Consider the following 454,604-nt stretch of genomic DNA (forward strand, 5'->3'; position numbering starts at 1 on the left):
TCCTCGCTGGGCGTGTGACAGCACTGGGAACGAGGGCCAGTATTCAGCCGGCCACCCGACCGGCACACCTATTTCGTGAATAAATTTCAGATGAACACGGGGAGCGACGGCCGTCACAGCCCGTTGACCTCCAGTTAGGTCGAGGTAGCAGGCTGGGTTTACGGCGATGCCCCCTCGGGAACACCGCTGGAGAACCTGAGCGTTCCAGCCTGAAAGACAGCGCGGCCCCAGGTCGCCACGGATGGGCGAGTGCTACTAGGTTCGTTACCGAAAGACTTGTGTCGAAACGATGAAGGAGGGCCAATGGCCCGGTACGAGCTCCCCGATCTCGACTACGACTACAGCGCCCTCGCGCCGCATATCTCCGCCGAGATCAACGAGCTGCACCACAGCAAGCACCACGCGACCTACGTCAAGGGCGCGAACGACACCCTCGACAAGATCGCCGAGGCGCGCGACGCGGGCAACTTCGGCGACATCGTCGGCCTGCAGACCACGCTGGCGTTCCACCTGGCCGGGCACGCCAACCACGTGGTGTGGTGGAAGATCCTGTCCCCGGAAGGCGGCGACAAGCCGACCGGCGAGCTCGCGGCCGCGATCGACGAGGCGTTCGGCTCGTTCGACAAGTTCAAGGCGCAGTTCACCGCGGTGGCCACCACCATCCAGGGCAACGGCTGGGGCGCGCTGTCCTGGGACCCGATCGGCAAGACGCTGATCACCCAGCAGCTGCGCGACCACCACAACAACCTGGTGCTGCCGACCACGCCGATCCTGCTGGTCGACGTCTGGGAGCACGCCTTCTACCTCGACTACAAGAACGTCAAGCCGAAGTACGTCGAGGCGCTCTGGAACATCTTCAACTGGGCCGAGATCAGCAAGCGGTTCGACAACGCCGTCGCCGGCGGCAACGGCCTCCTGCTCGGCTGAGGCTCTCGTCGGCAAAGGGGCCCTTCCGCCTGGGAGGGCCCCTTTTCGCATCTAAACCCGGGGGAACGACATGGACGTGAACGCGTATCTGGCGAGACTCGGCGTCGAACGCCCGGCGAAGCTCGACGCCGCGGCGCTGCGCACACTGCAGGAAGCCCATCTGCTGCGCGTGCCTTTCGAGAACCTGAGCGTGCACCTGCCGGAGCCGATCGATCTCGACCCCGCCGCGCTGGTCGACAAGATCGTCCAGCGTGGCCGCGGCGGCTTCTGCTTCGAGCTCAACGGCGCTTTCGCGTGGCTGCTGCGCGAACTCGGCTTCGAGGTGACGCTGCACGCCGTGCGCGTGTTCGGCGCCGAGGGCAGGCTCGGGCCGCCCTACGACCACCTCGCGCTGCGCGTCGAACTCGACGAGCCGTGGCTGGCCGATGTCGGGTTCGGCCGGTTCTGCCGGTATCCGCTGCGGCTCGATTTCCGGGGACCGCAGGCCGATCCGGAAGGCGAGTTCGAGGTGCGTGAGGCGCCGTTCGGCGACCTCGACGTGCTGCACGACGGCAAGCCGACGAACCGGATCGAGCCGAGGCCGCGCGAGCTGACCGAGTTCGTGCCGATGGCGTGGTGGCACTCGACCTCGCCGAAGTCGCACTTCACGAAGAGCCTGACGTGTTCGCGGCCGACCCCTGCCGGGCGGGTCACTCTTTCGGGCGACAAGTTGATCGAAACCGTCGACGGCGTGCGCGAGGAGCGCACACTGACCGGCGACGCGGAGATCCTCGGTGCCTACCGGGCGCACTTCGGGATCGAGCTGGACCAGGTGCCGCGGGTGCGCACGTTCTAAATGAACGGAGCCCCGAGGCTTGGCCCCGGGGCTCCGTCCGTTCCCGAACTGACTGCCGCTCCCACCACGAAGCGGACGTGTATGAGGTTAGCCTAACCTCACCAACTCAGGCAAGACCGGGCTCGTGGAGATCCACATCTCACCCATTCGCCCGAGTCCGATAGGTCGCGATGATGACGCCGGTGGTCGTCGGCACGCTCTTGACCAGCTCGAATGCACCGAACGGGCCTTCATGGGCGAAGAGCCGCACACCCGAGCCGAGCACGATCGGGTGAATGAGCAGTACGAACTGGTCGATCAGGCCATGCGGCAATAGCGAGCGCACCAGCGCGCCGCTGCCGAGGATGATCATGTCGCTCTCGGCCTTGAGCCGGGCGACGGCTTCGGGCACGTAGCCCTCGATCAGGGTGGAGTTCATCCACGGCAGTGGCTCGGCCAGCGTGGTGGACGCGACGTACTTCGGCGCCTTGTTCAGCACCTGGGTGAACGGGTTGGGCTCCGGCTGGTTCGGCCAGACCGCGTAGAAGCTCTCGTAAGTCCGCCGCCCGAACAGCAGCGCACGCGGCTCGCCCCGGCCGACGCCCATCTCGCGGGCCATCACCTCGTCGCCGTAGGCCGTGGCCCAGCCGCCGTGCGCGAATCCGCCGCGAGTGTCCTCGTCGGCGCCGCCGGGCGCCTGTATCACGCCGTCGAGGGAGATACTGACTACTGCGGTGATCATGGGTTCCTCCAGTTCGTAAGGGCTGTTTCGCCCTCTACACGAACTGGATCGGCCCAGATCGACAGAACTCAGCGACGAGTCAGCACGCGTTGCCGCCCGAATCGGCGCGCGGTCAGCTTCACCCCGCCGCGGCGCAGCAGGATGATCGCCGCCACCACCGCGACGATGGCCGAGATCCCGCCACCGACGTAGAAGGCGGACCGGCCGCCGAACTCGGCGGCCAGCCACCCGGTCATCGGCGCGCCCAGCGGGCTGCCGCCGATCAGCACCAGCACGTAGATGCCCATCACGCGGCCGCGCATCTCCGGGCTGACCGCGGTCTGGACGAGCGCGTTGGCGGTGTTGAGGAAGGTGATCGTGGCGTATCCGAGCGGGATCAGCGCGATACCGAAGGCCAGGTAGGTCGGCATGAACGCGGTGGCGAACTCCAGCGCTCCCAGGCTGAACGCGGCGAGCAGCAGCAACCGCACACTCGGCCCGCCGCGCGTCCCGCGCCGTGCCGCCATCAGCGCGCCGGTGAGCGTGCCGACCGCGAGCAGCGTCGACAGCAGGCCGTAACCGTCGGCCTGGGTGTGGAACACGTTCGCCGCGACGACCGCGAGCGAGGTGAAGTAGGTGATGCCGAAGGTGCTGACGAAGAACACCAGCCCCATCACGGTCATCAGGTCCGAGCGCCGCCGCACGTAGCGCAGGCCCGCACGCAGCTGCCCCTTCTCGCGGGGCACCGCCGGGCCGCGGAAGAGCTTGTCGGGGTTCATCATGACCAGGCCCGCGATCACCGCGACCGTGCTCGCCGCGTTGGCGATGAACAGCCAGCCGGTGCCGACCCAGGTGATGACGAACCCGGCGATGGCCGGGCCGACGATGCGCGCCATGTTGAAGATCGTGGAGTTCAGCGCCACCGCGTTGGTGATCTGGTCGCGGCCCACCATCTCGCCGACGAACGACTGCCTGGTCGGCACCTCGAGCGCGCCCGTACAGCCGAACGTGAAGCACAGCAGGTAGACGTGCCACAGCTGGGCGAACCCGGTCACGTCGAGCACCCCGAGCACCGTGGCCTGCAGCACGACGGCCGCCTGGATCCCGATGAGCAGCCGCCGCTTGTCGACGCGGTCCGCGAGCACACCGGCCCAGAGCGAGAGGAACAGCGTCGGGGTGAACTGGAGCGCGACGGCCATGCCGAGCGCGACCGGGCTGTGGTCGCTGAGGCTGAAGACCAGCCAGTCCTGCGCGATCCGCTGCATCCAGGTGCCGATGTTGGACACCACCTGGCCGCTGAAGAACAGCCGGTAGTTGCGGATCCGCAGCGACGAGAACATGGCGCCGCGCGACTTCGGCGGGGGTGGGGGTGGGGCCGGGTTCCGAATAGGTGCTGTCTGCCGACTGTCCGTTTCGCTACCCGTTATGCCCCGCACCTTGGTTAGTTCCCCGCCATCCTGTCGATGATCTCGGCGGCTCGGGAGAGGGTCACTCTCTCTTCCGCGCTCAGTTCCGCTAGCTTTTCGTCCAACCACGCCTCACGCGCGGAGATCGTCTCCTGGACATACGCGTGCCCAGCGGCCGAAACCTCCACGATGGCCTGGCGGCCGTCCGTCGGATGCGGGCGCCGCTCGACATAGCCACGCTCCTCCAGCGCGGCGATGACCCTCGTCATCGACGGCGGCTGCACACCCTCCTTGGCGGCCAGCTGACCCGGGGTCAGCGCCCCGCACTTGCGCAAAGTGGACAAAGCGGAGATCTGCGTCAGAGACACGCCCTCGCCGGCCCGCTGCGCACGGAGTTTGCGGTTGAGCCGGACGACGGCCAGCCGCAAGCGACTCGCCAGTGAGCGCTCGTGGGCGTCGTCGGACATATAGTTAGCATACCTCACGAACTATCGGCCGGACCGGTGATCTCCGTCAACGACCGGGTGGTCGTGGCCTTGGCGGGTTCAGCACGAACGCGGCCTTCGTGTCGCTCACGGTGACAAAAGTGGCTTTTGCGTGGGTACGGTCTCGTTCGCTCGGCCACGGCCGGGGTGGGTGTGGTGGAAATGCGTCGTTGAACGCCGCAAAACCCGCACAGTCAACCCGCTTGACCAGGTACAGGGGGTCGTTCGGGGGCGGCGTGAGTGCTGTTTGCGGCGTTGAACGACGCAAACAGCACTCACCCAGGGACGGAGCCCAGGTATGAGGGGAGCCTTCATCCACGGTCGGCGTGAGTGAGGGCCTCCCTCACCCGAGCAAAGGGGTCGTGAGTGTTTTCGCCGGTTAGAACCGGCCGGAACACTCACGACCCCAGCGGGGTAAGGCGGGCTTTATCCCGGCGTCGCGGTCCCCGGGCAACCGCGAGTGGTAGCTCCGCCCGCGGTCAGCGCAAGGCGTCTTGGATCGGGCCGACCGCGAAGTAGGCCACGAACGCCACCGCGATCAGCCACATGAGCGGGTGCACGCCGCGGGCCTTGCCGGTGACCGCGCGGATCGCGACGTAGCTGATGAAGCCCGCGCCGATGCCGTTGGCGATCGAGTACGTGAACGGCATGACCACGATCGTCAGGAACGCGGGCAGCGCGATCGAGAAGTCCGTGAAGTCGATGTCCTTGACCTGGCTCATCATCAGCGCGCCGACGACCACCAGCGCCGGTGCGGCCGCTTCGACAGGGACGACCTGGTAGAGCGGGGTGAAGAACATCGCGGCCAGGAACAGCACGCCGGTGACCACGTTCGCGAGCCCGGTGCGCGCGCCCTCGGCGATACCGGACGCCGACTCGACGAACACGGTGTTGGAGCTCGCCGAGCCGAGACCACCGGCCGCGCCCGCGAGGCCTTCGACGAAGAGCGCCTTGCCGATGTTGGGGAGCTGGCCGTCCTTGCCGACCAGGCCGGCCTCCTTGCCGAGGCCGGTCATGGTGCCCATGGCGTCGAAGAAGTCGGCCAGCACCAGGGTGAACACGAACAGCACGACGGTGATGATCGGCAGCCGGGTCCACGCGCCGAACGAGACGTCGCCGACCAGCGAAAGGTCCGGCAGGCCGACCACCTGGTCCGGCAGCGCGGGATAGCCGAGGTTCCAGCCCTTGGGGTTCGTGCCCTTCGACGGCCCCGCCTTGACGATCGTCTCGACCACGATGGCCAGCACGGTCGTGACGAGCACGCCGATCAGGATGCCGCCCTTGACCCGCTTCGCCACCAGGATGCCGGTGACCAGCAGCCCGACCACGAACACCGCAGTCGGCCACGAGGCGATCGAGCCGCCGATGCCGAGGCCGACCGGGACCGTGGTGTGCGCGTCGTCCGGCAGCCGCCGGACGAACCCGGCGTCGACCAGCCCGATCAGGCAGATGAACACGCCGATGCCGACCGCGATCGCCGACTTCAGTGGTGCGGGCACCGCGCGGAACACGGCCGTGCGGAAGCCGGTGAACACCAGCAGCACGATGATCAGGCCCTCGATGACCACCAGGCCCATCGCCTCCGGCCAGGTCATCTTCGGCGCCATGGTGACCGCGACCAGGCTGTTGATGCCGAGGCCGGTGGCGATGGCGAACGGGTAGTTCGCGACGAGTCCCATCAGGATGGTCAGCACGCCCGCGACCAGCGCGGTCACGGCCGCGACCTGCGGCACCGGCAGGATCCCGCCGAGCACGTCCTTGTGCGCCGCCGCGTCGTCGGGCGCGAAACTGCCGATGATCAGCGGATTCAGCACGACGATGTAGGCCATCGTGACGAAGGTGATCACCCCGCCGCGGATCTCCCGCCCGGCGGTCGAGCCACGCTCCGTGATCTTGAAGAAACGGTCCAGTGTGGACACCATCGCAAACCCTGCCCTTCGCCCGACGGCAGGTACCCTGCCCCACGTGGCCGAATCGAACAACTCCTCGCTGCGCCCGACCCCGGAACTGCCCAAAAGGCTGACCGACCTGACGCCGGTGGTGATCGTAGGCACCGCGATCTGGACGGTCGCGCTGGTGGTGTTGTTCGCCGTGTCCGACGGCGTCTGGGTGTGGACGTCGTTCGCCGGGATCGTGCTCGGCTTCATCGGCCTGGGCATCATCTGGTGGCAGCGCTCAGCCGCCCGCCGCGGCTCCAAGTCGGCCCAGCGCCTCTAGCCACAACGGGATAAAGCGGGCTTTATCCCGGGCGCTTTCCCCGGGATAAAGCCCGCTTTATCCCGTTCTCAGGCGAGGAGGGTGGTGGCGTCGGGTTCGTTGATGAGGGCGAGGACGACGTGGCGGTCGGCCCAGCGGCCGGTGGCCCACGCGAACGCCTTGGCCAGGCCTTCCGGGGTGTCGGCGGCGTGGAGGCGGGAGTCGTTCCACCATGGGGCGTCGTGTGAAGCGCCGTCGAACGAGACCGTCAGGGACTCGTGCAGCAGCAAGCCGCCGTCGGGGACCGGGACGCCGAGGAGTTCGGCCGCGAGGGTGACCGCTTCGAGGTCGGCCCACAGGACGAAGTCGCCTTCGGAGGTGACCTCGGCCGCGAGGTCGCTGGCGACCGCGAGGTCCAGGCGCGCCGCGAAGCCGGCCGGGTCGTCCACCACGCCGATGAGCCGGGACCGGGGCACGACCGCGACCGGCCAGGGGACGTCGAGGACGACCGCGTCGAAGGCGTCGACGACCGAGCCGTCCATCGCGCGCATGCGGGCGGGCTCGTGCTCGCCGGTCAGCGCGCCGTGCGCGTGGACGACCAGGCCTGCCGGGATCGTCCGCGACGGGTCGCCGAGCCGGTCGAGCAGGTCTTCCTCGTCGCCGCCGAGTGCGGCGCGGACGCCGGCGGCCGCGAGCAGCTCGGCGGGCAGGCCGACGTCGGGTACCGGGTCGTACAGCCCGGCCAGCGACGAAGCACTCGCCAGCCGCCAGTGGCGGGGCGGCTCGTCGCCGAGCAGGGCGTAGCGGGCGAGCCACCAGGCGGTGTGGCCGTCGGGCTCCATCAGCGCGCGCCAGGTTTCCGGGCGCGAGGCGATCAGGCGCAGCGCCGCGGGCCAGGCGTCGTCACCGACCAGGTCGAGGTCGCGCAGCGCGAGCACGCGGGCAGGCGGCTTGGCGAGTGAGTCCCACCAGGCCTCCTCGTCGGGGAGATCGTGGTCGGGCTCGACCGGGTCCGCATCGGAAATGACCGCGAACGTGTCGAGCACGCCGGCGGCCGACAGCGTCTCGGCGGGCCAGTCCGAGGCGAAGTCGTCGTCGAGCACCGAGACCGGGCCGTCTTCGGCGAACACCTCGGGGTCGAAGATCTCCAGCAGCGGCGACGTCGGGAGCACCAGCTCGTCGGCGCGGCGCCAGCCGTCGTCGCAGGGCAACGCCAGCGCGCCCAGCCAGTCGATGTCGGCCGAGGTCTCCGCGACCAGCCGCAGCACCGCGCCTGCCAGCGCCATGCCATCCAAACCGGCGTTCGCGTCCTCGACACTGCGCTCGACGGCCTCCAGCAGCTCCGGCGCGTCGAGCAGTTCGCGGGCTTCGGCGTGCTTGGCGTCCAAGCGTTCCAGCAACGGGTGCGCGGCTTCGGGGTGCACCAGGCGCAGGCCCGCGATGTCCACATCGGACAGTAGTTCGAGCAGCTCGGCCGAGCCACCGACCAGCAGCGCGCCGCGAGGACCGGGCAGCGTCCGGCCGTCCGACAGCGGCACCGGCAGCGCGCCGAGGTCGTCGACGGTGACCTCGTGCGACTCCAGCAGCGGCAGCAGCGCGTCGTACACCGACCGCCACCACGACGGTTCCCGGGTGACCCCGGTCAGCAGGTCGACGATTTCGGCCACCGGCAACGGATCCGAGCCGACCACGGCCAGCGCGCGCACGACCGGAAGCCCCGACAACGCGCAAAGGCCGGGCACGACCTCGACGAGCAGCGACACCAACTCGGGCGCCTCTGCGTCCAAAACCCGGGCACGGGAACCGGAAAGCTCCGGCCCCGCCGCCGACGGCAGCCACTCCGACGACCTCAGCGCGGCGATCACCAGTTCGCGCAGCTGACCGTCCACTTCAGACAGCGGGAAGCCGCCCGCGGGCACAAGCGCCAGCCGGTGCTCGGCGGGAAGTTTCCTTACCAGAGCCGGATAAACACCAGCAGCGGCTTCGAAAACGGCACGCGCGCCCGGCAGCACTCGCCGCCGCGAAGGCTCGATCGGCACCGATGCCAGCAGCCGCGCGGGCAGCGAAAGCCGCTCGTCGGTCGGGGTCGGCGCGTACAAGACGTCTTCGGTCAGCGGCTGCGGGACACCATCGGCGTCGACCGGGACGGCCCAGCCGCCCTCGGTCAGCCAGCGCCGCACCGAACCGTCCGGCGAGCCGATCTCGACGATGTCGTCCTCGGCGGACGACCGCGTCCACGCCTCGTCGCCCACCTCGATGCGCGCCAGCCACGGCAGCGCGAGCAGGAGATCCGGCGCTTCCGAAGCGATGCCCTCGAGCAGCGACGCGCCATCGACGCCGTCACGCAGCGGCAGCTGCACCTCGGTGTCGAAGCCTTGCGGGACAACGGATTCGAACGCCCACGGCAGCCGCAGCACCGGCACGTCACCGGTGCGCCCCGACTCCTCGCGGGTCAGCGCCTCCGAAAACCGGACACCGCCACCGGCGGAGACCACGCGCGGTTCGGACGTCACGGTCAGCACGGCGGCGAAGCCGACGCCGAACCGGCCGACCGTGCCCTCACCCTTCGCGGACGCGCGCAGCGAGGCCAGCGAAGCGACACCCGAAGCGTCGAGCGGGGCGCCCGTGTTGGCGACGCGCAGCTCATTGTCCACAAGGGACACTCGAAGCACGCCGGGTTCCTTGGCGAGCAGCGCGGCGTCGGCCGCGTTCTGCGCGAGCTCGACGAAGAGCCGGTCGCGGTACCCGCCGACCCGCAGGTCGTGCTCGGAGTTCGTGTCCTCGGTGAACCGGGTCGGCGAATCGGCCCACGCCCGCAGGACCGACGAGCGCAGCGCTTCCGTGCCGAAGGGATCAAGCGTCGCCACGAGTGCGCTCCTCCTGAATTGAATTCACGTTAGGCGGATATTCGACGGCGCGACAATAGAGCCTCCGCCGGTCGGGCGGGGCTCTGTCGCGGAAAAATCAGGCGTCGACGCTGTCGTCTTCGAGGACGTCGATCAGCGAGTCGTCGTAGACCAGCTCGGCCACCGGGACCGACGAGGTCACCTCGATCTCGATCTCCGAGTGCGCGCCGCAGCCGTACTCGACGTTGACGACGTGCCCATCGGCAGGCGAGATGTCGTTGGTGCAGACCCCGAACGCGCCACGCAGCGAACCCGCGAGCGACACGTAGAAACCGCAGGTCCCGCACTGACCTGGCGCGCTGCGTGCCATGTCCGAGCGCGGGCCGTACTCGCCACCGCGCCAGCGGGCGGCGGCGTCCTCGCGGCCGAAGCGCGAGAGCACGTGCACCCTGCCGAGCCCGGCCTCCAGCGCGACCTCCTCGACCTCGGGGTCGTCGGAGGCCAGGTACGCGGGCGCCAGCCGCGGGTCGTCCTTGTCGGTCGGGAAGATGTCGCCGACACCGAGGTCGCCCGCGCGGACGCGACGCTCCCACGGCACCCAGGCCGGGGCGACGAGCGCGTCGGGACCCGGGATCAGCACGACCTCGCTGATCGTCACCGGCGCGTCCTCGACGTCGACCGTGGCGACCGTGACCGACCACTGCCAGCCGCGGTAGCCGGGCACCTTGCCCTCGAAGAGGTGGCTGACCGCGACAGCGTCCTCGCGGGAGACCCCGACGTAATCGCCGACCTGACCGGCCTCGGCCTCTTCGAGCGCGGCGGCACGCGCCGTCTCGACGGCTTCGGCCAGTTTCCTGTGCAACGATCCGTCGTCCAAGGTCAGCAGCAGGGTCATACGCCCAATTGTGCCGCACGCCGCTCGCCGCCCCATGTCAGGCTGTGCATGTGCGGAAGCTCATCTTCACGCCGTTGCTGGCGATTGCCCTCTGTGGTTGCTCGAACACCCCCGCGTCGAGTGTGGACACCGGGCCGCAGCGCCTGCGTCCCGAGATCGTGAGAGTGCTGCCCCACGACGTCACGGCGTTCACCGAAGGCCTCGAATTCGCCGGGAACACCCTGTTCGAGGGCACCGGGCTGGAGAGGAAGTCCGTCGTGCAGGCGGGCCCGGCAGGCGAGGCGCCGACCGTCAAGGCCGCGCTCTCGCCGGAGATCTTCGGCGAGGGCATCACCGTGCTCGGCCCCAAGCTGTGGCAGCTGACCTGGCGGAACGGGTACGCCATCGAGCGCGACGCCGCCACGCTGGCCGAGCTGCGCCGGGTGCCCTACCAGGGCGAGGGCTGGGGCCTGTGCCACCAGCGGGACCGGCTGGTGATGAGCAACGGCTCCGACACGCTGACCTTCCGCGACCCGGTGACCTTCGCGGTCACCGGCACCGTCCGCGTCGGCCACACCCAGCTCAACGAGCTCGAGTGCGTCGGCGACGACGTCTACATCAACGTCTGGCAGACCGACCGGATCCTCCGGTTCAACCTGCCGAGTGCCAGGGTCACCGGTGAGATCGACGCGTCGGGCCTGCTGACAGCGGGTGAGCGGACCGCCGCGGACGTGCTCAACGGCATCGCCGCGGTACCCGGTTCCGACCGGTTTGTACTGACCGGGAAGCTGTGGCCGAAGATGTTCGAGGTGAGGTTCGTCCCGAACCCCTGAATAAACCCCGGTATGCCCTTGTAAACGCGCGAGACCGGGCCGGACTAAGGCAGGATTGACAGCGTGACTCGTTTCGGTTCCCAGCACCCGCCCGCCGATGGCGCGGGCGGCGGGCGCGCGGGCCGCAAACGCAAGCGGAAGTGGACCCCGGAACCGGGTGCCCCGCAGGCCAAGCCCTGGCAGCAGGCGGCGGCCCAGCCGCAGCCACCGCAGGCCCCGCCGCCACCGCGCAGCCGGTTCTATGACGACGCGCCGCGTCCGTACCAGCCGACGGCCGACGACGCGCCGACCGGCGCCGTGCCGATGCAGACCCCGCCACGCGGGGCCAGGCCGTACCCGCCGGACCCGGCGCGGCGCACCGAGCCGATGTACGACCACTACGACACCAACGGCTACGCGGGCGAGCCTCGTGAGGAGCCGGAACCGCAGGTCAACAGTGCTCATCGGACTGAGGCGGTCGCCGGCGCGCTGCCCCGGATGCCGAAGAAGCTCACCGTCACCCGGGTCGCGGCGCTGCGCAGCCGCCAGCTGACCGGGCAAGCGGTCGACGCCTTCCACCGCGCGACCAAGGCCGATGGCGCCGACAAGTCCGGCCTGTCCGCGCTGACGTACGCGGTCATGCTCAATTACGCCAGCGACGCCGCCATGGCGATCGCGCTGGCCAACACCCTGTTCTTCGCCGCGACCAGCGGCGAGAGCAAGGGCAAGGTCGCGCTCTACCTGCTGATCACCATCGCGCCGTTCGCGCTGGTCGCGCCCGTGATCGGGCCCGCGCTCGACAAGATCCAGCGCGGGCGGCGGCTCGCGATGTGCGTCTCGTCGGCCGGTCAGGCGCTGATGGCCGTCATCATGGCGCTGCACTTCGACGACTGGGGCCTGTACCCGGCCGCGCTCGGGATGATGGTGCTCTCGAAGTCGTTCACGGTGCTCAAGGCGGCGGTCACGCCCCGCGTGCTGCCACCGGAGATCACCCTGTCCAAGACGAACGCGCGGCTGACCGTGTTCGGGTTGATCGCCGCCGGTGGCGCGGGCGCGGTCGCCAGCGGCGTGAACAGCCTGTTCGGCTCGTCCGGCGCGCTGTGGTTCACCGCGCTGATCTGCGTCGCGGCCGCGGTGCAGTCGATGCGGATCCCGGCGTGGGTCGAGGTGACCGAGGGCGAGGTCCCGGCGGTGCTCGGCGCGCACCCGGAGCGCAAGCGCAAGAAGCGCAGGCAGCCGATGGGCCGCCAGATCGTGCTTTCGCTGTGGGGCAACGGTTCGGTGCGCGTGCTGACCGGGTTCCTGATGATGTTCTCCGCCTTCGCCATCAAGGCGCAGGCCGAAGAGACGCACCAGACCCCGTTCATGCAGTTGCTGCTGCTCGGCGTGATCGGACTGGCCGCGGGTGTCGGCGGGTTCCTGGGCAACGCGCTGGGCTCGCGGATGACCTTCGGCAAACCCGATCAGGTGATATTGGGCTGCGTCGGCGGCGCGTTCGCCGCCGCGCTGCTCGCCACGATCCTGCCGGGACTCGCGACCGCGGCCGTCGTCGGCCTGGTCGGCGCGACCGCGAGCGCGCTCGCCAAGATCAGCCTCGACGCGGTGATCCAGGAGGACCTGCCGGAGGAGTCGCGGGCGTCGGCGTTCGGCCGCTCGGAGACCGTGCTGCAGCTCGCGTGGTGCTTCGGCGGGGCGGTCGGGCTGCTGCTGCCGCCGACGTTCTGGATCGGCTTCCTGGTGCTGACGCTGCTGCTGGCGATCGGCCTGGTGCAGACGTTCCTGGTGCACCGCGGGACTTCGCTGATCCCGGGGCTCGGCGGTGACCGGCCGCTGCGCGCGGCGCCGGTCGAGCACGTCACTCCGGGGGGACCCGCGCCGCGCCGGTGGCAGGGCTCGTAGGGTTCAGCTCATGCGGCGTTCTGCGATGGTGGCTTCTCTTGCGGTGGGTGCGGCCCTGCTCACGGGCTGCTCGGCCCCCGGCGAGCCCGAGGTGACGTTCTTCGCCGACGGCAAGACGATCCGGATCGAGCCGACCGTGCACTGCGACGTCATCAACGGCAGTTGCAAGCAGAACCAGGCCAGCCCGGCCAGCTTGAAAGCCCGGCCGGGCAAGCCTGTCCAGATCTCCGTGCCCGCCGAGATCGCGGAAACGCCGTGGAAGATCATCGTCGTCTACGCGAACTCGAAGGGCGAGCTCCAGCCCGCGATCGAGAAGCTTTTCACCGACAAAGAGCACTACGCGTACACCGCGAGCACGCCGAACCCCGGCGACCAGATCCTCGGTATCGAGGTCCAGCAGCCCGCGCCCGCCGTCGATCAGGGCAGGCTGGTGGTCGACGAGGACGGCACGCCCGTGCTGGTGATGCGGGCCTTCTGGTCACTGCAGATCGAAGCAGCGGTTTAGGGATCGATGTCCCGCGCGACCGCGCGCATGATCTCGGCGATCTGCTTGGTGTACTTGCGGTCCGGGTACCGGTTGCGGCGCAGGTCCGGCTGCACCTTGAGCTCGAGCAGCTTGATCATGTCCTCGATCAGGCCGTGCAGCTCCTCGGCGGGGCGGCGCCTGGCTTCGGCCACCGAGGGCGGCGGGTCGAGCAGCCGCACCGACAGCGCCTGCGGGCCGCGCCTGCCGTCGGCGACCCCGAACTCGAGCCGCTGACCGGCCTTGAGCCCCTCGACGCCCTGCGGTAGCGCGGCCTTGCGGATGTACACGTCGTCGCCACCATCCTGCGTGACGAAGCCGAATCCCTTCTCCGCGTCGTACCACTTGACCTTGCCGGTCGGCACTGCCCTCACCCATTCCTTCTGTGTTCACGACGAACGCGCCCCGGGGCGTACCCAGGGCGCGCGTCTTATAAGCCTATCTCGCCACACACCGTGGGGTGAAGCTGATACCTGCGGTTACCCTCAGCGGCATGGGAAAGTCGTTCCTGATGCGCCTGGGCATCGGCCTCTTCGCGATCGGCATGCTGGCCGTGTTCGCCGTCTTCATCATGTTCGCGGCCGGCCTGCAGAACCTGCCGATCTGGCTGAGCGCGGCGGCGGGCGTGATCACCCCTCTGGGACTGGGACTCGGCTTGATCGCGTTAGTGCGTGAGGCTCGCCGCAAAGCCTGAGAACCAGGCAGGGAACTCGTCGAGGGTGTCGAACACCACGTCGGCGCCCGCCTCTTCGAGCTCCGTCCGTGAGCACGGACCACTGACCACCGCGATGCCGGGGATGCCCGCGGTGAGCGCGCCCCGCATGTCCCCGACGTGGTCACCCACATAGGCGACGGCCCCGTGTTCGGTGAGCGCGGCGGCCTTCTCGGTCGACCAGAGCTCGCCGACCAGCTCGTCCACCTCGAACCCGAGCGCCTTGACGTGCAGCCAGGCGTTGCGGCCGAACTTCCCGGTGACGACCAGCGTGCGCCCGCCCGCGGCGCGGACGGCCTTGAGCGCCTCGGCGGCGCCGGGCAGCGCGACCGTCTGCGGCACGACGATCTCCGGATACATCTCGCGGAAGCGGTCGACCAGCTCGTCGATCCGCTCCTCCGGCGCGCCCGAGTCGCGCAGCACGTGCTGCAGTGGCGGGCCGAGGTTGGCGGCGAAGTGATCGCCGTCGATCTCGACGCCGCGTTCGGCGCCGAGCGCGTTCATCACCGCGCTCATGCCCGGTCTCGGGTCGATCAGCGTCATGTCCAGGTCGAAGCCCACGGTTATCCCCATGGCCCTCACGTTAGCCGTTGTACAGGTTCATTGAGAAAGTCAACGGCCTTGACATATTTCGAGTTAGTGTCAAGCTGGAGATGTGGCGGAGATCACCAGCTTCACCGAACGGACCAAAGCCTCCCTGCGTGAGGCCCTGCTGGACGCGGCGACCGAGCTGCTCCCGGAGAAGGGTTACACCGCGCTGCGCATGGCGGACGTGGCCGCGCGGGCCGGGGTCAGCCGCCAGACCGTCTACAACGAATTCGGCAACAAGGCCTCGCTGACGCGCGCGGTCGCGTTGCGCACCACGTCCGAGTTCCTCGAAGGGATCAAGCAGCGCCTGGAAAACGCGGACGACCTGATCACGGCCATCGGCATGGCCGTGCGGTTCACCATCGAACACGCGCGGGAGAACAAGCTCGTCGCGGCGGCGCTCGGCACCGGTGAGGACCTGCTGCCGCTGCTGACCACCAAGGGCGAGCCGGTGCTGTCGGCGGCCGTGGCGCTGGCCGAGCAGCAGTACGTCGAGTTCGAGCCGTCGCTCGGGCCCGAGGCCGCGGCGTTGCTGGCGGAGACCGTCGTCCGCCTGTCGCTGAGCCATCTCGTGCTCCAGACGCATTCCGCGGCCGAAGCGGCCGAGTCGGTGTGCGCCGTCATCGCACCAGCTGTCATCGCGTTCACACGAAAGGCCTGCCATGACTGAAATCCTGTCCGAGCGGCGCACCGGCTTCAGCTCGCTGCAGCGCGGCGGGCTCAACTGGGAGTCGTTCCCGCTGCGGCTGTTCGCCAAGGGCAACAAGAAGTTCTGGAACCCGGCGGACATCGACTTCTCCGGTGACCCCGAGGGCTGGGACTCGCTCAACCCGGAGCAGCAGCGCTCGGTGCGGTACCTGGTGGCGCAGTTCATCGCGGGCGAGGAGGCGGTGACCGAGGACATCCAGCCGTTCATGAAGGCGATGTCCGCCACCGGCCGTTTCGGTGACGAGATGTACCTGACCCAGTTCGCCTTCGAGGAGGCGAAGCACGTCCAGGTGTTCCGGCTGTGGATGGACGCCGTCGGGCTGACCGAGGATCTGCACCCGTACGTCGCGGAGAATCCGCACTACCGCAAGCTTTTCTACGAGGAGCTGCCGGAATCGCTCGGCCTGCTGGAGTCGGATCCCAGTCCCCTCAACCAGATTCGCGCCTCGGTGACGTACAACCACGTCGTCGAGGGCAGCCTGGCGCTGACCGGGTACTACGCGTGGCAGAAGATCTGCACCGAGCAGAACATCCTGCCGGGCATGCAGGAACTGGTCCGCCGCATCGGCGACGACGAGCGCCGTCACATGGCCTGGGGCACCTTCACCTGCCGCCGCCACGTCGCCGCCGACGACGCGATGTGGGACGCGGTGCACCAGCGCATGGGCGAGCTGCTGCCGATCGCGCTGGCGATGATCCAGTGGACCGACGACCAGTTCGACGAGCAGCCCTTCGACAACGACGCGCAGGAGCTGATCCAGTACGCGGCCGACCGCGCGCAACGCCGCCTCGGCGCCATCGAGTCCGCGCGCGGCATGCCGGTCGAGAAGATCGACCTCGACTACTCGCCCGAGCACCTCGAAGAGACCTTCGGCGAGGAGGACGCCCGAGCCTTCGCCGAAGCCGCCAAGGGGTCTTAGCCCGAAAGTGGCTTTCGTCAGGTCGCATCTGACGAAAGCCACTTTCGGGCTATCACGACTTACCCGAGCAGCCTGTTCAGCGCGCCGTAGGGGAAGCCTTCCCTGGTCGAGGCGTAGGTGCCGGACTTGAGCAGCTCGGCGGCCGCGCGGGCGGCGAGGCCGTAGGCGGCTTGGGCGATCGCCGCGCCGAGGCTGATCCGGACGACGCCCGCCGCCGTCAGCTCGGCGACCGTGGGCGCGCCGTCGTGGACCATCACCGCGAGCGGCAACGGGCCGTTCGCGAGCTCGGTGATGACCGCGAGGTCGGTCAGCCCTGGCACGAACAGGCTGTCCGCGCCCGCCGCCGCGTACCGCTCGGCCCTGGCCAGCGCCTGGTCGAGCGAGCCGGGGCCGGCCAGGAACAGGTCGGTGCGAGCGTTGATCCAGATCGTGTCGCCGAGCTTGTCCGCAGCCGCACGCGCGGCGGACAGGCGCTCGGCCTGCTCGGCCGGGTCGCGGGTGCCGTCCTCGAGGTTGATCCCGGCGGCGCCCGCTTCGATCACCGCGGTCGTGGTCGCGGCGACGTCGGCGTACCCGCCCTCGATGTCGGCCGAGACGGGCACATCGACGGCCGACACGATGCGCCCGACCACCTCCGCCACGCGGTCGGCGCCCAGGTCGGCGCCGTCCGGCACCCCCAGTGACCAGGCGACACCGGCGCTGGTGGTGGCGATGGCCGCGGCACCGGCGTCGGCGATCACGACCGCCGACGCGACATCCCAGGCGTTGGGCAGCAGGAGTGGCGCGCCCGGCCGGTGCAGGTGCCGCATCAGAGCTCGACGAGCAGTTCGTGGTCGAGCTCGACGAACTCGACGATCGTGTCCGCGAACAGCCGCCGGTACACCTCGGCCTGCTTGCCGTCATTGAGGTGGCTGGGGAAAACCTTGGTGAGCAAGGGAAACTCCTCGTTTCGTCGGGAACGCCGACAAGCTTCGCCGACCACGGGCGCCGGGTCCGGCCATATCCGGACACCCGCCGATGTCCGGATATGGCCGGTGCCGGAGTCAGGTATCGCGTATACCTGAGCTGTGACCACGTATTCCGCTGTCATCACCACCGGCATCTACTGCCGTCCGGGGTGCGGCGCGAAACCGTTGCCACGCAACAACATCACCTTCGAACACGCGGCAGCCGCCGAGGCGGCGGGCTTCCGCGCGTGCCTGCGCTGCCGTCCGTACCGGGTGGCTGGCCCGGTCGGCTCCGACGCGCCGGAGCTGGTGTGCCGGGCGGTCCAGCTGATCATCGGCGGAGCGCTCGACCACGGCGGCACCGAAACCGCGCTCGCCGAGCGGGTCGGGTTGTCCTCGCGGCATCTGCGACGGCTGTTCCTGCGGCACCTCGGCGCCAGCCCGGATCAGCTGGCCAGGTCACGGCGCGCGCACTTCGCCAGGCGGCTGCTGGACGACAGCGACCTGACCGTGCTGGACGTGGCGTTCGCCTCGGGGTTCGGGAGCCTGCGGCAGTTCAACCGGACCATGCGCGAGGTCTTCCGCGCGTCGCCGACGGATCTGCGTGACCGCAGGCGCCGCGCCGACCGGCTGGTCGCCGACGGCGGCCTGGCGCTGCGCCTGCCGTTCCTGCCAGGCTACGACTGGCCCGCGATGCTGGATCTGCTGGCCGGGTGGGCGATCCCGGGCGTGGAGTCCATTGAGGACAGCACCTACCGGCGGACGATCACGATCCACGACGCGCCCGGGCTGCTGGAGATCTCTCCCGGCGGCACGGACCATCTGCTGCTGCGCGCGCACCTGCCGTACTGGGAAGACCTGATCCATGTGGTGGACGGGGCCGCGCGGATCGTGGGGCTCGACGCCGACCACTCGGCCGGTGCGGCGGCGCTGCTCGGCGACCCGGTGGTGGGACCGCTGGTACGCGCCCGCCCCGGGCTCTCCGTGCCGGGTGCGTGGAGTGGCTACGAAGTCGCGATGCGGGTCATGCTGGGCGATGACGTGGCTGAGTTCGTCAAGGTGCACGGCTCGCCCGCACCTGGGTTGCCCGGCGGTCTCACGCACACCTTTCCTCCGCCCGAAGGAGAACTGGGCGCGGTCGATCATGGGTCCACTGTGGACGAACTCGCCGCGCTGCCCGGCGTGAGCCTGGCGCAGGCGAACCAGATCGCCTACCGGCTGGGCTGCCGCACCGCGTTCCCACTGGACGGAGCCTCGGCGCGCTGGCACCCGTGGCAGGCATTAGCGGCCACGCATCTCATTTCGGCTGGTCCGAGGTCGTGAGTGGTATGGCCGGTTCTAACCGGCCATACCACTCACGACCCTAGGCGTGCTTGGCCTTGAGGAGGTCTTGCAGGCCAAGGAGTTCCACGGCCCGTTCGCGCATCTCGACCTTGCGGACCTTGCCGGTGACGGTCATGGGGAACTCGTCGACCACGTGCACGTAGCGCGGGATCTTGTAGTGGGCCAGCTTTCCCGTGCAGAACTCGCGCACGGTCTCGGCGGTGAGCGGGGTCGCGCCGTCCTTCATCCGCACCCACGCCATGAGCTCCTCGCCGTACTTGGCGTCGGGCACGCCGATCACCTGAGCATCCAGCACGTCCGGGTGGGTGTACAGGAACTCCTCGATTTCGCGCGGATAAAGGTTTTCCCCGCCGCGGATGACCATGTCCTTGATCCGGCCGGTGATGTTGACGTAGCCCTCGTCGTCCATGATCGCCAGGTCGCCGGTGTGCATCCACCGAGCCGCGTCGATCGCCTCGGCCGTCTTGTCCGGCTGCTCCCAGTACCCGAGCATCACCGAATACCCGCGCGTGCACAGCTCACCCGGCTCGCCGCGCGGTGTGGTCAGCCCGGTTTCGGGGTCGACGACCTTGACCTCCAGATGCGGCCCGACCCGGCCCACGGTCGACACACGGCGGTCCACCGAATCGTCCGCGCGGGTCTGCGTCGAGACCGGCGACGTCTCGGTCATGCCGTAGCAGATCGACACCTCCGCCATGCCCATCCGCTCGATGACCTGCTTCATCACCTCGACCGGGCAGGGCGAGCCCGCCATGATCCCGGTGCGCAGCGACGACAGGTCGAACGAGTCGAAGTCCGGGTCGGCCAGCTCGGCGATGAACATCGTCGGCACCCCGTAGAGCGAGGTGCACTTCTCCGCCGCGACCGCTTCCAGCGTCGCCTTCGGCTCGAACGACGGCGCCGGGATCACCATGCACGCGCCGTGCGTGGTCGCGGCGAGGTTGCCCATCACCATGCCGAAGCAGTGATAGAAGGGCACCGGGATGCAGATCCGGTCGTTTTCGGTGTAGTTGCAGAGTTCGCCGACGAAGAACCCGTTGTTCAGGATGTTGTGGTGGCTGAGCGTCGCGCCCTTCGGGAAGCCGGTGGTGCCCGAGGTGTACTGGATGTTGATCGGGTCGTCCGCGCTCAGCTCGACGTCGATCGACCCGGTCCGTTCCTTGTCCAGCAAGGAGTTCCAGGCGTCCGAGCCCAGCAGCACGACGTGTTCGAGCGCGGCGCACTTCGGCCGCGCCTGCTCGATCATGCCCGCGTAGTCCGAGGTCTTGAAGCTCTCGGCGGCGACGATCAGCCGGATCCCGGCCTGGTTCAGCACGTACTCCAGCTCGTGCGACCGGTACGCCGGGTTGATGTTGACCAGGATCGCCCCGAGCTTGGCGGTCGCGTACTGGGTGAACGTCCACTCGGCACAGTTCGGCGCCCAGATCCCGACCCGGTCGCCCTTGCGGATGCCCAGGTCGTGCAGGCCCAGCGCGAGCGCGTCGACCTCGGCCGCCAGCTCGGCGTACGTCCATCGCCTGCCGGTGGTGCGGTCCACCAGCGCGTCCCGGCCGGGGAAGGCCGCCGCCGTACGGGCGAAGTTGTCGCCGATGGTGTCACCGAGCAGCGGGACCTCGGAAATCCCTGACGCGTAGCTCGGCACGGCGGGTGCTTCGGGCATGACGAACGCCTCCTCACGGGTCGACCCACCGAGTCTAGGAACGACCCGGCGCGTCGGCCACCCGCACGTGGAGACCCGTCACGCCCGCAAGACATTTCAGCCCAGTCTGAAATGACAGCGCGGCGACAGCGCCGTCTCGCAATCTCAGGCCATGGACAACAGGATCAAAGCCGCCACCGCGGCCGTATTCGCCATGGCCGGAGTGCTCGCCGGGCCGGTCACCGCGGCTTCGGCGAACGCACCCATCCCCGGCCAGGACTGCCAGTACCTGGCTATCAAACGCACTCCTCCGGCGCAAGCCATCGCCAACTGCAACCGGCTCGACGACGGGTTCACCATCTACAGCGTGGTGATCGTCTGCGAGGACGGCGAGCAGCACCAGGGCAACTGGGCGCCGCCGCACCGGGTTTCCACCGCCAGGTGCCCGGAGGGCATCCGGATGACCGGCGCCAACCCCTTCATCGCCCAGATGTGACCCGGAAGGCGCCCCTGCCGGGCTCGCCGGCAGGGGCGCTCGACCTCAGCTCTCACGTGGACTGAGACCGAGTCGTCGCACGTGGAGTCCTCCAGCCGCAACACCACCGGTGCGACCCGCCGAATTCGGTGCAAGCCTGCGGGCGGCCGTTGACTGCTCCTTTACTCCGTGTTTACCTCAGAGTTAGGAAAGTTCCCTAACTAATGCTTCGACACAACGGAGTCGAGGAGCGCACATGAAACGGAGAACCCCGCTGGCCGGCGTCGCCGTCGCGACACTGGCCCTACTCGGTCAAACACTGATCGCCTCCGGCAGCCCGGCACAGGCGGAATCCCTGCTCTCCGCCGGTAAACCGGTCACCGCCTCGTCCGTCGAGACCACCGGCTTCGGTCCAGGGCAGGCCGTCGACGGCGACGCCACGACCCGCTGGGCGAGCGAGGAAGGCGTTGACCCGCAATGGATCGCCGTCGATCTCGGCGGCACGGCCACCATCACCAAGGTCAAGCTGAACTGGGAAGCCGCGTACGCCAAGACCTACAAGATCCAGGGGTCGGCCGACGGCAGGACCTGGCAGGACCTCAAGTCGATCACCGGCGGCGACGGTGCGATCGACGAACACCTCGGGCTGAACGCGACCGCACGCCACGTCCGCGTGTACGGCACCGCACGGGGCACCTCGTACGGCTATTCGTTGTGGGAACTGGAAGTTTACGGTTCCCGCCCGGGCGGGGACGACACCCAGCCGCCGTCGGCGCCCACCGGGCTGGCGGCGACAGCCACCACGACGGACAGCATCACGCTCGGCTGGACCGCGTCCAGCGACAACGTCGGCGTCACCGACTACGAGGTGCTGCGCGACGGCGCCGTCGTCGGCACCTCCGCGACCACCGCGTACACCGACACCGGATTGGCGTCGGGCGTCGAATTCGGGTACACGGTGCGGGCGAGGGACGCGGCAGGCAACGTCTCCGCCGCGAGCGCCGCGCTCAGTGCGTCGACCAAACCGGGTGGCACCGGGCCGATCACCATCGCGATCGCCGGCGACATCGCCAACCCCGAGATGTTCTCCACGCACGAACAGACCGCGGCCCAGATCGCCAGGATCAACCCGCGGTACGTGCTGACGGTCGGCGACAACCAGTACCACAAGGGCACCATCTCGGAGTACCGCGCGCACTACGACAAGACCTGGGGCAAGTTCAAGGCCATCACCAAACCGACCACGGGCAACCACGAGTGGGACGACCAGCTCAGGGGGTACAAGGAGTACTTCGGCGCGATCGCGTACCCGAAGGGCCTGCCGTACTACAGCTACGACATCGGTGACTTCCACTTCGTCGCGATGGACTCGAACCCGGTCTACACCGGCGGCGGCTCCGACCAGGTGGCGTGGCTGCGCGACGATCTCGCGAGGAACACCAAGTCCTGCGTCATCGGCTACTGGCATCACCCGCGGTTCAACTCGGGGAACGCGGGCGACAAGAAGCAGATGGCTCCGATGTGGAACGAGCTCGACAGGGCCAAGGCGGACGTGGTGTTCACCGGGCACGACCACCACTACGAGCGGACGAAGCCGCTGGACGCGAACGGCCATGTCAACGAGGCCAACGGTGTTCGCTCGGTCATCGTCGGCATCGGCGGCGACTACCTCTACAAGGACTACAGGGCCCGTGAAGGCGTCGAGAAGATCTTCGCCAAGCACGGCGTCATGAAGCTCGTGCTCAACGGCAAGTCCTACTCGTGGGAGGTCGTCGACACCACCGGGGCGGTGCTGGACAGGGCAGGCCCGTACACCTGTCGATGACCACTGTGGTCCGGTGCCCGCGGGGGCACCGGACCACGGCCGGTCAGTCGTCCATCGGGTGTTCCATCCAGACGTTGGCCTCGATGTAGCTGCCGTAGTCGAGTTCCTTCGACGCGTTCACCGGCGCGATCCCGCCGGGGATGTGGTTCTCGCCGTCGACGAGTTCGACACCGGTCCACGCGTGCCAGTCGGCGAACGACCCGGTCAGCGTCACGGCGAACGGGCAGACCTTGATCACGCGGGCGCCGAGTCGTTCGTGGGTGCGCAGCCAGCGGTCGGCGAGCAGGCCGTCGGGACGGCGGCGCGCGGCGTAGTCCGGCATGGGTGTGTCTGGCTCGTTCTCCTTGCCGATGGGGCGGACGGAGACGATGAGCTTGCGCAGGCCGTCTTCGGCGGCGCGGGCCTTGAGTGCCTTGAGCATCGGCGCGGACAGGCCGGTTCCGCGCAGCCGCGGTGAGATGACGACCTCGAGCGCGCACAGCGCGGTGGGCGCGCGGCCGTCCATGACGTCCTGCGCGGCCCATTGGATGGCTTCGTCCCAGCCGTGGTCGGGCAGTTCGGCGCGGCCTTCGGCGGGGAACGCGAGCGGGACCGAGAGCGCGCGGGCGATCGGGACGCCGTCGTCGTCGAGCGCGATGAGGAAGTAGCGGCCCCACAAGCGAAGGAAGCGTTCGGCGGTGATCATCTTCCCGCTGGCGCCTTGGTAGATGAACTGGCCGCCGACATCGCCGAGATCGAGAGCGGCGTCACACAGATCGGGGCGGGAAGCTAGATCGACTACTCGCATGGGTTCAGTAAACCGCTACCTTCGAGGTATGCGCTTCTTTCTCGTCGACGCGTTCACCGGTGAGGCCTTCCGGGGCAACACCGCCGCGGTCGTGCTGCTGGACGGTCCGGCCGATCCGGCGTGGATGCAGTCGGTGGCCGCCGAGTTCAAGCACCCTGAGACCGCGTTCCTCGAACTCGGCGCGCGCCAGGTGCCGCTGCGGTGGTTCACGCCGAAGACCGAGGTCGAACTCTGCGGGCACGCCACCCTCGCCGCGGGCCATGTGCTGCAGGGCGAGCAGGAGTTCACCACGCTCAGCGGCACGCTGACCACGAAGGCCGACAACGGCTGGGTGTACATGGACTTCCCCGCCGACCCGCCGGAGGAGACCGGCGAGGACATCCCGCTGGACATCACCGCCGAGTACGTCGGCCGCGGGGTCTCGGACATCCTCGTGCAGGTCTCCGACGCCGCGCGGCTGCGCGCGCTGGAACCCGACTTCGCGGCGCTGGCGGAGCTGGAAACGCGCGCGATCATCGTGACCGCGCCCAGTGACAAGCCCGAGATCGACTTCGTGAGCCGTGTGTTCGCGCCGGCGGTCGGCATCGACGAAGATCCGGTGACGGGCTCGGCGCACTGCACGCTGACCTCTTACTGGGCGCCCAAGCTCGGCAAGAAGCAGCTGGTCGCCGAGCAGGCTTCGGAACGAGGCGGCATCGTGCGCGTCTCTCTTACTGACAACGAAGACCGCCTGCGCCTCGCGGGGCAGGCGGTCACGGTCGCGAGCGGGGAGTTACACGTCTGATGCGCTTCATCCTCAACATCATCTGGCTGATCTTCTGCGGATTCTGGATGGCCGTCGGATACCTGGTCGCGGGCATCATCTGCTGCGTCCTCATCATCACGATCCCGTTCGGGCTGGCCTCGTTCCGCATCGCGAACTACGCGCTGTGGCCGTTCGGGCGGACGGTCGTCGACCGGCGTGACGCGGGCGCCGCGTCGCTGCTCGGGAACCTGATCTGGCTGATCTTCGCCGGGATCTGGCTGGCCATCGGGCATCTGGTCACCGGCGCGCTCCTGTGCGTCACGATCATCGGCATCCCGATGGGCATCGCCAACTTCAAGATGATCCCGGTCTCGCTGATGCCCCTCGGCAAGGAGATCGTGCCCCTCCCCTAGCCCGACCAGGGAAAAAATCCCAATGTGGCATTCGTCAGTTTTCAGGCCCGCCAATGTGGCATTCGTCAGGCCAAAGCCGACCAAAGCCACATTGGGATTTTTTTCTAGTCCTCGGGCTCGAAGGGGAGCTCGATCACCAGGCAGGGGCCGCCGACGAAGAGGCCGCCGTCGATGCCGAGTGCTTTGCCGCCCGCGTAGAGGTAGGGGCCGTCGAGCTGCGCGGGGTGGATGCCCAGCTGGTCGGCGATGACGCTGTGGCCGTGCACGATCCGCGAGCCGCCGAGCAGATCGAGCAGGCGCTGGGCGACCTCGGGACCGTCGGGGCCGCGGAAGGCGTAGCGGGTGGTCATCCGCCGCCAGACGTCCCACCAGTCCGAGATGTCGTCGCCTTCGAGCACCGCGCGGCCGGACGCGTTGATCTCCTCGATGTCGTCGCCCCAGTCGAGGTACTCGAGCGTGTCCGAATGCATCAGCAGGTGGTCGGCGGCGGTCGCGAGCAGCGGCCGCGAGGTGAGCCATTCGACGTGCTTGTCGGTGAGCCGTTCCTGATCGGTCAGCAGCCCGCCGTTGATCTCCCAGCTGCGCGCGAAACTGCGCGGGCCGAAGTCGGACGGGACCTCCGTGTCGCCGAAGTGGTACATCCCGAGCAGCAGGATCTCGTGGTTGCCGAGCAGCGTCTGCACCTGGCCGCCGTCGTCTTCGGCCTGCTCCTGTAGCCGCATCACCAGATCGATCACACCGACGCCGTCCGGACCGCGGTCGACGAAGTCACCGAGGAACCACAGGTGGTCGTCCTCGCCCGACCAGTTGTCGGCGTCGTCGACGAGCCCCTCGACACGCAAGGCGTCAGCCAGCGCGTCGCGGTGCCCGTGGACGTCGCCCACGACGTAGGTGCTCATCTTGAGAAGATAGGCCTTCTCACGGTGTCACCGCTTGTCACTCGGTCCCAAACGGATCACGAGTACGCCCGATCAGGTCAGCGATCGAGTCGATGACCAGCGTCGGACGGTACGGGTAGCGCTCGGCGGTCTCGCGCGTCGAGATGCCGGTGAGGGTGAGGATCGTCTGCAGCCCCGCCTCGATGCCGGAGTGGACATCGGTGTCCATCCGGTCGCCGATCATCAGCGTGTTCTCCGAATGCGCGCCGAGCCTGCGCAGCGCGGATCGCATCATCAACGGGTTCGGCTTGCCGACGAAGTACGGCGACCGGCCGGTCGCCTTCTCGATCAGCGCGGCGACGGATCCGGTCGCGGGCATCGAGCCCTCGAGGCTCGGGCCGGTCGCGTCCGGGTTGGTCGCGATGAACTTGGCGCCGTTGTCGATCAGCCGGATCGCGCGGGTTATCGCGGAGAAGCTGTACGTCCTGGTCTCACCGAGCACGACGTAGTCGGGGTCGACCTCGGTCAGCACGTAGCCGACCTCGTGCAGCGCGGTCGTCAGGCCCGCCTCGCCGATCACGAACGCGGAGCCGTTCGGCCGCTGCGACGCGAGGAACTTCGCGGTCGCCAGCGCGGAGGTCCAGATGGCCTCCTCCGGGATGTCGATCCCGGTGCGCTCCAGGCGAGCGCGCAGGTCACGCGGGGTGTAGATGGAGTTGTTGGTGAGCACGAGGAACTTGATCTCGTTCGCCCGCAGCTCGGCGAGGAACTCATCCGCGCCGGGGATGAGGTGCTCCTCCTTCACCAGCACGCCGTCCATGTCGGTCAAGTAGGTCCACGTCATGCGCCCACCCTATGTCCCGGCGGCCGGATGTATCGAGACCGTGGTGGCCTTGATCGACAGTGTCACGGCCGAGCCCGGTTCAAGATCGAGGTCGGCGACCGCGGCCGGGGTCAGGTCGGCGGTCAGGCCCCGCGCCCAGCCCTCGCCGGTGACGCGCAGCCTGATCACCGGGCCGTGTGGTTCGAGCGCCGCGACCACCGCGTGCACGGTGTTGCGCGGGCTGCCGGGGTGGTCGTCGTCGTGCGGATACACCGCCACCGCGCTGGGCGCGAACACCGCGACCGCGGGTTCGCCCGCCGAAACCTCGGCCGGCATTCCCGCGATCAGGTGACCCGACTCGGTGCGCAGACCGTCCGCTGTGGCCGTTCCGCTGACCAGGTTCAACCCGGCGATCCGCGCGGTGAAACCGGTACGCGGCGCCGCGAGCACCTCACGCGTCACGCCGCGCTCGACGATCCGGCCGCCGTCCAGCACGGCCACGTGGTCGGCGAGCGCCAGCGCGTCGAGCGGGTCGTGCGTGACCAGCACGGTCGTCGGGCCGTCGCGGAGCACGCGGCGCAGCAGCCCGCGGATCGCGGGCGCGGCGTCGACGTCCAGCGCGGCGAACGGCTCGTCGAGCAGCAGCAGATCGGGTTCGCTCGCGAGCACGCGCGCGACGGCGACGCGTTGCTGCTGACCGCCGGAAAGCTGCGAGGGCTTGCGGTCGGCGAGCGCGAGCGCGTCCACTTCGGCCAGCCAGTGGCGGGCGACCGTGCGGGCCTTGTCCCGGCTTTCGCCCCGCGAACGCGGCGAGAACGCCACGTTGTCCATAACGGACAGATGCGGGAAGAGCAGCGGGTCCTGGGCGAGCAGGCCGATCCGGCGCGCGTGCGGCGGCAGCCCGGCGAGCGCGCGCCCGTTGAGCCGGATGTCGGCGGACCCCGGGTCGAGCAGCCCGGTCAGGCAGCTGAGCACAGTGGATTTGCCGGAGCCGTTGGGCCCGAGCAGCGCGAGCACGTGCCCGTCGGCGACCTCGAAGTCCACCGACACCTCGAAGGTGCCTCTGACCAGCTCGATCTCAGCCCGCAGCATCGAGTGCCTTCGGCCTGGCGACCGCGATCACCACGACGGCGACCACGATCAGCAGCAACGCGAGCGCGACCGCGCTGTCGACGTCGACCTCCGCCTGTTGATAGACCTCCAGCGGCAGTGTTCTTGTCACATCCTCCAAACTGCCCGCGAAGGTGATGGTCGCGCCGAACTCGCCCAGCGCCCGCGCGAAGCTCAGCACGACGCCCGAACCGAGCGCGGGCAGCAGCAGCGGGATGGTCACGCGGCGGAACACCGTCCACGGTTTCGCGCCGAGTGTCGACGCGACGCGCTCGTACCGGTCGCCGCCGTTGCGCAGCGCGCCTTCGAGGCTGACCACCAGGAACGGCATGGCCACGAAGGTCTGCGCGATCACCACGGCCGCGGTCGTGAACGGCACCTGGATCCCGGCCAGGTCGAGCACGTATCCGAGAAAACCTTTACGCCCCAGCAAATACAGCAACGCCAGCCCGCCGACGACCGGCGGCAGCACCAGCGGCAGCAGCACGATGGCCCGCAGCACCCGGATCCCCTTGATCCCCGACCGCGCGAGCACCACCGCCAGCGGCACCCCCAGCACGACGCACACCACGGTCGACAATCCCGCCGTCACCAGCGACAACCGCAACGCGTGCAGCGAAGACGGCGTCACCAGCAACGACGGCAACCGGCTCAAATCCGACCGGACCAGCAACCCGGCCACGGGCAACACGACGAGCGCCAGCGCCACCCCGGCGGGCACCCACAAGACTTTCGGGAGTCGTGAGTGTTCCGGCCGGTTAGAACCGGCCGGAACACTCACGACCTCTTTTTTAAGGAGCGCCAAATCCGGCCTTGGTCAGCTCGGGACGGCCGCCGCTGAGGATGTAGTCGTTGAACGCCTTGGCCAGGTCGGCCTGCCCGCCCTTGACCGCGGCGATCGGGTAGTTGTTGATCGCGCCCGACGACTCGGGGAAGTCCACTTTGTCCACCTTGCCGGCGGCCGCGGTCGCGTCGGTGACGTAGACCAGGCCAGCGTCGGCGTCACCGGACTGGACCTTGGCGAGCACCGCCTTGACGTCCTGCTCCTCACTGACCGGCTTCACATCGACCTTGGTGGCCGTCTCGACCTTCTGCTCCGCCGCGCCGCACGGCACCTGCGGCGCGCAGACGACGACCTTCAGCCCGGACTTCGTGAGGTCGGCGAAACCCGCGATCTTCAGAGGATTCCCCTTGCCGACGGCGATCGTCAGCTTGTTGGTGGCGAAGACGACCGGCTGCCCGTCGATCACGCCACCCTTGACACCTTTGTCCATATTGGCCTGATCGGCCGACGCGAACACGTCCGCCTTCGCGCCCTGCGTCAGCTGCTGCACCAGCGCCGACGAGCCCGCGAAGTTGAACTTGACGGTGACGCCGGCGTGCGCCGCCTCGAACTGCTTGCCCAGCGCGGTGAACGACTCCGTCAGTGAGGCCGCCGCGAACACGGTCAGCGTCTTGGCCTCGGGCGCCGGACTCCCGGCGGGCGCCGGGTCCGACCCGCAGGCCGTGGCCAGCAATGCGACAGCGGAAAGAACAGCGGCGGTTCTCATCGGTACCCCTCCGGGGTTTCCACGACGACCGTGGTCGCCTTGATGACGGCGACCGCGAGCACGCCGGGAGCCAGCCCCAGCTCGCGGACGGCCTCTGAGCTCATCAGTGACACCAGCCTGTGCCCGCCCGCCTGCAGCTCGACCTGCGCCATCACCTTGTCGGTGATGACCTCGGTGACCAGCCCGACGAACCGGTTGCGCGCCGAGCGGCCGACGGCGGACGGGTCGTCCGGCTGCTCGGCCTGCGCCCGCGCGAACGCGGCCAGCTCCGCGCCGTCGACCACCTTGCGGCCGGAGCCGTCCTCGGTGGCGGTCAGCTGCCCGCCACGGACCCAGCGGCGGACGGTGTCATCGCTGACCCCGAGCAGGCGGGCAGCCTCGGATAACCGGAATTGCGGCATGCGGCAAACATTATCTCCGCAGATGCGGAAAAGCTAACGGTTCGTACGTTCACCCAGAACTTCGGCGCGGAGGTAGTCGAGCATCGCGTTTTGATAGCGCTCGACGACTTCGCGCTCTTCCGGCGAGAAGCGCTCCAGAATGTCCTTGGTGGCCGCGACGGCCGACTCGAACAGCGGCGCGAACCGCTCCATGTCCATCGTGACGACCTCGACCAGCACCTTGCGGCGGTCCTCCAGATCGCGCACCCGGCGGACGAGTCCCGCGCGCTCCAGGCGGTCGATGACACCGGTCACGGCCCCGGTGGAAAGCCCGGTGAGCTCGGCGATCCGGCCCGCGGTCAGCGGACCTTCCGCCTGCCCGACCAGGTCGAGTGCCTTGTGGTCGGTGCCGGACAGGCCCATCTGCTCGGCGATGCGCTGATGCCGCACGACGGTCAGCGTGCTGCTCTCGCGGCCCAGGTGAGCGAAGCGCATGAGCTCCTCTTCGGTCACCGGGTAACGCCTGGCCGCCGCGTCCGCCATCCGGCCACCCTTTCACCGACTGAGCCACTTTGTTACAAAACATTCTAACCAGTCGGTCATTTTGTCGATCTGCGCGTTAGTCTGGTGGCAATGACGGCTGTAGATCTCGGGTTTCCTCGCGTCCCCGGTACACGAGGTGCGCCGAGCATGCCCAGACCGGAAAACCCCGCGCTCATCGACACATTCGGCCGCGTCGCCACCGATCTGCGGGTGTCGCTCACGGACAAGTGCAATCTGCGCTGCACCTACTGCATGCCCGCCGAGGGCCTGGACTGGATGCCCAGTGACCAGGTGCTGAGCGACGCCGAGCTGATCCGGCTGCTGCGCATCGCGGTCGAACGGCTCGGCGTGACCGACATCAGGCTGACCGGCGGCGAGCCGCTGCTGCGCCCCGGGCTCGAAGGCCTGATCGCGGAGATCTCCGCACTCGAGCCGAAGCCCCGGCTTTCCATGACCACCAACGGAATCGGGCTCGCCAAGCGCGCCACGAGCCTGGCCGAAGCCGGCCTGCGCCGGATCAATGTGTCCCTCGACACACTCGATCCCGAGATCTTCGTCCGGATCACCCGCCGCGACCGCCTGTCCCACGTCCTCGCCGGTATGGCCGCGGCCCGTGACGCCGGGCTCGCCCCGGTCAAGGTCAACGCGGTCCTCATGCGCGGCGTCAACGAGCACGAGGCGGCGCCGCTGTTGCGCTACTGCCTCGACAACGGCTACCACCTGCGGTTCATCGAGCAGATGCCACTCGACGCCCAGCACGGCTGGAACCGCAAGGAGATGATCACGGCGGCCGAGATTCTCGGTCTGCTGCAAGAGGAATTCACGCTTTCCCCGTTCCCGGCCGCCCGCGGTGGCGCGCCGGCGGAACGCTGGCTGGTCGACGGCGGCCCCGGCGACGTCGGCGTGATCGCGTCGGTGACCAGGCCGTTCTGCTCGGCCTGCGAGCGGACCCGGCTGACCGCGGACGGCGCGATCCGCTCCTGCCTGTTCAGCAACGAGGAGACGGACCTGCGTTCCCTCGCGCGCGCGGGCGCGCGCGATGAAGAGATAGCGGACGCCTGGCGGCGGACCATGTGGGGCAAGCTCGCCGGGCACGAGATCAACGAGGCCGGGTTCGCGCAGCCGATCCGGCCCATGAGCGCGATCGGCGGCTGAACGGTATGGAGACGATCTCGGTCCGGGTGCGCTACTTCGCTTCGGCACGGGCCGCGGCCGGTGTCGAAGAGGAGAAACTTCAGCTTGCCGCGAACACGACGGTGGCCGGGCTGAAGGCCGAACTCGCCAGGCTGCACCCCGAAGGCCTCCCGAAGATCCTGCTCGCCGCGGGCTTCCTGCTCGACGGCGTCGCGGTGCGGGACGTCACGCGGGTCCTCGAGGACAGCGCCGAGATCGACGTGCTGCCGCCGTTCGCGGGCGGTTAAGAGCTCGTGAGTGGTACGGCCGGTTCTAACCGGCCAAAACACTCACGACCAGCATCTGGCGAGGGTTCGCTTGGGGGCTGTCTGTTGTTCACTGACCGGCCTTCAAGATCGCTCAGGATGCGCGATATGACTCGCAAGTTGATCGCCGCGATGCTCGCCGCCCTCGTGATGGCCACGCTGGCCAGCGCTCCCGCGTCCGCCTCCCGCCAGGTGCGGCCGCTCGCGCAGGCTCACGCGCACAACGACTACGAGCACACCCGCCCGCTGTTCGACGCCCTCGACCAGGGCTTCAGCAGCGTCGAAGCGGACATCTTCCTCGTCGACGGCCAGCTGCTCGTCGGCCACACCGCCGGGGAGCTCAAGCCGGACCGCACCCTGGAGTCGCTCTACCTGGAGCCGCTGCGCAAGCGGGTGCTCGACAACTTCGGGCACGTCTACCGGCGTCCGTCCGCCTTCCAGCTGCTGGTGGACGTCAAGAGCGAGGCGAACAGCACCTACGAGGCGCTTCAGAAGCGGCTGAACGACCCGCGCTACTCCTTCCTCTTCACGACCTACGCGTTCGGACTGGTGCTTCAGGGGCCTGTCACGGCCGTGCTGTCCGGTTCGCGCCCGAAGGACGTTCTGGTCGCCCAGCGGTACCGCAAGGCGTTCTATGACGGCCGCATCCTCGACCAGGCCGACCTGCACATCGGGGACGACCGGCGGGTGACGCCGCTGGTGTCCGATGACTGGACCGAGGTTTTCACCTGGACCGGGGCCGGTCCGATGCCCGCCGCCGAGCGCGCGAAGCTGCGCCAGATCACCCAGGACGCACATCGCGCAGGTCAGAAGGTGCGCTTCTGGGCGACGCCGGACGGCGCCGGCGCCGATCGGACCGCGCTCTGGCAGGAGCAGCTCGACGCAGGAGTTGACTTTTTGAATACCGACGACCTGAGTGGACTGGCCGACTTCCTCAAGAAGCAATAGAGTGCCCGCTTCCTCGCGAGCCAAATGGTCCCTTGACGTCGAAACGACGTGACTCAAGCCTCACATTCCGTGAATTATCTCGGGTAGGAAACGGCCAGATAACGGCGGTCTGACCTGCGACGATGCACGAATCGTTATAGGTTGCGTGCTGTTACTGTGATGTAGGTCACAGCCAGAATAATTTCCGATCACGGCGCCGATTACGTACCGTCGTTTCTCGTTGGCCCCGACCAACACGCAAGACCGGGAATCCGAAGCGCCTAACCCTGTCCATCGGATCCCCGGACCCATACCCCGAGCGAAAGCACTTCTGGACAGGGGCGAGGGGACCGAGAAGACGCGCCGTGCGTCGACGAGGTTTGCCGGACCGTCACCCAACGGCCCCGGCCAGGCTCCGGCCTGACCCACAGCGAAGACTCGCAGGCAGTGGAAGACGAGCAGAGTTCACATGTCTTACCGAGGCAAGCACCGCAAGATGTCCGCCGCCACCAAGAACATCGCCCGCATCGCCATCGCGGGTATCGCGGTCGGCACGCCGCTGGCAATCGCTGCGACCCCCGCGCAGGCTGCCGGCTCCGTCGACTGGGACGCTGTCGCCAAGTGCGAGTCCAGTGGCAAGTGGAACACCAACACCGGTAACGGCTACTACGGTGGCCTGCAGTTCTCGGCCAGCACCTGGAAGGCCTACGGCGGCACCGGCTCCGCGGCGAACGCTTCCCGCGAGGAGCAGATCGCTGTCGCCGAGCGCGTCCTCCAGGGCCAGGGCATCGGCGCTTGGCCGAAGTGCGGCAAGCTCGGCGGTGGCGGCACGACCGCGAAGTCGGTCAAGGCCCCGGCCGCCAAGAAGGCCACCGCTGCCGCGCCGAAGAAGGCCGCTGCTGCCGCTCCGAAGGCCCCGGCCGCTCCGGCCGCCGCCAACGTCGCGGGTTCGAACCCGGCCGGTGACTACACCGTCGTCGCGGGTGACACCCTGTCGAAGATCGCGAAGCAGTTCAACGTGCAGGGTGGCTACAAGAAGCTCCAGGAGCTCAACGCCCAGTACATCCCGAACGCCGACTTCATCGTCGTTGGCCAGAAGATCGCCACCAAGTGACCCTTGCTCACCGAGCATGAGTCCGGCATCACGCTGAGCTAGAAAAGCAGGACCCCATCGCGTAAATCCCCTGGCGATGGGGTCCTGCTTTTGTGCGTGTCCGCTTCCCGAGGGCCGTCGCGGCTCGCGTGCGCCCCGACGCGTCTGCGAGCCCGGCCCCGTCTCTACCCTTACCCGTACTTAGTGACTTGCCCACGGCTCGCGGATTCGAAACACGGGCGGGTGAAAAAACTCAAGGCGAGTTGACCCACTCGTCCGTGCCGTCGATGAAGCGCTGGTGCTTCCAGACCGGCAATCGGGCTTTGACCTCGTCGACCAGCTCCGCGCAAGCCTGGAAAGCCTGGGCCCGGTGTTCGGCCGCCACGGCGCACGCGAGGGCCACATCGCCGATCTCCAGCGCGCCCAGGCGGTGGCTCACGGCCACGGCTCGCACTCCGGTCCAGCGCCCGGCCAGATCGTTGACCACCTCGGCCAGTACCTCGCCCGCGGACGGGTGACCCTCGTAGAACAAGGTGAGGACCGAGCGGCCGCCGTCGTGGTTGCGGACCACGCCGCCGAACGTGACCACGGCACCGGCCGCCGCGTCGTCGACGAGGCTCGCGTGCTCTTCGACCGACAGGAGCCGGTCGGTCACCTCCACGCGCGCGATCCGGACGGGCGCCGAGGGCTCCGGCCGGGGGTGGTCGCCACCGGCCAGCTGGTCGACCGCGTGGTCCAAGATGTCCTCCAGCACGCCGAGGCCGTCCTTCACGCCGCCGCGTGAGCCCGGCAGGTTCACCACCAAGGTCCGGCCTGCCACACCGGCCACGCCGCGCGACAGGACCGCGGTCGGCACCTGCGGCAGCCCGGCCGCCCTGATCGCGTCGGCGATGCCGGGGAGTTCGTAGTCCAGCACGGCCCGTGTGACGTCCGGGGTCTTGTCGGTCGGCGAGATGCCGGTGCCGCCGGTCGTGATGATGACGTCGGCGCCGACGCTTTCCCGCAGCGCCGCGCCGACGGGCTCGCCGTCTTCGACCACCAGCGGCGCGGGGACCTCGTAGCCGCGCGCGGTCAGCCAGTCGACGATCACCGGACCGGTCTTGTCCTCGTAGACGCCGCGCGCCGCGCGGTTCGAGGCGACGATGACCTTGGCCGTCTTCATGGCCGCTCCCAAATCCCGGACTTACCGCCCGTTTTGCGGATCAAGCGCACATTGTCGAGTGTCGCGGCCGGGTCGACGGCCTTGATCATGTCGTGCAGGGTCAGGCCCGCGACCGCGACGGCGGTCAGCGCCTCCATCTCGACGCCGGTCACGTCGGTCGTCTTGGCGGTCGCCGTGATGTGGACGGCGGCGGCCGCCAGCTCGAACTCGACCTTCACCCCGGACAGCGCGATCTGGTGGCAGAGCGGGATCAGCTCCGGCACGCGTTTGGCGCCCATGATCCCGGCGATCCGCGCGGTCGCCAGCGCGTCGCCCTTGGGCAGGCCCTCGGCCGTGATCAGCGCCAGTACCTCGGCGGTGGTGTGCACGGTCCCGCCCGCGATCGCGACGCGTTTGGACTCCGTCTTGCCGGAAACGTCGACCATCCGGGCTGCCCCGGACTGGTCGACGTGGCTCAGTTCGCTCACAACACGAGAGGCTAGCTCTCCTTGCGCGCGACCCGCTTCACAGCTTCCGCGACGGCGGGGGCGACCGTGCTGTCGAAGACCGACGGCACGATGAACGAGGCGTTCAGGGTGGACTCGTCGACGACGTCGGCGATCGCGTCGGCCGCGGCGAGCAGCATGGCGTCGTCGATGTGCTTGGCGTGCGCGTCGAGCAGGCCGCGGAAGACGCCGGGGAACGCCAGCACGTTGTTGATCTGGTTCGGGAAGTCGCTGCGGCCGGTCGCGACGACGGCGGCGTGCTTGCCCGCTTCCATCGGGTCGACCTCGGGGTCCGGGTTGGCCAGCGCGAACACGACCGCGTCCTTGTTCATGGTCGCGACCTGCTCGGCACCGAACAGGTTGGGCGCCGAAACGCCGATGAACACGTCCGCGCCGACGAGCGCCTCGTGCAGCGTGCCGGCGACGTTGGCTTTGTTGGTGTGCTCGGCGACCCAGGTGAGGTTGTCGTCGAGGTTGCCGCGTGCCGAGTGGACGATGCCGTCGATGTCGGCGGCGACGATGTCACCGGGGTTCTTGCGCAGCAGCAGCCGGATGATCGCGGACCCGGCCGCGCCGACGCCGCTGACCACGATCTTGCAGTCCTCGATGTTCTTCCCGACCACGCGCAGCGCGTTGCGCAGCGCGGCGACGACCACGATCGCGGTGCCGTGCTGGTCGTCGTGGAACACCGGGATGTCGAGCAGCTCACGCAGCCGCGCCTCGATCTCGAAGCAGCGCGGCGCGGCGATGTCCTCGAGGTTGATGCCCGCGTAGACCGGCGCGAGCGCCTTGACGATGGTGATGATCTCCTCGGTGTCCTGGGTGTCCAGGCACACCGGCCAGGCGTCGACGTCGGCGAACTTCTTGAACAGCGCCGCCTTGCCCTCCATCACCGGCAGCGACGCGGCCGGGCCGATGTTGCCCAGCCCCAGCACGGCCGAGCCGTCGGTGACCACGGCGACGGTGTTGCGCTTGATGGTCAGCCGTCGCGCGTCCTCGGGGTTCGCGGCGATGGCCTGGCACACCCGCGCGACGCCGGGCGTGTAAGCACGGGAGAGGTCGTCACGGTTGCGGAGCGCGACCTTGGGCCGGACCTCGATCTTGCCGCCGAGGTGGATCAGGAACGTCCGGTCGGAGACCTTGCGCACCCGCACCCCTGGCAGCGAGTCCAGCGTCTGCGTGATGTCCTGCGCGTGATTCTCGGACAGCGCGTTGGCGCTGATGTCGACCACGATCGAGTCGGCGTGCGACTCGACGACGTCGAAAGCGGTCAACACCCCGCCGACCCGCCCGACGGCGGTGGTGAGGTCACCCGCCGCGGTCGACGAGGACGGAGCCTCGACCCGGACGGTGATCGAATAACCCGGACCGGGAACCGGCATGCTAACCCCGCTCAGAACGCTCTACATGGACCACCGGAAACCTACTCCGGTGACGGCCGCCACTGACCCTCGCAGGGGCGACTGACCAGTAACTTTCTAGCGGTTGATCTCGGTCTCGGGGTGGGTGTAGGGCACATTCCCGAGCGGGAATGTCACCTCGCCGAACGGGGACAGCGCGCCCTGGCGGTCGGAGGTCAGTTCGGTCACCGGGTGCTCGCCCTCGGCGCCGTGCGGCCAGGTCGGATCGATGCCGTTCTTCTTCTTGCCGTTCTCGGCCTTCGCCACGACGCCCTCCTATTGGTGCTCAGCCCACGTTTGGGGACAGTCTGCCGGACGGGCGGCGGCCCGCGCGCACCCGGTATCCTGGACCAACGATGCCCGCGACCTCTCTTGCGGACTGGCTGCGTGCGGCGCCCGACGACGCGCTCGCCGTGCTGCTGCGGCGCAGACGCGATCTGGCCACGCCGCCGCCGTCCGACACGACCGTCCTCGCCACCAGGGCCGGGACACCCGGCTCGGTCGCGCGTGCGTGCGAAGACCTCGACACCCTGACCCTCGCCGTGCTGGACGCCCTGCTGCTCGCGGGCGCGGACACCGACGCGGCCACGCTGGCCGACGTCCAGGCGATGGTCGAGGTCGACATCACCGAGCCGCTGGAGCGGCTCCGGTCCCGGCTGCTCGTCTGGGGCGACGACGACGCGTTGCGCGTGCCCCCGTCGGCCCGCGACGCGCTCGGCCCGTTCCCCGCCGGGCTCGGCGCCTCCGTCCCCGCGCTCGCGGGGGTGGACCTGAGCGGGCTCGGCGAGGACGAGCGCGCCCTCATCGGCACGCTCGCCGCCGGCCAGCCGATCGGCCGTACCCGCGACGCGGGCATCGACGTCCCGCTCGAGCGCGCGACAACGCCCGTGCAGCGCCTGCTCGCGCGCGGGCTGCTGCTGCGCCGCGACGACCAGACGGTCGAACTGCCCCGCGAACTCGGGATCCAGCTACGCGGCGGCCACGTCTTCACGCCGGGTGCGCTGCAGGAGCCGGAGCTGCCGACCAACCCGCACCAGCAGTCCACAGTGGACGAGGTGGCGGCAGGCGAGGCGATGGAACTGTTGCGGCAGATGGAAAATCTGCTGTTGTCCTGGTCCGCGGCCCCGCCCCCGGTGCTGAAGTCCGGCGGCCTCGGCGTGCGCGAGCTGAAGAAGCTGGCCAAGGACAACGAGATCGACGAGCCGCGCGCGACGCTCTTGGCCGAACTCGCGGTCGGCTCGGGTCTCGTCGCGGACAGCGAAGCCGCGTCGCCCGAGTGGGTGCCGACCACGCTCACCGACTCCTGGCTCGCAGCGGCCGCGCCACAACGCTGGCTCACGATCGTCCAAGCCTGGCTGGAATTGCCCCGCCTGCCCGGCTTGGCGGGCGGCCGCGACGCCAAGGACAAGCCGATCGCGCCCCTGTCCGACGAAATACGCCGCCCGCTGGCCCCACTCGCCCGCCGCCGGGTGCTGATGGCGTTGGCCGACCTCCCCGAGGGCGCGGGCGTCAAGAGCGTCGACGAACTCGTGGCGGTACTGGCCTGGCGAGCCCCCCGCCGCGGCGGCCGCCTGCGCGACGAAACCGTCCGCTGGACGATGGCCGAAGCGTCGGCACTCGGCGTGCTCGCGCTCGGCGCGCTCACCACGGCCACCCGCGCGACACTGGAGGAAGACCGCGCCAACGCCGTCGCGGCCCTGCTCGAGTCCATGCCGAAACCGGTCGACAAAGTGTTGGTACAGGCCGACTTGACGGTCATCGCCCCCGGCCCGCTCGAACCGGAACTCGCCGCCGACATGGCCGCGGTGGCGAACATCGAGTCCTCCGGCCACGCCACGGTCTACCGCGTCACCGAAGCCTCGGTCCGCCGCGCCCTCGACGCCGGCCGCACGGCGGGCGAGTTGCAGCAGCTCTTCACCACCAAGTCCGCGACCCCGGTCCCCCAGACCCTCACGTACCTGATCGACGACGTCGCCCGCCGCCACGGCAGGCTCCGCGGCGGCGTGGCGGAGTGTTTCCTCCGCTGCGACGACGAGGCGCTCTTGGCCGAGGTCATGGCGCATCCGGTCGCTTCGGACTGCGCGCTCCGCATGATCGCACCCACGGTCTTGATCAGCACCCTGCCGCTCGCCGAAGTCCTGGAAGCCTTACGTGGCGCGGGTTTCGCACCTGCCGCCGAGGGCCCGGACGGCCGGGTGGTCGACATCCGCCCATCGGGCCGACGGGTGCCCGCCCGTCCACGGCCCGCCAGGCGGGTGGCGCCGGAGTCGGCCGGGCTGACCGGGGTGCAGATCGATCAGATCGTCGCGCACCTTCGGGCCGGGGATCTGGCGGTCGGGCGGCGGCGCGGGACTTCGATGCGGTCGCATGGCGGGAGCGGGGCCGCGGCTTCGACTTCGGCGACGCTGGAGTTTCTCGCTCAGGCGGTGCAGGACCGGCGTGAGGTTTTGATCGGGTTCGTGGATTCGCGGGGGACGGCGAGTCAACGGGTCGTGCGGCCTTCTCGGGTTGGTGGGGGGATTTTGGAAGGCAGCGACAATCAGCGGTACCCGTTGCACAGGATCACTTCGGCGGCGCTGGTCGAGGATTAGCTTTCCGGGTGACCGTGGAAGAAACGGCTCGGCTGGGCAGGCCTCACCTTTCGGGTGACTGTGGAAGAAATGGGTCGTTCAACGCCGCAAATCCTCCACAGTGACCGCAGGCCGCGGCCGCGCCAGCGCGGTGGCATAAGCCGCGCGCAAGTCCGCGATCACCCGATCCGGATCCGACCGAAGCCATGCGGGCAAGGTCTGCAAGACCACTACCCCGGCGGCGACGTACCGCGCGTTTCTCGCCAAAGTCCGCCCGAAATCATCGTCGGCAGAATGATGCTCGCGTGAGTCGATCTCCCAGGCGAGTGCCACCTCGTCGCACCAGCCGTCCGGCGTGGCGATGTGGCGGCCCTCCGCGTCGAGGATCTTCACATTCCATTGGCACGGTGGCAAACCCGAGCGCTGCCACAGCCGCCAAGCGTCAGCCTCGGCGACCGATCGAGCACCGCCCAACAGCGGAACCAACGCTTCACGCGGAAGGGCCGCGCCCGCATGCGCCGCCGCGACAAGTTCTCGCTCGATGGCTTCCGGGGTGCACCGCCGCCTTTGCAGCGCCTCAGCCATGATCGCCTGGATCCCGTCGCGCCCATTCAATCGGCGGGCCGCATCCACGATCGCTCGCGGAACCGGCGCCACCGGCACCCCCTGGCGAAGAGACGACCGAGGTAATCGCCGAGTTCGTTCCACCAGAACAAAATCCCGACTGAGCACCCGTCGAGCATCCGGCACCAGCACGTGGATCTCACCCGGCTCGGGTATCCGCCGCAACCCATGACACCGCAACGCCCAAAGCCCGGTCACCACAGCATCGTCACGCCCATGCAGCACCGCCGCGCGCAGCAAATGCCGAGCGCTCGGCTCAGCCCGGCTGAGCAGAACGATCCCCCGCAGCAACCGTCGCCAAGGCCCACCCGGCTCACACCGCCGATCGATGGCCCGCCGAGACACCCCAAGCGCCATCAATTCGGAAACCCGGACCACCTCAGGCGAGCCCGTGAGCAATGGGTGCTCAGCCCAATCCCCTCTGTACACCCACCCAGCATGCCGACGACCACCGACAGTTTCCGGCCAGTCGCAATCCGCAAGATGCGACGGAACCTAAAGCGCCCGCAGCCCTTGCAGCACGCGTTCCATGAACTCACGCGACGAACGATCGCCCAAAGTGATCCCCGTCTGGTGAATATGCACCAGCCCGGCATCGGACATATCGCCCACCAAGATCTTCACCACACCAAGCGGCAGCCGCAAATGTGCAGCGATCTCGGCAACCGAACGCGTCTCGATGCACAGATCGCAGATCGCGCGGTGCTCCACCGAGCCGACGCCCGCGTACTTCTGCCCCTTCTCAGAGGTCGAAATCAACGCCTCGATCGCCAGATCGTGGTCGGACCGCGTGCGGCCGCCTGTCCGCGCGTAGGGCCGCACGCGCGACCGGAGCTGGATGCGGCGGGACACCGGGGCGCGCTGGGCCGGGGGCACCGAAACCTCTGGGGTCTCGGGAGCGACCGGGACCGCGATGGCCGGTGAAAAACCGGTGACCCGGCTCAGCTCGAAGCGGCCGGGTGAGTCGAACTCCTCGCGGTCGGTGCCGCGGTGCAGTGTCTCCCAGGCGTCCTGGTCGTCACGGGATCTCATGGCCGCCTACCCACGGACGCCGCCTTGCAGCTGGGCGCGCAGCTCGGGGGTGATCTGCTGGCCCACCCGGTCGACGAGGAGGGTCATCTCGTAGGCCACCGTGCCGATGTCGCACGTGGGCGCCGCGAGGACCGCCAGCGACGAACCGTCGCTGACCGACATGAGGAACAGGTAGCCGCGCTCCATCTCGACGACGGTCTGGTTGACCGCGCCCGCCTCGAAACAGCGGGCGGCGCCCTGGCAAAGGCTGATGAGACCTGAAGAGACCGCCGACAGCTGCTCGGCGCGGTCCTGCGGGAGACCTTCCGACGGCGCTAGCAGCAACCCGTCCGCGGACACGATCACGGCATGCGCGGCCCCCGGGACCCTGCGCACGAAATCCGTGATGAGCCAGCCGAAACCACCGGACTGCTGGCCGGAAGCCGTCACTGTCCCTCCTCGCTGCCGTATCGAGCTTTGCCCGACGCAAGCGTATTCGCCACGTCCGCGCTGTCGAGCCCGCTCCCCTCAGCGTTTCCGACACCGAACGTAGGCGACCGGGCGCGTACCGCATCAACCCATAGTGGGTGACGCATCGGTACGTGACCGGCCCGACCTCCGGCGATGACCTGCTCGTCCTTGCATTTTGGCAGGTCACCTGGCGTGAACAAGGCGGATCACGCCTTGTTCATCACCTCCGGAGTCCCAGGCGCCGCCCGGCGGTTTTCCTGCCGGGTGACGCCACTCCCCGAAGTGGGTGAAGCACGCGGAGTTCACTCCAACGGCCGCATCCACTCCGACATTTCGCGATCTTTATCCGGCCTGCAACGCCGAATCGTGTTCGATGGCATGCTGGACGACCGAGATCAAGACCTGCTTGGCGGAATCACGCTCGCGCGCGTCGCAGGCCATGATCGGCACCGAGGACGAGATCGTCAGCGCGTGCCGGACGTCCTCGATCTGGTGATGCAGCAGCCGGTCGAAGCAGTTGATCGCGACGACGTACGGCAGCTTCCGGTTCTCGAAGAAGTCGATCGAGGGGAACGCGTCGGACAGCCGCCGCGTGTCGACCAGCACGACCGCGCCGATGGCGCCGATCGCGAGGTCGTCCCACATGAACCAGAAGCGGTGCTGGCCCGGCGTGCCGAAGACGTACAGCACGAGGTCCGAGTCCAGCGAGATCCGGCCGAAGTCCATGGCGACCGTGGTGGTCGTCTTGTTCGGCGTCGCCGAGTTGTCGTCCACCGAAGCGCTGGCCTCGGTCATCAGCGCCTCGGTGGTCAGCGGGTCGATTTCCGAGACGGCGCCGACCAGCGTGGTCTTGCCGGAGCCGAAGCCGCCGGCGACCACGATCTTGGCCGAGGAGGTCGGACCCGAGACGAAGGACGCACCTCCGTCGGAGTCAAATTCTCCGAAGCCCACTGAGCACCCTTTCCATGAACTCGATACTCGGCCGGTCGCCAACCGTGGCGCTGCCCGTGTGCACCAGCACCAGGCCCAGTCCGGCCACATCACCAATCAAAACGCGCACCACGCCGAGCGGCAGCCGCAGCAGGGCCGCGACCTCCGCCACCGAGCGAGTGTCCAGGCACAGATCGCAGATGGAGCGATGCTCCGGCACCCGCACGCGGTCCAGGATCCGGCCGTGCTCGCTGGTGGACACCAGCGCCTCGATCGCGAGGTCGTAGGTCGGCTTGGTGCGGCCGCGGGTGCGGAAGTACGGCCGAACCAGGCCGGAACCCGGTTCGGGGTCTTCGAAGCGCTCGTCAACGTACTCTTGCTTCGCCTGCTGCGGCAACGCGGCGGCGAGCGGGTCGATCGACGCGGCTTCCGCGTGCGCGGCCTCGATGTCCGCGCTGAACGCGGCGAACTCGCGAGAGTCGTACAGGTCGCGCGAGTCGTACAGCGGGCCGCTGCCGCCCGCCCCGCCGAACAGCTCGGAGCTGGGACCGCCGAGCAGGCGCTGGCGGAACTCGTTCACGCTGAAGTCCGCCGGGCCACCACCCGAGGTCGTCTCGGTGGGGTGCAGCCAGGTGGACGGGTCCTGCGCGGGCGGGACTTCGGGCTCCCCGACCGCGGCGCGGCGCGAACGCCACTCCTGGTCGACCCGGTCGCGGAAGGTGTTCCAGTCTTCCCGTGCGTCGTCACCGTCGGACTGCGAGGGGAAGCCGGGCCCGGAGAAATCATCACCGAGCCTGCCGTCCCGCCGTAAACGCCTCTCGTCCATGACCGTCTCTCCTCGGCTCAGCGCCGGATGGTGGACGTGCCCTGGAGCTGCGCGCGCAGTTCCGGAGTCAGCTGCTGACCGACCCGCTCCACCAGAAGCGTCATTTCGTAGACCACGAGCCCGATGTCACTGTCCGGCGCGCCGAGCACGGCGAGGCAGGACCCATCGGACACGGACATGAGGAAGAGGAAGCCGTTCGCCATCTCGACGACGGTCTGCGCGACCGTGCCGCCTTCGAAGACCTTGGCCGCGCCGCGCGCCAGGCTGGTCAGGCCGGACGCGACCGCCGCCAGCTGGTCGGCGCGGTCCTTGGGCAGGCCCCTCGAAGCCGCCAGCAGGAGACCGTCCGCGGAGACCACCACGGCGTGCGCCGCACCGGGGACCCGGTGCACGAAATCCGTGATGAGCCACGCGAAACTGCCCGACTGGCCGGCCTTGCCTTGCGCGGCGTTGTTCGGCTGCGCCTGGCCCCCCGGCTGAACTGCACCCGCCCGTGTCACTTTCACTCCTCACTGCTTTCTGCCGACTCGGAACCGATGGCGCCGCCGCCTACCGGCGCCTGCTCCTTCATAGCGTGGCGACCGGAGGTGTAGCCACGCTGGAAACTCGCCATCCTGTTCCGCGCCGCCGACGCCGACCGGGCGATGGCGCCCGTACCCGGCTGCGCCGAGGTCGTGTCGGTGAACGCGTTGGAATCGCTCGGGCTGCCGATCGATCCCGGCACCAAGTATGCGTTGGGCACCCGCTTGGGGAGACCGGCCGGGGTGATTTCCTCGTTCTTGGTCTCCAGCAGCGACTGCGCGGCCTGCCAGCCCTCGTCCGCCGAGCTGCGCCAGCTGGGCTCCGGCGCGGGCAGCACCGCGGGCGCCCTCGGCGCCTCGTCGGCGTCGTCGATGGTGTCGACGACCTCGGTGTGGCTGTCCTGGTGCTGGTCGGCGGCCTCGCGCTCGGCGATGTCCGCGCTGGCCTCGTCGGCGAGCGTGGGCTCGACCTTCTTGGCCTCCGGCGGCAGCGGCGGCTGCTCCTCGCCGTCCTCGCTGAACCAGCGGGAGAGCACCGACTGGTAGATCGGCAGCCTGCGCGTCGGGACGTCGTCCTCGAGCGCGGCGGCGTCCTCCGCGGGCTTCTCCGGCTTCGGCGGCTCGGGCGCCACGTACTTCGGCTCACGCTTCGGCAGCACGAGCGGGGTGTACGCGGTCGCCTCGCTGGCGTCGGCGCTGGCGCCCTCACCGTGGACGGTGTCGATGTCCTCGGTCGTCGGCCACGCGGGTGGCGGCGGCGGGTTCGGGCTGCGGTAGGCCTTGTTGGACCCGCTGACCAGGTCGTCGAGGCTGATCGGCTGGTCGAGCGGCTTGAGCCCGCCGTTGTTGTCGGCACTGCCGTTCGCGGTCGCGGGCGCGGGTGCGGCTGGCGGCGAGCTGGGTGACGGTTCCGCCGGGACCGGCGGGTAGGACGGCAGCGAGGACTGCATCGGCGACGGGGCCTTGTTGACCGGCGGGATGCTCGGCATCGACGGCCACGACGGGTTCGAGGTCTCCGCGCGGGTGACCGGCGGCGCCTGCCTGGCGTCCGCGCCAGAGCGCAGCGGCGTGAGCAGCTCGGCTGGCACGACGACGCGGGCGATCATGCCGCCCTCGATGTCCTCGTTCTCGCGCAGGCGGACCTCGATGCCGTGGCGCTTCGCCAGGCGCGCGACCACGTACAGGCCCATCCGGCGGGTCACGGCGACGTCCAGGTCCGGCGGCTCGGCCAGACGCTGGTTGACCTCGGCGACCGCGTCTTCGGACATGCCGACACCGTGGTCGGTGACCTGGATGGCGAGCGCCTTCTTGCGGGTGATGACCGCGCGGACGGTCACCTTCGTCTCCGGCTCGGAGAAGTAGGTGGCGTTGTCCAGCAGCTCGGCGAGCACGTGCACGAGGTCGTGGATCGTCAGGCCCTGCACGGCGACGTCGGGCACGATGCCGACCTCGATGCGCGCGTACTGCTCGATCTCGGAGACCGCCGCGCCGATGACGTCGGCCGCGGGCACCGGCTTGGGCACCGACTTGGCGAGACCGGCGCCCGAAAGCACCAGCAGGCTCTCACCGTTACGGCGCAGCCGGGTGGCCAGGTGGTCCAGCTCGAACAGGCTCGCGAGGTGGTCGGGGTCCTGCTCGTCGGCCTCGAGCCGGTCGATGACGCCGAGCTGGCGCTCCACCAGCCGCTGCGAGCGGCGGGAGAGGTTCACGAAGATGCCGTTGACGTTCTCGCGCAGGAGTGCCTGCTCGGCGGCCATCTTGACGGCTTGCTCGTGTACCACGTCGAAGGACCGGGCGACCTCGCCGATCTCGTCGGTCGAGTCGACCGGCACCGGCTCGACGGCGCTCTTCGAGGCCTTGACCGGGTCCGGGTTGTCGAGGATGGCCTGCACGGTGTCCGGCAGCCCGCGCGCCACGTTCAGCGCGGAGGTCTGCAGGACCTTGAGCGGGCGCAGCATGAGCCTGGCGATGAGCAGCATCAGCGCGAGCGCGGCGACGAGCGCCAGCGCCACGATGGCCGACTCGATCCAGGCGGCGCGGGTCGCCTGCGACGCCAGGTCGTCGGCCCGGTTGCGCAGTGTGGTCAGCAGGTTCGACTCGACCGCGCGCAGCTTGCCCAGCGCCACGGCGCTGTCGGTGCTCAGGCGCAGCTTGTCGATGTTGGGCGGCAGGCCCTGGTCGTTGCGCGCGAAGGTCTCGACGCGCAGCCGCTGGCGGTCGTCGACCTCCGGCCCGCTGAAGGTGTCGGAATACAGCTGGCGCTGCGTGGGGTCGGCGTCGGCGAGGAAGGCCGCGACCTCGGCGGAACCACTGGCCTGCGCGTCCCGGATCTGCTCGAGGATGTCACCGGTGAACGCCTGGCGGATACCGGCGATCTCCAGTGCCGCGTCGCCGCGGGCGACGAACTCCTTGGCCTGGCTGATCGCCTGCGCGGTGGCGGCCTGGCGCAGCAGCTCGCGGTCGGCGACAGAGGTGTTGATCTCACGGCCGAGCTGGACCAGCGCGTCCAGGATGGACGAGTAGGTGTTGAGCGCGGCGAGTTCCGAGTAGTTCGGGGTGTTCGAGGCGCTCCGCAGCGGGCGCAGCGCGTCGAGGCGCTGGAGACCACGCGTGTAGCGGTCCTTGGTGGCCTGGTCCTGGGTCTTCAGCTCGTTGGCTGAGGTGCGCAGCTCGTCGACCACCCGGTCGACCTTGTTGATCTGCTGATCCAGCGCGGCCTGACGAGTCGGGTCGTCGGAGGCGATGCGGCCGACCGCGAGGTAGCGCTCCCCCTCCAGCTCGTGGATCACGGCGGTGACCTTGGTGGCGAAATCCACCTGGTCGGCCGTGAGCTGGAACTGGGCGGCCCGGTCGAGTCCGTCATACGCGCGCAGTCCGCCGAGCGCGAGCGCGACGAGCGTCGGGACGATCAGGATCGCGGCCAGTTTCGAGCGCAACCGCCAGTTGCGCATGCCTAGGAACGAGCGGCCCTGCTTGGCAGGCTGCCGCTCGGCGTCCACTTCGTCGCGCTGTGCAGGGGTGCCTCCTACCCCCGCGGTGTCTATCGTCGGCACCGCTGTACCACCATCGTTCGGCGAGCTGAATACATCATTCGTGTGCGGATCGGCCACTACCGGCTCAGTCCTGGACACGGCTGTGCGGGCATGATCGGTTCAGCACCGCTCGGTCCGCTCACCCATCCCAGCGCTCCATCTCATCAGATTCGGTGGTCCATGCCTGATCGCAGGTGCAGAGGGTAGCGAACGAACAGGTCAGATGTAACCCTTCCGGCGGCTGGCGGCTCTAAGCCCGGTTCTGTCTCGTTGTCAATCATGGGACGTTTGACACATTCCCGCAGAGTGACACGGTCAGTGAGGCCTCCGACCTGCTGATCTTCCCGATCAGGTGACATCGGCCACGCAGAGGGAAGTTTCAAACACCCATTGTAGGGCAGTGGGTTAGGTCTCTACAGTGGCCGCGTGACTCACGCCGACCATGCACCCATGGGCGCGCGCACGCATGAGGGGGACCACACCCAATCCATCCGGGTCCGCGGCGCCGACGCATCCTTTGGGGGCGAATCGCGACCTGATTCTGCTAGGAGCTGGCTTTGCTTCGACATGCCATGAGCACTTCCCGGGGGTACAGACGACGCGCGGCGCTCGGTCTGGCACTCACCGCTCTGGTGACCGTCACCGGCTGCAGCGCACTAGGTGGTTCCGACAGCTCGTCGTCGTCGGGCGGCGGTGGCCTGGAAAAGCCGAAGATCAAGGTCACGGCGATGCCGACCATCGACATGGCTCCGTTCCACCTCGCCGTGAAGAACGGCTACTTCAAGGAGCAGGGCCTCGAGGTCGAGGTCGTCGACGTGCCCAGCGGCCAGGCTTCGCTGACGAAGCTGATCGCGGGCGAGGTCGACATCGCCTACGGCAGCTACACGCCGTTCTTCCTGGCGAAGAGCAAGGGCGCGGCCGACATCAAGTTCGTCGCCGACGCCTCCTCCGCGGCGCCGAAGAGCACGCTGGTCGTCGCGATGCCGAACAGCCAGGTCAAGAGCGTCAAGGACCTCGCTGGCAAGAGGATCGCCATCACCGGTGAGAACACCATCTGCGACACGCTGACCAAGTCCGTCATGAAGGACAACATGGTCGATTCCAGCGGGGTCAAGTGGGTCCCGATGCCGTTCCCGCAGATCGCCGCCTCGCTCCAGCGCGGTGACGTCGACGCCGGCTTCCTGACCGAGCCGTACATCACCGCCGCCGCCAAGCAGGTCGGTGCGGTGCCGGTGGTCGACACCGCGACCGGCGCGACGGCCGACTTCCCGACCGCGGGTTACGGCTCGCTGGCGAAGTTCACCGACGGCAACCCGAAGACGGTGGCCGCGTTCCAGAAGGCCATGCAGAAGGCCACGAAGGAAGCGGCCGACCGGTCGAAGATCGAGCCGCTGATGGTCGAGTTCGCCAAGATCGACCAGGACACGGCCGCGCTGACCACGCTGCTGACCTTCCAGTCCGCTTTGGACGCCCGGCGCCTGCAGCGGGTCCCCGACCTGCTGAAGGACCAGGGCACGATCACCGCGCGCATCGACGTGAACACGATGATCGCCCCGCAGGCGAGCATTTCCTGACCGGGGAAGGCCGCCTCGCCCGCTGGGTGGGGCGGCCTTTTCCGTTGTGGTGAAGGGATCCGCTGTGTTCAGACGTGCCGTACTCGCACTGGCGCTGTCGGCGGCGCTCACCGGATGCGGCGCGCTGGGCGGTTCCGGCACCGGCCCGGCGCCTTCGGGCGGCACGGTCGAGAAGCCGAAGATCAAGGTCGCGCTCATTTCCACGATCGATCTCGCCCCGCTGCACCTGGCGAACAAGAAGGGTTACTTCAAGGAAGAAGGCCTCGAACTCGAGATCACCACGGCGCCGAGCAGCCAGGCCACCCTCGCCTCGCTGATCAGCGGTCAGGCCGACTTCGCGTTCGCCAGCTATGTGCCGTTCTTCGTGGCACAGGACAAGAAGGCGGCCGACATCAAGATCGTCGCCGACTCGGTGTCCGCGAGCCCGCGCAGCAACATGATCGTCACCAAGCCGGGTTCGGCCGTGAAGTCGGTGCGCGACCTCGCGGGCAAGAAGATCGGCGTCTCGGCGCTCAACACCGCCTCGCACATCATGTCGATGGCGGCGATGAAGGCCGAGGGCGTCGACCAGAGTGCGGTGAAGTGGACGCCGATCCCCTTCCCCGACATGGCCGCGGCGCTGAGCCGCGGTGACGTCGACGCCGCCTACCTGCCCGAACCGTTCATCACCCAGGCGGCCAAGACGATCGGCGCCGTGCCGGTCGCCGACGTGGCCACCGGTCCGACCGAGGACTTCCCGATCGCGGGCTACGGCGCGCTGGCGAAGTTCACGGCGGACAACCCGAAGACCGTGACCGCTTTCCAGCGCGCCATGAAGAAGGCGACCGACGAATCGGCCGACCGCGCGGCCATCCAGCCGTACGTGGTCGAATTCGGCAAGGTCGACCAGGACACGGCCGCGCTGGTCACCCTGCCCCACTTCCATTCCACCTTGGACGCTCGGCGGCTGCAGCGGGTACCCGACCAGCTGCTCGAGTTCCACGTCATCGGCCAGCGGATCGACGCCGGTCCGATGCTCGCTCCACAGGGATAACGTGACAAGACTTCTGCGCAACCTGACCGGCCTGCTCGTGTTCTTCCTGCTGTGGGAGGGCTTCGTACGGGCCGGGTTCGTGAACGCGCTCTTCCTGCCCCCGCCGACCATCGTGTTCGCCAGGCTCTTCGAGCTGCTCGGCGACCCCGTGTTCCTCGGCCACGTCATCGCCAGCGCGCTGGCCTGGCTGATCGCGATGGCCATCACGATCGCGATCGCCGTGCCTGCCGGGCTGCTGCTCGGCAGCGTCAAGTGGCTGCGCGACTCGACCAAGGTGCTCGTCGAACTGCTACGCCCGATCCCGTCGGTCGCGCTGATCCCGTTGGTGCTGCTGGTGATCGGCGGCGGCCCGGAAGCGAAGATCACGCTCGCCGTGTACGCCTCGGTGTGGCCGATCCTGTTCAACACCATCTACGCGATGTCCGAAATAGACCCGGTGCTCACCGAGACGGCCCGCTCGTACGGGACGTCCAAGACCCGGATGCTGAGCTCGGTCGCGCTGCCGCACGCGGCGCCGTTCATCTTCACCGGCATCCGCATGTCGTCGGCGATCGCGCTGATCCTCGTGGTGAGCACCGAGTTCCTGGCAGGCGCCAGCAAGGGCATCGGCCAGTTCCTGGTCGGCGCCAGCGAAGGCTCCGGCCGGATGGACCTGGTGCTCGCCGGGACCGTCGTCGCCGGGCTGCTGGGTTACCTGAGCAACGAAGGGCTCGAACGACTCGGGCGCAGGCTGTTCCGCTGGAGCACGGTCGACCGGGAGGCGGTCAAGTGAGCGTCGCCACGAGTGTCCGAAAAGGACTGAGCGGGTTCACCCGCTATTGGCTGCTGTTCCTCTGCCTGATCGCGCTCTGGGAGGTCGTGACCAGGATCGCGGGCGACCTGTTCTTCCCGCCGCCCAGCGAGATCGCGGCGAGCGCGGCGAAACTGTGGTTCACCGGGCCCGCGTCGCACCTGTTCCTCACGGACGCGGTGTTCGACCAGATCGTGCCCAGCTTGGTCCGCATGCTCAGCGGCTGGCTGATCGCGGTCGTGCTCGGCATCGCGCTCGGCACGGCGCTCGGCCGGTCACGCACCGGCATGGACTACGTCGGCCCGCTGTTCGCGTTCTTCCGCGCGATCCCGCCGCCCGCGCTGATCCCGGTGTTCTGGGTGCTGTTCCACATCGGGCCCGGCATGCAGATCGCCGCGATCATCTTCGGCTCGATCTGGCCGGTGCTGCTCAACACGGTCGACGGCGTCCGCTCGGTCGATCCGGTCAAGCAGGAGACCGCGCGCTCGTTCCGCACCCCGAAGGCCTACTGGATCACGATGGTCGTGCTGCCCGCGGCGCTGCCGAAGATCTTCGCCGGGCTCCGGCTGAGCCTGTCGGTTTCCCTGATCCTGATGGTGGTTTCGGAACTTTTCGGTTCCTATGACGGGATCGGCTATTCATTGCTGTCCGCGCAGCGCTCGTACGAGCTCACGACCATGTGGGCATGGATCGTGCTGCTCGGCGTGCTCGGTTACGGACTGAACTCACTGCTCCTGATGGTCGAACACCGCGTGCTGGCCTGGCAGCCCGCGCGAGCCTCGAAGGGTTGATCAGATGACGAACATGCTCGAGGTGACCGGCCTCAACCACAGCTACGGCACGCACGTGGCCGTCTCCGACCTGTCGTTCACGGTGGAGGCCGGGCAGCTGGCCTGCATCGTCGGCCCCTCCGGCTGCGGCAAGTCGACGCTGCTCCGGTGTATCGCGGGCCTGATCCCGCCGACGTCGGGCACGGTCAAGCTCCACGACGACAAGGTCAACGGCGTCCCCGACGACCTCGCGGTCGTCTTCCAGGATTACAGCCGCTCGCTGTTCCCCTGGCTGACCGTCGCCAAGAACGTCGAGTTCCCCTTGCGCTGGGGCGGTTTGAGCAAGTCCGACCGCCGCAAGCGCGCTTTGGAGGCACTGGACTCGGTCGGCCTGTCCGGCGTCGGCTCGAAGTTCCCGTGGCAGCTGTCCGGCGGCATGCAGCAGCGCGTGTCGATCGCCCGCGCCTTGGCTTCACGCCCGGCGTTGCTGCTGATGGACGAGCCGTTCGCGTCCGTCGACGCGCAGACCCGCTTCGAGCTGGAGGACCTCACCCGGCGCGTCCAGCGCGAGCAGGGCAGCACGATCCTGGTGGTCACGCACGACATCGACGAAAGCGTCTACCTGGGCGACCGGGTCTTGGTGCTGTCGAAGTCCCCGGCGTCGATCGTCGCGGACCTCCCGGTCCCGCTGCCGGCCGACCGCGACCAGATCACGACCCGCGAATCGGCCGAGTTCGTGTCCCTGCGCGGCGAAGTCGCCCGGCTCCTGCACGGCTCGACCCCGGAAGCGGAGACCGCGGCCGCCGACGCGGCCGAGTGGGACCTGGCCGAGAGCGGTGCCGAAGCCTCCCCCAAAGCCCGCCAAGACTCCTAAGGACTCGCCCAGGGTCGTGAGTGTTCCGACCGGTTCTAACCGGCCGGAACACTCACGAGGGTTATGAGGTGGGGAGCGTCGGGACGCCGAGGACCGAGGCGCCGATCAGCTTGCGGGCGGCCAGGTTGCCCATCGGCATGAACGTCGACGCCTGCACGTCGCGCCACATCCGCTCGAACGGCAAGGCCTTCGTGTAGGACGCGCCGCCGATGACGTCGACCAAGCGCTGCAACACCTTCACGGCGTTGTTGCTGGCCACGTACTTGACGAGACCGCAGCGCGCGACGCCTTCCTGCACGTCGCCGCCGAACAGGCGTCCGCTGGAGACCTCGTCGACGTGGCGGTGGATGAGCGCGCGGGAGCTCTCGACCAGGATCTGGCACTCGCCGATCACGTCCTGCAGCACCGGGTCCTCGGTCTTGCCGCGCTTGACGAGGCTGCGGACCGTCCAGTCGAGCGCGCCGGCCGCGATTCCCGTGTAGACGGCCGCGAAGGCAGGCATCGCCCAAGCCCACACGGTTTCCAGTACGCGGGCGTCGAAGTGGCCGACCGGGAGCGAGTGGACCACGCGGTCGTCGGAGACGAAGACGCCGTCCAGCTCGAGGTCGTTGCTCTGGGTTCCGCGCATGCCCATCGTGTTCCACGTCTTGTGGATCGTCACGCCCGGCTGGTCCAGCGCGATCTGGCACAGCAGGAGCCGCGGACCGCCCTCGGCGTCCTCGAAACGGGCCGTTGTGGAGCAATGGGTGGCGACGGATGTGTTGGTGGCGAAGCTCTTCCGCCCGGTCAGCACGAAGCCGCCGTCGACCTTCTCGGCGCGGGTGAGCGCGTCGGTCATGTCGTTGCGCAGGCCCATCTCACTGGTCACCGACGCCCACACGAGACCGCCCTCGGCGGCCTGGCGCAGCAGGGCCTCCAAGCGCGGGTTCTGGGTGCGGCGCCACACGTTCGCCCACTGGCCCAGCGGCGAAATGTGCATGGTGACGGCCAGCGCGGTCGCGCCGTCGCCCATCGCGAGGCGTTCCAGCACGGGGAGGATCTCGGCGAGGCCCGCGCCGAAGCCGCCGAGTTCCTTGGGCACCGAAAGGCGCAGGAAGCCGGCCTCCGCGAGGTCGTCGTAGTTGGCGAAGGGAAACGTGTTCTCGCGGTCGTGCTCGGCGGCACGCTCGGCGAACACGTCCGCGAGCTTGCCCGCGCGGTCGACCAGTTCTCGCTGTTCAGCACTCAGGAGGGGTTGCACACAACCTCAATACAGGGCAACCGGATTCGGGTCAACGCGCACGTGCAGCAAGTTCGGCCGATCATCGGCGAGCGCCGAGGACAGGGCCGTTTTCAGCTCTTCGGGCCGTTCGACATGACGGGCCGCCAGTCCGAGGCTGCCCGCCAGCGCCGTGAAGTCGATCCCGCCGAGATCGACGCCGGGCACCTTCTCCCCGCCGCTCGCCTCGCCAAGGATGCGCACCGCCGCGTACTGGTAGTTGTCCAGGATGACGAACGTGACCGGCGTGTTCTCCCGCGCCGCCGTCCACAGTGCCTGGACGCAGTACATGCTCGACCCGTCGCCGATGACCGCGACGACCTTGCGCTCCGGCCGCGCCATCGCCGCGCCCACCGCCGCGGGCAGGCCATATCCCAGTGTGCCACTGGCCACCGTCAAAAACCCGGTGTCGGTGGACCTGATCGGCAGCTGGGCCTGCAACGCCGGCCGGTGACTCGGCGTCTCTTCGACGACGATCGCGTTGTCCGGCAACAGTTCCGACAGCGTCGCGTACAGGAAATCGGCCGAGATCAGGCTCCCCTGCACCGGCCGTGGACGCTCCAGCGAAGCGGGCAACGGCCGCGAGGACTGCTTGACAAGCCCAGTCAAAGCCCGGATCGCCAGCTGCGAAGTCGCCCGGATGCCGACGCCTTCGGCCGCGCGGGCGAGGATCTGCTCGTCGTCGCTGATCACGTAGAGCGGCGGCAGCGGCGTCGCCGATTCGCCCCGGTACACGTGATAGGTGAACGCCGGCGCGCCCAGCACCACGACGAGGTCGTAGGCGGACAGCGCCGAAGCGACCTTCCCCCGCTCCGGCTGCAGGAAGCCGCGGAACAACCGGTGGTCTTCCGGGAACGAACAGCGCGCGGACATCGGGCTCGCCCAGACGTCGGCGCGCAGCCGCTCGGCGAGCGCGACGAAGTCGGGGACCGCGCCGTCGTGGTCGATCGCGGGCCCGGCGACGAGCGCGGGCCGCTCGGCCGCGTCGAGCGCGACGGCGAGTTCGGCGAGCACCTCGGGATCCGGCGCGAAACCGGCGATCCGCGGCCGCGTCGCCACGGCCTTGTCCGCCTCGGCGTCCCAGTCGTCGAGTGGCACCGAAAGGAAGACCGGGCCTTGCGGCGCTTGCGTCGCCACGTGATAGGCCCTGGCTATCGCCGCCGGGACATCCTCGGCGCGCGCGGGCTCGCAGCTCCATTTGACGTACGGCTTGGGGAACGACGCCGCGTCGGTCGCGCCGAGGAACGGCTCGTCCGGCAACAGCGACCTGGTCTGCTGACCGGCCAGGATGATCAGCGGCGTGCGGTTGCGGAACGCGGTGAAGATGTGCCCGGCCGCGTGCCCGACGCCACCGGCCGAATGCAGGTTGACCAGCACCGGCTTGCGGCTCGCCTGCGCGTACCCGTCGGCGATCGCGACCACCGACGATTCCTGTAGCGCCAGCACGTAGTGGAAGTCGCTGGGCCAGTCGGTGAGGAAGGCGACCTCGGTGGTGCCGGGGTTGCCGAACACCGTGGTGAGGCCGAGTTCTCGGAGCAGGTCGCGGGTGACGTCACGCACAGTCGTCATGCCACCCATTCTAGTGGCAAAACGGCTGCCCGATCAGTCCTTGACGAGCGCCGCCCACGCACGGACCGCGTCAACGTCCAAAGAGGACGACCAGCCCGCCGGCCGTACCGCGCTGCCGACATGGAACGCGGACACGCCGTCCGCGCGCAGCCCGGCCACCTGCTCGCTCCGCAGTCCGCCGCCGACGAGCAGGTCTGGACCACTGCGCTTGGCGAACTCGCGCAGCACCGGCAGCCCGGCGGCGACGCCGTCCGGGTGCCCGGCCGCGAGCACCGTGTCGCAGCCGAGCGCCGAAAGCTGGTCGTAGGCGCGCAGCTGGTTGCGCGCGCGATCGATGGCGCGGTGGAACGTCCATCGCAGACCCTGGAGGTCTTCGGCGAGCAGACGGCACGCCACGGCGTCGATCTCGTTGTCGGGCGTCAGGAAGCCGAACACGAACTCGCGCGCGCCGAGATCGACCAGCCGCGCGGCGTCCGCGCGCAGCTTGTGCAGATCGCCGGTCGCGAAGGAACCGTTGTCCCGCAACATGACCCGCACCGGAAGGTCGGTCGCGCCGAGCACGTCACGCACGACATCCGGCGGCGGCGTGAGCCCGTCGAGCGCCATGTCCGCGACCAGTTCGAGCCGGTCCGCACCACCCGCCTGCGCGATTTCGGCGTCGGCCGCGTCGAGTGCGATGACTTCTAGCAGGCCCGTCATTGCCGTCCCTTGTCGTTAGGTCGCGGAGTCCTCTTCGCCCCTCGCGTGGCGTCCTCTTCGGACACCGCCCTGCAGACTACTCATCCGCTCCCGCACCGCGTCTGGGGAAAGTGAGAGTATCGGCATCGGCTCCGGCGGCCACTGCACGCCCTCCTCACCGGAGGTGCGCGCGATCGGCAGCGCGGGCGAGGTCGCCTCGTTGTCGCCCGCGAAGTCCACGTCGGACTCCGACGGCCACACTTCTTCCGACGGCCACACGGGATCGTCTTGGGGGGCCGGGCGATCCACCGGGGCCAGTACCGGACGCGACGGCGGTCCGGCCTGGAACCAGCGCGAAAGCACGTCCTGGTAGGCGGGCATCCGCTCGGTCGGCGCGTCCGCGTCCAGGTGATGCGCCTCCGGCTCCTCCTCGACCGGCCAGGACGGCGTGTACTCCTCGACCACCGGCGCGCGGCGCGGCGCTTCGACCACCGTCGGCAGCACCAGGGGCTCCGGCTCGCTGAGCAACGGCGCCAGCGGGGTGAACGCGGGCGGCTCCTCTTCGGCGACAGGCTGCTCGATGGGGGGCGGCGGCGGAAGTTCCAGTGGCGGCGGCGGTTCCGTGACGAGCTCGGCGGGCACGAGCACCGTGGCGATCAGGCCGCCGCCTTCGGCAGCGGCGAGCCGGACGTCGATGCTGTGCCGCTTCGCGAGCGTCGCGACGACGTAGAGGCCCATCCGGCGCGACACCTCGACGTCGACCTCCGGCGGGCTCTCCAGCCGCTTGTTGGCCCGGTCGATCTCCGCCTGCGGCATACCGGCGCCGCGGTCGGCGATCTCGATACGCCACGCGCCCGCCGGGGTCAGCGAGCTCGCCACGGTCACGATCGTCTGCTCCGGCGAATACCGCGTCGCGTTCTCCAGCAGCTCCGAAACCACGTGCACGAGGTCGTTGACCGTCTCGCCGCGCACCGCGATCTCGGGCGCCGGGTTGAGCTCGATGCGTTGGTAATGCTCGACTTCCGACACCGCGGCGCCGATGATCTCGTCGGCGACCACGGCGCCGGACGCGACCCGCCCGAGGTCGGTGCCGGACAGCACGAGCAGGTTCTCGCTGTTGCGGCGCATGCGCGTGGCGAGGTGGTCGAGCTCGAACAGCCCGCCGAGCGTGTCGGGATCCTGCTCGTCGGCCTCCATCCGGTCCAAAACGGACAGTTGCCGCTCGACGAGATCCTGGCTGCGCCGCGACAGGTTGACGAACATCGAGTTGACGTTCTCGCGCAGCAGCGCTTGCTCACCGGCGAGCCGGACCGCCTCGCCGTGCACCGCGTCGAACGCGCGCGCCACCTGGCCGAGCTCCTCGCGGCTGAACACCGGGACCGGCGCGACCTCCAGGCGCCGCAACACGTTCTCCGGCTGCGGCTCCTGCGCGTTGAGGATGCCTTCGACCACCGCGGGCAGCCGGTGCTCGGCGACCTCCAGCGCGCTGCGCCGCAGCACGCGCAGCGGCCGCAGCAGCGACCTGGCGATGATCACCGACAGCACGCCGGCGACCAGCAGCACGGCGAGCACGATCCCGCTGTCGGTGATCGCCGACGTCCGCGCGCCCGCGGCGAGCGAGTCCGTGCGGTTCTGCATCTGGACGAGCAGCGCCTGCTGGACCTGATGGACCAGGTTGATCGTGTACGTGGACGAGGTGTCCCAGACGTTCGGGTCGAGCCCGCTGAGATCGCCGTCGCCCTCGGCGCGGGTGAGCGCGGACTGGGCGAGGTTGTTGCCGAGGTCGACCACCAGGCCGATCACCGTGTCGTTGTACATCCGCTGCTGCTCGGGGTTCGCGAACGTGCGGAAGTCGCGCTGCGCGGAGTCGATCTCGGCCTGCGCGCCGAGCAGCGCGCGGGTGCGCTCGTTGGTCAGCTTGCCCTGGGCGAGCGCGTCGGCGAGGATCGCGCGCTTGACCGACATCTGATCCTTGGTGCGGGCGAGCGCGTTGCTGGCCAGGCGCAGGCGGGCGAGCTCGGGGTCGGTGATGTCGGCGGCCGACGCGCCGCTGATGTCGAGGATGCCCGCGATCAGCTCGCTGTAGGCACGCAGCACCGCGTCCGGCGGGTACTGCGAATGCTCGGACGAGTAGCGCAGCCCGGTCAGCACGTTGAGCCGGTCTTCGGTGAGCCGGAGGCTCTCGGCCGCGTTGGCGGCGAGCCGCGAGCGGCTGTCGACGAGCGTCCGGTCGAAGGTGCCGATCGCCGTGTCGACGCGCTGGCGCTGATTCTGCAACTCGGCGATGTCACCCTTACGGCTCGCGGCCACATAGCGGACAGTGAGGTCCCGTTCACGCTGCAGTTGGTGTATTACTTCCGTAACAGTGTTGTCGATTCGGCCCCGCGCGGCCAATTCCGCGAGCGCCTTCGCGTCGTCGAGATCGGATTTGACGCGCAGGCCCACCAGCGCGACGACCGCGAGCGCGGGAATCAGCAGCACGACGAACAATTTCGTACGGAGGTGCCAATTTCGAAGGCGCCAGCGGCCACCAGCAGCGCCGCCCGCTTGGGCGCGCTTTTCGCGACGGCTCACCTGGCTTCCTTCTTCCGCCGTCGTGTGACGCACTCGGCCGGCTATAGAGGGCTTGACCTCGAACCTACTCCAGAGTAGTTAAACTCTGAGTGATCCGAAAGCCGCTCATTAGTGGTACGGCCTGCCCGCGATGCTATTGCCAGTGGCGCTTAAGCTCCAGCATAAGGAGCATATTCGCTCGGCTGTTGAGGGGTCCGGATGGCGCGAAGGATCGGGATTCCGCTGGTCATCGGCGTACTGGCGATGACTGGCTGCTCGATGTTCGGCAATGATCGAGGCCCTGCGGCGGTTTCACTCGAAAGAACAACCCTCCGAGTGGGCGTCGGCAACGTTATTGACACTGCGCCACTGCGGCTCGCGGTTCAGGAAGGCCGTTTCGCCGGCGCCGGGCTTCAAGTCGACCTCGTCGAGCAAGGTCAGGAGAACACCGCGCTCAGCAGGCTCGCGGCGGGCGAGCTCGATGTCGCTTTCGCCAGCGATGTCGCATTGTTCCGCGCGGCGGCGAGCGGCACCGCGCTCCAGTTGCAAGGTGAGGCTTACACGGCGGGCCCCAACACCATGGCGCTGGTGACGTTGCCCTCATCCAAGTATCCCGAACCGGCCGCCAAGAAATCACCGACCATCGCCGTCAACATGCTCGACGATCTCGGTTCACTGGCCGCCAAATCGACGCTGGGCACCGCGGGAGTGGATCCGAAAAAGATTCACTTCGAACAACGCCCCTTCGATCAAATGGCCGACGCTTTACGCGACGGCGACGTCGACGCCGCCTGGATGGTCGAGCCGTACATCACCAAGGCGGAGAAGGAACTCGGCGCGCGCATCCTCGCCGACGGCGCCGCGGGCGCCACGCTCGACTTCCCGGTGTCCGGGTACGCGTCGAGCGGCATGTTCGCCCAAGCCAACCCGAAGACGCTCGCGTTGTTCCGGCTCGTGCTCGGCGAGGCACAGCAGCGTGCCGACGATCCGGCGGTCGTGCGCGCGGCGCTGCCGAAGTTCTCCGACATCGACGCCACGACGGCCTCGCTCATCGCGCTGGGGACGTACCCGGCCACCCTCAACGGCATCCGGCTCCAGCGGGTCGCCGACCTGATGCACAACGAGAAGCTGATCAGCGACCGGCTCGACGTGATCGCGCTGCTGCCGGGAGGCGACCGGCCAAAGTAGCCCCAGGCACTTCTTGCACTTGGTATACTTTTGCTCCAAGTGTGAGGAGTGTGCCGTGCGCGAAACAGACGTGGTGGTGGCGGGCGCCGGGCCCGCCGGATTGATGACAGCGGCCGAGCTGGCTCTGGCGGGGGTCCGCGTGACCGTGCTGGAGAAGCTGCCGTCGACCAGCGAGATGGCCAAGGGCAACGGGGTGCAGCCCCGCACCTTCGAGGTGTTCGACCTGCGCGGGATCACCATCGGCGGTGACCCGCTGCCCGACGCCGTCGGCCATTTCGGCGGGCTTCCGGTGCCACTGGACTACGGCCCATGGCAGACGAAGCACCCGAAGGTCGGGAACGTGCCGCAGAACCGGATCGAGGCCGCGCTCGAAGCCCGCGCGGTCCGCGACGGCGCGGTCGTGCTGCGCGGGCACGAGGTGACCAGGGTCAGCCAGGACGACGACGGGGTCACGATCGAAGCCGGGGCGACCTTCCGCGCCCGCTACCTGGTCGCCGCCGACGGCGCGCACAGCACGGTGCGCAAGCTGCTGGGCGTGCCGTTCCCCGGCCGCGCGGGCACGTACGTGGCGACGCTGACCGACATCCGCCTCGCGGCCATGTCGGACCTGGTGCCGAGGCGGATCGCGCATTTCCGCGAGATCACCAGGCAGGCGAACGGCTACTGGAGCATGCTCACGCCGTTCGCCGAAGGCCGGTACCGGTTCGTCTTCGGCAAGATCGGCGAACAGTCACAGCGCGACACCCCGGTCACCTTCGACGAGGTGCAGACGGCACTGAAAGCCTTGTACGGCAACGAAACCTCACTCGCCGAGGTCTGTGTCGCCTCGCGCTTCAGCGACGCGACCCGGCAGCTCGAGCAGTACCGGCACGGCCGGGTGCTGTTCGCGGGCGACGCGGCGCACATCCACCCGCCGCTCGGCGCGCAGGGCCTGAACCTCGGCATCCAGGACGCCTTCAACCTCGGCTGGAAACTCGCCGAAGCGGTGCACGGCGACCCGTCGCGGCTCGACAGCTATCACGACGAACGCCATCCCGTCGCCGCCCAAGTGCTGCGGCACACCGCGGCGCAACGCGTGTTCACCGCGCCGTCGCTGAGCGAGGACGTGCTGGCGTTGCGGGAGATCTTCAGCGAGATGTTCCGGCAGCCCGACGCGAACCGGTACCTCACCGGGCTGCTGTCCGGCCTCGACCTGCGCTACCCGAACGCGCGCCGGATGCCGGACCTCGACCTGGTCACGGCCGAGGGCCCGGTCTCGCTCTCGGCACTGCTGCGCCCCGGCCGCTGGCTGCGCCTCGACCTCGGCACGCATGACGTGCCGGACGGACCGATCAGGACGGTCCGAGCTAAGACCAGCGGCGAGTACGACGGCGAGCTGCTGCTGATTCGCCCCGACGGATACGTGGAGCTCGTGAGTGTTTAGACCGGTTAGAACCGGCCGGAACACTCACGACCACTCACGCCGCGCTAGGCGTTGGTGACGGGCGTGAGGCAGATCGTGCGCTCGTAGGGGCCTTCGTAAACCCGGATGTGGTCGCCTGACGAGCAGAGGTCCGGCTCGACGGAGTAGCGGTGGACGATCACCCTCACCTCGGCGCCCCTGGCCGCGCAGCTGATCCGCTCGACCGCCGTCTCGCTGTCGGCGTTGCGCACGCAGTCGCCGGTGTCGACGTTGAGCGCCAGGCACAGCGTCGAGAGCGGTTCGCTGTGGTCGGTGGCCGTCTTCACCTTGAGGAAGTCCCCGGCGGGGCAGCTCGCGCCGGGGAACACCCTCGCCTCCACGCGGTAGATGGCCTCGTCGCGTGAGCACGAGGTCTTCCGGTAGTCGTAGTCGTGGCCGTCGGTGCCGGACTTGAGCGTCAGGCAGTCGCCGGTCCCGACGGCCGAGGCGACCGACACGACGCGGAAGAACAGCATCGAGACACCGAAGCTGAGCAGGAACGCGAACACCACGCCGAGCGTGATGCCGATCTTGGCGCCGGTGGCCAGCCGCTTGATCTCGACCTCCGGCACCGGCGGCGCCGGCGCCATGAATGGTTCGTTCGTGCTCAAGGTGTCCCCTCCCGATCCCCGGTGTGCTCATCTTCGCACGGGGCTTTTCCCAGGTGATCGTCGTAGCCACGTATAAAGGACTGGTGACCGACGGCCCCTTGATCGTGCAATCAGACAAGACAGTGCTGCTCGAGGTCGACCACCCGATGGCGGCGGACGCGCGGACCGCCATCGCGCCGTTCGCCGAGCTGGAGCGGGCGCCCGAGCATGTCCACACCTATCGCGTCACCCCGCTGGCTTTGTGGAACGCGCGCGCCGCCGGGCACGACGCCGAGCAGGTCGTCGACGCGCTGACCACGTACTCCCGCTTTCCCGTTCCGCAGCCGCTGCTGATCGACGTCGTCGACACGATGGGCCGGTTCGGCAGGCTGCAGATCGCCAACCACCCGGCGCACGGGCTGGTCATGTCGACCACCGACCGCGCGGTGCTGGAGGAGATCCTCCGGCACAAGAAGATCAGCCCGATGCTGGGCGCGCGCATCGACCCGGACACGGTCGTGGTGCACCCGTCCGAGCGCGGGCGGCTGAAGCAGGCGCTGCTCAAGGTCGGCTGGCCCGCCGAGGACTTCGCCGGGTACGTCGACGGCGAGGCGCACCCGATCGCGCTCGACGAGGGCGACTGGAAGCTGCGCGACTACCAGCGCATGGCCGCGGAGGCGTTCTGGGCCGGTGGCTCCGGTGTCGTCGTGCTGCCTTGTGGCGCGGGCAAGACGCTGGTCGGCGCGGCCGCGATGGCCAAGGCGCAGGCGACGACGCTGATCCTGGTGACCAACACCGTCGCCGGGCGGCAGTGGAAGCGTGAGCTGATCGCGCGGACGTCGCTCACCGAGGAGGAGATCGGTGAGTATTCGGGCGAGAAGAAGGAAATCCGCCCGGTCACCATCGCGACGTACCAGGTGATCACCCGCAAGACCAAGGGCGAGTACCGGCACCTCGAGCTGTTCGACTCGCGAGACTGGGGCCTGGTCGTGTACGACGAGGTGCACCTGCTGCCCGCCCCGGTGTTCCGGATGACCGCGGACCTGCAGTCGCGGCGCCGTCTCGGGCTGACCGCGACGCTCGTGCGCGAGGACGGGCGCGAAGGCGACGTGTTCTCCCTGATCGGGCCGAAGCGCTACGACGTGCCGTGGCGCGACATCGAGGCGCAGGGCTGGATCGCGCCTGCCGAGTGCGTCGAGGTCCGCGTGACGCTGACCGACAACGAGCGGCTGCAGTACGCCACGGCCGAGGCCGAGGAGCGGTACAAGCTCGCGTCCACGGCGGACACCAAGACCGCGGTCATCAAGTCCATTGTGGAGAAACACAAGGGCGAGCCGACCTTGGTCATCGGCGCCTATCTCGACCAGCTGGAGATGCTCGGCGCCGAACTGGACGCGCCGGTGATCCAAGGCGCGACGAAGAACAAGGAGCGCGAGGAGCTGTTCGACGCGTTCCGGCGCGGCGAGATCAGCACACTCGTGGTGTCCAAGGTGGCCAACTTCTCGATCGACCTGCCGGAGGCCTCGGTCGCGATCCAGATCTCGGGCACGTTCGGCTCACGCCAGGAGGAGGCGCAGCGGCTCGGCAGGCTGCTGCGGCCCAAGGGCGACGGGCGGCAGGCGCATTTCTACTCGGTCGTCTCGCGGGACACCGTCGACACCGAATACGCCGCGCACCGGCAGCGCTTCCTGGCCGAGCAGGGGTACGCGTACCTGATCGTCGACGCCGACGACCTGCTGCGTCCGTTGTAAGGACGGAACCGCCGCCGGTTCGCTCCCGTCCCAGTCGGGGAAATGACCTGGATGGGGGCGTACATGAGCGACGAACGGGCTGATTTCGCAGCAGACCTGACCGAGCTGGAAAACGGCATCAAGAACGACATCGAGCCGGCGCTGGAGCATTTCCAGCAGCTGTACAAAGACGTCGAAACGATCTCCGGCCACGACGCGACGAGCCTGCTCGGCACCGGCGGTCCCGTGCTGATCGGGATGTTCGCGGCGTCGGCGGCCGCCGTGCTGGACGGCCAGCGCGCGGCGGTCGCGTCACTGGAGGGCTTCCGCGACGCGCTGAAGGACGTCGTGCGGTCCTATCGCGCGGTCGAGGACGCCACCGGCGAGAACATCAAGGCCGCCGGGGTGATCCGATGACCGTCGACTTCGACAGCCTCGACAAATCGTTCCTCGAGGCAGGCGGGCTGGTGCCGTTCCTGGTCCCGTTGGCCGGGTGGGTGGACTTCCTGACGAACAAGCACGACTCGTTCAGCATGGAAGGCCAGTCGCAGATGATGCAGGGCCTGCCGATGACCGACGTGCATTTCGACGACTTCTTCCACACCGCGCAGCTGTTGTCAGGGCAGCCGCTCGACGAGCTCGGCCAGGTCTACGAGACGCTGGTCAAGAACGCGCGCGGGCTCGACGACGGCATGGAGGACTTCCAGAGCGCCTGCGTCAACATCTTCCGCAACTGGCGCGGTGACGCGCAGGCCGCGTGCGCCGCGTACGGCGGCAAGATCATGGACTTCGTCAACGACGAGCGGGAGGCGGCGGCGACGCTCGCGTCCTGCCTGCTGTCCTACGCGAGCATCATCAAGGCGGCGCGGGCGGACTGGCTCAAGCTCGCGCAGAACTTCGTCGCCGCGCTGGGCCAGAAGCAGGAGAACGACGAGGCGTCCGGCTGGAAGGTGGTGCTGACCGTGGTCGGCAGCCTGGTCGGCGCGGCGTTCGGCGTGGTGACCGCCGGGGTGGGCCTGGCGGCCAGCGAGGCCGCGGTCGCGACGGCGATCTCGTACGGCAGCGCGGTGACCGCGGCGGTGGCCGACGGCGTGACCGAAGCCGCCAAGGAGTCACTGGACGGCGAGAAGTACCAGGACATCGCGTACAAGTACCTGCGCGCCTGCCGCGAGCTGGAAGAGCGGCTCGTCAACGGCATCAACGACGAGGTGCTCCCCAAGCTCCAGCAGCTCGGGGAGTCGCGGCCGACGCCGCCGTCCAGCCCGGTCGACGTCGGCAGGTTCGACGAGGACCCCGGCAAGGTGCTGGTGCCGGAGCACACCACGGACGACGTCGACAAATGGCTGGCCAAGAAGAAGAAAGAGGCGGGCTCACGGCCGCCGTCGAACATCTCGTCGGCGCTCGGCTGATGGACCCCGTCGCCCAGGGGCGGGCGGAGTTCCGCGCCAGGCAGGAGGAGGCGCTCCGGCGTAACCCGGAGCGCCTGCTGGAAGCAGTGCTCTCGCAGGCGCGCCAGGTCACCGGGTCCGCGTCGTCGGCGGACGGCTCGGTCCAGGTGACCGTGGACTACCTCGGGATGCCGACACGGCTGGAGTCCGCACGCGACGCGGACGCCGGGGTGATCCTCCGCGCGGTCCAGCTGGCGGCGTCGCGGGCGCGCGACGAGGTGCGCGGGCTGTACACGCCGCTGGTCGAGGCGAAGATCATCGACGACTACCCGGGCCTGCTCCCCCAAGCTGCCAAGCCAGCCGAACCGGCCGCGGAGCCGGTCGTCGAAGAGGATGAACCCGCGGAGCCCGTGTTCAGGGAAGACGCCTGGTAGCACCGCGCTGACCTGCGGTTTTCGACGTTCACCCGAACAGGTGAGCGAAGATCGGACTGGAAATTGTCGGTGGTTCGAACTACTGTTCGAGGCATCTAGCCGAACACCAGTTCGAGGGGACCTCCCATGACCATCGCTCCGTTCCGCCCGGTCACGCCGATCGTCCAGACCCTCCCGCCCGGCCACTGGCACGGCAGGCTGTGGGTCTCGGACGAGCCGCTGACGCAGTCTTCGCGGTATCTGACGTGTGTCGCGGAGTACGACCGCACCGGTCTCTGGCCGGTGCTCATCCCGCGCGATCAGCGGTTCGCGGTCAACGGCGAGGACTGGATCGACGACCGCGGCAGGCTCGCGCCCGCCCAGCACAAGATCGGCCTGGTCGACCCGGCCGTCACGCTGGACCGCTGGTGGGACGCCTCCTGCTGCGACGGCGCCTGCCTGCGCCCCTTCGGCGCCAAGTTCCCCGGCCTCGCCCGCCGTCCCCAGCGCCGCGCCGACCCGCTCGCCGAGGCGGGCAACACCGGCTCGGTGCTCGCGGCCCACGCCGAGTACCGGCTGGGCCTGGTCCAGACCGAGCGCCCGGCCGACATCCCGGCGATACTCGGCTGGACCGGCATGATCAAGTTCACCGACCAGGTCGCCGAGCTCTCCGGCGTGCTGCGCAGCTGGGAGGAGCGCTTCGGCGCGACCCTCATCTCGCTCGGCTTCGACTCGCTGGAGCTCTCGGTGTCCGCGCCCCCGCGCAGTCAGGGCCGCGCGCTGACGGTCGCCGCCGAGCACCGCGCGTTCAGCCTGCCGACGTTCGCCGGGCAACCGGGCAACCTGCGTGAGTACGCGGCGGGTCTGGTGCACTCGCGGCACTGGAAGTTCTCCTGGGCCTGAGTTTCGGGCGTGGCCGGGGTGGCTACTCCGGCGGGGAGGAGGTGTCTCGTGATCCGTGTCGGGGTTTCGGGCTGGCTGTATCCGCCCTGGCGAGGCACCTTCTACCCCCAGGGTTTGCCGCACAAGGAAGAGCTGGCCTACTTGGCTCGGCAAGTGAGCACGGTCGAGATCAACGGGACGTTCTATTCACTGCAGCGGCCGACGTCCTTCCAGACATGGTTCGCCCAGACGCCGGACGACTTCGTGTTCGCGGTGAAAGGCCCGCGCTTCATCACCCACATGAAGCAACTCCGCGACGTCGAAACCCCCTTGGCGAACTTCTTCGCGTCCGGTGTGCTGGCGCTCAAGCACAAGCTGGGCCCGGTGCTCTGGCAGCTCCCGCCCCGCCTGCGCTTCGACCCCGAACGGCTCACGGAGTTCTTCGAGCTGCTGCCCCGCACCACGCGCGCCGCGGCCGCGTTGGCCAAGCACCACAACGAAAAGCTCAAGACCGACCCCTGGCTGAAACCCGGCCCGAACCGCCGCATCCGGCACGCACTGGAGGTCCGCCACCCGAGCTTCGAGTCGGCCGAGTGCGTGGCCCTGCTGCGCGAGCACGACGTCGCGCTGGTCTTCGCGGACACGGCGGGCAAGTTCCCCAACCCGCGCGAAGACACGGCGGACTTCTTCTACTTCCGCCTGCACGGCGACCAGGAGCTCTACGCGAGCGGCTACAGCGACAAGGCACTCGACGACTGGGCGGCCACGATCCAAGCCCGCCGCGGCAAGGACATCTACGTCTACTTCGACAACGACATGAAGGTCAAAGCGCCCGGCGACGCCCGCGCACTCGCCACCAAACTCGGGTCGAGCGCACAAACGCCACGTCCGTAACGCTGAACGTGACATAAGCCCCGTTCATTCCGCCCAGCCCGCTCACTTGAGACTGACAGCGCTGGGCCGAGTTGATCTTCGCGAAACCCGAGTTTGGGCCATTGAATGGCCTGAACTCGGGTTTCGCGCTTCCGTGAAGCGGGCCCCCGCCAAGGGGTCGTGAGTGTTCCGGCCGGAACACTCACGAGGCCTTAGGCCGTCTGGCCCGCGTGCTTGCCTTCGGAGATCTCTTCGACGACCTTCGCGCAGAAGGCGGGGAGGTCGTCGGGCTTGCGGCTGGTGACGAAGCCGTTGTCGACGACCACTTCCTCGTCGACCCAGGTCGCGCCCGCGTTGGTCAGGTCCGTCTTCAGGCTCGGCCACGACGTCATGCGGCGGCCGCGGACCACGTCGGCCTCGATGAGCGTCCACGGCGCGTGGCAGATCGCGCCGACGGGCTTGCCCTGCGCGAAGAACTGGCTGACGAACGAGACCGCTTCCGGCACCGTGCGCAGGTAGTCGGGGTTGGCGACGCCGCCCGGCAGGACGAGCGCGTCGTAGTCGTCGGCGGAAGCCTCGCGGACCACGCGGTCCACGGGGAAGGTGTCCGCCTTGTCCAAGTGGTTGAACGCCTGGATGGAACCGGCCTCCGTGGACACGAGTTCCGGGTGCCCGCCCGCGTCCTGTACCGCCTTCCAGGGTTCGGTGAGCTCGACCTGTTCGGTGCCCTCGGGGGCGACGACGAACGCCACCCTGCGACCGGTCAGTGTGTCAGGCACGACTATCCGCTCCTTCCTTCGGGATCGAAGGCAACGGATACCCGGGCTCGCGCGTGGTCCAAACATCAGTCAGCGGGCAGTGAGCGCCATCCTGTTGAGTGACACCGTCGGGGTGGCCTGCCCGCGCACTGTTCACTGGGGGTCAGTGCGCGGGCAGGCCGAACGAACCGGCCAGCGCGGCGAGCTTGGCGCGCACGTCTTCGGCGTCTGGGTGGGAAAGCTCGGTCAGCACCCGTACCGCGCGCAGCCAGCAGTCCCGGGCGGACGCGCTGTCGCCGAGTCTCAGGTGGATGTCACCCAATTGGGCCAGCACGTCCGCGGCCTCGTACGACTCGCCGCGGCTGAAGAACATGTCGACCGCCTGCCGCATGCACCCGATGCCCTCGTCGGTGCGGCCCAGCCCGACCAGTGCCTTGCCGCGGCTGTGCAACGCGAACCGCTCGTCCTCGACGATGCCCGCACGGCGCCAGATGGCCAGCGCGCTGTCGGCGAGTTCCAGTGCTTTTTCGTGCTCGCCTCGTTCGGCGTTGATGTCGCCGAGTGCTTGCAGGACATCGGCTTCCAGGTTGACGAGGTTCAGCTCGCGGACGAGCCGCAGTGCCTCCAAGGCGTGGTCATACGCTCGTTCCTGATCACCGTTGTTACCGGCCGAGAGCGCCAAGTTGTACTGTGCACGCGCCTCGCCTTCGCGCGTGCCCAGCTCACGCTGGATCTCCAGGACCTGCTGCAGGTACCGCAGCGAGTCCGCGTGCTGCCGGGCGACACCGTGCGCGACGCCGAGTCCACTGAGGATCCCGGCCTCACCTGCCCGGTTCTTCGCCAGCCGCGCGGCACGCAGCGCGAGGTCGAAGACGGACCGCCACTCGTCGAGGCGCGCGCGGATGATGAACGCCGACTGCAGGACCCAGGCCAGCTGCCAGCAGCGCTCGTACCGTTCTTCCCTGAACGCGAAACTCACCGCCGCGACGAGGTTGGCCTCCTCCTCGTCGAACCAGTCGAGTGCCTGCTCGTGGCAGCCGAACTGCGAGCCGCCGTCCACGTCGCCGACCAGCCGGTAATGCCGTTCCGGCCGCAGGATCTTGGACGCGTTCAGCGCCGACGACAGATACCAGTCCAGCAGCCGGTCGATCGCGGCCGCGCGCGTCGCCTCACAGTCGAAGCGCGAGGACAGCTCGGCCGCGTAGACGCGGATCAGGTCGTGGAACTGGTACCGCCCAGGCCTCGGCTGACCGAGCAGGTAGGCCGAGGCGAGCTTGCTGAGGCTGGTGCGCGCCGACGCGAGGCCCACGCCGGCGATCGCCGCGGCGGCCGGCGCGCTGAAGTCGGCGCCCGTCGGCAGGCTGAGCAGCCGGAGCAGGCGCGCGGCCTCCGCGTCGAGTGCCTGGTACGAGTGCGAGAACACGGCGCGGATGTTGGTCTCGTCGCCGTCCGCGAGGTCGAACGAGCCGAGCCGGTCGTGCTCGGTGTCGAGTTCGTCGAGGAACTCGGCCAGCGGCACTTCGGGGAACTGGTCCGCGCGCACCGCGAGGATGCGGATGGCCAGCGGGAGCCTGCCGCAGTAGTCGACGAAGCGTTCGGCCGCCGCGCAGTCCGCCTTGGTGCGCTCGACGCCGATGGTCGCGGCGAGCAGCGTGATCGCGTCCTGTTCGGCCAGCTCGTCGAGCGCGACGCGATGCGCGCTGTGCCGCGCGACCAGCGCGCGAAGCTGCCAGCGGCTGGTGACCAGCACCAGGCAGCCGGGGCCGGGCAGCAGCAGCCGGACCTGTTCGGTGCCAGCGGCGTTGTCGAGCAGGATCAGCAGCCGCCGCCCCGCGCTGTGCGTGCGCCAGAGCGACGCGCGGCCGTCGAGGTCGCTCGGGATCCGGTCGGCGGGCACGCCGAGCGAGGCGAGCATCGTCTCCAGCGCGGCGGCGGGCTCGACCGGGTCACCCGGTCCGTATCCACGCAGGTTGGCGTAGATCTGCCCGCCGGGAAAACGGTCCGCGACGTCGTGCGCGAAATGCACGGCGAGCGTGGTCTTCCCGATGCCGCCCATGCCCTCGATCGACGCGATCGGCGAGGACGCCGAGCCTTCCGAGGGCTGCTCCGGCACCAGCGCCCACAACGCCTTGAGGTCGGCCTCGCGCCCGGCGAACGCGCCGAGGTCCGCGGGCAGCTGGCGCGGGATCAGCGGCTCGGAGCCGAGCCGGTACGCGGCGCGGCCCGCGCTCGTCGCGACCCTCGCGCCCTCGTCGCCGGTGAGGATCGCCTGATGCGCGCGCTGCAGCGAGGCGCCGGGGTCTAGCCCGAGCTCCTCGGCGAGCACGGCGCTGATCCCGCGATAGACGGCGAGCGCCTCGGCTTGGCGCCCAGCCCGGTACAGCGCGATCATCAGCTGCTCGTGCAACCGTTCGCGGAGCGGGTTTTCCCTGGTCAGCTCGGTCAGTTCCGGGATGACCGTGACGTAGTCGCCGAGCGCGAGCATGGCCTCGGCCCATTGCTCACGCACGCGCAGCCGTTCCTCGGCGAGCTGCGCGATCTCATCCCGGTGCAGCGCGTCGGACTCCACATTGCTCATCGCCGGGCCACGCCACTGCGCGAGCGCGTCGGTGAACAGGCTCGCCGCCTGCCGCAGCTCGCCGTTGGCCGCCGCGCGCTTGCCGCGGGCCGCGAAGTCGCGGAACCGGGTGAGATCGAGCGCGCTTTCGTCCACTTCGATCAGATAGCCGCCGCGTTCGGTGCGGATCGGCGCGAGCTCGCCGAGCGCGCGGCGCACGCGAAGGACGTACGTCTGCAACGCGCCCTTGGACCGGCGCCGGTCGTCGTCGTCCCACAGCCACCGGCTCAGCTCTTCGACCGAAACGACCTGGTTGGGGCGCAACAGAAGTCCGGCCAGCACGATCAGCGGCCTGCTGCCGCCGAGCGGAACGGGCCGACCGTCCGCCGTCACCTCGGCGGTGCCGAGCACACGGAACTGGAGCACCACCACCTCATTCTGGCTCTTACCGGGCGAAACGGCACGTGCTCGGCGTGGCAGTATCTCCCGTGATGGATGTCTATTCGCTCCGCATGCGCACACGGTTCCGCGGCATCACCGTGCGTGAAGGCGTGCTGCTGCACGGACCCGCGGGGTGGGGCGAGTTCTGCCCGTTCACCGAGTACGACGACGCCGAGTCCGCGCCGTGGCTGGCTTCGGCGGTCGAGGCCAGTGAGGTCGGCTGGCCGTCGCCGGTCCGCGACCGGATCGAGGTCAACACGACCGTCCCGGTCGTCTCGCCGGACGAGGCGTACCGCATGGTCGCGGCGTCGGGGTGCCGGACGGCGAAGGTGAAGGTCGCGGATCCGCGCTCGTCCCTTGTGGACGACTGCGAGCGGGTGGCCGCGGTGCGCGACGCGCTCGGCCCGTCCGGCGCGATCAGGGTCGACGCGAACATGGCCTGGGAGGTCGACCCGGCGGTCGACGCGATCCGCGTGCTCGACAAGGCCGCGGACGGGCTCGAATACGTCGAGCAGCCCTGTGTTTCCATCGAAGAGCTCGCGGCCGTGCGGCGCCGGGTCGACGTGCGGATCGCCGCGGACGAGTCGATCCGCCGTGCCGAGGATCCGCTCAAGGTCGCCGTCGCCGGGGCGGCCGATATCGCGGTGCTGAAGGTGGCTCCGCTGGGCGGGGTGCGCCGGGCGCTGGAAGTCGCCGAAGCATGTGGACTGCCGTGCGTGGTTTCGTCCGCCGTCGAGACGAGTGTCGGGCTCGCGGCGGGGCTGGCGCTCGCCGGAGCGCTGCCGTCACTGGAGTTCGCTTGTGGACTCGGCACGATGTCGTTGCTGGAGAACGATGTCTGCTCGGCCTCATTGTCTCCTGTGGACGGTCAGCTGCCGGTGCCACGCAGCGCGCCGGAACCGGATCTTCGCGATCGGTTCCGGCCGGATGAAGACACCCTGACCAGGTGGGCAGCCCGCCTGGCCAGGGTGCGGTCTCGTTAGCCGCAGTGCTCGAAGCCGCTCTCGTAGGTCGAGGAACCCGCTGAGCCACCCCACTTCACGCACTTGTTGCCCGCCGGGGCGCTGACCGGACCGGCGTAGTACTCGAAGCTGCCGGTGTCGGCCTTACGTGCCGATCCTTGGACTTCGAGGAAGGCCGAAACCGCGCTGGCCGTGCCGACCGAGGCGCTCTTGATGGTGGTCACGCAGTTGTTGCCGTTGGCGGAGTTGTAGAGCAGGTACGCGGTGCCCGCCGAGCCCAGCGCGGCCGAGTCGATGACCTTGTAGCCGTCACCGCAGACCTCGACGGCGTCGTACGGGTTGTTGTTGCCGCCGCCGCTGCACGTGTTCTTCGAGGTGACGTTGGCGTGCGGGTACGGGAAGGTGACGCCGTTGAAGACGGCCTTCTGCGTGTTGTTCGGGTACGCCTGGTCCGAGGTGCGGACCTCGAAGTGCAGGTGCGGCGAGATGTTGTTGCCGGGCTTGGAGGTGTTGCCGAGCTCGCCGATCTTCTGGCCCTGCGCGACCTGCTGGCCCACGCTCACCGAACGCGCGCGCAGGTGCGCGTAGTAGGTGGTCCAGCCACCACCGTGGTCGATCTTCACCAGGTTGCCGTAGCCGTTGGTCGAACCCTGGTGCGCGGAGATGACGACCTTGCCGGCGGCCGCGGCGACGACCGTGTCACCGAGGTCGGCGTCGGCGGTGCTGCCGCGGTTGAAGTCGAGTTCCCAGCCGACGTGCGCGCTGGAGTTGTCGTTGTTGCCGTTCCAGGTCTGGTTGCAGGGGAACGGCACCTGGAAGTTCGGGCGGGGACCGGCGGCGCCCGCCGGCGACGCGATCACGGCCGCACTGGTCAACCCCATCGCCAGCGTGGCCACCGCGGTGATCCAGCGTCTGATTGCCATCGGTATGTCCTCTCTCGACTGGTTGATCCGTACCGTGCCGGATGTCCGTACAAGCGAGATACAAATGACTTTCAGCCGAGCCAGGGCTTGCTGATGCGGGCGTAGGTGCCGTCGTTGAGCGCGAGATGCAGCCACTGGTCGACCCATTGCTGGAACACGACGTCGCCGCGTGGCAGCAGGTAGGCCTTCTCGGCGAAGGTGAACGGCTGGTCGGGATGGACCGCGCACAGCTCGGGATGCTGCTTGGCCTGCCACCGGGTTTCGGTGGCGTCGGTGATCATCAAGTCGGCGTTGCCCTTGAGGATCTCCTCGAAGATGGTGTTGTTGTCGGGATGGCGGACGATGGTCGCGCGCTTGAGGTTGGCGTCGGCGAACTGCTCGTTGGTGCCGCCGGGGTTGACGATCGCGCGGACCCCTGGCTGGTCGATCTGCTCGAGCGTCTGGAACCTGGCGGCGTTTTCGCAGCGGGTGATCGGGGTCTTGCCGTCGCGGAGGTAGGGCTCGGAGAAGAAGGCGCGCTTGGCCCGGTCGAGCGTGATCGAGATGCCGCCCATGCCGAGGTCGCAGCGGCGGCCGAGATCGTCGAGCAGCGTCTTCCAGGTGGTCGGCACGAGGGTGAGCCGGACTTTGAGGCTGTTCGCGAGTTCCTTCGCCAGGTCGACGTCGATGCCGCTGTAGGCGCCGTTCGCGTCGCGGTAGGTGAATGGCCGGTAATCGCCCGTGGTGCAGACCTTCACCTCGCCGCGGCGCAGGACCGTGTCGAGCCTGCTGCCGTCATGGCCGGTTTCAGTGGCGGCACTGGCGGTGCCGAAGCCCAGTACCGCCACTGAAATCAGCGCCGCCAGCTTGCCTGTCGTCGACTTGAGGGTGATCGCCATCAAGCCATCTTCCAAGCCTCCCGGTGGACCCGCACCAGCCATTCGTCGGCCGCGGCGTGATCGGGGTGCTCCGGTAGCGGCGAAGTCCGGATCAGCTTTTCGAGCTGGGCGTCCAGCTCGGCCGCGGCGTCCAATGCCTCGTCCTTCGCGTGCTCGCCCTTGCGCAGTTCACGCAACCAGGTCCGCCAAGGCTCCGGAATCGGCAGCGTGATCTTGCCGGTCTCGAGCAGCTCGACGCCTTGCAGGCCAAGCCGGACCATGTGCATCGCGAACTTGGTGTCGAAGCCGTGCTTCTCGATCAGCTCGGGCCGGTTGGTGCGCTGGCTGCCATTGCCGAGCATCCTGTCCCGCTGAGCGGCAAGATAGCCGCGAAACCGGTGTCCGGCCTGCCTCGACACGATGATCGGCGCGTTCGCCCGCAGCTCCCGGCCGAAGTCGTTGATCTCGGCGACCTCGTTTTCCGGCACGAACAGCAGCAGGAGCACGGTCGGGTTGCCATTGAGCGCGAGCCGCGTCCACTTGCGCAGCGAGTACACGACCAGCTCCAGGTCCCCGGGCTCGGACCGGACACCTTCCGGCCGCGCGCGGTGGATGTACTGCTCGAACTGCCGCAGCCCGGCGACGTACTCCGGCGGCTCGACACAGATGCCCATCTCGTCGCGGTCCTGCTGGCCTTCCAGCGCGGTCCCGAGCAGGCCGGAGCCGACCTCGCAGCGCAGGATCATGCCCTGCTCGGCGAGCGCCTTGAACTCGGGGCTGTCGTGTTTCACCAGGTAGTAGTACCGCGACCCCGGAACCCTGGTCATCCGGTTTTCAGGGACGGGCTCAGGGGTTTCCCGGATGTCCATACGTACGTCTACGGGGCATGCTTATCCCATGACGAACAACGTGAACTTCTCCGAGACCTTCCCGACCACCACCACCGCCGCCAAGCCGCTCTTCCGCAGCAGCACCGACCGCAAGCTCGGCGGCGTCTGCGCCGGCTGGGCCCAGTACTTCGGCATCGACCCGACCGCGGTCCGCGTGCTGATGGCCATCGCCACCTTCGTGCTGATGGGCATGACCATCCCGATCTACGCCGCCGCGTGGATCCTGACCCCGGCCGAAGAGGCCGCCTCCGACGCCCACCTCGACGCCGAGATCCCCGTCCCCGCCTGACCGTCTAGGGGACAGTTCACGAACCCTCCACCCCGGCCTCGGGCGCACCCCTCGCGCGTCCGGGGCCCCTTTACGTCCGGGGGTCGTGAGTGTTCCGGCCGGTTAGAACCGGCCGGAACACTCACGACCCCAGGCAAAGAAAAAGCCCGGCCCGCCGAAGCGGACCGGGCTTTCCCGGATGAAGCGGCCGGACTCAGAAGTCCATGCCACCCATGCCACCGTCGCCACCCGGAGCGGCCGGGGCGGCCTTCTCCGGCTTGTCGGCGACAACGGCCTCGGTGGTGAGGAACAGCGCCGCGATGGAGGCGGCGTTCTGCAGCGCGGAGCGGGTGACCTTCGTGGGGTCCGGCACGCCGGCGGCGAGCAGGTCCTCGTAGACACCGGTGGCGGCGTTCAGGCCGTGACCCTGCGGCAGGCCCTTGACCTTCTCCACCACGACGCCGCCTTCGAGGCCGGCGTTGATCGCGATCTGCTTGAGCGGCGCCTCGACGGCGACCTTGACGATGTTGGCACCAGTGGCCTCGTCGCCCTCGAGCTTCAGACCGGCGAAGGCGGCCTCGGCGGCCTGGATGAGAGCGACGCCACCACCGGCGACGATGCCCTCTTCGACGGCGGCCTTGGCGTTGCGGACCGCGTCTTCGATGCGGTGCTTACGCTCCTTCAGCTCGACCTCGGTGGCGGCACCGGCCTTGATGACGGCCACGCCGCCGGCCAGCTTCGCCAGACGCTCCTGGAGCTTCTCGCGGTCGTAGTCCGAGTCCGAGTTCTCGATCTCGGCGCGGATCTGGTTGACGCGACCCTGGATCTGGTCGGCGTCGCCAGCACCCTCGACGATGGTGGTCTCGTCCTTGGTGATGACGGCCTTGCGAGCCTTGCCCAGCAGGGAAAGGTCCGCGTTCTCGAGCTTGAGGCCGACGTCCTCGGAGATGACCTGGCCACCGGTCAGGATCGCGATGTCCTGCAGGATGGCCTTGCGGCGGTCACCGAAGCCGGGCGCCTTGACGGCGACGGACTTGAAGGTGCCGCGCATCTTGTTGACGATCAGGGTGGCAAGGGCTTCGCCCTCGACGTCCTCGGCGATGATCAGCAGCGGCTTGCCGGACTGGATGACCTTCTCCAGCAGCGGCAGCACGTCCTTGACCGTGGAGATCTTGGAGCCGAAGAGGAGGATGTAGGGGTCCTCGAGCTCGGCTTCCTGACGCTCCGGGTCGGTCACGAAGTAGCCGGAGATGTAGCCCTTGTCGAAGCGCATGCCCTCGGTGAGCTCGAGCTCGAGACCGAAGGTGTTGCTCTCCTCGACAGTGACGACGCCTTCCTTGCCGACCTTGTCCAGCGCCTCGGCGATGAGCTCGCCGATCGTGCGGTCGGCGGCCGAGATCGAGGCGGTAGCAGCGATCTGCTCCTTGGTCTCGATCTGCACGGCGGCCTTGTGCAGCTGCTCCGTGATGGCCTCGACAGCCTGCTCGATGCCGCGCTTCAGGCTGATCGGGTCAGCGCCGGCGGCAACGTTGCGCAGGCCCTCTTTGACGAGAGCCTGGGCGAGCACGGTGGCGGTGGTGGTGCCGTCACCCGCGACGTCGTCGGTCTTCTTGGCAACTTCCTTGACGAGCTCGGCCCCGATCTTCTCCCAGGGGTCATCAAGCTCGATTTCCTTCGCGATGGAGACGCCGTCGTTCGTGATCGTCGGCGCACCCCACTTCTTCTCGAGCACGACGTTGCGGCCACGGGGGCCAAGCGTCACCTTGACGGCTTCGGCGAGGGTGTTCAAGCCGCGCTCAAGACCGCGGCGGGCTTCCTCGTCGAACGCGATCAGTTTGGCCATTACGGTGTGGTCCTCCGGTATTGGATGCCGCCGTCCGCCCAACATGGCTACAGCGGCAGGACACTTTCCTCGGCCAGGCTCGGTGCCCGCGACGGACGACCTGCCAGGGTTTCCCCACGGCACGGCCTCACCGTCCCGACCTTCAGGTGAGGTGATCGGCGACCACCCACCTGGCACTCGACGGTGCCGAGTGCCAATGCGTGTTTAGCACTCTATGGGGGAGAGTGCAAGAAACGCTGGTCAGGGGCGTGTCATTCGAACGACGAACGCAGCGCCAGCGCGAGCCGGTGCTGCCAGTGCGCGACGTCGCCGGTGACCGACGGGTACTCGTCGACGAAGTTCGGCCAGTCCACATCCCAGGCCAGCACCGACTCCGCGGTGAACGACTCGGCCTCGCGGCCCAGCTCCGGCCTGAGCACCTCGACCACCAGGTCACGCGAGATCGGGGTGGCCTCCGCGAGCAGCACCGCGTCGTAGAGGTCCTTGCCCTGCGGATACATGTCCGTCTCCAGCCAGAGCAGCTTCCACGCCAGCGACAGCTCACGCGTCGCGGCGAGCATCACGGTGCCCGGCCGCAGCTCCAGCTCGGCGGGCGGGACCTGGAGCCGCTCGCCGAACACGAAGTCCAGCTGCACGATGCCCGGCGGCAGGCCGGGCACCTCGAACGGGAAGACCAGCCGTTGGCCTGGCACCCGCTCGTAGGTCCAGATCCCCTCCCTGACCACGCGCTCGGCCAGCACACCGGCGCCTGGCGAGGCCTTCACCGCGTCGACGACCACGTCGAGCACACCCTGCGGATGCCGGTGGAACGGCTTGAGCGGCAGGACGATGAAGTCCACGTCACCCGGCTCGCGGGCCGCGTCGCCGAACCACGCGCTCATGGTGATGCTGCCCCGCACGACCAGGTTCTTCGCCGCGGACGAGGCCGCGACGACCGCGAGGACGTGGTCCATCGCCGCCCGCCGCGCGGCACGCCACCGCTCGCCCTGTTCGGCGTCGGCGAACTCGGGCTCACCGGCGCGGAAGGCACGAACGAAGTGCTTCATCGACGGATCGAACACCTGCAGCTGCTTAACGCCGTCCCCAGCGGGCAACGGCCGATACGTCCGCGGGTATTCGCTGTCCGGCTCCTCCGCGGGCTGCGGAACGTGCCCGTCGCGCGCGGTCAGCCAGCCTTGGTCGAGGCCAAGGCTGGTGTCGTGCACGACGTACTCTTCCTCGACTTCGAGCACCTCGTACTCGCTCAAGGCCGCGATCAGCTCGTCGAGCCGCGCACGTGCCGTCGGCCGCCCGACCCGATGGCAGCGCTGCGTCACGAAGCGCTCCTCACCATCGGAGGTCCGCCGCCGGGCGTTCCGTGACAGCCGCGCGCCGTAGGGCATGACCAGCTCCGTCAACGTGATCAACCGTGCGACGTCCGCATCGGGCAGCCGCAGCTTCACGTGGTGCTCGAAGTAGCGCTGGGGCGGATCGTCGGCCGCGGCGGCGTCCGTCTGCGGGACACCCTCGTTCCACGGCGCCGCCTCGATCTTGACCCGGTAGTCCACCATCCCGGCCCGGCGCACCGCCTCGACCCAGCGATACGCGAGTGCGCGCTGCTCATCGAGGGTGCCGTGGCCGGTGTAGGTGAGCATCGGTTGCGACACCGAGTCGCCGCGGTCGAGCACGATGTGCGTGAACTTCAAGCCGTGCTCGGCGGCGAACTCGGCGGCGCCCTTTTCCGAAACGGTCAGGTGAGTCTCGAACTCGCCCGAGAACGTCACGTCCAAGCCTTGGTCAACGCTGCTTCGAGACGGCGCTTCCACTCGTCCACGCCGCCGGTGACCGAGGGGTACCCACTGACGAAGTTGGTCCAGTCGACGTCCCACTTCAGCACCTCTCCCGGGGAGAACAGGTCCCCACGTTCACCCAGCGCCTTGCGCTCGCTCTCGATCAGCTCGATCACGAGCGCCAGCGAAACGGTCGAGTGCTCGGCGAGCAGCACCGCGTCGTAGAGGTCCTTGCCCTGCGGATACATGTCCGTCGCCAGCCAGAGCAGCTTCCATGCCAGCGAGAGGCCCGGCGTCGCGGCGAGCATCGTCACGCCGGGACGCACCTCCAGCGGCTCGGGCGGGACCGGCAGCCGCTCGCCGAACACGAAGTCGAGCTGGACGCTGCCGCCCGGCTCGAACGGGAACACCAAGCGCTGGCCGGGCACCCGCTCGTAGGTCCAGATCTCCTCGCGGGTGACGCCTTCGGCCAGCAGCGGGCCGGGGTTCCCGGCGACCGCGGCGACGACCGCGTCCAGCACGTCGTAGTCCGGCATGCCCGGCGGGATGACGACGAAGTCCACGTCACCGGGCTCACGAGCCGCGTCGCCGAACCAGGCCCGCATGGTGACGCTGCCGCGCACGACCAAGTTCTTCGCCGCCGGTGAAGCGGCGACGACGGCCAGCACGTGCTCCATCGCCGCCCGCCGCGCGGCACGCCACCGCGCGCCCTGCTCGGCGTCGGCGAACTCCGGCTCACCGGCGAGGTAGGCGCTGTCGAAGTGCTTCATCGACGGATCGAAGACCCTGGCCTGTTCGGCCCCGCTGCCCGCGGGCAAGGGGTGATAGCTGCTTGGGAAGTCCCCACGCGCCGTCTCCCAGTGGTACACCGGCCAAGTCCGGTCGACGCCCACGCCCGAGTTGTGCGCGACGTAGCGCTCTTCGACGTCGAGCACCTCGTACTCGTGCAGAGACGTGAGCAGCTTCTTAAGCCGAGCCTGCGCGGTGGTCCTACCTGCCCGGTAGCAGCGCTGCGCGACGAAGCGCACTTCGCTGTCGGCTTCCCGAACATCGCGGTACAGGCTGCACCAGCCCGCACGCGCCACCTCCGCCAGCCGCCGAATCGACTCGGCTCGGGGAAGACGCACCTTCACCCGGTGCTCGAAGTAGGGCTCGTGCGAGCCCGCCCAGGCCTGCTCGTCCGTGCGCGGGGCATGGCGGTAGTCCGCCGACGTCTCGATCTTGACGCGGTGGTCCGCCAGCCCTGCCGCACGCGCCGTTTCGACCCAGCGACCGGCCAGCGCCTGCTGCTTCTTGAGCGTTCCCTTGCTCGTGATGCTCAGCACGTGATGCGAGGGCACGTGCCCGCGAGCGAGCACGACATGGCTGTACGCCAGGCCATGCCGCTCGGCGAACTCGGCGGCGCCCTGCTCGGAAACGGTCAGATGAATGGTGAATTCATCGCCGAACATCAGTTGCTCGGCTGCACCGAGATCGACGGTGGCGGCTTGAGCGACGACTTCGGGCCACTCGTCGGGCCCCCGCTGCCGACCGGGATCTGCGGCGCGGTGGTCTTCGGCTCGTTACCCGGGTTCGTTCCGCCGCCCTTGTCGTCCTTGCTGGTCAGCAGGATCACGCCGACCACCACGGCCGCGACGACCACGAGCCCGGCGACGATCCAGATCCACTTCTTGCCGCCGCCGCTCTTGCCGCCCTGCTGGAACGAGGCGGCGCTGCTGGCGGGCGCGGGCGGGCGCAGGCGCACGGGGTCACCCGGCGGCGGACCGTACTGACCTTGCGGCGGCCCGTACTGGCCCGGAGGCGGGCCGTACCCGGGAGGCGGCCCCTGTGGCGGCCCGTAGCCGGGCGGCGGGCCCTGTTGCTGATGTCCGTAACCGGGCGGCGGGCCCTGCTGGGGCCCTTGCGGTCCCTGATAGCCGGGCGGCTGCTGTTGTCCATAGGGATTCATTGGTGCCCCCTCTCCCTGTGGTGGTGTCGACGACGGCGCGCCGGGCGGGCCCGGCGGCTTCTCGGAGGTCGCGAGCGGCCCCAAGGCACGGCGCGCGGCGGCGATGAGCTCGACGCAGCTGGCGTAGCGGTCCTTCGGGTTCTTCGACATGCCCTTGCGGACGACCTCGTCGATCGCGGGCGGCAGCGCGACCACGCGCGAGACCAGCGGCGGGTCGCCGTTCAGGTGTCCCTTGATGACCGTCGGCACGTCACCCTTGAAGGGCGGGCTGCCGGTCAGGCAGGCGAAGAGCACGCAGGTCAGGGCGTACTGGTCGGTGCGGCCGTCGAGCGGCTCGCCGCGCAGGTGCTCCGGCGCGGCGTAGGTGGGCGAGCCCAGGAAGTCGCCGCCGCGGGTCCGGTGCCCGGTCGCGCCACGCCTGGTCAGGCCGAAGTCGGCGACGTAGACGTGCTCGCGCGAGGACTCCCGGCTGGTCACCAGCACATTGGCCGGTTTGACGTCGAGGTGCACGAGGCCGCGGTTGTGCAGGCTGTCGAGCGCGTCCGCCACCTGGTCGAGCAGGCTCAAGGCCCGGACCGGGGCGATCGGGCCGCCGCCGATGGCGCTCGCGAGGTCGGCGCCGTCGACCATCCGCATGGCGATGTACAACATGCCGTCGAGCTCGCCGAAGTCGTAGAGCGGGACGATGTTCGCGTGGTCGATCGCGGAGGTGTTGCGCGCCTCGTCGACGAACCGCTCACGGAACTCGGCGTCGGCGCCCAGATGCTCGCCGATCACCTTCAGCGCCACCTTGCGCCCCAAGCGCACGTCGGTGGCCTTGTACATCACACTCATGCCGCCCTTGCCGAGCACGCCGTCGATGCGGTAGTTGCCCAGCCGGCGACCGGTGAGGTCCCCCGACACGTCGCCTGTCACGATCGGCACTCTAACGCGCGCCGATCTCTACCCGCTGTCAGACCTTCCGGACGTCAGCGGCTTGGTTGCGCCCGTCACGGCCGGACTGGATCTCGAACTCGACCCGATCGCCCTCGTCGAGGGTGCGGAACCCGTCGGACTGGATCGCCGAATAGTGGACGAACACGTCGGGCCCATCGGAGGATTCGATGAATCCGTAGCCCTTTTCGGAGTTGAACCATTTCACGGTGCCTGCGGTCAAGGCAGCCTCCTGTAGTGAAAGGAAGTACCGATCACGCTACCGGCCGTCCGCGTGCTGGCAATCGGCGATTTGCCGCAACGTCAGGCCTTGGAAAGCCGCCGATTACGGGCTTGCACGAGCACCGTTCCCGGCCCAGCGAAGTCCAGCGCCAGGCCTTCCCCGGTGGCCACCGACTGCGGGCCGGACGGGTCGACCGCCCGCAGCCTGCATTGCACCGAATCGGGGTACGCGAGCAGGTAGTCGGGCCGGACGGTGACCAGTTCGCCCGGTTCGAGGGTGAACTGGTCGACCGGGCCGGCCGCCGACAGCACGAGCGGGCCGACCCCGGTGTAGTGGTCGAGGAAGCCGTTGTCGGCGCCGAACAGCTTCCCGTGCGCCGCCCAGTTCTGGTCGTGGCGCAGCGTCGACGGCCGCGCGAGCACCGCGCCCTTGCGCACCGACCAGCCGAGCTTGCCGTCGAACTCGAGCGGGTAGACGTCACCGGCCACGGCGGGCGCCAGGTCCAGCCAGCCACCCTCGGCGGGCGCGTTGAACACCGACGGCAGGCCCTTGCCGTGCGAGCGGACCCCGCCGCGGGCAGGCGGGGTCTCGGTGACGCCGAAGCTGCTGGCGACCATCGCGTCGGCGTTGGCCTGCACGGCCTCGCCCGGGGAAAGCAGGATGCGCGCGACCCCGCAGTGCGGGGTGTGCCTGGTGTGGACCCGCATGGTCTACCGCGAGGGCACCTGAGCGATGACCCACGCCGAGAGCGCCGACGGGTTGCGGGTCTGGGTGAGCACGGTGCCCGGCCCGGCGAAGTCGAACACGAGGCCTTCGCCGCTCTTCATCGACTGGATGATGCCCTGCGCGACCTTGCGGATCTGGTACTGCACGGTGTCGGCGAACGCGACGATGTGCCCGGTGTCGATCGTGACGACCTCACCCGGCTGCAGCGTCACGGCCTCGAGCGCGCCGTAGCAGGCCACGACCAGCGGGCCCTGGCCGGTCGCGTGGGTCAGGAAGCCGCCCTCGCCGCCGACCAGGTTCTTCAGGCCGCCCCACTTGGTCTCGGTGTGCACGCCGTGCGAGGAGGCGATCCACGAGCCCTTGGTCACGCACCAGCCGGTGCGGCCGTCGAGGTTGAGCACCTGCATGTCACCGGGCAGGTTCGCGGCGACGTCGACCCAGCCGCCGTTCTGCGGTGCGGTGAAGGTGGAGATGAAGAAGGACTCGCCGGAGAGGAAGGCACGGCCGAGGCCCTTCATGATCCCGCCCTGCGCCTGCGACTGGACCGCCACGCCGTAGCTCGTCGCCATCATCGCGCCCGACTCGACCTGGGCGGGTTCGCCCGGCGCGAGCACCAGTCTGGCGACGGCGAACGAGGGCTGGTGGCGGATCTGAACCTGCATGACTTCTCCCCATAGACGAGCCGTGTGGCGGGGAGAGTCTTGCACGCGGCCTCACGAGGGGCAGGATGGTCCGCGTGATCTCCGTCGACGAGCACCGTGAGAACGTGACCAAGCTGCTCGGCACCGCGCCGGTGCGGGAACTGCCGCTGGTGGACTGCGCCGGGCTGATCCTCGCCGAGGACGTGCTGGCCGGGGTTTCGCTGCCGCCGTTCGACAACTCCGCGATGGACGGGTACGCCGTGCGTGCCGCCGACCTCGCGGGCGCGCCGGTCGAGCTCCCGGTCACCGGGGACATCCCGGCCGGGCTGGTCGACGTTCCGCCGCTCGAGCCGGGCACCACGCAGCGGATCATGACCGGCGCGCCGATGCCGCCCGGCGCGGACGCGGTGGTGATGGTCGAGAAGACCGACGGCGGCGTCGCCAGGGTGCGGATCCTCGAAGCCGTGCCGGTGGACAACCACGTCCGCCATGTCGGCGAGGACGTGCGCGAAGGCACGGTCGCGCTGCCGGCCGGCACCAGGCTCGGGCCCGCTCAGCTGGGGCTCGCCTCGGCCGTCGGCAAGGACCGGCTTCGCGTGCACGCGCCGTTGCGGGTGATCGTGGCGTCGACCGGCACCGAGCTGGTCGTCCCGCCGGAACCGTTGCGGTACGGGCAGATCTACGAGTCGAACGCCGTCATGCTGGCCGCCGCCATCCGCGCGCTCGGCTGCGAGGTGGAGATCGTGCGCAGTGTCGCCGACGACGTGACCGCGTTCCGCGCCGCGATCGAGCCGAAGCTGCGCGACGCCGATCTGCTGGTGACCTCCGGCGGGGTGAGCGCGGGCGCGTACGAGGTCGTGAAGGACGCGCTGGCCGACTCCGGCGTCGAGTTCACCAAGGTCGCGATGCAGCCGGGCGGGCCGCAGGGCTGCGGCCGCTGGCACGGGGTTCCCGTGGTGACACTGCCGGGGAACCCCGTGAGCGTGCTGGTGTCGTTCGAAGCCTTCCTGCGCCCGGCTTTGCTGACCGCGCTGGGCCACACCGGGGTGCACCGGCTGCGGGTGCGCGCGAAGCTGACCGAGGCGATGACCTCGCCGAGCGGGCGCCGTCAGTTCCGCCGCGGTTTCTACACCCACAAGGAAGGCCAGGTCACCGGCCTGGTCGGGCCGCGCGGCGGCGCGGGCTCGCACCTGCTGGCCGCGTTCACCCAGTCGAACTGCCTGATCGTGCTGCCCGAGGACGTCACGGCTGTGGCTGAAGGTGATGAGGTGGATGTCCTGCTGATTTGTTAGGGAAATCTCGCTCTTTCCACAGTGGACTGACGACGAGCACGGCGACGAACTGCAGTGGCGCCATGATCCACATGGTCGGCCGCACGCCGAGCCACTCCCCCAGCACACCGCCGAGCAGCGCGCCCAGCGCGATGCCGCCATAGCTGAGCGTCGCGATGCTCGTGGTGATCCGGCCGAACAGCTCCGGCGGGCAGTACCGCTGCCGGAAGGTCACCGTGAGGATGTTGGACACCAGCAGTCCCATGTTGATCGCGATACCGGCGATCACGAAGGTCACGAGCCCGAACGGCCCGATGAGCAACAGCAGCGCGGCGACGGCCTCGGCAAGCAGGAACGCACGCGCGGTGCCGATCCGGGCGCTGATCCTGCCCGCGATCCCCGCGCCCGCCACCCCGCCGAGCGCCGACACGGCCAGCGCCAGACCGACCAGTCCGGGACTCAGGCCGAGGTCACGGCTCAAGAACACGATCTGGATCGCCTGATACCCCTCGAGCGCGACGTTCGAGATGGCCGCGAATACCGCCAGCCGCCGCAAATACGGGTCGCGTGCCAGGAACCGCACGCCGTCCGCGATCTCGGCCCGCAGCCGCCGTTCGCTCCTTTTCGGACGGTCTTCCTCCGTCTTGACGAACCGCAGCAACAACGCGGAGACGCCGAAGCTCACCGCGTCGGCGAGCAGCCCGGCGGCCGCGCCGAAGGCCTGCGCCAGCGCGCCACCGAGGCCGGGGCCCGCGACCTGCACGGCCGATTCACTGCCCTGCAGCCGGGCATTGGCGCCGAGCAACTGTCCATCGTGGACGATCAGCGGCACGTAGGCCCGGTACGCGGTCGTGAAGAAGACCTTCGTCACCCCGCCGAGCAGCGCGACCACCAGCAGCTGGGCCACGGTGAGCACACCGAACCAGGCCGCGACCGGGATACTGACGAACAAGACCATCGAGATCACGTTGCAGGCCAACATGATCGGCCGCTTCCGCGACCGGTCCACCAACGCTCCGGCGGGCAGTCCGATGAGGAACCACGGCAGCCAGGCGACCGCCGACAGCAGGCCGACCGTGAAGGTGTCCGCATGCAAGGTGACCACAGCGACCAGCGGCAGCGCGACGGCCGCGACATTGCTTCCGAGCAGGCTGATCGTCTCGCCGGCCCACAGCAGCCGGAAGTCCCTCATGGCTTGCCGGGCATGCCGCGCGCGAACAGGAAGACGGGTTCTCGCTCCTGGCCGTCATCGGGGAGTTCGCGGTTGGCCCAGCCGCTGATCAGCGCGGTGATCTGGTCCTTGATCTCGCCGAGTTCCGCCGGGGTGAGCCAGGCCCAGGCATTCGAGTCGAACGAGGCCTCTTCCCACTCGGGCGCGTAGCTCTGCCAGTTGGCGAGCCAGGCGCGCGCGATCGCGACCTGGTGCTCGAGGGCCAGCGACTCCGCCGCCTCACCGACCGGGTCGTCGCGGAAGTCGCTGACGGACCATTTGAACCCGTCGGACGTGCGACGCCACCAGCGTTCGCGCCGATCACGGGCGAGCTCGGGCGCCTCCTCGACCAGCTCGCTCGCGGCGAGCATCTTGAGGTGATGGCTGATGTTGCCGACCGCCTGACCGGTCTTCTCGGCGAGTGCGCTGACGGTCGACGGGCCGTTGACCTTGAGCACGTCGAGCAGCCGCCTGCGCAGCGGATGCGACATCGCGGCCAGCACCTTGGAGTCGTGGATCTCACGGATCCCGCGTTCGGTCATGGCCGCCAACGTACAAGAGTTCTTGTGCAATGTCTCTTGTATTTTCACGGAGTATCCTGCGCGCATGGGTTTCTTCTCGTGGGTGATCTTCGGAGCGCTGGCAGGCTGGGTCGCGAACCTCGCGGTCGGCGGTCCCGACCGGCACCGTTCCGGCTGCCTGGTCAACATCGCGGTCGGCATCGTCGGCGCCGCGCTCGGCGGCCTGATCTACCGCGGGATCACCGGTGAGCGCGAGACGCTGGGCTTCGACCTGCCGAGCTTCGGCGTCGCCGTGCTCGGGTCGGTCGTGCTGCTGCTGATCCTGCGGGCGATCTCCAGCGCCGGGCGGCGCAGCCGCCGCTCGCGTGACCGTTTGTAACTTTTCTCCGACGATCAGTGATCATCAGTCGCCGAGGCGACTAAAGTAGGTCCACTGGGTTCCAAGGCACCGGCCGGACGCGTGCGTCGTCGGGGGACGCATGCGTCCGGTCGGCTCGTCCGGCACGTTTGACCACTTCAACGGCGAAATCCAGGTCGAAAAAAACCGGCAGCGCGGCCAGCGGCGTGTCCACGATGTCCTGTCGCCACGCCTCCAGGCACGCGGCGAGAGGCGCGCCGTACCGCTGGGCGATGGCTGACATGGGATGACCCCTCCACTGACTTCGACTACCCTCTGTTATCGCGGAACTCGACGGTCCGTTACTCGGGCCTCCCGGTAACCACCCACGCCGGGGATGTGACCCGCGCCGCCCGGTAGCGTGGTGCCGCCCCATCCCACTCCACACGTCTGCGGGGAACCGACCAGATGAGCTCCGGCAATCCGCTCACCCATGCCGTCCAGTTGGCGCGCGAGACCATCCCGCCGATGCACCCGGCAGGCCGCCCGTTCGTGCTCGGCGGCATCGCGGGCACGCTGGTGCTGCGCAGGTTCTCCAAGCGCCTCGGCGTCGTCGGCGCGCTGGCCACGGCCGCGACCGCCGCGTTCTTCCGCGAGCCCAAGCGCGTGCCGCCCGCCAGGACCGACCTCGCGATCGCGTCCGCCGACGGCCTGGTGTCCCTCATCGAAGAAGCCACCCCGCCGCCCGAGCTGGGCCTGCCGGCCGAGCCGCGGCTGCGCGTGAGCGTCTTCCTGTCCGTCTTCGACGTCCACGTGCAGCGGATCCCCGCCACCGGCGTCATCGAGAAGGTGGCATACCGGCCCGGCAAGTTCCTGTCCGCCGACCTCGACAAGGCCAGCGACGACAACGAACGCAACTCCGTGCTCATGCGCACGTCCGACGGCCACGAGCTCGTCGTCGTGCAGATCGCCGGACTGGTCGCGCGGCGCATCGTCTGCGAGATCGCCGACGGCGACAAGGTCGACGCGGGCGCCACCTACGGCCTGATCCGGTTCGGCTCGCGGGTCGACCTGTACCTGCCGCCGGGCAGCAAGCTGCTGGTCCGCAAGGGCCAGCGCACCATCGGCGGCGAGACCCCCATCGCTGAACTGCCCACCTTGGAGGGCTGATGGTCCGCGTGCCCAGCACGCCGGGTATCCGGCTGCTGCCGAACGCCATCACCGTGCTCGCGCTGTGCGCCGGGCTTTCGGCCGTGCAGTTCGCGTTGCTCGGGAACTACTCGATGGCGCTCGCGTCGATCGGCATCGCCGCGGTGCTCGACAGCCTCGACGGCCGGATCGCGCGGCTGCTCGACGCGACGTCCAAGATGGGCGCCGAGCTGGACTCGCTGGCCGACGCGATCTCTTTCGGTGTCGCGCCCGCGCTGGTGCTCTACGTGTGGCACGCCGAAGGTGTCCGCATCGGCTGGGTCGCCTCGCTGGTGTTCGCCGTGTGCATGATCCTGCGGCTGGCGCGGTTCAACACGCTGCTCGACGTCGAGCAGCCGCCGTACGCGTCGGAGTTCTTCGTCGGCGTCCCGGCGCCCGCCGGTGGCCTGCTGGCGCTGATGCCGGTGATCCTGTGGCTGGAGTTCGGTGAGGGCTTCTGGTCGGTGCAGTGGGTGGTCTGGATCTGGGCGGTGGCCGTCGCGGCGCTGCTGATCAGCCGGATCCCGACACTGTCGCTCAAGACCATCAAGGCGCCGCCGAAGGCCATCGCGCCGCTGCTGGTGGGTGTCTGCTTCCTCGGCACGATGATCTTCCTGTTCCCGCTGATCGCGCTGGCGGTCGCGATGACGCTGTACCTCGCGCACATCCCGTACGCGGTCTACCGGCACCGCTGGCTGGCCGCGCACCCCGAGGCGTGGGCCGTGCCCGCGAGCGAGCGCCGGGCGATCCGGCGCCGCAGCGGTCAGCGTCGTCTCGGCCTGCGCCCGCCGCTGCGGCGCCGGGTGGCCGGCGCGGCGATGCGCTCGCTGCGGATCCCGCCGCGCAACGGCGAGCACGTCGCCCGCGCGCCGCGGAACCTCAACGGCGGCCAGCGCCGCCGCAGCTGGCGGCGCATCGGCCTGCGCCAGCGCGACAAGTAATCCGGGATAAAGCGGGCTTTATCCCGGACGCTTTTCCCGGGATAAAGCCCGCTTTATCCCGTCCCGACTAGGGTGGCGCTGTGAGCGCACCCCAGATCACGCTGACCGCCCGCCACAACCCGTCCGTGCTCGACTCCCGTCGCGGTGTCGTCCGGCTGCATCCCGAGGTGCTCGACGCGCTGGGCCTGCGCGAGTGGGACGCGGTGCGCCTCACCGGCGCCCGCGTCAGCGCCGCGCTGGCCGCGCCGTCCGACGACACCGGGGTGCCGGGGATCGTGCTGCTGGACGACATCACGATGTCCAACCTCGGTGTGGCCGAAGGCGCCGAGCTGGTGATCACCCCCGCCGAAGTGCAGGCGGCGCGCACGGTCACCGTCTCCGGCTCGCGGCTGGCGAGCGCCTCGCTCTCGCCGAGCACGCTGCGGCTGGCGCTGATCGGCAAGGTGCTGACCGTCGGCGACGCGGTTTCCCTGCTGCCGCAAGACCTCACTCCGGTGCCCGGCTCGGACGTGTCCGCGGTGCGCGGGCAGCTGTCGCGGATGATCGGGATGACCTGGACCAACGAGCTGCTGACGGTCACCGCGACCGACCCTGGCGGCCCGGTCGCGGTCGGACCGTCCACAGTGGTCAGCTGGCGTGACGGCGCGCGCACCGGCGACACCCCGGCGCCCGCCCGCACCGGGACGACCGTGGTCCGCACGACCCAGCGCGTGTCGACCGACGACTTCATCGACGCCGAGATCGTCGAAGAGGAAAGCATCGAGGAACTCGCCGAGTCCGTGCCGCCGCTGGCCGACCTCGCGGGTGCGGAGTCCGCGGCCCGCAAGCTGAGCGAATGGTTCGACCTGGCGTTCCACCGCCCGGAACTGCTCGCGAAACTCGGCACGAGCGGCCGCCTGGGTGTGCTCCTGTCCGGCCCGGAAGGTGTCGGCAAGTCGACATTGGTCCGCGCGGTCGCGAAGTCCGAGAACGTCCGCGTGGTCTCGCTGGCCGCCCCGAGCATCGCCGTGCTGGAGCCGAACGCCGCGGCCGGTCGTATCGGCGACGCGATCGGCCGCGCCACCAACGGCGAGGGGCCCGCGGTACTACTGATCACCGACATCGACGCGCTGCTGCCGTCCAACCAGCCACCGCCGCTGGCGACCGTCGTACTCGACGAGCTGCAGAAGGCGTTGGGGCGCAAGGACTTCGCGCTGGTCGCGACCACGGCCAAGGCCGAGTCGGTCGACCCGCGCCTGCGCGGCGCCGACCTGCTCGACCGCGAGCTGGGGCTGCCGCTCCCCGACGCCAAGGTCCGTACGGAGCTGCTGCGCATCCTCCTGCGCGACGTCCCGCTGGAGCCGGGCACCGACGTCGGCGTGCTCGCCGAGAAGACGCCCGGCTTCGTCGTCGCGGACCTCGTGGCCTTGCGCCGCGACGCCGCACTCCGGGCGGCCCTGCGTCAGCGTGACGTCGAAGAGCCGCGCATCGCCCAGCAGGACTTGCTCGACGCGCTGGCCACCGTCCGCCCGATTTCGATGTCCACTTCGGACACTCTGGCCACCGGCGGCCTGACCCTCGACGACGTCGGCGACATGACCGAGGTCAAGCAGTCGCTGACCGAAGCCGTCCTCTGGCCACTGCGCTACCCGGACTCGTTCGCCCGCCTGGGCGTCGACCCGCCCCGCGGCGTCCTTCTTTACGGCCCGCCCGGTGGCGGCAAGACCTACCTCGTCCGTGCGCTGGCGGGCACGGGCGCGCTGAACGTCTTCGCGGTCAAAGGCGCCGAGCTGATGGACAAGTGGGTCGGTGAGTCGGAGCGCGCGGTCCGAGAGCTCTTCCGCCGCGCCGCCGAGGCCGCCCCATCCCTGATCTTCCTCGACGAGATCGACGCGCTCGCGCCCCGCCGTGGCCAGTCCTCGGACTCGGGCGTCTCCGACCGTGTCGTCGCGGCCCTGCTCACCGAGCTCGACGGCGTCGAGCCGATGCGTGAGGTCGTGGTGCTCGGCGCGACCAACCGCCCCGAGCTGGTCGATCCGGCGCTGCTGCGCCCAGGCCGCTTGGAGCGCCTCGTCTACGTCCCGCCGCCAGACGCCGAAGCCCGCGCGGCCATCCTGCGCGCGAGTTCGAAGAACACCCCGCTGGCGTCCGATGTGGACCTCGACGAGGTCGCGTCCACTTTGGACCGCTACTCGGCCGCGGACTGCGCCGCCCTGATCCGCGAGGCCGCCTTGACCGCCATGCGCGAGTCGCTGGAGGCCGCCGAGGTCACCGCCGCCCACCTGGCCAAGGCCCGCGACGCGGTCCGCCCCTCGCTCGACCCGGCACAGCTGGCATCACTCGAGGCCTACGCCAAGAACCGCGCCGAGTAGCGGACGGGATAAAGCGGGCTTTACTCCGCGTCGCGCTTCGCGCTCACGGAGTAAAGCCCGCTTTATCCGGCCTACTTGCCTTTGGCGGTCTGGTAGTTGTTCGTGACGATCACGATGACGCCGGGCGAGGACTGCTGGATGCCCTCGAACCGTGCCTCGGCACGCATGCCGAACTCGGCGGCGAGCGCCTTCGCGGCCTGCTCCTCGTCGGTGCCAGGGCGGTAGTACGCCGTGGTCGCCGGGATGATGCCGGACGAGTAGTTGCTGACCTCGGCGACGTTCCAGCCGGAGGCCTTGAAGTCCTCGGCGGCGCGGGCGGCGAGGCCGTGGATCGTGCTGTTGTTGTAGACGCGCACGGTCACCCACTTCGCGACCTGCTGCGGACCGCCGGGCTGGCCGCCAGGGGTCGGCTGGACACCGCCGGGCGCCGTGCTCGCCGGCGCGCTGGGCGAAGTCGACGGCGAAGGCGACGCGGAGGACGACGGCGGCGCGGACGAGGCCGGTGCCGACGAAGAAGGCGCGGGCGAACTGGACGCGGGCGGCGGCGGGTTCGACGACTGCGACGGCTGGGCCGTGTCGTTCGATTCACCACCCGTCAGCGCGGTCACGCCGCCGATCACGCCCGCGATCACCGCGAGGCCGATCAGCGCCAGCCCGGCCGCCTTCAACGGCCGGGAGAGCCCGGAGAACACACTCATGGCAGTTCAATCCCCAGTCGCCGTGCCGACCTGGTGCGCTGACGCGCGGCACGCATCTTGCGCAGGCGTTTGACCAGCATCGGGTCCGCCTGCAGTGCTTCCTGCTTTTCGAGCAGCTGGTTCAAGACCTGGTAGTACCGCGTCGGCGAGAGCCCGAATTTCTCCCGGATCGCCTGTTCCTTCGCGCCCGCGTACCTGAACCACTGGCGTTCGAAGGCGAGTACCTCGACCTCGCGCGGTGAGAGACCCTCGATGGGCTCGGCCTGGCCCTCGCCGGACGAATCGGCGAGCGACTCCGCGGCGTCCATCTGACTCCTCGCAATCAGGTCCGGCGAATCCCACGATTGTCATTCCGCGGGCGCCATTGAACCACGGATCCAGGGTCCGACGTGGGGATCAACCCCGGCGCGTCATGGTCTATCACGACGGTCTGACAAAATTGCCGCCGTGACCGTCCATGCCATCCGAATCGCCGGCGACCCCGTGCTGCACAACCCGACTCGGGAGATCACCGAGTTCGACGACGCGCTGCGCACGCTCACCGAAGACATGTTCGAGACGATGTACGCCGCCGAGGGCGTCGGGCTCGCGGCCAATCAGATCGGCCTCGACCTGCGCGTGTTCGTCTACGACTGCCCTGACGACGAGGGCACCCGCCACAAGGGCGTCGTGGTGAACCCGAAGCTGGAGACCTCGGAGATCCCCGAGACCATGCCCGACCCGGACAACGACTGGGAGGGCTGCCTCTCCGCGCCCGGCGAGTCGTTCCCGACGGGCCGCGCGACCTGGGCGAAGGTGACCGGCCAGGACGTCGAGGGCAACCAGATCGAGGTCGAGGGCACCGGCTTCTTCGCGCGCTGCCTGCAGCACGAGACCGATCACCTGGACGGGTACATCTACCTGGACCGCCTGGTCGGCCGCCACGCCCGCGAGGCCAAGCGCATGATCAAGTCCAACAAGTGGGGCGTCCCCGGCAACTCCTGGCTCCCCCCGCGCGAGCCCTCCGCCGACGACGAAGACTGACCCACCCTCGTGAGTGGCACGGCCGGTTAGAACCGGCCGTACCACTCACGACCCCGGCATGTGGTCGTGCCGATTGGCGTGTCGTCCATCCGCGTACGCGTGTCGTCCATCTGTGCACGGGTGCCGTCCATCTGCGTACGCCAGCCGAAGCCGCCGTCGCTCGGCCAGGCACCGCTTGGTCACCAACGCGCGTGCATGAACGGACGACACGCGTACCTGGATGGACGACACGGCACCCCGGGTCGAGGTGGTCGTGCGCGTTGCGGGCGGTTCTAACCGCCCGCAACGCGCACGAGCCCTTAACAGCCCAGGAAGTGGCAGCGCACGACGCGCGGCTGCTCGATCACGGACCCGGCCTGCACCGCCCACGCGAGGCGGAGGTACTGCGCGTGCGTCCAGGCCAGCGGGGTCGCCGACGCGGTCGGCGTGCCCGGCGGGAAGCCGGTCTGGCCTGACGGCGCGTTCTGGTCCCAGACCTGCTCGGGCATGGTGTCGCCCGAGCTGCTCACGCGGCCGAGGTCGCGCAAACGTTTGGCCGCCGTCGCCCGATCGCCGTTGACCAGGTCGTACTCGCCACGCTCACCCGCGAGCAGCGGCCACAGCCTGCCGAACGTCGTCCGGCTTTCCGCCGGGTACGTGTAGTCCCACGGCTTGCCGTCGGCCTGCTCGCCGTAGCCGTCGAGCGAGTAGCGGTGCCAGAACTGCCCGGTCGGCGTGGTGAAGGCGATGTCCTTGTCGGTCACCTTGATGCTGTTGACGATGACCGGGTCGTCGGCTCGGTAGATGCCGAGGCGCACCAGGTCGAGGAACCCGGCGTCCGTGACCTCACGCTGGTCCTTCGTGAGGCTCGAGTTGCCCAGGTTGTACTTGGTGCCGTTGTTGGCGTTGCCGTCCTTGGTCAGCCGGACGAAGTACGGGTCCTTCGACAGCGGCCCGTTGGTGGTGATCGTCTGCTTGGCGAGGTCGGCCTTGAACTTGTCCGCCGCCGCCAGGTAGCGCGCCGCGTCGGCGGCGGCGCCGTTGGCCTTCGCGATGTCGGCCGCGCAGACCAGACCGGCGATCACCGAAGCGATGGTCGAGGGCGACCAGCCGTCCTGTTCCTCCCAGCGCTCCTGCTGCGAGTACGGCGAAGGCTGTCCCTTCTCACCCTTGTAGCCGAGGATGAAGTCGGCCGCCTTGCGCACACCCGCCCAGGTCTTCGCGTCCTTCTTGCCGAGCTGCTGCGCGAGCACGATCGGGAACGCGGTCTCGTCGAGCTGGATGGACGTCCAGTACGGGGTTCCGTTGACGTGCGAGTTCTGCGGCAGGTGCCCGTCGGGCCGCTGCTGCGTGCCGAACATGTAGTCCACCGCGCGCTCGGCGGCGCGCCGGTCGCCCGCGGCGAGCATGCCGGTGGCGATTTGGTACAGGTCGCGCGGCCACACCAGGTGATACGTGCCCGACGGCGACCATTCGGGGTCGTTGTTGCCGAAACGCCAAGGCATGCTCGGCGACGCGATGAACGCGCCGGGGTGCAGCTTGTCCTCGCTCGCGGCGAGCATCAGCACCGAAGCCTCGTAAAGATCGCGCTCCTGCTTGGTCTTCAGCGAGTCGGGCGCGCCCTTCACGCTGCGCAGGTATCCGCGCCAGCCCCATTCGTTCGACCGGGCCACCGCCTCGAACGTCGCGCGCTGCGACAGGCGCGCGGTGTCCAGCGCGGCGGCGGTGTTCGCGCCGAGGCCGATGGCGAGGTCGACGTGCTTCGAGCGCAGACCGTCCACTGTGGTCTGACCGGTGACCACGACATTGCCCTTGGCCGCGCTCGGGTAGTCGACGAGCTTGCCCGTCTTGGTCAGCTGCGTCCTGCCGTCGGACACGCCCGCGTAGCCGGCGCTCTTGTGCGTGAAGGCGGGCTTGGCGGTCAGCGCGGCGCCGGTCTTCGCGTCACCGGCGACGACCGCGTCGCCGATGACGTTCGCCGAGTCGTCCGAGCCGTCGTTGGTCAGGTCCGGGTCCATGACCGCGTAGAGCTGGAACGGCTTGCCGGTCAGCGACTGGAAGTCGGTGCTGACGAGCACGGTCGCGCGTGCCGGGTCGGTCACGTAGGTCTTCTTGAGCTTCCAGCGGTGCTGGTCGTCGGTGATCGTCTGCTCGTAGGTGAGCCCGTCGGTCCGGCGGACCTGCTGGGACTTGGCGTCGGAGTCGACCGTGGCGGTGCTGCCGTCGCTGACGACGAAATTGAGCGAACGGATCGCCGGCGTCGACAGGTCCGGGTAGTAGACCTCGGACAGCTGGCCGGCATGCAGCGTGAACCAGACATTGCCAGCCTGGGAGCGGGCCGTCCCGAAGCCGGTCTTGTTGGCCGGGAGCCAGCTCGGATGCGTGCCGGGTGCGCCCGGCGCGTCCGCGCTCGGCGCCGCGGCAGCCGACGCCGGGATCAGCCCGGTGACCAGCAGGCCGGCCAGCGCCGGGTACAGGAATTTGCGCATATCAACCCCAAAGAGGATCACTTCTGCACCGTTACAGAAGCGGCGAATGAGTCTGCCTCAGATCACCTGCCCGAGACAGGGCCGAATGGCGGGTTCACCTAGAGCGAACACATCCCGTTGATCTTTCACGGGGGTGCACACTCGTATCAGCTGCAACGGTGTAATCGAGGTGAGTGATGGACTCCGAAGCGATGGACGCCTACTCGGTCGCCGTGAGCACGGTCGCCAGGATCGTCACCCCGCACGTCGCCAGCGTCGAACTCGCGCGCGGCAGCGGCTCGGCCGTGGTGTTCACCGGCGAGGGCCACCTGCTGACCAACGCGCACGTCGTCGGCTCGCATCGGCGCGGCTTCGCGACGTACGCGGACGGCACCGAAGCCGCCTTCGACGTCGTCGGCGCGGACCCGCTCTCGGACCTGGCCGTGCTGCGCGCCGCGGAAGCGCCACCCGCGGCCGTGCTCGGCGACGCGGACAAGCTCGTCGTCGGCCAGCTCGTCGTCGCCGTCGGCAGCCCGCTGGGCTTCACCGGCTCGGTGACCGCGGGCGTCGTGAGCGCGCTCGGCCGTGCGTTGCCGGTCCGAGTGCGGGGGCCGCAGCGCAGTACTGGGCGCGTGATCGAGGACGTCATCCAGACCGACGCCGCGCTCAACCCCGGCAACTCCGGCGGCGCGCTCGCGGATTCGGCGGGCCGGGTCGTCGGCGTCAACACCGCGGTCGCCGGGATCGGGCTCGGCCTGGCCGTCCCGATCAACGCGACCACCCGCCGGATCATCGACACCCTGCTCGTCGAAGGCCGGGTGCGCCGCGCCTACCTCGGCGTGGTCGGCGTCCCGGCGCCGCTGCCCGACGACGTCGCCGAGCGCACCGGCCAGCGCGCCGGGCTCCGCGTGCGCGAGGTGGTCGCGGACGGGCCCGCCGCACGCGCGGGCCTGCGCGCGGGCGATCTCGTGCTCACCGTCGGCCGCGAACGCGTCTCGGACGCGCAGGGAATCCAGCGGCAGCTGTTCGCCGAAGTGATCGGCACGGCGCTGCCCATCACGGTGCTGCGCAACGGCGCGATGGTCGACGTCTACGCCAAACCGGTGGAACTCGTCGGCTAGCGGAAGTCGTTCGTGTCGAGTTTCAGGTTGATGGGCTCGGGAAGCTCGATCCGGCTGCCGAAGAGCGCGGCCATGATCTCCCGGTAGTGCCCGTCCGCCGGGTCGGAGAACACGGTGACCAGCGGCCCGTGCTCGTCGAAGCGATCGATCATCAAGTACACCGGGATCGACGCCTCGGCGTACGCCCGGAGTTTCTCCACGCGATCCACGCGGGCATTGCTCGGCGAGACGATCTCCACGACCAGCTTGGCACTGCTCGCGGGCACCGGGTCCAGGTCGGCACGCGTCAGCGCCTCGACGGGCATGACCACGAGATCCGGCACGTAGAGCCTGCGCAGGCCGACCACCGAGATGCCCAGCGTCTGATAGACACCCCACTCCCGCGGGACGGCGCCCAGCAACGCCCGATGCACCACACCCGCGATCAGGTTGTGGTCGACACCGGGCGGCGGCACCATCGTGATCCCTCCCTCACAGACCTCGGCGTGCCAGCCCTCCGGTATGTCGGCCTCCTGCCACGAGCGCAGCAGCGCGTTCCACCCTTCGTTCCTGGCAACGGTGCTCATTGAGTTCACCTCCTTCACTCGCCACTTCGAGGCTACCTCGCGGCACCGACAAAACCTGGATTCGCGGTGTCCATGGACCCACTCAAGTGACACTGACCAGGCGGGGTTGAGTACTCGGGGCGGGCATGGCATGGTCGGGGTACAACCAAACACCGCGGGAGCTCGCGCCATGGCGGGCTGAGAGGGCGGCTGGTGTCTTTCCAGGGACCCGGCGCCGCCGACCGCATGAACCTGACCGGGTAATGCCGGCGTAGGGAGTGAACGTCTTGACGACGCTAGATGATGCCGCCGTTCAGCCGACCGTGACCACCGGGCCGATCTCGGGCTCGCACAAGGTTTATCACCCGACCGAATCGGGCCTGCGGGTCCCGGCGCGGCGGATCGAGCTGACCAATGGTGACCACTTCGACGTCTACGACACCTCCGGCCCGTACACCGACGACGACGCGACCATCGACGTCCACAATGGACTTCACCGGCTGCGAGCAGGCTGGGCGGACGGGCGGGAGCACAAAACCCAGCTGGGCTGGGCGAAAGCGGGGGTGATCACCCGCGAGATGGAGTACATCGCCGCGCGTGAGCGGTGCTCTCCGGAGTTCGTGCGCGACGAGGTCGCGCGCGGGCGGGCGGTGATCCCGGCGAACCGGTGCCACCCGGAGAGCGAGCCGATGATCATCGGCAAGAACTTCCTGGTGAAGATCAACGCCAACATGGGCAACTCGGCCGTCTGGTCCTCTGTGGAGGAAGAGGTCGACAAGATGGTGTGGGCCACCCGCTGGGGCGCCGACACGATCATGGACCTGTCCACCGGCAAGCGGATCCACGAAACCCGTGAGTGGATCATCCGCAACTCGCCGGTCCCGGTCGGCACCGTGCCGATCTACCAGGCGCTGGAAAAGGTCGACGGTGAGCCGGAAAAGCTGACCTGGGAGATCTACCGCGACACCATCATCGAGCAGTGCGAGCAGGGCGTCGACTACGTCACCGTGCACGCCGGCGTGCTGCTGCGTTACATCCCGCTGACCGCCAAGCGGGTCACCGGGATCGTCAGCCGCGGTGGCTCGATCATGGCGGCGTGGTGCCTCGCGCACCACAAGGAGTCCTTCCTGTACACCAATTTCGTCGAACTGTGCGAGATTCTGCGCGAGTACGACGTGACGTTCTCACTCGGCGACGGGCTGCGCCCCGGCTCGATCGCGGACGCCAACGACCGCGCGCAGTTCGCGGAGCTGGAGACGCTCGGCGAGCTGACGCACATCGCGCGTGAGCACGACGTGCAGGTGATGATCGAGGGCCCCGGCCACGTGCCGATGCACAAGATCAAGGAGAACGTCGAGCTCGAGGAGAAGCTCACCGGCGAGGCGCCGTTCTACACGCTCGGCCCGCTCGCGACGGACATCGCGCCCGGCTACGACCACATCACCTCGGCCATCGGCGCCGCGCAGATCGGCTGGTACGGCACGGCGATGCTGTGCTACGTCACGCCGAAGGAGCACCTCGGCCTGCCGAACCGCGATGACGTCAAGACCGGCGTGATCACCTACAAGATCGCGGCGCACGCGGCCGACCTCGCCAAGGGGCACCCGCACGCGCAGGAATGGGACGACGAGCTTTCCAAGGCCCGCTTCGAATTCCGCTGGCACGACCAGTTCAACCTCTCGCTCGACCCGGACACCGCGCGCTCGTTCCACGACGAGACACTGCCGGTCGAAGCGGCGAAGACCGCGCACTTCTGCTCGATGTGCGGGCCGAAGTTCTGCTCGATGCGCATCACCCAGGACGTCCGCAAGTACGCCGAGGAACACGGACTGTCCACAGTGGAAGCGATCGAAGCCGGCATGGCCGAGAAGTCGGAGGAGTTCAGCGAACACGGCAACAAGGTCTACCTGCCCGTAGTGGGCCAGTGACACCGAGGACCGCCCTCACCATCGCCGGATCGGACTCCGGCGGTGGTGCGGGCATCCAGGCCGACCTGCGCACGTTCTTCGCGTGCGGGGTGCACGGACTCGTGTCGCTCACGGCGGTCACCGTGCAGAACTCGTTGGGCGTGCAGGGTTTCACGGAGATCCCGGCCGACGTCGTGACCGCGCAGATCAAGGCGGTGGCGACCGACATGGGCGTCGACGCGGCCAAGACCGGCATGCTGGCGACGGCCGAGATCATCCGCGCGGTGGCGAAAACGCTCGACGAGGTCCACATCGGACAGCGCACGGGCGTGCCGTTCGTGGTCGACCCGGTCGCCGCGTCGATGACCGGCCACGCCCTCCTGCGCGAGGAGGCGTTGGATGCCATCCGGACCGAGCTGTTCCCACGCGCGACCTTGGTGACGCCGAATCTCGACGAGGTGCGGCTGCTCACCGGGATCTCCGTGACGGACCCGGTTTCGCAGCGCGCGGCGGCCGAAGCGTTGCTGGGCTTCGGATCGGCGTGGGTGCTCGTCAAGGGCGGGCATATGGAGAACGCCGCCGATTGCGTCGATCTGCTTTCCGATGGGCGCGAGTTCATCGAGTTGAGCGGACCGCGTTACGACACCGAGAACACGCACGGCGGCGGTGACACGCTCGCGTCGGCGATCACCGCCTCGCTGGCGAAGGGCGCGGACGTGCCGGCGGCGGTGAGCGAGGGCAAGCGGTTCATCGAGCGGTGCGTGGCCGAGTCTTACGCGCTGGGCAAGGGAGTTGGGCCGGTCTCGCCGTTCTGGCGGCTCAAAGACTGACCGCGAGGGCCGGGATTTAGCGGGCTTTATCCCGGGAAAAGCGCCCGGGATAAAGCCCGCTAAATCTCACGACACAGGTTCGACGACGCGGGAGTCGAAGGTTTCGCGTGCCTCTCGGATGCGGCTGAAGTTGGCCTGTGACCAGGTGCTCAGCGCGACGAGGTGCCGGGAGACGTCCGTGCCGAGGTCGGTCAGCGCGTACTCGACGGTCGGCGGGGTCGTCGGGTAGACCGTGCGCGTGATCAGGCCGTCGCGCTCCAGCGCGCGCAGGTTCTGGGTGAGCATCTTCTGGCTGATGCCCTCGACCGCGCGGCGCAGCTCGCCGAAGCGGTGCGGGCGCCGCCGGAGCGCTCCGAGCATCAGCGCCGTCCACTTGTTCGCCAGCAGGTCGAGCACGTCCCGGCACGGGCAGTTCTTCAGATAAACGTCCCAGTGCTGGTCAGAGGTAGTTTCCATTAGGTACCTACTTTACGAGGAAGTGCCTTCTAGCGAAAAGTGCCTACCTGCCCGAGCATAGGTCATGCCAGCGAGAACGAACAGGAGCAGACCGATGCGAGTGGTGACCCAGCAGGAGTTCGGCGGACCCGAAGTGCTGCGTGTGATCGAGACCGACCGGCCGGCGCCCGGCCCGACCGAGGTGCTCGTGCGGGTGCACGCCGCCGGGATCAACCCGGTCGACTGGAAGACGCGGGCACACGAGGTCTTCATGGGTGAGCCGCCCTACACGGTGGGCTGGGACGTCTCCGGCGTCGTCGAGGAACTCGGGTTCGGCGCCACCGGCGTCGACGTCGGCGACGAGGTGCTCGGCATGCCGCTGTTCCCCCGGCAGGCCGCGGCGTACGCGGACTACGTGGTCGCGCCGTCACGCCACTTCGTCCGCAAGCCGAAGGGCCTGTCACACGCCGAGGCCGCCGGGCTCCCGCTCGCCGGGCTGACCGCGTGGCAGGCGCTGGTCGACGTCGCGAACGTCCAGCCGGGACAGCGGGTGCTCGTCGACGGCGCGGCGGGCGGCGTCGGCCATCTCGCCGTGCAGATCGCGAAGGCCCGCGGCGCGTACGTGCTCGGCACCGCCAGCGCGCCGAAGCACGAGTTCCTGCGCTCGCTCGGCGTCGACGAGCCGGTCGACTACCGGGACCCGAACGCCACCGTGACCGGCCTCGACGTGCTGGCCGCGACGGTCGGCGAGGAGAGCACGTCCCGCTGGCTGCCCGCCGTGCGCCACGGCGGGATCGTGGTGACCGTGGCGGCGAGCCAGATCGACGCGCCGGGCGTGCGGCACCGCCAGGTGCTGGTCGAGCCCGACCAGATCGGTCTCACCGGCCTGGTCGAGCTCATCGGCAAGGGACAGCTCAAGGTGCACGTGGAGCAGACGTTCCCGCTCGAAGAAGCGGGCAAGGCACACGAACTCGGCGAAGCTGGCCGGGTGACCGGCAAGCTCGTGCTCACCGTCGCCTGAGGGTCGTGAGTGTTCCGGCCGGTTAGAACCGGCCGGAACACTCACGACCCCTGCGGCTATCCGCGAGGCACGACCAGCGGGAGCACCGTGGTCAGGCCCACCCAGTCCGAAGTGATCATCGAGGCGTGCGCCTTGGCGAGATCGGTGAGGCGCTGGGTGGCCTGTTCCGGGGTCGGATTGCGCGAGTCGATGGCGGGCGCGACGTTGTGCGCGTCGGTCATCACCACGAAGTAGTGGTTGGCGTCGTACCACCACGGGCCGGTGTTGGTGAGCCACGCGTTCGCGTCGCCGTCGAAGAACACGAACCAAGGCTTGAGAGCCGCCTCGTACTTGTCACGCGGATCGCCGCCGACAGCGCCGTGCACGGTCGGGAAGACCTGCGCGTCGCCGAGCCTGCCCGCGTTCTTCAGGCCGACCAGGTACCGCGCGTACTCGACGTCGGTCTTGAGCGTGTCCGTCGGGTTACCCTCCTCGACCGTGCCGGGGATGATCTCGATGAACACCTTGCCCTGCAACGAACTCCGCGTCGGCCAGTTGTCCGCCTTGGCCGCCTCGTCGAGCGTGGCGTAGCCGCCGAGCAGGTCGGCCGGGCGGAAGACGTGCCCGCCGAGGTGCCCACGGATGGACGCGTCGAGCTCGTCGGGGCCGCGGCCGCCGTTGTCCGAGAAGCCGGTCTTCATCTCCAGCTTGAGCAGGATCGGGCCCTTGCCGGGATGCGCGTCGAGCCAGATCCGGATGTCGTCGAGGCAGTACTCGAGGTTCTTGTTCTTGCCGCCGGTGTAGAGCTGCGACGCCGAGGTGGCCGCGACGCAGTTGTTGCCGTTGCCCAGCGGGTTGGAGTGGCTGACCTTCCATTCCTTGGTGATGATGTTCGGCCAGACGTCCAGCTCGATCAGCGACGTGCCGTTGTCGAGCGAGCGGGCGAGGTAGTCGTAGGCGGCCGTGTCGTAGGTGTTGTGCACCCCGACCGTGGTGCTGCCGGAGACCTTCGCGGGGTCGGCCTGTGCCGTGCCCGTCATCACGGCGAACAGCATTCCCGCCGCCAGCGCTGCCGAGGAGAATCGCATCCTGATCCCTTCACGGAGCCTTGAAAGAATTTCGCGTTCTCACACTGTGCCAACATGGTGGCGGCCACGTGAAGGGGAAATGGCCGGATGGACTAGACCAGAAGTCGGGAGACCCATGAAGACCGCGCTCACCATCGCAGGCTCGGACTCGGGCGGGGCGGCAGGCCTGCAGGCGGACCTGCGCACCTTCCTGACCTGCGGGGTGCACGGTCTCGTCGCCGTCACCGCGGTGACCGTGCAGAACACGCTCGGCGTGCACGACCGCGCCGACCTGCCGCCGCACATCGTCGCCGGGCAGATCGAGGCGGTGGCCGCCGATATGGGTGTCAACGCGGCCAAGACCGGCATGCTCGCGTCGGCGGAGATCATCCGGGCGGTCGCCGAGGCCTGCGACAAGGCGGGCATCGGCCGCGACTTCAAGACCCCGTTCGTCGTCGACCCGGTCGCCGCGTCGATGCACGGCACCCCGCTGTTCGACGACGACGGCCTCGCCGCGCTGCGCGACGAGCTGCTGCCGCGCGCGACCGTGCTCACGCCGAACCTCGACGAGGTGCGGCTGCTGACCGGCATGGAGGTCACCACGCGCGACCAGATGCACCAGGCCGCGTTCGTGCTCCAGCGGCTGGGCCCGCGCTACGTGCTGGTCAAGGGCGGCCATCTGAAGGGCGATCCGGAGTGCATGGACCTGCTCTTCGACGGCTCCACGTTCGTCGAGCTCGAAGGGCCGCGCTTCGACACCCCGCACACGCACGGCGCGGGCGACACCATGGCGTCCGCGCTGACGGCCGGGCTGTCCAGGGGGATGCCGGTGGTCGAGGCGGCGCGCTTCGCCAAGGCGTTCGTCAGCAAGGCGGTCGAAAACGCCTATCCCATGGGCGAAAAGGTCGGTCCCGTCTCCGCGTTCTGGCGGCTCGCGCCCGAATAGTTACGATGCTCGGCGTGTTCAAGCCAGTACAGGTAGCGAAGTTCGTCGAAGACCGCCGGTTCCAGAACTTCATCATCTCCGTGATCATCTTCAACGCCATCACGCTGGCGATGGAGACCTCGACCAATCTGCTGGCCGCGTACGGCCCGGTGCTCCACGCGCTCGACCACATCGCGCTCGGCATCTTCGTCGCCGAGCTGCTCGCGAAGTTCTACGCCTACCGCGCGAAGTTCTTCAGCGACTCGTGGAACGTGTTCGACCTGATCATCATCGGGATCGCGGTGATACCGGCGACCGGGCCGTTCGCGGTGCTGCGGGCGCTGCGCGTGCTCCGGGTGCTGCGGCTGATCTCGGTCGTGCCGTCGATGCGCAAGGTCGTTTCGGGCCTGCTGACCGCGATCCCGGGGATGGCGTCGATCGCGGCGCTGCTGGGGCTGATCATCTTCGTCGCGGGCGTGATGGCGACCAAGCTGTTCGGCGTGATCTCGCCGGAGAACTTCGGCGACCTGGGCACCTCGCTGTTCACGCTGTTCCAGGTGATGACCGGCGAGGCGTGGCCGGACATCGCGAAGAGCATCATGGTGCAGGCGCCGATGGCGTGGCTGTTCTTCGTGATCTACATCCTGGTGTCGAGCTTCGCGGTGCTGAACCTGTTCATCGCCGTGGTGGTGAGCGGGATGGAGGACGAGCTGCGGCAGGACATCCGCGAGGAGGAGGCCAAGCAGTCGGAGATGCTGGCCGCCGCCAACGCGGAGATCCTCGCCGAGCTGCGCGCACTGCGCGCCGAAATCGCCGCCATGAAGCAAAACGCCTGACGGGATAAAGCCCGCTTTATCCCAGCCTCGGGGGCTCGCCGGACGTCCAGATAACGCGCATGGCCGTCTTGCTGACCCGCCAGCCTTCCGGCGTGCGCACGAGGTCGTTGTCGAAGGTGCCGCCGACGGTGAACGCCTCGGGCCGGTCCTTGTGGACGTGGGTCATGATCGTGTTGCCGCGCACGCGCGCCTTGTCGTCGCCGTCGAAGTCGATGACGTAATTCGACCCGACATGCTGCGTCCGCTCGAACCGCCCGATCGCCTCCCGCGTGTTCGCGAGCACCTCGTCGTGGCCGACGGCGGTGTAGACGGGAGCCTCGCTGCGCACGTCTTCGGTGTACTGCGAGCGCACCCAGTCCTCACCGACCGTGCCGTCGTCCAGCGCGAGGAAGAAACGGTCGATCAGCTCGGTGATCTCAATGCGGTCTTCGATTCTCATGCCCCCAGCATCGAACCTCGACCATGCTTGAGGTCAAATGTCGTCGGTGAGCAGCGCTTCCAACGCGGGCAACGCCGTCTGCAGCGCCTCGCGATGCTCAGGGCTGAGCCGCTCGATGCGCCGGTTCAGCTCCTGCACGCGCGTCGACTGGACGCCGCTGACGAGGTTCGCGCCCTCCTCGGTCGCCGTCGCGAGCCAGGCGCGGCGGTCGATCGGGTCGGGCTCGCGGCTGACGTAGCCTGCCTCCACCAGCGCGGCCACTATCCGCGACATGGTCGCCGCCGCGACACCCTCCTTGGCCGCGAGGTCACCGAGGCGCAGCTGCCCCGAGTTGACCAGCGTGGCGAGCGCCGAGATGGCGCCGTGCCCTGGGCCGGGTGCCCCGGCCTGCCGTAGCGACCGGGACAACCTGCCCACCGCGAGGAACAATCTGCCCGAAACATCCTGGGCCGATGACGTGGTCACCGCTGGCTCCTTCTACCCGAACAGGCCGGTCGCGGTCGCGTACCGGAAATGCCGTCCACGATACGGGCAGAGGCTGCTTACTCCGCGTTAAGGGCGTCTTGGCCTAGCGTGGCGGGCTCGAAGCGTGCGCCCAGAAGCGCTGCGGGATGCGTCCGGCGCCCCGCGCGAGGCGTCCCGCTACGACAGCCGACCGCATCGCGTAGGCCATACGCTCGGGATCTGTCGCCCGGGTGACCGCAGTTGACAACAAAACCGCGTCACAACCGAGTTCCATGGCAAGTGTGGCGTCCGACGCCGTGCCGATGCCCGCGTCGAGAATCACCGGAACGGACGCACGGGAGACGATCAGCTCGATGTTGTGCGGGTTGCGGATGCCGAGCCCGGTGCCGATCGGCGCGCCCAGCGGCATGACGGCGGCGCAGCCCGCCTGCTCGAGCCGCAGCGCGAGCACCGGGTCGTCGTTGGTGTACACGAACACGGTGAACCCGTCGGCGGCCAATTGTTCGGCCGCCTCAAGGGTTTCCAGCGGATCGGGGAGCAACGTCCGGTCGTCGGCGTGCACTTCCAGCTTGATCAGATCGGTCTCGCACGCCTCGCGCGCGAGCTGCGCGGTGAGCACGGCCTCGGCGGCGGTCCGGCAGCCCGCGGTGTTGGGCAGCAGCTGGATTCCCAAGCGCCGCAACAGATCCAGCACGCCTGAGCCGCCCTCGGCGTCCGCGCGCCGCATGGCGACCGTGGTCAGCTCGGTGCCGGACGCGACGAGCGCGCGCTCGAGCACGGCGAGGTTGCCAGCGCCGCCGGTGCCGATGATGAGCCGTGAGTCGAACTTGTGCTCGCCGACGACGAGGAGATCTTCAGCCACCTTGCACCGCCGTGAGGATGTCGAGGGTGGCGCCCTTGGGCACCTCGGCCGTTTCCCAGTCGCCACGCCGGACGACCTCGCCGTCGAGCGCGACGGCGATGCCGCGCTCGGGGGTGCCGAGCGCCGCCAGCAGCTGCGCGACCGTGGAGCCGTCGGGGACGTCCCGCCAGCTGCCGTTGACCTGTACCTGCATCAAACTCGCTCCCTGGGATTCGCGGCGATGACTTCGTCCGGCACCGGCTCGCCCGCGAGCAGCGCGACGATCGCGTCGGCGGTGATCGGGGCGAGCAGCAGGCCGTTGCGGTGATGACCGGTCGCGGCGTAGACGCCGCCTGCCAGCTCGCCGATGTACGGCATCGTGTCCACGCTGGCCGCGCGCAGCCCGGCTGCGGTCTCGACCAGCTCGTACTCGGCGATGCCCGGGAAAACGCGTTCGGCGCCTTCGAGCAGCTCGCGGACGCCTTTCGCGGTGACCGCCGTGTCGAAACCGGCTTCGTACTGCGTCGCGCCGAGCACGAGTTCGCCTTCTTCGCGCGGGACAAGGTAGATCGGCTTGCCCTCGACGACCGCGCGGACCGTGCGTTTCGGCGGCGGGAGGCAGCCGCGGCGTGGTTTCAGGCGGAGTATCTCGCCTTTGAGCGGCCGGACGCCGTCGAGCAGCGGGTGCAGCCGCGAACTCCACGCGCCCGCGGCGATGACGACCTCACCCTCCGGCAGCTCGGCGAGTTCCTTGTGCACGAACTTGACCCCGCGTTTGCGCGCCGCCTTCTCCAGCGCTTGCAGCAGCTTTCGGTTGTCCACCGCCAAATCGCCGGGCACGAGCAGTCCACTTCGGACCGCTCCGGACAACCCCGGCTCCGCCTTGCGCGCCTCGCGCCCGGTGACCGGCTCGACCTCACGCCCGAGCGACTTCAGGTACTCGGCGAGGATTTCGAGGTGCCCGGCGTCCGCGCTGTCGAGCGCGACGACCATGGTGCCCGCGTCGGACAGCCCCGGATCGAAGCCCTCTTCGGCGAGTTCGCGCGCGAAGCCCGGCCAGCGTCGCAGCGACTCTTCGCCGATCCGCAGCACCGCTTCCTCACCCGGCCATGCCTCGGTGACGGGCGCGAGCATGCCACCCGCGAGCCAGGACGCGCCCCGGCCGGGACTCGGATCGAAAACGGTGACCTTCCGTCCTCGCACGGCGGCACGCCACGCGACGGACAAGCCGATGACCCCGCCACCGACCACACTCAACCTGCTCATGCACGCTCCCTGCGCCGGCATTATCCGGATCAGGTTCCACGGTCGGAGCCTCTTCGACTCCCTCTCAGCCTCGACAGAGGCTCCCGTGCGGACCACTCCACCGTAGCGCGCGGGTACCGTCGCCGCCATGCCTGGGCTCAACGGTGAACAGATCCGGAAACGACTCGACGACGCGCGCCTGTACCTCTGCACGGCCTCGCGCCCCGACCTCGCCTCCTTCGTCGACGCGGCGCTCGCGGGCGGCGTCGACATCGTGCAGCTGCGCGACAAGTCGCTGGAGGCCCGCGAGGAGCTGGCCGCGCTGGAGATCATCGCCGAGGCCTGCGCCCGGCATGGCGCGCTGCTCTCGGTGAACGACCGCGCCGACATCGCGCTGGCCGCGGGCGCGGACGTGCTGCACCTCGGCCAGGACGACCTCCCGGTCCCCGCGGCCCGCCGCATCCTCGGCGACGACGTGGTCATCGGCCGCTCGACGCACTCGGTCGCGCAGGCGTCGGCCGCGGCCTCGGAAGACGGCTCGGACTACTTCTGCACCGGCCCGTGCTGGCCGACCCCGACCAAGCCGGGCCGTCCCGCACCCGGCCTCGACCTGGTGCGCGCCACGGCCGCCTCAGCCCCGGCCCGCCCCTGGTTCGCGATCGGCGGCATCGACCTCGACCGCCTGCCCGAGGTGCTGGCCGCCGGAGCCACCCGCGTGGTGGTCGTCCGCGCGATCACCGAGGCCTCGGACCCCGAGTTCGCCGCCCGAGCCCTCAAAACGCACCTGGTGTGACACCGAGGGTCGTGAGTGTTCCGGCCGGTTCTAACCGGCTAAAACACTCACGACCTCTCAGGGCGTGGGCGTCGAGGACGGCGCGCTGGGCGTGGTCGCCGGCGAGCTGGACGAGGGCGAACTCGACGTCGTCGGCGGCGGGCTCGAGGACGTGGTCGGCGGGGGCGGGGTCGTCGTGCTCGGCGGAGCCGTCACCGTGGTCGTGACCGGGGTCGACGGCGGCGTGCTGGGCGTCTCGGTGTGCTTGTCCTCGCCGGGCTTGGCACGGTCACCGCCGACGATCTTGCCGATCGTCGTGCCATTGCCCCCACCGAAGGTCTTACCGGTCGCACCCTCGACCCCGGTGATCGCCACCAGCGCCACCACGAACGCGATCGCGCTCACGCCCAGGATCAGCGGCAACCGCCGCCGCCACGCGGGTTTCTCCGAAACTGCCGAATCCGGCGGCGAGAATTGGACCGTCTCCTGGTCGGAAACGTTGGAAACGTCCGAGGGTGCCCTGAATCTCGTCGCCGCCAATTGCCGGGTGCGGTCCAATGAGCGCAGGTAGATCTCGCCACCCACGGTCGTTACGACACTCGCGAGCGCCGCCCCCACGACCGTCCCCGCGACTCCCAGCGTCGACCCCAAAAACGCCGCGGTCACCGCCGCCAGCGCCGCTGCCAGTACCTGCACGAGCTTCGTGCCCTGCTTCTCCGTCTTCTCCTCTGCCATGATCCCGATCCGTCGATTCAAAAAGACTTCACCCGTTCCAACGCTTAAGGCGCGCGAGGCACTCCCGGCGTTGGCCTGCCGTGAGCAGAACCACTAGCGACTGTCCACAATGGACCCGGAACGAACGATTCCTTGACATACTCGGCGCATGAACCTGGTGACGATCGACGAAATCCACGCCGCGGCCAAGCGGGTCGCCGGGGTTGCCCTGCGCACCCCGCTGCTCCCGCAGCTGTGGGCCAGCCCGGCGAAGCTGTGGCTCAAGCCCGAGAACCTGCAGCAAATCGGCGCGTTCAAGGTCAGGGGCGCGTACAACGCGATCGCCGCGCTCGACGAGAAGACCCGCGAAAAAGGTGTCGTCGCGTATTCGAGTGGTAACCACGCGCAAGCGGTCGCGTTCGCGGCCAAGCAGTTCGGGGTGCCCGCGGTGATCGTCGTCCCCGACGTGACGCCGCGGATCAAGGTCGAGGCGACCGCGTCGCACGGCGCCGAGGTCGTCGAGGTGCCGATCGGCCAGCGCGAGTCGGCCGCGCACGCCATCGCCGAGGAGCGCGGGCTGACGCTGATCCCGCCGTTCGACCACCGCAACGTGATCGCCGGCCAGGGCACCGCGGGCCTGGAGATCGCCGAGGACCTGCCCGACGTCGAGGTCGTGCTCATCCCGATCAGCGGCGGCGGGCTCGCGTCCGGCATCGGCACCGCGATCAGGGCGCTCGCCCCGAACGCGAAGATCTTCGGCGTCGAGCCCGAGCTCGCCGCGGACACCGCCGAGGGCCTCAAGGCCGGGCACCGCGTCGACTGGCCGGTCGAGAAGCGGGCACGCACCATCGCCGACGGCCTGCGCTCGCAGCCGTCGGAGCTCACCTTCGCGCACCTTCAGGTGGTGCTCGACGGCATGCTGACCGTCACCGAGGAGGAGATCCGCGAAGCCGTGCGCGTGCTGGCCAGGCGTGCGGGCCTGATCGCGGAGCCGAGCGGCGCCGTGTCGACGGCCGCGTTCCTGTTCCACGCCGACCAGCTCCCCGACGGCAAGACGGTCGCCGTGGTCTCCGGCGGCAACCTCGACCCGTCGGCGCTGGGGGAACTGCTCGGCTAAGCGTGTGAGGCCCGGACGTGGGTCGGCGGACCGTCGACCCCGCAATGCAGGCACTCGCCGGGATGGGGGGTCTCGGCGGGTTCCGGCGGCGCGGACAGCACGCCGTTGTGGATGCCCAGCGCGGTCAGCCCGCCGGCGATGGCCAGCACCGCGCAGACGAGCAGCGCCCGCTGCCAGCCCGCGGTGAGCGCGGCGGGATCCGAATAGGACTGCCCGCTCAGCCCGGCGACGGCGGGCAGCACGGCGACCGCGAGCAGGCCGCCGGTGCGCGCGATCGCGTTGTTGACGCCGGACGCCACGCCCGCGAAGCGATCCGGCGCGGCGGCGAGCACGGTCGCGGTCACCGGCGCCACCACGGCGGCGAGGCCGAGTCCGAACACCACGACCGCGGGCAGCACCGCGCCCACATAGGACGCTCCGGGCGTGATCCGCATCATCAAGAGCATGCCGACGCCGACCAGGATAGGGCCGGCCACCAGTTGCAGGCGCGGGCCGATCCGCGCGGCCAGCGCGCCCGAGCGGCCGGACAGCGCGAGCATGATCAGCGTGATCGGCAGCCCGGCGATCCCCGCCGCGGTCGGCGAGAAGCCGAGCGAGACCTGCAGCTGCATGACCATCAGCATGAACACGCCGCCGAGCGCGGCGTAGACGACGAACGTCAGCACGTTGGCGAGGGTGAACGTCCGGTCGCGGAACAGCTGCGGCGGCACCAGCGGGTCGGCCGAGCGGTGCTGCAGCCAGACGAACGCGGCCAGCCCGGCCACGCCCGCTGCCGCCGAGACGAGCACGACCCCGTCACCGATGCCGCGCACCGGGGCTTCGACCAGCGCGCCGGTCAGCCCGGCGAGGCCGACCGCGCCGAGCGCGGCCGCGGTGAAGTCCGGATGCCCGGTGCTCTGCTCGTCATGCGACTCGGGGACGTACTTGCGCGCGAGCACCACGCAGACGATCGCGAGCGGCAGGTTGATCAGGAACGCCAGCCGCCACGACCACAGCTGCACGAGCGCGCCGCCGAGCAGCGGCCCGGCCGCGGCCGCGATCCCGCCGAGCCCCGACCACGCGCCGATCGCGCGCGCCCGGTCTTCCCGTGCGAACGACGATTGCAGGATCGCGAGCGAGCCGGGCGTCAGCAGCGCGCCGCCGATGCCCTGCAGCACCCGCGTCGCGACGAGCATCTCGGTGGAAACAGCAGCACCGCACAACACCGAAGCGACACCGAACCAAACAACACCGACAACGAACATGCGCCGTCGGCCATATCTGTCGCCGAGTGATCCGGCGACGAGGATCAGCGCCGCCAGCGCGAGCAGATAACCGTCGAGAATCCATTGCAGACCGGCGACGGACGCGTGTAATTCTTCACCCATTCGAGGGAGGGCGACGTTGACGATCGTCCCGTCCAGCATGGCCATCCCCGAGCCGAGGATGGTCGTCGCGAGCACGCCGCGCGCGACCGGAGTACCCCATTTGATTCCCGCGGGGACGGGTCCGGTCACGGCTTACGCAGCGTCGTAACGAATTTATACCGATCTCCGCGGTAGATCGACCGGACGTACTCCACCGGCTTGCCGTCGACACCGAAACTGTGCCGCGAAAGCAGCAGCATCGGCATGCCGACATCGGCGCCGAGCAGCTCCGCTTCCTGCGGTCCGGCGAGTGCCGTCTCGATCGTTTCCTCGGCGCGTTCCATCTCGACGCCGTAGTGCTCGCGCAGCACCGCATACAGCGATCCACCTGCGGAAACGTGTTTGCGCAAACCACGGAAACGGGCCATCGGAAGGTGCGTGGTCTCCAACGCCATCGGCTCCGCGTCGGCGAGCCGGAGCCGCCGAAGGCGAAGGATTTTCGCGCCGACGCGGATGCCCAGCAGCTTCGCCAGGTCGGCTTCGACCGGCATTTCGTCAATGTCCAACAACTTCGACGACGGTTCGCGGCCCTGCGCGCGCATGTCCTCTGTGTACGAAGACAGCTGCAGCCGCTGCGCGAGCTTCGGCTCGGCGGCGAAGGTCCCCTTGCCCTGCACGCGATGCAGCCTGCCCTCGGCCGTCAGATCGGCCAGCGCCTGGCGCACGGTGGTGCGCGAAACCGTGAATTCCCCTGCCAGCGCCCGCTCCGTGGGGATCGGAGCCCCAGGTGGCAGTGCGTCAAGGAGATCAAGAAGGTGCTGCTTGAGTGCCCAGTATTTGGGCTCCCGCTGCCCCCTCATGCCCGACGGCGAAGCGGCCGCCTCTCCACTCGATGTCTCCAACATGTCCGACTCCTCAAGCTTTCCCACAGACCGCGCGACTACCCCGCTAGGAAACGTACTCTTCACCAGTGAAGGCCCGCCCGTGCTAGCGCGTTCCCGGGTACGATTACAGCTAGCATTGGTCTAGACCTTAGCGAAAGGTGACAGAACCAAGATGACCGTTTCCCAACCAGTGGCAGGCGAGCACATGGCCGCCGAGATCGACGAGCAGCCGAGTGTGCTCGCCGGTCTCGTCGAACGCCAGTCGGAGTTCGCCGAGGTGGCCGACGCCATCTCGAAGCGTCCGCCACGCTTCGCGCTGCTCGCCGCGCGTGGTTCCAGCGACCACGCGGCGATCTACGCGAAGTACCTGATCGAGGTACTCCTCGGCCTGCCGGTCGGCTTGGTCTCGCCGTCCACGGCGACCATCTACGGCGCCCGCCCCGACCTGCGCGACGTGCTGTTCGTGACGGTCAGCCAGAGTGGCGGCTCGCCCGACCTGATCGAGGCGACCGAGGTCGCCAGGCAGCAGGGCGCGCTGACCGTCTCGGTGAGCAACACCCCGTCGTCGCCGCTCGCGGCGGCCGCGGAGCTGTCCGTCGACATCGGCGCGGGCGTCGAGCACGCCGTCGCGGCGACGAAGACCTACTCGGCGACGCTGATGTCGCTGTACCTGCTGATCGACGCGATCCGCGGCGGCAAGGCCGAGGACGCCAAGTCCATCGGCGAGCTCGCCAGGCAAGCGCTCGACGGCTCCGGTGAGGGCGTGGGACGCGCGGTGGACCGCTACCGGTTCGTCGACCGCATCCTGACGACCGCGCGGGGCTACTCCTACCCGACCGCGCTCGAGGCGTCGCTGAAGCTGGCCGAGACCAGCTACCTCGCCGCACGCGCGTACAGCGGCGCCGACCTGCTGCACGGCCCGGTGGCCGCGGTCAACGGCGACACCGCGGTGCTCGCGGTGACCAGCAAGGGGCATGGCAGCGAGGCCATGCGTGAGGTGCTCGAAGCCGTCAGCTCGCGGGGCGCCGACGTGCTCGCGGTCGGTTCCGCGGCCAAGGACGTCAAGTCCGCGCTCGGCATCGGCGTGCCGGAGACCGTCGAGGAACTCGCGCCGGTGCTCGAGATCCTGCCGATCCAGCGGATCGCGCTCGGCCTCTCGCTCGCCCGTGGCGGTGACCCCGACCGGCCGACCGGCCTGTTGAAGGTGACCAAGACGCGCTGATGTCCACGGGTCATGTCGTCGGCGTTGACGCAGGCGGTACCTCGACCCGAGCAGTGGCAGCCGACGCCGCCGGCTGTGTGCTCGGGACCGGGCGGAGCGGGGGCGCGAACCCCAACTCCCATCCGCCGGAGGAAGCCGCCGCCCATATCGCCGAAGCGATCACCGCCGCGCTCGCCGGGCTGGACCCGGCGCGTACCCGCGCGTGCGTGGTCGGCATGGCCGGAGTGAGCAAGCTGACCGATCCCGCCATCGCGGCCGTGTTCACGCGGACGTGGGAGCGGCTCGGCATCGGCGTGCGGGTGGTCAGCGACGCGGAGGCCGCGTTCGCCTCGGCCACCGCCGAGCCGGACGGGACCGTGCTGATCGCGGGCACCGGCTCGATCGCCGGCCGGGTCCGCGGGCGGAAGATGGTCTCGACCGCGGGCGGCTGGGGCTGGCTGCTCGGCGACGAAGGCTCCGCCTACTGGATCGGCCGCGAGGCCGTTCGCTCCACTTTGGATGTTCTCGCGCGCGGGCACCGGGTGACCGGACTGGCCGCCGCGGTGCTCACCGAGGCTCTCGGAGTGTCCGAACTGGACGCCACCACGGACCGTCTCGCCCTTTCGCGCCGCCTCATCACCGGGGTCAACGCCGAGCCGCCGATCCGGCTGGCCAGGTTCGCCCCGTTGGTCAGCGCCGCGCACGACGACGGCGAACTGGCCGCGCTGGAGATCGTCGCGCGCGCCGCCGAGCTGCTCGTGGCGAACGCGCTGGCGGCGCGGGAACCGGACGAGCGCACCCCGGTCGTGCTGGTGGGCAGTGTGCTCGGCGCCGGAAGCCCGGTCGGGGTGCTGGTGCGCACCTCACTGCGAGAGCTCGACGTCCTGACGAGCACCGATGGCGTGCTCGGCGCCACGTGGCTGGCCGCCGTCGACGCGTTCGGCGAGGACGCGCCCCGCCCGGTACATCGTTAGAAAGCCCAGTTCGCGGGGCGAAATCGCAAATCCGCTGAAGTTGAGAAGCAAAACGTCGCACGAACCGACCAAGAACGGGTACCGTAGGACTCGGCCCCCGGACCCTCCCCCCTCGCCGGGGGCCGCCTTAACTCTCCGGTTCGTTCTGAACCACCCGAAGCCCCGGATGATCTTCCGGCAGCGCTCGGTACAGCACCCAGCCGCTCGCCGCGACCGTGAGCGCCACCAGCGGCCAGGAGAGCACCGTCTGCGCGACCCCGAGCGCGACCACCTGCCCGCTCCACCACAGCGCCCCGTACACCGCCACGCGCAGGGTGTACTGCAGGAACACCCACACCCAGCTCGCCCGCGAGTAGGCACGCAGCAGCACAGGATCTTTACGCCACTTGGTCTTCTGGCCGAGCACGAGCCCGACGACCACGCCCAGCAGCGGCCAGCGGATGACGATGCTCGCCGCCCACAGCAGCCCGCTGGCCACATTGGACAGCAGCCGGATGAGGAAGAAGTCCTCCGCCCGCCCGGTGTGCACCACGATCAGCGCGGCCGCGACGACCATCGCCAGGCTCACCACCACCGCGCGCGCCTTGCCGCCGCGGGCGAGCCGGAACGCGCCGAGCAGCACCGCGACCCCGATCGCGGCGCCGGCGCCCCAGGGAATCGATTGCCCCGCGGCGAGCCAGCCGACGACGAACGCCGCGGGCGGGACGCTGGCGTCGATGGCGCCCTGGCGGCCGCCGAGTATCTCCGCGAGCGACTCCCGAGTTTTGTCGGTCACGCTGGCTAGCCTGCCCTAAGTCGGGAAGAAAGTCCGCATGCGGGGAGACGTTGCCCACACGAGGTGCCTGGCGGGTGAGTTCCACGTAATGCGGATGCGGAGAACGCCGACAAGATAAGAGACTGTGACCTGGAGTTGAACCGGCGGTGGCGCATGCTGGGACTAATCGCGCATGATCTGCTGTTGGTCGAATGGGGTGCACAGGTTGTTTCACCGGGAAGTAAGGGGATTCCGGCGTGTATGGATATGACAGCTACATGGCGATCGGCGACAGCTTCACCGAGGGGCTGAACGACGAGCTGCCCGACGGCAGCATGCGCGGCTGGGCCGACCGGCTGGCGGAGGTGCTCGCGGCGGGGAGGCCCGAGTTCCGGTACGCCAACCTGGCACTGCGCGGGAAGATGCTGGCCGAGATCATGGACGAGCAGGTCCCGGTCGCGTTGGAGATGAAGCCGGACCTGGTCACCTTGTGCGCGGGCGGCAACGACATCATCGTGCCCGGCGCGGACGTGGACGCGGTCGCGGCGCGGTTCGAAGCGGGCGTGGCCGAACTGCGCGCGGCGGGGATCCCGGTCGTGATCTTCAACGGCCCGGACACCAAGCAATTGTCCGTTATGCATGTTCTGCGGGGAAAAGTCGGGATCTACAACGCGCATTTGTGGGCGATCGCGGATCGGCACGGCGCGAAGATGGTCGACCTGTGGGCGATGGCGCCGCTGCACGACCGCCGCGCCTGGAGCGACGACCGGCTGCACTTCACGCCGGAGGCGCACCGCCGGATAGCGCTGCGCGCGGCCGAGGTGCTCGGCATCCCGGTCGAGTCGGACTGGCGCGAGCCGTGGCCGGCGAGCGACGAGCCGAGCACCTGGATCACCTCCCGGCGGTCCGACCTCGAATGGACGAAGCTGCACCTGCTGCCGTGGATCCGCCGCCAGCTGCGTGGCGAGTCGATGGGCGACGGCCTCTCGCCGAAGCACAGCGAGCTCACCCCGCTGCTCCCGGTGGAACTCCGGCAGGACGCCAACGCGAGCTGAGAGTTCATCACCAGTCGACGGATGGTGAGCTTTCAGACTCGCGTAGCGGGGTACGGAGTCCTAAGGTCGCTCTATGCCAGGCGCACGGAGGTGGGTGCTAGTACCGCTGGCGCTCGTCGTCACGGGCGTGCTCGCGGGCGGCCTCACCTTGGCCAAGGGCGGTGACATCGAGAACGACCTGGCCGGCCGTTCGCGCACCGCGCTGCAGGCGGCGGGCATCAACGGCGGTCAGGTCACGTTCGACGGCCGTGCGGCCACGCTGAGCGGCTTCCCTGCCGAGCGGGTGGTCGAGGCGAAGAACATCGTGCGCAACGTCGACGGCGTGAGCGACGTGACGCTCAAGGCCGACCCCGAACCGACGACGCCACCACCGGCGCCGCCGAGCAGCAGCGAGCCCGCTCCGCCGTCACCGCCCGCGCCGACGTCGAGCACCCCGGTCGACGAGAAGGCCGCGCTGCAGGACGAGATCAACCAGGCGCTCCAGGCCGAGCCGATCACCTTCGTGCCGGACGAGGCCACCGTCACCGCGGCGGGCCAGCGCGCGGCGAAGAAGATCGCGGAGCTGCTCAAGAAGGCGCCGCCCGACGCCGAGTTCGAAGTCGGCGGGCACGTCGGCCAGGGACCCGGCGGCGAAAAGGCCGCGCTCAAGCTGTCCCAGGACCGCGCGCGCAACGTCGCGCGGCTGCTGATCCGGTACGGGATCCCGACGGACCGGATCACCTCCAAGGGTTTCGGCGACACCCAACCCAGTGGCGACGAGCGCCGCGTGGAAATCACGGTGAGGTGACCCATGCTGTGGCTTTTCGGGCAGATCTGGCTGTGGATGCTGCTTTCGTTCGCGCTGGGCGCCGCCGCGACGGCGCTCGTCCTGCGCCAGAAGCCCGCGCACCCCGAGCCCGTCTACGAGGAGCCGGCCGAGCCCGAGTACGTGCCCGGCCCGCCGCCGAACCCGTACCTGCTCGACGACGGTGTCGAGGAGTACCCGCCGCGCGCGCCCGCCGCATGGCCGCCGGAGGACGACCGGCCGGAGCCCGCTCACCTGGAGGGTCAGCTGCCCGCGGTGGAGTGGCCACCTGAACGTGAGGCCGATACTCCGGTCGAGGAACCGGCGTGGCCGAGCGCTGAGGACTGGCCCCCGGCCGACCACCGACCGGGGCGAGGGCGCTGACACCCGCCTGGTACTTTCGGCTACGGATCGTGAACGTCGCTGTTTCTTCGCGAACTGTTCTTCTACGCCACACAGTGCCAGGGGGATTCGCATGCCGCTTCCGCACTGGACCGCGGCGAAAACCTTACCGCCGGGCAGGCACGCGGCCGACCTCGCCGACATCTACGAACGCCTGGTCTTCGACGCGCCGCACCAGAACGAGCGCGAGATCCTGTTCAGCGCGCTCAACAGCTATCTCGGTGTCGCCAGGCGGATCATCAACACCGGCCGCGCCTGGGTCGGCGGCGCCTTCGTCACGCGAACGGACCATGTGCCGGACGGCTTGGACGTGGTGCTCATCCCGGACGAGTGGGGCGCGCTGAAGCGGCTCGACGGCGCCGGGCGGTCCGCGCTGTACGGGCTGCTGACCCTGCGCGGGGTCATCGTCGGGCAGCCCGCGATGTATCTCGACCAGGTGCAGCCGGTCGGCGGCATCCTCGACGGGTTCCTCTGCCGCCCCGGCGACGAGGACACCTGGGAAGAGGTATGGGCCGAAGGCGACCGCGGATTTCCGGAGCTGATCTGGTGAGGAACGAATTCCGGCGCATCGCCGAGGAGATCCCCGGCGGCACCTGGCTCGACGACCTGGCGCGCGCGTCCGCGATGGCCGCCAACGCGAAGTTCGAGCGCACCTGCCGCACCCCGATGCTGCGCGTCGCGGTCATCGGCGAGACGCATATGGACGCCTACACGTTCTCCGACATCAGCCGCGCGCTGCAGGACGCGACGGCCAAGATCGGCCACATCATCCGCAACCCGTCGGGCGAGGTCACGATCGTCCAGCCCGCGGACCGCGACAAGGCCCCGCTGATCCAGCGCGGCCAGGCTGGCAACGCGATCTTCTTCGGCTTCCCCGAGCCCGCGCTCGACGACGCGCTCATCCACGACGGCCTCGAGACACTGTCCGAGCGCGCGGTGAAGGAACTCTGCGACTTCCTGCCAGCCAACGGTTCCGACGACGGCGCGCTCGACGCGGTCCTGCTGCAGCGCGACACCGTGCGCAACGCGGTCAGCGACATCGTCAACGCGGTCACCAAGAACGCGGGCATCGGCCTGCAGCTGTCCCCGACCTCCGGCGAGGAGGTCACCCGCAGCATGACCACCGAGCAGGCGCGGCTGCTGCACAACAGCCTGCGCGAGTCACGCGAGGCGGTCGGCTACGAGACGGTCAGCGGACGGCTCGACGGCGTCCGCACGCGCCGCCGGATCTTCTATCTGGAGCGCGAATCCGGCGGCACCATCCAGGGCGCGGTCTCGCCGGACCTGCTCGACCAGATCAAGGAGAACCTGGACCGCCCGGTCACCGCGCGGCTGCGCGTGGTCCGCACGACGACCATCGACGGCCGTCGTGGCAGGCCGGTTTTCGAGCTGCTGGAGATCACTCCCGAAGTCAGTTTGTTCGATTAGGTTTCCGGCCACTGGAAGGCCGGTTAATCGTCAACAAAATGGCCCCCTAGCAGCTTGTTAACCAACTTTGGGCTGCTTCTTGTCATTTCACCCAGATGGATTAGCCTCGCCGACGAGACACAATCTCGCGAGGGGACCAAAGCCATGACCACCGAATCGCCCAACTACTTCGCGCCCGCTTCGCGCCGTGAGGCCGAGCCGCCGCCCCCGCCGCCCGCCGCCGAGCCAGAGGCCCCGAAGAACGCCTACGGCATCGCCGGACTGGCCGCGGGCGGGCTCGGCTTGCTGGTCTCGTGGATCCCGATGGTCGGCCTGCTCTGCACGCCCCTCGGGCTGACCGGGCTCGCCCTGTCGTCGCTCGGCCTGGTGCGCTTCAAGCGCGGCGAGGCGACGAACCGCACGGTCTCACTGGCCGGCGTCGCGGTCTCCGGGCTCGGCATCGTGGTCGCGCTCGTCATGCTGGCGGTGCTGGGCATCAGCTCGGTCGTCGGCGGCAAGCTCTCCTACCCGGCCGACGCGGACGAGAAGCACCACGTCGAGTTCGTGGTGACGGTGACGACGCCCGCCCACGTCAACTACGGCGCCCAGGACGAGCTCCAGGAAGACACCATCCCGCCGGGCACCTGGCGCCAGACCGCGTCCTATGACAACGGCGGCTTCCCGCTCAAGCTCACCCTCGACGCCCCCACCAACGCCGCCGACCGCCTCCTCTGCACGATCCTCGTGGACGGCAAGGTCGTGGCCAGCCTCACCACGGCCGCGAGCAGCATCAAGGACAACGTTTCCTGCACCGCCCAGGCCAACTGACCCCGGTCGAAAGCCCGAAAGCCACTTTCGTCAGATAACACCTGACGAAAGTGGCTTTCGGGCTTTAGCGGCAGGTTCTTGAGCGCGCAGGAAAGACCAGCCAGCGGCCGGTCGGCGTCCCCCCATCAACGCCGACCGGACCGCACGAGCCGCTCCTGGCGGCTCCACGCGTCACAGCGGAACTCCCGCCCCGGGTTCCGTGGACGCGACACCGGTCCTTGGTTCAGCCCCTCCCCTGAGGCTCGACCGGTGCGCTGAGGACAGTACGCGTGACACGTCAGTCCGCACTAAGAATCCACTAAGCGTGAGCGGACGACAAGGTCACGTAATTCGGTCCTGACCTCGTCCGCGAGCTGGGGATTGGCCTGTTCGTAGCGGCCGAGCGCGAGTTCGAGCTGCTCACGGGCCTGGACGTGGTCGCCCTTGGCGCGCAGGGTCCGGCCGAGCGTCAGCCGGGAGACGCCTTCCTGCAGGGTGAATTGCCTGCTCCGGGTGAGTTCGACCGATTCCCAGGCGTAACGCTCCGCATCGGTCAACTCACCCAATGCCAGATGAAGCTCGGCGAGGTTGTTCAACGAGACGCCGACGTAGCTGTCGTCGCCGAGCCTGCGGTCGATTTCGAGCGAGGCGAGCTGGTGATCGATCGCCTCGGCGTACAACCCGGCCCGTTTCTCGGCTTCGGCGCAGTTGTTGAGCGCCTGGCCGCGCAAGGCGAGGTCGTTGGTGCGCTCGGCCTCCGCCGCGGCGCTGCGCAACCGTCCAAGCGCTTCGCGGTACCGGCCCTGCAGCGTCAACGCCGAGCCGAGGTGGATGTTCGCCGAGGTCACGAGCCTGCCGTCGCCCAGCGCGGTCGCGATCTCCAGCGCGGCCTCGGCGTCGGCGAGGCAGCCTTCCGGCAGCTCGAAGGTCAGCGACATCGCGCAGCGCGAGATCAGCATCCAGCACAGGCCGAGTTCGTTCCCCGACGCCCGCGCGGCCTGGATCCCGATACCGACGAGCCGCGTCCACTCGTCCCAGAGCGGGCAGACGACCTGATAGGTGTGCGCGACCCTGGCGAGTTGCCAGACGTCCTCGTGCCGCCCGGCCGCCTCCGCCGCTTCGAGGATCGCGATCAGGTTCGGCCATTCCTTCGCGAACCAGTACTGGGCGTCGTCGAAACCGTCGAGGTCGGGAACGCAGTCCGCGGCGATCGACTTGGTGAAGTCCAGCGGGTCGACGATCCGCAGCAGCCTGCGGCGGGCCCGGTCGGCGACGGCCTTGTAGTAGCGCACCGAGCGGGTGAGCACCTGGTGCCGTTCGGACTCGCTGAGTTCGGTTTCGGCCAGTTCCCGCAGGTACAGCCGCACCAGATCGTGGGGCGCGAAGACGTCTCGGGCGGTTTCGGTCAGCAGGCTGTGCGCGGCGAGCGTCCGCAGCGTGCGCCTGGCCTCGCGGGTCGTGATGCCACAGAGTGTCGCCAGCAGGTGCGGGCCCGCCGTCTGGCAGCTGAGCGCCCCGATGAGCCGGAAGCGTTCCGCGAGCTCGGGCGGCAGGCCGCGATAGGACACGTCGAGCGCGGCCCGCATGCCGAAGTCCTCGACGTCGAGCGCGGCCAGCCTGGTGCGCTCGTTCGCGAGCTCGCCGACCAGCTCGTCGGCGGTCCATTGTGGACTCGCGGCCAGCCGGGCGCCGACGATCCGCAGCGCCAGCGGGAGATGGCCGCAGAGCTCGGCGAGCCGGTCGTTGACGGGATCGGGCCCGGCGAGCTCTTCGATGAGCCGCACGGCGTCGTGGGGCGCGAGCGTGCCGAGCGCGCGCAGCCGCGCGGTGTTCGACACGGCGAGCCCGTCGAGCCTGGCCCGGCTCGTCACCAGCGTCATCGACCGGGACCCCGGCGGGATCAGCGGCACGACCTGGTCGGCGGTGCGCGCGTCGTCGAGCAGCACCAGCATCCGGCGGCCCGCGATGAGCGAGCGGTACAGCGCGATGCGCTCGTGGACCTGCTCGGGCACCTCGGGCGCGGGCACGCCCAGTCCGAGCAGGAACTGCGTCAGCAGATCGGCGGGTTCCAGTGGCGGATGCCGGGGATCGAAGCCGCGCAGCGACGCGAACAGGATCCCGTCGGGGAACCGCCGCGAGACCCGATGCGCCCACCAGACGACCAGCGCGCTCTTGCCGACGCCCGCGGTGCCGGTGACGACACCGACCGCGCTTTCCCCGGCCTCGGCGCGGCGGAGCAGGTCGTCGAGCCACGCGAGATCCCCGTCGCGCCCGGCGAGCTTCGGCACGGCGGCTGGCAGCTGCGCCGCGACCGGCGCGGGCATCACCTCGGCGGGCACCGGCGCGGCCAGGTCGTCGTTGAGCACGCGCTCGTGCAGCTCGCGCAGCTCCGAACCGGGCTCGATGCCGAGCGTGTCGACCACGCGATGCGAAACCCGCTGGTAGAGCTCGAGCGCGTCGCCGCGGCGGCCCGAGTGATAGAGCGCGCGCATCAGCTGGGCGACCGTGCGTTCGGCGAACGGGTTGGCCCGCACGATCGGGCTGAGTTCGACGATCAGCGACGAATACCGGCCGAGTTCGAGGTCGGCGTCGACGCGCGCCCCATGCACGGCGAGCCGGAGTTCCTCCAGTTCGGACGCGCGCACCGAGTCGGGCACGCCGGCGAGCACCGGGCCCTGCCACAGCGCGTGGGCCTCGGCGAGCAACGCGGCCCGCTGCTCCCCTTCGGCGCGCGTGGCGAGATCGAGCAGGTTGCGCGCGCGATGCGCGTCGACGCTGTCGGGATCGGCGGCGAGCAGGTAGCCCGGCGAGGCGGTGAGGATCTTGGCGCCGCGGTCGCTGTCGCCCTGGATCGACCGGAGCACCCTGCGGAGATGGGAGACGTTGCCCTGCACGATCGTCTTGGCGGTCGCGGGCGGATCGTGGCCCCACAGCGCGTCGATGATGTCGTCGAGCGACACGACCCGGTTCACCTCGAGCGCGAGCAACGCCAGCAGCCCGCGGACACTCGGCCCGCCGATCGGGACGGCGCGATCGCCGTCCAGTAGCCGGACAGGGCCCAGCAGCTGGAAATACGCCGCGTCCGTGCCCGCCATGCCACCTCCCGATCGCTCTTCAACCGGAGAGGCCAACCTACCGTGAACACAGTTCAAGAAGCACCCGGCGATTGATCTCAACCGGGCTACAACGCAACACGACCCCTTACCGTCAGTCCCGATCTGTCGGTAAGGGGTCGTGCGTGGAGATCTGTCAACAACCGTTCGGGTGGGCTCACCCCGAGCTTGGAACCCTTGCGGTCACCGACAACTTCTTCGCAGACACGGCGTCTGCTCGATGGCGACAAGGTAACAGGGCGCGTTGACGTGGCTACAGCCGACCCTGCACTAGATTCTCATCGCCTCAACGGGGTGAAGTCGCGCCCGGCGATGAAGTCCGGCCGCGGCTTGCCCGCCGCAAAGGGTTGCAGCAGCGCGTTTTCCACGCTGTTGAACACGAGGAAGATGTTCGAGCGCGGGTACGGGGTGATGTTGTTGCCCGACCCGTGCAGGATGTTGGAGTCGAAGAACAGCGCCGAGCCCGCTTGCCCGGTGAACTGGTCGATCCCGTGTTCGGCGGCCATCGCCGTGACGTGATCCTCGGACGGCACGCCCGTTTTCTGTTCTTTGAGGGAATTCTTGTAATTGTCCTCGGGTGTCTCACCCGCGCACTGGATGAACGTGCGCTGCGAGCCGGGCATGACCATCAGCCCGCCGTTGAACGGGTAGTTGTCGGTCAGCGCGATCGAGCAGCTCACCGCGCGCGGCGACGGCATCCCGTCCTCGGCGTGCCAGGTCTCGAAGTCGGAGTGCCAGTAGAACCCCGCACCCTTGAACCCCGGCATGTAGTTGACCCGGGTCTGGTGCAGGTAGACGTCCGAGCCCAGGATCTGCCTGGCCCGGTCGAGCACCCGAGGGTCACGCACGAGTTCGTCGATGATCTCGCTGAGCCGGTGCACGTCGAAGATCGAGCGCACGCCCCGCGACTGCTTTTCCCTGATCACGCGCTCGTCGGCGTTGAGCGCCGGATCGGCCGAGAGTCTGACGAGTTCCTGCCAGTAGGCCTGCACCTCGGCCGGGGAGAGCAGGCCCTCCACGATCGAGTAGCCCTTGGCGTCGTGTGAGGCCAGTGTCGCCGCGTCGATCGGGCCGTCTGACGCAGCGCCCCACACCGTCGGATCGGTGCGGTCCAGCAGTTCCGGGTTTCCGGGGATTCGGGTGGGGTAGGCATCGGCCACCCCGGTGTCCATGAGGGTCAAACCGGCTCTCCTCCTGGGGGTAAGGTCGTGTTTCTCGGATCGGGCACGCGATAGCCGCGCCCAGGTCGTCCCTGGCGGCACCGCGGCATCACCCGAGTACAACCCCGGTACGAGGGCGACGCCGCGGCACCGCCAGGAACAACCTGGATCACGACTCTCACGCACCAGATCCGAGAAACACGACCTACTCAGTGATCAGCGGGTACACACCGTGTTCGTCGTGCACCTCGCGGCCCGTGACGGGCGGGTTGAACACGCACACGCACTTTATGTCGGTCTTGGCCCTGACCTGGTGCTTGTCGTGATCGTTGAGCAGATAGAGCGTTCCGGGCGCCAGCGGGTAGACCTTGCCGGTGCCCTTGTCCTCGATCTCGCCTTCACCCTCGGTGATGAAGACCGCCTCGATGTGGTTGGCGTACCAGAAGTCGCTGGTGGTACCCGCGTACAGCGTGGTTTCGTGCACCGAGAAGCCGACGCCCTCCTTGGCGAGGATGATCCGCTTGCTACGCCAGTTCTCGGTCTTGATGTCGGCGTCGGTGTCGGTGATCTCGTCGAGTGTGCGGACGATCAAGCTTCGCTCCTTACTTCAGGACGGTCGCGATGGACTCGTCGATGATCTTGAGCCCCTCGGTGATCTCGTCGTCGGTGACGGTCAGCGGCGGCAGCAGCTTCATCACCTCGCCGTCGGGACCCGCGGTCTCCATCAGCAGCCCGCGCTCGAAGGCGGCGGCGCAGACCTTGCCGGCCAGCTCACCGCTCTCGAACTCGATGCCGCGCGCCAGGCCACGGCCCTTCGCGACGAGGTTCGCCTCGGGGTAGGCCTTGACGATGTCCGTGAACGCGGCGGCGATGCGCTCGCCCTTCGCCTTCGTGGACTTCTCGAGCTCGTCGTCGCTCCAGTAGGTGCGCAACGCCTCGGTCGCCGTCACGAACGCGGGGCTGATCCCGCGGAAGGTGCCGTTGTGCTCGCCTGGCTCCCAGACGTCCAGCTCGGGCTTGATCAGCGTCAACGCCATCGGCAAGCCGTAACCGCCGATCGACTTCGACAGGCACACGATGTCGGGCTTGATGCCCGCGTCCTCGAAGCTGAAGAACGGCCCGGTACGGCCGCAGCCCATCTGCACGTCGTCGAAGATCAGCAGGATGCCGTGCTTCGCGCACAGGTCGGCGAGTCCCTTGAGCCAGGCGAGGCTCGCGGCGTTGATGCCGCCCTCGCCCTGCACGCCTTCGACGATCACGGCGGCGGGCTCGTTCAGGCCGCTGCCGGAGTCTTCGAGCAGGCGCTCGAAGTAGAGGAAGTCGGGGTACTGGCCGTCGAAGTAGGCGTCGTACGGCATCGGCGTCGCGTGCACCAGCGGCACACCGGCGCCGCCGCGCTTCATCGAGTTGCCGGTCACCGACAGCGCGCCGAGCGTCATCCCGTGGAACGCGTTCGTGAAGTTGATGACCGACTCCTTGCCGGTCACCTTCCGCGCGAGCTTCAGCGCGGCTTCGACGGCGTTGGCACCACCGGGGCCGGGGAAGACGATCTTGTAGTCGAGGTCCCGTGGCTCGAGGATCTTCTCCTTGAACGTCTCCAGGAAGTTCTTCTTCGCCACGGTGAACATGTCCAGCGCGTGGGTGATGCCGTCACGCTGGATGTAGTCGAGCAAAGCCTGCTTGAGCACGGGGTTGTTGTGCCCGTAGTTCAGCGCGCCGGCGCCTGCGAAGAAGTCGAGGTACGCCTTGCCGTCCTCGTCGAAAACGCGGCTGCCCTGCGCGCGATCGAAAACGACCGGCCAGCCTCGGCTGTAGCTGCGGACTTCGGATTCGAGCTCTTCGAAAATGTTCATGACTTGTGGTCGTTCCATTCAGTGTTTGAGCGGCCCGATCCGGTAAAGGTCTTCCGGTTCGTGCCGGCCGTCGCTCGGGAAGTCTTGCGAGGTGAACAGTTCTTCGCGTTCCAACTGTGTGTTCCAGCGCTTCGCGAACGAACCGAACAGCGCTATGGACGCGTCGTTGTCAGGCGTGATGGTGGTCTCGAGGAACTCGACCCCGCTGCCGACGAGCTTGCCGAACAGGACGTCGAGCATCTTGCCTGCCAGGCCTTTTCCACGCTGCGACGCGTCAACGGCCACTTGCCACACCAGCGCGGTGCTCGGATTCGACGGCCTGCGGTAGCCGATGACGAAGCCGACGGCTTCCCCGTCGACCTTGGCGACGACCGAGGTGTCGGCGAAATCCTTGCACCACAACAAATACGCGTAAGGCGAGTTGAGATCCAGCTTCCGCGAATCACGCGCAATTCGCCACAACGCGGCACCGTCGGCCTTGGTCGGGGATTCGATCAAGTGCTTTCCGGACATATCAGTTAACGTAACAGACACATTTAGCGATCGCAGGCGCCCGACTACGCCATATGCGCCAGACCTGGGGGAACACGAACTCACCGGTGAGGAGTCCCACAAGCATGTTTGGATCCGGCGCGCGCTGTGTACTTAGTAGAATTCGGGGTTGTTGCAGCCTGCGCAAATTTCGCGCCGGCGGCCTTCGAAATAGCCTTCCACCAGGACCATATCGCTCACCGTGATCAGGTGATCACCACGGCGCGGCCTAGGCCTTACGACGCAGGCGGCGCCACAGCGCACCCGCGGGTGTGACGACCACGGGCAGGATCAGCAGCGCCACCACGACCAGCCACCATACGGCGGCTTCGCCACGCCCGAACGCCGCCATCACCGAGCCCAGCCAGCCGAACAAGGGCTCGCGGATCGGCGGGATGAAGCCCGCGAACAGCAGGCAGCCCGCCACGAGCACCAGCAGCACGGTCAGGAACCGCCGCCAGGTGGTCCGCAGCGCGAACACGCTGACCAGCAGGAACACCCCCGCGCCCGCCACCACCGGCAGGCCGATCCACTGCAGGACCGCGCTGGTCTGATTGCCGAGGATGAACCCGGCCAGCACCGTGACCGCCGCCGCGAGGAAGTTCCACGGCGCGCGCAGGTTGGCCGCGCCCTGCGCGATCCACCAGGCCGACCGGCCGGTCGCCCGCGCGAACTGCGCGGCGGGCCGGACGGAGGCAGGCATGCTCGGCGTGGCGCTGGTGACGGCGTTCAGGCCCGCCGCACCGGCCTTGATCAGGGTTTTGGTGAGCAGCATCGAGCCACGTTCGCCCTCGAGCCGTTCCGCGGAGACCTGGCATTCGCGGAACGCACGGCGCGTCGAGTCGTCGTCCATGGCGTCGAGATTCAGTTTACGGAACCGCTCCGACAGTTTTCCGTTCCCGCGTGCCTTGACCGCGTCCTCGGTCGCCTGCTTGGCGACGACCGGGAGTTCGGCGCGCGCGATCTGGAGCTGGCGTGACCTGGCCAAGACCATCGCGGTGATCGGCATGCTGACCGGCGCTTTGCCGAACTCGGCCAAGCGGTGGAGTTCGCCGTCCAGGCCAAGGAAAGCCAGCTCGGCGTCGAGCTGCTTGCCCAGCTTCGCGGCCTCGTCGGCGGTGATGTTGTCGTCTTCGCTCGGTGAGCGCCAGCCGATGCTGTCGAAGAGTTCCTTGACCTTGTCCCGGAAGGCTTCCTTGCCCTCGAGTTCGGCCAGCAGGCGCAGGCGTTTCGGGTCGAGCAGGCATTGCAGCAGCCAGCCGACGGCGTCGATCCGGCCCCACATCCAGTCGTTCGCCCGCCACGACGATTTGTAGAACGCGCCGAAGTAGTCGGCCTGCATGCCGGTGAGCTTGTCCGTGGCACGCGACCGTTTCATGTCGAGCAAGGTGCGTGAATCGGCGCTGACCTGCACCAGGTCGACCCGCTGGTCCACCGACGGGAGCTGTGCGAGCAGGCCGCGGGTGGCGATGTGCAGTGTCAGCAGCCTGGTGTTGACGAGCGCGTCCGACGCGGTGCGCTGGTCGTCGGTGAGGCCGAGCCAGTCGAGCAACGTCTTCACGGTGTTCGCGGCGTCGGGGTCTTTGTCGGCAGGCAGCAGGCGCAGCGCGGGCGTCACCGCACGGAGCGCGTCGACGACCTGCTTCCACGCACCGGCGAGTTGTTCTTTCCTGCCAAGGAAAGCCCACTCGTCGGCCAGCCAGTTGACCCAGGTGACGAGCTCTTCGTCCTTTTTCGGCAACCGCTGACGGCCGATCCAGTCCGTCAGCCGGATCTCGCGGGCCGCGGCCTTGCGTGCCTGGTGCAGCAGCGTCCGGCTGTCGTTGAACAGCGCCGCCTGCTCGGGCGACGGTCCGAGCCGGAACCCGCTGTTGATCAGCTGCAGCCCGGTCGCGACGGCATCGTCGAGCGCGGACGTCCGGAACGCGACGAGCTCCGCACCTTCACAACCGCCTTCCGGCAGGGTCTCGGGCAGCTCCGTGCACAGCCCCTTGATCGCGGCGGCGCGCAGCTCCGCGGAAACACCGGACGCCCACTCGCCATTGCCACCCGCTTTATTAAGCCTTCGCGTCGCTTCGCGGACCAGTTGCGTCGCGTCTTCCTGGACGCGACGCTGCCGATAGTCCTTCATAAGCCGCTCGTCGACCAGCGCCTCGGCGCCGACCCGGCAGCCGAGCGCCGCCAGCGAGACCCTCGTGCCCCGCGTCTTGACCACGGCGTCGTTGTGCCGGGTCAGCTCATCGAACTCGGCGCTGATCGACTGGTTCAGCACGGCCGCGACGACCTGGCTCATCGCCCCGCCGAGCAGCGGCGGGTTCTTCGGGTCGACCTTCTTCTGCTCGGCCTCCCCCTCGCCGGTCGGCACGACATAGAGCAGCAGCCGCCTGACGTCCTGCTCAGCGGGCCGCTCGAAGATCTCGCGCAGCGCGGGCCCTAACGGCTTCTTAAGCAGCACGCCGCCATCGGTGAGCCAGTGCGACCGGGTGACGTCGACGTAAGCGTTCATATCCGGATGTGCCTTGTCCCCGCCGGGCACGCCGACCGGAACACACGAAAGCTCGAAGGCACCAGGGAAAGACGCGGACGAGCGTGCCGCCAGCGCGAGCGGCTCGACCACCCCGTTGTTCCACAGTGGACGGTCGAAGCGGAACACCAGCCGATGTTCGCTGTCGCGCACCAGGTTGCCGAGCGCGTCGTCGAACCGCGCGGTCTCGGCGTCGATCATGGTGCCGGTGAGCAGCACGGTCACGTCGGGCGACTCGACGGGCTTCCGGTCCCCGATTATGTCTCGCAGCGCGGTCTGCAAGCCGCCGAGCAGCACCTTGTCCCCGTCGAACAGCGACCGCGGCTGCTTCTCGCCCGGATCGCGGAGCAGCTTCTCCAGCGCGCCCATCTCGATCCACGAGTCGCGCAGCACCGCAGGCGTCGAGCCGTACGCCTCGGCCAGGCCAAGGCACGCGACGTTGATGCTGCCCGCGCTCGTTCCGGTCAGCACGTCGAGCGAGACCGTGGCGTTGAGCAGGTCGAGCAGCCGCCGGTAGACGCTGTCCCCGGTGGCGTGCAACAGTTCCGAGGTTTCGGCGGCGACCCCGCCCATCCAGACGGCCAGGCTCGAACCACCCACCATGGTCATGGCGATGCGGATGTCCTGCTGCCACGAGGTCTGCACGGCGTCACCTTAGACCGATCGACGGAAATGCATAGCCGCTTTTCGGGTGGCATCGGGTTCCCCAAAGGGCACTCAGCCCGAGAAATGCTCCAGCAGCAGCACTTGCGCCTCACCCATACAGAATCCGAGTATCGCGCCGGTCGCGATCAGGATCCATTCGTCCTGCTGGAAGGCGGGCCGCAACAGTTCTTCGAACTCCTCCGGCTCCAATTCTTTCATTTTGGTGACCAGCAGGTTGCGAATGTCCATCGCGTCTTCGGCGTAGTCCTCGATATACCGCATCGACTCCGGCAGCCGGTCCATGATCTTGCGCGAAATGCTGAGTTTCATCTCCTGGTAGCGCTTGCTGCCGACGGCGAACACCACCAGCGGGCGGCGCGAGAGGCCGAGTTCGGTGTCGATCTGGCGCTGGATCAACGCGAGCACCCGATCCGAGAGCGGCCCGCGCAGCACTGCTTCGAGCACGTTGTGCGGGGTGATGATTTCCTTCGCGATGAGCGCGCCGTACGCCTCGGCGACCTCTTCGCGGCGCTTGAGGAACAAGCCCTGCCACTCGACGATCCCGAAGTACTTCTTCGGCCGCCTCGGCACGAAGATCATCTTCAGTGCCAGCCAGTCCGTGAACCAGCCGGTGAACAAGCCGAACAACGGCATGATCAGCGGGAAGCGGAAGAGCAGCCAGACGATCAACTGGACGACCCCGATGAGCCCGCCGAAGACCAGGCCCGACCGCGCGATGAACTGGAACTCCTTGCTGCCCGACTCGCGGAAGATCCGGTTCAGCAGCGCCTTGTCCTTGACCAGCGCGGTGACGACCATGTCCTTGAGGTCGAAGACCTGGTCGATGTCCTCCTTGATCGCGTCGAGCACCCCGGCGATCATCTTCGGCGCCTCGGCCTGCACGCGGCGGATGACCATTTCCTGCATGCGGACGGGCATCGACTCCCACAGGTCCGCCTGATACTGGCTCGCGACATCGCGCACGATCTCTTCGACCGCGGACATCAGTGGTTTCTCAAGCTCTTTGGCGACCCGTGCCGGATCGAGCCGATCCAAGACCTCAGCAGGCTTAATAAGCTGCTGGGTCATCGTGTCGCACGCGATGCTCGCCATCCGCGCGGCACGCTTCGGCACGATGCCTTGCCAGCCGAGGAACGGTTTGACGCCGACGAATTCGAGCGGCTGGAACATCATCCGGATGGCGACCAGCTTGGTCACGTACCCGATGAGCGCCGCGACGAGCGGGATCGAGGCATAAAGGGGCCAGTGCTGAGCGAAATCGCTCACGAAGCCCCCCTACCTCGTCGGGTCACACGCCGTCCAGAACTGCGCGCCGAGCCGCGAGATGTGCACGGTGCGCCGGATGAACTTGGCCCGCTTGACCGATTTCTCGGCGTCGCGGACCGTTTCGTCGGTCATCAGGATCTCGTACTGGGTCTCCAGCGACGGCGCTTCCTCGTCGATCTCGGCCAGCCCGAGCCCGACGAGCCGGGTGACGTAACTCGGCACCTGGTCGAGCAGCGACACACCGGCGTTCTTGCCGACGGTCGACGCGTTGCGCAGCACGATCCGGCCGGCGCCGCCGAGGTTGGTGCGTTCGGCGACGTCGATCAGCGGGAACGGCGTGCCGTCGGACAGCGCGGAGAGGATGCGTGCCTCGTCCGGGGTGAGCTGACGCAGGATGACCGCGTACAGGTATTCCTTGGCCCGGTCCCGGCCGAAGCCGATGGATCGGTTGAGCAGCTCGGCCATCGCGGCGCGCAGCGGCTCGCTGAGGTCGCCGCGCGCGGGGACGACGGTGACCGTCTCCCTCGCCTGCAGGCCGTTGCCCTGATAACCGTTCATGCTGGACGCGGCGGTGAGCGCGGCGTGATACGGGTCGTCGACCTCGTCGAGGCGCCGCCGCAGCTCGCCGAGCAGCTGGCGTTCGATCTGCAGCAGCCCGCGTTCGGCCGCTTCGACACCCGGCAGCCGCCTGCCGATGGAAAAGCCGGTCCTCGCGGCCCAGCTCGCCAGCGCACCGGCCCGCTGGACCAGGTTGGGGCCGTCGTTCTCCTCGGGACGGTCGCCCTGGCCGGGGCCGAGCATTCGCTCGTGCACGTTCACATTCCGAGCCTACCCGTGGGTACGCCGAACGGCCGAGAACGAGCTGGGACAATCACACTCATGCCGTTCTCCCGCTGGGGTCCGCCGATCGACGTGCTCGCGCTGCTGGCCAAGGAGGAGCAAGCACTGATCGACCTGCTCGGCGGGCTCGACGCGGACCAGTGGGCGGCGCCGACGGCCTGCGCGGGCTGGTCGGTGCACGACGTCGCGGCGCACATCCTCGGCGACAAGCTCGGCAAGCTCTCGCGTGATCGCGACGAGTACCGCGTCGGCGGCCCGCTGCCCGGCGAGACGTTCGGGGCGTTCATCGACCGGATCAACGCCGAGTGGGTGCTCGCGCTGCGGCGGCTTTCGCCCGAAGTCCTGTTCGGGCTGCTGGTGGACAGCACGGCGCAGATCACCGACCTGTGGGGCAGGCTGGATCTCGACGATCTCGGCGAGCCGGTGACGTGGGCCGGGCCGGAACCGGCGCCGGTGTGGCTGGACGCGGCACGCGAGTACACGGAGTACTGGGTGCATCAGCAGCAGATCCGCGAGGCCGTCGGCGCGCGGCCGCTCGACCAGCGGGAATTCCGCGATCCGGTGATCGACACGTTCATGCGCGCGCTGCCGTTCACGCTGCGCGACCACGTGGCGCGCCCCGGGAAGCAGGTCGCCTACACCGTCGGCGGCCAGGTCTGGACGGCTCGGCGCGAGGCCGAAGGCTGGCTGCTGGACCGCTGCTCGCCCGGCAAGCCGACGCTGTCGTCCGTGAGCACCGATGCCGACACGTTCTGGCGGCTCTGCACCCGCAATGTGCGGCCGGCCGACGTGCAGGACCGCGTGACCGCGAAAGGCGAGCTCGCGGAGACCATGCTCGGCATGGTGTCGATCATTCTGAGCTGAGGAAGATGCGGTCCAGGTGATAGTCGATCATGGCGATCACCTGGTCACCGGTCTTAAGCCCGACCAGGATGTCCGGCCCGACACCGGTCGAGACCGCGAGGAGCGTGTCGGCCTCACGGGCGAGGTCGAGCCCGTCCGCGATCTGCCCTTGAGCCCGGGCCGCGGTCATGATCTCGATGAACAGGTTCTCCAGCGACTGGTCTTCGGGGTCGATGAAAGCCGCGGCCAACGCCTCGTCGTTGAGCGCGCGGATGAAGTAGGCGAGCTGGACCAGCAACGTCATGCGCTGGTGCTCGTCCAGCGGCAGCAGCCCGATGAGGATCTCGCGCAGGAGCAAGCGCGGCGAAGCGTCTTTCGGGATTCGCTCCTCGACCCGCTGTTTCTGGTCGAGCGAGAGCAGTTCGAGCGCGCCGAGCAGCAGCGCGTCACGGCTACCGAAGTAGTACTGGACGAGCCGCGTCGACACGCCCGCTTCCGCCGCGACCTGCCGCAACGTCACGTCTTCGAGCCCGCGCCCGCTCGCGATCCGCCACACGGCCTCGGCGATCTGCCTGCGCCGTTGCTCGTGATCCACTTTTTTCGGCATGCTTCCCCGCTTATTTGATACGATCGAACCATAAAGATTCCGATCGGGGGAAACACTATGGCAAGCAAGGAAGCGTTGACGGCGCTGGAGGGCATCGGCGCGCTGGGCGTCATCCAGGGCGCCGGTTCGATGATCGCCAGGTTCGGCTGGGACAAGGACTGGGGCCTGCTCGGCCTGCTGGACAAGCACGTCTTCCCGACCCCGTGGTGGGTCGGGCTGATCCTCGCCGTGGCAGGGCTGGCGCTGATCCTGCGCGTCGACCAGCTGAAGAAGGCGGCTTAGCGGCGCACCTGCCTGCGCAGCTGCAGGATCCGGGCGCCGCCGATCAGCGCCACCAGCGCGCCGCCCGCGATCACCGAGAACAGCATCGCCACGGCCAGCGGCATGCTGCCGTCCATGCCGAAGAAGTGCACGCTGACCGTGTCGAGGTTCTGCAGGATGAAGATCAGCAGCAGGACCAGCACGACGAGCGCCACGATCACAGCGACCCAGACCCCGCTGATCCGCCCGCTTTTCACCTTTTTGGCGTGCCGGGGCTCGGCTTCGGGGTGCCCGGGTGCCGGTTCGGGGATTTCGGCGCTGTCCTGCGCGTGAGTCATGCCCCGATTGTGCGGCCATCGGGCCGTCGACGCCGGGTCACGACCCCCGTTTGGGTGAGCCGGACCAGGACAAGGTGACCACTTCGCGGCCGGAGGAACCGAGATCCGGCGGGTTGCCCGCGTCGATTCCCTGACCGCGCAAGGCTTCCGCGACGTCGTCGGCTGCCTCGGGCGGGAGGCAGAGCCGTCGCCGGGTCACGTCGACGAGTTCGCCGAAACGGCGGTATTCGGCCATCGCCGGTCTGCGCCAGCGGGCGACCTCGGGCTCGATGCCGAGTTCACGCAGCGCGGCGGCGGCGTCCTCGGCGGTCGGGCCGAGTGGGCGGTCGATGCCGTGGAAGTGTTTCCACAGGGCGTTGATCGAGGTCAGCGGGTGGGCATCGGCGAGCTCGACGATCACCCGCCGGCGCGCCCAGCCGGTCAGCGCTTCGGCGAACGGGCGCAGGTCCGGCACGTTGTAGAGCACGTTCGCGCAGATCACGACGTCGGCGGGGTCGACATCGCCCGCCACCTCGGGCCAGCAGCCGTGGACGAGTTCGTGCTCGACACCCAGTGCCGTGGCACGCTGCGCGAACTCGGCGAGCAGGTCCTCGTTGGCGTCGACCGCCGTGAGGTGCGTGATGAACTCTGCGGCTGGCAGGCTGGCCGCCCCGGCGCCCGCACCGATGTCGAGCACCGTTCCCTTGTCCTGCAAGGCCTTGTGCAGTTCCTCGTAGGAAGCGCCGACGGGCGAACCGACGTAGCGGTCCGCCCGGCGGGTGAACACCGCCTTCGGCAGCACCCAGGGTGACTCGGGTGCCGCCGCGACGATGTGCTCGGGAATGGCCCAGGCGGCGAGCTGCTCCGTCCAAGCGTCGAGTGCGGTCATGACCCGTGAGTGTCGCGGACCGCTCTAGCGGTCGGCAATACTCTTGATCCACTCCTTTGCCGATTCGACGCCTTCGATCGTCACCTGGTGCCCGCCGGGATGGCGGTGCTCGGTGACCTCGGCGCCGCGCTCACGCAGGGCGCGGACGAGTTCGCCGGTCGAGGTGAGCGGGGCCATCGGGTCGCGTTCGCCGTTGGACAGGAACACCCGGGTGCCGTGGAGGTCCAGCGCGGGCGGCTCGGGCACCGGTGACATCGCCGCGAAGGCGATGGCTTCCGTGAGCGCGTCCGGCCTGAGCAGGGTGACCGCCGCGGCGATGTTGGCGCCGTTGGAGAAGCCGACAGCGATCATCCTGCGCTCACCGAGCCCGTACGTTTCCCTCGCCTTGATAAGAAAATCCGCGAGCTGGTTCGCACGGAAGACGACGTCCTCGTAGTCGAAGACACCCTCGGCGAGCCGCCGGAACCAGCGCGCCGCGCCGTGCTCCGAAACCGGGCCGGCCAGCGCGAGCACGGCCGAGGCCGGGCTCAACGCCTTGGCGAGGCCGAGCAGGTCGTCCGGGCCGCCGCCGGTGCCGTGCAGTAGCACCAGCACCGGCGCGTTCTCGTCGCCCTCGAAGAACTTGTGATCGAGTGTCATGCCCGCTCCGGGTTGTTCTCGCTGGGGAGATTGAGCTTCGGCAGCATGGCCTCGATCTCGGCGCGGTTCGGCTCCAGCCACGGCGGGAGCTTCAGCGCGCGGCCGAGCTCGAGCAGCGGCTCGTCGATCGCGAAACCGGGTTCGTCGGTGGCCACCTCGAGCAGCGTGCCGCCCGGCTCACGGAAGTAGATCGAGCGGAAGTACTGACGGTCCAAAATGGACGTCACATGCACGCCCTTGTCGGCGAGTTCCTCGCGCCACTCGACCTGGGTCTGCTCGTCCGGCGCGCGCCACGCGACGTGGTGCACGGTGCCGGCGGCGACCAGCCCGCGCGGGGCCTCGGGCGTCACGAGCACGTCGACCAGCGCGCCAGGGCCGCCTTCACCGGCGGCGAACCGCAGCCGGTTGCTGTCCTGGTTGGCGAAGCTGAGGCCGAGCCCGTCGGTGAGCATGCCCGCCGTCGCGTCCTCTTTGGACACCGACAGGGTGACCGAGTGCAGGCCGCGGATGGCGTGCTCGGCGGGCACCAGCTTGGTGTCCCACGGGTCACGCGGGTCGCCCTGCGGGTGCGCGACGAGCGCGAGTTCGAGGCCGTCCGGGTCGCGGAAGGTGAGCACGTCCTCCTCGTCGGCGTTGCGGATCTGGCCCGCCTCGACGCCGCTCGCCGCCAAATGCTGCTTCCACCAGCCGATGGAGGCCTCGGGCACGGAGAACGAGGTCGTGGTCGCCTGACCGGTGCCGTGGCGGCCGCGCGGCGCGTCCTTCCACGGGAAGAAGGTCATCAGCGAGCCGGGCTTGCCGGACTGGTCACCGTAGTAGAGGTGGTACGTGCCGGGGTCGTCGAAGTTGACGGTGGTCTTCACCAGCCGCAGGCCGAGCGTGCGCAGATAGAAGTCCGCGTTGCGCTGCGGGTCGCCACCGATCGCGGTGACGTGGTGGAGGCCGGAAGTTTTGATCGACATCGCTGTCTCCTCGTGGTCGCTTCATCAAGCTAACCCCATAACCTCTTGCGCGCAAGATATATTCCGGTGAGATATGCTGGCGCGGTGCCGAGCAAACCCGAAGACGACGAGATCGTCAGCTGGTGGGGCCTGGTCATCGAGGGTTACCTCGCCACCCAGGACAAACTGATGAGCGAGATCGCCGAGCGCTTCGGCCTCGCGCCCGCGACGTTCGACATCCTGCTCCGGCTGATCCGCACGTCGGAGCATCGGATGCCGATGACGCAGCTCGCGCGGGAGGCGGCGCTGTCGAGCGGCGGGTTCACGAAGGTCGCCGACCGGATGGTCGCCGCGGATCTCATCTGCCGCGTCCCGAGCCCCGACGACCGGCGTGTCACGTTCGCCGAGCTCACCACCCACGGCACCGAGGTCGCGGAAAAGGCCCGCGAGGCGTGCGCCGAGATCCTGCGCCGGATCGTGCTCGCCCCGCTCGGCCCGTCCGCGTCGACCGCGCTGGCCGACGCGATGCGCGCGCTGCGCGCCGCCAACTCGGAGTGAAAAACCAGGGTCCATAGACCCCTTGGTCGCGTGCACCGGTAAGCGGAACATGGCCGCATGCTCACCGAATCGACCATCACGACCATGCTCCCCGTCGCCGACGCCGAGCGCGCCGCCCGCTTCTACGCCGACGCACTTGGCCTGCGCCGGATGGGTGCGGGCGACGACGGCACCGTGTACTTCGAAGCCGGGGCGGGCTCGATCGGTCTCCGTCCGATGCCGGCCGGAGCGCAGAGCGAGAACACCGCACTCAGCTTCGAGGTCGGCGACCTCGAAGGCGAGATCTCCGCGCTGGAACAACGCGGCGTGCACTTCCAGGACTTCGAAATGGAGGGCTTGAAGACCGTCAACCACATCGCCGAACTCGGCAAGGAACGCGCGGCCTGGTTCGCCGACTCAGAGGGCAACGTCCTCTGCCTGCACCAGCTCATCACCTGAACCAGGGGCTCAGCGGGCTCTTTCGTCGGGGAGGGAGCCCGCTGAACCCCGCCTACTTTCTACCCTCTCTGACCAGGCGTTTTCCGGGTTACCCACAGTCTTGGGTCCCTGTGGACAACCCCGGGTTTCGCCGGGTTGTGTCGGTGGGGGCCGGTAGACTGGTGCAGGGCGGAGCCCCCAGGGACGGGCGGGGGGTTGGTTAGGTACCGGGGGCGGTTTCAGACGGCCAGGCCGGGGAAGAGTTTGGCCGCGTTGCCCGCGAGGATCGCGCGGAGCACGCCGTTGGGCAGGCCCAGTTTGGCGAGGGCGCGGACGTTGCGGTTGGCTCCGGGGACGCCTGGCCAGTCGGTGCCGAAGACGAACTTTTCCGCCAGGCGCTGGAAATCGAAGCGGGCGTAGTAGTCCGGGAGCTTCTTCGGGGGCAGACCGGCCAGATCGAGCCAGACGTTCTCCTTGGACAGGGCCAGAAATCCCGCCGTGTCGTACCACCAGCCTCGGCCGCCGTGCGCGAGCACGAACTGGACCTCGGGAAAGTCCTCGATGACGTCGGTCAGCAGCGCCGGGTCGCCGAAGCTGGACCGCGAGCCGGGGAACGTGCTCGTTCCGGAATGCAGGATGACCGGCACCCCGCGCGCCGCGCAGACCTCGTACGCGCGGTAGAGCTCCTTGTCCGCAGGCGAGAACGCACCGTGCACCGGATGGATCTTCAGCGCGACCGCGCCGAGGTCGAGTTGCCACTCGACGGCGCTGGCGACGGGGTGGTGCAGGTGCGGGTTGACATTCGCCACCAGGCGGAAGCGTGCGGGGTTGAACTCGACCAGCGGCAGGTTGTCCTCGAACGGCTGGATCCCGGTCGCGCGTGGGCTGTACTCGCAGAACAGCAGCGCCCGGTCGACACCTTCGGCCTCGAAGAGCGCGTCGAGCTTGGCGGGCACCGGCACGCCGTCGTCGTCATAGACCGACCGCCACGGATGCGGTCCCGAGTACCGCTCGGCCCACTCGAGCCACGCGGGCTTCAAGGTCGAGAGCCTGGGCACATGGACGTGTGCGTCGACGACGACGTGCCCTTCGATCATGAGCGGGGAGCCACCACGCGCAGCGAGTCGCGGACCATCTCCCGGATGATGTTGCGCCGGATCTTGCCGGTCGCCGTCTTCGGCAGCTCGGCCAGTTCGATCACCCCGCGCGGGCGTTTGAACGAGGCGAGCCCGGACCGGCAGAACTCGATCAGCTCCTCGGCGTCGATCGCCCGGGCCGAGACCCCGACCACGCAGGCCACGGGTTTGTCGATGCCGTCGGCGTCCGGCACCGCGACCACCGCGGCCTCGGCGACCGACGGGTGCTCGAGCAGCCGCTCCTCGACCTCGGCTGGCGAGACCCAGATGCCACCCGACTTCAGCATGTCGTTGAACCGGCCCAGACAGCTGTAGGTGCCGTCTTCGTTGCGCAGGTAGCTGTCACCGGTGCGCAGCCACTCGCCGGAGAACACCTGCTTGGTCGTCTCGTACCGCGCCCAGTAGCCGGTCGCGATCGACGGCCCGGAGACGTACAGCTCACCCGGCTGCCCCGGCGCCTCGACGACGGCGCCCGCCTCGTCCCGGATCTGCACGCGATAACCCGGCACCGGAACACCCGTGCTCCCAGCCCGCACCTGGCCCGGCTGGTTGCTCAAAAAGATGTGCAGCGCCTCGGTCGACCCGATGCCGTCCAGGATCTCGACCCCGAACCGATCCTTGAACCGTTTGAGCAGCACCGGCGGCAACGGCTCGCCCGCCGAGACGGCCAGTCTCACGGACGCGAAGGTGTCGGCCGGGATATCGCTGTTGAGCAGGAGCGCGTAGAACGTCGGAACCCCGAAGAACAGCGACGGCCGGTCCGTGCGCACGCGCGCCGCGATCAGCGCGGGCGTCGGGCGCTGCGGCTCCAGCAACGTCGTCGCGCCGACCGAGAGAGGGAAGAACGCCGAATTCCCCAGCCCGTAGGCGAAGAAGAGCTTCGGAACGGACAGGAAGCGGTCGTCCTCCGACGCGGCCAGCACGTGCCGCGCGTAGGTCTCGCAGACCGCGCGGATGCTGCCGTGCCGGTGCATCGCGCCCTTCGGCTGCCCGGTGGTGCCCGAGGTGTACAGCCACAACGCCGGCGAGTCTTCCCAGGTCTGATACGGCGTGAACCCAGGAGCTTCCACAGTGGACAGACCGGTCCAGCAGTGCGTGGTGACCCGTGCGGGCAACTCGGTCGCCTTGCCGCGGTCGAGCACCACATCGGTGACCTCGGGAGCCAGCTCGACCGCGCGTGCCGCCTGTCCGGCGAACTCCCCCGAAACGCAGAGCACGCGGGCCCGCGAGTCGGTCAGCACCTTGCCGAGCTCGAGCCCGGTGACCATGGTCGACACCGGGACCGGCACCGCGCCCAGGTACATCGCGCCGAGTATCCCGGTCAGCAGCTCGACGTCGTCGACCATGCAGAGCATGACGCGCTGTTCCGGGACGACCCCGATCCGTGCGAAGCCTGCCGCGACCCTGGCGGCCTCAGCCGCGAGCTCGGCGTAGGTGAGCGTCCGCCGCTCGGAGACGACCGCGACCCGATCGCCCCTGCCCTCGCGGACGTGACGGTCGAGCAGGTACTCGGCCGCGTTGAACGCGCTCGGCGGAACGGTCATCCAACGCCCCTTACGTCAGGTACACGTACTCGTAGTCGAACGGTTTGCCGTTGATGCCCTGCCGGGGCGGCGCCACCCAGCTCGCGATCTTGCCGCGCTCGTATACCGGGTGCATCAACGAGCGTACGAACGTCAGGTCCTCTGTCGTGGGCAGCCACTTCCGTTTGCCGGCCTGCCAGGTCGGCTCGTCGACTATGGTGCCGTCCGGTGTCACATGGTGGCCGGAGTTTATGCCCACATCGCGATTGAAACCAGGGTGCGGCAAGGCGAACCGGAAATCTATCCCGTGATCGGAGAGAATCTTGTTCCACCGGTTGACACCGGTCTGGCAATCGGCGATGTATTCGCCGCGAAGGTCAAGATTCAGCAACAGAATGGCCTGCAGCTCTTCCGTTTCCCAGGTTCCGTCCGCTCGCGGACGCTCCAGCACCGCCGCCGAGTCGGTGAGCTGGTGGTCGTCCTTGCGCCGTGTCTCCATCCAGCGCCCCTTGAGGCCGGACGTGTAGTAGTTCGCCGCGTTCGTCGAGGTCTCGCTGCCGAAGAGGTCCAAGGAGACCGTGTAGTGGAAGTTCATGTACTTCTGGATGATCTCCAGCGGGATGCCGCCGTGCGGGGCGATGTCGTCGGTGTCGTGCTCGACGATCAGGTCGGCGCTGCGCTGCACCACCCGGTCGACACCGGTGGTGCCGACGAACATGTGATGCGCCTCTTCCTTGAGCATGAATTCACATGTGCGCGAAAGCGGATCGAACGAACTTTCCTTGAGCGTGCCGAGTTGATATTTCCCATCTCGGTCGGTGAAGTACGTGAACATGTAGAACGCGAGCCAATCGGCGGTCTCCTCATTGAACGCGCCGAGAATGCGCGGCGCGTCGGGACTGCCGGAATTGCGCAGCAACAGGCTTTCCGCCTCGTCCCTGCCTTCCCTGCCGAAGTAGGCGTGCAGCAGATACACCATCGCCCACAGATGGCGGCCTTCCTCGACATTGACCTGGAACAGGTTGCGCAGGTCGTAGAGACTCGGCGCGGTCAGTCCCAGCAGCTTCTGCTGTTCGACGGACGCGGGCTCGGTGTCACCCTGGATGACGATCAGCCGCTGCAGCTCGGCGCGGTACTCGCCGGGCACCTGCTGCCACACGGGCTCGCCCTTGTGCTCGCCGAACGCGATGCGGCGGTCGGGGTCGCGCTCGGCGAGGAAGATGCCCCAGCGGTAGTCGGGCACGTTGACGTGGTCGAAGTGCGCCCAGCCTTCTCTGCCGACACTGACCGCCGTGCGCAGGTAGACGCCCTGAGTCTGCAGCGTCGGGCCCATCTCTCCCCACCAGTTCATGAACTTCGGCTGCCAGCCCTCCAGCGCCCGCTGCAGGCGCCGGTCGGAGGCGAGGTCCACGTTGTTGGGGATCTTGGCGTCGTAGTCGATCTTTTCCGGCATGGGTTCAGACACGCTTCCTGTCGAAGACCGCCTTCTGCCCTGTGCCGTAGCGGCGCAGGGCTCCTTCCTCACCTGAGGCGTTCGGCCTGGTGAAGATCCAGTTCTGCCAGGCGGCGAGCCTGCCGAAGATCTTGGTTTCGATCGTCTCCGGCCCGACGAACCGGTGGTTCGCCTCCATCCCGGACAGCGCGTCCGGGCTCAGTGACGCCCGCCCTTCGAGCGCGATGCGGATCTCGTCCTCCCAGTCGAGGTCGTCAGGGGCGTCGGTTACCAGCCCGTGCTCGACCGCCTCCGCGGGGCTCAGCCGCGTCCTCGGCAGCGCGGCGAGATGCTCCGCGTCGCCGTAGAAGCGGGATTCGAGGCGCGTCAGCCCGTTGCCCATCGGGAACATGCCGAAGTTCGCCTCGGTGAGCGTGATCGAGGCACGGTCCGCGCTGTCTTCGTCGTCGATCGGCGGACCGTCCAATATGTACTGCCGGTCGCAGGCCAGCGCCAGCTCGAAAAGCAGTCCGGCGGCACAGCTCGACGGTTCGATCAGCGCGATGAGACTGCGGCTGGTGACATCGAGGCGTTTCAAGGTGCGCTTGTAGAAGTGGACGATTTCGTTCGACAGCCAGTCATCCGACAAAGCCTGCTCTTGGGCGAGCACGTCGGCCGGGTCGCCCTCGGTGCGCAACAGCCACGTTCCGAGCTCGGGCTCGTTGGTGCGCAGCCGGAGGATGAGGTCGTCGAGCTCACGGGTCATGCGCAGGAGCCAGCCATCTTCGGCCGACGCCCGCACGGTGATCGACACGAGTCCCAGCGCACGGTCCAGCTCCGCTCGAACGAACCGATACCTCAGTTCGCCGTCAGTGCTCTCGCATTCGAGCGGCGCGAGTTCGACGCCTGTCACGCCACTCGGCCGGGAGCTGGTCTCAGCCAGCTCTTGTGCGCGCCTTTTGACCGTTTCGCGGAATTCTTGCCGCGGCACGAGCTCATCGACGAGCCGCCACTCGACCGCCGTCTTGCCTTTCACACCGTCGGGACGCGTCGCGAAGACGTCGGCGAGATCCTTGCGGACCCGGCGCTTGTCGACCACGCGGGTGAGCCCGCCGGTCCCGGGCAGCACCCCGAGCAACGGCACCTCCGGCAGCGCGACGGTCGACGAATTGTCGTCGACCAGCAGGATCTTCTCGCAGGCCAGCGCGATCTCGTAGCCGCCGCCGGCACAGGTGCCGTTGACCGCCGCGAGGTAGATCTGGCCGGAGTGCGCGGTCGCGTCCTCGATGGCGTTGCGGGTCTCGTTGGTGAACTTGCAGAAGTTCACCTTCCACTGGTGTTCGGACGCGGCGAGCATGCGGATGTTCGCGCCGGCGCAGAACACCTTCTCCTTCGCGCTGGTGATGACGACCGCGCGGACCTCGGGATGCTCGAAACGCAGCCGCTGCGTCGCGTCGTACAGCTCGATGTCGACGCCGAGGTCGTACGAATTGAGCTTCAGCTCGTAGCCTGGGACAAGGCCACCCTGTTCATCGACGTCGAGCTCCAGCCAGGCGACCGCGCCCTCGACCGTGAGGCGCCAGTGCCGGTACGAGGCGGGATGCCGATCGAAAGTGACCGCGTCCGTGGAGGCCATACCCTCGATTGTCTACAAAAGAATTGACGTCGTCAATGTTGTGTAGATACTTCACCTCGAACGGCCGCATTCCTGGTCGCCGCCCAGATGACGAACACCCAGATCGCGAGCCCGGCGAGCGTGTCGGTGAAGATCGTCGCGAACCAGAACGCCGGCAGGTTCACCGGGCCGACAAGGAAGTGTCCCATGGTCGCCAAGCCCGCGAGCGAGTAAACAGCCAGGAAAGCCAGCGACGTCCAGTCCGCCTTCCGCGCGTAGCGGCGATACCCGAGCACGCCGAACGCGGTGAACAGCAGCCAGGCGAAAACGATCAGGACCTGGCCGAGGACCCCGCCCAGCCCATCCACCGACGGATACTGGTCCAGCGCGATGGAGTTGTGGGCGTAGTGCAGCGTGGTGGACAAGAGGCTGAACCCGAGAATTACTCGAAGAGCTGGCAGACCATCCATGACCCCTCCACTAGATAGATCGCTCTAGCGAGAGCGTAGACCCAGCCCAGCGCCCCTGTCGACAGCTGAAGGCGTCCCCGTTCAAATGCGTGAACGGGGACGCCCGCTAGATCTCGAACGTGGCGCTCAGCCGCGGATCGTCGAGCGAATGCGAGATCTCGGCGGTGTAGCCACCTGGGACGAGCTGCCAGCCGTCCGCCCAGATCTCGGCCGCCCGCCGCGGAATCTCGATCTCGACCTCGACGGCTTCACCAGGCCCAGCCTCGACACCGGCGAACCCGGCCAGCCATCGGGACGGCCGCTCGCCTCCCGGTTCGTCCGGCGCGAGATACACCTGCACGACCTCGCGTCCGAAACGCCGCCCCGTGTTCCGCGCCCGTACACGCGCGGTCGGCAACGCGCCTTCACGCGGTTCGAGCGACACCGACTCGTACGTCCACTCGGTGTATCCGAGCCCGTGCCCGAACCAGTACGCGGGCGTCCCGCCGGCACGTTCCCAGGCCCGATAGCCAATGAACACGCCCTCTTCGTAAGGCAAGACACCGCTCTCGGGCTTTACCTGAAGCACTGGAGCATCGCTCATCCTCGACGGCCAGGTCGTCGGCAAACGGCCGCCCGGCTCTTCCGCGCCGAACACGACATCCGCGAGCGCGGCACCGGCGGCCTGGCCCGGGAACCAGGTCAACAGCACCGCGCCGACCTCCCCGGTCCACGGCATCTCGACCGGCGAGCCCGCGTTCACCACCACGATCGTCCGCGGATTCACCGCGGCGACCCTGGCCACCAGCTCGTCTTGCCTTCCTGGCAGGACGAGGGTCTGCCGATCGAAGCCCTCGCTCTCGACTTCCTCCGTCGTCGCGACCACGACGATCGCCACCTCGGACTCGGCGGCCAGCTCGACCGCGCGCTCGATCAGCTCAGCCTCCGAGACGCTGGGCGCCGCGTGCCCCAACGTGAACGAGATCCACGCCAGGCCCTCGTAGTCCTCAGGCACCTCCGGAGCGTCGAAGGTCAGCCGGACATCGACCGCCTCCCCCTCGGTAAGTTCGACCTCGAAGCGCTGTTCCTTGATGGTCAGGATCGTCGTCACGAGATCGGCGGAGTCCGGCACGTTCAGGCCGTCGAACACCGTCCGCCCGCCGACCGTCAGCGCGAGCTTCCCGGTGCCGGTGAAGCCGAAGGTGTGCGCTCCACCCGCGGCCGGGGTGAAACGGCCCGCGATCTCGACCGTCTCCAGCTCGCTGACCGGGATCCCCGATGGCAACTGCCCGAGCCACTGGACCGTTCCGCGTTCGGCCGGGAAGGACGCGAGTTCACTGCCGTCCTTGCGGCGCGCGACGATCCGCAGCTCGAAACCATCAGCGGCCGGGCGCAGCGTGGTTCGCGGATCCGCGCCGACGGCATACCGGATTTCGACGCCCTCCGGCGCCGCGGCACGCAATCCGTCCAGCGGCGAGATCACCTCCGCCGGAAAAACGGTCGCGCTGCCGCCACCGAGGATCCTCGCCTCCTCGCCCGCCATCCCGATCACCGCGACACTGCTCGGCGCGGCCAGCGGGAGCAGCTGGTTTTCGTTGCGCAGAAGCACGAACGATCGCCGCGCCACCTCGCGGGCGATCACGTTCCCGTCCACGTCGGCAGGCGCCGGATTCGGCTCACCGAGCGCACCGACACGTTCGGCCAGCGTCAGCACTCGCCACACCATGGCGTCGAGTACCTCTTCGGCGACCTCACCCGCGCGCACCGCATCGGCCAGCTTCCGCCCGAAAACCGTTACCGGCCCCGGCATCGCGATGTCGAGCCCGCCGTTCGCGGCAGGGGCCGTGGTCCGGGCGGCTGTCCAGTCGGACACGATGACCCCGTCGAATCCCCATTCACCACGCAGTACGCCGTTCTGCAGGCCGTCGTGCTCGGTCATCGTGAACCCGTTGACACCGTTGTAGGCGGCCATGATCCCCCACGGCTTCGCCTCCGCGACGATGCGTTCGAACGGCGCCAGATACAGCTCACGCAGGGTCCGTTCGTCCGCGCGGACGTCGAGCGTGAACCGCTCGGTCTCGGAGTCGTTCGCGACGAAGTGCTTCACCGTCGTCCCGACCCCGCCCGCCTGCACTCCCCTGACGTACCCGGCGCCGATCGCGCCGGTCAGCAGCGGATCTTCGGAGTAGCACTCGAAATGCCTGCCGCCCAACGGGCTTCGATGCAGGTTGACCGTCGGCGCCAGCAGCACGTGCACACCCTTGCGCCGTGCCTCCTGCGCGAGCAGGCCACCGGCCCGTCCCGCGAGATCCGGATCCCAGGTCGCGGCCAGCGCGGTCGGGCTGGGCAGGGTCACCGACGGGTCGTCCGCCGACCACTGCCTGCCCCGCACCCCGACCGGGCCATCCGACATGACGAGCGAGCGAAGCCCGATCTCCGGGATGGCGGGCAGGGTCCAGAGGTCCTGGCCCGCCACGAGCCGCGCCTTGGTGTCCAGGTCGAGCTTGGCGATCAAGTGCTTCATCGCACCGATTTAATCCGGGTTACCAGTATCGCGCCAAGCAGAGCGGAGATGGCGGCCGCCGTGTACACCGCGGCGTAGTTCTTCCCGTCGCCGATGGCCAGCAGCAACGGGACGAACATGGGCCCGATCGACTGCGGCAGCGCGTTGGCGATGTTGAAGACACCGAGCTCCTTGCCGCTGGATTCCCCCTGCGGCATCACGAGCGTGGCGAGCGCGAAGTCGACGGCGTAGAACATGCCCGTGCCCAGCCCCGAGATCAAGTGCGCGATCAGCACGTCCGCGTACGAATCCGCGGTGATGAAGAACGCCACGCTGACCGTCATGATCAGGGCGGCGGCGATCACGAACGGCTTGCGCCGGTCGAGCACATCCGACAGCCAGCCGCCGAGCAACGCCGTGCCCGCGCTGATGACGGAGGTGATCATCAGCAGGATGCCGATCTTGGACTCGGCTTCCGCCTTCGGCAGCCCGATCTTCTCGGCGAGGAAGTAGATCTCGTACCCGGCGGGCCCGAAAACCCCGAGCACCACCAGGAACCGGGTCAGCCACGCCCAGGCGAAGTCCGGGTTCGCCCGCGGGCTCGTCCAGAAGCTGGAGAGGAACTCCTTGACAGAGAACGGCGACCGCTCGGCGGCCGGACGGTCGGTGAAGTAGTGCGAGAAGGTGACGAGCAGGACCACGCCCACCGCACCCGGGATCATGATCTTCAGTGCCAGCGACGGGACGAACCCGACGATGAGCCCACCGGTCACGACCGCACCCAGCTGCGCGAACCCGATCCAGCCGGAGACCTTGCCCCGTCGCTCCTCCGGTACGACATCCGGGACCGTCGCGGTGAGTGCCGCCAGAGCCGCGTTGAACGAGACCTGGGTGAGGCACCAGCCGAGCAGGATCAGCGGAATCGTCGGCGCGAACGTGACGATCAGGAGACCGGCACCTCCGCCGATCGCGCCGACGGTGATCCACGGCCTGCGCCTGCCGAAGCGAGACATGGTGCGGTCCGACAATCGACCGAACAGCGGATTGGCGATCATCGCGATGAGCGCGCCCACCCCGGCCACCAAGCCGTAGGAAGCCTCTTTGTTCGCCGGGTCGACCACCGAGATACGTGCCGACAAGGTGACAATCGCGGGTGTGAGCAGCGCGGTCCATAGCCCCAGGTTGGCCATACCCACGCGGACTCCGAACAAGGACGGCTCCGTAACCGCCACGGGCTTTTCGAGCATGGCGAATCCTTCCCACGTCGATTCAGCCCATAGAGTGGCGCAGAACACCTGACCGCCGGAAGGTCACGTTACGTGTTTGTCAGGTCGGTGCGGTTAGGCTCGGAGTATGACCCGGCCCAGGGGCACCGACCGCCGCGAGACGATCGTCCAAGCGGCGTTCGAAGTGATCGCCGAACGGGGATACCGCGGTTCGTCGCTCGGCGCGGTGGCCGAGCGCGTCGGCCTCACCCAGCAAGGCGTCATGCACTACTTTCCGTCAAAGGAACAGTTGCTCATGGCAGTGCTGGAGCGCAGGGACCAGTGGGACCTCATGGGCTTCAGCCGCTCCGAAGACTCGTCTTCGCTCGGGGCGGCGCATTTGCAGCAACTGGTCGAGTACAACGCGACCCGGCCGGGCAGCGTGCAGGCTTACACCGTGCTGGCCGCCGATAGCGTGACGGAAGGTCACCCAGCGCGACCGTTCTTCCAGGAGCGGTACACCAGGGTCCGCGCTTGGGTCGCCGATCTGATGGAACGCCAGGAGGGAGAGCTCCCCTCCGGGCTCACCGCGGAACAGCTCGCGCCGATCGTCATCGCGGTGATCGACGGCCTCCAGCTGCAATGGCTGCTCGACCCCGACGAGGTCGACATGCCCGAAAGCTTCCGCGACTTCCTCGCGGTGCTGGGCATCAAGGTATAAGAGCCTCGCGAAGCTGCTTCAGCACTCGCAGTGTCGTGTCGAGGTCCGCTCGCGGAATCTGCGGCGCGAGCTCGGACGCCCACGCGACCCGGGCAGGCCCCAGCTCCCGCAACGCCTTTCGCGCACGGGGCGTCAGCCGCAGCAGTGGAGCACGCCGGTCCGCTGGATTGTCCAGCTTCACGACCATGCCGCTCCCGATCAGCCGATTGACCGTTTCCTGCACGCTTTGCCTGCGCAGTCCACGCTTGCGCGCGAGCTCCGCGGCCGTCGAGGGGCCGTCCTCGAGGAAGCCGACCACCTGCCACTGCGCGGCGGTCAGGCCGACCGGAGCGGTCAGCGCGTCACCTGCGGCGAGCAGGCCGCCGTTCACCGCGAAGATCTCGTTGACGAGTTCCGTGATCACGTCCGCTCGCTGGGGCATGCCTGCTATCGTCCCTTTTTGACAGGCGCCTGTCAAAAAGGAGGACGACATGGACATGCCCCAGCTGAGCGACGGCCATCGGGCGCTCACGGCGCTGATCGGCACCTGGACCGGCGAAGAGGAACTGGCGGCGTCGGCTTGGGCGCCGGCGTCGACCGCCGTGGCGACCGTCCGCTATCGCTTGGCGCTCAAGGGTTTCGCGGTAGTCCAGGAGTACGAACAGCGCCGGGCGGACGGCGGTGGGCTGCTGGGGCACAACGTTTTCACGGTTGACCCCGCGACCGGCGACACGCTCTGGTACGGCTTCGACAGCTACGGCTTCCCGCCGATGTCCCCGGGAACAGGGGGTTGGGACAACGGAACCCTCGTGCTGGAAAAGCGCACCGAGCGCGGTGTCGCACGACACCGGCTGACGCCCGATGGCGACGTTCTGCACCATGTCATAGACCTCCAGATGGGTGTTGGAACGGAGTTCTGCCAGTTCCTGAGTGCGCGGTACATCCGTGAACCCGCGACATGATCCAGTAAGCGTGAAAATCTCCGCCGGCGCAAGCACGAATTTCGCGAATGGCGGATTCATGGTGGAAAACAAGGGAAAATTGACCGTTCGCGACCCCGGGGATCGGAAAATGTCGTACCCCCGGAGTAGACCGGAAGAGTGCGAGAAAGCAACGACCCTCCGCTGATCGGGGTCGAGAACATCAAGATGCCCGACTGGGCCGCGGTGGATCAGCGCGTCATCGCCGCGGGCTTCGGGCAGGCGGTGCGGACGATGCCGGCCGCGGTGGGCACGGTCGTGCGGCTGGCTTGGTCGACCTCGCCCCGGCTCACCGTGCTGGCCGCGGTGGTACACGTGGTGTCCGGCTGCGTCACGGCGTTCGGCCTGCTCGCGACGGCGAACGTGTTCACCGCCCTGCTGCAGGAAGCCCCTACGCCGCAACGGGTGCTCGACTCACTGCCCGCCATCGCGGTGGTCGTGACCTCGTACGCCGTGCGCGCGCTGCTCGACACGGCGGTCGCCGCCGTCGAAGGCGCGCTCAAACCGAAACTGACCAGGGCCGCGGACGAAGCGGTCACCGCCGCGGTCATCCGGGTCGAGCTGCTCGCCTTCGAGGACGCGGATTTCCGGGAACTGGCCAGGCAAGGAGCCCGGTACGGAGTCCGCGCGATCGAAACGAGCCTGCGCGGGGTCGCGGACCTGGTGTCGTCGGTCATCGCGCTGCTCGCCGCCTTGGTCACCGCGGCGTTGCTCAACCCCTGGCTCGCGCCGGTGCTGCTGCTCGCCGCCGCGGCGGACGCCTGGGCATCGGCGAAGGTCGCGAAACTCAGGTACCGGCATTTTCTCGACACCGTCTCGCGCAACATGCGCAAGTACGTGGTCGAAGAGGTGGCGACGTATCGCACGCTCGCGCTGGAGCGGCACGCGCTGACCTTGCAGGAGCCGTTGCTCGCCGAGTACAGCCGTATCTCGGAAAGCCTTATGCGCGAGGAAAGCAAGCTCGAGCAGCAGAGCAACATCGTCCGGTTGATCGGCAGGGCGGCGCGGGGAGCGGGCACCGCGGTGGCGTACCTCGTGCTCGGTTTGCTGCTGTACAACGGATCACTGGCGCTGGCGCTGGCGGGCACCGCCGTGCTGGCGATGGGCCGGGCGTCGACCGCGCTGTCCAACACCATCAAGGCGGTCAACTCGCTGTACGAGGATTCCTTCTATATCGGGTATTACCGCACGCTGCTCGCGGAATCGGAGCGGCGGCGCGCCCCCGTGTCCGGACTGACCGCGCCTTCCCATCCGGGTGAAATCCGGCTCGACTCGATCTCGTTCACGTATCCTGGACAAGACGAGCCGGCACTGCGAGAGGTCTCACTGACCTTGCGGCGAGGCGAGATCGTGGCACTGGTCGGGGAGAACGGCTCCGGCAAGACCACACTCGGGAAGCTGCTCACCGGTCTGTACCCGCCATCCGAGGGTGCCGTCTACTGGGACGACGTGAACCTGGCAGAGGCCGATCATCGGACGGTGCACGAGAACATCGCGGTCATCGCGCAGAATCCGGCCGAGTGGCCGATGACCGCGGGCACCAACATCACCGTCGGCAGGCTGGGCCGCGAGGATCCCGAGCGGACCGCCTGGACGGAGGCGATCACCTCGTCCGGCGCCGACGAGGTGCTGGAGTCCTTGCCCCTCAAGGAGAACACGGTCCTGTCGAAGAAGTTCAGCGACGGCCAGGACCTCTCCGGCGGGCAATGGCAGCGGATGGGCATCGCGCGCGGGATCTACCGGGACGCGGCCGTGCTGGTCGCGGACGAGCCGACCGCCGCGCTCGACGCCAGGGCCGAGGCGCGGGTGTTCGCCGGGCTGCAACACGCGAGCACCACCGGGCACGGGAGCCGGATCACCGTGCTCGTCACCCATCGGCTCGCCAATATCAGGAACGCCGATCGGATACTCGTACTCGAGAAAGGAGTGCTTCTCGAAGAAGGCACCCATGACGAACTCGTCGAAGCGGGCGGGCTCTATGCGGAACTGTTCGAAATCCAGGCCAGCGCCTACCGGAAGGAGCCGTGATGACCGGTCTTGCGGGCAGTTCGTGACCCCCTAACGCGCGGGCGCACCCCCCTACAAGTTATGGACTGGGCCGATCGCCTCGACCAGACTACGAAGAGCGCCACAACGAGGAGGCCCGCCTTGCGTCAACTGACCGCATTGGACGTGCAGTTCCTGAACGCCGAGTCGAGGACGACCACCGGGCACGTCGGGGGGTTGTCGATACTCGACCCCTCCACCGCGCCGGGCGGGACGCTGACGGTCGACGACATACGGGAGCTCATCGGCCAGCGGCTGCATCTGGCGAAGCCGCTGCGGTGGCGCCTGCTGCAGGTCCCGCTGGGTCTCGACCATCCGTACTGGATCGACGACAACGAGTTCGACCTCGAATTCCACGTCCGCGAGATCGCGCTGCCGGCGCCTGGTGACGAGAAGCAGCTGGCCGAGCAGATCGCCAGGCTCACGGCCAGGCCGCTCGACCGGGGGCGGCCGTTGTGGGAGGCCTACGTCATCCACGGGCTGCAGGGCGGGAACGTCGCGGTGTACACGAAGGTGCACCACGCGGCGATCGACGGTGTGTCGGGTGCGGAGCTGCTCGGCGCCTTGATGGACCTCAGCGCCGAGCCGCGGACCATCGAGCCGCCCGAGCGCTGGCTGGCCACCAAGCCGCCCAGCCAGCTGGAGCTGCTGGCAGGCGGACTGAAGCGGATCGCGCTGCATCCGATCAAGACGGCGATGCAGCTGCCGAAGCTGCTGCCGCATGTCGACGAGGTGCCCGGCGCCGCCCGGCTGCCCGGGGTCGACCTGCTGGCACGGGCGGGCAGCGCGCTGAGCAAGGTCACGAAGCAAGGGCCCGGCAGGCATGAAGCGGACCGGCCGAAGCTGCCGGTGCCGGAGACGCCGATCAACGGGCCGATCAGCCCGCATCGCCGATTCGCCTACGGCTCGATGCCGCTCGCGGATGTGAAAGCGCTTAAGAAGGCTTTCGGGGTGACGGTCAACGACGTGGTGATGACGCTGTGCGCGACGGCGATGCGCCGCTGGCTGCTCGACCATGACGCGTTGCCGCTCGACCCGTTGGTCACGCTGGTCCCGTTGTCGGTGCGGACGCCGGAGCAGGCCAAATCGGCAGGCAACCAGATCTCGATGATGCTGGCCCCGTTGCCGACGAACATCGACGACCCGGCCGAACGGCTGGCCGAGGTCACGAAGGCCATGGCGGCGGCCAAGCAGCGTTACCAGCCGTTGCCCGCGTCGTGGCTGGTCGACTTCAGTGCGGTGCTGCCGTCGGCGCTCGGCGGGCTGTCCGCGCGGGCGGCGATGCGGTACCTCGCCGCGACCTCGCCGGTAGTGAACCTGGTCGTGTCGAACGTGCCGGGTGCGCAGTTCCCCCTGTACCAGGCTGGTGCGCGACTACTCGGGCACTACCCGGTCTCGGCGATCACCGACGCCAGTGGCGGGCTGAACATCACCGTGATGTCCTACAACGGGAACCTCGACTTCGGACTGGTCGCCTGCCGTGAGCTGATGCCAGACTTGTGGAACCTGATCGACTACCTGCACGAGGCCATGGAGGAGCTGACGAAGCTCGCCGCCGCCCAGAACCAGGAGGCGTGACCGTGACCGAGACCATCGCGCGGGTCAATGGCATCGAAATCTGCTACGAGACGTTCGGGGAGCCGTCGGCGCGGCCGTTGTTGCTCATCATGGGGCTCGGCGGGCCGATGATCTGGTGGGACGACGAGTTCTGCCGATCGCTCGTCGACCGCGGGTTCTATGTGATCCGGTTCGACAATCGCGATGCCGGGCGCTCCACCAAGATGCATGGGCGGATCTCGCCGCTGGCCACGTATTGGCTGCGGACGGCTCCGTACACATTGGACGACATGGCTGACGACGCGGCCGGGCTGCTCGACGAGCTCGGGATCCGGGCCGCGCATGTGGCGGGCGCGTCGATGGGCGGGATGATCTCGCAGACGCTGGCGATCCGGCATCCGGAGCGGGTCATCTCGCTGACCTCGATCATGTCGACCACCGGGAACCGGCTGGTCGGCAGGCCGACGGCCAAGGCGGGTGCGATGCTGCTCGGGCGGCCGCCGAAGAACCGTGAGCAGTACCTGGACTACCTGGTCCGGACATTCCGGATCATCGGCTCCCCCGGCTATCCGTTCGACGTGCAGCGCATGCGTGATCGGGCGGCGCGGACGTTCGACCGGGGAGTGAACCGGGGCGGGACCATCCGGCAGCTGGCGGCGATCGTGTCGTCGAAGGATCGCGCGCCGGGGTTGAAGAAGCTGCGGATCCCGGCGATGGTCATCCACGGCGCGCGTGATCCGCTCGTTCACGTCTCGGGCGGGCGTGCCACGGCCAAGGCCATCCCGGGCGCCGAGCTGGACATCGTGCCCGGCATGGGGCACGACATGCCGCGGGCGTTGTGGCCGCGGCTGATCGACGCCATCACGCGCACGGCCAACCGGGCGGGGATCCCGGCCTACTAGTCGCTCGAAAGCCCGAAAGTGGCTTTCGTCAGATGCGATCTGACGAAAGCCACTTTCGGGCTTTTTGTGCAGGACCGGACCGGTGTCCGCGGGGTTGGGACAGATGTCCCGTCAAGCGGACAGGGTGACCGAGCCCAGGTTGGAGAAGTGGGCGGCGACGCGGGAGCCGGGAGCGAGCGGGACGGCGTCGGTCATGCCGCCGGTGAGGATGATCCAGCCCGGCTCGATGGCGAGGCCACGGGTGGCGAGGGCGTTCGCGGCCAGTGCGAGGGCCTCGCCCGGGTGGCCTTGGACGGCGGCGCCGGTCGCGGTGTCGACTACTTGGCCGTCCACCTCGAGCAGGCAGGCTTCGAGTGAGAGGTCGAGCCTTTCGGGCCGGACGCCTACCGGGCCGAGGCCGAAGAGGGCCGAAGAACCGTTGTCGGCGACCGCGTCGGGCAAGGTGAACTTGTAGTCCTCGAAACGGCTGTCGATGATCTCGACTCCGGCGTGGACACGCTCGACGGCGGCGAGAGCCGTCGCCGCGGTGACGCCGGGGCCGGACAAGCGCCGGCCCATGACGAACACGATCTCGGGCTCGGCTCGGGGGTGGATCAGGCCGCCGAGCGGGACCGGCACGCCCGCGGGGAGGACCATCGCGTCGGTGAGCCAGGCGAGCAGTGGCGAGTCGATGCCCATGCGGAGTTGCTTCGCGCGGGAGGTGAGGCCGAGTTTGAGGCCGATCAGGGTTTCGCCGCGAACTCGGCGTTTGCGGAGGGACTCGTCCTGGATCGCGTAGGCGGTCGCGAGGTCGAGGTCGGGCCATGACTTCGTGAGGGGCTCGCGGGCGGCGACCGCGTCCACGGAGGCCAGCAGCGTCGCGGCTGCCTCGGACACACCCAGGCTCATCGTGTACCTCCGGAGAACACGGCGGTGACGCTGCCGAGTCCCGCGATCGTGGCGACCACCGTGTCGCCTGCCGACACGGGAATCGACTTGGTCATCGAACCGGGCAGGACCACGTGGCCGGGCTGCAGGGAGACGCCGAGCGGGCCGACCGTGTTGGCGAGCCAGACCAGTGCGTTGATCGGGGAACCGAGGACCGCGCCGCCCGCGCCGGTCTCGGCGACCGCGCCGCCGGAATGAAGCACGCAACCGGCGAGGCGGAGGTCCACGTCGCCGAGTTTGGTCGGGGTGCTGCCGAGCACGACGCCGCCCGAGGAGGCGTTGTCGGCGATCGTGTCGACGATCGAGATCTGCCAGTCCTTGATACGGGAGTCGACGATTTCGAGCGCGGGCAGGACGAAGTCGACCGCGCGGGCCGCGTCGGCAACCGTCACACCGGGGCCGCGTAACTCGGCACCGAGCACGAAGGCGATCTCGGGCTCGATGCGGGGCTGGAGGAAGCGGCCTGCCGGGATGGGCTGGTGCTCCAGGTAGAACATGCTCGCCGTGAGATGGCCGTAGTCGGGCTGGTCGACGCCGAACTGACGCTGCATGGCGACCGAGGCAAGGCCCACCTTGTGACCGCGCACCGTGTCTCCGCGCTCGACCCAGCCGCGCACGACCCGTTGCTGGATGCGGTAGGCGTCTTCGAGCGTGATGTCGGGGTACGTGTCGATCAGCGGCGACGCCAGCTCGCCGGTCTCATAGGCACGTTCGAGGCAGGCGGCAGCCGCCTGCAGGACTGTGGCTTCCACGCTGCGCACTCTGCTGGCAGGAAGCGATCAGCACAAGACGGGCGTACCACTGACCGGCACGGAACATTCGGCCGCGAATAAGAAGCTCAAGACCACGTCGGCCTGATCTGCTCGACGCCGAGTTTGCGATAAATGGCCTTCATATGGCCGTCGACCGCGCCGCTGGTGGTGCCCATGCGTTCCGCGATGGCGTCCAGGCTCAATCCGGCGGCGGCGTGTTCGGCGATTTCACATTCCAGCGGGCTCAGCCCGGCACTTCTCCCGGCCACGAGCAGCTCCCCGATCAGCGTCAGGTTTCCCTGCGCGGTGCGATACAACTGGCGGAGGGTGGCGACGCCCACGTTGTAGTCGAAGACGGCGGTGACCAGCCTGCGTACCTCGGCGAGCGTGAGCGGCCGCACCTCGGCCCGCTCGACGAGGTCGTCCGCCCACAGCGCGGGAACCGGTACCAGACCGCCCGGTTCAGTACGCACCGTCGCGAGGACGAAAGCCTTGTGGTCACTGTGGATGAGTTGGAGCAAGGCCTCGACGGAGGCTGCGTCCAGCAGATGCGCGTCGTCCGCGATCACCACGAGTTTGTCACCTCTGGTGCGGGCGGTGAGCTCGCCGGCGTCGGCGACCGAGGTGAATTTGCGGCATTCGAACCCGCGCACCGCCTCGGTGACCAACCTGGTCTTGCCGACTCCGCGCGGTCCGGAAAGGACCAGACCACCGGAATTTCCCTCGCTGATAAGCGTCTTGATGCGGCGAACCTCATCAAGACGTCCAGTAAAGGGCCAGGCCGACGACACACCGTGATTATACGACCGCACTAGGGCCCGGCACGAGGGTCGAAAGAAGGCGTTCATAGTGCGTAGTGGTGAACGTCTTGTTGAGCTGAGTAGTCGCGATGGACCATCCAGTGGACCCGATCCGCTCGCGCGGAAACATCTTGCGCGCGAGATACTTTGCGAGTACCGTTCTTTTCATGACCCTGAACGAAGCCACAGTCACCCAGCTCAGCGAGGCGCGCGAGGGCATCCGGCAGCGGCATCTCAAGCCGTCGGGTGAGCGTCCACCCACTCCCGGGCGCGGGATCCACCACACGGCGCTGATCTCCAGCGATGTCGAGCGGACGATCGAGTTCTATCAAGGACTGCTCGGATTCCCGCTCACGGAGCTTTTCGAGAATCGCGACTACCCGGGCTCGAGTCATTTCTTCTTCGATGTGGGAAATGGGAACGCGGTCGCATTTTTCGATCTGCCAGGTCTTGATCTCGGCCCTTATGCCGAGGTTCTAGGCGGATTGCACCATTTGGCTCTCTCCGTCTATCCCGAGCGCTGGGCCGAGCTGAAGGACAAGCTCACCGAGGCGGGCGTCGACTACCAGCTGGAGAGCGACTCGTCGATCTACTTCGCCGATCCGGACGGCGTCCGCGTCGAGCTCATCTCCGACCCGCTGGGTGAGATGTACGGAGAGAAGATCGGCTGAACACTCCCGCTGCGCGGCCTCCTCGCCTAGCCTGTCGGCCAACAGTGAGGAGACCCATGTCGGATTGGTCGCGATCCCGGACGAAGGCCAGGCTCGATCACCGTGAGCGCTTGGACGAACTCACCGCGCGAGCCCGCTACGAAGTGCGGCTCCACCTCAACGAACCGGCCGCCAACACCGCGTACGACGACCTGGCGGCGATCTTCTCCGGCGGCCACGCCGAATGCGTGTCGCTGCTCGCGCACCGGCGTCTGCTACCGCTCTGGGAACGCTTGCTGCTGAACCGGTACGCGAAGCGCCTGTACGGCAAGGTCACCGTCGGCAGCGTTCGCGACGTCCCGGCTGGCGAGGAGCCGTGGCGGGTCTTCGCCAGCGAGATCACTTCGCTACGGCCGGATTCCGGCGACACCGGCGCGAAGTACGACATGCAGGGTCGCGGGCTGTTGACGGTGTTCCGGATCGCCGTCGGCGAGCCTGGCGCGGTGTGGCCGGACCGCCAGGAGGTCGCGACGACCTCGGCGCGCAACATCCTCACCTGCTCGGCGGCTTTCCTGCGTCGTAAGCCTTGGCATGTGATCTGGCCCGTGTACCGGGTACGCGGGCTGCGCCTGTGGAAGCTTTGAGAGGCTCCTAGCGTTTAACAAGACATGGACCTCGCTGAGCAGGCATTGACCGACGCGAAGACGATCGCCGTCGTGGGACTGAGCCGCAATCCCGGCAAGGCGTCACACGGGGTGGCCATGCAGTTGCAGAAAGCCGGTTTCCGCATCATCCCGGTCAACCCGGACGCCGACGAACTGCTGGGCGAGAAGGTCTATCGCTCGCTCACGGACATCCCGGAGCCGGTCGACCTGGTCGATGTCTTCCGCCCGGCCGAGTTCACGCCAGAGATCGCCAGGCAGGCCGTCGCGATCGGCGCGAAAACCCTGTGGCTGCAACAAGACATCGTCTCGGCCGAGGCACGCGAGATCGCCGAGTCCGCCGGTTTGACGTACATCGAGGACCGCTGCACAGCGGTCGTGCGCACGCTGGCCCGCATCACCAAGCCGTGACCGAGCGGGCTTTGTCCCGGTTCTCTCTTCCCAGGACAAAGCCCGCTTGATCACGGACTGGTCAAAGCCGCTGCGGGCCGGTTGGGACGGTCGGAGCGGGGTTGTCTCGCACCTGCGCCTGGGCGGCACGGTGCTTGGCGACCGTCGACGCGTAGCCGAGATCGTCGCGGCGCGGGAACGGCGATGGCGGCCGGTTGAACCGGAACGCCGCCGTCAGGTCACCGACGGCGGACCGGCGCCACGCGCTGATGTGCGGCTCGGGGACGCCGAAACGCTGCTCGAGCAAGCGGATCAGTGACGAGTGGTCGAACGTGTTCGAGCAGACGTAACCGCCCGCCGTCCACGGCGAGACCACGATCGCCGGCACCCGGAACCCGAGGCCGATCGGCACCCCGCCGACGAACTCGTCCGGTGTCCCGGCCGGCGGTGTCGGCGGCAGGACGTGGTCGAAGTACCCGTCGTTCTCGTCGTACGTCAGGATGAACGCCGTCTTCGCCCAGACATCCGGGTTCGACGCGATCGCGTCGATCTTCGACGCGATGTACTGCGCACCCGCCGCAGGCATCCAGTTCGGATGCTCGGTCTGCGCGGACGGCGCCACCAGCCATGAGACCGCGGGCAGGTTGTCGGTGCGCGCGTCGTGCTCGAACCAGCCCGCCGACTTCTTCACCATCGCGTTCCGGTAGAGCGGCGACGACTTGGGCGCGTCGGCGAACTGCCGGAACCACGCCAGCGAGTTGTCGTCGTAGTTGTCCTCTTCCTGGTAGATCCGCCAGCTGATCCCGGCGTCGGTGAGCCGCTCGGGGTAGGTCTTCCACGTCAGCACCGGATTGTCCGAAGACATGTAGTTCGTGTTGGCAGGGCCGCCCGCGGTGCCGTGCGGGTCGATCCAGCCGGTCCACATGTACAGCCGGTTCGGGTTCGTCGGCCCGAGCACCGAGCAGTGGTAGTTGTCGCAGACGGTGAACGCCTCGGCCAGCGCGAAGTGGAACGGGATGTCCTCGCGGTCGTAGTACGCCATGGTCTTGGCGCCCTTGGCCGGGATCCAGTTGTCCATCTTCCCGTTGTTCCACGCGGCGTGCTGATCCGACCAGTTGTGCGGCAGGCCGGGCGTGGCCTGCGCGCTGGTCTTGCCGGTGTTGTACCGGAACGGCAGCAGGTAGCCGTCCGGATGGCCCGAATACGGCTGCTGGAACACCGAGTAGCCGTTCGGCAGCTTCATCGCGGCCGGGTCGGCGAAGCCGCGCACGCCGGCGAGCTTGCCGAAGTAGTGGTCGAAGCTGCGGTTCTCCTGCATCAGGATGACGAAGTGCTTGATGTCCTGCAGCCGCCCTGGCCGCACCGAGGACGTGTCGGCCAACGCCTTGCGAACGTTGGGCGGCAGCACCACGGAGCCCAGCGCGGCAGCGGCGGCGGCGCCGAGTACCCGGCGGCGGGTGAGTTCCGGTTCGGTCACTTGACGACTCCAAAGTGGACGATCCGGCTGTTCCCGGTATCGGCGACGAAGATCCGGCCCTGCGCGTCGACCGCGATGCCCTGCGGGAAGCGCAGCGCGCCCTGACCGTCCACACCGAACTCGGCGCGGAACGGCCCGGCGGTGCGGAACTGGGAAACCCAGCCGAAATCGGGCTGCGTGACGAACGCGTTGCCACCGGCGTCGATCGCGACACCGGCCGGATTGGACAGTCCGCCGAACTCGCTGCTCTGGCCGTAGCCGAGCGAGCCGGTCACCTTGCCGTCCCGCGAGTAGCGCACGACCGCGACGTCGCCGTTGGCGAGCCTGCCGTTCTGGGTGACCCAGATGTCGCCCGCCGCGTCGACCGTGATGCCCTGCGGCGAGCTCATCTTCTCCGTGATCGGCGCGAGCTGCGCCCCGGTCTGCCCGTTGAACCGCGCGACCCGCTGGTGCCCGGTGTCGGACACGTACACCGTGCCCTGCGCGTCGACCGCCACCCCGCGCGGGTTCTCCAGCACCCCTGCGCCGAATTCGCGGACGAAACCGCCCCACCACGAGTACTCGGCGACCCGGTTGTTCCCGGTGTCCGCCACGAAGACGTTGCCGGCACTGTCGACCGCGACCGCTTCGGGCGCCTTGAGCCGCCCGGCGAGCACGCGGACGAGCTTGCCGTCGCGGTTGAAACCCTGCACGCGGTCGTTCCCGGTGTCGGCCACCCACACCTGGCCGATCCGGTCGACCGCGAGCCCGGCAGGCCGCGAGAACTGGCCGGGGCCGCCACCGGCACGGCCGAACGCCGACCGGAACACCGGCGGATCGGTCCGCGGCGTCGGGCGCACGGTGAACTTCACCGGATCCGCGAGCCAGGTGTAGCCGTCGTTCAAAAGATAAAATGCCGAATAGTCACCAGCCGCGAGCGAACCACTGCTGAAAGTGACCGTCCCGGACGCCAAGGTGACATACTGCCAAAGGATCGAAGGTCCTACGTATTTCTGTTCAACCGGACCATTTCCGGGATCGCCATAGATGCCGACCCAGTTCTTCGGAGTCACGGTTTCGCTCGGCGTCGAGTAGGTGAAAGTGATCGACTCTCCCTGCTCGACGGACGCGGCACTGCCGCGCAAGGTGCCACTTGTCGCCACGCCGCCCAGGATCACCATGCTGATTCGATCAAGTCCAGCGACGGAAGTCGGTCGATGACCGAGTTCAGGAACTGTTCCACGGCCGGTAACTGACGGCCCGCCAAAAGGCCTCCCCCACACGGCCCAGCGGTTGTAACGCTGAGAACACGGCACCACAAGATCACGTCGAGAATTGGTCAGAGGTTCAACCATTCAGACCAGGACCACTCGCACCCGGCGGTCCATTCGGCCCGACATCTTCCCCCCAAAGGTCGGAGGTGTTACTTTTCAACCCCGCCTAGCGGAAATGGTTACCGCTGAACGGGATTACAAAAAGAAAGGTGAGGTGTTAGATCGATGGAGGGCACGGTCCTGAACACCGAGCAACGCGGCCTGGAAACCAGCGGCACCCTCGAACGCGGCCTCGCCGTGCTCGAGCACGTCGGTCAATGCCAGGAGATTTCCACGAACGCGATAGCCAGGCAACTGGGCCTTTCGCGCAGCGCCGCGTACCGCATCGTCGGCACGTTGAAGAATCTCGACTATCTCGAAGCCGATCACGTGACCGGCCGGATCCGGCTGGGCACGAAACTGGTCGAGCTCGGGGTCCGCGCCATGTCGGCCACCGATCTGCACCGGTGCGCCCCGCGTTATCTGGCCGCGCTCGCCGAGCGCTCCGGCGAGACGACCTATCTCGCGGTGCCGGACAACGACGCGATGGTCTACGTCGCGACCGAGCGCAGCGCCAACGCCGTCACGCTCGCCTGCCGCCTCGGCACGCGACGGCCCCAGCACGCGACCTCGCTCGGCAAGGCCTGGCTGGCCGCGCTGCCCGAGATGGACCGGGTCGACCGGGTCCGCCGGATGACGCTGGAAAGCCTGACCAGCAACACGATCGTCAACCACGCCCACCTGCTCGCCGAGCTGGCCACGACCAACCGGCGCGGCTGGGCGGTCGACGAGGTGGAGAACGAACCGGACGTCGGCTGCGTGGCAGCCGCGGTGCGCGACCACTCGGGGCAGCCGGTGGCCGCGATCAGTATCGCCGGGCCCGCGTCACGCGTGCTCCGGCGGATCGAAGAGCTCGGCGCGACTGTCGCCGCCGGCGCCGCCGAGCTCTCACGGCGATTGGGGCATGTCCCGGTCTCCGTGTAGCCGAACCAGCACAAAAAACGACGGTAAAGGCCGTCGTCCTGCGAGACAAAGGGGTTGATCGTGGGCTGGGTCCAGGATTATCAACCGGCGGGCGGACTGTGGATCTCCGCACTGCTGGCGGCGCTGCCGATCATCGTGCTGCTGGTGTCGCTCGGCGTGCTACGCCGGTCGGCGCACCTGTCGGCGGCATTGGCGTTGATCACCGCACTGGGCATGGCGTTGCTGCTGTACAAGATGCCGATCGGGCTCGCGTTCGATTCGGCGGCGATGGGCCTGGTGTTCGGCGTGTGGTCGGTCGCCTGGATCGCCTTCCACGCGGTCTATTTCCACAATGTGACCGTCGCGACCGGACGGTTCGACAGCATCAAGGCGGTGCTCGCCGGGTTCAGTGAGGACCGGCGGTTGCAGGCACTGCTGATCGCGTTCAGCTTCGGCGCGCTGCTCGAGGGCATCGCGGGCGGCGGCTCGCCGATCGCGATCACCGCCGCGATGATGGCCGCACTCGGGTTCCCGCCGGTGAAGGCGGTCGTGCTGGCCTTGCTGGCGAACACCGCGCCGGTGGCGTTCGGCGGGCTCGGCAATCCGCTGATCGTGCTGGGCAGGCTGACCGCGCCGATCATCGGCAAGTCACCGGAGCGGGCGACCGAGCTGTACTCCGCGATGGTCGGCCGTCAGCTGCCGCTGCTGGCGTTGATCGTCCCGGCGTTCCTGGTCGTGGTGCTCGCCGGGTGGAAGCGGATGGTCGAGGTCTGGCCTGCCGTGCTCACCGCCGGGCTGGCGTTCGCCGCCATGCAGTTCGTGGCGTCGAACTTCATCAGCGCGAGCCTGGTCGACGTGCTCGCGGCGCTGGCCGCGATGGCGGCGCTGTGGATCCTCACCCGGTTCTGGCAGCCCAAGACGGTCTGGCGGTTCGATGGCGAGGAGCCCGTGAAAGCGCATTCAGGACACAGCGTCGGAGCCGCCAAGGCCGAACGCGGCGCCCTGTATGCCTGGATGCCGTACATCATCCTGATCCTGGCGATCTTCCTTTCCCGGATCGGCACCATCTTCAAGAACCTGCCCACGTGGCTGGATCTGTCGAAGCTGCTGCACAAGGCCGACTGGGTGTTCGCTTGGCCGGGATTGCACAACCAGGTGATCCAGCACGCGCCGATCACCCCGAAGAACACCCCGTACGCGGCGAAACTGACAGTGGACTTCCTGTTCTCGCCGGGCACGGTCGCGCTGACCGCGGCCATCATCGCGGGATTCGCGATGGGCGCCGGGCCGGGTCTTCTGGTGCGGACCTATCGCAAGACGCTGTTCCAGATGCGCTGGGCGCTGGCCACGATCTTCATGATCCTGGCGATCGCCTTCGTGATGAACTACTCGGGCGCGACGCAGACACTCGGCCTCGCGCTCGCCACGACCGGCGTGCTGTTCCCGCTGTTCTCGGCCTACATCGGCTGGCTCGGCGTGTTCCTCACCGGTTCGGACGCGTCGACGAACAGCCTGTTCGGGCCGATGCAGGTCATCTCGGCGCAGCAGCTGCACATCGACCCGGTGCTCGCCGGCGCCACCAACACCTCCGGTGGCGTGATGGGCAAGATGATCTCGCCGCAGAACCTCTCCATCGGCGCGACGGCCATCGGCCAGAGCGGCAAGGAAGGCTCATTGCTGCGGCAGACCTTCTTCTGGTCGATCGCGCTGACCGCGGTGGTCGGCGTGATCTCCCTGCTCCAGGCGACGATCCTGTCGTTCATGATCCCGAGTTAGTGACCCGGCTCACAGCGTTGATCCGATGAGGATCTTCCTCCGTGTGTGTGGTGTCCGCCGCGAAACCACACACACGGAGGAGTTCCACCATGAAGAAGTCTCTCGTCGCCATCGCCGCGGGCGTCGCGGCCACCGCGATCGTCCTCGGCGCGCAGGCGCAGGCTTTCGCGGCACCGAAAGGCAAGTCGTCCGGCAGCGTGATCCTGTTCGACGACAAGAACTTCAGCGAAAACGGCGCCGCGCAGGGACTCGCCGGAACGGGCTGCCAGAACGTCTTCCGCGACGACGTCGCCTCGTCCCTGTCGGCGAGCGGCACCATCAAGATCTGGTCTGGCGCGAACTGCACCGGCCGCTCGGCCGTCGTTTCCGGTGACGTGCTCGATCTCGCGACCATCGGTTTCGACAACGAGATCTCTTCGGTCGCGTTCGGCTGACGATCTCGCGGCGATTGATCATCGATCTGGCCCAGTCACCAATTTGTGACTGGGCCAGACGGATGAATATCGCCTTGGCTTCCGCGATGGCCGACTTACCGTGGATTCATGCCACTCACATTGCTCAAAGGAACGTTCCAGATCGTCGGTGCCTCTCCCGATGGGGACTCGGTACGTTTTTATCCGGATGATCCGTCGGCGATACCGAAGGACATGAAAGTCCGGCTGAACGCGCGCGGCGGAATGCAGTTGCGGCTCGACGCGATCGACGCGCTGGAAACCCACTACCAAGCGCAGAATCACGGCGGAATGTGGCACCAGCCTCCGGAATGGGGTGGTGCGGCCGCGGAAAGACTCTTGTCCTACTTGGGTTTCACCAGGGTCGTGCGCAACGAACGGGGCATCGTCACCTCGTCGACGCCGGACCAGGTGTCCGGTCATATCCTCACCAAGTTCGCCGACAAATACGGCCGCGCGGTCGCCTTCGCGTTCCCCGGTCAGCGGCCGGGCCGCTCTGTCGACGGCAGCACGGTGTACCTCGACGCGAAGGGACTGAAGTCGTCGGCGAACTACGTGCTGACGAATGAAGGACTGGTCTACCCCACTTTCTATTCGCTTCTTTTCGTCGACCTGCGCCAGGCCTTGTCGGACGCGGCCATCGCCGCGCGAGAAGCGGGATCGGGGCTTTGGGCGGATGACTCGACGAATGCGGGTTTCCGGCTCCGCAGCCGCAAACAGCTGAGCGACACCCAGGTGATCATGCCGAAACTGTTCCGCCGCCTGGTCGACTATCTCGGACTCGACGAGACGGGCGGCGTCTCGCTCGCCGGGTTCCACGAGTACGTCGACACCCGCGACGACCGGCTGTTCACCGTCCCCGAAGGTCACTCGACGGAGTTCGCGACGCTGGTCGAGGTGCGGCGCCAGACGCTCAAGCTCAACACCGAACCGGAACGGATCGTCTTCCTCGAGGGTTGACCTCGAGTCCGCTGGAGGTTGCAGGATCACGGCCGTGGACGAAGCCGTGCTGAAGCGATTGGACCGCGAAGACAACGCCTGGCTGTGCACCTCACGGCCGGACGGGTCACCGCATCTGACCCCCGTGTGGTTCGTGTACGACACCGCCTGGTGGGTCTGCGTACTGGAGCACAGCGTCAAATACCGCAACATCAGGCGGGATCCGCGGGTCTCGCTGGCACTGGAGGACGGCTTGGCGCCCGTCGTCGCGGAGGGAGCCGCGACGATTCACACCACCGGTTTCCCGGCGCGGATCGTCGCCGCGTTCGCCGCGAAGTACGACGGCTGGGACATCGGGAAACCGTACGAAGGCATCGGCAGGGTGCTGTTCGAAATCCCGGTCACCCGCTGGCTGCTGGCCGGCGTCGCGCAGTGAAAAGCGGGATGCCCCTGGTCCAGGGGCATCCCGCTTTCGGCAGGTGTCAGAAGTCGCTCGGCGGCACCCACGGCGTGCCGGGGAAGAAGATCCGCCCCTCCGGCCGGTATTGCCTGCCCATGACGTTCTGCCACGACCACGGCTGCAGCTCCGGGTCCTTCGGCCAGTACTGGTCCCAGATGGCGCTCTTCTCGTCGCGCCAGTAGCCCCAGACGTTCTCTTCGTATTCGGCGATGATGTAGTTCTGGTACTCATCCCGCCGGACCAGCGTCTTCTTGTCGGTGGTGACCGCGGCGTTGGCCGTGAGGATGGCGCCCGAGATGTGATCGATGTGGTCGGGGTTGCCGTTCGAGTCGATCTCCCGGTGCCCGATCGTGCTCTGCGTGCGGATGAAGTCCGGGTTCACCGTGGTGATGATCGACTTGAGCATCGCCTGGAACTGGGACTTCGTGTAACCCGGCCTGCCGTCGATCGGCTTGGCGACGAATGACGAGTTGTGCAGCATCCGGTAGAGATCGCCGTTGTCGGCGCCCTCGGCCGCGTGGATGAAGGTGAACACGAGGTGCACGTTCGTCCCGTTGAGACGGTTGGTCGCGAGCTGGCGCCCGGCGAACGTGCGCGGCTCGTACTCCCAGGAGTTGGCCACTTTGGCCGCGCGGGCGTACGCGGCACGCGCGCCCTGGATACGCAGGTCCGCGTAATCCATTCCCCAATGCGTGCGGCCCGGCTTGTACCCGACCTCACCCGCGGTCAAATAGACGATCCACACTTCCCAGCCCGCTTGGACATCAGAGGCGATGTCCGGGTTCATAAAAAGGAGGTCGTCGTCCTGGTGTGCGATGAAACTGATCGTCTTCGACACGGCCAAGCTCCTAGTAAGCGGCTGAATCCGACGGGTTACCAGGGCCCGCAGGAGTTGTTTCGACAAGTGAAAGCAGAATCCCCTCGATACTCAAGAAGCTGAGCCGAATCGTGAGGGGACCCTGCGCGATTCGTCACGCCCAGTAGCTCACATAGTCGGGCGGCGGCGTCCAAGGTGTGCCGGGCTCGAAGATGCGGTCCGTGGGCCGGTACTGCTTCCCCATCACCTCGAACCACGAGCTCGGGCCGAGCTCCGGGTCGTGCGGCAGGTACTTGGACCAGATGGCGGTCTTCTCGTCCCGCCAGTAGCCCCAGACGTTGTCTTCCCAGTCCTGGATGCAGTAGCAGTGGTACTCGTCGCGGCGGACCAGCGTGTTGTTGTTGGCGTCGACGCACGCGTTCGCGGTGAGGATCGCGGCCGCGGTGTGGTCGATGTGGTCGACGGTGTTGTCCGGCCTGCGCATGCGGTGGCCGATGGTGCTCTGGGTGCGGATGAAGTCGGGGTCGGCCCTGACGATCAGCGCGTGCAGCATCGACTGGAACTGGGCCTTGGTGTAGCCGGGCCTGCCGTCGATCGGGTTGGCCACGAACGACGGGTTGGCCAGCATCCGGTAGAGATCGCCCTTGTCGGCGCCCTCGGCCGCGTGGATGTAGAGGAACACCAGTCGCAGGTTGACGCCGTTCAGCGTGTTGGTCGCGATCTGCCTGCCGTCGACCCAGATCGGCGCGTACTCCCAGGAGTTCGCGACCTTCGCCGCGCGGGCATAAGCGTCGCGCACGCCCTGGATACGCAGGTCCGCGTAGTCGGCGCCCCAGACCTTGCGGTTGGGATGTGCGGCGTCGGGCGGCCCCACGTCACCCGCGGTCAGGTAGACGACCCAGACCTCGGAGCCCGCCTGGATGTCCGAGGCGATATCCGGGTTCATGAAGAGCAGGTCGTCGTCCTGGTGCGCGATGAAACTGAGCGTCGTCGTCACAGCCAAGCTCCTAGTAAGGATTCGAATCGATTGAGCAAAAACGTATTCACCCAGCACCGAAGAAGAGCTAACGAATTGTGAGGAACACCTGGCTCTTTGTCACCCCAGGAACCGGTGTCACCCTCTAACCCAACACACCCCTTCTAGGTGACACTCTACCCAGGATCCGTGGCCACCTGTAGCCATCTCACCTGGATGCGCACCTGGTCAGGTGATCGCCAGAGGGGGACCCCTCGTTACATCCGTGCGAGATCACTCACAAGGGGCAACGACGACGGCCCCGGCAACCATGAAACACGCGGGCAGGTCAATTATTTACCTGGCCGGGCGGATTCATTTTTCGAATTGCTTTCCCGTTGTTATGCGAACGCGATTCTTAATTGCGCCGGAATCGCTATGGCACGTCCGTGGCGGCGGTACGACCCAGGGTGGGTATCCGGTCGAAACGGGCACTCGCGTCACTCGATCGGGTGAACGGATAGTGAGCATCTTGCCCGGCCACTCGGGCGGGTTAAGATATTTCGGCCCCTCGATCGAATACCCGTGATCGGCCCGGCACAACACCACTCCGACGCCCGTCCGCACCCATCCTGAGCTGCGACGAGTCCGGCCGATCGGGTACCGCCGAGCAGGCGACCGGCTGCCCGGAAGTGCGAAGCAGCGCCGTTGAACGTGGTTCAGCCACCGAGACCCCGGTGTGACAATCCGTTACCAACGAACCTCACCCGGCCGTTTAACGACCGAGGCGTACCGCTCGCCGCTGAACCCATCACTTATTCGCTTGGCATAGGACGATCTTCGCCATCATGGGCTGATCGGGGTAGCGCCTTTACCCCGGGGAACGCAGTACGCGGCCCCCTGCTGACACAGAGGGCCGCGTGATTGTCCACTGCCTCTTTGCGGTTAACCAGAAAGGTAGAGAACGTCCGTGACTGTACAGGCAGGTCTCGGCGAAAAGCCAGACGAAGAGTCACCCACACGAGCGCAAAACGATCAGCAGGCCAGGGGCCGCAAGGCCCCGGTGACCCTGGACGACCTGCTGGGCGGCGCCGGCGAGTGGCCGAGCTTCACGCCTCACGAGGACACCAAGCCGGCCAAGCGCAAGCGCTGGTAGCAAAGAGCTCCCGCATCGTGGCGATGCGGGAGCGCTTCGTATGTGGACTCTCCGGGTGCTTCGTATGTGGACGAAGCCCCGGTGTTGCTCAAGCGTCTCGCCGAGCAAGCTTCATCCAGCAGGGCGACCCACCGGCTGCGGGGTCCGGGGGCGCAGCCCCCGGCGGGGGTGTGGGGGTTCGACCCCCACAAGACACGCGGAGCGCACAATGGCCTGCGCCTTCCGCAGGCACAGGCCACCCGTAAGCGGAGCCGGCAAGGGGCCTCGAACCCCTGACCTCCTGTTTACAAGACAGGTGCTCTACCAACTGAGCTATACCGGCGTGATCGCATCCAGTATATCGAGGGGTGTTGTCGCCTGGACGTGGGCGTCTCCGAGCAAGGTCTTGTAGGACGCGCCGTGGCGCAGCGCCGAGTCCGGGTTCTTCTTGTCGAGCAGGTAGTACCAGTCCACTTGGGTCGCGGCGGGTGTCACCTCGAGCACGCAGGGTCCGTGTGAGTCGAGCTCCACGTACTGGACGTGCGGGTTGAGCTTGCGGAGCTCGGCTTCGATGGCGAGTGAGACCGTGCGCGGCGGGACCTTGAACAGCTCGTCGAAGTTGTCCGAGGTGACCGAGGTGCAGACGAACTCGGTGGCCACCGAGCGGCCGGAGTCGAGCGGGACGTTGCTGGCCCATGAGGTGTGGATGTCGCCGGTCAGGAAGACCGTGTCGGTGATGCCGTGCGCGTCGAGCGTGTTCAGTACCCGGGTGCGGTCGGCGAGGTAGCCGTCCCAGATGTCCGTGTCGGCGGTCGGCAGCCGCGGCTGGTCGGCGAGCAAGGTGTGCAGTGCGGTGGCGGCGCGTGGATCGGGCAGTGCGGGCAGCTTGAGCGGGCTGATCATCACCGAGTTGCCGACCAGGCGCCAGGTCGCGTGGCTGTGCACGAGACCGTCGATGAACCATTCGCGCTGCTCGGCGCCGAGGATGGTGCCCTCGGGGTTGTCGCCGGGCGCCTTCGGCTGCTCGGTGCGGTAGCTGCGCAGGTCGAGCATCGTCAGGTCGGCGAGCTTGCCGAAGCGCAGGCGGCGGTAGAGGCGCTCGCCCGCGTTGCGGACCGGCATCCACTCGAAGTAGGCGCGGTGCGCGGCGGCCTTGCGGACGGCCCAGTCGCCCTCGGTCGCGGGGTCGTGGGAGGTCGACCCGCCTGACCAGGCGTTGTCGGCGGCTTCGTGGTCGTCCCAGGTGGCGATCATCGGGTGCCGGGCGTGCATGCGCTGGACGTGCGGGTCCGTCTTGTACAGCGCGTGGCGCTGGCGATAGTCGGCGAGCGTCTCGAGCTCGTGGGGCGGCAGGCTCTGGCGCAACGCCGTCGCGTCGCCCGCCATCTCGTAGATGTAGTCGCCGAGGTGGATGACTGCGTCGAGGTCCTCGCGCTCGGCGAGGTAGCGGTAGGCGCCGAAGTAGCCGACGTGCCAGTTCGCGCAGGACACGAAGCCGAAGCGCAGGCGGTCGACGGCGGCGTTGTGCCGGGGCGCGGTGCGGGTGCGGCCGACCGGCGAGGACTGGCCGCGGAAGGTGAAGCGGTAGAAGTAGCCGGTGCTCGGGCGCAGGCCGTCGGCGCTGACCTTGACCGTGTGGTCGCGGTCGGGTCCGGTGCAGACCCGGCCGCAGGCGACGACCCGGCGGAAGCCCGCGTCGGCGGCGACCTCCCAGCCGACCTCGGCGGACGGGCCGAGGCCGGAGCCCGGCGTCGCGTCGGCGCTCGGCGTGAGCCGGGTCCACAGCAGCACGGAATCCGGGAGCGGATCACCCGAAGCTACACCGTGTGCGAAAGCGGGCGTTTCGGCGTTGGCCTTACCTGGCAGTGCGACGGCGACCGTGGCTCCGGCGGCGAGCAGGACGGTGCGTCGGCTCAAAGATGAATTCCCCATAGCGCTCGATCATGGGGCCAGCGGCGGGATCACGGCAACCGCCGGAGCGGTGCCCAAAATGTCAAATTTCGCGAACTCACGCTGATCGCCGAGCCGCGCTTCGATACGCTTCAACCGGCCGTCCGCGTCCACCCAATACCGGACGCGGGCTCCGTCCGCCGACGGGGTTTTGCCTGCCTGCTGCGGGCCTTCGAGCACGTCGACGCCGACGCCGCCGACGTTGTCCTTACGCAGCCAGCGCGCCGAACTCTGCTGCAGCAGCTGGGCGTTGTCCGGGCGGTCGGCCGCCAGGTTGACCAGCAGCCGCAGCGCACCGTCGATCTCGGAACCGGCCTCCTGGAACGGCCTGATCTGCCAATCACCGTCCGGCGGCGGGTCGACGGGCTCGGTGGCCGGGTTCGTCAGGTACGCCAGCCTGCTGAGGTTCCACTGCAGCAGGCCCGCGCTGGCCGGGTCGTCGCGGCCCTCGGTGCGCATCGCCGCGTAGCCGAGGTGGTCGACGAAATCGACTCGCCCGGTCAGCAGCAGCTTGCCGCCTGGGCTGGGGATGTCCGCGAGGAACTTGGCACTTTTGGCCGTGTAGTTGGTGAACCGGACCAGCGCGAGCCGTTCGGCCTCCCCTGTGGACAGTGAGCGGGGCTGCGGCGCGTCGGCGCAGCCGGCCAGCAGGAGCGCGACCAGCGCGATGGCGCGCTTCATGAGCGGACCGCCGATCGGTCGGCGAACAGGTCTTCGGGCGGCAGCAGCACCGCGGCGAGGTCGAACCTGCCCGGGAGGCCGCGCGCGGGGTTCGGTGGCGCGGTCGCGGCGTTCGGCAGATCGGGCTGGGCCGGTGGCGGGGCGACCTCGGTGAACGGCACGCCACGCGGGGCGGCGACCTTCGGCAGTGGAACGCCCGGGCCGGTGGCGCAGGACTTGAGGTCTTCGGGCCTCAGCGAGCCGATTTCATTGTCCTGTAGGCAGTTGTCGGCGCCAGGAGAACGTGTGGACGCGGTGTAGGCGAAGTCGACACCGTTGCCGGTGATCACGTTTCCCTGGACCTTGTTGCCCTGCGGCGGGAGGTCTTCGCTGGACCCGAGTGCGAGACCGGTCGAGGGGTTGGCGCTGATTCGGTTACGCAGCACCGTGTTCCCGCGTCCGCCCGCGAGGCCGACGCCCAGTCCGAACGCGCCATCGGCCTGTGCGGGCGACGCGGGTTCGGCGTTGTGGGTGACGAGGTTTCCGGCGATGGTCGCGTTTTCCTGCGGCACGAACGCTTCCTGATAGTCCGAATTGGACGTCAGGCCGACACGGTTGCCCGAGAACCTGTTGCCCAGCACGAACATGTCACCCGAGGCGTTGGTGCCCTCGTACCCGACGGCGTTACGCTCGGCGACGTTGCGGCGGACGACGATGTCGCACGGCTTGCACTGGCCGACGTAGAACCCGGAGTCGGCGCTGCCGGATGCGTAGCTGTCCTCGATGACGCCATGCTGGGCGTCGAAGGCGTAAATGCCGTAGAGCGCGTTGTTGGACGCGGTCACGTAGGAGACACGGAAACCTTGCAGTGGCGGGAAAGCGTTCGGGTCGAGCTTGTGGTAGCCGTCGCTGCCCCTGGCGAGCCCGCCGTTGCCGTCGCTGAGCCCGGTGAACAGGACGCCGTTGAGCGTGTGGTTGCGCACGGTCAGGTTCTCGACGCTGACGCCCGCCGCGGTGACCACGATGCCGTTCGCGCGGCGGACCTCGCCGTCGATGACCACGCCGCCGCGTTTCGTGCCGCGCAGGGTCACGTTGGGGGCCTTGATGCGGACGGATTCCTTGTACACGCCCGGATCGACCAGGATGAGGTCACCGTCGCGGGCGGCGTCGACGGCCTCGGTGATGGTCTTCGCGTTCTGCGGCACCCGGATCGTGCCGGAGTCGGGGCGCACCTGGGTGCCTGCACAGGAGACGGTGCTCAGCACGAGGGCCAGCACCAGGCAAAGTTTGCGACGCACGAGCAAGGACAGTAGGTCTTCGCTACGCCAAAGCCGCCATCTCGGCCAGCAGTGTCACCCGAAATAGGGATTTCCCGTCGCCCGGTTGGGTAGCGCCGAAGCGGTGTGCAGAATACGAATGTGAATGCGATCTCGCGGCGTCACCTGCTGCTCGGAGCGGGAACCGCGGCGCTCGCCGCCGGGTGCGCCGCCGCGCCGTCGGCCTCCACCGTCGTGGACCCGTACGGTGCGCACCAGGCGGGTGTCGTCACGCCCGCGCAACGGCATTGCGACGTCTCGGTGTGGGACGTCGCGGACCTGGACCTCGCCGCGCTCGGCAAGGAAATCGGCTCGCTGCGGCGGAATCCGGCGCTGGCCGGGATGCCACTGGACGACCTCACGGTGACGATCGGGCTCGGTCCGCGGCTGGCTTCCGCGGTCGGCGAGCTGCCGGAGTTCCCCGGTGACCAGGTGCCGCCGTCCGCGCGTGGCGGGGATCTGCTGGTGCAGGTGTGCGGGGACGACCCGCTCGCGGTATCGCTGACTTCGGGAGTGCTCGGCCGGGGAACGTTGAGGTGGCGCCAGAACGCGTTTCGCGGACCGTCCACTTCGGCCGGACCGGCGCGGAACATGCTCGGGTTCGTCGACGGCATCGTCGGGCCGACCGAGCCGGCGCGGGAGGTCTGGCTCGACGGCGGCGGGACGATCGCCGTGGTGCGGCGGATGCGGTTGCGGGTCGCGGACTTCCTCGCGCGGCCGGTCGCCGAGCAGGAGCGGGTTTTCGGGCGGCGCAAGGAAGACGGCCGTCCGCTCTCGGGTGGTGACGAGGTCGACCTGGGCGCGAAGAGCCCGGACGGGCAGTACCTGATCCCGGCCGACGCGCATGTGCGCTGGGCGCATCCGATGTCGGCGGGGGTGCCGACCATGCTGCGGCGGTCGTACAACTACGACAACGGCGGCGACGACCGCGGGCTGCTGTTCATCTCGTTCCAGCGTGAACTGCGGACCTTCGTCAACACGGCGTACCGGATGGCGGACGGGGACGCGCTGCTGCGCTTCGCGACGACCACGGCCTCGGCGGCTTTCTACGTGCTGCCGGGGTTCACGGCCGAGCGGGCGCTGGGGGCCTGAGAACGCTGAGGGCGGGCCGCGGCCCCCGGTATCCAGCTTACCTTGCGGCACTGACACAAATGGGGTCGTGAGTGGTATGGCCGGTTCTAACCGGCCTAAACACTCACGACCCCTTTGGTTTGGGCTAGCTGGGGTTGTGCGCGTTGCGGGCGGTTAGAACCGCCCGCAACGCGCACGAGCCCTTTAGCTGTCCTCCTTGCGGCGGCGGGCCGCCACCACCAGGAAGGCGATACCCGCGAGCAGGATCAGGGAGCCGATGCCCAGCGGAAGGACGGCGTTGAAGCCGGTCTTCGCCAGCGGCCCCTTCGGGTTACCCGGGGTGCCGGGTGCTTGCGGTTCCTCGTGACCGCCGAGCAGTCCTGCGTCCAGCGTGAGGTCTTCACGCTTGTCCGGGCCGAGCGTCACGGTCTTGGTGCAGCCGGTGGACTGGTCGGCTGCGGAGTTCTTCCCGGCCTCGCCACGGTTCGGCGCGGTCAGTCCGTACTCCTTGTACTCCCCTGGCAGGTTCTTGATGTCGAAGCACACCATGTACGTGCCGTCGGGCAGCTTGGGGAACAAGTACTTGCCGTCAGGACCGGTGGTGGTCTTCGAGATCTCCTTGCCGTCCTTGTCCTTAAGAACCACGGTGACGTCCTTGACGCCGGGCTCGCCCGGGTCCTGGATGCCGTTGTCGTTCTTGTCCAGCCACACGAAGTCACCGATCTTGTTGGTCGGCTTGACCACACCGAGGTCGATGGTGAGGTCTTCGCGCTTGTTCGGGCCCACCGTGACCGGCTTGGAGCACCCGGTCGACGGATCGGCGTCGGAGTCCTTGCCCGCGTCGCCCTTACCCGGGTCGGTCGGGATGTACCCCTTCACGGCCTCGGGCATGTTCTTGATGTCGAAGCACACCGTGTACGTGCCGTCCGGAACCTGCGGGAACAGGTACTTGCCGTCAGGGCCGGTGGTGGTCTTGGTGACCTCCTTGCCGCCGGGGTCCTTCAGCACCACACCGACACCCGGAACACCCGGCTCGTCGGGATCCTGGATCCCGTTGCCGTTCTTGTCGTTCCAGACGAAGTCACCGATCTTGTTCGGCTCCGGCTTGACCGGCGGGACCAGACCGGCGTCCACGGTCAGGTTGTCCGGACCCAGCTTCACCGGCTTCGTGCATCCGGTCGACGGATCGGCGTCCGAGTCCTTCGCGTCGTCACCGGCGTCGGGCTTGGCCGGGGTGTACCCCTTGACCGCTTCCGGCATGTTCTTGAAGTCGAAGCACACCGTGTACTCACCCGCGGGCAGGTTCGCGAACACGTACTTGCCGTCGGTGTCGGTGGTCGTCTTCTTGTCGCCGTCCGGGGTCTTCAAGGTGACGGTGAAGCCGTTGACACCCGGCTCGCCCGGATCCTGCAGGCCGTTGCCGTTGGTGTCGACCCACACCGTGTCACCGATCTTGAAGACCGGCTTCTCCGGCTCGACCAGACCGGCGTCGAGCGTCAGGTTGTCCGGGCCGAGCTTGACCGGCTTGGTGCACCCGGTCGTCGGGTCGGCGTCGGAGTCCTTGGCGTCGTCACCCGCGTCGACCTTGGTCAGGGTGTAGCCCTTGACCGCCTCCGGCATGTTCGCGATGTCGAAGCACACCTGGTAGGTGCCGTCCGGCAGCTTGTCGAACAGGTACTTGCCGTCCGGCCCGGTCTTCGTCGAGCCGATCTCCTTGCCGTCGCCGTCCTTCAGCACCGCGGTGACACCCGGGACACCGGGCTCTCCGTCGTCCTGCAGGCCATTGGCGTTCTTGTCGATCCAGACGAAGTCGCCCAGCTTGAACGCACCGACCGGCGGCGCGACCAGACCGGCGTCCAGCGTGAGGTCTTCACGCTTGTCCGGGCCCAGCGTCGTCGTCTTGGTGCAGCCCGTGGTCAGGTCGGCGTCGGAGTCCTTGGCGTCGTCACCGGCGTCGACCTTGGTCAGGGTGTACCCCGCGACCGCGGCAGGCAGGTTCTTGACGTCGAAGCACACCTGGTACGTACCGTCCGGCAGGTCGCCGAAGCCGTACTTACCCGAGGCGTCGGTCTTGGTGGTGCCCAAGTCCTTGCCCGCGCCGTCCTTCAGCGTCGCGGTGACGCCTTCGACACCCGGCTCGCCGTCGTCCTGCAGACCGTTGTCGTTCTTGTCGATCCACACGTAGTCGCCGAGCTTGTTCAGCACCTTGACCGGCTCGATCAGACCGGCGTCGAGCGTGAGGTCCTCACGCTTGTCCGGACCCAGCACGGTCGTCTTGGTGCAGCCCGTGTCGAGCGCCGCGTCGGAGTCCTTCGCGTCGTCGCCGGCGTCGACCTTGGTCAGGGTGTACCCCGCGACCGCGGCGGGCAGGTTCTTCACGTCGAAGCACACCGAGTACGTGCCGTCGGGCAGCTTGTCGAAGAGGTACTTGCCGTTGTCGTCGGTCAGGGTGGTGGAGACCTCCCCGCCGGCGGCGTTCTTCAGCGCGACCTCGACGCCCTTGACGCCGGGCTCGCCGTCGTCCTGCAGACCGTTCTTGTTCTTGTCGATCCACACGTAGTCGCCGAGCTTGTTCAGCGCGGGCGGCGGCGGAGCGATCAGGCCCGCGTCCAGCGTGAGGTCCTCACGCTTGTCCGCGTCCAGCACGGTCGTCTTGGTGCAGCCGGTCGACGGGTCCGCGTCGGAGTCCTTCGCGGGGTCGCCCTGGTTCGGCGTGGTCGGGCTGTAGCCCTTGACCGCCTCCGGCATGTTCGCGAAGTCGAAGCACACCTGGTAAGTGCCGTCCGGCAGGTCACCGAAGCCGTACTTACCCGCGGCGTCGGTCTTGGTGGTGCCCAAGTCCTTGCCGGTGCCGTCCTTCAACGTCGCGGTCACACCCTCGACGCCGGGCTCGCCGTCGTCCTGGATGCCGTTGGCGTTCTTGTCGATCCAGACGAAGTCGCCGAGCTTGTTCAGCGGCTTGACCGGCTCGACCAGGCCCGCGTCCAGCGTGAGGTCTTCACGCTTGTCCGGACCCAGAACAGTCGTCTTGGTGCATCCGGTCGCCGGGTCGGCGTCCGAGTCCTTGGCGTCGTCACCCGCGTCGACCTTGGTCAACGTGTAGCCCGCGACCGCGGCAGGCAGGGCGGCCATGTCGAAGCACACCTGGTAGGTGCCATCCGGCAGGTCACCGAAGCCGTACTTCCCGGACGCGTCGGTCGTGGTCTTGCCGAGCTGCTTGCCCGCGCCGTCCTTCAAAACGGCGCTGACGCCCTCGACACCCGGCTCGCCGTCGTCCTGCAAACCGTTGGCGTTCTTGTCGATCCAGACGAAGTCACCGAGCTTGTTCAACGGCGACACCAGACCGGCGTCCAGCGTGAGGTCCTCACGCTTGTCCGGGCCCAGGACCGTGGTCTTGGTGCAGCCCGTGGTCAGGTCCGCGTCGGAGTCCTTCGCGTCGTCACCCGCGTCGACCTTGGTCAGCGAGTAACCCGCGACCGCGGCAGGCAGGTTCTTCACGTCGAAGCACACCTGGTACGTGCCGTCGGGCAGATCGCCGAAGCCGTACTTCCCGGACGCGTCGGTCTTGGTGGTGCCCTTGACCGCGCCCGTGCCGTCCTTCAACGTCGCGGTGACGCCCTCGACACCCGGCTCGCCGTCGTCCTGCAGACCGTTGCGGTTCTTGTCGATCCACACGTAGTCGCCGAGCTTGTTCAGCGGCGACACGAGGCCGGCGTCCAGCGTGATGTCCTCACGCTTGTCCGCGCCCAGCGTCGTGGTCTTGGAGCAGCCGGTCGCCGGGTCGGCGTCGGAGTCCTTGGCCACGTCGCCCTTGTTCGGCGCGGTGAACTTGTAGCCCGGCATGTTCGCGATGTCGAAGCACACCTGGTACGTGCCGTCCGGCAGGTCACCGAAGCCGTACTTGCCGTCGGCGCCGGTGGTCGTGGTGCCGAGGTCCTTGCCCGTGCCGTCCTTCAGCGTCACCTTGACGCCGTTGACCGGCGGCTCGCCGTCGTCCTGCAGGCCGTTGCGGTTGGTGTCGATCCAGACGTAGTCACCGAGCTTGTTCTTCGGCACCACCGGAGCGACGAGACCGGCGTCGAGCGTGAGGTCTTCACGCTTGTCCGGGCCCAGCACCGTGGTCGGCGTGCAGCCGGTGGTCGGGCTGGCGTCGGAGTCCTTGCCGTCGTCCGAGCCCGCGCCTTCCTTGGTCAGCTGGTAGCCCTTGACCGCTTCCGGCAGGTTCACCGTGTCGAAGCAGACCTGGTACGTGCCGTCGGGCAGCTTGTCGAACAGGTACTTGCCGTCCGGGCCCGTCTTGGTGGTGCCCAGCTCCTTGCCCGTGCCGTCCTTCAGCTTCACGACGACGTCGGGGACACCCTTCTCATCGGCGTCCTGGACGCCGTCGGAGTTGGTGTCGAGCCACACGTAGTCGCCGAGCTTGTTCTGCGCGGAGACCAGACCGGCGTCGAGCGTGAGGTCTTCACGCTTGTCCGGGCCCAGCGTGGTCGTCTTCGTGCAGCCCGTGTCGAGCGCCGCGTCGGAGTCCTTCGTGTCGTCGCCGGCGTCGACCTTGGTGAGGACATAGCCCTTCACCGCGTCGGGCAGGTTCGCCACGTCGAAGCACACCTGATACGTGCCGTCTGGCAGGTTGTCGAAGAGGTACTTGCCGTCAGGACCGGTGGTCGTGGTGCCCTTCACCGCACCGGCGCCGTCCTTCAGCGTCGCCTTGACACCCGGGACACCCGGCTCGCCGTCGTCCTGCAAACCGTTGGCGTTCTTGTCGTTCCAGACGAAGTCGCCCAGCTTGTTGGTCGGCGCGACCAGACCCAGGTCCAGCGTCGGATCGTCGCGTTTGTCCGGACCGAGCACCGTCGTCTTGGTGCACCCGGTCGCGTCGGCGTCGGAGTCCTTCGTGTCGTCCCCGGCGTCCGGTTTGGTCGGCTTGTAGCCCTTGACCGCGTCCGGAAGGTTCGCCACGTCGAAGCACACCTGGTAGGTGCCGTCCGGCAGCTTGTCGAACACGTACTTGCCGTCAGGGCCGGTGTTGGTGCTGCCCAGGTCCTTGCCCGCGCCGTCCTTCAGCGTGACCTTGACCCCGGGCACGCCCGGCTCGTCCGGGTCCTGCAAACCGTTGGCGTTCTTGTCATTCCAGACGAAGTCACCGAGCTTGTTGGTCTGCTTGACCGTCAAGCCGCCGTCGACACAGTGGTCGACCGAACCGGCCTTGCCGACGGTCACCTGCGCCTGACTGGTCGCCGGGTCCACATTGGAATCGATGCACCGGTCGGCGCCCGCTTCCTTCGCGGTCCAGTTCAACGTCGCCGCCGCGGGAGCACCGGGAAGCTTGCTCGTGTCGGCGGCCGCGTAGTCGAACTTCACGTTGTAGCAAGTGTCGGCCTTGAGACCGTCGGCCGTGCCGAAGTAGTACTCGCCCTTGGCGTCGGTGGTCTTCACCGGCAGCGCCGCGCCGCCCGCACACGGGGTCGCGGTCACCTTGACGCCCGGCACCGGCGGCTCGTCGCCGTCCTGGACACCATCGGCGTCGGTGTCGAACCAGACGCGGTTACCGATCTGCACCGGCGCGAGGTCACACAGCGCCTCGAGGTCGGCGAGACCGTTCGCCTTGCCCCACTGCTCACCGTTGTCCTCGGAATCGAGGTCTTCGATGCGGTAGGAGTTCGTGTGGTCCTTGTTCTGCATGAGACCGGTCGTCCGGTCGAACCAGCCGACACCACCCGAGCGCACGTTGGTCGGGTCCATCACGATGGCGGGGATGCGGGTCTCGCCGTACACCATGGCGAGCGCGCCCTGCGAAGTCTCGAGGTGCTGGCCGAGCCCGGCGCTGTTCGCGAAGTACTCACCGGGGTAGAACTCGACGACGTTCGCGGGCTGACCGCCGCCGTTGTCGTTCTTGTGGTTGTTGGCGCAGGAACCCGTGCCTTCCCAGACGTACGTGCCTCCGGAGAGACAGGCGCGGTTGATGTCACCGCCGGACATGGTCTCGAACGTGTCGCCGCTGCCGTCCGGCGCCGGGATCTTGTACCCGCCCTGGTCGCCGTACCGGTCGCGGAAGTCGAGCACCAGGTCGCCGTTGGACTCGATGCCGATGTCGGTCAGGAACGGCGACGGGTAGGTCTGGTGCCGCAGGTCCAGCTGACCCGAGTCGGCCCAGACGTCGCTCCACGGGTACCAGACGTTCGAGTTGTCCCTGGTCTCCTTGGCCTGGCCGCGGATGAAGTCCAGCGTCTTGGTCAGCACCGGGGCGCTGAACGCGGCGCCGTCGAACGTCATGACGACGGCCTTGAGGTCCGAGCGCTTCTTCGACGACTGCGCCGAGCAGACACCACCGACGTAGACCTTGCCGTCACGCACGCCGAGCGCGCCAGGACGCCAGTCGGCCGCGTTGCCACAGGCCGTCGCCGGGATCGCGAACGAACCCTTGGGCGCGGCCGCCGTGGCACCGGTCGCGTCGAAGGTGTACAGCTTCTTGTCGTTCAGGTTGATGGCGTAGAGAGTGCTGCCGTCTTCGCTGATGTCGAGGTCACCGAGCGCCTGCTTGCCAGGCACGCCGAAGAACGGACCGTCGAAGTCCTTGCTCATCGAGTGCGCGGTGGTGCCCGCGTTGGGTACCGTGGCGAACAGGCTGGTGGCACCGGCGGGCGTGGTCACGTAGATCGCGCCCTGGCCCTTCGGCCCGTACTCCGCGAGCCGCTTGGCGAACGCGCCGGAGAAGACGCGCTTGTCGTCCTTGCGGTAGGCGATGCCGTAGACGGTCCCGGTATCGCCCTGCTTGGCGAGCTGCTTCGGGGAGTCCGTGCCGCGCTGGTTGAACGGGAACGTCACCAGCGAGCGGGCGCCCGGTGAGAGGTTGCTGCTGCCGTCCTGCTTGCGCGCGCCGCGCTGGCAGCCGGTGATCAGCGTCGGGTTGGCCTGGCAGTAGTCCGACGGGTTCCAGACACCGACCGTCAGCTCGACCGCCTTGCCACCCGACACGTCCGCGAAGGAGGTCAGCGTGGACAGGCCCTTACCGGCCGGCGCCGGCTTCAGGTAGGACATCGAGTCCGGGATCTTGGTGTCCACGCGGTACTTGCCGGTGGGCAGCGCCTTGGTGTCGACGGTGACCGTGCCGTCGGCTCCGGTGGTCCCGGTGGCGGTCGCCCCGGTCGGCGCGGTCACGGTCACCCCGATGCCCGCGACGCCGACTTCGAGCGCGGCCTCGTAGGAACCGTTACCGTTGACGTCACGAATGACGCGCACCTTGAGAGTTCCATCCGCCGGATCAGCGGCCGCCTGAGGCGTGGACGAGACGAAGACCGTCCCGCCGCCTACCAGGGCGACCGCGAGCGCGAACCCGAGTGCCTTCCTCAACACTGGCCTCCTGCAGCCAATTACCACCGTGAGTCCGGTTCGCGCGCGCATGACGACAAGGCACTCGAACCGGTACCAATCGGGCCGATAATGGCCATTGTGGACAGTCGGCGCCCGCGCTGACCGCCGGACGGGCGACTGTTTACACCCGTCAGTGGGATCTTGCTCAAGTGGCGGAAGACACGTCCGCGGTGTTGCAACGCTCACGGTCGACCGGTCGATGGTCAAGCGGGAAACCTGATGAAAGGGGTGGAGATGGCCAAGCTCAATCAACGCACGAAGCGGTCGGTACGCAGGCGTGCCTGGCAGATTCTGGAAGCGCCGACCGGGCAGCGGCCCTCCGGCGACGCCGAAGCCGCGCTCGGCCCCCAGGTTCCCGATGACACGACCGTGAACTTCGTGCTCGACCTTTCCTTGCGCATCGGTGAAGTCCAGATGTCCAGCGGCGCGGGCGCTTCGGACGTCACCGCGACCATCCTCGCGCTGACCTCCGCGCTCGGGCTGCCGTACTGCGAAGTGGACGTCATCTTCACGTCGATCACCGTGACCTGCCACCGTGGCACCGATCTCGCGCCGGTGACCGCGCTGCGCGTGGTCCGCTCGCGCGGGCTCGACTACACGCGGCTGTCCGAAACGGAACGGCTGGTCCAGCAGATCACCCGGGGCAACGTCAGCGCCGAGGAGGCGCAGATCGAGCTGCAGAACATCACCGGCGCGCCGCACCCGTACCCGCGCTGGGTGGCCACCGTGGCCTGGGGTGGCGTGGCGTTCTTCGTGACCCTGCTGCTCGGCGGCGGGCTGGACATCGCGGTCGTCGGCATGGTGATCAGCGCGGTGATCGACCGGGTCGGCAGGATGCTCAACCGGTACGCGCTGCCGTTCTTCTTCCAGCAGGTGGTCGGCGGCCTGCTCGCGACACTGGCCGCGATCGCCGCGGTCAGCTCCGGGCTGCTCACCACCGACCGGCCGACGCTGGTGATCGCGGCGGCGATCACCGTGCTCCTGTCCGGGCTGTCGACCGTCTCGGCGGTGCAGGACGCGATCACCGGGTTCAACGTGACCGCGGCCGGGCGCACCACGGAGACGGTGCTGATGAGTGCCGGGCTGATCGCGGGCGTCGTGCTCGGGCTGAAGATCGCCGTGTTGCTCGGGCTGCAACGCACCGCGCTGCCGGCGGACCTCGTGACGACCCCGCAGCAGCTGCCGATCGTCGTGCTCGGCGGCGCGGGCGCGTCCGCCTGCTTCGCACTGGCGTCCTACGCGACCGTGCGTGCGCTGCTCGTCGGCGCGGCGGCCGGCACGATCGGCGCCGCCGTCTACGGCGCGCTCACCCTGGCGATGATCGACAACATCAGCGCGTCCGCGATCGCGGCGACGCTGGTCGGCTTCTGCGGTGGCGTGCTCGCGCGGCGGCTCAAGGTCACCCCGCTGGTCGTGGCCGTGTCCGGGATCACTCCGCTGCTGCCCGGTCTGTCCACCTACCGCGGGCTGTACCAGATCGGCGTCGAGCGCAGCGGCAACATCTCCACGCTGATGACGGCCGTCGCGATCGGACTTGCCCTGGCAGCGGGTGTGGTGCTCGGTGAATACCTGGCGCAGCCGGTGCGTACCGGGCTCGGCAGGCTGGAGCGCAAGCTGTCCGGGCCCCGGATGGCGGGGCCGCTGCGGCCGTCGAAGCGGCGCCTGGAGTAGCCCCTGACTTCGGGGGTAGGGGCCGCGGGCGCGCTAGGGTTTTCTTTCAGCCGCGATCTCGAAGAGGGAGCAGCCGGAGTGACTCAGATCAGTTCCGCGCCGGGCAACCCGGCCGGCGCCGAGTTCGTCGTGGTGGCCAACCGGCTGCCGGTCGACCTCGAACGTTCTTCCGACGGAACCCAGCGCTGGACGGCGAGCCCCGGCGGGCTCGTCTCGGCGCTCGAACCCTTCCTGCGATCTCGCAAAGGCGCGTGGGTGGGCTGGCCGGGCGTGCCCGATGTGGAGGTCAACGAGTTCGAGGACGACGGCCTCGTGCTCCACCCCGTGACCCTGTCCTCGGACGAGGTCCGTGACTACTACGAGGGTTTCTCCAATGCCTCGCTGTGGCCGCTGTACCACGACGTGGTCGAGCGGCCGGTGTTCGATCGCAGCTGGTGGGACAGCTACGTCAAGGTGAACCGGCGGTTCGCCGAGGCCAGCGCCAAGGTCGCCGGGCACGGCGCGATCGTGTGGATCCAGGACTACCAGCTGCAGCTGGTGCCGACCATGCTCCGCGAACTGCGGCCCGACCTGCGGATCGGCTTCTTCCTGCACATCCCGTTCCCGCCGGTCGAGCTGTTCATGCAGCTGCCGTGGCGCGCGGAGATCGTGCGCGGGCTGATCGGCGCCGACCTGGTCGGCTTCCACCGGCCCGGCGGCGCGCAGAACTTCCTGTGGCTGGCCAGGCAGCTGATCGGGCTGGAGCCGAGCCGCGGCGCGGTCGGCGTCAGGTCCAGGCCCGGCATGGTCCAGGTCGGTGACCGGACGGTGCGCGTCGGCGCGTTCCCGATCTCCATCGACGCGGCCGGACTTGACACACTCGCCAGGACAAAAGGGGTGGCCGACCGGGCCGCGCAGGTGCGCCGTGACCTGGGAAATCCCAAGACCGTGCTGCTCGGCGTCGACCGGCTCGACTACACGAAGGGCATCGACCTGCGGCTTCAGGCGCTGCACGAGCTGCTGCACGAGGGCAGGGTCAAGCCGGAGGACGTGACATTCGTCCAGCTGGCGACCCCGAGCCGCGAGCGGGTTGAGCATTATCAGCGGATGCGCGCGGACATCGAGCAGATGGTCGGCCGGATCAACGGCGAGTTCGCCAGGGTCGGTCATCCCGTTGTGCACTATTTGCACCAATCGGTGGACCGGACGGAGCTCGCGGCGTTCTTCTCGGCGGCCGACGTGATGGTGGTGACGCCCTTGCGTGACGGGATGAACCTGGTCTGTAAGGAGTACGTGGCGTGCAGGCATGACCTCGGCGGCGCGCTGGTGCTGTCCGAGTTCGCCGGCGCCGCCGCCGAGCTGACCAGCGCGTTCCTGGTCAACCCGCATGATCTGGACGGGGTGAAGAACGCACTGCTGGCTGCCATTACGCTCGACCCCGCCGAGGGCAGGCGCCGGATGCGCGCGCTGCGTCGCCAAGTCCTCACCCATGACGTCGACCGCTGGGCGCGTTCGTTCCTCGAAGCGCTCGGAAGTGAACCGGTCGAATGAACGCCCAGTCCCCATAGCTTTTTCAAGTCCCCGAGGAGGAGTGTTGACCGCCGAGGCTCTGCCCGCCGAGTTGCGGAGGGCGATCGTCCAGATCGCCAGGACTCCGCGTCTGCTGGTCGCCTGCGACTACGACGGCACGCTGGCTCCGATCACGGCGAACCCGGACGAAGCCCGGCCGCTGCCCGAATCGGTAGGCGCGCTGCGGTCCCTCGCGGGGCTGCACGAGACGACGACCGCGGTGATCTCCGGGCGCGCGCTGCGTGACCTGGCGACACTTTCCCGCCTGCCGTCCGAGGTGCACCTCGTGGGCAGTCACGGGTCCGAGTTCGACATCGGCTTCATCAAGGCGCTCGACGCCAAGGCCCGTGAGCTGCACCGGCGCCTCGAGGCCGAGCTGGAAGACCTGGTGCTCGACGTGCCGGGCGTCTCGCTGGAGGTCAAGCCGGCTTCGATCGCGGTGCACGTCCGCCGCGCGGAGCACGAGGCGGGCCGCCGCGTGCTGTCGAAGGTCCACAATGGACCGTCCAAATGGGAAGGGGTGACCACCACCGACGGCAAGGAGGTGGTCGAGCTTTCCGTGGTCACCACGGACAAGGGCAACGCGCTCGACACGCTGCGCCACCAGGTCGGCGCGACCGCCGCGATCTTCCTCGGCGACGACGTCACCGACGAGAAGGCGTTCGCCAGGCTGTCGGGCCCGGACCTCGGCATCAAGGTCGGCGACGGCGAATCCCTTGCCACGTACCGGGTCCCGGACACCATGGACGTGGCGATGGTGCTCGCGTTCATGCTCGAGGAGCGCCGCAACTGGCTCTACGGCGAGCAGGCGACGCCGATCGAGCGGCTGTCGATGCTCGCCAACGAGCGCTCGGTCGCGCTGGTCACCCCGGACGCGCGGCTGACCTGGCTGTGCCACCCCGGCGCCGACGCGCCCGCGATCTTCGCCGACCTGCTCGGCGGCACCGGCGCGGGCCACTTCTCGATCACCCCGCACCGCAACGGCCTCCCGCTGGGCCAGCGCTATCTGCCGAACACCATGACCGTGGAGACCCGCTGGTCACGGCTGCTCGTCACGGACTACCTCGAGCCGGAGAGCCCGTCGCACCGCACCGACATCGTGCGCGTGATCAGTGGCGAGACGACCGCGTCCATCGTGTTCGCGCCGCGGCCGGAGTTCGGCGGCGTCCCGGTCAAGCTGGTGGCCGAGCCCGACGGCCTGCGGGTGCTCGGCACTTCGGAGCCGTTCGTGCTGCGTGCGCCGGGCGTCGAGTGGGAGATCACCACCGACGGCCTGCACGACACCGCGTCCGCGCTCGTCACCCCGGCTCCCGACAAGCCGGTCGTGCTCGAACTGCGGTGCGGGACAACGGATCTGAGCCCGCACGAACTGTCCGAAGTGGAGCGTCGCGAGCGCGCCGGTTCGTACTGGAGCACCTGGGCGCAGACGTTGAAGCTGCCGACCGTGCAGACCGATCTGGTGGCCCGCTCCGCGCTGACGCTGCGCGGCTTGGTCAACACCGACACCGGCGGCGTGCTGGCGGCGGCGACGTCGTCGCTGCCGGAGGAGATCGGCGGCGTCCGCAACTGGGACTACCGCTACTGCTGGATCCGCGACGCGGCCATGACCGTGCGCGAGCTGGTGCACCTCGGCTCCGTCGAGGAGGCCGACGGGTATCTCCGCTGGCTGCACGGCGTCCTCGCGACGCTGGCAGGCCCGGAGCGCCTGCACCCGCTGTACACGCTGGCGGGCAGTGTCATCGGCGCCGAAGCGGTCATCGAGTCGCTGCCCGGCTACGCGGGCTCGCGGCCCGTGCGCGTCGGCAACCTCGCGAACCACCAGGTCCAGCTGGACGTTTTCGGCCCGGTGGTCGAGCTCGTCAGGACGCTGGCCGAGGCGCGCGGCGAACTGCGCGACCAGGACTGGCAGATGGTCCGCGCGATGGCCGAAGCCGTCTCGCGGCGCTGGAACGAGGCCGACCACGGCATCTGGGAAGAGCGCCACGTCCCTCGGCACCGGGTCTACTCGCGCGTGATGTGCTGGGTGACGCTCGACCGCGCGGTCAAGCTCGGCGAGGTCTACAACCGCCCGGTGCCATCGGCCTGGGTCGAGCTGCGTGACGTCATCAAGGCCGACGTGCTGGAAAACGGCTGGAACGAAGAGGTTCAGGCGTTCACCACGGCGTACGACGGCACGGATTTGGACGCGGCTTCGCTGTTCGTCGGCCTGACCGGCCTGATCGACCCGGGCGACCCCCGGTTCCAGGCCACGGTCACCGCGATCGAGGCCGAGCTGCGCAGCGGCTCGACGGTGTACCGCTACCACCGCGACGACGGCCTGCCCGGTGGCGAGGGCGGCTTCCACATCTGCGCGGCCTGGCTCATCGAGGCCTACCTGCTCACCGGCCGCCGCAACGAGGCCGAGGAGCTGTTCACCCAGATCGTGGACGCGGCTGGCCCGACCGGCCTGCTGCCCGAGCAGTACGACCCGATCGCGGAGCGCTCGCTGGGCAACCACCCGCAGGCGTACTCCCACATCGGGCTCATCCGCTGCGCGAATCTGCTTGCCCAGTAAGGACTCGTGAGTGGTACGGCCGGTTAGAACCGGCCATACCACTCACGACCCCTGGGTGAGCGCGAAGCTGTCCTCGCCTGGCGTGAGTACGGTTTGCGGCGTTCAACGCCGCAAGTCGCACTCACCCCGAGTATGTACGCGCGAAACCCGAGTTCTGGCCACTGGATGGCCCAAACTCGGGTTTCGCGAGCGGCGACGCGTTCTTGTTGTGCCGCTTCACCCGCGGTTGCCACTAAGGGAAAACGTGTGCGCTAGCCGCCGGCGACCGAGGGAATGATCCGCACCTCCGCACTGGGCGTGAGCGGGGTTTCCTGCCCCGCGAGCCGGCGGCATTCTTCGCCGTCCACATAGAAGTTCACGTAGCGGCGCAGTCCCCCGCTCTCGTCACGGAGACGGCGTTCGAGCGCGGGATGCCCGGCACGGACGGAATCCAGCACCGCGCCGAGCGTGGGGGCGTCGACCTCCAGCTCGGCGACGCCGCCCGCGAGCGGACGCAGCATGGACGGCAAGCAGACCTTCGCCACCTAGATCACCGCGGCCCGCACGCAGAACACGTCCGGCAGGTGCTCGGCGACCAGCTGCCAGCTCTCACCCTCGTCGGGGCTCATCCAAACTTCTCCGGAGCGCGAGCCGAAGTAGATACCGGCCGGGTCGGCGTCGTCCGCGCACATGGCATCGCGCATGACGGCCGAGTAGAAGCCTTCCGAGGGCAGGCCTTTGCCGAGTCCGGTCCAGGACTCGCCCGCGTCCTCGCTGCGATAGACCCGGCAGCGGCCATCCGGCGGGAACCGCAGCACGTCCGCGACCAGCGGGAAGTTGTAGATCACGTCCGGCTTCCTCGGATGCGCGACCATCGCGAACCCGAAGTCACCCGGCAGCCCTTCGGCGATCGACGTCCAGGTGGCCGTGTCGTCGTCACTGCGGTAGACGCCGCCGTGGTTCTGCAGGAAGTAGCGATCGGGGTTGGCCGGGTTCATCGCCACCTTGTGCACGCACTGCCCGTACTCGGGGAACTCGCCTGGCAGGAAGTCGGCCTTGATGCCATGGTTGGACGGCCGCCAGCTCTCACCGCCGTCCTCGGTGCGGTAGACCCCGCCGGTCGACATGGCGACGGTGACCCGCTCCGGATTCGTCGGGTGCGGCAGGATCGTGTGGATCATCATCCCGCCGCCGCCCGGCGTCCAGTTGGCGCGGTGCTCGTGCTCCCACAGCCCCCTGACCAGCTCGAAGGTCTCCCCGCCATCGGTCGACTTGAACAACGCGGACGGCTCGACGCCCGCGTAGACCACGCCTTCGCCGAGCGTGATCTGCCAGACGCCCTTGACCGCCTCGCCGGTGTCCTCCGGGAACGCGACCGGCGCGTGGTCCGGCTCCTGCCAGCTCTCGCCGAAGTCCGTGCTCGACGCGATGGTCGGTCCGAAGTGCTCGTTGGCCACCGCCACGAGCACGCGCGGCGACGGGCCGGAGGTGTCGATGGCCAGCGTGTGGACGTCGGTCATCGGGAAGTGCGGCTTGGACAGTTCCCAGCCGCTCCTGCCCCCGGAACTCCTGGCCAGGAACAGGCCTTTGCGCGTACCGATGCCGAGCAGGACGTCCATCACGAGCCTCCATCGAGGGGTGTGTCTCAGGTCACAAGGCACGCTACCCCCGGGCACCGACAATTTCAGCCCGCCGCAGGTCAGACAGGGTCGTGCGCGTTGCGGGCGGTTCTAACCGCCCGCAACGCGCACGAGCTTTTTTGTGGTCAGGCCTTCGAGCACGCGGAGCGCGAGTCGACGACCTTGCCCGTGGTCGAGTTCCAGCTGATCGAGCCGTGCTGGAAGTTGGAACAGGTGCCACCCGGGACGTTGATCGGGTCGGCCGCCGGGTAGCCCAGGTACGAACGCTCCCAGTCCAGCGCGCGCCAGCGGTCCTTGATCGCGCCGTAGACGAGGTGCGCCCCGGTGTTCGCGGTCCAGTAGATCGAGCCACCGCCCGCGAAGTGGTTGTAGCGGCCGATCCCGTCCGGCGTGCCGGTCTCGTCGGTGCTCGGCGCGCCGTAGATCGGGCTGGTGACGACGCCGGTCTGCTTGTACTCCGTGAGGATGTTGCCGCGCATCTCCTTGACACCGGTCGCCTGCGACCAGGTCAGCCTGCCGCGCTGGTAGTCGCGGTACCGCAGCGAGCCCTCGATCTTCTCGACGTCGACCGGGTCGCCGACGATCACGCGGACCGCGTCGTCGTTGAGCCAGCGGCGCTCGATCGCGGTGGTCGCAGGCGTCGCCGGGAACACCCGCCAGAAGGACTCGATCTCGAAGTTCGCGGCCGCGTCGAACGGGTTCGCGCCGCTCTTGTTCGCGGCGTACACCTTGCCGCCGGAGTGACGCAGGAAGCGGCCGGGCTGGCCCTTCGACTCGAGCGTCACACCGCCCGCCCACTGACCGGGCTTGCTGCACCAGGTCGCGTCGGCGCGGAAGCGGTCAGAGCCGTCCGAAGCCGCGATGAGCACCTTGAGGTCGAGCTGGCGCAGGTAGACGCCAGGCTTGGTGGCGGACTCGAACGAGTGGCAGTCGAAGTCGGCGAGCCCCGGCACGACCTTCCACGTCGCGTCGAGACCGTCGCCGGGCTCCGGGTTGACGCGGCCGAAGCTGATCACGGCCTGCGCGCCGGCGTCGCCACGGATCTGGAAGCCGCGCGTGCCCTTCGAGTCCGCCCAGAGCGACTGGCGCAGCACGGCGTCGGCGTACTGGCCGACGCGCAGGAACGTGTCGATGTCGTCAGGAGTGCCACCGAGCGCGCGGTCGGCGGCGGCGACCAGTTCGGAGTGGACCCCGCTGTTGGCGGCCTTGGTCCTGATCTCCTGCAGGCGGCGCTTGTCCGCGTCCTGCTTCTTCTGCAGCGCGATCGCGATGTCGCGCTTGTTGGCGTCGTAGATGCCCGTGTCGATGAACGCCTTCCAGTCCGCCGGGACGGCGCTGCGCAGCGCGCGCTCGGCGGCCACGGCGATCTCACTGCCGGGCACCGCGCGGTTCCACATCTCTCGCACGAAGTTCTCGTCGGAGAGCACCAGCAGGTTCTCAGTGGCGACGATGCCGAGCACGGCGGCGGCGCGGGACTTCGCGTCACGCGCGGCCAGCCGGGCCTTTTCGGCCTCGGTGGCTTCCTTGTCGGCGTCGATCTTGTCCTGCTGGTCCTGCGCGTGCGCCGCGACGATCCCGTTGAGCAGGAACTCCTTCTGGTCGGCCTCGGACGCGCCGAACGCGACCAGCGCGGCCGCCTTCACCTTCGGCCCGGTGGCACGCTGCCACAGCGCGTAGACGAAGTCCTTGTAGCTCTGGATGAGGAGCTCCGGCTCGGCGGCGATTCCGATGGTCGCGGCCGCGTGCTGCTTGAGCTCACGAGCGGCGCGCGCGACCTCGGCGTCACGCTGCTCCTGGATGTCGTCGCGGCGCTTCGCCTCGTGGATGCCGGTCTTGATCCACTGGGTGCACTCGCCGTCGGAGCCGGCGAACGCGAGCTCGGCCGACGCGCGCACCTCGGCACCGGTCGCCTGCCGCCACAACGCGATCACGAAATTGCGATCACTCAGGATGAGCAGGTCGTCGCCCGCGACGATGCCCAGCGCCGCGGCCGCACGGACCTTGTCCTCCATTGTGGACTCAGGCGCGGCCTGCACGGCGGCCGAAGCAGCCGGGCTCGCCGAAGCGGCGGGCGCGGCCTGCGCGGGCACCCCCAAGAGCCCGGCCATCACCGCGACGGCGGTCGCCGTCACCACTACACGCGTTCTTCGCATTGTTCCTCGCAGTCATCACAGTACGCCCACGAAAAATGGGCGCGCGTCAGCATGAGAAGTCAAATCCCCAGATGCCGGACGAGCCGGCAGATTTTTCCACGACGACCATAACCGAGCATGACCGGTTTCAACAATAGCCAAAACGCCAGGCACGAAAAACGCACAAGGGGATGCCGATTTCGCGGCGTCCCCTTGTGCGCTCAGTCTGTGAAATATGCCGCCGTTACGCTTTCGAGCAGGCGACCTTGACGTCGAGAACCTTGCCCGTGGTCGAGTTCCAGCTGATCGAGCCGTGCTGGAAGTTGACACACCGGCCGCCGGGAACATCGATGAGGTCGGTGGTCGGATAACCCAGGTACGAGGTTTCCGACTTCAGGGCCACCCACCGGGTTTTGATCGCGCCATAGATCATGTGCGCACCAGTGGCCGAGGTCCAGTAAATGGAACCACCGCCCGCGAAGTGGTTGTAGCGCCCGATCTTGTCGGGTGTGCCCAGTTCATCGGTGGTCGGCGCGCCGTAGAAATCGTGCGCGAGCCCGTTCGCCGCCTTGTACTTGGCGAGAATGTTGCCTTCCATTTCCTTGACACCGGCCGCCGCTGACCAAGTCAGCCTGCCTTTTTGGTAGTCACGGTAACGCAGGGCTCCGTCGATCTGCTCCTCGGCGACCGGGGCACCGACCCGGTTACGGATCGGCAGATCGTTCAGGTAGCGGCGGTAGATCGCGGTGCTGACCGGGTTTTCGCCGTTGACCCACCAGAACCGGTCGGTGTCGAAGTTGGCCGCCGCGTCGAACGGGTGCGCGCCACTGTTGTTCGCGGCCCAGAGCTGGCCGCTGTATTGCCGCAGGAACCGGCCCTTCTGCGACTTCGACTCGAGTGAGACACCACCGGCGAACGGTGCCGGCTTGGTGCACCAGGTGGCGTCATTCTGGAACTGGGTGGAGCCGTCACTGGGCGCGATGTTCACCTTGAAGTTGAGCTGCCGCAGGTAAGAACCCGGCTTGATGACGGATTCGAGCGAGAAGCAGTTGATGTCCGCGAGGCCTGGCACGACCTTCCAGGTCGCGTCCGCGCCATCACCGGGCTCGGGATTCACGTGCCCGAAGCCGATGACCGCCTGCGCGCCCGCGGTGCCCCGGATGTACGAAAGGCGCGTGCCGACGGTCTCCGCCTGGAACGACTGGCGCAGAGCCGCGTCCTCGAACTGACCGCGCCGCAGGAAAAGGTCGATGTCGTCAGGGGTGCCCGCCAGCGCGCGGTCGGCCAGCACGACGAGCGCGGGGTGCATGCCGCCTGCCGCGGACTTGGTCCGGAGTTCCTGCAGCCGCCGCTTGTCCACGTCCTGCTTCTTCTGCAGCGCGATCGCGGTGTCACGCTTGTTGGCCTCGTAGATCCCGGTGTCGATGAACGTCTTCCAGTCCGCCGGGGCCGGGCTGCGCAGCGCACGTTCGGCTTCCGCAGCGACCTCGGTGCCCGGCGTGGCCCGGTTCCAGATCTCGCGGATGAAGTTGTCGTCGGAGAGCACCAGCAGGCTCTCGGTGGCGACGATGCCCAGCACGGCCGCCGCGCGGGACTTCGCGTCCCTGGCAGCCAGTCGCGCCTTCTCGGCCTCGGTGGCTTCCTTGTCCGCGTCGATCTTGTCCTGCTGATCCTGCGCGTGCGCCGCGACGATCCCGTTGAGCAAGAACTCCTTCTGCTCGGCTTCAGAAGCACCGAACGCGACAAGAGCCGCCGCCTTCACCTTCGGCCCGGTGGCACGGTCCCACAGCGCGTAGACGAAATCCTTGTAACTCTGGATAAGCAACTCGGGCTCGACGGCGATCCCGATCGTCGCGGCCGCATGCTGCTTGAGCTCACGCGCGGCACGCGCCACCTCGGCGTCACGCTGCTCCTGGACGTCGTCACGCAACTTCGCCTCGTGGATCTCCGTCTTGATCCACTGCGTGCACTCGAAGTCGGAGCCCGCGAACGCGAGCTCGGCCGACGCGCGCACCTCGGCACCGGTCGCCTGCCGCCACAACGCGATCACGAAGTTACGGTCGCTCAAAATCAGCAGGTCATCACCCGCCACGATGCCCAGTGCCGCAGCCGCACGGACCTTGTCCTCCATTGTGGACTCAGGCGCGGCTTGCACGGCGGCCGAAGCAGCCGGGGTCGTTGGAGCGGCGGACGCGGCCTGCGCCGGCGCGCCGAGCAATCCCGCCGCCAAAGCGACAGCGGTCGCCGTCACTACGATACCGTTCTTTCTCATTACGCCTCACAAGCCTTCACAATGAAGTTGACCGAAATTAGAGATTCACAAATCAGGAAAGCCATCCTGATCAGCTGTCCTGGTTTTTGCGCCAGGAAAGATGAATCGACCAGACATCGCCGACCGAGGTGCCGCCGACACCTGGATCGTCCACTTGGGCGACCACATGGACTCTGGCATTGGTCGAAGCCGACAAGAACTGATCATGGTAGGTACTCCCGCCGTCGTTGGCGCTTTCGAGCCGGCCTCCCATGCGCGCGACCGCGGCATCGACCCCGGCGAATCCGACCGGGCTGCCGAATTCGCCGAATTCGGCGCGGACCGGGGCGGGCACGACAGCTTCCACGCCCCGGTCCAGCCGATGCACCTGGATGCCGACGCCGAAGCACCGCCAGATTCCCCGCACGCGCTGGAACGAGACCTCGACCAGCCCGAAATCACGACGCATGAGTCCTTTTCGGACATCATCGACGTAATTCACGCCAAGCCGATCCTCCCAGTCCTCGGGCAGGGAATCCTGCCCGAGGCCCATCACCGTGCCGTCGACGACGGCGCGTGCGTAGAAATCCAGGTCGGTCACCTACATCTTCTCCAATGCCTTGATCAGGAAGTTCATTTCCGCCGCACGGTTCTTGTCCATTCCCCATTCGCCGGAGTTCATCTTCTCCATGGCGGACCTGGTCTTGGCGATCAAGTCGGCACGCAACTTGGGGTTGTTCTTGATCGCGGCCACGACGGCGGCGATCTCCTTGTCCGTGGCCAGCCCTGCCTGCACCGAAATGCTGGCACCACCGATGCTGCCGGTGTTGTCGGGGAAGATCCGAACCTCCCTGCCGTTCTCCAGGTTGATGTGCGCGCCCTTGGTGCCCCAATCCTGGTCGACAGGTGAGACGTGTTTGATCCGGCAAGCGGCCGCGGCCTGTGCCGCCATCCCTCTCGCCGCCGCGGTCGGCACACAGGCGTTCTTGAAGATCCCGGCGAGATCACGCGCCTTCTCGAGGAACTTGCTGCCGGCGGTCGACGCTTCGAGGAACTTCGTCAGCCCGCCGACGACTTTCGCGACCGCCGCACTGACCTTGGGCAGCTTGGCGACCAGCAGGAACAGCGATCCGACGTTGATCACGGTCCACAGACAGGCCGCGACATCGCCCTCACCGAAACACTTCTTGGCGTCGGTGACCCCGAGCACGTCGAGCAGCACCTCGCCGCCGACCTCGATGATGTAGTCGATGACGCTCTTTTTGGCGTCCGCATAGGACTTCCGATACTCGTCGAGAAGCTCCTGCCCACCCCATTCCAAGATCGCCTGTTCTTCTTCGGCGCTGAGACCTGGGCCGGCATCACCCGAGCCTGCCTGCTGGCGTCGCCTCTCCTCGTCAGCCTTGCGTGCCGCTTCTTCCGCACGATCAGCGGCCTTGCCTGCGTCGATCGCGCTGTTCATCGCGTTCTTCGCCGCCTCCGCGGCCGCGTCGGCGTGCTTCTGTGCGCTCGTCGCGGCTGCCTCGGCCGCGACAGCGTCGGCTTCCGCACGATCGGCCGCTCCTCGGGCCGCTGCCGCATCCGCCTCGGCCTGTGTGGCCGCGGATCGAGCGGCGGCCGCGTCGTGCTCGGCCGCCGAAGCCGCACGCCCGGCGATGGCCGCGTCGTTGTTCGCGGCGTTGGCCGCCTTGCGGGCGAGTATCGCGTCCTGGCGAGCCTGGGCATCCGCCTGATTCGCCCTGGCAGCCGCTGACCGGGCCGCCGCGCCGTCGGCAGCCGCTTCAGCCGCCGCCTTCTGCGCCTCGGCAGCGGACTTGGCCGCATCCGCCGACGAACGGGCAGCCGCTGCGGCCGCGTCGTAAGCGGGCTTGACCTCGGCTGCCGCACGCGCGGCCGCTTCACCTGCCAGGCGGGCTGCTTCGACAGCCTCATTGGCCCGCTGCTGCGCCGCCGCGGCCTGCTCGGCACCGACCGATCGAGCCTGGTTCGCCACCAGTATCACGAAGTCGGCGTCGATGTCCGAGCCGCTGAACGGCGCGACCACGGCGACGGCGGTGTTGGCCGGATCCGTGATCGCTTGCGACGACATCCGCGCGGCCGAGGCGGCTTGAACAGCCAGGCTCGCTTGGGTCGCGGCGGAAACAGCCTCCGCCGATGCCGCTTCCGACTCGGCCTTCGTACGTTCGGCCGACTGCAAAGCCAGCACAGCCTCGGACGCCGCACGTTCGGCGAGCGAAACCGCGTTGCGAGCCGCTTCCGCCGCTTGGGCCTCGCTGAAAGTCGCGTCCGCGGCGGCCGCGTTCGACCGTTCCGCCGCAGCGTGCGTCGCCGCGGCTTCGGCTTCGGCCTTGTTCGCGGCCGCGTTGGCCCTGGCGGCTGCCGCCTGCGCTTGGTCGGCCGCGGCACGAGCACGTGCTGCCGCCCTGGTCGCCTCGGTCGCCGCGGCACGCGCGCCGGCCGCCGCGCCGGTCGCGTTGTTCGCCGCACCCCGCGCCGCGCCGGCCGCGCCCCTGGCGGTGTTGGCATCAGTGCGAGCTTGTACCGCGGCGTCGCGGGCAGCGCCTTCGTACTCGGTGCCCCGGCCTGCAGCGGCTGCGGCTTCCAGCGCGGCTGCGCGGGCTTCGGCCGCTCGCTGGTCACGCTCGGCTTGATAAGCACGGTCACGCGCCTGGGCGGCGTTGCGTTCTTCGTTGCGCGCGCCGGTCTCGGCGCCTGCCGCGATGCCGTCCTGTGCCTCAGCGCTCTGGCGGGCGCGGGCCGCGATGCCTGCCTGGAACTCCGCTTCGCCGCGGGCCGCTCGCGCGACGGCCGCCTGCTGTTCCGCTCGCCCGCGGGCCGCTGCCGCGTTCGCGCGCTCCCGCTCCGCGACCGCTCGCGCCGCCGCCGCGTTCGCGGCTTCGCGCTCCGCGGTGATGCGGGCGTTCCGCGTCCGCTCCGCTGCCGCCCACGCCTGCGCTTCGGCGGCTTCCGCCGCCTGACGCGCGGCCTTCGTCCGCGCCGCCGCGTCCTTCGCGGCGTCGGCCTGTACCTTCGCGGCCTCCGCGAGCTGAGCCGCCGCGCGGGCATGCTCCTCCGCGTGGAGGCGCCACTTGTGCGCTTCGGCGGCGTGCCGTTCGGCTTCTTCCTGGGCGTTGCGGGCCTGGTCGGTGAAGGCGGTCGCGTCGATCGCGTTGGACGCGGTCTCCGACGCGGACACCGCCGCCTGGGCGGCGTTGGCCATGCCGTACGCCATCTGCGCCCACTGCGTGCCGTACGGCAACCCGGTCTCGACCAGCACGTTCGCCTGGACCTGCGCCTGCGCCGACGCCTGCTGGGCGTCCGTCGCGGCCTGACGTGAGTAACCGAGCTGGCGCGCGACCTCGGCCTTCACGCCGTTGAACGCGTCAAGCGGGTGCTGGCCACCGGCCTTGTTCGCCGCCAAGATCTGCGCGGCCTTCCGCGCCTCGTTGCCGGCCAGCACCAAAGCGTTCGACGAACGCTGCAACGCGCGGACACCGTTTCCGTGCGCTATCAGCAAAAGCCGGCGAGCCTCATTGGCACGAGCCGACCGCTTCGCGAGATCCGAGACGGCCTCGGCGGCCTTCTGGCGCTCCTCTTCGTCCTTGAGGAACTGCTCGCGCGCGTCGGCGTCCTTCTTGGCCGCGACGAGGTAGCCGGTCGCCAGGAACTGCTCGATCGCCTGGTCACCCGCGTTCAGCGCGAGCTGGGCCGCCTTCTTGACCTCCGGGCCCGCGACACCGGCCAGCAGCTGGACCCTGGCGCGGTTCTGGTCGGCGCGATCACGCGCGGACTGGGTGGTCGCCGCGTCACGTTGTTCCGAGATTCCCTTGCCGTAGGCCAGGAACTGCGCGCGGTCGCTGTCGGTGCCCGCGAGCACCCGGTCGACTTCGGCCTTCAGGTACGGACCGCCGGTGCCGCGCAACGGCTCGATCGCCGCGCGGTCTTGGCGTGCCTGCTCGGCCTTGCGGGCGGCGGCCTTGGCCTTCGCCTCGTTCAGGCCGGTGTCGAGGAAAGCCATGATGGCGGCCTGGCCGCCGGCCAGCGCGGCCTTCGCGGCATCGCGGACCTCGGCGTCCTCGGCCAGTTCGGCGTTGTCCGCGACGAGCTGGCGGAGTCTCGGGTCGCCGACGTTCGGGACGCCCGCCTTGCCGTCCCACTCCTTGTACGGGTCCGGCGGCATCGGCCGGGGCGCCGCCGGGTCGGCGTCCGCCACCACCGCGGCGCGGACCGGCGACGGCACGGCCGCGGCAGGCTGGATCAGCCCCGCGAAGACCGTGAAGGTCAGCGAAGCGAGTAGGGCTCTTCGGACGATGCTCATCGCGCGACCCTCTGCTCTCCCTCGAGTGCCTGCTGCAACATGGCGTTCCAGTACCTCGCCTGGTCGGCGGCGAAGGCGCGCTCGCCGTCCCATTCGGACTGGTTGGCGGTGGCCGGATCGACCATGGCCGCCCAGTTCGGGCCGGTCGCCGCACGGGCGGCTTCGGCGATCGCGGCCCAGGTGGACGCCTGGCGCGCGGTGAAGTCCTGCGCGTCGCTCCAGGAGGTCCGGCCCGGCTCTGTCTGCTTGCCGACGGCCTGCCACGCGCGCACGGCGGCTGCCTTGGCCTGCTCCTTCGCCTCTTCGGAAGCGTCTTGCGCCGCCTTCTCCGCGGCCTGCGCCTCGACGATCAGCCTGGTGAGCGTGGCGCGCCAGCGCATGTCGTTGTCGGCGGCGGTCTGGCGGAAGGTCTCCAGGTCGAGCCGGGCGCCGAACGCCCAGCCCGAGGCGTAGAAGTCGACGATGTCGGCGTCGGTCGCGCCCGCGCGCACCGCGTAGGACGCGCTCACCCGCACCTGCGCGCCCGGGTCGTTCACCGCGAGCTGGCGGACGAACGCGCGGTCGGCCTCGGCCAGCGCCTGCGCCTGCTGTCCCTGTGCGACCCGGAAAGCGCTGTCACGCTGTTTCGCCGCGGCGAAACCGCCATTGGCGAACCGCTCGCGGTCCGCGTCGTCACGGCTGTTGACCGCGTACTGCGCGGCCGCGTGCACCTCGGGCGAGAACTCGGCGGTGAAGGTGGCCAGCACGCGCTTCGCGAAGTCCGCGTTGCGGGCCTTGCGCTGGGCGGCCAGGTTGACGGCGTAGTCGTAACCGGTGTCCAGGAACTGCGCGATCGCGGCGTCCGGCGCGCTGGACAGCAACGCCTGCCACGCTCCGATCCGGACGGTCGAGCGCGGATCCCGCCTGGCGAGATACTGGACGAAAATCTTGTCGGACGAGTCTTCCTGAACACTCACGCCGGTCGCGGCGAGCACCGAAGGCGGAGCGGCGACGACGCCGATCCCGGTGCACACCAGCGAAAGGCAGACAGCACTGAGCACAATGCGCGTGCGCATCACAGATCTCCTGCTTCCCCAGCGAGGTCCCACGCGGGAACCTCGGAACGACTTGAAAAGTCAGTGGCGTCCGGCACGCGCGCGGCCGAGCACGCCGATGACCACACCGGTCACGACGGCCAGCAGCGTGCCCACGGCGAGCGCGGGCCAGCGGCCGTACTGCCAGGCGATCCCCAGATACGCCACGGCGAAGACCCCCAGGCCGGCGAACGGGACGACGTGACGCAGCGGCGAGGTGCCGAACCGTTCGGCCGCGTACACGACGAGCGCGTACGCGACGATCCAGCTCAGCAAGCCGAGCACGTCGACCCAAAGCACAGCGAGGATCCCCCTTGTCCGGAAAATCCGGTGTGGTCGCAGTCTAGCGCGACCACACCGGATTTTGAATCAGCGATGTGTGTGAATGTTCTCGCCGAGCGCGATGCTGAAATCGTGCCACTTGGAATCGGCGGCGTACTCGTTCAGCCAGTCAGGGGCTGCCGGGTCATTCACCTTACCGGTCACCTGCACCACGAGCATTCCTTGACTGTTCTGGAAGAACCGGAATTCCACCACCGAGCCGGCGCCGTCGAAATGACCGTCCTGCGCGATGAAGTAGAAGCCCTGCCATTTCCCGTTGACCAGCGGCAGGTCATAGGCCCTGACCGGCGCGTCCTGGCAGATGAAGCCGAGGTACGGCAGGCAGGCCGACAGCTGGATCTGCTCGCCGGGTGCCGGATAGTGGGCCGGTGCCCCGTCGATCGGGAAACTGCAGTTGAAGCAGCGCATGAGTTCCCGCCGGACATCCTCCGCCGTCGTGTAGTACAGCGGCAGGTTGTCCTTCGTCTCGACCAGGTGTCCCACGGTGTAGAGCTCGCGGATATTGCTTCCGGGTTGCCCCGCCTTGCGCCGTTCTTCCTCCGCCCGTTCGATTTCCGCGCGGGCTCGGGCCTCAGCGTCATCCGCCTGCTTCTGCGCGTCCCTCGCCGAAGCGAGCGCGTTCTTCGCCGCTTCGGCCGCGCCTTCGGCGTGCCGCTGCGCGCTGTCCGCCGCGGCGGTCGCCGCCGCCGCTTCGGATTCGGCACGGCTGGCCGCGCCCTGTGCCGCTGCCGCGTCGGCCGCGGCGGCGTTGGCCGCGGAACGGGCGATGGACGCGTCCCGCGTCGCGGCGGCGGCGTTGCGGCCCGCGATGGCCGCGTCGTTGTTCGCCGCGTTGGCCGCGCGGCGAGCCAGGATGGCGTCCTGGCGTGCCTGCGCGTCGGCCTGGCCCGCACGGGACGAAGCCGCCCTGGCCGCGGCGCCGTCCACCGCGGCCTCGGCAGCAGACTGCTGGGCGTCCGCCGCAGCCCTGGCCGCGTCGGCCGAGGACTTGGCCGCCGCGGCCGCCGCCTCGAAAGCGGGCTTGACCTCGGCGGCGGCGCGTGCGGCCGCGTCGGCAGCCGCCTTCGCCGCGGCCAATGCCTCGTCGGCACGCTGCCTGGCGGCCGCCGCCTGCTCGGCGCCGACGGCGGTGGCCTGGTTGGCCACCCGCGTCACGAAGTCGGCGCCGATGTCCTCATTCGTGTAAGGCGCGACGATGACGATCGCGGTGTTGGCCGGATCGGTGATCGCCTGCGAGGACGCCTTCGCCGCCGAAGCCGCCTGAACGGCCAGACTCGCCTGCGTGGCGGCGGAAACGGCTTCAGTCGACGCCGCGTCGGCCTCGGCCTTGGTCCGTTCGGCCGCCTGAAGTGATTGCAGCGCCTCGGAAGCCGCCTGTTCGGCCAGCGCGGTCGCGGAGCGCGCCGCTTCGGCAGCCTGGGTCTCGTTCGCGGTCGCGTCAGCCGCCGCGGCCTCCGCTTCCATGGCCGCGCGATGCGTCGCCGCGGCTTCCGCCTCGGCCACCCGCGCGGCCTGGTTCGCCCTCGCGGCCGCCGCCGCGGCCGCCGCTGCCGCCGCACGGGCCCGAGCCGCGGCCCGGCCCGCCTCGGTGGCAGCCGAGCGAGCGCCCGCCGCCGCACCACTGGCGACGTTGGCCGCGTTGCGTGCCGCGCCGGCCGCGTTGTTCGCCGCACCCGCGTCGGACCTGGCACGGTTCGCCGCGTCCTGCGCCGCACGCTCGTTCGCGGTGCCACGCGCCGACGCCGCGAGTGATTCCAGCGACCTGGCCCTGGCTTCCTTCGCGTCGTTCTGGTGGTTCGCCACCGCGGCCGCGTTACGCGCGTTGGCCGCGTTCTGCTCTTCGCGCCTGGCGTTGGTCTCGGCCTGCGCCGAGATCGCGTCCTGCTGGTCGGCGCTCTGCCTGGCCGCCGTCGCGATCGAGGCCTGGTAGTCCGCCTGGCCACGCGCGGCATGCGCGACGGCCGCCTGCTGCTGCGCCCGTGCCCGGGCCGCCGCCGCCACCGCGCGCTGCTGCTCCGCCACACGGCGAGCCGCCGCGGCCTTCGCCGCTTCGTTCTCGGCCACGATCCGCGCGTTGCGGGTGCGTTCGGCGGCAGCCCAAGCACGCGCTTCGGCGGCTTCGGCGGCCTGGCGCGCTGCCTTGGTACGAGCGGCCGCGTCCCTCGCCGCGTCGGCCTGAACCCTGGCGGCTTCGGCGATCTTGGCCGCGGCGCGGGCGTGCTCCTCGGCGTGCTCGCGCCACTTCACCGCCTCGGCCGCGTGCCGCTCGGCCTCCTCCTGCGCGTTGCGCGCCGCGTCGGTGAACGCGGTCGCGTCGATGGCGTGCGACGCCGTCTCGGCGGCGAGCTGCGCGGCGCGACCGGCCTCGGCCATGCCCTGCGCCATGGTCGCCCACTGCACGCCGTAGGTCAGCCCGGTGTCGACGAGGATGTCGGCCTGCACCTTCGCCTGCGCGGAAGCCTGCTGCGCGTCGGCCGCGGCCTGCTGCGCGTACCCGAGCTGCCGGGCGACCTCGGCCTTCACGCCATTGAACGCGTCGGCCGGGTGCTGCCCGCCCGCCTTGTTCGCCGCCAGGATCTGCGCGGCCTTGCGCGCCTCGTTCCCCGCCAGCACCAAGGCGTTCGACGAACGCTGCAGCGCGCGAATCCCGTTGCCGTGCGCGATCATCAGCTGACGCCGTGCCTCGGCGGCCCGCGCGGCCTTCTTGGCCAGCTCGGACAGTTGCTCCGCGGCTTTCTGCCGTTCTTCTTCGTCCTTGAGGAACTGCTCGCGCGCGTCAGCGTCCTTCTTGGCCGCGACGAGATACCCGTTCGCGAGGAAGTCCGCGATCGCGCCGTCGCCGGCGGCGAGCGCGGCCTGCGCCGCCTTCTTCACCTCGGGGCCCGCGACGCCGACGAGCATCTCGACCCGCGAGCGGTTCTGCGCGGCGAGATCGGCGATCCCCTGCGTCACCTGCGCGTCACGCTGCTCGGCGATCTGCTTGCCGTACAACAGGAACTGCGCGCGGTCGGTGTCCGTTCCGGCGAGCACCCTGTCCACTTCGGACCGCAGGTACGGCCCGCCGGTGCCACGCAGCGGCTCGATCTTGGCCCGGTCCTGGCGTGCCTGCTCGGCCTTGCGGGCGGCCGCCTTCTGCTTGGCGATGTCCAAGCCGGTGTCGAGGAAGTCCATGATGGCCTGACGGCCACCTGCCAGCGCCGCGGCAGCCGCTTCCCTGACTTCGATGTCGTCGGCCAGCTCCGCGTTGTCCGCGACGATCTGGCGGAACCTCGGGTCGCCGAGATCCGGCAAACCCGTTGAGCCGTCCCAGATCGGGGTCGGCTGCGGTCCGGGATCGTCGGCTGGCGCGGCGGCGAGCGCGGGCACCGCCGCTGCCGCCGCGGGCTGCACGATCCCGCCTAGTAGTGCGAAGGCCAGCGAGGCCATCACGATTCTTCGTAACGGTCTGAAGCTCATTACGCCCCCAGGCGTGGAAAAGGGGACCCGGTGCCCGGTTCGCCGAGCACCGGGTCCCCTCGTTCAATGGGTGAGGTTAGACGCGGTAGTCCCACGTACGGCCACCGTTGGCCGGATCGTGGTCGATATTGCCGAACTGGAAGGTGCTGCGGCGCAGGGTGCCGGCAGGCGACTCGTCCGTGGTCGGGAACCCGAGGTACGAGTTCTCCCAGCCGAGCTTCTGCCAGTGGTCACGGATGGCGCCGTAGACCATGTGCGCGCCGGTGGACTGGCTCCAGTAGATCGAGAGGCCGTTCTCGAAGTGCTGGAACGCACCCGGCTTGTTCGGCGTGCCCCACGAGTCGTCGATCGGCAGCCTGGCCTTGTAGCCGAGCGAAGCCTTGTACTTCTCGAGGATCGGGCCCCAGACGTACTTGGCGCCCGTCGCCTGGCTCCAGTAGGTGGTCGCGTTGGCGAACTCACGGAACCGGACCGGGCCGTCGACCACCTCGCCCGCCTTCGGGTTGCCCACGAAGCTGCGGAACGCGTCGTCGTTGTACCAGCGCAGCATGATCGGCGTGGTGATGTTCGGGTCGGGGTCGACCACGTTCCACGTGGCGTCGGCCTTGTAGACGTCGAGGTTGCCGTCCCACCAGTTCGCGCCGCTGTCGTTCGCGGCCCAGAGCGAGCCGTTGATGTGGCGCAGGAAACGGCCGGGCAGCGCCTTCGACTCCAGCGTCACGCCGGAACCGGTCAGGCCCGCCTTCGGGCACCAGGTGGCGTCGTTCTTGAACTGGTCGCTGCCATCGCTGGCGTGCAGCTTGACGCGCATGTCCTGCTGGCGCAGGTAGCTGCCGACGTGCCCGGACGACTCGAACGAGAAGCAGGCCGGGTCGGCGAGGCCGGAGACGACCTTCCAGGTGGCGGCGCCGAGCTTGCCCTCACCGGCGGTCGCGCTGGGCGTGCCGGGGGTGATCCAGGCGTCGCCGCCGTCGGAACGGACGAACCAGCCCTTGACGGTCGGGGTGGTGGTCATCAGCGCCTGCTCGAGGGTGTTGTACTGGCCCTCGCCGAGGAACTTGGTGACGTCGGCCGGGGTGCCGGCCAGCGCGGCGTTGGCGGCGGCGACCAGACGCGGGCGCAGCCTGCTCTGCTCTGCCTTCGCCTTGATCTCGCGCACCTTCTGGCGATCGGCTTCCTCGCGGGCTGCCTTCTCACGGGCGGCGTCGCGCTTGTCGGCGTCGTAGATGCCGGTGTCGATGAACGCCTTCCACACGGCAGGGTCGGTGCTGCGCAGCGCTGCGTTGGCGGCGTTGAGGATCTCGACGTGCCGCGGCTGGGCCAGTTCCTGAGTGGTCAGAAGCTGGCGGATGAAGTTGTCGTCCGACAGGTCGGTCCACGCGTCCGGCGCGGTCACCGCGAGCACCGCGGCGGCGTTCTTCTTCGCCAGCTTCGCGGCGAGGATGCGGGCCTTCTCGGCGTCCTCCTGCTTCGCCTTCTCGATGGCGTCGCGCTGGTCTTCGAGGTGGAGGCTGTAGATGGTGGTGGTGATGAACGTCTTCCACGCGGTGGCGTCGCCGCCCCACGCGTCACCGGCGCCCGCCTTGACCTTGGGGCCGGTCGAGCGGCGCCACACCTGGTAGACGAAGTTCTGGTCGGTGCCGTCGATCATCGCGGCGTCGGCCGTAATCCCGACCCACGCGGCGGCCTTCTGGCGCGCCTCCCTCGCCAGCCGCGCCTCTTCCTGGCGGTCGGCGTAGGCGATGCGGTCACGGCCCGCGAAGTCGAAGACGCCCGTGCGGATGAACGCGGTCGCGTCCGGCGCGTCCGAGTGGTCGACCACGATGCGGTAGACGCGGTACGCCTCGGCCTTGGTGAGCGGGAACTTGTCGGCGTTGATCTTGTCGTAGACCTTGAACACGAAGTTCTTGTCGGTCAGCATCAGCCACTCATCGGTGGCCTCACCGACCTCGATCTCCCGTACGGCCTTGACCTTCTCGACGTCCGAGGACTCGGCGAGCGCGGTGGCCTTGGCGTCCGGCGCCTCCTGCGGCACCGCGGGAGCCAGCGACTTCGGCTTGGCGCCCAGCGACCCGGCAGCCGGCGGCGCGGGCGTCGGCGCTTGTGCTTGCGCTTCTGGAGCGGGTGCCGCTGGTGCCGCGTACGCGGTCACCGGCCCGAGCACCCCGGCCAGCGCGACGGCCGCGGTGGTCACCGCGATACCGCGGGCGAACCCCTTGCGGTGGATCAGTGTTCTTCGCATATCCCCAGTTACCTCTTCTTAGGTGGAGAGCAGGGGAACCCAAGAACCCCCTGCCCAGCAACAAAAACCCAGAGCCCTGGCCCGCTTGGCCCCAAAGCCACTTCCGGGGCATCCCAGACCCCGAAAGTGGCTTTCGGCAGGTCCCATGCCCCGAAAGCCACTTTCGTCAGATGCGACCTGCCGAAAGCGACTTTCGGGCCATCACATCTGACCAACGCCCCTTTCGGGGTTCGCTGCGAGCGTTAGCTCTGCTTGACGCGCTGCTCGCCGTCGCGCGCCTGCTGGAGCAGGGCGTTCCAGTAGGCGGCCTGCTGCGCGGCCGTCGACTGCTCCGCCTGCCAGGCCGTCTCCGAGGCGGTGGCCGGGTCGATGATCGCCGTCCAGTTCGGCCCCTGCGCCGCCTGGGCCGCGAGGAGCACGGCGTGCCAGTTCTCGGCCTGCTTGCGCGCGAAGTCCTCGGCCTCGCCCCAGCCGGAACGCGCGGGCGCCGTCTGCTCGCCCACTTGCTGCCACGCACGCGCGGCCTGCGCCTTGGCCTGCTCCTTCGCCTCGGCGGACGCGTCGCGCGCGGCCTTCTCGGCGGCCTCGGCGTCGGCGATCAGCCGGGTGATGGTGTCACGCCAGCGCATGTTGTTGTCCGCGCCGCGCAGCCGGAAGACGTCCAGGTCGAGCCGGGCGCCGTTGGCCCAGCCGTACGCGAAGAACTCGACCAGGTCGTCGTCGGTCGCGCCCTGCCGGGTGGCGACCTGCGCGGAGAGCCGGACCTGCTCACCAGGGTCGTTGGCGGCCAGCAGGCCGACGAACTGGCGGTCACGGTCGACCAGCGCCTGCTTCTGCGCGCCGACGGTGTCGCGATAGGCGCGGTCCCGCGACTTGGCCGCCTCATATCCGCTGCGCACGAATGTCTCACGCGCCGAATCCGACGCGGTGAGCAGGCGTTGAGCCTCGTTATGCACCTCTGGCGAATATTCGGCCGTGGTGGTTTCGTAAACCCTTCGGACGAAATCGAGATTACGGGCATTGCGTTGTTGTGCCCGGCTCACCGCGAAGTCGTATCCGGTGGCCAGGAATTCGACGATGGCCGCGTCCGGGTCCGAGCTCACCAAGGCGTTCCAGGCCGAGGTCCTTACCGAACTATAGGGGTGGGCCTTGGCCAGATAGCGCACCCAGTACCAGTCATCGGAATGTTGTTCAGCCGCCGTACCAGCGGTAACGGCGGTCTCGGTCGAATATGCGAGCGCCGGCGTGACAGCCACACCGGACACGATCGCGGTTACGCACGCAGCGCACAGCAAGGCGCGTCTTAACACAGGAAGCCCCCAGTAGCCACCAGCGCCGGAACCTGCCCCAATGAGATTCCGGTCAAGTGCAAGGTAGCCAGTTAACACACTGGTTGGCAACCATGTGAAATGTATCTGACAAAAGATCACGCTTGGTCACTGCGCCAACCGGGTGGCGGCGGGCGAACCCGCCGCCACCGGGCTTACGCCGAATAGCCCTTCGGCGGAATAAGCGTCGCCAATTGATTGAACGTCAGCCAGTAAATCTTGTTCCCGCCGAAATTGGCGGGGTCGGCGATTTTGACGGTCATGTCGGAGCTGTCATAGCCGATGACCGTGAAGTAATGGTAGATCGTGTAGTTCGGGTAGCCCGGCGGGTGGTTGTTCGCGGGCGCGACGATGTTCGCGACGAGTGCCCAGCCGTTGTTGATGTCGAGCGTGATATCACGCCAGAGCAGGTCCCGCTGCGCCTGCGTCGGCGGGTCGTTCGGCATCTCTTTCGTTTCGTAGTAAGAGGTTCCGAGGTCGCGGTTCAGCACACCGGTGACCTGGCCGATCCAGTCGGTACCATTGGTTGTGGTGCCGAGTTGCGAGGCGAGCGTGCCCTGCGAAGGCGGATTCGAGGTTTTCGCGGACAGCGCGATCCTGGTCGCGGCCGGCCCGCACCAGTAACCGGTCTCCTGTACTTGATATTGAATGTTGAGCACGGCCGACGCGTGGATCCCGTCCACCTTCGCGGGCGGCGCCATGGCCTTCACGAAATCGGGAGCTTCGACGACGATCTTCGTATCCCGGTTGCCGGCGCTGGACAGGCCCGGCAGCCCTAGCAGGCCGGAGAGGGCGATGACGAGCACCGCCGCGATTCTGACGCGACCCATTGGTTGTCCTTCCCCAGAAGTGACAGTTGTTGGTTACCGTCGAACAAGGGAATGATCAGGGCAAGATCTCACCCTACGGTTCCGAATCACCTGACCGGCCCACGACGAAGGTATGGCCCGGAACGCTCGCGACCCGAGCGGTTAACAGACAGGCATGACCATGACGGGCGTCGGCATACTCACCGAGGACGTGCTGACGGCACTCTACGAGGCGCACGCCAGACCGCTGCACCGGTACCTGGCCCGCAGGCTCGACCCCGCCACGGCCGACGACCTGGTCGCCGAGACGTTTCTGCAGGCCTGGCGCCAGCGCGCGAGGTACAACGCCACGCGCGGCACCGCACGCGCGTGGCTCTACGGGATCGCGACCAACCTCCTGCGCAACCACACGCGCGGCGAAGTCCGCGGCCTGCGCGCGCTGGCCCGCGAGCACGCCCGAAGCGTGCAAGGCGATCCGCCGGACGCACTGGCCGCCGCCAGAGTCGACGCGGCCAACGCCGCCAACCGGCTCGCGGGCGCACTCGCGGGTTTGCGCACCGAGGAGCGCGACGTGCTGATGCTCATCGCACTCGCCGACTTCACGCCCGCTGAGGCCGCCGAAGCGCTCGGCATCAACGTCACGACGGCACGGACTCGCCTGCACCGGGCCCGCCACACCCTTCGCGAGGCGTTGTCGGACTCGCTTTCGCTGTTTTCCGAGGAGCCCCCTGATGCCTGATCCCGTCGAGATCGCGGTCGACGCCTTATTACCCGAGCCGCCGGAGATGTCGGAGCGCGCTTACGCGGACGGGCTCGCCCGGCTCCGCGCCGCCACGTCCGGCCGGCTCGTCACGACATCTCCGGCAGCCGTCCGGCCGATCCCCCGGCGCCGGTTGCTGCCACTGGCGGCGGCCGCCGCCGCGGTGGCCGCGGTCGGGACAGCGGTCGTCCTTTCGAGGGGGAATGACGGCCGCGTCCCGATCGCCCACTTCACCGACCTGAAGCTGCGGCCAGGGCAGTACCTGCATGTCCACGTCGAAGCCTTTACCGCGACCACCCACCAGATCACCGAACTGTGGGTACCCGCCGACCGGCACGACGAATGGCAGCGAATCGTGCGAACGGAGCCCGCCGACCACGGGGACGGCACCGCGGTCGGCGCCGACGGCTTCTTCGGCCAGTTCGATCCGCTGCTGCTCGACGGGATATCCAGGCAACGGGCCCTCGACTCGCTGCCCCGCGATCCCCGGGAGATCCTGGTCTACCTGCAGGGATTCAAGCACGGATCGGCGAGCCCCGTCGGAAAGATCGCCACTCTGTTGACGGCACCCGCACCCGCCGACGCCCGGCACGCGCTCTGCGAGCTGATGGCGATGATCCCAGGGACCATCATCGACGAGAACGGCTGGAGCGCGGGGCACCGAGCAGTCGCCTTCACGAACGTCATGACCCCGAACAACCAGATCACGGTGTATCTGTCGCCCGAGAACGGGCAAGTGGTCGGCTTGGCGGGCGATGTCGGCCCCGGCGGGCGCTACAGCTCTCAGACCTACACCTACGCGGTGGTCGACGGCATGGGAATCCGTCCGTGAACGCTTGAGGCCGCATCGGCCAATACGCTGCATGCAGGTGATCACCGCAGCGCACGACCCGGCCGAGCCGGTGCCCGGCCCCGACCGCCCCGACCTGGGCGGACCGGACCCGGCACCGGCTTTCAGCCTGCTCTTCGACAGTCACGCCGGGAAACTGCACCGCTACCTCACGCGCCGAGTCGGGCCCGAGACCGCGCATGATCTCGTCGCCGAGACGTTCCTCGTCGCGCTGCGGCGGCGGGACTCTTATCAGCCGGAGCTCGGTACCGCGCGCTCGTGGCTGTACGGGATCGCGACGAATCTGCTGCGGCAGCATCTGCGGACCGAGGTGCGCGGGCTCACCGCGACCGCGCGGCTCGCGAATGCCAGCGAGACCGTGATCGCCGGGCATGACGGCCGGGTCAGTGAGCAGGTCGACGCTCAGGTCAAAGCCTCGCAGCTGGCCGGTGCGCTCGCGGACCTGAACCCGGCCGACCGGGATGTGCTGCTGCTCGTCTCGTGGGCGGGGCTCGAACCGTCCGAAGTGGCCGAAGCGCTCGGTTTACCGCCTGGCACGGTGAGATCACGACTACATCGGATCAGGCGGAGACTGCGGGTTCAGGCTCCACGGGTACACAAAGGACAGTCCACTGAGGAAGGATCGAGTCATGTCTGACGCCAGCCTGCACCAGGTCTGGTCCGAGACCGAACTCGACGACGCGCTCGACGCGTTGCACGCCGATGCCCCTTCGGCCGACCTCAGCGCGGCGCGCGCGACGCTGCTGCGGGCCGCAGGCGCCGCACCCGCCGAGCGGGTGCCCGACGCGAAGCCTCGGCGGACGTGGGCCTGGGTCGCGGCGGCCGCGGCCGTCGTGGTGCTCGCCGGCGGGATCGTGACGGTGTCGAACCTCCCCGGCGAACCAGCGCGCGAACCGTCGCTGCTGGAGCTGGGCTCGACCGGCGTGGTCAAACCCGACGCCCCGCTCAAGCCGGGCGAGTTCCGCTTCCTTTACGAGCAGCGGTGGGGTTCGCCGGTGTACGGCCAGCGCTACGAGACCACCATCGAACTGTGGCTCCCCGACGTGCCGGGCCAGGAGTGGCTGCGCCGCGAAACCTCCACCGGGCGGACGCTGCCCTACCCCGGGCCGGACAGCGCCACCGCGAACGCCAAGCCCGCCGACGGGCCGCCGGAGGTCACCGAGAAATACGCCCCGCTCGATGGTGGCCCCGGCAGCTTCACCAACCCGACCCCCGCGTTCCTGGCGTCCTTGCGGCAGGACCCGACCTGGCTCTACGAGCAGATCCAGGCGTGGTTCGGCAAGGTGAAGCCGCGGCCGGAAACCGACATCGACGTCTTCACCTTCCGGACCATCGTCGACCTGCTGACCTCGGGCAGGCTGCGAGCGGACCACCGGATGCTCTTCGCGCGGACGCTGAGCCTGGTGCCCGGCTTCGTGACCAGGACCGAAAACGACCGGACCACGTACATCTTCGAGCGCGGGAACGAGCGGACCAAGGTGGTGCTCCAGACCAGCACCGGGCTGCCACTCTCACAGAGCATCACCACCGTCTACGACGCGGACGGCTACAAGGCGGGCACCCCGCTGCGGGAGTCCTACTACAAGACCATGATCCTCGAGCGGCCGCCGATTCCCACGACGACCACCACCAAACCGGGATAAAGCCCGCTTTATCCCGGTTTCAGCGCGCGTGGTTGGCGGCGTTCAGCGCGCTCGCGACGTCGCCGACCTCCAGCACGCGGATGCCGTCGGGGAGCTTGCCCGAATCCGGCGGCACCAGCGCGTGCGTGAAGCCGAGCCTGGCGGCCTCGGCGAGACGCCTGCCGACGTTCGGCACGCGCCGGACCTCGCCTGCCAGCCCGACCTCGCCGACCACGACCAGGCGCGGCGAGATCGGCACGTCCTGGACCGAGGACGTCAGCGCGAGCACCACCGCGAGGTCGATCGCGGGCTCGGTGATCTTCATGCCGCCGACGGTGGCCGTGTAGACGTCCTTGTCGCCCATCTTGACGCCGCCGCGCTTCTCCAGCACCGCGAGCACCATCGACACCCGTGACGCGTCCAGCCCGCTCACCGCGCGGCGCGGCTGCGGCATCGACGTGGACGAGACGAGCGCCTGCACCTCGCCGAGCAGCGGGCGCTTTCCCTCGACCGTCACGGTGATCGCCGTGCCGGACACCGGCTCCGAGGTCCGGTTCATGAACAGCCCCGACGGGTCGGCCACGCCGACGATGCCGTCCTCGCGCAGCTCGAAGCAGCCGATCTCGTCGGCGGCGCCGAAGCGGTTCTTCACCCCGCGCACGAGGCGCAGCGTCGAATGCTTGTCACCCTCGAACTGGAGCACCACGTCGACGAGGTGCTCCAGTATTCGCGGACCGGCGACGGAGCCGTCCTTCGTCACGTGGCCGACCAGGATCACCGGCAGCCCGCGCTCCTTGGCGACCGCGACCAGCCCGGCGGTGACCGCGCGGACCTGGGTGACGCCACCCGGCGCGCCGTCGACCTGCGGCGAGGCCATGGTCTGCACCGAGTCGACGATCAGCACGCCCGGCTTGACCGCGTCGACATGCCCGAGCACGGCCGAGAGATCGCTTTCCGCCGCCAGGTACATCCCCGCGTTGATGTTGCCGGTGCGCTCGGCTCGCAGCCGCACCTGACCGGCCGACTCCTCGCCGGTGACGTACAGCGAAGGCCCGAAGTCACCGCCGCGCACCGCCCACTGGTAGGCGACCTCGAGCAGCAAAGTCGACTTGCCGACACCGGGCTCGCCCGCCAGCAGCACGACCGCGCCGGGCACCAGCCCGCCACCGAGCACCCGGTCGAGCTCGGACACCCCGGTCTCCCGCGCCCGCGCCGCCTCGATGTCGACCTCGGCGATCGGGCGGGCAGGGGTGTTGGGCAGGCTGAGTCCCAGCCTGGCTACCGCGGGCTTGGTGTCGCTCCGCTCCTCGAGGGTGCCCCACGCCTGGCATTCCGGGCAGCGTCCCAGCCACTTGGCCGCTTCGTACCCGCACTCGCCGCAGCGATAGGAGACCGTGCTCTTTTTGACCACCAGCGCAGGCTAACGACCCGCACCGACAAAAACGGTCAGTGACCCTCGGCCGGCTTCGACTCCGGCCCCTTGGGGGCTTCGGTGCGATCGTGGGGCGCGGGCGCCAGCGGCACGTCCAGCGTGACGGTGCCCGACAGCTTGAACGTGAAGGTGACCTTCAGCGTCATGCCCGGCCACAGCGGCGACTTCAGCTTCGGCAGCGTCACGGTCGCCTCACCCGGCTTCGCGGGCGCGGACGGCGGCGCGGTGGTGGTGGCCGGCGTGCTCTCCGCGGAGGACGAGGAGGTGGCGGGCGACGACTTGCCGGTCGAGGTCGGCGTCGTGGTGGGCGCGGACGACGAGGTGGCCGTCGGGGTCGCGGACACGGCGGGCGGCTCGATCGAGACGTCCGGCGCGGCGACGACGAGCGCGTGGCCCGCGACGATGACCTTCGAGCCGCCGATCACGCCGGGGCCGGTCGCGTCAGAGGCGACCGCGACGAGCTCGTCGTCGGCGGAGCCGTTGTTGACGATGGTGGCGTTCAGCGGCACGGACGCGTCCTTGGCGTAGGCGCCCGCCTTCGGGAACTGGAACGCGACGTTGCGCAGCGAGAGCTTGCCAGCCTCGCCGTGCGTCCCGTTGACCGCCGGCTGCTGGCTGTCGGTCTGGGTGAGCTGGCCCGCTCCGCACCCGCCCAGCACCAGCGCCGCGCCAAGAGCAAGCGCGGACACGCCGAACACGCGGCGATTCTGCAGCCTCACGTCAGAGTCCTTCCGATCTCAACGCCTGAATCACCGCGAAGACTAGCCGGGCGCCCCGCGCCGCGCGGAACCCGGTGCTCGTTCGAGCGAAGATCCACTGGCGGACAACGATGTCCACAATGGATTCGCCAGGTCGCGCCGAACCGTTCGCCGCCACCTGCATGAGCATGGTGATTACGGGCTTGTCAACCCCGGGCGGACTGCCAACAGGCCGCTGACCTGCGACGACGGATGCGGGTCGCTAGGTGCCCCCTGGCACCCCGTGATAGGATAGGGGTAGCGAAAGGGGCAGAGGACACATGGTTTTCAAGGTCGGAGAGACCGTCGTCTACCCGCACCACGGTGCCGCACTCATCGAAGCCATCGAAACCCGCGTGATCAAGGGCGAGGAAAAGAAGTACCTCGTCCTCAAAGTCGCGCAAGGGGATCTTACGGTTCGTGTGCCCGCTGACAACGCCGAGATCGTCGGCGTACGTGACGTGGTCGGGCAAGAAGGACTAGACAAGGTTTTCGACGTACTGCGCGCTCCCCACACCGAAGAGCCCACCAACTGGTCTCGTCGGTACAAGGCCAACCTCGAGAAGCTCGCCTCCGGCGATGTGAACAAGGTGGCCGAAGTGGTGCGAGACCTCTGGCGGCGAGAGAAGGACCGCGGTTTGTCAGCAGGCGAGAAGCGCATGCTGGCGAAGGCGCGGCAGATCCTGGTCAGTGAACTCGCTCTCGCTGAGGGCACCGACGAGGACAAGGCTGAAGTCCTCCTCGACGAAGTTCTGGAAACCGCGACAGTCTAAGGCCGCATGAGCATCCAGTAGCTCATGGCTACGATCGCGCACAATGAACACCACTGTCGCGATTGTCGACGCTGTCGCTCATGTCACCGGTGAAACGGATGTGCTTTCACCGGTCCATGGTGAACCTATTTTGACGCACGCCGTGCGCGGGCTGCTCGACTCCGGATACGTGGATTCGGTCGTCGTGGCAGCCCCAGCACGGCGTGTAGTCATGTTCGGGGACGCTTTGTCAGGTCTCGGCTGCCGGGTGGTGCCCGGCTCCGTGCCCGAAGCGATCGAACCGGGCCATGACGTTTATCTCGTGCACGATCCGCTGCGCGCGTTCACGCCGCCGTCGGTGATCCAGGCGGTCGCCGCCGCCGTCGGCCCCGAGAGCCCGGTCGCGGTCCCCGTGTTGCCGATGTCCGACACCGTCAAGGCGGTCGGCGCGTCGAATGTGATTATCAGCACCTTGGACCGCACGCTGCTCCGAACAGCCCAGACACCGGCCGGATTCACCGAGGCGGCACTGCGCGCGGCCTACGCGACAGGCATGCTCGTGCTCCCCGCCGGCGCGAGGACCGTGCCAGGCCACCCCGACGCGATGCGCGTCGCCACCCCCTTCGAACTCCGCCTGGCCGAAGCGCTGCTGGCTGCGGAAAGTCAGGAGAAAACGCTATGAGGATCGGCCAAGGCGTCGACGTCCACCCGATCGAAGCCGGACGGGACTGCTGGATCGCGGGACTGCTCTGGGAGGGCGTCGACGGCTGCGCCGGGCACTCCGACGGCGACGTCGCCTCACACGCGCTGTGCGACGCGCTGCTGTCCGCCGCGGGCCTCGGTGACCTGGGCGCGGTGTTCGGCACCGCCGACCCGCGCTGGGCGGGCGCGCACGGCGCGGTGCTGCTCGCCGAGGTCCGCCGCCGCGTCGAAGCGGACGGTTGGCGGCTGGGCAACGCGACCGTTCAGGTGATCGGCAATGCTCCGCGCATCGGAAAACGCCGGGACGAGGCCCAGCGGGTCCTCAGCGAGGCGGCGGGCGGGCCGGTCAGCGTCGCGGGCACCACGACCGACGGACTCGGGCTCACCGGGCGCGGTGAGGGAATCGCGGCCATCGCCTCCGCGCTGCTGCTGCGTTCTTGATCAACGATTGGCCGATTTTTGTCCGAAATAGGGGGCAGTGTTCGGGGGTGTTGGTTGGCTACGCTCGCGGACTATGGCGGTCATTTTCGACGAGATGACAAGTGCCCTATTCGACGCACCGAACTTTCCGGTCGTGGCGACGGTGAGCGAGGACGGCAGCGCGCACTCTTCCGTTGTCTGGGCCAAACGCGAAGGTGACACAGTGTTGTTCTGTACGCAACGGAACAACATCAAGGGGCGTAACATCGCGGCCCGGCCGATGGTCAGCGTTTCCGTGTTCGATGTGGAAAATCCTTACCGGTCCGCCGAGGTGCGCGGCCGTGCGGAATTCACGGAGAACGATGTTCAAGAGTTCCTGAATGAGCTTTCGATCAAGTACACCGGCATACCCAAGGAGCCGGACGAGTTCGACGACCTCTGCGTTGTGATACGCGTCATCGTGGACAAGATAGTTCCGTTCGCCCTCTGAGTGGTCCGAACCATTACGCTGGATGATGTGACGATTCGGGCTGTGTTGTTCGACTTCTCCGGCACCCTCTTCCGGCTTGAGCAGGACGAGACCTGGCTGGCCGACCTGACCGACACCGAAGGCGCGCGCCTCGACCTGGAGGCGCAGACCGAGCTGATGCGGCGGATGACCGCCCCGGTCGGCAAGGTGGTCGAGCTGAACGACGAGTACACCCACGCCTGGGAGAACCGCGACCTCGACCCCGGGCTGCACCGCAAGGTCTACCTCGAGGTGCTCAAGCAGTCCGGCGTGCCGCGCCCGGACCAGGCCGAGGCCCTCTACAACCGGCTGATCGATCCCACCCAGTGGACCCCGTACCCCGACACCGAGGCCGTGCTCAAGGCCGCGGCCGGGCGCGGGCTGAAGGTCGGCGTGCTCAGCAACATCGCCTTCGACATCCGGCCAGCGTTCAGCAGCCGCGGCTGGGACGCCTACATCGACGAGTTCGTCCTGTCGTTCGAGGTCAATGCCATCAAACCGCAGCCGGAGGTGTTCCGGATCGCGGTCGGCAAGCTCGGCGTGCCTGCCGAGGAGACCCTGATGGTCGGCGACCACGTCGACGCGGACGGCGGCGCACGGGCCATCGGCTGCGAGTTCGCGCTGGTCGATCCGCTGCCGACGGCGGAGCGTCCGGACGCTCTGCTGGGCGCCCTGCGTGCCCACCTGGGCTCCTAACCTCGGCGGGTGCGACACGGCTCACGCCGAACCCGTACCATTTCGGAGTGGCTCTTCACCTCTATGACACGGCGACCCGAAGCGTGCGGGAGTTCCATCCCGCCGTGAGCGGAACGGCGTCCATCTACGTGTGTGGGGCCACCGTCCAGGGCATCCCCCACATCGGGCACGTGCGCGGCGCGCTGAACTACGACGTGCTGCGACGCTGGCTCGTCCACAGTGGACTTGACGTACTGCTGGTGCGCAACGTCACCGACATCGACGACAAGATCCTGGCCAAGGCCGCCGACGCCGGCAGGCCGTGGTGGGAGTGGGGCGCGACGCACGAGCGCGCCTTCGAGGACGCCTACGACCAGCTCGGCTGCCTGCCGCCGTCGATCGCGCCGCGCGCGACCGGCCACGTCACCCAGATGATCGAGCTGATGCAGCGCCTCATCGACTCCGGCCACGCCTACGCGTCCGGTGGCGACGTCTACTTCTCGGTCAAGTCGTTCGACGACTACGGCGCGCTGTCCGGCCAGCGGCCCGACGACATGCAGCAGGGCGAGAGCCTCGGCGAGGGCAAGACCGACCCGCGTGACTTCACGCTGTGGAAGGCGGCCAAGCCGGGCGAGCCGTCCTGGCCGACGCCATGGGGCGACGGCAGGCCCGGCTGGCACCTCGAGTGCTCGGCCATGGCCACCACGTACCTCGGCCCGCAGTTCGACATCCACGGCGGCGGGATCGACCTGATCTTCCCGCACCACGAGAACGAGCGGGCCCAGTCGAACGCGGCAGGCGATCCGTTCGCGAGGTTCTGGCTGCACAACGCCTGGGTGACGCTGTCCGGCGAGAAGATGTCGAAGTCGCTCGGGAACACCGTGGCGATGCCCGCGATGCTGGCGAAGTACCGGGCGCCCGAGCTGCGCTACTACCTGATCCAGCCGCACTACCGGTCGAACATCGAGTACTCGGACGGCGCGCTGTCCGAGGCGGCGACCGGCTACCGGCGCGTCGAGCAGTTCCTGCGGCGGGCGGGCGCGGTCACGATCGGGCAGGTGCCCGCCGAGTTCGCGAAGGCGCTCGACGACGACCTGGCGACCCCGCACGCGTTCGCCGTGCTGCACAACACAGTGCGTGAAGGTAACGCCGCGCTGGACAGCGCTGATACTTCCAAAGCGCTCGACATCGCCGCCTCCGTGCGCGCCATGGTCGACGTGCTCGGTCTGGACCCGCTTTCGGCGCGGTGGTCCGAGGCAAGCGGTGCTGACGCGCCGTACAAGCAGGCGTTGTCCGACATCGTCGAAGGCCTGCTGAATGAGCGGCAGGAAGCGCGCGCCGCGCGCGACTTCGCCCGCGCCGACGCCGCGCGTGACCGCCTGCTGCAGGCGGGCATCGCGGTGGAAGACACCCCCGACGGTCCTAAATGGACAGTGAAAGAAGCGTAGAAGAGACATGGCAGGCAATTCCCGGCGCCAGGGCGCTATGCGTAAGCCCGGTACCAAGAAGGGCCAGGTCGTCGGCTCGGGTGGGCAGCGGCGTAAAGGTCTCGAAGGCAAGGGCCCCACGCCCAAGGCCGAGGACCGCCCGAACCACAAGGCCTACAAGATGGCCAACGCGGCCAACCGCAGGCAGGAGGCGGCCCGCGCCAAGAAGGCCGACCGGCCCGAGCTGATCGCCGGGCGCAACCCGGTGGTCGAGGCGCTGCGCGCCGACGTGCCGGGGGTGGCGCTGTACGTCGCGCTGAACATCGACGTCGACGACCGCGTCAACGAGGCCGTGCGCCTGGCGGGCGACAAGGGCATCTCGATACTGGAGATCCCGCGCGAGGAGCTCGACCGCAAGACCGGCCGCGCCATGCACCAGGGCCTCGGCCTGCAGGTGCCGCCGTTCGAGTACGCGCACCCCGACGACCTGATGACCGTGGCGCGCGACTCCGGCGACACGCCGCTGTTCGTCGCGCTCGACGGCGTCACCGACCCGCGCAACCTCGGCGCGGTCATCCGCTCGGCCGCCGCGTTCGGCGCGCAGGGCGTGCTGCTGCCCGAGCGGCGCAGCGCGGGCATGACGGCCGTGGCGTGGCGCACGAGCGCCGGCACCGCGGCGAAGCTGCCCATCGCGGTGGCGACCAACCTGACCCGTCAGCTCAAGGCGTGGGCGGAGCAGGGCCTGATGATCGTCGGGCTGGACGCCGACGGCTCGGTCGACATCGACGAGCTGGACCTGGCGGCCGATCCGCTGGTCGTCGTGCTGGGCTCCGAGGGCCGCGGCCTGTCGCGCCTGGTTCGCGAGACCTGCGACGCGACCGTGTCCATCCCGATGGCCGCGGGCGTCGAGTCGCTCAACGCCTCGGTCGCGGCTGGCGTCCTGCTCGCCGAGGTGGCGCGCCGCCGCCGCATCGCCGGCCGTATCTAGCGGGCTTTATCCCGGGCGCTCTTTGCCCGGGATAAAGCCCGCTAAATCCCGATCTTGACTCAAGCGGTGTGGTAGTGCCGCAGGCCTGCCATCCTGGCGCTGACCTCGGTATCGGTGGGCAGCGACGTGCCCGAGACGTAGCGCATGATGCCGTCACGCGCGGGATCATCGGACGCTTCCACGAAGACGATGGTCTCTTCGACCCCAGGCGCGAACAACAGCTCCGAGTCGAGTCCGAACATGGTGTCGAAATTGGCGTTCTTGGCGTTCCAGAGCGCGAAGACGTCGGCAAGCCGCTTGCGCTCGGCCACCAGCAGCGCGGCCATGCCCATGCTGTCGCTGAACGACCAGCCGCTCTGGTGCATCAGCGTCTCCTGCGCGAGCAGGTAGACGAGGAAGTCGGCGTCCTCATCGGTGCTGTCTTCGAACAGCTCCCGCAAGACCGCGGCGCGCGCGGCGGCATGCAGGTCGGCGGCGGATTCGTCGGGTGACGCTGTGAAGCACAGCTCCACCCATCTGGCACGGTCGCCACGCCACCAGTCCAGTCCACGGGTCGACGGCTCACTCATGGGGCCTCCCCTGCTTTCGACGGCTTCAGCGTCAAGACTCCAACCTTCGCCACGGGCTAGCAAGTGCTGGCGTTATCGTCACCGGGAAAGGTCAAGGGGGATCCGCGCCGATGTCGTTCGTCTCGCCACTGTTCCTGTGGTACTTCATGCCGGCGGTACTGCTCGCCGTGCTGGTGTTCCCGCGTGGCTGGCGCAACGGCATCGTGGCCGTCGGCAGCCTCATCTTCTACGCCACCGGGGCGGGCCCGTTCCTGCTGTTGCTGCTGGCCTGCATGCTCGTGAACTTCTTCGCGGGCCGCTCGCTCGAGCCCAACGAGTGGGACACCAGGCACGCGTTCCGCCGCAAGCTCCTGATCGCGGTCATCACCTTCGACGTCGCGGTGCTGGTCATCTGGAAATACGCGGGCTTCGCGACCCAGCAGATCGCGGCCTTCGCGCAGCTGTTCGGCGGCAACTTCCCGGTGGCCAACCTGGTCATCCCGATCGGCATCTCGTTCTACACCTTCCACCACATCTCCTACGTGGTGGACATCTACCGCGGCGAGCGCAGGGCGCTGCGCGACATCGTGTCGTTCGCGGCCTACATCGCGATGTTCCCCCAGCTGGTGGCCGGCCCGATCGTCCGCTACCGCGAGATCGCCGACCAGCTCCCCCAGCAGCGGTCCCACCGCCTCGACGACATCGCGGCAGGTTTCCCCCGCTTCGCGCTCGGCCTGTGCAAGAAGACGATCATCGCGGACTCGCTGAGCCCGATGGTCGAGGCCTGTTTCGCCACCCCGCCCAGCCAGATGACCTTCGCGACCGCCTGGCTGGGCGCGGCCGGGTACACACTCCAGCTGTTCTTCGACTTCTCCGGCTACTCGGACATGGCGATCGGCCTGGGCCGCATGCTCGGCTTCCGGCTACCGGAGAACTTCGCCAGGCCGTACTCGGCGGTGACCATCACCGAGTTCTGGCGCCGCTGGCACATGTCCCTGTCGCGCTGGTTCCGCGACTACGTCTACATCCCGCTCGGCGGCAACCGCCACGGCGCCGCCAAGACGTACCGCAACCTCTGCATCGTCTTCGTGCTCACGGGCTTCTGGCACGGCGCGCAGTGGACGTTCCTGGTCTGGGGCATGTACCACGGCGCGTTACTGATCATCGAGCGCGCGTTCGGCTACGACACGACCCCCGCTTCGGCCGCGGCCCGGATCGGCCGTCGTGCGCTGACGCTGGTGCTGGTGGTGATCGGCTGGGTCTTCTTCAAGTCGGTGGACCTGGCGCACGCGCTCGGGATGCTCGGCCACATGCTGCTGCCGGACTTCACGGGCCTGGGCGACGTCGTCGAGGCGACGGTGACCAACCAGCGCGTGGTGATCCTGCTGGCGGCGATGGTGATCGTGTTCCTGCCGTCTCATCCGGTGACGGGGCCGCTGCTGGAGTCTTCGCGCAGCCGTCCGGCCAACGCGCTGCGGATCGGCGTGATGACGGTCGGGCTGGTGTACGCGGCGATCCTGGTCGCGACCGGGACCTTCAGCCCGTTCCTGTACTACCAGTTCTGAGCTGCTCAAACGCACCAGCGATACACTGGGTCGTATGAGCGTGAGAGACGACGCACGACGGCTGCTGGAGGCGGTGCCCGAAGATCGGGTACAGCTGGCCAGAGAGCTGCTGCAGAGTCTCGTCGACGAGAGTGAAGACACGCGACCCCGTCGCGTCTTCTCCTCCATGGGGATGGGTCACGCCACGCCTGATCTCGGCACCCGAGCCAAGGAGATCGCCCGCCACGAACTCGGCGACGGGGAGGCCCGCACAGCGTGATCGTTGTCGACACCGGCCCGATCATCGCGATGATCAACGCCAACGACGATCGACATGCCGAATGTGCGGAGCTACTGGCCACTGTCAGAGGACCACTGTTCTTGCCCGAACCCTTGCTCGGGGAGATCGGCTACCTGCTCGGCACGCGCTGCGGACCTCAAGCGGAAGCCGCCTTCATCCGTGACACGGTGAGCGGCGCCATCGAAGTCGTGTCGCTGACCCGTCCCGACCGGGCCCGTGTCGCGGACCTGATCGAAAAGTACGGCGATCTGCCACTTGGCACCGCCGACGCGTCGGTCATCGCTGTCGCCGAACGGTTCGGCGTGAAGACCGTGGCCACCTTGGATCGGCGGCACTTCACGGTCGTCCGTCCACGACACGCTGACGCTTTCACACTGCTGCCCTGACCGGGACCACCGCCCGGTTCGACTCGCGGGAAATGATCCAGATCAAGTCGTCTAAGGTTGAACTCAAGGTCAAGGTGACCGACGTCCTGCCGAACTGAAGATCGGCGAAAACGGGGTCACACAAGGGCTTTGACCACGCGCTGTGGCTAGGCCGTCCGGATGATTTTCCTGGTCACACTGGGTGCTGACGATCTTGTAGCCAGTGCACCCGTGTCAATGACACGGGCCGCCGCCTGGTAGATCGCCTCTGCAGTAAGGATTACCTTGCACGCAGAGTGCAAGTTGCAACCGGTAACTTGGCGGACCGGCAACAGTCGCCCGAATTTCTTATTTCGCGGTTAACACGCAAAGCGTAGAGTAACTCCCCGCGCTCGAACAGACACTCTCAGCACTCGTCCGTTCGGGTGGCCATGGAGGAGGTGACCGAAGTGTCCGCGGAAGCCAAAAGGCTCCGCAGTAGCCCACTGCAAGAGATCTTCTGGACCAGAACGAACCTGCTTCTACTGGTGCTGGTCGTGATCTCCGGCTCGAGCCTGTGGATTTCCAGCTCGATGACGGCCGGAGCCGCGAAAACGCTGTTGAACGCGCTCGGCACCGGGACGCTGATCTCCGCCGTGGTCGGCTTCGGACAGACCCTGATCACCGCCAGTGCGTCACAACGGGCGTTGGTGGCGCCGGTGATCGAGGAGAGCCGTCGCGCGCTGCAGGAGCTCAGTGCGGAATACCGCTCGCTGAACAACGAGTTCTTCCCCACCGACGTTTTCGAGGCGACCACCCATCCGGACCCCAAGTTCAACCGGGTGATGATGGCCGACCTGAACGCCACCCGGCAGTACTTCTTCCGCGGGTTCTCGGGACGGCACGCGGCGGCGCGGCTGCTGCTTTCCCGTACCGAGCGGGAACTTCGCGTGGTGATCGCGGATCCGCGTGACGCCAGTTCGATCAACGGGCGTGCGCGTTATCTGCTGCGGCGCGAAGAAGCGGGCGTGGACTACGAGTCCATCAAAACCCGCCTGCACGAAGAGATCTCCATCGGGCTGGTCGGGCTTTACCTGGCACGCAGCCGGTGCGCGCAGGTCGACATCACCGTGGTCGCCGACCCGCCGCTGGACCGGCTGGAGATGTTCGACGAGAGCGTCTGGCTGACGCTGTACAGCGACATCGGGGGCGCGAGCACGCTCTACCCGAGGACTTTGCGGTTCACCGAGGGTTCGTTCATGTACAACATGGAACGCACCGAGTTCCTGCGGGTGTGCAACTCACGCACCGGCCGCCAATTCCTGATCACCCCGGACACCAGCCGCCGCGATTTCCTCGCCCTGTTCGAAAAGATCACCGGCAACACCCTGACCGAGGAGCAGTTCCTGGAACTGGAGGCCAAGTTCCACACCTTCCGCCGGGAGTTCTCCACCATCGCCGAGCTGGGGAGCTGATCGTCTTGCTCACCCGTGTGTCCGTACTCGACCAACTCGCGATGCAGCTACGCGACGCCGAATTCCCGTTGACCGACAACTGGCAAGCCGTCGATGACTGGTTTCGGCCTTGGGCGGCACAACCGGGACTTCGGCAGGCATTGCGCAGGCATGTGCGCACCCTGCAGCCGGAACCGGCGCTGACCGTCGCGAGCAAATCGCGTGAGACGACCACGCATTTCGCCTGGTGCCTGCTGGACCGCCCGGAGGATCCGTTCTCCTTCTGGCTGCACGAATACAAACCCCAGCAGGACTGGCGGCATGGTTACGCCGATTCGGTGCACAATCACAGGTATCACTTCTGCACCACGATCCTCCGCGGTAACTACGTCCATGAGAGATATGACGCGGAACTTGATCCCGGGACCGGGCTCATCTCCTCGGCGACGCTGCGCCAGCGCACGGTGTGCCTGGTCGGCGCGTCGGGATCGTTGCAGGCCGACGAATTCCACCGGATACCGACGGCCGCCGAGGACGCGATGACCTTCCTGGTCAAGTCGCGGGCGGTGCGCGAATCGAGCCTTTCTTATGACCCTGCGACAAGGATCAGTCACCGGCATGTTCCGGTTGAGGTCCGATTGGGGGACCTAGCCAGGCGAATTTAGCTACCCGCGGCTACACAGCGGCGTCGAATACGCCTACCATTACTCCACCCGTCTGCCAGAAACCGGCCGGGATCGGAGAGGTGTATGCGCGCCCACAAGAGCACGGTGTCGAATTCGATCATCGATATCGTCGAACAACGTGTCCATCAACTGTGCTGGAAGTACGCCGAGAGCCTGCCATTCCACGGCTGGCACCACGTGAATTTCGTCCGCACGAAAGCGGTCGGCTTCGCGCAATGCAACGGTGCGGACGTTTCGGTCGTGGAAACCGCCGCGCTCGTCCACGACGTGAACTACATCGTGCTGAAGAACTCGCCAGCCGCGGCAGGCCGCGAGCTCCGCCTCGGCATCCTCCTGGAGGCCGGCGTCGAGCCCGCGGTCGCCCGCTGGATCGACGAACTCGTCGACGAGGCCGAGATGGCCAACCGCGGCCCGCACATCTCGCTGGAGGCGCAGGCACTCTCGGACGCCGACACGCTGTTCAAGGCGCTGCCGGTGACCCCGGTCGTGCTCGCGCACCGCTACCTGAGCGAGAACAACCTGAGCCTGCGCGAGCTGGCCCACAAGATCGTCGGCGAGCAGGCCGACGTCCACGACGACGGCTACTACTTCTACAACCCCGAGGCCGCCGCCTCCTACTCACGCTGGGCAGGCGCCAACCTCGAGCTCTGGCGCTGCATCAAGGACGCCGTCGACGACCCCACGGTCGCCGAGCTCCTGGACGCCGTCCACCGAGTCGAGGCCCCCGCCGCCTCCTGACCAGCCCCCGAGCAGGAAAAAAATCCCAATGTGGCATTCGTCAGGTTTCAGCTGACGAACGCCACATTGGCGTGCCCGGAGCTGACGAAAGCCACATTGGGATTTTTTTGGCTGGCGCGAGGCCTCGGACCTGGGGCGTTGGGGCCCAGCGAACCCCGAAAGGGGCGTTCGTCAGGTGTGATAGCCCGAAAGCCACTTTCGTCAGATCGCATCTGACGGAAGTGGCTTTCGGGGCATGGGACCTGACGAACGCCCCTTTCGGGGTTTCAGGACCGGGGTTTGGCGGCTTCGGGGGCTGGGGCGGGTTTGGCGGGGGTCTTGGGGGCGGGCTTGGGTGGGATGTCTTCGCCGGGGGCGAGTGCGCGGATGGCCTCCTGGACCGCGAGGTCCGTGGCGGCCAGGCGGTCGGCGACGTTGGCCTTCAGTGCGAGGGTGACGCGCTGGCGTTCCTCGGCCTCGGCGAGCTGGCGGTTGGCGTCGGCGAGCTTGGCGGCGGCCTCGGATTCGAGCGCCTTGATGCGCTCGGTGGCCGCGCGCTCGGTCTCGGCGATGCGGGCCGCGAGTTCGTCGGTGGCCTTCTTGTCGGCGGCGTGGCGGCGTTCGAGTGCCTCGTCGTCGAGTTTCTCGCGGTAGGCCTTGGCCTCGTCGGCGAGGCGCTGGTTCTCGGCGCGGGCGTCGGCCATGAGCTGCTCGTGCTCGGCGGCGCGCTCCCTGGTGAGCTTGTCGATCGCGCGGCGGCTCTCGTGGGAGTACTTGTCGGCCTCTTCGCGGGTGGACGCGGCGTCGGCGTCGGCGCTCGCCTTGAGTTCGGCGATCTCCTCCTCGGCGAGCTGCATCATCATGCGGACGCGCTCGGCCATGGCGCCCGCGCCGGACGGGCTCTCGGTCATGCGGACCAGCGCGGCCTTGGCGTCGGCGAGCTCCTTCTGCGCGTAGCTCAGCGCCTTCGACAGCTCACCGGAGGTGGCGACGGCCTCGTCACGGTTGCGCGAGGTCGTCTTGAGTTCGGCCGACAGGCTCGCTAGACGCTCATCGACCTGCTTCTGGTTGTACCCGCGCACCGCGACGGCGAAGTGGGCAGGTTCGGCGGACTTCTCAGAGGTGTCAGCAGCGACCATTGCGCAACTCTAGTGATGCACCTCCCATTTTCTCGTACCGCCAAACGGATGCATTACGACGTTTGGTCCACTCCGGACGCCCATGGCATGCTCCACGGTATTGACGGGCCGTAAGGGAGGTCGTCGTGAACGTCCAGGCGATCCTCGACGACATCGGCGCGCACTGGCACGTCTATCTGACGATGCCGTTCATCGCGGCGCTGATCGGCTACCTGACCAAGCGCGTGGCCATCGAGATGATGTTCAAGCCGCTCGAATTCGTTGGCATCAAGCCGTTTCTCGGCTGGCAGGGCGTCATCCCGGCCAACGCCAGGCGGATGTCGACCACCGCCGTCGACCTGCTGACCAAGAACCTGGTCGACCCGAGAGAGATCTTCTCCAGGCTCGACCCGCAGCGCATGGTCGAGGAGCTCGAGGAACCGCTACTCAAGGCCGTCGAGGACGTCACCCGCGAGGTCATGGAGCAGCATCAGCCCAGGCTCTGGGAGCTCCTGCCCGCCCGCGCGCAGCAGATGCTGGTCAACCAGGTCCGCGCGCAGGCGCCCAAGGTCGTCGAGCGGCTGATGCGGGAGATCTCGACGAACATCGACGAGGTGCTCGACGTCAACTCGATGCTGATCGAGGCCATGGTTCGCGACAAGGCGCTGACCTGCCGCCTGATCAGGGACGTCGCCGCGCCCGAGTTCAAGTTCATCGCCAGGTCCGGCATCTATTTCGGGTTCGTCATCGGCCTCGTGCAGTTCGTCGCCTGGGCGCTGACCAAGCAGCCGATCATCATGCCGATCTTCGGTTTCGTGACCGGGTTCGTCACCGACTGGCTCGCGCTCAAGATGATCTTCTACCCGCGCGAGCCTCGCGGCTTCGGCTTCTTCCGCTGGCAGGGCATGTTCCAGAAACGCCGCCGCCAGGTCGCCGCCGACTACGGCGCGCTCATCGCCGAAGAGGTGCTGACCGTCCGCAACGTGATGGAGGCCGTGCTCACCGGGCCGAAGTCGGACCGGCTGTTCGCGATGATCCAGCGCGAGGTCCAGCGCACGATCGACCAGCAGGCCAGCATCGCGAAACCGATCGTCGCGCTGACCGTCGGCGGCAAGGAATACCAGCAGATGAAACGCGCCGCGGCCGCCAAGGCCATCGAATATCTGCCCGAAACGGTCAAACACGTCGAGGGTTACGCGACCGGCGCGCTCGACGTCCGCAACACGATCGTCACGAAGATGCAGCAGCTGACGCCGATCGAATTCGAGGGCATCCTCCGGCCGGCGTTCAAGCAGGACGAATGGAAGCTGATCGCGGTCGGCGCGATCATCGGCGGCCTGGTCGGTGAACTCCAGGTGCTCCTGCTGCTGCACTGACGTGACGTTCACCGCGTGCCTCGCGAAAACACGCGCGGTGACCGCTACGGTTTGCGGGTGAACGGACTCGCGAGCCTCGGCGAACACTGGCAGGTGTACGTCACCATGCCGTTCATCGCCGCGCTGATCGGCTACGTGACCAAGCGCGTCGCCATCGAGATGATGTTCAAGCCGCTCGAATTCGTTGGTATCAAGCCATTCCTGGGATGGCAGGGCGTATTGCCCGCCAACGCGCGCCGGATGGCGAGCACGGCGACCGAGATGCTCACGCACAATCTCGTCGATCCCAAGGAGATCTTCGCCAGGCTCGACCCGGAGCAGGTCGCGCGCGAGATCGAACAGCCACTGCTGCGCGTGGTCGAGGACGTCACGCGCGAGGTGATGGAGCAGTACCAGCCCAGGTTGTGGGAAGTGCTGCCGAACACCGCGCAGGCGCTGCTGCTCAAGCGAGTGCAGGCCGAGGCGCCGCGCGCGATCGCCAAGATCATGCGCGAGATCGCCGACAACATCGAGGACGTGCTCGACCTGCAGCACATGGTCGTCGAGAACCTGGTGCGCGACAAGGCCTTGCTGAACCGGCTGATCCGAGACATCTCCCGGCCGGAGATGCGGTTCATCGCGAAATCCGGAATCTTCTTCGGTTTCGTGCTCGGCTGTGTGCAGCTGATCATCTGGGCGGTCACGAAGTCACCGATCGTGCTGCCGCTGTTCGGCTTCCTGATCGGCTGGCTCACCGACTGGCTCGCGCTCAAGATGATCTTCCTGCCGCGTGAGCCGCGCACGTTCTTCGGCTTCTACACCTGGCAAGGCGTCTTCCAGAAGCGCCGGGACCAGGTCGCCGCCGACTACGGCGACATGATCGCGCGCGAGATCATCACCATCCCGAACCTGATCGAGGCCGTGCTCAAGGGCCCGAAGTCGGACCGGCTCTTCCAGCTGATCACCCGCGAGGTCCAGAAGACGATCGACCAGCAGGCGAGCATCGTGAAGCCGTTCGTCGCGGTCGCCGTCGGCACCCGCAAGTTCCAGGAGATGAAGCAGACCGCGGCCACCAAGGCCGCCGAACGGGTGCCCGAGACCATCCGCCACGCCGAGGACTACGCGATCAACGCGCTCGACGTCCGCAACACGATCGTGGACCGCATGCGCAGGCTGACCGCGCTCGAGTTCGAGCAGCTGCTGCGGCCGGCGTTCCGGCAGGACGAATGGAAGCTGATCGCGGTCGGCGCGATCATCGGCGGGCTCGTGGGCGAGCTCCAAGTCCTGCTCCTGCTGCACTGAGGATAAAGCGGGCTTTATCCCGGCGCTTTTCCGGGATAAAGCCCGCTTTATCCCACCGGCGACTCACCACTAGGGTTCCCCGAGTGAACGCCGTGCTGAACGACCTCGAGCAGCACTGGGCGCTGTACGCGGCCATCCCGTTCGTCGCCGCGCTGATCGGCTACGTGACCAAGCGCGTCGCCATCGAGATGATGTTCCGGCCGATCGAATTCGTTGGTATCAAGCCATTACTGGGCTGGCAGGGCGTGGTGCCCAAGCACGGCGGGCGGATGGCGGCGGTCGCCACCGATCTGCTGACCACCAACCTGCTCGACCTCAAAGAGATCTTCGACAGGATCGATCCCGACCTCATCACGCGCCAGATCGAGCAGCCGCTGCTCAAGGCGGTCGACGACATCGCGCGTGGCGTGCTCGAGGAGTATCACCCCCGGATGTGGGAGGTCATGCCGTCGATGGCGCAGGAGCTGCTGATCAAGCAGGTCCAGGCGTCGACGCCACGGCTGGTGCGCGAGCTGATGGACGAGCTGCGCGAGAACCTCGACGAGGTGCTCGACGTCAAGCACATGACCGTCCAGACGCTCACGCGCGACAAGAAACTGCTCGTGAAGCTCATCCGCGAGACCTCGCGGCCGGAGATGGGCTTCATCGCGCGCGCGGGCATCGTCTTCGGCTTCACGCTCGGCATCGTCCAGGCGATCACCTGGGCAGTTACCAAGGAACCGCTGGTGCTGCCGATCTTCGGCGCGCTGGTCGGGCTGTTCACCGACTGGCTGGCGATCAAGCTGATCTTCGTGCCGCGCGACCCGATCCGGCTCGGCCCGCTGACCTTCCAGGGCAAGTTCCAGAAGCGCAAGGCCGAGGTCGCCAGGCAGTACGGCGAGATCATCGCGCACGAGGTGCTGACCGTGCCGAACCTGATGGAGGCCGTGCTGACCGGACCGCGCTCGGACCGGCTGCTCGCCATGGTCCAGCGCACGGTCGCCAAGGCCGTCGACGAGCAGGCCAGCGTCGCCAAGCCGCTCGTCGCGCTCGCGATCGGCGGGCAGCGGCTGCGGGAGATGAAGGCCGCGGCCGCGCGCCGGGCCGTCGAGTCGTTCCCGGCCACAGTCCGGCAGGCCGAGGGCTATCTCACGCAGGCGATGGACGTCGCGCAGATGGTCGAGTACCGGATGCTGCGGCTGACCCCGCTGCAGTACGAGGGCCTGCTGCGGCCCGCGTTCCGCCAGGACGAGTGGAAGCTCATCGCGGTCGGCGGGTTCATCGGGTTCCTGGTCGGCGAACTGCAGGTTCTGCTCATGCTGCACTGATCGCCCCGTTACCGTGGAGGCGTGGCATCCGAACCTCAGCAGCTGCCTGCCGTCCACGAGGCGTGGCTCCCCCGTGAGCACGCCCTGCACCGGCCGCGGCACGGCGGACGGCAGATGACCGCGCTGGTCTGCGCGCTGATGTTCTTCGTGACCCCGACCCTGCTGTGGATCGTCGGCGTCCGCCCGACCGAGATCGAGAACCACAAGCTCGCGAGCTTCCCCAGCCTCGGTGACGGCTGGAAGTTCTTCACTGGCCTGCCCGGCTGGGCCACCGACCAGCTGTCCTTCCGCAGCGGTGCGATCTCCGCGGCCGACGGCATCAGCCGCGGCCTGTTCGGCGAAGGCGCCCCGCTCGATCAGGCGCCGCCGCCCGTCGCGGGCCCGATCCCCGGCGCGACGCCCTCGACGCCGAAGAACGCGCCGTCACCGCAGGGCAGCCCGAACAGCCAGGCCGGGTATCGCCGGGTCGTGCAGGGTGTCGACGGCTGGCTGTACTACGGCTACGACGCCGAGGCCAAGTGCGCGCCGAGCCGCCCGCTGGCCGACACGCTGAGCCGCATCAACACGCTTCGCCAGGCCGTCGAGAGCTCCGGGCGCAAGTTCGTGTTCGTCATCGCGCCGGACAAGACGACGATGGTCCCGCAGAAGCTGCCCGCCAGCTATCCGGACAAGGACTGCTCGCAGCCCAAGCAGGAGGCGGACTGGGCGCAGTTCCTCGCGGCGGGCGCGCTCGACCTGCGGCCGGAGCTCAAGAAGTCCGAGGGCCGCGTCGGCCGCCCGATCTATCCGCCGAACGACACGCACTGGACCGACGAGGGCGCGCTCGTGATGGCGCGCGACGTCGCCAACGCGGTCCAGCCCGGCGTGACCCAGACCTGGGTCAGCACGCCGACCCGGATGTACGACGTCAACGCCGACCTGCCGCCGCTGCTCGGCCGCAACGAGGTCAAGACGCTGCAGGAGTACACGCTCAAACCGGACGGCGCGGTCGACCGCGGCGGCCTGTCCAACGGCGACATCGACAAGCCGGTCTACCGCAAGACCAGCCCGCTGGTCGGCACGATCGACAAGCGGACGCTGATCTACGGCGACTCGTTCACCAAGGCGTCTTCGCGGTACCTGCCCGGCGGCTTCACCAACCTGACCATGCTCGCGCACTACACCTCGAAGACCACGCAGGAGCAGGCGATCGACGAGTTCGTCAACGCCGAGGTGGTGGTCGTCGAGGCGGTGGAGCGCAGTGTCTCGGCCGGTCAGCTGACCTTCATCGAGGACGGGTTCCTCAACGCAGTGCGGGCAAAGCTGGAAGAGCATCCGATCGGCTAGTGACCCGGTCCCGCCGCGCCGCGACGACCCGGCAGACCAGGTAGATCACGAACGAGATGGTCGTGACGAACGCGCTCACCGGCTTGCCGGGCGCGAGCGAAAGCACGATGCCGCCCAGCGCGGCGACCTCGGCGAAGATCACCGCGAGCACCGTGGCCTTCCACGGGCTGGCGGTCACCCGCGCGGCGGCCGCGGCCGGCGTCACCATCAGCGCGACGACCAGCAGTGAGCCGACCACCTGCACGCTCAGCGCGGTCGAGATGCCGACCAGCACGGCGAAGATCATGGTCAGCGCCCGCACCGGGACGCCGCGCGCGATGGCGACGTTGCGGTCGACGCTGGCGAACAGCAGCGGCCGGTAGACCAGCGCGAGCACGAGCAGCACCAGCACCGAGCCGCCGACCAGCGCGACCAGGTTGGTCGAGTCGATGGTGATGATCTGGCCGGTCAAGATCCCGAACTTGTTCGCGGACCGTCCTTTGTAGAACGACAGCAGCAGCACGCCGAGGCCGAGCCCGAACGACAGGATCACGCCGATCACCGAGTCGCGCTCCGACTCGCGGCCGCCGAGAATCCCCAGCAGCAGCGCGGCGACGATGGCTCCGGCCAGCGCGCCGTACTCGACGCCGACGCCCAGCAGCAGCGCGCCAGCCGCGCCGGTGAAGGCGAGTTCGGCGGTGCCGTGCACGGCGAAGGACATCCGGCGCATCACGATCAGCGGCCCGAGCAGGCCCGCGACCAGGCCGAGCACGGCGGCGGCGAGCAGTGCCGTCTGCACGCTGTCGAGCCCGAGAAGCTGAGCCGTCTTGCTGAAATCGAAAAGCTCGTTCACTCGCTCATCGCTTCTTCGTGATGGTGTGGCTCGTCCTCACACAGCGAGCTGTGCGCGCCCGCGATGTGGATCTGGCCGCCGACCTTGAGCACCTGGATCTTCGTGCCGTACAGCTCCGACAACGTCTCGGAGCTCATCACCTCGTCCGGCTTGCCGATCCGGAACTGGCCGTTGACCAGGTAGAGCACCCTGTCCACATAGGACAAGATGGGGTTGATCTCGTGGGTCACGAACAACACGGCGGTGTTCGCGCTGCGACGCCGGGCGTCGATCAAGTCGCTGACGGCGCGCTGGTGCGCGAGGTCGAGCGACAGCAACGGCTCGTCGCAGAGCAGCACTTCGGGGTCGCCGACCAGGGCCTGCGCGACCCGAAGCCGTTGCTGCTCGCCGCCGGACAGCTTGCCGACCGGCTCGTTCGCATACCGGGTGGCGCCGACCGACTCGATGGCGGCGCCGACCTTGCGGCGGCGCTCGGCGCGCGTGCGCAGGCCGGTCCCCCAGCGGTGCCCGTCGAGGCCGAGGCCGACCAGATCGGTGCCGCGCAGCGTCAGGCCCTCGTCCATGGCGCGCTGCTGCGGGATGTAGCCGACCTTGGAGTTCACCCCGCCCGGCTTGTGCCCGGCGAGCGTGACCTGGCCGCCCGAGAGCTGCTGCAGGCCCAGCAGGACCTTGAGGAAACTCGTCTTGCCGGACCCGTTCGGCCCGAGGACCGCGAGGAACTCACCGGGCTCGACCGTCAGGTCCAGGCCCGACCAGAGCGTCCGCCTGCCGAACGCGAGGCTGGCCCCGCGGACGTCGACCGCGGGCCTGGCCTCTTGCAGTACCGCTGACATCAGCCGTTCAGTGCTCCCACCAGCGCGTCGACCTGCTTGCTCATCCAGGCAATGTAGTCCGTCACACCGCCGGGCAGCGTTTCGGACACGTCGACGACCGGCACACCGGCGGTCTTGGCGGCCCCGACGACCTGCTCGGTGGTCGGGGTGACCGTCTGGACGTTGTTGATGAGCGCCTTGACCTTCTTGTCGCTGACCAGCGCCTTGACCTCCGCGACGGCGGCCGCGGGCACGTCCTGCTCCGCCTCGACGGCCTTCGAGAACTCCTCGGGCGTCGCATCGGTGACCTTGGCGCTTTCGAGCAGGTAGTGCGCGACGGGCTCGGTCGCGGCGACCTTGCTGTCCGGGTGGGCGGCGCCCGCGCCGGTGACCTTCTTCTCCAGGTCGTCGACCTTGGCCTTGAACGCGGCGGCGTTGTCGGCGAAGACCTGCTTCGAGGCCGGCTGGACCTCGCCGAGCGCGGCCGCGACCTGGTCGGCGACCTTCTTGACGGTCGGCAGGCTGTACCAGACGTGCTCGTTCTCGTCGCCGGTCGCGGCGATCTCGTACGCGGTCAGCTTCTTGGCGTCGCCGGCGGCCTGCTTGGAGAGGTTGCCGAAGAAGTCGTCGTAGCCGCCGCCGTTGCCGATGGTCAGCTTCGACTGCTGCGCGGCGAGGCTGTCCGCCGGTGTCGTCTCGTAGGAGTGCGGGTCGGCGGAGGGGTCGTGGATGATCGAGGTGACGGCCACCTTGTCGCCGCCGACCGCGCTCACCACGGCGCCCCAGACGTCGATCGAGGCGAGCGCCTTGATCTTGTCGCCGCCCGCCTGGCCGGACGCGCCACTGTCGCCGGAACACGCCGCCGTGGCCAGGGCCAGCACGGACACGGCAGCGGCGGCGAACACCCTCGCGCGTCGGGAAGTCATCGAAGTACTCCTCGTGGGACACACTCGCGGCACGTTCGGACACGCACCGTATCGTTAATGGAAATCGTTGTCAGATTCACTTTACCCCGATCGTGGGGTTCGAACGCAAACCGAGGTGACCAGCGGCACTGACGGTCACGACCTAATCGAGACATCGCACACGTGTCGTGTCTCTTCACCGAATACCTTCTGAACCGTTACGGTTTCCGGATGGGCCGTCCTATTCGCACAAGGAGGCAGGCGACACTGGCGTCGCTGGCCGCCGAACTCGGCGTGTCCAGAACCACCGTGTCCAACGCCTACAACCGGCCTGACCAGCTCTCACCGGAGCTGCGCAGGCGCGTGCTGGAGACAGCGCGCCGCCTCGGCTATCCAGGCCCGGACCCGGTCGCCAGGTCACTGCGCACCCGCAAGGCCGGAGCGGTCGGGCTGCTGCTCACCGAGAACCTGTCGTACGCGTTCCGCGACCCGGCCGCCGTCGGCGTGCTCGAGGGACTGGCGCTGGCCTGCGAGGACGCGGGCGTCGGCCTGCATCTCGTGCCGGCCAGCCCCGGCCACGAGGACGTCGCCGCGGTGCATCGCGCTGGCGTCGACGGGTTCGTCGTCTACTCGGTGCCGGACGACGATCCGCATCTCGCGGCCGTGCTGCAGCGGCCGGTGCCGACGGTGATCATCGACCAGCCGCGCATCGACGGCGTCGACCGGGTCGGCCCCGACGACGCGGCGGCGGTCGCCAACATCGCGAATCACCTCGTCGAGCTGGGCCATCGCCAGATCGGCGTGCTCTGCATGCGGCTCGCGCGCGAGCGCAACGACGGCTTCGTGACGCTGGAGCGGCAGAGCAACGCGCACTTCCACGTCCAGCGGCTGCGCCTGGAGGCGCTGGCGGCGGCGTTCTCACTGGCCGGCGTCGACTGGGCGAACGTGCCCGTGGTCGAGCGCTTCGACCACACCGTCGACGAGGGCGCTTCGGCCGCGCGGCAGCTGCTCGACGCCAATCCCCAGGTCACGGCGCTGATCTGCACCTCGGACATCCTCGCGCTCGGCGCGCTCGCCGAGGCGGAGCGGCGCGGGCTGCACGTTCCCGGCGATCTGACGGTCACCGGCTTCGACGGCATCGCCGAGGCGGAGCGGATCGGCCTCACCACCGTCCACCAGCCGGTGCTCGAGAAGGGCAAGGCTGCCGGGAAACTGCTGCTCGGCGCGTCCGAACGGGTGACACCCAAGATCATCACCCTGCCGACCGAACTCCGCGTCGGCCGGACGTCCGGACCCCCTAGGACCGCCGAGGAACGCTGGTTCGGCCCGTGATGTTGGTCAACTGAACCCCTAACGGCGTTGCCCGGAGGGCTGTTCACCAGTTCCAATAGGTGAACAGCCGCGAACGCCGAAGGGTGGGACCAGATTGACCTCCATCGACGTACTGCTCAAGCGACACGACGACCTGGGCGACGACCGCAAGGGTGACCGTTCGTCACCGCAGCCCTCGCTCCACGTCGCGATCCTGACGTGCATGGACGCGCGCATCAGGGTGTTCGAGATGTTCGGCCTGCTCCAAGGTGAGTCGCACGTCCTCCGCAACGCCGGCGGCGTGGTCACCGACGACATGATCCGTTCGCTCGCTCTTTCGCAGCGCAAACTGGGCACGCGCGAGGTGCTGATCGTGCAGCACACGAACTGCGGCCTTTCGCTCGTCACCGAGGACTCGTTCAAGGACGAGCTCGAGGAGGCGGGCGGGGTCCGGCCGACCTGGTCGATCGAAGCCTTCCGCGAGGTCGACGACAGCGTCCGCCGCTCCGTGCAGCGCGTCCGCCGCAGCGACTTCCTCCCGCACACCGACAACGTGCGCGGCTTCGTGTACGACGTCTTCACGGGCAAGCTGACCGAGGTCGAGTAACCACCTCGTTTTAGCCCGAAAGCCACTTTCGTCAGGTCTCATCTGACGAAAGTGGCTTTCGGGCTATGGCATCTGACGAACGTCACTTTCGGGCATCGGTAGAGTGCCGCTGGTGCGGGCAGAGGTTTTGATCGACTGGTTCGACGAGCATGGGCGGGACCTGCCCTGGCGTGAGCCGGAGTGCACCGGCTGGGGCGTGCTGGTCAGCGAGATCATGTTGCAGCAGACGCCGGTCGCGCGGGTGCTGCCGATCTGGCAAGAGTGGCTCAAGCGGTGGCCGGTCCCCTCGGCGCTCGCGGCCGAGAGCCAAGGCGAGGTCGTCAGGGCCTGGGGCAAGCTCGGCTACCCGAGGCGCGCGCTCAGGCTGCACGCCGCCGCTGCCGAGATCGCCGAGAAGCACGGCGACGTCGTTCCGTCCGATGTGGACACTCTGCTCGCGCTGCCGGGTATCGGCGCCTACACCGCGCGCGCGATCGTGGCTTTCGCCTACGGCAAGCGGGCGCCGGTCGTCGACACCAACGTGCGGCGGGTCGTCGCGCGCGCCGTGCACGGTGCCGGTGACGCCGGGCCGCCGTCCAACACCCGCGACATGGCGGACGTCGAAAAGTTCCTGCCCGCCCAGGACGCGCCTGCCGCGAAGTTCTCCGCCGCGCTCATGGAGCTCGGTGCGTTGATCTGCACGGCGAAGTCGCAGCGGTGCGCCGATTGTCCGTTATACGCGGACTGCGCGTGGCAGAAGGCCGGGCGACCCGCCTACGCGGGCCCGGCGAAGGCCGTGCAGAAGTTCGCAGGCACCGACCGCCAGGTGCGCGGGCTGCTGCTCGACGTGCTCCGCGGCACCGAGGGCCCCGTTGAACAGGCGAAACTCGACCTGGTTTGGCACGATGCCGGGCAACGGTCCCGCTGCCTCGACTCGCTTTTGGTCGACGGGCTGCTCGAGCAGACCCGCGACGGGCTGTTCGCACTGCCCGGCGAACACTAACGCGTTAGGCCAAAAGTCTGTTGGTAGTTGTCGAAGAGGTGTGACCGGGGTTACCTTCCTCGCACCTGCATCCCGGCGAGGGAGTTCGAAATGGTTGATCGCCGCACCCTGCTCAAAAGCGGACTGGCCGCCACGGCCGTCGGCGCGTCCGGCATCCTCGGCACCGGAGTCGCGCACGCGATCCCGTCGCCCCGTATCTACACCTGCACCGAGTGGAGCGCGCGACCGCCCGCCGCGCCGATCACCGTCGAGAATCATCGGCCCACCTACATCGTCGTGCACCACACCGTCGACCCCGGCAACGTCGACGACTACTCGAAGGCGCACGCGTTTTGGGCAGCGCGGGCGATCCAGAACTTCCACATGGACACCCGCGGCTGGATCGACACCGGCCAGCAGTTCACCAACAGCCGCGGCGGCTACGTGATGGAAGGCCGCCACCGCAGCCTCGAAGTCCTGCGCGGCGGCACGAAACACGTGCAGGGCGCCAACGTCGGGAACCACAACAGCGAGTGCATCGGCATCGAGAACGAGGGCCTCTACAGCACTGAAGACGTTCCGGGCGCGCTGTGGAACTCGCTGGTGCAGCTGGTCGCCTACATGGCGCAGCAGTACGCGATCGACCCCGAGTTCATCAAGGGCCACCGCGACTTCAACTCGACCGAGTGCCCCGGCCAGGTGCTCTACGACCGGCTGCCGGAGCTGCGCGACGAGGTGTCCCGGCTGCTCGGCTACGCGGCCAGGCGAAGCGCGACCACCGAGTGGCCGTTGCTCAAGCCGGGCGCCACGGGTCAGCGAGTCCTTGTCGCGCAACGGCTTCTGCGCGACAAGGGTTACAACGTGCCGACGGATGGCGTATTCGGCCCGTCCACAAAGGACGCCGTGCGGTCGTTCGCCGCCGCGCGCGGCGTGCCGTCCGCGACCTGCTACGCGAGTGCGAACACCGACGAGTCAGGGTTCCTCGGCGCCGACCTCTGGCCGTTGCTCACCACCGATCCGCACGCCCTCAAAGCCCAGCTCGCCACCAGCCGATGAAACCCCGAAAGTGACTTTCGTCAGATCGCATCTGACGAAAGTCACTTTCGGGGTTTCGGCGCCGGTCTCAACGAGCTAGGACCTCGCTGAGGAAGGCCTCGACGGCGCCCCGGTACTCCCACGGGGCGTCTTCGTGGACGACGTGGCCGGCGCCCGCGACCACCAGGTGCCGCCCGTCAGCCGCCCGCGCGGCGGCCTCGGCCTGCTGGCCGGGCGGCATCAACGTGTGCTCACCCTCGATGACCAGCAGCGGGCACTTGATCGAGTCCACAATGGACCAGTAGTCGCGGCGGCCCCATTCGGCCGCGATCTCGTACAGCGTGGGCAGTTCCGCGATCAGGTGATAGCCGTCGGCTCGCTCCTCGAAGCAGTCGGCGAAGTAGTCGCCCAGCGAGCCGAAGTACGCGCGCACCTCGTCGAGCGAGCCGAACGGCACCGGCCAGGACTCGAAATGCGCCTTCCACGGGTCGACCGTCCGCCCGCGCTGATCCGGCGCGAAGTCCTCGCTCACCACCGCGAGCGCCAGCGACGGGTACCTCGCCGCGAACGCCCACGCGTGCAGTCCGCCCATCGAGTGTCCGATCACCACGGCGGGCCCGGCGTCGAGCGAGCGCACGAGCGCCGCGACGTCGTCCGCGAACCGCTCGGTCTCCCACGGGCCACTGCGTGAGCCGCGCCCGTGACCGGCCGCGTCGAGACCGAAAACCTGGCCGTACGGTTCGAGCCAGCGCGCCACCCGTGACCAGGTGCGGGCGCGGCCCATCAGCCCGTGCAGCAGGACGATCGGCCGCCCTTGACCGCCGAACGTAACCAAACCGTCGCGCTGGATCACCTAGACTCGCTTTCATGCGCCGCCGCCGAACCCCGACGATCATGCTCGCGCTGATCGCCGTCACGATTATCGGCTGCAGTGCCGACACCCAGGCCCCGCCCATGCTCGCGAAGCCGCCACCGGCGCCGATGGATCCCAAGCCGGGCGCGCCGGGAGCGGGCGACGAGGCCTACCCGAACGACGGCAACGGCGGCTACGACGCGCTCGACTACCAGGTCGGCATCGGTTTCGACCCGGCGACGAGCCACCTCGACGGCGACACCACGGTCACCGCGCGCGCCACCCAGGACCTCAGCCGGTTCAACCTCGACCTGCGCGGCCTGGAGGTCGCCTCCGTCCAGATCGACGACAAGCCCGCCCAGTTCGCCCGCGAGGGCGAGTTCGAGCTCGTCATCACGCCCGCCGAGCCGATCCGCTCGGGCACCGTCTACCGGACCAGGGTCATCTACTCGGGCAAGCCGACGCAGGCCGCGACGGCCGCGCTCGGCGACGGCGGCTGGCTCAAGTCGACCTCCGGCGGCGCCTACGTCGTCGGTGAGCCGCATTCGGCCGCGTTCTGGTACCCGGTCAACGAAACCCCGCTCGACAAGGCGACGTTCCGCCTCACCGCCCGGGTGCCGGACGGCTGGACCGTGATCTCGAACGGCCGCGACACACCGCCGAAGTCGGTGGGCGGCTGGTCGACCACCACCTGGACGGAGCCGAACCCGATCGCGAGCTACCTGACCACGATCGCCGTCGACAAGTTCACGGTCGACCGCGCCACACTGCCGGACGGCACCCCGGTCATCAACGCGTACGCGCCCGGCACCGAGTCGAAACGCGACATCGAGAACAAGCTCCCCGAGGTGCTGGACTTCCTCAAGACCAAGTTCGGCGCGTACCCGCAGAGCGCGGCGGGCGGCATCTTCGTCAACGAGGACATCCACTTCTCGCTGGAGACGCAGACCCGGCCGACCTACGCGAAGTGGGCCGATCTCGGCACGATCGTGCACGAGAACGCCCATCAGTGGTTCGGCGACACGGTCTCGGTGCGCTCCTGGTCCGACGTCTGCCTCAACGAATGCTTCGCCTCGTACGCGCAGTGGCTGTGGCAGGAGCGCAGCGGCGACGACCTCGACGCCCGCTACCGCGCGGCGCTGGAGATCACCGGGAAGAGCGCGGAGTTCTGGTCGCATCGGCTGACCGGCGCGGGCACGGGCCACGAGTTCGAAGGCGTCTACGACAAGGGCATCCTCGCCATGCACGCGTTGCGGCGGAAGCTCGGCGAAGACGTCTTCAACCGGCTGCTGACCGGCTGGCCGCAGCAGTTCAAGAACGGCAACGCGTCGTGGAACGACTTCGAGCTGTTCACCAGCAACCTCGCGGGCACGAAGCTCAACACGTTCTTCGACACCTGGTTCCACTCCGACAAGGTGCCCGCCGACGCCGACCTCTACCCGGGGAAGCTGCGCGGCTGAGATTCACCCGATTCACCCGAGCCCAGCAAGGCCCTGGTCAGGGTGTTGTGCTCACCCTGCATCTCGGCCAGCGCGGCCGTCAGCGTCTCGCTGCCGACGGTCACCGCGCCGCCGTCCGGGTCGTCCGCGATCGCCTTCAGCACGGCGCGGCGCAGCAGTTCCTTGATGTACGACGCCGTCACGCCCTCGGTCGACTCGACGATCGGCGCCAGATCGGCGGTCAGCTCGATGCCGCGGCCGTAGAGCTCGAGCAGTCGCAGCCTGCCGTCGGCGTCCGGTTTGGGGATCTCGACGGCGAGATCGACCCGGCCAGGCCGGTCCGTCAGCGCGCGCTCCAGTTCGTCGGCGCGGTTGGTGGTGAGCACGAAGGTGACGTTCGCGTCGCGCCCGATGCCGTCCATCGCGTCGAGGAGCATGAACAGCAGCGGGTTGGCGCCTGCCGGTCCATAGACGCGTTCCTGTGCGATGAGGTCGACGTCCTCCAGCACCACGATGCTCGGCTGGAGCCGCCTGGCGAGTTCCGCCGCCTTCGAAATCCAGCGCATGGCCATCCCGGTCAGCACGATGACCGTGCTCTCGGGCAGCCTGCCCATCAGGTAGCGGACCGTGTGGGTCTTGCCGGTGCCAGCGGGACCGTGCAGCAGCAGGCCGCGTTTGAGGTGCTGCCCGGCGGCGAGCAGCCGCTCGCCGCTCGCGTCGATGCCGACCGTATGCCGCTCGATCGCTTCGAGAACGCCCTCGGCAAGAATGACCTCGTCATCGGAAAGTTCGGGTCGCGGCATGAAGCTCAGCAGCTCGTTGCCGCGGTGTTCGTTGGTGCCGAACGCGAGCACCTGCCCGCGCAGCACGTTGTGCGCGTCCATCAGCCGCTCGATCTCCTCGCGCACGCCCGCGGCGACCTCGCGGGAACCCGCCAGCACCTCGAATCGGCAGACCTCCTGGCCGAACATGGCGTTCGCACCGCGGATCCCGATGATCACCGGCGTGCCGTCCGCCGCGGTCGCGGGCACCAGGCCGAGCTGGATCACCTCGGTGGCGTCCTCCGGCCCGGTGGCGACGGTGGCGTAGTCGACCGCGCCCAGCTCGAACGTGCCGCTGCGGCGCGCCTGCACCAGCATGCTGATCAGCTCTTCGTGCGCTCGCTGCCCGCCGACGATGCCGAACCACTCGCCCGCGCCGTGCCGCTCGAGATACGCGTCGACACCGGCCTGCACCGAGGCGTGCTCCCACTGCGGCCCGTTGCGGCCGACGAGCACGACCTGGGAAAGCGGGATGCCGAGATGCGTCGTGACCTTCTCCACCAGCTCGTTCGACGCGCCGCCGCCCGCCACCGCGTCGGCCGTTGCCTTGATGATGCGATGCAGATCCATCGCGAATTCGTGGTCGTCCCCCATGCTTCGAGAGTGGCACGGGTCACATGGATTGGCCAGTAGGGTGGAGGCCATGGCAGTAGTGAAGATCAACGCGATCGAAGTTCCCGAAGGCGCCGGCCCCGAGCTGGAGAAGCGGTTCGCGGCGCGCAAGCACGCCGTCGACACGCAGCCCGGTTTCCTCGGTTTCGAGTTGCTGCGCCCGGTCGCGGGCGAGAACCGGTACTTCGTCTACACGAAGTGGGAGACCGAGGAGCACTTCCAGGCGTGGCGCAACGGCCCCGCGGTCGAGGCGCACGCCGGCGAGCGCGCCAAGCCGGTGGCCAGCGGCGCGAACCTGCTGGAGTTCGAGGTCGTCCCGCTCTCTGGTGACTGAGCTCGAACGCGCGGCCAAGCTGATCTCTTCGGCGGGCGCGCTCCTGGTGTGCGCGGGCGCGGGCATGGGCGTCGACTCCGGCCTGCCGGATTTCCGCGGCGACAAAGGCTTTTGGCAGGCGTACCCGCCGTACGCCGAGCTCGGCCTCGAGTTCGTGACGTTGGCGAACCCGCGGCATTTCGCGGTGGACCCTTCGCTGGCTTGGGGTTTCTACGGGCACCGTCTCGAGCTGTACCGCGAGACGGTGCCACACGAGGGCTTCCGGCTGCTGCTTGAGTGGGGTGCCGCGACACCGGGCGGCGTCTGGGCCTTCACGTCCAATGTAGACGGACAGTTTCAACGCGCGGGCTACTCCCAGGTGGTCGAGGCGCATGGCTCGATCCATCACCTGCAGTGCGTCGACCAGTGCGGCTCGGGCATCTGGCCAGCTTCGGTCTCGGTGTCCGTCGATCCCGAGACGATGCGCGCGGTCTCGGAGCTGCCGTCGTGCCACTCGTGTGGCGGGCTCGCCCGGCCGAACATCCTGATGTTCGACGACTACAGCTGGGAATCCGCCCGCACCGACGCCCAGATGTCCGGCCTGACTTCGTGGCGACGCGCCCAGCGCGACCTCGTGGTCATCGAACTCGGCGCGGGCCAAGCGGTCCCCACGGTCCGCCGCTACGCCGAACTCGCCAGCGCGGCCACCGGCGCCCTCATCCGCGTCAACCCCCGCGAACCCAGCATCCGCCACGACCGCGGCATCTCCCTCGCCTCAGGCGCCCTAGAAACCCTGACAGCGATCAACGCCCTGCTCACCTCACCCTGACGCCCCAAAAACCCTCGCAGGGCCCGAAAGTCGCCTTTGGGCCAAGCGAACCCCGAAAGGGGCGTTCGTCAGGTCCGATAGCCCGAAAGCCACTTTCGTCAGATCGCATCTGACGAAAGTCACTTTCGGGCTTTCGTCGGCCGAGGGTCAGGGCAGGGCCAGCTCGGCGTAGACGGCGCGGTGGTCGCTCCCCGGCATGTCGAAGACCTGGTACGCACGGACGGCGACGCGCTGGTCGGCCAGTACGTGGTCGATGGTCACCAGCGGCGGGAAGCTCGCGGACGGCCACGTGGGGTCGAAGCCGGAACCGACCTCGTTGGCCGCGTCGTGGTAGCCCGTGGCCAGCAGGTTGCGGAGCTTGAAGTGGTCCAGGGTCGCGTTCAGGTCACCCGCGATGATCCGCAGGCCAGGTCCGGCGGGCGGCAGGTCGGCGAACTCCGTGGCCCAGACGTCCGCCTCCCACATCGGCGCCGCCGGGTGCGCCGCGACGATCTCGACCACCCGGTCGTCGACGGTCAGCGAGGCCATCGGCTGCTTGCGCGTCAGCGGGATCTCGGTGAGCGGATAGCGCGAGAAGATCCCGCTACCGGCCGCGCCACGGCTCGGGTGGACCACGCGGAACGGCAGGATCTCCGCCAGCCCGGCCTGGTCGAGGCGGGCGACCGCCGAAGTCGGCAGCTCGACGAGGTTCAGCACGTCGACGTGCTGGGCGCGGACCAGGCGGACGACCTCGGCCGGGTCGGCTTCACCGACGAGCAGGTTCGACGCCATCACCCGCAGGGTCGGACCGGACACCGCGGGCTGCTCGTTGGCGAAGGCACGCGGCAGCACCATCGAGGTCAACGCCAGCGCCACCACCACCGCGGCCGCGCCGACCCGCCATTGCCGCAACACCAGGCAGAGTGCCGCGAGCAAGGCCGCGCAGACGGTCGCGTAGGGCGTCAGCGCGATCGCCGCGATGGTCGGCTTCGGGCCGTCGATCCCGAGCAGGCGCAGCCCGGTGAGCGCGGCGAACGGGAAGAGCGCGAGCCACAGCACGACCACCGACGCGCGGACACGGGGTTTCTCAACTACCTGCACGATCCCAGTTTGCCGAGTTCGCGCCGGTCAGGTCCGGTCTACACAGGACCTACACGAGATCTGCCCAACTCAGACGTGCCGGTAATGCCCGGTCGCGCGGGCCAGTAGCTGCTGGACACCCTCGTCGTCGGCGACGGTCAGCTTGCCGAGCAACGCGGCCGCGGCCTTGCCGCGCAGCACGGTCACCGTCCGGCCGCCTCTGGCCACCATGACCTGGCCGTTCTTCGTCGCCCGCCACTCGAACGGGTCATCTTCGAGTCCCATCCGCGCATCGTGCCTGACAGGACCTGTCAGCGCCGCCGGTTTTCTGCCAGCGCGCTGTGCGGCCGGTGCCAGGTCCGCCGCCCAAGCTGGCATCCGGTGAAAGGGAGGACACACGATGTCTCATGCGATCCGGGCGGAAGGCCTGGTGAAGGAATTCGGCGCCACGAAGGCGCTGGCGGGGGTCGACCTGGAGGTCCCGGAGGGCAAGGTGGTGGGGGTGCTCGGGCCGAACGGCGCCGGCAAGACCACGGCCGTCCGTATCCTCGCGACGTTGCTCAAGCCCGAGGCCGGGCATGCCACGGTCGGCGGCTTCGATGTCGTCAAGGACCCCGTGCGGGTCCGGCGGATGATCGGGCTGACCGGGCAGTACGCCTCGGTCGACGAGGACCTGTCCGGCACCGAGAACCTGGTGCTCATCGGCCGTTTGCTGCAGCTGTCGCGGGGGGACGCGAAGGCGCGCGCGGTCGAGTTGCTCGAGCAGTTCGAGCTGACCGACGCGGCGTCGCGCGCGGTCAAGACCTACTCCGGGGGCATGCGGCGGCGGATCGACCTGGCCGCGAGCCTGGTCGGGCGGCCAGCCGTGCTGTTCCTCGACGAGCCGACCACCGGTCTCGACCCGCACGCGCGCAACGAGGTGTGGGCGGTCGTGCGGCGTCTGGTCGCCGACGGCTCGACGGTGCTGCTGACCACGCAGTACCTCGAAGAGGCCGACCAGCTGGCCGACAGCATCACCGTGTTCGACCACGGCCGCGTGGTCGCGGACGGCCGTGCCGACGAGCTCAAGCGCCGCGTCGGCGGCCAGACGCTGCAGGTGCGGCCGAGCTCGCTCGCCGACATCGACGCCGTCGGCCGGATCCTCGCCGAGCTGACCGGCGTGCTGCCGGTCCGCAACGAGGACACCGGGCTGCTGACCGCGCCCGTGTCCGACCCCGTTCTGCTGTCCACTTTGGTCAGGCGGCTCGACGACGCCGGCATCACCGCCGACGAGCTCGCGCTGCGCCTGCCCAGTCTCGACGAAGTCTTCCTGGCACTGACCGGGAAGCCCGCCGAGGCCGAACCCGAAAAGAGCCTGGTATGACCACGATGACCGCACCGGCGCCGTTGCGCCTCAGCCCCGGCCGGGCGCTCCAGGACGGGATTTCCCTTGCCTGGCGCGGAGTTCTCAAGATCCGCAAGAACCCGGAGCAGCTGATCGACGTCACGCTGATGCCGATCACCTTCCTCGTCATGTTCGTCTACATCTTCGGCGGCGCGATCGCGAACGGCGACATCGGCGCCTACCTGCAGCGTGCCGTGCCCGGCGTGATGGCGATGAACATCCTGCAGGCCAGCATGACCATCGGCGTCTCACTGAACACCGACGTCAGCAAGGGCCTGTTCGACCGCTTCCGCAGCATGCCGATCGCCAGGTCGGCGCCGCTGATCGGCGCGGTGTTGGCCGACCTGGTCCGCTACGTGGTGTGCATGGCCGTGCTGCTGGTCGTCGCGACGATCATGGGTTACCGCTTGCAGACCGACTTCGCGTCGCTGTTGTTCACGATCGCGCTGCTGCTCGTGTTCGGCCTCTGCACCTGCTGGATCTCGGTGTTCGTCGGCATGCTGATGAAGACGCCCGGCGCGGTGCAGGGCGTGATGTTCGTGTTCCTCATGCCGCTGACGTTCGGCAGCGACGTGTTCGCCCCTGCCGACACGATGCCAGGCTGGCTGCGAGCCTGGGCGGAGATCAGCCCGGTGAGCCTGATGGCGAACGCCGGGCGCGGGCTGATGAACGGCGGCGAGTTCGCCGGGCCGCTGCTCGGCGCGTTCGGCTGGATGGCAGGCCTGATCGCGGTCTTCTTCCCCCTGGCGATGTGGGCCTACCGCCGCCGCGTCTAGCCAAACCCCGAAAGCCACTTTCGTCAGGTGCTATACCCCGAAAGCCACTTTCGTCAGATCGCATCTGACGAAAGTGGCTTTCGGGCTAAAACCGGGGGGTTAGGCGCCGGTTTCGCGGAGGGCCCAGGCCATTGCGTCCGGTTTGGACAGTGCGGCGCCGAGGCGGTAGCGCTCGGCGTACTCGGGTGCGCCGAGCGCTTCTTCGAGGCGCGGCACCAGGGCGCGCAGCTCCGGGTTGCCGTGGTCGAACCGGCCGCGGACCACTTCGCTCACCCCGAGCGCGGTCGCGGCGGTCGCGGCGTCGGACTGGCCGAAGCGGAGCTGTGCGAGCACTTCGACGGCCCTCGCGAGATCCGGCATGTCATGGCGGGCGACCGTCGACCGCGTGACCGTGCGAAGCCGGTCCGCGACAACGGGCCAATCCTCTTCGAGCACCGCCACGCGAGCTTCCAGCGCGGCCAGCCACTCCTCGCCGATCTCACCGGGAAACGGCAGCAGCGACTCGACTTCCCGGAAACGCTGGATCTCCGCGCGTACCGCGTCCAGGTCGCGCGTCATCAGCAGCAGCTCGGCCTTGCCGAACGACGCCATCAGGTTCAGCTGCGTGTTCCCGCTGCGCTGGGCGATCACCTCCGCGGCGCGGACCTCGCGCCAGGCACCATCGTGGTCACCGGCGCGAGCACGTTCCAGCCCGAGCCGCCAGCGCTGCTGGATGATGTCGTCGTCGGAGTTGAGCTCGAGCGCCAGTTCCAGGCCCTGCTCGTAGACCTCGATCGCGGCGGCGCCATCGCCCGCCTGTGACAGCGCCTCGGCACGCATGCCGAGCGTCATCGCGGAGCCCCACCGGTCACCGACCGACTGGAAGATCTCCAGCGCCTTGGCCTGCGCGCGATTGCCGCCCTCGACATCGCCCCGGTCGTTGAGGATGAAGCTCTCCATCCAATGCCCCGCCCCGCGCGCCCACAGATCGTCGCTGGCGAGCGAGCGCCTGACCTCGCGCATCGCCAGATCGAGATCGTGGGTGAAGAACGCGAGCATCGGCAGCGCGATGCTCAGCCCCGGGAACCGTTGGTACGCATTGCTTTCGACGCACTCGTCGATGACCGCGCGCACGTCGAGGCCGTCGGGCACGATCGGAATGCTCAGGTTCATCGCGTGGAAGGCGCTGATGGCGGCGGCCGCGTCACGCGGCATGCCGTCGCGCAACGGCAGCAGCTCCACCATGGTCGCCAGCGCCCGCTCGTTGTGGCCGCGCAGTATCCAGAACCAGAACACCGAGACGGACAAGTCGCACGCGCGCAGCGCGTCTTCGGCATCGATGGCGTAGCGCAGCGCCGCCATGATGTTGTCCTGCTCGACGTCGTAGACGGCGATGGCGGACAGCTGGTCTGCCGTCCTGACTTTCGGCTCGATCTCGCAGGCCAGCGCGGCGTAATAGCCGGTGAACCGCGACCAGGTCTCCTCGACCTCATCCGCCTCCGCGAGCCGCTCGCCCGCGTAAGCCCTGATGGTCTCCAGCATCCGGTACCGCGGATCGCCGTTGTCGGCAACGTAAGCGTCCACAATGGACTTCTCGACCAGTGACCCGACGACGTACACGCAGTCGTCGGCGAGCAGGTTCCCGCCCGCGCAGACCGCCTCGATCGCCGCGAGCCCCGCACCGGCGCCGAACAGGCTGAGCCTGCGCGCGAGCGCTCGCTCAGCGTCGTCGAGCAGATCCCAGCTCCACTCGACGACGGCGCGCAGCGTGCGCTGCCGGGGCAGCGCCGCCCTGCTGCCGGAAGTGAGCAGGCGGAACCGATCGTCGAGGCGCTGCGCGATCTGGTCGACGGTCATCGACCGCAGCCGCGCGGCGGCCAGTTCCAGTGCCAGCGGCATCCCGTCCAGTCTGCGGCAGATTTCGGCCACAGCGTCCACAGTGGACTCGGTGAGTTCGAAGCCGGGCCGCACAGATCGTGCGCGGTCGACGAACAGCCGGACCGCGCTCAGCTCGGTCGCCTCCGCGACCGTGAGCCGTTCACCCGGCACCGCCAGCGGACCGAGCGAGCACAGCGTCTCACCCTCGATCGCCAGCGGTTCCCTGCTGGTGGCCAGGATCCGCAGCCCGGGAACCCGGCCGAGCAGGTGATCGACGAACCGCGCGGCGGCGTCGATCAGGTGCTCGCAGTTGTCCAGCACCAGCACGCACTCCCCGCCGCTGAGCGCCTCGACGATGCGCTTGGCCGGGTCCATCGGCGGCTTCCGCGTCTCCGTGGCGATGCGGATGTCCCAGAGCCCGAGCGCGGCGAGCACGGCGTCGGGAACGTCAGCGGGATCGCGGACACCGGCCAGCGGCGCGAACCAGACACGGCCGCGCGCGTTCGCCGGGTGCTTGGCGACGGTTTCGGTCGCCAGCCTGGTCTTGCCCGCGCCACCCGGCCCGACGAGCGTCACCAGCCTGCTGCCCGAGAGCAGCTCGGTGAGCAGCTTGAGCTCGTCCTCGCGGCCGACGAAGCTGGTCAGCCGGGTCGGCAGGTGATCGGCGGCTTTCACCGGCGCGGTGACCTCACCGCGCAGCACCGCGAGATGGGTCCGCTGCAGCTCCGCCGACGGGTCGACGCCGAGTTCGTCCGCCAGCGTGGCGCGCAGCGTCTCGTAGACGGCCAGCGCTTCGGACTGCCTGCCCGCCGAAGACAGCGCACGCATCCGCAGCCCGGCCAGCCGCTCGCGCAGCGGGTGCGCCGCGCTGGCCGTTTCGAGGTCGGCGAGTATCTCGGCGTGCGCGCCGAGCTGGAGCCGCGCGTCGAAGAGGTCCTCGGTCGCGGTGTCGCGCAGCTCGGTCAGCCTGGTGATCGGCGCACGCGCGAACGGCGCGTCGGCGACGTCCGCGAGCGCATCGCCACGCCACAGCCCGAGCGCCTCGGTGAGGATCGCGGCGGCCTCGGAGGCGCGCCCGGCGCCGAGTTCGCGCTTGCCGCGCGCCGCGAGCGTCTCGAAGCGGTGCGCGTCGACCTTCTCGGCGGGCAAGTCGAGCCGGTAACCACCCGTAGTCGACTCGATACCGGTCCCGACCACCTTGCGGAGCCGGGAAACCAGTGACTGCAACGCGTTCGCGGTGTCCGACGGCAGCTCGGAACCCCATAGGCCGTCCGTGAGCGCCTCACTGGTCACCGGCTTGCCCGCGGCCAGCGCGAGCCTGGCCAGCAGCATGCGCAGCCGCACCCCGCCGATGTCGAGCGGGGTGCCGTCCGCCGCCTCCAGCCGCACCGGGCCGAGCAGTATCACCTGCACGAACCCAGCTTTCCAGACGGCCGGTCCGCGCGTGCCCGTAAGGGCCGACCTAAGTGGGGACTTTTGCGATGAACGGGGTAATTCCGGCGCTTTCGGCGGCCCGAGGGGATAGGTTCCGCTCACATTGAGTCACACGAGGAGAGTTCATGACTAGTCCGAATCGCTGGCGTCGCCGGACGACGGTGTTCGCCGCCGTACTGGCGTGCGTGAGCCTCGGCACCGGCGTGGCCAACGCCGGCTGGGGTGGGGGAAAGCCGGGTAGTGACGGGGCTGGCGACAGCTACTACCCGAAGGACGGCAACGGCGGTTACGACGTCGCCGACTACGACCTCGACGTCGACTACGTGCCCGCGACCAAGCAGCTGACCGGCACCGCGAAGATCGCCGCGCGCGCGACCGAGTCGCTGAGCTCGTTCAACCTCGACCTCCACGGCCTGACCGTGGACTCGGTCAAGGTCAACGGCCTCACCGCGAAGTTCAGCCGCGCGGGTGACGAGCTGACCATCACGCCGCGGCTCACCCTGTGGCGTGGCCTGCCGTTCTTCGCCGAGGTCAAGTACCACGGCGTGCCGGAGGCCATCAACGACCCGCTGCTCGGCCTCAACGGCTGGCAGTTCGCGAAGAACGGCGGCGCGTTCGCGGCAGGCGAGCCGAAGTCGGCCAGCACCTGGTACCCGGTCAACGACACCCCGCGCGACAAGGCGACCTTCCACCTGGCGATGACCGTGCCGAGTGAGTGGGAAGTCATCTCGGTCGGCAAGGAGCGCGGCAAGCGCACCTCGCCGAAGGGCACCACGACCACGTACTGGGCCGAGGACACCCCGACGGTGCCGTACATGACCACGGTCGCCATCGACAAGTGGGAGTTCGAGCGCGGCAAGCTGCCGGACGGCACGCCGATCCTCAACTCGTACGCGCCGGGCACGCCCGCCACGACGAAGGCCGCCGAGGCGCGCCTGCCGGAGATCATCGAGTTCCTGTCGTCGAAGTTCGGCGAGTACCCGATCGACGCGGCGGGCGGCATCTTCCTGGCCGAGCCCATCGGCTTCTCGCTGGAGACGATGAGCCGCCCGATCTACTCGGGCCGTGCGGGCAACGTGAGCACGATCGTGCACGAGAACGCGCACCAGTGGTACGGCGACTCGGTCGCGGTCGACCTGTGGAAGGACGTCTGCCTCAACGAGTGCTTCGCGTCCTACGCGACGTGGCTGTGGTCCGAGGCGAAGGACAACGTCAACCTCGACGCGCGCTATCAGACGAACGTCAAGAACGCCACCGACGCGTTCTGGAACTCGCCGGGCAACAAGCTGTACGACATGGGCCCTGGACGCGAGTTCACGGCCGTCTACAGCAAGGGCCCGCTGGCGCTGCACGCGCTGCGCCGCACGATCGGCGAAGAGGCGTTCGCCAAGGTGCTGAAGACCTGGCCGTCGCTGCACCGTGACGGGAACGCGAGCTTCCCCGAGTTCCAGAAGTACGTGGAGAAGGTCGCGCACCAGAACCTCAAGGGCTTCTTCGACGCCTGGTTCTACACCCCGGCCAAGCCGGCGCCCGAGTACCTCTACCCGGGTCCGTTGAAGCCGACCCCGTAAAAGGGGCTCGTGCGCGTTGCGGGCGGTTAGAACCGCCCGCAACGCGCACGAGTCTTGCTAGCCTTAGCCGACTCCGCCGTCGCCCCTGTTGTCTCGACGAAGGCGGATGTTCATGAAAAGAACCTGGGCAATGGTCTGTGCCATACCGCTCGCGCTGGGTGTGCTCACCCCGGCCGAGGCGTTCGCGGCCGACACCACCCCACCGAGCACGCCGACAGGCGTGCAGGTCACCAAGGTCTCGGCGAACAGCGTCGCGCTGAGCTGGACCGCGTCCACCGACGATGTGGCCGTGCAGCGGTACAACGTCTATACGGGCACCACGCTCGTCGGCTGGTTCACCGGCACGAGCGGCTCGATCGACGGACTGGCCCCGAAAACCGCGCAGACGTTCACCGTCCGCGCCATGGACGCCGCGAAGAACCTCTCCCCGGACAGCGCGCCCGTCACCGCCACCACCCGCCGCGGCCACGACTCCGTCGGCCAGGTCACCACGATCGCGCCCGAGACCGACGTGCCGTGGGGCCTCGCGTTCCTGCCGGACGGCTCGGCGCTCTATGGCGACCGCGACGCTCAGACCGTCAACCGCCTTTCGCGTGACGGCAAGGCCAAGACCCTCGCGGGCAAGGTGCCCGGCGTCGTCGGCACCAACGGCGAGGGCGGGTTGCTCGGGCTCGAGCTTTCGCCGCATTTCCGTTGGGACCACTGGGTTTACCTGTATCACACCTCCGAGACCGACAACCGGATCGTGCGGATCAAGTACGAGCACGGCGCGCTGGATCTCGCCTCCGAGCAGGTACTGCTCTCCGGGATCGTGAAGAACAAGTTCCACAACGGCGGCAGGCTGCGCTTCGGCCCCGACGACAAGCTCTACGCCTCGGTCGGCGACGGCCAGACCTCCGCGAACGCGCAGGATGTCAACTCGCTCAACGGAAAGATCCTCCGGCTGAACCCGGACGGCTCACCGGCGGCCGACAATCCCTTCTACGCCAACGGGGGCAACGCCCGCTACGTCTGGAGCATGGGCCACCGCAACCTCGAAGGTCTCGCGTTCGACTCACACGGCAGGCTGTGGGAGTCTGAGTTCGGCAACAGCATCCTCGACGAGCTGAACCTGATCGAAAAGGGCGGCAACTACGGGTGGCCCGCTTGCGAAGGCACCGTCGGCGACTGCGCGAACCCGGCGTTCAAGGCGCCTGTGCGGACCTGGAAGGTCGCCGACGCGTCGCCGAGCGGCATCGCGATCGTGCACGACACCATCTATATGTCCGCGCTGCGTGGTGAGGCGTTGTGGGTCATGAAGATCGACGGCGACACCACCAGCACCCCGGTGGCCTACTTCCACGGGAAGTTCGGCCGCGTCCGCACCGTCGAGCCCAGCCCCGACTGCGGACTGTGGATCACCACCTCCAACGGTGGCGACAAGAACAACATCCCCGACGACACCAACGCGCAGTTCCTGCACGTCTCGCTGGGCCATTGACCTGACCGGGGTCACCGGCGCGAGCCGGTGACCCCCTTTGATGGGGGTAATCATGTTTCTCCGCCGCTGTCTCGCGGTGCTGACCGCGTTACTCGTCCTCACCTCCGGCTTGCCCGCCTGGGCCGCGACGACCACGTCGTGGACCGACTGCGGCGACGGCTTCGAATGCGCGACGCTGCAAGTGCCGCGTGACTACCGGAACCCCGCGCTGGGCACCATCCCGCTCGCGGTGAACCGGCACCGGGCGACCGATCACGCGCACCGCGTCGGCGCGCTGCTGGTCAACCCCGGCGGACCGGGCGGCTCCGGGCTCCGCTTCGCCAAGCGCCTGCTGCCCCGGTTCCCCGAACTCGCCGCACGCTTCGACGTGGTCGGCTTCGACCCGCGCGGGGTCGGCGCGAGCGGGCAGGTGCGGTGCCTGACCGACGAAGAGACCCGGCGGGGCTTCGAGGACGCGCGGCCGTTGACCTTCGACCGCGGCCAGGCATTCGCGGCCCAGTTCAACGCGGCCTGCCAGGCACGCAGCGGGGACATGCTGCCGTACATCGGCACCGAGTCCGTCGCCCGCGACATGGACCAGATCCGGGTGGCGCTCGGCGAGGAGAAGTTCAACTACTTCGGCGTCTCGTTCGGCACGTTCATCGGCACGGTGTACGCCAACCTGTTCCCCAAGCGCATCCGCGTGATGGCGTTGGACGGCGCCTACGACCCCGAGGCTTACGCGAACCGGCCGTACAGCTACGACTTCTGGCAGTACGTCGAGATCGAAGGCGCGCTCAACCGGATGCTGGACTGGTGCGCTCGCGACGCTTCTTGCCCGTTCGGCGACGGCGACCCGCACGGCGCGTTCGACCGCCTTGTCCGTTCTTTGGATCGCGATCCGGTCCGCGACCCCGACGGCAAGGTCCTCGCGAACGGCTCGGTTTTGGCGTACAGCATGATCTTCGAACTCAACGGCGGCACCTCGGCGTGGCGCACACTGGCCGCGCAGCTGCAGGAAGCGGCGAGGTCGCGCACTGGGGACCTGCTACTGCCCCTGAGCGACTCGTCGAGCTTCTTCGCGGCCAACGTCGCGGTGGAATGCGCCGACCGCGTCTACCCGGCTGGACGCTTCGAGCTGCGCGCCCGCCTGGCGCTGGCGGCCGCGGTGGGCCCGCGCCTCGGCCCAATCGCCGCCTACGGCCCGCCCGGCTACGACCACTCACACGCCAACGCCTGCCAGCGCTGGACCGCTCAGCGCGCCAGCCGCTACCCCGGTCCGTGGAACGCACCCGGCTCGGCCCCGATCCTGGTGGTCGGCACCACGGGCGACCCCGACACCCCATACCGCGACGCCGTCACCCTCGCCCGCACGCTGGACAACGCCCGCCTCCTCACCTTCGTCGGCGAAGGCCACTCGGGCCAGGGCCACAGCGCCTGCGCCCGCGCGGCCATCACCGCCTACCTGGTGAACCGCACCCTCCCAGCCCCCGGCACCCGCTGCACCGACAACCCCACCCCCTGACCACCCCCAGACCCGACGAAATAACGCCCGAAAGTGACTTTAGGGCCCAGCTCGCGTTGCCGAAGCCCGAAAGGGGCGTTCGTCAGGTGTGATAGCCCGAAAGCCACTTTCGTCAGATAGGACCTGACGAAAGTGGCTTTCGGGCTTCGACGGCTACCAGGGGCGGGGGGCGGGTGGGTGGGGTGGGGGTGGGACCGGGGCGAAGGCCGGGACCGTGAGGTCGCCGAAGCCGCCGGTCGCCGGGACGTGGTGCAGGCCGAGGGCGACCGCCGTTTCGGGTTGGTCGCGGGTGGCTGGCGGGATGCCGAGCTGGTGGTGCAGCAGCGAAGCGAGCAGGGGCATGCGGCTCGGCCCGCCGACCAGGTAGACGCCGCCCAGTTGGCGGGGAGTCAGCCCGGCGGCCCGGATCGTCGCGGCGAAAAGCTCCGCGCTGCGCAGGAAACTGGGGCGTACCAAGGCTTCCAGCTCCGCGCGGGTGACCATGACGTCCTGGAACGGCTCAGGCATCGGAACGGCCGTCGAGGTGTGCCGGGACAGGCTTTCCTTGGCGCCCTTGACATCCTGCAGAAGCGCGCGCCGGTCGCGCCGGTCGGAGGTGCTGACCGGGCGCAGGATTCGTTGCCACTGCTGGGGATCACGGTGCGAGACCTCCCGGCCGATGTGCATCAGCAAGGCGTCGTCGATGTCGATGCTGCCCAGGTCGGCGAAACCGTCGTCGGCCAGCACCGAGAAGCCGTGCACCACCGCGCAGTCGAAAGTGCCCGCACCGAGGTCGTAGACCGCCAGCGGGCCGAGCGGGCGGCCCGCGGTCGCCGAGTAGTGCGCCGCGGCCGCCACCGGCTCGGGGACCAGGAGCATCGTCCCGCCGAAGCCGGCCAGCGCGGCGGCTTCGCGGAGCACGGCCTGGTGTGCGGCGCCCCAGCGCGCCGGATGCGAGATGCGGACCTGGCCTGGGGAAAGCCCGCCGAGCGCGCGCTCGGCCTCCTCACGCACCCGCCTCAGCACCGCGGCGAAGGCATCCGTGACGCGGACGTCGTGCGCGCCTAGGCGCAGGGTGCCCTCGTCGATGCGGCGTTTCGGGTTGGGTTCGAACCGGCTCGGGTCGAGCCTGGCCTTGCGCTCGGCCTCGCGGCCGACGACCAGCGTGCCGTCGTCGTTGACGAAGATCGCCGACGACATGGTCATCGAAGCGTCGAATTCGATCGGGCGCGGCAACTGCCCGCCGACCGCTATCGACGCGACCGTGCTCGAAGTCCCGAAATCGATCCCCAGCACGTCCATGGAATCGATCATACGAAAAGAGCGGCCCCCCTCCGGAAAGGGGAGCCGCTCTCTTCAGAGCACTCAGCCGGCTTCGGCTTCGCCCGCGTCGTCACCGCTCGCGGCGATGCTGACCGGCGGGCTGTCCGGGACGGCGGTCGGACGGGCTTCACCGCGGAAGGTGAACTTCGCCTCGTCGTCCCTGTCCTCGACCTCGCCGCTCCAGCCTTCGACGTCGACCACGATGATCTGGCCCGGCTGGATCTCGCCGAACAGGATCTTCTCGGACAGCTGGTCTTCGATCTCCCGCTGGATGGTGCGACGCAGCGGCCGCGCGCCGAGCACCGGGTCGAAGCCGCGCTTCGCGAGCAGCGCCTTCGCCTTCTCGGTGAGCTCGAGCTCCATGTCCTTGGCCTTGAGCTGCTTCTCCACCCGCGTGGCCATCAGGTCGACCATCTGGATGATCTGATCCTTGGTCAGCTGGTGGAACACGATGATGTCATCGATACGGTTCAGGAACTCGGGCCGGAAATGCTTCTTCATTTCCTCGTTGACCTTTTGCTTCATCTTCTCGTAGCGGTTGCTGGTGTCAGCACCCGACGAGAAGCCGAGCGAAACGGACTTCGAGATGTCCGAAGTGCCGAGGTTCGAGGTGAAGATGAGCACCGTGTTCTTGAAGTCGACCGTGCGGCCCTGGCCGTCGGTGAGGCGGCCGTCTTCGAGCACCTGCAGGAGCGTGTTGTAGATCTCCTGGTGCGCCTTCTCGATCTCGTCGAAAAGGACCACCGAGAACGGCTTGCGCCGCACCTTCTCGGTCAGCTGCCCGCCCTCTTCGTAGCCGACGTAGCCCGGAGGGGCACCGAAGAGCCGCGAAGCGGTGTAGCGGTCGTGGAACTCACCCATGTCGATCTGGATGAGCGCGTCGTCCTCGCCGAACAGGAAGGCGGCCAGCGCCTTCGACAGCTCGGTCTTACCGACACCCGACGGGCCCGCGAAGATGAACGAGCCGGAAGGCCGCTTGGGGTCCTTCAGCCCGGCACGGGTACGCCGGATCGCCTGGGAGACGGCCTTGACGGCGTCCTCCTGGCCGATGATGCGCTTGTGGAGCTCGTCCTCCATGCGCAGCAGGCGGGTGGTCTCCTCCTCGGTGAGCTTGAACACGGGGATCCCGGTCCAGTTCGCGAGGACCTCGGCGATCTGCTCGTCGTCGACCTCCGCGACGACGTCCAGGTCACCGTCCTTCCACTGCTTCTCCCGCTCGCCCTTCTGGCCGAGGAGGGTCTTCTCCTCGTCGCGCAGGCGCGCGGCACGCTCGAAGTCCTGAGCGTCTATGGCCGACTCCTTGTCCCTGCGGACGTCGGCGATCTTCTCGTCGAACTCGCGCAGGTCCGGCGGAGCGGTCATCCGGCGGATGCGCATCCGGGCGCCCGCCTCGTCGATCAGGTCGATCGCCTTGTCCGGGAGGAACCGGTCGTTGATGTAACGGTCGGCCAGCGTGGCCGCCGCGACCAGCGCGGAGTCGGTGATCGAGACGCGGTGGTGCGCCTCGTACCGGTCGCGCAGGCCCTTGAGGATCTCGATGGTGTGCTCGAGCGACGGCTCGCCGACCTGGATCGGCTGGAAGCGGCGCTCCAGCGCGGCGTCCTTCTCGATGTACTTGCGGTACTCCTCGAGCGTGGTCGCGCCGATCGTCTGCAGCTCACCGCGGGCGAGCATCGGCTTCAGGATCGAAGCCGCGTCGATCGCGCCCTCGGCGGCACCCGCGCCGACGAGCGTGTGCAGCTCGTCGATGAACAGGATGATGTCGCCGCGGGTCTTGATCTCCTTGAGGACCTTCTTGAGCCGCTCTTCGAAGTCACCGCGGTACCGCGAACCGGCGACCAGTGAGCCGAGGTCCAGCGTGTACAGCTGCTTGTCCTTGAGCGTCTCGGGCACCTCGCCCTTGACGATGTTCTGCGCGAGCCCCTCGACGACGGCCGTCTTGCCGACGCCCGGCTCGCCGATGAGCACCGGGTTGTTCTTGGTGCGGCGCGAGAGCACCTGCATCACGCGCTCGATCTCCTTGCCGCGCCCGATGACCGGGTCGAGCTTGCCCTCGCGGGCCGACGCGGTCAGGTTGCGGCCGAACTGGTCGAGCACCAGCGACGACGACGGCGTGCCCTCGCCACGGCCGGAGCCGGATTCCTGCGGCTCCTTGCCCTGGTAGCCGGACAGGAGCTGCAGCACCTGCTGGCGGACCCTGTTGAGGTCGGCGCCGAGCTTGACGAGCACCTGGGCGGCGACGCCCTCGCCCTCGCGGATCAGCCCGAGCAGGATGTGCTCGGTGCCGATGTAGTTGTGGCCGAGCTGCAGCGCTTCGCGCAGTGACAGCTCCAGCACCTTCTTGGCACGCGGCGTGAAGGGGATGTGACCGCTCGGGGCCTGCTGCCCCTGGCCGATGATCTCCTCGACCTGCTGGCGGACACCCTCCAGCGCGATACCCAGTGATTCCAGCGCCTTGGCGGCGACACCCTCACCCTCGTGGATCAGACCCAAGAGGATGTGCTCGGTGCCGATGTAGTTGTGGTTGAGCATCCTGGCTTCTTCTTGAGCCAGCACAACCACCCGCCTCGCGCGGTCGGTGAACCTCTCAAACATGTGCACTCCCTCGACTGCTGCGCCGGCGGCCCTAGTCCATCGTCGTGCTTTCACCGCGATGGATTCAGCACCGTAAGACCACTCTAGTAGCCATGTGGTCGCGCTGGCGTACCACTACGGCCCTTTGCGGTCCGTTCACGCCACTCGGATTTCAACCGGGGCGCGCGTCCATCATCCGGTTGACCTGTACCTCTACGTCAACCCTTAACGTGCCGGGTTCACCCGCGATTCCGCGCGAGGCCCCTTGTCCGCTCAGCGCGAACAGCCGTCCGAGCTGTGAGAATCCCACCCGCTTGGCGGAAACCGGCCCCTTATGTAAGGTTAGGCACGCCTAACACTTTACCCTGGTTGGTCACGGAGAGTCGCCATCCGGGGAGAACCGAGGGGGTCTGTCGTGTATTCCCAGCGGGCCGCGTGCGGCCCCGGCGAAGACCTCGGTTCCGGCGGCCTGGCCGCCTCGGTCCACCGGATCGAGCGAATCCAGCAGCTCAGCGGCCTCCGTTTCGGCGTGACGGACGCACCGGGCTGGCTGTACTGCGACGACCTGCTCGACGACCCGCAAGGGCTCCGCGCCTGGCAGGGCGGGCTCGCCGCCTGGATGGGCACGCAGTACGACGAGGTGCCCGCACGGACAGTCGCGGCCTGGATCGCCGCCTGGTACCTGCACGTTCCCGCACGGGCGGCCGCGGTGCTGTTCCATCACGAGCGCCGGGTGCCCGTGCCGAAGCTCGCCTTCCGGCTGTCGGACGACCGTCCGCACCCGGAGGAGATCGCGCTGCTCGCCGACGGCTTCTACTGCTTGCCCGCCGACACGGGCGCCGCGCGCCCCGAGGCCGTGGTCGTCGCCGACGAGGCGGAACTCGCGGCCGTGCTGCGCGAGGGCTACCTGGCGCACGCCACCCGGTTCGTCGACGCGTACGGCCCGCTCAGCCGTCTCGGCAGGCGGACGCTGTGGGCCGCCGCCACGGACGCGCTCGACACCGCGCTCTGGTGCGCGGGCGAGCCCGACGCGGGCGTGGCGGACGCCGCGCTGGTGCTCGGCTCCCGCCACGCGCCGCTCACGTCGGCCTCGACGCTGCGGCTGACCCCCGAGCGCGAGTGGACGCGGCGCCTGGAGAGCTGCTGCTTCTCCTATCTCTTGGCGTCGACCCCCGAGTGCGTCGGCTGCCCTCGCTCGACCCCCAAGTCCTGAGCGAGGGGCGTGAGTGTTCCGGCCGGTTCTAACCGGCCGGAACACTCACGAGGGTTAGGGACGCCAGGCCGGGTCGCGGCCCACGAGGCCCAGTGCGCGGTCCAGCGTCGACGAGGAGGCGGGCACGGGCACTTCCGGCCCGAAGACACCCATCGCCCGCGCCTGCTCGGCCATGCCGTCCACAGCCGCATACAACGCGGACGCCGTGTCCTCGTCGAGGGTCAGCTTCTGGCCGGTGGCGACCGCGAGGTCCCAGCCGTGCAGCGCGAACTCCGCGAGGACCATTCCGGCGATCACCGAGGCCGGCATCTCGGCCGAGCCCATCTTCGACATTCCGTCGAGTGCGCCGGGGGTGCCGAATACGTCGATCAGTTCGTCGGTTTGCTTCTCGAGCGCGGTGGCCCAATCGGACTGTGTCAGGTCGGCGTCGGACTCACCGCCTTCGACGGCGGGCGCCGGCTCCTTGCGCCCGCCTGCCACGAGCCAAGGTCCCCAATAAAGAAGGTGGTTCACCAGAGCGCGCACGGTGTAGTCATCGCAGGGTGTGCGCTTGGCGAGATCGTCTTCACGCAGTGCCGCCACGACGGTTTTGAACGCGCCGGCGGCGGAGATCATCGAGAGGTACAGGTCGGCCATGCCCCATTACCGCACGGCGGTCGAAGACCTGTCTTGGACAAACGCGTCAGTTATTCGGGTGAGCGATCGATCCCGATGGCCGAGACCGCCATGATTCCGATGTACCCGGTCAATGACCGAGCGCGAGCGGATCATGTTGGCCGGGACATCGATTACACGATTGCCGTGTCATAAAGGCATTCATAACCACGTGACAAAAGACAGCGGGCCGCCGGGATTGCTCCCGGCGGCCCGCTGGGCTGCCCGATCGTGCGGCGCAAGCGTGCCGCAGCCGACTCAGTTCTTCTTGTGGTAAGCCTCGACGACCTCGGACGGGATACGCCCACGGTCGGAAACCTGGAAGCCGTTCTTGCGAGCCCATGACCGAATGGCCTGGTTCTGCTCACGGTCGACCGTCGCGGGACGGGCGGCGACCTTGGCGGTCGGGCGAATGGCGGCGCGCTTACGGCCACCGGCGCGGCGGGCGTGCTCGACATACTGGGCGAGCGCGTCGCGCAATTCCTCGGCGTTCTCGCCGGAGAGATCGATCTGGTAGCTCACGCCGTCCAAACCGAACTCAACGGTCTCTTCCGCTTCCGTGCCATCAAGATCGTCGACGAGAGAGACGAGCACCTTCTGTGCCATCGGTGTTTCCTCCTGCTTGGGGCTTGCTCGAATGATCGGGACGGGGCATGCCCCGGGACAGAAGCCATTGTCTACGACATTAATACCCTCTGCCCCAGGATAACGCAAATCTCGATTGGGGATAGTTGCCGGAACTCCATCTGTCACTCCGCCGGGTTATTCGGGCCGAACCTGGGGGAAGAGGATCGTCTCCCGGATACCCAGCCCGGTCAGCGCCATCAGCAACCGGTCGATACCCATTCCGACACCGCCGCTCGGCGGCATTCCGTACTCCAGGGCGCGCAGGAAATCCTCATCCAGGCTCATGGCTTCACTATCACCGGCCGCGGCCAGCATGGACTGCTGCACAAGGCGCTGCCGTTCCACCACCGGATCCACCAACTCGGAGTAGCCGGTGCCCAGTTCGAATCCGCGTATGTAGAGGTCCCACTTCTCCGCAACACCTGGCTGTGACCTGTGCTGCCTGGTCAGCGGCGAGGTTTCGACCGGGAAATCCCGGACAAATGTCGGCTCGTGCAGATGATCGCCGACGAGGTGTTCCCACAGTTCCTCGACCAGTTTGCCGTGGCCCAACTTCGGGTCGACCTCGATGCCGCGCGCTTGCGCGAATGCGTGCAACTTGCCGGCAGGCGTCTCGGGAGTGACCTCTTCACCGAGTGCGCCCGACAACGAGTCATACATTCGCAACGTCGTCCATTCGCCCGAAAGGTCGTACTCACTGCCGTCGGCCAGAGTAACGATCTGCGTGCCCAGAACCGACTCGGCGGCTTCCTGGATCAACTCACGGGTCATCACCGCATTGGAGTCATAGGTCGCATACGCTTCGTAGTACTCCAGCATCGCGAACTCGGGCGAGTGGGATGAGTCGCTTCCCTCGTTCCGGAAGTTTCGATTTATCTCGAAGACCTTCTCGATCCCGCCGACCACACAGCGCTTGAGGAACAACTCCGGCGCGATCCGCAGGTACAACTCCTGGTCGAACGCGTTGGAATGGGTGACGAAAGGCCTGGCAGCGGCCCCGCCGTGCATGTTCTGCAACATCGGGGTCTCGACCTCGAGGAAGCCGCGGCGGTGGAACGATTCGCGCAGCGAACGGACCACCCCGGCCCGCGTGCGGACCACATCGCGCGCCTGCGGCCGCATGATGAGGTCGACATAACGCTGGCGGATGCGGGTTTCCTCGGAAAGCTCCTTGTGCGCGACCGGCAGCGGCCGCAGCGACTTCGAGGTGAGCTGCCAGGCGTCGGCCATCACGGAGAGTTCGCCGCGCTTGGAAGTGATGACCTCACCATGCACGAATACATGGTCACCGAGGTCGACATCGGATTTCCACGCGTTCAACGCGTCTTCGCCGACCTTGGCCAGGCTCAGCATCGCCTGGAGCTGGGTGCCGTCGCCTTCCTGGAGGGTGGCGAAACACAGTTTGCCCGTATTGCGCATAAACATCACCCGGCCGGTCACCCCGACGATCTCACCGGTGGCGACGTCGACGGGAAGATCGGAATGCGCGGCGCGCACCTGCGCCAGTGAGTGCGTTCGGGGGACCTCGACCGGGTAAGGATCGATACCCTCCGCGATTATCCGGTCGCGCTTGTCCCGGCGCACCCGCATCTGTTCGGGCAGGTCGTCTTCGGGCGCGTGTTCGGACACGGGGATTTCGGTCATGGGTATAGCGTACGAACACGCCACTCGGCTACGCCAACCGGATTACCTCTTTGCGGCCACAGGCTGCCAGTAATTCGTGTAATACCGGGTGTATGGGCAACGAGTCGACCCCTATATCCCACGAACTACGCGCCAAGCGGGCCACCTCCTTTGGTGGAGCGGCGGCCGCCTACGCCGCGCACCGGCCCGATTACCCGATTGCCGCGGTGCGCTGGGGACTGTCCGGCGCCGCGAAAGCGCCGGTAAACGTACTGGACCTCGCCGCGGGCACCGGAAAACTGACCACGACGCTGGTTGAACAGGGGTTGACGGTCACCGCCGTCGAACCCGATGAACAGATGCTGGCGCAGCTCCGGCACGCTCTTCCCGGAATAACCGCGCTCGACGGGCACGCCGAGCGGATTCCACTCGAAACAGCGTCAGTGGACGCGGTTTTCGTCGGCCAGGCCTTTCACTGGTTCGACGCCGAGCCCGCGCTGACCGAGATCTCCCGGGTTCTGCGACCCGGCGGTGTTCTGGTCACGCTTTGGAACTACGACGACCTATCGGTGCCCTGGGTGGCCGAATTCGGTGAGCTGTTCGGTGCCCCGACGGGCCGTACCTGGGCGGCGAGTGCCGCGAGATTACCCGATCATCCGAACTTCGCCCCCTCCGAACAGGAAACCTTTCGCCATAAGCAGCGCCGGACCGCGGAAAGTCTCGTGGCCACGCTCGCCACTCATTCACATGTGCTGGCCGCGGCGAGTGAGGAAAGAGCGGCGATACTCCGAACGGCTCAGGAGTTCCTGGCAGGCAGGCCCGAAACGGCGTCCGGCGAATTCGACCGGCCGATAGTCGTCACCGGCTTCCGCGCCAGGAGGCGATGACCATGGTGGACAAGAATTGGACAAAGATCTTCACGGACGGATTCCGCGGACCGGCCTCGCCAGGTCACCATCGGATCTGGTCGGCGGTCTATGGCGACGAATATCCGGCGGCACTCGACACCCACAGCTACATCACGGTGAGCGAACTGGACCGAATGGCCGAAGATTGCCTGCTTTCGGCGGGTGACCGGCTGGCCGATATCGGCTGTGGCCGGGGCGGACCGGGCATTTGGCTCGCCGCTCGGCGTGACGCCGAACTCATCGGAATCGACATCGCCGCGACGGCACTCGAGGCGGCCTGTGAGAAGGCCTCGGCGTTCGGGCTGGCCGATCGGGCCACATTCCAGCTCGGCTCGTTCACGGATACGAATATTGCAACTGGCAGCCTGCAAGCCGTTATGAGTATCGACGCGCTGCTGTTCGCCGCGGACAAAGCCGAAGCGCTGGCCGAACTGGCCAGGATCACCGCTCCCGGCGGACGGCTGCTGATGACCACCTGGGATTACCACACCCAGCCGGACGGCCGCCCGCCCCAATTGTCGGATCATCGGCCGGTTCTCGAAGCGGCGGGCTTCTCAGTACTTACCTATGCCGAAACCGACCAGTGGCGCGAACGCCAGTACCGCACCAACGTGCTGATGATCGAGTCTGTCGAGGAGCTCGCCGCCGAGGACGGCCGCGATCCCGCCGAGCTGCTCATCGGCCTCAAGGAGATGCTGGCGACCAACGACTGCATGAGCCGCCGCGTCTACGTCGTCGCCGAGCACCGCCGCTGAACCCGGGATAAAGCGGGCTTTATCCCGGGCCGGAGTTAAGCCCGCTTTATCCCGTTTCGGGGATCAGCGGGAGTTGCGCTCGAAGACCAGGCGCAGGCCCAGCAGCGTCAGGTCGGGCACGTGCTCGGTGATCGTCTCCGACTCGGCGACCACCAGCGGCGCCAGGCCACCGGTCGCGATCACGGCGACCGGGTCGGACGGCGACAGCTCACGCACGATCCGTTTCACCAGCCCGTCGACCTGGCCGGCGAACCCGTAGAGGATGCCCGACTGCAGGCATTCCACGGTGTTCTTGCCGATCACCGACCGCGGCGGCGCCAGTTCGACCTTGCGCAGCGCGGCGGCACGCGCGGCGAGCGCGTCGACCGAGATCTCGATGCCCGGCGCGAACGCGCCACCGAGGAACTCGCCCTTGGCGGAGATCGCGTCGACGTTGGTGGAGGTGCCGAAGTCGACCACCACGCAGGCCGTGTCGTGCAGGTGATGCGCCGCCAGCGTGTTCACCAGCCGGTCGGCGCCCACCTCCTTGGGGTTGTCGACCAGCAGCGCGACTCCGGTGCGCACGCCGGGCTCGACCACGATCTTCGGCAGCCGCGGGTAGTAGCGCGCGAGCATCACCCTCAGCTCGCGCAGCACCGCGGGCACCGTGGACAGCGCGCTGATCCCGGTGACCGAGTCGGCCAGCGAGCCGAGCAGCCCGCGCATGGTCAGCGCGAGCTCGTCGGCCGTCATCCGCGCGTCGGTGCGCATCCGCCAGTCGCCGACCAGTTTCGCGTCGTCGCCGCGCCCCGAATACAGGCCCAGCACGATGTTCGTGTTGCCGACGTCGACGGTGAGTAGCAACTCAGCCCTCGGCGAGCAGCGCGTCGAGCCTGGCCGCGTCGACGGTCTCCGCCACCGGGAACGCCTCGGGCAGCGTGACGGTCCCGCTCATCAGCCCGGAGCCCTCCGGCGCGTGGCCGGGGTCGGTGCCCTGGTCCTGCAGCCGGTTGGCGGCGTCGACGAACACGATCTTCGGCTCGTACGCGGCCGCCTCGATCGAGTCCATCTGGCCATAGGAGATCAGGATGACCAGATCACCGGGGTGCACCAGATGCGCGGCGGCGCCGTTGATCCCGAGCACGCCGCTGCCCCGCTCACCGGTGATGACATAGGTCTCCAGCCGCGCGCCGTTCGTGACATCCACAATGGACACCTGCTCGCCCGGTAGCAGGTCGGCGGCGTCCATCAGGTCGGCGTCGACGGTCACCGAGCCGACGTAGTGCAGATCCGCCTGGGTCACCGTGGCGCGGTGGATCTTCGACTTCAGCATCGTGCGCAACATGTTCGACTCCCTATTCCCCTGCCTCCGGGTGCTCGGCGGCGGCGCCGAGCAACACCGGGACGTTGTCGATCAGCCGCGTCTTGCCCACGCGTGCGGCGATCAGCAATCGTGCTTCCCCATCAGACGGCGCGGGGCCGAGATCGGTACCGCGCAGCTCAAGATAATCGACGACTACGTCAGGTCGAGTCGCCAATGTGCGCCGCGCCGCATCGAAAACGGCGTCAGCGCCATCACGCCCGAAGAAGGCTCCCGCGGTCAGCGCCGCCGAAAGCACGACGGCGTCCTCCCGCTCTTTCTCGGACAGGTAAACGTTTCGCGAGGACAACGCGAGCCCGTCACGTTCGCGAACCGTCGGCACACCGATCACCTTGGTGCCGAAGTTCAGGTCACGGACCATTTTCTTGATCAGCACCAGCTGCTGGTAGTCCTTCTCCCCGAAGAAGGCGTAATCCGGCCGCACGATGTTGAACAACTTGGCGACGACGGTGAGCATTCCGCCGAAATGTCCCGGCCGCACCGCGCCTTCGAGCTCGTCGCCGAGCGGGCCGGGGTTCATGGTGATCGCGGCGTCCTCGCCGTACATGTCCGAAGCCTTGGGCGTGAAGGCGATCTGCACGCCGTCCTCGGCCAGCACGGCCAAATCGGCTTCGAGCGGACGCGGGTAGGCCTCGAAATCCTCGCCTTCCCCGAACTGCAAGGGATTCACGAAGATCGACGCGGCGACGACGGTGTTCGGCAGCCGCTTCGCGCGGCGGATCAGCTCGCGGTGGCCCGCGTGCAGCGCGCCCATGGTCGGCACGAGCGCGACCTTCCGGCTGACCCCGTGCAGCGCGCTCGTCACCTGGGTGACGTGCTCGGGCGGCTGGTAGGTGTTCAGGGTGCCGCGAGTGAATTTGGGGCTGGTCATGGCGAATCAGGGCCTTCGTCGAGTAGTTCGGTGAGCTCTTTCGCCGTTGCCTCGCCCAGCAGCCCGGCCTGCGACGCGCGCGCGACCGTGCGCTTGGCCAGCGCGGCATAACAAGGCGCGACGTCGGGCGCTCGCTGGGCGAGCACTTCGAGATGCGCACGGACGGTGCCCGCGTCGCCACGGGCGACCGGGCCGGTCAGCGCACGGTCACCGTGCCGGAGCACATTATCCAACGCCGCCGAGAGCAAGGGCGCGACCAGCCGTTCGGCGTCGGCGATCCCGCCCTCACGCAGCAGATCCGCGCAATCGGCTACCAAGGTCATCAAGTGGTTCGCACCATGTGCGAGCGCCGCGTGGTACAGCGCGCGGCTGGATTCGGGCACCCGCACGGGTTCGGTGCCCATTTCCATCGCCAGCGCTTCGCCGACGTTCCAGGCGGCTTCGTCACCTTCGGCCGCGGTGATGCCGATGCTGCACGCCGCCAGCCGCTCCAGATCCTCGGAACGGCCGGTGAACGTCATCACCGGGTGCAGCGCGAGCGGCAGCGCGCCGAGCGCGGCCGCCGGGTCCAGCACGCCGACACCATGCGCACCAGAGGTATGGACCACTATCTGGCCGGGTTTGAGCGAATCGGTGGCGATCAGGCCGCGGACCATGCCGGGCAAGGCGTCGTCGGGCAATGCGAGCAGCACGAGATCCGCCTGGCTCGCCACCTGATCGGGTGGCAGCAGCGGGACACCGGGCAGCAGCTGATCGGCTCGCCGGACGGAAGCGGCGGAAAGGCCTGAGGCGGCAACGACGTTATGGCCGGCCCGCGAGAGAGCCGCACCGAGAACACTGCCGACGCGTCCGGCGGACACCACGCCGACGGCCAAGCGGGCAGGCCGCATCATCATGCGAAAAAGTCTCCCTCACTCGTTCCAGTCCCGCTCCGTCGCGGGTACCGGACGACGGCGAGAGAGTAGCTCTCTCAAGCCGGATCAACCGGAGATTGGTGACGAGCTTCACCCGTTGCGGGGGTCACCCGCCCGTCGATTGTTCCGCCAGCCTGACGGCTTCGGCGCGTGACGAGCGAAGAACGGTCAACAGTTCGTCTTGTCGGGCCATGGCTTCTTCGGTGTCCACCGGAGTACGGCGGAGAAACGCCAGTTCCGTGACGCTCGTCTGATAACGGCCGACCTCCTTGGCCGCGAGACGGCCGGACTGCCGCTTGGCCTGCCTGCGCCACTCGCGCCGCCCGGACAGGCTCGAGAGCAGGTCGACCTCGGACCGCGCGATCCAGCGCGCGGCGACCATGTCCGGCAGCGCGGCCGCGACGATCCGCTGCTCACGCCGACGCTGCAGCACCACCAGCCACGCGACGCCGAGGAACATCGGCACCATGATCAGGAAGTACACGTTGAGGAACGCCTTCGACCCGCCGAGCACGGCGGCCCCGTTCCACAGCGCGTGCAGCAGCACCGCGCAGAGGTAGCCGCCGAGCGGCGCCAGAATCCGCACCTGCTTGCTCGTCGAGCTCGCGGCCAGCCCGATCCCGATACCGGTCAGCGTGGCGAACAGCGGATGCGTGAACGGCGAGAGCACCCCGCGCAACACGAACGCGGCCAGCACCCCGGCACTCGTCCCATCGCCGAAGCCCGACTCTGCGAACGCGCGCCCGAAGTAGTAGATGTTCTCGACGAACGCGAACCCCGCCGCGCTGAACCCGGCGTAGACGACGCCGTCGACCACCCCGTCGAACTCGGAGCGCCGCCACAAGAGCACCAGCAGCACGAACACGCCCTTGGCTGCTTCCTCGACCAGCGGCGCGGACACGACGGCGCTGAACTTGCTGCCGTTGCCATCACCGAGCCAGAGATCGCCGACCGCCTCGGCGGTGCTGTTGATCAGCAGCGCGGTGATCGTCGCGATACAGGCGCCCCAGAAGAACGCGAGCAGCAGCAGCTTCGCGGGCTCGGGCTCCCAGCGGTCGACCCACAGGAACGCGGCGGTCACCAGCCCGACGGGCACCAGCGCCGCGAGCACGCCGATGACGACCGCGAGCACCCCCACCCGCGCGGTCACGAGCCCGAACACCAGCAGCCCGCACAGCGCGAGCACGAGCACCCCGACAACGGGCAGCATGACCGTCACCCGGCGCGGCAGCGCGCGCTTGCGTGACGTGGCAGGTCCTGACACGACGCGTACCCTACGCAGGCATTCCGGCCCGTTTGCCGGTGCCGTCCGTTAGGGCGTGTCTCAAAGTCATGGCCGCGGTCTCCGCGCCCAGGTGGCCCCTCGCGGCACCGCGGAATCACCCGAGTACAACCCGGTACGAGGATGATTCCACGGCACCGCCAGGAGCCACCTGGATCACGAAGCCCATCGGCCATGACTTTGAGACACGCCCTGGCGCTCAGTCCTCGGCGCGACGGCGGCGGCGCGGCGCCGACTCGTTGGCGCCATGCGCGGCCAGCAGCTCGCTCACCGAACGGCCCGCGGCGTGCGAACCCGTGTCGGGGATCTCCTTGCCGTGCGCGGCGGCGGCGCGGTGACCGTTGCCGTTGGAGCCGTTCGACCCGTTGCTGCCATTGCTGCCGTTGCTGTGTGAGCCGTTGCGGCCCTCGGGGCGCGAGTGGCTGCCGTTGGTCGCACCGTGCCGGGAGGCGGGCTCGGCGGGCTTCTGCCAGGACGGCGGCTCGCCGTCGGGACGGTGACGGCGGCCGGTCGACACGGGCTCCGCGGCGGCGGCTTCCTCTTCCTCGGCGCGGCGGCGACGGCCGCCGGGGCGGCTCTGCTGCAGCTCACGGACGGCTTCGGGCAGCGTCGGGTTGACCTCGACCTTCGCGGGCTCCGGCTGACGCGGCGGCTCCGCGACCGGCGGCTTCTCACGCTTGACGAAAGCCGCGCTCAGGTTGGTGGCCGTGCGCTCACGGCGTCCGGTGTCCCACGAGGGCTTCCACTCGCCGGTGGCTTCCTGGTTGCTCGCCGCCGCCGGACGCTCGGGTGCCTTCGGCGCGACGGGCTCAGGCTTGGGCTTGGGCGGCGGCACGCTCGCGGCGGGCCTGCCGCGCTCGACGCGGTCCAGCGCCGGACGGGTCGGCTCCGGCATGGGAGCGACGGGCTTCATCGCCGGCCGGCTCGGCTCGGCCGGCTTGTATTCGGGGGCCTTGTACGGGGCGACCGGCTTGAAGCCGGGGCTCGACTCGCTCGGCCTCGGCGCGGGCTTGAGCACCGGCTTCGGCGGCTTGACCGGCGGCATCTGGCGCTCGGTCTTCGGCTGCTCGGCGGGCGCCTTGCGCGGCGTGGCCTGTGCGACCTTGATGGCCTGGGTGGCCTTCGCCGACGGAGAACTCTGCGGGTGCGCGGGATCGCGGCGGACCGGTTCGGTCGGCTTCGCGGCCGTGCGGGAGGTGGTCGGGGTCTCCGGCTTGGGTCTGGCGGCCGGGGCCGGGGCCGGGCGGCGCTGCTCGACGGCCTTGTCCAGCACGCGCTCGATCAGCTCGGTGGGACGCTCGGCGACCTCGACGATCTTCTTCGGCGCCATGAGCTGGGCGGGCTGCTTCTTGGACTCGCCGTTCACGAGTCGCTTGTCATCGTTCAGCGACCGCATGCGGGTGGCCTGCGCGGTCAGCGCGACGCGCTCGTAAAGCACCTCGCCGCCGAAAAGCGACTGCAGGCTGTCGCGCAACGCGAGCACCTCGTTGCGCAGCGCGTCGAGCTCCTCGCGGGAGTCCTCCTCGGCACGCTGCCTGGTCTCCGCTTCGACTTCCAGCTCGAACTCGCGGCGGGCGGCGACCTCACGCTCGAGCTCCAGCTCGTAGACGGCCTGCGCCTCGGCGACCGCGTCTTCGCTGTGCGCGGCGTGCTTGCGGTACTTGACCGCGAGGAACGCGCCGATGAGCGCCGCCCACAGCGCCGCGACGATGCCGAGCCGGAGCCAGCGGAGGTCGTCACTGAGCACCAGTGCCAGTGTCGCGCCGACCGCGAGGGTCAAGCCGACGACAAGCCACGGCCTGCCCCAAGGGCGGCCGCGCGAGTCGTCACCCACGCCGGTCATAACGAACACCGTACCTTCTAGTAATCCGAACGAGACCTAGTCGGTACTTCGAGCGGTGCTTTCTTTCCGTTAACCGGTCGGTGGACCCGCGCGATCACGATCACGCGGCTCCGGTGTCCGGCAGCAGTGCTCGAGCCACAACCCAGCCCCGATCAGCACGGCGGCGCTCGCCGCACCGACAACCGCGCTCCGCAGGTCCGAAGCGGCGGCGATGAGCAGGCCACGCTTGGGCAGCAGGTAGATCACCGCGGCGAGCCAGAAGCCCAGCATGACCGATCCGGCCAGCGAAGAAGCCTTCGCCAGCGCGACCGATCTGGCCACCGCGATGGCCTGCAGCACGCGGCCGCCGGAGATCCTGCCACGAATGGAAAAGGCGAGAAAGACTTCCAGCAGGGCGAGAACGGCCAGCGTGGCACCGACGAAAAGCGGCAGCCGCGGCAGCGAACCGTACGCGACCTGCAGCAACAGGTACCCGGCCGCCAGGCAGGCCAGTCCGGCGCCCAGCAGGTCGCGTGGGCGGGTGAAGTGCATGTTCTCACGTTACCTGCGAGGCTTGACTCTCCAGTGGCTGGAGGGTTGAGCATGGTTCGCGTGGGAAACACAGGGGTGGTCTTCACCATCGGGGAACTGGCGAAGCGCACGGGCTTGCCCGTCAAAACGATTCGTTTTTACTCCGATGAGGGGCTGCTCCCGCCCACCGACCGCACGCATTCGGGCTATCGCCTTTACGACATTAAGGCTATGGCCCGCCTCGAACTCGTCAAGACGCTTCGCGAACTCGGCCTCGGTCTCGCCGACGTCGAGCGCGCGCTGACGCGTGAAGCGAGCGTCCCGGAGATCGCGAGCCAGCACGTCGACGCGCTCGACACGCAGATCCGCAGGCTCCGGTTGCGACGAGCGGTGCTGCGAGCGGTCGCCAAGCGGGGATCCGAACTGGAGGAAGTGAAACTGATGAACAAGCTGGCGTCGATGTCCGACGACGACCGCAAACGTTTGCTCGACGAGTTCTGGGACGAGATGATCGCCGGCCTCGAGGTCGATTCCGAGTTCTACGCCCGGATGCGCTCGGCCAAGCCCGAACTGCCGGACGATCCGTCACCCGAGCAGCTCGAGGCCTGGATCGAGTTCGCCGAGCTGGTGCGGGACCCGGAGTTCCGCGCGCTGATCCGCGGGATGAGCGAGCGGCACTCGACCTCGGTCAAGGACGGGACGTTCAAGGGCGACGCGGCCGTCCAGCAGAACGCCACCCAGCAGGAGAACTGGTTCGCCTGGAGCACCCGCGCCCAGTCCTCGCTCGACGCGGGCCGCCTGCCCGACTCGGCCGAGGGCCGCGCGCTGGCCGACGAGATCTGCGCGGCCTCGGCCGGGCCGGACCGCGACCCGTCGAACCCGCAGTTCCGCCGCGACCTGGCCGACAACGTCGAGGCGGGCGGCGACGAGCGCGCCGAGCGCTACTGGCAGCTGCTCGCGATCATCAACGGCTGGCCGCCCATCCCCACCCAGATGCCCGCCGCCCGCTGGATCGTGGCCGCCATCCGCGCCTCGGCCTAGCACTCGGGACTCGTGAGTGCTTTGGCCGGTTCTAACCGGCCTTACCACTCACGACCCCTGACCTGCGGAAACGCGCTCGTGCGCGGGGGTCGTGAGCGTTGCGGGCGGTTCTAACCGCCCGCAACGCTCACAAGCCCCCAGGACCTGGGTGCCCTGGCGCATGCGGCCTTCTTTGCCCGGGCTTGCTCACCCAGCCCGCGCGTGTATGAAGGCTCCCTTCATACGGCCTAGGTGTATGAAGGCTCCCTTCATCACGCCTGGCTTGATGAAGGCTCCCCTCATACGGCCTGCCCTGTATGAAGGCTCCCTTCATACGCTTGGACGAGATGATGGGAGCCTTCATACAAAGGCCAGCGGGAGGCGCACCGGGGCGAGGGGAGCGTGCCCGGGCCTTGGCGCGCCGCGTCAGCGACCGCACAAAAGCCACTTTTGTCACCCTGAGCGTGACAAAAGCCCCGCTCGTGCGCGGGGTCGTGAGTGTTTTGGCCGGTTAGAACCGGCCGCGCCACTCACGCCCCCTGAACTGCGGAAACGCGCTCGTGCGCGGGGGTCGTGCGCGTTGCGGGCGGTTCTAACCGCCCGCAACGCTCACGAGTCCTTGAGGCGCAGGTCGGGCCGGAGGCGGACGCCGTCGCGGTCCGCGGCGGGGAGCGCGGCGAGCAAGGCCGTCGCGGGGCCGTGGCCGGGGACTTCGGCGGCCGGGTCGAGTTCCAGCCACGGGATCAGCACGGTCGCGCGGTCCAGGGTGCCCGGGTGCGGCAGCAGCAGCTCCGGGTCGTCCGAGCGCACGCCGTCGACAGTCACGACGTCGACGTCAAGCGTGCGAGGACCCCAGCGCTGCTCGCGCACGCGGCCCGCCGCCTGCTCCAGCGACTGGCCGAGGCGAAGCCAGGCCCAGTGATCACGCGCGGGGTCGTCCACGACGCAGATCGCGTTCAGGAAGTCCGGTTGGTCTTCGACGCCCCACGGCGCCGTCTCGTAAACACTCGACACCGCCACCAGCCATGGGCGCAGCCCGTCGACGGCGAGTGTCAAGAAGCCGAAACGGTCGCCCAGGTTCGAGCCGAGCGAGAGGACCGCGCGGCTCATCGGACCCGGTGGACGGTGACCGCGACGTCGTCGAACGTCAGCGGGATCGGGGCGGACGGCTTGTGCACGGTGACCTCGATCTCGGTCAGCCTGGCGTCCTTGGCGAACACCTCGTCGGCGATCTTGCCCGCGACGCTTTCGATCAGGTCGTACGGCTCGCCCGCGACGATCCCGGCGGCGAGCTCGGCCAGCTCTCCATAGTGGAGCGTTTTGGTCAGATCGTCCGAAGTGGCCGCCGGCGTCAGGTCCAAGAACGCCGTGATGTCCACAATGAACTCCTGGCCGTCGCGCTTCTCGTGCTCGAAGACGCCGTGCCGCCCGAAAACCCGGAGCCCGGTCAGCGTTATCCGGTCCGCCATGCCTCTGCCACCTTCACCGCGTCCAGCGACGCACCGACCTCATGTACCCGGACACCCCACGCGCCTGCCATCGCGGCCAGCGTGGAAATCGCCGCCGTGGCGTCCTCGCGGCCGTCCGGCGGACGCGGGGTGCCGTCCTCATCGGACAGCAGGCGACCGATGAACCGCTTGCGCGAGGCGCCGACGAGAATGGGGAAACCCAAGTCCAGCAACGAATCCAGCCGATGCAGCAACGCCCAGTCGTGCTCGGCGTTCTTCGCGAATCCGAGACCGGGGTCGAGCACCAAGGCCGAAGTGGACACTCCGGCCGCGACAGCGGACTCGACCCGCTCGGTCAGCTCGGCCCGCACCTCGGCGACGACATCGCCGTATGTGGCGAGCGCGTTCATGTCCTTGCTGTGCCCACGCCAGTGCATCAGGATCCACGGCACCCCGGACTCCGCGGCCACCTTCGCCATTTCGGGGTCGGCCAGTCCGCCGGACACGTCGTTGATCACGACCGCGCCCGCGTCCAGCGCCGCCTCGGCGACCCGGGCCCGTGTCGTGTCGACCGACAGCGGAATCCCCTCCGCCGCAAGGGTCCTGATGACCGGAAGCACCCGCGAGATCTCGGTGTCGGCGTCCACCCTGGACGCTCCTGGCCGGGTCGACTCCCCGCCGACGTCGATCATGTCGGCGCCCCTGGCCCACATCTCGCGGGCGTGGGTCAGCGCGTCGTCGAGGCCGAGATACCGGCCACCGTCCGAAAAGGAATCCGGCGTCACGTTGAGCACGCCCATCACCACACAGCGACCGGGCGATGGAAGTCCGGCGCTCACCGGCGCCCCTTGATGAGGTCCAACGCCTCCGCCCGCGAAGACGCCGAGGTCTTGAGCAGCCCGCGGACCGCGGACGTGGTGGTGCGCGCGCCGGGCTTGCGGATGCCGCGCATGGCCATGCACAGATGCTCGGCCTCGACGACCACGATCACGCCGCGCGGTTCGAGTTTGCGCACGATCGCGTCGGCGACCTGCGACGTCAGCCGTTCCTGCACCTGTGGCCGCTTCGAATACAAATCCACCAGCCTGGCCAGTTTGGACAGACCGGTGACCTTGCCCTCGCAGTTCGGGATGTACCCGACGTGGGCGACACCATGGAAGGCGACCAGATGATGCTCACAGGTCGAATACATCGGAATGTCGGTGACGAGGATCAGTTCCTCGTGCGACTCGTCGAAGGTCTTGTCCAGCACGTGGTCCGGGTCGGTGTACAGACCCGCGAACATCTCCCGGTAAGCGCGAGCGACCCGGGCCGGGGTGTCCAGCAGACCGTCCCGATCCGGGTCTTCGCCACAAGCGAGCAATAGCTCACGAACGGCCTTCTCGGCCCGGTCCTGGTCGAAGACCCGGTCCGAGCCGAGAAGGTCATCTTCACCGTTGGGGTGGTTCTTGCCCGTCCGTGTTGTCACGCCGACGCTGCTCCTCGCCCTGCTGCTGGCCACCGGCCTGGCCGTCGAACCAGCCGTGCTCGCGCGAGCGGTCGTCGGCGGCGGGCCGCCAGGAGCCGGATTGGCCGCCCGGCGAGGTCGCCGGTGTCCATCCTGGAGGAGCACCGTAGTTCGGCGGGCCACCGGCCGCCGGACCACCTGCCGGACCGCCCGGCTGCTGACCACCATATGCGCCGGGCCAGTGGGCGGTGCCATTCGGTCCACCATTCGGGCGGCCGTTGGGGTACCCGCCGCCCGGTGGCGGCGGCGCGAACGGGTTCGCGGGCTGCTCGGGCTGGGCCTGCTGGTAGCCACCGGGACCACCGGGGAGGTCACCGGCGCCGGGCACCGACGCGACCGGGGTCGGCGCCGGCAGCTGGGCAGGCTTCTCCTCGGACGGCGGGGGCCACGGCTCGCCGCGCTCGATCGCCAGCTCGCCGGGGGTCTTGATCGGCGGCTTGTCCGACGGCGTGCGCTCACCGAACTCGTTGAACACGGTGATGTGCGGCCGCTTCTCGACCGTGGCGAAGATCCGCTCCAGGTCCTTGCGGGTCAGCGTCTCCTTCTGGAGCAGCTCGATGACCAGCTCGTCGAGCACGTCGCGGTAGGTGTTGAGCACGTGCCACGCCTCGGTGTGCGCGGTCTCGATGAGCTTGCGCACCTCCTCGTCGATCTCGTGCGCGACCTCGTGCGAGTAGTCGGCCTGACGGCCAGCCGAACGCCCGAGGAACGGGTCGCCCTGCTCCTGGCCGTACTTGACCGCGCCGAGCCTGGCGCTCATGCCGTACTCGGTGACCATCGCGCGGGCGATCTTCGTCGCCTGCTCGATGTCGGACGAGGCGCCGGTGGTGGGCTCGTGGAAGACGAGCTCCTCGGCCGTGCGGCCACCCATCGCGAAGACCAGCCGCCCGATCATCTCGGAGCGGGTCATCAGGTCCTTGTCGTCCTCGGGGACGAGCAGCGCGTGGCCGCCCGTGCGCCCGCGCGGCAGGATCGTCAGCTTGTACACCGGCTCGATGTCCGGCATCGCCCACGCGGCGAGCGCGTGCCCGCCCTCGTGGTAGGCCGTGATCTTCTTCTCCTTCTCGGAGATGATCCGGCTCTTGCGCGCGGGGCCGCCGACGACGCGGTCGACGGACTCCTCGAGCGCCTCGTTGGTGATCACGTGCCCGTTCTGGCGGGCGGTGAGCAGCGCGGCCTCGTTGAGCACGTTCGCCAGGTCGGCGCCGGACATGCCGACCGTCCGCTTGGCGAGGCTGCCCAGGTCGGTGCCCTGCGCGATCGGCTTGCCCTTGGCGTGCACCTCGAGAATCGCGCGGCGGCCGCGCATGTCGGGCGCGGACACCGGGATCTGCCGGTCGAACCGGCCGGGGCGCAGCAGCGCCGGGTCGAGGATGTCGGGCCGGTTGGTGGCGGCGATCAGGATGATGCCGCCACGCGCGTCGAAGCCGTCCATCTCGACGAGCAGCTGGTTCAGCGTCTGCTCACGCTCGTCGTGGCCACCGCCGAGGCCGGCGCCGCGCTGGCGGCCGACCGCGTCGATCTCGTCGACGAAGATGATGCAGGGCGCGTTCTGCTTGGCCTGCTCGAACAGGTCACGCACCCGCGAGGCGCCGACACCGACGAACATCTCGACGAAGTCCGAACCGGAGATCGTGTAGAACGGCACGCCCGCTTCACCGGCGACGGCGCGCGCGAGCAGCGTCTTGCCCGTTCCTGGCGGTCCGTAGAGGAGCACGCCCTTGGGGATCTTCGCGCCCAGCGCCTGGTAGCGCGCGGGGTTCTGCAGGAAGTCCTTGATCTCGAAGAGCTCTTCGACCGCCTCGTCGGCGCCCGCGACATCACCGAAGGTCGTCTTCGGCATGTCCTTGTTGAGCTGCTTGGCCTTGGACTTCCCGAAGTTGAGTACCCGGTTCCCGCCGCCCTGCGCGTTGTTCATCATCCACATGAGCAACAGCAGCACGAGCACGAGCGGGATCATGTACAGCAAGATCGTCTGGAAGAACGACTGCTGGCTCACCGTCGTGTTGAACTTGATCGGCTTGTCGCCGGTCTTCGCGTCGTTCACCTTGTTGAACACGATGGACGTCGCGTCGGCCGGATAGGCCGTGATGATCTTGTCGACCTGCTGGCCGTCGACGTCGATCTTGTTGACGAGGGTCAGCTTGAGCTGCTGTTCCTTGTCCTCGATACTGGCTTCCTTGACGTTCACACTGCCCGCGTTCAGCTGGGCCAACGCCTGAGACGTCGGCACCTGCGTGTAACCGCGGTTGCTGTCGAACAGCGAGCTGAACGCGAAGTAGAGCAGCAAGGCAACGGCAATCCACAGCAGTGGGTTCCTGAGAAGGCGCTTCCGGTCCATACGACTCGGCCCTGGTGGCCTCGACCCTCCCTGGTTGGGCGGTAGATGTGATATCCGCCGTCACGATCTTGACAACACGCGGTGCGTAAAAGACACCCGCCCACCAGGGTACCGTCCACGGGAAATCAGCACCTGTGTGAGCCTCTCGCTGGTCAACGGCCAATACCGCTTCCAGGTTCCCGAGACGCGTTTGCGCAGGTGAGAGGCTTACCGCCGGTCGTCAGAGACGCTAGCCACCATCTCGTTCAGCCGCATCCGCAGCGTCTGCTGGTCAGCAGGTGAGACGGTCACCCATTCGCGGCCGTCCGTACCCGCACGGGAGAGGCTCAGGTAACGCCCGGTGGCGGTGTCGAACCAGCCCAGCACCCGCGAGCGCTGCTTGCCGCCGAGGTGATCACGGCTGTTCGCGGCGAGCTGGCCGCCGCGCAACCTGGGCTGACCCGAAAGCTCGGCGTACGCGCGCCGCTGGTCGGTGGTGCGGTCGCTGAGCGAGGTGCGACGCTCGGTGGAACCGGCGGCCACGCGGATCGGCGCGGTGCGCACGGCCTCGTCCAGCGGCAGCGTGATCGACGATTCGGTGCCGCGCTTGGCCGCGGGCAGCACGCTGAGCACGGCCGAGATGATGCCGTCGGCGGGCACCGGGCCGAGCCGGATGCCGCGCGCGTCCTGGACGGCCATCACGGCCGAGCGGCCGTCGGTGCCGGCGAGCACCGAGACCGGCGGGTGCTGGAACTCGGGGATGTGCAGCGCGTCGACCGAGACGTTCGGCCTGGCCAGCAGCGAGAGCCACTCCTCGATGTGCGGCTCGAGGCGGCCGTGCGAGTCACGCAGGCCACGCGACATCAGCTCGCCGTGCACACGCTGGCGCAGCATGCGGCGCTCTTCCTCGGTGACACCGTGCGAGCGCACCTGCAGCGGATACGGCATCTCGCCGAGTTGCGCGTCCTCCCACAGGAAGTCGAACGCCAGCGGCGAAAAGAGTTCCTGCGGACCCACGGTGGCTTCTCCAAACAGAGTGTTCATGAAACGGTGCTACTCGCATTCGCCGCGCCCGCCAGCATTTCCCCGAGACGATGCCGCAGCGCGGCGGGGTCGGCGGGCGCGATGGTGATCCAGTCCCGGCCGTCTCGGCCACGGGACGCTTGCGTGAAATATCGGCCGGTCTCGGTGTCGAACCAGCTCAGCACCGGCGAGCGTGACCGCCCGCCCAGCCTGCCTCGCGCGTTCGCGCCGATCTGGCCGCCGCGCAGCCGGGGCTGGGCGTGCAGCTTGGCCAGTGCCTTGCGGTCTTCGTCGGCGGTGGCCCTGCCATCGCCGTTGCCATGGCCGCGGCGGGCCATGAAGTCGATGCCGGAGCCGCTGATCAGCTCTTCCAGCGGCACGGTGACCGACTTCTCGGTGCCGCGCGCGACCGGCGGCAGCAGCGAGATGATCGCGCTGGCCATGCCGTCCGGCTCGATCGGGTTCAGGTGCAGCCCGCGCTGATCCTGGACGGCGAACAGGCCACGCCCGCCGAGCACGGCGGCCACCGCGAGCAGCGGCTCCGAGTTCGGCGCGTTGATCTGCATCGAGTCCAGGCTCGCGTCGGGCGCGGTGAGGATCCCGAGGAAGTCCTCGAGTTGCGGCTCGGGCCGTCCAGCGGAGTCGCAAAGACCCCGCTGGACGAGCACTCCCATGGTCTGGCGGCGCAGCAGCGCACGCTCCTCCATGGTCACGCCGTGAGACCGGCCGCGCAGTGGATAAGGCAGTTCACCTTGCTGGCCGGAGGCTTCCCACAGGAAGTCCAGCTCCATCAGGGTGAGCAGCTCGCCGCCCGCCATCCGATCTCCCCCAAGCGTTCGTGACTACCGGTCGTCTTCTTCGTCCGACCAGGCACCGATCACGGGCGAGGTCGCGGCCTGGTCGGCGCCGAAGGTGGCGTCCGGGTCGGCCTCGATGAGGAACGAGGCGTGCGTGTGCTCCTGCTCCTCCTCGGCGTGGGCGCCGTGCGCTCCACCCATGCCGCCCATACCGCCCATGCCACCCATTCCGGGCGGCGGCGCGCCCTGGCCGCCGATGGTGCCCGCCTGGTTGACGAGACCCTGCTGCGGCTGGTTGGCCGAAGCGGCGCTCTGGCCCTGGCCTTCCTGCGCGGCGGCCTCGGTCTCCTCGGGGCCCTTGGCCTTGCTGCCGGAGCGGTTGCCCTGGCCGAGCGTGCGTGCCGCGGCGACCGCGCCGATGCCACCGGCGGCTCCGCCGAGGCCGAGGCCCAGCCCGAGGTTGGAGCCACCGCCCGCGTGCGGGGTGACCGGAGCGTTGCCCGCGCCGGAGACCGCACCGGTGCCGGGGCCACCGGGGACCATGGAGCCCGGCGCACCGGCCGAACCCGCGAAGTCGCCGCCGAAGCCGTCGGCGCCGGCACCGGGGGCGCCGCCGTTGTAGCCCGCGCCACGGCCGCCGGAGACGAAGGCCGCGCTGCCGGTGCTGCCGACGGACATCGCGTTGATGCCGCCGACCGAGTTGAAGCCGGTGTTGGTGTGCGTGCCGGCGAGCGGCTTCATGCCGAGCGAGTCGGGGCCGAAGCTCGGGGTCGTGCTGTCGACCTCGGCCAGCGACTGGGTGTAGGCGTTCATCATCGCGACCTGCTGCGCCTTGACGGCGTTCGCCTGGTCGGACTTGGCCTTCTGGTCAACGGTCAGCTCGGTGGCCCCGGTCGCCAGTGCCTTGCTCAGCTCGGCCGCCGGGTCGAACTCCTGCGGCGCGGGCATCTGGCGGACCCGCTCGGCCGCCTCGGCCTGCTGGCGGAGCCGCTCACCCATGACCTTCGCGGCCTCGGAGGCCTGCGAACCGGAGTTGGCGATGCCGACGAGCGCGCCCTGCGCGGACGCCGCGCCCTTGCCGACCCAGGCGGCGCCGAGTTCGCTGATCGCGCTGTACAGCTCGTTCGACGCGGTGTTCAGCTCGGTGCCGTGCGAGTGCCAGCCGTGGCTGAGGTCGAACGCCGACTTCGGGTTGTTGTTGGCGGTCGCCTGCTGGTAGAGCGTGGTGCTCGACTGGGCGTTCCAGTTCGGCGTCGCGGTGATCGCCCGGTCGCCGCCGACCTCGAACCCGTCGGAGCGGCCACGGGCCTGCTCGACGACGGCCGAGGCGTGCGAGTTGTCCCCCAGCGGGACGATCGGGCTGCTGTCGCTGCTGCTGTTCGGAGCCATGATTTCGAGTTACCCCTCTAACTCAGGCCTGGCGGAAGGGAGCGGCCGCGGCGTCGTCGATCTCGTGGTACTTCGACATCGCGGTGACAATGCCCTGCTCGGCCAGTTCGTACTGGTGGTACAGGTTCTTGAGCGCGGCGGCGTACGACTCCCCGCCACCGTCGGCCCGGTTCGACGACTTCGCGGCGATCGCCTGGCCGACCGGGTTCGCACCCAGCTGCGGCGGCTGACCGAGGGCTCCGGCGCCGTTGAGAAGGGCTTCGACGGAGTCCTTGCCTGCCCGGATCTTCTTCAGGACGGCCTGTGCGGCGTCCGGGTCGACACCGATCTGGCCCGCGACAGCCGCGTCCTTGAACGCCGCCGCGTCTGCTGCGCTGTTGCCCATCTCTTCTCTCCCTGTCCCCCGGGCCCGCCACGTCGGCTACGTGGCTGAGGTCTTCGCATAGGTTAACGCAACCAAGGTGACGCTATGACGTGATTGAGAGGCTTCCGGTTCCCCGGATCCCGAGGCGGAATCCGGGGCACACGGTCACTGACACGTTACGACGTGTAGACCTTCGGATCCAAGGTCCCGATGTAGGGAAGATCCCGGTAGCGCTCCGCGTAGTCGAGGCCGTAGCCGACGACGAACTCGTTCGGGATGTCGAAACCGATGTACTTGACCGGCACGTCCACCTTGACCGCGTCGGGCTTGCGCAGCAGCGAGACGACCTCGAGCGAGGCCGGGTTGCGGCTGGCGAGGTTCTTGAGCAGCCAGGAAAGCGTCAGCCCCGAGTCGACGATGTCTTCGACGATGAGCACGTCACGGCCCGCGATGTCGCGGTCGAGGTCCTTGAGGATCCGCACGACGCCGGACGACGAGGTCGCCGAGCCATACGAGGACACGGCCATGAACTCGAGCTGGGTGGGCAATGGCAGCGCGCGGGCGAAGTCGGTCATGAACATGACCGCTCCCTTGAGCACGCCCACCAGTAAAAGGTCGGTGGACCGGTCCGCCGCGTGGTCGGCTGCGACCTGCTCGGCGAGTTCGGTGATCTTGTCGCGGATCTGCTGCTCGGTGATGAGCACGGAGGCGAGGTCGCCTTCGTACACGGTTATCCCCTTTAGGTGGTGGGCACGGGCTCGGAGAGCTTGAGCCTGCCATGCGCCCGCCTGACCTCCAAGTGCCCCGGCAGCCAAACGCCGCCCTGGCCGCGCCAGCGCCCGACCAGCGCGTCTACTCCGCGTAGGTGCGCATCGGTCAATTCGGGCACGCCGGAGTCCAGCAGCCACCTGCGCATCACCCGTCGGCGCAGTGCCGGGGGCGCCGATGCGAGCACCGTGACATCGAGGCAGCCATCGACGGCGGCGCGGGTGAAAAGGTCCGCCGCGAGTGTGTCCAACGCCTCGGTGTCCTCGCGCAGCTGCGCGGCCGTGCGCGCGAGCGCGGCCGCGACCCCGCCGGCGAGCACGTCCTCCAGCAGCGGCATGACCTCGGTGCGCAGCCGGACCCTGGTGAAACGCGGATCGGCGTTGTGCGGATCGGTCCACGGCTCGACGCCGAGCGCGGCGCACGCCTCGACGGTCGCCGTGCGCGGCACGGTCAGCAGCGGGCGGCCCCATGGCGGGTCGAGCGGGCGCATCCCGGAGACCGACCGCGGGCCGCTGCCCCGGCCGAGCCCGAGCAGCACGGTTTCGGCCTGGTCGTCGAGGGTGTGGCCGAGCAGCACGAGTTCGCCACCCGCTTCTCGGAGCGCCGCGTACCTGCTTTTGCGCGCCGCCGCTTCGGGACCACCGGGGCCGGTGACGTCGACGGTGAGCACCTCGGCGGTGTCGATGCCGAGATTCACGGCCGTTTCGGCGGCTTTCTTCGCGACGGCGTCGGAGCCGTCCTGCAGGCCGTGGTCGACGACCAGCGCGCGCGTGCGCAGGCCGAAACGCTTCGCCGCGTACGCCGTCGCTTCGGCGAGCGCGAGCGAATCGGCGCCACCGGAGACCGCGACGCATACCTCGCCTTCGACACCTTTGAAGCCGGTCAGGAACTCCCTGACCTGGCGCCGGACGAGGGCGAGCGGCTCGCTCATCCGTGCAGTCGCCGGATCCACTTGTCGGGTTCGGCGATCTCGGTCCTGGTCGGCAGGGTGTTCGGCGAGCGCCAGACGGCGTTGAACTTGTCCATGCCGACCGTGTCGATGACGTGACGGGTGAACGCGGCGCCCTCGGCGTATTGGCGGATCTTGGCTTCGACACCGAGCAGGCTGCGCAGGAGCCGGTCGAACAGGCCGCCGCCCTTGCGGCGCGCGGTGAACCGCTCGCGGATCGTCTCGACACTCGGCACGACCTCGGGGCCGACGGCGTCCATCACGTAGTCGGCGTGGCCTTCGAGCAACGTCGACAAGGCGATGAGCCGGTCGAAGACCTCGCGCTGCTGCGGCGACTGGAACAGCTCGGCCAGCCCGAACGAGCGGTCCTTGCGCACTTCCTTGAGCCGGTCGGGCAGCGAGCTGACCAGGTTCGCGAGACCGTCGATGTCGGTGCCCGCCAGCCCGCCGATCAGCCGCTCGACCTCGTCGGCGAAGTAGTCGCGCAGCCAGCCGACCGCGGTGAACTGCAGGCGGTGCGTGCACTCGTGCAGGCAGACCCACATCCGGAAGTCCTTGCCAGGCACGTTCATCGCCTGCTGCGCGGCGACGACGTTCGGCGCGACGAGCAGCAGCTTGCCGTCGCCTTCGGGGCCCGCGAACGGGTCGTACTGGCCGAGCACGCGCGAGGCGAGGAACGAGAGCACGACACCGGTCTGCACGCCAGCGCTGCCCGCGAGCAGCGGCGCCAGCGGCCCGCCTTGGCTGCGGGGCATGGCCTTGCTGGTCAGCGCGTCGAGCCCGGCGGCGGCCGAGCGCACCCAGCCAGGCCGGTCGACGACCTCGCCGGGCAGCAGCGGCAAGCCGGCGCCGAGCCCGGTCAGCTCGCGGACGTGGCCTTCGGCGTCGATGGTCAGCTCACGCAGTTCGGTGACCGCGAGATCGGCTTCCTCGCGCGGCACCGCCGGTCCACTACGGACCAGGAACGCACCCGTGGACGCGGCCACCGACCAGTCGATCAACGGCCTCGTCTGTGTTTCCTCGCTCACTCTTCCGACGCTACAGCCTGTTCACTTGCAGCCGCAGCCTCGAAGTTTCGCCGCGACGACATCGAGCGCCGCCCGTACCGAGTCCGTGTCCGAATTACCGGCCGTCGAAGACATGAGCGTGAACACCAGCACCCGGCCGTCTGTGTCCAACACCACTCCGGCGAGCGTGTTCACCCCGGACAGGGTTCCGGTCTTCGCACGGATCCAGCCCTTGCCGTCGCTGGAGTTCGCGTCGTCGTAACGCTTCTCGAGCGTGCCGCTGCCGCCGGCGACCGGGAGCCCCGCGAGCAGCGGCCGGAGCTTGGCCGTGCGCGGGTCCTTGCCGTCGGGACCGGCGGCGACCGCGAGCACCTGGCTGAGCACCTTGGCCGGGATCTTGTTCAGAGTGGACAGTCCGCTGCCGTCGGACAGCTCGACACCGGTGAGGTCGAAACCGTTCTGCTTCAACACATCCAGCGTCGCCTTGGCGCCACCCGCGAACGAGGGCTCGGCCTTGGTCGCGATCGCGACCTGCCGGGCGAGCACCTCGGCGAGCAGGTTGTCCGAATGCACCAGCGCCGCGTTCGTGAGCTCGGTCAGCGGAGCCGACTTGACCTCGCCGAGCACCTTCGCGCCTTCCGGAGCGGTCGCCGTGCCCGACGCCGACGCGCCGAGCTTCTCCGCGAACTTCTGGGCGAACACCCCGGACGGGTTCGACACGCGCATCGAGTGGTCGTCGAGCGGGGCGGTGCGGCCGCCGTCGATCATCACGGGCGCGACCTGCGCCATGAACGTCGACGGCGCGTCGGCCGCCGCCCAGCCTGGCGCGGTCGCGCTGCCCGCGAACGAAGTCAGGTCGAGCTGGACCTTCTTGATGTCCGGGTTCGCCTTCTTCACCTGCGCTACGAGGTCGTCGAGGTGCGCCGAGCCCGGGTAGAAGTTGTCCTTGCCAGCGGCGAAGGCGTTGAGCGTGACGTCACCGCCCGCGATCACCACCGCCGTGCCAGGCTGCGCGCCCTGCACGACCTTGGTCGAAAGCTGGAAGCCGTGGTCGATCGCGAGCAGCGCGGCCGCCGCGGTCAGCACCTTGGTCGTCGAAGCCGGGGTCAGCGGCTCGCTGGAGCCCTTGTCCCACAGCACCGTGCCGTTGGCCGGGTCGATGACGCTGCCGGTGAGCTTGCCGAGCGTGCCGCTGCCCGCGGCGGCCTTGAGCGCGTTGGCCACGCCCTCGGCGGTCGGCGCGGCGCCGTTCTCGTCAGGGCCGTGCAGCGAGAGGGTGACGGCGACGGGCACCGGCTCGTCGCCCTTGGGCGCGTTCGGCGCCCAGGGCAGCTTGAAGCGGTTGGACACCTGGGGCAGCGCGGAGGCCACGCCCAGCGCCACGACGAGCAGCAGCACGAAGGCGCCGATGAGCAGGCCGCGCTTCTTGCGCTTGGGCTTCGGCTCGGCGTCGGGCTTGGTCACCGGGGACTCGGTGGTCGCCTCCGCCGGGTGGGACTCGCCGGTCGGCTCGATCCGCATCGGCGCGGCCATGTGCGGTGCGGGCGGCACCGGCTCCGGACGCTGGGGCTCGCGGCGCTCCGGGGGCGGCTGTTGCTGCTGCTGGTGCGCCTGCTGAGGCTGAGTTTGGGGCTGGTCAGGGCGTTGCGGTGGGCGCATCTGGGGCGGCTCGGGGCGCTGGGGCTCGAGCCGTTGCAGGTCGATGCGCTGATACGGCTGCTGGTCAGCGCGCTGGTGCGGCTCCGGCCGCGCTTGGTGGTCGGGGCGCTGTTGCTGGTCGGGACGCTGCTGCTGGTCCGGGCGCTGCTGCTGATCAGGGCGCGGCTGCTGATCAGGGCGCGGCTGCGGTGGCTCCGGGCGTCGTTGCTGCTGATCAGGGCGCGGCTGTTCGGGCCGCGGTGGCTCCGATCGCTGCGGCTCTGGGTGCCGCGGCGGCTCGGGGCGCTGCTGCTCCGGGCGAGCTTGCTCGGCGCGCGGCTCGGGGCGCTGCGGCTCGGGCTGCTCGGGGCGCGACTTGTCCACCGGCCGCGGCGGCGCCTGGCGAGCCCAGGGCTGCTCCTCCTGCGGCGGAGGCGGCACCTTCGCCGCGAACCAGGACTTCGGCTCGGTCTCCGGCGTGATCTTCGGCACCGTGAAGTTGTCGGTCGAGCCGCCGCCCGAGCCGTTCGAAGCGGGCGGCGGAACCGGTAGCCGGCTGGTCGACTGGCCGTCGTACTCCTGGTCGGGCAGCTTGGCCGGGCCCGTGTCCTCGTCGGACGACGGCCACGACGGCTCTTCGGAATCCGGCACGAACCACTCCTTCACAGGGGCCAAGCTCACATGCCCCGCAGCCGACACGGATGCGACTTATGAAGGGGGCGTAGTCCACACTAGTGAAGTCAATAATGCGAACAGTGTGAGAGCAGCGAGGAAGTCGTGGAGTTCGACGTCACCATCGAAATCCCCAAAGGGGAACGCAACAAGTACGAGGTAGACCACAAGACCGGCCGCATCAAGCTCGACCGGACGCTCTTCACGGCGACCCAGTACCCGGCTGACTACGGGTTCATCGACGACACCCTCGGCCAGGACGGCGACCCGCTCGACGTGCTGGTGCTGGTGCAGGAGCCGACGTTCCCCGGCTGCCTGATCCGCTGCCGCGCGATCGGCATGTTCCGGATGACCGACGAGAAGGGCCCCGACGACAAGGTCCTCGCGGTCCCGACGAACGACCCGCGCCTCGAGCACCTGCGGGACATCCACCACCTCAACGAGTTCCACAAGCTGGAGATCCAGCACTTCTTCGAGGTGTACAAGGACCTGGAGCCCGGCAAGAGCGTCGAGGGCTCCTCCTGGGTCGGCCGCACCGAGGCCGAGGCCGAGATCGGCCGCTCACTCGAGCGCGAGACCGACCGCCTGGCCAAGGAAGCCGCCAACGGCCCGGCTGAGCACTAAATCTCGACAAACCCACAGGTCAGGCCTCGTGAGTGGTATCGCCGGTTAGAACCGGTCTAATCACTCACGAGGCCTGACCTGCGTTTGTCAGTGGGCGAAGGCGAGCTCTCGGGTCTCTTCGGTGCGCTGCTCCAGCGCGCTCTTCTCGGAGAGCGGGTTCTCCTTGAGGAACCAGACCAGCGCGAAGCCGGCCGCGAGTACGATGCCGCCGACGGTGAACACCGTGCTCATCGAGCTGGCGAACCCTTCGAGGATCGGCCTGGCCAGCGCCGGGTCGAGCTTCGCGAGCGCCGAGGTGTCGTTGATGTCGAACTTCATCCCGCCGGGGTTCGCGGCCAGCGCCGCGGCGTAGGCCGGGCTCGCGGCCGCCGAGCGGACCGCGGCGGCGATCCGGTCGCCGACCGTGCCGAACAGGATCGACATGAACACCGCGGTGCCCGCCGTGCCGCCGATCTGCCGGAAGAAGGTCGCCGACGAGGTGGCCACGCCGATGTCACGGGCCGGGACGTCGTTGGTCGCGGCCAGCTGCAGCGTCTGCATCGACGAGCCGAGGCCGAGCCCGATCACGAAGGCGATCGCCATGACCACGGCCATCGGGGTGTCGACGCCGATCGTCGAGAGCGCGAACAGCGCCGCCGCCATCAGCCCCAGCCCGGCGACCGCGAAGGCCTTGTACCGGCCGGTCCGCGAGATGACCTGGCCGCTGAGCATGCTGGCGCTCATGATCCCGACGGTCAGCGGCAGCATCTGCAGGCCCGCCTGGGTCGGCGTCGCGCCCTTGACGATCTGCAGGTAGAGCGGCAGCGACATCATCGCGCCGAACATCCCGACGCCTTGGATCACGGTGACCATGGTGGCCATCCGGAACACCGGGCGGGTGAACAGGCGCAGCGGCAGCAGCGCGGCGTCGCCCATCCGGCGTTCCTGCCAGATGAAGGCCAGCACGCCGAGCCCGCCGACGATGTACAGCGCGATCGAACCGGCCGAGCCCCAGCCCCATTCGCGGCCCTGTTCGGCGACGATCAGCAGCGGCACCAGGCCCGCGGTCAGCGCGACGGCGCCCCAGTAGTCGACCTTCTGCTCGACGCGGGTGTGCGGGATGTTCAGCACCTTGCTCACGACGACCAGCGCGGCCAGCGCGATCGGCACGTTGACCAGGAACACCCAGCGCCAGCCGGTGACGCCCGCGAAGGAGTCGATACCAGCGAAGAAGCCGCCGACGACCGGGCCCGCGACGCTCGAGATGCCGAACACGGCCATGAAGTAGCCCTGGTAGCGGCTGCGCTCACGCGGCGCGGTGATGTCCGTGATGATCGCCAGCGCGAGTGACATCAGGCCACCGGCGCCGAGTCCCTGGAACGCGCGGAAGGCGGCCAGTTCGTACATGGATCCGGCCATTCCGCTGGCCAGCGAGCCGACGAGGAACAGGCTGATCGCGGTCAGGTACATCGGCTTGCGTCCGTAGAGATCGGACAGCTTGCCGTAGAGCGGGGTGGAGAGCGTCGCGGTGATGAGGTAGGCGGTGGTCGCCCAGGCCTGCAGGCTCAGGCCGTGCAGCTCGTCGGCGATGGTCTTCATCGCCGAGGACACGATCGTCTGGTCCAGCGCGGCCAGGAACATGCCGAGCATGAGGCCGGAGAGCACGGTCAGGATCTGACGATGGGTCAGCTTGCCCCCTTCCGCGGTGGCGGTGTCACTCATGGGAACTCCTCTGAAGTCTGGGTTCGTAGTTGCTTGCATCAGTCAACTACTTGCTGCGCGCAAGTATTCCCCCAAAAGTTTGCATGACGCAACCAACTTCCCTGTGACCCTCGTCTCGCCCTGGAAAGCCCGAAAGCCACTTTCGTCAGATGCGATCTGACGAAAGTGGCTTTCGAGCTATGAGACCTGGCGAACGTCCCTTTCGGGCTTTAGGCGGCGAAGCCCGGGATCGGGAAGGGGGCCAGGAACTCCCGGATCTCGGCGGCGATGGTGTCGAGCGCGGCGGTCTCCTCGGCGGCGGCCGCGGTGACCGTGCGGTCGATCCAGTCGGCGACCTGGACCTGGTGCTCCGGCTTCAGGCCGCGGGTGGTGATCGCGGAGGTGCCGAGCCGGATACCGGACGGGTCGAACGGCTTGCGCGGGTCGAACGGGACCGTGTTGTAGTTCAGCTCGATCCCGGCGCGGTCCAGCGCCTGCGCGGCAGGCTTGCCCGCCACGTTCTTGTTGGTCAGGTCGATCAGCAGCAGGTGGTTGTCCGTGCCGCCGGACACCAGGTCGTAGCCACGCTCGACCAGCGCTTCGGCCAGCGCCTGGGCGTTGGCGACGATCGTGTGCGCGTACGTCGAGAACTCCGGCTTCTGCGCCTCGCCGAGCGCGACCGCGATGGCGGCGGTCGTGTGGTTGTGCGGGCCGCCCTGCAGACCGGGGAATACGGCCTTGTCGACGGCCTTCGCGTGGTCGGCGTCGGACAGGATCATCGCGCCGCGCGGTCCGCGCAGCGTCTTGTGCGTGGTCGTGGTGATCACCTGCGCGTGCCCGACCGGCGACGGGTGCGCGCCACCGGCGACCAGGCCCGCGATGTGCGCGATGTCGGCGACGAGCACCGCGCCGACCTCGCGCGCGATCTCGGCGAACGCCGGGAAGTCGATCGTGCGCGGGATCGCGGTGCCACCGGCGAAGATCAGCTTCGGCCGGTGCTGCAGCGCGAGGTCACGCACCTGGTCGAGGTCGACCCGGCCGGTCTCCTTGCGCACGCCGTAGCGCACCGGGGTGAACCACTTGCCGGTCGCGGACACGCTCCAGCCGTGCGTGAGGTGACCGCCGTCGGGCAGCGCCATGCCGAGCACGGTGTCACCCGGCTGAGCGAAAGCGAGATAGACGGCGAGGTTCGCCGGAGAGCCGGAGTACGGCTGGACGTTGGCGTGCTCGGCGCCGAAGACGGCCTTCGCGCGCTCGATGGCGAGCTTCTCGACCTGGTCGATGAGCTGCTGGCCCTCGTAGTAGCGCTTGCCCGCGTAGCCCTCGGAGTACTTGTTCGTCAGCACCGTGCCGGTCGCTTCGAGTACCGCCTGCGAGACGTAGTTCTCCGAAGCGATGAGGCGGATCTTGTCGTGCTGGCGCTGGGCTTCCTGTTCGACGAGCCCGGCGATGGCCGGGTCGGCGGCGGCGAGCGCGGTGAGAGCGGGCTGGTGCGTCATAGGCATGCTCCTGCCTAGTGAGTCGACACCCAGGCGCGCGGTGCCGGCCTTGTCGTCGCTTCCCGGTGGTGCTCCACCTTAGTTTCGCGCCAGTCGCTGCTGCGCCTGCCATCTTAGCGGCGGTGGTCAACGCACCAGCGGCGCGTGCAGCCACTCGTTCGGTCACAGAAAACCTGATCGCACGCTTCACAATGCTTGACGCGCCGCCAGCCACCGACGGCGACGAGTTCCGCCATTCCCGCAGCCGCTTCGACGAGTTCGCCCTCGCGTTTCGTTCCCACGTAAACGATCCGCCACGCGCTGCCGGTGCCGACGAGCCGCGGCCGCGCACCGGCTTCGGCGAGAATGCCGTTGAGTCGCCGCGCGGCCGCCTGCTCGTCGGGCAGCAATCCCGCGACGGCCGTCAACGCCGGATTCCCTTGTCTCAGCAGCCTTTCCGTGACGCCGAGCTCAGGCTCCAGCGCCCGGAACGGCGGCACGACAGCATGTTTACGCATCCACGGAAACCCCCATGGAGCGAGCGGTGCCCGCGACCGTCCGCATGGCGGCTTCGAGGTCGTTCGTGTTGAGGTCCGGCAGTTTGCGCTCGGCGATCTCCCGCAGCTGCGCGCGGGTGATGCTGCCGGCACTCACCCGACCGGGCTGCGCGGAACCCTTGCCGCCCAAAGCTTTCCGGATGAGGAACGCCGTCGGCGGCGTCTTGAGGCGCAGCTCGAACGTCCGGTCCTCGAACACCGAAACGACGACCGGCACGACGTCGCCGCGCTGCGCCGACGTCGCCGCGTCGTACTGCTTCTTGACCTCGACCAGGTTGACCCCGGTCTGCCCGAGCATCTTGCCGAGGTCGACCACCGGCGCGTTGCCCGCTGGCAGTTCGAGGGTGACCTGGTGACTGAGTTTCTTGATCTTCGGAGCCATACCCGAAGACGGTAAAAACTCCAGTCACTGGAGAGTCAAACCCTAAAAAAACCCGAAAGTGGCTTTCGTCAGATCAGACCTGACGAAAGCCACTTTCGGGCAAAAATCGGGGGTCAGTCGAGGGGGACGATGCCCTCGGCGTGGCGGCGGGCCAGCTGCCGGTAGATCTCGGCGTTGTGGTCGACCCAGAGGCGCGAGGAGTCCGTGAGCGGGACGTGCTTCTTGGCCGGGCTGCCCATCGCGATCATCTCCGGCGGGACGATCATGCCGGGTGTGACGGTGGCGCCGGCCGCGACCAGCGCGCGGGCGCCGATCTCGGCCTTGTCCAGCACGGTCGAGCCGTTGCCGATCAGTGCCTGCTCGCCGATCGTGCAGTCGTGCACGAGGCACTGGTGCCCGACCGTCACGTTGCGGCCGACCTCGCAGACGCCGTCGTTGACGTGGATGACCGAGTTGTCCTGGATGTTGGCGCCCTCGCGGATGACGATCTTCCCGAAGTCGGCCCTGATCACCGCGCCGTACCAGATGGAGGCGTCCTTCTCGACGACGACGTCGCCGATCAGGGTCGCGGTCGGGGCGATCCAAGCGTCGGGGTGAACCTGGGGGCTCAGCCCCTCGAAAGAGAACATCGGCATGCGCCCCACCCTAGGCGGGGCGCATGCCGAGCACTGACTAGACGGCCGCGTTGATGATCAGATCGACGGCCTTGTCGTTGCGCGCGGTCTGCGCGGGGATGACCGAGCCCGGCGGGTAGAAGCCCGGGTTCGAGCCCTTCGGGTACATCTCGAAGGTGTAGCTGAGGATCTTGTGCGTGCCCCACATCCAGTCGTTGACGGCGCCGTCGGTGATGTAGAGGTCACTCGACTGCTCGGGGGTGTACCCGTTCGTCGCCGCCATCTGCTTGCCGAGCGCGGCGAACTTGTCGTACTCGGCCTGGGTCATGCCGGGCGCGGTGTTGTTGTAGGTCCAGCCGAACGGCCAGAGCACCAGCTCCGAGTAGGTGTGGAAGTCGATGTGCGTCTTGATCTGCTGGACGCCGCCGACCACCCGGCCGTTGACGAAGTCGGCGACCGCCTTCGACTCCGGCGCGGAGAACGCCGACGGGCCGCGGTAGGTCTCGCTGCTCGGGGAACCGGAGGACCCGCCGCAGCAGCCCCACTTGTAGCCCCAGTTGCGGTTCGTGTCGGTGCCAGAGCCCTGGCGGTTCTTACGCCACATGTGATAGGTACCGCCGGAGATGTCGTACTCCGAGCCGTCCGGGTTCACGTTCGGGATCACGTAGATCTCGTGCGTGTCGACCATCTTCTTGATGTTGGCGTCCGTGGCGTAGAGCGAGGTGAACCGCTTGACGATGCGCAGGCACATCTCCGTGGTGAGGTGCTCACGCGCGTGCTGGTTGCAGGTGAACAGCACCTCGGGCTCGTTCTCGTCGGTGGCCACGTTGTCGCTGATCTTGATCATGTTCAGCGCGCGGCCCTGATACGAGTTGCCGACGCTGGTCAGCTTCGCCAGCGCGGGGAAGCTCGACTGCGTCTGCTGCAGCTCGGCCGTCGTCTCGGCGTAGGTGTGATACGCCTGGTCACCCGGCGGGAAGTCGGTGATGGCCGACGTGGCGACGTCGTTCGAGGGAACGCTGCCGCGGCGTTCGACGGTGAACCCGAGCGCGCGCAGCTCCTTCGCCTTCTCGGCGGTGGCGATGACGATCGACGACTCTTCGGTGGATTCGACCATGTCGACGCCGGTGCGGGCGACCGCGGTGCGCAGCTGGGGCGTCGCGGTGCCGAGCACTTCGTAGATGTCGCGTTGCGGTTGCGCTGCCGTCGCCGAGGTGGCCGCGACGGTCATCGACAGCAGGGCCAGCGTGGAGAGAAACGCCGCCATGCCACGTCGTTTGCGCATTCTGCGCCTCCTGATCTTAACCGGACAGGGTGATTCCACCTTGGCCGCAGCGCGGGAGAAGGAACAATACGTAGCAATACGGATCTTTTTCGCCTCTGCTACCCGTAGTTCGCCAGGCACAGCGCGGCGATGTCGGCACGCAGCGCGCGGAACGGCCGCGGCCGGACGCGCTGCTGCACGATCGCGCCCAGCAAGTAGGACAGCAGCGCGCGGGCGCGGTCACGCGGGTCGTCGACGTCGAGCGGAGCGAGCAGCTCCGCGAACAGCTCGGTGACCGACACCAGCATCGCGTCGATGGCCTCCGGATGCCGCGCGCGGTCGGCGGCGATCCAGTACTCGAACCAGAGGAAACCCGCGTTCGGCTGCTCGGCGAACGTCGCGAGGTAGGCCTTGAGCACGGCGAACAGCCGCTCGTTCGGATCGTCGACGCGCGCGGCGACCGCGCGCAGGGACGCGACGAAGGCGGTGATGTGCGCGGCCATCGCCCGGTCGATCAGCACGTCGATGTCGGCGAAGTAGTAGTGGATCGCGCTCTTGGTGAGCGGCCCGGCGTCGGCGATGGCGCGCACGGTGCAGCCCGCGAGCCCGTCGCGGGCGAGCACCAGCCTCGCCGCCTCGACGATCTGCTGCTGCTTGTGCAGCTGGTTGGGCGACAGCTCGGTACTGCGGCCGGGCGCGACGCTCACGGAGCGCTCCTCTCGGACTCGGAGTCCTGAACTCTAGGACACCGGTCCCAACCTGATCGAGACACCCGAATACGGGCTGCGCGAGCGGCCTCGACAGCGGACAATGCCACGCATGGTTACATCCGCGACGGGCGGCCTGAGCCCTGAAACCCGCGAACAGGTGCTCAAAGAGCTGACCGACCTCCGTGCCCAGCGTGCGCAGAACACGCCCCGGCTCGGCGAGGCCGACAAAGCAGGCGACTCCGCCGACCAGGCGGACGCGCTCGAAGCACATGAGGTCGCCGCCAGGCTCGACCGCCGGATCGCGGAGCTCGAAGCGTTGCTCGAACACGGCCCGTCGTCGCACCTGCTGGCGGACGGCACGGTGGTGACGCTGCGCTTCAGCGACGGCGAAGAGGAGACGTTCCGCGTGGTCACCTTCCCCGGCGACGCACCGGATCTGCTGACCTCGGACAGCCCGCTGGGGCTCGCGCTCGTCGGCCGGAAAGCGGGCGACGAAATCAGGTATCGCACACCGCGTGGCGAAGCGACCGCCACGGTCGTTTCACTGAAGGCACCCCACTAACTCGGACGAGTGATTCCACGAAAAAACAGGGCCCCTCGGGTGAGGGGCCCTGTTTTTTCGTACTACGGCTCAGTGCTTGGCGTCGGCAGGGAAAAGCCACAGCGGGCCATAGCCCGACGTCATTTTCGCGATCGGCCCGAGGCACGGACCCTGGCAGCCGCGGATCCGGTCGGAGCAGTCGCATTCCAGGTCGAGCGGCGATTCGACCGCCTGCGCCTGGAACGACTTCGTCACGGCGGCCTGGCCACCGAGCGACGCCAGCAGCTTGAAGGCGTCGGACGGCCCGAACTTCTTGACCGCGTCCTCGTACAGCGAGGTCAGCTGCTTCTTCGTGCCCGCCTTGGGCTCGCCCTCGAAGTTCGAGACCACCGTGGCGAGCGCGACCGCCTGCGTGATCACCGCGGTCTGCCCCGCCGAAAGCCTGCCGTTTTCGCCACGGAACCGGTTGAAGTGCTCCATCCAGAGCTTGCTCTTCGCCTCCGGCGCCAGCGCCTCGAAAATAGCGCGGCGATAAGCGACCGGATAACGCGAGAATTCGTCGTAACCCGTCGGCAGCTTGGCGCGGTTCTTTTCAATCCAATTGCGTCCCTTGGCGGGCGCCTCGGGAGCGGCACTGGCGATTCCCGCGGTCAGCAGACTGCCCGCGACGACAATTCCACCGGCGAGCTGAAGAAAGCCCGCGCGGCTCAGTTTACCGGCCTTGCCCGTCAATTCCCCGGCGTCGCGCAGCTGCCCGAGCGCGCGCACGACCCGCACCGAGGAGGCAGGCCCGAGCCTGCGCACCAGCGCGGCCCCCATCGCCTTGCCCGTCCACGCGCGCACCTGCTCGCCACGCACCCTGAGCAACGTCGGCGCCCACGGCGCGGCGTAGCCCAATGCCTGCTCACGCCACTGGCTCACTTCATCGTGGCTCAGCGACATGACCTCGATCCGGCCGTCGCAGGCCCGCTCGACGACGGTGGAGATTTTCCGGCACGTCTCACACGACGCGTCGAAAGCGAGCACCCAGCGCTCAGGTCCGATCCCCATGTTTCCTCTTCTTCCTGCCGTGACCGACCCACCCCAGACGACAGGCAGCGACACAGAAATACATCAGAGAGAAATGTATTGACAGCCGCCTTCGACTGGCACCACTTTACTGGAGGACCGACTGGGCGCACCAGCCTCGTTAAGAGTGAACAAACCCCTTCACGAGAGTCCGCTGGCATGATCGAAGCACCCCGAGTCGGCGTTACCGTTTTCTTCGAAAAGTGACCAAGCTCGTCCCGGCCCGGTAACAATGTGGCATGGGTGAAGAGCGGTCCGTCAGCGACGGCGAGGCGAGACGGGTGCTGTGCTGCCGCCCGCCCGGTCAAGGGCACACCGTGGCCGGACGCCGACGGAGAGTGGCGGCAAGTGATCTCGTCGCGGTAGTCACTCGGTGACGGCGGACGCCACCTCAACCTGGCGAGCAAGCCTGAGCAGCCCAGAGGCCCGGAAGTACTCACCGCGATGCTCAGCCCATTGCGCCGGAGTGAGCCGCTTCTCAAGCTCACGCATGCACTCTGCCAACGCCTCGCGCTCTTCCACCCCAAGCGCGCCCGCGGACTCCAGGCAAGCGTCCACACAGGACTTCAGCTGCTCGGCGACCGGATCCCCCGGCACCACCAGCGGCGCGAGCTTGCGCCGGCTCTCGAACATCACGGCGTGCAAAGCAGCCCGCCGCTCATCCCCATGCCACCGCGTCAGGTAGTGCGGGTTCTCCTCACCCGCCGCGGGCCGCCGACGCCCAGCCCGCTTCGCGCGCAGCCGCATCTCCCCGTAAGCGCGTAGCTCAGCGTGCCAAGCACCCCGGCTCGCCTCGATCACCTCGAGCGCCCGCATCAAGGCATCCTCGTCAGGCCGCCCCTGAAAAGCCCCGGCCCGCTCCTCCAGGAAGCTCAACGTGGCATGAAACCCAATGGGCCGATACAGCTGCACACAACTCCGCAGCGCCCCCACCCGATGCCGATAGGGCAGCCCCCCAGCCCGCACCCGCCGCGCAAAGTTGCCAAAACTCACCCCAGCAACCTACCCACCACCCCGCCACCCCACCCCCCGAAACCCAAACCCACCCCACCCGCACCCCGACCACATGGAGTGAGTCGTGCGCGTTGCGGGCGCTTAGAACCGCCCGCAACGCGCACGACCCAAGTCCCCCAGCCCAACCCTCGTGAGTGTTCCAACCGGTTCTAACCGGCCAAAACACTCACGACCCAAACGAACACGCCCCAACCGGCAAGACCGCCGACCACACACCCACCAGCCGGCGGCGAAGCCGCTCGGCGAACCCAAGAATCGAGAGGTTCCCACGCCACCAACCCCCGAGCCCCCATGAACCGGAGGGCAACCACACAACTGAGGGGGGTCCGGGGGACGCAGTCCCCCGGCGGGGGCGTGGGGGCTCGGCCCCCACATAAACACGCGGAACGAACAATGGCCCGCGCCCTCCGCGGGCACGGGCCACCGACTGAGTGGAGCCGCCTAGGGGAATCGAACCCCTGACCTATTCATTACGAGTGAATCGCTCTGGCCGACTGAGCTAAGGCGGCGTGATCGAGGTGGTGACCTCGTTCGTGGACAAGTGTAGCGGGTAGGTTTCGCGTCACCTTCCGGGCCCCACCTCGTTAGGGTGCTATGACGCCGGTCTCAGTGCCGTTGACCGGCACACGTCGCGTTGGAGGACTGGAACGTATGCGGTCAAGCCTGCCTCGCAAGTTCGCTCTGCCGGTGACGGCCGCGCTGCTGGTGTTGTGGTCCGCGCCCGCGATGGCGCAGCAGATCCCGACGACTCCGATTCCGGAGCCGGCGGATCCGGGGCAGGCGCCGATCACGTCGCAGCCTTATCCGCGTCCGCTGGGGCATGCGGTGGGTGACGCGGGGTCGGCGCTGGGGATGGTGCGGTTGCTGCCGAACGCGGTGCCGACGGGCACGATCTTGCCGGGGTATGGGGACAAGCTGCCGAAGCAGTCAGCACTCGAGGCGGGCATGGGTCTGTCAAGCGCGCAGGCGAACTCCGAGGCTTACCTCGCTTACGAGAAGTCGATCGCGCAGGCTTCGCCGTTCGGATTGTCGATCGCCGGTAAGGCTCCGCAAGCTCCGGGGAGCCTCGTGCAGACGGCGCTGCCGGACAACGAGCAGCCGCTCAGTGGCGGGTTGAACGGTCCGCAGAATCCGCTGCTCAATGTCGGGCTGCTGAATGGTCAGGTGCACGCGAGGTGGAGTGACACGCTCGGGCCCTGTGTCGGGACGATCGCCGACGCGAGTACGTCGGTGGCCAGCCTTTCGCTGCTGAACGTGATCCCGACGCTGCCGCAGCTGCCGATGGGCGGGCTCGGGGTGCCGAACCTGGCGAGCGGGTTCGATCCGGCGAAGGGGTTGCAGAGCCTCGGTGGCCTGCTGCAGGGCGGTGGGCAGACCGCGGCGAACGGGTCGCTGCTGAACCTGCCGAACACCTTGTCCTCACGGTCGATCGTGCGGCTGGTGGACATTCCGGGCTCGGAGAAGAAGGCGGTCGAGTCGATCTCGACCTTGCAGGGCGCGGACATCCAGATCCTCAAGGGGACCCCGCTGGAGCTGTCGGTCAAGATCGCCAGCCAGCCGACGCTGCGGGTGCTCAACACCGGCGACAAGAAGACGTCCAAGGTGGACTACACCGCGCCGGTGATGACCATCGAGCGTGGCGGGAAGGTGCTCTACACGCTCGACGCGGCGCACCCGACCAAGGACATCCCGATCGGGCTGCCGCTGGACGGGCTGTCGCAGCAGTTCGGGCAGGTGGACAGCATCCCGGTGGTCGGCGGGCTCGTCTCGACGCTGACCAAGGGTGTGCAGCAGGTCGGCGACACCACGGGCAAGGTGCTCGACCTGGGCGTCATCAAGCTGAGCATCGCGAACCTGACGCAGAAGAGCCTGGACATGACCGAGCCGTTCAAGGGCTTCCAGCTCGCGGCCTCGGCGCGGATGTTCGACCTGCAGGTGCTGCCGACGACGAAGCTCAAGGAACTGCTGGGCGACAACGGGAAGGACCTGCCGTCCTCGCTCGCGCAGATCTCGCTCGGTGAGCAGATCGCCCGCGCGTACGCGCCGGAAGGCGGCGTCGAATGCGGCACCGAGCAGGCGCCGCCCGGTGGCGGCGAACAGCCGAAGAGCCCGCCGAAGAACCTCGCGTACACCAGCGGCGCGTACAACGCGGTGCCGATGTTCTGGACCGGGACGGCGCTGCTGCTGCTCGGCGTGGTGATGGTCGCGGCCATTCCGCGCCGCAGGACGCCCGCGCCGGTGCCGTTCAAGCCGTCGCCGCGGCCTAGGGATTAAAAAGCTCGTGCGCGTTGCGGGCGGTTAGAACCGCCCGCAACGCGCACGAGCCCTTAACCCTGGCGCAGTGTAGTGATCATGGCCTCTACCGCGATCCTGGGTTTGACGTTCAGCCCGATGGCTTCACGGCATTCCAGGACGGCTTCGAGCCGCCGCAAGGTGGACTCGGCCGTCCACTGGGACGCGGCCGTGGTGATCTCCCTGGCATGGTCGGGGTGCGTCAGCACGGCGCCCGACCGGCTCGACGTGATGAGCACGTCCCGGTAGAAGCCTGCGAGGTCGATCAGCGCGAGGTCGAGCGTGTCGCGCTGGGTACGCGTCGCGCGTGACTTCTGCTTCTTCTCCAACGCCTTGACTGCCGCCTCGGCGGCGCGTTTCGCACCGGCGACACCCTTGCCGACGCCGTCGCCGCCCATCGCGGTGCGCAGCTCGGACTTCTCGTGCTCGTCGCGGTCCTTGCTGGCGCCGGTCGCGTCGGCTTCGGCGGTGCTGATCAGCTGGTCGGCGCTGGTGAAGACGTCGCCGGGCCGGTTGAGGCCGAGCGGGATGCGCAGCACGGTCGCGCGGCGGTCGCGGGCGCCCTCGTCGGTGGCGAGGCGCCGCGCGCGGCCGATGTGCCCGCCGCAGACCGAAGCCGCCCACTGGGCGAGGTCGTCGGGGACCTGGTCGCGCTCGATCAGCACCTGCGCGATGGCCGAGGGCGGCGGCGTGCGCAGGTTGATCAGGCGGCAGCGCGAGCGGATGGTGACCGAGACGTCTTCTGGGTGATCCGAGGGCGCGCAGAGCAGGAAGACCGTGCGGTCCGGCGGCTCTTCGACGGCCTTGAGCAGCGCGTTCGACGCGCCTTCGGTGAGCCGGTCGGCGTCCTCGATGATCACGACCTGCCACTGCCCGGTGGTCGGGCGGCGCGCGGCGGCCTGCACCAGCGCGCGCATCTCGGCGACCGAGATCGACAGGCCTTCCGGGACCACCAGCCGGACGTCGGCGTGCGTGCCCGCCATGGTCGTGCGGCAGCCGGTGCAGGAGCCGCAGCCGAGGCCGGTGCTGCACTGCAACGCGGCCGCGAACGTCCGCGCGGCCGTCGAACGCCCTGATCCCGGCGGCCCGGTGAGCAGCCAGGCGTGCGTCATCGCACCGGAGGCGGCCTGCTCGCCCGCCACGATCTTGGCCGCCGCGGCTGCGGCCGCGGACAGCGTCTCGACCGCTGGTTCCTGCCCGACGAGCTGGTTCCAGACGCCGATCGTCACTTGGTCTCCAACACGGCCTCGGCGGGCGCGAGCCCGGACAACCGGCCGATCAGCATCGCGCGGACCGCGGTCCGCACTCGCTCACCGACCTCTTCTTCGGTGCCGTCGGCGTCGACCACGACGTAGCGGTCGGGGTCGGCCTCGGCCATCTCGGTCAGCAGGTGCTGGACCCGCCACTGGTCCTCGAGGTTGCTCGGCTTGACCTGCGCGACCGTGCCGGGGTCGGCGTCGAGCAGGACGGTGATGTCGGGACGCAGCCGCCCGGTCGCCCAGTCGGCGAGCGCTTCGAGCTCGTCGGTGTCGAGCCCGGCGACGGCGGACAGGTGTGCGAGCGGCGAGTCGACGAACCGCTCCATCACGACGACCGAGCCCGCGTCGAGCGCGGGCTGGACGTCGCGTTCGACGATGTCCGCGCGCACCGCGGCCGCGGCCAGCGCCTGAGCGCGGGCGCCGGTCAGCGAAGCGCCGGAAACGAGGGAGACCAAGCGCTGATCGTCCAAGGCCGGGTCGGCGGCCAGCACGACCGGGCGGGTGCCGGCGCGCAGCCATTCGGCGAGCCGCGACGCCTGGTTGGCCGTGTTGATGACCGTGGTGCCCTCGACCGCGATGAGCAGGCCGTTCACCCGGCGCGGGCGCCTGCGCAGTGCGTTGCGCAGGTCGGTCAGGATCGGCTCGGTGCGGCGCGAGTCCATCTGCCGGTAGGCGATGATGCCGAACAGCGAGGCCAGCAGCGCGCCGCCGATCATCACCGGGCGGGTGCCGTCGATGATGATCTCGCCGCCCCAGCCACGCACCTTGGTGGGCGCGACCAGGCCGACCAGCAACGGCACCAGTGCCAGCGAGCCGCCGAGCACCACCTTGAGCAGTGACTGGTAGATCGCGTTGATCCGGCCGCGGATGGAGTCCTCGATCTGCGAGCCGATGATCGTGATGCCGGTCAGGAACGCGATGCCCGCGCAGGCGCCGACCAGCGACACCGCGACCAGCGACACGGACAGATGCGGCGAGAGGCCGACCAGCAGCAGCGCGATCCCGGCGAAGACGATCGCGACGCCGAACAGCCGGTCATGCGGCAGCCTCCTGGCCAGCTTCGGCGCGCTGCCCATGCCGACCACCAGCCCGAGGAAGACGCAGCCGACCAGCAACCCGAACGCCGACTGGCCGGCGCCGAGGCTGTTCGCGTACGTCTGGCCAGAGCCGACGACCGCGCCGCCCGCGGCGAACGCGCCGGTCATGCCGATCAGCAGGCCACGGACCAGCGGGGTGCTCTTGATGAACTTGACGGCGTCGGAGAACATCGCGCGGATACCCGGCGAGTCGTCCTTTTCGGACTTCTCCTTGGCACGGGGCGAATCGTGGACGCCGCGAAGCGAAAGCTCGGGGATCCTGGTCAGGATCGTGAGCGCGCTGGTGAGGTAGAGGACGCAGGCGACGCCGAGCACGATCTTGAGGGGCCCGTGGTCGCCGAACAACGTGGACGGCAGGTGCAGCGTGGTCTTCGCGCCGGTGATGATCGAGAACAGGCCCAGTCCGGTGACCACCGAGATGCCGTAGGTCATCACGAGGCCCAGCTGGCCCGCGGTCTCCACCTGGATCGGCCGGCGCAGCAGGTTGGGCACCGCCGCGTCCTTCGCCGGGATCCACATGATCGCCGCCGAGCTGACGGCGAAACCGCTCAGGTAGATCCAGATCGGCGAGTCGAAGACGATGACCGAGAACAGCAGGGCCGCGCGCAGCACGTCGGCGACGACCATGATCTTGCGGCGGTCGAAGCGGTCGGCCAGCAGGCCGCCGATCGGCGCGAACAGCAGGCCGGGCAGCAGGTTCGCCAGCACCACGCTGCTGAACGCGAAGTTCTTCGCGGTGTAGCTGCTCGCGATGCTGTTGGCGAGCCCGGCGAGGCCGAACAGCATCATCCAGTCGGCGGTGCTGCACAGATACGTGACGCCCCAGAGCCGCCGGAACGGCTTGATCGCCAGCACCCGCCTGACCCGGTGGATGGTGGATGCGTCAGAACCCGCCGGCCCGCCGGAGCCGACGTCAGGCACTGTCCGCACACCCTCGCTGATACGCCCACCCCACTAGTAACGGCAGCGTCGGCGGACCCCGAGGAGTACCCCGACCGTGTGGCCAGGGTATCCCGGTGGACAGTGCGTGCGCGGGATGGGCCCTTCGGGTGACCGTTACGAGAAGATGCCGGCGATGCTCCCGAAAAGGCTCACAAGCAGCTGAATCGCCACAATCGCGAAGACGATCATGAGCACCACGGCCACGATCACGCCTGCCGAGTTCGACGACGGCTTGCTGAGTTTGAGCGTCGGCAGCCTGCGTGACGGCGGCCGCTTCCTGGGCACCTCTTCGTCCTCATCGGACACGGGCTCGGCGGCGGCCGCGCGGCCCTTCGGCCACTTCGCCTGCCGGAGGATCTGGGGCGTGCGCACCGGCCAGGTCCGCTGCTGCGGCAGCATGCCGAGTGGCTGCTCGACGGGGACCTCACCCGGCGTGAACGGTTGCGGCAGCGCCGACGAGGGCGCCGCGCCGTTGCCATCGCCGTTCTTCTGCTCGGCGAGCAGCGCGGCGTTGACCATCGCCCGGACGGCATCGGCGTCCGGCTGCACCGGGGTGGCTACCCGAAGACGTGGGTGTTCGTCGCCTGCCTGCGGGCCTGCCCCGGCCAGCCCGGACAGCGGATCGGCGAACGTGTCCTGCGCCAGGGGTGCGAAAGTGCCGTCTCCATCTGGAGTGCGACCTGTCATCGTGACCACCTCACTACGGAATGTCGTGCCCTTCCAGGGTAGTGGGCGGCGTCGATTCCACATCCACCCAACGGACCAGATACGCGTCACGAGCGGCGAGACTTTTGGCCACTTCGTCAAGTAACGGTTCGAAAAATGCTTGACGATAGCGGGTGTCCGTCGCCGTCGAAGCCGCGAAGTACAGCCCGGAGAAGCCGCCGAGGAACAGCGAGACCTGCACCAATGCCGACTTGACCGGCAGCGGGACGCCGAACAGCGAGCCGGGACCCGACTCGCGGCCCGCGTACAACGTGATCACCTCGGGCTGGAGGATCAATGCGCCGAAGATGATGAAAAACAAGAAAACAAGGACCGCGAATGCCACTATCTGGACGGCTTCGGTGAAAAAAAGGACGAGCAGGACGTTCAGCCGCTCCGAAATTCTCAATTCTTGACTACGCTCGGTGATCTTCGCATTTTCGAATGGAGTACCCCGGAGCAGCGCTGATCGATCTCGTAGCGGACGGTGTCCGGACCGCAGCTCGCGCATCTCGTCGACGAGCATCCCGGCGAGGAACGCGGCGCCCACCGCGCCGAGGAAGAGCAGCGCCATCCACAGCTGGAACCGGCTCAGCCGCTCCACTGCCTGCCAGAGCTCGGCGGTGAAGAAGCTGAACAGCACCACCAGCAGCATCAGCGGCAGCGCCCGCGACGCCAGCGACCCGATCGTCTTGACCTGGTCGAGCGCGCTGCGCGCCGCCCACACCAGTATCGAGCCGATCCCGATCCTGACCAGCAGGTTCAGCCCGATCGCGATAGCCGCGTTCTGCCCCACGAAAGCCCAGTACGCGTTCTCGAGGCCGGTGACCTTCTCGAGCAGAGGCACGCCGAACACCCACAGCGCCACGAGCACGACCGCGGTGATCCGCTGTGTCCGCTCCGGCTTGGTGTCCAGCCACCTCGCCATGAGCCAGCCCGCGACCGCCGGAACGGTGGCCGCCGCGAGCAGCAACGCCAGCACACCCACGGCGTACCCGGTGCTGCCCTCGTCCGAGACATTGAGCCGGTGGAGCAGGTACGCGCCCAGCGGCTCGAGCAGGAGCAGGTAGACCTGGGCTGGCGCGGACCGGCGGAGCACGGCCCGCTTGCGCCGCGACCGCTCGACCACGAACGGCAGCCCCCGCCGCCGGAACCACGCCTCGGCGGCGCTGCGCTCATGGTCTGACGGTCGTCGGCGTCCCCTCACCGCGCCCATCCTGGCTCACGCCCGCCGCCGTTCGCGACCGCCATCAGGGAAGGCGGGATCGACCTCCTTCCACGCTGATGCGGAAGAAGGTCTCGCACATCTCGTCGGTCATGCCGATCAGGAGCAGCTCGCGCGAGCGGTCGCCGCCGCCCCACTCGGCCAGCGCGTAGCGGCCGATGTCGGTGTCGACCAGCACGAAGCCGTGCTCGGGGAACTCGGCGCAGAGACCACCGAAGGCGACCAGGTCGATCACCGTGGTGCCGCTGCGCGGGCGCTCGAGCAGGTCCATCACCTCGTCGACCTTGCCGGAGTGGGCGACGTCGATGGTGCCGTCCTCGCTGACCGGCACGCGGACCATCGCCGCGCGACCCGGCGGGGCCTTCGGCAGGCGGGCGACGATCTCCTCGGGCAGGCGCACGTCGGCGCCGCCCTTGAAGTCCCAGCGCCGGTCGGGATGGCGGACCTGCACGAGCAGGCCGCCCTCGTCGTCGGAGTACGCGCGCAGGTCGAGCACCCCGGGAAGGTCCTCGTACACGCCGGTGAGCACCGCGCGGACCGAACCACGCAGCAGCACCGAGAAGAACTGGAAGCCGCTCTCGTTCAGCTCGCCGTGCTCACCGGCGCCCATCTCCTCGAGGAAGATCGCGCGCTGGATGTGGCGCTCGGCGTCGGCGATGAGGTCGGCCGGGTCCTCGGAGTAGACGCCGAACCGGATCTCGTCGTCCGTCAGGTCCGGCTGGTACTGGTCGAAGATCGAGTGCCGCTCCGGAACGGCGGCCAGCACCGGGCCAGCCGCCAGCTCCATCAGGCCGGTGACCGTGCCGGCGATCAGCTCACGCATGACGCCTCACCGACTCCGCGATCCAGCGCTCGGCGTGCGAGCGGGAGGCCGGGCACCACCAGATGGTCCAGCGGCGGTCGCCGTCGAGCGACGCGCTGAACAGGTACCGGCCGAGATCGTTGTCGACCAGTCCGAACGCGCCGTGCGGGTACTCCGCGCAGACGGCGTCGCGGACCGTGAGGTCGACCAGCACCGTGCCGAGCCTCGGCCGCGCGACCGCCTCGCGCATCGCGGCCAGCGCCTCATGCTGATCCGGTTCGATCAGGCCGTGCTCGTCGGCCTGGATCACGACGATCTCGCCGGGCCCCGGCTCGCGCTCCGGCAGGCCATCGAACACCCAGCCGGGCAGCGTGCTCAAGAAACCGGCACGCAGCCTCGCCTGGTCGCCGGCCTTGCTGAGCACGGTCGTGAAGTCCTCGTCACCGAAGAAGCGCACCTCCCACGGCTCGCGCCGCTCGGCGAACACCCCGGTGACCACGCCGCGGATGAACCCGCCGCGCAGCGCCCGGTACAGCCCGATCGCCTCCGGCGTGACCTGCCCGCCAGGCGCGAGCCCGAGCACGGACATACCGGTCACGAACCGCAGGTACTCCTCGACCTCGGCGACGAGATCGCGGTCGCGCGGCGGCACGCACTCCTCAAGACAGGCGGGGACCTGGAACTGCGGATCGAAGAACTCCATGACCGACGGCCGCTCCGGAACCTCCGCCCGGATCGGGGCGACCACTTCGTCGATGACGTCAAAGACAGCCAGTGTCGAGTTGCTCACGGGATCCATTAAACACCCTGGCACCGACAATTTTTCGCACGAACGTTCGAACCCACCCGAGTGGGTTTCGGGTGGGTTCGAACGTTGACTACTTGGCCGTCTTGGAAGCCGCGGGCTTCTTCGCCGCGGCCGGTTTCTTGGCGGCCGTGGTCTTCGCGGCGGCGGGCTTGCGGGCAGGCGCCTTGCGCTTCGGGGCCGGGCCCTTGGCGCGCTTCTCGGCGAGCAGCTCGGAGGCGCGCTCCGGGGTCAGCTCCTCGATGCTGTCGGCCTTCCGCAGGGTCGCGTTGAATTCCCCGTCGGTGACGTACGGGCCGAACCGCCCGTCCTTGACCACCATCGGCTTGCCCGACACCGGGTCCTCGCCCAGCTCCTTCAGCGGCGGCTTCGCCGTCGCCGACCGGCCACGCTGCTTCGGCTGCGCGTAGATCGCCAGCGCCGCCTCGAGCGTGATGTCGAAGAGCTGGTCCTCGGTCTCCAGCGAGCGCGAGTCCGTGCCCTTCTTCAGGTACGGCCCGTAGCGCCCGTTCTGCGCGGTGATCTCGTCGCCGGACTCCGGGTCCTTGCCCACCACGCGCGGCAGCGAAAGCAGCTTGAGCGCGTCGTCGAGCGTGACGCTCTCGATCGCCATCGACTTGAACAGCGAGCCGGTGCGCGGCTTCGGCTGCTTCGCCTTGTGCGCCTTCTTCTGCGCGGCTGTCGCGCCCTCCGGCAGCTCCTCCGGCTCGGGCAGCACCTCGGTCACGTACGGCCCGAACCGGCCGTCCTTGGCGACGATCTCGTGCCCGCTCACCGGGTCGGTGCCCAGCACGCGGCCCTCCTGCGGGGTGGCGAACAGCTTCTCCGCCAGCTCCAGCGAGAGCTCGTCGGGCGGCGTGCCCTCCGGCAGGTTCGCGCGCTGCGAGTTCCCGTCGACCTCGCGCTCCAGGTAGGGCCCGTAGCGGCCGACGCGCACGACGATCGTGTGCCCGTCCGCGTCGCTGAACAGCGGGATCGAGTTGATCTCGCGGGCGTCGATGTCCTCGACGCTGCCCTCGACCAGCTTCTTGAGCCCGCCGAGACGGCCGATCGAGCCGTCGACGCCCATCTCGCCACCGAAGTAGAACTTCGACAGCCACAGCGTGCGCTGCTCGTCGCCCGCCGCGATGCGGTCGAGCTCGTCTTCCATGCCCGCGGTGAAGTCGTAGTCGACGAGGCGCTCGAAGTGGCGCTCCATCAGCCCGATCACGGCGAACGCGACCCAGGACGGGACCAGCGCGGAGCCCTTCATCCACACGTAGCCGCGGTCCTGGATGGTCTTGATGATCGACGCGTACGTCGACGGGCGGCCGATGCCCAGCTCTTCCAGCTTGCTGACCAGGCTCGGCTCGCTGTAGCGCGCGGGCGGGGACGTGGTGTGCCCGTCCGGGTTGAGCTCCGATGCGGTCAGGCCTTGGTCCTTGACCAGCTGCGGCAGGCGGCGCTGCTTGTCGTCGGCCTCGCCACCGGTCTCGCTGTCGACGGCCTCGACGTACGCCTTGAGGAACCCGGCGAAGGTGATCGTGCGGCCCGACGCGGAGAACGTGCACTCCTCGCCGCTGGTCGCCAGCCCGACGATGCGCACCGACATCGTGGTGCCCTTGGCGTCGGCCATCTGCGAGGCGATCGTGCGCTGCCAGATCATCTCGTACAAGCGGAACTCGTCGGTGTCGAGTTCGCCCGCGACCTGACCCGGCGTGCGGAAGACCTCGCCAGACGGCCGGATCGCCTCGTGGGCTTCCTGCGCGTTCTTGACCTTGCGGGTGTACTGACGCGGGCTGGCCGCGACGTACTCCTTGCCGTACAGCTGCGTCGCCTGGCTGCGCGCGGCGCTCAGCGCGGACTCCGACAGCGTCGTGGAGTCGGTACGCATATAAGTGATGTAACCGTTTTCGTACAGCCGCTGCGCGATCCGCATGGTGCGCTCGGAGGAGAACCGCATCTTGCGGCCCGCTTCCTGCTGCAGCGTCGAGGTCATGAACGGCGCGTACGGCTTGCGCGTGTACGGCTTCTCCTCGACGCTCGCGACCTTGAAGTCACGCCCGTTCAGGCCCTGCGCGAGCCGGATCGCGTCGGCCTCGGCCAGCACGCGGACCTCGCTCGACGCGGACTTGAGCTGACCGTCCGAGCCGAAGTCACGGCCCGTCGCGAGGCGAGCGCCGTCGACGGCGATGAGCCTGGCCGGGAAGTTACGGGGAGTCGCGTCCTCGCCGGCGTCCATCGTCGCGGAGATGTCCCAGTACGACGCCGAGGTGAAGCGCATGCGCTCACGCTCACGCTCGACCACGATGCGCGTCGCGACGGACTGCACGCGGCCAGCCGAGAGCTTCGGCATGACCTTCTTCCACAGGACCGGCGAGACCTCGTAGCCGTAGAGACGGTCGAGGATCCGGCGGGTCTCCTGCGCGTCGACGAGGTCGCCGTCGAGCTCACGGGTGTCGGCGGCGGCCGCCTGGATGGCCTGCTCGGTGACCTCGTGGAAGACCATCCGGCGCACCGGGACCTTGGGCTTCAAGGTCTCCAGCAGGTGCCACGCGATGGCCTCGCCCTCGCGGTCGGGGTCCGTGGCGAGGTAAAGCTCGTCGACGTCCTTCAGCAGCGCCTTCAGCTCGCTGACCTTGGACTTCTTGTCCGGGGTCACGATGTAGAGCGGCTTGAAGTCGTGGTCGACGTCCACGCCGAGCCTGGCCCACGCCTCACCCTTGTACTGGGCAGGCACGTCGGCAGCGCCGCGCGGCAGGTCGCGGATGTGGCCGACCGAGCTCTCGACGACGTAGTTCCCGCCGAGGTACGGCGCGATCTTGCGGGCCTTGGTGGGCGACTCGACGATCACCAGCCGGCGACGCCCGGCGCCGTTCCCGGTGTCGCTCTTCTTCGTCCGTGCTCCAGCCACGCTGTCCCGCTCTCCGCTCATTCCGCTGTTCGACCAGTCAGTGTGCACCGCCTGACCGGGCGGTCAACGCCCAGGTAGGGCAACACGCCGACCGGCTCATGCCAAGCGCATCGCCGTTGACCTCGGCAATGTTTCCTTTCCAGAGCTAGCACGTGATGTCGCACACGTGCCCGCCGGGGGTATCGGTAGCGACTCGCATACCCTCCGTTCGACGGTGGTGGGCGTCACAGGTCGCCGCTTGACTGACTACCACACGCGACCGGAAGGAACCCACGATGACGCGACGCCTGATCGGCATCCTCTTCGCAGCACTGACCACGACCGCGCTGGTCGGCACCGCCGCACCGGCCACCGCGGCCGTCCAAGCCGCGAACTTCGCCGGAACGGTCGCACTGTCGAACTGCTCCGGCTCGCTGGTCAAGCTGGCGGGCGCGGCCGACACCGACCCCGGCCTGGTGCTGTCGAACGGTCACTGCCTCGAATCCGGCTTCCCCTCGGCCGGCCAGGTCATCACGAACAAGGCGTCCACCCGCTCGTTCACCCTGCTGAACGCGAACGCGGGGTCCGCGGGCACGCTGCGGGCGAAGAAGATCGTCTACGCGACGATGACCGACACCGACGTGTCGCTCTACCAGCTCAACGAATCCTACGCCCAGATCAAGGCGCGCACCCGCATCTCGCCGCTGGAACTGGCCTCGACGCACCCGACCGCGGGCAACCACATCGACATCGTCTCCGGGTACTGGAAGCGGATCTACTCGTGCAACATCGACGGGTTCGTCTACCAGATCAAGGAAGGCTCCTGGACCTGGAAGGACTCGATCCGCTACACCCCGGAGTGCAAGACCATCGGCGGCACCTCCGGCTCGCCGATCATCGACTCCGCGAGCGGCAAGGTCGCGGGCATCAACAACACCGGCAACGAGGACGGCGCGCGCTGCACCCTCAACAACCCGTGTGAGGTCGCCCAAGACGGCACCGTGACCGTGCGCAAGGGCACGAACTACGGGCAGCAGACCTACCGCTTCTACGGCTGCCTCAAGGCCAGCGAGCTCGACCTGAAGAACCCCGCCTGCGCGCTTCCCAAGCCGTAGCGTCACCCTGCCCGCTTGGCCGTCTCCGGCCAGGCGGGCAGTGCCGCGGCCGGTGGCGTGCCGATCAGCTCGGCGAAGCAGGCGAGACGGCGGCGGCCGGTCACCTTGATGGCCGGGCCACCACCGCGCGGGCCGACCAGCTGGGCAGGCACGCCGAGCGCCGCCAGCGCGCCGACCAGCGGCTCATGTGTTTCGGGCGCGTCGAGATCGACCGCGAGCAGGTAGGCGTGCGCGGCGGACCGGCCGCAGGCGAGCGCCCACAGCCGCAGCATCGCGCCATCCAGCCGGAACCCCGCCGGAATGGACTTCTCGATGCCCCACTGGCCAGCCATCGGCAGCAGGTCGACCCGGAACGGGGTCCTGACCAGCGGTTCACCCTCCTCGGACGCGCTGACCTCCGCATCCACCCCGCGCCTGCGGCATTCGTGCGCGATCAGGCTCGCCCGCCACGGCTGCTCGACCCGCACGGTCAGCCGCGCGGCCGTCCGCCCGAAGCTCGCCAGCCGCCCCTGGCCGCAGAGCAGCCCGGCGAGGTCGGCGAGCCTCGGTCCGCTGGCCTCGGCCGAGAAGAACGAGATCTGGTCCACACCCCTCAGGGTAGAACACCAGTTCGATTACTGCCTAGGCTCAGTTGCCCTGCCTGGACAGCGGCGAACCCGTTTCACCCGGTGGGGAGAGCTGCTGACAGCTCGGCGCCAGCCTGCTCGCCAGCGCCAGTTCTGGCACGGAGTGCAAACCGCGCATCAGATCCAGCCGCGAGATGTCGTCGAGCGGACCACCCGCGTCGGCGAGCGCCTTCTTGACCGCCGACGGATCCTTGGCGACCTCGAGCCGCTGCCTGGCCTCGGCCGCGCGCGTCCTGATCCCGGTGAACGACTTCGCCGCGTTGTCACGCACGGCGGAGCCGCCCGCCACCGGGGAAGGCCCCAGCTTGGCCAGCGTCGCGAGCGACCCGTCCAGCCCGCCGATCACGGAAGTGAGCAGCTCACGGGTGGTGACGGCGGCTCGCGCCGAGGTGCTGGGATCGACGACCGGCATGGTCGACAGGGTCTGCACCAGGCCGAACGCGGCCTTGCAGTATCCCTCCGCCCAGAGCACCACCGGATCGCCACCGGACCCGGCCGCCGAGCCAGGCCTGACGCTCGCCTGGGATCTCGGCTGCTGCCCGCACGCGGCAAGGGACAAGCCGAGTAAAAGGCAAAGTCCTGTTGATATGGCGGCGAAAACGGTACTCCGCGGCCGCAAACTCGTTGCACCTCCTGCAAACGCTGTATCGAAAACCGTTACCGACGGTACCGATCACACAGCGGTTTGCAAGTCGCCGGGCTGAGCGCGCTTTATCCGGAAATGTTCTTGCAGTTGGGGGCTTTTTCGATCGCGGCGGCGAGCGCGGGTGAGGCCTGGAGATCCTTGAGGGGATCGACGATCGAGTCGGTGATCTCGGCGGCCGTCTGGAGGCCCGCCATCGCGTCGGTCAGCGCCTGCTGGTCACCGGGCGCGGCGGCGTCGAGCTTGGTCTTCGCTGCCTTGACCTTCTCGGCGGCGGGCTTGTAGGCGTCGATGAGCTTCTGCTTCGCCGTGTCGCCGACGGGGTCCGGGGCCTTCGCGAGCTTGCCGAGCGAGCCGACCGCGCCGTTGAGCGCGTCGTAGATCTTGCCGTACAGGGCGGAGATGCTCTTGCGGCCCGCGTCGGGGTCCGCAGGGTCCATGCCGCCGGAGTCCTGGCCCGCGTTTTCGATGGCCTTCAGTCCGGAGAGCGCGCCGCAGTAGTCGTTGACCCAGCCCGCCGGGTCGGTCGCGCCGGACGGCTGGACGGGAGTCGGCGCTGGTGCCGACGTCGCGGAGGAGCCGGAGTCGGGCGAAGCGGCGCTGGACTGGCCGGACGACGGAGGCGCGGCGTCCTTCTTCTCGTCGCCACCGCAACCGGTGAGGGCGAGCGTGAGGGTGAGGCCAGCGGCCACGAGAGAGAGGCTGCGCCTCATTGAGCACTCCTTGGGGACGGGAAAGCCAACCGCAAGGCACGCTACTCGATCACAGCCGCTCAAGGCAGCTACTCAGGGCCCGTCACGGATCGCGACGGGCCCTGAGCTTTTCGCTTACTTCTTGTCCAGCGCCTTGCAGTTCGGCTGGTCCTTGCCCGCGGCCTCGAGCTCCGGGGCGCCCTTGATCTGCTTCTCCGGGTCGAAGCTGCTCAGCGCGGTGCCGACCGACTGGAACGCCAGCGCGGCGGCGGCCACGGCCTGCGCGTCACCGGCGGGAGCGGCGTCGAGCTTCGCCTTCGCGGCCTTGATCTGGTCGTCGACCGGCTTGAGCGTGTCGAGGAAGGTCTTCTTCGCCTCGTCACCGGCCGCGACCGGGGACGCGGGCAGCTTGCTGAGCTTCTCGACGGCGGGGCTGATCGCGCCACCGATGGTCTCGAGCAGCTGGGACATGGCCTTCTGCTTCTCCGCGATCGTGGCGGTCTCGGCAGGCGGCTGGATCTTCGAGGCGTCGAGGTTCGCGAGCTCGGTCAGCGAGCCGCAGAAGTCGTTGACCCAGGCGCCCGCGTTGCCTGCCGGAGCGGCGGACGAGGAGCTGGCAGGGGCGGGTGCCGGCGAAGAGGGCGACGGGGCGGCCGTCGACGGCTTGTCCGCGGAACCGCAGGCGGTGAGCGCCAGCGCCAGGGCGACCCCTGCGCCGGCAAGACTGAGGCTGCGCCTCATGGTGGACTCCTTAGTAAAGGGACTTTCAAGCAAACCGGACGGTACTCGATCACAAAACACACAGGGCCCGCCACGCGAACAAGCGTGACGGGCCCCGAGTGGGTTACAGCTGCGACTAGCTCTTGACCTCGGCCGGAGTGTCCGAAAGGACGGTGCCGCGCTTCTTCGACACGACGATCGCCGCCACGATGATCGCGACCGCGACCAGCGAGATGACGATGCGCAGCGGGGTCGACGCGCTGTCGCCGATCGAGAACTGCACGACCGCGGGGGCGATCAGCACGGAGACCAGGTTCATCACCTTGATCAGCGGGTTGATGGCCGGGCCCGCGGTGTCCTTGAACGGGTCACCCACGGTGTCACCGATGATGGTGGCCTCGTGCGCGTCCGAACCCTTGCCGCCGTGGTGGCCGTCCTCGACCAGCTTCTTCGCGTTGTCCCACGCGCCACCGGAGTTGGCGAGGAAGATCGCCATCAGGGTGCCGGTGGCGATGGCGCCCGCCAGGTAACCGGCGAGCGCGCCGGTGCCGAGGCCGAAGCCGACCGCGATCGGGGCGAACACGGCGAGCAGACCGGGGGTGGTCAGCTCACGCAGCGAGTCGCGGGTGACGATGTCGACCACGCGGCCGTACTCGGGACGGGTCGTGCCCTCCATGATCCCCGGGATGTCGCGGAACTGGCGGCGCACTTCGTACACCACCGCGCCAGCGGCACGCGAGACCGCGTTGACCGCGAGACCCGAGAACAGGAAGACGACCGCCGCGCCGACGATGACGCCGACGAGGGTGTTCGGGCTGACCACGTCGCTGATGAACGACTTCAGCGCGTCCGTGCCGCTCTGTGCCACGTTCGGGACCTTGGCCAGCGCCTTGGTGATCGCGTCCTGATAGGAGCCGAACAGCGCGGTCGCGGCCAGCACGGCCGTCGCGATCGCGATGCCCTTGGTGATCGCCTTGGTGGTGTTGCCGACCGCGTCGAGCTCGGTGAGGATCTGCGCGGCCTTCTCGTCGACGTCGCCCGACATCTCGGCGATGCCCTGCGCGTTGTCCGAGACCGGGCCGAAGGTGTCCATCGCGACGATGACGCCGACGGTGGTCAGCAGGCCGGTGCCGGCGAGCGCGACGGCGAACAGCGCGACGCCACCGCCGAGCAGGTACGCGCCGAACACGGCGGCGCCGATCACCAGCGCGGTGTAGACGGCGGACTCGAAACCGACCGAGATACCGGCCAGGATGACCGTGGCCGCACCGGTTTCCGAGGTCTTGCCGACGTCCTGGACCGGCTTGTGCTCGGTGCCGGTGTAGTACCCGGTGAGCTTCAGGATGACCGCGGCCAGCACGATGCCGATGATCACCGCGACGGTCGCGATGACCGCCGGGTTGCCGGACTGGCTGGTGGTGGTGACACCGGTGAACTCGGAGAACGAGCTCGGCAGGAACACGAACGACGCGATCGTCGACAGCACCGCGGAGATACCGGCGGAGATGTAGAACGCGCGGTTGATCGTGACCAGGCCGCCTTCACCTTCCTTGGCCTTGGTGATGTAGACACCGATGACCGCGGTGATCACGCCGATCGCCGGGACGATGAGCGGGAAGATCAGGCCGTGCACGCCGAACGCCGTGCTGCCCAGGATCAGCGCCGCGACCAGCATGACCGCGTACGACTCGAAGAGGTCGGCCGCCATACCGGCGCAGTCGCCCACGTTGTCACCGACGTTGTCGGCGATGGTGGCCGCGTTGCGCGGGTCGTCCTCGGGGATGCCCTGCTCGACCTTGCCGACCAGGTCGGCGCCGACGTCGGCGGCCTTGGTGAAGATACCGCCGCCGACACGCATGAACATCGCGATCAGCGCGGCGCCGAAACCGAAGCCCTCCAGCACCTTCGGTGCCGCACCCGCGTAGACCATGACGACGACCGCGGCACCGAACAGGCCGAGGCCGACGGTGATCATGCCGACGACGCCACCGGTGCGGAACGCGACCCGCATGGCGACCTCACGACCGCCTGCCTCGCGTGACGCCGCGGCCACCCGCAGGTTGGCCTGGGTGGCCAGCCACATGCCGAGGTAACCGATCGCGAACGAGAATCCTGCGCCGACGAGGAAGAACAGGGAGCGGCCGATGCGCTCGCTCCAGTCCTCCGCTGGCAGGGCGAAGAGCAGCAAGAACACGATGGCGCCGAAGACGGCGAGCGTGTTGCGCTGTCGCTTGAGGTAGGCGGCCGCGCCTTCCTGCACCGCCTTGGCGATGTCCTGCATCTTGGAGGTGCCCTGGCCCGCGGCCAGAACCTCCTTGAGCAGCACATAACCGATGACGAGTGCGGCAAGGGCGACCACGGCGATCACACCGACGATGGTGTAATCACCTCCGGAGAGCTCTAGGCCCTCCGCGAGGAACTGCCGGGACATTCGTCCTCCATGAGACGTCGCCTTTTCCAATGCCGGAAGGCCGGTGAACCGGCGCGCCGTCATTGGCGTGGGATCTACACCACAAGTGGTGTGGTTTGCCGGAGTGTATTGGTACTGCGTGGGACGTCGGCAAGGCGTCCCGATACTGATACGTTGAGTGATCTTGTGAGACTGCTCACTAGATCGATTCTTCGCAGGCGCGGCAAGGAATCCGGAACAGGGTTTCGGAGGTTGTCGGTGTGCTGTGCCAAGCTCGTCGGGTGGCAGGCGCGATGGACGGGGAGAGAGCGCGGGCGCTGCTGCGCCGGATGACGGCGGGCTTGCCGGAGGACCTCAATCCGATCACCCATATAGCCCAATTTCCCGCCAGGATCGCGAGCTTCGCCGAGTGGCCGTCGTGGACGCCGCCGGAGGTGGTGGCCGCGTTCGGTTCGGCGGGTGTCGAACGGGCTTGGACGCACCAGATCGAAGCGGCCGAACTCGCGCATTCCGGGCACAACGTGGTCATCTCGACCGGCACCGCCTCTGGCAAGTCGCTGGCGTACCAGCTGCCGGTGTTGTCCTCGCTGAGTGAGGACGACCGCGCGTGCGCGCTGTATCTCTCCCCGACCAAGGCGCTGGGCGCGGATCAGCTGCGGTCGGTGTCCTCATTGGACGTGTCGGGCGTGCGGCCCGCGTCCTTCGACGGCGACACCCCGATGGCCGAGCGGGACTGGGTGCGCGCGCATTCGCGGTGGGTGTTCACGAACCCGGACATGCTGCATCGCGGGATCCTCGCCTCGCACGCGCGCTGGGCGCGGTTCTTCAAGCGGTTGTCCTATGTGGTCGTCGACGAATGCCACAGTTATCGCGGGGTTTTCGGCTCTCATGTCGCGCTTCTGCTGCGACGGCTGCGCCGGGTGGCCCGGCATTACGGCGCCTCGCCGGTCTTCGTGCTGGCCTCGGCGACGACGGCCGAACCCGCGGCGTTCGCGAGCAGGCTCATCGGAGCGGACTGCGCTGCCGTCACCGAGGACGTCTCCCCTCGCGGCCCGCGCACGATCGCGCTGTGGGAACCGCCGCTGCTGGAAGACTTTTCCGGCGAGAACGGCGCCCCGGTCCGGCGCTCGGCGGGCGCCGAAGCAGGCCGGATCCTCGCCGAACTCGTCATCGAGGGCGCGCGCAGCCTGGCCTTCGTGCGGTCACGGCTCGGCGCGGAGCTGACCGCGATCGGCGCGCGCCGCATTCTGTCCGAAGTGGACAGTTCGCTGACTCCGCTGGTGGCCGCGTACAGGTCGGGCTATCTGCCGGAAGAACGGCGCGCACTCGAAGCGGATCTGCTCGCTGGGCGGCTGCTGGGGGTCGCGACGACGAACGCGCTGGAGCTCGGCGTCGACATCGCCGGGCTGGACGCGGTGGTGCTCGCCGGTTATCCGGGCACGCTCGCCTCGTTCTGGCAGCAGTCGGGGCGGGCGGGCCGGTCCGGTGATTCGGCACTGGTGGTGTTCGTCGCCCGAGACGATCCGCTCGACACCTATCTCGTGCATCACCCGGCGGCGATACTGGAGCGCCCGGTGGAAACCGCGGTGCTGGATCCGGCGAACCCCTATGTATTGGCGCCGCAGCTGGCTTGCGCGGCGGCGGAGTTGCCGTTGACCACGGGTGAGCTGGACGCGTTCGGCGGCGAAGCGGCGAAAACCGTGCTGGACGCGCTGGTTTCCGACGGCGTGCTCCGGCGGCGGCCGAGCGGCTGGTACTGGACGTCGCGGGACCGGCCGCAGCACGAGGTGGACATCCGAGGCTCCGGCGGCGAGCAGATCGCGGTGGTGGAAGCGGATTCCGGGCGGATGCTCGGCACGGTCGATCCCGGTTCGGCGTGTTTCACGGTGCACCCCGGCGCGGTGTATCTGCATCAGGGCAAGTCGTACGTCGTCGACGAGCTGGACTTCGAAGCCGGACTCGCGATGGTGCACGCCGAGGCGCCGGACTGGAACACCCAGCCGCGCGAGGTGGTGGACATCGCCGTGCGGAAGACCGTGCTGCGCAAGGATTATGGCGGTGTCAGCGTCTGCCTCGGCGAGGTGGCCGTGACCTCGCAGGTGGTCGGCTATCTCCGGCGGCGGCCGTCCGGGCAGGTGCTCGACCACGTTTCGCTCGACCTGCCCGAGCAGGTATTGGAGACGCGGGCGGTCTGGTACACGATCTCGCCTGAATTGCTGGAGGTCTGCGGGGCACCGGGGGGCGCCGGCCTGCTGCCGGCGCGCGTCCCCGGTGCCCTGCATGCCGCCGAGCACGCGGCGATCGGCCTGCTACCGCTGTTCGCCACGTGCGACCGATGGGATATCGGCGGAGTGTCCACCGCGTGGCACGAAGACACCGGGGAGGCGACGGTGTTCGTGCACGACGGTCATCCCGGGGGTGCGGGATTCGCCGACCGCGGATTCGCCGCGGTGTTCCCATGGTTGGACGCGACGCGGGAGGCGATCATCTCCTGCGAGTGCCCGACGGGTTGCCCGTCCTGTGTTCAGTCGCCGAAATGCGGGAACGGCAACGACCCACTGGACAAGGCGGGTGCCGTGGCCGTTCTGGATACCGTGCTCGGGGCTTTGCGTCAGCACGGGGCCCAGGCAGGCCACGGGGTGGATCAAGCGGCCGAAGACTCGACCAGGTGAATCGCGTGCTCGCCCTCGAGCGCGCGCACCAGAACCTCGTGCACGGCCGAGGCTTCCGGCAGCTGCCAGCCCCAGACCTCGGGCTTGACCCGCCAGTGCACGACACCGTGCTGGAAAGGCGACGGCGGCAGCGGGATCCAGCTACCGGCGCCGTGCCATTCGATGGAGGCCTGCGCGGCCAGTGCGGCGGGGATGCTCGCCGCCGCGGTGGTGAGGAACAGCCAGCGGCCGTTCGGCATGGCGACGATGGGCGCGGGGTGCCCGGTCGCCCGCAGCAGGCGGGCGGCGCGCTTGCCGAGCTCGTCGTCGACCTCGATCGCGTCGAGCACGGTGCCGGTCGCCACGAGGAGGCTGTGCGTCTTGTCGCAGAACCACTCCGCCACCTGGTGCGGGTGGGCGCCGATGACGTCGCTCCAGTTGTCGTACGCCGGCACGGGCCTGCGCCAGGTCAGGTCATCGTCCTCGCCGCGCACCGCGACGGGGTTGACGCCCGGCAGCACCGGCCAGCCGCGCCACGCGAGGCCGATCGCCTCGGCGCGCAGCTCGATACGGAAAGCGTTGCGCCAGCTGTCCGGCCAGTTCGCGTCCAACATTGTCTTCTTGCCTCCATCTTGCTTCCTGCTGCCGCCACTCGCTCGTAGTGGCGTACATCTCAATAAACGGCAAGTTGCACATTGCCGATAGAGCCCACGCGACAACCGGTGGTTACGGGGCGATGAACGCGCGGTAGTTCAACGGCTGGACCGAACTGCCGCTTACCGATCATCCGGCCGTCGGAACCACTGCGGAGCCGTTCGCCGCAGGCGAAACCAGGGACGACGGTTTCGTCAGGTTCCGCGCTGTTCTTGAGGTACGGCCGTTCGGCGGGGGCCAAAAGTTCCAAATGACCGCTCGGCGCGCGAAGACGACCGCTGCTCGTGATCTGGACCACTGATCTCCGCGGTCGGCGGGTCAGCCGCGCGGTCCGCTCGTCGGCCGCTCGTCTCCGTGGCCACTCACGGCGGGCGGTCGACCGGCCCGGCGCGCGCACGCGCCGCCACCGAGCCCCACGGACCGAGTACCCCGGCGAGCTCCAGCCGAACCTCGACGAGCGCGTCACCGGACACGAACCGGCACCCGCTCAGTCCTATTCCCATGGCCTCGGTGACCCGGCGCGCCCGCTCACAGGACGGCCCGCCCGCCGCGGCCAGCGCCGAGAGATCGGCCGCGGTCTCCGCACGCCTCCGGCAGATCGAGGCGACCCCGATCCAGCACACGGTCATCCCGATCACCAGCACCAGCAGCACGGCCACCGCGGCGAGCACCGAAGCCGAGCCGCCATCCCGCTCACCCGGCACCGGACACCCCCGGTTCGAGCAAGGCGAACGCCGTGGCGCGCACCCGCGCCCCGAACAGCAGACCGCCCACCGGGGCCACGCCGACCTCCACGGTCACCGCGTCGCCCTCGGCCCGCACCGCCAGCCGCGCTCCGCCCGGCGCGATGACCCGCACCGCGCTTTCGGCCTGCTGCCGCTGACCACGTGCCACCAGCCGCGCCGCTTCACCGGCGGCGTCGGTGCACCTGAGCAGGTCGACGACCATGGCGAGCCCGGCCAGCATCGAAGCCAGCACGAAGGCCAGCGCGCCCAGCGCGACCGCGGCCTCCACGGTCACCGCTCCCCGATCGCCGTCCATCACGTGCCCACCGAGAGCGCTCGTTCGATCAGCCCGCGCAGCGCGTCGGCCGCCCAGTCGCTGGTGACGAGCAGATAGATGACACCGGCGATGGCCGCGCCGGCGAGCGTGATCAACGCGTACTCGGCCGAGATCGCGCCCGCGTCGCCGTACAGGAACCGCTTTTCCATGGCTGTACTCCTCTTTGTCGGTTCAGTCAGTGCGGGGTCAGCAGCCCGGCCGTGAGCCCGGCGACGACCGGCGCCACGCCGAGGCAGAAGAAGGCGGGCAGGAAGCACAGCCCGAGCGGCCCGGTGATCAGCACGCCCACGCGTTGCGCCCGCGCCTCGGCCTCGTCCGCGACGCTCGCGCGCAGCCGGGCAGCCAGTTCCGCGACCGCCTCGGCCAGCGCGGTGCCGGACCGGGCGGTCCGCCGCGCCGCCCTCGCGAGTTCGGCGAGCCCGTCACAGCAGGCGACCGGCTCCCACGCGAGCACCGGATCGGCGCCGAGTTCGAGCAGGTCCGCCGTCGCGCGCAAGGCGTCGTCCTCCGCGCTGCCACCGGTGACCGCGCGGACGGCCTCGGCCACCGGAAGCCCGGACCGCAGGCAAGCCGCCAGCAGGTCCAGCACGGCCGCCAGCCGCAACGGGTCACCGCGCGCCCGCTTCCGCCCCGGCCACCGCCAGGCCATGTGCCGTCCGGCCGGGCCCATGCTCCGCATCCGGTCCACGGCACCCAGCGCAGGCGGCAGTGCCGACAACCCGGCCGCGAGCAGGACCATGGCGTTCATACCGTCACCACCCGCCGCGTCAGCCGCGAACTCCAGGCGAGTCCCGCCGCGATGAAGCCGGCGCCCAAGACCAGCAGCACCTGGCCCGGCGCCGTCGCGGTCAGCACCCTCGCGGGGTCCGCGCCCATCGCCTGCCCGAGCGCGATGCCCAGGCAGGGCAGGAAGGCCAGCACCGAAGCGCTCGACCTCGGCCCGGCAAGCTTCGAGTCGGCTTGCCTGGCGAGGCGCACGCTCAGTTCGACGTCACGCCGGACGGCGTCGAGCACCTCGGCCATCGGCAGGCCGTGCCGTTGCGCGAGCGTCCACGCGCCGGTGAGCCTGCCGAGCAGCCCGTCAGCCGGTGACTCGGGGAACGGACCGTCCAGCCGCGCCGCGGCGGCGACCGCCCGCATGGCCCGCGCCGCCTCGCCCGTCGCTTCGCCTGCCGCCGACTCCGCGGCCGCGATCGGATGCGCACCGGCTCTCAGCTCGGTGACCATCGCGCGCAACGCTTCGGCGAACCCGTCCGCCTCCGCGAGCCGCGCTCGCATGACTTCGCGCTCCCGCCGATCACACCGGACGGCGTACCCGAGCAGCGCGGCCGCCAGCCCTCCGCCCGGCCAAGCGAGCATCGTGGAGACGACGAGCGCCAGTCCGCCCAGAGCTGTCCGCCACCATCGCCGCGGCAGGCCGCGCGGACAGATCCGTCCGACCAGGCCGGCGAGCCGGGCGCTCGCACGGGTCGCGGGCCAGCACAGGAGCGCGGTCAGCCCGAGCAGCGCGCTCACCATGGCGACGCTCCGGTGAGCAGGCCGGTGAGGACCGGCCGATGCTCGGTCCACCGGCCGCCGTGCCACACCCGGCACACTCGCACGCCAGAGCCGCCGAGCCGCACGACCCCGATCTCGTCGAGCCGACGGCCGCGCCCGGGGATCCGCCGCATGTGCAGCACCACTCGCACCGCGGCGCCGAGCTGGCTGTGCAAGGCGGCCCTGGCCAAGCCGCCGAGCGCGGCCAGCGCCTCCATCCGGGCCGGGACTTCCAGCGGTGAGTTCGCGTGGAGCGTGCAGGCGCCGCCGTCGTGGCCGGTGTTGAGCGCGTTGAGCAGGTCGACGGCCTCCTGCCCGCGCACCTCGCCGACCACGAGCCGGTCAGGGCGCATCCGGAGCGCTTGGCGCACCAGCTCCCGCAGCGTCACCTCGCCGACGCCTTCGATGTTCGGCGGCCGAGCGATCAGCCTGACGAACTGGGGATGCGCCGGCTGCAGCTCAGCCGCGTCTTCCACGCAGACAATGCGTTCCGACCGCGCGACCGCGCCGAGCATGGCCGCGAGCAGCGTGCTCTTGCCGGAGCCGGTGCTGCCGGTGACCAGGAAGGCCAGCCTCGCCGCGATGATCGCCTGAAGCAGTTCCTTGCCCTCCGCGTCGAACGTGCCGAGCGAGCACAAGGTGGCGAGGTCGTGGGAAGCCGGGCGCAACACCCTGAGCGACAGGCAGGTCCCGTCGGCGGCGATCGGCGGGAGTACGGCGTGCAGCCGCACCCTGCCGTGCGGTCCGGTCCCCGGCAGCCAACCGTCCACATAGGGCTGGGCGTCGTCGAGCCTTCGCCCGGCGAGCAACGCCAGCCGCTGCGCCAGCCTGCGCACCGCGGCCTCGTCTTCGAACACGACGTCCGACAGGCGAAGTCCGTCAGGCCCGTCCGTCCACACCTCGCCGGGCTTGGTCACCAGCACGTCGGTGGTGTCCGGATCCTCGAGCAACGGCTCCAGCACACCGGCGCCGATGAACTCATGCCGCAGGGAACGCAAGGCACGCAACAGATCCACGTGCCCGATGGCACCACCCGCCTCCGCGCGGACGGCGTCGGCGACGGCCGCGGTGTCCGGCGCGGACCCGGCCGACGCCAGGCGCAGCCGGACGCGTTCGACGAGCTCGCCGCTCATGCCGCCACCTCCTCGTCGGGCAGTGCACGCAGCACCGCGCGAGCGGTGACGCCGAGCGGCCCTCGCGGGTTCAGCTCGAACTTGCCTCTGTCGAGCGCCAGCGCGAGCCCGCGTTCGGGCGGCATCCAGGTGAGCAGCGGAAGCCCGACCGTGCCCGCGATGTCCGCCGCCGGGATCTTGTCCGGCGAAGGCCCGCGCACGACCAGCGCCACCCGCGAGGCACGATGTTCCAGATAGCGCTGGATACGTTGTGCGGCAATGGAAGCGCGCACTTCGGCCGGGACGACCACGATCATCAGATCGGCGATCCCGACCACCGCCTCGGTGGTCCGCCCGAGATTGCGGGGCAGATCGCACAGTACTTTCCGGCCCGCCCGGCGCCCGGCTTCAGCGACGGCCGTGACGGCCTCCACGGAAGCCCCTCCGCCTTCCCTGTCGTAAGAAACGAAGGACAGCCGTCCGCCGCGGTAATGCTGGGCGGGCAGTGCTTCGCGCAAAGCCGCCATCGACACCCGGCCGGACCCGACCTGCAGCTCCGACCAGCGCAGCCCGCATTGCGCCTCGGCGCCGAGCACGATGTCGATCCCGCCGCCGAGTGGATCGCAGTCCATCAGCAGCGCGCTGCCGCCCTCCCGGCAGACGGTCATGGCGACGGCCGCGGTGAGCACCGAGGCGCCCGCCCCACCACGCCCGCCGAGGAATCCGATGATCCGCCCGCCCGGCATGTCCGGGCCATCGACCACATCGGCGAGCTCGGCGATCAGCGCGGCCTCGTCCTCAGGCAGGCTCAGCACCCGCTCGACACCGGCGTCGAACACGGATCTCCACACCGGCGGGGCCGGTGCTCCCTTGCACACCAGGAAAACCCCGCGTCTTCGAGGCAGCGCGTTCGGCTGCATCGCGGCTTCCTCGTCGAGTATCACCAAGGGCGCTCGCGCCCAGCTCGTCCGCGCGGCCACGAGGTCCGGCGCGCGCTCGGTGCCGCAGCCCACCGCGGCGGCGAGGCGGATCACCTCGTCGATGACGGTTTCGTCGTTGGCCACGATGAGTGGCCGGGTTCCGGTGGTCATGCCAACCCCCTGCGTCGGTTCGGTCGATGCCTCCACCGTCACGCACCCGCCATCGCCGCCACAACGCCCGATCACCGCACCTGTGGATAACCACCCCGATGTGGATAACTCGGCGGGAAACACCGTTTCCGCGACAGAACTTGTCGGCCCCGTGTGGTATGCGCGAGACGGCCCACCGGCCGGATGGACCGAAAGCGCTGTCACGAAAGAAGATTTGGGCGCCAAGACCAGCGACTCAGGCGTTCTTTGGTCGCAAAGACCAGTGCCCAATGGGCGGATAAACGGGCGAAGACTCGTCCCGCGCGCACGCGAGTTCGCCGTGTGCGCCCGCACGTTCGGCCCGGTTCGTATTCACCCACCCCGTGAAAAAGATCCGGCACACTGTTTTACCACTATGGAAAACGGCGTTTTACATTCGCGGGCGCGCGCCCGGAAACCCTTGCGGCGCTTGGGAAAGAGCGAGAAGAAAAGGGACGACCCCCGCCAGGGGGGAGGGGCGGGGGTCGTCGGGGGTTCAGCCCCGGGGGGTCGGACTGAACCTGGCCGGTGTAGCACCGGACTCGCTAACTGTAACTCCATCCGCGCCGCCGCGACACTTCTGGGCACACCCACAATTCGATAACGGCATCAGCGGCCAATCCGCACCCGCTGTGATGAATTTTCCATCGGATCTTGCCGTTCGTGACCGACCAGCAAGATCGAAGTCGCGGATACTCCTATTGTGGTGGGGTGGCCGAACCGAACTTCCCTGCCGTACCAGCCGATGTGGCGCCGAACCGGGTCGCGGCGTTCTTCGATCTGGACAAGACGATCATCGCCTCGTCGAGTGCGCTCGCCTTCAGTAAACCGTTGCTGAGAGAGGGGCTCATCAACCGCCGCGCCGCTTTGCGGAGCGCGTACGCGCAGCTTGTTTTTTCACTCGCCGGCGCGGACGCCGGAAAGACCGAGCGCATGCGCCAGGAGGTGTCGGCACTGTGCACGGGCTGGGATGTCGCACAGGTGTCCGCGATCGTCGAAGAGACGCTGCACGACGTGGTCGACCCGCTCGTCTACGTCGAGGCGACCGAGCTGATCACGCGGCACAAGGCGGACGGGCACGACGTGATCGTGCTCTCGGCCACCGGCGAGGAGGTGGTGGCGCCGGTCGCGCGGATGCTGGGCGCTACGCGCAGCGTGGCGACCAGGATGCAGATCGTGGACGGCCGCTACTCGGGCCAGGTGGATTTCTACTGCTACGGCGAGAACAAGGCGATCGCCGCGAAGGACCTCGCCGCCACCTACGGCTACGACCTCGCCGAGTGCCACGCTTACACCGATTCGAGCACGGACATCCCGCTGCTCGAGGTGGTCGGGCACCCGTACGCCGTCAACCCCGACCGGATGCTGCGCAAGCACGCCGCCGCCAAGGACTGGCCGGTGCTGACGTTCGACAATCCGATGTCGCTGCGCAACCGGCTGCCGCTCGCGTCACCCACAGCGGTGGCGCTGGGACTGGGCGTGGCCGCCGCGGGGGCCACTTGGTACGGCTTGGCGAGGCGTCGCAAGGACCGATAGGTCGTGGTTCGTCACCCTTGTCGGCGCAGCGTGCACCCACACGGCGGTACCAGGTTGGCTTTCCTTAGACAGGACCAAGAATTCTATGTCGCTCAGGGTAGGGAAGTCACTAGATCGAGCCTCTGTACCGGTGCACCCATCCGCGCTCTTGAAGTGACTCCCATCACGGCGTAGAAAGTAAGTGCGGACGTTTGGTCGGCCAGGGAAAAGGTAGAAGAGAAGCCTTTTCCACCCCGGCAAACCTCCGTGCGCGGACTCCGGGCACCCACGCGCAGCGCGCCGCGGGAGGCTCGTCGTCTAGGGACTGCGTAGTGGGACGCCACACGCCGAGTCCATGAAGGTACGACCAGAGTTGCACGCTTGGTCACCCGAAAGTTCGCGCAGAGGGCGGCGCCCGTTGGCTTCGGCCGACGGGCGCCGCCAGCGTTAAAAACACTTTCGTCAGGTGCCGCGTGGCACCCAGGCCGACTAATGCGGGAGGGCTTCTCGCGAGGAACTCAGACTTAGTCTCAGCAAAAGATGAAAATGTTTTTTCACGACCTATCGGGAGGCGTGGAAGGGCACCTTCCTCTTACTGGCCACGATGAAGGACGTCTCGCGCGCACGCGCGGGGCGTCCTTCCCCTTTTTTCGACGCAACACGACCGGGTCGACTCGGCCGGATGGGCGTGTCCTTCCACTTTGGCGGAGGAAATCAGGCAAGGATTGGTCTGCGTGGCCGATAGACAACCCCCGGTCACGTGAGTAGCTTTCCGATATCGGCTCGTTCGGGTGAGAAACTACCGAGCGGCCGTTTCGTGCTGCGACGCCGCCGCCCGGCGCCGCGCGGAACTGGGAGGCTGCCTTGAGCATCCGACGTGTACTTCCCCGCCGAGCCTTCGTGCTGTCGATGGCCGGCGCACTCGCCGTGACCGGCGCGAGCGTCGCGTCAGCAGGACAGACTGGGCAGGTGGACACCTTCGCGGCCGAAGCGCAGCGCACCCTGCACGGGCTGACCCTCGAGGAGAAGGTCGGCCAGCTGTTCGTCACCTGGGTCAACGGCAAGTCGGCCGACGAGGTCAACGCCAAGAACCAGGCCGACTTCGGTGTCGACACCCCCGCGCAGGTCATCGAGAAGTACCACCTCGGCGGCGTCATCTACTTCAACAACGACTCTCGGGACAACTTCGACGACCCGGTGCAGGTCGCGAAGCTGTCGAACGGCCTGCAGCAGGCGGCGACGCGCAGCGGCGCCCGCATCCCGTTGCAGATCGCGACCGACCAGGAGGGTGGCACGGTCACCCGGATGGGCGCCCCGGCGACCGAGTTCTCCGGCGCGATGGCGATCTCGGCAGGCCGCAGCACCGCCAACGCGACGGCCGCGGCCACCATCCTCGGCAAGGAACTGCGCGCGGTCGGCATCAACCAGAACTTCGCGCCGGACTCGGACGTGAACTCGAACCCGGTGAACCCGGTGATCGGCATCCGCTCGTTCTCCGGCCAGCCGGGACTGGCCAGCCAGTTCGTGACCGCGGAGGTCAAGGGCTATCAGGACGGGCACCGGCTCTCGCAGACCGTGTCCGCCACCGCGAAGCACTTCCCCGGCCACGGCGCCGCCCCGACGGACAGCCACACCGGGCTCCCCCGCATCGACAGCACCGAAGAGCACTGGCGCGAGACCGACGTCCCGCCGTTCAAGGCGGCCATCCGCGCGGGCATCGACTCGATCATGACCGCGCACATCCAGTTCCCCAGCCTCGACCCGTCGCTCGAGCCGGCGACGCTGTCTAAGCCGATCATCACCGGCAAGCTGCGCGGCGAGCTCGGCTACAAGGGCGTCATCGTCACCGACTCGCTCGAGATGCAGGGCGTGCGCGAGATGCACACCGACGCCGAGATCCCGCTGCTCGCGCTCAAGGCGGGCGCCGACCAGCTGCTCATGCCGGTGCACCTCGACGTGGCCATCAACTCCGTGGTCGACGCCGTGCGCAAGGGTGAGCTGAGCGAGCGGCGCATCGACGAGAGCGTGCTGCGGATCCTCACGCTGAAGTTCAAGCGCGGCATCCTGTTCTCGCCGTACGTCGACCCGGCGAAGGTCATGGGCCAGCTCGGCACCCCGGCGAACCTCGCGAAGGCGCAGGAAGTCGCCGACCGCTCGATCACCTTGCTGCGCAACGACGGCGGCGTGCTGCCGCTGAAGCAGAAGCCCGCCTCCGCGCTGATCACCGGCTGGGGAGTTTCGACGACCGCGCAGCTCGCCGCCAGGTTCACCGCGCACGGCACGCCCGCGACCGCGTTGCAGACCGGGCAGGCCCCGTCGGACGCGCTGATCGCGCAGGCCGTCGCGGCCGCGCAGGGCAAGGACGTGATCGTCGTGCTCACCAACAACATCCGGCTCTTCCCGTTGCAGCTGAAGCTGCTCAACGCGTTGAACGCCACCGGGAAGCCGGTGGTCGCGGTCGCCGCGGCGATCCCTTACGACGCCGGGTACGACGAGACCGTGAAGACCTGGCTGGCCAGCTACGGCTACATCACGCCATCCGTCGAAGCGCTGGCGAAGGTGGTGCTCGGCGAGGTCGCGCCGCAGGGCAAGCTGCCGGTCGACGTCCCTGTCGGCGCCGATCTGACCAAGGTGAAGTACCCGTTCGGCCACGGACTCTCGTGGTGAGCCTCAACCGGCGGGCGTTCCTCGCGGCGAGCGCGGCGCTGACGACCAGCGCAGCCGGCGCGACGACCAGCGCCAGCGCAGAGCCCTCGGCCGAAGAAGGCCACCACGGCGTCCGCACCGGCGCGGAAGTACTGGCGGCGCAAGGCTGGCGCATGCTCGCGGGCCGCAAGGTCGGCGTGCTGTCCAACCCCACGGGCGTGCTGACGGGCGGCGACCACATCGTCGACTCGATGGTCGCCGCCGGGGTCCGCCCGGCCGCGGCTTTCGGGCCTGAGCACGGTTTCCGCGGCAGCGCGCAGGCGGGCGGATCCGAAGGCGACTACACGGATCCGCGCACCGGTGTGCCCGTGTACGACGCGTACGGCGTCGACGCGGCCAAGCTCGCCGCGATGATCACCAAGGCGGGCGTCGACACGGTCGTCTTCGACATCGCGGACGTCGGCGCGCGCTTCTACACCTACATCTGGTCGCTCTACACAGCGATGGTCGCCGCCGCGAAGGCCGGAGCGTCCTTTGTGGTCTTGGACCGGCCGAACCCGTTGGGCGGCAAGGCTTACGGCCCGATGCTGAACCCGGCGTTCAGCTCCGGGGTCGGCCGCAAGCCGATCGTCCAGCAGCACGGGATGACCGCGGGCGAGCTCGCCAGGTTCTACGTCGGCGAGTTCCTGCCCGCCGAAGGCGTGAAGCTCCCAAAGCTCGACATCGTGCAGGTTCGCGGCTGGCGGCGCGATGAGCACTTCGCGCGGACCGGGCTCGACTGGATCCCGCCGAGCCCGAACATGCCGACCCCGGAAACGGCGCACGTCTATCCGGGCACCGGCATGTTCGAAGGCACCGTGTTCTCCGAAGGCCGGGGCACGACGCGGCCGTTCGAGATCATCGGCGCGCCCGGCCTCGACTGGCGCTGGCGCGAGCAGCTGACCGAGCTGCGGCTGCCGGGCGTGAAGTTCCGTGAGACGTACTTCGTGCCCACGTTCAGCAAGTTCGTCAACGTGACCTGCGGTGGCGTCCAGCTGACGGTGACGGACCCGTACGCGTTCGACGCGATCCGCACCGCCGTCGCGATGCTCGTGACCGGCAAGCGGCAACCCGGTTTCGCGTGGCGACCCGACAACTACATCGACAAGCTGTCCGGTTCGGACCGGCTGCGCACGATGGTCGACGCGGGCGCGGGCGTCGACGAGATCACCGGTTCTTGGCAAGGCGAGCTCGGCCAGTTCGACAGGCAGCGGCAGCAGTACTTGATCTACAGGTGAGGTACGCATGAAAAGGTGGATCCGGGTCGCGGCGATGGTGAGCGCCGTGGCGGTCACCTTCTCCGGAACGAGCGCGATGGCGAGCACCGAAGGCCACTCGAGTGGGCGGTTCGACCGTCCCCAGCGTGACTTCGCGCCGTCGTGGACCACCCTGCGCGACGGCTCGCCGTCGAGCGCCGGGCTGGACCCGGAGCCGATCAAGGCCGCCGAGCGGTTCCTGGAGAGCTGGACGAAGCCGGACACCGCCGGTCACCCGCACTTCGCCGGCGCGGTGGGCCTGCTCGCGACCAACGGCGTGATCGTCGACAAGTACACCGTCGGCGGCGCCGTCCGGTACGCCGACGCCACGGGCACCGAGCTGCCGGCGGAACAGCAGGTGCCGATGCGTATGGACACCATCTTCGACATGGCGTCGGTGTCGAAGCTGTTCACCTCGATCGCCGTGCTGCAGCTGGTCGAGCAGGGCAAGGTCGCGCTCGACGCCCCGGTGATCACCTATCTGCCCGAGTTCGGGGTGAACGGCAAAGAGGCCATCACCGTCAAGCAGCTGCTCACGCACACCTCGGGCTTCGACGCGGACCCAAGGCCGTCGCTGTGGGCGGGCTACCCGGACATCCCGTCGCGCCGCAAGGCCGTGCTCGACAGCAAGCTGAAGAACGCGCCGGGCACGACGTACCTCTACTCCGACATCAACCTGCTGACGCTGGGCTTCATCGTCGAGAAGCTGACCGGCTCGACGCTCGACGCCGTCGTGCGCGACCGGATCACCGCGCCGCTGGGGATGGCCGACACCGGCTACAACCCGCCGTCGTCGAAGCTCGCCAGGGTCGCGGCGACCGAGTTCCAGTCGAACCCGCCGCGCGGCATGGTCCGCGGCTCGGTGCACGACGAGAACGCCTGGTCGCTCGGCGGCGTCGCCGGGCACGCGGGGATCTTCTCGACCGCGGGCGACATGGTCGTGCTGGGCCAGGCGATCCTCAACGGCGGCAGCTACCGCGGGCACCGGATCCTGCGACCGGAGACCGTCCGGAGCATGCTCACGGATTACAACCAGGCCTTCCCCGGCAACAACCACGGACTGGGCTTCGAGCTCGACCAGATGTGGTACATGGGCGCGCTGGCCTCGCCGAGCACCGCAGGGCACACCGGTTACACCGGCACCTCGTTCGTCATCGACCCCGAGTCGCGGTCGGTGGCCATCCTGCTGACCAACCGGGTGCACCCGAGCCGAAGCTGGGGTTCGATCAACCTCGCGCGCGAGGCCTGGGCGACCTCGCTCGCGCGGGCCATGGCGGTCCGTCCGGAGGCCGGGCGCGACTCGTGGGTCAGCACGATCGGGGACGCCAGCTCGGCCACGCTGACGACGCCGCAGGTCAGGGCAGGCTCGCTCAAGGTGACTTTCGACGCCTTCGTCGACTCGGAAGAAACTGACCTTCTCTCACTGGAGTCGAGCGCCGACGGGGTGTCATGGACCCCTCTCAAGATGCGGGCGTGGGGTGCCGGAGCACCGGTATCTGAATCGGTTTCGTTGTCCGGCCATGGTCACCGCCAGTGGTGGCGAGTAATCGCGAACGTGACTACAGCCACTCCGGTAATACTTCGGTGGCGCTACGCGACCGATGCGCGTTACACGGGACGCGGAATTCATCTTGATGACATCCGAGTCACAGAGAGCGGTCGAACGGTTATTGACGGTGAGCATCACCCGTCAATCTTCACCGCATCAGGTTGGGTACTCAACTCTCGGTGACTAAAGGTAAGAATCTGGCAAAAATAGCGTGCCGTTGACTGGGATTGCCCCCGTTACGGTGCGACTCTACGTTGCCAATCTGTTAGCTCGGGGACGTTAACGACTGGGACCTGGTTAGCGACTTTCAGTTCAACGATTAATCGCAAAAGCATCCGCAGACACGGATGGGTTGCGATCTCCCCGAAGGGTGTGGGTAGCCTTGTCTCAAATGCCGACGGTTAGTAACTTTCCCACGGTGGACACTGCCGATTCAGTGACGGTGACGGCGCCTGCCGAATCCGTGCCTGTTCAGCACCAGGCACGCGACGCGGAAGCGAGCCCGCTCGTCCGGATCCGGTCGCTCCTGCCTGGCCTGGCCCGCGCCGAGCAGCGCGTCGCCAAGGTGGTCCTCGAGGACCCCGCGTCCGTCGCGCGCCGCAGCATCACCGAGGTGGCGCTCGCCGCGAACACCAGTGAGACCACGGTCACCAGGTTCTGCAAGGCCGTCGGGGTCGGCGGCTACCCGCAGCTGCGCATCGCGCTGGCCGCGGACACCGCGCGCTCCGAGGCCCGCTCGAGCCGCAACCTCGGCGGCGAGATCAGCCCGGACGACGACCTGCAGTCGGTCATCAACAAGGTCAGCTTCGCCGACGCGCGCGCCGTCGAAGAGACCGCCGAGCAGCTCGAGGTCGAGACGCTGCAGAAGGTCATCGACCTGCTGGCCTCCGCAGGCCGCGTGGACGTCTACGGCGTCGGCGCGAGCGCGTTCGTCGCGGCGGACCTGCAGCAGAAGCTGCACCGCATCGGCCGGATCAGCTTCGCCTGGTCGGACACGCACATCATGCTGACCTCGGCCGCCGTGCTGGGTGACGCGGACGTCGCGGTCGGCATCTCGCACACCGGCGCGACCACCGACACGGTCGAGGCGCTGCGGGTGGCCCGTGAGCACGGCGCGACCACCATCGCGCTGACGAACTTCCCGCGCTCGCCGATCACCGAGGTGGCCGACCACGTGCTCACCACGGCCGCCCGCGAGACCACGTTCCGCTCCGGCGCCACGGCGAGCCGCATCGCGCAGCTCACCGTCATCGACTGTCTCTTCATCGGTGTCGCGCAGCGGCACATGGACGACGCCGTCAACGCGCTCGACGCGACGCGCGACGCCGTCGGCTCCCACAGGCTCGGAGTTCGCCCCGACGGCAGGCGGCGGCCCCGGGAAACCGGCAAATGAACGATGACCTAGAAGCGAGGCGCATGATGACCGTCCCACGGCAGGTGGTGCACGTCGATTCGCCGACCGAGCAGCGGAACCCGCGCACCACCGACATCGACCTGATGTCGACCATCGGCATCCTCGGCGCGATCAACGCCGAGGACCGCCGGGTGCCGGACGCGGTGAACGCGGTGCTGGGCCAGCTGGCCGTCGCCGTCGACCACGCCGTGGAAGCGCTGCGCGGCGGTGGCCGGGTGCACTATGTCGGGGCGGGGACGTCCGGCAGGCTGGCCACGCTCGACGCGGCCGAGCTGGTGCCCACGTTCAACGTGTCGCCCGACCTGTTCGTCGCGCATCACGCGGGCGGCGAGCAGGCACTGCGTCAGGCGGTGGAGAACGCCGAGGACGACGCGATCGCCGGTGCGGCCGAGATGACCGCGTCGGTGGAGCCGGGTGACTTCGTGCTCGGGATCACCGCGTCCGGCCGGACGCCTTACGTGCTCGGTGCGCTCGCCGCGGCATCCCGCCGCGGCGCGAAGACCGGGCTCGTGTCGGGCAACGCCAAGGGGTCGAAGCCGCCGGGCGTTGACGTGCTCATCGCCGTCGACACCGGGCCGGAGGCCATCGCGGGCTCGACCAGGATGAAGGCGGGCACCGCGCAGAAGCTGATCCTCACGTCGTTCTCGACGGCGACGATGATCAAGCTCGGCAGGACGTATTCGAACCTGATGGTCAGCATGCGCGCGACCAACGCGAAGCTGCGCGGCCGGACGGTGCGGATCCTGCAGGAGGCCACCGGCATGACCATGGCGGTGTGCTCCGACGCGCTCACCGAAGCCGATGGAGAACTGAAGGTCGCGCTGGTCCACCTGCTCTCCGGGGTGGACGTCCGCGGCGCGGCGGCCGCGTTGTCGGCCAACGACGGACATGTCCGGAAGGCACTGGATTCGTTGCACATAAGGGCGAGTTAGTCAGTTCTGTCCGCTCGATCGGTGCCAGTGTTCAGGCATGGACGAGGACTACGCGGCCGAAGTCGGTTCGACCGCGCTCGGTGTGGCCATGGCGCGCGCACTGGAGCACGCGAGATCCGGCAGGCTGGTGGCCGACCCGCTCGCGGGGCGGTTCCTGGCCGAGGCAGGCATCACCGTGCCGGACCCGGCGGGGGTGCCAGCGGACAGCGGCGTGACCTACGTCGCGGTGCGCACCAGGTATTTCGACGACTATTTCCGTGCCGCGATGGCGGCAGGGATAAGGCAGGTGGCGATACTCGCCGCCGGTCTCGACGTCCGCGCCCAGCGGCTGGGCTGGCCGGACGGGACCGTGCTGTTCGAGGTCGACCAGCCGCGGATGCACGAGTTCAAGCAGCGCGTGCTCGACGCGGCGGGCGCGCGAGCCCGATGCGCGCGGCACGCGGTGGACGCCGACCTGCGCGGTGATTGGGCGGCCGGACTGGCCGCCGCGGGTTTCGACGCGGGGAAGCCGACCGCGTGGCTGCTGGAAGGCTTGGTGCAGTACCTGCCCGCCGCGGCCGAGGAGGAGCTGGCCGAGACGGTCCACGCGCTTTCGGCGCCGGGCAGCATGCTTTCGGCCGAGTACGTGCACGGCTGGGAGTTCGAGGAGATGCGGGACGACCCGCTGTTCGCCGAGGCCGCCGAACGCTATGGCGTCGACATCATCGACCTCTGGAACATCGAGCCGCGCCGCGATCTCGCCAAGTGGCTTGACACGGTCGGCTGGACCGTGACCACCGAGGAGGCGACCGAGGTCTCAGCGCGCCTCGGCAGGCCGCTCGTTTCCGGCATGGACGCGATCATGGGCCGCAGCCTGCTTTTCTCGGCGCTTCGAGAGGGCTAGCGCCAGCAGGACGGAGACGGCCGCGACCGGGCCGAGCCACTTCGGGCCCGCCCAGGCGAGCACGACACCGCCGACGGCCGAGCCGAGCGCGCCGCCCGCGTAGATCGCGGATCCGTTGAGCCCCAGCGCGACCGAGGGCGCGTCCGGCGCGAGCGAGAACAGCCGGTGTTGCTGCGGCACCATCAACATCCCGGCGAAACCACCGATCAGCAACGCGTAGACGATCGTCGACGGCAGGCTCAGCACCGCGAAATCGAGCAGCAGCAAGGCACTCGCGACCCCGGACAGCGAAACGAGCCGGACCCGGTCCGGGCCGAAGCGGTCGGTCCAGCGCCCGGCGAGCGTCGTCCCGATGACCTGCCCGATGCCGTTGCCGACGAGCACCCACGCGAGCACGGCCCCCGCGGCGACGTCCTTGGCGATCACCGGCAGATAGGTGGCGACGCCGAACGTCGCGAGCATGGCGAGCACGGTCACGCCGAGCACCCGCGCGATCGGTGGCCGCACGATCACCGCCAGCCGGTCACGCAGGCCCGTGGTCGGCACCCGCACCGACGGCAGCGCCGGAACCGCAAGCGCGACAAGGATTCCGAGCGCGCCAATGCCCCACATGACCGCACGCCAGCCGACCAGGTTCCCGGCGAGCACACCGATCGGCACGCCGAGCACCATCGACACGCTCATCCCGGCGGCGACGGTCGCGAGCGCCTGGCCGCGCCGCGCTTCCGGCGCGATCGCGCTCGCCATGACGTAGGCGTTCGCCTGGAAGGCGGCCGCGCCGAGCGCGGCGAGCACCCTCGAAATGGCGACGATGGTGAAACTTTCGCCGAGCGCCTGCCCGGCCATGCCGATGGTGAACAGGACGAGCCCGGCGCCCAGCAGGCGTTTGCGGTCCCATGATCCGGTGAAGGCGGCGATCAGCGGCGAGCCGATCGCGTAGGTGGCGGCGAAAACGGTGGTCAGCTGGCCCGCGACGGACTCCGAGACGTGGAGGTCGGCGGCGATGGTCGGCAGCAGGCCGTTGAGGACGAAGCCGTCGGTACCCAGGATGAAGGTGCCGACGGCGAGGATGAGCAGAGGCCCCAGAACGAGGCGATCATTCGATGATCGTCGAATCGTCATGGGGGTATAGTGGGCTAACGATTCGATGGTTGTCAAACAATCTAAGGAGCTTCGTGGCCAGGACGTTGCCGCAGCCGCCCCGCGAGGCGCTGGAGATCGTGACGCTACTTCAGGCCTTGGCCGACCCGGTGCGCCTGGAACTGGTCCGCGCACTGCGTGACGGGGATGGCCCGTGCCCGTGCGGGCTGGAGGCGTACGACGTCGACATCAGCGCGCCGACGCTGTCCCACCACTGGCGCGTCCTGCGCGAGGCCGGCGTGACCACGACGTTCACCGAGGGGCGGAAGCGCTGGGTCGAGCTGCGGACCGAGGACGTGCACGCCCGGTTCCCCGGCCTCCTCGACGCGATCCTGACCCGCCCATGAAAGCCCGAAAGCCACTTTCGTCAGATGCGACCTGCCGAAAGCGACTTTCGGGCTATCACACCTGACGAACGCCCCTTTCGGGGTTCACTGGGCCCAAAGTCACTTTCGGGACCGGGGTCAGCCGGCGGCGTCGGAGATGCTGCGGGCCTCCTTGGCGCCGCTTTCGATTGCCTCGCAAGAGAAAAGGAGCCACTCGCTGATGCCGTCGGGTGCGCCGGAGGCGAACGCCGAGGCGGCCGCGTGGTACTTGGTGATCCGGCGGAAGTAGGCGACCTCGGGCACCGTCAGCGCCTTCGGGTCGAGGCCGGTCGCGATCATCGAAAGGCGGGCCGCCGCGCGGGCGACCACGCCGTCGGCGGAGCCGAAAGGCTTGAGCGCCAACAGTTCCCCGTGCACGACGGCCGACAGCACGGCGCCGGGGACCGAGGTCGCGCCCGTGATCAACTGCGCGAGCAACTCCAGCCGCGGGCCCGCTCCGGAGACGGGACGGCCCAGCGAATCCTGATCGGACACCAGGTCAGCCGCGGCCAGCAAGTGCAAGCGGGCCAACGCTTGCAACGGCGCGCGCCGCCAAGTCGGCAGGATGGACTCGAGCGCTTCCGCCACTCGCAAAGCGCCGGCCAGCACCGGATCGCTCACGACGTCCGAGACGTCCAGCGAAGCGCCTTCGATGCCCGCCGAGGAACGGGCCGCGCGCACGGAGGCTTCCGAGGCGGTCGCCGAGCCGTCGCGCAGGTTGGCCGGCAGGCGGTGGACGGCGAAAACCGCGTCCTGGGCCGATTTCACGGCGGCGGCGACGTCGTCGAGCGCGAGCAGTGGTGCCAAGGGGTCGCTCACGCGTCGAGCACCTGACCCTCGCGCTTGACGACTGGCGGCAGCACCGACCACGGGAAGTTGATCCACTTGTCCGTGTACTTCCAGACGTACTCGCACTTCACCTCGGACCGCGGCTTTTCGTAGACCACCGCGCAGCGGACCTCCGCGACGTGGTCGGCGCAGAAGTCGCGCACCAGCTTCAGGGTGGCGCCCGTGTCGGCGACGTCGTCGGCCACGAGCACGGTCGCTCCAGTGAGGTCGACGGCGTTGGGCACCGGCGGGAGCATGACCGGAAGGTCGAGGCGCTCGTCGACGCCGGTGTAGAACTCGACGTTCATCACGTGCAGGTTCTTGACGTCCAGCGCGTACCCGAGCGAGCCCGCCACGAACAGGCCGCCGCGGGCGATGGACAGGATCAGGTCCGGCTCGAACCCGTCGTCGGCGATGGCCTGCGCGAGGTCTCGGCTCGCCGTGCCGAACAAATCCCAGGTGAGCTCTTCCCGATCCGTCATGCCGCTGAGCATAGGCAACGCCGAAGTGGACTCTTGAAATGCTTCGAAATTGGCCATACAAGGCAGCCACATCACCGCTTACCGTCAAGATCATGACCTGGTTCGATCGGCCGACCCTGCGCGGCAAGCACGTCCATCTGGAACCGCTCACCCCCGAGCATGCCGAAGGCCTGCACAAGACGACCGCCGATCCGGCGATCTTCACCTGGCTGAGCATCCGCCAACCCCAGGACGTCGCCGAGACCGCGAAGCTCATCGACTCCATCCTGAGCCAGCCGGGCAGGCTCGCCTGGGCGCAGATCGACGCGCGCACCGGCGAGGTCGCCGGGACCACCTCGTACTACAACATCGATTCCACTCACCGGAATCTCAACATCGGCTACACCTGGATCGGCCGCGACTGGCAGCGCACCGCGCTCAACACCGAGGCGAAACTCCTTTTGCTCCAACGGGCTTTCGACGACCTGAAGGCCAACCGCGTCGCATGGGAGACCGACATCCGCAACGAACGCTCGCAGCGGGCGATCGAACGCCTCGGCGCACAAAGGGAAGGAGTGCTGCGAGCACACCGCGTACGCCCCGACGGCACGCTGCGCGACACCGTCGTCTACTCGCTGACCGGACCAGAATGGCCAGCGGTCCGTAGCTCCCTGACCTCAAGGGTGTGAAACCCGGGCGCAACGGCGCTGCAACCTTTTACTTCGCGTCGTAACGTCGATAGCGTGCCCACGGGCGTGAAGACACGCGAATATTCAGGAGGCATCGCACCATGACCGAGCAGTCGCCGGCGCTGGACAACCTGCTCACGGAGAGCCGGACCTTCCCACCGAACGAGAACTTCAGCGCGCAGGCGAATGCCAAGGCGGATCTGTATGCCGAAGCGGACGCCGACCGCGAGGGGTTCTGGGCGGCGCAGGCGGAGCGGCTCTCGTGGGACACCAAGTGGTCCCAGGTATTGGACTGGACCAATGCGCCGTTCGCGAAGTGGTTCGTCGGCGGCAAGCTGAACGTCGCGTACAACTGCGTCGACCGCCACGTCGAGAGCGGCCACGGCGACCAGATCGCGATCCACTGGGTCGGCGAGCCGGGCGACAGCCGCGACATCACCTACGCGGAGCTGAAGGACGAGGTCTCCAAGGCCGCCAACGGCCTCGCGTCCATCGGCGTCGGCGCGGGTGACCGCGTCGCCATCCAGTGCCCGATGATCCCCGAGGCGATCGTCGCGATGCTCGCCTGCGCGCGGATCGGCGCGCTGCACTCCGTGGTGTTCGGCGGCTTCTCCCCGACCGCGCTGCGGTCCCGCGTGGACGATCAGGAGGCGAAGGTCGTCATCACCTCCGACGGCCAGTACCGCCGCGGCAAGGCCGCCCCGATGAAGGTCAACGTCGACGAGGCGCTCGAAGGCGCCGAGTCGGTCGAGAAGGTGCTCGTCATCCGCCGCACCGGCGACGAGATCCCGCTCATCGAGGGCCGCGACCTGTGGTGGCACGAGCTCGTCGACGGCCAGTCCGCCGAGCACACCCCCGAGGCGTTCGACTCCGAGCACCCGCTCTTCATCCTCTACACCTCCGGCACCACCGGAAAGCCCAAGGGCATCCTGCACACCTCAGGCGGTTACCTGACGCAGGCGGCGTACACGCACCACAACGTCTTCGACCACAAGGCCGGCGAAGACGTTTACTGGTGCACCGCCGACATCGGCTGGATCACCGGGCACAGCTACATCGTGTACGGCCCGCTCGCCAACCGCACCACGCAGGTCGTCTACGAAGGCACGCCGAACACCCCGCACGAGGGACGGCACTGGGAGATCATCCAGAAGTACAAGGTCTCCATCTACTACACCGCGCCCACGCTGATCCGCACGTTCATGAAGTGGGGCAACGAGATCCCGCAGAAGTACGACATCTCGTCGCTGCGCGTGCTCGGCAGCGTCGGCGAGCCGATCAACCCCGAGGCGTGGATCTGGTACCGGGAGAACATCGGCGCGGGCCAGGCCCCGATCGTCGACACCTGGTGGCAGACCGAGACCGGCGGCATCATGATCTCGCCGCTGCCAGGCGTCACCAGCACCAAGCCGGGTTCGGCGCAGCGCGCGCTGCCGGGCATCTCCGCGAAGATCGTCGACGACCAGGCGAACGAGGTCGGCAAGGGCGGCGGCGGGTACCTGGTGCTCGACAAGCCGTGGCCGGGCATGCTGCGCGGCATCTGGGGCGACGAGGCCCGTTTCAAGGAGACGTACTGGTCCCGGTTCGCCGAGCAGGGCTACTACTTCGCCGGTGACGGCGCCAAGTACGACGCCGACGGCGACATCTGGCTGCTGGGCCGCGTCGACGACGTGATGAACGTGTCCGGGCACCGCATCTCGACCACCGAGGTCGAGTCGGCGCTGGTCTCGCACCCGACGGTCGCCGAGGCCGCGGTCGTCGGCGCCACCGACCCGACCACCGGGCAGGGCATCGTCGCGTTCGTCATCCTGCGCGGCAACGCGGTCGACGGTGGTGACGCGGCCGTGCAGGAGCTGCGCAACCACGTCGCCAAGGAGATCGGCCCGATCGCCAAGCCGCGCCAGATCCTGGTCGTCCAGGAGCTGCCGAAGACCCGGTCCGGCAAGATCATGCGCCGCCTGCTGCGCGACGTGGCCGAGAACCGCGCGGTCGGCGACGTCACCACGCTGGCCGACTCCTCGGTCATGGACCTGATCTCGTCCGGCCTGAAGTCCGGCAAGTCGGAGGAGTAGCGGCCGGGATAAAGCCCGCTTTATCCCACAGGCACCCCCCACCGCGCGCGAGTCGAACGCTTGTTCTAGACTGCGCGCGGCACCACCACCATTTCCGGGCAAGGAGACGACACCGACGATGACCGTGGACACCTTGACGCAAGAGGAAACGGCGACCGCACCGGAGACGGACTCGGCACCGCAGGCCACCACCACGCCTGAGGAGACCACCCCGGCACCGGCGCCCGCTCCCAGCGAGACCGAGGAGCCCGCCGAAGACGCCAAGCCCAAGCGCGGCCGTCCCAAGGCAGCCACGACCGCCAAGAAGACCCGCACGGTCGAGCTGACGCTCACCGTCACCGGCACCGCCGACGGCAACTGGCAGGCCGAGCTCAAGCACGGCAGCAAGTGGGTCGCCCAGGGCCTCGACATCCCCGCGGCCGCCGTCTCGCGTGCGGCCAAGGAGCTGCACGTGGAGCTGTCCGGCCCGATCGACGAGGTGATCAACGCCGCCCGCGAAGCGCAGGCCGCGAAGGTCGCCGAGCTCGAGGCGCAGCTGGAGCAGGCGAAGCAGGCGCTCGCCGAGCTCGACGCGTAAGACTTTTCCCCCGCCGGGGCGGATGCCGAGTAACAGCGGCACCCGCCCCGGCTTTTTTTCGTACTTAGGATAGGCATTCTTGAATGAGGATTGCCTGCCTTTACCGAAAAGGCGAACGTTCGCCGCCACAAGCATTCCGTGTTTCACTTGAGACGTGACCGAAACCGTTGACGCCAAGCACGAGCACGAGCCGCACGAGAACATCGGCGGCAAGCTGAACTGGTTGCGTGCCGGGGTTCTCGGCGCCAACGACGGCATCGTGTCGGTGGCGGGCATCGTGGTAGGTGTCGCGGGCGCGACCACCGACAGCACCACCATTCTCACCGCCGGAATCGCGGGTCTGGTCGCGGGCGCGCTTTCCATGGCGGGCGGCGAGTACGTCTCCGTGAGCACGCAGCGCGATACCGAACAGGCATTGCTACGCAAGGAGAAAATCGAACTCAAGACGATGCCGGAAGCCGAAGAACGGGAACTGGCGGAAATCTACGAGGACAAGGGCCTCTCACCACAACTGGCCTCAGAGGTCGCCCGTGAACTGACCGAGAACGACGCGCTGCAGGCGCACGCCGAAGCCGAACTCGGCATCGATCCCGGCAATCTGACCAGCCCGTGGCAGGCGGCTTGGGCGTCCTTGGTGGCGTTCACGGTCGGCGCGCTGCTGCCGCTCATCGCGATCGCGCTGCCGCCGGTGTCCTGGCGGGTCTGGGCTTGCGCGGCCGCGGTCGTCGTCGGCCTCGCGCTGACCGGGTTGATCAGCGCGAGGCTCGGCGACGCCGACGTCCGCAGGGCGATCATCCGCAACGTCGGCGTCGGTGCGCTGACGATGCTCGTGACCTACTACGTCGGGGTGATCTTCGGGACCACAGTCGGTTAATGGATGCCCGACATCATCTTGCGGATGGCGGGGGTGAGCACGACCAGCAGCACACCGAGCGCGATCGCCACGCCACCGGAGATGCCGAAGTACGCGGTCTCGTTCGCCGCCGAGTAGAACTTCGCCAGCGAACCGGAAAGCGCCGTGCCCAGCGAGATCGAGAGGAAGTTCAGCGCGACCATCTGCGTGCGGAACGCCTCGGGAGCCAGCTTGGTCGACAGCGAGAGCCCGACCGGGGACAACATCAGCTCGGCGATCGTGATGATGAACAGGATGCCGACCATCGCCAGCAGCGGGGTGCTGTTCGGGCCGCCGCCGGTGAGCGGCAGGAACGACAGGAAGCCGAGCCCGACCAGCCCGACACCGAGCGCGAACTTGATCGGCGAGGACGGCTGCCGCGAGTTCAGCTTGACCCAGACCAGCGCGACGATCGGCGCGAAGATCAGGATGAACACCGAGTTGATCGAGTTGACCCACGAAACGGGCATGACCCAGCCGAACAGGTTCCGGTCGAGCCGCTCGTCGGTGTAGATCGAGATCACGGTGAACTGCTGCTGGAACAGCGCGAAGAACGCCGCGCTGGCGACGAACATCGGCACGAACGAGAACACCCGCGTGCGTTCGAGCGCGGTGATCTTCTTGCTGGTGAGGATCAGCGCGAAGTACGCCACCGAGGCGACGATGACGATGCCGACCGTGACATTGGACAGGTTCTCCGCGGTGACCAGCCCGGTCAGCACGGCCACGACGATGACCACCACGAGCACCACGCCGACGCCCAGCGCCAGCATCCGCTGCGAACTCGGCAGCGGGTTGGGCACCTCGGTCGCCTTGGTGCCGAGGTTCTTGCGGCCGAGCCAGTACTGGGTGAGCCCGGCGGCCATGCCGATCGCGGCGAGCCCGAAGCCGACGTGGAAGCCGATCTCCTTCTGCACGAGCCCGGTGATCAGCGGCCCGGCGAACCCGCCGAGGTTGACGCCCATGTAGAAGATGGTGAAGCCGGCGTCGCGCCGCTCGTCGTTCTCGCCGTACAGCGTGCCGACGATCGTCGTCGCGTTCGCCTTCAGCCCGCCACTGCCGAGCGCGACGCACACCAGGCCGACGCCGATGCCGGTCAAGCCTGGCAGCACCGCGAGCGAGATGTGACCGGCCATGATCAGGATGGCGCTGTAGAACAGGGTGCGTTCGGAGCCGAGCAGCCGGTCGGCGATCCACGCGCCGACGATGGCCGAGAGGTAGACCAGCCCACCGTACGCGCCGACGATGCTGACCGCGGTGGTCTTCGGCAACGCCAAGCCACCCTCGGCGACCTGGTAGTAGAGGTAGATCGGCAGGATGCCGAGCATCCCGTAGAAGGAGAAGCGCTCCCACATCTCCACGCCGAACAGATTCGCCAGCCCTCGTGGGTGCCCGAAGAACCTGCGGTCCAGTTCAACCTCGGTAGAGGTATTCACGTGCTCGTCCGTCCTCGTGATCAGACTTCGTTGTCGATTGGCATGGTAGGGGGACTCTTGGGCAGGCACTACCGTCCGGTCAACGGGAGGTCCGCGTTAAAATCAAGTCAAGGTGCGCCGGGAAGTCTGGTCGGCAACAGTGATCGTCGACCCCTGGAGCCGCGCCCGTGACCTCACCAGCCAAGGATTTCGCCCGCTACCTGCGCACCGAGACGACCGGTGGGCTGATCTTGCTCGCCGCGACCGCGCTCGCGCTGCTGTGGGCCAATTCGCCTTGGGGTGATCTCTATCGCACCTTCCGCGACACCGAGCTCGGGCCGCATTTCCTGCACCTGAACCTCACCTTGGGCGATTGGGCGCAGGACGGGCTGCTCGCGCTGTTCTTCTTCGTGGCCGGGCTGGAGCTCAAGCGCGAGCTCGTGGTCGGCGAGCTGTCGAAGTTCAAGCAGGCCGTGCTGCCGGTGCTCGCCGCGCTCGGCGGGATGATCGTGCCCGCGGCGCTCGCGGTCACGATCGCCTGGGGCCACCCGGACATGGGCCAGGCCTGGGCGATCCCGGTCGCCACGGACATCGCTTTCGCGCTCGGCGTGCTCGCGCTGACCGCGTCCAACCTGCCGAGCAGCGCGCGGGTGTTCCTGCTCTCGCTGGCCGTCGTCGACGACCTCGGCGCGATCATCGTCATCGCGGTGCTGTTCACCGCGCGATTCGACCTGGTCGCGGCCGGGATCGCGGTTGCGGCGCTCGCGCTCTACGCCTATTTGCAGCACAAGCGGGTGCGGACGGCCTGGCTGTACGTGCCGCTCGCGCTGATCACCTGGGTCGCGGTGCACTCGTCGGGCATCCACGCGACGATCGCCGGGGTCGCGCTCGGCCTGCTGACGCGGGTCCGCCCCGACGAAGGCGAAGCCGAAGCGCCCGCGATCCGGCTCGAACACCGGCTGCAGCCGTGGTCGGCGGCCGTGGCCGTGCCGGTGTTCGCGTTGTTCTCGGCCGGGATCAAGGTCAACGGCGCCTCGCTCGGTGAGGTGTTCACGACCGCGCTGCCCCTCGCGGTGATGATCGGGCTCGTCGTCGGGAAGTTCGTGGGGATCCTGGGCGCGAGCATGCTCGCGGTCCGGTTGAAGATCGCCGAGAAGCCACGTGACGTCGGCTGGCGTGATCTCGCCGCGCTGGCCTTGCTCGGCGGTGTCGGGTTCACGGTGAGCCTGCTGATCGCGGACCTGGCGTTGCCAGCCGAGACCGCGGAACTCGCGAAGACGGCCGTCCTGATCGCTTCCGGTGTCGCGTCGCTCGGCGCCGCCGCGGTGCTGCTGCGGCGCAATCGGGCGCACGCGCAAGACATTCCTTGACATGAAGCGGTCCCTTCGGGTCAGTGACTGACCTCTTCGGGACAGCTATCGGCCCGGCACTGGACGCACTGTGTCCTGGAACACACACTCGGTGCCAGCGCGCGCTTTCTCCCTCCCTGCTGATTCAAGGAGAAAAGTGATGGCTCATAGAGCTTTCCTCATGCTGGGCGCGGCACTGTTGACCATGTCCTCGCTGTCCGGCGTCGCGGCGGCACAAGAACTCTCACCCGGGCTCACCGACGCGATGCAGCGTGATCTAGGCCTGACCGAACACCAGGCGCGAGCCCGCGTCGCACAGGAGTCGGCGGCGATCCGGGTGCTACCGGCCGCACAGCAGGCCGCGGGGGCCGCGTTCGGCGGCGCCTGGTTCGACCCGGCGAGCGGCAAGCTCGTCGTGGGTCTCACCGACGAGGGCAAGGCGGGCGCCGTCAGGGCGACCGGCGCCGAAACGGCCACCTCGAAGGTCAGCGCGGCGGCTTTGGACACCGCCAAAACCAAGATCGACGCGCTCAAGGCGCCCGCTGGCGTGAGCAGCTGGCGCAGCGACCCGCGTTCCGGCTCGGTCGTGATCACCGTCAACAACCGCGACACCGCCGCCGAGAAGTTCATCGAGACCGCGAAGCAGGCGGGGCCGGTCACGGTCGTCCAAGGCGAAGCGCCGCGGACGTTCTCGGCGGGCACCGTGGGCGGCGACCCGTACTACATCAACGGCAACACCCGCTGTTCCATCGGTTTCTCGGTCCAAGGCGGCTTCGTCAGCGCGGGGCACTGCGGCGGCACGGGCAGCTCGACCGTCGGCTGGGACGGCTCGTACATGGGCAGCTTCGCGGGCTCGTCGTTCCCCGGCAACGACTACTCGTTCATCCGCATCACCAACGGCTGGTGGCCGGCACCGGTCGTGCTCGGCTGGGGCACGGTGTCCGACGCGCTCGTGCGCGGGTCGTGGGTGGCGCCGGTCGGCACCTCGGTGTGCCGGTCCGGTTCGACGACGCACTGGCACTGCGGCGCGGTGCGCGGGCTGAACGAGACCGTGAACTACAGCCAGGGCGCCGTCTACGGGATGACCAAGACCAGCGTGTGCGCCGAACCCGGCGACTCCGGTGGCTCGTTCATCACCGGTGACCAGGCACAAGGCGTCACCTCCGGCGGCTGGGGCAACTGCTCCGGTGGTGGTGAGACCTGGTTCCAGCCGGTCAACGAGATCCTGCAGACCTATGGGCTGGCACTCGTGACGGCTTGATCGCGGCGGTCGTGTCCGGCGCCCCGGCGCCGGACACGACGGTCACAATCCGCTCCCGGCGAGCCACGGAAACTCGCACGTGGCACGATGACCACCGTGAGCAGCCAGGAACAGCAACTCAACGTGCCGTACCTCCCGCTGTCGAAGGAAGAGGACACGGCGGCCGGCGGTCAGTCGATCGGCAAACTGGTCAGCGACGCGACACAGCATGTGTCGACGCTGGTCCGCGCCGAGGTCGAACTCGCCAAGACCGAGGTCGTGCGTGAGGCCAAGAAGGCCGTCAAGGGCGCGGTCTTCTTCATCATCGCGCTGGCGGTGCTGCTGTACAGCTCCTTCTTCTTCTTTTTCTTCCTCGGCGAGCTGCTCTCGGAGTGGCTGCAGCGCTGGGCCGCGTACGGCATCGTGTTCCTGCTGATGCTGGTGGTCGCCGGGCTCTTCGGCTGGCTGGGCTATCTCAAGGTCCGCAAGATCAAGGCGCCGGAGCGCACGCTCGCCAGCGTCAAGGAGACGGCCGCGGCACTGAAGCCGCAGCACGCCGAAGACGAACCCGCCGCCTGACCCGGCGGTGTCGGCACCGGACCCGTCCACCGTCCGGCTCGACGGACCCTGGACGCATCGCGACGTCTCGGCGAACGGCATCCGCCTGCACGTGGCGGAACTCGGCTCCGGACCTGCCGTGCTCCTGCTGCACGGCTTCGGTGAGTTCTGGTGGACCTGGCATCACCAGCTCAAGGCTCTGGCCGAAGCGGGTTATCGTGCCATCGCCGTCGACCTGCGTGGCTACGGCGACTCCGACAAACCCCCGCGCGGCTATGACGCGTGGACGCTCGCAGGCGATGTCGCGGGCCTGATCAGGGCGCTGGGCGTCCGGCGCGCGCATCTGGCCGGGCACGCTTGGGGCGGGATGCTCGCGCTGACCGCCGCCGCGCTGCATCCCCGTGTCGCCTCGTCGGTGAGCCTGCTCGGCTCCGCGCATCCGCTGGCGCTGAAATCCTCGGTCACGGGGACCCTGTTGCACCGCAGGCGCACCAACCAGGCGCGCGCGGTCGCGCACCTGTTCCGGTTCCAGATCCCGATGTCGCCCGAACGCGGCCTCGTCCGCGACGACGCACTCGCCATCGAGACGCTCATGCGCGCCTGGTCCGGTCCTGAGTGGACGGAGACGGCCGATTTCACCGAAACCGCGGCCAGGTTCCGGCGGGCGATGCTCGTGCCCGGTGTCGCGCACAGCGCGCTCGAGTACTACCGCTGGGCGTTCCGCGCGCAGTTCCGCGGCGAGGGCAAGCGGTTCGCCGACGCCGTCGGCACCCGGATCGCGGCGCCGGTGCTGCAGGTGCACGGCTCGGCCGACCGCTGCGTGCTGCCGGAGACCGCCTACGCGTCGACACCGTGGTTCGGCCCGCACACCGCGTTGAAGCCCTGGGCGGGCATCGGGCACTTCCCACATCTGGAAGCCCCGGCCCGTACCAGCGACGCGCTACTCGAGTTCCTCAAGGACCTGGGATAAAGCGGGCTTTATCCCAGACTGGAGTAAAGCCCGCTTTATCCCGTTTCACTAAGCCGCGCAGGAGCCGGTGCTGACCTGGGCTGTCTGCGACGGCGCCGCCGCGATCTCCGCGCGGACCTGGTTCGCGGTCAGCGTGAAGCCGGTGTCGGGGTCTTCCACGGCCGCGCCGAACACGACCCCGATGACCTGGCCCTGCGGGTCGATCATCGGACCGCCGGAGTTGCCGCTGCGGATACCGGCCCGCACGGTGAACACGTCGCGCTGCACGGTGTTGGCCTCGTAGATGTCCGGCCCGCGCAGGTTGATCCGCCCGCGGACGCGCGCCGGCGTCGCGGTGTACGGCCCGTCCAGCGGATAGCCCAGCACGATCGCGCTGTCGCCCGCCTTCGCCTGGTCCGGCGCGAGCGGCAGCGGCGGCGCCTCGAACCTCGGCGTCGACAGGACCGCGATGTCGACCTCCGGGTTGAAGTAGACGACCTTCGCCGGGAACTTGCCCTTGGTGGTCTCGATCCAGGTCTCGTCGGTGCCCGCGACCACGTGCGCGTTGGTCATCACGCGATGCGGGGAGATGACGAACCCGCTGCCCTCGAGCGCGCGCGAGCACGACGGCGCGTTGCCGCGGATCTTGACCACGCTCGGGTGCACGTCCTGGACCACGGCGCTGGCCTGCAGCGCGGTGTCCGGCGGCTCGGTGTCCGGGGTCTCGGTGCGCTGGAACGGGTCCACAATGGACGGGAAGCCGGACGCGTCGAGCAGTTTGCGCAACTGGCTCGGGAAGCCCTGCGCGGCCGACGGCATCACGTCGTTGACGCCGCCGAGCACGGCGGAGCCGTTGATCGCCTTCGCCAAGCCTGGCAGACCGGAGACCGTGGTCAGCGGGGTCGCGATGAGCCACGCGATCACGAACACGACCGCCGCCTGAACGATCGCGCCCAGCGATTTGTCCAAACCGGACAGTTTCTCGGGGTTGATCTTCTGCCGCAGCCGCCGCCCGGCCCACACCCCGAGCGTCTCACCGAGCGCGACCAGGAAGACCACGGTGGCCACGGCGAACGCGACCTTCGCCGCCGGGTGCGTGAACAGCTCCACGACCAGCGGGGCGAGCTTGATCCCCGCGATCGCGCCGAGTATCACGCCCAGCAGCGACGGCAGGGCGATGATCACGCCTTGGAATGCGCCGGATACGGCCGCCAGCACCGCCAGCAGCAGAACCACCACATCAGCCCAGTTCAACGCGGGTAACTCCTAGGTCTTCGGTTTGAACAAAGCTACGTCAAGGTCGCGGACGTCGGTGCGGTCCCAGTCCCGCTCCCAGCCGGCCAGCGAGAGCAGCACCGACAGCAGGCCCGCGGTGAAGCCCCACACGAACAGCCCGCCGACGTCGAAAGCCGGGCCCTTCCAGCCGCCACCCGGCCGCCGCACCTGATACCGGTTGGCCGGGTCGACGAGATCGGCGATCGGGATTCTGGCCACGGCCGCGGTCTCCGCCGGATCGACGGCGTGCACCGGGGACGGAGTCTCCCAGTAGGCGAGCACGGGCGTGACGGCGAACCCGGAGACGGGCACGAAGAGCTCGGGCAGTACGGCGACCGGGCGCACGCCGGACGGCAGCACGCCGGTCTCCTCCTCGGCCTCGCGCAGCGCGGTGCCGACGGGTCCGTCGTCACCTTCGTCCACGCCTCCGCCGGGAAACGCGACCTGGCCGGCGTGCGAGCCGAGGGTGTCCGCGCGGCGCAGCAGCAGCACGTCGGGACCGTTGGCGCCCTCGCCGAACAGGATCAGCACGGCCGCGGCACGCGCGTACTCGTCGGTGGGCACGGTGAACCGGGTGAACGTCTTCTGGTCGAGCTCACCGCTGATCTTGACCAGCGGCCGTAGCCATTCCGGCACCGAATCGGCGTCGACGAGCGGTCCCACCTCGGTCATCGGGCCCCTTCCACCTTTTCGACGGCTGCGCGCACCTGGTCAGTGTTGTCGAAGACCCGTGGGTTCTCGATGAACCGGACCTCGCCACCGGCGGTGACCAGGTACGAAGCGGGCAGCGACGGCGGCGTCTTCAACGCCTTGCGCACCTGGGAGCCGCCGTCGAACACCGACGGAAGGTGGACGCCCAAGGTGGCGAAAAGTTCCAAGCCGTCGGCGGCCTTGCTCTCGACCTGCACCCCGAGCACCCGCACGGCGCCGGGCTCGGCGGCGTACTTGGCCAGCACCGGCAGCTCGGTCTTGCAGGGCTCGCACCAGGTCGCCCAGAGGTTGACCAGCGCCGGCTTGCCGCCGAACGCGGTGCCGAGGTCGACCTTCGCGCCGTCACCGAGGCATTCGACGCTCACCCCGCGCAGTTGCGGGACATCGCCGCCGGCGGGCGGGCAAGCGGCCAGCGCGGCCTTCGCGCGCGCCGCGGTCAGGTCTTCGGAGTTCTTCGCGGACGAACCGGTGTCACGCGGCAGCAGTGCGACGATCAGCGCCACCGCCAGCACGGCGACGCCGAGTGCCCACTTGGTGACCGCGGTCAAGACTGCGTCACCATCGCCAGCAGATGATCGCGTTCCGGGCCCTTGACCAGCTTCGCCGCCTCTTCGAAGCCGGTCGGCCCCGTCCCGAACGACGGGCACATCTTCGCGAGCGGGCAGGCGCCGCAGGCGGGCTTGCGCGCGTGGCAGACGCGGCGGCCGTGGAAGATCGTCCGGTGCGAGAGCATCGTCCACTCCTTGCGGGGGATCAGCTCGCCGACCGCGTGCTCGACCTTGACCGGGTCCTCCAGGTCGGTCCAGCCCCAGCGGCGGACCAGCCGCCCGAAGTGGGTGTCGACGGTGATCCCCGGCACACCGAACGCGTCACCCAGCACCACATTGGCCGTTTTCCGGCCGACGCCGGGCAACGTGACCAGGTCTTCGAGCTTGCCGGGCACCTCGCCGTCGAAGCGTTCCACCAGCGCCGCGCCCAGCCCCATCACCGAGTTCGCCTTCGCGCGGTAGAAACCGGTCGAGCGCAGGTACTCCTCGAGCTCGGCGCGGTCGGCGCCCGCGTAGTCGGCGGCCGTGCGATAGCGCGCGAACAGTGCGGGAGTCACCATGTTGACCCGCACATCGGTGGTTTGCGCCGACAGCACAACGGCTACCAGTAGTTCGAGCGGGGTCGTGAAGTCCAGCTCGCAATGCGCGTCCGGATATGCGTCGTCGAGGCAACGCTTGATACGGCGTGCGCGTCTTACCAAAGCCAGCCGAGATTCACCGTCTACGGAAAGAGCCTTCCGGGGGGCGTTATTCGCGGCTGGGGGCACCCCGATAGCCTACGGGCGCCTTCGGACGAGCCGGTGGGAGCATCACACCGGTCGACGGCCGACACGCCACAACGACGTCGGGTGGCGCATAGATCAGGCCGCTTTGAGCGAGGATCTGGAGTCGATGACAGTCTGGTTCGTAATACTCGTACCGCTGGTGATCATGTTCTTCGCGCTGTTCATGGAGCGCGTGGAGAGCCGCCTGCGCCATGTCGCGGTGCAGGAAAACGAAGTCGAGGAGTTCCTGGAGCAGGCCCAGCCCAACGAGGTCAAGGCGCTGTACGGGCACGGAATCGGCCGCGCGCTGGAGCTGTTCCGGCTGCGCAGGCTCGGCGGACGGGCGGCCAAGCTGCGCACCCGTCGCGCGCGGGACTAGGCTCTGCCGACGGGCGAGATCATCTAGGCGGACGCCGGTAACCCCGGCGCGCCGACGGGCGGTCTCGCGCGCACGCCCTAGACTGCAGAAAAGTGATCGGCGACACGCTCCCGGTGATCGGGAACGAAGTCGCTTCTCGACGAGGAGGCACCGAGGTGGACGAAACCCTGGCCCGCGCGGGCATCTTCCAGGGTGTTGAGCCGGCAGCGGCGGAGGCGCTGGCTCAGACCTTGGAGCATGTCGAATTCCCGCGCGGACACGTGATCTTCAATGAGGGCGAGCCCGGCGACCGGCTGTACATCATCCAGTCGGGCAAGGTGAAGATCGGGCGCAAGTCGCCGGACGGCCGCGAGAACCTGCTGGGGATCTTCGGGCCCTCGGACATGTTCGGCGAACTGTCCATTTTCGACCCCGGACCTCGCACTTCGAGCGCCACCACGGTGACCGAGGTGCGCGCGGTGACGATGGACCGTCCCGCGCTGCGGCAGTGGATCTCCACCCGCCCTGAGATCGCCGAGCAGTTACTGCGCGTGGTCGCTCGCAGGCTGCGCCGGACGAACAACATGGTCGCCGAGCTGATCTTCACCGACGTGCCAGGCCGGGTCGCCCGCGCGCTGCTCACGCTGGCCCAGCGCTTCGGCAGCCAGGAAGCCGGTCTGCTCCGGGTCACGCACGACCTGACCCAGGAAGAGATCGCCCAGTACGTCGGCGCCTCGCGTGAGACCGTCAACAAGGCGCTCGCCGACTTCGCGCACCGCGGCTGGCTGCGGCTCGAAGGCAAGAGTGTGCTGATCCTGGACCCGGAGCGGCTCGCCCGCCGGGCCCGCTAGCCCAGACATAACGAAGGGCCGGGCGCCACCCCCGACGTGGCGCACCGGCCCTTCGCTGTGCGCGGACCATCCCCCGACGCTCCGCGCTCCCCGCCCTCCGGACCTAAGGCCCCGACCCGTGTGCCGGAGGGAGTTTGCGTGTTGTCGTACAACCATCGCATGGCCCCTACCCAAGAATTCAAGGCCATTCACTCTCAAGGACGCCCTCGGGTGCCTTTTGTTGCGCAAGTTCACCCAGAATCAGCATGACGTTATGAAACTGAGATGAACTGCCCTTGTGAGACCTGCGACACACCTTCCAACGATCGGGTCCGGGGTTTCATTCCACCGGTTACCGGCTTGTTATCCAAGCTCTCGCGCACCCCACATGAGCTGCGCGGACATGGTGACGCACCTGACCATCAAATAACTGGTACCGGCGTACCACAGTGAGGCATACTGGTACGCATGTCCCACTCCGCGTCCGAATCCCGTGCCACCCTCGCCGACTACCGCACCGCGCTGACCGCCCCCGGCTCGCGTGGTCCTGTCATCGCGTCGTTGCTGGCGCGCCTGCCGATCGCCATGGTCGGCATCTCCGCGCTGCTCTACGTGCAGCGCGAGACGGGTTCGTTCGCGACCGCCGGGCTGATCTCGGCGGCCATGCTGATCGGTGTCGCGCTCGGCGCGGTGCTGCAGGGCAGGCTGATCGACCGCTTCGGCCCGACGAAACCGCTGCTCGTCACGGTGGCCGTGTTCACCGTGGGCATCACGGCGCTCGTGTTCGCCATCGAAGCACGGATGCCGACCTGGCTCCTCCTCATTCCCGCCGCGATCGCGGGCATGGCCGAGCCGAGCGTCGGCTCCGCGTCGCGAGCGCTGTGGACGCGGCTGCTGCCGCCGGGACCCGCGCGCAACGCGGCGTTCTCCTACGAGGCCATCAGCATGGAGGTCTTCTTCGTGCTCGGACCGGGTTTCGCCGGTCTGCTGGTGGCGGCGCCGTGGGCGGGCACCGGCATGATCATCGGTTCCGGCGTCCAGGTGCTCGGCACGATCCTGTTCGCGCTGAGCCCCAAGGTACGTAGCTGGAAGGCGGCCGAGAAGACGCACCGCAGCATGCTCGGCGCGCTCGCCAGCCCCGGTATGCGCACGCTCGCGCTGGCGGTGCTGGGCTTCGGCATCGTGATCGGCTTCGTCGAGGTCGCGGTCCCGGCGTCGGCGACGCTCGCCGGCTTCCCCGCCATGGGTGGCCTGCTGCTTTCGGCCTGGTCGATCAGCTCGGTCGCGTTCGGTGTCGCGTACAGCATGCGGCCGTTCCCGACCCCGATCGGCCAGCGGCTGCCGGTGCTGCTCGGCGTGTTCGCCGTGCTGGTGGCGCTGCTCGCGCTGCCGTCGAACCTCTGGACGCTGGCGATCGGCATGCTGTTCGCGGGCGCGCTGATCACCCCGCAGTCCGCGACGCACTCGACGATGATCGAGGTCGTGGCGCCGAAGGGCACCGCGGCCGAGGCGTTCGGCTGGGTGCTGACCGCGGTGACGCTGGGCCTGGCGTTCGGCCAGTCGATCAGCGGCTACCTGGTCGAGCACCACGGGCCGGGCTCGGCGTTCCTCGCTGCCGGTGTCGCGGGCCTGCTCGTCGCGGGCGCGCTGTGGAAGTTGCGCGGCACGGTCCGGCCGTTCGGGCCCCAGGTCACGGCCTCGGAGACCGAACTTGTCGGTGCTGCCGCCTAACTTGGTGGTATGGATCTCACAGCGACCTGCCGGACGCTTTCCGAAGCCTGCACGGCGGCGGCCCGGCTGCTGCCGGTGAAGTACGGGAACGCGGTGCTCTCCGGAGTACTGCTGGAAGCCGGTGCGGCCGGGCTGACGCTCTCGGGCAACGACCACGAGCGCGCGGTCCGGCTGCACTGCGCCGCGACAACGCACACCGACGGCGCGGCGCTCGTACCCGCCGCGGCGCTGGCGGAGACGGTGCGCATGCTCGATGCGCCTCAGGTTCGCCTGGTCGTCGAGGGCTCACGGCTGGCCGTGCGCGTCCCGGGCGCACGGTTCGCCTTGCCCTTGCTGGACCGCGATCTTCATCCCGGCGCCGTCACCCCGCCGGAGAAGGTGGCGGAGGCCGACGGCTCGCTGCTGGCTCATGCGCTGCGCTCGGTCGCGGGCACGGCCTCCCGCGACGAGACGCTGCCCGTGTTCACCGGAGTTCGCCTGCGGCTGGATGGCGGACGGCTCGAGCTGGTGGCCTCGGATCGCTACCGCATGGCCGTCGCGTCGCTGCCCGTCCTGTCCGGTTCCGGACCGCTGGACGCGCTGGTTCCGGCGACCCTGCTGAGCGAGCTCGGCAAGCAGGCGAGCGGCCCGGTCGGGCTGCACGCGGACCGGAACCGCTTCGCACTGAGCTGGTCGGGCAACGTCGCGAGCACCGCCGTGCTCGACGGCGGTTTCCTGTCGGCCGAAGCCATTCCGACCGGTCAGGTGGACACGGTCCTGGAGCTGAACGCGGGCGCGCTGGCCGCGGCCGTCCGCCGGGTCGGCTTCTTCGCCGACGGCTTGCGCGCGTTGACGCTGGAGGTCGGCGACAACCAGGTCAGGCTGGCCAGCACCCATGATCAGACCGGCGAGGCCGAGGAGTTCGTGAAGGCGGACGTCTCGGGTGGCCGGACGTCGCCGTCGTTTCAGGCCAAGTACCTGCTCGACGCGTTGCAGCCGTTCGCCGACCGCGACATCCGGCTCGAGTTCCAGCCGGGCAAACGCGCGACGGTGCTCCGCGAAGTCACCCCAGGGGAGGTCGCGCTGAAATATCTCCTGATGCCGATCGTCTCCCGCTAGGCCTTACGAGCGTGGGTCGTGAGTGTTCTGACCGGTTCTAACCGGCCGGAACACTCACGACTCCACTACGAGCCGAGAAGCTCGGGCGCCTGCTTGCGGACGGCCGCCTCGATCTCGCCGAAGCTCGGGTTGACGGCGGACCAGGTCCCGACGACCACGGTCGGCACGGTCTCGTTGCCGTCGGCGATCTCACGCACGCGGGCCGCGGCGTTCGGGTCCTCCCAGATGTTGATCTCCTGCACGGGCAGGCCGCTCGCCATCAGCGGACGGCGCAGCGCGGAACAGAAACCGCACCCCGGCCGCCAGTAGAACTCGATCTTCAGGTCGCTCACGCGCCCGCCTCCGCTCGTAAGTAGTCCAGCTGCGCCTGCACACTCCACTCGGCCGGCACCCACAGCGACTGGTCGACGTCGGCGTAGACGACCTCGACGACCTGTCGCGCGGTGGCGTCGTCACCGAGCTCACGCAGTGCGGAACGCACTTGGTCGAGCCGCTGTTCCCGATGCGCCAGGTATTCCGCGACCGTGGCGCGCAGATCCGGCAGCTCAGCGCCGTGACCAGGCAGTCCGAGCACGCCTTCCGGCAGCACGTCGAGCAGTTTCCGGAGGGTGCGGAGGTAGTCGCCGAGGTCCGAGAGCACCGTGGTGCCACGGCCGAGGATGGTGTCCCCGGTCAGCATCTCGTCGCCGATCCGCAGCGAGACGGAGTCCTCCGTGTGCCCCGGCGTGTGCACGACCTCGATCTCCAGGCCCGCCGCCCGCACGATCTCGCCGTCCACGAGCGGCTCGCCGTCGCGGCACAGCTCCGCGGAGAACGCCCGCACCGGAGCGCCGACGCGGTCGGCGAGCCAGGGCGCGCCTTCGACGTGGTCGGGGTGGTGATGGGTGAGCAGGATCAACTCGATCGCGCCGAGCTTGGTCAGCTCGGTCAGATGCTCGACGTCCTCGTAGCCAGGATCGACGATCACCTTCTTGACCGCGCCCGGCGCCCGCAGCACCCAGGTGTTGGTGCCATCGAGCGTCATCGCGGACGGGTTGTTCTCGAGCAGCACCGAGGCGGTCGGCGAGACCGGGCGGAGCACTCCGTAGGCCGGGTGGGTCGGTGCGGTCGGGGAGCTCACAGTCCCTCCAAAATCACGCGGACCTTGTCGCCCTCACGGACCAGGCTGGGCATGACCTTGCTGATCTCGCGCGGCGACGCGAGCGCCTCGGCCGCGTTCTTGAACTCGCCCAGCTCGTTGAGCGTGATCCAGGTCGGCGGCATCAGCATGCGCAGGCCCTGCTCGGCGTCGGCCAGCGCTTCGGCAGGCCGCTGCCAGCCGGAACTGTCCGCTTCGGAGGTCAGCCCGTCCGCGTGCTGGCCTTCGGGCAGCACGGCGGCGAAGAAGCGGGTGTCGTAGCGGCGCGGTTCCGCGGCGGGCGTAACCCAGTTCGCCCACGGGCGCAACAGGTCCGCGCGCAAGGTCAGCCCGGCGTCGGCCAAGAAGGCCGCCAGCGACAGCTCACGGCTGACCAGCGCCTGCCGCACGTCCGCGTACTGAGCGGTGTCCTCGAGCACGGACGACTCGGTGCCCGCGAGCAGAACCCCGGACTCCTCAAAGGTTTCCCGAACCGCGGCGCACACCAGCGCACGCGCGAGAGACTCGTCACAGCCGAACCATTCGGCCCACTTCGCGGGCGCCGGACCGGCCCAGGCGACGGAAGCGTCGGCGTCACGCTTGTCGACGCCGCCACCGGGGAAGACCGTCATGCCACCCGCGAACGGCATCCCCTTGACCCGGTGCTGCAGGAAGACCTCGACGCCGCCGTCGACGTCACGCAGCAACATGACCGTCGCGGCGTCCTTGGGCGTCGCCGGTGGCCCCGAAAGATCGGGGCGCACCGGGATGTTGAAGCTCAGCGGCAGTTCCACCACCGCAACATACCTAAGCCGGCGACCAACCCTGATCGCCCGAGCGGGAAGCGCCGTTCATCCGGATGTTCGCCGCCTCGGCGCGCTCGCGCTCGGCGAGTTCGGCGTGCAGCTCACGCAGCAGCGCGCGGTCGCGCTCGCTCAGGCTCGGGTCGTCCAAGTCCAGCGCGGGCAGTTCGACGACCTCGTGCAGGCTCGGCTTGCCGGAGACGATCTCGCGGCCCTTCTCCGGATCTTCGGCCAGCGCGCGCCGCAGCTGCGCGACCTCTTCCGGGGTCAGGTCGGCAGTGCGCTCCGCCCTGGTCTCGCGTACCTGCTCCACCGGCTGGACGACCGGCACCACCGGTGTCACCGGCGCGGCCGGTGCCGCCGGTGCCACCTGGACGGGCGGTGCCGCGCGAAGGCCGTGCCTGCTCGGCGGGTCGTTCTGCTTGACCACCGGGGAGGGCTTGGACTCGAACGGCTGGAAGTCCTGACGCGTCGGGCTGCCGGTGACCCACACCGGGGTCGACGCGGTCCACGCGGCGTTCTGGTAGCCGGGCATCTTCGCGCCGGGCGGGCTGACCTCGACGACCGAGCGGATACCCGCCCGGCGCAACGCGGTGTCGACCCGGAACGCGACCGCGGGCGGGTTGCCCTCCGGTCCGATCTCGACCAGCACGATGCGCTGCGGCATCGGGCCGGGCACGCTGCCGGCAGGCGTGGTGCGCCAGACGGCGTGCACCGCGCGCACATCGGGCAGCACCTGCAGGCTGCGTTCCAAAGCCTCGGCGACGCCGAACTCGGGCCCGTTGTCGCCGGTGAAGCGGTGCGACTCGTCCCGGTCCGACTCGTCGACGACCAGGCCGTCGACGAGTGTGGCGTCCGACCTGCTCATCTCGAGGACGAGGGCCAGTTCGCGCTGCTCACCGGAGTTGACCGGGATCCGGCCCGCGATGAGCGTGCCGGTGACCAGCTCGACGGCCTCGTCGAGGTGAGCGTGCGCGATCAGCTCACGCGCTTCGGTCAGCGCGGTGTCGTCGATCCGGCCCGCGAGGGCCAGCAACAGGTTGTGCAGCCGCAGTGGCACCGAGAACCCTTCCATCGAGGAGTTCTCGTTGACCTCCACCATGCTCTGCTCCTCCCAGCTCGCTGGAGGCGCGAGCGCTAAGCGGCGACCAGCCGGTTTCCGGTGTCCACGGCGCCGACGCACACCAACTCCGAGCTCGCCAGTGCCGACTGGTGGTATTCGGGTAATTCGATGTTCGGGAGCAGGACCTCGACGCTGGGCTCTTCGTCACCCAGCACACGGAGGACACGCTGCAGCTCGCCGGTCAGCCTCGGCAGCCCGCTGAGCGCCGTGACCACCAGTACCCGCTTGGCCCCTCCCATACCGTCGGCACCACCGTGCCGCCAGCTCTGCCGAACTTCCCCGACATCCGGCCGTCCACGCAACGTCGCGTGAAGCACCACGGACACCATATCGACCGAGTTAACCCATTCGGGTGCACTCAGCGAGAATGTGTACCGGGTATCGGAGACCTCGTCTACCCCGAGCGTCGAACTGACCTGGTGCCAGTCGGCGCCGTGCGGGATGAGACCGGCGACTAACAGCCGGTACTCCGTTTGGTTCAGGTCGATCCTGTGCTTAAGCAAAGATCTTGGGAGGGTCCTGGCGAGTGTGCTCATCGCACCTTCGCCGAGCCAGTCGCGGAAGCGCCAGAGCGTCTGGTCCGGCAGCCGCCCGGCCAGCCGTACCAGCAGTTCGTGACAGGACTGCTCGATGTCCGGATCCATCAGTTCACCTCGACGATGAGCTCGACTTCCACTGGCGCGCCGATCGGCAGCTCGGCCACACCCACCGCGGACCGCGCGTGGATGCCCGCGTCGCCGAAGATCTCACCGAGGGTCTCGGACGCCCCGTTGATCACGGCGGGCTGGCCGGTGAAGCCCTCGGCGGAGGCGACGAACCCGACGACCTTGACCACGCGCGCGACGTTGTCGATGCCGACGACCGAGTCGACGGCGGCGAGCGCGTTCAGGATCGACAGGCGCGCGTAGTCCTTGGCCTCTTCCGGGCTGACCTCGGCGCCGACCTTGCCGGTCGCGGGCAGCTTGCCGTCGACGAACGGCAGCTGGCCTGAGGTGTACACGTACGAGCCGGATTTCACGGCGGGCACGTAGGCGGCCAGCGGCGCGGCCACGGCGGGCAGCTTGATGCCGAGTTCGGCGAGACGGGCGCTCCAGGTCATGCGATGACTCCCGGGTTACTTGGCTCGTTTGAGGTAAGCGACGTGCTGCTCACCGGTCGGGTTGGGGAGCACGGTGACGAGTTCCCAGCCGTCCTCGCCCCACTGGTCGAGAATCTGCTTGGTCGCGTGGATCAGCAGGGGGACGGTGGCGTACTCCCATTTGGTGGCGCTCATACGCGCGAGCGTAGCCAAGTCGCGGCGGGCTACGGACAGACGTTCCGGAATTCACTCTGGGTGACCGAATATCACCCACGGTCCACCCTGATGTGGCCTAGGCGGCACAGTCGATCTGGACCACTCTCGTGAGTGACGTCCTTCGACCACGGGAGATCCATGCGCCGCTCCGCACTACTTGTCGTCCTGATGCTGGTCGCCGGGTTGGCGACCGTGGCACCCGCAGGCGCCCTCTACGGGCTCAACGACTGGTCGTGCCGTCCGAGCGAAGCGCATCCCGAGCCGGTCGTGCTGGTACACGGCACGGGCGACAACAAGGACTACACCTGGCGGATGCTCGGGCCGATGCTGATCTCGCGGGGCTATTGCGCGTACTCGCTCACCTACGGCGTGCTGCCCGGCGCGCCCGTCGTCGGCGACGTGGTCGGCGGGCTGACCCCGATCGAGGACAGCGCGGCCGAGCTGAAGACGTTCATCGACCGCGTGCTCACCACCACCGGGAAGTCCAAAGTAGACATCGTCGGCTATTCGCAGGGGACACTGCTGCCGACCTACTACGCGAAATTCCTGGGCGGCGGCGGGAAAATCAACCGCTACATCAGTCTCGCTCCATTGTGGAACGGCACGAACGTCGCGGGCGCGGCGGACACGTACGCGTTGCTGCGCACGCTCGGACTCGGTTGGCTGACCAACCTGATCACCAACTGCGCGGCCTGCCCCGAAGTGCTCACCGGCTCGGACCTGCTGGCGCGCATGCAAGACGGCGGGATCTTCCTGCCGGACGTCACCTACACGAACATCGTCACCATGTACGACCAGAACATCGTGCCGTACACCAGCGGACTGGGTGAGGGCACGAACATCGTCCTGCAGGACACCTGCGTCGAGGACCACGTGAACCACGTCGGCATGCCGGTCGACCCGAACGCGCTCGGCCACGTCCTCAACGCACTCGACCCGCCGCACGCCGCGCCCGTTCCCTGCGTGCCGATGGGACCCGTCGCCCCACGTCAGTAGTGGTCTGGCACTTTCAAACGTGATGTGCTTCACTCCTACCTACTCACAAGTAGGTAGGAGTGCGCATGCGGACAGTGAAGTCCCTATCAGCCGTCATCCTGGCCACCCTGCTGGCCTTGGTCTCCACCCCGGCCGCGCGAGCCGCGTCCCTTCCCGTGCCATGGAACCTGCTGGCGGCCCTGCCCGCGCAGCTCGCCAACCCCGGCGGCCCGCCGCCCGGCGCGAATGACTGGTCCTGCCGCCCCAGCGCGGCGCACCCGAGCCCGGTCGTGCTGGTGCACGGCCTCGGCGCCAACCAGACCGTCAACTGGCAGACCTACAGCCCGCTGCTGAAGAACAACGGCTACTGCGTCTTCTCCCTCACCTACGGCGTTCCCGGTGAGCCGCTGCCCGTCTACCAACCCGGCGGCCTGGTCCGCATGGAAGACAGCGCGGCCGAGTTCTCCCGCTTCGTCGACAAGGTCCTCGACGCGACCGGCGCGGCCAAGGTGAGCATCCTCGGTCACTCCGAAGGCACCGTGATGCCCAGCTACTACGTCAAGTTCCTCGGCGGAGCGTCCAAAGTGGACAAGTACGTCGGGCTGACACCACTGTGGGACGGCACCACGCTCTACGGCCTTTCGCACCTCTACAAGTGGGGCCAGGTGCTGGTCGATCCCTTGCTCAACCCGCTCTGCGGATCCTGCGTGGAGTTCCTCCAGGGCTCGGACTTCCTGACCAAGATGAAGAGCGGCAACGGCCAGTTCCAGCCGGGCGTGGCCTACACGAACATCGTCACCCGCTACGACGAGCTGGTCATCCCGTACACGAGCGGCAAGGGCACCGGCCCCAACGTCCGCAACATCGTCCTCCAGGACACCTGCCCCCTCGACTTCGCCGAGCACGCCGGCCTCGCAGCCGACCGCAACGCGGCTGGCCACGTCCTCAACGCACTCGACCCCGCCCACCCCCGCCCCGTCCCCTGCCACCCCGCAGGCCCACTGGGCAGCTGAAAAAATCCCAATGTGGCTTTCGTCAGCTTCGAGCTGACGAAAGCCACATTGGCGGCCTGAAACCTGACCAATGCCACATTGGGATTTTTTTCCTCGGGCGGGGCGCTGGGGTGGGCCGATAGCGTGGGGGCGTGGAAGCTTGGCGGGTCGTGGCCGCGGTCGGGTGGGGTGTCGTCGGGGTGCCCCTCGTGCTCATCGTGATGGCCAAGGTCAGGGACCGGACCGGCAGCTCGGGGCAGGTCGCGATCGGCGGGGCGATCGGCGTGACCGTGCTGATCCTCACGGCTGTGCTGATGCTCACCGTGCTGCCAGGGGTGCTGACCTGGGTCATCGTCGCGGTGGCCGCCGCTGCGGTCAGCGTCATGATGCTCGCGAGCTGATCGGTGACCTACGCTGACGAGGTGACGACTCCCCTGGCCGGCTGGACCGACGAACTCGCCAGAACCCGGCTGCATTTCGTCAGCGGCAAGGGCGGGACCGGCAAGACCACTTTGGCCGCCGCGCTCGGGCTGGCGCTGGCGCACAGCGGGCGCCGGGTGCTGCTGATCGAGGTCGAAGGCCGTCAGGGCATCGCGCAGCTCTTCGACACCGAGCCGCTGCCGTACGCGGAGCAGCGCATCGCGTCGACGCCGGGCGGCGGCGAGCTGCGTGCGCTGCACATCGACGTCGAAGCGGCGCTGCTCGAGTACTTCGAGATGTTCTACAACCTGGGGTTCGCGGGCCGGACACTGCGGCGGATGGGCGCGATCGAGTTCGCGACCACGCTCGCGCCGGGCCTGCGCGATGTCCTGCTCACCGGGAAGATCAAGGAATGCGTCGGCCGCACCGAGTCCGACGGCAGGCACACCTATGACGCCGTCGTCGTCGACTCGCCGCCGACCGGCCGGGTGGTCAAGTTCCTCGACGTGACGAAGGCGCTCACCGATCTCGCCAAGACCGGCCCGATCCGCGGCCAGGCCGACGGCGTCGTCCGGCTGCTGCACTCCGGCGAGACCGCCGTGCATCTGGTCACGCTGCTGGAAGAGATGCCGGTCCGCGAGACCGTCGAAGCCGTCGCCGAGCTCGACGGAGCCGACCTGCGCCCCGGTGCGGCGCTGGTCAACCGGGTCCGGCCGCCGCGCCTGCCCGCGCGATCGATCACCGCCGCCGCCGACGGCCGCGTCGACGCCTCGCGGGTCCGCGCCGGGCTCGCCGCGACCGGACTGAAGCTGCCGGACGAGACGCTCGACGCGCTCGTCGAGGAGACCGTCGAACACGCGATCCGCGTCGCCGCCGAACAACGCGCGCGCGAACAGCTCGCCGAAGCGGATCTGCCGACGCTCGAGCTGCCCGAGCTGACCGATGGCATCGATGTCGCCGCGCTGTACGAACTCGCCGAAGCATTGACCGAGCAGGGGGTGCGCTGATGGAACTGGACATCGACGCACTGATCGACGACCCGAAGAGCCGCGTCATTGTGTGCTGCGGCTCCGGCGGCGTCGGCAAGACGACGACCGCGGCCGCGCTGGCGTTGCGCGCGGCCGAGCGCGGACGGCAGACGGTGGTGCTCACCATCGACCCGGCACGCAGGCTCGCGCAGGCGCTGGGGCTCAAGGAACTCGGCAACCACCCGAAGCAGGTGAGCGTCGACGGGTTCGAGCCCAAGGGCGAGCTGTGGGCGATGATGCTGGACATGCGTCGCACGTTCGACGACATGGTCCGCAAGCACGCCGGCCCGGAACGCGCCGAGCAGCTGCTGCAGAATCCGTTCTACCAAACGATTTCCACGTCGTTCTCCGGCACACAGGAGTACATGGCGATGGAAAAGCTCGGCCAGCTCGCAGCGACCGACGAGTGGGACCTGATCATCGTCGACACCCCGCCGAGCCGGTCCGCGCTGGACTTCCTCGACGCGCCGACCCGGCTTTCGAGCGCGCTCGACGGCCGGATGATCCGGCTGCTCACCGGCCCGGCGAAGGCCAGCGGCTGGGGTCTGCGCAAGGTGGTCACCGCCGGATTCACCATGTTCGCCAAGGCCGTTTCGACGATCATCGGCGGCCAGCTGCTGGCCGACGCGTCGGCGTTCATGCAGGCATTCGACAGCATGTTCGGCGGTTTCCGCGAGCGGGCGCGCAAGACCGCGGAGCTGCTGCGGTCCGAGGGCACGTCGTTCATCGTGGTCGCCGCCCCGGAGCCGGACGCGCTGCGCGAGGCGAGCTACTTCGTCGAACGGCTTTCGGACGAGGCCATGCCACTGGCCGGGCTCGTCGCGAACCGGACGCACCCGGTGCTGGCGCCGCTCTCGTCCGGCGAGGCGACCGCCGCGGCCGACTCGCTGGAAAAGGGCGGCACGAACGCCCCGCTGGCCGTGGCCGTGCTGCGGCTGCACGCCGACCGGGTGGCACTGGCCGAGCGGGAGTCCCGGCTGCTCGCGAGGTTCACCCGCGCGCACCCGGAAGTGCCGCTGGTCCGCGTACCCGCGCTCCCCAGCGACGTTCACGACATAGCCGGGCTCCGTGACATCGGAGACCGGCTGTCAGGAGCGTAAGCGGGAATCCCGCTCACGCTCCCCCCTCGTCTTTATTATTAGTAATTACGAAACGCGGACGACGCGACCCTCACGCTCATCCGCTTCTCTCTTGGCCGATTCGAGCAGGTCACGCCAGTTGATGACGTCGGGACGGCGACGCAGCAGCGCGCGCCGCTCGCGTTCGGTCATGCCGCCCCAGACCCCGAAACTGATTCGATTGTCGAGTGCTTCAGCGAGACATTCCGTGCGGACCGGGCAGCCCATGCACACGCTTTTCGCCCGGTTCTGCTCCGCACCGCGAACGAACAGCCCGTCCGGGTCAGCGTCCCGGCACGAGGCGTCGATTCGCCAGCTCGACTGGTTGGTTTCCATACCCCCAGCTCCCTACCTGGTGTCGACACACCAACAGGGGCAAATGCCGCTCAAGCCCCCGCGAGCGCGTCTACTCTGCTCACGTCGGTGAAACCAGCACCTCCCCGGTGCCGGAGTGCCAGTACCAGGTTGATCACCCGGTCGCTGGCTTCTCTTCGTGAGACGTTGACGGACTGTAAGGTCCCTCGGTTCCATCCGCCAGCCCTAGAATGCCTTTCGTTACCACTGGTGACCACACGGGGTCGCTTTTGTCACTGGAATGGACCTGGTGGTGGCACGAGGTCACCGTGGCCTAACCGCCTCCGCGTACCCTGATCACGTGCGGAAAACGGACGGTCTGCTGAAACTGCTCGGTCTTTGCATACTGGCGGGTGTCCTCGTCGCCGGTGTGTTGTTCCCGGTCGTGGGCGCCGCGGGGGTCATGTCGAACCAGGCGAGTGAGACGGTCGACCGGACCTCGTCCGACCTCGCCGACATACCCCCACCCCTTGTGACCACTGTCACAGACGCCGACGGCAAGGCGATCGCGACGCTGTACGACCAGTACCGGCTGCCGGTGACCGAGAACCAGATCAACCCGGCGATGCAGTGGGCGCTGGTCTCGACCGAGGACAAGCGGTTCTACGACCACCACGGCGTCGACTGGACGGGCACGCTGCGCGCCGCGGTCAGCAACACCGCGGGCGGCGACCAGCAGGGCGCCTCGACGCTGACCCAGCAGTACGTCAAGAACTACCTGATCAACATCGTCTACCGCGGCAACAAGATCGGCCAGCAGAAGGCGCAGGAGGCGTCGATCGCGCGCAAGCTCAAGGAAGCGCGGATCGCGATCCAGCTCGAGACGAAGATGACCAAGCCGCAGATCCTCGCGGGCTACCTCAACATCGTCGAGTTCTCCCGCCAGATCTACGGCATCGGCGCGGCCGCGCACGCGTACTTCGACACCACGCCGGAAGCACTCACCGTCCCGCAGGCCGCGCTGCTCGCCGGGCTGGTCAACAACCCGGCCATCTTCGACCCGTGGAACCACCCGGACAAGGCGCTGCAGCGCCGGAACCTGGTGCTGGACCGCATGGTGGAGAACCAGAAGCTGGCCAAGGCGGACGCGGAGAAGTTCAAGGCCGAGGGACTCGGCGTGGTCGAAGGCCAGCCCCAGAAGCCGGCCTCGAACTGCGTCGGCGCCGGGCCGAAGGAAGGCTTCTTCTGCCAGTACGCCTATGAGTACTTGCTCAAGGCCGGGATGACCGAAGACGACATCAAGACCGGCGGCTACACCATCAAGACCACTTTGGACCCGCGCGCCACCGACGCGGCGAAAGAGGCTGCGGAAGGCCAGGTCGCCAAGAACCAGCCGAACATCGCGAACACGCTTTCACTGGTGAAACCGGGAACGGACCGGCATGAAGTAGTAGCGCTGGCCGCGAACCGGGACTACGGCAACGAAAAAGACAAGGGCCAGACGACGTACACACTGCCTTCGGGCGTGTGGAACGTTTCAGGCGCCGGGTCGAGCTACAAGATCTTCACCTCGGCCGCCGCGCTCGACAAGCACGTCACCGGTATCTACAGCACGATCGAAACACCGAGTTTCCATGTGTCCAATGTGTTCGTCGGTTCGGACAACCCGGCCTGCCCGTTCTTCAAGGGCAAAACCCGGTGGTACTGCTTGAAGAACGCCGGTGAGGGCTACGCGCAGCAGATGTCGTTGCAGCAGGCACTCGCCACTTCGCCCAACACCGGTTTCGTAATCCTTGAAGAAAAGGTCGGCATGGCTCCGGTGCTGGAGATGGCCAGCAAGCTCGGCCTGCGTGAGACCATGGCCAGCAACGCCAATGGCGGCCCGGTCGACCCGAAGTCCGACGACCCGAACAAGAACCAGCCCCAGAGCCAGTTCTACGGCCCGAAGGCGGGTTACCCTGGCGCGGGCGCGTTCACCCTCGGTGTGAGCCCGGTCAGCGGCCTCGAACTCGCCAACGTGGCGGCGACGATCATGAGCGGTGGCAAGTGGTGCCCGCCGACCCCGATCAAGTCGGTCACCGACCGCTCCGGCCAGCCGAAGGAGATCAAGGAGGCCGCCTGCGAGCAGGTGATCCCCGAAGGTCTCGCGAACACACTCGCGGTCGGCATGAGCAAGGACGACCAGGGCGGCGGCACCTCGGCGGGCGCGGCGGGCCAGTTCGGCTGGAACCGGCCGATGATCGGCAAGACCGGCACCACCCAGAACAACGGCTCGGCGACCTTCGTCGCGGCGACCCCGCAACTGGCCGGTGCGGCGATGATTTTCCGCCCCGACTTCCCCAACGGCGGTATCACCGACGGCGGACCCGGTGGCGCGACCGCGACCAAGACACTCAGCGGCAACATGTACGGCGGCAAGGTCCCGGCGCGGACCTGGTTCCAGGCCATGACGAAGATCCTGGAGGGCCAGCCCATCGAGCCGCTGCCCGCGGAGGACCCGCAGTACACCCGCTGAACCGACGAAACCCCGAAAGCCTCTTTTGGAAGATCACACCTTCCAAAAGAGGCTTTCGGACTTTCCAGAAGCGAGCACGTATCCTGTATCCCGTGAGCACGCAGAGTGACAAAGGATCTACGGTAAAACGCCTAGCAGTGGGAACGGTCGCCTTAGGCGCGGCCACGCTCGGTTACGCCGCCGGGATCGAGCGCAGGCACTGGACCTTGCGCACCGCCGAGCTGCCCGTGCTGAACCCGGGCTCCCGGCCGATCAAGGTGCTGCACGTGTCCGATCTCCACATGCTGCCCGGGCACGTGTCGAAGCAGCGGTGGGTGGCCGCGCTCGACGAGCTGGACCCCGATTTCGTCGTCAACACCGGCGACAACCTCTCGCATCACCAGGCCGTGCCGTCCGTGCTGCGCGCGCTCGGCCCGCTGCTGGACCGGCCGGGCGTGTTCGTCTTCGGCAGCAACGACTACTACGCGCCCAAGCCGAAGAACCCCGCGCGCTACCTGATGCCCAAGGGCAGCAAGAAGCGCATTCACGGCGAGCACCTGCCCTGGCGCGACCTGCGCGCCGCGTTCATCGAGCACGGCTGGGTGGACCTCACCCACGTCCGGCGCACGGTCGAGGTGGCAGGCCAGGACATCTTCTGCGCGGGCGTCGACGACCCGCACCTGCGCCGCGACCGCTACACCGACATCTCCGGGCCAGCCGACCGCACGGCGACGCTGCGCCTCGGCGTCACGCACTCGCCCGAGCCGCGCGTGCTCGACACCTTCGCCGCCGACGGCTACGACCTGGTCATGGCCGGGCACACGCACGGTGGCCAGCTGCGGGTCCCCGGATATGGGGCGCTGGTGACCAACTGCGACCTCGACCGCACCCGTGCGCGCGGCGCGTCCCGCTGGGGTGCTCACATGTGGCTGCACGTCTCGGCCGGGCTGGGCACCTCGCCGTTCGCGCCGGTGCGGTTCGCTTGCCCGCCGGAAGCGACCCTGCTGACCCTGGTGGCCAGGGACAAAGCTCCCCAGACCACCCCACGTCAGCTCCGAAAAGCCGTCCGCTAGACTTCTCAACGACCCGAGGAGCGGCCTGCCGCTCCAAATCAGTAAGCCGGGGTGTGGCGCAGCTTGGTAGCGTGCCTCGTTCGGGTCGAGGAGGTCGTGGGTTCGAATCCCGCCACCCCGACGCGAAGCGGGCGATCAGTTCACTGGTCGCCCGCTTTTCATATCCGCGGTCATTTTGTGGCGAGCACTTCCACCCAGCACTGGGTGAAGTCGCCGGACGGGCCGCGCGACCACGTCCACGCCGAGCGCGCGGCGCTGGCGAGCTGGTCGCGGTCGGGGGTGTCCTGCTCCAACGCGGCGATCAGGCGCTGCTCGACGTAGTTGGCCAGGTCCTTGTAGGACTGGTCGACGCGATAACGGGTGTGCGTGCGCACGTCGGTGAAACCGGCCTGCTGCACTCGCCCCGGGAGATGCTTTCCCGCGAACGGGTCGCCGCCCGCGCGGCGGCGCAACAGGTAGTGCCCGCGTAACGCGGCGTCCACATTCGCTGTCTTCGGGCGAAGTTTGGCCCTGCTCCAGTCCGAAGTGGACAGTGCGAGCGTGCCGCCGGTGCGCAGCACCCGCCTGAACTCGGCCAGCGCGCTCGCCGGATCCGAGAGATGCTCGAACAGCGCATGCGCGAAGACGACATCGACGCTGGAATCCGCCAGTGGCAGCGCGTACGCCGACGCGGCGAGGAACTCTACTTTGGATCTTGGATGCTTGCGGCGGGCGTACACGAGCTGCGACGGCTCGGTGTCGACCGCGATGACCCGGCCGGCAGGCAGCAGGCCGGTGGTGATGCTGCCCGGACCGCAGCCGACGTCGAGCAGCGTGACGGCGGGGCCGAGGTGGGGCATGACGAAGGCGGCGCGGTCACCGGCGCGGCGCGCGGCCATCATCGAAATCGCGTCCTGCGCGTAGCCCGGCGCGTAACCCTCCAGCACCCCGCACACAGTACGGCTCAGAGGTGGCAGGATCGAGGGGTGAGCACGCAATCGGCACCCCAGTTTCCGGCCGCGGCCGTCCCGGACCGCCTCTTCGACGACGCAGCGGCCGAAAGCCGCTGGCGCGCGCGGTTCCACGCGTCGCGGATCTCGGTCCCGGACTGGGCGATCGACGCACCGGACGCGAACATCTACGTCTCCAACGCCAGTGGCGTCTGGGAGGTCTACGCCTGGGACCGCGCGACCGGAGAGCACCGCCGCGTCACCGACCGGCCGAACGGCACCATGCACGCCGTGCCGTCGCCGGACGGGCAGTGGATCTGGTGGTTCAACGACACCGACGGCGACGAGTTCGGCTCCTGGGTCCGTGAGCCGTTCGCGGGCGGCGCCGAGGCCACGCCCGCGATCCCCGACGTGCACGACGGCTATCCGGCCGGGCTGGAGATCGGCGACTCGGTGATCGCGGTCGGTGTCTCGACCGACGATGGCAGCAAGCTGTTCACGCACGCGAACGGCGAGACCAAGCTGTTCTATTCGAATGAGGACGACGCGGGGATCGCGGCGATGTCGCGCGACGAGCGGCTGCTGGTGATCTCGCATTCCGAGCACGGCGACTCGCGGCACCCGGCGCTGCGGGTGCTGAAGACCGGCGATTTCGCCGTCGTCGCGGACAAGTGCGACGGCGAGGGCAAGGGACTTTCCGCGCTGGAGTTCTCGCCGTTGCGCGGGGACGCCAGGCTGCTCGTGCTGCACGAGCGGCGGGGGCGCGAGGAGCTGCTGATCTGGGACGTCGAAGCGGACACCGAGACCGAGATCTCGCTCGACCTGCCCGGCGAGGTCGCCGCGGGCTGGTACCCGCGGGCCGACGCGCTGCTGGTCGCGCATTTCCACCAGGGCCGCAGCTCGCTGCACCGGTACGATCTCGCGTCCGGCACACTGTCCTCTTTGGACACTCCGCCCGGCCGGATCGGCGGCGCGGGCGTGCGCCCGGACGGCACCGTCGAATACGGCTGGTCGAACGCGGCCCATCCGCCCGCGATCCGCGTGCGCGCCGACGACGGCACCGACACCGTGCTGCTGGAGCCGCCGGGCGACCAGGCGCCGGGCTCTTCGCCGATGACGGACGCGTTCGTGGACGGCGTCGGCGGGCAGATCCACGCGCTCGTCTCACGCCCGGCCGACGCGCCGGAAGGCCCGCTGCCGACGGTCTTCTCACTGCACGGCGGTCCGCACGCGGCCGACGAAGACCGCTTCTCGGCTTACCGCGCGCTGTGGCTCGACGCCGGCTTCGCGGTCGTGGAGGTCAACTACCGCGGCTCGACCGGGTACGGCTCGGCGTGGCGTGACGCCATCGAAGGCCGCCCCGGCCTGACCGAACTCGAAGACGTAGCCGCCGTGCACGACTGGGCTGTCCAAAGTGGACTCGCGTCGGCTTCGCAGTGCGTCGTGAACGGAGCTTCCTGGGGCGGCTATTTGTCGTTGCTCGCCTTGGGCACCCAGCCGGAGCGGTGGGCGGCGGGGATCGCGGGCGTTCCGGTGGCGGACTACGTCGCCGCGTACGAGGACGAAATGGAGCAGCTGCGCTCGTTCGACCGCGCGCTGTTCGGCGGCTCGCCGGAGACCGTGCCCGCGGTGTACAAGGAATGCTCGCCGATCACTTACGTCGACGCGGTGACCGCGCCGGTACTCGTGCTCGCGGGCGACAACGACCCGCGCTGCCCGATCCGCCAGATCGAGAACTACTTGAGCCGTCTCGCGGCCCGCGACGCGACTTTCGAGTTCTACCGCTACGACGCCGGCCACGGCTCGCTGGTGATCGCCGAGACGATCAAGCAGACCTCGATCGAGGTCGGGTTTGCGTTGCGCGCCTTGGGATTGCGCTAAGTAGTTGAACCTTCCACAGGTGTTATCCACAATCGGGTGACCCTGTGGATAACTCGCCGGATCTGGGGGTTCTGTCGGTGACGGTCGGTAGACTGTTGCAGGGCGGAGCCCCCAGGGCGGGTGGGGGGTGTGTTACTTAGGGTGGCCCGAATTTTCGGCCGGTTTCGCGGGCTGCCCCGGACGGCGGGGCTGCGCGAGGTGACAAGGGCGGCCCTTGTCACCTCTAGCCACACAAGGGCCACCCTTGTTTCAGTGCTCAGCCAAGCAAAAGGGACCTAGGCCGAGGCTCGGGTCATCTGAACGCACAAAAGCCACGTTCATAACGCTGAGCGGCACATAAGCCACGCTCGTTCCAACCACGCCGCCCCAAAAGTCGGGCGAAAGCGACATCGCGGGGCCGCCTCGCGGCGTGAACGTTGTGAAAGTGGCGTTCGCAACGCTCAAGGTTGTGAACGGGGCGTTCACAACGAAGGAGCCCGGGTCAGAGGCCGCGCGAGGCGTCCTGCAGGGTCGCGATCGCGGATTCCGTGCCCTCGAAGGAAAGCCGGACCGCGGAGCGGCCGAACGAGTACAGCAGCAGGTCCATCGGCTCGCCCAGTACGGACACCGCCTCGCCGTTGCCGTGCGCGATCACCGACTGGCCGCCCGGGGTTCGCAAAGTCACGCCGACGCCGCTGCGGCGGTAGAACATCTTCGCCGACTGCTTCACCGAGGCCCAGGCGGCTTTGTCGCGCGAGGTGTCGGCGGGGCGCGGGGCCCAGTCGGGCTGGGCGCGGCGAACGTCTTCGTGGTGGACGAGGAACTCCGCGGTGTTCGTCAGCTCGTCGAGCGCGCCGAACGAGGTCGGCCAGTACCAGGGCGGGCCGGAGCGGACGGTCGAGACCAGCTCGGCCCATGGCCGCTGGGCGTAGTCGTTCTGGACGCGCTCGGTGTGCTTGGCGAGCGCGGGCAGGATGATGCCGGGTGCGGCGTCGACGCGGTGCTCGCGGACCACCAGGTGGGCCGCGAGGTCGCGGGTCGTCCAGCCTTCGCACAACGTCGGCGCGTCCGGGCCCAGCTCTTCGAACAGGTCACACAACGCGCGGCGCTCATCGCGGGCTACTCCCATGCTTGGAAGATACAGCGGCGCGAAGCGCCTCGGTTGAGAGTGGCGGTGGGAGACGGGCGGGCCTAACCCATCAATGGTGGAAGGCGGTACCGCTCGCGGGTGCCGTCACAATGCCCTCCGACACCGCCCGGCCGAGATCGGCGAGCAGCAGGTCGGCGAGGTCGCGGGTGAAGCCGTTGCGCACCACGATCCGCAGCACCGCGAGGTCCGTCCGGTTCTCCGGGAACGTGTACGCGGGCACCAGCCACCCACGCTCGCGCAGCCGCCGCGACACGTCGAACACCGTGTAGCCGGCATCCGGCTTGACCGTGAAGGCGAACACCGGCAGCTGGTCGCCCCGCGTGAGCAATGTGAACGGTCCCAGCGCCTCGATCCCGGTCGCCAGGTACGTCGCGACGTCACGCGAAGCCTGTTGCACGGCGCGGAAACCGTCGCGCCCGAGCCGGACGAAGGTGTAGTACTGCGCGGCCACCTCGGCGCCGGGGCGCGAGAAGTTCAGCGCGAATGTCGGCATGTCGCCACCGAGGTAGTTGACGTTGAACACCAGCTCCTCCGGCAGCGCCGCCTTGTCGCGCCAGATCGCCCAGCCGACACCCGGGTAGACCAGGCCGTACTTGTGTCCCGAGGTGTTGATCGACGCCACCCTCGGCAGCCGGAAGTCCCACACCAGGTCCGGATCGAGGAACGGCGCGATCATCGCCCCGGAAGCGCCGTCGACGTGCACGGGGATGTCCAGCCCGGTCCGCTCCTGCAGCGCGTCCAGCGCGGCCGTGATCTCGGCGACGGGCTCGTAGCTGCCGTCGAAGGTCGAGCCGAGGATGGCGACGACGCCGATCGTGTTCTCGTCGCAGCGCGCGACCGCCTCGTCGGCCGTGAGGTGGAAGCGGTCGCCGTCCATCGGCACGAGCCGCGGCTCGACCTCCCAGTACTCGCAGAACTTCTCCCAGCACACCTGGACGTTGGCGCCCATCACCAGGTTCGGCCGCCCCGTCCGCCCGAGCTTGGACCAGCGGCGCTTGAACGCCATGCCCGCGAGCATGCAGGCCTCGGACGACCCCGTGGTCGAGCAGCCCATCACCGCGGTCGGATCCGGCGCGTTCCACAGGTCGGCGAGGATGGTCACGCAGCGGCGCTCCAGCTCGGCCGTCTGCGGGTACTCGTCCTTGTCGATCATGTTCTTGTCGACGCATTCGGCCATCAGCCGATCGGCCTCCGGCTCCATCCACGTGGTGACGAAGGTGGCGAGGTTGAGCCGGGCGTTGCCGTCGAGCATCAGCTCGTCGCGCACCAGCCGCAGTGCCGTGTCGGCGGGCAGCGGATCGTCGCCGAGCCGGGTGTGCGGCAGCGTGACGCCGGCGGCCAGCGCCGGGTTGTCGACGTACAGCGGATTCATCCCGCCGTGCGGAGCGGGCTGCTTTCCCTCGTGCAGAGCCATGATCTCGACGGTAGTACGACGAAGGCCACCCCGCCCGTGCCGGCGGAGTGGCCTCGCGAAGGAAAGAACTCAGACGGTGACGGTGAGGTTGACCTCGATGTTGCCGCGGGTCGCGTTCGAGTACGGGCAGACCTTGTGCGCCTGCTCGACCAGCTGGTCGGCGGCGGCCTGCTCCAGGCCGGGCAGGTTGACCTTGAGGTCGACACCGAGACCGAAGCCCTCGCCCTGCTTGAACACGCCGACCTCGGCGGTGACCGAGGTCTGCTCGATCTTGACCTTGCCGACGCGGGCGACCATCTGGACCGCGCTCAGGAAACAGGCCGAGTAACCGGCGGCGAAGAGCTGCTCGGGGTTCGTCTTGTCCCCGCCGGGGCCGCCCATCTCCTTGGGGATCGCCAGCGACTCGTCGATGACGCCGTCGGACGACGTCACCTCGCCGTTGCGTCCTTCGCCGGTCGCCGTCGCCACCGCGGTGTAGATCGCCTGCGTCATTTCTTGCCTACCTCCATGTCAGACACGCCCCATTGAGCGTCACGCCGGTAACAACATCACGGACACGTGAAGCATTACCACCACATGGCAGGCGTCACTTGACGGAATACGCGGTGACTTAGTCGCGCACGTTCCGCTGAGCGAACTCGGTCACCTGACGGCCGATCAGCCGCAGCGTCCGCACGACCTTCTCCTCCGACGCGCCGCCCGCTTCGTCGAACTTGACCTCGGCCGTGTTGACCGAGCCGCCGAGCGGGGTCGGCCAGCCGCGCAGCGCGTGCGTGATCGTGCGGAGCTGCTCGAGCGTGGTCACCGCGGCCTGCCAGCCGAACGCGACCGCGGCGAGCCCGACCGCGCGGCCGTCGAGATACGGGCGCTGGTCGTCACGCAGGTCTTCGATGTAGTCCAGCGCGTTCTTGACCAAGCCGGACAGCGCGCCGTGGTAGCCGGGCGAGACGACGATGATGCCGTCGGCGCCACGCACGGCCTCGATCAGCCGCTCGGCGTTCTCGGTGCGCTCGGGGATGGCCGAGTCGTAGAACGGCAGCACGAGTTCCGGGCCGGTGATGAGGCTCGTCCGGGCGCCAGCCTCTTCGGCACCGGCGAGCGCGATCTGTAGGGCCCGCTCCGACTGCGAACCGTCGCGAAGCGAACCACCGATACCGAGCACCTTGACCGCCGCTGTAGAACTCACGCCTTCGAGGCTAACCCCTCCACTTAACTGGAGGACCAGGGTTTGGGACGGAGTCCTGTGTCACACCTGGCGCCGATACCTACTCACAAGTAACCTCCAGGGATGGCCATTCCAGTGCAGATCCGGGTCCAAGCCGCGTTGTCGCAGGTCATCTACGGCCTGCCGAAGCCGCTGCGCAGGCTCATCGCGGGCAAACCGGTCCGGCTGGACGGCCAGGAGCTCGCACTCGACGCTCAATTGCTGCTTCGGCTTCAGCAATTGAGCGGAGCCGAGCTGTCCAACGGCGACGTCGGGGAGTCCAGGACGAACCTCGCCGCGGCCAGGCACCTGGTCAGCGGCAAGCCGATCGGTCCGATGTCGACGCGCGAGCTGAAGATCCCCGGGCCCGGCGGCGACATCCCGGCCACGCTGTACACGCCTGCCGGGCTGGCGGAACCGTCCGGCCTGCTCGTCTACTTCCACGGCGGCGGCTGGGTGATCGGCGACCGCGACAGCCATGACAACACCACGCGGTTCCTGGCGAAGCACGCGGGCGTGCGGGTGCTGTCGGTCGAATACCGGCTCGCGCCGGACCATCCGTGGCCCGCCGCGCCGGAAGACTGTGTCGCCGCGTTCGACTACGCGCACGCCAAGGCGAGTGAGCTCGGCGCGGATCCGGCGAGGATCGCGGTCGGCGGCGACAGCGCGGGCGGCAATCTCGCGGCGGTCGTCTCGCAGGTGACCACGCGGCGCGGTGGCCCGGCGCCGAAGTTCCAGCTGCTGTTCTACCCGGCCACGGACTTCTCGACACGGCGGCGGTCGCGGGAGATCTTCGGGATCGGCTTCTTCCTCACCGACGAGAGCATGGACTGGTTCAGCGGCCACTACCAGGCCGACGAGACCGATCCGCTCGCTTCCCCGCTGCTCGCCGACGACGTTTCCGGATTACCGCCCGCTTATATCGCGACCGCCGGATTCGACCCGCTGCGCGACGAGGGTGAGGCTTATGCGAAAAAGCTTCAAGACGCCGGCGTTTCCGTCGCATTGAGCCGTCAGGACGATCTCATTCACGGTTACGTCAATTTCCTCGGCGTCGGCACGCGATTCCGCGAGGCGGTTTCCGAAGCGGCGGGCGCGCTCAGGCTCGGCCTGAGCAAGGAATAGCATGAGAAAACCCGAGGCCGGTGCGGCTCCTTTCCGCACCGGCCTCGGGCTCCCCCGATTCGGGTTCCGCTACGGCGTGGGCAGCGGAACCGGAAGCGCCGGCGTCGGCACGCCCGGCAGGGGCAGCGCAGGCAGCGGGAGCGGAATCGGGAGCGCCTTGAGCAGGCTCGACAGCAAGCCCGTCAGCGCGTTCAGCAGCGTCTTGAGCAGGTCACTGACCACGCTCAGCGGCGGCGGCAGGTCAGGGATCAGCGCGCCGACGTCCGGCAGCGGCGGCAGCTGGCGCGGCGTCGCGCCCGGCGTCGTCAGCACCCGGCTGACCTCGACGGAGCGGGCCTTCGCGTCGACCGCGAGGTCCTGTGACTCCACCTGGATCGCGTACTTCTTACCCGCGGCGAGGTCGGCCAGCAGCGGAGTGAGCTTCTTGAGCTGACTCTTCGTGCCTGCGACGTCTCCGGCGTAGGCGATCTTCGTGAGATCGTCCCGTTGCTTCAGAACCTGAGCGAAAGCCGCCTCGGTGGTCGACGACCCGTGGCCACCGACCGGGCTTGCGACAGCCATCCCGCCCGAGGCCACCGCCAGCAGACTGCCGGTCGCGATGACCGCAATCGTTCGGGCAAATTTGCCTTTCATTCCTAACCTCCTGGCCTCATGGACCCAACGGGGTAATGCGTACTCGCCGTGTCGGAGAATCACCAGCCGATCACCGATTGGGGACGCTTTCTAACCCTTACGTGCCGGATTCGAAGCTGGAGGGATTGACCTCAATTGATTAACAAGTTGATCTTGCCCTTACCTCGGAAGATCAACTTGATCGAGGTCAAAAAACGCGCTCCGTCACCGCGTCACGCTTTAGGGCAAATCCGCTCACTCTTACGAATGCAATGAGCCAGGTTTCGGCCGCGTCACTCCGCAGGACGGCGTGTCGAGACTGCTCCAGACGGGTGGGGGTCCCCCACCGACGCACCACCAGTCGCATGAAACATCTTCATTCCCACCAGACGCAGCGCGGCCCGCCATATGTCGACATATGGCGGGCCCGCTTACCTCGTGGTGGGAGTACTCCAGGTTACTTACAGCGGCAGACCTGCTTCGAGATGGCTTAACGCCTCTTCGAGCCGCACGTAACCGTCGTCTTGGCGGTCCATCATCGCGGCCAGGATGACGCCGATGATCGCGCCCGCCCAGTTGCGTACCTCGAAGTCGTCCGGCGAGCGCCCGAGCCTGGCCGCGGCGCCCTCGGCGAGCATGGTGATCCCGTCGGCGAACTGCGACATCGCGCGGGCGCGCAGCTCGGGGACCTCGAAGGTGAGCCGCTGCCGGTCCTGCTCGACCTGCCAGTCCTCGCCTGCGAGGCTGTCGAACACCTGCCGCATCGTGCTCCGGATCGCCGCGGTCGGCGACAGCTCCGGCGGCTGCTCGGCGAACACGCGCATGAGCACCGGGTCGAGGCCGTCGTAGAGCACGGTGTCCTCTTTGGTCGGGAAGTAGCGGAAGAAGGTGCTCTGCGAGATCTCCGCCGCCTCGGCGATCTGGTCGACGGTGGTCGCCGCGTATCCCTGCTCGCGGAAGAGCCGCAACGCGTGCCGCTGGATCGCGGCGCGCGTCTTGGCCTTCTTCCGTTCGCGTAGGCCCACAGGCTGCTCAGAGCGCGACGAGGTCATGACCCGATTCTGCCGTCTCCTTCACCTCGCGCGGCAGGAACACCACCGACAGCAGGATCCCCAGCGCGCCGAAACCCGCGGAAGTCCACAGCGTCGCGTCCATCCCGGACACGAAGGCGTCGCGTGCGGAAGCCAGCAGATCCGGCGAGTTCAGCTGCTGCGCGACGGCGGCCGCGCCCGACGCGCTCCCGCGCACGGCCTCGGCGACCGGTCCCGGCAAGCCGGTGACGTCGACGGCGTCGCGGTAGCCGGAGTTGAGCACGGTGCCGAGCACCGCGACGCCGATGGTGCCGCCGACCTGGCGCAACGCCTGGATCATCGCCGAGCCGGAGCCCGCGCGGGCGTCGCTCATCGCGTTCATCGCCATGGCCGTGACCGTCGGCATGGTGAAGCCGAGGCTCAGTCCGATCAGCGTTTCCCAAGCCGCCACGAAGCCGTAGCCGTCGGCGGCCGACGTGGTCGCGCCGAGCACGAAACCGCCGGTCATCAGCACGAAGCCGACGATGACGATGCCGCGCGGACCCGCCTGCGCGACCAGCCGCTCGGCGACCTTCGCGCCGACCAGCAGGCCGCCGATGATCGGCAGCAGCCGCAGGCCGGTGACCAGCGCGCCCGCGCCCTCGACCGCCTGGAACAGCTGCGGCAGCACGAAGATCAGGCCCATCATCGCGAAGGACGAGACCGTCGCCAGCAGCGCGCCCCAGGTGAACTCGCGGGACCGGAACAGCGCGACGTCGACCAGCGGCGCGCGGACCCGCCCCTGCCAGAACCCGAACGCCGCCAGCAGGAGCGCGCCCGCCGCGACCGCGAGCCAGGACAGCCCGTCCGACCAGCTCGTCTCGCCGATCCGCACGAACCCGTAGGTCACCGCGACCAGCCCGGCGCTCGACAGCGCGATGCCGGCCAGGTCGATCTGCCCGGCGCCCGAGCCGCGCAGCGACGGGATCAGGAAGACCACCGAGACCAGCCCGATCAGCACCAGCGGCACGTTGATGAGGAACACCGAGCCCCAGGCGAAGTTGTCCAGCAGCCAGCCGCCGAGCACCGGGCCGAGCGGGATGCCCAGCGAGTTGGCCATCACCCAGATGGTCAACGCCTTGGGCCGCTCTTGCGGCGGGAACAGCACCGTGACCAGCGACATCGACAGCGGGATCAGGAAGGCCGCGCCGACCCCCAGCGCGGCGCGGGCGGCGATCAGCTGGCCGGGTGAAGCCGCGAAGGCGCACCACACGGACGCGCCGCCGAACACCGCGAGCGCGCCCATGAGCAGGCGTTTCTGGCCGAGCCGGTCACCGAGCAGGCCCGCCGGGAGCAGCAGCGCGGCGAGCACGAGCGTGTAGGCGTTCGAGAACCACTGCAGCTGTGTGGTCGAGGCGTGGAGATCGGTCGCGAGCGTCGGCAGGGCGACGCTGAGCACGGTGAGGTCGAGGCCGATCACGATCAAAACGACGCTGAGCGCGCCCAAGGCCCACCAGCGGCGGGGATATGGCGAAGTCATAGTCGCCCCCTTTCGATAGCAACTCTCAAATGAGAGTAGCTGTCAAAATCTCTCCCGCCAAGCCGGAAAATTAGTTGCACGCGCGTACCAGGTTTTGCTGTGATCGAGATGTGCCTCTGACCCCGTACCGCCGCGTGCTCGCCGTGCCCGGGGTTCGCAGCTCGATGCTGCTGTTCTTCTTCGCGCGCCTCCCGATGACGGCCATGGGCATCACCATGACGCTGCACGTGGTCGGTGACCTGGGTAAGGGCTACGGCGCGGCCGGGCTGGTCGGCGCTGCCATCACGCTCGGGAACGCCGTCGCGGCGCCGGTGCTCGGCAGGTTGATCGACCACTACGGGCTGCGGCTGGTGACCGTGATCTGCGGGCTCAGCACCACCGCGTTCTGGCTGGTCTCGCCCTATCTGACGTTCCCGGCGCTGGTGATCGTCGCGCTCCCCGGCGGCATACTGACCGTGCCGGCAGGGTCGATCGCGCGGCAGGTGCTCGCGGCGCTGGTGCCGGAGACCAAGCGGCGCACCGCGTTCTCACTGGACACGATCTCGGTCGAGATCTCGTTCATGTTCGGCCCGGCCGCCGCGGTCTTCGTGGTCACCCAGTACTCGTCGACGCTGATGCTGACCGCGATCGGCGTGTCCTTCGGCATCTCGTCACTGCTGCTCTACCTGATGAACCCGCCGATCCGCGGCGAGGACGAGACCGCGTCAGACGAGGGCGGCCGCCCGCCGATGCGCAGCTGGCTGCGCGGCAAGTTCATCTCGACGCTGCTGATCGCGGTCGGCGCGCTGTTCGTGCTGATCGGCACCGAGGTCGCGGCCATCGCGGCACTGCGCGACACCGGCAACGTCGAATGGACCGGCATGGTGATCATCGCGATGTGCGTGGCCTCCCTCATCGGCGGGATCGTGCACGGCGCGGTGCACAAGTCGCTCTCCCAGGGCTGGCTGGTGTTCCTGCTCGCGGCGCTGACGTTGCCGGTCGGGTTGTTCATCCAGCCGTGGTGGCTGCTCGCGCTGGCGCTGATCCCGATGAACCTGATGTGCGCGCCGACGCTCGCGGCGACCACCGAGACGGTCAGCAAGCTCGCCCCGCCGCAGGTGCGCGGCGAGGCGATGGGCATCCAGGACGCCGCGACCAGGCTCGGCCTGTCGCTCGGCGGGCCCGCGATCGGGTTCGCGATCGACCACAGCTCCGCGGCGTGGGGCTTCTTCGCCGCGGGCGCACGGGCGTTGGTGCTCGCGGGCTTCGGGAAGGCTTTCGAGCGTTCGCTCAAGCCGGAGCCCGTGCTGGCATCGTGAGCGTTGAGCTACTCCCCAGGGCCGCGCAGGTGACAAGGGCGACCCTTGTCACCCAGAGCGTTGCAAGGGGGCCCCTTGTCACGTGCCGCGGAGGGCAGGCCGAGGCGGAGGGTTTAGGTGCAGGCCTGGCGGAGGCTGTCGAGCCGCTCGGCGTTGCGCTTGGCCCAGCGGCCGACGACGCCGAGGTCCTCGAAGCGTTCCTTCTGCACCTCGACGTAGGAGTCGGCCATGGTGAGCAGCGACTTCTTCACGTCCTGATCGCTGACGTTGGCCGCGAGCTCACGCAGCCTGCGTTCCTTGTCGGCGGCACGCGCCTTGATCTTCTCCGCGTCGACCAGCGGATTGAGGTCCGCGAGGCCGAGCGCCTCTGAGCAGGCCGAGACCTTGTCCGCGGTGCTGTTGGCCTGGTCGACCGCCGAGTTGACCTCGGCGCACCCGCCGGCCAGGAACGCGGTCGCGAGCAGGAATCCCCACCTCTTCATAAAACCAAAGTACTCGTGAGTGCTTTGACCGGTTCTAACCGGCCATACCACTCACGACCCATGCCCCCGCCTCGCCAGGCATCGCACGAAAGCCCCGTTCGTCACGCTCACCGTGACAAACGGGGCTTTCGTATGGTGCTGCGCGGGGGTCGTGAGCGTTGCGGGCGGTTAGAACCGCCCGCAACGCTCACGACCCCTGACCTGGCGAAACGTGGGCTCCTCTTGGCCACGCCGTGTGCCGGGGTCGTGAGTGCTTTGACCGGTTCTAACCGGCCATAGCACTCACGAGCGCTTCAGCCCTTCACGCAGACGACCTGCTTGATGTGGGCGACCACCTTGACCAGGTCGGTCTGCGCCTTGATGACCGACTCGATGTCCTTGTACGCGGCCGGGATCTCGTCGACCACGCCCGAGTCCTTGCGGCACTCGACGCCCGCGGTCTGCGCCGCGAGGTCGTCGGCCGTGTAGAGCTTCTTGGCCCGGTTACGCGACATCCGGCGGCCGGCGCCGTGCGACGCCGACTGGAACGAGGACTCGTTGCCGAGCCCGCGGACGATGTACGACCCGGTGCCCATGCTGCCCGGGATGATCCCGAGGTCACCCGAACCCGCGCGGATCGCGCCCTTGCGGGTCACCAGCAGGTCGACGCCGTCGTAGCGCTCCTCCGCCACGTAGTTGTGGTGGCACGAGATCGCGTCCTCGTAGCGGACGTGCGGGATCACGTCGGCCACGGCCTGCTTGACCAGCGCGACCATGGTCGCGCGGTTGCGGGCCGCGTAGTCCTGCGCCCAGAACAGGTCACGCCGGTACGCCGCCATCTCGGGCGTGTCCGCGACGAAGACCGCGAGGTCGGGGTCCGGCAGGTCGGCGTTGTGCGGGAGCTTGCGGGCGACCGCCATGTGGCGCTCGGCGAGCTCCTTGCCGATGTTGCGCGAACCCGAGTGCAGCATCAGCCACACGCGACCGGCGTCGAGACCGCCCTGCTCGAGGCAGACCTCGATGAAGTGGTTACCGCCACCGAGGCTCCCGAGCTGGCGCGCGGCCCGGTCGTGCAGGTCCTGGACGCCGGTGTGCAGGTCGGCGAACGACTTCCAGAACGTGTCCCAGCCGCCGACGCCGTGCACCCTGGCCGGGTTCACGGGCGTCTTGTGCAGCCCGAAGCCGACCGGCACGGCCCGCTCGATCCGCTTGCGCAGCAACGAAAGGTCGTCCGGGAGGTCCGACGCGGTCAGCGAGGTGCGCACCGCGCTCATCCCGCACCCGATGTCGACGCCGACGGCGGCCGGCGAGACGGCGTCGCGCATCGCGATCACGCTGCCGACGGTCGCGCCCTTGCCGTAGTGCACGTCCGGCATGACCGCGACGCCGTGGACCCAGGGCAGGTTCGCCACGTTCCGCAGCTGGCGCATCGCCTGGTCCTCGACCGACTGCGGGTCCGCCCACATCCGGATCGGCACGCGGGCGCCTTCTACTGCGGTGTACATGACTGGCCTTTCGTCAGGGAATGTGTCCACTGAGGATGCACGGCCCCGGTGTGGCCGAACAACCGATTTCGGATTCCCATACGGCCGTGCGACACTTTCCCCGGCGCCCTGACCGGCGCGTTTCTGGGGAGGAACAACTCGTGAAGTTCTCTGTGCGCGCGGCGACGGCCGTCGCGTTGCTGGCCGGTTTCCCGGCACTGGTGCTCGCGCTCGTCGGCGGGCTGGTCGCGTTCGAGGTGTTCGCGCTCCAGCACTCGATCTTCGTGGCGATCAAGCTGGGGATCATCACCGTCCCGGCCACCTACGCGTTGCTCAAGGGCCTGCTCTCGGTCGTGAAGCGCACCGGCGACGAGGTCGAAGGCGTGCTGCTCACCGAGGCGGCGCAACCGGAGCTGTGGGCGCTCGTCCGCAGGCTCGCCGTGATCGCCGGCACCCGCCCGCCCGACGAGATCTACCTCACCGGTGAGGTCAACGCGGCGGTCGCCGAGCAGACCCGCTGGCTCGGCCTGCGTGTGCTGAAGCGCCGGATGTTCATCGGCGCGCCGCTGCTCGCCGGGCTGCGCGAGGACCAGCTCGCCTCGGTGCTCACGCACGAACTCGCGCACTACAGCCACAACGACACCCGGCTCGCGGGCGTCACGTACGGCGGCAAGCGCGCGGTGGTCGGCGTGCTGTCCACTTTGGATCACAGCGACTGGTTCCAGAAGCTGATCGGCAAGCTGTTCACGCTCTACGCCAAGCTGTACTTCCGCGTGTCCAGCGCGGTTTGCCGCCGCCAGGAGCTGGCGGCGGACCGGCTGAGCGCCCGAGCGGCGGGCAACGAGGCCGCGACCAGCGCGCTGCGTGAGTCGTACGCGATCGACGCGGCCTGGGACCTGTTCATGGCGCGGTACGCGGTGGTCGGCTGGAAGGCGGGCTACCTGCCGTCCGAGGTGTTCGGCGGGTTCGCCGAACTACGCGATTCGGTCGACGACCAGCTCGAGAAGATCCGTCGCAACCCGCCGGACCAGGCGGGCCCGTACGACTCGCACCCGCCGGTCACGGTCCGCGTCGCGGCGATCGAGGCCCTGCCGGACGAGCCGATCATGGTCTTCGGCCGCGGCCCGGCGACGGCGTTGCTGCGTGAGTCCGCGGCGGTGCTCGACGAGGCGCTGCTGACCAGCCTGGTCCCAGAAGCCCGCGAGAAGCGCCGGGTCGACTGGCCGACGCTGGTGAACCTGAGCTGCCGCGCGGACGCGATCCCCGAGGCTCTGTCCACTCTGGACGCGGCGGGCCGGGCGATGCGGCGGGTCAGCACGTACCGGACGCTGCTCGACGCGCTCGACGCCGGGCTGATCCTCGAGCTGGTCGTCACCGACGCCAAGCCGGACCCCGGCGCGGGCCCGCGCGCCCAGCGGGAGTTCGCGAAACTGGCCGTCCGGGACGGACTGTCCTCAGTGATCCAGATCGCGCTGGCCGACGCCGGGCTCGCGCGCTGGGACCTCTCCTGGTCCTCGCCAGGCGAGCTGGTGGTCGACGAGCCGTACGCGAGCGAGTTCGGCGAAGCGCTCGACACGGCCGTCGACGGGAACACCCTCGAGCTGCGCCGGCTGCTCACATCCGCGAAAGTCGATCTTGACACCCGCCCCCTGCCTGAACGGAGTCAGCCGTGGTCTTCTCGATGATCTTCAAGCCCAAGGAGCGCCGCGCGATCCTCGCCATGATGCGGGAGGCCAAGAAACGCGGCGTCGAGATCGACGAGCTCGCCGACCTGGTCGGCCCGTTCGAGCTGATGCGGCTCACCGGCCAGTACCCCGACGCCGATGTCACCAAGTACGGCCTGGTCCCCGACGACCAGGTCGTCAAGGAGATCCACACCGACCCGGCGCTCAAGAACGCGGCCGACGCGGCCAAGCGCGGCGAGTGGCAGCAGGCCGCGATGCTGGTGAACGCGACCTGGGGTGATTGGGAGACCCGGGGCAAGGTGGTCTCCCGGCTGGCCGCCATCGCCGCCGATGACGACACCTGGCTCAAGTCCTGGCAGCGCGCCGAGCCAGGCAACCCGCACGCGGCGGTCGTCGACGCCGAGGCGCTCGTCTACCTCGCCTGGCAGATCCGCGGCGGCAAATGGGCGTCCGAGACGTCGGCGGCCCAGTTCGCCGGCTTCGAGCGCACGCTGAACAAGGCCGAAGCCGCGGCGTGGCAGGCGACCGAACTGGTGCCCGCCGACCCGACGCCGTGGTCGACCCTGATCACGCTCGGCCGCGGCCTGAGTGTCGACCACGAGGACTTCGACCGCCGCTGGCAGGGCCTGATGGAGCGCGCGCCGCTGCACCGCCGCGGCCACGACTCGGCGTTGCAGTACTGGTGCGCGAAATGGCAGGGCTCGCACGAGGAGATGGTCGCGTTCGCGCGGTCGGGCGCGGCCAAGTCACCCACGCTGAGCGGTCTGATCATCCGCGCCGCCTACGAATGGGAAGACGCGAACCAGCGCGTCTGGCAGGAACCGTGGGCGCGTCAGGGCTTGGAAACGCACCTGGCCTGGCTGTCGGCGGACGGCGCGGACAACCACTACGTGCACGACGACCTCGGCTGGGCGATCACCGGCCTGATGCGCACCAAGCGCGACGCCGAGGCGATCCCGCTGTTCCAGCGGCTCGGCGCCTACGCGGGCGGCGAGCCGTGGAACTACCACAGCGACCCCGTCGGCTACTTCTGCTACCAGCGCGCGACCGTCTGCCTGGCCGCCAAGAAGCGCTGAGAACGGGATAAAGCCCGCTTTATCCCGGGGATAAAGCGGGCTTTATCGCGTGTCGACTAGGAGAACTCGGGGGCGAGCTGCTCCGCGATCTCGTAGGTGTTCAGCGCCGCGCCCTTGCGCAGGTTGTCGCCGCACACGAAGAAGTCCAGCGTGTTCGGGAAGTCCAGCGCCTGGCGCACGCGGCCGACGTAGGTCGGGTCGCCGCCGACGACATCGGCGGGCGTCGGGAAGACGCCGTTCTCCGGGTCGTCGACCAGCACGACCGTCGGCTGGGCCTCGAAAACCTTGTGCGCGGCCTCGACGGTGACCTCACGCGCGAAGGTCGCGTGCACGGCCAGCGAGTGCGTGGTGACCACCGGGACGCGGACGCAGGTGGCCGAGACCTTCAGGTCCGGGATGCCCAGGATCTTGCGGGATTCGTTGCGTACCTTGAGTTCCTCGGAGTACCAGCCGTCGCCCTTGTACGACCCGGCCGACGGGACCACGTTGAACGCCAGCGCCGCCGGGAACGGCGAGTCCGCGATCGGCAGCCCGGCCGCCTCCAGCGCCTCGCGCACGTCTCCGGCCCGGACACCGAGGCCCTTGCCCGCGACGGCCTCGAGTTCGGCGTACAGCCTGTCGACGCCTTCCTTGCCAGCGCCCGAAACCGCTTGGTACGAGGCGACGACGAGTTCCTTGAGCTCGAACTCGCGGTGCAGCGCGCCGAGCGCCGCCATCATCGACAGCGTGGTGCAGTTCGGGTTGGCGATGATGCCCTTGGGACGCGAGGTCACCTTGTCGGCGTTGACCTCGGGCACCACCAGCGGCACCTCGTCGTCCATGCGGAACGCGCCCGAGTTGTCGACGGCCACGGCACCGCGGGAGGCCGCGATCGGGGCCCACTCGGCGGAGATCTCGTCCGGCACGTCGAACATCGCGATGTCGACGCCGTCGAACGCCTCCGGCGAAAGGGCGACGACCGTCAGCTCTTCGCCGCGCACGGTGATCTTCTTACCGGCCGAGCGCGCCGACGCGATGAGGCGGATTTCGCCCCACGGCACGGTTTCCCTGCCGTTGATGATGTCGATCATGACCGTGCCCACGGCTCCGGTCGCGCCGACGAGCGCCAGAACTGGTGCCATTACCGTCCACTCCCTGCGTATACGACGGCCTCTTCGTCGCCGCCCAGTTGGAAAGCCTCGTGGATGGCGCGCACCGCGTCGTCGAGCTGCGCTTCCCTGATCAGCACCGAGATGCGGATCTCCGAGGTGTTGATGATCTCGATGTTCACGCCGGACTGCGCCAGCGCCTCACAGAACGTCGCCGTCACACCGGGGTGCGAGCGCATGCCCGCGCCGACCAGCGAGACCTTGCCGACGTGGTCGTCGTAGAGCACCGACTCGAAGCCGATCTCGGCCTTCATCGACTCGAGCTCCTTGACGGCCTTGGGGCCGTTGGCCTTCGACAGCGTGAACGTGATGTCCGTGCGGCCGGAGACGGTGCTGGACACGTTCTGCAGCACCATGTCGATGTCGATCTCGGCGTTCGCGATCGAGCGGAAGATGCGCGCGGCGGCGCCCGCGTGGTCCGGCACTCCGGTCACGGTGATCTTCGCTTCGGACCTGTCGTGCGCGACGCCGGTGATCAGCGCTTGTTCCACGGGGATCTCCTCAATCGAACCGAACACGGTCGTGCCCGGCTTGTCGCTGTAGGACGAACGGACCACGATCGGCACACCGTAGCGGCGGCCGTACTCGACGGAACGCAGGTGCAGGATCTTCGAACCGCTCGCCGCCAGTTCGAGCATCTCTTCGTAGGCAACGGTTTCGAGCTTGCGCGCGTTGGGCACCACCCGGGGATCGGCGGTGTAAACACCGTCCACATCGGAATAGATCTCGCACGCGTCGGCGCCCAGCGCCGCCGCCAGCGCGACGGCGGTGGTGTCCGAACCGCCCCGCCCGAGCGTGGTGATGTCCTTGGTGTCCTGCGAAACACCCTGGAACCCGGCGACCAGCGCGATGTAACCCTGCTCCAGCGCCTGGGTGACCCGGCCGGGGGTCACGTCGATGATGCGCGCGTTGCCGTGCGCCGAGGTCGTCACCACGCCCGCCTGCGAGCCGGTGAACGACCAGGCTTGGGCGCCGTACGCCGAAATGGCCATCGCGACCAGCGCGTTGGAGATGCGCTCACCCGCGGTGAGCAGCATGTCCATCTCGCGCTCCGGCGGCACCGGGTTGACCTGCTGCGCGAGATCGAGCAGCTCGTCGGTGGTGTCACCCATGGCGGAGCAGACGACGACCACGTCGTTGCCCGCCTTCTTGGTGGCGACGATGCGTTCGGCAACCCGTTTGATCCGGTCGGCACTTTCCAGCGACGAACCGCCGTACTTCTGGACCACGAGCGCCACGCCCGAACCTCCTAGCCGGGGCCGGGCCGGGCTCCTCAGGGCATCGAGAAGCCCCCCGCGTCCCTCATTTGCACAGGAGCCTACCGGTCCGGGCGTTTACCACCACCCTGATATGTGTCGCCGACCACTTCTTGCGAGTATCTGGGGCATGGAAAAGCCCGCAGAGACAAGCGTTCCGGTCACCGAGGAAATCGCCAGGCGGTGGAGCCCCCGCGCCTTCGACGAGACGGCTGACGTTTCCGACGAGCAGCTGCGCGCCATGCTGGAGGCGGCGCGCTGGGCACCGTCGTCCGGCAACACCCAGCCCGCCCGCTACCTGGTCGGCAGGCGTGGCGACGAGACGTTCAAGAATATTTACGGCTCACTCGCCGACGGCAACAAGATCTGGGCCCATCGGGCCGGTGTGCTGCTGATCGGCCTGGTCGTGACGCACAACGAGAAGGGTGAGATTCCGCACGCGGACTACGGGCTCGGCCTCGCGAGCCAGAACCTGGTGCTGCAGGCGGTCCGCGAAGGACTGGTCGCGCACCAGATGGGCGGCTTCGACCCGTACGCGGTGATCCGCGACTTCGAGCTGCCCGACGGGCTCATGCCCCGAGTGGCGATCGCGGCCGGAAAACAAGCCGCGCCGGAAATTCTTGAAGCGGAACGGCTTATCGAACGGGAAATTGCGCCACGCGTCCGTATTCCGCTGTCGGATTTCGCGTTTTCCTCGCCGGGAAACCCGATCTTCTAAGCGGACACGCCACCGACACGGCGAATGACTTTCGCCACGATCGACGAAACCACGAGCCAGAAGACGGCGGCGAGGCCGTAGTTGACGAGCACGCGGAGCTTGAGGTCGGCTGGGAGGAAGAGGTCGCGGAAGCCGAGCGAGAAGGCGTCGGCGCCGCCGCGGACGAAGGACACGATGCCGTTGTCCGGGTTCGCCTCGCCGATCACGAACACCACGTGGATGGCCAGGAACAGCGCGAAGACCAGGCCCGCCCAGCGGACCAGGCCGGCGAGCACGCCCGCCGCGCGCTCGCGGCCGCGCCGCCAGTCCACTCCGGCCCGGGACTCACTCTCCGCGTGCTCAGCCATGCCCGGAGTTTCGCACGGTGACCGCGTTGACGCTACTGACAGGTAACACCCTGGTGTAACGACTCGGCTTCCCTTCGGGCGTCACTCGTGGTTAGAGTGGGCCTTGTGGCACGCGCTCTCCTGCTTCGCTGCCGCGATGGGGCCTGATCTGACCGGCTCCCTGTCGCGGGGCTTTGTGGTGTCGCCGGTCGTTCATCCATACCCCGGCAGGAGATCTTCGCAGCATGACCACGTCCGAACCCCGTATCTCGTCCTCGCGCATCCGTAAGCCTTCGCGTCCCGCGCCCGCCGACCAGCCAGCCTGGAACGCCCAGCGCGGCACCTCGATGCCGGTGCACCGCTACCGCCCGTGGTTCGAGCTGGTCGAGGACATCGACCTGCCCGAGCGCACCTGGCCCGCCAAGCGCATCGACCGCGCGCCGCTGTGGTGTGCGGTCGACCTGCGTGACGGCAACCAGGCACTGATCGACCCGATGTCGCCCGCCCGTAAGCGCAAGTTCTTCGAGCTGCTCGTACGCATGGGCTACAAGGAGATCGAGGTCGGCTTCCCTGCCGCGTCGCAGACCGACTTCGACTTCGTGCGCGAGATCATCGAAGAGGGCGCGATCCCCGAGGACGTGCGGATCCAGGTGCTGACCCAGTGCCGTCCCGAGCTGATCGAGCGGACGTTCCAGTCGCTGGAGGGCGCGCCGTCGGCGATCGTCCACATCTACAACTCGACCTCGATCCTGCAGCGCCGCGTGGTGTTCCGCGAGGAGCGCGAGGGCATCAAGAAGATCGCGACGCAGGCCGCCGACCTGGTGGTCGAGTACGCGGGCAAGTACTCGGACACGGACTTCCGCTTCCAGTACTCGCCGGAGTCCTACACCGGCACCGAGCTGTCGTACGCGCTGGAAGTGTGCAACGCGGTCACCGAGATCTGGCAGCCGACGCCGTCCAGGCCGGTCATCCTGAACCTGCCCGCGACGGTCGAGATGGCCACGCCGAACGTCTACGCGGACTCGATCGAGTGGATGAGCGGCCAGCTGGAGCGCCGCGACTCGGTGATCCTGTCGCTGCACCCGCACAACGACCGCGGCACCGGCATCGCCGCCGCCGAGCTGGGCTACCAGGCGGGCGCCGACCGGATCGAGGGCTGTCTGTTCGGCAACGGCGAGCGCACCGGCAACGTCGACCTGGTCGCGCTGGGCATGAACCTGTACAGCCAGGGCATCGACCCGCAGATCGACTTCTCCGACATGGACGAGATCAAGCGCACGGTCGAGTACTGCAACCAGCTGCCGGTCGCCGAGCGCTCCCCGTGGGGCGGTGACCTGGTGTTCACCGCGTTCTCCGGCTCGCACCAGGACGCGATCAACAAGGGGCTGGACGCGCTGAAGGCCGCCGCGGACAAGGCGGGCGTGCCCGTCGACGAATACCCGTGGGAGGTCCCGTACCTGCCGATCGACCCGAAGGACGTCGGCCGCAACTACGAGGCCGTGATCAGGGTCAACTCGCAGTCCGGCAAGGGCGGCGTCGCCTACATCATGAAGGCCGAGCACCAGCTCGACCTGCCGCGCAGGCTGCAGATCGAGTTCTCGAAGGTCATCCAGCGCCACACCGACGCGCTGGGCGGCGAGGTCGACCCGGCCACCATGTGGAACGCCTTCCACGCCGAGTACCTGGAGCCTCGTACCCCGCTGGAGCTGGTGCGCCAGCACGTGCGCGACAACGGCGACGGCGAGTACGACATCACCGCGACCGTCCGCGTCGAGGGTGACGAGCACGAGATCACCGGCACCGGCAACGGCCCGATCGCGTCGTTCTTCGACGCGCTGTCGACCGTCGGCTTCGACCTGCGCCTGCTGGACTACAGCGAGCACACCCTCTCGCCGGGTGACGACTCGCGGGCGGCCTCGTACATCGAGTGCGCCATCCAGGACCGGGTGTTCTGGGGCGTCGGCGTCGACCCGTCGATCGTCACGGCCTCGCTGCGCGCGGTCGTCTCGGCCGTCAACCGCTCGCACCGCTAAGGAGTCGTGGGATAAAGCGGGCTTTATCCCGGGTGCTTTCCCCGGGATAAAGCCCGCTTTATCCCGGGGTGCCAACACTCACGAGCAGTTCGACGAGGGCCTCCGGCGCGTCCCGCATGAGGTTGTGCCCGGCGTCGAGCGAGTGCACGGTCCACTGTGGATCGTCGACCAGCTTTTCGTAGGTCGCCTTGAACGGCGACTCGCCCTCCCACACCTGCGCGTAGACGTAGTCACGGCGCCGGAACCGTGACAGGTCACCGGAAAGCTTGATCCGCTGTAAGAGCGACGCGAGCGGATGCGGTGTGGCGCGCGGGTCGAAGAACGGCAGCGGCGGCACCCCGTAGCCGGTTTCGCCGACGCTGAGGTACCACTCACGCTGGACGTCATTGGTGAGCGACCAGCACGAATCACCGTTCTCCGGCACGAACGCGTCGAGGTAGACGAGCGAATCGACACGCTCGGGCGCGCGGTCGGCCACCCCGCTGATCACCATGCCGCCATAACTGTGGCCGACCAACACCGCGTCTTCGATCCGCTCGGCGGCGAGCGTGCCGAGCACGTCCTGGATGTGCGTCTCCAGGTTGACCCCGGCGTGCAGCAGATGCGCGCGCTCGCCGATCCCGGTCAACGTCAGCGCGTGTACCCGATGCCCGCGCTCGCGAAGCTGCTCGGTGAGCTGGTCGAAGCACCATCCGCCGTGATTGGCGCCGGGAACGAGAACGAAAGTAGCCATGCCCTGACTATGGCGGCGCCCGAATCAGAAGTCCAAGAGCTTGTTGGACTCGCCGCCAGAAGCAACGCTTATGACTGCCCCGGGGTCGTGAGTGGCGCGGCCGGTTCTAACCGGCCGGAACACTCACGAGCTTTTCGAGGCAATGCTCATAGCTGGGCGGCCGCGGCGAGGATCTCCGCGGAGTCGGTGCGGGTCGTGTAGTCGGGGTGGACGTCGATGAACCGGATCGTGCGCGCCCGGTCGACGACCACGACCGTGGGATGCGGAAGTTCCGGCTGCTCGGGGATGCCGATCGAGGACATCGCCCGCTTGACGTCGTCGGCGGGCCGGAAGGTGATGCCGAGCGAACCGGCCACGGTGTTGGCGGTGTCGGTCAGCACCGGGAACGCCAGGTCGTTCGTGGCGAGCGAGCCGTCCGGCGGCTGCGGGCTGATCGCCGCGAAACGCACGTTTTCCAGCTGCGGCAACACTTCCTGCTGATAGGCATGCAGCGCGAGGTTGCAGTACGGGCACCACGCGCCGCGATAGAAGACGAGCACGGCTGGCAGCAGCTCGTCGAGCGACACCTGTTTTCCGGTCGCGTCCGGGAGTTTGAAATCGGGCAGGGTCGAGCCGACCGTCGCGACACCATCTCCCGCCTCGGTCTTCGTCGAGGCCTCGAGGACATCGAAGATCTCGGGCGGGGCGATGGTCTTGAAGTGGGCCTTGAGGTTGCTCAGGTCTTCGGAAAGCACGTCAACTCCTCTTGTACCGTTCAGTACAACATCGCCGACTGTACTATTCGGTACATGGACACGCAAGCAGCCAGCACCGAGCAGGGCCGCCGCACCCGCGACGCGATCGTCGAGGCCGCGGCGGACCTGATGTACCGCAACGGGGTGGCCGCCACGAGCGTCGACAAGGTGCTGAACGCCTGCGGCGCCGGGAAATCGCAGATGTACCACTACTTCAAGAACAAGGACCAGCTGGTCGACGCGGTGATCGACCTGTTCCTGGAGCGGATACTGGCTAACCAGCCGAACATCAAGGACCTGCGCACCTTCGCCGACTTCGACCACTGGGCCGAGACCGTGCTCGACATCCATCGCGGGCCGCTGGGTCCGCTCGCCTGTCCACTGGGCAACGTCGCGGGCGAACTCGGCGACGACGAGCACATGGCCAAGCTGCTCGACAAGGCGTACACGCAGTGGGAGTCCTACTTGGCCAACGGCATCGTTTCCTTGCGGGACAAGGGAGAAGTCCGCGCGGACACCGACGCCGGCCGGGTCGCCCAGACCATGATGGCCTGCCTGCAGGGCGGCCTGCTGCTCGGGCACCTGCGCCGCGACCTCACCCCGATCCAGGACTCGCTCGCGGTCGCGCTCACCCACCTGCGCGGCTTCGAGGCAACAGCGTCGTGAGTGGCGCGGCCGGTTCTAACCGGCCTAAACACTCACGACCCCTCGATGACCGCCGCAATCCGCGCTGGTCTCCTCGACCAGGGTTGGCATGGTGTCGGGCTTGAAGCGAGGGGCGCCCTGGGTGCGTAGTTAGCACTCTGGGGCACCCTCGCTGCAAGCCCGGGCGCGGGCCGGATTGCGAGTGGTGACTCTGCTGCATCCAACGCAGCAGAGTCACCACTCGCGCTGGTGCTCGCGACTGAGCGATGGGCTCCCCTGCTGCGGGCGACCAGCATCCGGGGTCGTGAGTGTTCCGGCCGGTTCTAACCGGCCTAAACACTCACGACCCCTCGGTGACTGCAGCGACCTCGGCGAGCAGGGCGTCCAGGACCGCCGCCACCGCGGGCCGAGCCGAGGCGCCTTTGCGTGACACGGCTTCGACGTGACGGGCCGCGCGGACGCCGGCGAGCGGGCGGCGCAACAGCCCGCTGTCCTCGCTGATGTCCATTGTGTACCGAGGCAGCAGCGCGATCCCGTGCCCGGCGGCGACCAAGGCCTCGGTGATGCGGAAGTCGTTGATGCGCTGGACGACCTGTGGCTGCACCCCGGTACGCACGACCAGCGACTTGAGCACGTCGTCGACGGGGAAGCCGAAATTCACGCTGATCCAGCGTTCGCCTGCCAGCTCCGCCAGCTCGACCCGGTCCTTGCAGGCCAGCCGATGCCCGGCGGGCAGCGCGACGTCGAGTGGCTCGCGGAGCAGGTGGACCGAGTCGAGACGGTCGGTGACGAACGGCTGGGCGTGCTCGTCGCGGTGGGCGACCACGATGTCGTAGTCGGCGACCAGGCTGGGGATCTCCGGCGGGACCATGTCGATGTCGCGGACGTCGATGTCCAGGCCGTCGAAAGCGGCGATGCGGTGCAGCAAACCGGGTAGTAGCAACAACCCCGCGGACTGGAAGATCGCCAGGCGGACCCGGCCGCGTGGCGCGCTGCGGTAAGTGTCCAATTCGGACTCGGCGCGGTCGAGTGCGGCGAGCACGTCGTCGGCGCGGGCCACCAGCGCGCGTCCCGCGTCGGTCAGGCGGAGACCCCGGCCCGCTGGCTCGGTCAGCGGGAGGCCGACCTCGCTCTGCAGCGCGCGCAACTGCTGGGAGACCGCCGATGGCGTGCAGTGGAGCGCGCGTGCGGCTTCCGTCACACTGCCGCGGTCGGCGAACTCGCGCAGCGTCCTCAACCGGCCGATATCCATGGCGACGAGTCTATGTGAAGGACTGCTTCAAGGTTCGTGCAGATAATATCGATGGTCCTTCACAGTTTCACCGGTCAGAGTGGAGACATGCCCACCCGTGACCGTTTGCTCGCCATGCTCGTCGCCTTCTTGTGGGGCTGCAACTTCCTCGCCATCCACGCCATGCTCGGCCAGTTCCCGCCGCTGTTCGCGGCCGCGCTGCGGTTCCTGGTGATCGCGATCCCGACGATCCTGTTCGTCCCGTGGCCGAAGGTGAAGATCCGCCACCTGCTCGGCTACGGCATCGGCTTCGGGACGCTGCAGTTCCTGTTCCTGTTCATCGGGATGGACATCGGCATGCCGACCGGCCTCGCGTCGCTGGTGCTGCAGGCGTCAGCGCCGTTCACCGTCGTGCTCGGCGCGATCTTCCTGCGGGAGAAGGTCAGCGCGCGGCAGTGGACCGGGATCTCCCTGGCCGTGTTCGGCATGGCGGTGATCGCCTGGCAGCAGTTCGAGCACGCGGCGCTGCTGCCGGTGATCCTCACTCTGCTCGGTGCGCTGAGCTGGGCTTTCGGCAACCTGAGCACGCGGGCGGCCAAGCCGTCGAACGCGCTGCACTTCACGCTGTGGATGTCGGTCGTGCCGCCGCTGCCGATGCTGGCGCTGTCGTTCGGCTTCGAGGACGGCCAGTGGAAGTCGCTGACCACGCTCGGCACGTCGACCGGAGTGGTCGGCCTGCTCGGGCTGGCCTATGTCGTGCTGCTCGGCACCGTCGCGGGCTCGGGCATCTGGTCGACGCTGATGACCCGCAACGCGGCGGGCGTGGTCGCGCCGTTCAGCCTGCTGGTGCCGGTGGTCGGCATCACGATGTCGTTCCTCGTGCTGCACGAACGCCCGGCCCCGCTGGAGATCGCGGCCGGGCTCGTGGTGATCGGCGGAGTGCTGCTCGGTTCGCTGAAGAAACGGGCTCAGCGCTCGGTGACCGGCGCCGGCTCCTTGGTCTCGGTCTCTTCGTCCTCTTCGACGTGAGTCATGCGCTTCTTCACGACGATCGAGATGACGATGCCCGCGATGACCGCGGCGCCCAGCCCGAAGTAGGAGAACCGGGAGAGCCACTTCTCCGCGACGATGCCCAGGTAGTAGACCGCCGCCGTGGTGCCACCGGCCCAGACGATGCCGCCGAGCGCGTTGGCCGCGAGGAACTTGCGGTACGGCATGTGCAGCGAGCCCGCGAGCGGACCGGCGAGAATCCGGAGGAAAGCGATAAAACGTCCAAAGAAGACAGCCCAGACGCCGCGCTTCTCGAAGATGCCCTTGGCCTTCTCGATGTGCTTCGGCCCGAAGTGCTTGGGGAACTTCCGCCCGGCCCACGCGAACAGGCGATGACCGCCCTTGCGGCCGATGGTGTAGCCGATACTGTCGCCGACGATCGCGCCGACACTGGCGAACACCCCCACCCACAGCGGGCTGATGTGATCGGTCTGCGAAGCCAGCAACGCCGAGCTGACCAGCACGATCTCACCCGGCAAGGGGATGCCGAGACTCTCGATCATGATGACGCCGCCGACGATCAAATACACGGACAGCGCCGGAATCGTGTTCAGCCACTGGTCGATATGCACGGGCGTGTCCCCTCACGTCTGTTCTGGTCCCCTCAGGCAGGGTACCGGTGAGCGAAGTAAGCGGGCCTCACCCCGCAGGATGAGGCCCGCCTAGTCCTAAATGACCTCGGACACCGAAGCCGGGCCGCTCAGGTCGACGTCGGGATTGATCGCCACCTCGTCCACCAGCTCGGCCTTGACCTCGTGCCGCTGGATCTGCCCGTCGCGGATCTCCTCCGCGAAGTGACAGGCGACACGGTGACCGGTCGCGAGCTCACGCAGCTCCGGCCGCTCGGTCGAGCAGCGCGTCTCCTGCTTCCACGGGCACCGGGTGTGGAACCGGCAGCCGCTCGGCGGGTTGGCAGGCGACGGCAGGTCGCCCGCGAGCAGAATCTGCTCACGCGCGTCCTCGACCTTGGGGTCCGGCACGGGGATCGCCGAGAGCAGCGCCCGCGTGTACGGGTGCAGCGGCTCTTCGTACAGCGCGTCGGCCGTGGCCTCCTCGACCAGCGACCCGAGGTACATCACGCCGATGCGGTCGGAGATGTGCCGGACGACCGCGAGGTCGTGCGCGATGACCACGTAGGTCAGCCCGAGCTTCTCCTGCAGATCCTCGAGCAGGTTGACCACCTGCGCCTGCACCGACACGTCCAGCGCGGACACCGGCTCGTCGGCGACGATCAGGTCCGGCTCGACCGCCAGCGCCCGCGCGATGCCGATGCGCTGACGCTGACCGCCGGAGAACTCGTGCGGGTACTTCCGCAGCGCGGACTCCGGCAGGCCGACCGCGGCGAGCAGCTCACGCAGCCGCTCGTGCGTGGACTCCTTGTCCTTGTCGAGCCCGTGCGCGCGCATGCCCTCGGTCAGGATCGACTCGACCGACTGGCGCGGGTCCAAACTGGACAGTGGGTCCTGGAAGATCATCTGCATCCGGCGGCGGCTCTTGCGCAGCTCCTCACCCTTGAGGCCTGCCACGTCGGTGCCGTCGAAGTCGACGACACCGCCGGTCGGCTCGACCAGCCGCAGGATCGCCCTGCCGAGCGTGGTCTTGCCACAGCCCGACTCGCCGACCAGGCCATAGGTCTCCCCGCGCCGGATGGCGAGCGAGACGCCGTCCACCGCGTAGACGTACCCGATGGTCTTGTCGAAGATGATCCCGCGCTTGATCGGGAAGTGCACCTTGAGGTCGTCGACCCGCAGCAGCACGTCGGTTTCGACGGTGCTCTCCACAACGGTTTCGGTCATCAGACTCCCTCCCCGACCTTCAGTTCCGGCACGACCGGGTTGTGGCAGCGCAGCATCCCGTTGCCGTCCGAGGTCAGCTCCGGCGAGACCTTGCGGCAGGCCTCGAGCGCGTTCGGGCACCGCGGCGCGAACGCGCAGCCGTTGTCCCACGGGATGTTGTCGGCGACGGATCCCTTGATGGGCAGCAGTTTCTCGCCGCGGCCCGCGTCGAGCCGCGGGATCGAGGCGAGCAGCCCGTGCGTGTACGGGTGCCGAGGCTCGGCGAACAACGCGTGCCGCTCGGCCCGCTCGACGATCCGGCCGCCGTAGAGCACGTTGACCTCGTCGCACAGCCCGGCGACCACGCCGAGGTCGTGCGTGATCATGATCAGCGCGGTCCCGGTGTCCTGCACGAGTTCGCGCAGCAGCGCCAGGATCTGCGCCTGGATCGTCACGTCGAGCGCGGTGGTCGGCTCGTCCGCGATGAGCAGGCGCGGCTTGCACGCCAGCGCGATGGCGATCAGCGCACGCTGGCGCATACCACCGGAAAGCTGGTGCGGGTACTCGGAAAGCCGCCTGGCCGGGTCGGGGATGCCGACCTTGTCCAGCAGCACGATCGCCTCGCCTTTGGCCTGCGCGCGCGACATGGCGCGGTGGCGTTCGAGCACCTCGGTGATCTGCAGCCCGATCGGGATGACCGGATTCAGCGAGGACTGCGGGTCCTGGAACACCATCGCGATGTCCCGGCCACGACGGTCACCCATTTCCTTGTCGGACAAGGAAAGCAGGTCGGTTCCTTCGAACTTCACCGAGCCGGTGACCGTGTTGCCGCGCTTGGCCAGCAGGCCCATGATCGCCAGCGAGGTGACCGACTTGCCACAGCCGGACTCACCGACCAGCCCGACCGTCTGGCCGGGGTCGACGTCGAAACTCACGCCGTTCACCGCGGTGAACGGCCGCTCGCCCTTGCGCTCGAACACGACGTTCAGGTCGCGGACTTCAAGCAATGCCACGGGAAATCACCGCCTGTTCTTCGGGTCGAGGGCTTCCCGCATGGACTCGCCGAGCAGAGTGAAGCCGAGTGCCGCGATGATGATGCCCGCGGCCGGATAGAAAGCCAGTTCCGGCTTGATCTCGAGGTAGTTCTGCGCCTTGCCCAGCATCGCGCCCCATTCGGCGCGGTCGAGGTCGGGGTCGCCGAGACCGAGGAAGGACAGCGCCGCCGCGTCGATGATCGACGTCGCCAGCGTCAGCGTCGCCTGGACGATGACCGGCGCGAGCGAGTTCGGCAGCATGTGCCGGAACACGATCGTCGTCCGCTTCACACCGAGCGAGGTGGCCGCGAGGATGTACTCGCTGTTGCGCTGCGACAGCATCGAACCGCGCAGCAGCCTGGCGAAGACCGGCACGCTGACGATCGCGACCGCCACGATGACCGTGACCTGGCTGGGCTTCTGCGCCAGCGCGGCGATGGAGACCGCCAGCAGCAGGCCCGGGATTGACAGCAGGATGTCGGTGAACCGCATGAGCGCGGTGTCGACCCAGCCGCCGACCGCACCGGCGATGCCGCCGATGATCATGCCGAACACCAGCCCGACGAGCGTGGCCATCACGCCGACGATGAGCGACTGCTGCGAGCCGACCAGCACCCGGCTGAAGAAGTCGCGGCCGTTCTCGTCACTGCCCAGCAGGTACCCGGGCTGCGCACCGGGGATGGAGCCCGCGCGCAGGTGCTCGGTGAGCACCGGGTCGCGGAAGTACGGGTCCTTGGGCACGAGCCACGGGGCGATGATCGACAGCACGACGAACAGCAACACGATCACCGCGCCGGTGATCGCGACAGGGTTACGGCGCATGCGCCGCATCGCGTCGGCGAAAACGCCGCGGCTGACGGGGGTGCTCTCCTTGGCGAGCCGGTCGATCTTGTCGCGCTTGTTCTTGAGCATCGAGGTCATCGCACACGCACCCTCGGGTCGATGATGCCGTAGGAGACATCGACAAGGACGTTGATGACCACGAAGACGATCGCGGCGAGCATGATCAGTCCGAGCAGCATCGGATAGTCACGGAGCTCGATGCTTTCGGCCGTCTTGGAGCCGATGCCGCCCCACGCGAAGACCTTCTCGGTCAGCACCGCGCCGGCGAGCAGCAGGCCGGTCTGCAAGCCGACGGTGGTCGCCACCGGCAGCAGCGCGTTGCGCAGCACGTGCCTGCCGCGGACAGTGCGGCGGGCGAGGCCCTTCGCGTTGGCCGTGCGGATGAAGTCTTCGTTGAGCACGTCGAGCACCGAGGCCCTGGTGATCCGGACGATCACCGCGAGCGGGATGGTGCCCAGCGCGATCGCGGGCAGCACCAGGTGCTGGAGCGCGTCGACCGTGGCGTCCCATTCGCCGGTGAGAATGCCGTCCAGTGTGGCGAAACCGGTCACATGGGTGGCGTTGATCGTCGTCAGTGCCCGGCCGGATGGCGGCAGTATGTGCAGGAACGGGCCGGACGAGAAGACGTACTTGAGCAGGATTCCGAGGAAGAACACCGGCACCGCGACGCCGACGAGCGTCCCGATGATCGTGGTGTTGTCCAGCAGCCTGCCGTGATAACGCGCCGCGAGGTACCCGAGCGGGATGCCCAGCGCGACCGCGAAGATCAGCGCGGCTACCGAAAGCTCGATGGTGGCTGGGAAAGCCCGGCCGATCTCGTCGAGCACCGGGTCACCGCTTCGGGTCGAAACGCCGAAGTCACCGGTGGCGACCCTGCCGAGGAACTTGAAGTACTGCTCGTAGATGGGGCGGTCCAGACCCATGAGGCGCTCGAGGTTGGCGAGCTTCTCTGGGGTCGCCTTGTCGCCCAGCATCGCGCCGGCCGGACCACCGGGCAGCGAGCGGAGCCAGGCGAACACGAGAATCGACAGAACGAAGAGCGTCGGTATCGCTTGTAGCAACCGACGCACGATGAATCGGAGCATGGAAATCCTTAACTGACTTAGCCCTGTAAATGGCGGGCAGGGGGCAGGCGTCGGGAAACGCCTACCCCCTGTCGGCTATGTGTTCAGGGTTATCCCTTGCTCACGGTGTTGAAGTGCTCGTTGTTGAGCGGGCTGGCCACCATGCCCTTGATGTTCGACGCCGTGACGTACGCGGGCGGCGAGCTCAGGATCGGGACCGCGGGCAGGTACTTCGACATGATGTCGCGGTTGGCCTGCTCGTAGGCGGCGGTGTGCGCGGCCGGGTCGACCGTGCCGTCGGCCTTGGACAGCTGGGCGAACAGCTCGGGGTTGTCGAAACCGAACTCCGGCTTGGCGCGGCCGAAGAAGGTGCCGAGGAAGTTACCGGCGTCGGCGTAGTCCGCGTTCCAGCCGATGATGTGCAGGTCGTGCTTGCCGAGCTTCTGCACGTCGTCCTTGTAGCCACCGTTCCACGGGCGCGGCACGAGGTTGACCGTGATACCGGCCTGCTTGAGGTTGTCGGCCAGCGCCGACGCGATCTCCTGCGGGTTCGGCATGTACGGGCGGGTGACCTCGGTCGGCCAGTAGAAGTTCAGCGTCAGGTTGGACTGACCGGCCTCGGCGAGCAGCTGCTTCGCCTTGTTGACGTCGTGCGGGTACTCCTGGACGTCCTTGGCGTAACCGGCCAGCGTGTCCGGCTGGAACTCCTTCGCGACCGTGGCGCCTTCCGGCATCTTGGTCTTGACGAGCGTCTCACGGTCCAACGCGTACGCGAGCGCCTGGCGGACCTTCAGGTCCTTCAGCGCCGGGTTGTTCTTCTGGTTGATGCCCAGGTAGAGCAGGTTGAACGGCGGGCGCGGCGACAGTGTGAAGCCGTCGTTCTTCAGCGCCGCGTAGTCCTGCGGCGAGACGAGGTCGTAACCGTCGATTGTCTTGGCGCGCAGCTCCTGCTTACGGGCGTTCTCGTCCGAGATGGTCTTGAAGACGATCTTGTCGAGCTTCGCCTTCTCGCCCCAGTAGTCGTCGTTGCGGACCAGGGTGACGGTCTTGGCGGCCTTGTCGTACGACTCGAACTTGAACGCGCCGGTGCCGGTCGGGTGCTCGTTCGCGTAGCTGCTGTACGAGAAGGCTTCACCGCTCTGGGTGACCTTGTCGGCGTCGTACTTCTTCAGCGCGTCGGGGCTGGACATCCCGAAGGAGCCAAGGCCGAAGGCGGCCGGGAAGGCGCCCTTGTACTTGTTGAGGTTCAGGACGGCGGTGTTCTCGTCCTTGGCCTCGCAGCTCTTGTAAACGGGCTCGCCGCTGGCGTCGCCTTCGTTCTTCTTGAAGCCCTCGAAGACGTCGCCGTAGTAGATCATCTGGCTCTGCGCGGCGGCGCCCGCCATGTTGAACCAGCGGTCGAAGTTGAAGCAGACGGCCGCGGCGTTGAACGGGGTGCCGTCGTGGAACTTGACGCCCTTACGCAGGTCGAAGGTCCAGGTCTTGCCGTCGGGGCTCGGGGTCCACTTCTCGGCGAGGCCGGGGGTGAGCTCCGAGGTGCCTTCCTTGAACGCGACCAGGGTGTCGTACATCTGCCTGGTGATCCGGTCGGTCTCGCCCTCGTCGTTGAAGAGCGGGTCGAACAGCTTCGGCACGCTCGCCGTGCCGAAGACCAGCGTGCCGCCGGTCTTGCCGCCACCACCGGCGGCATCGTCACGCTTCGACTCGGCGCAAGCGGACATGGAGAGCGCGAGCGCTCCGGCAAGCCCGATCAGGGCTATCCGGCGCACTCGGGCCACCCGCATTTGCAGCATCTGGCACCCCTTGGGACAGGTTGGATTATTTCACCGTCCGGTCGGTCAGGAACGGACGGGATTTCGGTGTGTGCGGTGACACTAGCCGGAAGTCGCCCAGCACTTAAGCACGTGAGGTTACGATCGCGCTACGTGGAGGCCGAAATGACCGCAAAGTGTCGGTAAATCATGACGCAACGTGATATTTGTCCGTCGTTTGTCTTCCTTGGCCCGCAGCGAACCAGCCACGTTCGAATGCCTGCCACTCGGTGAGTGATCGTCTGCTCGCCTCCCCGTCCCTGGCGACCGCCCTGGCCAGCCTGGCCGCCGCGTCCCCGTGTTCGACCCAGCACACGCAAGACAATCTTGGCCTCACCGAAAGCCGCGCTGCGGAAACGCCTTCGAGCAGCAGAATGGCGGGCACGGGAAGCGCTAACTCGGCGCCGGGCACAGGGACGCCCGAAGACCAGTCCATAGGGCGATAACGGCCCTCACGGCCCTCTGAGAGCGGAGTGAGCACGCCTTCGACAAGGCGGGGCCACCAGGAGACCGGATCATCCCAAGTGGCGAATTCATCGGTACGCACGAGTGCGACCGTGTGGTTCAGGACACGTATTTCACCGGCGACGGCATCCGCGAAAGTCGATTTACCCGAGCCGGACGGCCCGTCGATCGCGAGCACCCGCACGGCACCGAGCCGGGGCGGCGCGGCGAGAACGGCCTCGGCGACGTCCCGGGCCGTGCTCAGCGGACCCTGCTCACCTCGGGCAGGCCGTTCACGTTGTCCGGAGCCTTCTCGAAAGCCGCGATACGGGCTTCCAGCGCGCGCCGGGTGTCTTCGAGCTCGCAGCGCAGCAGCGCGATCTCCTCGATGGAGGTGCGCACCTCTTCTTCCAGGTGCCCGACCTCGACGGACAGGTGCAGCGACACCAGCGCCAGCACGACGCCCGACAGCAGGAAGACGAAGTTCGACGGCGTCTGCACGCCGGTCAGCTTGGCGAGGAACTCGGCGGCCTGCGGGATGACCGCGAGCACCACGACGCCCACGGCGACCACGAGCCACACGCCCGCGTACTTCTCGCGAAGCTTGCGACGGCGCATCATCTCGATGACGCACGCCAGCACGAAGACAGCGACGATGATGCTGAGTATCTGCCAGCCGTTCATGGTTTCTCCTACGCCGAATCCGACGAGTCGGTCGCCGGCCTGCGGCGAATGAGCGCCAGCAGCAGCGCGAGCCCGGCCCGGCCGAGGTAGACGGCCGATTTCACGGGCGAATGACTAGGGGTGCCCGCGACCCGTTCACCCATGACGACCGGCACTTCCGCGATCTTGAGCTGCCCCCGGATCGCCATCACCAGCGACTCGACGGTGTCACCGAGGTATTCGGCCGGGTAGTACTCGGCGAACATCCTGATCGCCCTCGGCCCCATCGCCTTGAACCCGGAGGTCACGTCGGTCAGCTTGGTCTTCGCCAGCCGCGAGAACACGAACGAGAGCACGACCATGGCGTACTTGCGCGGACCGCTGGCCTTGTACGAGCCCTTCCCGGCGAACCGGGAACCGATCACGATATCGGCCTCTTCCAGGCCCGCGAGCAGCGCTTTCAGCTCTTCGGGGTCATGCTGGCCATCGGCGTCCACCTGCACGACGACGTCATAACCACGCGCCACCGCGTACCGGAACCCAGTACGCAGCGCGCCACCGACACCGAGATTCACCGAAAGACGAGCGACCCGCGCCCCCGCCTCCCTGGCGAGCCGCGCGGTCTGGTCGACGGAACCGTCGTCGACGACGAGAATGTCGATCCCCGGCATCGACGCGTTCACCTGCGCGATGACGTCGGCGACGCTGCCCGACTCGTTGAGAGCGGGCATCACGATGAGCACACGCTGGGTGGCGACAGCCGTCGATTGCACGCAATAACTCTAACGGCTCACTGAGCGTGCGCCCCGCCGGGCCGCAAGGAGCACCCACGCTTTTGGGGTCGTGAGTGTTTAGGCCGGTTCTAACCGGCCTAAACACTCACGACCCTTTAGTTGCCTGAGGCGGAGGAGCCGGGTGAGGCGCCCGAGGTGACCACGTTCTCCTGGCCTTCGATTTCGTAGACCGTGGCATCGTCGTTCTGGAACACGACCTTGAAGGCCTCGTTCTGCTCGAGGTTCTGCAGGCCGGTCGCGGGCCGCGATTCCGGGGTCACGAGGCCCTTGCCCTTGATGACGTACCGGACCTTGAGGTCGGTCAGCGCCGGGCGGATGCGCGGGTCGTGGTCGAGGTCGTTCAGGCGGATCGTGAGCAGGCCGGACTTGGTGGTGGCCTCGGTGCCGTAGAACGTCCACTCGACCGGCCAGACGCCGTACAGCGCGTACATCCAGACCGAGCCGTCGGAGCGGTCGTTCATCACGCGCTCGCCCGGCTTCACGTGCTCGGAGAGCCATTTGTACGCGGCTTCCTCGCCGCGGCTGACCGTGGGGCCGTCGGTGTAGTTCATGCCGAGGCGCTGGCTGTTGCGGCCGATGTAGGCGCCCTTGCTCAGTCCGGCCAGCAGCAGGCCGAGCACGGCGGCGGCGGCCAGCGTGACCATGGCGGGCTTGAGTGACGGGCGCCAGCCGACGAGCTTGCCGGAGATCTTCTCGGCGCCCGCGTTGATGGCTTCGCCGAACGCGATGGAACCGGCGAGCGGCACGAGCGCGGCGAGACGCCAGTGGTCGTTGTAGAAGATGCCGGTAAGGGTGTGGATGAGCGGGGTCTCGAGCGAGACCGTCGCCGCGAAGAGGCCGCCGAACACCACGTACGAGGCGACCATCCACAGGTTACGGCGGCGCTTGATCATCACGAAGATGCCGATCAGCGCCGGGATGCCGATCCACCACAACGGGAAGTCGGCCATCGGCGAGAAGAGGATCGTTTCGCCGATCGCGCCGGACACCGTCGCTTCGGAAGACCAGAACGCGCTCGTCACGCCTGCCGCGTTGTAGAGCGCGGGGAGAACGAGCGGGAATGCGAAAACGACGCCGAGCGCGACAGTCGCGATCAATGAAGCGCGGGAAACGCGCCAATTGATTGGTTCGAAACGGAAAACGACCGCGACGAGAATGATCAGCAGATAAACCGTCGCGACGAACGCGAGGCTCGTGTGCAACCCGGCGAGACCGGCCAGCACGAGCGAGATGCCGACCGGGCCTGCCAGCCCGCGCGGCACGATGAGGTGGCGGGTGATCGCCAGCAGCGCCGGGATCATCGCGACGCCCGCGACGTACGGCCACAGCGGGCCACGCCACAGCGAGTCGTACGGGAAGGCGGTGAACCAGGTGGTCACGGCCGCGGCGGCGCCGACGGCGATCGCGGGCATCCGCCAGGCCACGCCCAGCGCGGCGACACCGAGCGGCACGGTGAGGATCACCGCGAGCGCGCCCAGGTTGAGCGTCTGCGGCATGGCCAGCCCGGCCTTGCCGAAGACCAGCGCGAGCAGCGCGTGGTACGTGTCAGGGTAGAAGTAGTCGGTCTGGTTCGGCAGGTTCGCGATCTGGCCGACCGTCGACGGGCGCGCGTCGCCGTGCTCGGCGATCCAGCGCACCAGGTCACCGTGGTAGGGCGCGTCCCAGCCCTGCTGCACCCGGTCGAGCGAGTGGCTGCCCCGGAGGAAGGTCACCGCGCCGACGCCGAGGCCGACGACCACGCCGGCGCCGATGATCAGGTGGTCACGCAGGGTGCGCGGCAGGTTCTCCGGCGCGCCCTCGATCTCCTTGGGCTTCGTGAAGCGCTTGAAAAGCAGCGAAGCGCCGAAGCCGACGATGGTGAGCAGGAGCGCCCACAAGGCGACGTTGAGCAGGTTCCAGGTGACGCCGAGCTTGCCCAGGATCGGGACGCCGACCGCGACGATCCCGAACGTCAGCGCGGGCCCGCTCGCCGCCAAGGTCCAGCCGCGCAGGCCGACAGCGGCACCGACGGCGAGACCGGGCAGCCAGAATGCGAGCAAAACGAGAAGAACGTTCATCGAATTCGCAGTCCAAACTCAAAACCGGCGATTGTGGATAAGCCCCGCGTCACCCTACCGGGGCAGGTTTGCGCACTACGAACGCGGTGACGACGGCCAGCCCGAGTGTCGGCCCGACGATCAGCCCGACCACCGCGCGCAGGATGGTGTCGCCGGGCATCAGCACCAGCGTCAGCGCGGTCGAGACCGCGACGACCGCCCACGTGATGAGCACCTTGTTCGCCCGCGTCTGGGCGACCAGCACGGCGGTCATCAGCTGGATCGCCGCGATCAGCACCGAGGACCAGACCAGCCCGGCCACCCACCAGCCCTCGGCCGCGTACTTCGCGCCGTAGAGCAGCTGGATCAGCCAAGGCCCGATCAAGAGCCCGACCAGCGCGCCGATCGCCCCGACCGCGATGGTGCCGAACGCGCCGAGCACCAGGTAGCGGCGCAGCTTGTGCAGCCCTTCATCGGTGCTGGACAGCCGCACGACGGTCGGCACCGCGATCGCCTGCACGGGCGACATCAGCATCAACGGGATCCGCGCGACGGTGAGCGCGAGGAAGAGGGTGGCGAGCTGGGCGCCGTCGCCGCCGGGCGCGAGCAGGTTCACCATCGCCGGATAGCCGGTGATGACGCTGGCGGTGAGCCCCGCGCCGAGCATGAGCAGCAGGATCCGGCCGGTGATCGGGCGCCAGGATTCACCGTCGAGGTGCGGATCGACCAGCTTGGCCGCCGGCCTGGCGAAGAACAGCCAGGCGAACGAACCGGCGGTCGCCGCGATGGCCAGCGGCACCAGATGCGCGATGCTCGCGACCACCAGCGCGCCGAGCACCACGATGCGGATGGCCGCTTCGGCCAGGATCAGCCACGAGAACTGACGCACCCGGTTCTGCCCGATGAACAACCCGCGCGTGCCGAACTGGCAGGCGAACGAGACCCCGCCGAGCAGCACCAGCAGCGCCAGCACGGGATCGCCACCGAACAGGCGGTCGGTGGCCGCCGGGATCAGGGAAAGTGCCGAGACGACCGCCACGACCAGGCCGCCGACCGTGATCGCCCGCAGCGCGGGCTTGCCTGCCCGGCCGCCGTCGAGCGCGGCGACCGCCGACTGGCGGGAGATCTCCTGCTCCAGCGGGGACAGCGCGCTGCCCAGTCCCATCAGGACGCCCCAGAAGGACAGGAAGACCTTGTTGACCTCCGGCTCGAGCACGCGGCTGACCACCAGGGTCAGCACGTAGCCCAGGCCGATGGCGATCAGCAGGGAGATGCCGATCTTCCCGGCGGATTTGCCGGTGTCCTTGGCCAGGTCGTCCGACACGGCACTCATCGCTTGAGCCGGGCTCGCAGCGCGAGGATCAGGCCGCGGACGACACCCGCGCCGAATCCGGCGGCGAACAGCGGCGTCAGCTTCGCGACCGCGGCGCCCTCGGCCTTCGTCGCGCCGAACCGCGTCACGGCGGCTCCGGCCGCGGCGGAACCGACGCTCGCGAGCGTGATCGCGGTCTTCGGCCGCTTGGCGGCGATGCCGAGGCCGGCCACGCCGACGGCGAGCGCCGCGAACAGGCCGTTGCGGGCCGGGCCGGGGGTCGCGATGTAGGAGTCCACGAAGGTGGTGCCGCGGAAGTACGACTGCTTCACGAACTTCTCGAGCGACTCGCGGCCGTGGTAGGTCGCGGAGAACTCCGGCGCCAGGAAGATCCGGGTGCGCTCGGCGATCCAGCGCAGCACGCCGGTGTCGTCGCTGGCGAGCCGGACGTCTTCATAAAGCGATTCGAATGCGTTGGACGCGTCTTCGAGCATCTGGCGCGGCGCGGAAAAGAATCCGGTGCCCTTCGGGAAGACGTCGAATTCTTCGATGTCGAACGACATCAGGCGCGGATTCGCGCAGTAGCGGCGCCACGGGATCTTCACGAGCCCCGCCATGAACCCGGCGTACGGGTTGTCCTCGGAGTCGACGTTGATGTGGCCGTTCCACACCGTGCGGTCCTCGTGCTCGACGAGCTGCGAGCGCAGGAACTCGAGCGAGGTCAGATCGACGATGACACGGCTGTCGAGCAGCAGGACCTGCTGGCCACCGGCCTTCGCCAGGCCCGCCCTGCGCGCCTCGAAACGGCCGCGGTTGGGCTGGCTGATCACGGTGATGCCATGCCGGTCCGCGAGCTCGGCGAGGCGCTGGCCGGTGCCGTCGGTGCTGCCGTCGTCGACGACGATGACCTCGGCCGGCCAGTTCGCGTGCGCGGCCGACGCGACCAGGGCGTCGACGCAGCGTCCGATCCAGTTCTCCTCGTTGAAGACCGGGATCACGACGCTAAGACTGGGTTCGAGCGTATTCGCACTCATCAGGGCCGAGGCTACCGTGCTCTCCCACCTGGGTATCCTTCACCCACCGCAGACTCCGAGCAGAAAAGAACGCCTCGTGATTTCCTTCATTCTCGGCACCACGGCGGAATTGATCAAAATCGCGCCGGTCTACCACGGGATCCTCGAACGCGGCATGCGGCCGAAGATCTGGTTCACGGCGCAGCACGTGGACGAGGTCTCGGACGTGCTGGCCGACCTGAACATGCCGGAACCGGACGTCTGGCTGGTCCCGCGCGAGCAGGCACACAACCTCGAGTCGCCGAAGCAGGTGCCGGGCTGGGCCGCGCAGGTGCTCCGCACCGCGTGGAGCCGCCGCGAGGAGCTGCGCGCCGCGCTGACCGAGGACGGCCGCCCGCCGCTCGTGCTGGTGCACGGCGACACGTTCACCACCCCGTACGGCTCGCTGATCGGCAAGCGCATCCTCAAGTCCCGAGTCGGGCACGTCGAGGCGGGCGCGCGCTCGGGCAGCATCCTCTCGCCGCTGCCCGAGGAGCTGAACCGCAAGATCGCGGCCAAGATCGTCGACATGCACTTCGCGCCGAGCGCGCGTGAGGTCAACAACCTGCGCAACGCGCGCGGCGTCGTCGTCGACACCGAGGCCAACACCGCGATCGACGCGATGCGCCTCGCGATCAACCAACCGTTCGAGGGCGAGGGCCTGCCGGAGAAGTTCGGCCTGGCCACGCTGCACCGCTTCGAGCTGGTCTCGCGGCCTGAGAAGTACAAGGAAGCGCTGGAGATCCTGCGCGAGCAGAGCCGCGAGATGCCGATCGTCTACATGGCGGGCGCCCCGGAGCGCGAGAAGATCCGCTCGCTGGGTCTCGGCAACATCTTCGACGACAAGTTCATCGCCAGGCCGAAGCTGCGCTACCTCAAGTTCCTGCCGCTGGTCGCGCGCGCCGAGTACGTGGTCACCGACTCGGGCGGCCTCTCGGCGGAGTGCTACTACCTCGGCCTGCCGTGCGCGGTGCATCGCGAGCGCACCGAGACCCCGCAGCACCTCGGCGAGACCGTGGTGCTGACGGAGATGCGCGGCGACAAGCTGCAGCACTTCCTGGACACCTACCAGAACCGCCGCGGCGAGTCCTGGATGGACAAGTTCCACCCCAGCGAGATCATCGTGAACTCGCTGGCCTCCATGGGCTACTGCTGAGTTTTTGACGCGATAAAGCGGGCTTTACTCCACTGCGGAGTAAAGCCCGCTTTATCGCGTTCTAGAGGACTCGGCGGCCGGAGAGGGCGCGGCCCAGTGTGAGCTCGTCGGCGAACTCCAGGTCCCCGCCCATGGGCAGGCCCGAGGCGAGCCGGGTGACGCTCAGGCCGGGGAAGTCGCGCAGCATGCGCACGAGGTACGTGGCCGTGGCCTCCCCCTCGGTGTTCGGGTCGGTCGCGATGATCACCTCGGTGACATCGGCGGCGCCGATGCGCTGCAGCAGTTCACGCATCCGCAGCTGCTCGGGGCCGATGCCGGACAACGGGTCCAGCGCGCCGCCCAGCACGTGATAGCGGCCGCGGAACTCGCGGGTGCGCTCGACCGCGAGCACGTCCTTCGGCTCCTCGACCACGCAGATGACCGTGAGGTCACGCCGGGTGTCCCGGCAGATGCGGCAGGTCTCCTGCTCGGAGACGTTGCCGCAGATCTCGCAGAACTGCACGCCCTCCTTGACCTTGCCGAGCACCTCCTGGAGCCTGCCGATGTCGGCTGGGTCCGCGGAGAGCAGGTGGAAGGCGATGCGCTGCGCGCTCTTCGGACCGATGCCCGGCAGTCTGCCGAGCTCGTCGATCAGGTCCTGGACTACACCCTCGTACAACGCGTCAGCCCAGGCCCAGCGCGCCGAGATCCGGCATGCCGCCGCCACCGAGGCCGCCTGCCAGCGGGCCCAGCTTCTGCTCGGTCAGCTTGCGGGCGCTGCCGCTGGCGTCACGGACAGCGGCGACGACGAGGTCGGTCAGCGTCTCGATGTCTTCGGGGTCGACGACCTTGGGGTCGATCGTGAGGGCCTTGAGGTCGCCGTCGCCGGTGACCGTCGCCGTGACGAGCCCGCCGCCCGCCGAGCCGGTCACCTCGGTGTTGGCCAGCTCCTCCTGGGCTTCGACCAGCTTCTGCTGCATCTGCTGGGCCTGCTGGAGGATCTGGCCCATATCGAAGCCGCCACCTGGTTGCACCATGATCCGACTGTTCCTCTCCTGGAAAGCACGTGTCTTCCAGCCTAGCTGTCTGTGATGTGGCACCGTGGGCGCCGTGCGACGGCGTGTGGTGTTCTCTTTGCTGACCGGTTCGATGCTGCTCATGGCGTGCAGGCCGGACCCGCCGCCACCGATCCAGCCGATCCCGCCCGCCGCGTCTTCGGAGTCCGCTCCGGCCTCCGAGTCGCCTGATCCGACTCCGCCGTCCAGCGCCGCCTCGTCCTCCGAGCCCTCCGCGCCTGCCAAGACGGGCAAGGTGATCGTGCTCGACCCCGGGCACAACGGCGGCAACGGCTCGCACGCGGCCGAGATCAACAAGCAGGTGCCCGCCGGGCGCGGCCAGACGAAACCGTGCAACACCACGGGCACGTCGACCAACGCGGGCTACCCCGAGCACGCGTTCACGTTCGACGTGGCGAAGCGCGTTTCGGCGGCGCTGACCGCCAAGGGGATCAAGGTCATCATGACGCGGCAGGACGACTCGGGCGTCGGCCCCTGCGTCGACAAGCGGGCGGCGGCAGGCAACTCGGCCAACGCCGACGCGGTCATCTCCATCCACGCCGACGGCTCGAATTCCGCTGGGGCGCATGGGTTTCACGTCGCCTACTCGTCACCGCCGCTGAACGCCCAGCAAGGCGAACCGTCGACACGCCTGGCACGCGCGCTGCGCGACGGCATCCGCGACGCCGGTATCCCGACGTCGACCTACCTCGGCCAGGCTGGCCTCGCCCCACGCGCCGACCTCGCCGGCCTCAACCTCTCGACCCGCCCGGCCGCCCTCGTCGAGTGCGGCAACATGCGCAACGCCGACGAGGCCGCCGCCATGGCCAGCCCCGAAGGCCGCCAGCGCTACGCCTCGGCCATCGCCGCCGCCATCGAGGCCTACCTCGCCTGACCCAGCTAAAAAAATCCCAATGTGGCTTTCGTCAGCTCTGGTCTGACGAACGCCACATTGGCGGGCTGAAACCTGACCAATGCCACATTGGGATTTTTTTGGGTGCCTCCCGAGAGCCCGAAAGCCACTTTCGGCAGGTCCTATCTGACGAAAGTCACTTTCGGGCTCTCGGGAGGCCCCAGGAGTGATTTTGGGGCGCAGGGAGGGCTAGGACTCGAGGGGGCGGGCACCCAGGTGGTCTGAGAGGAGCTTGCCCGCGATTTCCTCGGGGTCGTTTTCGGGGGACGGGGGTGGGGGCGGGGGCGCCGGGCTGGCGTCCTCGTCGTAGAGCTCCTCGTCGTCCGTCGGCTCGGGGGGCAGGGGGATGTCCGGCTCGGTCTGGGCGACCTTGGGGCGCTCCACCTGCTGGGGTGCCGGGCGGGAGATCGCGGGCGCGGACTCCTGGCGGGCGGCGGCGGGGCCTGCCGACGGACGGGTGAAGGAGCGTTCCTGACGCTCCGGCTGGGCCGGGGCCTGGCGGGCGGGCGCCTGGGCGCGGGCCGCCGCCGGGGCCGCGGACGGGGTGCCGTGCACGCAGCGGACCTGCCAGGTGCCGCCGAGGACGTCGTGGAGCGCGGTGGCGACCTTTTCCGCGTTGTGCTGCTCGGAAAGCCTGCGTGCCAAGGGTTCCGCGCTGTGCGTCAACGTGACGGCGTTGCCTTCGACGCTGTGCACGGTCGCCTGGGTGAGCATGGCTTCGGTGCTGCGGCCGCCGGGGATCTTGCGGATCGAGGCGAGCAGCTGCGGCCAGATCTGGCGGATGCCCGTCGCATCCATGCCACCGGACGGCGCGGGCTCGGGAGCCGCTTCCGGCTGGGCCGCGACGGGAGCAGGAGCGGGCGCTGCCGGAGCGGGCGCCGCGGCGGGCGCGGGCCGCTGAGGGGGCGCGGCCTGCTGAGCGGGGGCGGCCGCGGCTTCGGGAGCACGCTGCGAAGGCCGCTGGAACCGGTCCGGCGCGGCGGACGGCGGCGCGGCCACCGGAGCGGCCTGAGCCTGAGCCTGCGGCGGCTGAGCCTGCCCCTGCGCGGGAGCGGGAGCGGCGGCCGGAGCCGGTCCGCCCAGCGTCGCGCGGCGCTCGAGGCGTTCCATCCGCTGCAGCAGCGCGGCCTCGTCGTCCGAGACCGAGGGCAGCAACATCCTGGCGCACAACAGTTCCAGCACCAGCCGGGGCGAGGTCGCGCCCCGCATCTCCAGGAGTCCATTGTGGACGATCTCGGCGTAGCGCGACAGCGAGGCGAGGCCGATCCGCTCGGCCTGCGCGACCATCCGGCTGAGTTCGTCCTCCGGCGCGGACACCAGGCCACGGCTCGGCGCCTCCGGCACCGAGCGCAGCAGCACGAGGTCGCGCAGCCGGTCGAGCAGGTCCGTGGCGAAGCGGCGCGGGTCGTGCCCGGCCTCGGCGAGCTTCTCGATGGTGCCGAACACCGCGCCCGCGTCGTCGGCGGACAGGCCGTCGACCATGTCGTCGATCAGCGCGACGTCGGTGACGCCGAGCAGCGCGACCGCGCGGCCGTAGTCGATGCCGTCCGGGCCGGCGCCGGCGAGCAGCTGGTCGAGCACCGACTGCGTGTCACGCGCGGAACCGCCGCCCGCCCGGATGACCAGCGGGTACACCGCGGGCTCGACGTGCACGCCCTCGGCCGCGATGTTGCGCTCCAGCAGCTGGCGCATCGAGCTCGGCGGGATCAGGCGGAACGGGTAATGGTGCGTGCGCGAGCGAATGGTCGGGAGGACCTTGTCCGGCTCGGTGGTCGCGAAGATGAAGATGACGTGCTCTGGCGGCTCTTCGACGATCTTCAGCAGCGCGTTGAAGCCCTGCGTGGTGACCATGTGCGCCTCGTCGATGATGAACACGCGATAGCGCGCGTCCGCAGGCGCGTAGAAGGCGCGGTCACGCAGCTCGCGGGCGTCGTCGACACCACCGTGACTGGCGGCGTCGAGCTCGGTGACGTCGACGCTGCCCGCCCCCTCGGGCGCGAGCGCCTTGCACGAGTCGCATTCGCCGCAGGGGTCCGGCGTCGGCCCCTGCTTGCAGTTGAGTGAGCGCGCCATGATCCGCGCGCTGGACGTCTTCCCGCAGCCGCGAGGCCCCGAGAAGAGGTACGCGTGGTTGATCCGGCCGGCGGCCAGAGCCGTGCGCAGCGGATCGGTGACGTGCTCCTGGCCGACAACCTCGGCGAAGGTCGCCGGACGGTACTTTCGATACAGCGCGAGAGCCACGCCGCGAGACTACCGGGCAGCACCGACAGGTTTCGTTCGGCCGACCCTGAACATGAAAGCGGACCCCGCGCACCCGCCAGAGCCTGCTTATCCTTGCTGCCTTCCGGCCCTGGGGAGGTTCACAGGGTGGACGCCGCGCGGGGTCCGTGGCCCAGTGTAGCGATCGCCCATCGGCAGGGTGCAGGGTGGAGGCATGAGCGCCACGATCAGCACTCCCACCTCGGCGGACGTCCGCGCGGCCGCCACCACGATCCGCCCGTACGCCCGGCGCACGCCGGTGCTGCGCGCCGACGTCGACGGCAGGCCGCTGGTGCTGAAGCTGGAGCACCTGCAGCGCGGCGGCTCGTTCAAGCTGCGCGGCGCGGCCAACGCGCTCGCCGGCGGTGCACGTCCCGAGCAGGTGGTGACCGCGTCGGGCGGTAACCACGGGCTCGGCGTGGCGACGGCCGCGGCGCTGCTCGGGCTGCCCGCGACCGTCTACGTGCCCGAAAGCGCACCCGCCGCCAAGGCCAGGCGCATCGAGGAGACTGGAGCGAAGCTGATCCGTCACGGCGCGACCTACGCCGAGGCGGCCGAGGCCGCGCACGCGGTCGTCGGGCCCGGCGCGCGCTACCTGCACGCTTACGACGATCCGGCCGTCGTCGCCGGCCAGGGCACGGTCGGGCTCGAGATCGTCGAAGACGCGCCCGACGTCGACGCCGTGGTCGTCGCGGTCGGCGGCGGCGGGCTGGCCGCCGGGACCTCGCTCGCGATCGGCGACCGGACCACGTACGCGGTCGAGCCGGAGAACTGCCGCGCGCTCAACGCCGCGCTGGAGGCGGGCGAGCCGGTCGACGTCGAGATCGACTCGATCGCCGCGTCCGCGCTCGGCGCCACCCGGATCGGCGACGTGCCGTTCTCACTGCTCAGGGACGTGCGTTCGCTGCTGGTCGGTGACGACGAGACCCTCGCCGCGCGCGACCGGCTGTGGGACGAGTTCCGGCTCGCCGTCGAACCGGCAGCCGCGGTGCCGTTCGCGGCCTGGCTCGCCGGGCGGATCGACGCCGAACTGCCCTGCCTGGTGCTTTGCGGTGCTAACGCGGATTGGCTGCCGGGATAGCCACGTGGAACTCGGTCCGGCCCGGCTGGCTCCACACCTTCACCTCGCCGCGGTGCGCGCCGACGACGGCCGCGACGATCGACAGCCCCAGCCCGGTGCTGCCCGCCGCGCGTGAACGCGAGTTGTCGCCGCGCGCGAAGCGTTCGAACACGTCCGGCAGCACCTCCGGCGGGATGCCGGGTCCGTCGTCGACGACCTTCAGCCACACCCAGCCATCCTTTGTGGACAGTGAGGTGGTGACCGTCGTGCCCGCCGGGGTGTGCGACCGGGCGTTGGCCAGCAGATTGGTCAGCACCTGGTGCAGCTGACCGGAATCACCGAGCACGCTGATCGGCTCACCCGGCACTTCCAGCAGCCATTTGTGCTCGGGACCGGCGACATGCGCGTCCGCGACGGCGTCGGCGACCAGCCGGGAGACGTCGACCGGCTCGTGCACGACGGGCCGCCCGGAGTCGAGCCGCGCGAGCAGCAGCAGGTCCTCGACGAGGGTGGTCATCCGCGCCGACTCCGACTCGACCCGGCTCATCGCGAAGGCGATGTCCGGTGGCACGTCTTCCTTGCTGCGCCTGGTCAATTCGGCATAGCCGCGGATCGCGGCGAGCGGCGTGCGCAGTTCGTGGCTGGCGTCCGCGACGAACTGCCGGACCCGGCTTTCGCTGGCCTGCCTGGCTTTCAGCGCGTTCGCGATGTGCCCGAGCATGCGGTTCAGCGCGGAACCGACCTTGCCGACCTCGGTGCGCGGATCGGTGTCGACGTCGTCGACCCGTTCGGACAGCGCGACTTCACCACGGTCGAGCGGGAGTTCAGCGACTCTGGACGCGGTCGCGGCGAGCCGGTCGAGTGGTTGCATAGTCCGGCGGATGGTCACCGCGCCGACGGCGCCGGCCAGCACCAGCCCACCCAACGCGACCCCGCCGAAGATGAAACCGAGGCTCCACAAGGTATCCGAAACGTCCTTTGTGGGCAGACCGGTCACCAGCAGGCCGCCGTCCGGCATGCGTTTGGCGACCACCCGGTAGCCGCCGAGCTTGCCGACGTCGACGGTGCGCGGAGTGTCGAGCGGCAGGCCCAGCAGCTTGGTGGCCTCAGCGACCGGCAGCGCGTCGTGCGGGAGCTGCCCGAAAGGCGAACCGTCCGACTGTGAGCGCAGGATCGCGGCGCGGACCCCGCATTTCTGCGTGACCTCGACGAACAGCGAGTCGACTCCCTGCCCGACGGCGTACAGCGCCCCCGGCAGCCGATCGCAGGAAGGGTTGCTCGGACGGCCCGGCCCCGGGCCGCGGAAACCCCGGTCGCTGGCCGCCGAAAGCCGCTGATCCAGTTGCCCGATCAGGAAATCGCGCAACGCGAACTCCGTCACCACCCCGACCACCAGGCACACCAGGGTGAGCAGGGCGGCCAGCTGGACGATCAACCGCCGCCGCAGCGACCAGGGCCGCTTAGCTCGCGGGCTTGAGGACATACCCGGCGCCACGCATGGTGTGAATCATCGGTTCCCTGTCGGCGTCGATTTTCTTGCGGAGATAGGAGATGTAAAGCTCGACGATATTCGCCTGGCCGCCGAAGTCGTAGCTCCACACACGGTCGAGGATCTGCGCCTTGCTCAACACCCGCTTGGGGTTGCGCATCAGGTAGCGCAGCAGCTCGAACTCGGTCGCGGTCAGCGGCACCGGCTCGCCGCCGCGATGCACCTCGCGGCTGTCCTCGTCGAGCGTCAGGTCACCGACCACCAGCATCGAGCCGCGGCTGCCGGACACGCCGTGCGCGCGGCGCAGCAGCGCCCGCATCCGCAGCGCCACCTCTTCGAGGCTGAACGGCTTGGTCACGTAGTCGTCGCCGCCGGCGGTGAGCCCGGCGATGCGGTCTTCGACGGCGTCCTTCGCGGTCAGGAACAGCACCGGCAGGTTGGCCGACTCGGCGCGCATCCGCCGAAGCACCTCGAGGCCGCTGAAGTCGGGCAGCATGACGTCGAGCACGACGGCGTCCGGGCGGAACTCCCGCGCGACGCGGACGGCCTCGGTGCCGGTGCCCGCGCTGCGGATCTCCCAGCCCTCCATCCGCAAGGCCATGGACACCAGTTCGGCGAGTGTCGACTCGTCGTCGACCACGAGTACCCGCACCGGTGTGCCGTCCGCGCGGCGCAGGTCGGCCTTGGACTCGTTCATGCTGGTCATGGTGCCAGCTTCGCGGGCGCGCGTGGGCTCTTGCTGTGAGCTTCCTGTGCGTCCGCTGTGAGGGTTCACTCCACAGGTACCGCCTGCGGGAGCCACAGCTCAAACACAGCCCCGGTCGCGATCGTGGATGCGACGAGAAGTTTCGGCTTTCGACCGGAGGACATGATGAGCACCGAACCGACCGCCCAGCCGGAGCAGGCGGGCTGGGGAGACACGCCGCCGCCCGCCACGCAGAAGAAATGGTCGGGCCGCAAGACCGCGGTCGCGGTGGGCGTCGCGGTGGTGATCGCCGCGGGCGGCGGGGTCGCGATCGCCGTCGGCACCAGCGGGAACGCCGACAACGCGGCGGGCCAGGGCGGACCAGGCGGCGGCCGGATGATCTTCGGACCGGGCGGGCCCGGTGGCCCCGGTGGGATTCCCCGCGACGCGCTGCACGGCCAATTCGTCGTCTCCGATGGCAACGGCGGCTACACCAGCGAGCAGCTCCAGACCGGCACCGTGTCCGAGCTCAGCGCCACGTCGATCACCCTGACCAGTAAGGACAACTTCAAGCAGACGTACACGATCGACTCGTCCACCCGCAAGACCAGCGAGCCGAAGAACGGCGACACGGTCACCGTCAACGCCAAGGTCACCGGCTCCACCGCGACCGCCACCACCATCGGCTCACCCGGCCAGATGACGCGGGGCGGTGGCTACGGCGCGCCGCCGAACGGCGGGCGCCGCCAGGGCTACTGAGCCCTGTGCGGGATGTAGCGGGCTTTATCCCGGGTGCCCCTCCCGGGATAAAGCCCGCTACATCCCGCACCAAGACCGCCGGGTTAGTGCAGAGTGGGCCCCGTGCGGGACAAGAGCGGGGCGCTGGCGCGGCAGTCGATGCTGGTCGCCGCGGTGTGCCTGGTCGCGGACGTCGGCCAGTTCCTGATCCGCGGCCCGGCGCTGACCAGCGGCTGGCAGGTGTGGGTCATCCTGATCGGGTCGATCGTGGCCGACGCCGCGCTCGCTGGCCCGGCCAGGCTGTCCGGCTGGGTCGCGCTCGGGCACGCGCTGCTGGTCGCACTCGGGCCGATCCTGTTGTGCACGTGCTCGGGGCAGGCGGTCGGCAACAACGCGGGCACCCTGATCGCCGGCTATCGGGCGGGCGCCTGGCTTTCCACCGTCCCCGCGTGGTTCTCGCTCGCCGCGATGTGCGGCGGCCTGCTGGCGGGCTCGCTGGCCAGTACCGGCAAGTGGTCCCATGAATGGCGCATAGTCTCCATCGGCATGCTGACCTCGGGCGTGCTGCCGTGGCTGGTCGGCCGGTACACCACCGCGCGCCGCGCGTACATCGCCGAACTCGAGCGCAAGGCGGAGCAACGCCGCCTGGACGAGGCCGAGGCGGTCAGGCGAGCCGTCGCGGAGGAACGCACGGCCATCGCGCGCGACCTGCACGACGTCATTTCCCATCATGTCAGCGCGATCGGCGTGCACGCGGGCGCGGCCAGGCTCGGCCTGCCCGGTGACGACTCGCCGGTGCGGCGCTCGCTCTCGGCCGTCGAGTCGTCCAGCCGCGCGGCCATGGTCGACCTGCGGCGGCTGCTGGATCTGTTGCACCGCAAGGAAACCGAGTCCGGCCAGCGGCAACCCGGCCTCGACAACCTCGACGAGCTGCTCGACGGTGTCCGCGCGGCGGGCCTCCCGGCCAGGCTCACCACGATCGGCGAGCCCCGTGAGCTGCCGAGTTCGCTCGACGTCGCGCTCTACCGCATCGTCCAAGAAGCGCTGACCAACGCGCTGCGTCATGGCGACGGCGGCACCGTCGACGTCGCCATCGAATACCGCCAGATCGAGGTGATCCTGAGTATCACCAACGATTCCACGCACGTCGCGCGCGGCGGCGCCACCGAGTTCCAGCATCGCGGGCTCACCGGGATCCGCCAGCGGGTCGCGTTGTTCGGCGGCCAGGTCACCTACGGCCCGCTGCCGGGCGAGCAGCGCTGGCAGGTCCGTGTCATCTTCCCTCTGGAGCAGTCTTGATCCGTGTCCTGCTTGCCGACGACCACGCGATGTTCCGCTCCGGGATGCGTGCCGTGCTCGAAACCCAGCCGGACTTCGAATGCGTCGGCGAGGTCGGCGACGGGTACGCCGCGGTCACCGAGACCGCGCGCCTGCGCCCCGACGTCGCGGTGATCGACGTCCGCATGCCCAAGCTCGACGGGATGGCGGCCTGCGAGGCCATCCTTTCCGCGCCGGGCAACGACACCCGCGTGCTCGTGCTCACCACGTACGACGCCGACGAGTACGTCTACCGCGCGCTGCGGGCGGGCGCGAGCGGCTTCCTGCTGAAGAGCCTGCCACCGGAAGAGCTGGTCTCCGCCATGCGGGTGGCCGCCCGTGGCGACGCGCTGATCGATCCGTCGGTGACGCGGCGGCTGGTCGCCAGCTTCGCGACCAGCATCGAACCCACGTCCACCGCGCCCGGCATCGACAAGCTGACCTCGCGCGAGAAAGAGGTGCTGCTGCTCATCGCGGACGCGTGCAGCAACGCCGAGATCGCCGAGCGCCTGCATGTCGGCGAGGAGACGGTGAAGACGCACGTGTCCAGAGTGCTGGCGAAACTCGGCCTGCGCGATCGGGTGCACGCGGTCGTCTACGCCTACAAACACGGACTGGTGGGCTAGGTTGAACCTATGAAGCGATGGGTGCTGCTCGCGCTCGGGGTCCTGCTCGCGCTGCTCGGCGCGGTCTGGGTGCTGCAAGGGGTCGGGGTGATCGGCGGCAGCTTCATGACCGGGTCGAAGCTGTGGTTCCTGATCGGGCTGGTCGCGCTGCTCGGCGGGGTGCTGCTCGTCGCGGGCACCGTGCGACGCGCTAGCGGACGGTGATCCGGAAGATCGGGTAGCCGGGCGCGATCTCGCGCAGCTTCTCGTCGGACGCCTTCGCGTCGACACCGTCGAAGAACACGCCGACCTCGAACTTCCAGCGCTTGAGGTACGGGCGCAGGATCGCGGGCTTCTCGTCGTCGCCCAGCTCGACGAAGGTGAACTCCTCGACGCGGCGCCCGACCCGCAGCTGTCCCTCGCCCGCGGCGCGCAGGTTGCGCACCCACTGCGTCACCCCGCGCGGCGCGACCAGGTACTTCTCGCCGTCGATCTCGAGCAGGTTGACCGGGACCGAGCGCAGTTCGCCGCTCTTGCGGCCACGGACCGAGAGCACCCTGCTGCCCCAGACGCTGAAGCCGAGCTTGGTCAGCTTCGCGACGACCTGGTTGAACACGTTCGTCGCGGACTTCGGCTCGATGTAACGAGTGGTCATTGCTGTCTCCTTGATGTTTGCGAGAGCAGTGCTCTCTGTTGTGAACAGTGAACACCTTTGCTCGGCGTGCTGTCAAGAGCACTGCTCTCGAATTTGTGCACCGCTCTCGCTTCTGCCAGAATCAGGCACATGCCAACGGCCCGTGACCGCGCTCGAGTACTGATGACCAGCGACATCAAGCAGGAAGCCCGTCGCCAGCTCGCCGAGGTCGGCGCGCACGGGCTGTCCTTGCGCGCGGTCGCCAGAGAGCTCGGGATGGTCTCGTCGGCGCTCTACCGCTACTTCCCCAGCCGGGATCACCTGCTGACCGAGCTCATCATCGACGCGTACAACGCCATCGGCGCCGCAGCCGAGGAGGCGGACCAGCCGCAGGCCGACCTGGTCGGCCGCTGGGCCGCCGTCTGGCACGCGGTCCGCGAATGGGCGCTCGCGCATCCGCACGAGTACGCGTTGATCTACGGCTCACCGATCCCCGGTTACCAAGCGCCGCAGGACACGATCGCGCCGGCGGCCAGGGTCGCGCTCGTGCTGGCCGGGATCGTCCGCGAGGCGGACATCGAGCCGCCGCGAAGCCATGTGCCGCTGCCACAGGTGCTGCGCGACCAGGCCGAGCAGCTGAACGCGGCGCTCCAGGGCGAGCTCGAGCCGATCACGGTGACCAGGCTGCTGATCGCCTGGACGCAGCTGTTCGGGATGCTGAGCTTCGAGCTGTTCGGTCAGTACGTCGGCAGCGTCGACCCGGCCGACGCCTTTTTCGTGCACACCGCGGAACAAATGGCCGAGTTCATCGGCCTGAAGTAGCCGAAAGCGCGGCCAGCGCCCGCATCACCAGCTGGACGGCGTCGACGACGACACCGTCACTCGTCCCCTCCGGAGCCAGGAAACGCTGCAGCAGCAACCCATCCTGCAGCGAGTGGACGATCAACGCGATGAACGCGGGGTCGGCGGGTGGTTCCAGGCCGAGCACCGCGAACTGGTGCCGCACCCCGTCTTCGACGGCTTCGCGGGCGAGCCGCTCGCCTTCGCCGACCATCGGACGCGCCTCGGGATTGCGCAGTGCGTACAACGCCAATTCGGTTCGGAGCGCGAACCATCCGTCCAGGTTCCGGGCACGCTTGACGTTCCACTCACGCAGCCGGTCCATCGTCTCGTCGGCCGAGCCCAGCTTCAGCGCGCCGACCTCGGCGATCTCGTGCCGCGTCCGCTGCTTCAGCAACGCGACGACCAGCTCGTGCTTGTCCGCGAAGTTCCCGTAGAACGCGCCGCGGCTGAACCCGGCATGCTCGGCGATCTGCTCGACCGAAGCGCCGTTCACCCCACGCTCGGCGAACAGCTCGGCCGCGGCTTCGAGCAGGCGTTCCCTGGTCCGCGCCCGGCTCTCGTCACGGGTGAGACGCTTCGGTGGCACGGGCGAACCTTAGGGCATGCCCTAACGCGTGGCCTCGCGATACCGCTCGGACAGCTCGCGCACCAGCTCGACCAGCTCAGGCGGCTCGGTCACGGTGAACCCGGCGCCGAGCATGCCGAGGTGCACGGCCAGCGTGTCGAGGCTGTCGGCGCCGGTTTCGAGCACGCAGGTCGCCGCGTCGACGGCCTCGACCGTGCCGACCGCCGGGTTGATCCGCTCGAATACGACCTCGGCGGGCGCGTGCACGGTGACTCGCGCGTGGTAGCGCCAGGCCGCCGCGGACACCCCGCGCCGCACCCGGTCGGTGACGTCCTCGGGCGGCTCGCGGGGCGCGAAGCGCGGACCCAGCGGCGTCTTCGGTTCGATCCGGTCGACACGGAAGGTCCGCCAGTCGTGCTTGTCGACGTCCCAGGCGACGAGGTACCAGCGGCGGCCCCAGTTGACCAGGCGATACGGCTCGACGGCACGCCGCGACGCGGTGCCGTCGTGACCGCGGTAGTCGAAGCGCAGGCGCTCATGGTCGCGGCACGCTGCCGAGATCAGGGTCAGGATGTCCGCGCTCACCCGCGGTCCAGGCTGATCGCGTGGCACCGGGACGGTGTACGTCTGCAACGCGTTCACCCTGCGCCGCAAGTGATTCGGCAGCACCTGCTCGAGTTTCGCCAGCGCGCGCAGTGACGTCTCCTCGACGCCCGCGATCGTGCCGCCCGCCGCCGTGCGCAGGCCGACCGCCACCGCGACGGCCTCCTCGTCGTCGAGCAGCAGCGGCGGCAACGAGGCGCCGGCGCCGAGCCGGTAGCCGCCGACCGAGCCGCGGGTCGCGTCGACCGGATAGCCGAGATTGCGCAGCCGGTCGATGTCGTTGCGGATCGTCCGGGTGCTCACTTCCAGGCGCTCGGCGAGTTCCGTGCCTGTCCAATCACGCGGTGTCTGCAGCAAGGACAGCAGGCGCAGCAGCCGCGCCGAAGTCTCCAACATTTTTCCGAGCCTGCCAGTTCAATAGGAACGAAGTATTCCTAATGCGACCCTAGTGTTCTGGTCATGGAAAACACCACGGACATCCGCCCCTTCCGCATCGAGATCCCGCAGGCCGACCTCGACGACCTGCGCTCCCGCCTCGAGCGCACCCGCTGGACCGAGGAACTGCCCGCCGACCCCGCAGCCGAGCAGACCGGTCCGGTGCCGCCCGGCTGGGAGCGCGGCGTTCCGCTCGGGTACGTCCAGCGGCTGGTCGAGCAGTGGCGGACCACCTACGACTGGCGCAAGTGGGAAGCGAAGCTCAACGAGTACCCGCAGTTCATCACCGAGATCGACGGCCAGGACATCCACTTCCTGCACGTCCGTTCGCCGCACGAGGACGCGACCCCGCTGCTGCTCACGCACGGCTGGCCGAACTCGATCCTCGAATACCTCGACCTCATCGAGCCGCTGACCAACCCCGCGAACCCGGCCGAGGCGTTCCACCTGGTGATCCCGTCGATCCCCGGCTTCGGTTTCTCCGGTCCGACCAAGGAGAAAGGCTGGAGCCCGTACCGCGTCGCCGACGCGTGGGCCGAACTGATGACCCGGCTCGGCTACGAGCGGTTCGGCGTGCACGGCAACGACGCCGGGTCGATCGTGAGCCCGGAGGTCGGCAGGCAGCACCCGGACCGGGTGATCGGCGTGCACGTCACGCAGATCTTCTCGTTCCCCAGCGGCGACCCGGCCGAGTTCGAGGGCCTGAGCGAGCAGGACATGGGGCTGCTGGCGTTCCTGCAGAAGTTCAACGAGGAGATGTCCGCCTACGCGCAGCTGCAGGCGACCAAGCCGCAGAACCTGGCGCACGCGCTCGCCGACTCGCCCGCCGGGCAGCTCGCGTGGAGTGCCCAGCTGCTCAGCGCGACGCCGGACGAGCACGTGCTCACCAACGCGACGATCTACTGGCTGACCAATACGGCGGCCTCGTCTGCGCGGTTCTACTACGAGCACAAGCAGGCAGGCGAGCCCGCCGGGCAGACGACCGTGCCCATGGGGCTGGCGAGCTTCGCCTACGACTTCCGGCCGCTGCGGCGCTTCGCCGACCGCGACCACGCCAACATCGTCTCGTGGAGCGAGTTCGAGCGAGGCAGCCACTGGGCCACGCAGGATGCCCCCGACCTGCTGATCCAGGACCTCCAGAAGTTTTTCGCACGTTTTCGCTGAACCGTGTCGAGAAGCGGTGACCGGCTCCGACTTCGTGGTGTTGCCACCCAGAAGAAGGAGCCGGTCATGGCGGTTTTCGTGGATCTGTCCATCTCACTCGACGGTTACATCGGCGGCCCCAACGGCGGTCCGGCCAACCCGCTCGGCGACGGCGGCACGCGGCTGCACGAGTGGGTGTTCGGCCAGGAGGCCTGGCGTGCGTCGCAGGGGCTGCCCGGTGGCGAGACCGGACCGGACAACGACGTGATCAAGGAGGTCAGGGCACGGGCGGGCGCGAACGTGATGGGCCGCCGCATGTTCGACGAAGGCGAGCCGAACTGGCCCGCCGAAGCCCCGTTCCACGCGCCGGTGTTCGTGCTCACCCACTCGCCGCGCGACCCGTGGCCACGGCTGGGCGGCACGACGTTCCACTTCGTCACCGGCAGCGTCGAGGACGCGATCGAGCAGGCGAAGGCGGCAGCGGGCGGCAGGGACGTGCAGGTCAACGGCGGCGCGGACATGGTCAGGCAGGCGTTGCGCGCCGGTCTGGTCGACGACCTGCAGCTGCATGTCGCGCCGATCACGCTCGGCAGGGGCACCCGGCTGTTCGACGGCATGGACGACCTGCGGCTGGTGCCGGACCGGGTGATCGCCTCGGCGGGCGTGACCCACCTCAGGTACCGGGTACGTTCCACCTCATGAGCGAACAGTGGGAGGCCCGCACGATCCGGGTGATCGGCACCGGCGTGATGGGGCGCGGGATCGCGCAGCTGGCCGCGGCGGCGGGCTGCACGGTGGAACTGGCGGACGCGCAGCCAGAAGCGGTGACCAAGGCGGTCGAGTTCGTCGGCGGGATGTTCGACAAGCTCGCCTCGAAAGGCAAGCTGACCACCGACGAGGCCGCACAGGCGAAGTCGCGGCTGCGGCCGGTGGACGGGCCGTTCGCGCCCGCGGACGACGTCGACCTCGTCATCGAAGCGGTGCGCGAGGACCTGTCGGTCAAGGGCGAGCTTTTCGGGGAGCTGGAACGCGTTTGCCCGGCTACGACGGTGTTCGCGACCAACACCAGCTCGCTGTCGGTGACGGAGATCGCGGCGACGCTCACCGACCCGACACGGCTCGCCGGTCTGCACTTCTTCAATCCGGTTCCGCTGATGCGCGTGGTCGAGGTCATCCCAGGCGCTCGGACACAGCCTTGGATTCCGTCCGCGCTGACCGCTCTGGTGCGCTCGTGGGGTCACCAGCCGGTGCTGGCGCCCGACGCGCCGGGGTTCCTCGTCAACCACGCCGGGCGCGGGCTCGGCACGGAAGCGTTGCAGATACTCAGCGAAGGCCTGTGCTCACCGTCCGATGTGGACCGTATCGCCCGCGACGTGCTCGGACTGCGGCTTGGCCCGTTCGAGCTGCTCGACCTGACCGGTCTCGACGTTTCCCACGCCGTACTCGAAAGCATCTGGAGCGGCTTTCACGGCGAACCGCGTCTGCGGCCTTCGTGGCTGACGCGACCGCGGGTGGCGGCCGGGCTTTTCGGCCGTAAGAACGGCGAAGGCTTTTATGTCTATACCGATGGCGTGCAACAGGTCGCGCCTGAGCCGGAGGCGCCCAAGTCCGAAGGCAAGAAGTTGTGGACGGACAGCGAGGAGTTGTCCGAGCTGCTGCGCTCGGCCGGTGTGCCCGTCGAGGACTACGAGTTCCCGACGGACGAGGCGATCGTCTTGCTGACGCCGTACGGACAGTCCACTCTGGACGCTTGCTTGGGCGCGGGCACCGATGCTTCGCGCACGGTGGGCGTGGATCCCTTGGGCGGCTTCGCCGGACGGCTGACGCTGACCGTCCACCCTGGACTCGATACTTCCGCAGGCCGCGAAGCATGGGCGGCACTGGCGTCGACCGGCCGCCCGGTGACCATCGTCCGTGACGGCTCGGCGATGGTCGCCCAGCGCCTGCTCGCCTCGATCGTCAACACGGCCTGCTCGATCGCCGACCAGCGCCTCGCCACCCCCGCCGACATCGACACGGCGGTCCGCCTCGGCCTCGGCTACCCCAGCGGCCCGCTGACCTGGGGCTCCGAAGTCGGCGCGCCGCTGCTGCTCGGCATCCTGCACGAGCTCCACCAGGCCTCGGGCGACCCCCGCTACCGCCCCAGCCGCTGGCTCGCCGAACGCGCCCTGCTCGGCCTCCCCCTCACCTCCCTGGGCACGACCCCGGCTGACCTCCTCTGACCGGAACCCGAAAGCGACTTTGGGGCCTTTGAAAGCCCGAAAGTGACTTTCGTCAGGTCCTATCTGACGAAAGTGGCTTTCGGGCTTTCAGACCTGACGAAAGTGGCTTTCGGGGTTCAGGCGACGATCGTTTGGCCCAGTGCGGTTTGGCGGGTCAGGAGTTCGCGGCCCAGCTGGGAGAGGGTGTGCTTGACCGCCGTGCCCGCGCGGTGGGTTTCCAGGAGACCGGCCTCCCGCAGGATCGAGGCGTGGTAGCTCGCCGAGGCCAGTGAGATCCCCGCCTGCTTGCTCAGCTGGGTCGTGTTGCAGCCGGTCGCGGCCGCGCACAGGACCTGGGCCCTGGTCGGGCCGAGCAGTGCGGCGAGCGCGGCCCAGTCGTATTCGCGGTGGCTGGACGCGGCGGGGTCGAGCCAGGCCGGGTCGTGGGCGATCGGGTAGACCAGCACCGGGGGCAGGCCGGGGTCGGCGAGCAGCGTCGGGGCGCCTTCGCAGAAGAACGCGGGGACCAGGCGGAGGCCGCGGCCGTTCAGGTACAGGTCGCCTTGGACGTGGTCGCCGCGCAGTTCGAGGATCGGCGCCTGCCAGCGCAGCGCCGGGTGGAGGCCGCCGAACAGGGCCTCCACGCCGCCGTTGAGCAGGACGCGGGCGCGGGCCGCGCGGTCGCCGCCGACCTGCTTTTCGATCTGGGACCAGTGTGGCTGGACGGCCGTGCGGTGATACTCGGCGAGGCCGCCGACGAGGTCACGCAGCGTAGCCGAGCGGGGTTCGCCGAGCGCCTTGGTCCACGATGGACCGTCGAGCAGCGAGAGCTCGGAACGCAGTCGGGGCACCGGTGTCGTGAGGACCGCTTCGAGCCCGGCGTCGAGGCCGCGAGCGCTTTCACCGGGCGTCAGGAAGTCCGGCGAGTAGCCACGGGCCGGGGCGATCCGGCAGAGCCTGCGCACGTCGGCGGTCAGTGAAACGTCGGCTGACCACCGGCCGAACAGCGGATGGTCGACGGGACCCTGCAAGGCGTGCAGGCTGAGCAGCAGCTCCCACAGCGGGTCGGGGGTCTCCGCCAGCGTCACCCGCGCGAGGTCGGCACCGCTGAAGTGGATCCGCAGCGACATGGGCTCCCTCCGCAGGTCAGACCCTTTCAAGCAAGGTCGAAAGGGTTGCCACCTGGCAACATCGATTATTCAATCATGCGCGTCGGGTGGCGGGCGGTGGTGACTACTGGGGGTCATCACCACCGAAAGCCCCGAAACGCGAACGGCGCGCTCCGGACCGCATGGTCCAGAACGCGCCGTTGTTGCGAGTGAGGCTTACGGGACGACCTGCACGACGTCGCCGACGCTCAGGCTGCTGAACAGCTTCGCGGACGCCGCGGGCGACAGGTGGACGCAGCCGTGGGAGTACACCGACAGGCTGCCGGTGTGGAACGCGATCCCCGCGGCGAAGAACACCGAGTTCGGCATCGGGGCGTCGAACTGCTTCGAGTGGTAGTTCTTCACCTTGCTGATGACGTGGAAGGTGCCGACCGGGGTCGGGTTGCCCTTACGGCCGCCGAGCGCGCCGACAGGACCGTAAACGACCTGCCCGTCCTTGAGCAGCCAGACCTTCTTCGCCGAGACGTCGAAGCAGACGTCCACAGTGGCCGCGCACGGCACACCGGCCGCGGCCTGCGGCTTGGGTTCCGGCTTGGGCGCGGGCTTCTTCGAAGTGGGGGTCGGTTTCGCCGAGCTGGACGAGCTGGGAGTCGGCGACGGCGTCGGCTCGGCCGACGAGGACGAGGTCGACGTCGGAGCCTGAGTCGTGGTCGCGGCGTTCGCGGCCACCGGCACGGTGTCGACGTTGCTGGGCGCACCACCCGAGCACGCGGTCAGCACGACCGCGGCCAACGCCGCCGCCACCCCCGCCAAGATCTTCTTCACGACGCATTACCCCCGCACTGTGAGTTTCTCTCCCTGTTCACCACCCAAGACGGGTGTAGCCCATTCGGGGTTGATCCACCAAGGTCACGATTCGGCGTCACACGACAAAGCGGGCTTCACCCCCAGTGGGATGAAGCCCGCTTAACAAGCCGTCAGAGACCGCGCTGAACCAGTGCGCCACCGTCGACCTTGAGGTGCAGGGCCGTCACGTAGCGGGACTCGTCCGACGCCAGATAGGTCACCGCGTGCGAAACGTCGCTCGACTCCACGTACGGGATCGGCATCGCCTGGAACGTCGCGAAAGCCGGCTCCGCGTCCTCGCGGGTCGGGTTCTCCAGGTCGGGCCGGAACGTCTCGTACATCGGCTGGCTTTGCAGCAGCGGCGTGTTGCAGTTGGTCGGGTGCACCGCGTTGATGCGCCTGCTGGTCGGCGCCAGCTGCACCGCGAACGCGTTGACGTACTGCACCAGCGTCTGCTTGGCGAAGGAGTACGCGGCCCCGCCGGGTCCGGCGGGGCCGGTGTCGCCGTAACCGGGGATGAGGCCCGCCGCCGAGCCGATCATGATGATCGAGGCGCCCTCGCCGAGGTGCGGCATCGAGGCGTGCACGGTGTTGATCGCACCGTTGAGGTTGATGTCGACGGTCTCGGTGAAGTTGATGATCGGCCGCCCGGCGCCGATCGGCGAGATGCCCGCGTTCGCGATGACCACGTCGAGCTTGCCCAGCTCGGCGACGCCCTCGTCGATGGCCGCCTGCAGCCCGACGCGGTCGCGGACGTCCGCGACCTTCGCGACGATCCGCTGACCGGTCTTCTCGACCAGCTGGACCGTCTCCTGCAGGTCCTCCTCGGTCGCCAAGTCGTATTCGGGGGATTCGACGTTCGCGCAGATGTCGATCGCGATGATGTCCGCGCCTTCTTCCGCCAACCGCACGGCGTGGCTGCGGCCTTGTGCCCGCGCCGCGCCGGTGATCAAGACGACCTTGCCTGCCACCCGGCCCATCGGCCCTCCATCTGCTCTGTTCTCCGGCTTCTTCGCATGCATCATGTGCCTTGCCCCGACCGAACTCCGAGGAATCGGCCGCCATTAAGGGGCCCCTAAAAGCCAATCGGGGTGTGCTCCGTCAAGAAGCCGGGTCGGTGACGCTCGCGGAGCCGTTCTCGACATGCCCGGCGAAGCGGCGGAGGAACCCGTCGGCGGTGTTCGCGGAGGCGGTCAGGTCGTACCACCAGTCCGCCGCGCTGATCGTGAAGAAGTCCTCGACCGTGGCGCCCGCGGCCAACTCGTACGTCCACGGGCCGTCCGCGCGGTACGCGTTCGCCTTGACCGTCACGACGCACGCCGCCGAGCCGGTGTTGGTCATGGTCAGGTACAGCCGCCCGCTCGCGACGTCGGCACGCGCCTTGACCTCAGGATTGGCCGCGCCTGCCGAGATCACCCGGTTCCCCTTGAACCGCCGGTGGAACCCGTTCGGCCCGTACAGCGAGAGGTCGTACGCGCCGGTCGGCGTGCCTGCCACCCAGTAGTCGGACAGCGTCTTGCCCGCCTCGACCGTGTACCGCCACGGGCCGTCCGTGCGGTAGGCGTTCGGATAGACGTAGACGCACACGCCCCGCGAGCCCGTGTTGGCCATGTCGATCAGGAACTGGCTCGGGGTCACCCGCCCGGTCGCCTCGAAGGCGTACGGCAACGGCCGCGCCTTGCGCGTGCCCGCCTCCTGCGACGGCGCCACCTGCGGACTCGGGATCTTCGGGTCCGGCAGCGTGCCGCACTGTTTGGCCGCGTCGGCCGGATAGGTCGAGGTGTCCGGCAGCGCGGGCCACGCGGTGTTCGCCGTCGTGAAGTCGAACGCCGAGAACAGATCGCCGGTGACCGACTTGCGCCACGCGCTGATGTTCGGCTCGGCGACGCCGAAGATCTTCTCGCAGAACCGGAGCACCGAGGTGTGGTCGAACACCTCCGAGCAGACGAACCCGCCACGCGAGAACGGCGAGACCACGATCATCGGCACCCGGAAGCCCAGCCCGATCGGCTTGCCACCGGACAGCTCGCCCGCAGTGGCCACAGTGGACAGTCCGTCGCCCGGCGAGGCCGGCGGCATCGGCGGCGGGACGTGGTCGAAGAAGCCGCCGCCCTCGTCGTAGTTGAGCAGGAACACGGTCTTCGCCCAGACACCGGGGTTCGCGGCCAGCTTGGCCAGCAGGCGCGCGGTCAGGTTCATCCCGTCGGCGGGCCGGTGGTCGGCGTGCTCGGACAACGCCGCCGGCGCGACGATCCACGAAACCTGCGGCAGCTTCCCGCCGTCGATGTCGTCGCCGAACGCTTTGACGAGATCGGGAACGGTCGCGAGTCCCTTGTCGTACAACGGGTTCCCGGCACGCAGGCCCTTGAAGTTCTTGAACCAGGCCAGCGCGTTGTCGTCGAAGTTGTCGGTCTCCTGGTAGACCTTCCAGCTGACCCCGGCCGACTGCAGGCGCTCGGCGTAGGTGCTCCAGGTGAACCCGGCCGAGGGCTCGGTGTTGTCCATGGTCGCAGGCTGGCCGACCGAAAGGCCGTTGCTGCCGGTGAACAAATGCAGCCGGTTCGGATTGGTCTGCGTCAGCGTCGACTGGAAGTAGTGATCGCAAATCGTGAACGCGTTCGCGAGCTGGTAATAGAAATCGAGGTCCTGACGCTGGTAGTAGCCCATGCCGAGCGCGGGCTGGCGCGCGGTGTTCCACGCGTCGTGCTTGCCGCCGTGCCACACGCCGAGGTCGACCGGCCAGCTCATCGCCGCCGCGTCGGAGCAGGTCGCCTTCGAGACCTTGGTGTCGAGATGGAACGGCAGGATGTGCCCGTCGGCGTTCGAATACGGCTGGTACCAAACGGGTTTGCCACTCGGCAGCGTGATCGCGTTGCGGTCGCGGAAGCCGCGCACCCCGTTCAGCGAGCCGAAGTAGTGGTCGAACGAGCGGTTCTCCTGCATGAAGATCACGACGTGCTCGATGTCACGCACGGTGCCCGCCGCCGCGGGCGCGGCCAGAGCGTCGAGCAGCACCTGCGGCAACGCGGTCGCCGCCGCCGTGCCCGCCGCGGCGCCGAGGAATCGGCGACGGCTGATCTCTTCCACCATGAGGGGCCTCCGATCGTTTGATAAAACGTCCGGACCAATTACTTCCCACGAAGATGGCCCCGTCGAGGCACCCCCGATGAGCGGGAGGTGAACATCAGCCGACACGCCGGGCGTGCCTTCGCCGGGCGCCGCCGGGCAGCGCCGTAAACTCGCGCCATGCCGAAGCGCCTTGGCCTGAACCTCTCCGATGACACGCACGCCCAGATCAAGCAGCGAGCCGACGCCGCGGGGATCTCGGTCAACGCCTGGATACTCGCGGCCATCGAGCGGGAGACGTTCCGCCAGCTCTGCCAGGAGACCAACACCTGGTGGGCCGAGCGCCCCGAGCTGGCCGAACGCGAGACCGAGGACTACTTCAAGCGCGCGAACGGTGCCCGTGACTCGTCGGCCGCGTAGAGGACAAATCCGTACGGTCGACGCTTCTTCTCGGAAAGTGCTCATTTACTCCGGCAACATGTTCAACGACCTACCGGACGTGCCGTACGTGCTGACCATGGAGGTCTCCACCCGCCGCGACCCGATGGACGTCGAGCTGCCCGACGGCAACCGCGTCGCCTACACCCGCCTCGACCGCGTGCCCAAGTCCGCGCTCGGCGACCTGGTCGGCGAGGTGTCCGCCGAGCTGCTCGAGACCATCAACACCAGGCTGTTCATGGTGCTGACGACCCAGTAGCCGAGCCGCCGGAACCCGTCCGGTAAGCTTCTCCACGGAGGATTGGCCGAGCGGCCTAAGGCGCACGCTTGGAAAGCGTGTTGGGTTCACGCCCTCGCAGGTTCGAATCCTGTATCCTCCGCAGCCGCAAGGCCCTGGATGTTCCGGCATCCGGGGCCTTGTCGCGTTTGCCCGCCAGTACAGGTGACGGACCGTATGGCCCTATGACCCGGTGATCCACCCCGACCTGTACCCTCCGCATTACCGAGGCACACCACGGCCCCCGACGTAAAAACGTCAGGGGCCTTGTTTGATTCCCCTATATCCTTGCCATACCGAAACATTCGGTCGACACACCACTAGGAGACCCGCCCCCATGGCCGGAGTGGAAGAGGTCCGCGCTGGTATCGCGCTCGCGAAGGACAAGGCATCGGCTGGCATCGCGGCTCTACAGCAGGCCAAGATGGCCCTAGAGGAAGCGCAGCAGACCCTCCAGCAGGCCACCTCCGGCAGCAGCCAGTCCGAGGTCACCCAGTCGCTCGGCCTGTTCGCCGAGGCGATGAACCAGATCGACGGGATCGCGAGCACGATCGAGGCCGCGAACTCCTCGGCCGAGTCGTACTCGGCGCGGCTTTGACCGGCGCGGGCGGGATCGAGGAACTACACCAGCTGCTCCAGGCTGTCCAGGCGGGCGTCGTCGAGGCCTCCGCGCACTTCGAACGGGCGAAGGCCTTGCTCGAAGACGCCACGCGAGCCATCGTCGAAGCACAGGCGAAAGCCGAACCGTGGCAGCCGCCTGAGCTCGCGAAGGCCATCGAGGCGCTGGACGCCCAGCTCACCAAGATGGCCGGCGTGACCGAACTGCTTACCGCGTACCAAAGCCGGTTGTAGGGAGACATGGCGAACAGGGCCGAGGAACAGCGCAACCGTGTCCGTACCGCGTTGGAGCGGGTTCGGGCCCAGATCGCGTTGGTGCTCGGCGCCGCCGCCAACGCCAGGCAGGCGGCGGAGGCCGAGCTCGCCAAGCTGGAGCTCGAACGGGTGATAGTGCGCGCGGGGATCAACCAGGTGACCCCGCAGCAGCAGGCCGAATGGAGCCGTCATCCCGCCTCCGCCGAGGTCTTCTCGACGCTGCGGGCCATTCGCGGGCAGTTCTACACCGACTGGACCGCCGGGCCCAACGCGTTGCGGGAGCTGGTCGCGGCCAACGCGCCGGGGCCCGCCGGTCGGCCGCCGGGTGATTGGCTCGGGCGTGTCGGGGCCAATCCCGGATTGTCCGCGCCGGGATTGTGGCGAATCGGTTCGGCGACCGCGGAAGGCCAGGACATTTCGCGGGTGTTCGATGTCGCCGTCCCCCTTTTGGACGAGGCGCACCTTTCGATCACTTCGGCGCCGAAAACGCGCGAGGCCGTCGACGCGATCGTCGAAAACCTGCTGATGCGGGTGCTGAGCACGTTCGAACCCGGCGCCGTGCGCATTCATCTCTGGGATATCGGGCAGCTGACCGCGATCCTGCCGAGCCTGTACCCGCTCAGCCGGACCAGCGCGCTGACGCTGTACGACCCCAGCAGACTCGAAGATCTGCTCGACGAACTAGCCGGGCACATCCGGCGCATCCACGCGACCGGCATGCAGGCCGGGTACACCACGCTGCGCGAAATCCGGCGCGAGACCGGGCAGCGCACCGAGCCGTGGCGCATCGCCGTGCTCTACGGCAACGGGGAAACCCTTGATCACGAGACGGCCCGCGAACTGAAGCGAGTGGCGAGCGGCGCGCTCGCGGCCGGGATCTCGCTGATCCTGATCGACGTGCCGACGGCGTTGAGCACCTCGGTCGAGACGATCGACCTGCTCGACTCGCGGCGCGCGGTGAGCAGCATGACCGGGTCCGACCTGATCGTCGATCTGGACACGCCGCTGCCGTCTTCGCAGGTCACGCGGGCCGCGCGGGCGATCGCCGAGGCACTGATCGCCAAGCAGGGTGGGCCGAGGTCGTTCGCCGACCTGCTGCCGACCGAGTTCGGCAAGGAGAGTTCGGCGCGGGAACTCCGCGCGCCCGTCGGGTTCTACGAGGGCGAGCCGGTCGACGTGGTGATCGGCGACGCGAGCCCGCATGTGCTGATCGGCGGGCCGAGCGGGTCGGGCAAGACGAACTTCCTCTACGCGCTGCTGGGCAGCATGGCCGCGCGGTATTCGCCGAACGAGCTGGCGCTGTATCTGCTGGACTTCAAGGAAGGCGTGTCGTTCGCCGGGCTCGCGCCGGGGCGCAAGGACGCGAGCTGGCTGCCGCACGCGCGGCTGGTCGGGATCAACGTCAACACCGACCGCGAGTTCGGCTTGGCACTGCTGCGTTTCCTCGCCGAGGAGCTGCGGCGGCGCTCGGCCGCGGCGAAGGAGCACGAGGTCACCAACCTCGCCGACCTGCGCGAACAGGACCCCGAGGGGCACTGGCCGCGGATCGTCGCGGTGATCGACGAGTTCCAGTACCTCTTCGCCGGGCGTGACGCGGTGACCGCGCAGGCGACCCAGCTGCTCGAGGACATCGCGCGGCGTGGCCGTTCGCAGGGCATCCACCTGATGCTGGCCAGCCAAGACGTCGCGGGCATCGAGGCGTTCTGGGGCAAGCCGGCGGTGTTCGAGCAGTGCACGCTGCGGATCGCGATGCCGAAGGCGCGCCGGGTGCTGGCCGACACGAACAACGCGGCCGTCGCCGCGCCGAAGTGGCATGCGGTGATCAACCACGATTCCGGTGTGGCGCACGGAAACCAGCTCGCGCACGTGCCGGACGCGAGCAGCAAGGACGTGTTCGTCAAGCTGCAGCACAAGCTGTGGGAGCGGCATTCCGACGGGCCGAGGCCCCGGCTGTTCGACGGCGCGCATTCGCCGGAGCTGGACCGGTTCCCGGCGTTCACCCGCCTGAAGCCGAATTCCCGGCCACGGGCACTGCTCGGTCAGTCGATCGACGTGACCGAGGCGGCGTGCGGGGTGGAGCTGCCGTCCGCGCCAGGCCGCAACATCGCGGTGCTCGGCGGTGCCGCGGCCGAGGCGTTGTCCATTATGGACTCTTCGGCGCGCTCGCTGGCCAGGCAATATCGGCACGGGGCCGTCGAATTCATCCTGAGCTGCCCGATCGAGTCGTGTGTGCCAGCGGTGACCGAGCTGCTGCACCAGCTGCGTGCGGAGGGGCACAGCGCGACGCTGCTCGACGAGCTGTCGCCGCGAATGACCGAGCTGTCCGAAGGCTTGTCCACTTTGGACACGCCGAAGGTGTTGCTGCTCTACGGCGTCGACGCGTCGCTGCCCGCGCTGGAAGCCAAGGCGCCCGGTGTGCTGAAGAGCGGACTCGATCATCTGCGGGTGCTGCTCAAGCAGGGGCCCGGGCACGCGGTGCACACCATCGGCTGGTGGCGCAGCGTTTCCCGGCTCAAGGACACGCTCGGGTTCGCGGGCACCGACGACATCGGCACCTGGGCCGCGCTGGACGTGCAGGGCAACGAGCTGGCGCCGTTCGCGGCGGGCATGGTCGTGCACTGGTCGCCCCGGCCCGGCCGCGCGTTGTTCTTCGACCGCAGCACCCACGGCGCGCCGGAAGTGATCATCCCGTTCCAGCGACCGGATGGTGGAGCATGACGATCGACGACAACGCGACCGCGGCCATGCGCTACAAGGAGATCGTGAGCATGGCTCGCGGCTCCGCGGAGCAGCTGCGCAACTGGGAACTCGCGCGCGCGGACGAACTCGAGTACGCCAAGGCCGAAGCCGCGGCGGCCGTCACCGCGGCCACCGAACGCGAAGCCTGGGCGTCGGAACGCGCCATCCGCTGGTGGCGCATGGCGATCCACAACGTCAGCCGCCTGCCGTGGCTGGAAACCGGCGGCGATCCGGACCCGGCGCCCAATGCCCGGCCGCAGTACCTGGAGCGCTACCTGGAAGAGGTCAAACCCTCGTACCAGGAACTCGTCCAGGCGGTACTGGCGCTCGGCTGGCGCGCCAAGCGCTGACGTTAGCCCGAAAGCCACTTTCGTCAGGTCTTATAGCCCGAAAGCCACTTTCGTCAGATCGCATCTGACGAAAGTGGCTTTCGGGGTTTTACGGGCTACGGCTTGGGCAGGTATTTGCCGAGCAGCTGGTCCAGGTAGTCGAGCAGGTCGTAGAAGGCGTCGCCGATGGCGTTGCCCGCGCTCGGCCGGAAGCGCAGCACCTGCGGGTCGTGGTCGCTGGCCTGCTGGGCGAACTCGGCGTTGATGTGCACGACGTCGTAGTCGATGCCGCGCGGCGCCTTCGACGCCAGCAGGTGGTCGAGCACCTGCGACTGGCCCTCGAACACGTAGCTGTACCGCTCGCTTTCCGGCACCGTCGCGATGAGGTCGGTCAGCGCGCCGCCGGCCGTCAGCGTCTTCACCGCGGGCGAGAACGGGTAGTCGTTCAGGTCACCCGCGACGATGACGTTCGCGCGCGAGTCCGCCGCCAGCAGCTGGTCGATGAAGCCACGCAGCACCGTCGCCTGCTTGGCGCGCTGGATCTCCGAGCTGCGCGTCGGCGGCTGGAAGCGGCCGTGCGTCGGCTGGTCGCCGCCCTTGGAGTTCATGTGGTTGGCGATGACGAACACCGTGCGGCCGCTGAAGACGAACTCACCGGCCAGCGGCTTGCGGCTCGCGGTCCACGCCTCGTTGGCCGGGTCGACGCGACCGGGCGAGAGCGTGAGCTGTGCCTTGCCGTGCACCCTCTTGACGCCGACCGGGGTCACCGCGTCGCCACCCGGGCGGTCCACAAAGGACACCCGGGCCGGGTTGAACAGGAAGCCGACGCGGATGTTGCCGCCCGGCTGGCCGCCGTCGGTCAGGTCCTGCGGGTCGATCTCACGCCACTCGTAGCGCGGGCCGCCCGCCGCGACGATCGCGTCGGTGAACTTCCGCAGCGTCTGGTCGGCCGCGACCACGCCGTCGCCGTTGCCCTGCGGGCCGTTGTTGTCCTGGATCTCTTCCAGCGTCACGATGTCCGGCGAAGCGAGGCTGTCGACGATGCCGTGCGCGAGCTGGTCGAACTTGGCCTGCGTGTCCAGCGGCGAGAGGTTCTCGACGTTGTACGTGGCGACCGCGAGCTCGCCGGCGCGCTGCTTGCGGGTGGTCTCGCGCTGCAGCTTGTTGTCCTGCTCGGCGCCGAGCACCGAAGCCTGCAGGGTGGGCCCGCCGAAGTTGCTGTACTCGATCGGCCCGGAGGTGACGCCGGTCAGCACGTCACCGGTGTTGAGCTTCGGGAACGGGCGCTGGTCGAACGGGATCAGCGACTGCACCTTGAGCACACCCGAGTTGAGCTTGTCGTAGTCGAGGTAGACCGTGCCGCCGCGCACCGACGGGTGCTGCTCCGGCTTGGCGGTGATGTACAGCTCGTTGAACGAGGTGGTCGGGCCGACGACCCGCGCGTCCGTGAAGCTGACGATCTCGCTCTCGTGCGACTCCCAGAAGTCCAGCGAGTACTTCGACGGCTCGAGCGGCAGCGCCTCGATGTTGCCGCCGGGCTGCGGCGCGACGGCGTCCGGGACCATGCTCGAGACGATCGAGGTGGCGCCGGGCAGCGGGTTGCCGCTGGAGTCGACCGTCCAGGTGGCTGGCGAAAGCTCGGTCAGCGACTGGAAGTTCGACGTGGCGGGCGAGTCCGGGTAGAACTCGCGCACAGTGCCCGCGACGGTGACCGCGTCTCCGACGGCGACGGCCGGGGTGGCCGAGCCGGTGAAGACGAACAGGCCCTCGCTGGTGCGGGGGTCGGCGTCGGGCTGCGAGTCGGTGATCCAGAAGCCGCGCGACGAGCCGAACGGGCGGACCGCGGTGACCACGCCGGTCACGTTCGCGACCTTCTGGTCCTTCAGCGGCGAGATGCGCGTGGTGCCCTGGATGTCGTGGACCTTGGCGTTGGTGGGAGCCGGGCCGGGGTCGCCGCCGGTGCTCTCGCCCTTGCTGTTGGTCGGGGTGGGCGCGACGGCGGTGAAGTCGGCCGCGTTGTCGTCGGTGTCGGCCAGCGAGGCGGCGCGCGCGACCGCGTTGGTGTTGCTCGGCGCCGGAGCCGAACCGCCCTCGCGCACGACCGCGTTGCCGAAGCCGACCAGGTCCTTGACGCGGGTGTCCGCCGCGCAGTCGGCCGCGGTCTTGCAGGTCAGCGCGGTCGTGCCCTGGACGAGCGCGATGGTGCCCGCGGTCGCGGACATCGCGATGGCGCCGGTCGCGTCCGGGGCAGGGAGCGCGACGGTGCCGCCGGCGCCCTTGCCCTCGGCGACCAGGTAGCGCTTGCCCGCGGCGATGCTGCCGGTGAGCGCGGTGGTCTGCCAGGTGCTGCTCGCGCTCGGCGTGCCGGGCAGGTACTGGACGCTGAAGCCGTCGAGGCTCACGGGTGCCGCGCCGCGGTTGGCCAGCTCGATGAAGTCGTTGGTCAGCGTCGCGCCGCTGTTGCCGCCTCCGCCGTAGACCTCGGCGATCACCGCGTCCGCGCTGGGTGCCGCGATGGCGGTGGAAGCGCCTAGGACAAGGCCGCTCGTGACGGCAAGAACTAACAGACTTCTCCGGGAGTTCGTCACCCTGAGTCCCCTTATTCACTCGGACGGTCGACGAATACTCCCCCGAACAAGTGAGTAGCGGGAGGCTAATAAGGCAACAATTCGTGACCACTTCCCTCGGCTCAGCCGAGCGTGGAAGGATGAAGGTCCGCCGCCTGGAACCGCGCAGGAGGCGTTTCTTTATGCCCAAGTTGTCCGGCTTGATCCCTTGGTTGGTGTCGATCGTCACAGCCGTGAGCGTGCCCGTCTTCGGCCCCGCCGACTTCAGCGTGATGACACCCGCGACCACCGTCGCCTCCCGCACCGACCGCAGGCCGGTGGCGGGCGGGGTATACGACCCGGTCGCGGACCAGACGTTCATCTCGTGGTCCGGCAAGGCCGCCGACACTTACGTGCAGGCCTACGACCACAAAAAGAAGACGTGGACGCCGCCGAAGAAGATCTCTGGCGGCGAGTCCGATTCGCACAATTACCCGACGATGGTGCTGGCGGCCGACGGGCATCTGCTGATCTTCCGGGGCATGCACAACACCCGGACGGTGATCAACCGCGCGCCGAACGTCCATTCACTCGACGGCACCTGGACCGAGACGAAGGTCGCGGCCGGTGACGCCGCGAGCTACCCGATGCCGGTCAAGCTCAACGACGGCACGCTGTTCATGTTCTACCGCGAAACGACGAACCAGATCGATCCGAAGGCCGCCGCCGACTTCCGGCCGATGAAGTACATCGTGTCCAAAGACGACGGCAAGACGTGGAAGAACTCGGTCCAGCTGACCGGCAAGCCATGGGCGTTCGGCTCGAAGGGCCGCGCCGACCACATGGACGAGATCTACGTCGGCCAGCTGCGCTACGTGCCCGAAACCGGGCGCATCCAGTTCGCCTACACGCTCGCGGGCGGCGGGCCGTCGCAGCACAAGCACGACGTGTACCACCGCAACGTCTACTACGCGTCGTTCGACCCGGTGAGCCTGAAGTTCTACTCGGCGGCCGGGCGCGACCTCGGCACGCAGGTCGAGGACAGCGAGCAGGAGCAGTACCTCAAGGTCGCCGACACCCCGCTCCAGCTCCCTGGCGGCGCGAAGTCGCCGGACTACATCCTGCAGGTGGGTTCGCAGTCGGGTAAGCCGTTCGTGCTCTGGTTCCAGTTCGACTCGAAGGGCGTGCCGATCGACTACGCGGCAACGTGGAACGGCGCTTCCTGGGACCGCAAACAGATCGCGACCGGCCTGCGCCTACGCGAGGCCGAACCCCTCGACGCTCTGACGTGGCGCGTCTACGGCACCCGCGACGGCAAGCCCAACATCGAGACCTTCCTCCTCACCCCCGGCAACACCTGGAAGCCCGAAACCACCATCCCCACCCCGAAACCAGTCCAGCGCATCGAAGTCATCACCGGCTTCCACGACCCCGCACGCCTCCTCATCACAGGCGCCTCAACAGACCGCGACGTCTCCATAGCCGATGGCGACATCTACGTCGCGGGCCCCCCGACCAGCTAAAAAAATCCCAATGTGGCTTTCGTCAGATTTGAGCTGACGAAAGCCACATTGGCGGCCTGAAAACTGACCAATGCCGCATTGGGATTTTTTTCCTGGATCCGGCGGGGATTCGGGGCTACCAGCGGTACCAGCGGCCGCCGCCGGTGGCTGGGCGGACGAAGAAGCCCAGTAGCCAGAGGATCAGGACGATCCCGGCGATCCACCAGAGCGCGTGCACCGCGAACCCGGCGCCGCCCAGTACGAGAGCCAGCAAGAGAACTACGATCAACAGACCCATTTTCGACGACCTCCCGGTTACGCGTTCAGCAGCTGGTTGAAGAAGGAGCGGTAGCTCCGCAACGCCACCCGAAGGTCTTCGGTGGGCGCTTCTCCTTGCTGCCATTGGGATTCGAGTTCACGCTTGTGCTCGGCGAACGTCGCGGCCAGCGACTGCATGATCGCCGCGACCAGCTGGTCGGCGTCCTCGACCGCGCGTTTCGGGTCGTCGACGAAGGCGGCCTGCAATTCCTGCCACTGTGCGCGGAAACCTTCGACCTCGTCCTGGCCGAACAGTTCCTTGGCCGGTTCGTCGTGCCGGGTTTCGTTGATCGGCGTGTTCTCGTCGGGACCCGGCTCGACTTCGCCGTTTTCCCGCCCGTAGTCCTGCGTCTCCGGTTCGACCTCACGCGACTCGTGCGCCGGACCGGCGTCCAACAGATCCTGCGTGTTCACTCCGCGTTCTTCCATGTCGTTCACCTCCGCTGCTCGTCGGCGTGATGTGCCCTGTCGCGATGCCCGTTGTGCTCGGCGCCATCGGTCAGCAGGTCCTCGAAAACGGTGCGGTAGCGGACCATCGCCTCGCGTAACCGTTCCGTGGACGCCTGGCTGCGCTCGTGCTCGGACAGCGTGTCGTGCGCCGCGCGGTAGTGCTCCAGCGTGCGAGCGTGGCGTACGGACAGGTCCGCGGCCTGCTGTTCGTAGCCGCCGTCGGTGGGATATCCGCGCTCGGCCATCAGTTCGCCCAGCACCCGGTCGGCTTCGGTGAGCGCACCGGACGGCCGGTCGACGAACTGTTCCTGGATCAGGGCCCAGCGTTGCGTGTACCGCTCACGCGCGGAGGCCGACAAGGGCTTGATGTCGAGCTCCTTGTGCCGCTTCTCGCGCTCGGCGAGCTCACGCTCGGCCGCACGCGGGCTTTCCTGCTCCTGCACGGCGCGTTCGTACTCCGGGCCGAACTTCTCTTTGAGGTGGCGGCGACGCTTCTGCTGCAAGAACAAGACTGCGACCAGAGCCACAATCACGACCGCCGCGACCACGAGGATGACAACCACTGTCGTGGACATCGGTTTCTCCTTGGGTTCCTTTACCCCTACTCCAAGGAAATTCCCGCTCACCAGGCCCGGAAACTACGCCAGACGGCGCAACCCTGCCCGGCATCCGCACGCTTCCGTCCACAAACGACAGTCAGGCGGCCGACGAAAAACGCCCGGCGAGTCGGAGTGACTCACCGGGCGTTTCGCGTACTGCTGGCGGTGGCGGTGGGATTTGAACCCACGGACGGGGGTTACCCGTCACACGCTTTCGAGGCGTGCTCCTTCGGCCGCTCGGACACGCCACCGCCAAGAAATATACCCGACCGCCTGAGTACGCCTCGAAGGGGTCCTGGTCTTGCGCGTGCAGCGCTCTGAACAGCGCCGATGCGCGAACTCAAGCGTGGCCCCCGCCACGCTGGCCTGCGAAAAACTGCCCCAGTAGCGCGGCGCACTCGCTCTCGAGCACGCCACCGAACACCTCGGGTCTGTGGTTGAGTCTTCGGTCGCGCACGACGTCCCACAGCGAACCGACCGCGCCCGTCTTGGGCTCCCAGGCGCCGAACACGAGCCTGGCGACGCGGGAGAGCACCAGCGCGCCCGCGCACATCGTGCACGGCTCGACGGTCACCGCCAGCGTGCAGCCCTCGAGGCGCCAGCCGTCGCCGTGTCTTCGGGCGGCCGCGCGGATGGCGAGTATCTCGGCGTGCGCGGTGGGGTCTTCGAGCTCCTCGCGCGCGTTGCGGGCGGTGGCCAGCACTGAGCCGTCCGGGCCGAAGACGACGGCCCCGATCGGGACGTCGGCACCAGAGCCTCGCGCCACCTCCAAGGCGGCGCGGACGGCGTCTTCGGGGGCTCTCAGATCTCGTCCAGTAGCTTGGTGAACTCGCTGTCGAAGCCGCAGCGCTGGGCGATCATCTGCAGTTGCTCGTCCGGATAGAGGTCCACCTCTCCGACGATAACCTCAAGCTCGACACCCGGCAGGCCGAGATCGGCGAGAATCTCCAGATCGCCTTCCGGCCAGACCGACTCGTCGTCCTCGTCTGGCGGATCGACGCGCAGCAGATCCAGCACGTCGGCCGCGATGTCGTAGTCGAGTGCCGCCGCCGCGTCGGACAGCAGCAGCGAGGGCCCGCGCGGGCTGGGCCGGACGATCACGAAGAACTCGTCGTCCACCGCGAGCAGCCCGAACGAAGCACCGGTCGACCGTAATTTCCCGAGTTCCGTGATCGCGGCGTCGAGCTCGGACAGCGCGCCGGAATCGAGCGCGCTGCACCGCCACTTGCCGTCCTCGCGGACCACGGCCACCGCGAACCCCGTGATGGGCTCTTTCACCGCCATGCGCACACCGTATTCCCGTCTCCGGATCAGCGCACACACGGTGCGCCGACAGGCCGTCAGGTGCCACTATCGGGACATGACCGGACCCACCGACCTGCCGACCCTCCCGGACGCCTGCTTCGCCGGTTTGCTCGACGAGGCGAAAGCGCTGCAGGACAAAACCGTCGCACTTCGCCGCGAGATCCACCGGCAGCCGGAGCAGGGGCTGCACCTGCCGAAGACGCAGGAGGCGATCCGCAAGGCGATCGAGGACCTCCCGCTCGAGATCACCCCCGGCAAGTCGACGACCTCGCTCACGGCCGTGCTGCGCGGCGCGAAGCCCGGCCCGGCGGTGCTGCTGCGCGGCGACATGGACGCGCTGCCGCTGCAGGAGGACACCGGGCTCGACTTCGCCTCGGCGACCGACGGCACGATGCACGCCTGCGGCCACGACACCCACGTCTCGATGCTCGCCTCGGCCGCGCGGCTGCTCGCGGCGCACCAGGACGAGCTGGCCGGTTCGGTCGTGTTCATGTTCCAGCCCGGCGAGGAGGGCTATCACGGCGCGCGGCACATGATCCACGAAGGCGTGCTGGACGCGGCGGGCGAACGCGTCGAGCGCGCGCTCGCGCTGCACATCTTCAACAGCGCCAAGTCCGGCGTCATCCAGACCAGGCCGGGACCGCAGCTGGCCTCGGCCGACAGCTTCGTCGTGCGGGTGACCGGCAAGGGCGGGCACGGCTCCGCGCCGCACGACGCGGTCGACCCGGTGCCAGCCGCGGCCGCGATGGTGGGCGCGCTGCAGACGATGATCACCCGCAAGGTGAGCGTCTTCGAGCCCGCCGTCCTGTCGGTCACCCGGATCACCGCGGGCACGACCAGCAACATCATCCCGGAGACGGCCGAGCTGGAGGGCACCATCCGGACGCTGTCGGAGCAGACCCGCGCGTTCGTCCGCGCCGAGCTGCCCAAGGTCTGCGAGGCCATCGGCGCCGCGCACGGCTGCCGGGTGGTGGCCGATGTGGAGCCGGGCTACCCGGTGACGGTGAACGACGACCACCTCGCCGAGCACGTGCTGTCACTGGCCGCCGAGGTGCTCGGCGCGCGGTACGCCGAGGCGATGCCGCACCCGGTGATGGGCGCCGAGGACTTCTCCTATGTGCTGCAACGGGTTCCCGGCGCGTTCGCGTTCCTCGGCGGCTGCCCGCCCGAAGTGGATCTCGCCGACGCGGCGCCCAATCACTCCAACCGGGTGATCTTCGACGAAGCGGCCATGGCACACGGTGTCGCCTTGTACGCCGCGTTCGCTCTGGACGCCTTGCGCTGAGTGGCAGGATGAGCGGCGTGCGAGACGTATGCGTCATCGGTCTGGGCTTGATCGGCGGCTCACTCCTGCGCGCCGCCACGGCGGCGGGCAGGACGGCGTTCGGCGCCACGGCGTCCGAAATGGACGCGGACGCGGCCAGCAGACAGGGCTTCGACGTCACCGCCGATGTGGCGGTCGCACTGCGCCGCGCGGCCAAACAGGACGCGATGGTGGTGCTGGCCGTGCCGCTGCCCGCGGTCGAGGGCGTGCTGCGCCAGGTCTACGAGCACGCCTCGAACTGCCTGCTCACCGACGTGACCAGCGTCAAAGGGCCGGTTTTGGACTCGGTCAAGCGGCTGGCGAAGTGGAACAAGTTCGTCGGCGGGCACCCGATGGCAGGCTCACAGGAGTCCGGCTGGACGGCCACGAACCCCGAGCTGTTCCGCGGCGCCGCGTGGGTCGTCTGCGTCGAAGAGGACACCGACCTCCAGGCGTGGGCCGAGGTCGCGCAGCTGGCGATCGACGTCGGCGCGCACGTGATCCCGCTGCCAGCCGACTCGCACGACGAGACGGTCGCGCGCATCTCGCACCTGCCGCACCTGTTCGCCGCGATCCTCGCGACGATCGGGGCGCAGGGCGGGCCGCTCGCGATGGCGCTGGCGGCCGGCTCGTTCACCGATGGCACGCGGGTGGCGCAGAGCCGTCCGGACCTGGTGCGAGCCATGACGGAAGGCAACAGGGCGGCGTTGCTGCCGATCGTCGACGAGGCGCTCGGCAGGCTCGGCGCGACGCGTGGCTCGCTGGCGTCGACCGGCGGGCTCGCCGCGACGATCAACGCCGGTCACGAGGGCGCGCAGCTGTTCCAGGCCAGCAAGAACGTGCAGCGGGCCGGGGTGCGGGTGAGCCTGACCGCCGATGACGCCAAGGACGGCCTCATCGCGCTCGGCGAGCGCGGTGGCCGCATCACCGCCTTCGACGGGGACACGGCCATCGGCGAAGTCAGCTAGCTACTTCGGTTCGTCCGGGGTTTCGTCGTACTTGTTGATGAAGTCCTTGGCCTTCCCGGTGACCGAGTCGATCTGGTCGCCGTGGCCGAACTTCTCCTTCGCGAACTCACTGGCCTTGTCGAGGCCGTCCTCGATCTTGTCGCCGTGCTCGCGAAGAGCTTCCTCTGCCTTGTTCTTCAACGCGTCGAAATCGATGCCCATGGCCCCCATCAAACCCGATCCGGCTCCGGGCCGCGCACCGCGTCGAACGCGGCGGTCACCTGATCCGCGACCCCGGCCAGCCGCTCGCTCTCGGGGAGCGGCATCGTCACCGGCCAGCGCTCCTCGCGGATGGCCGCCGCCAGCTCCGCGAGCGCGGCCTTGACGAGCTCGACCTCGGCGGGATCGGGCAGGTCACCGCTGTGCACGATGACCTGGGTGACCGCGTCGGTGACGCGTTCGAGCCCGGCGATGACCGGCCACCACGCGACGGCCTGGCGCCCGTTCGGCGACGGCTCGACGACGACCTGCTGGAACGCCGTCCGCAGGTCGGCGAGCGCCCGGTAGGCCTTGCGGCGGGCACGTGAGCGTTCCAGCCGATCCTCACCCGAGATGGTGAGCGCGCGCTCGACGTACTTCGAGACGACGCCCATCGCATCCGCGAGCAGCCCGCCGACGCGGGGACGGCGACTGCCGGGCCAGAGCAGGTAGCCGAAGACCAGCACGATCGCGCAGCCGAGGACGGTGTCGACCAGCCGCGCGGTGGCGACCGACCAGGTGCCGTTGGTGGACAGGTCGGTCTGCAAGATGATCAGCGGGGTGACGAACGCGCTGAGGATGCCGTAGTTGCGGACCTTCCCGATCGCGACCCCGCCCGCGAACAGCCCGATCAGGATGACGAGCGCCCAGCCGTGCACGCCGAACCCGAGCGCGACGGCGCCGATGGCGACCCCGGCGACCGTGCCGATCCCGCGCAGCACCGCGCGGCCGAACACCGAGCCGAAGTCGGGTTTGAGCACCAGGCCGACGGTCAGGGTCAGCCAGTACGACCGCTCCAGCGGGATGAGCCAGCCGACCAGTTCCGCCAGCGCGACGCAGTAGGAAAGCCGCAGCGCGGCGAGCCAGGTCAGCGGGCCGGAGATCAGCGAGGACGCCCACTCGCGCAGGCGTCGCAGCGGCGAAGCGGGCTTGCGGCGCTTGCGGTCGTCCCCCTTGTTGATCCGGATCAGGCCGTTGTAGAGCGCTTTGATGCCGGGGTCCGCGTCGGGCGGAGGCGACGGCGCGGGCGGCAGCGGCTGGTTGGCGAGCACGGCGGCCGCGGCGGTGGTCAGGTAGTCGATGACCTCGGCAGGCGCTCGGCGTCCTGTGTGGACAAGCGCGACGGCCGCCTCGACGGCCTGGGTCGTCGCCGACAGGAGGTTGAGCAGCTCGCGGTAGGCGGCGTCGCGGCCGGAGAGCCACGAGCGGGCGGTCAGCAGGCGGTCGTAGCCGGTGTTCATCGCGGTCGTGAGCTGGTTGCGGGCGACGCGCGCGGTCGCCTCGTCGGCGGCGGAGAGCATCGCGGCCAGCTCGATGTAGACGTGCGCGACGGCGCTGCGCTCCGGGCTGGTCGCGCGGAACGTCCAGCTGGCCAGCGCGACGGCCAGGCTCCAGGCGGCGCCGAGCAGGAAGAGCCCGAGCGCGTGCTCGACGCGGACGCCGGTGGCGTGCTGGCCGGTGCCGAGCACGCAGAAGACGAACATCTGCAGCCCGGCGACGGACGCGTTGCTGCCAGCCGCGCTGATCAGCGCCGATATCCCGGCGACGAGCACGACGGCGATCGCGGACGCGGCGACGTCCGGCCCGGCCAAGAGCCCGACGAGGTAGCCGGCGGCGGCCGCGGCGCTGGCGCCCGCCAGCCGGATCGCGCGGTAGCGGTACGGGCCCGCCGACTCGGAGAGCACCGCGGGCAGCGCGCCGGTCGAGAGCATGGTGCCGACGGTGATGTCGCCGACCCAGAAGCCGACCGCGAGCGGGACGGTCAGCGCCAGCACCGCCCTGACCACCATGTTCCACGGAATGGGAACCGGTTTGCTGCGCAGGAGCTGGACCAGCCAATGCGGCGCGGCGAAGTCGGGGCGCGTCGTGCTCACGTGACCATCTTGACCTATCGGCGGGCGCCCGGATTAATTATCGTCGCGTCAACAACTGCTTCGGGAGGCTCACGTGGGCAAGACGTTCGGTTTCGAGATCCATCGCACGAGCACGGCGCCGGCGGCGACGCTGTTCCGGCTGGAGACCGACGGCGGCCGCTGGTCCGATTGGGCGAAACCGGCGATCGTCCAATCGAGTTGGGAACGCGAAGCCTCGCCGGTCGGCGGGGTCGGCGCCATCCGCAAGGTCGGGCTGTGGCCGCTCCTGATGCGCGAGGAGACGATCGAGTTCGAACAGGACCGTCGCCACGTCTACGCCTTCGCCGGCCCGCCGGCGCCCGTGAAGGATTACCGAGCGGAAGTCGTGTTCACTCCAAAGCCTGACGGCGGCACCGACATCCGCTGGACCGGTTCGTTCACCGAATCCCTGCCCGGCACCGGCGGAATCCAGCTGGCAGTGCTCAAAACCGCGATCCGCGTCCTCTCGGCACGCTTGGTGGCAGCAGCGGAACGTAACTCCTGATCCCCTGAGACAACCCACGATCGTGTGACACGTCCTCCTATCGGGTAGTTCTTGCCCGATAAGGAAAACAGGGGACGTGTCATGCCAAAAAGGACACGAGTGGGGTGCGCACTCGTAGCCGTTCTGTCGCTCTTGGTGAGCTGTTCGACGCCGGAGCCGCAGCCGCCGGATTCAGCGCAGCGCAACCCGGCGCCCGGAGCGGCGCCCGCGCCGGTGAACGCCGCGCCGTACCCGTTCGGCCAGGTGCAGCAGAAGGCGCCGCCGATCGCGGACGGCAAGGTCCCGGTGGTGCGCACCATCAAGACCGACAAGCCGTACGTGTTCATCACGATGGACGACGGCGCGGTGCCGGATCCGCAGGCGCAGCACCTGATCCAGCAGTCGGGCGCGCACCCGGTGCTGTTCCTCAACCAGAAGTACGTGAAGGGCCACGAGCCCTACTTCAAGGGCCTGCTCGACTCGTCGGGCGCGTCGCTCGCCAACCACACGGTCAGCCACCCGAACCTCAAAGGCAAGCCGTATGACTTGCAACACAAGGAGATCTGCGACAACGCCGACGACTTCGCCCGCGAGTTCGGCCAGCGCCCGACCCTGTTCCGCCCGCCGTTCGGCAACTACGACGCGACCACGCTGAAGGCGGCCGCCGACTGCGGCATGCGCGTCGCGGTCCTGTGGACGGCCGCGGTCAACGACGGCGTGGTCCAGTTCCAGGTCGGCGACAAGCTCCGGCCGGGCGACATCGTCCTCATGCACTTCCGCAAGACCTTCGCCGAGGACTTCAACGCCTTCATCGCCCAGGCCAAAAAGGACGGTCTCACCCCCGTCCCACTCCCCGACTTCCTCGGCTGACCCACCCTTGGCCCGAAAGTGACCTTGGGCCAAGGGATACCCCGAAAGTGGCTTTCGTCAGGTCCGATACCCCGAAAGCCACTTTCGTCAGATCGCATCTGACGAAAGTGGCTTTCGGGGTTTGGTCGGGGTCAGCCGGCGCCTAGGCAGAGGAAGGGGCGGCGGAAGGGGTCGACCGCCGTGGCTTCGGCGAGTGCGGTGGCGGGTGGGATGCCGGCGGCGAGCTGGTGGTGGAGGTCGGACATCGCCTCGGCCGCGGCGCGGTCGCCGACGCGGGCGATGGCGCCGATGACCGTGCGGGAGCCGCTCGCCAGCAACGTCCCCGCGAAACCGAGGGCTTCCTCGCCGGGGCGGATGTGGGACATCGCGAGTTCGCACGCGGCGAGCACGACACGCTCGGGCGGCCGGGTCAGGCGCGCGGTCTCGTGGGCGAAGAGCGGGCCGTCGACCAGTTCCAGGCGCGAGAACAACGCGTTCGCGGGCTCGTGGGCGCCGTGGGCGACCAGGTGCGCGGTGCCGGAGCCCTCGAGCGCCCGCAGCACCGCGTCGCTCGTGGCGGACGCGCCGTCGATCAGCTGGGCGCCGGGGTAGACCGCGCGCAGCTGGCTCACCTCGCCGATCGCGCCTGGCACGCCGGGCCCGCCCGCCAGCAGCACCGGTGAGGCGTGCGGGCGTTTCATGGCGGACAGCCAGGCCGTCGCCGACGGCGCGACCGTGAGCGGGCGGCCGCGCAACGAGGGCAGCACCGCCCATGGCAGCACGTACAGCGGGCCGATCGGGATGATCACCAGCTCACGGTCGGCGAACTGCTCGGTCAGCGAAGCGCGCAGCAGCTTGTCGAGCTTCTCGGCGCGCCGGGACGCGGAGCCGGCGACGGCTTCGGCGAGCATCGGCGGCAGGTGGTCGGGCGCGAGCGCGTCGAGGTCGGCGTGCAGCTGCTTCACCGTTTCGATGACCTCAGCGCGGTCGCCCAGCTTGGTGAGGCTGAACTCGCCGTCGCGGATGATCAAGCAGAAGAGCGTCTCGCCGTCGCTGACCACGCTGGCGAGCACGCGGTCGCCCAGCGCCTCGACGATCTCTTCGTTCGTCGCGACCGGCCGCGGTTTGCCCCACGGGCTCGTGTACCAGCCGAGCCTGCCCGCTTCGCTCTGCAGCGCGCTGTAGCGCTTTTCCAGCGCCGACACTGATTCGCCCTGCAGCCGGTTGCGCTGGATCTGGCCCTGCACCTGGCGCATCTCGGTGATGTGCTTGGCCAGCACGGGATCCTCGATGACCGGCAGCGGCTCGTACCGGTAGACCTGCGCGCGCGTGAGCTCCTGCCAGGCGAACAGCTGCCTGGCCTGTGACTGGTCGCGCCTGCCGCCGAGCACCAGTTTCAGCGCGAGCCTGCCGAGCTCCTGGCCGTGCACCGCGGTGCCGCACACCAGGTCCAGCCCGCCCATGCGGTCACGGATCGCGCCGAGTTCGGTGAGCCCGGCCCGCGCCTGCGCGAGCGCCGCGCGTGGCCGTCCGGTGGCGACCGCGAGTTCGGCACGGCACAGCCGCAGCAGCATCCGGTGGTCGATCGGGGTCGTCTGACGGGGCTTCGGCACCTGCGACAGCAGGGTTTCCGCCTCGTCGACCGCGCCACGCCGCAGATGCAGCCGGACGGCCAGCAGCCGCGCGGCCGCGGCCTCGTCGCGCAGGCCCAGCTCGGCCAGCCGCGGCGCGAGCTCGCTCAGCTCGCGAGGCAACCGCGGCGCCGGCTTGCGCGCCTTGTTCGCCAACGCGTTGAGCGCACCGGCGCGCAGCCTGGCCAGCGAGGCGATCTCGGCCCACCGCGCGTTGCCACGCCGCAAAAACCGCCGTCGCGCGGTGGCCGCGTACTTGCGGGCCAGCGCGAAATCACCTTCGAGGATCGCCGCGGCGGCACGCGCCACCTCGGCCTCGGCGATGTCCTGCGCGGCCTTCTTCCTGATCAGCTCGGGCATGATCTCGTCGAGCTGAGCGGCCGCCTCTTCGGCGAGACCGGCCGCGAGCAGCGCGCGTGCCTGGTTCAGCCGCAGCAGCGGCAGCCAGCCTGGCCAGATCGAACGGTAGATCTGGCCTGCCTGCTCATAGTTGCGCAGTGCTTCGGGGATGTCGCCTTCGAGCTGCGCGAGATCGCCCAGCCCGTGCCTGGCCTTCCCGGCGAGCCCGTGATGGCCGTGTTCCTCGGCCAATTCGAGGCAGCGCCGCAGATCCGCGCGCGCGGCCTCCGGGTTGCTCATCAGCACATGGACGTACGAGCGGTTGAGCAGGTCCGTGGTGAGCAGGAGCTTGTCGTCCTCGACCTCGGCGTCGACGCTGGGCAGCAGCGCGTCGAACAACGCGACGGAGTCCGCGAGACGGCCGATGCGCGCGAGCATGATCGCGCGCTGCAACCCGACGGTGAACCGCAGCGTGCTGCGTTCCTTGCAGTCGGGCATGCGCAACCGCATCGCCTCAGCCGTGTCCAGATGCTTCAGGCCGGACGCGGGCGACTTGGTCTCCGCTTCCGCCGACGCCAAGGAGATCAACACCTTCGTGCTGATCTCCAGCCAGTTCACGTCGTCCTGGATCCGCGGGCCGAGCGCACGCAAAGCCTGGTGCAACAGCTTCGCGGTGACCGCGGGCCGGGAGTCCGCCGACGCCTTCTTGGCACGGTCATAGAGACCACGTGCCGCTTCCACGGCTCTCATGAGTTCAAAAAGCGGCCCAGGCACGCCCTATGGGAGCACACCTGCGCCTGTATCGGGAACAACCGTCCGGGTCTACAAGACCACTGTGGGCGTCACCACGGTCCGACGGCTCGCGAGATCCCCCAAATGCACCAGGATCTGCGTCGTTCCGCAGGGCACGTTGTCCAGCACGAAGCGGCCGCCCTCGTCGGCGGTCGTCTCCGACGAGCCGTGCTCGGCCACCCGTACCTCGACGCTGTACTCGCCGGCGGGCACCAGCCAGCCGTCGATCCGGTTCTTGCGCCCGACCTTGGTGAGGTTGATCATCACGGTCAGGTCGCTGACGGTGAAGGTGATCGTGCCCTGGTCGCCGCTGCCGCGCACGCCGGCGAGCGCGTCCATGCTCTCCCAGCGGGCGACCTCGACGTCGAGGTTCTCCAGGTCGATGGCGAACTGGACCCGTTCGACCAGCCCGGCCGGTGGCGGGTCCATCTCGTCGAGAAATCTGTCCAAATCGGCCAGCAGTTCCTCGTCGCTCGGAAAGATCCTCCCGATCTCGTTCATCGGCTGCCCCCTTCACTGGCAAGCAATTCGCGCATTGTGTTGAGGCAACGCCCCCTGGTCGGTCCGACGCTTCCGCGCGGCATGTGCATGGCCTCGGCGACCAGTTGGTATTCGGCCCGTCCGGAAAGGACGGTCAGTCGGAGCAGTTCCTGGCACCGGTCGTTCAGCTGGAGGAACGCCTGCCAGAGGCGGCGGTCCCGGTCCGCCCTGATGGCTTCTTCTTCAGGCGCCGGCTGGGTGCTCGGCATCGATTCGGCGAGTTCGTCGCTGAGCGGGATGGGCGGCGTCTTGCGGCCGTGCGGACGCTGAGCCTCCCGCCGCGTCGTGGTGATCAGCCACGCGGCGAGCGCCCTGGGATCCTTCATCCCCTCAAGATGGCTGAACAAAGCCAGCCATACGGTCTGCACGACGTCCTCCGCGGTGTGCCGGTCCAACCCGTTGCCCCGCGCCACGTGCCAGACCAGCGGAGTCAGATCGGCGACCAGCCGATCCAGCGCCGACCGGTCGCCGGCACGGGCGGCTTGCATGCAGGCGGCATGCAACTCCGGGCCGGTCAGGCCTTCCCATGGCGGGTCCACTTCGGCTGTCTGGACGTCGGTCACCGTATCTGCCTCACTTCGAGTTGCTCTTCAAGTCGGCGTTGGCAGTATCGCGGGCTCTTCATCAGAGAGGAGCAGGCAGGTCACTCTGGGATACACAGGTCGCTCAACTGTCGTAGTGGTTCATGGAAGCACGGAAGGCCGGCCCGCGTCGACAAGTCGAACGCCGGACCGGCTCCCGCTTCCTCTTTCCAGCCCGCTCCCCAACGGGCCATTCCCCGAAATCCCCTCCCCCGAGCGAGACTTCGAGGAGGTGGCATCCGGCGGCCCCCCTCGACCTCCGGACACCACCTGCCTGAGGCTTAGGTGTGCCTAGTTGACCGGAGGCGAGTGCGGGTGCCAGTTCTCCGGCGAGACCAGCGGCTGCGGCTTCGGCGCCTCCGGGTCGGTCGGCTCCGGGTCCTCCGGCGGCGGCGAATGCGGGTGCCAGTTGTCGAGGCCGTCGGTGGTCGGATCCTCCGGCAGCTGTTCTGTCGTGGTCTCGGTCGACATCGTGTTACCCCATTCCCTCTCGGCTACTCCATAAGACGCACTTATCTGGCCTGCAGATACACGGAGTGCAAACTTTTTCAGGGAAATTCAGGGTTGCGGAAGAAGCAAGCGTCAGGCGTCACCCTATTGCGGCTCGACACCAACAGCGGGTAATCAGCGGCTACCCCGCGGTAACCGTTTGCGCGAGTTGTGCCGCCCACTTCCGATAACCGGCTGGACCAGGGTGGAAACCATCCGCCGCGAAGAGGTCGTCAGCGAGAATTTCCGACGGCATCGGCGCGTGCCCGACACCCGGGACGCGGGTGAGCCGCACGGCGGCCGCGTCCAGCGCGGCCGACCTGGCGCCGAGCACCGCGCGCAGTGGCCGCGGGAGCACCGGGAACCGGTCCATCGGCGGGACCCCGGCCAGCAGCACCGGCACCGGGCCGAGCCCGCGCCGGATCGCGACGACGAGTCGCAGCAGGTCACGGCGATATCGCGCGGCGGAATGCAGCTCGATCGTGTCGTTGACGCCGAGCGCGATCACCACGAGATCGGCGGGCTCGGCGGCGGGCAGCAGGTCCGTCCGTACGACGCGGGCGTTCGCCCCGGTCCGGCCGACGGCCTGCCAGCGCACGCCGCGCCCGGTCCGCTCGGCCAGCGCCAAGGCCAGCTGGCCGGTCAACGCCTCTTCGTGCGTCGCGGCGCCGACACCGTCCACGGTGGACTCGCCGAGCACGAGCAGCCGCAGTGGATCACCGCCCGGCACGGATCCGGTGACCGGGCCGCTCGCGCCCGGCAGTCTCGGTGTCACCCGGCGCACGTGCAACGCCTGCGCCAACAGCACCGGCGCGAGCGCCACTGTCAGCAGTCCACGCATGGGCCGGACTTTAGCCGTGTGCGATGGAGATGGTGCCCTTCACCAGGGAGTCGTCCGCCACAGTCCGGAGTAGATAGTCGGCGACGTCGGCGCGCGTGATGCTGAACGACCCGCGCACGTTGCCGTCGGCCCGGCTCCTGATCCGCCCGGTGCGGCCGCCGTCGGTGAGCCGGGGCGGACGCACGATCGTCCACGCGAGCTCGCTGGCGCGGACCAGCTCCTCCATCTCCCGCATGTCGCGGAAGCTCTCCTTGAGCACGCTCCCGAGCAGCGGCTTGACCAGCGTGCGCGTGAAGACGCCGTCCCCCTCGGTGGTCAGCCCGCTCGCGCTGACCACGACGAGCCGCCGGACGTCGGCGTCGCGCATCGCCGCGATCGTGGCGCGGGCGCCGTCGGCGCACACGGTCGTCGGGCGGCGGTCGCGCGCGCCGAGCGCGGAGACGACCGCGTCCCGCCCGGTGATCGCCGGCGCCAGCGCGCTCGGGTCGAGCTCCTTCGCTATTACGACTTCCAGGCGAACCTGCGGCTCGACGGCGAGTTTCGCCGGATCGCGGACGACGGCTGTGACATGGTGGTCCGCTTCCAGCGCCTGCCTGACGAGGTGGGTGCCGACCCCGCCGGTGGCGCCGAGAATGGTGAGTTTCATGACCGCACTCCAGGGGTTAGTGAACACTCACCCGCTATAGTGGGTAAGTGGTCGCCCACCCGTCAAGAAGACTCTGAGGGGGCTCTCAGCATGGGTAGTCGGGAAGACATCGTCGCGGCGGCGGCCTCCATCATGCGGGAACAGGGCTACGCCCGCGCGACCACCAAGGAGATCGCGCGCGCAGCGGGCTACTCGGAAGCGTTGCTGTACAAGCACTTCAAGGACAAGACCGAGATCTTCCTCTGCGTGCTCACCGAGGAGAACCCGCCGCTGGCCGCGATCGTCGAGGAGCTGATCGGGACCGCGGGCGAGCAGCCGATCGAGGCGAACATCACCAGGATCGTGCGCGGCGCGCTCGATTTCTTCCTCGGCAGCTTCCCGATCGGCGTCTCGGTGTTCTCCACGAAGGAGCTGCTCACCGCACACCGTGAGCGCCTCGCCGAGGTCGGCGCCGGGCCGCGCAATCCGATCGACGGCGTCGCGCTCTACCTGAGCAAGGAGATCGAGCTCGGCAGGGTCAACCCGGACGCCGACCCGCAAGCCGCCGCCTCGCTATTGCTCGGCGCCTGCTTCCACCACGCGTTCCTGTGCACCTACGAGGCGGTCGAGCCCGAGAAGTCCACATTGGACGAGCTGGCGACCACCCTGGCGCGGACCGCGCTCAGCGGGCTTCGGCGGCTTCCTTAGCCTTCTGCAGCTCGTGCCAGCGGTCGAACATCGCCGGGATCTCCTTGATCACGTAGGCGAGGAAGTCGGCCATCACCGACAGCCGGTGACCGGCGGGCGTGTCCTCACCCAGCGTTGAGACACCTTCGGTCGCCGCGTCGCGCCACATGATCATGAAGCGGTCCCGCTTGAGGAACGCGGCGTACCACATGTCGTCGAACACCCGGTAGTGATCGCGCCGCTCGCCGGGCTCGCGCTCGCGGGCGACCATGCCGACCTGGTCCAGGTACCGCACGGCCCCGGAGATCGCGGCCGGGCTGACCTGCAGCTGATCGGCCAGCTCGGCGGCGGTCAGCTTGCCGCTGTCGGTCACCATCAGCGCCGCGAACACGCGCGACGGCATTCTGGCCAGCCCGATCTGGGTGAGGATCAGGGCGAGGCTTTCCACGTATCGGCGGACGGCGTCTGCGTCTCGCTCATGCTCAGGCGTCGTCGTCATCGGGACCCATCCTTCCGGAACCGGCTACCCCCGTCACTCGTTCCATACGTTTTCTTAACTTCACAACTTTGTGAAACGAGTGTAGCTTCCGAATCATGGAAAACGCCATCTCCATCTCCGGCCTCCACAAGTCTTTCGGCCGGACCAAGGCTCTCAACGGCCTCGACCTGCAGATACCCGTTGGGGAGGTGCACGGCTTCCTCGGCCCGAACGGCGCGGGGAAGTCGACCACCGTCCGGGTGCTGCTCGGGATGCTCCGCGCGGACTCCGGTGACGTACGCCTACTCGGCGGCGACCCGTGGAAGGACGCCGCGAGCCTGCACCGCCGCCTCGCCTACGTGCCCGGCGACGTCAACCTCTGGCCGAACCTCTCCGGCGGTGAGGTGATCGACCTGCTCGGGCGGCTGCGCGGCGGGCTCGACCAGCGCCGCCGCAAGGACCTGATCGAGCGGTTCGACCTCGACCCCAAGAAGAAGGGTCGCACCTACTCCAAGGGCAACCGGCAGAAGGTCGCCATCGTCGCGGCGCTGGCGTCCAATGTGGACCTGCTGATCCTCGACGAGCCGACCTCCGGGCTGGACCCGTTGATGGAGGCCACCTTCCAGTACGCCATCCAGGAGGAGCGCGAGCAGGGCCGCACCGTGCTGCTGTCCAGCCACATCCTGGCGGAGGTGGAAGCCTTGTGCGACAAGGTGAGCATCATCCGCAACGGGGTGAACGTGGAGACCGGCACGCTCGCCGACCTGCGCCACCTCACCAGGACCTCGATCACCGCCGAGCTCTCCGGGCCGCCGAACGGGCTGACCAGGCTGGCCAACATCCACGACCTCAAGGTGGACGGCAACCGCGTCCGGTTCGACGTGGAGACCCGCTCGCTCGACGAGGCGCTGCGGCAGCTGACCCAGGTCGGCGTGCGCAGCCTGGTCAGCCAGCCGCCGACGCTCGAAGAGCTCTTCCTGCGCCACTACACGAACGAGGCGAACGCGAAATGACCGCGAGGTCGCACGGGCTGACCGGCACCTGGCAGCTCACCCGGCTCGCGCTGCGCCGCGACCGGCTCACGATTCCACTGTGGATAGTCGTGCTCTCGCTGTCGCCGATGAGCTCGGCCAAGGCTTACGAAACGCTGTACCCCACGGCAGTCGAACGCGCCGGGCTGATCCACGGCGCGGGCGCCAACCCGTCGGTCGCGGTGATCTACGGGCCCGCGTTCGACCTGTCGACCGCCGGCGGGTTCACCGCGTGGCGGCTCGTCGGGTTCATGGCGCTGATGATCGGCCTGATGGCCGTGTTCACCGTGACCAGGCACACCCGCGCGGAAGAGGACAGCGGCCGCGCCGAACTGCTCGCCTCCGGGGTGGTCGGCCGGTACGCCGCGCTGACCGCGGCGGTCCTCGTCTCGATCGGCACGAGTGTCGGCGTCGGCGTGGTGACGACAGCGGGTCTCATCGGGACGAAACTGCCCGCCGAGGGCTCGATCGCGTTCGGCGCGGCCGTGGTGCTGGCCGGGCTGGTGTTCACCGCGATCGCGGCGGTCGCCGTCCAGGTGGCCGAATATGCGCGCACCGCCAACGGAATCGGCTCGGCCGCCGTCGGCATCGCGTTCCTGCTGCGCGCGATCGGCGACTCGACGACCGACGCGAAGTGGATCTCCTGGCTCTCCCCGATCGGCTGGACGCAGCAGATGCGCGCCTACGCGGGCGAGCGCTGGTGGGTGGCGCTCATCGGCATCGCGGCGGCCGTGGTGATCGGCGGCGCCGGCTACGCGCTACTGCCGCGACGTGACGTCGGCGTCGGCATCATCCCGGCCAGGCCGGGACCGGCAGAGGCGGCTCCCGGCCTGCGCAGCCCGCTCGCGCTGGCGTGGCGGCTGCACCGCGGCCCGTTGCTCGGCTGGACCATCGGCATGGCCGTCTGCGGCGCGGTGTTCGGCTCGATCGCGAGCGGCATCGGCGAGCTCGTCGGCGGAAACGGGCAGGCGCAAGAGATCTTCCAGCGGATGGGCGGTTCCTCGGCGCTGGTGGACGCGTTCATGGCGGCCATGGTCGGGATGTTCGGCATGGTCATCGCGCTCTACGGGGTCCAGGCGGCGCTGCGGATGCGCGGCGAGGAGACGGCCGTGCGGCTCGAACCGCTGCTGGCCACCCAGGTCGGCAGGCTGCGCTGGACGGGCAGCCACCTGGTGTTCGCGTTCGCGGGCTCCGGCGGGATGCTCGTGCTCACCGGTGTGATGCTCGGCCTCGGCAACGGCCTGCGCGCCGGTGACGTCGGCGGCTCGGTCGCCGACACCGTGGCGGGCACGCTCGCGGTGCTCCCGGCGGTCTGGGTGATCATCGGCGTGACGGTCGCGATCTACGGCCTGCTGCCGAAGTACTCGGGCGCGGGCTGGGCCGTCGCCATGGTGGCGCTGCTGCTCAGTCTCTTCGGCCCGGTGGTCAACCTGCCGCAGGCGGTGCTCGACGTCTCGCCGTTCTCGCACGTGCCGAAGATCCCCGGCCAGGCGTTCACCGCGACCCCGCTGATCTGGCTCACCGCGATCGCGCTGGTCGCACTGGTCGCGGGCCTCACCGGCTTCCGGCGCCGCGACATCGGCTAGCTCGCCAAAGCCCGAAAGCCACTTTCGGCAGGTCTCATCTGACTAAAGTGGCTTTCGGGCTATTGCCAACCCCGGGCCTAGGGCCGGGTGGGCTTGGTCGTCGTCGCGGGTGCTTCACCCGTGGTCGGGGTGGGCACGCTGGTCGCCTGGGTGGTCCGCTTCGGTGAGCTCGTCACCGTCCGGGTTGGAGCGCCAGGCCTGCCAGCCGAGGGCACCGGCCGTGAGGTCTCGGGGTCCGGCGTCGTGACGCCGGGCGCGGGCGCCTCCGAGGGAGCGGGCACCGGCTCGCTGGTCGTGCTCAATCTCGGGCCGGCGGGCTGGACGGGAACAGGAGTGGCCGGGGATTGGGTGAACACGACCGCGACGGCGATGATCGCCGCCGCGGTCGTCGCGGTCGTCCCGGCCACCGCCCACCGCTTGCGGCGACGGCGGACCTTCGTCCCGTGTTCGATGATGTCCTGGGCGGTCATCCGCAGTTCCGGGCCGTGCACAGCACCGGCGCCACTGATCGCCGCCTTGAGGTCGTCATCCATTCCGGCTCACCTCCTTTCCACACTCCTGCAGTGCCAGTTCACTGAAATGCGGGCCCAGCCGTTTGCGCAACGTCTGCAGGCCGCGGGCGGCCTGACTCTTGACGTTGCCCGTCGAACAGCCGAGCGCCGCCGCCGTCTCCTCGACGCTCAGATCATCGAAGTACCGCAACACCAGCACGGCGCGCTGTTTCGGCGCGATGGCCGAGAGCGCGTGCCGCACCAGCATCGCCTGCTCGCCGCCGGAGTCCTCGGTCGGGAGTTCCGGCGGCTCGTCGGTGAGCCGTTCCCGTTTGCGCCAGTGCCGCCGGTGCTCCGAGAGGAAGACCCGGAGCACGATCTTGCGGGCATAGGCGTCCAGCGCGTCGTGCTTGGCCAGCCTCGGCCATGCCAGGTAGAGCTTGAGAAGCGCCGCCTGGGTGATGTCCTCGGCCTGGTGCCAGTCGCCGCACAGCAGGAACGCCGTGGAGCGCAGGCTGTGCGCACGCGCGCCGAAGTACCGGGCGAACTCGCCATCGTATGGCGAGCCCTGCCCGGTCGACGGTTTACGGCTCAAGACCACTAGGCCGCCGTGATCGCCGGCAGGTGGAGGTCACCGGTGGGGCCTGCGGGAACGGCCTTCGGGACGCGCGGCTTGCCGGGAGCCGGGACGGCCTCGGGCCGGGTGGCGCGGGTCGGCTCGGGCGCCGGGGGCTTGGTGGTGGTGCGGGTCGGCTCGCCAGGCGCGGTCGTCGGGACCGGCTTCGTGGTCGAAGTCGAGGGCTGGTCGGCGAAGGCCGCGCCCCCGGTGATCAGCCCGCCCGCGAGCAGGAAACCGCCGAGCGCCACTGCGATACGGATACGCAAAACATCTCCTCGGGTGCTGGCGCCGCGCTCTGCCCGCGACGCCTGTGCGTTAGACATGCTTCGAGGTCACCGCCGGGTTGCATCGAATTTCCGGGAAAAGACAACGGCCGGGAAGTCGAGGTTCGACTTCCCGGCCGTGGCGCGGAACGGCTCAGCTGTTCAGCGCGGAGAGCTTGGTCCACTCTTCCCAGGTGTAGGTCCAGTCCGAGTAGTCGCCGTCCTTGGACGTCAGCTTCTGCGTGCTGCCGGAGATCTCCACCGGGTCGCCGGTCATCGTGCCGTCGAAGTACTCCTTGGCGTTCTTCGGCGACAGGTTCAGGCAGCCGTGCGAGACGTTCTTCTTGCCCTGCGCCCAGATCGACGCGGCCAGGCCGTGGATGAACTCGCCGTTGTTCGAGATGCGCACCGCCCACGGGACGACGACGTTCTCGTAGCCGTAGCGCGGGTTGCTCATCGCGTAGGAGGCCTGCTTGCCCATGACCACGTGCGTGCCGCTCTTGGTGACGCGGCCGGGGTCGGAGTCGAGGCCGTAGCTGACCGGGTATTCGGCGATCTGCTGGCCCTCACGGATGACCTGCATGGTGTGCTCGGTGGTGTTGCCGGTGACGACCTGCTTGCGGCCGATCTTGAAGTCGGCGGTGACGTCTTCCTTGCCGTAGGTGCCTTCGGCGATCTTCACGCCGTAGAGCTTGCCCTCGACCTTCACCGTGGTGCCGGACTTGTAGTACTCCTTCGGCCGCCAGTGCACGGCGGTGTCACCCTCGAGCCACGCCCACGAACCCTCGGTCTTCGGGGTGGTCTCGACCTTCAGCGCCTTCTCGACGGACTGCTTGTCCGTGACCTTGCCCTTGAACGAGATCACGATCGGCATCGCGACGCCGTACTCCTGGCCGTCGCCGACGTTGATGCTCGCCTGAACCTGCTTCTTCGGCTTCACCGTGGTGAAGTTGCCGGAGATGTCGACCTTCTTGCCGTCGGCGCCGGTCGCGTCGCCAGCCCAGGTGTAGGTCTTGCCGTAGCCGAGCTGCTCGCCGACGGTCCACGACTTCTTGTCAGCCGACAGCTCGCCCTTGACCTGCTTGCCATCGGGGTTGGTCAGCGTGACCGAACCGAGAGTGCCGTCCGCGACGGTGATCTGTGCCGGCTCGCCCGGCGCCACGTCCTGCGCGCCCCCGGCGGGTTTCACCGTCACCTTGGCCGCCTGCGGCGTCTGGCCCCCGCCAGACTGCTGCTGCCCCGTGCCCGTGTTGGTCGTTTGCGGTTCACTCCCGCTGCACGCGCTCAATGCCAGCGTCAGAACCAGTCCAGCCACGACGGCAGGCGCCCACCTACCACGTGCGGAGTTTTTGACTATCACCCGAATGCCCCTATTCTCCCCATCTACCCACCAATGACGTCCGACCCGGCACGGGCGTTGATCTGAAATCATGTGACGAACGTCACGTAAGATCGGGGTCGGGCGACGCGTCAGCTTAACGGGTGCGTCAGGTGTGAACGGTGGGGCCATACGACGTTCCGGTGACCTTGCCCCGGAGCACGGTTCATCCAGCGTTCATGGGGTTCAAATTTGGCCTGATCCCGGTACTCTGCTCTCAGGCCGTCGTTTTGCGTGTTCGTGGCTTCACACTCGCGGAACTTCTGACGCGAGCCATGAGCCGTGACGTGCTCTTTGCTCACTCGTTGGAACCGCCCGGGACGGTCTGGGTGTCGCTTCGGTGGCACTCGAAGCGGATTTGCAACGAGGAGTACAGCGGTGGCGCAAGGCACTGTGAAGTGGTTCAACGCGGAGAAGGGCTTCGGCTTCATCGCGCAGGATGGCGGCGAGGGCGACGTTTTCGTGCACTACTCGGAGATCGACGGGCGCGGTTTCCGCACCCTCGAAGAGAACCAGCGGGTGGAGTTCGAGGTCGGTCAGGGTCAGAAGGGCCCGCAGGCCCAGAAGGTTCGCCCGATCTGAGATAAGCCCTTCGGCGTCTTAGACCTGAAATAAGAAGCCCCCCGGCTCGCCGGGGGGCTTCTTTGTTGTTGCGGTGTATGCGGTTCAGCTCCGGGCGGCGGGCTCGCGCCACAGCTGCTCGTCGAAGCGGAACTGGTCGGTGTGCGCCTCCTCGTGGCGGCGCTGCTGCGCGGAGTTCGCCTGGCTCTCCCAGGAAAGCCGCTCCAGGATCCAGTCCTGAGCGAGCGCGCCCGGCGTCATGCCGCGCTCCTCGGCGGCGGCCTTGAGCTGCTCGCTGGCGATGAGGCTGACCCGGAGCTGGTACACCTGGGCCTCGCCGAAGCGCTTGCCGCTGCCGGTGCTCTCCTTGTCGTTCTCGGGCGCGAGGGCCGCGAGGTAGCTCGTCAGCTCGTGGTCATCGGCCACCGCGGTCTCCGCTTCCTTGACTGCGGAGTTGCGGTGACGACCATTGCCGACGGCCTTGAGGTTCGTCCGGGTGCTGAGTCGTCCAAGCGAAGGAAGGGGCACCCGGACACGATAACGGTTAGGTCTCGGCAAGCCAACGACTGTGGGCTACGACACACGATAATTCTGCTCAATCGGAGCAACCGGCCACCCCATTGGCGCAATCGTCCCATCACCCCACGGAACACTCCCAGCTCAAAACCCCAACATCAGCTTCGCACTAGCGACTCAGCAGCCGATACGGAAGCGCTTTGAACCGGACCACGCTGGGTCGAGACGCACCGCACCGTGGGGGTCCGGGGGGGGGCTCGGCCCCCCGGGAGAAACAAGGGCTCTGCGAAGGCGCGCAGCGCCGAGCAGAAATGGAGGGGCCCCCGCGCCAGGGGGAGGAACGCGGGGGCCGGAGGGGATCTCCACAGGCGCTGACCGGGGGTGTGTCAGCACGTCGATTGTTGCACGAGTTCGGGCGGTCTGCGAGTGGTGAGTGAGAAAAATGCAGATGAGGTGTCACTTTCGCGTTGCCTCTGATTCATGTTGCCGATTTGCGGGAAGCATGTTGGTTAGTCACCTAGCGTCGAACACAGCGTGGTTAAAGGTTCACTCTCCGGGGGGCTGCGACTGAGCGCGTCAGCTAGCTAGCCTCGCGGCCAAGCAACCGCGAACCGCATGGAGGAGCTAATGAGCGGGTCTCTCGAAGTTCGGCAGTTCCTCATCCGGTATGAGGGTGGCGATGGCGGCGGCCAGGCCATGGGCGGCGTGCCCGCCCAGCGCACGAGCCAGGCCGACGCGCAACGTGTCTCGGACGATCAAGTGCGCAGGGCGCGACTGGCGGTCGCGCACGGCGCGCTCGACGTCGACGACTGCATCCAGCTGCTCGACATGCTGGGCCTGACGCTCGACGACGACGGGCAGGCGCCCGTCCAACGCTGATCGAGGTCTGCCGGGAAGGGCCCGTTGTTCGCGCGGGCCCTTCTTTGCGCCACATGAATAACAGTGTTATGTTCGGTGCATGTCCACCGCCGAAATCGTCAAAGAGATCCGCCCGATCGTCCAGGTGTGGGGCGGCAAGTTCATGACCTCGCCGGAGCTGGCCGAGGTCGAAGCCGAGAAGGGACTCGGCCAGCGCTCCCTCTACCTGCGCGGCCGTTCCGCGGTGCTCGGCGACCCGTCCCCACGGTTGGCCGCCGCCCTGTTCGGCATCTTCCCGAGCTGGCTCTTCGAATTCGCGCTGCCCGCGGCCACCTCGGCCATCAGCGCCCCCGACGCCGTCCGCGCCTACCTCGACGCCAACGCCAGCTGGTCCCGTTCCCACCTCACCGACATCAAGGAGCCGGAGCGGCTCGCCGAGCTCCTCTTCCGCCTGACTCACGCGGCCGATGCCACCGGTCTCGCCCTCTTCGCCGGCTGGCAAGCCGCCGAGCGGCCCGAAGATCCGCACGAGCGCGTCGGCCAGGCGTTGATGATCCTGCGCGAGTACCGCGGCGGCATTCACTTCGCGGCACTGCGCGCCGTCGGCCTCACGATCCCCGAAGCCGTCGTCGCCGACCCCGAAGGCGGCCGCGAGCGCCTCCTGCGCACCGCCTGGGCCCCACAGGCCGCCGACGAACTCATCGCCGCCGCGAGCAAGAAGCCCGACCTCGCCGAGCGCTGGCAGCGAGCCGAAGACCTCACCGACGCCCGCATGATCGAGCTGCTCGACTCGGCGCTCGACGAATCCGAGCGCGAGGACCTCCTCTGGCTACTGCGCGGACTCGACGCCGCGGCCAAGCCGTGAAACACTGTTTGTGCTGCTCTCAGCCCTGAAAACCCATTAGTGACCCCCAGTTGCGGGGGCCCGAATGGCGGTGCCCTATAGTTAACCTCGCTCCCAGGGGAGACCTTGAGAGCGCGGTCGGTCGGCTTGCCGAAGCAGACCGGGCTCCCATCGTCCAGCGGCCTAGGACTCCGCCCTTTCAAGGCGGCAACGCGGGTTCGAATCCCGTTGGGAGTACGCAGTACAGTAAGACAAGCAAGGCCCTGTGGCGCAGTTGGTTAGCGCGTCGCCCTGTCACGGCGAAGGTCGCGGGTTCGAGTCCCGTCAGGGTCGCAAGACTGTTTGACTCGAAAGCTAGGCGCTTCGGCGCCTCGCCCAGGTAGCTCAGTTGGTACGAGCGCTCGCCTGAAAAGTGAGAGGTCGCCGGTTCGACCCCGGCCCTGGGCACGTCGGCTTCTGGCTTCCCCTGTTCGCGCTTCGCGCTCCCAGGGGAAGCCTTTGTCGTTTCTTGTGGGGGCCAAGCCCCCACACCCCAGCCGGGGGGCTGCGCCCCCCGGACCCCCTCAGTCGTCCATCGGATTTTCGTTGGTGGCTGGGGTTTTCTTTTTGGTTGCCGCGCTGGCTAAGCCGCGTGCTCACAGCCCTCGCCCGCCGTGTCCCACGCTTGGGCACTCTGTGTTCCGCACTCGGCACTTCGGGTGCGTCGTGAGTGTTTAGACCGGTTAGAACCGGCCGCGGCACTCACGACCCCCGAGTGCCGCTCTCGCGCGACCGGGCCGCGAGCGCGTGGTAACTCCGCTCCGTTAGATGCAGCAGAGTCACCACTCGCAGAGCCGTCCGGGCCAAGCACGTAGCGAGGGCGTCCCCGAGTGCTTACAACACACCCAATGGCAGCCTCACTTCACCACCCGGACCACACCACGGGTGCACCTCGGTGCGTTCGGGGGCTGGCTCCCCTGGCGCGTGGGCCGGCTCGTTAGGCGCGTGGGCCGGTCGGCTGGGTGGGTGGGTTTGGGGACTGGGGTGTCAGGGTGGGCTGACGTGGGGGTTTTACTGGGGGTGGTTGCGGGAGGTGGTTTTATCACTCGTGTGGGTGGCATATGAGGGTTCTGTTGGGGTGGATGGGCTTCGCGGGGGCGGATATGGTGGCGACAACTTTGTGCAAGAGGAGTACCTGGAGTGGCACTACCTGTTG

The 454,604-nt window shown here is 68.6% G+C and carries 434 protein-coding genes, 8 tRNA genes, 1 other RNA gene, 1 pseudogene and 2 riboswitches (1 of these 446 only partly in view); of the genes and pseudogenes, 190 read left to right on the forward strand and 254 right to left on the reverse strand.

The annotated features are described in order from the left end of the window. Positions 1-303: 303 nt before the first annotated feature. The gene (locus tag BLV57_RS08190; RefSeq protein ID WP_091288052.1) at positions 304-927 is read left to right on the forward strand and encodes a superoxide dismutase; all 624 of its coding nucleotides are present in this window, start codon (positions 304-306) and stop codon (positions 925-927) included. Between the two features lie 70 nt (positions 928-997). Beyond that, a complete protein-coding gene (locus tag BLV57_RS08195) occupies positions 998-1,762 on the forward strand; it encodes an arylamine N-acetyltransferase family protein (protein ID WP_091288053.1) in 765 nt (254 codons plus the stop codon). Positions 1,763-1,901: 139 nt separating this feature from the next. On the opposite strand, the gene BLV57_RS08200 is transcribed toward BLV57_RS08195, so the two are convergent. From BLV57_RS08200 to BLV57_RS08215, 4 genes are all read right to left on the reverse strand, one after another. Continuing rightward, positions 1,902-2,483: a dihydrofolate reductase family protein gene (locus BLV57_RS08200; RefSeq protein ID WP_091288054.1), complete on the reverse strand. Its 582-nt coding sequence runs from the start codon at positions 2,481-2,483 to the stop codon at positions 1,902-1,904. Positions 2,484-2,551: 68 nt separating this feature from the next. After that, positions 2,552-3,802, reverse strand: a complete 1,251-nt coding sequence (locus tag BLV57_RS08205; protein ID WP_091288055.1) for an MFS transporter — start codon at positions 3,800-3,802, stop codon at positions 2,552-2,554. 101 nt (positions 3,803-3,903) lie between these two features. Further along, complete coding sequence (locus BLV57_RS08210; RefSeq protein ID WP_091288056.1) at positions 3,904-4,335, reverse strand: MarR family winged helix-turn-helix transcriptional regulator; 432 nt, start codon at positions 4,333-4,335, stop codon at positions 3,904-3,906. A gap of 497 nt (positions 4,336-4,832) precedes the next feature. Continuing rightward, entirely contained in the window at positions 4,833-6,275 is a 1,443-nt protein-coding gene (locus BLV57_RS08215) for an NCS2 family permease (RefSeq protein WP_091288057.1), read from the reverse strand. A 67-nt stretch (positions 6,276-6,342) separates the two neighbouring features. Here BLV57_RS08215 and BLV57_RS08220 point away from each other — a divergent pair, with 67 nt between their 5' ends. Further along, positions 6,343-6,570 (forward strand): DUF2530 domain-containing protein, encoded by a 228-nt coding sequence (locus BLV57_RS08220; RefSeq protein WP_091289016.1) that lies wholly within the window; start codon positions 6,343-6,345, stop codon positions 6,568-6,570. A 68-nt stretch (positions 6,571-6,638) separates the two neighbouring features. On the opposite strand, the gene BLV57_RS08225 is transcribed toward BLV57_RS08220, so the two are convergent. After that, positions 6,639-9,416, reverse strand: coding sequence for a sacsin N-terminal ATP-binding-like domain-containing protein (locus BLV57_RS08225; RefSeq protein ID WP_091288058.1), 2,778 nt, complete (start codon positions 9,414-9,416; stop codon positions 6,639-6,641). A 97-nt stretch (positions 9,417-9,513) separates the two neighbouring features. After that, a complete protein-coding gene (locus tag BLV57_RS08230) occupies positions 9,514-10,290 on the reverse strand; it encodes a DUF3027 domain-containing protein (protein WP_091288059.1) in 777 nt (258 codons plus the stop codon). Between the two features lie 50 nt (positions 10,291-10,340). Here BLV57_RS08230 and BLV57_RS08235 point away from each other — a divergent pair, with 50 nt between their 5' ends. From BLV57_RS08235 to BLV57_RS08245, 3 genes are all read left to right on the forward strand, one after another. Continuing rightward, positions 10,341-11,102, forward strand: coding sequence for a glutaminyl-peptide cyclotransferase (locus BLV57_RS08235; RefSeq protein ID WP_091289017.1), 762 nt, complete (start codon positions 10,341-10,343; stop codon positions 11,100-11,102). Between the two features lie 63 nt (positions 11,103-11,165). Then, positions 11,166-12,980, forward strand: a complete 1,815-nt coding sequence (locus BLV57_RS08240; RefSeq protein ID WP_091288060.1) for an MFS transporter — start codon at positions 11,166-11,168, stop codon at positions 12,978-12,980. A gap of 10 nt (positions 12,981-12,990) precedes the next feature. Next, on the forward strand, positions 12,991-13,485 hold the full coding sequence (locus tag BLV57_RS08245; protein ID WP_091288061.1) for a DUF2771 family protein: 495 nt from the start codon (positions 12,991-12,993) through the stop codon (positions 13,483-13,485). Here the strand turns inward: BLV57_RS08245 and BLV57_RS08250 are convergent. After that, the gene (locus tag BLV57_RS08250) at positions 13,482-13,868 is read right to left on the reverse strand and encodes a cold-shock protein (protein ID WP_091288062.1); all 387 of its coding nucleotides are present in this window, start codon (positions 13,866-13,868) and stop codon (positions 13,482-13,484) included. The genes BLV57_RS08245 and BLV57_RS08250 overlap by 4 nt on opposite strands. A 128-nt stretch (positions 13,869-13,996) precedes the next feature. Between BLV57_RS08250 and BLV57_RS08255 the strand changes: the two genes are divergently transcribed. Beyond that, on the forward strand, positions 13,997-14,197 hold the full coding sequence (locus tag BLV57_RS08255) for a hypothetical protein (protein WP_091288063.1): 201 nt from the start codon (positions 13,997-13,999) through the stop codon (positions 14,195-14,197). Here the strand turns inward: BLV57_RS08255 and BLV57_RS08260 are convergent. Then, a complete protein-coding gene (locus BLV57_RS08260) occupies positions 14,168-14,788 on the reverse strand; it encodes an HAD family hydrolase (protein WP_091288064.1) in 621 nt (206 codons plus the stop codon). The two genes, BLV57_RS08255 and BLV57_RS08260, sit on opposite strands and share 30 nt — an antisense overlap. Before the next feature lie 82 nt (positions 14,789-14,870). Here BLV57_RS08260 and BLV57_RS08265 point away from each other — a divergent pair, with 82 nt between their 5' ends. Next, positions 14,871-15,473 (forward strand): TetR/AcrR family transcriptional regulator, encoded by a 603-nt coding sequence (locus tag BLV57_RS08265; RefSeq protein ID WP_245757220.1) that lies wholly within the window; start codon positions 14,871-14,873, stop codon positions 15,471-15,473. Continuing rightward, positions 15,466-16,431: a R2-like ligand-binding oxidase gene (locus tag BLV57_RS08270; protein WP_091288065.1), complete on the forward strand. Its 966-nt coding sequence runs from the start codon at positions 15,466-15,468 to the stop codon at positions 16,429-16,431. The genes BLV57_RS08265 and BLV57_RS08270 overlap by 8 nt, the downstream gene beginning before the upstream one ends. Before the next feature lie 59 nt (positions 16,432-16,490). Here BLV57_RS08270 and BLV57_RS08275 read toward each other — a convergent pair whose 3' ends face one another. Together BLV57_RS08275 and BLV57_RS44225 are read right to left on the reverse strand one after the other, a co-directional pair. Continuing rightward, positions 16,491-17,240, reverse strand: coding sequence for an isocitrate lyase/PEP mutase family protein (locus tag BLV57_RS08275; protein ID WP_091288066.1), 750 nt, complete (start codon positions 17,238-17,240; stop codon positions 16,491-16,493). Further along, positions 17,240-17,365 (reverse strand): hypothetical protein, encoded by a 126-nt coding sequence (locus BLV57_RS44225; protein WP_281244395.1) that lies wholly within the window; start codon positions 17,363-17,365, stop codon positions 17,240-17,242. Before BLV57_RS44225 ends, BLV57_RS08275 begins: the two co-directional genes overlap by 1 nt. A gap of 133 nt (positions 17,366-17,498) precedes the next feature. On the opposite strand from BLV57_RS44225, the gene BLV57_RS08280 reads away from it, so the two are divergent. Then, entirely contained in the window at positions 17,499-18,701 is a 1,203-nt protein-coding gene (locus tag BLV57_RS08280) for an AlkA N-terminal domain-containing protein (protein ID WP_091288067.1), read from the forward strand. 40 nt (positions 18,702-18,741) lie between these two features. Here the strand turns inward: BLV57_RS08280 and BLV57_RS08285 are convergent, their stop codons facing one another. Beyond that, positions 18,742-20,382 (reverse strand): AMP-binding protein, encoded by a 1,641-nt coding sequence (locus tag BLV57_RS08285; protein ID WP_091288068.1) that lies wholly within the window; start codon positions 20,380-20,382, stop codon positions 18,742-18,744. A 151-nt stretch (positions 20,383-20,533) separates the two neighbouring features. On the opposite strand from BLV57_RS08285, the gene BLV57_RS08290 reads away from it, so the two are divergent. Both BLV57_RS08290 and BLV57_RS08295 read left to right on the forward strand, forming a co-directional pair. Next, positions 20,534-20,857, forward strand: coding sequence for a hypothetical protein (locus BLV57_RS08290; RefSeq protein WP_091288069.1), 324 nt, complete (start codon positions 20,534-20,536; stop codon positions 20,855-20,857). Positions 20,858-21,092: 235 nt separating this feature from the next. After that, positions 21,093-22,661: a discoidin domain-containing protein gene (locus BLV57_RS08295; RefSeq protein WP_091288070.1), complete on the forward strand. Its 1,569-nt coding sequence runs from the start codon at positions 21,093-21,095 to the stop codon at positions 22,659-22,661. 43 nt (positions 22,662-22,704) lie between these two features. On the opposite strand, the gene BLV57_RS08300 is transcribed toward BLV57_RS08295, so the two are convergent. After that, complete coding sequence (locus BLV57_RS08300; RefSeq protein WP_091288071.1) at positions 22,705-23,448, reverse strand: Long-chain-fatty-acid--CoA ligase; 744 nt, start codon at positions 23,446-23,448, stop codon at positions 22,705-22,707. Positions 23,449-23,476: 28 nt separating this feature from the next. Between BLV57_RS08300 and BLV57_RS08305 the strand changes: the two genes are divergently transcribed. Both BLV57_RS08305 and BLV57_RS08310 read left to right on the forward strand, forming a co-directional pair. Next, complete coding sequence (locus tag BLV57_RS08305; RefSeq protein WP_091288072.1) at positions 23,477-24,232, forward strand: PhzF family phenazine biosynthesis protein; 756 nt, start codon at positions 23,477-23,479, stop codon at positions 24,230-24,232. After that, positions 24,232-24,606, forward strand: coding sequence for a YccF domain-containing protein (locus BLV57_RS08310; protein WP_091288073.1), 375 nt, complete (start codon positions 24,232-24,234; stop codon positions 24,604-24,606). The genes BLV57_RS08305 and BLV57_RS08310 overlap by 1 nt, the downstream gene beginning before the upstream one ends. A 104-nt stretch (positions 24,607-24,710) precedes the next feature. On the opposite strand, the gene BLV57_RS08315 is transcribed toward BLV57_RS08310, so the two are convergent. The 7 genes from BLV57_RS08315 to BLV57_RS08345 form a co-directional block, all read right to left on the reverse strand. Continuing rightward, positions 24,711-25,505 (reverse strand): metallophosphoesterase family protein, encoded by a 795-nt coding sequence (locus tag BLV57_RS08315; RefSeq protein ID WP_091288074.1) that lies wholly within the window; start codon positions 25,503-25,505, stop codon positions 24,711-24,713. A 37-nt stretch (positions 25,506-25,542) separates the two neighbouring features. Next, positions 25,543-26,328, reverse strand: a complete 786-nt coding sequence (locus BLV57_RS08320; protein WP_091288075.1) for an HAD-IIA family hydrolase — start codon at positions 26,326-26,328, stop codon at positions 25,543-25,545. Positions 26,329-26,337: 9 nt separating this feature from the next. Continuing rightward, a complete protein-coding gene (locus tag BLV57_RS08325; RefSeq protein ID WP_091288076.1) occupies positions 26,338-27,399 on the reverse strand; it encodes a sulfate/molybdate ABC transporter ATP-binding protein in 1,062 nt (353 codons plus the stop codon). Next, entirely contained in the window at positions 27,386-28,144 is a 759-nt protein-coding gene (locus BLV57_RS08330) for an ABC transporter permease (RefSeq protein WP_176968591.1), read from the reverse strand. The genes BLV57_RS08325 and BLV57_RS08330 overlap by 14 nt, the downstream gene beginning before the upstream one ends. A 64-nt stretch (positions 28,145-28,208) precedes the next feature. Then, a complete protein-coding gene (gene modA / locus BLV57_RS08335) occupies positions 28,209-28,967 on the reverse strand; it encodes a molybdate ABC transporter substrate-binding protein (protein WP_091288078.1) in 759 nt (252 codons plus the stop codon). Beyond that, entirely contained in the window at positions 28,964-29,368 is a 405-nt protein-coding gene (locus BLV57_RS08340) for a TOBE domain-containing protein (protein WP_091288079.1), read from the reverse strand. Before BLV57_RS08340 ends, modA begins: the two co-directional genes overlap by 4 nt. A gap of 33 nt (positions 29,369-29,401) precedes the next feature. Continuing rightward, positions 29,402-29,890 (reverse strand): MarR family winged helix-turn-helix transcriptional regulator, encoded by a 489-nt coding sequence (locus BLV57_RS08345; RefSeq protein ID WP_091288080.1) that lies wholly within the window; start codon positions 29,888-29,890, stop codon positions 29,402-29,404. A 147-nt stretch (positions 29,891-30,037) separates the two neighbouring features. On the opposite strand from BLV57_RS08345, the gene moaA reads away from it, so the two are divergent. The 4 genes from moaA to BLV57_RS08365 all read left to right on the forward strand — a co-directional run bounded on the left by moaA (position 30,038) and on the right by BLV57_RS08365 (position 33,370). Beyond that, positions 30,038-31,045, forward strand: a complete 1,008-nt coding sequence (moaA, locus tag BLV57_RS08350; protein ID WP_091288081.1) for a GTP 3',8-cyclase MoaA — start codon at positions 30,038-30,040, stop codon at positions 31,043-31,045. A 5-nt stretch (positions 31,046-31,050) separates the two neighbouring features. After that, on the forward strand, positions 31,051-31,311 hold the full coding sequence (locus BLV57_RS08355) for a MoaD/ThiS family protein (protein ID WP_176968544.1): 261 nt from the start codon (positions 31,051-31,053) through the stop codon (positions 31,309-31,311). Positions 31,312-31,437: 126 nt separating this feature from the next. Next, entirely contained in the window at positions 31,438-32,277 is an 840-nt protein-coding gene (locus BLV57_RS08360; protein ID WP_091288082.1) for a phosphatidylinositol-specific phospholipase C/glycerophosphodiester phosphodiesterase family protein, read from the forward strand. A gap of 448 nt (positions 32,278-32,725) precedes the next feature. Next, positions 32,726-33,370, forward strand: a complete 645-nt coding sequence (locus BLV57_RS08365; RefSeq protein ID WP_091288083.1) for a transglycosylase family protein — start codon at positions 32,726-32,728, stop codon at positions 33,368-33,370. Between the two features lie 232 nt (positions 33,371-33,602). On the opposite strand, the gene BLV57_RS08370 is transcribed toward BLV57_RS08365, so the two are convergent. The 4 genes from BLV57_RS08370 to BLV57_RS08385 all read right to left on the reverse strand — a co-directional run bounded on the left by BLV57_RS08370 (position 33,603) and on the right by BLV57_RS08385 (position 36,663). After that, the gene (locus BLV57_RS08370) at positions 33,603-34,511 is read right to left on the reverse strand and encodes a molybdenum cofactor biosynthesis protein MoaE (protein WP_091288084.1); all 909 of its coding nucleotides are present in this window, start codon (positions 34,509-34,511) and stop codon (positions 33,603-33,605) included. Further along, on the reverse strand, positions 34,508-34,978 hold the full coding sequence (moaC, locus tag BLV57_RS08375; protein WP_091288085.1) for a cyclic pyranopterin monophosphate synthase MoaC: 471 nt from the start codon (positions 34,976-34,978) through the stop codon (positions 34,508-34,510). The genes BLV57_RS08370 and moaC overlap by 4 nt, the downstream gene beginning before the upstream one ends. An 11-nt stretch (positions 34,979-34,989) precedes the next feature. Then, positions 34,990-36,378 carry an NAD-dependent malic enzyme gene (locus BLV57_RS08380; RefSeq protein ID WP_091288086.1) on the reverse strand — a complete coding sequence of 463 codons (1,389 nt, stop codon included), beginning with the start codon at positions 36,376-36,378 and terminating at the stop codon, positions 34,990-34,992. Between the two features lie 96 nt (positions 36,379-36,474). Continuing rightward, complete coding sequence (locus BLV57_RS08385) at positions 36,475-36,663, reverse strand: hypothetical protein (protein WP_091288087.1); 189 nt, start codon at positions 36,661-36,663, stop codon at positions 36,475-36,477. An 89-nt stretch (positions 36,664-36,752) separates the two neighbouring features. On the opposite strand from BLV57_RS08385, the gene BLV57_RS08390 reads away from it, so the two are divergent. Beyond that, entirely contained in the window at positions 36,753-38,987 is a 2,235-nt protein-coding gene (locus tag BLV57_RS08390) for a helicase-associated domain-containing protein (RefSeq protein ID WP_091288088.1), read from the forward strand. A 78-nt stretch (positions 38,988-39,065) separates the two neighbouring features. Here BLV57_RS08390 and BLV57_RS43905 read toward each other — a convergent pair whose 3' ends face one another. From BLV57_RS43905 to BLV57_RS08425, 7 genes are all read right to left on the reverse strand, one after another. Further along, entirely contained in the window at positions 39,066-39,623 is a 558-nt protein-coding gene (locus BLV57_RS43905; protein ID WP_245757221.1) for a hypothetical protein, read from the reverse strand. 462 nt (positions 39,624-40,085) lie between these two features. After that, a complete protein-coding gene (locus BLV57_RS08400; protein WP_091288090.1) occupies positions 40,086-40,622 on the reverse strand; it encodes a DUF742 domain-containing protein in 537 nt (178 codons plus the stop codon). Between the two features lie 6 nt (positions 40,623-40,628). Continuing rightward, the gene (locus BLV57_RS08405) at positions 40,629-41,051 is read right to left on the reverse strand and encodes a roadblock/LC7 domain-containing protein (RefSeq protein WP_091288091.1); all 423 of its coding nucleotides are present in this window, start codon (positions 41,049-41,051) and stop codon (positions 40,629-40,631) included. A 363-nt stretch (positions 41,052-41,414) separates the two neighbouring features. Then, on the reverse strand, positions 41,415-42,023 hold the full coding sequence (locus BLV57_RS08410; protein ID WP_091288092.1) for a GTP-binding protein: 609 nt from the start codon (positions 42,021-42,023) through the stop codon (positions 41,415-41,417). Then, positions 42,004-42,828, reverse strand: coding sequence for a DUF742 domain-containing protein (locus tag BLV57_RS08415; RefSeq protein WP_091288093.1), 825 nt, complete (start codon positions 42,826-42,828; stop codon positions 42,004-42,006). The genes BLV57_RS08410 and BLV57_RS08415 overlap by 20 nt, the downstream gene beginning before the upstream one ends. A 17-nt stretch (positions 42,829-42,845) precedes the next feature. Next, positions 42,846-43,328 carry a roadblock/LC7 domain-containing protein gene (locus BLV57_RS08420; RefSeq protein WP_091288094.1) on the reverse strand — a complete coding sequence of 161 codons (483 nt, stop codon included), beginning with the start codon at positions 43,326-43,328 and terminating at the stop codon, positions 42,846-42,848. 2 nt (positions 43,329-43,330) lie between these two features. After that, complete coding sequence (locus BLV57_RS08425; protein WP_091288095.1) at positions 43,331-46,402, reverse strand: sensor histidine kinase; 3,072 nt, start codon at positions 46,400-46,402, stop codon at positions 43,331-43,333. Positions 46,403-46,953: 551 nt separating this feature from the next. Here BLV57_RS08425 and BLV57_RS08430 point away from each other — a divergent pair. The 5 genes from BLV57_RS08430 (at position 46,954) to BLV57_RS08450 (ending at position 51,422) form a co-directional block, all read left to right on the forward strand. Beyond that, positions 46,954-47,955: an ABC transporter substrate-binding protein gene (locus BLV57_RS08430; RefSeq protein ID WP_091288096.1), complete on the forward strand. Its 1,002-nt coding sequence runs from the start codon at positions 46,954-46,956 to the stop codon at positions 47,953-47,955. Between the two features lie 64 nt (positions 47,956-48,019). Then, positions 48,020-48,988, forward strand: a complete 969-nt coding sequence (locus BLV57_RS08435) for an ABC transporter substrate-binding protein (protein WP_245757222.1) — start codon at positions 48,020-48,022, stop codon at positions 48,986-48,988. 1 nt (position 48,989) lies between these two features. Beyond that, positions 48,990-49,760, forward strand: a complete 771-nt coding sequence (locus tag BLV57_RS08440) for an ABC transporter permease (protein ID WP_091288097.1) — start codon at positions 48,990-48,992, stop codon at positions 49,758-49,760. Next, positions 49,757-50,569 carry an ABC transporter permease gene (locus BLV57_RS08445; protein WP_091288098.1) on the forward strand — a complete coding sequence of 271 codons (813 nt, stop codon included), beginning with the start codon at positions 49,757-49,759 and terminating at the stop codon, positions 50,567-50,569. The genes BLV57_RS08440 and BLV57_RS08445 overlap by 4 nt, the downstream gene beginning before the upstream one ends. A gap of 4 nt (positions 50,570-50,573) precedes the next feature. Then, on the forward strand, positions 50,574-51,422 hold the full coding sequence (locus BLV57_RS08450; RefSeq protein ID WP_091288099.1) for an ABC transporter ATP-binding protein: 849 nt from the start codon (positions 50,574-50,576) through the stop codon (positions 51,420-51,422). Positions 51,423-51,483: 61 nt separating this feature from the next. Here BLV57_RS08450 and BLV57_RS08455 read toward each other — a convergent pair whose 3' ends face one another. The 4 genes from BLV57_RS08455 to BLV57_RS08470 are packed head-to-tail and all read right to left on the reverse strand — an operon-like array spanning position 51,484 to position 57,501. Then, positions 51,484-52,662 carry an acyl-CoA dehydrogenase family protein gene (locus BLV57_RS08455; protein WP_091288100.1) on the reverse strand — a complete coding sequence of 393 codons (1,179 nt, stop codon included), beginning with the start codon at positions 52,660-52,662 and terminating at the stop codon, positions 51,484-51,486. Between the two features lie 6 nt (positions 52,663-52,668). Beyond that, positions 52,669-54,249 (reverse strand): benzoylformate decarboxylase, encoded by a 1,581-nt coding sequence (mdlC, locus tag BLV57_RS08460; RefSeq protein WP_091289021.1) that lies wholly within the window; start codon positions 54,247-54,249, stop codon positions 52,669-52,671. 33 nt (positions 54,250-54,282) lie between these two features. Then, on the reverse strand, positions 54,283-54,948 hold the full coding sequence (locus BLV57_RS08465) for a copper homeostasis protein CutC (protein WP_091288101.1): 666 nt from the start codon (positions 54,946-54,948) through the stop codon (positions 54,283-54,285). A gap of 15 nt (positions 54,949-54,963) precedes the next feature. After that, positions 54,964-57,501, reverse strand: a complete 2,538-nt coding sequence (locus BLV57_RS08470) for a sensor histidine kinase (protein WP_091288102.1) — start codon at positions 57,499-57,501, stop codon at positions 54,964-54,966. A 198-nt stretch (positions 57,502-57,699) separates the two neighbouring features. Between BLV57_RS08470 and BLV57_RS08475 the strand changes: the two genes are divergently transcribed. Both BLV57_RS08475 and BLV57_RS08480 read left to right on the forward strand, forming a co-directional pair. Further along, the gene (locus tag BLV57_RS08475; RefSeq protein ID WP_091288103.1) at positions 57,700-58,668 is read left to right on the forward strand and encodes an ABC transporter substrate-binding protein; all 969 of its coding nucleotides are present in this window, start codon (positions 57,700-57,702) and stop codon (positions 58,666-58,668) included. 55 nt (positions 58,669-58,723) lie between these two features. Then, entirely contained in the window at positions 58,724-60,091 is a 1,368-nt protein-coding gene (locus BLV57_RS08480; protein ID WP_245757223.1) for an FAD-dependent monooxygenase, read from the forward strand. 44 nt (positions 60,092-60,135) lie between these two features. On the opposite strand, the gene BLV57_RS08485 is transcribed toward BLV57_RS08480, so the two are convergent. Continuing rightward, positions 60,136-60,720, reverse strand: coding sequence for an LppU/SCO3897 family protein (locus BLV57_RS08485; RefSeq protein ID WP_143047013.1), 585 nt, complete (start codon positions 60,718-60,720; stop codon positions 60,136-60,138). A gap of 83 nt (positions 60,721-60,803) precedes the next feature. On the opposite strand from BLV57_RS08485, the gene BLV57_RS08490 reads away from it, so the two are divergent. The 6 genes from BLV57_RS08490 (at position 60,804) to BLV57_RS08515 (ending at position 66,006) form a co-directional block, all read left to right on the forward strand. Next, a complete protein-coding gene (locus BLV57_RS08490; RefSeq protein ID WP_091289023.1) occupies positions 60,804-62,450 on the forward strand; it encodes a DNA repair helicase XPB in 1,647 nt (548 codons plus the stop codon). A gap of 63 nt (positions 62,451-62,513) precedes the next feature. Then, on the forward strand, positions 62,514-62,846 hold the full coding sequence (locus BLV57_RS08495; protein ID WP_143047014.1) for a hypothetical protein: 333 nt from the start codon (positions 62,514-62,516) through the stop codon (positions 62,844-62,846). Beyond that, positions 62,843-63,838: a hypothetical protein gene (locus BLV57_RS08500; RefSeq protein WP_091288106.1), complete on the forward strand. Its 996-nt coding sequence runs from the start codon at positions 62,843-62,845 to the stop codon at positions 63,836-63,838. The genes BLV57_RS08495 and BLV57_RS08500 overlap by 4 nt, the downstream gene beginning before the upstream one ends. Beyond that, positions 63,838-64,251 (forward strand): hypothetical protein, encoded by a 414-nt coding sequence (locus BLV57_RS08505; protein ID WP_091288107.1) that lies wholly within the window; start codon positions 63,838-63,840, stop codon positions 64,249-64,251. The genes BLV57_RS08500 and BLV57_RS08505 overlap by 1 nt, the downstream gene beginning before the upstream one ends. A gap of 126 nt (positions 64,252-64,377) precedes the next feature. Then, the gene (locus tag BLV57_RS08510) at positions 64,378-65,133 is read left to right on the forward strand and encodes a DUF4253 domain-containing protein (protein WP_091288108.1); all 756 of its coding nucleotides are present in this window, start codon (positions 64,378-64,380) and stop codon (positions 65,131-65,133) included. Between the two features lie 48 nt (positions 65,134-65,181). Beyond that, positions 65,182-66,006 (forward strand): DUF72 domain-containing protein, encoded by an 825-nt coding sequence (locus tag BLV57_RS08515; RefSeq protein ID WP_176968545.1) that lies wholly within the window; start codon positions 65,182-65,184, stop codon positions 66,004-66,006. Positions 66,007-66,197: 191 nt separating this feature from the next. Here the strand turns inward: BLV57_RS08515 and BLV57_RS08520 are convergent, their stop codons facing one another. Beyond that, positions 66,198-66,770: a type 1 glutamine amidotransferase domain-containing protein gene (locus BLV57_RS08520; RefSeq protein WP_091289025.1), complete on the reverse strand. Its 573-nt coding sequence runs from the start codon at positions 66,768-66,770 to the stop codon at positions 66,198-66,200. Between the two features lie 136 nt (positions 66,771-66,906). Then, on the reverse strand, positions 66,907-69,726 hold the full coding sequence (locus tag BLV57_RS08525; protein ID WP_425425969.1) for an AfsR/SARP family transcriptional regulator: 2,820 nt from the start codon (positions 69,724-69,726) through the stop codon (positions 66,907-66,909). A 65-nt stretch (positions 69,727-69,791) separates the two neighbouring features. Between BLV57_RS08525 and BLV57_RS08530 the strand changes: the two genes are divergently transcribed. Further along, positions 69,792-70,724: an o-succinylbenzoate synthase gene (locus BLV57_RS08530; RefSeq protein WP_091288110.1), complete on the forward strand. Its 933-nt coding sequence runs from the start codon at positions 69,792-69,794 to the stop codon at positions 70,722-70,724. Here the strand turns inward: BLV57_RS08530 and BLV57_RS08535 are convergent. The 3 genes from BLV57_RS08535 to BLV57_RS08545 form a co-directional block, all read right to left on the reverse strand. After that, positions 70,721-71,626, reverse strand: a complete 906-nt coding sequence (locus tag BLV57_RS08535) for a M23 family metallopeptidase (protein ID WP_091288111.1) — start codon at positions 71,624-71,626, stop codon at positions 70,721-70,723. The genes BLV57_RS08530 and BLV57_RS08535 overlap by 4 nt on opposite strands. Before the next feature lie 71 nt (positions 71,627-71,697). Further along, the gene (locus BLV57_RS08540; RefSeq protein ID WP_091288112.1) at positions 71,698-72,504 is read right to left on the reverse strand and encodes a transporter substrate-binding domain-containing protein; all 807 of its coding nucleotides are present in this window, start codon (positions 72,502-72,504) and stop codon (positions 71,698-71,700) included. Further along, a complete protein-coding gene (locus tag BLV57_RS08545; protein WP_245757224.1) occupies positions 72,504-73,310 on the reverse strand; it encodes a nucleotidyltransferase domain-containing protein in 807 nt (268 codons plus the stop codon). The genes BLV57_RS08540 and BLV57_RS08545 overlap by 1 nt, the downstream gene beginning before the upstream one ends. Positions 73,311-73,380: 70 nt before the next feature. Between BLV57_RS08545 and BLV57_RS08550 the strand changes: the two genes are divergently transcribed. Beyond that, positions 73,381-73,662, forward strand: coding sequence for a PspC domain-containing protein (locus BLV57_RS08550; RefSeq protein ID WP_091288113.1), 282 nt, complete (start codon positions 73,381-73,383; stop codon positions 73,660-73,662). Between the two features lie 193 nt (positions 73,663-73,855). Here the strand turns inward: BLV57_RS08550 and groL are convergent, their stop codons facing one another. The 7 genes from groL to BLV57_RS08585 all read right to left on the reverse strand — a co-directional run bounded on the left by groL (position 73,856) and on the right by BLV57_RS08585 (position 81,745). Further along, the gene (groL, locus tag BLV57_RS08555) at positions 73,856-75,484 is read right to left on the reverse strand and encodes a chaperonin GroEL (protein ID WP_091288114.1); all 1,629 of its coding nucleotides are present in this window, start codon (positions 75,482-75,484) and stop codon (positions 73,856-73,858) included. 251 nt (positions 75,485-75,735) lie between these two features. After that, positions 75,736-77,247 carry a nucleotidyl transferase AbiEii/AbiGii toxin family protein gene (locus tag BLV57_RS08560; protein ID WP_091289027.1) on the reverse strand — a complete coding sequence of 504 codons (1,512 nt, stop codon included), beginning with the start codon at positions 77,245-77,247 and terminating at the stop codon, positions 75,736-75,738. Then, a complete protein-coding gene (locus tag BLV57_RS08565) occupies positions 77,244-78,704 on the reverse strand; it encodes a nucleotidyl transferase AbiEii/AbiGii toxin family protein (protein WP_091288115.1) in 1,461 nt (486 codons plus the stop codon). Before BLV57_RS08565 ends, BLV57_RS08560 begins: the two co-directional genes overlap by 4 nt. Further along, complete coding sequence (locus BLV57_RS08570) at positions 78,704-80,116, reverse strand: serine/threonine-protein kinase (RefSeq protein WP_176968546.1); 1,413 nt, start codon at positions 80,114-80,116, stop codon at positions 78,704-78,706. The genes BLV57_RS08565 and BLV57_RS08570 overlap by 1 nt, the downstream gene beginning before the upstream one ends. Before the next feature lie 37 nt (positions 80,117-80,153). Beyond that, positions 80,154-80,357: a cold-shock protein gene (locus tag BLV57_RS08575; RefSeq protein WP_091288116.1), complete on the reverse strand. Its 204-nt coding sequence runs from the start codon at positions 80,355-80,357 to the stop codon at positions 80,154-80,156. A gap of 80 nt (positions 80,358-80,437) precedes the next feature. After that, on the reverse strand, positions 80,438-81,064 hold the full coding sequence (locus BLV57_RS08580; RefSeq protein WP_091288117.1) for an AIM24 family protein: 627 nt from the start codon (positions 81,062-81,064) through the stop codon (positions 80,438-80,440). 3 nt (positions 81,065-81,067) lie between these two features. Then, entirely contained in the window at positions 81,068-81,745 is a 678-nt protein-coding gene (locus BLV57_RS08585) for a TIGR00266 family protein (protein WP_091288118.1), read from the reverse strand. A gap of 74 nt (positions 81,746-81,819) precedes the next feature. Between BLV57_RS08585 and moeA the strand changes: the two genes are divergently transcribed. Then, positions 81,820-83,016 (forward strand): molybdopterin molybdotransferase MoeA, encoded by a 1,197-nt coding sequence (gene moeA / locus BLV57_RS08590; RefSeq protein ID WP_091289029.1) that lies wholly within the window; start codon positions 81,820-81,822, stop codon positions 83,014-83,016. Here the strand turns inward: moeA and BLV57_RS08595 are convergent. Both BLV57_RS08595 and BLV57_RS08600 read right to left on the reverse strand, forming a co-directional pair. Beyond that, entirely contained in the window at positions 82,967-84,187 is a 1,221-nt protein-coding gene (locus tag BLV57_RS08595) for an MFS transporter (protein ID WP_091288119.1), read from the reverse strand. The two genes, moeA and BLV57_RS08595, sit on opposite strands and share 50 nt — an antisense overlap. Then, positions 84,184-84,747 carry an ArsR/SmtB family transcription factor gene (locus BLV57_RS08600; protein WP_091288120.1) on the reverse strand — a complete coding sequence of 188 codons (564 nt, stop codon included), beginning with the start codon at positions 84,745-84,747 and terminating at the stop codon, positions 84,184-84,186. Before BLV57_RS08600 ends, BLV57_RS08595 begins: the two co-directional genes overlap by 4 nt. 64 nt (positions 84,748-84,811) lie before the next feature. Here BLV57_RS08600 and BLV57_RS08605 point away from each other — a divergent pair, with 64 nt between their 5' ends. Continuing rightward, positions 84,812-85,105 carry a GlsB/YeaQ/YmgE family stress response membrane protein gene (locus BLV57_RS08605; RefSeq protein WP_091288121.1) on the forward strand — a complete coding sequence of 98 codons (294 nt, stop codon included), beginning with the start codon at positions 84,812-84,814 and terminating at the stop codon, positions 85,103-85,105. Positions 85,106-85,145: 40 nt separating this feature from the next. Here the strand turns inward: BLV57_RS08605 and BLV57_RS08610 are convergent, their stop codons facing one another. Further along, complete coding sequence (locus BLV57_RS08610) at positions 85,146-85,367, reverse strand: hypothetical protein (RefSeq protein ID WP_091288122.1); 222 nt, start codon at positions 85,365-85,367, stop codon at positions 85,146-85,148. A 164-nt stretch (positions 85,368-85,531) separates the two neighbouring features. Here BLV57_RS08610 and BLV57_RS08615 point away from each other — a divergent pair, with 164 nt between their 5' ends. From BLV57_RS08615 to BLV57_RS08625, 3 genes are all read left to right on the forward strand, one after another. Continuing rightward, entirely contained in the window at positions 85,532-86,233 is a 702-nt protein-coding gene (locus BLV57_RS08615) for a phosphatidylserine decarboxylase (protein ID WP_091288123.1), read from the forward strand. Then, entirely contained in the window at positions 86,233-87,192 is a 960-nt protein-coding gene (gene pssA, locus BLV57_RS08620) for a CDP-diacylglycerol--serine O-phosphatidyltransferase (protein WP_091288124.1), read from the forward strand. Before BLV57_RS08615 ends, pssA begins: the two co-directional genes overlap by 1 nt. Positions 87,193-87,272: 80 nt before the next feature. Next, positions 87,273-89,543: an AAA family ATPase gene (locus tag BLV57_RS08625; protein ID WP_091288125.1), complete on the forward strand. Its 2,271-nt coding sequence runs from the start codon at positions 87,273-87,275 to the stop codon at positions 89,541-89,543. A gap of 71 nt (positions 89,544-89,614) precedes the next feature. Here the strand turns inward: BLV57_RS08625 and BLV57_RS08630 are convergent, their stop codons facing one another. Both BLV57_RS08630 and BLV57_RS08635 read right to left on the reverse strand, forming a co-directional pair. Continuing rightward, on the reverse strand, positions 89,615-90,241 hold the full coding sequence (locus BLV57_RS08630; protein ID WP_091288126.1) for a LytR C-terminal domain-containing protein: 627 nt from the start codon (positions 90,239-90,241) through the stop codon (positions 89,615-89,617). Further along, entirely contained in the window at positions 90,238-90,549 is a 312-nt protein-coding gene (locus BLV57_RS08635; protein WP_091288127.1) for a DUF3263 domain-containing protein, read from the reverse strand. The genes BLV57_RS08630 and BLV57_RS08635 overlap by 4 nt, the downstream gene beginning before the upstream one ends. Before the next feature lie 139 nt (positions 90,550-90,688). On the opposite strand from BLV57_RS08635, the gene BLV57_RS08640 reads away from it, so the two are divergent. Further along, complete coding sequence (locus BLV57_RS08640) at positions 90,689-91,264, forward strand: peptide deformylase (protein WP_091288128.1); 576 nt, start codon at positions 90,689-90,691, stop codon at positions 91,262-91,264. A 299-nt stretch (positions 91,265-91,563) separates the two neighbouring features. On the opposite strand, the gene BLV57_RS08645 is transcribed toward BLV57_RS08640, so the two are convergent. Further along, positions 91,564-93,732, reverse strand: coding sequence for a glycoside hydrolase family 15 protein (locus tag BLV57_RS08645; RefSeq protein WP_091288129.1), 2,169 nt, complete (start codon positions 93,730-93,732; stop codon positions 91,564-91,566). A 176-nt stretch (positions 93,733-93,908) separates the two neighbouring features. Between BLV57_RS08645 and BLV57_RS08650 the strand changes: the two genes are divergently transcribed. Further along, positions 93,909-94,832 carry a S1C family serine protease gene (locus BLV57_RS08650; RefSeq protein ID WP_091288130.1) on the forward strand — a complete coding sequence of 308 codons (924 nt, stop codon included), beginning with the start codon at positions 93,909-93,911 and terminating at the stop codon, positions 94,830-94,832. On the opposite strand, the gene BLV57_RS08655 is transcribed toward BLV57_RS08650, so the two are convergent. Continuing rightward, a complete protein-coding gene (locus BLV57_RS08655) occupies positions 94,829-95,398 on the reverse strand; it encodes a Uma2 family endonuclease (RefSeq protein WP_091288131.1) in 570 nt (189 codons plus the stop codon). The genes BLV57_RS08650 and BLV57_RS08655 overlap by 4 nt on opposite strands. 266 nt (positions 95,399-95,664) lie before the next feature. Here BLV57_RS08655 and thiC point away from each other — a divergent pair, with 266 nt between their 5' ends. Both thiC and thiD (BLV57_RS08665) read left to right on the forward strand, forming a co-directional pair. Further along, entirely contained in the window at positions 95,665-97,305 is a 1,641-nt protein-coding gene (gene thiC / locus BLV57_RS08660; protein WP_176968547.1) for a phosphomethylpyrimidine synthase ThiC, read from the forward strand. After that, entirely contained in the window at positions 97,302-98,114 is an 813-nt protein-coding gene (gene thiD / locus BLV57_RS08665) for a bifunctional hydroxymethylpyrimidine kinase/phosphomethylpyrimidine kinase (RefSeq protein ID WP_091288132.1), read from the forward strand. Before thiC ends, thiD (BLV57_RS08665) begins: the two co-directional genes overlap by 4 nt. Positions 98,115-98,180: 66 nt before the next feature. Here the strand turns inward: thiD (BLV57_RS08665) and BLV57_RS08670 are convergent, their stop codons facing one another. Beyond that, positions 98,181-98,570 (reverse strand): winged helix-turn-helix transcriptional regulator, encoded by a 390-nt coding sequence (locus BLV57_RS08670; RefSeq protein ID WP_091288133.1) that lies wholly within the window; start codon positions 98,568-98,570, stop codon positions 98,181-98,183. 94 nt (positions 98,571-98,664) lie between these two features. On the opposite strand from BLV57_RS08670, the gene BLV57_RS08675 reads away from it, so the two are divergent. After that, positions 98,665-99,570: an NADP-dependent oxidoreductase gene (locus BLV57_RS08675; RefSeq protein ID WP_091288134.1), complete on the forward strand. Its 906-nt coding sequence runs from the start codon at positions 98,665-98,667 to the stop codon at positions 99,568-99,570. Between the two features lie 56 nt (positions 99,571-99,626). Here BLV57_RS08675 and BLV57_RS08680 read toward each other — a convergent pair whose 3' ends face one another. Continuing rightward, positions 99,627-100,637 (reverse strand): phosphatidylinositol-specific phospholipase C domain-containing protein, encoded by a 1,011-nt coding sequence (locus BLV57_RS08680; RefSeq protein WP_091288135.1) that lies wholly within the window; start codon positions 100,635-100,637, stop codon positions 99,627-99,629. Between the two features lie 115 nt (positions 100,638-100,752). Here BLV57_RS08680 and thiD (BLV57_RS08685) point away from each other — a divergent pair, with 115 nt between their 5' ends. Further along, positions 100,753-101,562: a bifunctional hydroxymethylpyrimidine kinase/phosphomethylpyrimidine kinase gene (thiD, locus tag BLV57_RS08685; RefSeq protein WP_091288136.1), complete on the forward strand. Its 810-nt coding sequence runs from the start codon at positions 100,753-100,755 to the stop codon at positions 101,560-101,562. Positions 101,563-101,576: 14 nt separating this feature from the next. Beyond that, the gene (locus BLV57_RS08690; RefSeq protein WP_425425970.1) at positions 101,577-102,377 is read left to right on the forward strand and encodes an ion transporter; all 801 of its coding nucleotides are present in this window, start codon (positions 101,577-101,579) and stop codon (positions 102,375-102,377) included. A 16-nt stretch (positions 102,378-102,393) separates the two neighbouring features. Here BLV57_RS08690 and BLV57_RS08695 read toward each other — a convergent pair whose 3' ends face one another. The 5 genes from BLV57_RS08695 to thiO all read right to left on the reverse strand — a co-directional run bounded on the left by BLV57_RS08695 (position 102,394) and on the right by thiO (position 105,388). After that, entirely contained in the window at positions 102,394-102,816 is a 423-nt protein-coding gene (locus tag BLV57_RS08695) for a nuclear transport factor 2 family protein (protein WP_091288138.1), read from the reverse strand. A 33-nt stretch (positions 102,817-102,849) separates the two neighbouring features. Continuing rightward, positions 102,850-103,281, reverse strand: coding sequence for a MarR family winged helix-turn-helix transcriptional regulator (locus tag BLV57_RS08700; RefSeq protein ID WP_091288139.1), 432 nt, complete (start codon positions 103,279-103,281; stop codon positions 102,850-102,852). 103 nt (positions 103,282-103,384) lie between these two features. Continuing rightward, the gene (gene thiG, locus BLV57_RS08705; protein WP_091288140.1) at positions 103,385-104,143 is read right to left on the reverse strand and encodes a thiazole synthase; all 759 of its coding nucleotides are present in this window, start codon (positions 104,141-104,143) and stop codon (positions 103,385-103,387) included. Further along, a complete protein-coding gene (gene thiS, locus BLV57_RS08710) occupies positions 104,136-104,336 on the reverse strand; it encodes a sulfur carrier protein ThiS (protein WP_091288141.1) in 201 nt (66 codons plus the stop codon). Before thiS ends, thiG begins: the two co-directional genes overlap by 8 nt. Beyond that, entirely contained in the window at positions 104,336-105,388 is a 1,053-nt protein-coding gene (gene thiO, locus BLV57_RS08715; protein WP_091288142.1) for a glycine oxidase ThiO, read from the reverse strand. The genes thiS and thiO overlap by 1 nt, the downstream gene beginning before the upstream one ends. Beyond that, positions 105,378-105,485: riboswitch (TPP riboswitch) on the reverse strand. It overlaps the preceding gene by 11 nt. A gap of 30 nt (positions 105,486-105,515) precedes the next feature. Between thiO and thiE the strand changes: the two genes are divergently transcribed. Next, complete coding sequence (thiE, locus tag BLV57_RS08720) at positions 105,516-106,160, forward strand: thiamine phosphate synthase (protein WP_091288143.1); 645 nt, start codon at positions 105,516-105,518, stop codon at positions 106,158-106,160. Positions 106,161-106,217: 57 nt separating this feature from the next. Here the strand turns inward: thiE and BLV57_RS43190 are convergent, their stop codons facing one another. Continuing rightward, on the reverse strand, positions 106,218-106,874 hold the full coding sequence (locus BLV57_RS43190) for a hypothetical protein (RefSeq protein ID WP_176968548.1): 657 nt from the start codon (positions 106,872-106,874) through the stop codon (positions 106,218-106,220). Between the two features lie 148 nt (positions 106,875-107,022). On the opposite strand from BLV57_RS43190, the gene BLV57_RS08730 reads away from it, so the two are divergent. Further along, positions 107,023-107,970, forward strand: a complete 948-nt coding sequence (locus tag BLV57_RS08730) for a threonine ammonia-lyase (protein ID WP_091288145.1) — start codon at positions 107,023-107,025, stop codon at positions 107,968-107,970. Here BLV57_RS08730 and BLV57_RS08735 read toward each other — a convergent pair. Together BLV57_RS08735 and BLV57_RS08740 are read right to left on the reverse strand one after the other, a co-directional pair. Then, positions 107,967-109,382, reverse strand: coding sequence for an MFS transporter (locus BLV57_RS08735; protein WP_245757301.1), 1,416 nt, complete (start codon positions 109,380-109,382; stop codon positions 107,967-107,969). The two genes, BLV57_RS08730 and BLV57_RS08735, sit on opposite strands and share 4 nt — an antisense overlap. A gap of 80 nt (positions 109,383-109,462) precedes the next feature. Next, positions 109,463-110,221: a GntR family transcriptional regulator gene (locus BLV57_RS08740; protein ID WP_091288147.1), complete on the reverse strand. Its 759-nt coding sequence runs from the start codon at positions 110,219-110,221 to the stop codon at positions 109,463-109,465. 151 nt (positions 110,222-110,372) lie between these two features. Here BLV57_RS08740 and BLV57_RS08745 point away from each other — a divergent pair, with 151 nt between their 5' ends. Together BLV57_RS08745 and BLV57_RS08750 are read left to right on the forward strand one after the other, a co-directional pair. Then, complete coding sequence (locus tag BLV57_RS08745) at positions 110,373-111,422, forward strand: SIS domain-containing protein (RefSeq protein ID WP_091288148.1); 1,050 nt, start codon at positions 110,373-110,375, stop codon at positions 111,420-111,422. Beyond that, the gene (locus BLV57_RS08750) at positions 111,422-112,375 is read left to right on the forward strand and encodes an N-acetylglucosamine kinase (RefSeq protein WP_091288149.1); all 954 of its coding nucleotides are present in this window, start codon (positions 111,422-111,424) and stop codon (positions 112,373-112,375) included. Before BLV57_RS08745 ends, BLV57_RS08750 begins: the two co-directional genes overlap by 1 nt. 127 nt (positions 112,376-112,502) lie before the next feature. On the opposite strand, the gene BLV57_RS08755 is transcribed toward BLV57_RS08750, so the two are convergent. Then, positions 112,503-113,150: a DUF3159 domain-containing protein gene (locus BLV57_RS08755; protein ID WP_091288150.1), complete on the reverse strand. Its 648-nt coding sequence runs from the start codon at positions 113,148-113,150 to the stop codon at positions 112,503-112,505. A gap of 236 nt (positions 113,151-113,386) precedes the next feature. On the opposite strand from BLV57_RS08755, the gene BLV57_RS08760 reads away from it, so the two are divergent. From BLV57_RS08760 to BLV57_RS08785, 6 genes are all read left to right on the forward strand, one after another. Further along, complete coding sequence (locus BLV57_RS08760; RefSeq protein WP_091288151.1) at positions 113,387-114,184, forward strand: SGNH/GDSL hydrolase family protein; 798 nt, start codon at positions 113,387-113,389, stop codon at positions 114,182-114,184. Between the two features lie 94 nt (positions 114,185-114,278). Next, positions 114,279-114,971 (forward strand): OmpA family protein, encoded by a 693-nt coding sequence (locus BLV57_RS08765; protein WP_245757225.1) that lies wholly within the window; start codon positions 114,279-114,281, stop codon positions 114,969-114,971. Between the two features lie 3 nt (positions 114,972-114,974). Beyond that, positions 114,975-115,352 (forward strand): hypothetical protein, encoded by a 378-nt coding sequence (locus BLV57_RS08770; protein WP_091288153.1) that lies wholly within the window; start codon positions 114,975-114,977, stop codon positions 115,350-115,352. A gap of 91 nt (positions 115,353-115,443) precedes the next feature. Further along, positions 115,444-115,920 (forward strand): DUF6932 family protein, encoded by a 477-nt coding sequence (locus BLV57_RS08775; protein ID WP_091288154.1) that lies wholly within the window; start codon positions 115,444-115,446, stop codon positions 115,918-115,920. Then, positions 115,917-116,798 carry a hypothetical protein gene (locus tag BLV57_RS08780; RefSeq protein ID WP_091288155.1) on the forward strand — a complete coding sequence of 294 codons (882 nt, stop codon included), beginning with the start codon at positions 115,917-115,919 and terminating at the stop codon, positions 116,796-116,798. The genes BLV57_RS08775 and BLV57_RS08780 overlap by 4 nt, the downstream gene beginning before the upstream one ends. A 144-nt stretch (positions 116,799-116,942) precedes the next feature. Continuing rightward, a complete protein-coding gene (locus tag BLV57_RS08785; protein ID WP_091288156.1) occupies positions 116,943-117,605 on the forward strand; it encodes a DUF4190 domain-containing protein in 663 nt (220 codons plus the stop codon). Positions 117,606-117,892: 287 nt separating this feature from the next. Here the strand turns inward: BLV57_RS08785 and BLV57_RS08790 are convergent, their stop codons facing one another. From BLV57_RS08790 to BLV57_RS08825, 8 genes are all read right to left on the reverse strand, one after another. After that, a complete protein-coding gene (locus BLV57_RS08790; protein WP_091288157.1) occupies positions 117,893-120,679 on the reverse strand; it encodes an AfsR/SARP family transcriptional regulator in 2,787 nt (928 codons plus the stop codon). A 296-nt stretch (positions 120,680-120,975) separates the two neighbouring features. Further along, positions 120,976-121,869: an ectoine hydroxylase gene (gene thpD / locus BLV57_RS08795; protein WP_425425984.1), complete on the reverse strand. Its 894-nt coding sequence runs from the start codon at positions 121,867-121,869 to the stop codon at positions 120,976-120,978. A 193-nt stretch (positions 121,870-122,062) separates the two neighbouring features. Beyond that, positions 122,063-122,449, reverse strand: coding sequence for an ectoine synthase (locus BLV57_RS08800; protein ID WP_091288159.1), 387 nt, complete (start codon positions 122,447-122,449; stop codon positions 122,063-122,065). Between the two features lie 10 nt (positions 122,450-122,459). Next, positions 122,460-123,710: a diaminobutyrate--2-oxoglutarate transaminase gene (gene ectB, locus BLV57_RS08805; RefSeq protein WP_091288160.1), complete on the reverse strand. Its 1,251-nt coding sequence runs from the start codon at positions 123,708-123,710 to the stop codon at positions 122,460-122,462. Between the two features lie 18 nt (positions 123,711-123,728). Continuing rightward, positions 123,729-124,223 carry a diaminobutyrate acetyltransferase gene (gene ectA, locus BLV57_RS08810; protein WP_091288161.1) on the reverse strand — a complete coding sequence of 165 codons (495 nt, stop codon included), beginning with the start codon at positions 124,221-124,223 and terminating at the stop codon, positions 123,729-123,731. Positions 124,224-124,470: 247 nt separating this feature from the next. Beyond that, positions 124,471-127,410, reverse strand: a complete 2,940-nt coding sequence (locus BLV57_RS08815) for a patatin-like protein (RefSeq protein WP_342741166.1) — start codon at positions 127,408-127,410, stop codon at positions 124,471-124,473. Positions 127,411-127,482: 72 nt separating this feature from the next. After that, positions 127,483-128,697 carry a DUF445 domain-containing protein gene (locus BLV57_RS08820; RefSeq protein WP_091288162.1) on the reverse strand — a complete coding sequence of 405 codons (1,215 nt, stop codon included), beginning with the start codon at positions 128,695-128,697 and terminating at the stop codon, positions 127,483-127,485. Between the two features lie 9 nt (positions 128,698-128,706). Continuing rightward, positions 128,707-129,498, reverse strand: coding sequence for an Abi-alpha family protein (locus tag BLV57_RS08825; protein ID WP_091288163.1), 792 nt, complete (start codon positions 129,496-129,498; stop codon positions 128,707-128,709). 78 nt (positions 129,499-129,576) lie between these two features. Here BLV57_RS08825 and BLV57_RS08830 point away from each other — a divergent pair, with 78 nt between their 5' ends. Further along, positions 129,577-130,401 (forward strand): maleylpyruvate isomerase family mycothiol-dependent enzyme, encoded by an 825-nt coding sequence (locus BLV57_RS08830; protein ID WP_091288164.1) that lies wholly within the window; start codon positions 129,577-129,579, stop codon positions 130,399-130,401. Here the strand turns inward: BLV57_RS08830 and BLV57_RS08835 are convergent. Further along, positions 130,388-130,987, reverse strand: a complete 600-nt coding sequence (locus BLV57_RS08835) for a TetR/AcrR family transcriptional regulator (RefSeq protein ID WP_091288165.1) — start codon at positions 130,985-130,987, stop codon at positions 130,388-130,390. The genes BLV57_RS08830 and BLV57_RS08835 overlap by 14 nt on opposite strands. Positions 130,988-131,044: 57 nt before the next feature. Between BLV57_RS08835 and BLV57_RS08840 the strand changes: the two genes are divergently transcribed. Beyond that, positions 131,045-131,269, forward strand: coding sequence for a hypothetical protein (locus BLV57_RS08840; RefSeq protein WP_091288166.1), 225 nt, complete (start codon positions 131,045-131,047; stop codon positions 131,267-131,269). On the opposite strand, the gene BLV57_RS08845 is transcribed toward BLV57_RS08840, so the two are convergent. Genes BLV57_RS08845 through BLV57_RS08860 form a run of 4 tightly spaced genes read right to left on the reverse strand, consistent with a single transcriptional unit; the run spans position 131,266 to position 134,055 of the window. Continuing rightward, positions 131,266-131,586, reverse strand: coding sequence for a LapA family protein (locus BLV57_RS08845; RefSeq protein WP_091288167.1), 321 nt, complete (start codon positions 131,584-131,586; stop codon positions 131,266-131,268). The genes BLV57_RS08840 and BLV57_RS08845 overlap by 4 nt on opposite strands. Positions 131,587-131,623: 37 nt before the next feature. Further along, on the reverse strand, positions 131,624-132,454 hold the full coding sequence (locus BLV57_RS08850) for a class I SAM-dependent methyltransferase (RefSeq protein WP_091288168.1): 831 nt from the start codon (positions 132,452-132,454) through the stop codon (positions 131,624-131,626). Between the two features lie 24 nt (positions 132,455-132,478). Next, positions 132,479-133,093 carry an alpha/beta hydrolase gene (locus BLV57_RS08855; protein ID WP_091288169.1) on the reverse strand — a complete coding sequence of 205 codons (615 nt, stop codon included), beginning with the start codon at positions 133,091-133,093 and terminating at the stop codon, positions 132,479-132,481. Continuing rightward, positions 133,090-134,055: a ring-cleaving dioxygenase gene (locus BLV57_RS08860; protein ID WP_091288170.1), complete on the reverse strand. Its 966-nt coding sequence runs from the start codon at positions 134,053-134,055 to the stop codon at positions 133,090-133,092. The genes BLV57_RS08855 and BLV57_RS08860 overlap by 4 nt, the downstream gene beginning before the upstream one ends. An 84-nt stretch (positions 134,056-134,139) precedes the next feature. Here BLV57_RS08860 and BLV57_RS08865 point away from each other — a divergent pair, with 84 nt between their 5' ends. Further along, entirely contained in the window at positions 134,140-134,592 is a 453-nt protein-coding gene (locus BLV57_RS08865; protein WP_091288171.1) for a MarR family winged helix-turn-helix transcriptional regulator, read from the forward strand. Positions 134,593-134,649: 57 nt separating this feature from the next. Further along, complete coding sequence (locus BLV57_RS08870) at positions 134,650-135,030, forward strand: VOC family protein (protein WP_091288172.1); 381 nt, start codon at positions 134,650-134,652, stop codon at positions 135,028-135,030. Between the two features lie 218 nt (positions 135,031-135,248). On the opposite strand, the gene BLV57_RS08875 is transcribed toward BLV57_RS08870, so the two are convergent. The 7 genes from BLV57_RS08875 to BLV57_RS08905 all read right to left on the reverse strand — a co-directional run bounded on the left by BLV57_RS08875 (position 135,249) and on the right by BLV57_RS08905 (position 144,914). Next, complete coding sequence (locus BLV57_RS08875; RefSeq protein WP_091288173.1) at positions 135,249-136,106, reverse strand: amidohydrolase family protein; 858 nt, start codon at positions 136,104-136,106, stop codon at positions 135,249-135,251. Next, positions 136,103-137,689 (reverse strand): benzoate-CoA ligase family protein, encoded by a 1,587-nt coding sequence (locus BLV57_RS08880; RefSeq protein WP_091288174.1) that lies wholly within the window; start codon positions 137,687-137,689, stop codon positions 136,103-136,105. Before BLV57_RS08880 ends, BLV57_RS08875 begins: the two co-directional genes overlap by 4 nt. A gap of 10 nt (positions 137,690-137,699) precedes the next feature. Continuing rightward, complete coding sequence (gene boxB, locus BLV57_RS08885) at positions 137,700-139,121, reverse strand: benzoyl-CoA 2,3-epoxidase subunit BoxB (protein ID WP_091288175.1); 1,422 nt, start codon at positions 139,119-139,121, stop codon at positions 137,700-137,702. Positions 139,122-139,125: 4 nt separating this feature from the next. Then, positions 139,126-140,736 (reverse strand): 2,3-epoxybenzoyl-CoA dihydrolase, encoded by a 1,611-nt coding sequence (gene boxC, locus BLV57_RS08890; protein ID WP_091288176.1) that lies wholly within the window; start codon positions 140,734-140,736, stop codon positions 139,126-139,128. 32 nt (positions 140,737-140,768) lie between these two features. Next, positions 140,769-141,185 carry a hypothetical protein gene (locus tag BLV57_RS08895; protein ID WP_091288177.1) on the reverse strand — a complete coding sequence of 139 codons (417 nt, stop codon included), beginning with the start codon at positions 141,183-141,185 and terminating at the stop codon, positions 140,769-140,771. 106 nt (positions 141,186-141,291) lie between these two features. After that, the gene (locus BLV57_RS08900) at positions 141,292-143,688 is read right to left on the reverse strand and encodes a beta-glucosidase (protein ID WP_091288178.1); all 2,397 of its coding nucleotides are present in this window, start codon (positions 143,686-143,688) and stop codon (positions 141,292-141,294) included. Further along, positions 143,685-144,914: an MFS transporter gene (locus BLV57_RS08905; protein ID WP_091288179.1), complete on the reverse strand. Its 1,230-nt coding sequence runs from the start codon at positions 144,912-144,914 to the stop codon at positions 143,685-143,687. Before BLV57_RS08905 ends, BLV57_RS08900 begins: the two co-directional genes overlap by 4 nt. Positions 144,915-145,020: 106 nt before the next feature. Between BLV57_RS08905 and BLV57_RS08910 the strand changes: the two genes are divergently transcribed. After that, on the forward strand, positions 145,021-145,593 hold the full coding sequence (locus tag BLV57_RS08910) for a TetR/AcrR family transcriptional regulator (protein WP_091288180.1): 573 nt from the start codon (positions 145,021-145,023) through the stop codon (positions 145,591-145,593). Here BLV57_RS08910 and BLV57_RS08915 read toward each other — a convergent pair. Further along, entirely contained in the window at positions 145,583-146,014 is a 432-nt protein-coding gene (locus tag BLV57_RS08915; RefSeq protein WP_091288181.1) for a MarR family winged helix-turn-helix transcriptional regulator, read from the reverse strand. The genes BLV57_RS08910 and BLV57_RS08915 overlap by 11 nt on opposite strands. A 49-nt stretch (positions 146,015-146,063) precedes the next feature. On the opposite strand from BLV57_RS08915, the gene BLV57_RS08920 reads away from it, so the two are divergent. From BLV57_RS08920 to BLV57_RS08935, 4 genes are all read left to right on the forward strand, one after another. Then, a complete protein-coding gene (locus tag BLV57_RS08920; RefSeq protein ID WP_091288182.1) occupies positions 146,064-146,534 on the forward strand; it encodes a DUF1579 family protein in 471 nt (156 codons plus the stop codon). 186 nt (positions 146,535-146,720) lie between these two features. After that, positions 146,721-148,580, forward strand: coding sequence for an ATP-binding cassette domain-containing protein (locus tag BLV57_RS08925; RefSeq protein ID WP_091289032.1), 1,860 nt, complete (start codon positions 146,721-146,723; stop codon positions 148,578-148,580). A gap of 120 nt (positions 148,581-148,700) precedes the next feature. After that, positions 148,701-150,176: a WS/DGAT/MGAT family O-acyltransferase gene (locus BLV57_RS08930; RefSeq protein WP_091288183.1), complete on the forward strand. Its 1,476-nt coding sequence runs from the start codon at positions 148,701-148,703 to the stop codon at positions 150,174-150,176. A 2-nt stretch (positions 150,177-150,178) separates the two neighbouring features. Then, entirely contained in the window at positions 150,179-151,057 is an 879-nt protein-coding gene (locus BLV57_RS08935) for an alpha/beta fold hydrolase (RefSeq protein ID WP_091289033.1), read from the forward strand. 111 nt (positions 151,058-151,168) lie between these two features. On the opposite strand, the gene BLV57_RS08940 is transcribed toward BLV57_RS08935, so the two are convergent. The 3 genes from BLV57_RS08940 to BLV57_RS08950 form a co-directional block, all read right to left on the reverse strand. Continuing rightward, positions 151,169-151,945, reverse strand: coding sequence for a 2-keto-4-pentenoate hydratase (locus tag BLV57_RS08940; protein WP_091288184.1), 777 nt, complete (start codon positions 151,943-151,945; stop codon positions 151,169-151,171). Beyond that, positions 151,942-152,736 (reverse strand): 2-keto-4-pentenoate hydratase, encoded by a 795-nt coding sequence (locus BLV57_RS08945; protein WP_091288185.1) that lies wholly within the window; start codon positions 152,734-152,736, stop codon positions 151,942-151,944. Before BLV57_RS08945 ends, BLV57_RS08940 begins: the two co-directional genes overlap by 4 nt. A gap of 86 nt (positions 152,737-152,822) precedes the next feature. Beyond that, positions 152,823-153,584 (reverse strand): helix-turn-helix transcriptional regulator, encoded by a 762-nt coding sequence (locus tag BLV57_RS08950; protein WP_091288186.1) that lies wholly within the window; start codon positions 153,582-153,584, stop codon positions 152,823-152,825. Between the two features lie 119 nt (positions 153,585-153,703). On the opposite strand from BLV57_RS08950, the gene BLV57_RS08955 reads away from it, so the two are divergent. Genes BLV57_RS08955 through BLV57_RS08965 form a run of 3 tightly spaced genes read left to right on the forward strand, consistent with a single transcriptional unit; the run spans position 153,704 to position 155,259 of the window. Further along, positions 153,704-154,207, forward strand: a complete 504-nt coding sequence (locus tag BLV57_RS08955) for a VOC family protein (protein WP_091288187.1) — start codon at positions 153,704-153,706, stop codon at positions 154,205-154,207. Positions 154,208-154,263: 56 nt separating this feature from the next. Further along, positions 154,264-154,830 (forward strand): hypothetical protein, encoded by a 567-nt coding sequence (locus BLV57_RS08960; RefSeq protein WP_091288188.1) that lies wholly within the window; start codon positions 154,264-154,266, stop codon positions 154,828-154,830. Between the two features lie 24 nt (positions 154,831-154,854). Then, complete coding sequence (locus BLV57_RS08965) at positions 154,855-155,259, forward strand: CoA-binding protein (protein ID WP_091288189.1); 405 nt, start codon at positions 154,855-154,857, stop codon at positions 155,257-155,259. A 61-nt stretch (positions 155,260-155,320) separates the two neighbouring features. Here the strand turns inward: BLV57_RS08965 and BLV57_RS08970 are convergent, their stop codons facing one another. Next, positions 155,321-156,715, reverse strand: coding sequence for a phosphocholine-specific phospholipase C (locus BLV57_RS08970; protein WP_091288190.1), 1,395 nt, complete (start codon positions 156,713-156,715; stop codon positions 155,321-155,323). Beyond that, positions 156,712-157,857, reverse strand: a complete 1,146-nt coding sequence (locus tag BLV57_RS08975; protein WP_245757227.1) for an NHL repeat-containing protein — start codon at positions 157,855-157,857, stop codon at positions 156,712-156,714. Before BLV57_RS08975 ends, BLV57_RS08970 begins: the two co-directional genes overlap by 4 nt. A 336-nt stretch (positions 157,858-158,193) precedes the next feature. On the opposite strand from BLV57_RS08975, the gene BLV57_RS08980 reads away from it, so the two are divergent. The 5 genes from BLV57_RS08980 to BLV57_RS09000 all read left to right on the forward strand — a co-directional run bounded on the left by BLV57_RS08980 (position 158,194) and on the right by BLV57_RS09000 (position 162,573). Next, positions 158,194-158,991, forward strand: coding sequence for an IclR family transcriptional regulator (locus BLV57_RS08980; RefSeq protein ID WP_091288191.1), 798 nt, complete (start codon positions 158,194-158,196; stop codon positions 158,989-158,991). A gap of 60 nt (positions 158,992-159,051) precedes the next feature. Continuing rightward, entirely contained in the window at positions 159,052-160,746 is a 1,695-nt protein-coding gene (locus BLV57_RS08985; RefSeq protein WP_091289035.1) for an L-lactate permease, read from the forward strand. An 89-nt stretch (positions 160,747-160,835) separates the two neighbouring features. Continuing rightward, the gene (locus BLV57_RS08990) at positions 160,836-161,180 is read left to right on the forward strand and encodes a hypothetical protein (protein ID WP_176968549.1); all 345 of its coding nucleotides are present in this window, start codon (positions 160,836-160,838) and stop codon (positions 161,178-161,180) included. Positions 161,181-161,288: 108 nt separating this feature from the next. Then, complete coding sequence (locus BLV57_RS08995) at positions 161,289-162,158, forward strand: nuclease (protein WP_091288192.1); 870 nt, start codon at positions 161,289-161,291, stop codon at positions 162,156-162,158. A gap of 34 nt (positions 162,159-162,192) precedes the next feature. Beyond that, positions 162,193-162,573, forward strand: a complete 381-nt coding sequence (locus BLV57_RS09000; protein ID WP_218134713.1) for a pyridoxamine 5'-phosphate oxidase family protein — start codon at positions 162,193-162,195, stop codon at positions 162,571-162,573. Positions 162,574-162,619: 46 nt separating this feature from the next. On the opposite strand, the gene BLV57_RS09005 is transcribed toward BLV57_RS09000, so the two are convergent. Together BLV57_RS09005 and BLV57_RS09010 are read right to left on the reverse strand one after the other, a co-directional pair. Further along, the gene (locus BLV57_RS09005) at positions 162,620-163,435 is read right to left on the reverse strand and encodes a PIG-L family deacetylase (RefSeq protein WP_091288194.1); all 816 of its coding nucleotides are present in this window, start codon (positions 163,433-163,435) and stop codon (positions 162,620-162,622) included. 133 nt (positions 163,436-163,568) lie between these two features. Further along, positions 163,569-164,411 carry a PIG-L family deacetylase gene (locus BLV57_RS09010; RefSeq protein ID WP_143047015.1) on the reverse strand — a complete coding sequence of 281 codons (843 nt, stop codon included), beginning with the start codon at positions 164,409-164,411 and terminating at the stop codon, positions 163,569-163,571. Between the two features lie 928 nt (positions 164,412-165,339). Here BLV57_RS09010 and BLV57_RS42785 point away from each other — a divergent pair. After that, positions 165,340-165,525 carry a hypothetical protein gene (locus BLV57_RS42785; protein WP_143047016.1) on the forward strand — a complete coding sequence of 62 codons (186 nt, stop codon included), beginning with the start codon at positions 165,340-165,342 and terminating at the stop codon, positions 165,523-165,525. Between the two features lie 249 nt (positions 165,526-165,774). Here BLV57_RS42785 and BLV57_RS09015 read toward each other — a convergent pair. The 4 genes from BLV57_RS09015 to BLV57_RS09030 form a co-directional block, all read right to left on the reverse strand. Beyond that, positions 165,775-165,847 (reverse strand) — tRNA-Thr (locus tag BLV57_RS09015). After that, positions 165,838-167,421: an alkaline phosphatase D family protein gene (locus tag BLV57_RS09020; protein WP_245757228.1), complete on the reverse strand. Its 1,584-nt coding sequence runs from the start codon at positions 167,419-167,421 to the stop codon at positions 165,838-165,840. The genes BLV57_RS09015 and BLV57_RS09020 overlap by 10 nt, the downstream gene beginning before the upstream one ends. Positions 167,422-167,445: 24 nt before the next feature. Continuing rightward, the gene (locus BLV57_RS09025; RefSeq protein WP_091288196.1) at positions 167,446-168,135 is read right to left on the reverse strand and encodes a hypothetical protein; all 690 of its coding nucleotides are present in this window, start codon (positions 168,133-168,135) and stop codon (positions 167,446-167,448) included. After that, a complete protein-coding gene (locus BLV57_RS09030; RefSeq protein WP_245757229.1) occupies positions 168,132-169,412 on the reverse strand; it encodes a right-handed parallel beta-helix repeat-containing protein in 1,281 nt (426 codons plus the stop codon). The genes BLV57_RS09025 and BLV57_RS09030 overlap by 4 nt, the downstream gene beginning before the upstream one ends. A gap of 120 nt (positions 169,413-169,532) precedes the next feature. Between BLV57_RS09030 and BLV57_RS09035 the strand changes: the two genes are divergently transcribed. After that, entirely contained in the window at positions 169,533-170,522 is a 990-nt protein-coding gene (locus BLV57_RS09035; protein ID WP_245757230.1) for a Dyp-type peroxidase, read from the forward strand. Positions 170,523-170,705: 183 nt separating this feature from the next. On the opposite strand, the gene BLV57_RS43910 is transcribed toward BLV57_RS09035, so the two are convergent. Continuing rightward, a complete protein-coding gene (locus tag BLV57_RS43910) occupies positions 170,706-177,851 on the reverse strand; it encodes an SdrD B-like domain-containing protein (RefSeq protein WP_143047017.1) in 7,146 nt (2,381 codons plus the stop codon). A gap of 240 nt (positions 177,852-178,091) precedes the next feature. Here BLV57_RS43910 and BLV57_RS09045 point away from each other — a divergent pair, with 240 nt between their 5' ends. From BLV57_RS09045 to otsB, 3 genes are all read left to right on the forward strand, one after another. Beyond that, positions 178,092-179,543: a threonine/serine exporter family protein gene (locus BLV57_RS09045; RefSeq protein ID WP_091288198.1), complete on the forward strand. Its 1,452-nt coding sequence runs from the start codon at positions 178,092-178,094 to the stop codon at positions 179,541-179,543. Positions 179,544-179,621: 78 nt separating this feature from the next. Further along, entirely contained in the window at positions 179,622-181,073 is a 1,452-nt protein-coding gene (locus tag BLV57_RS09050; protein ID WP_176968550.1) for an alpha,alpha-trehalose-phosphate synthase (UDP-forming), read from the forward strand. Between the two features lie 43 nt (positions 181,074-181,116). Continuing rightward, the gene (gene otsB / locus BLV57_RS09055; protein WP_176968551.1) at positions 181,117-183,645 is read left to right on the forward strand and encodes a trehalose-phosphatase; all 2,529 of its coding nucleotides are present in this window, start codon (positions 181,117-181,119) and stop codon (positions 183,643-183,645) included. Positions 183,646-183,896: 251 nt separating this feature from the next. On the opposite strand, the gene BLV57_RS09060 is transcribed toward otsB, so the two are convergent. From BLV57_RS09060 to BLV57_RS09115, 12 genes are all read right to left on the reverse strand, one after another. Continuing rightward, positions 183,897-184,169 (reverse strand): MoaD/ThiS family protein, encoded by a 273-nt coding sequence (locus BLV57_RS09060; RefSeq protein ID WP_245757232.1) that lies wholly within the window; start codon positions 184,167-184,169, stop codon positions 183,897-183,899. Further along, positions 184,170-185,243, reverse strand: a complete 1,074-nt coding sequence (locus tag BLV57_RS09065) for a WD40/YVTN/BNR-like repeat-containing protein (protein ID WP_091288200.1) — start codon at positions 185,241-185,243, stop codon at positions 184,170-184,172. A gap of 146 nt (positions 185,244-185,389) precedes the next feature. Further along, positions 185,390-187,417, reverse strand: coding sequence for an AbfB domain-containing protein (locus BLV57_RS09070; RefSeq protein WP_143047018.1), 2,028 nt, complete (start codon positions 187,415-187,417; stop codon positions 185,390-185,392). A 223-nt stretch (positions 187,418-187,640) separates the two neighbouring features. Then, a complete protein-coding gene (locus BLV57_RS09075) occupies positions 187,641-189,647 on the reverse strand; it encodes an AbfB domain-containing protein (protein WP_143047019.1) in 2,007 nt (668 codons plus the stop codon). Positions 189,648-189,738: 91 nt separating this feature from the next. Continuing rightward, positions 189,739-190,248, reverse strand: coding sequence for a hypothetical protein (locus BLV57_RS09080; RefSeq protein WP_091288203.1), 510 nt, complete (start codon positions 190,246-190,248; stop codon positions 189,739-189,741). Further along, the gene (locus BLV57_RS09085; RefSeq protein ID WP_091288204.1) at positions 190,249-193,965 is read right to left on the reverse strand and encodes an ALF repeat-containing protein; all 3,717 of its coding nucleotides are present in this window, start codon (positions 193,963-193,965) and stop codon (positions 190,249-190,251) included. Beyond that, entirely contained in the window at positions 193,962-195,020 is a 1,059-nt protein-coding gene (locus tag BLV57_RS09090) for a hypothetical protein (protein ID WP_245757233.1), read from the reverse strand. The genes BLV57_RS09085 and BLV57_RS09090 overlap by 4 nt, the downstream gene beginning before the upstream one ends. Before the next feature lie 60 nt (positions 195,021-195,080). Next, positions 195,081-195,338 (reverse strand): hypothetical protein, encoded by a 258-nt coding sequence (locus BLV57_RS09095; RefSeq protein ID WP_091288205.1) that lies wholly within the window; start codon positions 195,336-195,338, stop codon positions 195,081-195,083. 69 nt (positions 195,339-195,407) lie between these two features. Next, a complete protein-coding gene (locus tag BLV57_RS09100; RefSeq protein WP_143047020.1) occupies positions 195,408-198,836 on the reverse strand; it encodes a hypothetical protein in 3,429 nt (1,142 codons plus the stop codon). Between the two features lie 76 nt (positions 198,837-198,912). Beyond that, complete coding sequence (locus BLV57_RS09105) at positions 198,913-201,078, reverse strand: AbfB domain-containing protein (protein ID WP_091288207.1); 2,166 nt, start codon at positions 201,076-201,078, stop codon at positions 198,913-198,915. Positions 201,079-201,320: 242 nt separating this feature from the next. Then, on the reverse strand, positions 201,321-202,334 hold the full coding sequence (locus tag BLV57_RS09110; protein ID WP_245757234.1) for a hypothetical protein: 1,014 nt from the start codon (positions 202,332-202,334) through the stop codon (positions 201,321-201,323). Between the two features lie 227 nt (positions 202,335-202,561). After that, complete coding sequence (locus tag BLV57_RS09115; RefSeq protein WP_425425985.1) at positions 202,562-203,107, reverse strand: C39 family peptidase; 546 nt, start codon at positions 203,105-203,107, stop codon at positions 202,562-202,564. A 283-nt stretch (positions 203,108-203,390) separates the two neighbouring features. Here BLV57_RS09115 and BLV57_RS09120 point away from each other — a divergent pair, with 283 nt between their 5' ends. The 4 genes from BLV57_RS09120 to BLV57_RS09135 are packed head-to-tail and all read left to right on the forward strand — an operon-like array spanning position 203,391 to position 206,468. Continuing rightward, entirely contained in the window at positions 203,391-203,954 is a 564-nt protein-coding gene (locus BLV57_RS09120) for an RNA polymerase sigma factor (protein WP_091288210.1), read from the forward strand. After that, positions 203,947-204,807 carry a hypothetical protein gene (locus BLV57_RS09125; RefSeq protein WP_091288211.1) on the forward strand — a complete coding sequence of 287 codons (861 nt, stop codon included), beginning with the start codon at positions 203,947-203,949 and terminating at the stop codon, positions 204,805-204,807. Before BLV57_RS09120 ends, BLV57_RS09125 begins: the two co-directional genes overlap by 8 nt. A gap of 31 nt (positions 204,808-204,838) precedes the next feature. Then, positions 204,839-205,462: an RNA polymerase sigma factor gene (locus tag BLV57_RS09130; protein WP_091288212.1), complete on the forward strand. Its 624-nt coding sequence runs from the start codon at positions 204,839-204,841 to the stop codon at positions 205,460-205,462. Further along, positions 205,455-206,468, forward strand: a complete 1,014-nt coding sequence (locus BLV57_RS09135; protein ID WP_091288213.1) for a hypothetical protein — start codon at positions 205,455-205,457, stop codon at positions 206,466-206,468. The genes BLV57_RS09130 and BLV57_RS09135 overlap by 8 nt, the downstream gene beginning before the upstream one ends. Positions 206,469-206,487: 19 nt before the next feature. Here BLV57_RS09135 and radA read toward each other — a convergent pair whose 3' ends face one another. Together radA and BLV57_RS09145 are read right to left on the reverse strand one after the other, a co-directional pair. Next, entirely contained in the window at positions 206,488-207,858 is a 1,371-nt protein-coding gene (gene radA, locus BLV57_RS09140) for a DNA repair protein RadA (RefSeq protein WP_091288214.1), read from the reverse strand. Positions 207,859-207,893: 35 nt separating this feature from the next. Then, a complete protein-coding gene (locus BLV57_RS09145) occupies positions 207,894-208,598 on the reverse strand; it encodes a copper chaperone PCu(A)C domain-containing protein (protein WP_091288215.1) in 705 nt (234 codons plus the stop codon). Positions 208,599-208,897: 299 nt separating this feature from the next. Between BLV57_RS09145 and BLV57_RS09150 the strand changes: the two genes are divergently transcribed. The 7 genes from BLV57_RS09150 (at position 208,898) to rlmB (ending at position 214,088) form a co-directional block, all read left to right on the forward strand. Further along, positions 208,898-209,389: a CarD family transcriptional regulator gene (locus BLV57_RS09150; RefSeq protein ID WP_004559016.1), complete on the forward strand. Its 492-nt coding sequence runs from the start codon at positions 208,898-208,900 to the stop codon at positions 209,387-209,389. Positions 209,390-209,432: 43 nt separating this feature from the next. After that, on the forward strand, positions 209,433-210,050 hold the full coding sequence (locus BLV57_RS09155) for an IspD/TarI family cytidylyltransferase (protein WP_091288216.1): 618 nt from the start codon (positions 209,433-209,435) through the stop codon (positions 210,048-210,050). After that, positions 210,047-210,511 (forward strand): 2-C-methyl-D-erythritol 2,4-cyclodiphosphate synthase, encoded by a 465-nt coding sequence (gene ispF, locus BLV57_RS09160; RefSeq protein ID WP_091288217.1) that lies wholly within the window; start codon positions 210,047-210,049, stop codon positions 210,509-210,511. The genes BLV57_RS09155 and ispF overlap by 4 nt, the downstream gene beginning before the upstream one ends. A 73-nt stretch (positions 210,512-210,584) precedes the next feature. Further along, entirely contained in the window at positions 210,585-210,980 is a 396-nt protein-coding gene (locus BLV57_RS09165; RefSeq protein ID WP_091288218.1) for a PPOX class F420-dependent oxidoreductase, read from the forward strand. A gap of 27 nt (positions 210,981-211,007) precedes the next feature. Further along, complete coding sequence (locus BLV57_RS09170; protein ID WP_091288219.1) at positions 211,008-211,694, forward strand: HAD family hydrolase; 687 nt, start codon at positions 211,008-211,010, stop codon at positions 211,692-211,694. A gap of 47 nt (positions 211,695-211,741) precedes the next feature. Then, positions 211,742-213,121 carry a cysteine--tRNA ligase gene (cysS, locus tag BLV57_RS09175; RefSeq protein WP_091288220.1) on the forward strand — a complete coding sequence of 460 codons (1,380 nt, stop codon included), beginning with the start codon at positions 211,742-211,744 and terminating at the stop codon, positions 213,119-213,121. 7 nt (positions 213,122-213,128) lie between these two features. Next, positions 213,129-214,088 carry a 23S rRNA (guanosine(2251)-2'-O)-methyltransferase RlmB gene (rlmB, locus tag BLV57_RS09180; RefSeq protein WP_091288221.1) on the forward strand — a complete coding sequence of 320 codons (960 nt, stop codon included), beginning with the start codon at positions 213,129-213,131 and terminating at the stop codon, positions 214,086-214,088. A 59-nt stretch (positions 214,089-214,147) separates the two neighbouring features. On the opposite strand, the gene BLV57_RS09185 is transcribed toward rlmB, so the two are convergent. Continuing rightward, the gene (locus BLV57_RS09185; RefSeq protein WP_091288222.1) at positions 214,148-214,657 is read right to left on the reverse strand and encodes a hypothetical protein; all 510 of its coding nucleotides are present in this window, start codon (positions 214,655-214,657) and stop codon (positions 214,148-214,150) included. A 110-nt stretch (positions 214,658-214,767) separates the two neighbouring features. Between BLV57_RS09185 and BLV57_RS09190 the strand changes: the two genes are divergently transcribed. The 6 genes from BLV57_RS09190 (at position 214,768) to BLV57_RS09215 (ending at position 219,703) form a co-directional block, all read left to right on the forward strand. Next, positions 214,768-216,201, forward strand: a complete 1,434-nt coding sequence (locus BLV57_RS09190; RefSeq protein ID WP_091288223.1) for an MBOAT family O-acyltransferase — start codon at positions 214,768-214,770, stop codon at positions 216,199-216,201. A gap of 34 nt (positions 216,202-216,235) precedes the next feature. After that, entirely contained in the window at positions 216,236-216,460 is a 225-nt protein-coding gene (locus tag BLV57_RS09195) for a hypothetical protein (protein WP_091288224.1), read from the forward strand. Continuing rightward, the gene (locus BLV57_RS09200; protein ID WP_091288225.1) at positions 216,457-216,867 is read left to right on the forward strand and encodes a type II toxin-antitoxin system VapC family toxin; all 411 of its coding nucleotides are present in this window, start codon (positions 216,457-216,459) and stop codon (positions 216,865-216,867) included. The genes BLV57_RS09195 and BLV57_RS09200 overlap by 4 nt, the downstream gene beginning before the upstream one ends. A gap of 410 nt (positions 216,868-217,277) precedes the next feature. Further along, on the forward strand, positions 217,278-218,300 hold the full coding sequence (locus BLV57_RS09205; RefSeq protein WP_176968552.1) for a hypothetical protein: 1,023 nt from the start codon (positions 217,278-217,280) through the stop codon (positions 218,298-218,300). Positions 218,301-218,305: 5 nt separating this feature from the next. After that, complete coding sequence (locus BLV57_RS09210) at positions 218,306-218,944, forward strand: hypothetical protein (RefSeq protein ID WP_091288226.1); 639 nt, start codon at positions 218,306-218,308, stop codon at positions 218,942-218,944. Positions 218,945-219,028: 84 nt separating this feature from the next. Further along, positions 219,029-219,703, forward strand: a complete 675-nt coding sequence (locus BLV57_RS09215; RefSeq protein WP_091288227.1) for an HD domain-containing protein — start codon at positions 219,029-219,031, stop codon at positions 219,701-219,703. Positions 219,704-219,969: 266 nt separating this feature from the next. On the opposite strand, the gene BLV57_RS09220 is transcribed toward BLV57_RS09215, so the two are convergent. Next, entirely contained in the window at positions 219,970-220,821 is an 852-nt protein-coding gene (locus tag BLV57_RS09220; protein WP_091288228.1) for a coiled-coil domain-containing protein, read from the reverse strand. Between the two features lie 125 nt (positions 220,822-220,946). On the opposite strand from BLV57_RS09220, the gene BLV57_RS09225 reads away from it, so the two are divergent. The 4 genes from BLV57_RS09225 to BLV57_RS09240 all read left to right on the forward strand — a co-directional run bounded on the left by BLV57_RS09225 (position 220,947) and on the right by BLV57_RS09240 (position 226,090). After that, positions 220,947-222,176 carry a DUF445 domain-containing protein gene (locus BLV57_RS09225; RefSeq protein ID WP_091288229.1) on the forward strand — a complete coding sequence of 410 codons (1,230 nt, stop codon included), beginning with the start codon at positions 220,947-220,949 and terminating at the stop codon, positions 222,174-222,176. Between the two features lie 105 nt (positions 222,177-222,281). After that, the gene (locus BLV57_RS09230; RefSeq protein WP_176968594.1) at positions 222,282-223,457 is read left to right on the forward strand and encodes a DUF445 domain-containing protein; all 1,176 of its coding nucleotides are present in this window, start codon (positions 222,282-222,284) and stop codon (positions 223,455-223,457) included. A gap of 83 nt (positions 223,458-223,540) precedes the next feature. Then, positions 223,541-224,764 carry a DUF445 domain-containing protein gene (locus BLV57_RS09235; RefSeq protein ID WP_091288230.1) on the forward strand — a complete coding sequence of 408 codons (1,224 nt, stop codon included), beginning with the start codon at positions 223,541-223,543 and terminating at the stop codon, positions 224,762-224,764. Between the two features lie 21 nt (positions 224,765-224,785). Next, positions 224,786-226,090, forward strand: coding sequence for an alginate O-acetyltransferase AlgX-related protein (locus BLV57_RS09240; RefSeq protein WP_091288231.1), 1,305 nt, complete (start codon positions 224,786-224,788; stop codon positions 226,088-226,090). On the opposite strand, the gene BLV57_RS09245 is transcribed toward BLV57_RS09240, so the two are convergent. The 3 genes from BLV57_RS09245 to BLV57_RS09255 are packed head-to-tail and all read right to left on the reverse strand — an operon-like array spanning position 226,047 to position 228,660. Next, entirely contained in the window at positions 226,047-226,922 is an 876-nt protein-coding gene (locus BLV57_RS09245; RefSeq protein WP_091288232.1) for a metal ABC transporter permease, read from the reverse strand. The genes BLV57_RS09240 and BLV57_RS09245 overlap by 44 nt on opposite strands. Then, entirely contained in the window at positions 226,919-227,755 is an 837-nt protein-coding gene (locus tag BLV57_RS09250; RefSeq protein WP_091288233.1) for a metal ABC transporter ATP-binding protein, read from the reverse strand. Before BLV57_RS09250 ends, BLV57_RS09245 begins: the two co-directional genes overlap by 4 nt. Continuing rightward, positions 227,755-228,660 (reverse strand): metal ABC transporter solute-binding protein, Zn/Mn family, encoded by a 906-nt coding sequence (locus BLV57_RS09255; protein ID WP_091288234.1) that lies wholly within the window; start codon positions 228,658-228,660, stop codon positions 227,755-227,757. Before BLV57_RS09255 ends, BLV57_RS09250 begins: the two co-directional genes overlap by 1 nt. A gap of 210 nt (positions 228,661-228,870) precedes the next feature. On the opposite strand from BLV57_RS09255, the gene BLV57_RS09260 reads away from it, so the two are divergent. The 4 genes from BLV57_RS09260 (at position 228,871) to BLV57_RS09275 (ending at position 232,574) form a co-directional block, all read left to right on the forward strand. Further along, on the forward strand, positions 228,871-229,971 hold the full coding sequence (locus BLV57_RS09260; RefSeq protein WP_091289044.1) for a LacI family DNA-binding transcriptional regulator: 1,101 nt from the start codon (positions 228,871-228,873) through the stop codon (positions 229,969-229,971). 94 nt (positions 229,972-230,065) lie between these two features. Then, positions 230,066-230,557 carry a beta-class carbonic anhydrase gene (locus BLV57_RS09265; protein ID WP_091288235.1) on the forward strand — a complete coding sequence of 164 codons (492 nt, stop codon included), beginning with the start codon at positions 230,066-230,068 and terminating at the stop codon, positions 230,555-230,557. Between the two features lie 112 nt (positions 230,558-230,669). Continuing rightward, on the forward strand, positions 230,670-231,539 hold the full coding sequence (locus BLV57_RS09270; protein ID WP_091289045.1) for an HhH-GPD family protein: 870 nt from the start codon (positions 230,670-230,672) through the stop codon (positions 231,537-231,539). Positions 231,540-231,629: 90 nt separating this feature from the next. Beyond that, positions 231,630-232,574, forward strand: coding sequence for a peptidoglycan recognition protein family protein (locus tag BLV57_RS09275; RefSeq protein ID WP_091288236.1), 945 nt, complete (start codon positions 231,630-231,632; stop codon positions 232,572-232,574). Between the two features lie 67 nt (positions 232,575-232,641). On the opposite strand, the gene BLV57_RS09280 is transcribed toward BLV57_RS09275, so the two are convergent. Next, the gene (locus tag BLV57_RS09280) at positions 232,642-233,406 is read right to left on the reverse strand and encodes an alpha/beta fold hydrolase (protein WP_281244400.1); all 765 of its coding nucleotides are present in this window, start codon (positions 233,404-233,406) and stop codon (positions 232,642-232,644) included. Between the two features lie 14 nt (positions 233,407-233,420). Between BLV57_RS09280 and BLV57_RS09285 the strand changes: the two genes are divergently transcribed. Then, a complete protein-coding gene (locus tag BLV57_RS09285) occupies positions 233,421-234,866 on the forward strand; it encodes a M1 family metallopeptidase (protein ID WP_091288237.1) in 1,446 nt (481 codons plus the stop codon). Here the strand turns inward: BLV57_RS09285 and BLV57_RS09290 are convergent. After that, complete coding sequence (locus tag BLV57_RS09290) at positions 234,842-236,260, reverse strand: AAA family ATPase (RefSeq protein ID WP_091288238.1); 1,419 nt, start codon at positions 236,258-236,260, stop codon at positions 234,842-234,844. The genes BLV57_RS09285 and BLV57_RS09290 overlap by 25 nt on opposite strands. Positions 236,261-236,309: 49 nt before the next feature. Between BLV57_RS09290 and BLV57_RS09295 the strand changes: the two genes are divergently transcribed. Beyond that, the gene (locus BLV57_RS09295; RefSeq protein ID WP_091288239.1) at positions 236,310-236,612 is read left to right on the forward strand and encodes an antibiotic biosynthesis monooxygenase family protein; all 303 of its coding nucleotides are present in this window, start codon (positions 236,310-236,312) and stop codon (positions 236,610-236,612) included. Continuing rightward, positions 236,605-237,420: an SIR2 family NAD-dependent protein deacylase gene (locus BLV57_RS09300; protein ID WP_245757235.1), complete on the forward strand. Its 816-nt coding sequence runs from the start codon at positions 236,605-236,607 to the stop codon at positions 237,418-237,420. Before BLV57_RS09295 ends, BLV57_RS09300 begins: the two co-directional genes overlap by 8 nt. A 147-nt stretch (positions 237,421-237,567) precedes the next feature. Here BLV57_RS09300 and BLV57_RS09305 read toward each other — a convergent pair whose 3' ends face one another. Both BLV57_RS09305 and BLV57_RS09310 read right to left on the reverse strand, forming a co-directional pair. Next, positions 237,568-238,500 carry an endonuclease/exonuclease/phosphatase family protein gene (locus tag BLV57_RS09305; RefSeq protein ID WP_245757236.1) on the reverse strand — a complete coding sequence of 311 codons (933 nt, stop codon included), beginning with the start codon at positions 238,498-238,500 and terminating at the stop codon, positions 237,568-237,570. Between the two features lie 69 nt (positions 238,501-238,569). Then, complete coding sequence (locus tag BLV57_RS09310; protein WP_091288240.1) at positions 238,570-238,764, reverse strand: hypothetical protein; 195 nt, start codon at positions 238,762-238,764, stop codon at positions 238,570-238,572. A gap of 115 nt (positions 238,765-238,879) precedes the next feature. On the opposite strand from BLV57_RS09310, the gene BLV57_RS09315 reads away from it, so the two are divergent. Further along, positions 238,880-239,842 carry an ATP-binding cassette domain-containing protein gene (locus tag BLV57_RS09315; RefSeq protein ID WP_091288241.1) on the forward strand — a complete coding sequence of 321 codons (963 nt, stop codon included), beginning with the start codon at positions 238,880-238,882 and terminating at the stop codon, positions 239,840-239,842. Continuing rightward, entirely contained in the window at positions 239,839-240,639 is an 801-nt protein-coding gene (locus tag BLV57_RS09320) for an ABC transporter permease (protein WP_091288242.1), read from the forward strand. The genes BLV57_RS09315 and BLV57_RS09320 overlap by 4 nt, the downstream gene beginning before the upstream one ends. A gap of 99 nt (positions 240,640-240,738) precedes the next feature. Here the strand turns inward: BLV57_RS09320 and BLV57_RS09325 are convergent, their stop codons facing one another. Then, the gene (locus BLV57_RS09325) at positions 240,739-243,909 is read right to left on the reverse strand and encodes an AfsR/SARP family transcriptional regulator (protein WP_091288243.1); all 3,171 of its coding nucleotides are present in this window, start codon (positions 243,907-243,909) and stop codon (positions 240,739-240,741) included. Between the two features lie 146 nt (positions 243,910-244,055). On the opposite strand from BLV57_RS09325, the gene BLV57_RS09330 reads away from it, so the two are divergent. From BLV57_RS09330 to BLV57_RS09340, 3 genes are all read left to right on the forward strand, one after another. Then, positions 244,056-245,501, forward strand: a complete 1,446-nt coding sequence (locus tag BLV57_RS09330; RefSeq protein WP_091288244.1) for a M1 family metallopeptidase — start codon at positions 244,056-244,058, stop codon at positions 245,499-245,501. A 130-nt stretch (positions 245,502-245,631) separates the two neighbouring features. Next, complete coding sequence (locus tag BLV57_RS09335; RefSeq protein ID WP_176968553.1) at positions 245,632-246,981, forward strand: PQQ-dependent sugar dehydrogenase; 1,350 nt, start codon at positions 245,632-245,634, stop codon at positions 246,979-246,981. A 52-nt stretch (positions 246,982-247,033) separates the two neighbouring features. After that, a complete protein-coding gene (locus tag BLV57_RS09340) occupies positions 247,034-248,485 on the forward strand; it encodes an alpha/beta hydrolase (protein WP_176968554.1) in 1,452 nt (483 codons plus the stop codon). 159 nt (positions 248,486-248,644) lie between these two features. On the opposite strand, the pseudogene BLV57_RS09345 reads toward BLV57_RS09340, so the two are convergent. Then, a pseudogene (locus BLV57_RS09345) lies at positions 248,645-249,766 on the reverse strand (Hsp70 family protein); the annotation flags it as partial. A gap of 63 nt (positions 249,767-249,829) precedes the next feature. Further along, a complete protein-coding gene (locus tag BLV57_RS09350; RefSeq protein WP_091288247.1) occupies positions 249,830-252,382 on the reverse strand; it encodes an ATP-dependent Clp protease ATP-binding subunit in 2,553 nt (850 codons plus the stop codon). 394 nt (positions 252,383-252,776) lie between these two features. Between BLV57_RS09350 and BLV57_RS09355 the strand changes: the two genes are divergently transcribed. After that, entirely contained in the window at positions 252,777-253,574 is a 798-nt protein-coding gene (locus BLV57_RS09355; protein ID WP_091288248.1) for an iron-sulfur protein, read from the forward strand. Between the two features lie 54 nt (positions 253,575-253,628). Here BLV57_RS09355 and BLV57_RS09360 read toward each other — a convergent pair whose 3' ends face one another. The 3 genes from BLV57_RS09360 to lysS all read right to left on the reverse strand — a co-directional run bounded on the left by BLV57_RS09360 (position 253,629) and on the right by lysS (position 256,499). Then, complete coding sequence (locus BLV57_RS09360) at positions 253,629-254,210, reverse strand: TIGR03086 family metal-binding protein (RefSeq protein WP_245757237.1); 582 nt, start codon at positions 254,208-254,210, stop codon at positions 253,629-253,631. A gap of 276 nt (positions 254,211-254,486) precedes the next feature. Continuing rightward, positions 254,487-254,834, reverse strand: coding sequence for a histone-like nucleoid-structuring protein Lsr2 (locus tag BLV57_RS09365; protein ID WP_091288249.1), 348 nt, complete (start codon positions 254,832-254,834; stop codon positions 254,487-254,489). A gap of 156 nt (positions 254,835-254,990) precedes the next feature. After that, entirely contained in the window at positions 254,991-256,499 is a 1,509-nt protein-coding gene (lysS, locus tag BLV57_RS09370) for a lysine--tRNA ligase (protein ID WP_091288250.1), read from the reverse strand. Positions 256,500-256,591: 92 nt separating this feature from the next. Here lysS and BLV57_RS09375 point away from each other — a divergent pair, with 92 nt between their 5' ends. Together BLV57_RS09375 and BLV57_RS09380 are read left to right on the forward strand one after the other, a co-directional pair. Then, entirely contained in the window at positions 256,592-257,365 is a 774-nt protein-coding gene (locus BLV57_RS09375) for a class I SAM-dependent methyltransferase (protein ID WP_091288251.1), read from the forward strand. A gap of 2 nt (positions 257,366-257,367) precedes the next feature. Further along, entirely contained in the window at positions 257,368-258,141 is a 774-nt protein-coding gene (locus BLV57_RS09380; protein WP_091288252.1) for an SAM-dependent methyltransferase, read from the forward strand. A gap of 63 nt (positions 258,142-258,204) precedes the next feature. Here BLV57_RS09380 and BLV57_RS09385 read toward each other — a convergent pair whose 3' ends face one another. From BLV57_RS09385 to BLV57_RS09415, 7 genes are all read right to left on the reverse strand, one after another. Continuing rightward, positions 258,205-258,984: a type III pantothenate kinase gene (locus tag BLV57_RS09385; RefSeq protein ID WP_091288253.1), complete on the reverse strand. Its 780-nt coding sequence runs from the start codon at positions 258,982-258,984 to the stop codon at positions 258,205-258,207. 1 nt (position 258,985) lies between these two features. Then, a complete protein-coding gene (gene panD, locus BLV57_RS09390) occupies positions 258,986-259,465 on the reverse strand; it encodes an aspartate 1-decarboxylase (RefSeq protein WP_091288254.1) in 480 nt (159 codons plus the stop codon). 10 nt (positions 259,466-259,475) lie between these two features. Continuing rightward, positions 259,476-260,372, reverse strand: coding sequence for a pantoate--beta-alanine ligase (panC, locus tag BLV57_RS09395; RefSeq protein ID WP_091288255.1), 897 nt, complete (start codon positions 260,370-260,372; stop codon positions 259,476-259,478). Then, entirely contained in the window at positions 260,369-261,265 is an 897-nt protein-coding gene (locus BLV57_RS09400) for a Rossmann-like and DUF2520 domain-containing protein (protein ID WP_091289050.1), read from the reverse strand. The genes panC and BLV57_RS09400 overlap by 4 nt, the downstream gene beginning before the upstream one ends. A 127-nt stretch (positions 261,266-261,392) precedes the next feature. Then, complete coding sequence (locus BLV57_RS09405; protein ID WP_091288256.1) at positions 261,393-262,496, reverse strand: PrsW family intramembrane metalloprotease; 1,104 nt, start codon at positions 262,494-262,496, stop codon at positions 261,393-261,395. Positions 262,497-262,767: 271 nt separating this feature from the next. Next, on the reverse strand, positions 262,768-264,411 hold the full coding sequence (locus BLV57_RS09410) for a DUF6779 domain-containing protein (protein ID WP_091288257.1): 1,644 nt from the start codon (positions 264,409-264,411) through the stop codon (positions 262,768-262,770). A 69-nt stretch (positions 264,412-264,480) separates the two neighbouring features. After that, positions 264,481-264,942: a DUF3180 domain-containing protein gene (locus tag BLV57_RS09415; RefSeq protein ID WP_091288258.1), complete on the reverse strand. Its 462-nt coding sequence runs from the start codon at positions 264,940-264,942 to the stop codon at positions 264,481-264,483. A 51-nt stretch (positions 264,943-264,993) separates the two neighbouring features. Between BLV57_RS09415 and BLV57_RS09420 the strand changes: the two genes are divergently transcribed. After that, positions 264,994-265,962 carry a helix-turn-helix domain-containing protein gene (locus BLV57_RS09420; RefSeq protein WP_091288259.1) on the forward strand — a complete coding sequence of 323 codons (969 nt, stop codon included), beginning with the start codon at positions 264,994-264,996 and terminating at the stop codon, positions 265,960-265,962. A 588-nt stretch (positions 265,963-266,550) separates the two neighbouring features. Here the strand turns inward: BLV57_RS09420 and folK are convergent. The 13 genes from folK to dacB all read right to left on the reverse strand — a co-directional run bounded on the left by folK (position 266,551) and on the right by dacB (position 279,802). After that, a complete protein-coding gene (folK, locus tag BLV57_RS09425) occupies positions 266,551-267,051 on the reverse strand; it encodes a 2-amino-4-hydroxy-6-hydroxymethyldihydropteridine diphosphokinase (RefSeq protein WP_091288260.1) in 501 nt (166 codons plus the stop codon). Next, positions 267,048-267,410, reverse strand: a complete 363-nt coding sequence (folB, locus tag BLV57_RS09430) for a dihydroneopterin aldolase (protein WP_091288261.1) — start codon at positions 267,408-267,410, stop codon at positions 267,048-267,050. The genes folK and folB overlap by 4 nt, the downstream gene beginning before the upstream one ends. After that, the gene (gene folP / locus BLV57_RS09435; RefSeq protein ID WP_176968595.1) at positions 267,395-268,189 is read right to left on the reverse strand and encodes a dihydropteroate synthase; all 795 of its coding nucleotides are present in this window, start codon (positions 268,187-268,189) and stop codon (positions 267,395-267,397) included. Before folP ends, folB begins: the two co-directional genes overlap by 16 nt. A gap of 35 nt (positions 268,190-268,224) precedes the next feature. Continuing rightward, positions 268,225-268,857, reverse strand: a complete 633-nt coding sequence (gene folE, locus BLV57_RS09440) for a GTP cyclohydrolase I FolE (protein ID WP_091288262.1) — start codon at positions 268,855-268,857, stop codon at positions 268,225-268,227. After that, a complete protein-coding gene (ftsH, locus tag BLV57_RS09445) occupies positions 268,820-271,237 on the reverse strand; it encodes an ATP-dependent zinc metalloprotease FtsH (RefSeq protein ID WP_091288263.1) in 2,418 nt (805 codons plus the stop codon). The genes folE and ftsH overlap by 38 nt, the downstream gene beginning before the upstream one ends. A 207-nt stretch (positions 271,238-271,444) precedes the next feature. Then, positions 271,445-272,260: an ESX secretion-associated protein EspG gene (locus tag BLV57_RS09450; RefSeq protein WP_091288264.1), complete on the reverse strand. Its 816-nt coding sequence runs from the start codon at positions 272,258-272,260 to the stop codon at positions 271,445-271,447. After that, positions 272,257-273,057, reverse strand: coding sequence for an ESX secretion-associated protein EspG (locus BLV57_RS09455; RefSeq protein ID WP_091288265.1), 801 nt, complete (start codon positions 273,055-273,057; stop codon positions 272,257-272,259). Before BLV57_RS09455 ends, BLV57_RS09450 begins: the two co-directional genes overlap by 4 nt. Positions 273,058-273,081: 24 nt before the next feature. Next, the gene (locus tag BLV57_RS09460) at positions 273,082-274,425 is read right to left on the reverse strand and encodes a hypothetical protein (RefSeq protein WP_091288266.1); all 1,344 of its coding nucleotides are present in this window, start codon (positions 274,423-274,425) and stop codon (positions 273,082-273,084) included. 22 nt (positions 274,426-274,447) lie between these two features. Next, the gene (locus BLV57_RS09465; RefSeq protein WP_091288267.1) at positions 274,448-274,810 is read right to left on the reverse strand and encodes a hypothetical protein; all 363 of its coding nucleotides are present in this window, start codon (positions 274,808-274,810) and stop codon (positions 274,448-274,450) included. A 155-nt stretch (positions 274,811-274,965) separates the two neighbouring features. Continuing rightward, complete coding sequence (gene hpt / locus BLV57_RS09470; protein ID WP_091288268.1) at positions 274,966-275,517, reverse strand: hypoxanthine phosphoribosyltransferase; 552 nt, start codon at positions 275,515-275,517, stop codon at positions 274,966-274,968. 11 nt (positions 275,518-275,528) lie between these two features. Continuing rightward, the gene (gene tilS / locus BLV57_RS09475; protein WP_091288269.1) at positions 275,529-276,488 is read right to left on the reverse strand and encodes a tRNA lysidine(34) synthetase TilS; all 960 of its coding nucleotides are present in this window, start codon (positions 276,486-276,488) and stop codon (positions 275,529-275,531) included. After that, positions 276,485-277,534 carry a zinc-dependent metalloprotease gene (locus tag BLV57_RS09480; protein ID WP_245757238.1) on the reverse strand — a complete coding sequence of 350 codons (1,050 nt, stop codon included), beginning with the start codon at positions 277,532-277,534 and terminating at the stop codon, positions 276,485-276,487. The genes tilS and BLV57_RS09480 overlap by 4 nt, the downstream gene beginning before the upstream one ends. Before the next feature lie 21 nt (positions 277,535-277,555). After that, positions 277,556-279,802 carry a D-alanyl-D-alanine carboxypeptidase/D-alanyl-D-alanine endopeptidase gene (gene dacB / locus BLV57_RS09485; protein WP_091289052.1) on the reverse strand — a complete coding sequence of 749 codons (2,247 nt, stop codon included), beginning with the start codon at positions 279,800-279,802 and terminating at the stop codon, positions 277,556-277,558. 126 nt (positions 279,803-279,928) lie between these two features. Here dacB and BLV57_RS09490 point away from each other — a divergent pair, with 126 nt between their 5' ends. Next, positions 279,929-280,447 carry an inorganic diphosphatase gene (locus BLV57_RS09490; RefSeq protein WP_091288271.1) on the forward strand — a complete coding sequence of 173 codons (519 nt, stop codon included), beginning with the start codon at positions 279,929-279,931 and terminating at the stop codon, positions 280,445-280,447. A gap of 87 nt (positions 280,448-280,534) precedes the next feature. Here BLV57_RS09490 and BLV57_RS09495 read toward each other — a convergent pair whose 3' ends face one another. The 7 genes from BLV57_RS09495 to BLV57_RS09525 all read right to left on the reverse strand — a co-directional run bounded on the left by BLV57_RS09495 (position 280,535) and on the right by BLV57_RS09525 (position 287,129). After that, a complete protein-coding gene (locus tag BLV57_RS09495; protein ID WP_091288272.1) occupies positions 280,535-282,148 on the reverse strand; it encodes an MDR family MFS transporter in 1,614 nt (537 codons plus the stop codon). Between the two features lie 209 nt (positions 282,149-282,357). After that, positions 282,358-283,626, reverse strand: a complete 1,269-nt coding sequence (locus BLV57_RS09500) for a serine hydroxymethyltransferase (protein ID WP_091288273.1) — start codon at positions 283,624-283,626, stop codon at positions 282,358-282,360. 20 nt (positions 283,627-283,646) lie between these two features. Continuing rightward, a riboswitch (ZMP/ZTP riboswitch) is annotated at positions 283,647-283,733 on the reverse strand. Positions 283,734-283,739: 6 nt separating this feature from the next. Next, the gene (locus BLV57_RS09505) at positions 283,740-284,123 is read right to left on the reverse strand and encodes a CGNR zinc finger domain-containing protein (RefSeq protein WP_143047021.1); all 384 of its coding nucleotides are present in this window, start codon (positions 284,121-284,123) and stop codon (positions 283,740-283,742) included. Next, positions 284,116-284,544, reverse strand: coding sequence for an uL11 family ribosomal protein (locus BLV57_RS09510; RefSeq protein ID WP_091288275.1), 429 nt, complete (start codon positions 284,542-284,544; stop codon positions 284,116-284,118). Before BLV57_RS09510 ends, BLV57_RS09505 begins: the two co-directional genes overlap by 8 nt. A 113-nt stretch (positions 284,545-284,657) precedes the next feature. Then, positions 284,658-285,179, reverse strand: a complete 522-nt coding sequence (locus BLV57_RS09515; RefSeq protein WP_091288276.1) for a gamma carbonic anhydrase family protein — start codon at positions 285,177-285,179, stop codon at positions 284,658-284,660. Positions 285,180-285,216: 37 nt separating this feature from the next. Next, positions 285,217-286,425: a M14 family metallopeptidase gene (locus tag BLV57_RS09520; RefSeq protein WP_091288277.1), complete on the reverse strand. Its 1,209-nt coding sequence runs from the start codon at positions 286,423-286,425 to the stop codon at positions 285,217-285,219. A 116-nt stretch (positions 286,426-286,541) separates the two neighbouring features. Then, positions 286,542-287,129: a TetR/AcrR family transcriptional regulator gene (locus BLV57_RS09525; RefSeq protein ID WP_091288278.1), complete on the reverse strand. Its 588-nt coding sequence runs from the start codon at positions 287,127-287,129 to the stop codon at positions 286,542-286,544. A 112-nt stretch (positions 287,130-287,241) separates the two neighbouring features. Here BLV57_RS09525 and BLV57_RS09530 point away from each other — a divergent pair, with 112 nt between their 5' ends. Further along, positions 287,242-287,694 (forward strand): GreA/GreB family elongation factor, encoded by a 453-nt coding sequence (locus tag BLV57_RS09530; RefSeq protein WP_091288279.1) that lies wholly within the window; start codon positions 287,242-287,244, stop codon positions 287,692-287,694. 69 nt (positions 287,695-287,763) lie between these two features. Here BLV57_RS09530 and BLV57_RS09535 read toward each other — a convergent pair whose 3' ends face one another. From BLV57_RS09535 to BLV57_RS09545, 3 genes are all read right to left on the reverse strand, one after another. Beyond that, entirely contained in the window at positions 287,764-288,723 is a 960-nt protein-coding gene (locus BLV57_RS09535; protein ID WP_091288280.1) for a bacteriocin fulvocin C-related protein, read from the reverse strand. A 384-nt stretch (positions 288,724-289,107) separates the two neighbouring features. Then, positions 289,108-289,617 (reverse strand): hypothetical protein, encoded by a 510-nt coding sequence (locus BLV57_RS09540; protein ID WP_143047022.1) that lies wholly within the window; start codon positions 289,615-289,617, stop codon positions 289,108-289,110. Between the two features lie 570 nt (positions 289,618-290,187). Then, positions 290,188-290,264, reverse strand: a tRNA-Thr gene (locus BLV57_RS09545). Between the two features lie 142 nt (positions 290,265-290,406). Here BLV57_RS09545 and BLV57_RS09550 point away from each other — a divergent pair. Continuing rightward, complete coding sequence (locus BLV57_RS09550; protein ID WP_176968555.1) at positions 290,407-292,029, forward strand: hypothetical protein; 1,623 nt, start codon at positions 290,407-290,409, stop codon at positions 292,027-292,029. A gap of 53 nt (positions 292,030-292,082) precedes the next feature. On the opposite strand, the gene BLV57_RS09555 is transcribed toward BLV57_RS09550, so the two are convergent. The 7 genes from BLV57_RS09555 to topA form a co-directional block, all read right to left on the reverse strand. Then, complete coding sequence (locus tag BLV57_RS09555; RefSeq protein ID WP_091288282.1) at positions 292,083-293,276, reverse strand: DNA polymerase III subunit delta'; 1,194 nt, start codon at positions 293,274-293,276, stop codon at positions 292,083-292,085. After that, a complete protein-coding gene (locus BLV57_RS09560; RefSeq protein WP_091288283.1) occupies positions 293,273-295,333 on the reverse strand; it encodes a bifunctional MFS transporter/dTMP kinase in 2,061 nt (686 codons plus the stop codon). Before BLV57_RS09560 ends, BLV57_RS09555 begins: the two co-directional genes overlap by 4 nt. A 126-nt stretch (positions 295,334-295,459) precedes the next feature. Further along, positions 295,460-296,032 carry a hypothetical protein gene (locus BLV57_RS09565; RefSeq protein WP_091289054.1) on the reverse strand — a complete coding sequence of 191 codons (573 nt, stop codon included), beginning with the start codon at positions 296,030-296,032 and terminating at the stop codon, positions 295,460-295,462. 13 nt (positions 296,033-296,045) lie between these two features. After that, the gene (locus BLV57_RS09570; protein ID WP_245757239.1) at positions 296,046-297,257 is read right to left on the reverse strand and encodes a hypothetical protein; all 1,212 of its coding nucleotides are present in this window, start codon (positions 297,255-297,257) and stop codon (positions 296,046-296,048) included. Positions 297,258-297,300: 43 nt separating this feature from the next. Beyond that, the gene (locus BLV57_RS09575; protein ID WP_091288285.1) at positions 297,301-298,098 is read right to left on the reverse strand and encodes an ESX secretion-associated protein EspG; all 798 of its coding nucleotides are present in this window, start codon (positions 298,096-298,098) and stop codon (positions 297,301-297,303) included. Next, the gene (locus BLV57_RS09580) at positions 298,091-298,876 is read right to left on the reverse strand and encodes an ESX secretion-associated protein EspG (protein ID WP_091288286.1); all 786 of its coding nucleotides are present in this window, start codon (positions 298,874-298,876) and stop codon (positions 298,091-298,093) included. The genes BLV57_RS09575 and BLV57_RS09580 overlap by 8 nt, the downstream gene beginning before the upstream one ends. Before the next feature lie 79 nt (positions 298,877-298,955). Beyond that, a complete protein-coding gene (gene topA, locus BLV57_RS09585) occupies positions 298,956-301,796 on the reverse strand; it encodes a type I DNA topoisomerase (RefSeq protein WP_176968556.1) in 2,841 nt (946 codons plus the stop codon). A 254-nt stretch (positions 301,797-302,050) separates the two neighbouring features. Here topA and BLV57_RS09590 point away from each other — a divergent pair, with 254 nt between their 5' ends. Then, a complete protein-coding gene (locus BLV57_RS09590; RefSeq protein WP_091288288.1) occupies positions 302,051-302,869 on the forward strand; it encodes a S1 family peptidase in 819 nt (272 codons plus the stop codon). Between the two features lie 2 nt (positions 302,870-302,871). On the opposite strand, the gene BLV57_RS09595 is transcribed toward BLV57_RS09590, so the two are convergent. The 5 genes from BLV57_RS09595 to BLV57_RS09615 form a co-directional block, all read right to left on the reverse strand. Next, on the reverse strand, positions 302,872-303,456 hold the full coding sequence (locus BLV57_RS09595) for a hypothetical protein (RefSeq protein ID WP_091288289.1): 585 nt from the start codon (positions 303,454-303,456) through the stop codon (positions 302,872-302,874). Positions 303,457-303,496: 40 nt separating this feature from the next. Next, on the reverse strand, positions 303,497-304,054 hold the full coding sequence (locus tag BLV57_RS09600; RefSeq protein ID WP_245757240.1) for a hypothetical protein: 558 nt from the start codon (positions 304,052-304,054) through the stop codon (positions 303,497-303,499). Between the two features lie 152 nt (positions 304,055-304,206). Beyond that, complete coding sequence (locus BLV57_RS09605; RefSeq protein ID WP_143047023.1) at positions 304,207-304,851, reverse strand: hypothetical protein; 645 nt, start codon at positions 304,849-304,851, stop codon at positions 304,207-304,209. Positions 304,852-304,965: 114 nt separating this feature from the next. After that, positions 304,966-305,571, reverse strand: coding sequence for a hypothetical protein (locus BLV57_RS09610; RefSeq protein WP_091288292.1), 606 nt, complete (start codon positions 305,569-305,571; stop codon positions 304,966-304,968). 115 nt (positions 305,572-305,686) lie between these two features. Continuing rightward, a complete protein-coding gene (locus BLV57_RS09615; RefSeq protein ID WP_091288293.1) occupies positions 305,687-307,981 on the reverse strand; it encodes a sodium-translocating pyrophosphatase in 2,295 nt (764 codons plus the stop codon). 272 nt (positions 307,982-308,253) lie between these two features. On the opposite strand from BLV57_RS09615, the gene BLV57_RS09620 reads away from it, so the two are divergent. Further along, positions 308,254-310,632, forward strand: coding sequence for a DEAD/DEAH box helicase (locus BLV57_RS09620; protein ID WP_091288294.1), 2,379 nt, complete (start codon positions 308,254-308,256; stop codon positions 310,630-310,632). Here BLV57_RS09620 and BLV57_RS09625 read toward each other — a convergent pair. The 8 genes from BLV57_RS09625 to ssd all read right to left on the reverse strand — a co-directional run bounded on the left by BLV57_RS09625 (position 310,605) and on the right by ssd (position 316,066). After that, entirely contained in the window at positions 310,605-311,225 is a 621-nt protein-coding gene (locus BLV57_RS09625) for a bifunctional DNA primase/polymerase (RefSeq protein WP_091288295.1), read from the reverse strand. The genes BLV57_RS09620 and BLV57_RS09625 overlap by 28 nt on opposite strands. 402 nt (positions 311,226-311,627) lie before the next feature. Next, positions 311,628-311,969, reverse strand: a complete 342-nt coding sequence (locus BLV57_RS09630; protein WP_091288296.1) for an Rv3654c family TadE-like protein — start codon at positions 311,967-311,969, stop codon at positions 311,628-311,630. After that, on the reverse strand, positions 311,959-312,306 hold the full coding sequence (locus BLV57_RS09635) for a TadE family type IV pilus minor pilin (RefSeq protein WP_091288297.1): 348 nt from the start codon (positions 312,304-312,306) through the stop codon (positions 311,959-311,961). Before BLV57_RS09635 ends, BLV57_RS09630 begins: the two co-directional genes overlap by 11 nt. After that, positions 312,306-312,476, reverse strand: a complete 171-nt coding sequence (locus tag BLV57_RS09640; RefSeq protein ID WP_091288298.1) for a DUF4244 domain-containing protein — start codon at positions 312,474-312,476, stop codon at positions 312,306-312,308. Before BLV57_RS09640 ends, BLV57_RS09635 begins: the two co-directional genes overlap by 1 nt. A 26-nt stretch (positions 312,477-312,502) precedes the next feature. Further along, positions 312,503-313,075: a type II secretion system F family protein gene (locus tag BLV57_RS09645; protein ID WP_091288299.1), complete on the reverse strand. Its 573-nt coding sequence runs from the start codon at positions 313,073-313,075 to the stop codon at positions 312,503-312,505. Continuing rightward, entirely contained in the window at positions 313,072-313,842 is a 771-nt protein-coding gene (locus BLV57_RS09650; RefSeq protein ID WP_245757241.1) for a type II secretion system F family protein, read from the reverse strand. The genes BLV57_RS09645 and BLV57_RS09650 overlap by 4 nt, the downstream gene beginning before the upstream one ends. Next, positions 313,839-314,996, reverse strand: coding sequence for a TadA family conjugal transfer-associated ATPase (locus tag BLV57_RS09655; protein WP_091288301.1), 1,158 nt, complete (start codon positions 314,994-314,996; stop codon positions 313,839-313,841). The genes BLV57_RS09650 and BLV57_RS09655 overlap by 4 nt, the downstream gene beginning before the upstream one ends. Beyond that, entirely contained in the window at positions 314,993-316,066 is a 1,074-nt protein-coding gene (gene ssd, locus BLV57_RS09660; protein WP_091288302.1) for a septum site-determining protein Ssd, read from the reverse strand. Before ssd ends, BLV57_RS09655 begins: the two co-directional genes overlap by 4 nt. A gap of 729 nt (positions 316,067-316,795) precedes the next feature. Between ssd and BLV57_RS09665 the strand changes: the two genes are divergently transcribed. The 7 genes from BLV57_RS09665 to BLV57_RS09695 all read left to right on the forward strand — a co-directional run bounded on the left by BLV57_RS09665 (position 316,796) and on the right by BLV57_RS09695 (position 326,318). After that, on the forward strand, positions 316,796-317,620 hold the full coding sequence (locus BLV57_RS09665; RefSeq protein ID WP_091288303.1) for an HAD family hydrolase: 825 nt from the start codon (positions 316,796-316,798) through the stop codon (positions 317,618-317,620). Positions 317,621-318,508: 888 nt separating this feature from the next. After that, positions 318,509-320,266: a glycoside hydrolase family 3 protein gene (locus BLV57_RS09670; protein WP_091289056.1), complete on the forward strand. Its 1,758-nt coding sequence runs from the start codon at positions 318,509-318,511 to the stop codon at positions 320,264-320,266. Further along, on the forward strand, positions 320,263-321,522 hold the full coding sequence (locus BLV57_RS09675; protein ID WP_091289055.1) for an exo-beta-N-acetylmuramidase NamZ family protein: 1,260 nt from the start codon (positions 320,263-320,265) through the stop codon (positions 321,520-321,522). The genes BLV57_RS09670 and BLV57_RS09675 overlap by 4 nt, the downstream gene beginning before the upstream one ends. A gap of 7 nt (positions 321,523-321,529) precedes the next feature. Next, positions 321,530-323,272, forward strand: a complete 1,743-nt coding sequence (locus BLV57_RS09680; protein ID WP_245757242.1) for a serine hydrolase domain-containing protein — start codon at positions 321,530-321,532, stop codon at positions 323,270-323,272. A gap of 235 nt (positions 323,273-323,507) precedes the next feature. Next, positions 323,508-324,482: a MurR/RpiR family transcriptional regulator gene (locus BLV57_RS09685; RefSeq protein WP_425425971.1), complete on the forward strand. Its 975-nt coding sequence runs from the start codon at positions 323,508-323,510 to the stop codon at positions 324,480-324,482. A gap of 23 nt (positions 324,483-324,505) precedes the next feature. Beyond that, a complete protein-coding gene (locus BLV57_RS09690; protein ID WP_091288304.1) occupies positions 324,506-325,435 on the forward strand; it encodes an N-acetylmuramic acid 6-phosphate etherase in 930 nt (309 codons plus the stop codon). Between the two features lie 37 nt (positions 325,436-325,472). Further along, on the forward strand, positions 325,473-326,318 hold the full coding sequence (locus BLV57_RS09695) for an SAM-dependent methyltransferase (protein WP_091288305.1): 846 nt from the start codon (positions 325,473-325,475) through the stop codon (positions 326,316-326,318). Here the strand turns inward: BLV57_RS09695 and BLV57_RS09700 are convergent. After that, positions 326,232-327,440, reverse strand: a complete 1,209-nt coding sequence (locus tag BLV57_RS09700; RefSeq protein ID WP_091288306.1) for an MFS transporter — start codon at positions 327,438-327,440, stop codon at positions 326,232-326,234. The two genes, BLV57_RS09695 and BLV57_RS09700, sit on opposite strands and share 87 nt — an antisense overlap. Positions 327,441-327,493: 53 nt before the next feature. Here BLV57_RS09700 and BLV57_RS09705 point away from each other — a divergent pair, with 53 nt between their 5' ends. Further along, a complete protein-coding gene (locus BLV57_RS09705; RefSeq protein ID WP_091288307.1) occupies positions 327,494-327,805 on the forward strand; it encodes an ArsR/SmtB family transcription factor in 312 nt (103 codons plus the stop codon). Positions 327,806-327,922: 117 nt separating this feature from the next. Here BLV57_RS09705 and BLV57_RS09710 read toward each other — a convergent pair whose 3' ends face one another. Beyond that, positions 327,923-328,642 (reverse strand): Fic family protein, encoded by a 720-nt coding sequence (locus BLV57_RS09710; RefSeq protein WP_091288308.1) that lies wholly within the window; start codon positions 328,640-328,642, stop codon positions 327,923-327,925. Continuing rightward, positions 328,639-329,133: a phosphoribosyltransferase gene (locus BLV57_RS09715; RefSeq protein ID WP_091289059.1), complete on the reverse strand. Its 495-nt coding sequence runs from the start codon at positions 329,131-329,133 to the stop codon at positions 328,639-328,641. Before BLV57_RS09715 ends, BLV57_RS09710 begins: the two co-directional genes overlap by 4 nt. A gap of 92 nt (positions 329,134-329,225) precedes the next feature. Between BLV57_RS09715 and BLV57_RS09720 the strand changes: the two genes are divergently transcribed. The 4 genes from BLV57_RS09720 to BLV57_RS09735 all read left to right on the forward strand — a co-directional run bounded on the left by BLV57_RS09720 (position 329,226) and on the right by BLV57_RS09735 (position 333,324). Next, the gene (locus tag BLV57_RS09720; protein WP_091288309.1) at positions 329,226-329,801 is read left to right on the forward strand and encodes a GNAT family N-acetyltransferase; all 576 of its coding nucleotides are present in this window, start codon (positions 329,226-329,228) and stop codon (positions 329,799-329,801) included. Positions 329,802-329,902: 101 nt separating this feature from the next. Further along, entirely contained in the window at positions 329,903-331,873 is a 1,971-nt protein-coding gene (acs, locus tag BLV57_RS09725; RefSeq protein WP_091288310.1) for an acetate--CoA ligase, read from the forward strand. 118 nt (positions 331,874-331,991) lie between these two features. Beyond that, a complete protein-coding gene (locus tag BLV57_RS09730; protein ID WP_091288311.1) occupies positions 331,992-332,450 on the forward strand; it encodes a DUF6319 family protein in 459 nt (152 codons plus the stop codon). 154 nt (positions 332,451-332,604) lie between these two features. Next, complete coding sequence (locus BLV57_RS09735) at positions 332,605-333,324, forward strand: VIT1/CCC1 transporter family protein (protein ID WP_091288312.1); 720 nt, start codon at positions 332,605-332,607, stop codon at positions 333,322-333,324. Here the strand turns inward: BLV57_RS09735 and BLV57_RS09740 are convergent. Continuing rightward, the gene (locus BLV57_RS09740; protein WP_091288313.1) at positions 333,321-334,778 is read right to left on the reverse strand and encodes a peptide MFS transporter; all 1,458 of its coding nucleotides are present in this window, start codon (positions 334,776-334,778) and stop codon (positions 333,321-333,323) included. The two genes, BLV57_RS09735 and BLV57_RS09740, sit on opposite strands and share 4 nt — an antisense overlap. Before the next feature lie 167 nt (positions 334,779-334,945). Here BLV57_RS09740 and nhaA point away from each other — a divergent pair, with 167 nt between their 5' ends. From nhaA to BLV57_RS09760, 4 genes are all read left to right on the forward strand, one after another. Beyond that, positions 334,946-336,127 carry a Na+/H+ antiporter NhaA gene (gene nhaA / locus BLV57_RS09745; protein WP_091288314.1) on the forward strand — a complete coding sequence of 394 codons (1,182 nt, stop codon included), beginning with the start codon at positions 334,946-334,948 and terminating at the stop codon, positions 336,125-336,127. Positions 336,128-336,266: 139 nt separating this feature from the next. Beyond that, positions 336,267-337,367, forward strand: a complete 1,101-nt coding sequence (locus tag BLV57_RS09750) for a S1 family peptidase (protein ID WP_091288315.1) — start codon at positions 336,267-336,269, stop codon at positions 337,365-337,367. A gap of 87 nt (positions 337,368-337,454) precedes the next feature. Beyond that, entirely contained in the window at positions 337,455-337,925 is a 471-nt protein-coding gene (locus BLV57_RS09755; RefSeq protein WP_091288316.1) for a phage holin family protein, read from the forward strand. 7 nt (positions 337,926-337,932) lie between these two features. Next, positions 337,933-338,874 carry an alpha/beta fold hydrolase gene (locus tag BLV57_RS09760; protein WP_091288317.1) on the forward strand — a complete coding sequence of 314 codons (942 nt, stop codon included), beginning with the start codon at positions 337,933-337,935 and terminating at the stop codon, positions 338,872-338,874. Positions 338,875-338,922: 48 nt separating this feature from the next. Here the strand turns inward: BLV57_RS09760 and BLV57_RS09765 are convergent, their stop codons facing one another. From BLV57_RS09765 to nth, 4 genes are read right to left on the reverse strand one after another with little or no spacing between them, the layout of a single operon-like run. Next, positions 338,923-340,107: a MarP family serine protease gene (locus BLV57_RS09765; protein ID WP_091288318.1), complete on the reverse strand. Its 1,185-nt coding sequence runs from the start codon at positions 340,105-340,107 to the stop codon at positions 338,923-338,925. 12 nt (positions 340,108-340,119) lie between these two features. Then, positions 340,120-340,800, reverse strand: a complete 681-nt coding sequence (locus BLV57_RS09770; protein ID WP_091288319.1) for an NUDIX hydrolase — start codon at positions 340,798-340,800, stop codon at positions 340,120-340,122. Continuing rightward, positions 340,797-341,387, reverse strand: a complete 591-nt coding sequence (locus tag BLV57_RS09775; protein WP_091288320.1) for a TlpA family protein disulfide reductase — start codon at positions 341,385-341,387, stop codon at positions 340,797-340,799. The genes BLV57_RS09770 and BLV57_RS09775 overlap by 4 nt, the downstream gene beginning before the upstream one ends. Beyond that, on the reverse strand, positions 341,384-342,154 hold the full coding sequence (nth, locus tag BLV57_RS09780) for an endonuclease III (RefSeq protein ID WP_218134715.1): 771 nt from the start codon (positions 342,152-342,154) through the stop codon (positions 341,384-341,386). Before nth ends, BLV57_RS09775 begins: the two co-directional genes overlap by 4 nt. 124 nt (positions 342,155-342,278) lie before the next feature. Between nth and BLV57_RS09785 the strand changes: the two genes are divergently transcribed. The 4 genes from BLV57_RS09785 (at position 342,279) to dnaN (ending at position 346,168) form a co-directional block, all read left to right on the forward strand. Further along, positions 342,279-342,530, forward strand: coding sequence for a hypothetical protein (locus BLV57_RS09785; protein WP_091288321.1), 252 nt, complete (start codon positions 342,279-342,281; stop codon positions 342,528-342,530). Between the two features lie 155 nt (positions 342,531-342,685). After that, positions 342,686-343,360: a Crp/Fnr family transcriptional regulator gene (locus BLV57_RS09790; RefSeq protein WP_091288322.1), complete on the forward strand. Its 675-nt coding sequence runs from the start codon at positions 342,686-342,688 to the stop codon at positions 343,358-343,360. A gap of 447 nt (positions 343,361-343,807) precedes the next feature. After that, positions 343,808-345,070, forward strand: coding sequence for an MFS transporter (locus BLV57_RS09795; RefSeq protein ID WP_091288323.1), 1,263 nt, complete (start codon positions 343,808-343,810; stop codon positions 345,068-345,070). A 9-nt stretch (positions 345,071-345,079) separates the two neighbouring features. Further along, the gene (dnaN, locus tag BLV57_RS09800) at positions 345,080-346,168 is read left to right on the forward strand and encodes a DNA polymerase III subunit beta (protein ID WP_091288324.1); all 1,089 of its coding nucleotides are present in this window, start codon (positions 345,080-345,082) and stop codon (positions 346,166-346,168) included. A gap of 65 nt (positions 346,169-346,233) precedes the next feature. Here the strand turns inward: dnaN and BLV57_RS09805 are convergent, their stop codons facing one another. From BLV57_RS09805 to sp36, 7 genes are all read right to left on the reverse strand, one after another. Continuing rightward, complete coding sequence (locus tag BLV57_RS09805; protein WP_091288325.1) at positions 346,234-346,500, reverse strand: glutaredoxin family protein; 267 nt, start codon at positions 346,498-346,500, stop codon at positions 346,234-346,236. Then, positions 346,497-347,288, reverse strand: a complete 792-nt coding sequence (locus tag BLV57_RS09810) for an MBL fold metallo-hydrolase (RefSeq protein WP_245757243.1) — start codon at positions 347,286-347,288, stop codon at positions 346,497-346,499. The genes BLV57_RS09805 and BLV57_RS09810 overlap by 4 nt, the downstream gene beginning before the upstream one ends. Then, positions 347,285-347,995 (reverse strand): NUDIX hydrolase, encoded by a 711-nt coding sequence (locus BLV57_RS09815; protein WP_176968596.1) that lies wholly within the window; start codon positions 347,993-347,995, stop codon positions 347,285-347,287. Before BLV57_RS09815 ends, BLV57_RS09810 begins: the two co-directional genes overlap by 4 nt. Before the next feature lie 97 nt (positions 347,996-348,092). Then, on the reverse strand, positions 348,093-349,190 hold the full coding sequence (locus BLV57_RS09820) for a hypothetical protein (protein ID WP_091288326.1): 1,098 nt from the start codon (positions 349,188-349,190) through the stop codon (positions 348,093-348,095). Between the two features lie 35 nt (positions 349,191-349,225). Further along, positions 349,226-349,855 (reverse strand): hypothetical protein, encoded by a 630-nt coding sequence (locus BLV57_RS09825; protein WP_091288327.1) that lies wholly within the window; start codon positions 349,853-349,855, stop codon positions 349,226-349,228. After that, positions 349,855-350,310, reverse strand: coding sequence for a RidA family protein (locus tag BLV57_RS09830; protein WP_091288328.1), 456 nt, complete (start codon positions 350,308-350,310; stop codon positions 349,855-349,857). Before BLV57_RS09830 ends, BLV57_RS09825 begins: the two co-directional genes overlap by 1 nt. 15 nt (positions 350,311-350,325) lie before the next feature. Beyond that, positions 350,326-350,484, reverse strand: coding sequence for a Sp36 family protein (gene sp36 / locus BLV57_RS09835; RefSeq protein WP_091288329.1), 159 nt, complete (start codon positions 350,482-350,484; stop codon positions 350,326-350,328). A 159-nt stretch (positions 350,485-350,643) separates the two neighbouring features. Between sp36 and BLV57_RS09840 the strand changes: the two genes are divergently transcribed. From BLV57_RS09840 to bagB, 5 genes are all read left to right on the forward strand, one after another. Then, on the forward strand, positions 350,644-351,501 hold the full coding sequence (locus BLV57_RS09840; RefSeq protein WP_091288330.1) for an esterase/lipase family protein: 858 nt from the start codon (positions 350,644-350,646) through the stop codon (positions 351,499-351,501). A gap of 65 nt (positions 351,502-351,566) precedes the next feature. After that, positions 351,567-352,493, forward strand: coding sequence for an esterase/lipase family protein (locus BLV57_RS09845; protein WP_091288331.1), 927 nt, complete (start codon positions 351,567-351,569; stop codon positions 352,491-352,493). A 131-nt stretch (positions 352,494-352,624) separates the two neighbouring features. Then, the gene (locus BLV57_RS09850) at positions 352,625-352,873 is read left to right on the forward strand and encodes a hypothetical protein (RefSeq protein WP_091288332.1); all 249 of its coding nucleotides are present in this window, start codon (positions 352,625-352,627) and stop codon (positions 352,871-352,873) included. 21 nt (positions 352,874-352,894) lie between these two features. Continuing rightward, entirely contained in the window at positions 352,895-353,899 is a 1,005-nt protein-coding gene (bagA, locus tag BLV57_RS09855) for an ATPase BagA (protein ID WP_091289063.1), read from the forward strand. Further along, the gene (gene bagB / locus BLV57_RS09860) at positions 353,899-355,020 is read left to right on the forward strand and encodes an ATPase BagB (RefSeq protein ID WP_176968558.1); all 1,122 of its coding nucleotides are present in this window, start codon (positions 353,899-353,901) and stop codon (positions 355,018-355,020) included. Before bagA ends, bagB begins: the two co-directional genes overlap by 1 nt. A gap of 45 nt (positions 355,021-355,065) precedes the next feature. On the opposite strand, the gene BLV57_RS09865 is transcribed toward bagB, so the two are convergent. Next, positions 355,066-355,374 (reverse strand): WhiB family transcriptional regulator, encoded by a 309-nt coding sequence (locus BLV57_RS09865; RefSeq protein WP_091288334.1) that lies wholly within the window; start codon positions 355,372-355,374, stop codon positions 355,066-355,068. Between the two features lie 319 nt (positions 355,375-355,693). Between BLV57_RS09865 and BLV57_RS09870 the strand changes: the two genes are divergently transcribed. The 3 genes from BLV57_RS09870 to BLV57_RS09880 all read left to right on the forward strand — a co-directional run bounded on the left by BLV57_RS09870 (position 355,694) and on the right by BLV57_RS09880 (position 359,020). Next, a complete protein-coding gene (locus tag BLV57_RS09870; RefSeq protein WP_091288335.1) occupies positions 355,694-357,847 on the forward strand; it encodes a transglycosylase domain-containing protein in 2,154 nt (717 codons plus the stop codon). Between the two features lie 137 nt (positions 357,848-357,984). Then, a complete protein-coding gene (locus tag BLV57_RS09875; RefSeq protein WP_091288336.1) occupies positions 357,985-358,899 on the forward strand; it encodes a metallophosphoesterase in 915 nt (304 codons plus the stop codon). A 47-nt stretch (positions 358,900-358,946) separates the two neighbouring features. Then, positions 358,947-359,020, forward strand: a tRNA-Pro gene (locus tag BLV57_RS09880). Positions 359,021-359,069: 49 nt separating this feature from the next. Here BLV57_RS09880 and BLV57_RS09885 read toward each other — a convergent pair. Then, positions 359,070-359,825 (reverse strand): methyltransferase domain-containing protein, encoded by a 756-nt coding sequence (locus BLV57_RS09885; protein ID WP_091288337.1) that lies wholly within the window; start codon positions 359,823-359,825, stop codon positions 359,070-359,072. Between the two features lie 39 nt (positions 359,826-359,864). Here BLV57_RS09885 and BLV57_RS09890 point away from each other — a divergent pair, with 39 nt between their 5' ends. After that, positions 359,865-361,709, forward strand: coding sequence for a prolyl oligopeptidase family serine peptidase (locus tag BLV57_RS09890; protein WP_091288338.1), 1,845 nt, complete (start codon positions 359,865-359,867; stop codon positions 361,707-361,709). A gap of 481 nt (positions 361,710-362,190) precedes the next feature. Here BLV57_RS09890 and BLV57_RS09895 read toward each other — a convergent pair whose 3' ends face one another. From BLV57_RS09895 to BLV57_RS09910, 4 genes are all read right to left on the reverse strand, one after another. Then, positions 362,191-362,817: a TIGR03085 family metal-binding protein gene (locus tag BLV57_RS09895; protein ID WP_091288339.1), complete on the reverse strand. Its 627-nt coding sequence runs from the start codon at positions 362,815-362,817 to the stop codon at positions 362,191-362,193. 70 nt (positions 362,818-362,887) lie between these two features. Further along, a complete protein-coding gene (gene gad / locus BLV57_RS09900; protein ID WP_091288340.1) occupies positions 362,888-364,252 on the reverse strand; it encodes a glutamate decarboxylase in 1,365 nt (454 codons plus the stop codon). Between the two features lie 69 nt (positions 364,253-364,321). Continuing rightward, entirely contained in the window at positions 364,322-364,744 is a 423-nt protein-coding gene (locus BLV57_RS09905; RefSeq protein ID WP_091288341.1) for an organic hydroperoxide resistance protein, read from the reverse strand. Between the two features lie 118 nt (positions 364,745-364,862). Further along, positions 364,863-365,438: an NADPH-dependent FMN reductase gene (locus tag BLV57_RS09910; RefSeq protein WP_176968559.1), complete on the reverse strand. Its 576-nt coding sequence runs from the start codon at positions 365,436-365,438 to the stop codon at positions 364,863-364,865. A gap of 102 nt (positions 365,439-365,540) precedes the next feature. Between BLV57_RS09910 and BLV57_RS09915 the strand changes: the two genes are divergently transcribed. Beyond that, positions 365,541-366,581, forward strand: a complete 1,041-nt coding sequence (locus tag BLV57_RS09915) for an alpha/beta hydrolase (RefSeq protein WP_091288343.1) — start codon at positions 365,541-365,543, stop codon at positions 366,579-366,581. Between the two features lie 69 nt (positions 366,582-366,650). Here the strand turns inward: BLV57_RS09915 and BLV57_RS09920 are convergent, their stop codons facing one another. The 3 genes from BLV57_RS09920 to BLV57_RS09930 all read right to left on the reverse strand — a co-directional run bounded on the left by BLV57_RS09920 (position 366,651) and on the right by BLV57_RS09930 (position 369,743). Then, positions 366,651-367,214 carry a hypothetical protein gene (locus BLV57_RS09920; RefSeq protein ID WP_091288344.1) on the reverse strand — a complete coding sequence of 188 codons (564 nt, stop codon included), beginning with the start codon at positions 367,212-367,214 and terminating at the stop codon, positions 366,651-366,653. A 440-nt stretch (positions 367,215-367,654) separates the two neighbouring features. Beyond that, a complete protein-coding gene (locus BLV57_RS09925) occupies positions 367,655-368,245 on the reverse strand; it encodes an acyl-CoA-like ligand-binding transcription factor (protein ID WP_091288345.1) in 591 nt (196 codons plus the stop codon). Continuing rightward, the gene (locus BLV57_RS09930) at positions 368,226-369,743 is read right to left on the reverse strand and encodes an MFS transporter (protein WP_091288346.1); all 1,518 of its coding nucleotides are present in this window, start codon (positions 369,741-369,743) and stop codon (positions 368,226-368,228) included. The genes BLV57_RS09925 and BLV57_RS09930 overlap by 20 nt, the downstream gene beginning before the upstream one ends. 110 nt (positions 369,744-369,853) lie before the next feature. Here BLV57_RS09930 and BLV57_RS09935 point away from each other — a divergent pair, with 110 nt between their 5' ends. Further along, positions 369,854-371,041 carry an MFS transporter gene (locus BLV57_RS09935; protein ID WP_091288347.1) on the forward strand — a complete coding sequence of 396 codons (1,188 nt, stop codon included), beginning with the start codon at positions 369,854-369,856 and terminating at the stop codon, positions 371,039-371,041. Between the two features lie 113 nt (positions 371,042-371,154). On the opposite strand, the gene BLV57_RS09940 is transcribed toward BLV57_RS09935, so the two are convergent. Together BLV57_RS09940 and BLV57_RS09945 are read right to left on the reverse strand one after the other, a co-directional pair. Then, entirely contained in the window at positions 371,155-371,523 is a 369-nt protein-coding gene (locus BLV57_RS09940) for a hypothetical protein (RefSeq protein WP_091288348.1), read from the reverse strand. 293 nt (positions 371,524-371,816) lie between these two features. After that, complete coding sequence (locus BLV57_RS09945; protein ID WP_091288349.1) at positions 371,817-373,007, reverse strand: RtcB family protein; 1,191 nt, start codon at positions 373,005-373,007, stop codon at positions 371,817-371,819. A gap of 140 nt (positions 373,008-373,147) precedes the next feature. Between BLV57_RS09945 and BLV57_RS09950 the strand changes: the two genes are divergently transcribed. Both BLV57_RS09950 and BLV57_RS09955 read left to right on the forward strand, forming a co-directional pair. Beyond that, positions 373,148-374,671: a M48 family metallopeptidase gene (locus tag BLV57_RS09950; RefSeq protein WP_091288350.1), complete on the forward strand. Its 1,524-nt coding sequence runs from the start codon at positions 373,148-373,150 to the stop codon at positions 374,669-374,671. Beyond that, on the forward strand, positions 374,656-375,747 hold the full coding sequence (locus tag BLV57_RS09955) for a DUF4034 domain-containing protein (RefSeq protein WP_091288351.1): 1,092 nt from the start codon (positions 374,656-374,658) through the stop codon (positions 375,745-375,747). The genes BLV57_RS09950 and BLV57_RS09955 overlap by 16 nt, the downstream gene beginning before the upstream one ends. A 56-nt stretch (positions 375,748-375,803) precedes the next feature. Here BLV57_RS09955 and BLV57_RS09960 read toward each other — a convergent pair whose 3' ends face one another. Further along, positions 375,804-376,868 carry an aspartate-semialdehyde dehydrogenase gene (locus BLV57_RS09960; protein WP_091288352.1) on the reverse strand — a complete coding sequence of 355 codons (1,065 nt, stop codon included), beginning with the start codon at positions 376,866-376,868 and terminating at the stop codon, positions 375,804-375,806. After that, positions 376,868-378,133, reverse strand: coding sequence for an aspartate kinase (locus BLV57_RS09965; RefSeq protein WP_091288353.1), 1,266 nt, complete (start codon positions 378,131-378,133; stop codon positions 376,868-376,870). Before BLV57_RS09965 ends, BLV57_RS09960 begins: the two co-directional genes overlap by 1 nt. Before the next feature lie 148 nt (positions 378,134-378,281). On the opposite strand from BLV57_RS09965, the gene BLV57_RS09970 reads away from it, so the two are divergent. After that, positions 378,282-378,869, forward strand: coding sequence for a nitroreductase family protein (locus tag BLV57_RS09970; RefSeq protein WP_091288354.1), 588 nt, complete (start codon positions 378,282-378,284; stop codon positions 378,867-378,869). Here the strand turns inward: BLV57_RS09970 and BLV57_RS09975 are convergent. Beyond that, on the reverse strand, positions 378,866-379,216 hold the full coding sequence (locus BLV57_RS09975) for a hypothetical protein (protein ID WP_091288355.1): 351 nt from the start codon (positions 379,214-379,216) through the stop codon (positions 378,866-378,868). The genes BLV57_RS09970 and BLV57_RS09975 overlap by 4 nt on opposite strands. Before the next feature lie 224 nt (positions 379,217-379,440). Between BLV57_RS09975 and leuA the strand changes: the two genes are divergently transcribed. Next, positions 379,441-381,228, forward strand: coding sequence for a 2-isopropylmalate synthase (gene leuA / locus BLV57_RS09980; protein ID WP_176968560.1), 1,788 nt, complete (start codon positions 379,441-379,443; stop codon positions 381,226-381,228). Positions 381,229-381,286: 58 nt separating this feature from the next. Here the strand turns inward: leuA and BLV57_RS09985 are convergent, their stop codons facing one another. Together BLV57_RS09985 and BLV57_RS09990 are read right to left on the reverse strand one after the other, a co-directional pair. Next, positions 381,287-381,961: an alpha/beta fold hydrolase gene (locus tag BLV57_RS09985; protein ID WP_091288356.1), complete on the reverse strand. Its 675-nt coding sequence runs from the start codon at positions 381,959-381,961 to the stop codon at positions 381,287-381,289. A gap of 146 nt (positions 381,962-382,107) precedes the next feature. Beyond that, positions 382,108-382,695: a peroxiredoxin-like family protein gene (locus BLV57_RS09990; RefSeq protein ID WP_091288357.1), complete on the reverse strand. Its 588-nt coding sequence runs from the start codon at positions 382,693-382,695 to the stop codon at positions 382,108-382,110. A gap of 54 nt (positions 382,696-382,749) precedes the next feature. On the opposite strand from BLV57_RS09990, the gene BLV57_RS09995 reads away from it, so the two are divergent. Further along, a complete protein-coding gene (locus BLV57_RS09995; protein ID WP_091288358.1) occupies positions 382,750-383,361 on the forward strand; it encodes a TetR/AcrR family transcriptional regulator in 612 nt (203 codons plus the stop codon). 319 nt (positions 383,362-383,680) lie between these two features. On the opposite strand, the gene BLV57_RS10000 is transcribed toward BLV57_RS09995, so the two are convergent. Further along, complete coding sequence (locus BLV57_RS10000; protein ID WP_091288359.1) at positions 383,681-384,592, reverse strand: LysR family transcriptional regulator; 912 nt, start codon at positions 384,590-384,592, stop codon at positions 383,681-383,683. An 87-nt stretch (positions 384,593-384,679) separates the two neighbouring features. On the opposite strand from BLV57_RS10000, the gene BLV57_RS10005 reads away from it, so the two are divergent. Then, positions 384,680-385,600 (forward strand): EamA family transporter, encoded by a 921-nt coding sequence (locus tag BLV57_RS10005; protein WP_091288360.1) that lies wholly within the window; start codon positions 384,680-384,682, stop codon positions 385,598-385,600. Here the strand turns inward: BLV57_RS10005 and BLV57_RS10010 are convergent. The 11 genes from BLV57_RS10010 to BLV57_RS10065 form a co-directional block, all read right to left on the reverse strand. Continuing rightward, a complete protein-coding gene (locus tag BLV57_RS10010; RefSeq protein ID WP_091288361.1) occupies positions 385,540-386,193 on the reverse strand; it encodes a DedA family protein in 654 nt (217 codons plus the stop codon). The genes BLV57_RS10005 and BLV57_RS10010 overlap by 61 nt on opposite strands. 96 nt (positions 386,194-386,289) lie before the next feature. Then, a complete protein-coding gene (locus BLV57_RS10015) occupies positions 386,290-387,417 on the reverse strand; it encodes an ABC transporter ATP-binding protein (protein WP_091288362.1) in 1,128 nt (375 codons plus the stop codon). After that, entirely contained in the window at positions 387,417-388,409 is a 993-nt protein-coding gene (locus tag BLV57_RS10020) for an ABC transporter ATP-binding protein (RefSeq protein ID WP_091288363.1), read from the reverse strand. Before BLV57_RS10020 ends, BLV57_RS10015 begins: the two co-directional genes overlap by 1 nt. Positions 388,410-388,415: 6 nt before the next feature. Further along, positions 388,416-389,351 carry an ABC transporter permease gene (locus BLV57_RS10025; RefSeq protein ID WP_091288364.1) on the reverse strand — a complete coding sequence of 312 codons (936 nt, stop codon included), beginning with the start codon at positions 389,349-389,351 and terminating at the stop codon, positions 388,416-388,418. Continuing rightward, positions 389,348-390,358 carry an ABC transporter permease gene (locus BLV57_RS10030; protein ID WP_091288365.1) on the reverse strand — a complete coding sequence of 337 codons (1,011 nt, stop codon included), beginning with the start codon at positions 390,356-390,358 and terminating at the stop codon, positions 389,348-389,350. The genes BLV57_RS10025 and BLV57_RS10030 overlap by 4 nt, the downstream gene beginning before the upstream one ends. Before the next feature lie 89 nt (positions 390,359-390,447). Next, positions 390,448-392,130: an ABC transporter substrate-binding protein gene (locus tag BLV57_RS10035; protein ID WP_091288366.1), complete on the reverse strand. Its 1,683-nt coding sequence runs from the start codon at positions 392,128-392,130 to the stop codon at positions 390,448-390,450. A 723-nt stretch (positions 392,131-392,853) separates the two neighbouring features. After that, complete coding sequence (locus tag BLV57_RS10045) at positions 392,854-393,276, reverse strand: DUF2304 domain-containing protein (protein ID WP_091288367.1); 423 nt, start codon at positions 393,274-393,276, stop codon at positions 392,854-392,856. Positions 393,277-393,284: 8 nt separating this feature from the next. Then, positions 393,285-393,986 (reverse strand): glycosyltransferase family 2 protein, encoded by a 702-nt coding sequence (locus tag BLV57_RS10050; protein WP_091289066.1) that lies wholly within the window; start codon positions 393,984-393,986, stop codon positions 393,285-393,287. A gap of 158 nt (positions 393,987-394,144) precedes the next feature. Then, a complete protein-coding gene (locus BLV57_RS10055) occupies positions 394,145-396,106 on the reverse strand; it encodes a DUF6541 family protein (RefSeq protein ID WP_091288368.1) in 1,962 nt (653 codons plus the stop codon). Positions 396,107-396,155: 49 nt separating this feature from the next. After that, on the reverse strand, positions 396,156-397,418 hold the full coding sequence (locus BLV57_RS10060) for a lipopolysaccharide biosynthesis protein (RefSeq protein ID WP_091288369.1): 1,263 nt from the start codon (positions 397,416-397,418) through the stop codon (positions 396,156-396,158). Further along, on the reverse strand, positions 397,415-398,431 hold the full coding sequence (locus BLV57_RS10065; RefSeq protein ID WP_091288370.1) for a glycosyltransferase family 2 protein: 1,017 nt from the start codon (positions 398,429-398,431) through the stop codon (positions 397,415-397,417). The genes BLV57_RS10060 and BLV57_RS10065 overlap by 4 nt, the downstream gene beginning before the upstream one ends. Before the next feature lie 76 nt (positions 398,432-398,507). On the opposite strand from BLV57_RS10065, the gene BLV57_RS10070 reads away from it, so the two are divergent. After that, complete coding sequence (locus BLV57_RS10070) at positions 398,508-399,605, forward strand: UDP-N-acetylglucosamine 2-epimerase (protein WP_091288371.1); 1,098 nt, start codon at positions 398,508-398,510, stop codon at positions 399,603-399,605. A 61-nt stretch (positions 399,606-399,666) separates the two neighbouring features. Here BLV57_RS10070 and recR read toward each other — a convergent pair whose 3' ends face one another. Together recR and BLV57_RS10080 are read right to left on the reverse strand one after the other, a co-directional pair. Then, positions 399,667-400,263, reverse strand: a complete 597-nt coding sequence (recR, locus tag BLV57_RS10075; protein WP_091289067.1) for a recombination mediator RecR — start codon at positions 400,261-400,263, stop codon at positions 399,667-399,669. Between the two features lie 4 nt (positions 400,264-400,267). Beyond that, positions 400,268-400,621 (reverse strand): YbaB/EbfC family nucleoid-associated protein, encoded by a 354-nt coding sequence (locus tag BLV57_RS10080; RefSeq protein ID WP_091288372.1) that lies wholly within the window; start codon positions 400,619-400,621, stop codon positions 400,268-400,270. A 73-nt stretch (positions 400,622-400,694) separates the two neighbouring features. Here BLV57_RS10080 and BLV57_RS10085 point away from each other — a divergent pair, with 73 nt between their 5' ends. After that, a complete protein-coding gene (locus tag BLV57_RS10085) occupies positions 400,695-401,534 on the forward strand; it encodes an N-acetylmuramoyl-L-alanine amidase (protein WP_425425972.1) in 840 nt (279 codons plus the stop codon). Between the two features lie 207 nt (positions 401,535-401,741). On the opposite strand, the gene BLV57_RS10090 is transcribed toward BLV57_RS10085, so the two are convergent. Both BLV57_RS10090 and ffs read right to left on the reverse strand, forming a co-directional pair. Then, positions 401,742-403,793: a DNA polymerase III subunit gamma and tau gene (locus BLV57_RS10090; RefSeq protein ID WP_091288373.1), complete on the reverse strand. Its 2,052-nt coding sequence runs from the start codon at positions 403,791-403,793 to the stop codon at positions 401,742-401,744. A gap of 53 nt (positions 403,794-403,846) precedes the next feature. Further along, positions 403,847-403,943: signal recognition particle sRNA small type (ffs, locus tag BLV57_RS10095), an RNA gene on the reverse strand. Between the two features lie 43 nt (positions 403,944-403,986). Here ffs and BLV57_RS10100 point away from each other — a divergent pair. Continuing rightward, entirely contained in the window at positions 403,987-404,892 is a 906-nt protein-coding gene (locus tag BLV57_RS10100) for a serine/threonine dehydratase (RefSeq protein WP_091288374.1), read from the forward strand. Here the strand turns inward: BLV57_RS10100 and BLV57_RS10105 are convergent. Continuing rightward, complete coding sequence (locus BLV57_RS10105) at positions 404,867-406,354, reverse strand: sensor histidine kinase (protein WP_091288375.1); 1,488 nt, start codon at positions 406,352-406,354, stop codon at positions 404,867-404,869. The two genes, BLV57_RS10100 and BLV57_RS10105, sit on opposite strands and share 26 nt — an antisense overlap. Next, positions 406,332-407,066 (reverse strand): response regulator transcription factor, encoded by a 735-nt coding sequence (locus BLV57_RS10110; RefSeq protein ID WP_091288376.1) that lies wholly within the window; start codon positions 407,064-407,066, stop codon positions 406,332-406,334. Before BLV57_RS10110 ends, BLV57_RS10105 begins: the two co-directional genes overlap by 23 nt. A gap of 162 nt (positions 407,067-407,228) precedes the next feature. Here BLV57_RS10110 and BLV57_RS10115 point away from each other — a divergent pair, with 162 nt between their 5' ends. The 4 genes from BLV57_RS10115 (at position 407,229) to BLV57_RS10130 (ending at position 409,930) form a co-directional block, all read left to right on the forward strand. Then, a complete protein-coding gene (locus BLV57_RS10115; RefSeq protein WP_245757246.1) occupies positions 407,229-407,804 on the forward strand; it encodes a hypothetical protein in 576 nt (191 codons plus the stop codon). Between the two features lie 102 nt (positions 407,805-407,906). After that, the gene (locus tag BLV57_RS10120; RefSeq protein WP_091288377.1) at positions 407,907-409,082 is read left to right on the forward strand and encodes a histidine kinase; all 1,176 of its coding nucleotides are present in this window, start codon (positions 407,907-407,909) and stop codon (positions 409,080-409,082) included. Further along, positions 409,079-409,726 (forward strand): response regulator, encoded by a 648-nt coding sequence (locus BLV57_RS10125; RefSeq protein WP_091288378.1) that lies wholly within the window; start codon positions 409,079-409,081, stop codon positions 409,724-409,726. Before BLV57_RS10120 ends, BLV57_RS10125 begins: the two co-directional genes overlap by 4 nt. A gap of 9 nt (positions 409,727-409,735) precedes the next feature. After that, positions 409,736-409,930, forward strand: a complete 195-nt coding sequence (locus BLV57_RS10130) for a hypothetical protein (protein WP_091288379.1) — start codon at positions 409,736-409,738, stop codon at positions 409,928-409,930. Here the strand turns inward: BLV57_RS10130 and BLV57_RS10135 are convergent. Continuing rightward, a complete protein-coding gene (locus BLV57_RS10135; protein ID WP_091288380.1) occupies positions 409,917-410,360 on the reverse strand; it encodes a nitroreductase family deazaflavin-dependent oxidoreductase in 444 nt (147 codons plus the stop codon). The genes BLV57_RS10130 and BLV57_RS10135 overlap by 14 nt on opposite strands. A gap of 162 nt (positions 410,361-410,522) precedes the next feature. Here BLV57_RS10135 and BLV57_RS10140 point away from each other — a divergent pair, with 162 nt between their 5' ends. Next, positions 410,523-411,161 (forward strand): TetR/AcrR family transcriptional regulator, encoded by a 639-nt coding sequence (locus BLV57_RS10140; protein ID WP_425425973.1) that lies wholly within the window; start codon positions 410,523-410,525, stop codon positions 411,159-411,161. Here BLV57_RS10140 and BLV57_RS10145 read toward each other — a convergent pair. Both BLV57_RS10145 and BLV57_RS10150 read right to left on the reverse strand, forming a co-directional pair. Then, positions 411,145-411,768, reverse strand: a complete 624-nt coding sequence (locus tag BLV57_RS10145) for a TetR/AcrR family transcriptional regulator (RefSeq protein WP_091288382.1) — start codon at positions 411,766-411,768, stop codon at positions 411,145-411,147. The two genes, BLV57_RS10140 and BLV57_RS10145, sit on opposite strands and share 17 nt — an antisense overlap. Before the next feature lie 21 nt (positions 411,769-411,789). Then, positions 411,790-412,746 (reverse strand): helix-turn-helix transcriptional regulator, encoded by a 957-nt coding sequence (locus tag BLV57_RS10150; protein ID WP_091288383.1) that lies wholly within the window; start codon positions 412,744-412,746, stop codon positions 411,790-411,792. Between the two features lie 63 nt (positions 412,747-412,809). On the opposite strand from BLV57_RS10150, the gene BLV57_RS10155 reads away from it, so the two are divergent. The 3 genes from BLV57_RS10155 (at position 412,810) to BLV57_RS10165 (ending at position 416,150) form a co-directional block, all read left to right on the forward strand. Next, complete coding sequence (locus BLV57_RS10155) at positions 412,810-413,949, forward strand: epoxide hydrolase family protein (protein WP_091288384.1); 1,140 nt, start codon at positions 412,810-412,812, stop codon at positions 413,947-413,949. A 66-nt stretch (positions 413,950-414,015) separates the two neighbouring features. Then, positions 414,016-414,630 carry a dihydrofolate reductase family protein gene (locus BLV57_RS10160; RefSeq protein WP_091288385.1) on the forward strand — a complete coding sequence of 205 codons (615 nt, stop codon included), beginning with the start codon at positions 414,016-414,018 and terminating at the stop codon, positions 414,628-414,630. Continuing rightward, complete coding sequence (locus BLV57_RS10165; protein WP_091288386.1) at positions 414,627-416,150, forward strand: 3-hydroxyacyl-CoA dehydrogenase; 1,524 nt, start codon at positions 414,627-414,629, stop codon at positions 416,148-416,150. Before BLV57_RS10160 ends, BLV57_RS10165 begins: the two co-directional genes overlap by 4 nt. A gap of 116 nt (positions 416,151-416,266) precedes the next feature. On the opposite strand, the gene BLV57_RS10170 is transcribed toward BLV57_RS10165, so the two are convergent. The 4 genes from BLV57_RS10170 to BLV57_RS10185 all read right to left on the reverse strand — a co-directional run bounded on the left by BLV57_RS10170 (position 416,267) and on the right by BLV57_RS10185 (position 421,174). Continuing rightward, positions 416,267-417,259 carry an ArsR/SmtB family transcription factor gene (locus tag BLV57_RS10170; RefSeq protein WP_091288387.1) on the reverse strand — a complete coding sequence of 331 codons (993 nt, stop codon included), beginning with the start codon at positions 417,257-417,259 and terminating at the stop codon, positions 416,267-416,269. 195 nt (positions 417,260-417,454) lie between these two features. After that, entirely contained in the window at positions 417,455-418,063 is a 609-nt protein-coding gene (locus BLV57_RS10175) for a L,D-transpeptidase (RefSeq protein WP_091288388.1), read from the reverse strand. Positions 418,064-418,215: 152 nt separating this feature from the next. Continuing rightward, on the reverse strand, positions 418,216-419,064 hold the full coding sequence (locus BLV57_RS10180) for a mycofactocin-coupled SDR family oxidoreductase (RefSeq protein WP_091288389.1): 849 nt from the start codon (positions 419,062-419,064) through the stop codon (positions 418,216-418,218). Between the two features lie 121 nt (positions 419,065-419,185). After that, a complete protein-coding gene (locus BLV57_RS10185) occupies positions 419,186-421,174 on the reverse strand; it encodes a phosphocholine-specific phospholipase C (RefSeq protein ID WP_218134717.1) in 1,989 nt (662 codons plus the stop codon). Between the two features lie 156 nt (positions 421,175-421,330). Between BLV57_RS10185 and BLV57_RS10190 the strand changes: the two genes are divergently transcribed. The 7 genes from BLV57_RS10190 (at position 421,331) to BLV57_RS10220 (ending at position 425,827) form a co-directional block, all read left to right on the forward strand. Next, on the forward strand, positions 421,331-421,570 hold the full coding sequence (locus BLV57_RS10190) for a hypothetical protein (RefSeq protein WP_091288390.1): 240 nt from the start codon (positions 421,331-421,333) through the stop codon (positions 421,568-421,570). 58 nt (positions 421,571-421,628) lie between these two features. Then, positions 421,629-421,847: a hypothetical protein gene (locus BLV57_RS10195; RefSeq protein WP_143047024.1), complete on the forward strand. Its 219-nt coding sequence runs from the start codon at positions 421,629-421,631 to the stop codon at positions 421,845-421,847. 36 nt (positions 421,848-421,883) lie between these two features. Next, positions 421,884-421,968, forward strand: a tRNA-Ser gene (locus BLV57_RS10200). 234 nt (positions 421,969-422,202) lie between these two features. Further along, positions 422,203-422,463 carry a hypothetical protein gene (locus BLV57_RS10205; protein WP_091288392.1) on the forward strand — a complete coding sequence of 87 codons (261 nt, stop codon included), beginning with the start codon at positions 422,203-422,205 and terminating at the stop codon, positions 422,461-422,463. Continuing rightward, positions 422,460-422,717: a hypothetical protein gene (locus BLV57_RS10210; protein WP_091288393.1), complete on the forward strand. Its 258-nt coding sequence runs from the start codon at positions 422,460-422,462 to the stop codon at positions 422,715-422,717. The genes BLV57_RS10205 and BLV57_RS10210 overlap by 4 nt, the downstream gene beginning before the upstream one ends. Before the next feature lie 6 nt (positions 422,718-422,723). Further along, positions 422,724-425,456, forward strand: coding sequence for an FtsK/SpoIIIE domain-containing protein (locus BLV57_RS10215; RefSeq protein ID WP_091288394.1), 2,733 nt, complete (start codon positions 422,724-422,726; stop codon positions 425,454-425,456). Positions 425,457-425,458: 2 nt separating this feature from the next. Then, positions 425,459-425,827, forward strand: coding sequence for a hypothetical protein (locus BLV57_RS10220; protein WP_176968601.1), 369 nt, complete (start codon positions 425,459-425,461; stop codon positions 425,825-425,827). Between the two features lie 95 nt (positions 425,828-425,922). Here BLV57_RS10220 and BLV57_RS10225 read toward each other — a convergent pair whose 3' ends face one another. Then, positions 425,923-428,394: an endonuclease/exonuclease/phosphatase family protein gene (locus tag BLV57_RS10225; protein WP_091288396.1), complete on the reverse strand. Its 2,472-nt coding sequence runs from the start codon at positions 428,392-428,394 to the stop codon at positions 425,923-425,925. A 212-nt stretch (positions 428,395-428,606) separates the two neighbouring features. Here BLV57_RS10225 and BLV57_RS10230 point away from each other — a divergent pair, with 212 nt between their 5' ends. Further along, entirely contained in the window at positions 428,607-429,875 is a 1,269-nt protein-coding gene (locus BLV57_RS10230) for a BNR-4 repeat-containing protein (RefSeq protein ID WP_245757247.1), read from the forward strand. Positions 429,876-429,990: 115 nt separating this feature from the next. Here BLV57_RS10230 and BLV57_RS10235 read toward each other — a convergent pair whose 3' ends face one another. The 6 genes from BLV57_RS10235 to BLV57_RS10260 form a co-directional block, all read right to left on the reverse strand. After that, positions 429,991-430,143, reverse strand: coding sequence for a hydrophobic protein (locus BLV57_RS10235; RefSeq protein WP_425425974.1), 153 nt, complete (start codon positions 430,141-430,143; stop codon positions 429,991-429,993). A gap of 26 nt (positions 430,144-430,169) precedes the next feature. Further along, positions 430,170-430,601 carry a hypothetical protein gene (locus tag BLV57_RS10240; protein ID WP_091289071.1) on the reverse strand — a complete coding sequence of 144 codons (432 nt, stop codon included), beginning with the start codon at positions 430,599-430,601 and terminating at the stop codon, positions 430,170-430,172. 5 nt (positions 430,602-430,606) lie between these two features. Next, on the reverse strand, positions 430,607-431,197 hold the full coding sequence (locus BLV57_RS10245; protein WP_091288399.1) for a hypothetical protein: 591 nt from the start codon (positions 431,195-431,197) through the stop codon (positions 430,607-430,609). A 184-nt stretch (positions 431,198-431,381) separates the two neighbouring features. Continuing rightward, positions 431,382-431,472 (reverse strand) — tRNA-Ser (locus BLV57_RS10250). A gap of 89 nt (positions 431,473-431,561) precedes the next feature. Continuing rightward, on the reverse strand, positions 431,562-432,026 hold the full coding sequence (locus BLV57_RS10255; RefSeq protein ID WP_091288400.1) for a nucleoside deaminase: 465 nt from the start codon (positions 432,024-432,026) through the stop codon (positions 431,562-431,564). Continuing rightward, positions 432,023-432,505 (reverse strand): tRNA adenosine deaminase-associated protein, encoded by a 483-nt coding sequence (locus BLV57_RS10260; RefSeq protein WP_091288401.1) that lies wholly within the window; start codon positions 432,503-432,505, stop codon positions 432,023-432,025. Before BLV57_RS10260 ends, BLV57_RS10255 begins: the two co-directional genes overlap by 4 nt. A 76-nt stretch (positions 432,506-432,581) precedes the next feature. On the opposite strand from BLV57_RS10260, the gene BLV57_RS10265 reads away from it, so the two are divergent. Both BLV57_RS10265 and BLV57_RS10270 read left to right on the forward strand, forming a co-directional pair. Continuing rightward, on the forward strand, positions 432,582-433,811 hold the full coding sequence (locus tag BLV57_RS10265; RefSeq protein ID WP_091288402.1) for a M20 metallopeptidase family protein: 1,230 nt from the start codon (positions 432,582-432,584) through the stop codon (positions 433,809-433,811). 8 nt (positions 433,812-433,819) lie between these two features. Further along, positions 433,820-434,797, forward strand: a complete 978-nt coding sequence (locus BLV57_RS10270; protein WP_091288403.1) for a prephenate dehydrogenase — start codon at positions 433,820-433,822, stop codon at positions 434,795-434,797. Here the strand turns inward: BLV57_RS10270 and BLV57_RS10275 are convergent, their stop codons facing one another. Together BLV57_RS10275 and BLV57_RS10280 are read right to left on the reverse strand one after the other, a co-directional pair. Further along, positions 434,798-434,998 (reverse strand): antitoxin, encoded by a 201-nt coding sequence (locus BLV57_RS10275; protein WP_091288404.1) that lies wholly within the window; start codon positions 434,996-434,998, stop codon positions 434,798-434,800. A gap of 8 nt (positions 434,999-435,006) precedes the next feature. Beyond that, positions 435,007-436,908, reverse strand: coding sequence for an FUSC family protein (locus tag BLV57_RS10280; protein WP_091288405.1), 1,902 nt, complete (start codon positions 436,906-436,908; stop codon positions 435,007-435,009). 73 nt (positions 436,909-436,981) lie between these two features. Between BLV57_RS10280 and BLV57_RS10285 the strand changes: the two genes are divergently transcribed. Next, complete coding sequence (locus tag BLV57_RS10285) at positions 436,982-437,431, forward strand: SRPBCC family protein (protein WP_091288406.1); 450 nt, start codon at positions 436,982-436,984, stop codon at positions 437,429-437,431. Between the two features lie 81 nt (positions 437,432-437,512). Next, complete coding sequence (locus BLV57_RS10290) at positions 437,513-438,280, forward strand: polysaccharide deacetylase family protein (RefSeq protein ID WP_091288407.1); 768 nt, start codon at positions 437,513-437,515, stop codon at positions 438,278-438,280. A 131-nt stretch (positions 438,281-438,411) separates the two neighbouring features. Here BLV57_RS10290 and BLV57_RS10295 read toward each other — a convergent pair whose 3' ends face one another. The 6 genes from BLV57_RS10295 to BLV57_RS10320 form a co-directional block, all read right to left on the reverse strand. Further along, positions 438,412-440,979 (reverse strand): CHAT domain-containing protein, encoded by a 2,568-nt coding sequence (locus tag BLV57_RS10295; protein WP_091288408.1) that lies wholly within the window; start codon positions 440,977-440,979, stop codon positions 438,412-438,414. A 72-nt stretch (positions 440,980-441,051) separates the two neighbouring features. Then, positions 441,052-441,522: a hypothetical protein gene (locus BLV57_RS10300; RefSeq protein ID WP_091288409.1), complete on the reverse strand. Its 471-nt coding sequence runs from the start codon at positions 441,520-441,522 to the stop codon at positions 441,052-441,054. After that, positions 441,519-442,124, reverse strand: coding sequence for an RNA polymerase sigma factor (locus BLV57_RS10305; RefSeq protein WP_091288410.1), 606 nt, complete (start codon positions 442,122-442,124; stop codon positions 441,519-441,521). The genes BLV57_RS10300 and BLV57_RS10305 overlap by 4 nt, the downstream gene beginning before the upstream one ends. A gap of 309 nt (positions 442,125-442,433) precedes the next feature. After that, complete coding sequence (locus tag BLV57_RS10310) at positions 442,434-442,613, reverse strand: hypothetical protein (RefSeq protein WP_091288411.1); 180 nt, start codon at positions 442,611-442,613, stop codon at positions 442,434-442,436. Positions 442,614-442,773: 160 nt separating this feature from the next. Then, positions 442,774-443,472 (reverse strand): SGNH/GDSL hydrolase family protein, encoded by a 699-nt coding sequence (locus tag BLV57_RS10315; protein ID WP_091288412.1) that lies wholly within the window; start codon positions 443,470-443,472, stop codon positions 442,774-442,776. Positions 443,473-443,482: 10 nt separating this feature from the next. Further along, on the reverse strand, positions 443,483-444,118 hold the full coding sequence (locus BLV57_RS10320) for an NAD(P)-dependent oxidoreductase (RefSeq protein ID WP_091288413.1): 636 nt from the start codon (positions 444,116-444,118) through the stop codon (positions 443,483-443,485). Between the two features lie 90 nt (positions 444,119-444,208). Here BLV57_RS10320 and BLV57_RS10325 point away from each other — a divergent pair, with 90 nt between their 5' ends. Further along, positions 444,209-444,805 carry a TetR/AcrR family transcriptional regulator gene (locus BLV57_RS10325; RefSeq protein WP_091288414.1) on the forward strand — a complete coding sequence of 199 codons (597 nt, stop codon included), beginning with the start codon at positions 444,209-444,211 and terminating at the stop codon, positions 444,803-444,805. Here the strand turns inward: BLV57_RS10325 and BLV57_RS10330 are convergent. After that, entirely contained in the window at positions 444,780-445,283 is a 504-nt protein-coding gene (locus BLV57_RS10330; RefSeq protein ID WP_091288415.1) for a GbsR/MarR family transcriptional regulator, read from the reverse strand. The genes BLV57_RS10325 and BLV57_RS10330 overlap by 26 nt on opposite strands. 95 nt (positions 445,284-445,378) lie before the next feature. On the opposite strand from BLV57_RS10330, the gene BLV57_RS10335 reads away from it, so the two are divergent. Then, positions 445,379-446,275: an ABC transporter ATP-binding protein gene (locus BLV57_RS10335; protein WP_091288416.1), complete on the forward strand. Its 897-nt coding sequence runs from the start codon at positions 445,379-445,381 to the stop codon at positions 446,273-446,275. After that, complete coding sequence (locus tag BLV57_RS10340; protein WP_091288417.1) at positions 446,272-447,879, forward strand: ABC transporter permease; 1,608 nt, start codon at positions 446,272-446,274, stop codon at positions 447,877-447,879. The genes BLV57_RS10335 and BLV57_RS10340 overlap by 4 nt, the downstream gene beginning before the upstream one ends. 77 nt (positions 447,880-447,956) lie before the next feature. Here BLV57_RS10340 and BLV57_RS10345 read toward each other — a convergent pair whose 3' ends face one another. The 4 genes from BLV57_RS10345 to BLV57_RS10360 form a co-directional block, all read right to left on the reverse strand. Then, positions 447,957-448,412 carry a hypothetical protein gene (locus BLV57_RS10345; RefSeq protein WP_091288418.1) on the reverse strand — a complete coding sequence of 152 codons (456 nt, stop codon included), beginning with the start codon at positions 448,410-448,412 and terminating at the stop codon, positions 447,957-447,959. Continuing rightward, the gene (locus tag BLV57_RS10350) at positions 448,405-448,971 is read right to left on the reverse strand and encodes a SigE family RNA polymerase sigma factor (RefSeq protein ID WP_091288419.1); all 567 of its coding nucleotides are present in this window, start codon (positions 448,969-448,971) and stop codon (positions 448,405-448,407) included. Before BLV57_RS10350 ends, BLV57_RS10345 begins: the two co-directional genes overlap by 8 nt. Further along, positions 448,971-449,255 carry a hypothetical protein gene (locus BLV57_RS10355; protein WP_245757248.1) on the reverse strand — a complete coding sequence of 95 codons (285 nt, stop codon included), beginning with the start codon at positions 449,253-449,255 and terminating at the stop codon, positions 448,971-448,973. The genes BLV57_RS10350 and BLV57_RS10355 overlap by 1 nt, the downstream gene beginning before the upstream one ends. Before the next feature lie 151 nt (positions 449,256-449,406). Next, positions 449,407-450,567 carry a L,D-transpeptidase gene (locus tag BLV57_RS10360; RefSeq protein ID WP_245757249.1) on the reverse strand — a complete coding sequence of 387 codons (1,161 nt, stop codon included), beginning with the start codon at positions 450,565-450,567 and terminating at the stop codon, positions 449,407-449,409. A 441-nt stretch (positions 450,568-451,008) separates the two neighbouring features. On the opposite strand from BLV57_RS10360, the gene BLV57_RS10365 reads away from it, so the two are divergent. Next, positions 451,009-451,212: a cold-shock protein gene (locus BLV57_RS10365; RefSeq protein WP_020669570.1), complete on the forward strand. Its 204-nt coding sequence runs from the start codon at positions 451,009-451,011 to the stop codon at positions 451,210-451,212. 84 nt (positions 451,213-451,296) lie between these two features. Here the strand turns inward: BLV57_RS10365 and BLV57_RS10370 are convergent, their stop codons facing one another. After that, on the reverse strand, positions 451,297-451,719 hold the full coding sequence (locus BLV57_RS10370) for a hypothetical protein (protein ID WP_091288422.1): 423 nt from the start codon (positions 451,717-451,719) through the stop codon (positions 451,297-451,299). A 615-nt stretch (positions 451,720-452,334) separates the two neighbouring features. Between BLV57_RS10370 and BLV57_RS10375 the strand changes: the two genes are divergently transcribed. From BLV57_RS10375 to BLV57_RS10400, 6 genes are all read left to right on the forward strand, one after another. Next, positions 452,335-452,586 (forward strand): hypothetical protein, encoded by a 252-nt coding sequence (locus BLV57_RS10375; RefSeq protein ID WP_091289072.1) that lies wholly within the window; start codon positions 452,335-452,337, stop codon positions 452,584-452,586. A gap of 79 nt (positions 452,587-452,665) precedes the next feature. Continuing rightward, positions 452,666-453,430 (forward strand): SCO6745 family protein, encoded by a 765-nt coding sequence (locus tag BLV57_RS10380; RefSeq protein ID WP_091288423.1) that lies wholly within the window; start codon positions 452,666-452,668, stop codon positions 453,428-453,430. Positions 453,431-453,573: 143 nt separating this feature from the next. Beyond that, positions 453,574-453,646: transfer RNA gene (locus BLV57_RS10385), tRNA-Glu, on the forward strand. Positions 453,647-453,668: 22 nt separating this feature from the next. Further along, positions 453,669-453,742: transfer RNA gene (locus BLV57_RS10390), tRNA-Asp, on the forward strand. 40 nt (positions 453,743-453,782) lie between these two features. Next, positions 453,783-453,856: transfer RNA gene (locus BLV57_RS10395), tRNA-Phe, on the forward strand. Positions 453,857-454,588: 732 nt separating this feature from the next. Further along, a protein-coding gene (locus BLV57_RS10400; RefSeq protein WP_091288424.1) for an SAM-dependent methyltransferase crosses the window boundary here: on the forward strand, positions 454,589-454,604 show its 5' portion. 806 nt of this gene lie beyond the right edge of the window; the window shows 16 of its 822 coding nt (coding positions 1-16); the start codon lies at positions 454,589-454,591; the stop codon falls past the right edge of the window.

The organism is Amycolatopsis xylanica, assembly GCF_900107045.1.
In the GTDB taxonomy this organism is placed as follows: domain Bacteria; phylum Actinomycetota; class Actinomycetes; order Mycobacteriales; family Pseudonocardiaceae; genus Amycolatopsis; species Amycolatopsis xylanica.

Excerpts from the sequence above, each read along its gene's own strand:
- BLV57_RS09820 (WP_091288326.1), bottom strand. The coding sequence starts at position 349,190 with ATGGTGGAGGTCAACGAGAACTCCTCGATGGAAGGGTTCTCGGTGCCA.
- BLV57_RS10290 (WP_091288407.1), top strand. The coding sequence starts at position 437,513 with ATGCCAAAAAGGACACGAGTGGGGTGCGCACTCGTAGCCGTTCTGTCG.
- BLV57_RS09520 (WP_091288277.1), bottom strand. The coding sequence starts at position 286,425 with ATGGCGGCGTTTCTCTCCACGCTGGCCCTGCTGTCGATGACCGTCGCG.
- BLV57_RS08345 (WP_091288080.1), bottom strand. The coding sequence starts at position 29,890 with ATGGCGGACGCGGCGGCCAGGCGTTACCCGGTGACCGAAGAGGAGCTC.
- BLV57_RS10335 (WP_091288416.1), top strand. The coding sequence starts at position 445,379 with ATGGAAAACGCCATCTCCATCTCCGGCCTCCACAAGTCTTTCGGCCGG.
- BLV57_RS08635 (WP_091288127.1), bottom strand. The coding sequence starts at position 90,549 with ATGGACGCCGCGGAGTCGCTCGCCGATTCGTCCGGCGAGGGCCAGGCC.
- thiO (WP_091288142.1), bottom strand. The coding sequence starts at position 105,388 with ATGAGCAGGTTGAGTGTGGTCGGTGGCGGGGTCATCGGCTTGTCCGTC.
- BLV57_RS10160 (WP_091288385.1), top strand. The coding sequence starts at position 414,016 with ATGGCGGTTTTCGTGGATCTGTCCATCTCACTCGACGGTTACATCGGC.
- BLV57_RS08920 (WP_091288182.1), top strand. The coding sequence starts at position 146,064 with ATGGACATGCCCCAGCTGAGCGACGGCCATCGGGCGCTCACGGCGCTG.
- BLV57_RS09375 (WP_091288251.1), top strand. The coding sequence starts at position 256,592 with ATGGGCAACGAGTCGACCCCTATATCCCACGAACTACGCGCCAAGCGG.
- ispF (WP_091288217.1), top strand. The coding sequence starts at position 210,047 with ATGAGGATCGGCCAAGGCGTCGACGTCCACCCGATCGAAGCCGGACGG.
- BLV57_RS10340 (WP_091288417.1), top strand. The coding sequence starts at position 446,272 with ATGACCGCGAGGTCGCACGGGCTGACCGGCACCTGGCAGCTCACCCGG.
- BLV57_RS09115 (WP_425425985.1), bottom strand. The coding sequence starts at position 203,107 with ATGGCGCCGCCCGCGAAGGTGGACGGGATCCACGCGTCGGCCGTGCTC.
- BLV57_RS10110 (WP_091288376.1), bottom strand. The coding sequence starts at position 407,066 with ATGACCAGCATGAACGAGTCCAAGGCCGACCTGCGCCGCGCGGACGGC.
- BLV57_RS09530 (WP_091288279.1), top strand. The coding sequence starts at position 287,242 with ATGGTTACATCCGCGACGGGCGGCCTGAGCCCTGAAACCCGCGAACAG.
- BLV57_RS09350 (WP_091288247.1), bottom strand. The coding sequence starts at position 252,382 with ATGTTTGAGAGGTTCACCGACCGCGCGAGGCGGGTGGTTGTGCTGGCT.
- BLV57_RS10030 (WP_091288365.1), bottom strand. The coding sequence starts at position 390,358 with ATGCTCCGATTCATCGTGCGTCGGTTGCTACAAGCGATACCGACGCTC.
- BLV57_RS09380 (WP_091288252.1), top strand. The coding sequence starts at position 257,368 with ATGGTGGACAAGAATTGGACAAAGATCTTCACGGACGGATTCCGCGGA.
- BLV57_RS08190 (WP_091288052.1), top strand. The coding sequence starts at position 304 with ATGGCCCGGTACGAGCTCCCCGATCTCGACTACGACTACAGCGCCCTC.
- BLV57_RS08610 (WP_091288122.1), bottom strand. The coding sequence starts at position 85,367 with ATGTCAGCCATCGCCCAGCGGTACGGCGCGCCTCTCGCCGCGTGCCTG.
- BLV57_RS08450 (WP_091288099.1), top strand. The coding sequence starts at position 50,574 with ATGACGAACATGCTCGAGGTGACCGGCCTCAACCACAGCTACGGCACG.
- BLV57_RS08960 (WP_091288188.1), top strand. The coding sequence starts at position 154,264 with ATGTCGGATTGGTCGCGATCCCGGACGAAGGCCAGGCTCGATCACCGT.
- leuA (WP_176968560.1), top strand. The coding sequence starts at position 379,441 with ATGACCACGTCCGAACCCCGTATCTCGTCCTCGCGCATCCGTAAGCCT.
- BLV57_RS09830 (WP_091288328.1), bottom strand. The coding sequence starts at position 350,310 with ATGACCTGGAGCGCCCGTCTCGCCGAACTCGGCATCAAGCTGCCCGCC.
- BLV57_RS08655 (WP_091288131.1), bottom strand. The coding sequence starts at position 95,398 with ATGAGCACCGTTGCCAGGAACGAAGGGTGGAACGCGCTGCTGCGCTCG.
- BLV57_RS09865 (WP_091288334.1), bottom strand. The coding sequence starts at position 355,374 with ATGGAAACCAACCAGTCGAGCTGGCGAATCGACGCCTCGTGCCGGGAC.
- topA (WP_176968556.1), bottom strand. The coding sequence starts at position 301,796 with ATGAGCGGAGAGCGGGACAGCGTGGCTGGAGCACGGACGAAGAAGAGC.
- BLV57_RS09295 (WP_091288239.1), top strand. The coding sequence starts at position 236,310 with ATGGCAGTAGTGAAGATCAACGCGATCGAAGTTCCCGAAGGCGCCGGC.
- BLV57_RS08510 (WP_091288108.1), top strand. The coding sequence starts at position 64,378 with ATGACCATCGCTCCGTTCCGCCCGGTCACGCCGATCGTCCAGACCCTC.
- BLV57_RS08850 (WP_091288168.1), bottom strand. The coding sequence starts at position 132,454 with ATGACCGCACTCGACGCTTGGACGGAGCAGCTCGCCGCCTGGGCCATT.
- BLV57_RS09785 (WP_091288321.1), top strand. The coding sequence starts at position 342,279 with ATGACAGTCTGGTTCGTAATACTCGTACCGCTGGTGATCATGTTCTTC.
- BLV57_RS09755 (WP_091288316.1), top strand. The coding sequence starts at position 337,455 with ATGACCACCGTGAGCAGCCAGGAACAGCAACTCAACGTGCCGTACCTC.
- BLV57_RS08270 (WP_091288065.1), top strand. The coding sequence starts at position 15,466 with ATGACTGAAATCCTGTCCGAGCGGCGCACCGGCTTCAGCTCGCTGCAG.
- BLV57_RS09150 (WP_004559016.1), top strand. The coding sequence starts at position 208,898 with ATGGTTTTCAAGGTCGGAGAGACCGTCGTCTACCCGCACCACGGTGCC.
- BLV57_RS09960 (WP_091288352.1), bottom strand. The coding sequence starts at position 376,868 with ATGGCACCAGTTCTGGCGCTCGTCGGCGCGACCGGAGCCGTGGGCACG.
- BLV57_RS10380 (WP_091288423.1), top strand. The coding sequence starts at position 452,666 with ATGTCCACCGCCGAAATCGTCAAAGAGATCCGCCCGATCGTCCAGGTG.
- BLV57_RS08695 (WP_091288138.1), bottom strand. The coding sequence starts at position 102,816 with ATGAGAATCGAAGACCGCATTGAGATCACCGAGCTGATCGACCGTTTC.
- BLV57_RS08910 (WP_091288180.1), top strand. The coding sequence starts at position 145,021 with ATGACCCGGCCCAGGGGCACCGACCGCCGCGAGACGATCGTCCAAGCG.
- BLV57_RS09925 (WP_091288345.1), bottom strand. The coding sequence starts at position 368,245 with ATGACCTCGTCGCGCTCTGAGCAGCCTGTGGGCCTACGCGAACGGAAG.
- BLV57_RS08285 (WP_091288068.1), bottom strand. The coding sequence starts at position 20,382 with ATGCCCGAAGCACCCGCCGTGCCGAGCTACGCGTCAGGGATTTCCGAG.
- BLV57_RS08770 (WP_091288153.1), top strand. The coding sequence starts at position 114,975 with ATGCTGTGGCTTTTCGGGCAGATCTGGCTGTGGATGCTGCTTTCGTTC.
- BLV57_RS08430 (WP_091288096.1), top strand. The coding sequence starts at position 46,954 with ATGAGCACTTCCCGGGGGTACAGACGACGCGCGGCGCTCGGTCTGGCA.
- BLV57_RS09670 (WP_091289056.1), top strand. The coding sequence starts at position 318,509 with ATGGCCGGCGCACTCGCCGTGACCGGCGCGAGCGTCGCGTCAGCAGGA.
- BLV57_RS09410 (WP_091288257.1), bottom strand. The coding sequence starts at position 264,411 with ATGACCGGCGTGGGTGACGACTCGCGCGGCCGCCCTTGGGGCAGGCCG.
- BLV57_RS09625 (WP_091288295.1), bottom strand. The coding sequence starts at position 311,225 with ATGTTGGACGCGAACTGGCCGGACAGCTGGCGCAACGCTTTCCGTATC.
- pssA (WP_091288124.1), top strand. The coding sequence starts at position 86,233 with ATGGTCCGCGTGCCCAGCACGCCGGGTATCCGGCTGCTGCCGAACGCC.
- modA (WP_091288078.1), bottom strand. The coding sequence starts at position 28,967 with ATGAGAACCGCCGCTGTTCTTTCCGCTGTCGCATTGCTGGCCACGGCC.
- BLV57_RS09695 (WP_091288305.1), top strand. The coding sequence starts at position 325,473 with ATGGACGAGGACTACGCGGCCGAAGTCGGTTCGACCGCGCTCGGTGTG.
- BLV57_RS09420 (WP_091288259.1), top strand. The coding sequence starts at position 264,994 with ATGGTTCGCGTGGGAAACACAGGGGTGGTCTTCACCATCGGGGAACTG.
- BLV57_RS09190 (WP_091288223.1), top strand. The coding sequence starts at position 214,768 with ATGTCGTTCGTCTCGCCACTGTTCCTGTGGTACTTCATGCCGGCGGTA.
- BLV57_RS10240 (WP_091289071.1), bottom strand. The coding sequence starts at position 430,601 with ATGGAAGAACGCGGAGTGAACACGCAGGATCTGTTGGACGCCGGTCCG.
- BLV57_RS09730 (WP_091288311.1), top strand. The coding sequence starts at position 331,992 with ATGACCGTGGACACCTTGACGCAAGAGGAAACGGCGACCGCACCGGAG.
- BLV57_RS08835 (WP_091288165.1), bottom strand. The coding sequence starts at position 130,987 with ATGCCGAAAAAAGTGGATCACGAGCAACGGCGCAGGCAGATCGCCGAG.
- BLV57_RS08900 (WP_091288178.1), bottom strand. The coding sequence starts at position 143,688 with ATGAAGCACTTGATCGCCAAGCTCGACCTGGACACCAAGGCGCGGCTC.
- BLV57_RS08990 (WP_176968549.1), top strand. The coding sequence starts at position 160,836 with ATGAAGAAGTCTCTCGTCGCCATCGCCGCGGGCGTCGCGGCCACCGCG.
- BLV57_RS08310 (WP_091288073.1), top strand. The coding sequence starts at position 24,232 with ATGCGCTTCATCCTCAACATCATCTGGCTGATCTTCTGCGGATTCTGG.
- BLV57_RS08860 (WP_091288170.1), bottom strand. The coding sequence starts at position 134,055 with ATGTCGATCAAAACTTCCGGCCTCCACCACGTCACCGCGATCGGTGGC.
- BLV57_RS09450 (WP_091288264.1), bottom strand. The coding sequence starts at position 272,260 with ATGAACACTCTGTTTGGAGAAGCCACCGTGGGTCCGCAGGAACTCTTT.
- BLV57_RS08540 (WP_091288112.1), bottom strand. The coding sequence starts at position 72,504 with ATGGCGATCACCCTCAAGTCGACGACAGGCAAGCTGGCGGCGCTGATT.
- BLV57_RS08840 (WP_091288166.1), top strand. The coding sequence starts at position 131,045 with ATGGCAAGCAAGGAAGCGTTGACGGCGCTGGAGGGCATCGGCGCGCTG.
- BLV57_RS08750 (WP_091288149.1), top strand. The coding sequence starts at position 111,422 with ATGTCCACGGGTCATGTCGTCGGCGTTGACGCAGGCGGTACCTCGACC.
- gad (WP_091288340.1), bottom strand. The coding sequence starts at position 364,252 with ATGGCTCTGCACGAGGGAAAGCAGCCCGCTCCGCACGGCGGGATGAAT.
- BLV57_RS08745 (WP_091288148.1), top strand. The coding sequence starts at position 110,373 with ATGACCGTTTCCCAACCAGTGGCAGGCGAGCACATGGCCGCCGAGATC.
- BLV57_RS08980 (WP_091288191.1), top strand. The coding sequence starts at position 158,194 with ATGGAGGGCACGGTCCTGAACACCGAGCAACGCGGCCTGGAAACCAGC.
- BLV57_RS10100 (WP_091288374.1), top strand. The coding sequence starts at position 403,987 with ATGAGCGCCACGATCAGCACTCCCACCTCGGCGGACGTCCGCGCGGCC.
- BLV57_RS09455 (WP_091288265.1), bottom strand. The coding sequence starts at position 273,057 with ATGGCGGGCGGCGAGCTGCTCACCCTGATGGAGCTGGACTTCCTGTGG.
- BLV57_RS08580 (WP_091288117.1), bottom strand. The coding sequence starts at position 81,064 with ATGCGGGTCCACACCAGGCACACCCCGCACTGCGGGGTCGCGCGCATC.
- BLV57_RS09125 (WP_091288211.1), top strand. The coding sequence starts at position 203,947 with ATGCCTGATCCCGTCGAGATCGCGGTCGACGCCTTATTACCCGAGCCG.
- BLV57_RS09285 (WP_091288237.1), top strand. The coding sequence starts at position 233,421 with ATGCGCCGCCGCCGAACCCCGACGATCATGCTCGCGCTGATCGCCGTC.
- BLV57_RS09615 (WP_091288293.1), bottom strand. The coding sequence starts at position 307,981 with ATGTCCCGGCAGTTCCTCGCGGAGGGCCTAGAGCTCTCCGGAGGTGAT.
- thiS (WP_091288141.1), bottom strand. The coding sequence starts at position 104,336 with ATGCAGGTACAGGTCAACGGCAGCTGGCGGGACGTCCCCGACGGCTCC.
- BLV57_RS09940 (WP_091288348.1), bottom strand. The coding sequence starts at position 371,523 with ATGAAGAGGTGGGGATTCCTGCTCGCGACCGCGTTCCTGGCCGGCGGG.
- BLV57_RS10375 (WP_091289072.1), top strand. The coding sequence starts at position 452,335 with ATGAGCGGGTCTCTCGAAGTTCGGCAGTTCCTCATCCGGTATGAGGGT.
- BLV57_RS09565 (WP_091289054.1), bottom strand. The coding sequence starts at position 296,032 with ATGACAGGTCGCACTCCAGATGGAGACGGCACTTTCGCACCCCTGGCG.
- BLV57_RS10065 (WP_091288370.1), bottom strand. The coding sequence starts at position 398,431 with ATGAGTGCGAATACGCTCGAACCCAGTCTTAGCGTCGTGATCCCGGTC.
- BLV57_RS10245 (WP_091288399.1), bottom strand. The coding sequence starts at position 431,197 with ATGTCCACGACAGTGGTTGTCATCCTCGTGGTCGCGGCGGTCGTGATT.
- BLV57_RS09090 (WP_245757233.1), bottom strand. The coding sequence starts at position 195,020 with ATGCGCACGCGCATTGTGCTCAGTGCTGTCTGCCTTTCGCTGGTGTGC.
- BLV57_RS09720 (WP_091288309.1), top strand. The coding sequence starts at position 329,226 with ATGACCTGGTTCGATCGGCCGACCCTGCGCGGCAAGCACGTCCATCTG.
- BLV57_RS09815 (WP_176968596.1), bottom strand. The coding sequence starts at position 347,995 with ATGTTGCTGCGTGACGTCGACGGCGGCGTCGAGGTCTTCCTGCAGCAC.
- BLV57_RS10035 (WP_091288366.1), bottom strand. The coding sequence starts at position 392,130 with ATGCTGCAAATGCGGGTGGCCCGAGTGCGCCGGATAGCCCTGATCGGG.
- BLV57_RS09315 (WP_091288241.1), top strand. The coding sequence starts at position 238,880 with ATGTCTCATGCGATCCGGGCGGAAGGCCTGGTGAAGGAATTCGGCGCC.
- BLV57_RS10055 (WP_091288368.1), bottom strand. The coding sequence starts at position 396,106 with ATGAACGTTCTTCTCGTTTTGCTCGCATTCTGGCTGCCCGGTCTCGCC.
- BLV57_RS09100 (WP_143047020.1), bottom strand. The coding sequence starts at position 198,836 with ATGAGCTTCAGACCGTTACGAAGAATCGTGATGGCCTCGCTGGCCTTC.
- BLV57_RS08680 (WP_091288135.1), bottom strand. The coding sequence starts at position 100,637 with ATGCGATTCTCCTCGGCAGCGCTGGCGGCGGGAATGCTGTTCGCCGTG.
- BLV57_RS08255 (WP_091288063.1), top strand. The coding sequence starts at position 13,997 with ATGGGAAAGTCGTTCCTGATGCGCCTGGGCATCGGCCTCTTCGCGATC.
- BLV57_RS10315 (WP_091288412.1), bottom strand. The coding sequence starts at position 443,472 with ATGCGTGGACTGCTGACAGTGGCGCTCGCGCCGGTGCTGTTGGCGCAG.
- BLV57_RS08940 (WP_091288184.1), bottom strand. The coding sequence starts at position 151,945 with ATGAGCCTGGGTGTGTCCGAGGCAGCCGCGACGCTGCTGGCCTCCGTG.
- BLV57_RS09975 (WP_091288355.1), bottom strand. The coding sequence starts at position 379,216 with ATGGCTGAGCACGCGGAGAGTGAGTCCCGGGCCGGAGTGGACTGGCGG.
- BLV57_RS10320 (WP_091288413.1), bottom strand. The coding sequence starts at position 444,118 with ATGAAACTCACCATTCTCGGCGCCACCGGCGGGGTCGGCACCCACCTC.
- BLV57_RS10000 (WP_091288359.1), bottom strand. The coding sequence starts at position 384,592 with ATGGATATCGGCCGGTTGAGGACGCTGCGCGAGTTCGCCGACCGCGGC.
- BLV57_RS10270 (WP_091288403.1), top strand. The coding sequence starts at position 433,820 with ATGAGCGGCGTGCGAGACGTATGCGTCATCGGTCTGGGCTTGATCGGC.
- BLV57_RS09255 (WP_091288234.1), bottom strand. The coding sequence starts at position 228,660 with ATGACTTCCCGACGCGCGAGGGTGTTCGCCGCCGCTGCCGTGTCCGTG.
- BLV57_RS08325 (WP_091288076.1), bottom strand. The coding sequence starts at position 27,399 with ATGCTGCGGGCTGAGATCGAGCTGGTCAGAGGCACCTTCGAGGTGTCG.
- BLV57_RS08615 (WP_091288123.1), top strand. The coding sequence starts at position 85,532 with ATGAGCTCCGGCAATCCGCTCACCCATGCCGTCCAGTTGGCGCGCGAG.
- BLV57_RS09930 (WP_091288346.1), bottom strand. The coding sequence starts at position 369,743 with ATGACTTCGCCATATCCCCGCCGCTGGTGGGCCTTGGGCGCGCTCAGC.
- BLV57_RS10310 (WP_091288411.1), bottom strand. The coding sequence starts at position 442,613 with ATGTCGACCGAGACCACGACAGAACAGCTGCCGGAGGATCCGACCACC.
- panD (WP_091288254.1), bottom strand. The coding sequence starts at position 259,465 with ATGTTGCGCACGATGCTGAAGTCGAAGATCCACCGCGCCACGGTGACC.
- BLV57_RS10265 (WP_091288402.1), top strand. The coding sequence starts at position 432,582 with ATGACCGGACCCACCGACCTGCCGACCCTCCCGGACGCCTGCTTCGCC.
- BLV57_RS09515 (WP_091288276.1), bottom strand. The coding sequence starts at position 285,179 with ATGCCGATGTTCTCTTTCGAGGGGCTGAGCCCCCAGGTTCACCCCGAC.
- BLV57_RS10275 (WP_091288404.1), bottom strand. The coding sequence starts at position 434,998 with ATGGGCATCGATTTCGACGCGTTGAAGAACAAGGCAGAGGAAGCTCTT.
- BLV57_RS09920 (WP_091288344.1), bottom strand. The coding sequence starts at position 367,214 with ATGAAAGGCAAATTTGCCCGAACGATTGCGGTCATCGCGACCGGCAGT.
- BLV57_RS09895 (WP_091288339.1), bottom strand. The coding sequence starts at position 362,817 with ATGGGAGTAGCCCGCGATGAGCGCCGCGCGTTGTGTGACCTGTTCGAA.
- BLV57_RS09120 (WP_091288210.1), top strand. The coding sequence starts at position 203,391 with ATGACCATGACGGGCGTCGGCATACTCACCGAGGACGTGCTGACGGCA.
- BLV57_RS08955 (WP_091288187.1), top strand. The coding sequence starts at position 153,704 with ATGACCCTGAACGAAGCCACAGTCACCCAGCTCAGCGAGGCGCGCGAG.
- BLV57_RS08215 (WP_091288057.1), bottom strand. The coding sequence starts at position 6,275 with ATGGTGTCCACACTGGACCGTTTCTTCAAGATCACGGAGCGTGGCTCG.
- BLV57_RS08875 (WP_091288173.1), bottom strand. The coding sequence starts at position 136,106 with ATGATCGAAGGGCACGTCGTCGTCGACGCACACGTCCATGTGCCCAGG.
- BLV57_RS10300 (WP_091288409.1), bottom strand. The coding sequence starts at position 441,522 with ATGAACGAGATCGGGAGGATCTTTCCGAGCGACGAGGAACTGCTGGCC.
- BLV57_RS08630 (WP_091288126.1), bottom strand. The coding sequence starts at position 90,241 with ATGAGTGTGTTCTCCGGGCTCTCCCGGCCGTTGAAGGCGGCCGGGCTG.
- BLV57_RS08260 (WP_091288064.1), bottom strand. The coding sequence starts at position 14,788 with ATGGGGATAACCGTGGGCTTCGACCTGGACATGACGCTGATCGACCCG.
- panC (WP_091288255.1), bottom strand. The coding sequence starts at position 260,372 with ATGACCAGCCCCAAATTCACTCGCGGCACCCTGAACACCTACCAGCCG.
- BLV57_RS08670 (WP_091288133.1), bottom strand. The coding sequence starts at position 98,570 with ATGGAAACTACCTCTGACCAGCACTGGGACGTTTATCTGAAGAACTGC.
- BLV57_RS08195 (WP_091288053.1), top strand. The coding sequence starts at position 998 with ATGGACGTGAACGCGTATCTGGCGAGACTCGGCGTCGAACGCCCGGCG.
- BLV57_RS10045 (WP_091288367.1), bottom strand. The coding sequence starts at position 393,276 with ATGAACGGCTGGCAGATACTCAGCATCATCGTCGCTGTCTTCGTGCTG.
- BLV57_RS09165 (WP_091288218.1), top strand. The coding sequence starts at position 210,585 with ATGGCGGTCATTTTCGACGAGATGACAAGTGCCCTATTCGACGCACCG.
- BLV57_RS09495 (WP_091288272.1), bottom strand. The coding sequence starts at position 282,148 with ATGAGTGACACCGCCACCGCGGAAGGGGGCAAGCTGACCCATCGTCAG.
- BLV57_RS09205 (WP_176968552.1), top strand. The coding sequence starts at position 217,278 with ATGGAGGAGGTGACCGAAGTGTCCGCGGAAGCCAAAAGGCTCCGCAGT.
- BLV57_RS08475 (WP_091288103.1), top strand. The coding sequence starts at position 57,700 with ATGGCGCGAAGGATCGGGATTCCGCTGGTCATCGGCGTACTGGCGATG.
- BLV57_RS08895 (WP_091288177.1), bottom strand. The coding sequence starts at position 141,185 with ATGGATGGTCTGCCAGCTCTTCGAGTAATTCTCGGGTTCAGCCTCTTG.
- BLV57_RS10050 (WP_091289066.1), bottom strand. The coding sequence starts at position 393,986 with ATGCCCGCTCTCAACGAGTCGGGCAGCGTCGCCGACGTCATCGCGCAG.
- BLV57_RS09400 (WP_091289050.1), bottom strand. The coding sequence starts at position 261,265 with ATGATGCGGCCTGCCCGCTTGGCCGTCGGCGTGGTGTCCGCCGGACGC.
- folB (WP_091288261.1), bottom strand. The coding sequence starts at position 267,410 with ATGGCGGACCGGATAACGCTGACCGGGCTCCGGGTTTTCGGGCGGCAC.
- BLV57_RS09135 (WP_091288213.1), top strand. The coding sequence starts at position 205,455 with ATGTCTGACGCCAGCCTGCACCAGGTCTGGTCCGAGACCGAACTCGAC.
- BLV57_RS10260 (WP_091288401.1), bottom strand. The coding sequence starts at position 432,505 with ATGGCGGTGAAAGAGCCCATCACGGGGTTCGCGGTGGCCGTGGTCCGC.
- BLV57_RS08950 (WP_091288186.1), bottom strand. The coding sequence starts at position 153,584 with ATGAACGCCTTCTTTCGACCCTCGTGCCGGGCCCTAGTGCGGTCGTAT.
- BLV57_RS09970 (WP_091288354.1), top strand. The coding sequence starts at position 378,282 with ATGGAAAAGCCCGCAGAGACAAGCGTTCCGGTCACCGAGGAAATCGCC.
- BLV57_RS08585 (WP_091288118.1), bottom strand. The coding sequence starts at position 81,745 with ATGCAGGTTCAGATCCGCCACCAGCCCTCGTTCGCCGTCGCCAGACTG.
- BLV57_RS09365 (WP_091288249.1), bottom strand. The coding sequence starts at position 254,834 with ATGGCACAGAAGGTGCTCGTCTCTCTCGTCGACGATCTTGATGGCACG.
- BLV57_RS08320 (WP_091288075.1), bottom strand. The coding sequence starts at position 26,328 with ATGACGTGGACCTACTTGACCGACATGGACGGCGTGCTGGTGAAGGAG.
- BLV57_RS09635 (WP_091288297.1), bottom strand. The coding sequence starts at position 312,306 with ATGGACGGCGATCGGGGAGCGGTGACCGTGGAGGCCGCGGTCGCGCTG.
- BLV57_RS09290 (WP_091288238.1), bottom strand. The coding sequence starts at position 236,260 with ATGGGGGACGACCACGAATTCGCGATGGATCTGCATCGCATCATCAAG.
- BLV57_RS09750 (WP_091288315.1), top strand. The coding sequence starts at position 336,267 with ATGGCTCATAGAGCTTTCCTCATGCTGGGCGCGGCACTGTTGACCATG.
- BLV57_RS09905 (WP_091288341.1), bottom strand. The coding sequence starts at position 364,744 with ATGACGCAGGCGATCTACACCGCGGTGGCGACGGCGACCGGCGAAGGA.
- BLV57_RS08500 (WP_091288106.1), top strand. The coding sequence starts at position 62,843 with ATGACCGTCGACTTCGACAGCCTCGACAAATCGTTCCTCGAGGCAGGC.
- boxC (WP_091288176.1), bottom strand. The coding sequence starts at position 140,736 with ATGGCCTCCACGGACGCGGTCACTTTCGATCGGCATCCCGCCTCGTAC.
- BLV57_RS09330 (WP_091288244.1), top strand. The coding sequence starts at position 244,056 with ATGACTAGTCCGAATCGCTGGCGTCGCCGGACGACGGTGTTCGCCGCC.
- BLV57_RS08390 (WP_091288088.1), top strand. The coding sequence starts at position 36,753 with ATGCCCGCGACCTCTCTTGCGGACTGGCTGCGTGCGGCGCCCGACGAC.
- thiE (WP_091288143.1), top strand. The coding sequence starts at position 105,516 with ATGCCTGGGCTCAACGGTGAACAGATCCGGAAACGACTCGACGACGCG.
- BLV57_RS08210 (WP_091288056.1), bottom strand. The coding sequence starts at position 4,335 with ATGTCCGACGACGCCCACGAGCGCTCACTGGCGAGTCGCTTGCGGCTG.
- BLV57_RS09945 (WP_091288349.1), bottom strand. The coding sequence starts at position 373,007 with ATGTACACCGCAGTAGAAGGCGCCCGCGTGCCGATCCGGATGTGGGCG.
- BLV57_RS08675 (WP_091288134.1), top strand. The coding sequence starts at position 98,665 with ATGCGAGTGGTGACCCAGCAGGAGTTCGGCGGACCCGAAGTGCTGCGT.
- BLV57_RS08495 (WP_143047014.1), top strand. The coding sequence starts at position 62,514 with ATGAGCGACGAACGGGCTGATTTCGCAGCAGACCTGACCGAGCTGGAA.
- BLV57_RS08315 (WP_091288074.1), bottom strand. The coding sequence starts at position 25,505 with ATGAGCACCTACGTCGTGGGCGACGTCCACGGGCACCGCGACGCGCTG.
- BLV57_RS08400 (WP_091288090.1), bottom strand. The coding sequence starts at position 40,622 with ATGAGATCCCGTGACGACCAGGACGCCTGGGAGACACTGCACCGCGGC.
- dnaN (WP_091288324.1), top strand. The coding sequence starts at position 345,080 with ATGGATCTCACAGCGACCTGCCGGACGCTTTCCGAAGCCTGCACGGCG.
- BLV57_RS09700 (WP_091288306.1), bottom strand. The coding sequence starts at position 327,440 with ATGACGATTCGACGATCATCGAATGATCGCCTCGTTCTGGGGCCTCTG.
- BLV57_RS08735 (WP_245757301.1), bottom strand. The coding sequence starts at position 109,382 with ATGGCCATGCTGGACGGGACGATCGTCAACGTCGCCCTCCCTCGAATG.
- BLV57_RS09220 (WP_091288228.1), bottom strand. The coding sequence starts at position 220,821 with ATGGTCGCTGCTGACACCTCTGAGAAGTCCGCCGAACCTGCCCACTTC.
- BLV57_RS08730 (WP_091288145.1), top strand. The coding sequence starts at position 107,023 with ATGAACCTGGTGACGATCGACGAAATCCACGCCGCGGCCAAGCGGGTC.
- BLV57_RS09275 (WP_091288236.1), top strand. The coding sequence starts at position 231,630 with ATGGTTGATCGCCGCACCCTGCTCAAAAGCGGACTGGCCGCCACGGCC.
- BLV57_RS09770 (WP_091288319.1), bottom strand. The coding sequence starts at position 340,800 with ATGACCGAGGTGGGACCGCTCGTCGACGCCGATTCGGTGCCGGAATGG.
- BLV57_RS08245 (WP_091288061.1), top strand. The coding sequence starts at position 12,991 with ATGCGGCGTTCTGCGATGGTGGCTTCTCTTGCGGTGGGTGCGGCCCTG.
- bagB (WP_176968558.1), top strand. The coding sequence starts at position 353,899 with ATGGAACTGGACATCGACGCACTGATCGACGACCCGAAGAGCCGCGTC.
- boxB (WP_091288175.1), bottom strand. The coding sequence starts at position 139,121 with ATGCCGGAAAAGATCGACTACGACGCCAAGATCCCCAACAACGTGGAC.
- BLV57_RS08550 (WP_091288113.1), top strand. The coding sequence starts at position 73,381 with ATGACGAACAACGTGAACTTCTCCGAGACCTTCCCGACCACCACCACC.
- BLV57_RS08925 (WP_091289032.1), top strand. The coding sequence starts at position 146,721 with ATGCCCGACTGGGCCGCGGTGGATCAGCGCGTCATCGCCGCGGGCTTC.
- BLV57_RS10025 (WP_091288364.1), bottom strand. The coding sequence starts at position 389,351 with ATGACCTCGATGCTCAAGAACAAGCGCGACAAGATCGACCGGCTCGCC.
- BLV57_RS08415 (WP_091288093.1), bottom strand. The coding sequence starts at position 42,828 with ATGGACGAGAGGCGTTTACGGCGGGACGGCAGGCTCGGTGATGATTTC.
- BLV57_RS09155 (WP_091288216.1), top strand. The coding sequence starts at position 209,433 with ATGAACACCACTGTCGCGATTGTCGACGCTGTCGCTCATGTCACCGGT.
- BLV57_RS09795 (WP_091288323.1), top strand. The coding sequence starts at position 343,808 with ATGTCCCACTCCGCGTCCGAATCCCGTGCCACCCTCGCCGACTACCGC.
- BLV57_RS09215 (WP_091288227.1), top strand. The coding sequence starts at position 219,029 with ATGCGCGCCCACAAGAGCACGGTGTCGAATTCGATCATCGATATCGTC.
- mdlC (WP_091289021.1), bottom strand. The coding sequence starts at position 54,249 with ATGACGACTGTGCGTGACGTCACCCGCGACCTGCTCCGAGAACTCGGC.
- BLV57_RS10060 (WP_091288369.1), bottom strand. The coding sequence starts at position 397,418 with ATGAGTGCCGTGTCGGACGACCTGGCCAAGGACACCGGCAAATCCGCC.
- thiD (WP_091288136.1), top strand. The coding sequence starts at position 100,753 with ATGAAGACCGCGCTCACCATCGCAGGCTCGGACTCGGGCGGGGCGGCA.
- BLV57_RS10345 (WP_091288418.1), bottom strand. The coding sequence starts at position 448,412 with ATGGATGACGACCTCAAGGCGGCGATCAGTGGCGCCGGTGCTGTGCAC.
- BLV57_RS09620 (WP_091288294.1), top strand. The coding sequence starts at position 308,254 with ATGGACGGGGAGAGAGCGCGGGCGCTGCTGCGCCGGATGACGGCGGGC.
- BLV57_RS08775 (WP_091288154.1), top strand. The coding sequence starts at position 115,444 with ATGCCGCTTCCGCACTGGACCGCGGCGAAAACCTTACCGCCGGGCAGG.
- BLV57_RS08825 (WP_091288163.1), bottom strand. The coding sequence starts at position 129,498 with ATGCTCGGCCCCGGCCAGGGCGACCGTCCCGAGGAGAACGACGGCCCC.
- BLV57_RS09230 (WP_176968594.1), top strand. The coding sequence starts at position 222,282 with ATGCCGTTCATCGCCGCGCTGATCGGCTACGTGACCAAGCGCGTCGCC.
- sp36 (WP_091288329.1), bottom strand. The coding sequence starts at position 350,484 with ATGAGCGCCACCAAATGGGAGTACGCCACCGTCCCCCTGCTGATCCAC.
- BLV57_RS09645 (WP_091288299.1), bottom strand. The coding sequence starts at position 313,075 with ATGAACGCCATGGTCCTGCTCGCGGCCGGGTTGTCGGCACTGCCGCCT.
- BLV57_RS10170 (WP_091288387.1), bottom strand. The coding sequence starts at position 417,259 with ATGTCGCTGCGGATCCACTTCAGCGGTGCCGACCTCGCGCGGGTGACG.
- BLV57_RS08605 (WP_091288121.1), top strand. The coding sequence starts at position 84,812 with ATGGGTTTCTTCTCGTGGGTGATCTTCGGAGCGCTGGCAGGCTGGGTC.
- BLV57_RS08740 (WP_091288147.1), bottom strand. The coding sequence starts at position 110,221 with ATGTTGGAGACATCGAGTGGAGAGGCGGCCGCTTCGCCGTCGGGCATG.
- BLV57_RS10190 (WP_091288390.1), top strand. The coding sequence starts at position 421,331 with ATGCCGAAGCGCCTTGGCCTGAACCTCTCCGATGACACGCACGCCCAG.
- BLV57_RS09465 (WP_091288267.1), bottom strand. The coding sequence starts at position 274,810 with ATGGGCAACAGCGCAGCAGACGCGGCGGCGTTCAAGGACGCGGCTGTC.
- BLV57_RS08880 (WP_091288174.1), bottom strand. The coding sequence starts at position 137,689 with ATGACCGTTCCGCCGAGCGCGTTCAACGCGGCCGAGTACCTGCTCGAC.
- BLV57_RS09405 (WP_091288256.1), bottom strand. The coding sequence starts at position 262,496 with ATGCTGCCCGTTGTCGGGGTGCTCGTGCTCGCGCTGTGCGGGCTGCTG.
- BLV57_RS09580 (WP_091288286.1), bottom strand. The coding sequence starts at position 298,876 with ATGGATCCCGTGAGCAACTCGACACTGGCTGTCTTTGACGTCATCGAC.
- ectB (WP_091288160.1), bottom strand. The coding sequence starts at position 123,710 with ATGAACATTTTCGAAGAGCTCGAATCCGAAGTCCGCAGCTACAGCCGA.
- BLV57_RS10295 (WP_091288408.1), bottom strand. The coding sequence starts at position 440,979 with ATGAGAGCCGTGGAAGCGGCACGTGGTCTCTATGACCGTGCCAAGAAG.
- BLV57_RS08305 (WP_091288072.1), top strand. The coding sequence starts at position 23,477 with ATGCGCTTCTTTCTCGTCGACGCGTTCACCGGTGAGGCCTTCCGGGGC.
- BLV57_RS09510 (WP_091288275.1), bottom strand. The coding sequence starts at position 284,544 with ATGGCTCCGAAGATCAAGAAACTCAGTCACCAGGTCACCCTCGAACTG.
- BLV57_RS08505 (WP_091288107.1), top strand. The coding sequence starts at position 63,838 with ATGGACCCCGTCGCCCAGGGGCGGGCGGAGTTCCGCGCCAGGCAGGAG.
- BLV57_RS09460 (WP_091288266.1), bottom strand. The coding sequence starts at position 274,425 with ATGGCTCCGAACAGCAGCAGCGACAGCAGCCCGATCGTCCCGCTGGGG.
- BLV57_RS10155 (WP_091288384.1), top strand. The coding sequence starts at position 412,810 with ATGGAAAACACCACGGACATCCGCCCCTTCCGCATCGAGATCCCGCAG.
- BLV57_RS09260 (WP_091289044.1), top strand. The coding sequence starts at position 228,871 with ATGGGCCGTCCTATTCGCACAAGGAGGCAGGCGACACTGGCGTCGCTG.
- BLV57_RS08300 (WP_091288071.1), bottom strand. The coding sequence starts at position 23,448 with ATGCGAGTAGTCGATCTAGCTTCCCGCCCCGATCTGTGTGACGCCGCT.
- BLV57_RS10205 (WP_091288392.1), top strand. The coding sequence starts at position 422,203 with ATGGCCGGAGTGGAAGAGGTCCGCGCTGGTATCGCGCTCGCGAAGGAC.
- BLV57_RS09045 (WP_091288198.1), top strand. The coding sequence starts at position 178,092 with ATGAAAGGGGTGGAGATGGCCAAGCTCAATCAACGCACGAAGCGGTCG.
- BLV57_RS09310 (WP_091288240.1), bottom strand. The coding sequence starts at position 238,764 with ATGGGACTCGAAGATGACCCGTTCGAGTGGCGGGCGACGAAGAACGGC.
- BLV57_RS09655 (WP_091288301.1), bottom strand. The coding sequence starts at position 314,996 with ATGAGCGGCGAGCTCGTCGAACGCGTCCGGCTGCGCCTGGCGTCGGCC.
- BLV57_RS09915 (WP_091288343.1), top strand. The coding sequence starts at position 365,541 with ATGGCCATTCCAGTGCAGATCCGGGTCCAAGCCGCGTTGTCGCAGGTC.
- BLV57_RS08365 (WP_091288083.1), top strand. The coding sequence starts at position 32,726 with ATGTCTTACCGAGGCAAGCACCGCAAGATGTCCGCCGCCACCAAGAAC.
- groL (WP_091288114.1), bottom strand. The coding sequence starts at position 75,484 with ATGGCCAAACTGATCGCGTTCGACGAGGAAGCCCGCCGCGGTCTTGAG.
- BLV57_RS08645 (WP_091288129.1), bottom strand. The coding sequence starts at position 93,732 with ATGCGCAAATTCCTGTACCCGGCGCTGGCCGGCCTGCTGGTCACCGGG.
- lysS (WP_091288250.1), bottom strand. The coding sequence starts at position 256,499 with ATGACCGAAATCCCCGTGTCCGAACACGCGCCCGAAGACGACCTGCCC.
- ftsH (WP_091288263.1), bottom strand. The coding sequence starts at position 271,237 with ATGGACCGGAAGCGCCTTCTCAGGAACCCACTGCTGTGGATTGCCGTT.
- BLV57_RS09690 (WP_091288304.1), top strand. The coding sequence starts at position 324,506 with ATGATGACCGTCCCACGGCAGGTGGTGCACGTCGATTCGCCGACCGAG.
- BLV57_RS09825 (WP_091288327.1), bottom strand. The coding sequence starts at position 349,855 with ATGGATCCGGACATCGAGCAGTCCTGTCACGAACTGCTGGTACGGCTG.
- BLV57_RS08380 (WP_091288086.1), bottom strand. The coding sequence starts at position 36,378 with ATGCCGGTTCCCGGTCCGGGTTATTCGATCACCGTCCGGGTCGAGGCT.
- BLV57_RS08595 (WP_091288119.1), bottom strand. The coding sequence starts at position 84,187 with ATGAGGGACTTCCGGCTGCTGTGGGCCGGCGAGACGATCAGCCTGCTC.
- BLV57_RS08535 (WP_091288111.1), bottom strand. The coding sequence starts at position 71,626 with ATGGCAATCAGACGCTGGATCACCGCGGTGGCCACGCTGGCGATGGGG.
- BLV57_RS10165 (WP_091288386.1), top strand. The coding sequence starts at position 414,627 with ATGAGCGAACAGTGGGAGGCCCGCACGATCCGGGTGATCGGCACCGGC.
- BLV57_RS08275 (WP_091288066.1), bottom strand. The coding sequence starts at position 17,240 with ATGCGGCACCTGCACCGGCCGGGCGCGCCACTCCTGCTGCCCAACGCC.
- BLV57_RS10005 (WP_091288360.1), top strand. The coding sequence starts at position 384,680 with ATGCCCACCCGTGACCGTTTGCTCGCCATGCTCGTCGCCTTCTTGTGG.
- BLV57_RS08360 (WP_091288082.1), top strand. The coding sequence starts at position 31,438 with ATGACTCGCAAGTTGATCGCCGCGATGCTCGCCGCCCTCGTGATGGCC.
- BLV57_RS10150 (WP_091288383.1), bottom strand. The coding sequence starts at position 412,746 with ATGTTGGAGACTTCGGCGCGGCTGCTGCGCCTGCTGTCCTTGCTGCAG.
- BLV57_RS10105 (WP_091288375.1), bottom strand. The coding sequence starts at position 406,354 with ATGTCCTCAAGCCCGCGAGCTAAGCGGCCCTGGTCGCTGCGGCGGCGG.
- BLV57_RS08830 (WP_091288164.1), top strand. The coding sequence starts at position 129,577 with ATGCCGTTCTCCCGCTGGGGTCCGCCGATCGACGTGCTCGCGCTGCTG.
- BLV57_RS10215 (WP_091288394.1), top strand. The coding sequence starts at position 422,724 with ATGGCGAACAGGGCCGAGGAACAGCGCAACCGTGTCCGTACCGCGTTG.
- BLV57_RS10130 (WP_091288379.1), top strand. The coding sequence starts at position 409,736 with ATGAAGCGATGGGTGCTGCTCGCGCTCGGGGTCCTGCTCGCGCTGCTC.
- BLV57_RS09550 (WP_176968555.1), top strand. The coding sequence starts at position 290,407 with ATGCGGTCAAGCCTGCCTCGCAAGTTCGCTCTGCCGGTGACGGCCGCG.
- BLV57_RS08565 (WP_091288115.1), bottom strand. The coding sequence starts at position 78,704 with ATGTTCGGCGATGAATTCACCATTCATCTGACCGTTTCCGAGCAGGGC.
- BLV57_RS10080 (WP_091288372.1), bottom strand. The coding sequence starts at position 400,621 with ATGGTGCAACCAGGTGGCGGCTTCGATATGGGCCAGATCCTCCAGCAG.
- BLV57_RS08855 (WP_091288169.1), bottom strand. The coding sequence starts at position 133,093 with ATGACACTCGATCACAAGTTCTTCGAGGGCGACGAGAACGCGCCGGTG.
- BLV57_RS09995 (WP_091288358.1), top strand. The coding sequence starts at position 382,750 with ATGGACACGCAAGCAGCCAGCACCGAGCAGGGCCGCCGCACCCGCGAC.
- BLV57_RS08650 (WP_091288130.1), top strand. The coding sequence starts at position 93,909 with ATGGACTCCGAAGCGATGGACGCCTACTCGGTCGCCGTGAGCACGGTC.
- tilS (WP_091288269.1), bottom strand. The coding sequence starts at position 276,488 with ATGAGCGAGCCGCTCGCCCTCGTCCGGCGCCAGGTCAGGGAGTTCCTG.
- BLV57_RS08545 (WP_245757224.1), bottom strand. The coding sequence starts at position 73,310 with ATGACCAGGGTTCCGGGGTCGCGGTACTACTACCTGGTGAAACACGAC.
- BLV57_RS09320 (WP_091288242.1), top strand. The coding sequence starts at position 239,839 with ATGACCACGATGACCGCACCGGCGCCGTTGCGCCTCAGCCCCGGCCGG.
- ectA (WP_091288161.1), bottom strand. The coding sequence starts at position 124,223 with ATGTCCGGAAAGCACTTGATCGAATCCCCGACCAAGGCCGACGGTGCC.
- BLV57_RS09505 (WP_143047021.1), bottom strand. The coding sequence starts at position 284,123 with ATGCGTAAACATGCTGTCGTGCCGCCGTTCCGGGCGCTGGAGCCTGAG.
- BLV57_RS08530 (WP_091288110.1), top strand. The coding sequence starts at position 69,792 with ATGGATGTCTATTCGCTCCGCATGCGCACACGGTTCCGCGGCATCACC.
- BLV57_RS09340 (WP_176968554.1), top strand. The coding sequence starts at position 247,034 with ATGTTTCTCCGCCGCTGTCTCGCGGTGCTGACCGCGTTACTCGTCCTC.
- BLV57_RS09840 (WP_091288330.1), top strand. The coding sequence starts at position 350,644 with ATGCGCCGCTCCGCACTACTTGTCGTCCTGATGCTGGTCGCCGGGTTG.
- BLV57_RS09335 (WP_176968553.1), top strand. The coding sequence starts at position 245,632 with ATGGTCTGTGCCATACCGCTCGCGCTGGGTGTGCTCACCCCGGCCGAG.
- acs (WP_091288310.1), top strand. The coding sequence starts at position 329,903 with ATGACCGAGCAGTCGCCGGCGCTGGACAACCTGCTCACGGAGAGCCGG.
- BLV57_RS10185 (WP_218134717.1), bottom strand. The coding sequence starts at position 421,174 with ATGGTGGAAGAGATCAGCCGTCGCCGATTCCTCGGCGCCGCGGCGGGC.
- BLV57_RS09195 (WP_091288224.1), top strand. The coding sequence starts at position 216,236 with ATGAGCGTGAGAGACGACGCACGACGGCTGCTGGAGGCGGTGCCCGAA.
- BLV57_RS09845 (WP_091288331.1), top strand. The coding sequence starts at position 351,567 with ATGCGGACAGTGAAGTCCCTATCAGCCGTCATCCTGGCCACCCTGCTG.
- BLV57_RS10115 (WP_245757246.1), top strand. The coding sequence starts at position 407,229 with ATGATGAGCACCGAACCGACCGCCCAGCCGGAGCAGGCGGGCTGGGGA.
- BLV57_RS09605 (WP_143047023.1), bottom strand. The coding sequence starts at position 304,851 with ATGAGGCGCAGCCTCTCTCTCGTGGCCGCTGGCCTCACCCTCACGCTC.
- BLV57_RS09680 (WP_245757242.1), top strand. The coding sequence starts at position 321,530 with ATGAAAAGGTGGATCCGGGTCGCGGCGATGGTGAGCGCCGTGGCGGTC.
- BLV57_RS08600 (WP_091288120.1), bottom strand. The coding sequence starts at position 84,747 with ATGACCGAACGCGGGATCCGTGAGATCCACGACTCCAAGGTGCTGGCC.
- BLV57_RS09085 (WP_091288204.1), bottom strand. The coding sequence starts at position 193,965 with ATGAGCATCGTCCGAAGAGCCCTACTCGCTTCGCTGACCTTCACGGTC.
- BLV57_RS09985 (WP_091288356.1), bottom strand. The coding sequence starts at position 381,961 with ATGGCTACTTTCGTTCTCGTTCCCGGCGCCAATCACGGCGGATGGTGC.
- BLV57_RS08355 (WP_176968544.1), top strand. The coding sequence starts at position 31,051 with ATGGAGACGATCTCGGTCCGGGTGCGCTACTTCGCTTCGGCACGGGCC.
- BLV57_RS08295 (WP_091288070.1), top strand. The coding sequence starts at position 21,093 with ATGAAACGGAGAACCCCGCTGGCCGGCGTCGCCGTCGCGACACTGGCC.
- thpD (WP_425425984.1), bottom strand. The coding sequence starts at position 121,869 with ATGGACACCGGGGTGGCCGATGCCTACCCCACCCGAATCCCCGGAAAC.
- BLV57_RS09575 (WP_091288285.1), bottom strand. The coding sequence starts at position 298,098 with ATGCGTGAGCTGATCGCCGGCACGGTCACCGGCCTGATGGAGCTGGCG.
- BLV57_RS08340 (WP_091288079.1), bottom strand. The coding sequence starts at position 29,368 with ATGCCGCAATTCCGGTTATCCGAGGCTGCCCGCCTGCTCGGGGTCAGC.
- BLV57_RS43190 (WP_176968548.1), bottom strand. The coding sequence starts at position 106,874 with ATGGCAGAGGAGAAGACGGAGAAGCAGGGCACGAAGCTCGTGCAGGTA.
- BLV57_RS08790 (WP_091288157.1), bottom strand. The coding sequence starts at position 120,679 with ATGGCGGGCACGGACGCGGCGTATTTCCAGCTGCTGGGCCCTGTCCGG.
- BLV57_RS10140 (WP_425425973.1), top strand. The coding sequence starts at position 410,523 with ATGACCAGCGACATCAAGCAGGAAGCCCGTCGCCAGCTCGCCGAGGTC.
- BLV57_RS09130 (WP_091288212.1), top strand. The coding sequence starts at position 204,839 with ATGCAGGTGATCACCGCAGCGCACGACCCGGCCGAGCCGGTGCCCGGC.
- BLV57_RS08200 (WP_091288054.1), bottom strand. The coding sequence starts at position 2,483 with ATGATCACCGCAGTAGTCAGTATCTCCCTCGACGGCGTGATACAGGCG.
- rlmB (WP_091288221.1), top strand. The coding sequence starts at position 213,129 with ATGGCAGGCAATTCCCGGCGCCAGGGCGCTATGCGTAAGCCCGGTACC.
- BLV57_RS09610 (WP_091288292.1), bottom strand. The coding sequence starts at position 305,571 with ATGAGGCGCAGCCTCAGTCTTGCCGGCGCAGGGGTCGCCCTGGCGCTG.
- BLV57_RS09360 (WP_245757237.1), bottom strand. The coding sequence starts at position 254,210 with ATGGCCGACCTGTACCTCTCGATGATCTCCGCCGCCGGCGCGTTCAAA.
- BLV57_RS10135 (WP_091288380.1), bottom strand. The coding sequence starts at position 410,360 with ATGACCACTCGTTACATCGAGCCGAAGTCCGCGACGAACGTGTTCAAC.
- folP (WP_176968595.1), bottom strand. The coding sequence starts at position 268,189 with ATGGGCGTGCTCAACGTGACGCCGGATTCCTTTTCGGACGGTGGCCGG.
- BLV57_RS09590 (WP_091288288.1), top strand. The coding sequence starts at position 302,051 with ATGACGCGACGCCTGATCGGCATCCTCTTCGCAGCACTGACCACGACC.
- BLV57_RS09070 (WP_143047018.1), bottom strand. The coding sequence starts at position 187,417 with ATGCGAAGAACGCGTGTAGTGGTGACGGCGACCGCCGTCGCGGTGATG.
- BLV57_RS09105 (WP_091288207.1), bottom strand. The coding sequence starts at position 201,078 with ATGCGAAGAACACTGATCCACCGCAAGGGGTTCGCCCGCGGTATCGCG.
- BLV57_RS08370 (WP_091288084.1), bottom strand. The coding sequence starts at position 34,511 with ATGAAGACGGCCAAGGTCATCGTCGCCTCGAACCGCGCGGCGCGCGGC.
- ssd (WP_091288302.1), bottom strand. The coding sequence starts at position 316,066 with ATGACCACCGGAACCCGGCCACTCATCGTGGCCAACGACGAAACCGTC.
- BLV57_RS09250 (WP_091288233.1), bottom strand. The coding sequence starts at position 227,755 with ATGTCAGCGGTACTGCAAGAGGCCAGGCCCGCGGTCGACGTCCGCGGG.
- BLV57_RS09025 (WP_091288196.1), bottom strand. The coding sequence starts at position 168,135 with ATGAAGCGCGCCATCGCGCTGGTCGCGCTCCTGCTGGCCGGCTGCGCC.
- BLV57_RS08845 (WP_091288167.1), bottom strand. The coding sequence starts at position 131,586 with ATGACTCACGCGCAGGACAGCGCCGAAATCCCCGAACCGGCACCCGGG.
- BLV57_RS10195 (WP_143047024.1), top strand. The coding sequence starts at position 421,629 with ATGTTCAACGACCTACCGGACGTGCCGTACGTGCTGACCATGGAGGTC.
- BLV57_RS08905 (WP_091288179.1), bottom strand. The coding sequence starts at position 144,914 with ATGCTCGAAAAGCCCGTGGCGGTTACGGAGCCGTCCTTGTTCGGAGTC.
- BLV57_RS10015 (WP_091288362.1), bottom strand. The coding sequence starts at position 387,417 with ATGACCGAAACCGTTGTGGAGAGCACCGTCGAAACCGACGTGCTGCTG.
- BLV57_RS09535 (WP_091288280.1), bottom strand. The coding sequence starts at position 288,723 with ATGGGGATCGGACCTGAGCGCTGGGTGCTCGCTTTCGACGCGTCGTGT.
- BLV57_RS08230 (WP_091288059.1), bottom strand. The coding sequence starts at position 10,290 with ATGACCCTGCTGCTGACCTTGGACGACGGATCGTTGCACAGGAAACTG.
- BLV57_RS08995 (WP_091288192.1), top strand. The coding sequence starts at position 161,289 with ATGCCACTCACATTGCTCAAAGGAACGTTCCAGATCGTCGGTGCCTCT.
- BLV57_RS10180 (WP_091288389.1), bottom strand. The coding sequence starts at position 419,064 with ATGGGCCGGGTGGCAGGCAAGGTCGTCTTGATCACCGGCGCGGCGCGG.
- BLV57_RS09415 (WP_091288258.1), bottom strand. The coding sequence starts at position 264,942 with ATGCACTTCACCCGCCCACGCGACCTGCTGGGCGCCGGACTGGCCTGC.
- BLV57_RS09715 (WP_091289059.1), bottom strand. The coding sequence starts at position 329,133 with ATGACGGATCGGGAAGAGCTCACCTGGGATTTGTTCGGCACGGCGAGC.
- folK (WP_091288260.1), bottom strand. The coding sequence starts at position 267,051 with ATGAGCCGCGCGGTCCTCTCGCTCGGCTCGAACCTGGGCGACCGTTTC.
- BLV57_RS09065 (WP_091288200.1), bottom strand. The coding sequence starts at position 185,243 with ATGGACGTCCTGCTCGGCATCGGTACGCGCAAAGGCCTGTTCCTGGCC.
- moaA (WP_091288081.1), top strand. The coding sequence starts at position 30,038 with ATGCCCAGACCGGAAAACCCCGCGCTCATCGACACATTCGGCCGCGTC.
- BLV57_RS09640 (WP_091288298.1), bottom strand. The coding sequence starts at position 312,476 with ATGGAAAAGCGGTTCCTGTACGGCGACGCGGGCGCGATCTCGGCCGAG.
- BLV57_RS10330 (WP_091288415.1), bottom strand. The coding sequence starts at position 445,283 with ATGACGACGACGCCTGAGCATGAGCGAGACGCAGACGCCGTCCGCCGA.
- BLV57_RS08965 (WP_091288189.1), top strand. The coding sequence starts at position 154,855 with ATGGACCTCGCTGAGCAGGCATTGACCGACGCGAAGACGATCGCCGTC.
- BLV57_RS08870 (WP_091288172.1), top strand. The coding sequence starts at position 134,650 with ATGCTCACCGAATCGACCATCACGACCATGCTCCCCGTCGCCGACGCC.
- BLV57_RS08785 (WP_091288156.1), top strand. The coding sequence starts at position 116,943 with ATGACCACCGAATCGCCCAACTACTTCGCGCCCGCTTCGCGCCGTGAG.
- BLV57_RS09500 (WP_091288273.1), bottom strand. The coding sequence starts at position 283,626 with ATGACGCACCAGCCCGCTCTCACCGCGCTCGCCGCCGCCGACCCGGCC.
- BLV57_RS08465 (WP_091288101.1), bottom strand. The coding sequence starts at position 54,948 with ATGACGGGCCTGCTAGAAGTCATCGCACTCGACGCGGCCGACGCCGAA.
- BLV57_RS09185 (WP_091288222.1), bottom strand. The coding sequence starts at position 214,657 with ATGAGTGAGCCGTCGACCCGTGGACTGGACTGGTGGCGTGGCGACCGT.
- BLV57_RS08915 (WP_091288181.1), bottom strand. The coding sequence starts at position 146,014 with ATGCCCCAGCGAGCGGACGTGATCACGGAACTCGTCAACGAGATCTTC.
- BLV57_RS08290 (WP_091288069.1), top strand. The coding sequence starts at position 20,534 with ATGGACAACAGGATCAAAGCCGCCACCGCGGCCGTATTCGCCATGGCC.
- BLV57_RS08205 (WP_091288055.1), bottom strand. The coding sequence starts at position 3,802 with ATGTTCTCGTCGCTGCGGATCCGCAACTACCGGCTGTTCTTCAGCGGC.
- BLV57_RS10325 (WP_091288414.1), top strand. The coding sequence starts at position 444,209 with ATGGGTAGTCGGGAAGACATCGTCGCGGCGGCGGCCTCCATCATGCGG.